The sequence below is a fragment of the Microbacterium caowuchunii genome (assembly GCF_008727755.1).
Lineage (GTDB): Bacteria > Actinomycetota > Actinomycetes > Actinomycetales > Microbacteriaceae > Microbacterium > Microbacterium caowuchunii.
Genome location: NZ_CP044231.1, coordinates 1583912 through 2040593, shown reverse-complemented (window position 1 = coordinate 2040593; position 456682 = coordinate 1583912). Strand labels below are relative to the sequence as shown.

The following is a 456682-nucleotide window of genomic DNA, read 5'->3' as shown; positions in this document are numbered from 1 at the left end:
GCTCCTTCGCGAATCTGACGGCGCAGCAGCCCTTCCGCCAGGCGGTCGGTGCGAACGTCGAGGGCAGCCTGCAGATCGTACGGCGCGTCGGCAACGACGCGGTCCACAAAGAAGAGGAGATGCCGCTGGGGCGCGCGCGGGGCTCGCTCGAGCAGCTTCACACGATCTGCCGCTGGCTCGACCACTGCTACGGCGACCCCGGCGCCGGCAACCCCGCTCCCTTCGATTTCGCTCTGGTTCCTCCCGCCCCGGCCACCGTGATCCGCCACACCCGCGCCGAACTCGAGCGCGCCCAGACCGAATTCGAGGACGCGCGCCGAGCCCTCGCTGAAGAGCGGGAACGTAATGACGCGCTGAAGCACGAGCTCGAAGAACTGAGGACCGCCGCCGAAGCAACGAAGACGGAGAAGGCGAAAGCGAACGCCGAGCTCGACATCCCCGACCCGACGCTGGCCACCGAGGCCGAGACCCGTCGCGACCTCATCGACCTGCACCTGAACGAAGCAGGATGGGCACTCACCGAACCGCGCGATCGCGAATGGCCGGTGCACGGCATCCCCAGCCCCTCCGGCGGCGGCAAGGTCGACTACGTGCTGTGGGGCGACGACGGCAAGCCGCTCGCCGTCGTCGAGGCCAAACGCACGACGAAGAGCGCGAAGCAGGGCCGCCTGCAGGCAGAGATCTACGCCGACGCGCTCGAACGCGACTTCGGCCAGCGCCCGCTGGTCTACTTCACGAACGGCTACGAGACCTGGCTGTGGGACGACCGTCGGTACCCGCCGCGTCGGGTTGCGGGCTACATGACCAAGGACCAGCTCGCGCTCGCGATTCAGCGGCGGCAGTCCCTCAAGCCGCTCGCCGCGGCGACGATCGACCGCACGATCGTGGAGCGTCCGTACCAGCTGCGTGCCATCCGCGCCGTCACCGAAGCCTTCGAGAACCAGCGACGCCGCGCGCTGCTCGTGATGGCGACCGGTACCGGCAAGACGCGCACCGTCATCGCCCTCGTCGACGTGCTTCAGAAGGCGAACTGGGTCAAGCGGGTGCTGTTCCTCGCCGACCGTACGGCGCTCGTCAACCAGGCGGTCGGCGCTTTCAAGGCCCACCTTCCCGACAGTGCTCCGGTGAACCTCGTCACCGACCGCGACAGCGAGGGACGCGTCTTCGTCTCGACCTACCAGACAGTGATGGGCCTCATCGACGCCGGCCAAGACGCGCTGCGCCGTTTCGGCCCCGGATACTTCGATCTGATCGTCGTCGACGAGGCGCACCGGTCGATCTACAACCGGTACGGCGAGATCTTCGACTACTTCGACGCCCTGGTTGTCGGGCTCACGGCGACGCCTCGCGCCGATGTCGACCACAACACCTACCGGCTCTTCGAGCTCGACGACGGCGTGCCGACCGACGCGTTCGAACTCGATGACGCGATCGCGGGCGGCTACCTCGTGCCACCCGTGGCGCGCCCGATCGATCTCGGGTTCATGAAACGCGGCATCCACTATGCCGATCTGTCCGACGCCGAACGCGAGCGGTGGGACGAGATGGAGTGGCAGGACGGCGAGGTTCCCGACGCCATCGATGCGGCGGCGATGAACCGGTGGCTGTTCAACGAAGACACCGTCGACAAGGTGCTCGAGGTGCTCGTCTCCGAAGGCCGCCGTGTGGGAGGCGGCGACGTGCTCGGCAAGACGATTGTCTTCGCCAAGAACCAGAGGCACGCCGAGTTCATCGAGGAACGGTTCGACGCGAACTTCCCCGAGCAGCGCGGCCGGCTCGCGCGCGTGATCACGTACGCGGCGGGGCCGTACGCGCAGACGCTCATCGACGATTTCTCCACGCCGGGGAAGAGCCCGCAGATCGCCATCTCCGTCGACATGCTCGACACCGGCATCGACATCCCCGACGTCGTGAACCTCGTGTTCTTCAAGCCGATGCACTCGCACACGAAGTTCTGGCAGATGGTCGGGCGCGGCACCCGCTTGCGCCCCGACCTGTACGGGCCCGGCGACGACAAGCGCGACTTCGTCATCTTCGACGTGTGCGGCAACATCGACTTCTTCAACGAGGAGCTCCCCGAGGCATCCATCCCGCGTTCCCTGTCGCTTTCGGAACGCACCTTCCTGTTGCGCGCTCGGCTGCTCGCCGCGCTGAACGCAGGCGCTGTGGACGCGCACGACGCCGACACCGAAGCCCTGCGCGCCGCGGTGGCCGGGCGACTGTACCGCGGCGTCGGCGGCATGAACCGCGACAACTTCCTCGTCCGCAAGCACCTGCGTGCCGTCGAACGCTTCGGCACGGCACCGGCCTGGGACACCCTCACCATGGACGACCTCGACGCGGCGGCTGCGCTCGCCGGTCTCCCCACCGCCGCCGAGCAGGACCCCGACGAAGCCGCGAAGCGCTTCGACGCACTCCTCCTTGACGCGCAGGTGGCTCTCGCGGAGGGTGGTGCCGTTCCGGCGGCTGTCGCCTCCCGGGTGATCGCTATCGCGCAGGCGCTCGGCGACCGGCGGAGCATCCCTGCCGTGGCCGCGCAGGCTGCTCTCCTCGACGCCATCGCCGACCCGGCATGGTGGGAGGGGACGAGCGTCGCACTGCTCGAACGCGTGCGTGTGCGACTGCGCGATCTCGTGCGGCTCATCGATCGTGACCGGCAGGCCATCGTCTACACCAACTTCGAGGACACTCTCGACGGTGTTCGCGACGTCACCCTCTCGCGTGTCGTTCCGGGACTGGACCGGCGGGCCTTCCGACAGAAAGTACTCGGGTTCCTCGACGCCCACGCCGACAACCTCGCGCTGCGCAAGCTCCGCACCGGACGTGAGCTCACCGCCGTCGACCTGGAACAGCTCGAACAAATCCTCGTTGAAGCCGGGGGAGTGGATGCCGCGCAGCTGCACAGCGCATCGACCGACGCCGGCGGCCTCGGCCGGCTCATCCGCTCCATCGTGGGCCTCGATCGGTCCGCCGCCGAGGCCGCCCTCGCCGACTTCGTCGCCGCGCCGGGCTTCACCCAGCGTCAGCACCACTTCGTCGACCTGATCGTCGAGCAGCTCACCATCGCCGGTGTGCTCGACCCGCGTCGGCTGTACGAGGATCCGTTCACGGGCCTCGCCGCAGAGGGCCCCGATGAGCTGTTCACCGACGCGCAGGTGACCGATCTGATCGAACGCATCCGGGCCATCTCGGACTCTGCTGTTCCCATTACAGCGGAAAGTGCATGAGCGCCGGGCGCGGTAATCCATCCTCGTCTGCGCGCCCGAAGACGAGCACGAGTGAGGCGTGGAACAGTGGTGTCACGCAGGTAGGGAGTTAAGCACGATGGCTGACACGGTCAAGGAAGATGAGCGGCTGGCGACGGCGGTCAAAGCCTGGCGAGAATCTCTCATCCTGCTCTCCGGACGCAATCGCCTGCTCAACTACCGCCCCACCCGCTCGTCCACTCTCGAGTTCACCCGGGCAACGGCCGATGAGGTGATCGCGGTCGTCGAGAAGGGCAAGGGCGTTCCCGTGGTCGGGCTCGTCCCGCCCGCCGATCCTGCCGCTGCGAAAGGGGCTGCCGGGGAGGAAGACCTGGAAGCTCAGGCGCTCGACGTCATCGAGGACTTTGCGTACGACGCCTTCCCGGATCACCTGTTCGTGAACAAGACGCAGCGCGATGTGGATCGCGCGTTGAAGACCCTCGCGGCGACGGCGAGCCGTGAGTTCCTCGACCGGGGCCTGTCCGTCTTGTATCTCGCGCTTGGATCGCTGCATTGGAACGAAGCCAACGGTGACGCGCGCGTCAGCCCACTGGTGTTCTTCCCTGTGGAGCTGCGCGCCGCCGGGCCGAAGCAACCGCAGCGGGTGTATCCATCGGAAGAGGACCTCGTCGTAAACCCGGCCCTTGAGATCCGTCTCCGTGAAGAGGGCGTCACCCTGCCAGACCAGACGGCGATTGAGCAGCTCATCGCCGAGGGCGGCATGGCCGCCGTGGAACGCGTCGTGAGTGCATTGCCGATGCCGAAGGGCTGGAAGGTTGAGCCGCTGTGCGTGCTCTCGGCGTTCATGTTCGCCAAGGAGGCCATGTTCCGCGACCTCGAAGCGAACGAGGAACGCGTGCTTGCCAGCCCGCTCGTGCAGGCGCTGGGTGGCAGCACTGACGCGGCGCGCGAACGACTCGTCTTCGCGCCTGCGGAACCGGACGACATCGACACCATCGCCCCGCCTGAGCAGGTGCCGCTCATCCTCGATGCTGACTCGACCCAACGAGTCGCGGTCGCCGCCGCCGCGGAAGGTAAGAGCTTCGTCCTGGACGGGCCTCCCGGCACCGGAAAGAGCCAGACGATTGCAAACATCATCGCCACGCTGGCCGGTGCGGGTAAGAAGGTGCTGTTCGTCTCGGAGAAGGCTGTCGCTCTTGATGTCGTTCGTGACCGCCTCTCCAGCCGCGGCCTCGGCCCAATCTTGTTCGAACTGCACAGCCACAAGGCCACGCGTGCGGAGGTCGCCAAGTCGCTCGGGCAGGCGCTCCGCGAGAAGCCGAGCATCGTCACCGCGAGCGCCTCGCAGGGCACCGCGCGGGCCAAGGAGCTGCGCGAGACGCTGACTGGGTACGCCGCCGCGATGAACGAACGTCGCGAACCCGCCGAATGGACGATCCACGAGGTCCTCGGCATGCTCGCCGGCCTCCCCGCCGTCGACGCACTTCCCCGCGCCGGCACGGACGGTGGCCCGCTGGATCCGCTCAAATGGGACGAGATCGTCGACCTCAGCGCGGCCGTCAGTGCCGCATGGCCGCACCTCGTACAGGGCGACAAACATCTGTGGCGCGGCATCAACGTCCTCGCCGACTTGGAATACGACGTCGCATCGGCTCGTACCGCCCTCCAAGAGCTCGTCACCGCGATGGACACGGTCGCCCCTGCACGCGCCGACCTCGGCCTGGACGGCACAGACACCTGGAGCAAGCTGGACGCGGTCGCCAAGCACTGGCACTCCGGGCAGCAGGAGTGGCGTGATGAAGCATGGGTCGCCACCGCCCCCGCCGACTCAATCGCGAAACTGACAGACCTCCTTCGCGACTCCGAGGCCGTCCTCGGCGCCCATGCGCGTCTCACTAGTCAGCTCGGTCCCCAGTGGCGCACCCAAGTCGGACTCGAGCGACCGAAACCGCTGAGCAGTCAGACGCGCGCCGTCTTCCCCGTCGACGAGAACGCGCCCCTATCTGTGACTAAGGAGCGATCCGCGGCCGTCGCCCGATGGTCCGCCGAGATCACCGCCCTCCAGCAGACCGCGAACGAAGTCGCCGGTGACCTCGGTCTCCACGAACCTCGCTTCCTCGGCGACATCGACACACTCCGCGACCTCGCCGACGTCATCGCCCGAGAACCAGCCCTGCAGTCGGCATGGCTCACCAAACACGGACTCGATGAGCTTGCCTCGGCACTCGACGCGCTCGCCGCCGCGCAGGACAAGGAGCGCGCCGCGGCGCAGACGGCGGCGGAGGTGTTCCATCCCTCCATCCGCAAGGTCGACATCGATCCCATCGAAGAGCGATGGGAAGGCCGTTCCGCGTTGCAGAAGGTCTTCGGGCTGGCTGGTCCCGATTCGAAGTTGATCGCGCCGCATGCACGAGTGAAGCCGCGCGTCGCGTTCCGCAGCATCGCGACCGCCTCCGACTGGCAGCACGCACGTGAGCAGATCGAGGCCGAGTCTGCGACTGTGGAGCGCCTGCTCGGCTACGTTCCGGTGGACGACGTGGCCTGGGCCAGCGCCCGCGACATCCTCGCGCGCTGCCGGACCGTGCTCGACCGCAGAGGTGATGTGGGGACCGCGAAACTGGCGGCCTTGCAGGCCAGCGAGTTCGGCTGGCAGGCAACGCGGCGGTCGATCCGTGACCTGACCGACAAGCTCGAACACTTCAAAGTGCTGTCGACCCGTCTGGCCACACCGTTCGACGACCCGAGTCGCTTGATCTCGGAACTGACCAGCGACGCCGAACGTGCCACGGCCGAGATCGATGCACTGCTCACCACCACAGACCACTTCGCCGCGGGTGGAACCCGGTCGCTCGCTGATGTCGCCCGCCTGCAGAACGATGCCGACGATAGCGACGCCATGTGGCGGCGGTTCGATGCACGGCTAGCTGACCTCGCTCTCACGTTTCCTGGACTAGGGGCGACCCTCTCTGAAGATTGGAAGGCGACCATACATGAACGGCTGGAATGGACAGCTGCGCTCCACAAATTGACCTCAGGTATCGACCGGCGTGGTTTCCTCGCGCTGGACGCTACGGTGTCGAGCGACGCGCTTGAGCGGGCCGGCCTCCGATGGGATGCCGCACGCGAAAAATTTGGACGTCACTTCACAGGTAATCCGTACGCTTCAGAGCTGAACGACCCGGACGATGCGGAATCGCTGCTGGCGGATCTCGCGGCGGATATCGACGGAGCGCACGCCCTGTCTGATGCGCGAAGTCACGAGGCGCGGCTGCGCGACCTCGGCCTGGCCGATGCTCTCGACGCGCTCCTCCGATCCGACATTGACGCTGCCGAGATCGCCGACCATATCCAGGCGATCACGCTGTCGACCTGGGTGGCGGAGACGGAGGCCCGAGACCCCCGGTTCCGGTCCCGGATCCCGCTCCCACGTGATTCGATGGCTGCCAATTTCCGGGAGCTTGATCGTGCTCTCGTGGACAACGCGGCCGCGAACGTGCTAGCCGCCGCGGTGCGCCGCCGTCCCACTACGCCTTCGAGGCAGACCACGCTGGTCCACCGTGAGGCGGAGAAGAAGAAGCGTCACCTGCCGGTGCGTGAACTCATCGCCGATGCGCGTGACGTCATCCAGGCGATCCACCCGGTCTTCATGATGAGTCCGCTCGCCGTGTCGCAGTACCTCCCGGCGGACATCCAGTTCGACGTCGTCATCTTCGACGAAGCCAGCCAGGTTCCGCCGGGCGACGCGATCAACTGCATTTATCGCGCCGGTGCTGTGATCGCCGCCGGCGACCAGAAGCAGCTTCCGCCGACATCTTTCTTCGCTGCCGCACAATCGTCGGACGACGACCTCGACGCGGACGAGGATCTCGCCAACGACTACGAGTCGCTTCTCGACTTGATGAAGTCGAGCGGGTCCTTCACGAGCATTGGGCTGCGGTGGCATTACCGCAGCAGGCACGAGCATCTCATCGCGTACAGCAACAACTCGTTCTATGAGGACCGCCTGGTGACCTTCCCCGGCGCTCTGGCCGATGTTCCGGACGCGGGCGTGAAGTTCCTCAAAGCCGACGGCGTCTACCGGCGCTCCCAAGGCCAGGACAACCCTAAGGAGGCGCAGTTCGTCGCCGACCGGGTCATCCACCATCTCGACACCCGACCTGGCAGGAGCGTCGGTGTTGTCGCGATGTCGACCGCTCAGCGTGATGCAATCCTCAACGCTCTCGTAATGAAGCGCGCCGAGCGTCCCGACCTCGATGAGAAGTTCGTGGAGAGCCGTCTGGACGGAATCTTCGTGAAGAGCCTCGAAGAGGTGCAAGGAGATGAGCGTGACGTCATCATCATGTCCGTCGGATACGGACCGGATGAGACCGGTACCGTGTTCCGCAACTTCGGTCCCATCAACAAGAAGGGCGGCGAACGCCGTCTGAACGTCGCCATCACGCGCGCTAAGGAACTGACCGAGGTCGTCTCCTCGATGACCGCGGGGCAGATCGGCGATGTCCCCAGCGCGGGTGGTCGCCATCTCCGCCGTTATCTCGACTATGCCGAGCGTGGCCCGCTTGCGCTCGCTATCGAACTGGGGTCGGCGGGACTTGGCACGGACTCGCCGTTCGAGGACGCAGTGATCAGCGCCATTCGCTCCTGGGGGTATGACGTGCAACCGCAGGTCGGGGTCTCCGGGTTCCGCATCGACATCGGGGTGAAGCACCCGCACGCGCCTGGTGTGTTCATGCTCGGCGTCGAGTGCGACGGTGCCATGTACCACTCGTCAAGATCCGCGCGCGACCGCGACCGCCTTCGCCACGAAATCCTGGAAGGGCTCGGCTGGAACCTGCACCATATCTGGGGCACCGACTGGTATCGCAACCGTGACCGCGAGGAAGAGCGGCTGCGCAAGCTCCTGGAAGAGCTGGAGGCCCAGGAATTCGCCGGGCGGCTCGGACGGAAGCCTGTCCGTGCGGCATCGCCCATGATCGAGGTGGAAGCTCAAGACTTTGACGTCAAGGCCCGTCAGGCCTGGATCAAGGACTACGTCCCGCTCACGGGGTACAAGTTGAGGGCACTCGACTGGACGGAGCGGTCGAACGCACGACACCTCGCGAGCTTCATCCAGGCCATGGCTGACGCCGAAGGCCCCGTCCACATCAACCAGATCAAGGCGCGCCTCCGCGACCACGCCGGAATGGACCGAATCAACAAGCACGCGATCCGCACGATCATGGACGCCATCGAGACGGCCGCGGTCACGCTGGACGGTGACTTCGTGCAGCGGCCGCGTACCAAGGTGACGGAAGTACGCCTTGCCGGGCCGCGGTCGCTCGCCGAAATTGCCGACGCAGAGTTCCGGCTCGCGGTGCTGCAGGTACTCGAGAGCCAGGTCGGCGCGAACCGCGAGGAGCTCGCACTGTCCGTGTCACGGGCCTTCGGTTGGCTGCGCACGTCCCCTGATCTCACCACGCGCGTTGCTCATGTCGTTGCGGAGAACCTCTCGAACGGGACGATTACTGAAACCGGCGGAGTGTTGCGGCTCACCGCGGGAGACTGACCCCGTCGTGGGTCGGTGCACGGCCGGAGTCCACCTGCGCCGTTTACCCGCCAAGGTGTGCTCCTTGGCCTGCCCGAGATAGATCAGGTGCATGCTGCGCTCATCGAGCAGCTCCTGGAACGGTTCCAGGAGCTCTCCGCCGGTTCGAAGACGGATGACATGGACAAGTGAAGGCGTCGGGGACGATTGCGTCGACCTCGCGCGCCGACTGGAACGCGCGCTCGTCAAGCAGCGTCACTCCTCCTCGGTGCCCGCCTGCTTTGACGTATCGCCTCGACGCAGCCTCGACACGATGTTCTTCGTGGCCTTGCCGGCTGCGTTTTTCGCGTTGCTGGCCGCCTCTGTACTGAGCGCCCCGACGGCAGCTGTCCCGCGCGCACCGAGCTTTGCTGCGTTTTGGATGCCAGCCGCCCCGGTGGCACGTACGGTGTCTCGCGCTTCGGCGGCAGCGACGGTCCACCGCTTCTTCTCGAGGTTCACGCGGCTGTCAGAGATGCCGAGAGTCTCCTGGAAGACCATCACATCGGCGCCCACCTCGTTACTGGAACGCACCACCTCGCCCGGCTTGAGCGGATGGAAGAGGACCTTGTTGTTCGCGATTGCGGCAGCAGCATCCATCCGTGCGAGCAGCCGCTCGGTGCTCTTCGAGATCAGGTCGCGGCGCTTCGCGCGCCCCGCCTGGATCGCCTCGCGGTGACGGTCAAGGTCATCAGGGGTGGAGTCCAGGACGCGGTCCAGCTCCAGAACGGCGAGACCGTCTTGAAGGTGGAAGCAGCGAGCCAGCACAGCGAGCCACTCTTCAACCTCATCTTCGGCGTTCTTCGCGATCTTGGCGAGGTCGCTTACATGTGACTTCTTCTCCATCTTTTCGGCAAGCGCATCAAGGCGGCGGAGTGCGTAAGACTGCGTCTCAGCGATGGTCTGGGCCGCACCGTGGAGGCTCGACCAGGTCACTTCGGACACGCGGCCGACGTGCTCGCGTTTGAGCATGGCGTCGTCGATGACGAGGCCGACCCCGATCATGCGGGCTAGCGCGCTGTCCTTCTGTGCTCGCAGGATGTCGTCGACCTTCTCGTCGATGACGGCTAGGTAGTCCGTGATTTCCTGCATCGTCTGCTGCATGGCGAGCTGGGCCATGATGCCTGCGGCGCCGGCGAGTATCGCCGGATTAGTCAGCACAGAGCCGACGGTGCCGGGCTTCACGAACTCCAGGATGTTCGTGATCTTGCCCTTGCTCGTCGTCACGATTGCGCGGCTGACGCTGTCCGACGAACCTTTCATGGCATTGCCGAGCTTCAGCGCCTTGGCTGACTCCTCGGTGAGTTTCACCCAGCGTCCGGCATTGGCGGCGACTTCGGATCCGCCTTTGGCGGCCGCCGAGCCGACGTTGAGCGCGCTGCCGAGCGCCTGCGAAAGGTTCAGTTCTCGGGACGCGACACCAGCGGTGGAGAGGAAGCGCTCTACTGCGAGCGGGTCGCCGATGACGGCGAGACCTTCCCCATCGCTGACGATTTCGATCTCATAGCGCGGTTCGTCCTTATCCGACATGTATGCCCCGTTCGCCGCGCTGATCTGCTGCGTTGAGGCTATCGGGTGCGAACGTTCCACAGCGGCACCAGGATCGCCTCGTTGACCTCTCCCTTCGTGAAGTCCTTGCGGTCACCCTTGCCGCTCTTCGCATGCCATCCGGCGAAGGCTTCTACTAGCCCAGGATTGCGCTCGCCGTACGCGCCTCCGGGAAGCCGGTGCTGATCGTGCACGGCACGGCCGACCGCACGCTTCCCATCGACGCCACCGCGCGCCCCTTCCACGGGCTGCTTCCCGACGCGGAGTACATCGAGATCGACGGCGCCCCGCACGGGATGCTGTGGACCCACGCCGAGGAGGTCAACGCCGCGCTCCTGCCCTTCATCCGGAACTGATGCGCTGCGAGCCCACGGGACGCTGCCGGACCGCGTCCCGTGGGCAGCGCGCTCCCGTCCCCGTCTCCCGGGGAGTTGCGCCGTGTGCCGAGCGGGAATCCTGCCCACTCGTTCGCCGTCAGGTTGTCTCACGGGGCGCGTGCGGCCAACGGTAAGCGCGCGCGAACGTGGTGGGCGCCTGGAGCACCGATGCGCAGACAGCTGATTTGAACCAGGCGGCGGCAAGCCCTGTCATGAACCTGCCGGTCGGCGTGTCCAGCGGGTCGACGCTGAGGATGATGCCCCGCCGCCGCCCGAGGCTGATGCATCGGAAGGCGTATCCGAAATCGAACGGGGTGGGTGGCTCCTTTCGGAGTGCGCGGGCGATGTTGTCGGCGGCGTGTGCACCCATCGGGATGGCGGTGGCGCAGCTCGCACGCAGATGGGGCATGCCCGTCACGCGCACCGCATCCCCGGCGCCCCAGATACCGGGCACGCTTTCCAGGGTTGGTGCGACGAGGAGCTGATCGTGTGCGCTGACTGCGAGCGAGGATTCCCGGCCGAGGCGGGAGACGTGCAGGCCGGTCGCATCCACCGCCAGAGCGTCTCCCGGCGCTTCGCTGTCGAGATGCACACCCAGGTGTTCCAGCGTGGTCCGGAGATGGTCGCGTGCTCGCTCGGGCAGCCCGTCACCCACGGGCGCGCGGCCGAGCAGATGCACCGTGAGGTCTGCTCGACGGTAGGCGAGCTCGGCGGCGAATTCGATGCCGGTCAGCCCGGCTCCGCGGACGACGACATCGGTGCCCGGTGCGGCCTCAGCGAGTCTCTCGCGTTGCATGGTTGCCGCGGCATACGAGGCGATGCTGCCCGGTGCTGCGTCGTGGCTGCCCGTGGTGACCAGAATGTGGCGTGCGCGGAGTTCGTGTCCGTCGGCGAGGCGCACCAGCCCGGGCTCGACGTGCTGGGCCAGGCTCCGGTGGTGCTCGGCGCCGTGCTTCAGCATCCGGCGCAGCGGAATCCGTATGCGTGGGGCGCCGCCTGCCGCGTACTCGTGCAGTCTGACCCGGTGGATGAAGTCTGCTTTCGGGTCGATGAGTGCGACTCGAGTGCCGCGTGGTAGCCGGTTGGCGGCGGTGATCCCGGAGTATCCGCCGCCGATGATGATCGCGTCATAGTGGTGTGACATGCATGCCCCTCCTGCTCGTGTACACCCGGTATGACCGAGCACCGCGCCGATGTGTGAGGTACTTCGCCCTATGTTGAGAGCAGATCCAGGCGGAGCGGGGCGAGGGCGGGAATGGTCGACGTCGAAAGCGAACGAGTGCGGTTGATGCGGCTCGCATACCGCATGCTCGGTAGCTGGAACGATGCCGAGGACATCGTTCAGCAGAGCTTCGAACGCTGGTATCGGCTCGACCCCGTAGAGCGTGAGCGGATCGAGAACCCTGCCGCGTGGTTCACCACGGCCGCGTCCCGCCTGTGTCTGAACCTGCTCGGCTCTGCGCCGATGCGGCGGGAACGATACGTCGGCCCGTGGCTTCCCGAACCGATCCCGGCTTATGCGACGTCGGGCGTCGAACCGTTGGATCGCGTCACGCGTGACGACTCGGTGAGTATGGCGCTCTTGGTCGCGCTGGAATCGCTCACCCCCGCGGAGCGCGTCACCTACGTGCTGCACGAAGCCTTCGGGGTGCCGTATGCCGAGATCGCAGAAATCGTCGGGCGCACGCCCGCTGCGGTGCGCCAAGCGGCGGTCTCAGCGCGGAGACACCTCGACGACGGGCGATACCGTCCTTCGGATCCCGGTGAGCACTCACGGCTCGTGGATGCGTTCCAGGAGGCATGCGAGCACGGCGACCTGGCCGGGTTGATCGCGGTGCTCGATCCGCAGGTGACCTCGATCAGCGACGGAAACGGCAGGATCGGCATCGCGCGCCAGCCGGTGGTCGGGGCTGTGAAGGTCGCGCCCTTCCTCCTCGGCATCCTGCGCCGCCCGATGCGTGGCGTGGTGATCGAGCGCACAGTGGTGAACGACGCCCCCGGATTCGCCCTCGTTCGAACCAAGCGGAAGGGACGCCGTGACGTGCTCGGCGTCATCTCGTTCCACATCGCTTCGGGGAAGATCCGCGGCATCTACTTCGCCATGAGCCCCGACAAACTCGCTGCATGGCAACCGAAACAGCTCAGCGAGCGTCGCACCTAGCGTCGCGATCCGCACGCCGCCCTGGGGCGTCATCCGCTCGGCGGCTCACCGTTCGGCTTCGGGCGTCCTCACCATCCGTCGGCGTCGGCTGAGGCGGAGCTTGTGTCATCCGACGCACTGCTGACACGCTGGCGACGTGATCGAATCCCGCGCGCAGAGTCCGAACCATCGCGCCGTCGTCGTGATCGCGTGCATCGGCACCCTCCTGGTGATCGCCTACGCGGGTCTGGCGCTCCTGCAGATCCTGGTTCTCAACCCGCTCGCCGCCGCTCCGGGAAGGTCCCTCGATCGGATCCATACCGAGATGGCTATGGCAGGGGAGTCGCTGAGCGCCCCGATGGCCATCGGCGTGCTGAGCGTCGGGGTCGCCATCGCGGTGCTCGCCTTGGTGCTTCTCGCTCGGAGCCGCGTTGCGACGCCGATCGCTGCGGTTTTCGCCTATCTGCTGATCCTTGTCTTCGGTGCGCCGGCGTACTTCGTCGCGTCCTTCGGTGCAGGCATGGGGCTGGCCGATACCTACCTGATCAGTGGCGCCGATCGCTCACCGTGGGCAGCACCGTTGTACGTCATCAGTGCGTTGGCGTTCTTCGGCGCAGCTGCGGCCGGTGGGATCGGACTTGCCCGCTCGCAACGCACGAGCAACCTGCGGCTGACGCGCTATCCCGCCGGTTGACGGGTCACCGGCGGGCGTTCACGCCGCTGGCAGGGTGTCCGGTGCGATCGGGCCGGGGACCGTGCCGGTGCGCGCCGGGCAGAATCCTGATTGAGCTCCGGCGGGGGTCGCTGGCAATCTGTCCGCTATGCAGACCCGTGTCAAGATCGCCATCGCCGGCGTGGTCGCGCTCGTCCTCGCCGGGCTCCTCGCGCTGGCCGCTCCCGTCATCCTCCCCTTCCTGCCGGAACGCGTGCAGGCCGCGGTCGGCGGGACGATCGAGACCGTGCCGGGCACGGTGAAGGAGCTGTTCGCGGCGACCGGTCTCGGTGAGCACGAGGCACGCGGCAGGGTCGTGACGCACGCCGAGGTCGATGATGAGTACGTGATCGCCGCGAAGATCTGGCCGTGGGAGCTTCCCGAAGGATGGGGCTTCCCGAAGAACCGCGGCGTCCAGGACGCGCCGGGCGCGCACTGGAACGGGATGGGCGTCGCCGGCGCGTTCTCCAAGTGGGCGAGGGCGTCCCTCGGCGCAGTGAAGGATGGCCGTCTCGCCCCGGATGCTGCGAACCGCCTGCTGGACGAGGTCGAGGACGCGACCCTCACGCTGCTCGACGCGGGCGTGCTCTCCGACCGGCGGTTCGTCTCGCAGTCCGTGACGCCGCTCCGTCCCTGACCCCCGGCGCCGCGGGTACGCGCCGCACGCAACCTTTCGTCCGGCGGAATCGGCCTTCCCGGCGGACTACAAGACCGCCACTCTCGGAGGAGTTACCGCACAAGGGGGAGCGATACCGATGACGAGCGACCGCAGAGTGATTGCACCGTGGGCCGGCGATGAGAAGATCGGCTACCTGCAGGGGGGCATCGAGACCACCGGAGGCAACATCCTCTGGTTGTCCGGGACGACGGCGACACGCGAGCGCCAGGCGCAACACGTGGGAGACATCGCTGCCCAGGCGGTGTTCGCCCTGGAGAAGACCGGGACCGCGCTTCGGGAAGCGGGATACGAATGGTCGGACGTCGTCCGGCTGAACTGGTACGTCAAGGCGAGCCACCTCGAGCAGTTCTGGGCCGTCGGCAACGACGCGGTCGGCCGTTTCCTGGGCGAGGTCGGCTGCAAGGCGGCGGGTGTCTTCCTCGCGGTGGAGAGTCTCGCCCACCCGGACATGCTCTGCGAGTTCGAGGCGACGGCCGTCAAGTGAGCCGCGTGACACGTCGCGGTGCCCGGCCGTCGGCTCCGGTGGCTGAGGGCCGATGAGTGAACGATCTTCTCGCCGATATCGAGGGTGACTTCCGCGTACGCGAAGGATGGGTCTATCTCCAATCCGCCGGTGCGGGACTCGCGTTCCCCGGAGCGGCCGACGCGGGCGGACGCTATTACCGCGATGTGGCGTTGCTCGGATGCGATGCGCAGCCGCAGTGGCGGGTCGAGGCCGACGGTGCCAAGCAGAGGTCGGCCGCGCTGCTGAACGTCCCCGCGGACGAGGTGGGCTTCTTCCGCAACACCAGTGAGGTGCTGAACCTCGCCGCGAACAGCATGACCTGGCAGTCGGGCGACGAGATCGTGGTCTTCGCTGACGACTATCCGTGCAGCCTCCTCGCGTGGACGCACGCCACGGAGCTGGGCGCGTCGCTCACCATGGTCCATCCCACCGGGCCGGATACCCGGGAGCAGGATCTCCTGGACGCGATCACCCCTCGCACGCGCGTGGTGTGCGTCTCCCATGTGCACCCGTGGACCGGGGTGACCCTCGATCTGACACGGATCGGCGCTGCCTGCCGCGACGTCGACGCTCTGTTCATGGTGGACGGCATCCAGGCTCTGGGCGCCATCCCGGTGGACCTCACGATGGTCGACGTGTACGCCGCGGGCGTCTTCAAATGGCTGATGTCGGGATTCGGGACTGCCCTGGGGGTGTTCCGGGAGCGCACCCGCGACGTGCTGACGCCGATCTTCCGGAGCTACGGGAATCCTCCGCCGAGCACCTCTCTGAGCTACGCCGCCCCCAACTTCCCCGGCCTGTACGTCCTGAACGCCACCCTCCAGTATCTCGAGGGGATCGGCTGGGAACGGATCCACGACAGGGTCCGCGCGCTCACCGGAGAACTCCTCGTCGGGCTGGAGCGGATCGGCGTCCCGGCGCTCACCCCGCCTGATCTCCGCGCGGGGATCATCGCCATCGAGACGGCCGACTCCGCCTACGTGGCGGCAGAGCTCCAGAAGCGGCGGGTGTCCGTCTCCGATCGAGCGGGCAGGACCCTGGTGTCTCCCCATTTCTACAACTCGCGCGAGGACATCGACCGCTTCCTCGAGGAGTTCCGTGACGTCGTCGCGAACCGGTGAGGCGGCGCGATGAGCCCCGCTGAGGACCCGCTCGAGCAGCGGCTGCGCCGGGACTTCCCCTACCGGGGGCAGCGGGTGTACCTGAACTCGGCCGGTGCCGGTCTGCCGTGGTCGGGCGCTCCCGCGGCCGCTGCTGCGCATTTCACCGAGATCGCGCAGTTCGGCGCGGACGCGCGGCCGGGATGGATCGAGCGGGCGGAGTCGGCCCGCACCCGCCTGGCCGGCATGCTGCATGTCCCGAGCGAGGACATCGCGTTCCTGCGCAGCACGACGGAGGTCATGAACCTCGCCGCGGCGAGCATGCCATGGGAGTCGGGCGATGAGGTGGTCTTCCCCTCCGACGACTTCCCCTCCGTCGTGCTGCCGTGGCAGCGCGCTCGTGAGTCCGGCGCCCGGATCATTCCCACGCAGATCGAGGCGGAGCAGGAGCGAACGGATGCGCTCCTGGCCGCTATGACACCGCGCACCAGGATGGTGGCCGTCACCCACGTCAACGCGACGACCGGCACGCGCGTCGATCTCACCCGGCTGGGCGAGAGATGCCGGGAGGTGGGCGCCCTCCTCGTCGTCGACGGGATCGAGGCGCTCGGCTCCATCCCCGTGGACCTGACTCCGGTGGACGTCTACGGCGCAGGGGTGTTCAAGTGGCTGATGTCGGGCTTCGGCACCGCCGTCGGCGTCTTCCGCGAGCGGGCCCGGACCATCCTGACCCCGGCGTACCGGGGATACCGCAACCCAGAGCCCGCTCCCCGGTTCGAGTACTCCGAGCCGAACTTCCCCGGGCTCGCCGTCCTCGACACGACGCTCGCGTATCTGGAGGACCTGGGATGGGACACCGTCTACGCGCGTGTCGAGACGCTCACCGCGATGGTGGCGGAAGCGGTCACCGGCCACGGCCTCCGCATCGTGACGCCCGCCGATCGCGGGGGGATCATCGCCTTCGAGCATTCCGACGCGAACGGGATCGTGGATCTGCTCCGGGAGGATGGTGTGGACGTCGTCACCAGGGGAGGGCTCGTGCGCGTCTCGCCGCACTTCTACAACACCGTCGGCGACATCCACCGCTTCGAGACAGCGCTCGCCGCCGCGCTCGCCCGGGTGGCCGCCTGACCGCCGCGCCGAGGCGCTGAGCGCGGGAGATCCCTCGCCACCGCGTGCGCATCCCGGCCGGGGAGCACGCGTGTCCTCCCCGGCCGGGCCCGCTGGTCAGTCCGACGTTGCGGATCCGGAGAACGCGGTACGCACGAGGTCCGCGATCTTCCGGAGAGTCGCGTCATCGATCTCCTCGAGGAACCACGCAGAGGGGCGCAACGTGCTGCCGGCTTCGCGTTCGACCGTGGCCTTCTCCGACAGGCCGAACGACATCACCCCGTCGTCCACGCGGAAGAACACCAGTACCGGCGTGCTGCGGCCCACGGCGTAGCCGGGCATGCCGTACCAGAGTCGTGGCTTGAGCTTCGGTCCGGCCGTCAGGATCGTTTCGTGCAGCCGGGCGCCGATCGTCGCGAACGGTTCCGGCCACTCGGCGATCTTCTCCGAGACCGCCTGCAGGTCCTTCGTCGCGTTGTCCGTCTTGGTCGTGGACATGATGTCCCACCCTTCTCTCGCGCCGCATTCGCGGCATGGTGAACACAACCGACCGGGTCGGGGTCGGTTGCGCAATCTCCACCGCGGACATGTCCTGGCCGGGGCCAGTCCTCTCCGCGAACGTGTCAGACGAGCACTTCGTCATCGACTGCGCGAGGGCACTTCGGAGTGCCGGCACTCACGATAGCAGCGCGGCACCCTGGTCCACCGTGCCCTTGACGGGGACGGCAGGGGCTGTCGCGGCGCCTGTCGCATCACGGGCGGGAAGCCGGATCCGCGACGCGGGGGATCCGAGGCTGTGCCGGTCCGCCCACATCAGGATCGCCTCGGTCACCTCGTCGAGGTGCGTCTCCAGGGCGAAGTGACCACCGTCGAGGAGGACGACGTCGGCTGCGGGGCTGTCCTTCGCGAAGGCCGACGCCCCTGCCGGGGCGAAGATCTCGTCGTTGCGCCCCCAGACGGCCAGCACGGGCACCTCCCTCTCACGGAGCCAGTCGTGGACCTTCGGATAGAGAGGAGGGTTCGTGCCGTAGTCCGCGAACAGGGCGAGTTGCGCGGCAGGGACACCGGGGCGCGCGAGGAGCGCGAGGTCGTGCTCCCACGCATCCGGATCGACGAGGGAGACATCCGGCTCACCGTGCGTGTACTGCCATTCGACGGCCTCCCTGCCGAGGGCCGGCAGCAGCGCGGCCTCGCTCGCAGCGTTGCGCTGCTCCGCATGGGTCCAGATCGGCGCCCAGAACGCGGGGACGAACCCCTCCTCGTAGGCGTTCCCGTTCTGCGAGATCACGCCGACGATCGCGCCCGGGTCGGCGAGAGCGAGACGCCAGCCGATGGGCGCGCCGTAATCCTGGACGTAGATGGCGTACCGCGTCACCCCGAGACGGGCGAGCAGGGTGCGCGTCACCTCCGCGAGCGCGTCGAAGGTGTAGTCGAACTCGTCGACCGGCGGAGCGGACGAGAACCCGAAGCCGATGTGGTCCGGGGCGATGACGTGGAATCTCTCGGCGAGCCTCGGCATGAGGTGACGGAACATGTGGGAACTCGTCGGGTACCCGTGCAGGAGGACCAGAGCCGGCGCCTCCCGTGCTCCCGCTTCGCGGTAGAAGACCGTGAGGCCGTCGATGTCGATCGACCGATGATGGACACGTGCCATGAGGATGCTCCTGGTGATCTGCCCGCCGGGGGCGGGGGAGAGGGACGGGCGCGGCGCCGGGGAGTGCCCCTGAGTGCCGATGTGCCCATCCAAAACCGTGTGGTCGGCACCGGGTCAAGCCGTGGACCCGGCATACGCGTCTACCGGACCGGGAAGTTGTCGCGGAAGAGGCCCTCGGGGTCGCGCCGCTCCTTGATCGTGCGAAGTCGTTCCAGGGTGGCGGGCGGGAAGGCCCGCGCCACGATGTCGGGTCCGGTGCGTGACTCGAAGCTGAGATAGAGGCCGGCGAACCTCTCCTCGAGGCGCGCCCACAGCTCATCGAAAGACGCGGATCGGCCCACCGCCGTGACGGAGTACCGGGCGTGGCGATGCGCGTAGGCGGTCGCCTCCGGGGCGATGTCCGCGATGGCACCGCCGACCGGACGGAGCTGGAACCAGGGCGTGCTCCCGGAGAGCAGCAGCTCTGCCGCGATTCCCGCCGTCTCCGGGCCGAGCTCGTCCAGAAGGCCGGAGCGGAAACCGGGTTCGCCCCGCCCATCGTGGGAGGTGTCGGGCGCGTTGGAGATGACGTCGGCATACGAGCCGAGCTGCACGGACTGGTCCAGCAGCGGGGCGATGGTGAGGAACGGCTGGAGCCGCTCGATGATGACCGACGTGTCCGCCGAATCGATCACGCCGTACAGTCGCGCGACCGGGGTGGTCGCGGCGCGGCTTGTACCGGCGATGAGGAACAGCGTCGTGTCGCGGGGGGAGTCCTCCGTCGCCGCGGCGTATCGCTGGAGGAGGGATGCCGCATCCGAGGCGTCGAAGACCAGCTGGACCCACGCGACCTTCCCGACCGGTGTCGCCTGGAACTCCAAGGAGACGACGATCCCGATGTTGGCGCCTGCGCCGCGCACGGCCCAGAACAGCTCCGGGTTCTCGTCCTCCGTGGCGCGCACGAGCGTGCCGTCGGCCAGGACGATCTCGGCGGCGACCATCTGGTCGATGGTCAGTCCGTGTTCGCGGCCGAGGAATCCGATGCCGCCCGCGGTGGCGAGCCCGCCCACGCCGACGCCCCCGTAGTCGCCGCTCGTGATGGCCCACCCGTGCGGTTCCAGTGCACGCGCGACGTCCTGCCAGCGGGCTCCCGGACCGACACGCACCAACCGTCGCCGTTCGTCGAGGATCTCGATGTCCCGGAGCGCGCCGAGGTCGATGACGAGCCCGCCGTCGTTCGTGCTGCGGCCGCTGACGCCGTGCCCGCCGCTGCGGACGCCCAGAGGTAGATGCCGGTGCGCGCGGGCGAAGGCGACCGCGTCCTGCACACCGGCGGTGTCTTCGGGACGGAGGACGATTCCGGGTGTGCCGCCGCGCAGGTACGTGGACCGCACCGCTCGGTAGGCGAAGTCGCCCGGCTCGATCGTCGTGTCCCTGAGGGATGCCGGCACCTCGTCGTAGGCGATGCCCTCACGCCGCGCGGCCAGTGCGCGCGATGATCGTCCCGGAGCGGCCGTGCCTCGCCGCGCCCGCTCCGCCTCGACCAGTCCGCGGACCATCGGGGCGGTCTCCTGGGCGAACCGGCTGAGCGCGTTCGGATCGTCGGAGACCACGATGAAGGTGGAGAAGCCATGGGTGAGCGCGAGTTCGGCGAGCCGCTCCGCCTCCGTGCCGTAGGGGACGTTCAGCAGGCGTCGCACCTCGGCCGGGTTCCGTCCGACGCCGCGTGCGGCATCGTCGATCCGCTCCTGCTGGGAACGGATCTCGGCGGGCTGGAGGTTGCCGAGGCTGGGGAGCCAGCCGTCGGCCTTCCTCCCGGTGAGGCGCAGCATCCTCGGCTTGAGCGCACCGATCCAGATCGGGATGTCGTGTGCCGGGGCGGGTCCTCTCTTGGCCCCCGTCACCGGGTAGTGGTCGCCGGTCGGCAGCGGTCCGCGCTCGTCGGGATCCCAGATACCGCGGATGAGATCGATCGCCTCCTCGAGCGCTTCCACGGACTGCCCGGGGGTCAAGCGCGGCACTCCCATCGCCTCGATGGCGTCCCAGAACGCTCCCGCGCCCAGGGCCAGGTCGAACCGCCCACCGGAGAGCAGGTCGAGTGACGCCGCCGCGCGGGCGAGCACGGCCGGCGGCCGCAAGGGCAGGTTGAGGACGTTCGGCGCCAGCCGGATCGTCGACGTCGCTGCCGCGGCGTAGGACAGCAGCGTCCACGTGTCCAGGAATCGCGGCTGATAGGGATGGTCCTGGAACGTCACGAGGTCGAAGCCGAGCTGCTCGCTCAGCTGGGCCAACGCCACCGGCGCCTGGGGTTGCGTGTTGGTCGGCGTGATGAAGACGCCGAACTCCAGGGCATGACCGTAATCCATGTGCCGGACTCCTTGGTTCCTGGCCTGCGGAGATGCGAGGCAATCCCAGCAGACACCCTGTTGTGGGCACATGGTCAAGGATCCGGAGCGTCGGCGCGGACGCTCGCGCAGAACCTCCTGACCACCCGGGTGAGGTCGAGTCGAGACACGTATGGCCTCACTCGCCCTCGCCACGACCGGCATGCTCGCCTTCGGAAGCCTCCTCGCCGGGTGCGCCGTCATCGACCAGGTCGCCTACAAGCGGCAGTCGGCGACGTTCGACACCAGGACGGCGCTCGCCGACAGCGGGGTGGACGCGCCGTGGGTGCCGGGCGACGCCGGCGACATCCGGGTCACGCGGACGACCGTGCCGGACGCCGTCGATGCGGCGGTGCTGCTGACCAGCACGCAGGCGCTGGATCCCGACATGTGCGTCGAAGTTCCCCGGCAGTCCGCGCTGAGCTATGCGGTCGACGACGCGCCGGACGCGTACAAAGCCGACACCGTCTTCGCCTGCGGGACGTGGAGCGTCATCCCCTCGGCGGACGGATGGTTCGGCTGGACGCCGAACAATCCTGGCGAGGCGGAGCAGTCGCCGGCCCGATGACGGCGAACCGGATGCCGGGTGGAACGTCCGTCGAGTGTCGCTCGGCCCCGGTCGGATCAGTCGCCGCCGTCGAACAGCCCGCCGTCGAGGATCCAGTTGTACCGGAGGCGGAGCGCGCGTTCGGTGCTGGCCGCGAGCGCAGCCAGCACGAGCGAGATGTTCGCCCAGGCCGGAAGCGAGAACGGCGTGGAGAAGGTGCCGATGTGCTCCGCGATGGGCGGGATCAGAGTGATCTGCTCGATGATCTGCGGCACGCCCAGAACCGCGGCGACGACGAGGATGCTCACGGACGCGATGCTGAGGGAACGGCTGAGTGCGGGCCTCGTCCGGTCCAGGCGGGCACGGCGCCCTTCGCCCGACGACGGGTCGGGCGTCAGCTGCCGCGCCGACCCGTCGTCGCGCACGTAATGACAGCGCTTCAGACCATAGGTGCTGCCCACGACCTCGATCCTCCCGCCCGGCACGGGGAACGTGGCGGGGAGCTTCATCGTCGCCTGGTGCGCCCCGTCCCGGTACAGCCGGGCGCGCACCTCCCCGTCCGGATCGCCGCCGTGCCGGACATCGACGGACCAGGTCTGTACGGCGCCGTCCCCGCCCGTGAGGCGCAGATGGAACAGGGAGCGCGAGATCAGCTGCCACGGGCGATAGGGCGGTAGCCGATGCCCGTCTCCTGGCTTCGCGGTCTCCGGTCGGGTCACTGGTTCGTCTCCCGGTTCCTCATACTCCGACGACGAAGGTGAGCGCGGCCCAGATGGACACGGTGGCGAGGGTCGTCCAGATCACGATCGCCACCGCCTGCCACAGCAGAACCCACCCGCGCGGGGTGCCGGCGCCGACGAGTATCGCCGAGGTGAACTGCGTCGGGATGGCCGCCGGGCCGAGGATGCTCGCTCCGGGCACCCCGAAGCGGACGAGCCACCGCTTGAAGCGCTGCCGGCCCTTCGACTCGGGCTTGGCCGAGACGATCTGCTCGAACGCGGCGTCGGTCTCGTCGTGATCGGATGCCGAGGACCCCCCGGCGCCTACGGTCGCGCCCACTCGGGTTCTGTCCCGGTTCACGACGGCCGTGCGGGCGCGCGAGGTGAGCATCACCACGAACAGCACGCTGAGGAAGTTGCCCGCGGCTGCAGCGACTCCGGCCACCACGGGATGGAGACCGGCGATCATGCCGATCGCGGACCCGGCTTCTCCCTCGAGGAAGGGGACCGCGCCGGCGAGCATGACGATCAGGGGTTGGACGAGCTCCGGCACCTGGGCGGCGAGCGCCTGGAGGTTCAGGACGAGGTCCTGGAACGGATTCATGATGAGGGTCTCCCTTTCGGACGGGTCGGGTTCGGTCGAATCCGGCGGTGAACCTCAGTAGAAACCGTGTTCTCGGAACAGAGTCAAGCGGTGCTGCTCAGGACCCCGGGCCGGGCTTCACGCCGGTCGATTCGTGCGCCCGCAGGCGCTCGTGAGCGAGGATCCCCGCGCGGGTGAGCACATCGATCTGGGCCGGGTTGTACAGCTCGAGCACCGCTTCGGTGAACGTCTGTCGTGCCACGTTCTCGCTCGTGGCGAGGTGCCCGGTCGGGTCGGAGAGCCACGGGTACTCGATCAGGTTCTGCGCGAGGGTGGGCGCCAGCCGCTCGGCGAGGCGCTGTCTGGTCGTCTCGTCCGCGTCAGGGGTGAGCGCGGTGATCTCGTCGCCGAGGGCGCCGGCCCCGGCATCCACCTCCACCATGCGCCGCAGATCCGCCATGACGTCCGCGTCGTACAGCTGCGAGTAGATGTGGATGATGGAACTGTCCGATTCGGACAGGCGTGACGCGACGGAGGCGAATCCCGCCGGCGCGTCGGCCGGCGCATGGTCGTGCAGGATCGCCGCGATGTCCGTACGGGCACGCTGCAGTCGTTCCATGCTCGCCGCCAGCTCCGCATCCAGCGCCCGCAGCTGGTCCGGCATGCTCCGGTCGTCCGCACGCAGCGGTCCCACCTGCGCGAGCGGAACGCCGAGATCGGCCAGTCGCCGGATCCGCAGCAGGCAGACGAGGTGAGAGACGCCGTACTTCTTGTAACCGTTGTACCTGCGCTCGGGCTCTTCGAGCAGGCCGAGCCGGTGATAGTGCCGGATCGTGTTCACGGTCGTGCCGGCCAGCTCGGCCAGCTCCCGGGTGCTCCATGCCATGGACGGGTCCTCCTCTCTCGACGTCGGCGCGCAACGCACCGACGCTGGACGTCAGTGATCCGCCGAGGCGTGCCCTCCGGCGCATGCCAACGTGGCGCTGAGCGCCGCGGCCAGGCTGATGCCCGCACCGGCGGGGTGGTCTCCTCCTCGGTCGTCGTGCGGTTCGGGGATGTTCCCGGCGGGTCTCGCGGTCGTCTGCGTGCTCATCGCTCGTTCCTTCCTTCTCGGACGTGTCCCGCTTCTGGGGCGTATCGCCACGATGGCACCGTCATCGGCGGCTTCGCGTCGGTGACGATTGCCTAACCGGCGGCGGGGGGCGTGCGGCGAGCGGGCTGCGTATCCACGACGTGTGTACGGTCGAAGCCCTCCGGGTTGCCAGGAGCGGGCTACCCGGAGGGTGCGCCGACCGGGACGCGGAGGATCCGATCGTCGCCGGGGCGGGGCGCGGTGCCGCCCCAGGTGGCGCGGTCGGTGTTGGAGGTGATGACCCACAATGATCCGTCGGGGGCGACCTCCACCGTCCGGATCCGGCCGTGGTCACCCACGAAGTGGGGGATCGGGTCGCCCGTCGCGGCATCGCCGGCCACAGGCAGTTGCCAGAGGCGCTGACCACCGAGGGCGCCGATCCACAACGACCCCGAGCTGTACGCGAGACCGGATGGGCTGGCCTCGTCCGGGTGCAGTACGGCGATCGGAGCCTCGCCGGTGCTCCCCGCGGTGCCTTCGCTCTCCGGCCAGCCGTAGTCGAGGCCGGGGAGGAGGACGTTGACCTCGTCCCAGGTGCGGTGGCCGAGTTCGGAGGCGTAGGCGGTGCCGTCCGGGCCGAAGGCGATGCCCTGCACGTTCCGGTGGCCGCGGGAGTAGACGGGGGTGCCGCCCGGGTTGTCCTCGGGCACGGATCCGTCGAGGCGGATGCGGAGGATCTTCCCGTTGAGGGAGTCGTCGGTCGCGGCGTTCTCCGGTTCGAAGGCGTCGCCCGTGCCGATCCACAGGTTTCCGTCGGGGCCTATGGCGAGCCGGCCGCCGTGGTGACGGTCGGCGGTCTGGATGCCGTCGAGGAGCACCCGGTCCACTTCGAGCGAGCCGAAGTCCTCGGCGAGGGTCAGCGCCACCACCCGGTTCTGCTCCCTGCCGGAGACGGAGGCGAAGACCGTGCGGTCCTCGGCGAACTCCGGCGAGGCCACGATGCCGAGCAGTCCGCCCTCCGAGGAGACCTCGACGTCGGGGACGACGCCGACCGTCCGTGCGTCGCCGCCCGCCGCGGGGATGCGCAGGATCTCGCCCGAGATGCGTTCCGAGACGAGTGCCGAACCGTCGGGGAGGAAGGTCAGGCCCCACGGCGCTTCCAGACCGGCGGTGATCTCCGTCGGCTCGCCGGGCACGGCGAGAGTCGCCGGACCGCTCGGCGAGGAGAGGGGCGGGGGGATCGAGGGCTCCGTCGTCCGCTGCTCCGGCGCTCCGGCGCAGCCGCTCAGCAGCGCGACAACGGCGGCGGCCGCGACGGCGGCGGGGCGGTGTGCGGGGGGTGCGTTCATCGTTTCTGCTCCAGGAGCGTGTCCCCGGGGCGGAGGTCGCGGGATGGCATGGCGGTGTTCGCCGATCTCAGGCGGCGCCGCCGTTGACGTGCAGGACCTGTCCGTTCACCCACCGCGCGGGTCCGGCCAGGAAGGACACGGCCTCGGCGGTGTCCTCCGGCGTACCCAGGCGCGCCATCGGATTCGCCGCCGCTACGCCGTCGATCTGCTCCCGGCTCTTGCCCTCGAAGAACAGCGGCGTCGCGGTCGGGCCGGGAGCGATGGTGTTCACGGTGATGTCGCGGCCGCGCAGTTCGCGGGCGAGGATCAGGGTGACGGCCTCCACCGCGCCCTTCGACGCGGTGTAGGCGGCGTAGCCGGGGATCTGCAACCGGGTCACCGACGTGGAGAAGTTGATGATCGCGCCTCCCTCGCGCAGGTGCCGGGCGGCCAGCTGGTCGACCACGAACGTGCCCCGCACGTTGGTGCGCAGGACCTCGTCGAGGACTTCCAGGTCCAGCTGCGCGATCGGCGACAGCGGCATGATCCCGGCCGTGTGGACGAGGACGTCGACGCCGCCGAACTCCGTCTGGCCGAGGGTGAACAGCGCGGCCATATCGTGTTCGTCCGCGACATCGCCGTGTCCGGCGACGGCACGACCGCCGTTCTCCTTGATCGCGCGGACCGTCTGCTCGGCCAGGTCCCGATGACCGGCGTAGTGGATGACGACCGCGAACCCGTCCGCGGCCAGGCGCTGCGCACACACCCGGCCGATTCCGCCGGATCCTCCGGTGATGATCGCGACGCGTTCTGGGGTCCCTGACATGGCCTTCACCTCTCCGATAAGATATGTACGGTGCGTACATATCGCAGGGTACGCTTAAATGAACACATTGTCCACAAGCGAGGGAGTGTCCATGTCCACGAGTGCAGCGGTACGCCGGGGGAGGGGCCGGCGGCCGGCGGCGGAGGTGCGTGCGGATGTCCTCGCGGCGGCAGGCCGCATCCTGCTCGAGGACGGGCTCACCGCGGTCACGTTCGAACGCGTCGCCAAAGAGGCCGGTGCGAGCAAGACGACGCTGTACAAGTGGTGGCCGTCGCCGGGGGCGCTGGCGGCGGAGGCGTACTTCGCGCAGAGCCGACCGCTGCTCGCCTTCCCGGACAGCGGTGACGTGCGCGCCGACCTCATCGCCCAGCTCACGTCGTTCGTCCGCCTCCTCACGACCGGTGGGGCGGCAGGACCGGTCTCGCAGCTCATCGGCGCGGCTCAGCTCGACCCCGACCTCGCCCGCGCGTGGTCGGAGACGTATGCGCTGCCCCGTCGCGAACTCGGCCGGGAACGGCTGCGCGTCGCCCAGGAGCAGGGGCAGCTGCGCGAGGACGTCGATCTCGACATCATGGTCGATCAGCTGTGGGGCGCCTGCTACCACCGTCTGCTCGTGCTGCGGGTCCCGCTCGACGAGTCGGTCGTCGAACGCCTGGTCGATCAAGCCCTGCGCGGTGCGGCCCGGCATCCCGCCTGACCTCGTCGCGAACGTCCGTCCCGGCGTCGCAGGCGGTGCGCCTCCGGCCGGGACGCCGTCCGGTCCGCGTGGTCAGTAGACGAAGACGAGCCGCGCCGGCACGGACCCGGAGAGCACCTCCGCGACCGCCTCATTGACCTGGGACAGCTCCCTCGGCACGGCGACCACACGAGTACGGCCGGCCGCGTGCAGGTCGAAGACCTCGATCAGGTCCTGCCTCGTGCCCACGATGGATCCGATCACGGAGATGCCCTTGAGGACGGTGTCGAAGATCGGCACGTTCAGTTCGCCCTGGGCGGGGAGCGACACCAGGACGAGGCGACCGCCGCGGTTCAGCGATGCGAACGCCTGCTCGGCCACGCGCGGCGCGACGGCCAGGACGATCGCGACGTCCGCTCCGCCGGCCTCCTGGATGGCGGCGACAGGATCCGTCTCCGCGGCGTTGACCACGTAGTCGGCGCCGAGTTCGCGCGCGAGATCCAGCTTCTCGGCCGTGACGTCGACCGCGATCACGATGGCGCCGACCAGGCGGGCGTACTGGACGGCGAGGTGCCCCAGCCCGCCGATGCCGAAGACGACCACGCGCTCGCCGGGCACGACGTGTGCGGCCTTGACCGCCGCGTAGGTCGTCACGCCGGCGCAGGTCAGGGGCGCGGCATCCAAGGAGGTCACCTCATCCGGGACGGGGGTCGCGAACCTCGCGGGGGCGAGCATGTACTCCGCGTACGCCCCGTCGACGGAGTAGCCGTTGTTCTCCTGGCGTTCGCAGAGGTTCTCGCGGCCGGTGATGCAGTAACGGCACTCGCCGCACGCCCAGCCGAGCCACGGCATCGCGACGCGCTCGCCGACCACGCGCTCGGTGACACCCTCGCCCACGGCCTCGATGATCCCCACCCCCTCATGGCCGGGTACGAGGGGGAGCGTCGGCTTCACCGGCCAGTCGCCCTGCATCGCGTGGATGTCGGTGTGGCACAGTCCGCAGGTCTCCAGCCGGACGAGCACCTGACCGCGGCCCGGCTCCGGGATCTGCCGGTCCTCGATGGACAGCGGCTCAGTGAATGTCGTGACGACGGCAGCACGCATGATGATGGCCTCCTGATGTCTCCGGGCCCGGTCGGACCCTGCGCCGAGTCTCGCCCCGACGGGCAGGTCGTGCACGAGCCATTGGTCCCGGCGCGCGATCACCGGCAGGGGCCTGATACGTTGACCGGGTGGGGATGTCGGTCGCGGCGGGGACGCCGATCAAAGTGGGCACTGCAGGTCAGATCGCCGAAGACGAGGCGTTCGTGGTTCCGCGGGAGGTCGCGGGCACCGTGGACGACATCGCGGTGATGTTCAGCGAGGGGCGCTACTTCGCGGTGGACGACACGTGCACCCACGAGCAGGCCTCGCTGGCCAAAGGGTGGATCGAGGGAGGATGCGTGGAGTGCCCGTTGCACTCCGCGAGCTTCCGCTTGTCGGACGGTGCGGCGCTCTCCGCCCCCGCACCGACAGGCGTCGCGACCCACACCATCGAGGTGGTCGGTGACGCCCTGATGCTCACCCCGAACCCCGAGCGCCTGGCGTGACGGAGCTCCGACGGGTCGTCATCGTCGGAGGCGGGATAGCGGGGTGGACCGTCGCGACATCGCTGCGCGCCGGCGGATACGACGGGGAGATCGTCCTCGTCGAACGCGAGCCCGCTTGCTACGACCGGCCGCCGCTGTCCAAGACTGCGCTCATCGACGACGCGCCGCTGGACGCGCTGGCGTTCGCCGACCCCGTCGCGACCGCGGGACTCCGGCTCGACGTGCGCTGCGGACGCTCCGCCGTCCGGCTGGACGCGCCGCAGCGCGCCGTCGTCCTGGACGACGGGACGCGCCTGGCCGCCGACGCCGTCGTGCTTTCGACGGGAGGGCGCGCGCGGGAGGGGGCGTTCCCCGGCGCGCAGCTGCCCGGGGTCCTCACCCTGCGGACGTATGCGGACGTCGTCGCCGCACGCGCCCTGCGCGGACGGACGATCGCCGTCGTCGGTGGCGGTCTGATCGGCGCGGAAGCGGCGGCCGCGTTCCGGCTGGCCGGCTCCCCGGTCGTGCTCATCGACCCGAACGCCGTGCCGGGCAGCAGGGTGTTCGGCCCCACCCTGGCGGCGCATCTGCATGGGATGCACGTCGCCAACGGCGTGGACGTGCGGACGGACACCGTCGCCGCAGTGACAGAGGACCGCGGCCGGCTCCGTGTCGCGCTGACCCACGGAGCACCGGTCACCGTCGACGGGGTGCTCGTGGGCACCGGCATCCGACTGGATACGGCGCTGGCGGCGGACGGGGGTGTCGAGGTCTCGGACGGCATCGTCGTGGATGCGGACGGCCGCACATCGGTCCCGGGGATCTTCGCCGCAGGGGATGTCACCCGTCGGCGCATGCCCGTCGGCCTCGCCGCGTCCCGCGGGCACTGGGACGCCGCGAGGCAGGACGGGCTGGCGGTGGCCGCGGCCATCCTCGGGTGCCCGGCCGAACCCGCGGGAGCCGACTGGTTCTGGTCGGACCGCTACGGACACCACGTCGAGGTGGTCGGTGACATGTCGGCGAGCGGCGCGGAGATCGTGCGCCCGGGACAGCATCCCACCGTCTTCCGGATCGACGGAGGGATGCTGCGGGCGGCGGCGAGCGTCGACGATCCGATGTCCGTCCGTGCCGCGCGTCGTCTGATCGAACGCGGCGTGGCGGTCGAGGCCGACCTGCTGGCCGACCCCGCCGTCCCGCTGCGGTCGCTACTGCAGAAGAAGACCGCGTCCGCGGTCAGCCCTTCTTGACCCGGACCTTCTGGTAGGGCTTCGCGATGGATTCGCCGATGGCGCCCGCGATGAGCTGCTCGGCCGTCTGGTTCTTTCGGGACAGGTTCGCGATCCACTTCGTGAAGCGGGCGCCACGGGCCAGTTCCTTCGCGCTGCGGTCCTCCAGCGCGTAGAAGTACAGCGCGGTCTCCGGCAGCAGCGAGAGCACGCCGTTGAGGATGCGACGAGTCACCCACTTCGCGACGGGGCCCTTCACGTCCGGGTGACGGAGCGAGTGTCCGGCGAGGGCGGCGAAGATCGTGAGCGCCTTGGTGTTCAGCTCCTCGCGGATGTAGGCATCGAGCTCGGCGAACGTGTCGAAGTACGGCCCAGGAACGTGAAGCATCTCGGCGCCCTGGCGCGACTCGACGACCACGCGGTCGGAGTCCGCCGTCGACAGGCCGGGCCCGAACTCCTGGTAGCCGCGCACCGCGGACCAGATGTATGTCCACCAGGTCCAGCGCTGCCAGGTCGGCTGCTTCGCACTGACGACCTCGCCCGTCTCCGGGTTGGTCCACGTGGAGCGTTCGTGGAGCATGTCCACGTGCGCGGCCGCCGCATCGGCGTGCGCCTTGTCGGCGAAGACCGCGTCGCGCAGGTATGCGGAGGTCCGGTCGAAGCGGGCCGCCATCGCGTCCGCGCCCTCGCTCGTCACCGAGACGCGCTCGAAGTGGGTCATCATCCCCGGTTCGAGCATCTGCAGGAAGAGCGCGTTCTTGGCACCCAGCATCGATCCGGGATCGGAGAAGACGCGCCAGGACACACTGTCGGGTCCGTAGTAGCCGTCGTCGGCGCGTGGAGCGTCGGCCAGTGAACGGCTCGGGTAGACGTCCGTCATGAATTCCCCCTCGGAAGTGCACCAGGCGCTCCTTGCGCCGTGTCGACCGGAGGGATGTCGCTCGGGTGCGTCATCCGGCCGTGGTGCGTGGATCCGAGCATATCTATGTGGGCATGCTCGCCCCGACCGCCGGGCCGGGTGGACGCCCGTGGGCGCCGCGGGCCCACCGGGGCATGTAGACTGGATCCCGATAGGCGGATTTCTCATCCGTCTCGCCCCGGTCGCGTGGTAACGGCCGGGGCTTTCTCTTTGCCCGCCCGGCCCGGCCGGTTTCAGACCAAGCCGGTCGTGTCGAGGAGCGACCCGACAGCCCACGTGGCTGCCAGCGCGAGCGCGCCGCCGACCACGGTGCGGACCATTCCCCGCAGCGGTGCCGCTCCTCCCATCCTGGCGGCCGCCGCGCCGGTCACCGCGAGCGCCAGCAGCACCGTCACGAACGTCACCGGGACTCGAAGGGCGGGCGGTGGAAGGAGGATCGCCGCCATCGGCAGCACGGCACCGACGACGAAGGCGATACCCGAGGCGAACGCGGCAGCCCAGGCACTCACCACGCCCCCTTCGCTCATCCGGTACTCCGCATCCAGGTGAGCGGCGAGATCGTCGTGCCGGGTGAGCTCCTCCGCGACCGTCCGTGCGGTCGCATCGGACAGGCCTTTGTCCCGGTACACCCGGGCGAGGTCATCCAGGGCCTGCGCGGGGGAGTCGGTGAGGCGGCGCCGCTCTCTGTCGATCACGCTCCGTTCGGTGTCGCGCTGACTGCTGACGGACACGTACTCGCCCACCGCCATCGAGATCGCTCCGCCGATCAGGGCCGCTGTGCCCGCGGTGATGACATGCGAGGAAGCCGCGCTCGCGCCGGAGACCCCGACGACGACGGCCGCGACCGAGACGATCCCGTCGTTGGCCCCGAGGACGGCGGCCCGTAGACGGTTCAGGCGTGCCGCGAGATCCGACGCTTCCTTCCCGCTTGCGGCTGCCCCGGTCATGAGCGCATCCGCGAAGGATCGGTCACGCGGGCGTCTCCCTGACGCCCTCAGATGCGTCCGTGAGCGGGACCCGCACGCGCAGCACACCGCACACGAAGCTGTCCGACATCCGTCCGACGTCGAAGCCCTCCGGCAGCGTGATCGCGTGCTCGAACCCTGCGGCGCTCTCGCGGAGCACGTACTCCCTCGTCGCGGCGTCGGCGTCGGGAAGCTCCGCCTCGATCACGAGTCCGCCGCCGCCGACCGTGACGGTGACGTCGGGTTCGGCGAACTGCGGCAGATGCGTCTCGATGATCAGCGCACCGTCGGGCTCGACGTAGATGTCCGTGGTGGGCGATCGTGTCGTCGAGTCGGGGTCGGCACCATCCGTCTCCAGCTCGCGGGGCACGGCGTGGAGCAGGAGCGGTGCGGCAGCCGGATACGGGTCACGCTGCATCCCGACCCTCCTCCCTCTGCGCCGGATGGGGTCCCTGACCACTGTCCGGCGAGGGCGGGTCACCCGATAGGGGCCTTGGTCCTGTGGGGCGCGGCCGCATCCCGTGCACGTCGACGGTGCGCGCCGCGCACCCAGGCTTTCCGCACCTCCTCGACCCAGAGGACGCACGACGCCATCCCGATGCACACCAGCCAGTGGTCGCCGCGGAGGGGCGAGGTGCCGAAGGCGGTCTGCAGTGGCGGCAGGTAGACCACCGCGATCTGCAGCGCGACCGCGAGGAGGACGGCACCCCACAGGAGAGGGTTCGAGAACAGTCCGCGCGCGGCGCTGGCCGTGGTCGACCGGGCGTTGAACGCCGTGATCAGGCCGGCGAGCACGAGGGTGGTGAATCCCGCGGTGCGGGCCGTGTCGAGATCGTCCGCGCCTCCCGGGATCAGGCCGGCCGGGAGGAAGATGTCCATGGTCGTGAGCGTCACGAGGGCGATCACGAGACCGGTCACGACGATGCCCGCCCACATCCCCCCATCCACGGCATGGTCGGTCAGCAGGCGGGGCCTGCGTGCCATGACGTCGTCGATCTCGGGGTCCACCCCCATCGCGAGCGCGGGTCCCGTGTCGGTGACGAGGTTGATCCACAGGATCTGCGTCGCCAGCAGGGGGAGGACGATCTCCCCGTCGGCCGCCCCGGTGAACCCCAGCACGCCGGCCAGGACGATGCCGAAGAAGACGGTGAGCACCTCGCCCATGTTCGAGTACAGCAGGTATCGGAGGAACTTCCGGATGTTGTCGAAGATCACCCTCCCCTCGCGGACCGCGTGGACGATCGTGGCGAAGTCGTCATCCGCGAGGATCATGTCCGCGGCTTCCTTGGTCACTTCCGTCCCGGTGATCCCCATCGCGATCCCGATGTCGGCGGAGGTCAGGGCGGGGGCGTCGTTCACCCCGTCGCCGGTCATCGCCACGATGAGCCCGTCCGCCTGCAGGGCGTCGACGATGCGGAGCTTGTGCTCGGGGGCGACGCGGGCGAACACCGACGTGCGCCGCACGGTGTCGCGCAACCGCTCCTCATCCATGGCGTCGAGGCTCGCGCCGCTGACGGCGTCGCCGCCCGCGGGGACGATGCCGAGGTCAGCGGCTATGCGTGCCGCCGTGGCAGGGTGGTCGCCGGTGATCATGATGACCCGGATGCCGGCGGCATGGGCCTCGGCGATCGCCGGACGCGCCTCCGGGCGAGGCGGGTCGATCATCCCGACCGTCCCGACGTAGACGAGATCGTGTTCGTCGGCGTCGTCGAGCGGGACCGCCCCCGTGCTGCCGGAGTCCTCCGCCCGGAGACTCCTGCGGTAGGCGACGCCGAGGGTGCGCAGGGCCGCGGCCGAGAGTACGTCGACCTCCGCGAGGATACGCGCCCGCCCCGCATCGTCGAGGGGGACGGTGCCCTCGCCCACCTGCACCCGCGTGCAGTGCCCGAGGAGCACATCCGGCGCGCCCTTCGTGCAGATCGTCAGAGCGCCGTCCTCCGCGCGCACGGCGACGGACATCATCTTCCGCTCGGACGTGAACGGGACCTCGCCCACCCGCACGTACCCCTCGCTGCGTTGGACCGCGGCGGGCAGCTTGCGCGCGGCGACGAGGAAGGCCGCCTCGGTCGGGTCGCCCACGATCTGCCAGGCGCCGTCGCGTTCGGCGAGCTGGGCGTCGTTGGCCAGGGATCCGACGAGGAGGACCTCGGACACCTCCTGGGCGAGCGCTCCCGGGCGGAGATCCGCACCTCCCTGCGTGACCCGACCGATCGGCTCGTATCCGATGCCGGTGACCTCCGCCGTGCCGGAAGCCGTCACGATCCGCTCGATCGTCATCTGATTCGTGGTCAGCGTGCCCGTCTTGTCGGTGCAGATCACGGATGCGGAACCCAGCGTCTCGACACTCGAGAGCTTCTTGACCACGGCGTTGCGCTTCGCCATCCGCTGCACGCCCAGAGCGAGGACGACGGACAGGACTGCGGGCAGGCCCTCCGGCACGGCGGCGACCGCGAGGGAGACGCCGAGCAGGAGGACCGCCACGAACTCCGAGGGTGTGCTGATGCCCTGGAGCAGGGAGATCGTGAGCACGACCACGACGGCGATCGCCACGACGATCCGGCCCAGGGTGCGTCCGAGCCGGTTCACCTCCCGCTGAAGGGGCGTGGTGTCGGTACCGGCGTGCTCCAGCATCGTCGCGATCGCACCCATCTCGGTGGACATGCCCGTCGCGGTGACGATGGCGCGCCCGGTGCCGCGGGTGACGGCCGTCCCCTTGAAGACCATGTTCGATCGCTCGCCGAGGGGGAGGGGCGCGTCACCCGGGAGGGTGCCGGTCTGCTTGTCCACGGCCACGCTCTCGCCGGTCAGCGACGCCTCCGCGACCTGGAGGCCGTTCGCCCGGAGGAGACGGCCGTCCGCGCCGACCTGGTCGCCCTCGGCGAGGAGGAGGATGTCGCCCGGCACGAGATCGGCGCTGGGGAGTCCGACCTGCGCCCCACCGCGCAGCACGGTCGAGCGCGAGCGGGTCATGGCGGAGAGTGCCTCCACCGCCTTCTCCGCCCGGGACTCCTGGACGAGGCTGAGCACGGCGTTCAGGACGATGATCGCGAAGATGACGATCGCGTCGATCGGCGCCCCGTGCGCCCCCTCCAGCACCCACGCGACGGCGGACACCACGACCGCGGCGAGGAGAAGCAGCGTCAACGGCTCGGTGAGGAGGAGGCCGACGCGACGCCAGATGGATTGCTTCCGGGCGCGTCTGAGCTCGTTCGTTCCGGCCGCCTCCCTGCGGAGGATCACCTGCTCCTCGGAGAGGCCGACATCCGGGTCCACGACGAACGCCCGGGCGACGGCGTCCGCATCCGTGTGCGACGGCTCGGGGAGTTCGAAACCGCCCTGCGTGGGGCCCGCGGCGCCGGTCATGCGTGCGGCCATCGGACTCGCGACGAGCGTCGTGCCGGTGGCCGTCGGTCCGGAGTGCGCATGCTCCAGGGTAGGCGCGCAGGCCAGCGGTGACGGCGGTCCGAAGGTCCCGTCCGCCTTCCCGGAAGGAGGGCCGGATCCGTCGCCGCCGCACAGGACCTATGGCACTTCCCGCACCCGGGCGGATCGATGAGGGTCGTCATGCGCGCAGTCAGCGCGTGAGGACGCGGGCGCTGCGGCGTTCCGCGATGAGAGAGGACCCGACGATGGCGCGCAACCTCGTGAGATTCGACCCCCTGGCGGGCCTCGACGCACTGCGTCGAGAGCTCTTCGACGACGCCCTGATTCCCGTCACCCGGGGGAGGATCCCCACCACCGACGTGTACATGGAGGGCGACAAGTCCCTGATCGTCGAGGCGCATCTGCCCAACTTCGACGAGAAGGACGTGACCGTCACCGTCGACCGCGGCGCCCTGGTGATCCAGGCGGAGCGCCGGGAGAAGGAGGAGGACAAGGAGAAGAAATACGTCATCCGGGAGAGCAGCAGCAGCTTCTACCGGAGCATCGTCCTCCCCGAGCAGGCCGACGAGAGCAAGATCGCCGCGGACTTCGACAAGGGCGTACTGAAGGTCACCGTGCCGCTGAAGGAGAGCGCCTCCCCGCGGAACATCTCCATCGGTACATCCTCGTCGTCGTCCTGAGCGAGGTCCCGCGTGGCGACGGGCACTCCCCGACGCCACGCACCGCCCCACACCAATCAATGCACTGCACCGGGCCTGCCCGAGGCTTCGCGGTCTTCTCCGAGGAGAACCATGAACGAACCGTCAGCCCACCACACAGCCGAACCGCCCCACCGGGTGCGGCCGGGAGACATCGAACTGCCCAGCACGGAGCCGATCGACATCTCGGCGCTGATCGCCGCGGAGCTCTCCGCGGGCGACCGGGCCGGGTGACCCGGCCCGGAAACGACGGAAGCCGCCGAGGATCTCGGCGGCTTCCGTCGTTTCTCAGCTGTGTCGGGGAGCCCGCTCCCGGTCGCGACGACCGCCGGGTGCACCGCGGTCCAGGCGCATCTCGATGAGTCGGCCGCTGATGCGGGTGCCGCTCAGCCGGTCCAGGACATCGCCGGGGAGGTCTGCGGGCAACTCGACGAGTGAGAAGTCAGGACGGATGTCGATCTGGCCGAAGTCCTCGCGTTTGAGGCCGCCTTCGTTGGCGAGGGCGCCCACGATCTGCCGGGGCTCGACCTTGTGCCGGCGTCCGACCGCGAGACGGTACTTCACGAGCGAGGAGTTGCCGGGACGGGGGCGCCGCTCCGGACGGTCCGCGCCGTCCGCACGAGCGGGCCGGTCATCCCGCTCGAAACGCTGCGCCCGCTCGTCCTCCGCGGACAGAAGCAGCGGCGACTCTCCCTGCGCGACGAGGGCCAGGGCGGCGGCCACATCCGCCTCGGGGACGTCATGGTGCTGCACGTAGTGGTTGATGATGTCGCGGAAGCGGTCGATCCGGTCGGACTGCTCCAGGGCGGCCGTGATCGCGTCGTCGAAGCGGGTGAGCCGGGTCGCGTTGACGTCGTCGACGCTCGGCAGCTGCATCTGGGTGAGCGGCTGGCGGGTCGCCTTCTCGATCGCGGTGAGCATCCGGCGCTCACGGGGGGTGACGAAGCTGATCGCGTCGCCCGTCCGGCCGGCGCGTCCGGTGCGGCCGATGCGGTGCACATACGACTCGGTGTCGATGGGGAGGTCGAAGTTCACCACGTGGCTGATGCGATCGACATCCAGGCCGCGCGCGGCGACGTCGGTCGCCACCAGGATGTCGAGCTTGCCCGACTTCAGCTGGTTGACGGTCTTCTCACGCTGGGCCTGCGCGACGTCACCGCTGATGGCGGCGGCGGTGTAGCCGCGGGCACGCAGTTTCTCGGCCAGCGTCTCGGTCTCGTTCTTCGTGCGGACGAACACGATCATGCCCTCGAAGTTCTCGACCTCGAGGATGCGGGTGAGTGCGTCGACCTTCTGCGGGTACGAGACGATCAGGTAGCGCTGGGTGATGTTCGCCGAGGTGGCGGTCTTGTTCTTGACCGTGATCTCTTCCGGGTCGCGCAGGTACTGCTGCGAGATCCGGCGGATCTGGGCCGGCATGGTGGCGGAGAACAGGGCGACCTGCTTCTCCGCGGGCGTGGACCCGAGAATCGTCTCGACGTCCTCGGCGAAGCCCATCTTGAGCATCTCGTCGGCCTCGTCGAGCACGAGGAACTTCAGCTCGGAGAGGTCGAGCGTGCCCTTCTCCAGGTGGTCCATGATGCGACCGGGGGTGCCCACGACGACGTGCACGCCGCGACGGAGGGCAGACAGCTGGGTGCCGTAGCCCTGGCCTCCGTAGATGGGGAGCACCCGGACGCCGCGGAGGTGGGCGGCGTAGCGTTCGAACGCCTCGCAGACCTGGAGCGCGAGCTCACGCGTGGGCGCCAGGACGAGGGCCTGCGGCTTCTGCTGCGACACGTCGAGCTGCGAGAGCACGGGCAGCGCGAAGGCCGCGGTCTTGCCCGTGCCGGTCTGGGCCATGCCGATCACATCGCGCCCCTGCAGGAGGGGCGGGATGGTGGCGGCCTGGATGGCGGAGGGGGTTTCGTATCCGACGTCTTTCAGCGCCTTGAGTACCGCGGCGTCGAGCCCCAGATCGGAAAAGGACTGCGGCTCGTCGGCGGGGGCGGCCTCTGCGGGCGCGCCGGACTCAGGTGTTGACATTCTTCAAAGGTATCGCGCCTGCGGCTGGGGAAACACAGGACGGCGCTCCTTCGGCCCCGCGCCGGCAATCAGGACCGGGTGGGCTGCGGCGTGTCCACGGGGACCGGAGCGTGGGTCGCACCGTAGACCGCCGCCTGGGTGCGACGCTCGAGCCCGAGCTTCGCCAGCAGCACGGAGACGTTGTTCTTGATGGTCTTCTCGGAAAGGGTGAGCTGTTCGCCGATCTGGCGGTTGGTCATTCCTTCCGCGAGCAGCCGGAGGATCTGTTCCTGACGGGTCGTCAGCACCGGTTCCTGGCGCGCATCGTGCGGGGTGTGCGTGATCCCGGGAGTGGGCAGTTCGGCCACGTTGGGCAGCAGGTTCTCCCCGGCTGCGATGCGACGGATCGCCGCCACGAACACGTCGCTGCGGACGCTCTTGAGGACGTACCCGGAGGCGCCCGCCATGATCGCGCCCAGATAGGCGCGATCATCCGCGGTGAAGACCAGGCAACGGGTACGCGGCCGCTCGGATCGGATGATGCGGCAGATGTCCATCCCGTTCCCGTCCGGCAGCCGCACGTCGAGGACGACGACGTCCGGGCTGGTGGCGGCGATGCGTGTGATCGCGTGCCGCGCGGTGCCGGCCTCTCCCACGATCTCGAGATCGCGGGCCGTGGTGGTGAGGTTCGTGATGCCCAGTCGCACGATCTCCTGCTCATCGACGACGAAGATGCGGATCATGGCTCCGGCTACCGGCCTGTGTATGGTCATGCGACGAGGGCACGGACCCGGATGGGCGCGTGCTGGGCGCGAGTGAGCGTCGCCCGATCCCGCAGGAAGGCCGCGTCGAGGGCGACGTTCCGGAGGCCGGAACGGATGAGACTCCAGATGTCGTGTCCGAACATGCTCAGGGCGCCTCCCAGTCGCCACCGCCCCCGGCCTGACAAGGATGCGCCGTGGTAGGGCCGAAGGCAAGGGACGAACGTCCCGGGAGGCGCCTCGTACGGCCCGCGCAACGCCGGTGGGGGACCAACGGCACTACTTCCCGGTCCCGAGCCGGGCGACGATGACGCTGCGCACACCCCCGGTTGCGCCGTACCGCGAGGAGAAATGACATGAGCACCCCCAGCGACACCGACGCGAGCGTGAAGACCTCCGTGGAGGACGAACTCCGGTGGAGTCCCGACGTGGACGAGAGCCGGATCGGAGTGGCGGTCCAGGACGGCGCCGTCTCGCTGTTCGGCGAAGTGGAGGACAACTCGGCCCGGCTCGCCGCCGAGCGTGCCGCACTCCGGGTGCACGGCGTCACCGCCGTCGCGCTCGACCTGGACGTCCGGCCCACCTCGGAGCGCCGTGTGAGCGAGGAGGAGCTCGCGAAGGAGGTCCAGCACGCGCTCACCTGGGCCGACAACGTTCCGGATACCGTCAAGGCGACGGTCGAGAAGCACAAGGTCACCCTCTCCGGAGAGGCGGACTGGGACTTCCAGCGCGAGGCCGCCGAACGCGCGGTCCGGCACATGCGTGGTGTGCATCGGGTGGACAATCGCATCACCCTCACCCCACGGGTGTCCGCGGACGACACCGAGGAGCGGATCCGGCAGACCCTGGCGCGCAACGCGCAGTTGAAGAGTTCGGACGTCGAGGCGGAGGTCTCGGGCGATCGGGTCATCCTGACCGGGACGGTCAAATCCTTCAGCGCGCGGCGACAGGCGGAGCAGGCCGCCTGGGGCTCTCCGAACGTGCAGGACGTGGAAAACCGCATCCACGTGCGTCCGTGGCGCAAGGGCGACGGGGCGTGACCATCAGCAGCTTCACCCACGTGAATCGCTCACCCTTCCGCGCCATGACGCGCTCCTCCCACCGAAATCCCCGCCGCGAATGGCTCCCCGTTCTCGGTTCGCTCGCCGCCGCCGCGCTCATCCTGCTTCCGTTCGGCCAGGCCGCGCAGGCGAACATCCCGGACGATCCTGCTCCCATCGCGGAGCCGAACGTGGGACCCAACACCGAGATCTACGCCAGCACCACCGGCGACGGTCAAGACGTGACCGGTGGCCGGCCGGCGACCGGCACCACGCAGGATCCCACCGCCCCCTATCCGGATGCGCCGCCGGCCGGATACACCGGGGTGTCCACCTTCGCCGGCACGATCATCACCCGGGCCGTATCGGACCCCTCCCTCACAGCGGAGATGTACTGCATCAACCTCGGGGTGCAGACGGCGAGCGGCGTCGGGTACGAATCGGGGACGTGGGACGAATCCGATGTCTCGAACATCGGGTATGTGACCTACATCGTGAACAACTACTACCCGACGTCCGGGGCTCCGGCGTCGCTGGGCAGCGACGACGAGCGGGCGGCCGCCGTCCAAGCGGCGATCTGGTACTTCACCGATGGATTCGTCCTGACGGCCGGTACGAACGCCGTACGCACTGCGGCGGCGGCCATCGTCGCCGACGCGCAGACGAACGGTCCGGTCGTCGAGCCTCCCGCGCCGGAGGTCTCCATCGCACCGCCCGCCGCATCGGCTCCGGTCGGTGCTGCCGCCGGACCGTTCACCGTGACCGCGGAGAACGCCGCGCAGGTGACGGTGTCGGTGCCCACCGGCTACGCCATGTTCGCCGACGCGGGGGCGACGCAACCGATCGCGAACGACTCGGCCGTCGACTCGGGCACCGAGATCTGGGTGACCAGCACGTCGACGGAGGCGAACGAGACCACCCTGCGTGCCAGAGCGGTCGTCACCGTCCAGCGGGGACAGGTGTACCTGTACGACGGCAACACGCCGGGCCGTACCGACGCGCAGCGGCTCATCCTCGCGGACACCACCGAACTCGACGCGCTCGCCGAGGCGACGCCGTCGTTCTTCGCGACCGGCGGCCTGACGGTGAACAAGGCGTTCGCGGGTGAAGGCGTCGGTTCGCAGGGAGCCATCCAGCTCTCGATCGAGTGCGGCGGAGGGTACGTCTTCACCGCGGACATCGCCGCCGGTGCGGAGGATGCCCAGGAGTTCACCTACTCCGGCATCCCGGTGGGCAACACCTGCACCGTGACGGAACCGACGACGGGCGCCAACACCGTCGTCGACGTGACCACGGATGCGCCGCAATCGGCGACGGTGACGGAGGAGGGAGCGGCGGTGACGGTGACGAACACCGTGACGTTCCTGCCCGGCTCCCTGCTCCTGACGAAGGCGCTCAGCGGTGCCGCGGCGGGTCAGCAGGGAGAGATCGTCATCGACGTCGTCTGCGGCGACGTGCTGGACGAGTCCTTCGTGGTCCCGGCGGGCAGTGCCGCGGGGGAGTACACCCAGACGTACGGGGATCTGCCTGCAGGGACGGAGTGCACGGTGAGCGAGTCCTCGACCGGAGCGAATCAGCAGGTCCGGGTCGTCGCCAGCGAGGCGGTGACCATCGCCATCGAGGCGGGCGCCGTGGCGGAGGCCACGCTGACGAACGACGTCACCGTCATCCCGCCGGTGACCCCGCCGCGGCCCGGCGGAACCGTCTTGGGTGCGCTTCCGGCGACCGGCGCAGGCTCGCCCACCTCGGTGTTCCTCGCCGGGGGAGCGGTCCTGGCTCTGGGGCTCGTGATGGTGGGTGCCGGCTACCGAGCGCGCCGAGGCGTCGCGGACACCGGCACGGAGTGACCGGCACCGCGTGAGCCGGATGGGTCAGGGCGGACGCACCCGCGTCCGCCCTGACCCATGTGCGGCGTAGCCTGGATCGGGGACAGGTACGGCGCGACGGGTAGGAGTCGCGCTCCTGGCGGTCGGGCCACGGCGCGGGGACCATCGCGTGGCCGTGCGGGCGGCGGTGAGCTTCGCCGTCCTGCTCGTGGGCGGAGGAAGCGTCCTGTTCGCCGTCGCCAGCACTCTCGGGATCGCCCTCTCCCGGGGCGGACTCCACCGCCGGCCCGTCCGCCGACGGGAGCGCGTCGGTGCAGCCGGCGCGGAGATGGCGCTGACGGTGGGGGCGGACACCCGGACCCCCGTCTAGGCTGAGTCGGTCACGACGACAGGAGCCCTCCCATGCAGACCCGCACCCTCGGAGCGACCGGACGCACCGTTTCGGCCATCGGTCTCGGTACCTGGCAGCTCGGTGCCGACTGGGGCACAGTCGACGATGCCGACGCGCGTCGTGTGCTGGAGACCTCGGCGGATGCCGGGGTCACCCTGTTCGACACCGCGGACGTCTACGGCGACGGGCGCAGTGAGCAGACCATCGGGAACTTCCTCGCGGGGCGGCCGGGGCACGGGATCACGGTGGCCACCAAGATGGGCCGTCGCCTCGCGCAGGAACCGGCGAACTACACGCCAGAGAACTTCCGGGCGTGGACGGACCGCTCCCGCCGGAACCTCGGTGTCGCGACGCTCGACCTCGTTCAGCTGCACTGCCCGCCGACGAGTGTGATCGAGGACCCGGCCACGTACGAGGCGCTCGATGCGCTCGTCGAGCAGGGGACGATCGCCGCCTACGGCGTGTCCGTGGAGACCTGTGCGCAGGCGCTCGCGGCCATCTCCCGCCCGCACGTGTCGAACGTGCAGATCATCGTGAACCCCTTCCGGCTCAAGCCCCTCGACGACGTGCTCCCGGCAGCAGCGGAGGCGGGTGTCGCCGTCTTCGCCCGGGTGCCGCTCGCGTCCGGACTCCTCTCCGGCCGGTACACCGCGGCGACCACCTTCGCCGCGGACGACCACCGTGCCTACAACCGGCACGGTGAGGCGTTCGACCGCGGTGAGACCTTCTCCGGCGTGGACTTCGAGACGGGTCTCACCGCGGCATCCGAGCTCGCCGCCGCGCTGCCGGCCGACGTCCCGCTCCCCGCCGCCACCCTCGCCTGGATCGCCGCGCTGCCCGGCGTGACGAGCGTCATCCCGGGGGCACGCACCCCCGATCAGGCACGCGCCAACGCCGACGCGGCGGCCCTGCTCGACGGCGGGTTCGACCTGAGCGGGTTCGACACCGCGGTCCGGCGCGTGTACGACGAGCGGCTGCGCGCGCAGATCCACCCGAACTGGTGACCCCCGCGACCCGCCGTCGTGCGGCCGCGCTCGTCGCGGCGGTCGTCTCGGTGGGGATGGGGCTCGGCATCCATCTGCTGGCGCCGGACACGGCCGCGAGCGATGTGGCCGGGGATCTGCTGTACCCGCTCCTCGTCTACGCGCTCGTCGTGCTCGTGGGGCCGCGCCTGCCGGCCGTGGCGGTCTCCGCCGTCACGCTCGGCTGGTGCGTCGCGGTGGAAGCCTTCCAGGTCACCGGGCTCCCGGCGGAGTGGGCCGCGGCCTTCCCTCCCGTCGTGCTGGTGTTCGGCACGGTCTTCGACCCGCGGGACATCGCCGTCTACGCCGTCGCCGCGATCGGCGCGGGTCTCGTCGACGCCTTCACCCGGCCCCGACGGGAAGACTGGGGATAGTCCGGGCACGCGCCCGGGGACAGCACCTACCCTGGGCGGATGCAGTTCGTGTTCGACGCCGTGCTGTTCCGGTGGGACTCCCGCACCGACAGCGCCTACTACCTCGTGGAGGTGCCCGCCCTGTTCAGTGCCGAGATCCGGGAGATCCCCCGGATGCGGCGCGGCTTCGGTTCGGTGCGGGTGGAAGCCGGTGCGGCCGGACTGCGCTGGCGCACCTCGATCTTCCCCGACGCCGCGAACGGCACATACCACCTGCCGATCAAGCGTGCCGTCCGTGATGCGGCACAGGCGGGGGAGGGCGACACCCTGACCATCGACCTGCGGGTGCTGGAGGGCTGATCCGCATGGCGGATGCAGGGGGCGGCGGATGGGTGCCGGTCCTGCTCGTCCTCGCCTACGCGGGGTTCGCCGTGCTGAGCCTCGTCCTCGCGGTGGTGGACCTGCGGTTCCACCGGCTGCCCAACAGGCTCGTCCTGCCCGCATACCCCGTCGCGCTGATCCTCCTCGGAGTCGCCGCGATCGCGGGTGGCGACCCCGGGGCGATCGGGCGCGCCGTGCTCGGCGGACTGCTCGTGTTCACGTTCTACCTGCTGCTGCGGATGCTGCAGCCGGGCGGGATCGGCGGCGGCGACGTGAAGCTCGCCGGGCTCGTCGGGGTCCTCCTCGGATTCGCGGGGTGGGAGGCCCTGGCGATCGGTGTGTTCAGCGGGTTCCTCTGCGGCGGGCTGTACAGCATGGTCGCGATCGCGGCGCGGCGGGCGGACCGGCGCACCCGGGTGGCCTTCGGCCCGTGGATGCTGCTCGGGGCGTGGATCGGCCTCGCGGTGCAGATGCTCGGTCGGTGACGCGCGTCCGCTGTCAAGGCGGACCGGGTCCGGCGCGTTGCCGCTAGCCTGACCGGATGCCGGAACCCGCCGCCACCACGGCCCCGCCCCCGCGGGGCATCGTCCCGCGCCTGATCGCGTGGGCGCTCGAGCGCACCCTGGTGCGCGCGTTCCTGCTCTACGCCGAACATCGGGGCCCCCAGCTGGCGGACAGCGTCACCTACCGCACCCTGTTCAGCGTCTTCGCCGGTGTCCTCCTGGGATTCTCGGTCGGGGCGTTGTGGCTGTCCGGGAACCCGCAGGCCTGGGACGCGATCATCGCCGCGGTGGACGCCGCGATCCCCGGGCTCGTCGGTGAGGACGGCCTCGTCGACCCGTCCGCCGTGGAAGCGCCCGCGAGCCTCACGGTCGCCGGGGTGATCTCCCTCGTCGGTCTGGTCGGGGCCGCGATCGGTGCCATCGGGTCGCTGCGGCTGGCGCTGCGGACGCTGGCGGACAGGCTCGCCGACGACGTGCTGTTCATCTGGGTGATCCTGCGGAACCTCGCCCTCGCCATCGCGATCGGGGCGTTGCTGGCCCTCTCCGCCGCCATGAGCTTCCTCGGCACCGCGTCGATCTCCACGGTGACGGATTGGCTGGGGCTCGAGGAGCGTTCCCCGATCGTCGGGGGGGCGACCTGGGCGGTGTCGGTGCTGGTGATCTTCGCTCTGGATACGGCCGTGATCATGCTGCTGTTCCGGTCGCTCGCCGGACTCCGCCCGCCGGCCAAGGCGCTGTGGACCGGCGCGCTCCTCGGGGGAGTGGGGCTGACGGTGCTCCAGCAGCTGTCCGGCCTCTTCGTCGGCGGGGCGAGCGCCAACCCCCTGCTGGCCTCCTTCGCGTCCCTGATCGCGCTGCTGCTCTGGTTCAATCTGTCCGCTCAGGTGATCCTCATCGCGAGCGCGGTCATCATCACGATCACCCGGGAGCAGGAGGACCGGGTGCGCGCCCGCTTCGGCGCCCGGACCTTCGCGCAGCGCCGGCTCCGGCGGGCCGAGGACACCGTGTCGTCCGCGGTGGCCGAACTGGAGCAGGCACGGGCCATGGAGGAGAAGGAGCGCCTCGGCGCGGCGGAGGGGAAATGACCTCGGGGCCCGCCGTCAGCGGGCGAAGCGCTCCACGAACGTCCGCAGCATCCGGGACGGCTCGGTGACGGATGTGGTGCGCACCGCGCTGAGGGTCGACGGGAGCTCCCCGTCGGCGAAGTAGCCGTGACCCGCGTACGCCCGGATGCGTGTCGAGATCCCCTCGACGTCGAGCTCCGGATGGAACTGCGTCGCATAGACGTTGCGTCCGGCGCGGAACGCCTGGACCGGGCACGCCGGCGACCCGGCGAGCAGGGTCAGATGCGGCGGCAGCGTGCGGATGGCCTCCTTGTGCCCCACGAAGGCGGAGAAGGTCCGCGGCATCTCGGCGAAGATCGGGTCCGCCGCTCCTTCGTCCGTGAGGGTCACCGGCACGATCGAGATGGGCTCCGCGTGGGTGCGGTCGATGGTCGCCCCCTGATGGGCGCCGAGCGTGCCCACGCCGTAGCAGGCCCCGAGGAACGGGACGTCGCGCGCCACGACCTCGTCCAGCAGCGCCGCGAACTCGCTCTCGACGCGGTGCTGGGTGGGGGACTTCTGCTCGGGAGGGTCGGAGGCGTTGAACGGGCCCCCGCCGACCAGGATGCCGGAGAGCCCGTCGAGGTCGAGCGGAGGGAGCGGAGCCGATTCCATCCGGATGCGGAGGAGGTCGCGTTCGTCGAGGCCCGTGTATCGCAGGAAGAGCGCATACTCCTCATCCGCGGGCAGGTCCTCGGCGCGGGTGGCCAAGAGCGCGAAGGGCTTCACGCCGTGCGCCGGCGGAGAGTGCGAGGGCTGTCCATCCGGGTGATTCTAGATCAGCCCGCGGGGGAGCGGCCCGCCATGGCCGGGTCCGGTGTGCGGGACTAGGGTGGTCCGCATGACACTCGCACGACTGACCGGTGGCCCCCTCGACGGGCAGGTCCTCCCGCTCGACGAGAGCATCGACGACACGCTGATCGTCCCCTTCGCCGAGGGACAGCTCGTCTACCGCCGGGTGGGTGAACTGGAGAACACCGGCGACGACGACGGGCCGACCGAGGCCCACTTCACCTACGCCGAGTCGACCGAGCCGCTGGCCCCGACGGCCGGCGAGCTGGACGACGTCGACAACGCGTGAGCGACGGATACGACGAACCCACGCGCACCGTCGAGGTCGAGGTGAAGTTCGACGTCGACGAGGCGGCGATCCTGCCGGACTGGTCCGGCCTGCCGGGCGTCACCGCCGTCGGCGCTCCCGAACTCCGCGAGCTCGACGCTCGCTACCTCGACACCGAGGATCTCGCCCTCGGCCGGGCCCGCGTGGCGCTGCGGCGCCGTACCGGGGGACCCGACGCCGGATGGCACGTGAAGAGCTCCGCTGTCGACGGCCGGCACGAGTGGCACTGGCCGCTGGGTGAGTCCGAAGAGCTCCCGGAGGTCGTCGCCGCTGCCGTCCGGACGTGGGGTGCACCGCCGTTCACGCCGCTCGCCCGCATCCGCAATCGGCGGACCGCTTACGCGCTCACGGACGCCGCCGGTGGTCTCGTCGCCGAGGTCGTGGACGATCACGTGACGGCGACGGCCGAGCGCACGGGGTCCGTCAGCAGCTGGCGCGAGTGGGAGATCGAGCTCGGTCCCGCCGCGCCCGCCGACGAACGATGGCGCAGCGGGTTCTTCTCCGCCGTGGCGGAGCTCGTGGCCGCGGCCGGGGGGCGCCCCGCTGCATCCGAATCCAAGCTCGGACGGGCACTCGGTCTCTGACCCGCACACCCGCACACGAAGGAGGGCGGGTCCCGGAATGCTCCGGGACCCGCCCTCCTTCGTGTGCGCGGCGGGATCAGAAGTTGATCATGTGCCCCGCCAGGCCGTGGAAGGCCTCCTGCAGGGCCTCGGACAGCGTCGGGTGCGTGTGCACGTTGCGGGCGAGCTCGAGAGCCGTGAGGTCCCACTTCTGGGCCAGGGTCAGCTCCGGCAGGAGCTCCGAGACGTCCGGTCCGATCATGTGGCCGCCGAGGAGCTCGAGGTGCTCCGCGTCCGCGATCAGCTTGACGAAGCCGACCGGCTCGCCGAGGCCGTGCGCCTTTCCGTTCGCCATGAACGGGAAGGTCGCCACCTTGATCTCGTGACCGGCGTCCTTGGCCTGCTGCTCGGTGAGGCCGAACGAGGCCACCTGCGGGGAGCAGAAGGTCGCGCGCGGCATCATCCGGTAGTCGCCGAGCGTCATGGTCTCGGCCTTGCCGATGGTCTCCGCTGCGACGACGCCCTGCGCCTCGGCCACGTGCGCCAGCTGCAGCTTCGCGGTGACGTCACCGATGGCGAAGATGTGCGGCACGTTGGTGCGCATGTAGTCGTCGATGGCGATCGCGCCGCGCTCGGTGAGCTGCACGCCGGTCTTCTCCAGGCCGAAGCCCTCGACCCGCGGGGCGAATCCGATCGACATGAGCACCTTGTCGGCCTCGATCGACCCCTGTGCGCCCGACTTGTTGTCGGTATAGGTCACCGTCACCGACGATCCGCCGTCGACGACCGATTCCACCTTGGTGGAGGTGAGGATGTCGATGCCGTAGTTGCGGTACTGCTTCTGGATCTCCTTCGACACATCGGCGTCCTCATTCGGGAGCGCACGGTCGAGGAACTCGATGATCGTGACCTTCACGCCGTAGTTCGACATGACGTAGGCGAACTCCATGCCGATGGCGCCCGCGCCGACGATGACGATCGAGCCCGGGAGGTCCCGGGAGAGGATCTGCTCCTCGTAGGTCACGACGTTGTCGCTGAGGGTAACGCCCGGCAGGAGACGCACGGTGGAACCGGTCGAGATGATCGCGTTGTCGAAGGTGACGCGTTCGACCGAGCCGTCGCCCTTGGTGACGTCGATGGAGTGGTCGTCGACGAAGGAACCGCGGCCCTGGTACTCGGTGACCTTGTTCTTCTTCATCAGGTAGTGGATGCCCTTGACGCGGCCGTCGGCCACCTCGCGGCTGCGATCCCACGCCACGCCGTAGTCGAACGTCACGTCCCCGGACATGCCGAAGAGTTTCGCCTTGTGGGTGAAGGTGTGGGCGAGCTCCGCGTTCTTCAGGAGCGCCTTGGAGGGGATGCAGCCGACGTTCAGGCAGACACCGCCCCAGTACTTCTCTTCGATGATCGCGGTGGACAGGCCCAACTGGGCGCTTCGGACGGCCGCGACGTAACCGCCGGGGCCGGCGCCGAGGATGACGACGTCGTAATGAGGCATGAGGAAAGCCTATCGCTCGTCGCGGCCCGTCCGTCCGGCCGTGCGGTCGCGGGCGAGCTGCTTCTGCTGGCGTGCGCGGGCGCCGAGGAGCCAGACCACCAGGACGATGACGGCGACCACGGCGATCGCTCCGATCACCCAGGGCAGGGGGCTCGCGGGCTCGTCCGTGTCCTCGTCGACGACCAGGGCCGTCATGGTGGGTTCCGGGGTGGACTCCGCGGTCTCGGACGGCGTCGCGGCGGTCTCGGCGGTGGGGGTCTCGGCCGGTGCCGCCGCCGCGACCTCGAAGGAGAACTCGCCGGCGATGGGGTGGCCGTCGCTGGAGACCACGCGCCACACCACGGTCACGGTTCCTTCGGCATCACCGGCCAGGGGCTGCACGACGACGGCGCCGTCGACCGTCGGCTCGCCGTCGGTGAGCGAGGCGCCGGCGGCATCCGTCACCTCGACCACCGTGCCCGAACCCTGGGAGAGGAGTTCGGCGCTGTAGCCGAGCGTGAGCTGTGCGGGCAGTGCGTCGACCGTGGATCCCGCGGCGGGGTCCGTGGAGACGAGCTCGTCGTGGGCTGCGGCGGGGGAGGCCGACACCATCAGGGCGAGGAGGGCGAGCACGAGGGCGGCGAGCGTGGACGCGAGGGTCCGACGGGCACGCGTGGGGATACCGGATGCGATCACGCCGCCGAGCCTAGGCCGTGACGCCGAGGGCCGCCTGGACGTCTCCCCACCCGGACGACAGGATGTCGGAGCGGGCTCGTGATCGGATAGGCTGAAGAACCCGAGGAGGACGACGTGGACGAGCAGTACACACATCGGCCGGACGCTGTCCGGCGCCAGGGTGATGGCGCGATGCCGAACCACGACACCACCCAGACGTTCGGGCACGACTCGGACCTGTCGTTCGTGCCGTTCGGCAGTGAGCTGAGCGATGCCGAGATGGAGGCGATCGAAGCGCTGCCCTCGCGGGCGGCGCTGTTCATCGTCCGTTCCGGCCCGACCGCCGGAGCGCGCTATCTCCTGGACACCGACGTGACCACGGTGGGTCGCCATCCGGACGCCGACATCTTCTTCGACGATGTCACCGTGTCGCGGCGTCACGCCGAGATCACGCGGGTCGGATCCGCCTTCGAGATCGTCGACCAGCGCTCCCTGAACGGGACGTACGTGAACGGGGAGCGCGTGGACCGCGCCATCCTCTCCAACGGTGCGGAAGTGCGCATCGGCAAGTTCCGGCTGAACTTCTTCGTCTCGCCCGCCGATCTCTCTGCGGCCGCGGACGCCTGATGGGGGCTGCTTCCGCCCGTGGCCGCAGCGAGGCCGCGGGCCTTCTGAGTATCGGCCAGGTGCTGGCGCGGCTCACCCCGGACTTCCCCGCCCTGACTTCCAGCAAGCTGCGCTTCCTGGAGGTGCAGGGCATCGTCACGCCCCGTCGCACCGAGTCCGGGTACCGCAAGTTCACGCCCGCGGATCTGGAGCGGCTGCGTCTGGCCCTCACGCTGCAGCGTGACCACTACCTTCCCCTCAGCGTGATCCGCGAGTACCTCGACGACATCGACGCCGGACGCGACCCCGCGCCGCCCGCGGACTCGGTGCCGCGGTCGATCATGCCCACCGCCCGGCGTTACCGCAGGGACGAGTTGCTGCGGACCGCCGGCGCGGGCGCCCAGCTGCTCAACGACGCCCTCAGCACCGGTCTGATCACCGGCGGGGAGACCTACGACGAACAGGCGCTCGGGATGCTGCGCGCCCTCGTCGCGCTCGACCGGCACGGCATCGAGCCGCGTCACCTGCGCAACCTGAAGCAGAGCGCCGAGCGCGACGTGGCGCTCGTGGAGTCCGCGCTGGCGCCGTTGCGGCGGCGTCCGGACGCGGCATCGCGGGGTCGCGCCGCCGACATCGCGCCCGAACTCGCCCGGCGCATCAGCGACGTGAGGGAAGCACTCATCCGCGCCTCCCTCGACCGACTCGACATCTGAGGCCCGACACGCCGACCCCCTGACGTCGGATGTCGTTGCCCGAGGCCCCGCGCTCCTCTAGCGTGGAACTTACACAACACCGGAAGGGAGGGCGCCAGCATGAACGCAGGCGAACTGCTCGGCGACATCCCTCTCGACGCCGACCTCCTGTTCACGGACGGCCTCCCGCAGATGGACGACGAGGTGGGCTACCGCGGTGCGGTCGCCGCCCGCGCCGCCGGCATCACGTACCGTCAGCTGGACTACTGGGCCCGCACCGAGCTCGTGGAACCCACGGTGCGCGGGGCGAGCGGCTCGGGATCGCAGCGGCTCTACGGTTTCCGCGACATCCTGGTCCTCAAGCTCGTGAAGCGTCTGCTGGACACCGGCATCTCGCTGCAGCAGATCCGCACCGCCGTCGAGCAGCTGCGCGTCGCCGGCATCCGGGACCTCACCGGCACGACCCTCATGAGCGACGGTGCGTCCGTCTATTTGTGCACCTCCAACGACGAGGTCATCGACCTCGTCAGCCGCGGTCAGGGCGTCTTCGGCATCGCCGTGGGCAAGGTCCTGCGCGAGGTCGAGTCGACGCTGGTTGACTTCGACGGGCAGGCCACGGACCCGAGCGACGAGCTCGCCGTCCGTCGCGTCCGCCGCACCGCCTGACCGCCCGCTCCGAGGCTGCGTCCGTCCTCTCCGCGCGCCGAGACCGCCCTCTCGCGAGGCTCCGACCCCTGCTCGCGGAGGCGTCGATCGCCCGCGCCATCCGTGGCGCCGCGGTGACACCTTCCCGCGAGACAGCATGGCAACCACGAGACAGCGCGTGAGGGCATCCGTCTCGTGCCGATTATGCAGTCTCGCGGGAAAAGAAGGCCGTGCCCGGCGGCCTCGCAGACGAACGGGCGTCAGACCGCGGGGGCGTTGTCCTCGGGGGAGGCGATGCGTCCGGTGCGGACGATGCGGTCCAGCAGCGCGTCGAAGTCGGCCGCCAGCTCCTGTGCGGAGTCGCCGGGCCAGATGTGCAGCGGCTTCGCCGCACCCTGCGCCTGCTGCAGCGACGTGCGCTCCGGGAGCTGCGGCGACAGGACGAGCGGGCCGAACATGTCGCGCAGCTCCTTGATACGGAACTGGTGCTCGATGGACTGCGGCCGGACGCGGTTCACGACGATGCCGAGCGGCTGGAGCCGGGGCGAGAGGCCGCGGCGGATCTCCTCGATCGCCCGCAGGGCGCGGTCGGCCGCGGCGACGGAGAACAAGCCGGGTTCGGTGATGACCACGACGCGGTCGCTGGCCGCCCACGCGGTGCGCGTGAGGGCGTTCAGCGACGGTGCGCAGTCGATGAGCACGAGATCGTAATCGGCCTCGACGGTCGCGAGGGCCTCCTCGAGCTTCCAGACGTCGCGCACACTGGGGTGCGGTCCGTCGAAGTTGATCGCCGAGGGGCTGCCGATCATCACGTCGATCGTGCCGGGATGGACCTTGGTCCATCCGCTGGACGTGATCGCCTGTCGGACGACCTTCTCCTTCGGATTGGCGAGGACGTCGGCGACGTTCAGGCGGCCGGCCACCTGAATGTCCAATCCCGTCGACACGTCGGACTGCGGGTCGAGGTCGACGACGAGCGTTCGAACACCTCGGGCGAACGCGGCGGACGCGAGACCGAGTGTCACGGTCGTCTTGCCGACTCCACCCTTGAGTGAGCTGACGGAAAGAACGTGCACAAGCGACCACGTTACCGTCCCCTAGGCTGTGAGCACACTCAGTCCCCGGCGATGTCGCCGCTGAGATCGTCACGCCGCCCGCCACATGACGGATTAGAGGTCCCATGTTCCGGAAGATCCTGGTCGCCAACCGAGGTGAGATCGCCATCCGCGCATTCCGCGCGGCATACGAGGTCGGGGCGCGCACCGTCGCCGTCTACCCCTACGAGGACAGGTTCTCGCTGCACCGGCTGAAGGCCGACGAGGCCTACCAGATCGGTGAGAAGGGGCATCCGGTGCGCGCCTACCTGGATGTCGACGAGATCATCCGGGTAGCCAAGGACAGCGGGGCCGACGCGATCTACCCGGGGTACGGCTTCCTCTCCGAGAACCCCGAGCTCGCCGCCAAGGCGGCCGAGAACGGGATCGCCTTCATCGGCCCGCCCGCGGCGGTCCTGGAGATGGCCGGGAACAAGGTCACCGCGAAGGAGCACGCCGTCGCGGCGGGTGTTCCGGTGCTGCGTTCCACACCCGCGTCCGACGACGTGGACGAGCTCCTCGCGCAGGCGGACGAGATCGGCTTCCCCGTGTTCGCGAAGGCGGTCGCCGGCGGCGGCGGGCGGGGGATGCGGCGCGTCGAGACCAAGGAGGAGCTGGCCCCGGCTCTGGCCGAGGCGATGCGCGAGGCGCAGAGCGCCTTCGGCGACGCCCGGATGTTCCTGGAACAGGCCGTACAGCGACCGCGGCACATCGAGGTCCAGATCCTCGCGGACACCTACGGCCACACGGTCCACCTGTTCGAGCGGGACTGCTCCGTGCAGCGACGCCATCAGAAGGTCGTGGAGATCGCGCCCGCACCCAACCTCGACGAGGATGTGCGCCAGGCCCTGCACCGCCACGCCGTCGCCTTCGCGGAGTCGATCGGCTACCAGAACGCGGGGACGGTCGAGTTCCTCCTGGAGACGGCGGGACCGCGGACCGGTGAGGCCGTCTTCATCGAGATGAACCCTCGCATCCAGGTCGAGCACACGGTCACCGAAGAGGTCACGGACGTCGACCTGGTCCAGTCGCAGATGCGGATCGCCGCGGGCGCGAGCCTCGAAGAGCTCGGACTGACCCAGCCCGAGATCCGTCTGCGCGGCGCCGCGCTGCAGTGCCGCATCACGACCGAGGACCCGGGGCAGGGCTTCCGCCCGGACACCGGAAAGATCACGACCTACCGCTCGCCCGGCGGCGCCGGCATTCGCCTCGACGGCGGGACCACGGCGGCCGGGTCGCAGATCAGCCCGCACTTCGACTCGATGCTGGCCAAGCTCACCTGCCGCGGCCGTGACTTCGGTGCCGCGGTCGCGCGAGCGCGCCGTGCCCTCGCCGAGTTCCGCATCCGCGGGGTGTCCACCAACATCCCCTTCCTGCAGGCCGTGCTCGACGACCCGCAGTTCATCGAGGGGGACATCAGCACCGCCTTCATCGACGAGCGCCCGCAGCTGTTGCGCGGACGCGAGTCGAAGGACCGCGGCTCGAAGATCCTCAGCTGGCTGGTCGACGTCACCGTGAACAAGCCCAACGGTGAGAACCCGCTCACGGTGGATCCCCGCCTGAAGCTCCCGACGGTCGACCTCGCGACCCCGACGGTGCCCGGATCCCGGCAGAGGCTCCTCGAACTCGGCCCGGCCGGGTTCGCCGCCGACCTGCGGGCGCAGACCGCGCTGGCGGTCACCGAGACGACCTTCCGCGACGCGCACCAGTCGCTGCTGGCCACCCGCGTGCGCACGAAGGACCTGCTCACGGTCGCCCCCTACGTGGCACGTCTCACGCCCCAGCTCCTCTCGGTGGAGGCCTGGGGCGGAGCCACCTACGACGTCGCGCTCCGGTTCCTCGGCGAGGACCCCTGGGAGCGTCTCGATGCGCTGCGCGCGGCGTTCCCGAACATCGCGATCCAGATGCTGCTGCGCGGACGGAACACGGTCGGCTACACTCCGTACCCGACCGCCGTGACGGACGCGTTCGTGCAGGAGGCGGCGGCCTCCGGTGTCGACATCTTCCGGATCTTCGACGCGCTCAATGACGTGTCCCAGATGCGGCCGGCCATCGACGCGGTGCTCTCCACCGGAACCGCGGTCGCCGAGGCGGCGCTCTGCTACACCGGCGACCTGCTCGACCCCGCCGAGGATCTCTACACCCTCGACTACTACCTGCGACTCGCCGAGCAGATGGTCGAGGCGGGCGCCCACGTGCTCGCCATCAAGGACATGGCGGGCCTGCTGCGGCCGGCCGCGGGGGCGAAGCTCGTCGCCGCCCTCCGCGAGCGGTTCGACCTGCCCGTGCACGTGCACACGCACGACACGGCGGGCGGCCAGCTGGCCACGCTCCTCGCCGTCAGCGCAGCCGGAGCGGATGCGGTGGACGTCGCCGCGGCGCCCATGGCCGGCACCACGAGCCAGCCCTCGCTGTCGGCACTGATCGCCGCACTCGCCCACACCGAGCGCGACACCGGCATCCCGCTGCAGGCCGCTGCGGACCTGGAGCCCTACTGGGAGGCCGTGCGCCACCAGTACCGTCCGTTCGAGTCCGGCCTGCCCGGCCCCACCGGCCGCGTCTACCACCACGAGATCCCGGGCGGTCAGCTCTCGAACCTCCGCCAGCAGGCGATCGCGCTGGGACTGGCCGAGGACTTCGAGCTGATCGAGGACATGTACGCCGCCGCGAACGAGATCCTCGGCCGGGTCCCGAAGGTGACGCCGTCCTCCAAGGTCGTCGGCGACCTCGCGCTGGCACTGGCAGCGGTGCGCGCGGATCCGGCGGACTTCGCCGAGAACCCGCAGAACTACGACATCCCGGACTCCGTCGTCGGGTTCATGGCGGGCGAGCTCGGCGACCTGCCCGGCGGGTGGCCGGAGCCGTTCCGGAGCAAGGTGCTGGCGGGCCGTGCGCGGAAGGAGCCGACCGCGGACCTCTCCGCCGAGGATGAGGCGGCTCTGGCAGCGGACCCGGCAACCCGGCGGGACGCCCTCAACCGCCTGCTGTTCCCCGCGCCCACGCGCACGTTCCAGGAGACGCGCGAGACCTACGGCGACCTGTCCGCGCTGGACACCGACGATTACCTCTACGGGCTCACCCCGGGGGTCGAGCACGTCGTCGAGATCGAGCGGGGCGTCCAGCTCTGGCTGGGGCTGGAGGCGATCGGTGAAGCCGACGACAAGGGCATGCGCACGGTCATGACCACGCTCAACGGACAACTGCGCCCCGTGTTCGTGCGCGACCGCAGCATCGCCGTGGAGAGCCGTCAGGCCGAGAAAGCCGACACGTCCAAACCGGGTCAGATCGCCGCGCCGTTCTCCGGTGTCGTCACCGTCAAGGTCGAGGTGGGCGAGTCCGTCCGTGCCGGGCAGCCGCTGGCATCCATCGAGGCGATGAAGATGGAGGCGGCCATCACGAGCACCGTCGACGGGGTCGTTGAACGTCTGGCGATCGGCGCCACGCAGCAGGTGGAAGCAGGGGACCTTTTGGTCGTGGTCCGGCCCGCGCAGTAACCTGGTGGATGGCGCCGGAGGTCCGGCGATCCGTTGGGAGTTGTCTGAGCATGCCTGATCGAGACGATCAGAACCAGGTGGACGGCGATGATGACATCATCGACGAGCCTGTGAGCGTCGACGCCGCAGGGTTCGACATCCTGGGCACACAGACCGCGCAGGTCGCGGTGACCCTGCCACCGAGCGACGAGGACGATTACGTCGATGACGACGTCCTCGCCGACGACGTGGCCCCGGAGCCGGTCGCCTTCGTGTCGATCACACGCCCCGCCGACACCGAGGAAGTGCATGTCGTGCATGAGGACGACGTCGAGGGGACCGAGCCGGATCCGTCGGCACCGCGCACGGACACGGTGGACGCCGTCGAGGTCCACGACACCGGCGAGACCCCGCGCGTGACGCCGGAGGCGGAACCCGCGCCCACCGGTCCGGTCTCGGCCGCTCCCCGGAGGGCCGAGCCCCGCACGGACGCGCCCCGTCCGGCGCGCGCCGAGGGGCGCGCACTGGAGCAGGCGGCGGATGCGGTCCCCGCACCGGTGACCCTCGCCGCGCGACGCGTCGACGAACAGGACGCCCACCGTGAGACGCCGGACCTGCTGACGGCGGACCGCCTCCTGCAGGGCGACCGTCTTCCGCGGCGTGAGCCGGAGGGTACCTGGCCCCATCTCGTGTACAGCCTGACCGGGGGTCGCGTCCGGCTCTCGGACAGCCGGCGTGCCCGCGGTCGCCGCGAACTCGACGCCAAGATCGCCGCGCCCCTCGCTGGCGGCGCGCGCTTCGTGGCCATCCTGTCCCGTAAGGGCGGGGTGGGCAAGACGACCGTCACGGCCCTTCTCGGGATGGCCCTCGCCGACGCTCGCGAGGACCGGATCATCGCTCTCGACGCGAACCCGGACCGAGGCACGCTCGCGGAGCGGATCGGCCGCCCGAGCGGGAAGACCGTACGCGATCTGACCGGCTCCCGCACGCGGGTGCACGGATTCAACGAGATCTCCTCCATCGTGGTGCGCGACGAGACCCGTCTCGACGTCCTCGCGTCGGATGCGGACCCGCACATCTCGGAGGCGTTCGACGACTCCGACTACCGTGACGTGGCGGCACTGGCCGCCCACTACTACTCGATCGTGCTGACCGACACCGGTACCGGCATCGTCCACTCCGTCATGGGGGCCACGCTCGAGGCATCCGACTCGCTCGTGATCGTCGCCGGACTGAGCATCGACGAGGCGAGACTCGCCTCGGAGACGCTGACCTGGCTGGAGACCAACGGCTACGCGGACCTCGCCCGCCAGGCCGTGGTCGTCCTCAACGCCTCCCGGCCCGGTGCGCCCCTGATCCGGCAGAACGAGCTGGAGGAGCACTTCCGCAGCCGCGTCCGCGCGGTCGTCCGCCTGCCGTACGACGCCCGCATCGCGACCGGCGGGGCGATCACGTTCCGCGACCTGCAGCCGGCCACGCGTACGGCGGCACGGGAGCTCGCCGCGGTCGTCGTCGAGGGCATCGGCACCGTCCGCGCGACGGGCGCGGCATGACCGTCCGCCCCATCCGGCTCTTCGGCGACCCCGTCCTGAAGAGCCAGAGCGCGCCCATCGACGACATCGACGACGGGATCAGGGCGCTCGTGCGGGATCTGCTGGACTCCGTGGAGCTCCCTGGCCGCGCGGGCGTCGCCGCCCCTCAGATCGGCGTGGGCCTGCGGGCCTTCAGCTACAACATCGACGGCGACATCGGGTACATCCTGAATCCCGTCCTGGTCGAGGTCTCCGGGGAACCGGAGCCGGTCGGCGAGGGCTGCCTGTCCGTGCCGGGCCTCTGGCACGACGTGATGCGCTATCCGCACGCGAAGGCGGTGGGCATCGACCTGGACGGCAACGAAGTGGTCCTCGAGGGCGACGGTCTGCTCGCCCAGGCCCTTCAGCACGAGACGGACCACCTGGACGGTCTGCTCTACCTCGATCGGCTCGATCGTGAGCAGCGCCGCGTGGCGCTGCGCGAAGTGCGCGAGAGCGACTGGTTCTGATCCGCGCAGGCACAACGTGATGAGGCCCCCGCATCCATCGGATACGGGGGCCTCACTGGTGCTGCGCTACGCGAGCGGGATGTTGCTGGTGTTCTCGGGCACCCGGTAGAGCTCTTCGACCTCGACCGTGAAGTCGTCCATGATCACGTTCCGCTTGATCGACATCTTCGGGGTCAGGTGGCCGGATGCCTCCGTCCACTCCGTCTCCAGGATCGTGAACTTGCGGATGGACTCGGCGCGGGAGACACTCGCGTTCGCCCGGTCCACCGCGCGCTGCACCTCGGCGCGGACGGCCGGGTCCTTGGCCGCCTCGGCGAGCGTCATGTCGGCGCGGTGCCCGTTGTTGGCGAGCCACGTGGGCAGCATCTCGGAGTCCAGCGTGATCAGCGCGGAGATGAACGGGCGGTGATCGCCCACGGCGACGACCTGTCCGACGATCGGGTTGGCCCGGATCGGGTCCTCCAGCGCCGCCGGCGCGACGTTCTTGCCGCCTGCCGTGACGATGATCTCTTTCTTGCGGCCGGTGATCGTCAGGAAGCCGTCCTCATCCAGCGAACCGATGTCGCCGGTCTTGAACCAGTCGCCGTCGAACGCCTCGGCGGTCGCCTCCGGATTGCGCCAGTACTCCTTGAAGACGTTGATGCCGCGCACCTCGACCTCGCCGTCCTCGGCGATGCGGATGCCGACACCGGGAAGGGCGGGACCCACGGTGCCGATCTTCGACTTCTCCGCGAGGTTGACCGTCGCGGGTGCCGTCGTCTCGGTGAGGCCGTACCCCTCGAGGATGTGGATGCCGAGGCTGTGGAAGAAGTGGCCGAGGCGGGGCCCGAGGGGGGCCGACCCGGAGACCGCGAACTTCACGGAGCCGCCCATGGCCGCGCGCAGCTTGCTGTAGACGAGCTTGTCGAACAGGGCGAACTTGATGCGCATGCCGAACGGGATCTTCTTGCCGTCCTGCAGATACTGCGAGTGGTCGACGGCGACCTGCGCGGCGGCGCGGAAGATCTTGCCCTTACCGCCCGCCTCGGCCTTCTGCTCCGCGGAGTTGTACACCTTCTCGAACACGCGCGGCACCGCGAGGAGGAACGTCGGGTGGAACGAACCCAGTGCGGCGAGCAGCTGCTTGGTGTCGGGCTGGTGACCGGTCTTCACCCCGGCGTGGATGTTCAGGATGGAGATGAATCGTGCGAACACGTGGGCCGTCGTGATGAACAGCACGGTGGATGCGCCGGGCACCTCCACGACCTCGTGCAGGGCGACGGCGGAGTTGCGCGACAGCTCCACGAAGTTGCCGTGGGTGAGGACGCAGCCCTTGGGGCGGCCGGTCGAGCCCGAGGTGTAGATGAGTGTGGCGATGTCCGAGGCGTTGGCGAGCTTCCGCCGGCGCGCGATCTCGTCGTCCGGGACGGACGCGCCCGCGGTGATCATGGTGTCCAGGTCCCCGGACTGCATCTGCCACGCCGACCGGATGAGGGGGAGGTTCGGCCGCACCTCGGCCAGGCTCGCCGCGTGCGCGGCGCTCTCCACGATGACGGCGACGGCGCCGGAGTCGGAGAGGATCCACTCGATCTGGCCGGGCGAGCTCGTCTCGTAGACGGGCACCATCACGGCGCCCGCGTAGAAGAGGGCGAAGTCGACCAGGGTCCAGTCGTACGTCGTGCGGGCGAGGAACCCCACCTTGTCGCCCGGCTCGATCCCGGCGGAGACGAAGCCCTTCGCGAGGGCGATCACCTGCCGCTCGAATTCAGCGGCCGAGACGTCTCGCCATCCGTCGCCGTCGGGGACGGCGAAGAGGGCGAGGTCCGGCGTCGCGGAGACCCGGTCGGCGAGGAGATCGGCGATGTTCGCCTCGGGATCGGCGGGGACGATCGCGGGGACTTCGAAAACTGTAGCGCTCATATCGGCAGCTCCTTCGATACCGTGCGGGGTCGGGCTTGTGAGACGCAAGTCTACGCATCCGTGATACTCAGTCCCACCGCTGCTCGTCAGTAGGAGTGCAGCGTGTCGCGGACTAGGCTTCTGGAGGCTCACGGACGCGAAGGGACGGCACTGTGCACGCAGTGGGAATCGACATCGGCGGGACGAAGATCGCCGGCGGCATCGTCGATGAGAACGGCGACATCATCCGCCGCAGTCGCGTCGCCACGCCGGTGGACGTCGCCGAGATCGAGGCCGCCGTGGCAGCCATGGTGACCGAGCTGGCGGCGGGCGAGCCCGTGGTCGCGGGAGTCGCCGCGGCCGGGTTCATCGACCGCGATCGGTCGCGCGTGTACTTCGCCCCGAACATCGCGTGGCGCGACGAACCGCTGCGCGAGCGTCTCGAGGCGCTCACCGGCGTTCCGGTGCTCATCGAGAACGATGCCAACGCCGCCGGATGGGCCGAGTACCGCTACGGCGCGGGGGAGGACCTCCGCGACGTCGTGATGCTGACCCTCGGCACCGGCGTCGGCGGCGCGGTGGTCGTCGACGGCGCGCTGCTGCGCGGTGGCCATGGTGTCGCCGCGGAGCTGGGTCACATGCGGCTCATCCCGAACGGGCGCACATGCGGATGTGGACAGCGCGGCTGCCTCGAGGTCTACGGTTCCGGGCGCGCACTGCAGCAGGAGGCGGCGGAGATCGCCCAGGACGCCGCATTCGGCATCGGTGCCGGCCTGGCGGCGGCTGCCGGAGCACCGGAAGGGCTCAGCGGTGAGGTGATCTCCCGTCTCGTGCAGCAGGGCGACCCGGGCGCCCTGGAAGCGCTGCGGCGCATCGCCGTCGCCGTCGGCACCGCGTGCGGCAGTTTCGCCGCCATCCTCGATCCGGAGCGTTTCGTCATCGGCGGGGGAGTGTCCCAGCTCGGCGAGGTGCTGCTCGCTCCCATGCGCGAGGCGTTCGCCGACGCCATGCCCGCGTACGGCTCGCGCCCGGTCGCCGACTTCGCGGTGGCGCGGCTCACGAACGACGCCGGCGTCATCGGCGTCGCGGATCTCGCGCGGCGGCGGTTCCTGACGGAGAACTGACGCATGTTCTACTGGCTGATGAAGTACGTCGTGATCGGCCCCATCGTGAAGGGCGTCTTCCGGCCCTGGATCGTCGGGCGGCGGAACATCCCCGCGGAGGGGGCGGCGATCCTCGCCAGCAACCACCTGTCGTTCGCCGACTCGATCTTCCTCCCCCTGATGATCGACCGGCCGATGTCGTTCCTGGCCAAGAGCGACTACTTCACCGGGCGCGGCCTGCGCGGGTGGGCGACGCGGGCGTTCTTCAAGGGCACAGGTCAGATCCCCATCGACCGCTCCGGCGGCAAGGCGTCCGAGGCCTCGCTGAACACCGGCCTGCAGGTGCTCGGGGGTGGAGACCTGCTCGGCATCTACCCGGAGGGCACCCGCAGCCCCGATGGGAAGCTCTACCGGGGGCGGACCGGCATCGCCCGGATGGCACTGGAGGCGCACGTTCCGGTCGTGCCGGTGGTCATGGTCGACACCGACACCATCATGCCCATCGGGAAGCGGATCCCGCGGATCGGACGTGTCGGCATCGTGATCGGTGAGCCCCTCGATTTCTCCCGTTTCGCCGGCATGGAGGGCGACCGTTACGTGCTGCGGTCCGTGACCGACGAGATCATGATCGCGCTGCAGCGACTGGGCGCCCAGGAGTACGAGGATGTCTACGCCTCGACCGTGAAGAACCGAGCCGTGGCACGCGCATCTGAGGGGACCCGCTCCTCGCTAGACTGACGGGATGCTCTCCTCGCTCGATCCTCTCGATCACTGGCGGACGCTGCCCATCAAGCAGCAGCCGATGTGGCCCGACGCCGACGCTGTCGCCGACGTCTCCGCCGAGATCTCGACCCTGCCCCCGCTGGTGTTCGCCGGAGAGGTGGACCGCCTGCGGGACCGCCTCGCCCGTGCCGCATCCGGTCGCGCGTTCCTCCTGCAGGGCGGTGACTGCGCCGAGACGTTCGCCGGCGCGACCGCCGAGCAGATCAGGAACCGCATCAAGACGCTGCTGCAGATGGCCGTCGTCCTCACCTACGGCGCATCGATGCCCGTTGTGAAGATGGGCCGGATGGCGGGCCAGTTCGCCAAGCCGCGCTCCAGCGACACCGAGACGCGCGGGGAGGTGACGCTGCCCGCGTACCGCGGCGACATCGTGAACGGCTTCGACTTCACCGAAGGCTCCCGCACGGCCGACCCGCAGCGCCTGCTCAAGGGCTACCACACCGCCGCGTCGACGCTGAACCTCATCCGTGCGTTCACGCAGGGCGGGTTCGCGGACCTCCGCGAGGTGCACAGCTGGAACAAGGGCTTCGCCGAGAACCCGGCCAACCAGCGCTACGAGCGCATCGCCGGCGAGATCGATCGTGCGATCAAGTTCATGGAGGCCGCCGGCGCGGACTTCGAAGAGCTGCGTCACGTCGAGTTCTACACGGGCCACGAGGGCCTGCTGATGGACTACGAGCGTCCGATGACGCGGATCGACTCGCGCACCCTCACCCCGTACAACACGTCCGCGCACTTCCTCTGGATCGGGGAGCGCACCCGCGACCTCGACGGTGCGCACGTCGACTACTTCTCGAAGATCCGGAACCCGATCGGCGTGAAGCTCGGGCCGACGACGTCGACCGACACCGCGCTGGCGCTGATCGACAAGCTCGATCCCGAGCGCGAGCCGGGCCGGCTCACCTTCATCACCCGGATGGGTGCCGGGAAGATCCGCGATGCGCTGCCGCCCCTGCTGGAAGCGGTGAAGGACTCGGGCGCGACCCCGCTGTGGGTGACCGACCCGATGCACGGCAACGGCATCACGACCCCGACCGGGTACAAGACCCGTCGTTTCGATGACGTCGTGGACGAGGTGCGTGGTTTCTTCGAGGCGCACCGTGCCGTGGGTACCTTCCCCGGCGGCATCCACGTGGAGCTGACCGGCGACGACGTGACCGAGTGCCTCGGCGGGTCCGAGATGATCGACGAGGCCACGCTGGCGACGCGTTACGAGTCGCTGTGCGACCCGCGCCTGAACCACATGCAGAGCCTGGAGCTCGCGTTCCTCGTGGCCGAGGAGCTCGAGAAGCGCTGACCCGCGCTTCTTCTCCGCCGACCCACCCCTTACGCACCGAACCACCCCGTTATGCCCCGCGCATACCGGGGTGGTTCGGCGTTTGCGGGGTGGCTCGGCGATGCGTGGGTGCGGGATCAGCCGGAGACGTTGAAGCGCAGGGAGACCTTCGTGCCGCGGACCACCATGGATCCGGCGGCGGGGTTCTGCGCCTCCACGCGGGTGGAGCCGTTCGGGAACAGATCCCAGGTGGGCAGGTAGTCCGCGGTGAAGCCCGCGTCGGCGAGGGCGCGCTTGGCCTGGTCGCGGTTCTGACCCGTGACATCCGGTACGCGGAACAGCGGCGGCCCGTCCGAGACGACGAGGGTGACCGTGTCGCCGGGACGCCAGTCGCCGCCGCCGTCGCGCTCCGCGATGCGGATGACGTTGCCCTTCGCGACGTCCTCCGACGTCTCCGTCGGGCGGTCGCCGGAGACGTCGAGCCCCACGCTCTCGAGCGCACGCACGGCGTCGTCGGGCTTGAGCCCGGACACGTCGGGGACGGGGCCACGGGACACCAGTAGGGATGCGGTGTCGCCCTCGTAGACGGTGCAGCCGCCGGAGCAGTCGACCGGCTCCCCGCCTGCGGGGCGCGCGACGGATGCGGAGACGACCGTTCCGTCGGCCGAATCCGTGAAGACGTACGCGGGATCGGCGATGCCGACCTTGACCTGTTGGAGTGCGGCGGTGACCTCATCCACGCCCATCCCGGCGAGGGCGCCCACCTCGTGTGGTTGCGGACCCAGGGACAGGATGACGCGGACCACGGAGTCCTGCTCCAGGCGTTCGCCACCGCCCGGTTCGGTGCGGATGACGCGCCCCGCCTCCACATCCAGGCTGTACTCCTCGGCGGGCTCGGCCACCAGCGTCTGCGCGATGAGGGCGGCCTCGGCCTCCTCGAAGGTGAGTCCCGTGACGGACGGCACCGCCACGAGGGAGCCGGGACCGGAACCGAACCACCAGCCGATGCCGCCGGCGAGGGCAGCCAGAAGGATCACGATCGTGAAGAGCCAGCCGCCCTTGGCCGCTCGCCGCCGCGCGCGACGGCGCAGCAACGAGGCGTTGTCCGCGTCCGCGGCGACGGGCGTCGGTCCGGTGAGGGCCGCGGGGATCGCCTTGGTGAGCTCGCCCGAGTCGAATGCCTCGTCGTCGATCGCGGTGCCCACGGCGAGGGTTCGTGCCACCTGCGGGGCGACGCCCAGCTCGCGTTCGATGTCGCGGAGCCGGCGCAGCATCTCGTCGGCGTCCACGGGCCGTGCATCGGGGGAGCGCTCGGTCGCCCAGAGCACCAGCTCGTCGAGCGGCTCGGGGACGCCGGGGTTCTTCACGCTCGGCCGCGGGACCGAGTCGGTGGCGTGCTGGTAGGCGATCTGCATGGGCTGCTCGCCCTTGTATGGCTGTTCGCCGGTGAGCATCTCGTACAGCATGATCCCGAGCGCGTAGATGTCGCTGCGTGCGTCCGCGCTGCCCCGGGTGACGAGCTCGGGGGCGAGGTAGGCGATGGTGCCGAGCAACTGCTGCCCGCTCGCCGTGTTCGCGGTCGTCGCGCGGGCGAGCCCGAAGTCGCCGATCTTGATGCGGCCGTCCTCGGCCAGCAGGACGTTCTCGGGCTTCACGTCACGGTGCACGATGCCGGCGCGGTGCGCGGCGGCGAGCCCGGAGAGGATGGCGTCCATGATCGTGATCGTCTGCGGGATGGAGAGGCGGCGCTGCTCCTTCAGCAGGTCGCGCAGGGTGATGCCCGGCAGGTACTCCATCACCAGGTAGGCCATGTCGCTGTCCTGGCCCTGGTCGAACACGTTGACCACGTGCGGGTCGGCCAGTCGCGCGGCCGCCCTGGCCTCCTGGATGAAGCGGCTCTGGAACACGGTGTCGTCGCTCAGGTGCCCGTGCATGACCTTCAGCGCAACGCGGCGTTCGAGGCGGAGGTCGGTCGCGACGTACACCGTCGCCATCCCGCCGCGGGCGATCCGGGCGCGCACGCGGTACCGTCCGTCGACCAGACGGCCGATCAGCGGATCCGCGCGCTGGCTCGTGCTCACGATCAGAGTCTACGGAGCCGTGGCTGTGAGCCGCGGCAGCGGCGCACCCCCGGACCGGGAATTCAGCCGAGTGCGGCCAGCCAGGTGGTGGCCGGCTGCTCCCACCGCGCGTAGCGGTCGGGGTAGGCGGAGATCTGCACCGCTTGCGCGGCGTCCGCGTAGGGCAGCGACTCCCACCCCGGGATGTCGAGCAACCCGCGGGTGCGGGAGCCGTTCGGGTCCTGTGCGCCTCCGTAGAAGGCACGCGCCGCGCGGGTCGCGTCCCGGATCTCCTCCTCGGTTCCCCACCCGGTGGACGGGCGCTGCTGGAACAGTCCCAGCGAATCCCGGTCGCCCCAGTCGAGGTTCCGGATCCAGGACTCCTGCATCGCCGTGCCGAGCGCGATCACGATCCCGCGGTCGGGGACGCCGAGTTCGCGGCCCACGCCGATGATGATCCTCGCGTTCGCGATCTGCTCGGCGTCGAGGTCGATGGGTGCCGGTGCCGGTGCCGGTGCGGGAGCGGAGTCGGCGGCGGGTGCCGCTGCCGGCGCCGGGGCCGGGGCGGATGCGGCCGGGACGGCGATCGTCTGACCGGGGTAGATGATCGAGTCCCAGGTGAGCCCGTTGGCGGCGAGGACCGCCTGCGTCGTGGTGCCGTTGCGGGCCGCGATCGCCGCGATGGTGTCGCCGGCCTGCACGAGGTGACCCAGCGGAGCGGGTGCGGCCGGTGCGGCGGGAGCGGGGGCTGCGGGAGCGGCAGCTGGGGGAGCGGCGGCGGGCGCGGCGAGCACCAGCACGTCGCCGGGGCGGATGACGGAATCGCCGAAGCTGAGGCCGTTCCAGGCGAGGACGTCCGTCGTCGCGAGGCCGTAGCGCGCTGCGATCGTGCTCACGCTCTCACCGGCGACGACGGTGTGGCCGGACGGGGGAGGTGACGGCTGCGCCGGTACGACATGGGTGGCGGGCGCGGCGGCCAGCGGGGCGCGTTCGGCTGCTTCCGCACCCGAGGGATGCAGGGCGAGGACCATCCCGCCGGCGACGGCGGAGAGGCCGAGGGCCGAGAGACGGGGGGTCATGAAGGCGTGCGAAGACATGGGCGTCCTCCTCATGGTGGATCGTCCTTCCGGGGGTCCGGACACCCTGACACGCCTGTAAAACGGTGTCAAGCAGTGTGACTCGTGAGGCGGATGTGACCAGCGTGTTCGGATGCACCGCCCGGGAGGTGGGATAGTTGCTGGGTGACCGGCGACATCCACCCCCGTACCCCCACCGACTGGCTGACCATGCCGGACCTCGTCGAGGCCACCGGCGAATCACTGAGCCGAGTGCGCCGCTACCTGGACGAGGCGTACCTGATCGGTTCCCGTCGCAACGGTCCGTTCGCGGTCCCGAGCATCTTCCTCGTCGAGGGGCAGCCGTTGAGCTCCCTCCGCGGCACCATCATCGCGCTGCGGGATGCCGGGCTGACCGACGACGAGGCCATCGACTGGCTGCTCGATCACGAGGAGGCCATCGGCCAGGCGCCCATCGCCTCCCTGCTGCAGGGACGCAAGAGCGAGGTCCGCCGCATCGCGCGGACCCTCGCCTGATCGCCCGCGGACCCGGTCAGGCCGCGCGGGCGGTGGCGGCGCGGGCGAGCTCCTCGAGCTCGGCCACGGCGGCCTCGCCGAGGTGCGCGGTTGCCAGTGCTCGATCCGCCTCGGCGGTGTAGCTGCTGATCAGCTCCTCGACGCGCTCGAGGGCGCCCGTCTCCACGATCGTCCGCTGCAGAGCCGCGATCTGGTCCGCGTGGAGCGTCGGGTCGCCGATGAGGGCGTCGAAGCGCGGCCGGTCTGCGGGAGCGAGACCCTCGCGGGTATAGGCGATGAGGACCGTGCGCTTGCCCTCACGCAGGTCGTCTCCGGAGGGCTTGCCGGTCACCTCGGCGTCGCCGAACACCCCGAGCACGTCGTCGCGCAGCTGGAAGGCCATACCGATGGGGTGGCCGAACGCGCCGAGCGCGTCGAGCTGCGCGTCCGAGGCGCCGGCGAGGGCGGCCCCGATCCGCAGGGGCTGCTCCACGCTGTAGCGCGCGGACTTCAGTGAGGCGACCCGCAGCGCCCGCTCGGCGTGGCGCTCATCGTCCTCCGTGACGAACGCCGACTCCTCGGCGATGTCGAGGAACTGACCGATCGTCACGCCGCGCCGCATCCTGCCGTACTCGGCGCGGGCGACCGCAGCGTCCTCCGGGCGGGCGCGCAGCAACCCCTCCTCCAGCAGGTCGTCGCTCCAGGCGACCAGGAGATCGCCGCCCAGGATCGCTGCGGAGCGACCGAAGGCGGCGGCGTCACCGGCCCATCCGCGTCCGCGGTGGTGCGCCTCCAGGGCCCGATGCGCCGCGGGGTGTCCGCGACGGGTGTCCGAGTTGTCGATGAGGTCGTCGTGCACGAGGGCTGCGGCGTGGAACACCTCGAGGGATGCGGCGGCGGCGACGGCCGCGTCATCGGGGGTGGAGCCCCGGCCGGCCACCTCGGCGACAGCGCGCCAGCCGGTCAGGCAGAACCGTGCGCGCAGTCGCTTTCCGCCGTGCACGGACGCCGCCGTCGCACGGACGAAATCGGCCCCTTCCGGGCCCGTTTCGCCGGCTTTCCGATACTGCGATGAGAAGAAGTTGTCCAGACGCTGGGAAACCGCCTCGATCGCATCTGACATGCTCGACACAGGCCTAGCCTAGTCAAACCGACGACGCGTAGAATCAGTGCAACACCGTCACCCAAGGGGGATGAATGCCTCTCTCCGAACAAGAGCAGCGCCTGCTCGACGAGATGGAACGCCATCTCATGAGTCACGACGCCGACGTCGTCAGTGCTCCTGAGGCGGGCCGTACCCTGAGTTATCGGAACATCGTCTACGGCACGATCCTCGTCCTCGCGGGTCTCGGCGGTCTGATCGTGGGCCTGTCGACGCAGCTGATCGTCGTCGGTGTGATCGGCTTCGTGCTCATGCTGGGTGGAGTGATCCTCGCGGTGACACCCTCACGCACGCTCCGGGCGCCGTCCGCGGCCCGACCGCGCAGCTCCGGCAGTGCGCCGTCCGGCTCGTTCATGGACCGGATGAACGACCGATGGGACCGCCGCCAAGAAGGCCGCTGACCTACTCGCTTCTCGAAAGCGCCGCCCCTCCGGGGGCGGCGCTTTTTCGTGCGCCCGGAGGGAGGCGGCTCCTCGCGCCGGGCGCCGAAGGGGAGGATCCGCCCACTCCGAGCGGCCTGAGGGTAGTGAAGTGGAGGGAAGTGGAGTAAAGTGGTGCGCACCTCACACGTGGGCCGGACGAAGGAGGGGGGAATGCGCGAATGCTGCTGGGAACGCACACCCCCAAGCTCGACGACAAAGGCCGTGTCATCCTGCCGGCCAAGTTCCGCGACGACCTCGGAGCCGGCGTCGTTATCACCCGCGGGCAGGACCGCTGCCTCTACGTGTTCAGCACCGCCGAGTTCGAGCGCGTGCACGAGCGCATCCGGGAAGCGCCGCTCAGCAACAAGCAGGCCCGCGACTTCCTGCGGATGTTCCTCTCCGGCGCCAGCGCCGAGAAGCCGGACGGCCAGAACCGCGTCACGATCCCTCCCGCACTCCGTGCCTACGCGGGACTGGAGCGCGACCTCGTCCTCACCGGCGTCGGCGCGCATGCCGAGATCTGGAACGCGGACGCCTGGAACTCCTACGCCGAAAGCAACGAATCCGTGTACTCCGAGCTGGAGCAGGAGGTGATCCCGGGCCTGTTCTGAGCCCTCGGCCCCGACTCCCAGCCGCCCCCACCCTGACGCACTTCCCCGGTGTCAGGTCGGAGAGCGGATGGGGATCGGGACCGAGGGACCGGCCCCACATCATGAGCCTCCGCGACATCCACACCCCCGTCATGCTCGACCGCTGCGTCGAGCTCCTCGCCCCGGCACTCACCGCACCGGGAGCGGTCTTCGTCGACGGCACGCTCGGCATGGGCGGTCACAGCGAGGCGTTCCTGGAGCGCTTCCCCGACCTGCACCTGATCGGGCTCGACCGCGACACCGACGCCCTGCGGATCGCGGGGGAGCGGCTCGCCCGCTTCGCCGACCGCACGACCCTGGTGCACACCGTCTACGACGGGATCGCCCGCGCCGTGTCCGAGGCGGGGTACGACCGGGTCGACGGCATCCTGTTCGACCTCGGTGTCTCCTCCCTCCAGCTGGACGAGGCGGACCGGGGCTTCGCCTATGCCAAGGACGCGCCCCTGGACATGCGGATGGACCAGAGCGACGGCCCGACTGCCGCGGATGTCCTCGCGACCTATTCGGAAGGCGAACTGCGCCGGATCTTCGAGCGCTACGGCGAGGAGAAGCTGTCCGGACGCTACGCCCGCGCCATCATCGCCGCCCGCGCGGAAGCGCCGATCGAGCGGTCCGCCCGGCTCGTGCAGATCCTGGATGCGGCGACCCCCGCGGCGCTGAAGAACGCCGGTCACCCGGCGAAGCGCGTGTTCCAGGCGCTGCGCATCGAGGTCAACGCGGAGCTCGCTGCTCTGGAGCGCGCCATCCCGGCCGCCCTGGATCTCCTCCGGGTGGGCGGGCGGATCGTGGTGCTGTCGTACCAGTCGCTCGAGGACCGCTTCGTCAAACGAGAACTGGCCCGTGCCTCCGCCTCGACGTCGCCGGCCGGGCTCCCGGTGGAGCTGCCCGAGCACGCCCCTCGCTTCCGCCTGCTCGTCAAGGGCGCCGAACTCGCCTCGGAAGAGGAGCGGGCGCGCAACCCGCGTGCCATCCCGGTGCGCCTGCGCGCCGCCGAACGAATCCGGGAGGCGGTATGAGCGCTGCAGCCACGGCGGCCGAGCCGCTGTTCACCCCCGTCCCGTTCGAAGAGGAGACCGGGCATCGCGTCCCGGGACGGACGCTGCGTCCCGTCGAGCACACCGCGCGACGCCGGCGTCCCAAGCTCGCTTACGGCATCCTCGCCGTCATGGGGGCCGTGACCATCGCCGGCGCGCAGATGCTCTTCTCCGTGCTCTCGACGCAGAGCTCCTACGAGCTGTCGGCGCTCGCCCAGCAACAGCGCGAGCTCACCTGGCAGAAGCAGATCCTCTACGACGAGGTCGCCGGGCTGAGCTCCCCGCAGTATCTCGCGGCGAACGCGGCGGCGCTCGGCATGGTGATCAACGAATCGCCGAGCTACCTGCGGCTGAGCGACGGAGCGGTGCTGGGCAGCCAGCAGGCATCGGTGTACACCTCGTCCATCGATGCGCTCGGCCGCGGCTCCGTTCCGAACGCCCTCATCACGCAGGTGCCGCTCGTGACGGCTCCGGACGCCACGATCGACGGGGTGCACGTGCCCCTGACCGATCCGGCGGTCGATACGGCGACACCCCCCTCCCTGACCGACGGACTACCGACCCCCACGACACACTGAGACCATGACGACGAGAAGCACCCGCAGCCCCCGTCGCCGAACCGTCGTCGCCCTCGCCGTCGTCCTCGCCGTCCTCCTCGTCTTCGTCGTCCGCCTCGTGGACATCCAGGTCGTCAGCGCTCGTGAGCACGTGGACGACTCGCTCGCAATGGGCATCGGCGCGTCCACGACGCTCTACGGCACGCGAGGCTCGATCGTCGACACCAACGGCCAGACCCTCGCCGGCAGCATCCTGCAGTACGACGCGGAGCTCGACCCGAGCAACGTCGGACCGATCACCCGCACCGGCGCCGACGGGGAGAAGGTCGAGGTGGACTGGCCGACGGTCGCCGCCCAGATCGGGGCCATCACCGGCCAGAGCGCCGAAGACGTGCAGAAGATCGTCGCGGACGCGCTCGAGGCGAACCCGGACAGCCAGTACGCGGAGCTGATCAAGGGACTGTCGACCGAGAAGTACCGTGCGCTGGCCGACCTCGGCATCCCGTTCCTGCACATGAAGCAGCATCCGGCACGCACCTATCCCGATGGTGCCGTGGCCGGGAACCTGGTGGGCTTCGTCGGAGCGGACGGGCAGCCGCTGGAAGGACTGGAGAGCGCGCAGGACTCGTGCCTGGCGGCGACCGACGGCACACGCTCGTACCATCGGGGCAAGGACGGGGTCGTCATCCCGGGCACGGAGCGGCTCACCCCCGCCGTCGACGGCGGCACGCTGGAGCTCACGATCGACCGGGACCTGCAGTGGTACCTGCAGCAGCTCATCGCCGAGCAGACCCAGAACCAGGGGGCCCAGCACGGGCAGATCATGGTCGTCGAGGCGAAGACCGGCAAGATCCGGGCGGCCGCCGAGTACCCCACGGTCGACCCCAACAACGTCTCCGCCTCCGCCGACGGCGATCGCAGCAGCAGGATCTTCCGCGGCACGTTCGAACCGGGCTCGACCTTCAAGGGCCTCACCGCCGCGATGGTCGTCGATTCCGGCGCGGCGGGCGCCACGAGCACGGTCGTCGCCTCGGGACGCGAGACCTTCCCCAACGGCGCACGCGTCGCCGATGCCATCGGGCACGGTGCGACCACCTACACCCTGGCCGGGGTGCTCATTGACTCCTCGAACGTCGGCATCTCGAAGTTCGCCGAGATGGTGCCGGCGGAGACGCGGTACGACTACCTGCAGCGGTTCGGGATCGGTGAGGTGAGCGGCGTCGGCTTCCCCGGCGAGGCGACCGGCATCCTGCGTCCCGTCTCCGAGTGGGACAACCAGACCTTCTACAACACCGCGTTCGGGCAGGGCGTAGCCACGACGCTGCCGCAGCTGGTCGGGGCCTACCAGGCCATCGCGAACGACGGCACGAAGATCCCGCTCTCGCTCATCGAATCCTGCACGCGCGCCGACGGGACGGTGGAGACCACCGACACCGGGGAGCCCACCCAGGTGGTCAGTGCGGAAAGCGCCGAGCAGGTCCAGCAGATGCTCGAGAACGTGTTCGTCCAGGGCGGTCTGTCCAAGGCCGTGGCGATCGACGGCTACCGCCTCGGCGGCAAGACGGGCACCGGCGAGGTCGCCGAGAACGGGCGGTACAAGAGCGGCGTGTACTTCACGACCCTCATCGGATTCGCGCCCGCGGACGACCCGGAGTACGTCGTGGCGGTCACCCTCGATCAGCCCACTGGGGTAAGGTCGTCTGCGGCCAACGCGGCGGGATTCCAGCAGGCGATGACCCAGGTTCTGAAGACGTTCCGGGTCATGCCCTCCGACTCGCAGCCCGTGCTGCTGCCGAAGACCGGCTGAGCCACCGCGCGCCCGCACCAGACATGATCGCACTCACTCTCTCCCACATCACCAGCGTGCTCGGCGGCACCCTACGTCTCGCCGGCACGGACACCCCCGAGACCGTCGTCGACGGCACCGTGGACACCGACTCCCGCGAGATCGGCCCCGGCGGCATCTTCGTCGCCAAGCCCGGTGAGACGACCGACGGGCACGTGTTCGTCGGCGCCGCCGTGGCGGCCGGCGCCGCCCTCGCCATCGTGGAACGACCGGTCGACGCGGACGTCTCGCAGATCGTCGTCCCGGATGCCGTCACCGCCCTCGCCGACCTCGCCCGAGAGGTCGTCGCGATCGTGCGTGCCGAGGAGGATCTCCGCATCGTCGGGATCACGGGCTCCAACGGCAAGACGACGACCAAGAACATGCTCGCCCGGATCCTCGAGTCGCAGGGCGAGACCGTCGCCCCGCGCGCCTCCTTCAACAACGAGGTGGGCGCGCCCCTGACGATGCTGCGGGTACGGCGCTCCACGCGCTTCCTGGTCAGCGAGTTCGGTGCGAGCGGCCCCGGCGAGATCGCGCGGCTGGCGGGACTCGTCGAACCCGACATCGCCGTCGTCCTGATGGTGGGGATGGCGCACGCCGGCGGCTTCGGCGGCATCGAGGCGACCTTCCACGCGAAGTCGGAACTCGTGCGCGCACTGCGGACGGGAGGGCTGGCCGTGCTGAACGCGGACGATCCCCGCGTCCGGGACATGGCCCCGATCGCGGCCGAGCGCTCCGGGACGGTGCGCTGGTTCGGACAGACGCCCGAGGCGGATGTGCGTGCCGAAGGCATCGAGGTCACCGCATCCGGCACCCGCTTCACCCTCACCGCCGATGGGCAGACCCTCCCGGTCACGCTCCATGTGCTGGGCGCGCACCACGTCATGAACGCCCTCGCGGCCGTCGCCGCGGCGACCGCCCTCGGCGTGACGGTGGCGGACTGCGTCGCCGGGCTGGAATCCCTCGAGCTGGCTGAGCGCTGGCGGATGCAGCCGCTCGGGTCCGAGCGGGTGCGCATCATCAACGACGCCTACAACGCGAGTCCGGACTCCATGACGGCGGCTCTGCGCACCCTCGCGCAGATGACCGCCCCGGGGGAGCGCATGGTGGCGGTGCTCGGCGCCATGAGCGAGCTGGGGGAGTACGCCGGCGAGGAGCACGACCGCATCGGCGAGCTCGCCGTGCGCCTGCGGATCCCGCGCATCGTCGTGATCGGTGCGGAGGCGCGCAGGATGTTCATCTCGGCCATCTCCGAAGGATCCTGGAGCGACGAAGCGGTGTTCTTCCCCGACGCGGACCAGGCGTACGACTACCTGATGACCGAACTCCGCGACGGTGACCGCGTGCTCGTGAAATCCTCCAATTCCGCGGGCCTCAGGTTCCTCGGCGACCGTCTGGGAGAATCGTTCTCGTGAGATCCCTCCTGACAGCCGCGGCGATCTCGCTGGCGTTCACCCTGTTCCTCACCCCGGTCATCCTGCGGCTGTTCCGCAAGTGGGGCTGGGGGCAGGTCATCCGCACCCCCGAGAACGAGCACAACCCGAGCCACAGCGCCAAGCGCGGCACCCCCACCATGGGCGGGACGATCTTCATCGTCGGAACCCTGGTCGGCTACTTCATCGGCACGTATGCCGGCGGCAATCCGCCCACGATCTCCGGCCTGCTGGTGATCTGGATGATGGTCGGCTTCGGCATCGTCGGGTTCATCGACGACTACATGAAGGTGCGCCGGCAGAACAGCCTCGGTCTGAGCGGGTGGCGGAAGGTCCTCGGTCAGGTCCTCGTCGTCGTCCCCTTCGGCATCCTGGCGCTGAACTTCCCGAATGCCGACGGGCAGACCCCCGCGAGCCCCTACATCTCGCTGTTCCGGGACATCCCCGTGCTGTCCTTCATGGCCCTGGGCGTCGTCATCGGCTGGATCCTCTACCTGGCCTGGATCGCCTTCATCGGGGTCGCCTCGTCGAACTCGGTCAACGTCGCGGACGGTCTCGACGGTCTCGCCGCCGGCTCGGCCATCTTCGTCACCAGCGCGCTGGCCCTCATCTCCTTCTGGCAGTTCAAGCAGCCCTGCGACATGGAGGCCATCGAGCGGGGGCTCCAGGACGCCTGTTACCAGACCCGCGATCCGTTCGACCTCGCCATCATCGCCGCCGCGTTCATCGGCGCGCTCGTGGGCTTCCTCTGGTGGAACGCGCCGAAGGCGCAGGTGTTCATGGGCGACGTCGGGTCGATGTCCATCGGCGGCGTCATCGCCGCGATGGCGATCCTGACGCGAACCGAGCTGCTGCTCGCCCTCATCGCCGGTGTCTACGTGCTCGCCTCGGGATCGGTCATCCTGCAGCGGGGGTACTTCAAGCTGACCCGCGGCAAACGGCTCTTCCTGATGAGTCCACTCCACCACCACCTGGAGATGCGCGGGTGGCCGGAGATCACGATCGTGGTGCGGATGTGGATCATCGCGGGTCTTCTCGCCCTGGCCGGTGTCGGCCTCTTCTACGTGGAATGGCTCGTACGCTCATGAACTCCGCACGACTGGATCCGCTGACCAGCTGGAACGCCGACTGGTCGGGACTCAGGGTCGCCGTGCTGGGGCTGTCGGTCACCGGGTTCTCGGTCGCGGACACGCTCGCCGAACTGGGCGCCGACGTACTCGTGCTCACCGAGCGAGCAGACGAGGAGTATGCGCGGCTCCTGCCCGTGATCGGCGCCCGGCTGTGGACCGGATCGCTCGACGAGGTCCCCGCCGAACTCGTCGACCATCGCCCCGAGGTCATCGTCGCGTCTCCCGGCTTCGCGCCGGCGCACCCCGTGATCGCGTGGGCGCAGCGCGAGGGGATCCCGCTCTGGGGCGACATCGAGCTCGCCTGGCGGGTGCGCGACAAGGTGCTGCGCCCGGACGGCACCCCCGCGGACTGGGTGATGATCACCGGCACGAACGGCAAGACCACCACCACGTCCCTCACGGCGACCATGCTCGCCGCCGGCGGGCTGCGCGCGGCCCCCTGCGGGAACATCGGGGTGCCGGTGCTGGATGCGGTGCGCGACCCGGCCGGGTTCGACGTCCTGGTCGTCGAGGTCTCGAGCCACCAGCTGTGGTACCTGTCGCTGCAGAACGGCCCGGAGCCCCTCTCGCCGTACGCCAGCGTCTGCCTGAACCTCGCCGACGACCACCTGGAATGGCACGGTTCGGCCGCCGGATACCGTGACGCGAAGGCGTTCGTCTACCAGAACACCCGCATCGCGTGCGTGTACAACAAGGCGGACGCGGCGACCCGCCTCATGGTCGAGGAGGCGGAGGTCGTCGAGGGCGCCCGTGCCATCGGATTCGATCTCGGCGTTCCCGGCCCGAGCGACCTCGGGGTCGTCGACGGCATCCTCGTGGACCGCGCCTTCCTCGAGGAGCGCCGCTCGAGCGCACTGGAGATCATCACCGTCGACGAACTGTCCGGATACGGGCTCGCCGCACCGCACGTCGTGGCGAACATCCTCGCCGCCTCGGCACTGGCGCGGTCCCTCGGCGTGTCACCGGCCGACATCCGCACGGCACTGGGCACCTTCCGGCTGGACCCGCACCGCATCGAAGTCGTGGCCACGGCGGCAGGGGTGACCTGGGTGGACGACTCCAAGGCGACGAACCCGCACGCGGCGGACTCCTCGCTGGCCGCCTACCCTGGCGCCGTCTGGATCGTCGGCGGGCTCCTCAAGGGCGTCGACATCAGCGCGCTGGTGGCGGGCCGCGGTCGCAGGTCGAAGGCGGCCATCGTGATCGGGGCCGACCGGTCCGCGATCCTCGCCGCGTTCTCGCGACACGCGCCGGAGGTGCCTCTGTTCGAGGTGGACCCCGCGCAGACTGAAGACGTCATGGCGCAGGTGGTCGAGGTGGCGTCGCAGGTGGCCAGTGACGGGGATGTCGTCCTCCTCGCTCCCGCCGCAGCATCCTTCGACCAGTTCGCGTCCTATTCCGACCGGGGCCGGCTCTTCGCCGAGGCCGTACGGAACAGAATCGAAAGGGATGCGGGTGGTCGAGACGACGCAACCGGTCCCGCCGGGGCCTGAGCCCGCCCCTCGCCGCGGCCTGGCCGCACGCATCTCCCTCGGCCGGGTGTTCGCCCCGGTGCCGAGCGAGTTCCTGCTGATCGCCTCGACCGCGCTGCTGCTGACCGGGTTCGGGCTGGTCATGATCCTCTCCGCGACTTCGGCGACGTCCGACAGTGCGGGCGGCGGGCCGTACGAGGCGGTGCTGAAGCAGGGGGTGTTCGCCGTCGTCGGCATCCCGCTGATGTTCGTCGCCTCCCGGATGCCGCTGTCGTTCTGGAAGCGGGCGGCGTGGCCCGCGCTCATCCTCGCGACGCTCTTCCAGTTGCTCGTGTTCACCCCGCTCGGTATCAGCGCGAACGGCAACCGGAACTGGATCTCGATCGCCGGAGTCCAAGCGCAGCCGGCGGAGTTCCTGAAGATCACCCTGGCGATCTGGCTCGGCTTCATCCTGTTCCGCAAGCGCACCCTGCTCGCGGACTGGCGGCACGTGTTCATCCCCGCCGTGCCGGTCGCGGTCGCCGTCATCGCGACGGTGCTGGCCGGCGAGGACCTCGGTACCGTGATGATCCTCGTGCTCATCCTGCTCTCGGCGCTGTTCTTCTCCGGTGTGAAGCTGCGGGTCTTCGTCCTCCCGGTGATCCTCGCCGTGGTGGCGGTCGCGTACTTCGCCATCAGCAGCCCCGACCGCATGCGGCGATTCCTGAGTTTCCTCAACGAGGACTGCCTGGCCGACTACTACGGGGACTGCTTCCAGCCTCTGCACGGCATCTGGGGGCTCGCCGGGGGTGGCGTGTTCGGGCTGGGTCTCGGCAACTCGAAGGAGAAGTACTGGCTGCCCGCCGCCGCCAACGACTACATCTTCGCCATCATCGGCGAGGACCTCGGCCTCATCGGCTGCATCGTGGTGCTCCTGCTGTTCGCGCTGTTCGCCGTCGGGGCGTTCCACATCGTGCGCAAGACCGACGATCCGTTCGTGCGGATCACGGCGGGCGCCATCACCGTCTGGATCGTCGGACAGGCGCTGATGAACATCGGCGTCGTGCTGCGCCTCCTCCCGGTCTTCGGCGTTCCGCTCCCGTTCATGTCGCAGGGCGGTACCTCGCTCGTGTCGGTGCTCCTCGCCTGCGGCGTGCTGCTCTCGTTCGCCCGCACCCTCCCCGTGCGCGCGCCGGCGTCGGCGGTCGTACAGCCGGTACGTGGCAGAATCTCCCGGTGACGACCTACCTTCTCGCCGGCGGGGGAACCGCCGGCCATGTGAACCCCCTGCTCGCCGTGGCGGATGCCCTCCGCGAACGCGAGCCCGACGCCCAGGTGCTCGTGCTCGGCACCCGTGAGGGCCTGGAGGCGCGGCTCGTCCCCGCGCGCGGGTACGAGCTGCTCTTCGTCGACAAGGTCCCCTTCCCGCGGCGTCCGAACCGGAGCGCACTGCTGTTCCCCGCGCGGTGGCGACGGGCGATCGCGCAGGTCCGCGGCCACATCCGCTCCCGTGGTGTCGACGTGGTCGTGGGATTCGGGGGGTACGCCTCGGCTCCCGCCTACGTCGCGGCCCGTCGTGCCGGCGTGCCGTACGTGGTGCACGAGGCCAACGCGAAGCCCGGTCTCGCGAACGTGCTGGGCGCGCGGGGCGCGGCCGCGGTGGGGGTGGCCTTCGCCGGCACGCCGCTGCGCGGCGGCGAGGTCGTGGGGATGCCGCTGCGGCGCGAGATCGTGGAACTGGACCGGGCGGGGAAGCGGGCCGAGGCGGCGGACGCGTTCGGCCTGGATGCCGAGCGGCCGACGCTGCTGGTGTTCGGCGGCTCCCTCGGCGCCCTGCGGCTGAACGAGGCGTTCGCCGGCGCGTGGCAGGACGTGCTGGATGCCGGTTGGCAGCTCCTGCACATCACGGGGGAGCGGTCCGAGCTCCCCGATCCGGGCGTACCCGGGTACGCGATGCGGCGCTACGTGGACCGGATGGACCTCGCCTTCGCCCTCGCGGACGTGATCGTGTCGCGCTCGGGCGCCGCCACGGTCAGCGAGATCAGCGCGCTCGGGATCCCCGCGGTCTACGTCCCGTACGCGGTGGGAAACGGCGAGCAGCGCCTGAACGCCGCATCCGCCGTCGAAGCGGGGGCCGCGATCATCGTGCCCGACGCCGAGTGCACGCCCGACCGCATCCGATCGGAGATCGTGCCGCTGCTCGCCGATCACGACCGGCTCGAGCGCATGCGCGGCGCCGCCGCATCCGTCGGCACGCGTCACGGGTCGGAGAACGTCGTGGCTCACATCGACCGGGCCCTCGCCCGCTCCCGCTGACCCGTGGCGCTCTTCCCGCCCCTTCTTCCCGCGAGACTGCATACTCAGCACGAGACGGAGCGTGCCACGCGCTGTCTCGTGGTTTGCGTGCAGTCTCGCGGGAAGGGGCGGTCCCTGGTGCGGCGCGACGGGCGCGCCCTGAGCGCGCAGTCAGGCACGCGAACCTAGACTTGCAGGGTCATGATCAGACCCGACCTGAGCCTTCCCCTGCCCACCTCGATCGAGGCCGCGCACTTCATCGGCATCGGCGGATCCGGCATGTCCGGGCTCGCCCGGATGTTCCTCGCCCGCGGCATCCGCGTCTCCGGCTCGGACCGCTCCGACAGCCAGGCCCTGCGCGACCTCGCCGCCGCGGGCGCCGACGTGCACGTCGGGCACGACGCGGCGCACCTCGGGGATGCGGACACGGTCATCCACACCGGCGCGATCTGGCCGGAGAACCCCGAGTTCGTCACGGCCAAAGAGCGCGGACTCTCCGTCATCCACCGGTCGCAGGCGCTGCACTGGCTCATCGGCTCCCGGCGCCTGGTCTCGGTCGCGGGTGCGCACGGCAAGACCACCTCGACGGGCATGCTCGTCACGGCCTTGCAGGAGCTCGGCGCGGACCCGAACTTCGTCAACGGGGGAGTGATCGCCCAGCTCGGCATCTCCAGCGGCACCGGCGCGGACGAGCTCTTCGTGATCGAGGCCGACGAGTCCGACGGTACGTTCCTGCTCTACGACACCTCGATCGCGCTCATCACGAACGTCGACCCCGACCACCTCGACCACTGGGGCTCGCGGGAGGCGTTCTTCGACGGCTTCGCGCGGTTCGCGGATGCGGCACGTGAAGCGGTCGTGATCTCGGCGGATGATGCCGGCGCGCGCGAGGTCTCGGCGCGTCTGACGCATCCGAACGTGCTCACCTTCGGTCTCGACCCGGCCGCGGACGTGCGGATCACCGACGTCACGACCGACGGACCCGCCGCGTTCACCGTCTCCCGGGACGGGCGGAGCGCTCGCGTGCAGCTCGCCGTCCCCGGTGCGCACAATGCCGTCAACGCCGCGGGCGCGGTCGCCGTGCTCACCACCCTCGGGTACGACCTGGCGGATGCGGCGCGTGCCGTCGAGGCCTTCTCCGGCACCGTGCGGCGGTTCGAACTGCACGGGACGCAGCGCGGCGTGCGCGTGTACGACGACTACGCGCACCACCCCACGGAGGTGGCCGCAGCCCTCTCCGCCGCCCGCACCGTGCTGGGGGACGGGCGTCTCATCGCCGTGCACCAGCCGCACACCTACTCGCGCACGCAGCTCATGTCCGCCGAGTTCGCCCGGGTGCTGGAGGAGCTGGCCGACGAGACGGTCGTCCTCGACGTCTACGGTGCCCGGGAGGATCCGGTTCCCGGGGTCACCGGAGCACTGGTCAGCGAGGCGTTCGGGGACCCCGAGCGCGTCCGATTCGTCGCGGACTGGCAGGATGCCGCGGACTACACCGCATCCATCGCGCGGGAGGGAGACTTCGTCGTCACCCTCGGATGCGGGGACGTCTACCGCATCATCCCTCAGATCCTCGCCTCGCTCGGCGCGTCCGCCCCGGCCGGGAGCCGCTGAGCCGATGCGTCGCCCCTCGCCGCTGCCGACTCCCGCGGGGGCGTCGTCCTCGCGCGGCCGCGACGAGCCCATCCGGCCGCGCCGGGACGACACGCACGACGCGCCGTCGGCGGCCCCGTCGCCCGAGGGTGCGGAGCCGGACCCGCAGGACCAGGACGCGCAGGAGACGGCGCCGATCGTGCCGCTCCTCCTCCCGCTCCCGGTCCGTCCGGTGACCCCCGACGAGGCGGCGCCGGTGGCGGACCCGAAGCGCCCGGACGACGCTGCCGCGACGGCCGACCCCGCGGCGGAGACGGGACCGGTCCGGATGCGGGACGTCTGGCGCGCCGGGCGGGCACGACGCCGCGCGCTGCGCGCCGAGGTCCGCCGGTTCACCGTGCGTCAGCGGCGCCGGCGGATGGTGTGGCTGGGTGTCGCGGTGTCCCTGGTGCTCCTGACGGTCGCGACGGTCGGCGCGGCCTACAGCCCGCTGTTCGCCGTGCAGCGGATCCAGGTGGTGGGCAATCAGCAGCTCGGCGCGGATGAGGTGGCGGCGGCCCTCGAGGGGCAGGTCGGCACGCCGCTCGCCGCGATCGACGAGTCCGCCGTCAAGGCGGCGCTCGTGCAGTTCCCGCTGGTCGAGTCCTACACGCTGGAAGCGCGGCCGCCGCACGACCTGATCGTCCGGATCGTGGAGCGCACGCCCATCGGCGTGCTGTCGTCCGCATCCGGGTACACGCTCGTGGATGCGGCCGGCGTCGCCCTCGCGACCACCCCCGATGCCCCCGAGGGTCACCCCCTCCTGGACGTCACGGGCGGCACGGGCTCGCGCGCCTTCGAAGCGGCGGGGACCGTGATGCGCGCGCTGCCGCCGGGGTTGCGCGGCCAGGTGACCGCCGTCACCGCATCGACGGCCGACGATGTGACGCTCACCATGGGCGCGACGAACACGCGGGTGGTGTGGGGGAGCGCGGAGGAGTCGTCGCTCAAGGCCCTGCTCCTGGAGAAGATCATGGTCACGCGGCCGCCGGACGGTGTCGCGGTGTACGACGTGTCCTCGTCCGAGGCGGTCGTCGTCCGCTGACCGGCACGCGTAGGCCGCTCTTCCGAGCGATCGCGATCGCCGTTCCGCGGGCGCCGGGGAGCCCGCGAATGCGGCGCGCCCGGGAAACCGAATCCGGGGGATTGTGCGACACGCCCACGATGCGCGGGGTGTGCCTGCTGCATCCGCATACCTTCATGACAGGAATGAGATACCGGGCAATTCTTTAAACTTCTAGCTGAGGTTTAAGGTTCAGGCCCGGCCGGGACATGGGTTCGGGACGAGACGGAGGCCGGCATGAGCCAGAACCAGAACTACCTTGCAGTGATCAAGGTCGTCGGAGTGGGCGGTGGCGGTGTCAACGCCGTCAACCGCATGATCGAGCTCGGGCTGCGCGGGGTGGAGTTCATCGCGGTGAACACCGACGCGCAGGCGCTGCTCATGAGCGACGCCGACGTCAAACTCGACGTGGGCCGCGAGCTCACCCGCGGGCTCGGCGCAGGTGCCGATCCCGAGGTCGGGCGACGCGCTGCCGAGGACCACGCGGAGGAGATCGAGGAGGCGCTCGCGGGCGCCGACATGGTCTTCGTGACCGCCGGAGAGGGTGGCGGGACGGGGACCGGTGGTGCGCCGGTCGTCGCGCGCATCGCCAAGTCCATCGGCGCCCTCACGATCGGTGTGGTCACCAAGCCCTTCTCCTTCGAGGGGCGCCGTCGGCAGAGCCAGGCCGAAGCCGGCGTGACGAAGCTGAAGGAAGAAGTCGACACGCTGATCGTCGTGCCGAACGACCGGCTGCTGGAGATCAGCGACCGCGGCATCTCGATGATCGAGGCGTTCGCGACGGCCGACCAGGTGCTGCTCGCCGGTGTGCAGGGCATCACCGACCTCATCACGACCCCCGGCCTGATCAACCTCGACTTCGCGGATGTGAAGTCCGTCATGCAGGGCGCCGGCTCGGCGCTCATGGGCATCGGCTCCGCGCGCGGAGCCGACCGGGCCATCAAGGCCGCGGAGCTCGCCGTCGAATCGCCCCTGCTGGAAGCGTCGATCGAAGGCGCGCACGGCGTGCTGCTGTCGATCCAGGGCGGATCGAACCTCGGCATCTTCGAGATCAACGACGCCGCACAGCTGGTGAAGGAGGCCGCGCACCCGGAGGCCAACATCATCTTCGGAACCGTGATCGACGACACGCTGGGCGACGAGGTGCGGGTGACCGTCATCGCCGCCGGCTTCGACAGCGGCGAGCCGAGCCCCCGTCTGGAGCCGGTGCTCGCTGCCCGTCCCGCGGTCAACCCGCTCACGAGCCCCGCGCCGGTCGTGCCCGTGGCGGAGCGGCCCGCGCCCCCCGTCCCGGTCGAGGAGCCGGTGGCCGTGCCGGTCTCGGTCGGCGCGACGGAGCCGTCGTCCTACGACTCGGCCTTCGGCGACGACGACCTCGACATCCCGGACTTCCTCAAGTAGGACGTCCGGCTCGACTGGGCGGGTCCGCGTGCTTCGCGCCGCGGACCCGCCCGCACCATATTCCCCACCCGCCCGACGGAGGACACGTGCAGGACCAGCTCGCCCGGCGACTCGCCGAGATCGACGACCGGATCGCCGCAGCCGCGCGCGATGCCGGACGGGACCCGGCGGAGCTGACGCGCATCGTCGTCACGAAGTTCCACCCGGCGTCCCTGGTGGAGGAGCTGTATGCGCTGGGCGTGCGCGACGTCGGCGAGAACCGGCAGCAGGAGATGACGGCGAAGACGGCGGAGACCGCCGCGCTCGTCGATCTGCGCTGGCACTTCATCGGCCAGGCACAGACGAACAAGGCCCGCGCCGTGCGCGCTGCGGCATCCGTCGTCCACACGGTCGACCGGGCACGCCTCGCGGACGCGCTCGACCGCGCCGCGGAGCCCGGGCAGGACGTGCTCGACGTGCTCGTCCAGGTCAACATGACCGACGACCCCGAGCGCGGCGGCGTCGCCCCCGATGGGCTCGTCGCCCTCGCCGAGCACGTCAGCGGATGCTCGACGCTGAAGCTGCGCGGATTGATGGCCGTCGCGCCGCTCGACGAGGAACCCGCGCGGGCCTTCGCGCGCCTCCACGGATACGCCGAACGAGTGCGCGCCGTAGCCCCCGAGGCGCGCTGGATCTCTGCCGGGATGACGGGGGATTTCACCGAGGCGATCCAGGCGGGTGCGACACACCTGCGGATCGGCTCGGCAATAACGGGCCCGCGCCCTCTGCGCGGATAGCCTCGAACTGACGAGCAAACGGAGGATGCGATGTCGAACCCGCTGAAGAAGACCATGGTGTACCTGGGCCTCGCCGACGAGGAAGAGGTGTACGAGGAGGAAGCGCCCACCCGCGCGACCCGCAAGAGCGAGCAGCAGCAGCAGGCCGTGGAGAAGGTCGCCGCGCCCGTGACGCCGCTGCACCGTCCCGCCGTGGTGCGCCAGCCTGCCGTCGGCGCCGTGACGGAGATCCTGACGGTCCACCCCAAGCAGTACCGCGACGCGCAGATCATCGCGGAGAACTTCCGCGAGGGCATCCCCGTCATCATCAACCTCTCGCAGATGAGCGACGCCGACGCGCGCCGGCTCATCGACTTCGCGAGCGGCCTGTCGCTGGGGCTGTACGGCCGCATCGAACGGGTCACCAGCAAGGTCTTCCTGCTTTCCCCCGAGAACGTCGCGGTGTCCGGCGACGGAGCGGTCGCCCAGGCCGATCCTGAGGCTGCACCGTTCACGCAGCCGTAGTCGACCGTGGAGATCGTCCGCCTCCTCGCCTCGATCGCGAACACCCTGCTGCTGATCTACGTCCTGGTGCTGCTGGCACGGTTGATCCTGGAGTACATTCCGATCTTCAACCGTGAGTGGCGCCCCAAGGGCGCGGGTCTCGTCGCTGCCGAGCTCGTCTACACGGTCACCGACCCGCCGATCAAGCTGCTGCGCCGTTTCATCCCTCCCCTCCGCATCGGACCGATCGCGATCGATTTCGCTTTCGCGCTCACGATGCTGCTCTGCTTCATCCTGCTGTCGGTGACTCGCTCCCTCGCGGGGTGATTCGCGCCCGACTATGCTGTCCTGAAGCGGCCCGTTCGCGGGCATCACCCCCCTGACATCGGCATGCCGCCACGCCCCGAAAGAGGAATCATCATGGCATTGACACCGGATGACGTCGTCACCAAGCAGTTTCAGCACGTACGTTTCAAGGAGGGGTTCGACCCCGACGAGGTCGATGACTTCCTCGATGAGATCGTCGTCGAGTGGCGCAAGACGATCGCCGAGAACGAAGAGCTGAAGGCGAAGCTCGCCGCCTACGAGTCGGGCGAAGCCGCCCCGGCTGCGGCGGCTCCCGCCGAAGAGAAGGCTCCCGAGCGCGAAGAAGCCGTCGTCGAGGAGGCTGTGGTCGTCGAGACGCCCGCGCCGGCCGCCGAGAACGGTGCGGCCGCGACCGCGGGCATCATCGAGCTGGCCCAGCGCCTGCACGACGAGCACGTCGCCGAGGGTAAGGCGCAGCGCGACGCGCTCATCGCCGACGCCCAGGCGCAGGCCACGGCCATCGTGTCCGAGGCCGAGGCCAAGGGCCGTGCCGAGATGGAGCGCCTCGAGAAGGAGCGCACCGTCCTCGAGAGCCGCATCACCGAGCTCCGCCAGTTCGAGCGCGACTACCGCTCGCAGCTGCGCAGCTTCATCGAGGGCAAGCTCCGCGACCTCGAGACGTCGTCCACCGGCACCGGCAACACCCCGGTCTCGGCCATCGGCCTCTAGGCCGGCCGTTGACGGCTCGACCACCATTGCGTGCGGCGGCGGCCGGCATCATCATCGCCTCTCTGGCGGTGCTGGTGCTGGCCGCCGACCAGTTCACCAAGTTCCTCGCCATCGCCCTGCTCCCCTCCGAGCAGCCGGTGCAGATCCTCGGTGACGCGCTCGTCTTCTATCTGATCCGCAACCCCGGGGCCGCGTTCTCGCTCGGCGAGGGAGTGACCTGGGTCTTCACGATCGCCCTGGCGGCGGTCGCCATCGCGATCATCGTGATCTCGCGCCGGGTGCACTCGCGGGCTTGGGCGATCCTGCTCGGCCTGCTGCTGGGCGGCGTCCTCGGGAACCTCACCGATCGGCTCTTCCGGGAACCCGGTTTCCCGGTCGGGCATGTGGTCGATTTCATCTCCACGCCGTGGATGATGCCGGCGATCTACAACGTCGCCGACATCTTCATCGTCACCATGATGATCGGCGTGGCACTCCTGGTGCTCATCGGTCTCCGGTTCGACGGCACCCGCGAACGTGCGGCGGAGACGCCCGTGACGGCGGATGGCGAGGCCACCCCGGTCGGGACCGGCACCGACCGCGACGCCGCGTTCCCGGTCGGGAACCCCGACGTCGGTGCTCCTCCGACGGCATCCGATGCCGACGAATCGCGTCGGGACTGACATGGAGACGCGTTCGCTGCCCGTCCCGGACGGGCTCGACGGTGTCCGTGTCGACGCCGCCCTGGCCAAGATGCTCGGCTTCTCGCGCACATTCGCGGCGGATATCGCCGATGCGGGCGGCGTGACGCTCGACGGCCGGGAGATCGGCAGATCCGACCGCCTGCGCGCCGGTGGCTGGCTCTCCGTGGAGTGGACGCCCAAGCGGGAGCCCGAGATCGTTCCGCTCGCGGTGCCCGATCTCGGCATCGCGTACGACGACGACGACATCGTCGTGGTGGACAAGCCTGCCGGCGTGGCGGCGCATCCGTCGCTCGGCTGGGAGGGGCCCACGGTGCTCGGCGCGCTGGCCGCCGCCGGGTTCCGGATCGCCACGACGGGCGCCGCGGAGCGGCAGGGCGTCGTCCACCGGCTCGACGTCGGAACCAGCGGGCTCATGGTCGTCGCGAAGAGCGAGACGGCGTACACGGCGCTCAAGCGCGCGTTCAAGGAACGTGAGGTGGAGAAGATCTACCACACGGTGGTGCAGGGGCATCCGGATCCGCTCGCCGGTACGATCGACGCCCCCATCGGCCGGCATCCCTCGCACTCGTGGAAGTTCGCCGTCCGCCCCGAGGGCAAGGACTCGGTCACCCATTACGAGACGCTCGAGGCGTTCCCCGGTGCGTCGTTGCTCGAGGTGCATCTGGAGACCGGGCGCACACACCAGATCCGCGTGCACATGGCCGCGCACCGGCATCCGTGCGTCGGCGACCCGCTGTACGGCAGCGACCCCACGCTTTCGGCACGGCTGGGTCTCACCCGGCAGTGGCTGCACGCCCACGAACTGTCCTTCACTCACCCGGGAACGGGGGAGTGGGTGACCTTCACGTCGCCGTATCCTGCCGACCTCGCCCACGCGCTGGCGGTTCTCCGCGGGGAGTGACCCCCGCGGTCCCGCGGTTCTTCTCCCGCGAGACTGCATGCACGGCACGAGACGGACGTGTTCACGCGCTGTCTCGTGCGCAGGATGCAGTCTCGCGCGTTCTGCGGGGCGGTGGCACAGTATCGGCATGACGATCACGGTGCGCCCTGCCACATCGTTCGAGGACATCCGCACGATGGTGGGACCACGGCGTCCCGACGCGAACGTGTGCTGGTGCCTGAGCTATCGGCTGCCGAGCGGTGAGAACCGCGCGCTGACCGGCACGGCCCGCGGCGAGCGGGTGCGGGATCTGCTGGCCGGGGGAGCGCCCGGCGTCCTGGCCTACGACGGCGCGGATGTGGTCGGCTGGGCGGCCGTGCACCGCCGGGCCGACACGTCGTTCGCACGCAACCGGAGGATCCCACGACTCGACGACCGGGATGTCTGGAGCGCGTGGTGCATCCGCGTGCGCCCCGGTCATCGCGGTCAGGGGATCTCCCATCGGCTGCTGGACGGGGCAGTCGAGTTCGCGCGCGCCGAGGGGGCGCCGGCGATCGAGGGCTATCCGGTCGACAACCGCGGCGCGAAGGTCGATCTGACCATGGCGTACGTGGGGACGAAGGCCCTGTTCGAGCAGGCCGGCTTCCGCCAGGCGGCCCGCACGGACTCGGTGCTGAACGGGTTCCCCCGGGTACTGATGCGCCTGGACCTGGGCTGACCTCCGCCCCCCGCCGCGCGCGCGCCCGCGGCCGCGCGGAGCCGCTGTCGTGCGAGGTGCGTTCAGCCCGCGAGACTGCAGGCACACCACGAGACGGACGTAACCAGCCGCAGTCTCGTCGCGTGCGTGCAGTCTCGCGGGAGCGAGGGCCGTCCGGTCAGCGTCCGCCCTCGAAACGCGAGGGCCCGTCCTGCAGGGCCATCGCGATCCGCTCGCGCATATCCGCATCCACCTCGCCGAGGTCGTCGAAGGGGAACCAGCCGACCTCCGTCATCTCCCCGTCCGCGGGGTAGGGGTCGCCGGAGAGCCAGGTGCAGCGGAACGTGAGGTCGAGGTAGTCGGTCCGGTCGCCGTTCTCGTAGGTCACCCGCGGGATCTGGTGCACCCACGCCAGGCGGTCCACCCGGATGGTGACCGCGGCCTCTTCGAGAGCCTCGCGGCGCGCCGCATCCGCCGGCTCCTCGTGCGGGTCCACGATCCCGGTGATGGGGGTGAGGGCGCCGTTGTCGACGCGGCGACCGAGCAGGACCCGATCGCCCCGCACGATCACGGCGGTCACGCCGGTGAGCGTGAGGGGATGGGTGCCGACCATGCGGCGCAGTTCGAGGATGAAGTCCGGGGTGGCCATCCGTCCACGGTAGCGCCGGCGCCCCCGGGGATCCCGCGAGACTGCAGGGCAACCACGAGACGGATGCAGCCACGCGCTGTCTCGTGCGCAGGATGCAGTGTCGCGGGAAAAAGGGGGAGGGGTAAGGGGAAGGGAGAACGGGCCGGGGCGACACACCGGGCCCGCCCGCGGGGGTGGCCGAACGTAGACTCGAGGGGTGGCAGCAGACTCCTTCGTACACCTTCACGTGCACAGCGAGTACTCGATGCTCGACGGAGCCGCCCGTATCGGTCCCATGGTGCAGGAGGCGTCCCGGCTCGGGATGCCCGCCATCGCGGTCACGGACCACGGCAACACGTTCGCCGCTTACGAGTTCTACAAGACCGCGAAGGCCGCGGGCATCAACCCCATCGTGGGGATCGAGGCCTACGTCACCCCCGGGACCCACCGCTCCGACAAGTCCCGCGTGCGCTGGGGGAGCCCCGAGCAGTCCGGCGACGACGTCTCCGGCTCCGGTGCGTACACGCACATGACCCTGCTCTCGCAGACCAGCGAGGGCATGCACAACCTCTTCCGGCTGTCCTCCAAGGCCAGCATCGAGGGGTACTACTTCAAGCCGCGCATGGACCGCGAACTCCTGCAGACCTATTCCACAGGGCTCATCGCGACCACCGGATGCCCCTCCGGCGAAGTGCAGACCCGGCTCCGCCTCGGTCAGTACGACGCTGCGCGTGCTGCAGCCGCCGAGTTCCAGGACATCTTCGGCAAGGAGAACTACTTCGCCGAGATCATGGACCACGGGCTGTCCATCGAGCGGCGCGTGATGACGGATCTCCTGCGGCTGTCGAAGGATCTCGACATCCCGCTCGTCGCGACGAACGACTCGCACTACACGCACCAGCACGACTCCACCAGCCACGCGGCGCTCCTGTGCGTGCAGTCCGGATCGACGCTCGACGATCCCAAGCGTTTCAAGTTCGACGGCGACGGCTACTACATCAAGTCCCCGGCCGAGATGCGGCAGATCTTCCGCGACCACCCGGAGGCATGCGACAACACGCTGCTGATCGCCGAGCGGTGCAACGTCGAGTTCAACACCAGCGCGAACTACATGCCGCGCTTCCCCGTGCCGGACGGCGAGACCGAGGAGTCCTGGTTCATCAAGGAGGTCGAGAACGGCCTCAACGAGCGCTACCCGAACGGCATCCCCGAGGACGTGCGCCGTCAGGCGGAGTACGAGACCGAGGTCATCGTGCAGATGGGCTTCCCGGGCTACTTCCTCGTCGTCGCCGACTTCATCAACTGGGCGAAGAAGAACGGGATCCGGGTGGGTCCCGGGCGTGGGTCCGGCGCCGGGTCCATGGCCGCCTACGCCATGAAGATCACCGACCTCGATCCGCTCCAGCACGGCCTCATCTTCGAGCGCTTCCTGAACCCGGACCGCGTCTCGATGCCCGACTTCGACGTCGACTTCGACGACCGCCGGCGCGCCGAGGTGATCCAGTACGTCACGGAGAAGTACGGCGACGAGCGTGTCGCGCAGATCGTCACCTACGGCACGATCAAGGCCAAGCAGGCGCTGAAGGATGCCGGGCGCGTGCTCGGGTTCCCGTTCAGCATGGGGGACCGGCTGACCAAGGCGATGCCGCCGGCCGTGATGGGCAAGGACATGCCGCTGGACGGCATGTTCGACCCCCAGCACCCCCGGTACAAGGAGGCGTCCGAGTTCCGGAGCGTCATCGAGACCGACCCCGAGGCCAAGACCGTGTTCGACACGGCGGTGGGCCTGGAGAACCTGAAGCGCCAGTGGGGCGTGCACGCCGCGGGTGTGATCATGTCCAGCGATCCGCTGATCGACATCATCCCGATCATGCGCCGCGAGCAGGACGGCCAGATCGTCACCCAGTTCGACTACCCGGCGTGCGAGTCGCTCGGGCTCATCAAGATGGACTTCCTGGGGCTGCGCAACCTCACGATCATCAACGATGCGCTCGACAACATCGCCGCCAACCGCGGCTTCCCGCTCGTGCTGGAGGATCTGACCCTCGACGACCAGGCGTCCTACGAGCTGCTCTCCCGCGGAGACACGCTGGGTGTCTTCCAGCTCGACGGCGGCCCGATGCGGTCGCTGCTGCGTCTCATGAAGCCGGACAACTTCGAGGACATCTCGGCCGTCATCGCGCTCTACCGCCCCGGCCCCATGGGCGCGAACTCGCACATCAACTACGCGCTGCGCAAGAACGGGCAGCAGGAGATCACGCCGATCCACGAGGAGTTCCGGGAGTCGCTCGCCGACATCCTGAACACCAGCTACGGCCTCATCATCTACCAGGAGCAGGTGATGGCGATCGCGCAGCGGGTCGCCGGATTCAGCCTCGGCCAGGCCGACATCCTGCGCCGCGCGATGGGTAAGAAGAAGAAGTCCGAGCTGGACAAGCAGTTCGCCGGGTTCCAGGCGGGCATGCACGCCAACGGCTACTCGGACGAGGCCGTGCAGAAGCTCTGGGAGATCCTCCTGCCCTTCTCGGACTACGCCTTCAACAAGGCGCACTCCGCGGCCTACGGCCTCGTGTCGTACTGGACGGCCTACCTCAAAGCGCACTATCCCGCCGAGTACATGGCGGCGCTGCTCACGAGCGTCGGCGACTCCAAGGACAAGATGGCGATCTACCTCAACGAGTGCCGACGGATGGGGATCAAGGTCCTCCCGCCGGACGTGGGGGAGTCCATCAAGTACTTCGCGGCCGTCGGCGAGGACATCCGCTTCGGGCTCGGCGCGGTGCGCAACGTCGGATCGAACGTCGTCGAGTCGATCATCGAGGCACGCGCCGAGAGCCGGTTCACGTCGTTCCACGACTTCCTGAACAAGGTGCCCGTGCACGTCGCGAACAAGCGCACGGTGGAATCCCTCATCAAGGCGGGGGCGTTCGACTCGCTCGGCAACACCCGCCGGGCGCTCCTGGAGATCCACGAGGACGCCACCGAGCAGGCCGTGCTGGACAAGCGCCGGGAGGCGCACGGCGAGGTCGGGTTCGACTTCGACAGCCTGTGGGACGAGCCGCAGCAGGTGACCAAGGTTCCCGAACGTCCGGAGTGGACCAAGAAGGACAAGCTCGCTTTCGAACGCGAGATGCTGGGCCTGTACGTGTCCGATCACCCCCTCGCGGGGCTCGAGATCCCGCTCGCGAAGCACGCGTCCATCGGTATCCACGACCTGTTGGCCTCCGAGGACCTCCCCGACGGAGAGCAGGTCACGATCGCCGGGCTCGTCACGAACGTGCAGCACCGCGTGGCCAAGGCGAGCGGCAATCCGTACGGCATGATCACCGTCGAGGACTTCAACGGCGAGATCACCGTGATGTTCATGGGCAAGACGTATCTCGAGTTCCAGTCGCAGCTCGTGGCCGACTCCATCCTCGTCGTCCGTGGCCGGGTGTCCCGCCGTGACGATGGGATGAACCTGCACGCGCAGAGCTGTTTCTCGCCGGATCTCGGGGCGGTGGATGCGGCCGGCGCCCTCGTGCTCGTGATGCCGGAGCAGCGCGCGACCCAGAGCGTCGTGGAGGATCTCGCGGCGGTGCTGCGCCGTCACCGCGGCGACACCGAGGTGACCCTGAAGCTCCACCGCGACGGCATGGCCAAGATCTTCGAGGTCCCGCACCCGGTGTCGGTGAGCGCGGATCTCTTCGGCGATCTCAAGGGCCTGCTCGGCCCGAACTGCCTGGGCTGAGTCGCTCATGGTCGCCGTCGGTGACCGTGGTTAGGATCGAACCTACTTCGCCCAACCCGTGGGCCTCGTGCCCGGAAGGAAGCGACATGTCCGACGAACAATCCCCCCGCCATCCCGATCCGCCCCTCGAGGACGGGATCGGCGAGCCCGACGTCGCCGAACGCTCCGAGTCCGAACCGCCCGTGCAGTACGGCGTCGGACCCTTCTCCATCCGCGAAGTGGCCCTCGTCGGGATCTGGGTCCTCGCGTTCCTCTTCTCGTTCTTCTCGCTGCGCGCCGTCGACTTCGCCTCCGTCTGGACCTCCGGGCTGCTCTGGGTGCTGACGATCGGCGTGCCGACCGTCGCGGTGTTCCTCATCGTCCTGCGCCGTCTCTCGCCGCAGGGCATCCGCCGGGTCGGATCGCTGGGCATCGACCAGTTCGCCTCTGTGGCCTTCTCGGTCGCGGCCATGGTGTGGCTCCAGATGGTCTGGGACATCATCGCCTTCGGCGCGGAGACCGGTCTGTGGGTGCACTCCTGGGTGCCGTGGGCGGAGCTGGTGCTGATGCTGGCGGGCGTGGCCCTCACCGTGTTCGGGCCCCTGCTGCCCGTCATGCGCGACGACTTCATCGGGCGCACCGAGATCCCCGCTCACCGCAACGCCCGTCCGTTGCGCGCGGTCGCGCCGCGCCCGCTGCGCGAGCGTCCTCGTCCGGCAGCGCACGATGCGCCCGCTCCGGACGCAGCGGCCGTGCCCGCCGCCGTCCCCGCCACGGGTGCGACACACCCCGAGGGTGCCCCGTACGCGGGTGCCCCGTATGCCGACGGCACCTCGTACGGAGAGGGCGCCCCGTATGCCCAGAGCGACCCGTTCGCCGAGGGTGCACCGCAGTCTTCGGAGGCCACCGAGGCATCCGACACCTCCGACACGTCCGCCTACGACACCGGCGGGTTCTCGGCCTTCGTCGACCAGCTCCAGGGCGACCAGTCGGAGCCGGCCACGGAGGTCCTGTCCACTCCGGCCCCCAACGACCCGATGCAGCCGTTCTGGGCCCTGTCCCCGGTCGACCGCGACGTGCTGGACGACTCGGGTGCCCCGCTGTTCACGGTCGGGCCGACCGCCTGGGCCCTCGTCATCGAGGACCGCGGTGAAGTGTTCGTCATCCGTCACGAGGACGGCCGCATCGGTTACCTCCACGACGTGACCGGGGTCACGCGCGGCTGACGCCGACCGCTTCGCCCGCATGCCTCCAGGATGCGGCTGCGGCGCGGGCCCGGAACCGGGCCCCGCCGTAGCCGGTAACCTGGAGGCATGCTTCGCACGATCGATCTCCGGGGCCGGACTCTGTCCCCGGCCGAGCTTCTGGCCGCCGTTCCGCGGGCCGAACTCGCCCGCGACTCCGCCCTCACCACCGCGGCCCGCATCGTGCACGACGTCGCCGCGGAGGGCGAGAACGCTCTGCGCTCCCAGGCGGAGCAGTTCGACGGAGTCTCCGGGCACGCCATCCGGGTTCCCGCCGCGCACCTGGACGACGCGCTCGCGGGACTGGACCCGGAGGTGCGCGCGGCACTCGAAGAGGCGATCGTCCGCGTGCGTGCCGCATCCGCAGCGCAGGTGCCGGCACCGGTCGTCACCGAACTCGGTCCCGGCGCCCGGGTCACCCAGCGCTGGCAGCCCGTGCGCCGCGTGGGCGTCTACGTCCCCGGCGGCAAGGCGGTCTACCCCTCCAGCGTCGTGATGAACGTCGTCCCCGCGCAGGTCGCGGGCGTCGAGGTGGTCGCGCTCGCCTCGCCTCCTCAGCGCGACCAGGACGGCCGCGTGCACCCGGTGATCCTCGCCGCCGCCCGCCTGCTGGGCATCTCCGAGGTCTACGCCATGGGCGGGGCCGGCGCGATCGGTGCCTTCGCGTACGGGGTCGACTCGCTCGGGCTCGACCCGGTGGATGTCGTCACCGGCCCGGGCAACAACTTCGTCGCCGCCGCCAAGCGCGCCGTCGCGGGCGTCGTCGGCACGGATGCGGAAGCGGGAGCGACCGAGATCCTCATCGTGGCCGACGACACGGCGGACCCGCGCCTGGTCGCCGCGGACCTCATCAGCCAGGCGGAACACGACGAGCAGGCCTCCGCCGTTCTGGTCACCCCGTCCGCGGAGCTGGCCGCGGCCGTGAACGCGGAGCTCGCCGCGCGTGCGCCGCGCACGCGTCACGCCGCGCGAATCGCCGCGGCGTTCGATGGTCCGCAGTCCGCGGTGGTGCTGGTGGACGATCTCGCCCAGGCCACCGCGTTCAGCAACGCGTATGCCCCCGAGCACCTCGAACTGCACCTGGCGGACCCGCGGGCGGACGAGTTCGTGAACGCCGGCGCGGTGTTCGTGGGTGACCACGCGCCGGTCAGCCTCGGCGACTACCTCGCCGGCAGCAACCATGTCCTTCCCACCGGAGGCCAGGCGCGCTATGCGCCGGGTCTGTCCGCCGCGACCTTCCTCCGGCCGCAGCAGGTCGTCGAGTACGACCGGGCCGCGCTGGCCGAGGTGCGCGACGCGATCGTCACACTGGCCCAGGCGGAAGCGCTTCCCGCGCATGGCGAGGCGGTCGAAGCCCGGTTCGAGGGATAACCTGGCGCTGTCATGCATTGCCCTTTCTGCCGCCATCCCGATTCCCGCGTCATCGATTCCCGCACGAGCGACGACGGGCTCAGCATCCGCCGCCGCCGCCAGTGCCCCGAGTGCGGAGGACGCTTCTCGACGATCGAGACCGCGAGCCTCAACGTCATCAAACGCTCCGGGGTCATCGAGCCCTTCAGCCGCGAGAAGGTGATGTCCGGCGTGCGCAAGGCCTGCCAGGGCCGCCCCGTGACGGATGCGGACCTCGCGGTACTGGCCCAGAAGGTCGAGGAGGCGGTGCGACAGACCGGATCCTCGCAGATCGACACCAACGAGATCGGCCTCGCGATCCTCGGACCGCTGCGCGAGCTGGACGAGGTGGCCTTCCTCCGTTTCGCCAGCGTCTACCAGGCGTTCGACTCCCTCGAGGACTTCGAGTCGTCCATCGAGCAGCTGCGCGCGGACCGGGAGCGGCGCCTGCACGCCGTCCCGGGGGAGTGAAGCGGTTCGGCCGGGCGCGCGCTGACCGATAACCTGGCAGACGATGTATCCCCTCCTGTTCCGCCACCTCCTGTCCCGCATGGATCCCGAATCGGCGCACCATGCGGCGATGCGGGTCATCCGGATGCTGGGCGTCCGTCCGCTCACGGCTCTCGCCCGGACCGTCACGGCGCCCGCTCCGGGGCTCCGCACACGCGCCCTCGGGCTGGAGTTCGAGTCTCCGTTCGGCATCGCCGCCGGATTCGACAAGGACGCGGTCGGCGCGATGGGACTTTACGCGCTCGGTTTCGGCCACGTCGAGGTGGGCACGCTCACCGCGATCCCGCAGGACGGCAACCCTCGCCCGCGCCTTTTCCGGTTGATCCCTGACCGCGCCGTCGTGAACCGGATGGGCTTCAACAACCGCGGCGCCGAGGCGGCCGCACGGCGTCTCGCCGCGTTGCGGCGCCGCCGGAAGCGCCCGGTCATCGGTGTGAACATCGGCAAGAGCCGCGTCGTGGACGTCGCGGACGCCACCGCGGACTACGTCCGCAGTGCCCGGATGCTGGCGCCGCTCGCGGACTACCTGGTCGTCAACGTGTCGTCGCCGAACACGCCGGGACTGCGCGGGCTGCAGGCGGTGGAGACCCTCCGCCCGCTGCTCGAGGCCGTGCATGCGGCTTCCGGCACCACACCGCTGCTCGTGAAGTTCGCGCCGGACCTGGACGACGACGAGATCGAGGCCGTCGCGCTGCTGGCCGTGGAGCTGGGACTCGACGGCGTCATCGCGACCAACACGACGATCTCCCGTGCGGGGCTGACCACTCCCGCGGACGTGGTCGCGGCGGCCGGCGCCGGGGGACTCTCCGGTGCACCGCTGAAGGCGCGTTCCCTGGAGGCGCTCCGCATCGTCCGCCGCGTGGTGCCCGCCGATTTCTGCGTGATCTCGGTCGGCGGCGTCGAGACCGCGGCGGATGTCCAGGAGCGCCTGGATGCGGGAGCGAACCTGGTGCAGGGGTACACCGCGTTCCTCTATCGCGGCCCGTTCTGGGGGCGGCAGATCAACCGGGGCCTCGCCCGCCGCTCGCGCTGATCCCTTTCCCGCCCCGCCCCCGCCCCCGGGCCGCCTCTCTCCCGCGAGACTGCAGGCACACCACGAGACGGACGTAACCAGCCGCTGTCTCGTGGTTGCTATGCAGTCTCGCGGAAAGAGGGGAGTGGCCGGCGGGGGCGCGACGCAGACGGAGAACGCCCCGACCGCGGCAGGCGCGATCGGGGCGTTGAACGTGACGTGAGGTCTACTCGGGGCGCTGGCCGCGCTTGACCTGGGCCTTCGGCAGGCGCATGAAGCGCATCTGGACCGTGCGCATCGCGCCGTACCAGCCGAGGCCCCGCTCCATGCGGTCGGCGCCGAACTTCGCGCGAGCCGCCTTCTTGACGCGCACGGAGGTGAGCACCATGTCGAGGACCGCGATGACGATGAAGCCCCAGAGGGCGATGTACGAGTAGAACTGCAGGAACGGGATGTTGACGAACATCAGGAGCAGGACGACGATCATCACCGGCATGATGAGCTCGGCCACGTGCCATCCGGAGTCGACGAAGTCGCGGACGAAGCGGCGCTGCGGGCCCTTGTCGCGCACCGGCAGGTAGCGCTCGTCACCGGCGGCCATGCCGATGCGGGCCTTCTCGCGCCGGGCGGCGAGCTCGGCGCGGGCACGCGCCTTCGCCTCCTTGGTGTCCGCGACGAGAGGCCGCTTGCGGGCCGCTTCGCGTTCGGCGCGGGTGGGCGTGGGACGCCCCTTTCCGCTGGCGGGGGTGCTCTCGGCATCGTGCGGAGCGGAGTCTGCGGAAGTCTTGGCCACGGGAGATCCTCGGTGAGGCGGGAAGGGGTGCGCCATAAGATTACCCGCATGACCTCCGAGACACCCCGGAACAGTGCCGTGGACCACGCGGTAGCTGCGGGAATCCCCTCCGCCCTCGCCGATCTGGGTGCACTGGTGCGCATCCCTTCGGTCGCGTGGCCGGCCTTCGACCAGACGCAGGTGCAGCGCAGCGCGGAGGCGATCGCGGCACTCGCGGAGGGCACCGGTGTCTTCGACCGGGTGGAGGTGACGCGCTCCGCGATCCCTGGCACCGATGAGCTCGGCCAGCCCGCGGTGCTCGCCACGCGCGCGGCGCGCGACGGGCGTCCCACCGTCCTGCTGTACGCGCACCACGATGTCCAGCCGGCCGGCGACGAGGCGTTGTGGGAGACGCCGCCGTTCGAGCCCACAGTGCGCGACGGACGCCTGTACGGCCGCGGGGCGGCGGACGACAAAGCAGGTGTCATGGTGCACATCGCCGCCCTCCGCGCGATCCGGGAGGCGGTCGGCGACGACCTCTCGCTGGGTGTGGCCCTCTTCGTGGAGGGGGAGGAGGAGTTCGGTTCCCGCTCCTTCGGCCAGTTCCTCGCCGACAACCTCGAATCGCTCCGCAGCGACGTCATCGTCGTCGCGGATTCCGGCAACTGGGACACGACGACGCCAGCTCTCACTGTGTCGCTGCGCGGCAACGCCCACTTCACGCTGACGGTGCGGACCCTGGAACACGCATCGCACTCCGGCATGTTCGGGGGAGCGGTGCCGGACGCCTTCATGGCCACGGTGAAGCTGCTCGCGACCCTGTGGGACGACGATGGCGCCGTCGCCGTGGCCGGGCTCGCCGAGCGTGACGCCGAGACCCCGGAGTACACCGAGCAGACGCTCCGCGACGAGGCCGGACTGCCCGACGGCGTTCGTCCGATCGGACGCGGCTCGATCCTCAGCCGGATCTGGAACAAGCCCTCCATCACGGTGACCGGGATCGACGCGACGAGCGTGGCGGCCGCATCCAACACGCTGGCGCCGGAGATCTCGGTCGTCATCTCCGCGCGCGTGGCCCCGGGGCAGTCCGCCCGGGAGGCGTACGCGGCGATCCAGGAGCACCTGCGGGCCCACGCGCCGTTCGGTGCCGAGCTGACGTTCTCGGACGTGGACTGCGGCGACGCCTTCCTGGCGGACACCGGGGGCTGGGCGGTCGATCTCGCCCGCACGTCGCTCGCCGAGGGATACGGCGTGGAGCCGCTGGAGATCGGTATCGGCGGATCGATCCCGTTCATCGCCGACCTCGCCGAGCGGTTCCCTGAGGCTCAGATCCTGGTGACGGGCGTCGAGGACCCGCACACGAGAGCGCACAGCCCGAACGAGTCCCTGCACCTGGAGACCTTCCGCAACGCCGTGCACGCGGAGGCGCTGCTGCTGGAGAAGCTCGACTCCCGGACGATCTGAGGATTCCCGTGCCCGGCGCCGTCAGGCATCGTAGAATCGACACGACCCGCCGATCGAGGCGGGGCTTCACCGAAGGAGAGCCATGACCGACACCTCACTGTCGCCCGACCAGGCCACGAACGTCCATGGTGTGTCGCTCACCGACGCGGCCGCCGCCAAGGTGAAGCACCTGCTCGGGCAGGAGGGGCGCGACGACCTCCGTCTGCGCGTCGCCGTCCAGCCGGGCGGATGCAGCGGCCTCATCTACCAGCTCTATTTCGACGAGCGCTACCTCGACGGCGACCAGACGGTCGACTTCGACGGGGTGGAGGTCATCGTCGACGACATGAGCGTCCCCTATCTCGACGGCGCGACCATCGACTTCAAGGACACCATCTCGGAGCAGGGTTTCACCATCGACAACCCCAACGCCTCCGGCTCCTGTGCCTGTGGTGACAGCTTCCACTGACGAATTCTCTTCTCGCGCGTCGGCGCGGTTCGGCCCGGAATTCCGGGGCTGGACCGCGCCGACGCGTTTTCGCCGGCTGGGTGCATGGCCTGAATCAGGTGTGAGGTTGCTCTAGACTGAGGGGGCTTCATCCGTGATCTGAAAGGTGCGCCGTGCCTTCGAAACGTCGAACCCGCTGGGCAGTTCTCCCCTTGGGGATCGCGTCGGCCGTCATCCTTGCCGGATGCACCCCGACCGAACTGAATGGCTACCTGCCTGGCTTCGTGGAGGACGGTACTCCGGCCACGAACCACACCGAAATGGTCTCCGGTCTCTGGGTCAATTCCTGGATCGTGCTGCTGGCCGTCGGTGTCGTCACCTGGGGGCTGATGCTGTGGGCGATGATCGCCTACCGTCGCCGCAAGGGACAGACCGGCCTGCCGGTGCAGCTGCGCTACAACATGCCGATCGAGATCTTCTACACCGTCGTGCCGCTGATCCTCGTGATCGGTTTCTTCGCCTTCACGGCGCGCGACCAGGCGATCCTCGAGACGCAGACCGATGACCCCGACGTGTCGGTCGTCGCGATCGGCAAGCAGTGGGCGTGGGACTTCCAGTACAACGGCGACGATGAAGACGCCGACGACGCCGTGTGGACGATGGGCATCCAGGCCCAGACCAACGCCGCCGGTGACGTCGACGAGGCGCTGCTGCCCACGCTGGTGCTGCCGGTCGACAAGACCGTCAAGATCAAGCTCGAGTCCCGCGATGTCATCCACTCGTTCTGGATCATCGACTTCCTTTACAAGAAGGACATGTACATCGGGCGCGACAACTACTGGTCCTTCACCCCGACCCGCGAGGGAACGTACGCCGGCAAGTGCGCCGAGCTGTGTGGTGAGTACCACTCGATGATGCTGTTCAACGTCGAGGTCGTCAGCGAAGCCGAGTACGAGGACTACCTGGACACGCTCCGCGACAAGGGCCAGACCGGGAACATTCAGGACGCTTACAACCGGCTGAACAATCTGCCCGGTACCGGCGCGACCGCCGAGGGAGACGAGTGATCATGGCGACGACGCTTCCGCTTGAGGAGAAGGGCTCGTCCCGTCCGACGACTCTGCCTCCTCGTCAGGCTGCCCTGCTCAGCGCTTCGCGCGTCGAGCAGAAGGGCAACATCATCGTCAAGTGGATCACCTCCACTGACCACAAGACGATCGGGTACATGTACCTGATCGCCTCCTTCCTGTTCTTCCTGCTCGGCGGCGTGATGGCCCTCATCATCCGCGCTGAACTGTTCGAGCCGGGGATGCAGATCGTCCCGACCAAGGAGCAGTACAACCAGCTGTTCACGATGCACGGCACGATCATGCTGCTGATGTTCGCGACGCCGTTGTTCGCGGGCTTCGCCAACGCGATCCTGCCGCTGCAGATCGGTGCGCCGGACGTGGCGTTCCCGCGTCTGAACGCGTTCGCCTTCTGGCTGTTCCTGTTCGGCTCGATCATCGCGATCTCCGGCTTCCTCACCCCGGCGGGCGCGGCCTCCTTCGGCTGGTTCGCGTATCAACCGTTGGCGAGTGCCTCGTTCACGCCAGGCGCGGGAGGAAACCTCTGGATGCTGGGTCTCGGCATCAGTGGTTTCGGGACGATCCTCGGTGCGGTGAACTTCATCACCACGATCATCACGATGCGCGCCCCGGGCATGACGATGTGGCGCATGCCGATCTTCTCCTGGAACACGCTCGTCACGAGCATCCTGATCCTGCTCGCGTTCCCCGTCCTCGCGGCGGCGATCTTCGCGGCGGCAGCGGACCGCGTGCTGGGTGCGCACATCTACGATCCGCAGAACGGTGGTGTGCTGCTCTGGCAGCACCTGTTCTGGTTCTTCGGTCACCCCGAGGTGTACATCATCGCGCTGCCGTTCTTCGGCATCGTCTCGGAGATCTTCCCGGTGTTCAGCCGGAAGCCGATCTTCGGTTACAAGACCCTCATCTACGCGACCATCGCGATCGCCGTCCTGTCCATCGCGGTCTGGGCGCACCACATGTACGTCACCGGGGCCGTGCTCCTGCCGTTCTTCGCGCTGATGACGATGCTGATCGCGGTGCCGACAGGGGTGAAGATCTTCAACTGGATCGGCACGCTCTGGCGAGGGTCCGTGACCTTCGAGACGCCCATGGTGTTCGCGCTCGGATTCCTGGTCTCGTTCGTCTTCGGTGGTCTGACCGGCGTCATCCTCGCGTCGCCCCCGCTGGACTTCCACCTCTCCGACTCGTACTTCGTGGTCGCGCACTTCCACTACGTCGTGTTCGGCACGGTCGTCTTCGCGATGTTCGCCGGGTTCTACTTCTGGTGGCCCAAGTGGACCGGCAAGATGCTCAACGAGCGCCTCGGCTACATCCACTTCTGGCTGCTGTTCGTCGGCTTCCACATGACGTTCCTGATCCAGCACTGGCTGGGTGTGGACGGCATGGTCCGCCGCTACGCCGACTACTCGGCGGCGGATGGCTGGACCTGGCAGAACCAGGTGTCCACGATCGGATCGATGGTCCTGGCCGCGTCGATGATCCCGTTCCTGCTGAACGTCTGGATCACCGCCCGGAAGGCCCCCAAGGTGACGGTGAACGACCCGTGGGGATACGGTGCCTCGCTCGAGTGGGCCACGTCCTGCCCGCCGCCGCGGCACAACTTCACCTCGATCCCGCGTATCCGCAGTGAGCGCCCCGCCTTCGACCTGAACCACCCCGAGGCCGCTGTGCCCGTCGGTGTGGGCCCCGCGAAGGACGCGCCCGATGCCCCCGTTGTCGATGTCTCCGAAGGAGAGGTGAAGTAGGTCATGCGGACCAACACGAATCTCTGGTGGATCCTCGTCGTCTTCTTCGCATTCATCTGCGTGGTCTACACGGGCTGGAACATCCTGGCCAACCCTGACCTGCCGTGGCCGAACGCCATCGAGTGGGTCGGATCGATCGCGCTGCTGTTCGGCGCGCTGATGTCCGCGATGATCGCCTTCTACACGTCCCGCGTGCACAAGGCGCAGGGCGGCGAGCTGCCCGAGGACACCCTGACGGCCGACATCGATGACGGCGACCCCGAGCTCGGCGAGTTCAGCCCGTGGTCCTGGTGGCCGATCGTGCTCGCGGCCTCTGCCGCGGTCGCCGTGATCGGGCTGGCCGTCGGCACCTGGATGGTGCCGATCGGGTTCGCGATCTTCGCGGTCGCGATCGTCGGCTGGGTGTTCGAGTACTACCGCGGATACTTCGCACGCTGAACGTGCCGGTCCGGCTCCAGACCGCCGTCGTCTCCGACATCGGCCACTACCGCACCTCGAACCAGGACGCCGCCTTCACGGCGTCCTGGGGGGCGGCAGTGGCCGATGGCGTCGGTGGCGGCCCATCCGGTGACCTCGCCTCGGCGGCCTTCGTGCATCGGCTCGTTCCGGAACACGTGCGGATCGAGGATGCCGACGAACTCGTGGTGCGCATCCGCGAGGCGAACTGGGACCTCCGCGCCCACGTCCGCCGGGATCCCGCGCTGCAGGGCATGGCGACCACGTTCACCGGGATCTTCGTGACGCCGGCCGGGCGGGTGCTGCTCGCGCACACGGGGGACTCGCGCGCGTACCTGCTCCGTCACGCTCAGCTCGAGCGGCAGACCCGTGACGATTCCTACGTGCAGGCGCTCGTCGATCGCGGTCTGCTCGCCCCGGAGGCCGCAGCGTCCCACCCCCGCCGGAACATCATCACGGCGTCCCTCGCGGGCGGCGAGGAGGATGTCATCACGGTCAGCGACCGCGAACCCGTCGTCGGGGACCGGTGGTTGCTGTGCAGCGACGGTGTCAGCGACTACCTGGACGACGAGGAGATCGGCCTGGCTTTGCTCCGCAACCGCCCGCTGGCGGCCGCGGCATCCGCCCTGGTCCGGCTGGCACTGGATGCCGGCTCACGGGACAACGCGACCGCGGTCGTGTGCGACGTGGTCGCGGGCGAGTTCGACCGTCGCGAGAACGCCGCATTCGCGGGTTCGGCGGCGGAGCTCTTCCAGGAGTACCTCGACGTCAGCGCGTGACGCCCGGAGAGGCGCGCACGGTCATCACCAGCGGGTCGAAGGTGCGCGGCAACGCGCCCTCATCCGACTCGGTGGGCTGTCCCTCCCGCGCCCAGTACTCGTAGCCGCCGATCATCTCCTTCACCGGGTATCCCAGCACCGCGAACTCCCGCGCCGCCTTCGCGCCACCGTTGCAACCGGGACTCCAGCAGTAGACGATCACCGGGGTCCCCGCGGGGATCTCGGCAGGCGCACGGCTCGCGATCTCCCGATAGGGCATGTGCACGGCCCCCGGGATGCGTCCTTGCGTCCAGGCGTCCACGTCCCGCACGTCGATGAGGGTGACCTGTTCGCCGGCTCGCTGAGCGGAGTAGACATCCGAGGGGTCGGTTTCATGGGTGAGCTTCGCGGTGAAATAGGCGATGGCGTCCGTCATGTGCTCGAGACTACGGCCGCCGCTCCCCATCGGGGGAGGCGGCGGCCGTCAGGTCTCGTGCGATTCCTGCCTTCTAGGAGAGCAGCCCGCCGATCGTGACGGGGCTGTCGGTGATGTTGCCGAGGATGCCGCGGATCACGTTCTCGCCCGATTCCTGTCGCAGGCCCGCGTACCACTGCTCGGTGATCTCCGGATCGAAGCCGTGCGTCTCGGTGGCCCGCTTGCGTGCGCGGAGAACGAGATCGGCTGCGCGCTGCGTGCGCGCGCTCTGATAACGCTGCAGCGCATCGAGCACCCCGAGGGAGGTCGTGGCGAACACGAGGCCGAGCACGAACGCGTCCTCGAGCGCGGAGCACGCGCCCTGACCGATGTCGGGCGCCGTGTTGTGCGCGGAGTCGCCGAGGAGCACGACCCGCCCGCGCGACCAGGTGTGGAACGGATCCACGTCCCAGATCTCGACGCGGTTGAAGGAGGCGTCGCTGTCGATGCCGTCCAGCAGCGCCTGCACTCCCGGTGCCCACCCGGCGAACGCCCGGCGGAGGGGAGCGATGCCGTCGGCGCGTTCGTAGGGGAGTCCCGCGGGCTGCGGGACGTCGCAGAAGAAGTAGAAGCGTTCACCGGCGACCGGCATCACGGAGACCCGCTTGCCCTCCGCGACGTACGTCGTCCACTGATCCGCCGGACCGATGCGCGGATCGATGGGGACGAGCCCGTTGTAGTTCGTGTAGCCGGAGTAGCGGCGTTCGATGCGCTCGCCCAGGACGTAGTCCCGCGTCGCGGAGCGTGCGCCGTCGGCGCCGATCACGAGGTCGGCGGTCGCCGTTTCCCCGTTCTCGAAGGTGACGGTCACCTCATCGTCGCTCTCCGCGATCCCGGTCATCCGCATCCCGAGGTGGATGTTGGCCGCGCCCACGGTATCCATGAGCAGCGCCTGCAGGTCGGCGCGGGCGACGGGGTAGCTGCGCTGGCCGGTCTGCTCGGTGACGGGGGAGAGGCTGAACCGGCACATCGTCTCGCCCGTGTGCCCATCGGTGTACGCCATGGTGTCCATACGGCCGCCCAGTGCCGCCACCTCGTCCCGCAGACCGAGCCAGTTGAGCACCTTCACCCCGTTGGGCCACAGGGAGAGCGCGGCTCCCACGGGACGGTTCTCACGGATCTGGTCGTAGATGCGCACGTCGTGGCCGAGCCGTTGCAGGGCGATGCCCGCGCTCGTTCCGCCGATACCTGCGCCGATGATGATCACTCGCACCCCGTAAACGTATCCGGGCACGATGACGGGAATGTTACAGACATGAACATTCCGGATACGAGAAATGCCCCGGTCCGAAGACCGGGGCATTTCTTCAGGAACAGGCTCAGCGGGGAGCGTCGCCGTCCTTCGGGTTGTTGAGCTCGTCCAGCCGCTTGGGCGAGGGGAACTCGGCTTCGGCCTTGTCGTGCAGCGAGACGGTCGGACGTCCCTCGGCCTCGGCCCGGGCGGTCGCGCCCTCGATCTCCGCGGTCTCCTCGGCATCCATGTGCTCGAGAGCGTGGTGCTGGTGCGCCACGGCCTCGTCCAGCTCGGTCTGCGTCAGCGGGCTGAGGCGGTCCTCGAAGAACCAGCGGGACAGCGAGGCCCGGAGGTTCTCGTGCCACGGGATACGGCCCTGGGCGTTGGGGCGGACGACCAGCGGTTCGTTCACCTCGTTGTCGATGAGCTTCCAGCGGTCGAACTCGTCGACCGGCTGGTGGACCTCGATGTACTCGCCACCGGGGAGGCGGACGATGCGGCCGGACTCGTAACCGTGCAGCGCGATCTCGCGGTCCTTCTTCTGCAGCGCGATGCAGATGCGCTTGGTGACGAAGTACGCGATGACGGGGCCGACGATCAGCAGTGCCTGCAGCGTGTGGATGACGCCCTCCATCGTGACCCAGAAGTGCGTCGCGATGATGTCGGAGGATGCGGCCGCCCACAGCACGGCGTAGAAGGTGACGCCGGCGGCACCGATGGCGGTGCGGGTGGCGGCGTTGCGCGGGCGCTGGGCGATGTGGTGCTCGCGCTTGTCGCCCGTGACCCACGCCTCGATGAAGGGGTAGATCAGTGCCAGGACGATGAACAGGCCGAGGACCACGAGCGGGACGAGGATGTTGAACGACCAGGTGCGGTCGAACAGCACGAACTCCCAGCCCGGGGGAACGAGACGGAGGGCACCGTCGGCGAAGCCGATGTACCAGTCCGGCTGCGTACCCGCGGACACCGGCGACGGGTCGTACGGGCCGTAGTTCCAGATCGGGTTGATCGTGAACAGCGAGGCGATCAGCACGATCACACCGAACGTGATGAAGAAGAACCCGCCCATCTTCGACATGTACACCGGCATCATCGGGTAACCGACGACGTTGCTGTTCGTGCGCGCGGGCCCGGCGAACTGGGTGTGCTTGTTGATGATCATCAGCACGAGGTGCAGGGCGAGGAGCGCCACGAGGATCGCCGGCAGCAGCAGGATGTGCAGCGTGTAGAGGCGTCCGACGATCGCGGTGCCGGGGAACTCGCCGCCGAAGAGGAGGAACGAGATCCAGGTACCGACCAGCGGGATGCCCTTGACCATGCCGTCGATGATGCGGAGGCCATTACCCGAGAGCAGGTCGTCGGGGAGCGAGTAGCCGGTGAAGCCCTCGGCCATCGCCAGGATGAAGAGGATGAAGCCGATGACCCAGTTGAGCTCGCGCGGCTTGCGGAATGCGCCGGTGAAGAAGACACGCAGCATGTGCACGCCGATGCCCGCGACGAACACGAGGGCCGCCCAGTGGTGCATCTGGCGGACGAGGAGACCACCGCGGATGTCGAACGAGATGTTCAGGCTGGACTCGAGCGCCGCCGACATCGCGATGCCGCGCATCGGCTCGTAGGCGCCGTAGTAGTGGGTCTCCACCATCGAGGCTTCGAAGAAGAACGTCAGGAACGTGCCCGACAGCAGCACGACGACGAAGCTCCACAGCGCGATCTCACCCAGCATGAACGACCAGTGGTCGGGGAAGATCTTGCGACCGAGCTCCTTGACGAGCCCGGAGAGGCTCGTGCGCTCGTCGAGGTAGTTGGCGGCAGCGCCGACGAAGCGTCCGCCGAGCGGCTTGCCGTCACGACCTGCTGGAGCCGTCGCGGCACCGGACGCAGGTTCCTGCGTCACATTGTCCGTGGGGTGAGTGGCGGTGCTCAATGACGCTCCCAGAAGCTCGGGCCGACGGGTTCGGTGAAGTCGCTCTGCGCGATGAGGTAACCCTCGTCGTCGACGGTGATGGGCAGCTGCGGAAGCGGCCGTGCCGCCGGGCCGAAGATGACCTTCGCGCCTTCGGACACGTCGAACTGCGACTGGTGGCAGGGGCAGAGCAGGTGGTGGGTCTGCTGCTCGTAGAGCGCGACGGGGCAGCCGACGTGCGTGCAGACCTTGGAGTACGCGACGATGCCGTCGTAGGACCAGTCCTTGCGGTCCTCGGTCTCGATGAGGTCCTCCTGGGGGAGGCGCATGAGCAGGACGATGGCCTTGGCCTTCTCCTCGAGGTAGCCGTCATGGTGGCTGACGCCGGCCAGTTCCTCGGGGATGACCTGGAACGCGGAACCGAGGGTGACCTCGGACGCCTTGATGGGGCGGCCGCTCGGGTCGAGCGCGAGGCGCGAACCCTTCTTCCACATGGTGTGGCTGAGCAGGTAGACCGGGTCGCCGGCGTGCGGGTTCTCCGGGCTCGACTCGGGGGCGAGTCCGCGGAACAGCACGATGCCGGGCACGACGGATGCCACGAGCGCAGCGAACAGGGAGTTGCGGATCATCACGCGGCGTCCGAAACCGGACTCCTCGTTGGCCGTCGCGAAGTCGGCGATGACCGCCTCACGCGTCGAGTCGCGGCCACGCGTCGCGTGACGCGGCTCGATGAACTCCTTGTCGGACATGATCGCCTTGGACCAGTGGATCGCACCCACACCGATGGCGAGGAGTGCAAAGGCGATGCCGAGCCCGATGAAGAGGTTGTTGTCCCGGATCGCGGTGAGCGATCCGCTCTCGATCGGGAAGATCATGTACGCGACGACCGCCCAGATGGACGCCGCGACAGAGAGGTAGAAGAGCGTGTACACCGTCCGGACGGCGCGCTTCATAGCCGCCGGATCCTTGTCCGTGATGCGCTCCCGGTGTGGTGGCAGACCGGGGTTCTGCACCGGGTCCGACACTGCCACAGCGAGACCACGTGACGGCTTCCAAGAAGCCCTCTCGTGCTCGAGCGGGTCGCCCTCGTGTGCCATGGTGCTCCTCGTACGTTCCGTGTGGTCGATTGGCGGGATGGTCAGTTCGACTTCGCGGTGATCCACACCGTGATCGCGATGAGCGAGCCGATACCGAAGATCCAGATGAACAGGCCCTCAGAGACAGGACCGAGCGAGCCGAGCGAGAAGCCGCCGACCGATTCGTTGTCCTGCATGTAGAGGAGGGCCGAGATGATGTCGCGCTTGTCCTCGGCGGTGAGGTTCATGTCGCTGAACACCGGCATGTTCTGCGGGCCGGTGACCATCGCGGCGTACATGTTGAGTGCGCTGGTGCTGTGCAGGGCCGGGGCGTACTTGCCCTCGGTGAGCGCACCACCGGCGCCGGCGACGTTGTGGCACATGGCGCAGTTGATGCGGAACAGCTCCGCACCCGCGGACACGTCTCCCTCACCGTCGAGCACGCGCTCGGTGGGATAGGTGGGACCGGGGGCCACGGACTGCACGTACTTGGCCAGGGCTTCGGTCTGCTCCTCCGTCAGCTGCACCGGCTTCTGCGGTGCCTGCGGGGCCTGGGCCTGGAGGGGCATGCGACCGGTCGAGACCTGGAAGTGCACGGCCAGCTCGCCGACGCCGTACAGCGACGGACCGGCCTCGGTGCCCTGCAGTTCCAGACCGTGACAGGTCGCACAGTTCGCCTGGAACAGCTTCTCGCCGTCGTCGACCGTGAGTGCGGTCGACGCGGAGGTCTCGGTGGTCGCCGCCATCGCGGCCGTCGCACCGGCGTACACGCCGCCGGTCAGCAGCAGACCGATGCCGATGAGGGCAGCGGCGGCCAGGGGACTGCGACGACCGGAGGGGCGACGCTTCTTCTCTCGTGCCATGAGGTGGTGGTGCTCCGCTCTAACGCAGGAAGTAGATGACGAGGAACAGGGCGATCCAGACGACGTCGACGAAGTGCCAGTAGTAGGACACGACGATCGAGGTGGTCATTTCCTTGCGCCCGAAGTTCTTCACGGCGTAGGCGCGCCCGATGACGAGGAGGAAGGCGACGAGGCCGCCGGTCACGTGCAGGGCGTGGAAGCCCGTCGTGATGTAGAAGGCGGACGCGTAGGCGTTGGCCGAGATCGGCAGCCCCTCGGCGACCAGCTGGGCATACTCCCACACCTGGCCGGACACGAAGATCGCTCCGAGGAAGAAGGAGAGGAAGAACCACTCCACCATCCCCCACTTGAGCGGGTTACCGCCGGTGCGGTAAGGCTGGAAACGCTCGGCGGCGAACACGCCCATCTGGCACGTCACGGACGAGAGCACGAGGATGATCGTGTTCACCGTCGCAAAGGGGACGTTCAACAGCGACGACTCCTGCGCCCACAGCTCCGGGGAGGTGCTGCGAAGCGTGAAGTAGATCGCGAAGAGGCCGGCGAAGAACATGACTTCGCTGCCGAGCCAGACGATCGTGCCGACGGCGACCGGGTCTGGCCTCTTGACCGTGCGCAGGGCCTGGGAATACGTCGCTGGGGTCGTCACGCATCCCATTATGACCGATATCGGGTGGCGATTCTTGCACCCGCCGTCCGAGCGGGAGCCGAGTCGGAGCTTAGGGGATCCTAAGAGAACGTGCAGAACATGCCGGGAGTCCGCTCGCCATCGGGGGTTTCACGCGTGCGCGGACGCGCGAGCCCCGATCGATAGGATCGATCTTCATGGTGGACATCCACAACTGGCCGACGATCCTCACCCGACTTCTCTCCGGAGAAGACCTCAGCGTGTCCGAGTCGACATGGGCGATGGGACAGGTGATGGACGGCGCGGCGACCCCCTCGCAGCTGGCCGGGTTCCTCATCGCCCTACGCGCGAAGGGGGAGACGGTCGACGAGATCGTCGGCTTCCGTGACGCGATCCTGGAAGCGGCGCTGCCGCTCCCGGTCTCGGCGCAGGTCCTCGACATCGTCGGTACCGGCGGCGACCGCTTCGGCACCGTCAACATCTCCTCGATGTCGGCGATCGTCGCGGCATCCGCAGGTGTCCCGGTCGTCAAGCACGGCAACAAGGCGGCGAGCTCCGCCTCCGGCTCGTCCGACGTGCTCCGCGCGCTGGGCGTCGACCTCGCCCTGGCACCCGACGCCGTCGCGGAGACGCTCGCGCGTTGCGGCATCACGTTCGCCTTCGCCGCCGCCTTCCATCCCGGCTTCCGGCACGCGGGTCCGACCCGTGCCGAGCTCGGCGTGCCCACGGTCTTCAACTTCCTCGGTCCGCTGTGCAATCCGGCACGGGCGGAAGCGAACGCCGTGGGCGTGGCGCAACTGGACCGGGTGCCGTTGATCACCGGCGTGTTCCGCACCCGCGGGGCGACCGCTCTCGTCTTCCGTGGCGACGACGGCTTGGACGAGCTGACCACCACCGGTCACAGCCGGATCTGGGAGATCTCGCTCGGAGACATCCACGAGCACGATCTCGACCCCCGGGATCTCGGCATCCCCCGCGCGAGCATGGACGACCTCATCGGGGGCAGCCCCGAGCACAACGCCGAGGTCGTCCGACGCGTCCTCGCCGGGGACAGCGGTCCCGTCCGCGACATCGTCCTGCTCAACACGGCCGCCGGAATCGTGGCGTACCGCCTGTCGAAGGATCCCGCGGAGGCCCAGCGGCCGATCCTCGCCCGTCTCGCCGAAGCCAAGGACGAAGCAGCCGCGGCGATCGACAGCGGTGCGGCGCAGGCCAAGCTGGCCGAGTGGGTCGAGACGACGACGGCGCTCGGCGCCTGACCCGAGCTTCGCTCAGGCGCCGCCGGTGACCGTCGCGATCGCGTCCACCGCGCGCTGGAACGGCGTGGCGACCCCCCACCGCGCGGTGAAGGCGGGGGCGGCGGCAGCGGCATCCGGACCGAGCGGCGCGAGTGCCGGATCGGGGACCGCCAACGCCAGGTCGCGGACGACGCGGACGACAGCGGGCGCCACCGCGAGGTAGTCCGCACCCGCGAGCACCTTGGCTGCCACCGCCGCACTCATTCCCTCTCCGCGCTCGGCGGCGGCGATGATCCCGGCCAGGTCGCCGTGCGCGGCGAGCAACGTCGCAGCCGTCTTGTCGCCGATCCCGGTGACCCCCGGCAGTCCGTCGGACGCGTCGCCGCGCAGGACCGCGAAGTCCGCGTACTGGCGCGCGTGCACGCCGTACTTGGCGAACACGGTCTCGTCGGTCACCACTTCCAGGTTGCTCATGCCGCGAGCCGTGTAGACGACCCGCACGTCGGCGTCGTCGTCCACCAGCTGGAACAGGTCGCGGTCGCCGGTCACGATGTCGACCGGCATCCCGGCATCCGTCGCGAGGGTGCCGATCACATCGTCCGCCTCGTGCTCGGCCGCGCCGACGACGGGGATGCCGAGCAGGCCGAGTGCTTCCCGGATGACCGGGACCTGGGCCTCCAGCGGGTCGGGGATCTCCTCCACGTCCGGACCGGTGACGACCACCTCGACGACGCGATGCGTCTTGTAGCTCGGGATCAGATCGACGCGCCACTGCGGACGCCAGTCGTCGTCCCAGCAGGCCACGACGTGCGTCGGGCGATAGGTCGAGACGAGCTTGGCCACGATGTCCAGCATCCCGCGTACCGCGTTGTTCGGTGACCCGTCGGGGCCGGTGACCTTCGCCGGGACACCGTAGAAGGCGCGGAAGTAGAGGGAGGCGGAGTCGAGGAGCATGAGGCGCGAGGTCACGCGCTCATCCTGGCACGCGCGCGCTGCCCGGGGCAGACTGGGCGCGTGGATCCGCTCGAGGCGCTCACCGAGATCGCGACGCTCCTGGAACGGGAACGGGCCTCGCGCTACCGCTCCCAGGCGTTCCGGTCGGCGGCGGCGGCGCTCAGCGCTCTGCCGCCGGATCAGCGGGCCGACCTCGGGCGTCTCCAGCGGACGAAGGGGATCGGGGAGAAGACCCTGCGCGTGATCACGGAGGCGCTCGAGGGCCGGGTGCCGGACTACCTGACTGAGCTCCGCGGCAGCGCAGGGGTGGCCGAGGTCCCCAGCACGCTGCGTGCGAGGTTGAAGGGCGACCTGCACGCGCATTCGAACTGGTCGGACGGACTGACGCCGATCGACGCGATGGTCTCCGCCGCGCGCACCCTCGGGCACGAGTACCTGGCCCTGACCGATCATTCCCCGCGGCTCCGCGTCGCCAACGGGCTGAGCGCCGACCGTCTCCGCGAGCAGATGACGGTCGTCGGCGGGCTCTCCGGGGAGGGGTTCACGCTGCTGACCGGGATCGAGGTGGACATCCTCGAGGACGGGATGCTGGATCAGGAACCGGGTCTGCTGGAGCGTCTCGACGTGGTCGTGGCCAGCGTGCACTCGAAGCTGCGCATGGACCGCGCGCCGATGACCCGGCGGATGCTCGCCGCCGTCCGCGACCCGAACACCGACGTGCTCGGCCATTGCACCGGACGGCTCGTGGAGGGCTCACGCGGCACGCGTCCGGCATCCGCCTTCGACGCGTCCGTGGTCTTCGCCGCCTGCGCCGAGCACGGCGTCGCCGTCGAGATCAACTCCCGGCCGGAGCGGCAGGACCCGCCGGACGACCTGATCGCCGTCGCGCTGGCGGCCGGATGCCTGTTCTCCATCGACAGCGACGCGCACGCGCCGGGGCAGCTGTCGCTGCTCGACCACGGCGCCCGCCGCGCGGAGCAGGCGGGTGTGCCGGCCGAGCGGATCGTCACCACCTGGGAGCTGCCCAAGCTGCGCGAATGGCTCGGGCGCGAGCGCTGATCAGCAGCCGGGGCCGGCGGGGTTCTCGAGGCAGGTCCGGTCCACCAGGGCCGTCCGTGCCTCGACGATACGCACCGCATGCCCGCCGGTCGTGACCTCCACGACGCCCTCGACGTCTCGCCAGCGGCCGCCGTCGAAGCTGACCGACGCGCTGTAGGCGACGGTCACCGACGCGAGGTAGTCACCGCGGCGGGTGTAGGGGTGGCTGGTCGCGGTCGGGGTGAACTGCGGCTGGCCGAGGGCAGCCCACGACGCCCCACCGGACGGCGCCGACCGTGAAGCGCCGTCGCCGTAGGAGAAGCGGAAGGCGGAAGGGGTGAAACGGACGACGACGTCGTAGCCGAAGAGCTCACCGGGGATGGACTGCGCGGATGCGGCGGAGACGAGGTTGGTGGGCATCCCCACGATGCCGATCCCCGCCGGTTCGCTCGCCAGCGTGGGCGCTGCCGGGCGGAAGGACGCGAGATCCGCGAGCGTCACTTCGGGGATCACGCCGACCGAGTACCCGTCCCGGCACAGCACGGTGCGGCAGCCCGGCGCGAGCAGGTTGCCGTCCTCGTCGTAGCGGGGACTGGTGTCCTCCTCTGCGCCGCCGCCTTGCCCGCCGTCGCCCTGCTCGCCACCGCCCCCGCCACCCGGACCGCCCGGCCGCGTGCCCGCCCCGCCGATGTCGATCTGCGAGCCCGTGTTCGTAATGGAGCAAGCGCCCACCGCGACGAGGTCAGGGCTGCAGCTTGCAGAGGAGGGCGACATCGCCACCAGTGCCAAAGACAGGACGAGAGTCAGCACTGCCCCTCCGAAATCAGTTGACTATCGGCTATCAACCACTGCCCGTTCTGTTGTTGGAAATGGACTTCCAGGTTGCTAACTAGGGCTCTGTCGGGCGGCGTGCGATCATTACCCGCTTCGTCGATGAGGCGAGTGCCCTCTGAGTTGACGCAGGCGATGATCCAGGTTTCTTCTGACGAATCGCGTTCGTGATCACCGGGTATGACCCTGTCCACTCGAGATTCCCCAGTGACTCGTAGGCCCGCTTCCGTGAGCTCCTCCTGATCTGCGATGTCTGATGTCAGAGCCGTGCCCATGAGGAAATCTCGAGGGGTCGGTGGAGTGTCATCGCTTGCCCTGCGCCGGTTGAGTGCGTCGACGTAGGCACGGTAGGTCTCCTCTGCAGCGGCGAACGCCTCGGCCTGGTCGGCGAACCCGGACGGGGTGGGCGAGGGGGCCGGTGCGGACGGGGTGCACCCCGCGGTGGCCGCGATCGTCGCCAGCGCGAACGCCGCGACGAGGACGCGGATGCGGCGTGCGCGGATCATGCGCACACGGTAGCCCGGGCGGGGGCGGCGGCGCGGGCGTTATCCACAGTGCGGGATGTCTCCGCGGTGTGCTGAGGGCAGGGGAGGAGACTCACCTGCCGCACGTAACAGCCTGGACACACGGGTCCGCAAGGATGTCCGCATGTCTCTCGCCACCTCGCTCTCCGCCTCCCTGCCCGCCTGGCTCATCGACGAGCTTCCCGACCTTCCGGAGACCCTTCCCGCCCTCGAGGACCGGATGGATCTCGTGAACGCCCTGGCCGATCGCAACTGGCGTGAGGGCAGCGGCGGACCGTTCGCCGCGATCGTCGTGGACGCGACCACCGGCCGGCTCGTCTCGGCGGGCGTGAACGTCGTGCTCGCCTCGGGGTTGAGCTCGATGCACGCCGAGGTCACCACCCTCAGCCTCGCGCAGACGGCACTGGGCCGCTGGGACCTCGGCGCCGACGGCGCCGAACTGGAGCTCGTCGTCAACTGGCGGCCGTGCGTCATGTGCTATGGGTCCACCATGTGGAGCGGGGTGCGCTCGCTGGTCGTGGCCGGCGAGGGGCCGGAGCTGGAGAGCCTCAGCGGGTTCGACGAGGGACCCGTCGTCGCCGATTGGGCCGAGCAGTTCGAGAAGCGCGGCATCCGGGTGTCCATCGGGACCCGTCGCGCAGAGGCGATCGAGGTGTTCCGCGCCTACGGGGAGAGCGACGCCCTCGTCTACAAGCCCCGCGGCGCGGCGAGCTGACCGCACCGGGGGCGTTGCGGATTCGTGATCGCGGGGGAATTACAGCGCTGGAATACTGAAGCCATGAAGCTCACCCGAATCGCCGCGTGCGCCGTCATGGCCGCCGCAGCTCTGTCCCTCGCCGCCTGCGCGACATCCGCCGCGCCCGCGCCCACGGTCACGGCGTCCTCCATCGGAGGGGATGTGATCGCCCCCGTCACGATGGCGGCCGGCGACCTGCAGGGGGCGACGGTCGACCTGCTGGTGGGCCAGGTCCTGAACATCACGACCGGCGATCTCGCCGTGGACAGCTACACCGGCCAGGTCGCGGACACGGAGGTCGCCACCTTCGTCGAAGGGCGCACGGACGGCAGCGCCGAATTCAACCCGGGCGTCGAGGCCGTCGGCGCCGGTACGACCGATGTCACGATGACGAACTCCGACGGCGGGATCCAGCCGCTCCGGTTCACCGTCGTGGTGACCGAGAAGTAGCCGGAGCTGCCGCGTCATGGACGCCGCGACGCGCGCGGAGTTCAGGGCTCTGCTCACCGAGCGGCGCCGTGAGGCCGAGCGCGATGCGGCGATCCGGCAGGATGCCCTCGGCGGGGTGATCGCGGCCCGCGACGACCCTGCCGGGGGAGACGACGAGCATGATCCCGAGGGCGCGACCCTCGCCGACGAGTGGTCGCGGCTGGAAGGTCTCCGCATCGGAGCGCTCCGAGAGTTGAGCGAGATCGACGCGGCGCTGGGCCGGCTCCGCGACGGCACGTTCGGGATCTGCGTGCGCTGCGGCGCCCCGATCCCCGTCGAGCGGCTCCGCGCGCGCCCTACCGCAACCATGTGCGTGCCCTGCGCCTCCCGGCGCTGAGCGCGGCGCGAGGGAATCAGTCCGTCTCGGCAGTGAGGCTGGTGTGGATCCGGTGCAGATCCTCCAGCAGCGATCCGATCAGGACCCAGTTGCTCGCCGGTGCCGTCGCGATCTGCAGCGGCGTCGTCAGCGCCGGCGGTTGCTCCCGGGCGGCCGCGCCCGGCTTCCCCACCCGCTCGACGTCGCGCGCCGCACGGCGGAGCTGATCGGCGATGGCGCGGACGTGCGGCTCGTCCACCAGATCAGGGGAGTAGTGGTCGTACACCGCGCGGGTCATGCCCACCAGTTGGGTGACGATCGGCGTGTAGAGGCCGAGCATCCGGGAGAGATCGGCGAGTTCGGAGCGGTGCCGACCGCTGCGCGGGTTCAGCGCGAGCGACTCTGTGCCCGTGGTGATGGCCTTCTCCGCGGCGTCGCGCATCGGCCGCAGGAGCCGAGCCTCCACCATGAGTGTTTCGAGCTGCCCCGGGGTGCGCACGGTCGACAGGGCATCCGCGAGGCGTTCCAGGGATGCCGCGATCTCGTCGCGGAGGCGAGCCGTCGACTCGCGTGCCGGGTCGACCATGACGGGTGGCACGAGCAGCGCGTTGACCACGACTCCGATGGCGGCCCCGAGCAGGGTCTCGGCCACCCGGCCGAACGCGTACCCGGGTGTCGCGGCTCCGAGGGAGAGCACGAGGATGGCGCTGATCGCGATCTGGCTGCTCGCCCCGGGCGACAGTCGCAGAGCCCAGGCGAGCAGGAGGCCGGAGGCCGCGGCGGTGAGGATCACCCAGGTGTGGTTCCCGAAGAACACCCCGAGGGTGGAGGCCAGCAGCACTCCGGTGATGACGCCGACGGAGCGTTCGATGGCCTTGCTGAAGGACTGATTGATGCTCGGCTGCACGACGAGCAGCGCGGCGATGGCAGCGAACACCGGGGGAGGACCCGGGAGGAGGGCTTCCGAGAGCAGCCAGGCGCCCCCGGTCGCGAGCGCCGACTTCACCACCAGCAGCAGGGGGGCGCGCTGTGCCGCGCGGATGCTGGTGTGGAGTCGGCGCATGATCAGGGTCGGCGCGCTCGGAGCGCCCTGGCGGCATCACCGGGGGGCGTGCCCAGCTCGCGTTCGGAGAACGTGAGGTCGTAGCCGCCGCTCACGCTGCGCGTCGCGCGCATGTCCGCGGGGTCGATACCCGAACGCGGATTGGTCACCAGGGCGTCGGGGCGACGGAACCGCAGACCGAGTTCGCCCTGGGGCGTCGTTCCGATGCGGTCGATGTCGGTCCAGGGGACGACTCCGAGTCCGGCCAGGCGGACGCCGTCCGCATCCGCCCGCAGCACCGTGGACCCGATGAGCTGGCGCACGATGGAGATCCCGCCGCCCAGACCGAAGATGCCGATCACCGCGACGCCGAGCAGCAGCGGGATGATCTGGTCGGGGTTGAGCACGACGATGAGCACGCCCAGCACGGTGACGAGCAGGCACACGACCGCGAGGGCGATGAGGCGACCACGCGGAGTCACGAACCGAAGGGGGGTGCTGTCATCACTCACCCGTCCAGCCTATTGCGCCGCCCGTCGGGTCCGGAGGGTCCTCGTAGGGCTTGACGGCCCGGGCGGTGACGGGTCAGGGGCGAGGACCGGATCCGTCCGGTTCGTCGTCCCCCTCGCCGAGGAGATCGGCGAGCGCCTGATCGAAGTCGTCGTCCGCCGCGGCAGCGGTCAAGGTGGGCTCAGCCTCGATGACGAGGTCCAGCGTGCGGCCGAGCAGCTCGCCGGTGGTGCGGGACTGCAGCAACGCCTGCTGGTCCAGCGGGCCGAGCGGCGCGATCCCCGCCAGTTGCCAGGCGGAGGTCACCGGGTCGTCCGCGATGTCGATCCCGGGGTCCCAGGTGCCGTCGGAGAATTCGGCGGCACGAGCCAGCACCCGACGGACGGAGTGCTCGACCTCGTCGCGCAGTGGCGCCAGCTCCTCCTTCCACTCCAGGGAGGGGAGCGCGGACACCACCGCACGGGGGTACGGCGCGTCGTCGAGCCACTCGGTGACCCGGATGCGGGTGCCGCCGTAGGCGACGACGATGATGTCCTCGGCGCCCGGGGTGATCCGGGTGATCCGGGCCATCGTGCCGACCGTGAAGCGTTCCTCGCCCCCGCCGGCCTCATGGCCGCGCTCGATGAGCGTCACCCCGAACTCCGGCTCCTCGAGGTCGAGCAGATGACCGAGCATCACCCGGTAGCGCTCCTCGAAGATGCGCAGCGTGAGCGGCATCGCCGGAAGCAGGACGGTGCCGAGCGGGAACATCGCGACCGGTTCCATCGCCCCAGTCAACCACTCCGGGGCGGCTCGAGGGCGGTCGCCGCCGGGTCAGCGCGCGAGGAGCTCGTCGACCCCGGTGCCGGGCAGCGTGACGGTGACGCGGGTGCCCCAGGGGTCTGTGGTCGTCACCGTGCGCCCGTCGTCGCCGAAGGCGAGGCCCGCGGTGCGCAGCCGGTCCGCCAGGGCATCGAGCTCCGCGCGCTCGGGGACCGTCAGGGCCACCTCGCCGAGTCCCAGGCTCGCGGCCCGGGGGCCCGCGCCTGCGCTGCGCCAGGTGTTCATCGCGACGTGGTGGTGGTAGCCGCCCGCGGAAGCGAACAGGGCGCCCGGGTAGGACGCGATGGTCGCCTCGAATCCGAGCGCGTCCACGTAGAAGGCGCGCGCCGCCGGGACGTCCCCGACCTGCAGGTGGACGTGCCCGACGCTGCCGGCATCCAGCGGTGCGGCGTCGAACACCTCCTGTGTCAGATGCGTCTGCAGGTAGAGGTTCGGATCGAGGTACTCCGTCGCCATCTGCACCTCGCCGTTGATGTGCTGCCAGAGGTCCCGGGCACGGTCGGTGTAGAGCTCGATCCCGTTGCCCTCCGGATCGGTGAAGTAGAAGGCCTCGCTGACGAGGTGGTCGCTGGAACCCGCGAACCGGCTCCGTGGATGCTGCGCGGTGCGGTAGACGGTGGCGGCGAGGGCGGCGGGTGAGTCGAAGAGGAAAGCCGTGTGATAGAGGCCGGCCTGGCGGGGATCCGCTTCGGGGAGCCCCGGGGTGTGTACGAGGCGGACCATCGGCGTGCCCGCGCGACCGAGCACCCGATGCACCTCGCGGCCCCGCGTGCTCTCCTCGATGGGGCTGAGTGCCAGCGCGTCCGCGTAGTAGCCGGACATCCCCTCCAGATCACCGACCCGGAGGGTGACGGCGTCCATGACGGTGTTCGGGTGGAGGGTGCGTGCGTCGGCCATGACGGATCGCAACAACGGTTAGGCTCCGGATATGCCCGGCTTCGCCAGATTGGATGACGCGGACCCGTGCGCCTGTGGCAGCGGCTCCTCTTTCGGGGACTGCTGCGCGCGCGCCCTGCGCGGCACGCCGCCGGCCACCGCGGAGGGACTGATGCGCTCCCGGTACACAGCCTTCGTCGTGGGGGACGCCCGTCATCTGCGGGAGACCTGGCACCCTGGCACCCGACCGGAGGACCTCGTCCTGGACCCGGCGACCGAATGGCGCGGCCTGGAGGTCGTGGACACCGTCGACGGCCTGCCCGGCGATCGTCGCGGGTGGGTGGAGTTCCATGCGCGTCACCGCGACGGCACGGTCGACGGCGTGCTGCACGAACGGAGCCGGTTCGTCTGGCAGAGCGGCCGGTGGTGGTACCTGGACGGCGCCGTGCGCTGACGTGACGGCAGCCGGGCACTCCCGGGGCCTGTCAACCCGTGGGGGTGCGGCGACCCCGCTCCCTAGGGTGGAGGGCACCACGACCCGAAGGAGTACTTCCATGGCCCGCATCCTCATCCTCGGTGGGCACGGCAAGGTCGCCCTCCTGCTCGAGCCGCTCCTCGTCGACCGCGGCGACGACGTGACCGCGGTCGTCCGCAACCCCGATCACGTCCCCGATGTCGAGGGCACCGGGGCGACCGCGCGCGTCGCGGACGTGGAGCAGCTCGACGTGGTCGCGCTCGCCGAGCTGGTGCGTGGCCACGACGCGGTGGTCTGGTCGGCGGGTGCCGGCGGCGGAAGCCCCGAGCGCACGTACGCCGTGGACCGCGATGCCGCGATCAGGTCGATGGACGCCGCCGTCCGTGCCGGCGTTCCCCGCTACGTGATGGTGTCCTGGATCGGATCGTCCTCGGATCACGGGATCGACCCGGACGACGCCTTCTTCCCGTATGCGGACGCGAAGCTCGCCGCGGACAACCACCTGCGCGACACCCCGCTGCGCTGGACGGTGCTCGCGCCCGGCGCACTGACCCTCGATCCGCCGACCGGACGCATCACCACGAGCCCGAAGGGCGACGCCGCGGTGCCGCGCGCCGATGTCGCGGCCGTGATCGCTCAGTCGCTGCTCGAGGAGACGACGATCGGACGCACCATCCGGTTCGGCGGCGGGGACACCCCGATCGCGCGGGCACTCGCCGACGAGCGCCCTCGTCATCCGCAGCCCCACGCCTGAGCCGCATCCCGGAGGAATGCCCGGCCCGGCGGCCGCGTTGTGCCGGGTATGCCCGAGGAGACCGCCGACGTCGATGTCGATGTCGTCGTCATCGGGGCGGGCCAGGCCGGGCTGTCCGCGGCGTACCACTTGCAACGCCGCGGCTATGTGCCGCTCGGGTCGTCGACGGGCGGCGAGCGGACGTACATCGTGCTGGATGCGGAGGAGCGTGCCGGCGGCGCGTGGCAGCACCGATGGGCGACCCTCCGGATGGGGACCGTGAACGGCATCCATGAGCTTCCCGGCCATCCCGTCCCCGCCGCGGACCCGCAGGCGCCCGGCCGTGAGGTCCTGCCGGAGTACTTCCGCGAGTACGAGGAGCGGTTCGGTCTCGCCGTGCGCCGACCCGCGCGGGTGCGCGCCGTCCGCCGGGCGAGCGATCCGGCCGCGGGGCTGCTCGTGCAGACGCGGGATGAGACCTATCTCGCGCAGTACGTCATCAACGCCACCGGCACGTGGAGCCGTCCGCACTGGCCGGCGTATCCCGGCCGGGAACGGTTCCGCGGTCGCCAGCTGCACGTGCACGACTACGTGTCCGCCGAGGAGTTCGCCGGAAAGACGGTCGTGATCGTGGGCGCGGGGATCTCCGCCGTGCAGTTGCTGGACGAGATCTCGCGGGTCGCCCGTACCTTCTGGGTGTCGCGGCGCCCGCCGGTGTGGCTCGATGAGGAGTTCGACACCCCCGCCCGGATCGCGGCGATCGCCGGCGTCGAGGAGCGCGTACGCCGTGGCGACCCGCCGGGCAGCGTCATCTCCATCACCGGCATGCACTGGACGCCGTGGGCACGTGCCGCGCAAGCGCGCGGTGTACTCGTGCCCCACGAGATGTTCCGCGCGATCGAGGAGGACGGCGTGCGGATGCCGGACGGCACTCTCGTGCCCGCGGACGTCATCCTCTGGGCCACGGGCTTCCGCGCCGCCCTCGACCATCTCGCCCCGTTGCGGCTGAGGACGCGCGCCGGGGGAGTGCGCGTGGCGGACTCGCGGGCGGTCGACGAACCCCGGCTGTTCCTGATCGGGTACGGCCCGTCCCAATCGACGGTCGGGGCGAATCGCGCCGGCCGATCCGCCGTGCGACAGATCCTCGCCGACGCCCCAGCGGTTACCGCCTCGTTTCCTCGTATTGCGTCATCGTGATCTCCTCGTAACAGGAAGGATTTACGTTCTACTTATGACCACCGTCCCTTCGCACTCCATTGACCAGCTGGCCGCGCACGAGCGCGCGATCAGCGCCTCCCTGTCCGCCGACGAGTTCAAAGCGCTCTTCCGCGGGCACCCGGGCGGAGTGGCCGTGATCACCGCGGAGGGTCCGGACGGTCCCGTCTCCCTGACCGCTACCTCCGTGTCGTCGGTCAGCGTCGACCCGCCGCTGCTCATCTTCTCCATCTCCGCGCTCTCGTCCGCCGCTCCCGCCCTCCTGGCCGCGGAGACGGTCGTGGTCCATCTGCTGGACAGCGACGACCTCGACGTGGCGAAGCTCGGCTCCACCAGCGGCATCGACCGCTTCGCCGACCGCGACTCCTGGTCCCGGCTGGTCACCGGCGAGCCGGTGTACAACGGGGTACGGGCGTGGGTGCGCTGCAGCATCATCGAGCGCATGAGCGCGGGCGGCTCCACGGTCGTCGCCGCGCACGCGCTGCAGTCCGGGCTGAACCGCGACGTGCAGCACGGAGAGCACGGCAACGCGCTGGTCTACCACAACCGCACCTGGCACCGGCTCAGCGAGGACTCGCGCATCGACTGACGGATGCGGAACGCGGGTGACGCGGCACTGAGGGCGATCGTTCAGGGGAGCGCCCTAGACTGACCCGTTGCGTGTGCAACTACCTGCTGGCGGAGCAAGGCGGCACGCCGCCACTCCTTCGGAGGTTGCCTTGGCATCCGATCCCGACGATCGCACCCTGATCCAGCACACCGGATGGGGATACTTCCCCATCGCGTTCATCGCACGCCTGCCGTTCGCCATGATGGTCGTGGGTGTCCTCACGCTCGTGACCAGCGCCACGGACTCGGTCGCCCTCGGCGGACTCGCATCCGCGGCCGTCGGCATCGGCGTCGTGGTTGCCGGCCCGCTCATCGGGGACGCCGTCGACCGGCACGGTCAGCGCACCGTGCTGGTGCCGATCGGCCTGCTGAACGGCGTGCTGCTGGGCGTCTTCCCGCTGGTGGTCTTCTCCGGGATGCCGCCCGCCATGATCCTCGCCGTCGCCGCCCTCATCGGGATAACGGCGCCGCAGGCCGCCGCCATGAGCCGCAGCCGTGTGATCGCGATCATCCGCGACCACCTCCATCCGGACCGGCGGCAGCGCACCTTCTCCCGCGCCATGTCCTACGAGTCGGCAGCCGACGAGACGGCCTTCGTCATCGGGCCGTTCCTCGTCGGGATCCTCGCGTCGTTCGTCGCCCCGTGGGCGCCGATCGCCATCGCCGCCGCGCTCAGCTTCACCTTCGTGACCGCCTTCGCCCTGCACCCCACCGGTGTCGTCGCGACGTCCGACGAGTCCGAAACGCCGGTACGTGCCCCGTTCTCGGCGGTGCTCGCGCCCCGCGTCCTCGTGCTCGTGGGCGCGACCTTCGCCGTGGGCCTGTTCTTCGGGACGACCCTCACCTCGCTGACGGCGTTCATGGGCGAACGGGGCGAGGGGTCCGAGGCTGGGCTCCTCTACGGCCTCATGGGCATCGGATCCGCCGTCCTGGCCCTGGCGGTCGCCTTCCTGCCGTCGCGGTTCGCCCTGCGCTGGCGCTGGATCGTGTTCGGCGGAGTGATGCTCGCCTCCGCGGTCGCGTATGCGATGACGGACACCGTCGGCGGGGTCGTCGTCGCGCTGCTGCTCATGGGCCTCGGCGTCGGGCCGGCGCTCGTGACGATCTTCAGCCTGGCCGGCGCGCGCAGCCCCGAGGGTCGCTCCGCCACGACCATGACGCTGCTGGCATCGGCGTTGACCCTCGCGCAGGCCCTCGCGTCGGCCGTCACGGGGGCGGTGGGGGAGAACGTGAGCGTCACCCTCGCGCTGTCGTTCCCCGCGTTCTCCGCCCTGCTGGTGCTCGTGTTCGGCGTGCTCAACCTCGCGGTGGCCCGCGGGGCTCACAGGCTGGGGTACACCTCGACCGTCGCGTCTGCGGGCAACGGCTCGTAGAAGACGACCTCGAACGGTGAGGAGGGATCCCCGCCGGGTTCGAGGGGGTGCCACTGTGCCGCGATGATCGTCCCGGTGGCGTCGCGGGCCACGACGGTCACGGCGGGATACGCCGGTGCCACGGCGGAGGTGACGGTCGCCGTGCCCGTGACGGTCGTGCCGATCTCATCGGTCGTGGTCTGCACGTCGGAGACGACGAGCGCGCCGAGCTCCTCCGCGTCGAGCAGCCTGCCGTCCTCGGCCGGAGGGAGGCCGACGGTGACGTCCGTCCCGGGCGCGTCCGAAGGGACGCCGATGAAGTATCCGCTGATCGCCGAGGTGCCGGGATAGAGCGATACGTAGTCGGAGGTGATGGCGACGACCCCACCGTCCGCGTCGGTCAGCTCGAGGTCCACGAGCGAGTCCTCGAAGACGGCGTCCGCGTTCGGGTTGTCGACGATCACGGTGTACCACCACACGTCGTCGTCGTTCGGAAACGGAGCGGCGGCCGCCTCGAGCACGAGGGGTGCCTCGGCGGCGCCGTAGACCCGCTCGTCCTGGACGGGCGGGCTCGGGATGCTCTCCGCGGGCCGGCTCTCGCCGCCCATGCCCCAGAGGCCGCCGAAGCCGACGAAGAACACGCTGATCAGGACGCCGGCGACGGCGACCACCCCGCCGAGCACGGAGGTGATCAGCGCCGCGATGCTGAGGCCCTTCCCTCCCTGCCGGGGGCTGACGAGGGCGACGAGTGCGCAGACCAGTCCGGCGAGCAGGAGCAGCCCGGTGAGGAAGCCGAGGACGGGAAGGAAGGCCAGCAGCACTCCCACGGCGGCGAGGACGAGCGCGGTGACGGCGAGCGCCCGGGGGCGCGGGTCCGGACCGGAGCCGGCCGGTCCGGGAGGGAGCCGCCGGGGGGACCCCCAGCCCCGGGGAGGGGGCGGTGGTGCGTAGCGCGGGGTGTCGTATCCGTCGGCGATCTGTACCGGCGGTGCCCCGGGAGAGGGCTGCACCAGTCTCGGCGGTCGGGACCCGGACGGCTGCGGCGCCCGGGCTCCGGGGTAGCGGTCAGGACCGGACGGGGGCTGCTCGTCGCTCATCGCACGTCTCCTCTGCGGCCGGATGCCGAGTGCTCCGAGCCTAGGGTGTGCGGCGTCCGGCACGAGGGAACTGTGGAGAAGCCGGCACCCGTGCCACCGGTCCGATCCGGGCGCGCCCCGGAACAGGGTGAGCGCGGTCACGACGATGAACGATACGGCGGTGCCCGCTCCGGTCACCGCCCCCATGGACACCCCGCCCACGGCGTGACCGCCTACGATTGGCCGGTGCCCGTCTCGAAGATCCTGCTGTTCTATCGCTTCACCCCTCTCGCCGACCCGGAGGCGGTTCGCCTGTGGCAGCGGGACCTCTGCGAGTCCCTGGGCCTGCGCGGTCGCATCCTCATCTCCCGGCACGGGATCAACGGCACGGTCGGCGGAGAGCTGAACGCCGTCAAGAAGTACCGGCGCAAGACGCTCGGCTATGCGCCCTTCGCGGACATGGATGTGAAATGGTCGGCGGGATCCGGCCTCGACGACGAGGGCCGCAGTGTCGATTTCCCGCGGCTGTCGGTGAAGGTGCGGGACGAGATCGTGAGCTTCGGCGCCCCGGACGAACTCGCGGTCACGGCCGCCGGCGTCGTCGGCGGCGGGACGCCGCTCGCCCCGGATGCCGTCCACGACCTCGTGTCCGAGCGCGGGGACGACGTCGTCTTCTTCGACGGGCGGAACGCGTTCGAGGCGGCGATCGGACGGTTCCGGAACGCGGTCGTGCCGTCCGTCGAGACGACGCGCGACTTCGTCGCCGAGCTGGACTCCGGCCGATACGATCACCTCAAGGGCAAGCCGGTGGTCACCTACTGCACCGGCGGGATCCGCTGTGAGGTGCTCTCGAGCCTCATGGTCGCCCGCGGCTTCCAGGAGGTGTACCAGCTGGACGGCGGGATCGTGCGGTACGGCGAGCGCTTCGGCAACGCCGGGCTGTGGGACGGCTCGCTTTACGTGTTCGACGGCCGCGAATCCGTGACCTTCGGGGCGGATGCCGAGGTCATCGGTTCCTGCGCCGGCTGCGGTGCGGCGACGTCGCGGATGGTGAACTGCGCCGATGACTGCACCCGGCGGCTCGTCCGATGCGACGCGTGCGCCGGGCGGCCGCTGCGCTGCGCGGAGCACGCGGCCGGCGCGCGGGGAGCGGTCACCGCCTGAGCGTGGGGGAGAACGCACGCGCGGGAGCTGGGAGAATGGGCGGATGCCTCCCGCGCCCGACTCCCCGCTCGACCGATACACCGTGGCGACCGACGGGGCCTGCAAGGGCAATCCCGGGCCGGCCGGCTGGGCGTGGGTCGGTGAGGACGGCCAATGGGCGGCCGGCTCCCTCCCCTCGGGCACCAACAACATCGGCGAGCTGCTGGGTCTCCTGCATGCCATCCGGGACCACCAGCACGTCACGCAGCTGACCGTCCAGGCCGACTCTAAGTACGCCATCGACACGTACTCGTCCTGGATGGACGGGCACGCGCGGCGGGGCTGGGTCACCAGCGCGAAGAAGCCGGTGGCGAACCGCGAGATCCTCGAGCAGTTGATGGCAGCGCGTGAGGCGCGCCGTGCCGCCGGACTGCCGCCGGTCGTGCTCGAGCACGTCCGCGGGCACAGCGGGCACCGGCTGAACAGCTGGGCGGACGAGCGGGCGGTGCGCGCGGCCCAGCACGCCGCCAAGGGCGAGGAACTCATCTGGACCTCGCACCGGGGTCTCGAGCCTCTCGACGTCACGGTGGATCCGCCCCGCAGCGCGGGGGACAGGGTCGGGCGGCGTTAGCCCCCTCGGCCCTAGGCTCGGAGCATGCTCGCCACCGTCATCCACGCCGCCCGTGACATCCGCCTCGAAGACGTCCCCCGGCCGCAGCTGTCCACCGGTCGCGATGCGATCGTCCGGGTCGTCGCGTCCTGCGTGTGCGGATCGGACCTCTGGCCGTACCGGGGCGTGACGCCCACCAAGGCGCCGCATCGCATCGGGCACGAGTTCGTCGGCGTCGTGGACAGTGTGGGCGAGCAGGTCTCGGCCGTGAAGCCGGGCGATTTCGTGATCGCGCCGTTCTACGTGTGCGACGGCACCTGCGTCAACTGCCGCAACGGCGTCAGCACGTCGTGTCTGAACGGCGGATGGTGGGGCGGCGAGGTGCGGGAGGAGGGCTTCGCGGACGGCGGACAGGGCGAGTACGTGCGCGTGCCGCTCGCGGACGGGACCCTCGCGGTCGTGCCCGGACCCGTCGCGGATGAGGAGATCCCGGGGCTTCTCACGCTCAGCGATGTGATGGGGACCGGCCACCACGCGGCTGTCTCGGCCGGCGTGGAGGCCGGGGACACGGTCGCCGTCGTGGGCGACGGTGCCGTGGGCCTGTGCGCGATCATCGCCGCGAAGCGGCTCGGGGCGGCGATGATCATCGCGATGTCGAGGCATCCGCAGCGGCAGGCGCTCGCGCGCGAGTTCGGGGCGACGCACATCGTGGAGGCGCGCGGGGACGAGGGGGTCGCCGCCGTGCAGGCCCTCACGGGCGGGATCGGTGCGGACCGGGTGCTCGAATGCGTCGGCACGCGGGAGTCCATGGACCAGGCGCTGCGCTCGACGCGTCCGGGCGGGATGGTCGGGTACGTCGGCGTCCCGAACGGCGGCCCGGAGCTGCCGGTGCGTTCCATGTTCAACCGCAACGTGGGAGTGAACGGCGGAGTCGCACCGGTGCGCGGGTACGTCGCGGAGCTGATTCCGGACGTGCGCTCCGGCGCCATCCGGCCGGGGCTGGTCTTCGACCTGGAGCTGCCCCTGACGGCGGTGGCCGAGGCCTACGCCGCGATGGACGAGCGCCGCGCGACGAAGGTGATGCTGCGCCCCTGACGACGGCGTCCCCCCTGGCCTACGCTGAGCGGCATGACAACGCTTGTGCTGACCGTGGTGGGCAACGATCGCGCGGGTCTGGTCGCCGCCGTGGCGGATGTGGTCGCCGATCACGGGGGGAACTGGGAACGCAGCCAGCTGGCGGAACTGTCCGGTGCCTTCGCCGGGATCGTGGAGGTCTCCGTCCCGGCAGCCCGGACGGAATCGCTGCGTGCCGCACTCGGGGCGATGGAGGGGCTCATCGCGATCGCCGTCCCTGCGGCGGGCCCGCATCCGGCGGCGGGTCCCGCTCGACTCATCTCCTTCCAGGTTCTCGGCAACGACCACCCCGGGATCGTCAAGGAGATCACCTCCGTGCTGCGTGGCCGGGGGGTCAGCATCGAGCGGATGACGACCACCACACGGGACGCCGCGATGGCCGGCGGGCAGCTCTTCGACGCGTCGATCGCCGCGTCGGTGCCCGCCGACGTCGACGTCGACCAGTTGACGGCGGAACTCGAACGCCTGGCCGCCGAGATCCAGGTCGACGTCACGGTCGGTGACTGAGCCGCAGCTCCGGGACGACTAATCCGCGGTGGGCGTGTCCGACGGCGGGAGCAGCTCGAACAGCGGCGACGGGGACGAGGTGTCCTCGGGGGCGCCGGGGACCATCAGCGGGGGAGCCGGGTCGGTGGTCCCCGAGTCGGGGTCGCCCTCATCCGGGATGTCCTCCGGCGGCGGGGTGTCGTCGGGCGTGGGGACGGGAGTCGGCGTCGGCGTCGGCGTCGGCGGGCCCGGCGTGTGTACAGGGGGAGTCGGCGATGGCGTCGGGGCCAGCTCCGGCTCGGGCTCGGGCTCGGGCAGGACCGGAGCGGACTGCGAGACGTCCGGCGCCCAGGGTGGCCGTTCCGGTGCGGGACGAGGGGCGATGAGTTTGGGAGCGCCGTCGGCGTCCACGATCTCGTGCGGGGGCTCCATGCCCAGGGAGGTGTCGATCCGCTCGGGTGCGTCCACGGCGTCGACGACGAGGACCTGCGCGGGAACGGACGACCGGGCGTACGACGAATCCGGGGGCGAATTGAGCGCGATCACCGTCACGGCGGTCACCGCGAGGGCGCATGCTGTCGCTGCGGTGGCGGTCACCACGATCCGGTGCGGGCGCACGGGTCTCCTCTCGCTGCACCGAGCGTCACGGCGCTCGAAACTCGGTGTCAGGTCGTACGGGGCGGTACCCATACTCACGCGATCGGCGGTGAGAGTCAACGTGAGCACTCCCGGGTGAGCCGATCGCGCAGACGTGCGCCGGCGGAGGTCCGCGCGCCCGCCGCGGTCCCTAGGCTGGGACGCATGACAGAGCACGCCCCCCAGAACGCCATCCCCCGGATCCCCCTGAACTCCGGATACGACATCCCCCAGCTGGGATACGGAGTCTTCAAGGTCGACCCCGCTCAGACCGAGAAGCTCGTGAGCGAGGCCCTGGAAGTGGGCTATCGGCACATCGACACCGCGGCCATCTACGGGAACGAAGAGGGGGTCGGCCGCGCGATCGCCGCCAGCGGGATCCCCCGCAAGGAACTCTTCATCACCACCAAGCTGTGGAACGACCGTCAGGCAGGCGACGACCCCCGCCGAGCACTCGAGGAGAGCCTGACGAAGCTCGGCCTGGAGCACGTCGACCTGTACCTCGTCCACTGGCCGGCACCGGCAAACGGCAACTACATCAATGCCTGGACGCAACTGATCACCCTGAACGAGGCCGGGTTGAGCCGGTCCATCGGGGTCTCGAACCACCTGGTCGAGCATCTCGAGAAGATCGTGGCCGAAACGGACACGCTGCCCGCGGTCAACCAGATCGAGCTCCACCCCGCCCATCAGCAGCGCGAGGTCGCCGAGTGGTGCCGTTCCCGTGGCGTGCACATCGAGGCATGGGGCCCGCTCGGTCAGGGCAAATACGATCTGTTCGGCACGCCCGCCATCCGGGACGCGGCTTCGGCGCACGGCCGCACCCCCGCGCAGGTGGTGCTGCGCTGGCACCTCCAGACCGGCAACATCGTCTTCCCCAAGACGACCAGCCGCGACCGGATGGTGGAGAACATCCGCCTCTTCGACTTCGAGCTCTCCGACGCCGAGATCGACGCGATCACGGCGCTGGATCCGGGCGACGGATCCGGGCGCGTGGGCGCACACCCCTCCGAGCTCAACTGACCCGGTCCGCTCCACGTCGGCCGCGGCCGCACTCCGGTGCGACCGCGGTCGACGTCTGTGCGAGGTCTCAGGTGTCCCGGGCGATGATCGGCGTGTCCTCGCGCTCGTCGTCCTCGCCGCCGGGAGGGAACGAGCTGCGCTCCGGCCGTGCACGCAGGTACAGGACGCTCGCGATCAGGCCGCCCCAGAGGATGACCACAGCCAGGACCAGGAAGACGACGGCGAGCGCGCTCATCGGGACCCCTCCTTCGCCGCTTCGGCGGTATCGCGTGCGGGCGGGAACGGTGGCCAGGCTGCGAAGTCGTCGGGGGACCGGCGCCAGGCCATGACGGAGAGCACGATCGCCGCGACGACCGCGAACGCGATCGTCCCCCATCCGAAGAGGAGCAGGTACCACTCCGGCATCCCGCCGTAGCCCTCCAGGATCAGCGTGATGATGCGCTGGATCAGCATGTAGGCCAGGACGATCGGGCCGAGCACGCCCACCAGGAAGATCCAGATCCGCCCGACCTGGAAGGTCGAGACGGCGTTCAGGTGATAGCGCAGCTCGGGGCCGCGCCGGAGCACCCAGATGATGAGGATCGTCATCAGCACGGCCGAGGCGACGATGCCGATGTTGTTGGCCCACTGATCGGTGACGTCGAGGGCGAGGAGCCCCGTCGTGGTGGAGAACAGCAGGATCGACAGGATCGCCGACACCCCGCCGACGCCGAGGGCGGCCGCGCGCCGGGACAGGCCGAACTTCTCCTGCACCGCCGCGGAGACCACCTGCAGGACCGACACGAGCGACGTGAACCCGGCCATCGTGAGCGAGCCGAAGAACAGGCACCCGAAGAGCGGGCCACCCGGCATCTGGGACACGATCGCCGGGAAGGTGATGAAGCTCAGGCCCACCCCGGTGAGACCCTCCAGGTCATCGATCCCGACGCCCTGCTGGACGGCGAAGAAGCCGAGCGTGGCGAAGACGCCGATGCCGGCGAGGATCTCGAAGGACGAGTTCGCGAAGGCCACGACGAGTCCCGGACCGGTGAGGTTCGCCCTGCGACGCCGGTAGGAGGCGTAGGTGATCATGATGCCGAAGGCGATGGACAGCGAGAAGAAGATCTGGCTGTACGCGGCGATCCACACGTTCGGATCGCCCAGAGCCGCCCAGTTCGGGGTGAACAGCGCGTCCAGACCCACCGGAGCGCCCTCGAGGAACAGCGCGCGCACGACGAGGACGAGGAAGGCCACGACCAGCAGGGGCAGGAAGACGACGTTGACGCGCTGCAGGCCCTTCGCGACACCCGCCCCCAGCACGACGATCGTCACGATCCACACGAGGGCGAGGGGGAAGAGGACGGCAGGCACGAATTCGAGGCTGAAGCCGGGGTCCCCGACATGGAGGTAGTCGCCGGTGAAGAAGGCGGCCGGGTCATCGCCCCAGCGCAGGTCGAAGGAGAAGACGAAGTAGCTCAGCGCCCAGGCGATCACGGCCGTGTAGTAGAGCCCGATGACGAAGGCGATCGTGACCTGGAACCAGCCCAGCGACTCCAGCCAGCGTGCCCGCGGGCCGCCGAGACGGCGCAGCGCGGTGGGAGCCGCGCCGCGGAACCGGTGGCCGATGGCGTAGTCCAGGAAGAGGATCGGGATGCCGGCGGTGAGGAGGGCGACCAGATAGGGGATCAGGAAGGCACCGCCGCCGTTCTCATAGGCCACACCGGGGAAGCGCCAGATGTTGCCGAGCCCCACCGCAGATCCGATGGCCGACAGGATGAACCCGACCTGACCGGTCCACTGCTCGCGTGGAGGGGGGTTCGGGGATGTGGCGGGGGTCGCCGCGGCGTGGCTCATTCGCGTTTCCTCCTGCGCTCGTGGGGCGGTGCGGGTGGCCCGACGGTACCAGCGACACCGGGCGGTGCGCGAGAGGTTGCCGGCCGATCGGGCCGGACTCGTCCGGACGTGACGGGCGATGACGGAACGGCGTACTCTGGCCTCGCCCGCGGCGCCGGCGCCGGGTGACCCAGGAGGCGCGATGAAGACCGACCTGAAGAAGGAGCTCGACTCCTACCGCGCCGCAGCGGGGGTCTTCCGCTTCCTCGACATCCCCCCGCTGCACTACCTCATGATCGACGGCTCCGGCGATCCCAACACGTCCCCGGCGTACCGGGATGCCGTGGCCACCCTGTTCGCGATGGCGTACCGGCTGAAGTTCCTCAGCAAGCGCGAGCTGGAGCGCGATTACGTGGTGATGCCGCTCGAGGCGCTCTGGTCGTCCGCCGACATGGCGTCGTTCACCAGCGCCCGGGACAAGACGCGATGGGACTGGACGGCGCTCATGCTCGTGCCGGAGTGGATCATGCCGGAGCACGTGACCCGCGTGCGCGACGACCTGGACGACGACGACGCGCCCGCCCGCGGCATCCTGCGACTGCAGACCCTGGACGAGGGGACCTGCGTCCAGACCCTGCACGTGGGCTCGTACGACGACGAGGGTCCCGTGCTGCGGCGGATGCACGAGGAGGTCATCCCCGGGCGGGGCATGACGATGACGGGTCGCCACCACGAGATCTACCTGAACGATCCGCGCCGCACCGAGCCCGCGAAGCTCAAGACCATCCTGCGTCAGCCCGTGACGGGTGCCTCTGCCGGCGGAGCGGACTGAGCCGATGCCGCACCGGCTCACCCAGGACCAGGCCCGTCGGATCGTCGTGCGGGCACAGCTGCTGGACGCCGAGCGACCCGGGGACGTGGTGGAGGTCGCGGAGCAGATCGGCTACATCAAGATCGACCCCACCGCGACGATCGCGTCCTGCGAGCACACCATGCTGTGGACCCGTATCGGATGGCCCTACGAGCGGGGGCAGCTCGCCAAGGCGGTCGAGGACGACCGCATGCTGTTCGAGCACGAAGGGGCGTTCCGCCCGATGAGTCTCCTCCCGCTCCTCCTCCCGGAGATGCGGCAGTATCCCCGGCACGAGAGGCCGAAGCAGTGGCTCGAGGCCAATGCCCGGTTCCGCCGGGACGTGCTGGACCGGCTGCGGGCCGAGGGCCCGTTGCTCGCGGCCGAGATCCCGGACACGGCGCAGGCGTCGCGGGCCTCCGACGGCTGGTACGGGCCGAACCAGGTCCCGCACATGCTGGAGTGCCTGGCGCGGCGGGGCGAGGTGGCGGTGGTCGGACGGGACGGCCGGCATCGGAGGTGGGACCTCGCGGAACGCGTCTATCCGCAGGACCTCCCGGAATACCCCGCGGAGGAAGCGGCTCGGCTCCTGGCGGAGCGACGCCTGCAGGCAGCCGGGATCGCGAAGCAGCGCTCGCCGTGGTCCCCGGTGGGAGACGCGGGGGAGGCCGCGACCGTGGAGGGCAGCCGCTGGAGATTCCGGGTCGACCCCGAGGCGCTCGCCGCCCTCGAGGAGGAGAGCGCGGGCCGGGTCGCCCTGCTCAACCCGTACGACAGCGCGCTCTACGACCGTCCGCGCCTGAGCGAGCTGTTCGGGTTCGACTACGTGCTTGAACAGTTCAAGCCCCAACCGCAGCGCCGGTACGGCTTCTTCGCGCACCCGATCCTGATGGGGGACCGGTTCGTCGGGATGCTCGACGCGGAACTCGACCGCAAGCAGGAGGTGCTGCAGGTCACCGCGGTGCACGAGTTCCTGCCGTTCGAACCCGAGGAGAGCGCCATGCTGCGCGCCGAGATCCTGGACCTCGGAGAGTGGCTCGGCGTGCCGGTGGCCGGGCTCGCCTAGCGTGCGGTCACCATCCGCCCCGGGTGGGGGTGTGTCCCTCGCGCGCATCCTCCGGCATCCGGAGCTCGGCGCGCACGCCGAGCAGGCGGACCGGACGACCGGGCTCGATCCGCTCCAGGAGCGTCATCAGCTCGGCGGCGACGATGGCGGGATCGGTGGTCGCCGGGACCCGGTGGGTGAACGTCCGTGTCATGAACGGGGCGTACCGCACCTTGAGTCCCACCCCGACGACCGGCCGCTGCTCCTCCGCCACATCGGCCAGCACGCGTTCGATCAGCTCCCCGGCAGCCTGCCGGAGCAGGGCGGGATCGGTCAGATCCTGCGGGAAGGTCGTCTCGCGTCCGTGCCCACGGGCGACCCACGGTGTGTCGTCGACGACCGCCGACCCCTCCCCGCGGCCCAGCTGCCGGTACCACGGCCCCATCTTCGGACCGAACGCCGCCGCGAGCTCCGGTGCATCCGCGTCCGCCAGGTCGGCGACGCTCCGGATGCCGAGGGCGGCGAGCCGTTGGGAGATCCTGCTGCCGATTCCCCAGAGGTCGCGGGTCGGGCGCTCGCCCATGACCTCGAGCCAGTTCTCCGCGGTGAGCCGGAAGACGCCGCGCGGCTTACCCAGATCGGTGGCGTTCTTCGCGCGGACGAGGGTGTCGCCGATGCCGATGCTGCAGTGCAGCGCGGTCCGTTCGAGGACGGCGCTGCGTACCCGCTGGGCGTAAGCCTCCGGGTCTTCGGTGCGCACGCCCAGGAAGGCCTCGTCCCAGCCGAGCACCTGCACCACGGCCCCGGGCTGTTCGCGGAGGGTCGCCATCACCTCTTCGGACGCGGCGGTGTAGACCGGGGCGTCGACGGGGAGGATGACGGCGTCCGGCGCCTTGCGCGTGGCGATCCGCAGCGGCATCCCGGACCCGACGCCGAAGGCACGCGCCTCGTACGACGCGGTGGCGACGACGGCGCGCTCACCGGGGTCGCCGTGCCCGCCGACGATGAGCGGCTTCCCCGCGAGCTCGGGGCGTCGCAGGACCTCGACGGCGGCGATGAACTGATCGAGGTCGACGTGCAGCACCCAGGACGCTGCGCTCTCGGTCATGCGCACCAGTGTGCCCCGTCGGATCGGTGCGCGCGAGGGGCCGGGCGCCGCCTCTCCCTCGCCATCGGGGTTCGCGCAACCCCCGGTTCCGGACCGCAGTGCGTCCTTATCGTGAGGGCATGGTGGTGACGACACTCTGGCTGGTCCGCCACGGCGAAAGCGTGGGGAACGTCGCGGCGACCCGCGCGGAGCGTGAGGGACTCGATCGCGTGCCCGTGGAGATACGCGATGCGGACGTGCCGCTGTCGGCGACGGGGGAGCAGCAGGCTCGGGCGCTCGGGCGCTGGCTGGAGGAGGAGCGGGAGGACATCGGGGCGTTCTGGGTCTCGCCCTATCTCCGTGCCCGGCAGACGCTGGAGATCGCGATGGGCGCGCGCCCCGGTCCCGTCGGGATCGACGAGCGGCTCCGTGACCGCGAACTCGGGATCCTCGACCTGCTGACCGCGCGGGGCGTCGCGCGGCTGCATCCGGAGGAGGCGGAACGCCGCCGGCACCTCGGCAAGTTCTACCACCGGCCCCCCGGAGGCGAGTCCTGGGCGGACGTGGCGCTGAGGCTGCGCTCGGTCCTTCCGGCGGTCCTCGGGCAGGAGGGCCCGTCGGCGCTCATCGTCGCGCACGACGCGGTCGTCACGCTCATCGCGACTCTGCTGCTGAACATGCCCGAAGAACAGCTCCTGGAGTTCGCGGCGGCCAATCCCGTGTTGAACGCCTCGGTGACCAAGCTCGACCGTGCCGGTGCCGGCTGGGAGGTGTCCGCCTTCGCCGATGTGGGCCACCTCCGCGAGCAGGGTGCCGACGTCACCGTGCACCAGGGCACGCCGGATGTGCAGGGAGAAGGAGACCACGATGCCGGAACCGACTGAACCCGACCCCGCTCGGACCGAGGAGGCCGGTCGCGCGACGGCCGTCACCCCCGACCTGCTCCGCGGCTGGGGCCTGCCCGACCCGGGAGAGGACAAGAAGTCGCGCGGCGACGTCGTCGTGATCGGCGGTTCCCGGCGCACCCCGGGTGGCGTGATCCTCGCCGGTGAGGCGGCCCTGAGGGTGGGAGCCGGGCGTCTCGGGGTCTTCGTCCCCCGGTCCATCGACGCCCATCTGGGCGCGGTGCTGCCGGAGGCGGCGATCAACGCGTTGCCGGAGCAGGCGAGCGACCCGTTCGAGGATCCGGCGCGGGAGACGATCGCGCGTGCCGACGCCGTCCTGGTCGGCCCCGGGTTCGACGACGCCGAGGAGACCCGCGACACCCTCGAGGCGGTGGCCGACGCGGGTCCCCGCGCTCTCGTCCTCGACGCGTATGCGCTCGGCGTGCTGCCCGGCCTCGACCGCACCCTGCTGCCGGACCGGCTGCTGCTCACCCCCAACCGGGAGGAGCTGGCGATCCTGCTCGACGAGGGGTCGGATCCCGATGCCCTGACGGACCTCGCGGCAGCCGTCGGCGAGGCCGCCCGCAGATACCGTGCGGTCGTGACCTGCTACGACGTCGTGTCGGGGCCGGACGGAGAGAGCTGGCTGGTCGGCGGTGGTGGTCCGGGGCTGGCCACATCCGGCAGCGGCGACGTCCTCGCCGGCGCGATCGCGGGCTTCGTCGCCCGCGGCACCGCCTTGTCGCGCGCGGCGGTCTGGGGATCGTGGGCCCATGCTCGGGCCGGGGAGCGACTCACCGAACGCCTCGGTCTCGGCTTCCTCGCCCGGGAACTCGCCGCCGAGCTGCCGTTCGCGCTCCGTGAGGTCGGATGACCGGGTTTCCCGACCCTGGGAGTTCCCTCCGGACCCGCGCCCGGCAGCACTGAGCGATATATCGTTATATATCGCCGAGCTTCCGATGCCCGGCGCAGAGGAGGTCATCATGAGCGGTTCATTCATGGGCGACGCATTCGGCGCACGCGGTCGGGGCGCCGGGGACAACTGGTCGATGTCGAGTATCTGGGACGCGATGGACCAGCTGCGTTCCACGTTCGAGCAGAAGGTCGGCGGGGCGACCCGCATGCAACGCGGCGACGTCCGTGCCGCGGTGCTGGCACTGCTTTCCGAGCGGCCGATGCACGGCTACCAGATCATCAACGAGATCGGCGAGCGCAGCGGTGGTTCGTGGAAGCCGAGCCCCGGGTCGGTGTACCCGACGCTCCAGCTCCTCTCCGACGAGGGTCTGATCCGCGCCGAGGAGTCCGGCGGACGCAAGACGTACTCCCTCACCGACGAGGGTCGTCTGGTCGCGGCGGAGGAGACGGGCCGCTCGGCTCCGTGGGAGACGTCCTCGAGCGGGCGGGACAGCGGCAAGCACGGTGCCCTGCCGAAGGCGGGCGTCGACCTGGCGCAAGCGGTCGCACAGGTGGCGCGCACCGGCAACCCAGATCAGGTGAGGGAAGCGGTCGCCGTCCTCGACGACGCGCGACGTAAGCTCTACTCCATCCTCGCTCAGGACTGACTGCGTACCGTCGGCACGCCGGCGTCAAGGAGGCTCGGTGGCCGACGGTTCCGGGATGCGTCCGCGCTACCGCCGCATCATGCGGTTCGCCGCGCGATATCTCATCCAGTCCTGGTGGTACGAGCTGTTCCTGCCGCGACTCGGCCTGGGGGTCATCGCCGAACGGACCCGCGCGCAGCGGATGCGCAGGATCGCCCGGCGCTTCCACGCGCTGGCGGTGGATCTCGGCGGGCTCATGATCAAGGTGGGGCAGTTCATGTCGTCGCGGCTGGACGTGCTGCCGCCCGAGATCACCTCCGAACTCGAGGGGCTGCAGGACGAGGTGCCACCGGTCGCGTTCCCGGCGATCCGGCAGCTCGCCGAGTCGGAGCTGGACATGTCGCTCGAGCGCGCGTTCGCCTCCGTCGACGAGGTCCCGCTGGCGGCCGCATCGTTCGGACAGGCCCATCGCGCCACCCTCGCCTCTGTTGATGCGGATGAGCTCGGGCTCGCGGATGCGGTCGTGAAGATCCAGCGTCCCGGCATCGAGCAGGTGATCGAGGTGGACCTGCGTGCGTTGCGCCGGGTGGCGCAGTGGCTGAGCCGGGTCCGGATCGTCGCGGACCGGGTGGACGTGCCGGCCCTCGTGGAGGAGTTCGCCACCACGAGTCTCGAGGAGATCGACTACATCCACGAGGCGGTGAACGCCGAGCGTTTCGCCGGGGACTTCGCCGACGACGCGCGGGTCGCAGTCCCCATCGTCGTCTGGGAGCGCACCACGACGCGCGTGCTGACCCTGCAGGACGTCACGGCGATCAAGATCAACGACGTGGATGCGCTCCGCGCCGCAGGCATCGACCCCTCCGCGGTCGCCGACCGGTTCGCGGCGGTGATGTTCGACCAGCTCTTCGTGAACGGGTACTTCCACGCCGATCCGCATCCGGGGAACATCTTCGTCACGCCACGGCCTGCGGATGCCGATCCGGCGGACGACGGACCGCCCTGGCGCCTGACCTTCATCGACTTCGGGATGATGGGCACGGTGCCGGACGGCCTGCGCCGTGGACTGCGGCGCCTGCTCATCGCCGCCGCCTCGCGCGACGGGAAGGGACTCGTCGAGGGCATCCGCGACGTGGGCGTCCTCCTCCCGTCCGCGGACACCACCGAGCTGGAGCGGGCGATGGTCCAGCTCTTCGCGCGATTCGGCGGGATGGGCTTCGCGGAGCTGCAGGAGGTGGACCCGAGGGAGTTCCAGTCCTTCGCGACGGAGTTCGGTGACACCATCCGCTCGCTCCCGTTCCAACTCCCGGAGAACTTCCTGCTGATCATCCGGGCCATGTCGCTCACCTCCGGAATGTGCAGTTCGCTCGACCCGGCGTTCAACATCTGGGATGCCGTCGAGCCCTACGCCGCGCGGCTGCTGCAGGAGGAGCGCGGCGACCTCGTGCAGACGGTCGCGCGGGAGGCTGCGTCGGTCGCCGGCATCGCGGCGCGCCTGCCCCGCCGCCTGGACGAGCTCACGACCCGGCTGGAGGGCGGACGGCTGACCGTGGAGACGCCGAAGCTGGACCAGAGGATCGGCAGGCTGGAGCGGCTGGGGCGCCGGATCGTGTCCGCCGTCCTCTTCGCCGGGCTGCTCGTCGCCGGGGTGGTCGCCCGCCCGGACGACCCGGTCCTCGGCACGGTGCTGATGGGGGTCTCCGCGCTGCCCCTGCTGCACGCCCTGTTCGCGGGCGTCGCCGCCAGGCGGAGGTAGACGGCATCCGGCGCCATCCGGCGCCATCCGGCGCCCCTGCCGGTACCGTTGCCCCATGACGACCGACACCCCCTCGACCATCGCGCCCGCTGATCGTGCCCGCAGGCTGTCCGCCCTCCACGCCGCCCCCGAGATCCTGCGCGTGGTGAACATCTGGGACGTCGTATCCGCCCGGGCGGTGCTCGCCCTCCCCGAGACGAAGGCCCTCGCGACGGCAGGCCACTCGATCGCGGCGTCCTTCGGCTACGCCGACGGCGCCATCCCGCTCGAAATCACGCTCGAGATGGTCGGTCGTATCGTGACGGCCGCCGGCGACGTGCCGGTCTCCGCCGACCTCGACGACGGGTACGCGGATGCGGGGGAGACGACGCGTCGCGCGATCGGCGTCGGGATCGTCGGGGCGAACATGGAGGATCGCCTGCGTCCGGTCGCGGAGGCCGCGGCGCGGGTCGAGGCGGTCGTCGCCGCAGGACAGGCGGAGGGCGTGCCCTTCGTCCTGAACGCCCGGACGGACGCGTTCGTGCGTGCGCCAGGACGGCCCGTCGAGGACTCCATCGCCGATGCGGTCACGCGCGGTCGCGCCTACCTCGCGGCGGGGGCCGACATCGTCTTCGTGCCCGGTGTGCTGGATGCGGAGGTGACGCGCCGGCTCGTCGAGGGCATCGGCGACCGGAAGGTCAGCGTCATCGGGCTCCCCGGGGCGCTCACCGCTGCGGAGTACGAGGCGCTCGGGGTCGCCCGCATCTCCTACGGGCCGACCACCCAGCGCGTGGCCCTGACGGCGCTGCAGGATGTCGCGGCGAGCCTCTACGCGGACGGCGTGATCCCGGAAGGAACGCGCGCGCTGAACTGACCCGGCTCCGGCCCGGTCCCCGTGCGATGGCAAGGCACCGGGGAGGACGGGGCGGGCGACCTCGATCCCGAGGAGCTCTGAGGCTGCCTCCGCCCGCCTGTTGGGGGAGGCGCGGGGAAGGGACCTTCGGGCACTCCCGCATCCTCAGGCGGCGATCTACCGTGGTCGAATGAAGGTCACGCCGTGGCTGCTCGATTCCGATCCCACCCTCCGCTGGCAGGTGGAGCGCGACATCGTCCGGGCCCCTGCGGAGATCTGGCAGGAGACCCGGTCGCGGATCGCGACGGAGGGCGACGGAGCGGCGCTGCTGGCCCATCAGGACCCGGACGGGCAGTGGGCGCAGGGGGCGTACTTCCCGTCGGATGCCGACGAGGAGGAAGACGGTCAGCCCTGGACCGCCACGACGTGGACCCTCACGACGCTCCGGGAGTGGGGGCTGGCGGCGGAAGCGCTCGCCGGGACGGCGGAGAAGCTCGAGGCGAACGCCCGGTGGGAGTACGAGGACCTGCCCTACTGGGGCGGTGAGGTCGACGTCTGCATCAACGCGATGACCCTCGCGAACGGAGCCTGGCTCGGCGCCGACGTGCGTGCGCTCGCCGACTGGTTCCCCGAGCATCAGCTCCCCGACGGCGGCTGGAACTGCGACTGGGTGGAGGGGTCCCGGCGATCCTCGTTCCACTCCACGATCAATGCGCTGATCGGCATCCTGGACTACGAGCAGCGCACCGGCGGCAGCCGCGACCTCCGGGTCGCACGGGCCCGAGGCGAGGAGTACCTGCTCCAGCGACACCTGCGCTACCGCTTGTCGGACGGCACCCAGGTGGGGCCCTGGGCCACGCAACTGCTCTATCCCATGCGGTGGCCGTTCAGCGCCCTGAAGGCGGTGGACTACTTCACCCGTGCCGCACACCACGACGGGGTCCCGCTGGATCCCCGGGTCGGAGACTCGCTCGGCCTCGTCCGCTCCCGCCGCCGCCGCGACGGGCGGTGGCGGCAGGAGGGGCAGCTCCCGGGCCGCGTGTGGTTCCCGGTGGATGTGCCCACCGGCGCGCCCTCCAAGTGGGTGACGTTCCTGGCGCTGCGCGCTCTCAACGAGCACCCCTGACGGGTCCGGTGCCAGGCGCAGACGCCCGGCGGAGTACTCGCACTCGGCGTGGGAAGGCTCTCACCGCCACACCTACCGATACCGGATCACCGCGTCGCGGATCGAATCCGCGTGCAAGTAAATTTCGTCAAGCGAACTGATCGGATGACGAGTCTCTACTTTTGCCTCGTCGAGGAGACCGAGGTACTTCTGCTTCGAGTTGAAATGCAGTCTCGCGATCGGCTTGCGGTTGTTGTCGTCGAGGAGGACTGCGAAGTAACTCTTGGCGTCGCGATGAGTGACGCGAACAGGCTTGATTTCGCCGCAAGCGATGGCCTTGACGATCTGATAGCCCTCGATCTCTTCGAGGGTGGTCGCGATTTCGGTGTCACGATCCAGGTCGTCCTGAGCCACCTGCTCGCTGGTCACAGAAGCGGTGCCCTCGTCGATGGGACGGATGCCGGCACCCGCGCCGAGTGCGGTCTTGAGACGGTCATTGACACTCTCCGTCAAGAACTGCCGTGACGCCTTGGTCACGAGAGAGGTGAACTGTTCTCGGACCCTCTGGGTGTAGGAGCCCTCGTATACCTTGGTAGCGAAGAACTTGATCCAGTCGTCACTGGGATCACGGAACTGGCCACCGATGGCGCGTTTGAGAGCGCCGACGTACTTGAGCTCCTCGGCGGCGCTAATGATTGATTCCAGGTCGAAAGTTTCTTTGCTGAGCTTCTTCACCTCGGGGATGAGAGTCTCGTCGATGTCGAGAAGGTCCAGGACCAGAAAGGGCTTGGCGTCCATTCGATTCGGCGCGTCGAGGTCCGTGTAGAACTGCCAGATCACGCCGTTGGTGAGCGCGGCGATTCGCGCATTGGTAGTGGAGAAGTACCGGAAGAGCTGTGACGCGTGCTCGATCTTCGGCGCGCCCGTGGATGCTTTGCACTCGATGAGGATCTGCACCTCACCATCACGCATGATCGCATAGTCGATCTTCTCGCCCTTTTTGATGCCGACGTCGGCCGTGAACTCCGGCACGACCTCCATAGGATCGAAGACGTCGTAACCGAGAATGGTCGAGATGAACGGCATGACGAACGCGTTCTTTGTCGCTTCTTCTGTACCGATCGCGGCAGCCTGATTGTGCACTTTGGTCGCGAGCGCGGATAGGCGGTCTTCGAACTCCATTGTTCCCCCCATTTTTGACAACTGTGGGGAGCCTAGCGGGCGGAGGAAACAGGAGTCGGACACTCGCCGGAAGTACCGAATCGTCGGTCAGATGCGCATCTGCCGACACGACGATGCCGCGACCCGTGGGCCGCGGCATCGTGATGGGGGGGTGTTCGTTACGCCGTCGCTGCGGTGTCCCGCTTCGGCAGCACCCAGCCGGGGCGCACGAAGTGGCACGTGTAGCCGTTCGGGATGCGCTGCAGGTAGTCCTGGTGCTCCGGCTCGGCCTCCCAGAAGGGTCCGGCGGGCTCGATCGTGGTGACGACCTTGGCCGGCCAGATGCCCGAGGCGTCGACGTCCGCGATCGTCTCGCGGGCGATCCGCTCCTGCTCGGGGGTGAGGGGGAAGATCGCCGAGCGGTAACTGGTCCCGATGTCGTTGCCCTGACGGTTCAGCGTCGACGGGTCGTGGATCTGGAAGAAGAACGCCAGGATGTCCCGATACGTCGTCCGTGCGGGATCGAAGACGATCTCGACCGCCTCGGCATGACCGGGGTGGTTCCGGTAGGTGGCGTGGTCGTTGGAGCCGCCGGTGTACCCGACGCGTGTGTCGAGGACACCGGGCTGGCGGCGGATCAGGTCCTCCACGCCCCAGAAACACCCGCCGGCGAGGACGGCGGTCTCGGTGCCGGGGGTTCGGGTGACGGTGCCGGTGTCGGTGGTCATGTGGCGTTCTCCTCTGTGGGGGTGGGGAAGAGCGAACGGTAGCTACCGTAGCCCTGCTCGTCGAGCTCGGCGACGGGGACGAAACGCAGCGCCGCGGAGTTCATGCAGTAGCGCAGCCCGCCCGCCTCCTGCGGTCCGTCCGGGAAGACGTGACCGAGGTGGCTGTCCGCCCCGGCCGAGCGCACTTCCGTGCGGGTCATCCAGAACGAGCCGTCGGTCACCTCGGTGACGACATCGGAGGCGATGGGCTTCGTGAAGCTCGGCCAACCCGTGCCGCTGTCGAACTTGTCGGTCGATGAGAACAGCGGCTGGCCGGACACGACGTCGACGTAGATGCCCTGCTCGTGGTGGTCCCAGTACCGGTTGCGGAAGGGAGGCTCGGTGCCCTCCTCCTGCGTGACGTGGTACTCGGTGGGGGTGAGGTGCTCGAGCGCCTCGGGAGTCCTGCGGTAATCGTGTGTCACGGTTTCCTCCTGGAGCGACGACGCTGGCTGCGGCGTCACCAGGTGGAACCGTGCCGGGTCCTGTTTTGGTCCCGCGAAGCTGGGAACGGGCTAGGAGTTCGGGGAACATCCGGGAAAGCCGCGGTGTGATGGGACACCCCCACCCGAAGGAGCATCCGTGCCTCGCACCATCGTCATCACCGGAGCCAGCGACGGAATCGGTGCCGCCGCGGCGGCGCAGGTGCACGCGGCGGGCGAGCAGGTCGTCGTCGTCGGGCGAGACCCCGGCAAGACGAAGGCGGTGGCCGCCCGGCTGGATGCCCCGTGGCACGTCGCGGATTACACCGAGCTGTCGCAGGTGCGGGACCTCGCCGCCGAACTCCGGGAGTCCTACCCTCGCATCGACGTGCTGGCGAACAACGCCGGGGGGATCTTCGCGGAACGCGCCGTCACCGCGGACGGATTCGAGCGCACGTTCCAGGTGAACCACCTGGGCGGGTTCCTGCTCACCAATCTGCTCCTGGACCGCTTGATCGCGGACCGGGCGTCCGTCGTCCAGACATCCAGCCTCGCGGCGCGTCGATTCGCGAGATTCGACATCGACGACCTGCAGAACGAGCGCTCCTATTCCTCCGGATCCGCCTATGGGAACGCGAAGCTGGCCGACATCCTCTTCACGAAGGAACTGCTGCGCCGCCACGGTGACGACGGCGTCCACCCGGTCGCCTTCCACCCCGGCGCGATCGCCAGTAGCTTCGCGGCCGCCGCATCCGGGCCGTGGCGCTTCATGTACACGAACCCCCTCACGACCCGGTTGCTGTCCTCCACGGAGGAGGGCGGATCCCGGCTCGCGTGGCTCGCCCTCGGCAAGCCCGGGGTCGACTGGACTCCGGGAGAGTACTACGCCCGGAACCGCGTCGCCCGGACGAACCCGCTCGCCGACGACCCCGGACTGGCGAAGCGGCTGTGGGACCGGAGCGCGGAGATGGTCGGGCTCTGAGACGCGCCCGCGAGGGCCGTTGATCTGGCCTTTTCCGGGAACGGCTCCCACCTGGCGCCCAGGGATCACGGATGGATCGCCCAGGGACGGGGGCGCAGACTCGTTGCTTCGCGTCTTACCCGGAGACGCGTGGCGCCGCAGAGGCGCACCGATCCTATGGAGGACCTCACGTTCGTCATGCGTTCCGAACAGAAGCTCGCCCGAGCCCGTCGCCGTACCCGCCGCCGCACGATCGCGACCGTCACGGTCGGCGCCGTCGCGGCCCTCGGCATCCTGACCACGAATGCCGCCGCTGCGGCCGATTCGACGCTCACGGATGAGGGCAGGCCGGCGGGGTACGCGTCGACGCCGGCAGCGAAGACCGACGCTCTGGCGACGGCACTGGCATCGCTCGACACGCAGGGCACGAGCGCGACCGCCAAGGCCACCCTCGCCGCCGGTGAGGCGGCGCTCGCCGACGCCGAGGCGATCGTCTCCGAGATGTCGTCCTCCGGACTCGACTTCGGGAGCGCGAAGACCACGATCGACACGGAGCCGCTCGCGGAGGCCGTCGAGGAGATGTCCGACACGGGGCTTCTGCCGGCGTTCCTCTTCGTCGAGCTCGCGCAGACGGTCAAGGCGCAGACGGAGATCGTCGCCGATCACGTCGTGGACCTGCGCGAAACGCTCACCGAGGCCGTCGCCGAGAAGGCGGCTGCGGATGCGGCTGCCGCTGCCGCCGCGGAGGCGCAGCGTCAGGCCGAGGCCGCCGCGGAGGCGCAGCGCCAGGCCGAGGCGGCCGCCGCGGCTCTCGCTGCGGTGAACACCCCCGCCGGCGCCAAGTCCTATGCGCAGCAGCTGGCTTCCCAGCAGTACGGCTGGGGCGGGGACCAGTTCTCCTGCCTCGTCTCGCTCTGGCAGAAGGAATCGGGCTGGAACTACCAGGCCTACAACCCGAGCGGCGCGACCGGCATCCCGCAGGCGCTCCCGGGCAGCAAGATGGCGTCCTCCGGAGCCGACTGGCAGACCAACGCCGCCACGCAGATCGCCTGGGGGCTCGGCTACATCTCCTCGGTCTACGGCACGCCGTGTTCCGCGTGGGGGCACTCGCAGGCCACGAACTGGTACTGATCCCGCACTCAGCCCGCGCCTCAGGGCGCGGGCTGAGTCTCCGCCACGGCCGGACGCGTAGGGTGTGCGCATGTCAGCGACAGAGCGAGAGCAATGCGCAGCAGGTGCCATGCACCGGTCGGCTCGGCGGGTGGGGCGATGAAGGCGCGCCTCCCGGTCCCGCTGCCCACCCGTCCTGGCCAGGAATCCGTCTGGGCCTATCCGCGGCCACCCCGCATCGAGCGAGTTCCGCGGCGGGCGCGGATCGTCCTCGGCGGGGAGGAGATCGTCGCGACGGATGATGTCGTCCGGGTGCTGGAGACGAGCCATCCGCCGGTCTACTACCTTCCGATCGCCGCCTTCGCCGACGGCAGCCTGGTGCCCACGCACGGTGGCTCGTTCTGCGAGTACAAGGGTTCCGCGACGTATTTCGACGTCCACGGCGGCGGGGCGATACGCCCGCGCGCGGCGTGGACCTACCCCAGCCCCTCGCCCGGGTACGAACTGCTCACCGGGCGGGTCGCGGTGTACGCGCAGGGCATGGACGCCTGCATGATCGATGACACCGAGGTCCAGCCCCAGCCGGGGGAGTACTACGGCGGATGGATCACGCCGGACGTCGTGGGGCCGTTCAAGGGCGTCCCGGGCTCGGCGGGTTGGTAACGCCGGCTTCGCATCCACCGGGCTCGGAGCGGAACGGCGTCGCCGGGCGTCCCGACGACGATCGGCGCTACCCTGAACGGATGCCGGCCGAACCCACTGCCCTGAGTGCCCGGGCGCAGCTGCGGGCGGTGGCGGAACGGTCGTCTCGCGGGCAGGGCGGTGACGAGTTCGCTCCGCTCTTCTCCGTGCCGGCCCCCACGGACTCCCGCCGGGCATCCGTGCTCCTGCTGTTCGGGGTGCTCGACGGACTGCCCGCCGGCCACGATGCGCACGACCTGCCCGTCTCCCGTGACCTGGACGTGCTGCTGCTCGCCCGTGCCTCCACGCTGCGCGCTCATCCGGGGCAGGTGGCCTTCCCCGGCGGACGAGTCGACCCGGACGACGAGGGACCGATCGCCGCAGCCCTTCGCGAGGCCCGCGAGGAGACCGGCCTCGACCCGACGGGGGTGGAGGTGCTCGGCACCCTGGAGACCCTGCCGCTCGTGTTCTCCCGCCACCTGGTGACGCCCGTGCTCGGGTGGTGGCGCAGTCCCTCACCCGTCCGCGTCGTCGACGAGGGGGAGTCCGCCGACGTGTTCCGCGCGCCGGTGGCCGACCTGCTGAACCCCGCCAACCGGGGCGTCACGGTGCTGTATCGCGACGGCGAGGAGTTCCGCGGCCCGGGTTTCCTCGTGCCGCACGCCGGCGGCGAGTACATCGTCTGGGGCTTCACCGCGATGGTGCTGGACGGTCTGTTCACCCGGCTCGGGTGGACCGAACCGTGGGACGATCAGCGGCGCCTGCCTCTCGTCGTGCCGGATCCGGACTCCGCGGCGACCCGCTGACCAGCGCCGCGCGCGACGACCGGTCGATGTCGGAGGTCCGCCGTAGTCTCTGGATATGACGGTGATCACCGATCGGTTCCGGCCAGAATCCGCCCCGCGTGCGGCGGAGGACGACCCCTGCTGGTGGACCGATGAGGACCTCTGCGGGTGGACCGATGAGGATCTCGACGCCGTCGGCCTGCCTACGCCCGACACGCTCGAGCACATCCTCGAGATCGATGCGGTGATGGCGGGCTTCGCCGCGCAGCGCGCCGTCTCGGTTCACCGGTTCTGGCGCGAAGCCATCGGACGCCCCCGCGGACCCCGCGCGACGCGCGAGATCGTCGACCGCTCCGTGCGGCTCGAGCTGGCGACCGCGCTGAGGATCACCGAGAACGCGGCGGGGATGCTGCTGGCGCGGTCTCGGGCACTGGTCGAGTCCTACCCCGGGCTTCTCGATGCCCTCGCCGCCGGCCGCGTCACCGAGCGCCATGCGGACGTCTTCGTCGATGCGATGGACGAGGTCGATGCGATGGACGAGGTCGATCCGGAGGTGCGTGCACGGATCGTGGAGCGCGCACTGGAGTTCGCAGAGGCCGAGCCGCTCGGGACGTTCCGGCGTTCTCTGCGCCGGCTGATCGACACCGCCCGGTCGGTCAGCCTCGCGGACCGGAACGAGGAGGCGCTGCGTCAGCGCCGCGTCGTACGGGAACCGGCACAGGACGGGATGGCGTGGCTGTCGCTGTACATCCCCGCGGTCGAGGCGCAGGCGGTCCTCGATCGCGCGACCGCCATGGCTGAAGTCCTCGCGGCGGCGGACGGTGAGACCCGCACGCTCGACCAGCTCCGCGCCGACGTGGTGAGCGACCTGCTCATCGATGGCGAGGTACCGGCCCACCCCGAGGCCGCGCGGGGCATCCGGCCGCGCGTCGCCGTCACCGTCCCGGCCCTGTCCTTGCTGGACGACCGTGCGGCGGCGGATGCTCCCGCGACGGTCGAAGGCCTCGGGCCGATCGCCATCGAGCGGGCGCGCGAGCTCTGCGGGGCGGCCGCGGGCTGGATGCGGGTGCTGACGCACCCCGAGACCGGCGTCGTCCTGTCGGTCGGGCGTGAGCAGTACCAGCCGCCGCCGGCGCTGCGGAGACTCGTCCGCTGGCGATCCGGCCGATGTATGGCCCCCGGGTGCGGCAGACCCTCGGACCGATGCGAGATCGATCACACGATCGCCTGGGAGGACGGGGGAGAGACGGCGGCATGGAACCTCGCCCCGCTCTGCACAGGGCATCACACGATCAAGCATCACGGGAACTGGGCCGTGCAGCAGCTGCCCGGCGGTGTGCTCGAATGGCGGTCGCCGACCGGCAGACGGTACCTGGTGGAACCCGAACGACGGATGCCTTCTTTCGTGCCTGACGCCGGCCGAGCATCGGCGTCGATGAGCGGTCCGTGCCTGGGCGAGACGCCGCCCTTCTGAACGGGTGGGCGCCGGCGGTGACAGAAACGCCCGTCGGGGTCGGGTCAAGACGGGGGCGATAGAGGGAACAGAAGGCTTCGACCTCACGTCGGTGCAGAATGCACCCACGACCCCCTCACGCCGACGGGCGCTTCTGGGTCACGCAGGCACGAGGGTACGCCTGTCCGCCCGATTACGCACGGGGTCGGGCGGAACTGATGGGAGGATGCCCCGGAGGGGGACACATGCCACGACGTCGCGAACCCACGCCGCTGCCCGATCTGAGCGGGCGCACCGCACTCGTCACGGGTGCGAGCGACGGGGTGGGGCTCGAGATCGCCCGGGCGCTGGCCGGAGCGGGTGCCGAGGTGCTCATGCCGGTGCGCAACCGGGTGAAGGGCGAGCGGGCGATGGAGCGCATCCGCCGCACCGTCCCGCGCGCCCGTCTCGTCCTGCGGGACCTCGACCTCGCCCGCCTGTCATCCGTCAGGAGCCTCGCGGCCGGTCTGGTCGCCGAGGCGCGACCGCTCGACCTCGTCGTCCTGAATGCGGGGATGGTGCTCCTGGGCGACCCGCGCCGACACGTGAGCGAGGACGGGTTCGAGCTGCATTTCCAGACGAACGTCCTCGGGCATGTGGCGCTCCTGCGCGCAGCCGCGCCCCTCCTGCGCGAGGGCAGTCGGGTCGCGGTGCAGTGCAGCATCGCCGCCGCGGTGGGACGGCTCCGCTGGGACGACCTGCAGAGCACCCGCGGGTACACCGCCTTCCGCGCCTACAGCGCATCGAAGCTGGCTCTGGGTCTCTGGGGCTTCGAACTCGCGCGGCGCACCGCATCGTCGGGGGTGCGTGTCGCCGTCTGCCACCCCGGTGTCTCGCCGGGGACCGAGATCGCCCCGCGCATCCGCGACCGGGTGCCGGCCGGTATCCGGGACCCCGCCATCGCACGGCTCGGCAACAGTCCCGCCGATGCGGCCGGCCCGGCGCTCCTGGCGCTGACCACGGATGCTCCGACGGGCGCGTTCTTCGGCCCGTCCGGCCTGCTCGGGATCAGCGGGCCGCCCACCGAACGGCGCCCCTTCCGGCGGCTGCGCAGTGCAGCGGATGCCGCCCGCATCCGGGACGTCATGGTGAGGATGCTCGACGGGTGACGAGCCCGGCGCTCAGGCGGAGATCTCGCCGACCGCCTCGCCGGTGTCCTCGGGGGCGAGGGAGCGGGCGAGATCGGCCTGCGTCACGATGCCCACGAGGTCGTGCCCCTCGATGACGGGTAGGCGCCGCACGTGATACGCCTTCATCGTCTTCAGTGCCTTCCGGACGTCGTCGTCCGCCTTGATCGTGATGAGCGTGCGCTGAGCGAGCTGGCCCGCGGTGGTGAGGGCGGGGTCGCCTCCCTCGGCGAGGCACTTCACGACGATGTCGCGGTCGGTCAGGATGCCTTTCAGGCGCTTGTCGTCACCGCAGATCGGCAGTGCACCGACATCCAGCGTGGCCAGGAGACGCGCAGCCTCGATCAGCGTCTGGTGCTCTCCCACGCAGCGCGGTGCAGGTGTCATGACGTCTCGCGCGACGGTCATTCCGGCTCATCTCCCTCCGCATCGGGTGATGCGGTCGACGGTAGGCCGCCCGCGGGGGTGCAGGAAGGGGGCTTGACAGTGCCGATGTCTCCGGCCGCGCTATCCGTGCCCGCGCAGGATCCGCGCCAGGACCGCCGCTTCGCTGATCGCGGGGTCCTTCGTGGCCGTCAACAGGGTGAGCGGACCTGCGGACGCCAGCTCGCGGAGGTGCTGGAGCGCCTCGGCCGACTGCGGGTCGTCGAGTTCCCGGCGATAGCGCGCGGTGAACTCCTCGAAGCGCTCGGGAACGTGGCCGTACCAGGTGCGCAGTTCGGGGGACGGGGCGACCTGCTTCAGCCATTCATCGAGGTGCGCTCGCTCGCGGCTCACGCCACGGGGCCAGAGCCGGTCCACGAGGACCCGGGAGCCGTCCGATCGCCGCGGCTCGTCGTAGACCCGGCGGACCTGGATCGGATGCGGCGTCCTGCGCACGGGGTCTCCTCTCCGGCGGATTGCTCCGCAGCGTAGGCGGGTCGGGCGGCGTCCGCCAGGGCCGGGCGGCACCGGCGTGGGTCGGCACGCCCCGTAGGATCGGTCGCGAGCGCGCATCGCGCAGGAAGGTCGTCGCATGCACGCCAACAGCCGGAACACCTGGGTCCTCGTCGACGGGGAGAACATCGACGCGACGCTGGGTGGCTCCATCCTCGGTCGCCGCCCCCAGCCCGACGAGCGGCCGCGGTGGGACCGGATCCTCAGCTTCGTGGAGCGCACCTGGGATCAGACCGCGAGGGGCCTGTTCTTCCTGAACGCGACCACCAACCTGCCCATGACGTTCGTCCAGGCGCTGAAAGCCCTGGGGTACGAACCCGTGCTGCTGTCCGGACCCGCCGACGCCAAGGTGGTCGACATCGCCATCCAGCGCACCCTCCAGGCGCTGCGCGAGCGCGAGGACGACGTGGTGCTCGTCAGCCACGACGGGGACTTCGTCGAGGACATCGAACCGCTCCTCGACGGCCGCCGCCAGGTGGGTGTGCTCGCGTTCGGAGAGTTCCGCAACACCACCTACGCCACCCTGCCGGGGATCACGTTCTTCGACCTCGAATACGACGCGCGGGCGTTCGACGCGCCGCTGCCCCGCATCCGGGTCATCCCGATCGAGGAGTTCGACCCGCTGGCGTTCCTGGGCTGAGCCATGGCGCCTGATCAGCAGCCCCTCGTCGAGTTCTGGCGCCTCCGTCGATCGGAGTCGCCCGACCTGCCGGATGCGATGCCGGCCTCGTGGGCCTTCGGGGCCACCCCGGCGCACGCGGACGAGCTGCTCGCATTGGTTCTCGCGGGCGTGAAGACCGGTACGGCCTCCTCCCTCTGGGACTACGAGCACAGCGGAGAACCGCTGCCCGAGGAGGGTGAGCTCAGCATCATCCTGGACGGCACGGGCGCTCCGCGCGCCGTGATCGAAACGACGCGCATCCGCATCGTGCCCTTAGGCGAGGTGGACGAGGAGCATGCGCACGCCGAGGGGGAGGGCGACCGCAGCCTCGCCTCCTGGCGCGAGGTGCACGAACGGTACTGGCGACTGCATTCCGAGAACCCCCGTGGTTTCGCGCCCGACATGCCGGTCGTGTGCGAGCGGTTCCGCCTGCTGTACCCCTAGGCGGGCGCTGCGGGAGGAGTCCGCGCAGGCACCGGCGTGCCCTGGTGGAAGAAGCAGCGCATCGTCCCGCGTTCCCGGCGCCAGAGCGAGGACCGGCGGCTCGTCCGCCCCCTGGACTCGAGGCGGTACGTGAGAAGGACGGTGTCTGGTCCGATGACGCGTCCGTCACAGTCGCTGAGGGTGGCCCCGAGAACCTCGTCGTCACTCTCCAGGAGCGCCGCGATGATGTCCGCCCTGGTCCAGGGGCGGCCGGATTGCCCGATCTCCCGGAAGTCGGCGGCGAGCAACCGGTCGAGGTGCACGGCATCGGTCCGTGTCTGCGCGGTGAGCAGCGATGTCTCACCCTCCCACGCCGATGCGATCAGATCAGTCACGATCCCCACCCTATGAGTGCACCCGAATCGTTCACCGGCGCCGCGGTGAGCGATCGGCGGACACGCGGGAACTCGTGACGCGAACGTCATATTGATTGACATTCTCACGCAGCAGTGGTGAACTCTCGGCAAGCGGCAGGGTGGTCTCGCCTCAATGGTGAGCAATAGGCCACACATTCCCGTTCGGTCGAACACGGAGTTGCCGCCTGATCGACGTCTCGCCCCAGCGGTCCAACCCAGAAAGTGCTCAACGATGCGCAAAACTCCGATCGTCGTGTCCCTCGCCGTCCTCGGCCTCGTCTTGGCCGGATGCGGAAGCAGTCCCAACGCGCGGCCGGAGGCGGCCCCGACGGCAGACGCTCCCGAAGAGCTCGTCTTCGCCGTCGTCCCGACCGATAACAGCAAGGCGCTCGAGGCGTCGTTCATGCCTCTCGTGGCGGCGATCGAAGAGGGGACCGGGATCCCCACCCGCATCGAAGCCGTCAGCAGCAACGCCGGTGTCATCGAAGCCCAAGCCGCCGAACGCGTCGACATCGCGGTGTACGGGGCCTTCTCCTACTACCTCGCCACCGACGTGGCCGACATCACCCCGGTCGCGATGGACCAGCTCACGCCCAAGCCGGGCTCCGGCGCCGTGCAGTCGTACGGTGTCGTCGCCGGGGGCTCCGACATCGCCTCGATCGACGACGTCGCCGGCCGGACGGTGTGCTTCACCGACCCGGCCTCCACGACCGGATACCTCGCCGCCGCGGCCGGCCTTCTCGAGGCGGGGATCGACCCCGAGAACGACATCACCCCGATATTCGCGGGTAAGCACGACGTCGCGGTCACTCAGATGCTCGCCGGCGACTGCGAGGTCGCCTTCGTCGCGGGCACCTTCATCACCGACCTCCTGCCCGCGCGGGGCGTGATCGCCGAAGGGGACACCGCTACCGTGTGGACCTCGCCCGACATCCCGGGCACGCCGCTGGTCATCGGCAACTGGCTGAGCGACGACCTCAAGGAGAAGATCATCGAAGCGGTGCTCGGCTACGACGCCGTGACCGCCGCCGAGGCCGGTCTGTGCGACGACGCGCAGCGCGAATCTCCCAGCACGTGGGGGGACGAGTACACCGGGACGATGGCGTGCGAGTGGGGTGGCACCGGAGCGTTCGCGTTCGAACCCGCGACCGACGGTGACTACGACTCCATCCGCACGATCTGCGACACCACGCAGGCCGAGGTCTGCCGCAACGACTGACCCGAGAGAAGCAGCATCGTGTCCACGACGCACTCCGGCGCTCCGGCGACGGCATCACAGCTTTCCGCTCCGAGCCTCAGCATCCGGGGCCTGAGCAAGAGCTTCGGTGCCAAGACGGTGCTGCACGACATCGACCTCGAGGTCTCACCGGGGCAGTTCGTCGCCCTGGTGGGACGCTCGGGGGCGGGTAAATCCACCCTCCTGCGCCTGATCAACGGCAGCCATCGGCCAACGAGCGGCTCGGTCACCGTCCTCGGGACGGACCCGGCCGCATGCCGGCGCCGTGAACTCCAGCGCCTCCGTTCGCGCGTGGGGTTCATCTTCCAGCAGTTCGGTCTCGTGGGCCGCCTGAGCGCGCTCGAGAACGTCCTGATGGGGGCGCTCGGAGCCCTCCGGATGCCGCGGTACGGCGTCGGGAGCTATCCCCGAGCCCTGCGCGAACGCGCCGCGGAGCAGCTGGAGCGCGTCGGCCTGGCGGACGAGCGGTTCCAGCGCTGCGACACGCTCTCCGGCGGTCAGCAGCAACGCGTGGCCATCGCCCGCACTCTCCTGCAGGAGGCCGAGATCGTCCTCGCCGACGAGCCGGTCGCCTCACTCGATCCCACGGCGAGCGTGTCGGTGCTGGCGATGTTGCGCGAGCTCAGCGCAGAAGACGGCTTCACCGTCATCTGCTCCCTCCACCAGGTCGACCTCGCACTGCAGGTGAGCGATCGCATCGTGGCCGTCCGCGACGGAGCCGTCATCCTCGACGCACCCACGAGCGAGACGACGGAGGACCAGTTGCGCGCCGTGTACCGCGCCGTAGAGGCCTCCGGCACATGACGCAGACGCTCGACCGTCCGCCTCGCGCCGGGCGTCCGGAGCGAGGGCTCACCAGACCCGCGCGACGCCTCACTACCTGGGCCATCCCGCTCGCATATCTCGCCGTCACCGCGTTCGGGATCTGGTGGATCGACATCCGTCCGGAGGCCGTCGCGGCCGGATTCGGCGACATCGCGCGTCTGCTCGAACGGATGCTGCCGCCCGAGAGCGGCAACGTGCCGGGCCTGCTCAGCGGAGCGCTGGAAACGCTGTGGATCGCGATCGCGGGCACCGGGCTCGCCACGATCGCCTCCGTGTTCCTCGCCGCGGCCGCGGCGCGCACGTTCACGGGCCCGAAGCCCGTGCAGTGGGCGGCGCAGTTCATCATCGTCGTGACCCGCGCGATTCCCTCCCTCGTGTTCGCGCTGATCTTCGTGCGCATCTTCGGGCTCGGGCCCCTTGCCGGCGGCCTCGCGATCGCGGTGCACTCGGTCGGCATGATCGGCAAGATGATGGCCGACGTCTTCGAGGAGCAGGAACCCGCGCCCCGTGAGGCGATCGCAGCGGTGGGGGCCGGGCGCCTTCAGAACTTCGTGGCGACCACCTTCAGCCGGGCCCTCCCGTCGGTCACCTCCCTCGTGCTCTACCGCCTCGACATCAACATCCGCGCTTCCGCGGTGCTCGGGCTCGTCGGCGCGGGCGGCATCGGCGTGGCGTTGCAGACGGCGATCGGCTCGCTCAACTACCGGCGTGCGGCGGGCATCATCCTCGTGATCGTGGGGATGCTGCTGGTTCTCGAGATCGTGTCCTATCTCGTCCAGCGGACGGTCGCCGAGCATGCCGACACGGGCACCACTGCGGAACTGTACGGCCGGGGCCGCGACGCGGCCACCGCGGGATGGAACCGCGCCCGCATCCTGCGGTCGACCGGCGCGCTCGTCGCGCTCGCGCTGTTCGTCTTCTCCCTCACCCAGCTCGCGTTCAACCCGGCCCGGCTCGGCCGTGCGTGGGAGAACACGCTGGCGCTCCTCAGTGGCTTCGTCCCGCCGATCATCACGACCGACGTGCTCGCCGGCATCTTCGAAAGCGTCATCATGGCGCTCACCGCCACGACGTTCGGGGGCGTGCTGGGGCTGGTCATCGCGGTGCTCTCGACCAACCTCCTCATCCGCTTCGAACCCCTCTCGCTGCTGCTCCGCGGGGTGGTGGTGCTGGTGCGGGGCGTGCCGGACATCATCTACGCCCTCGTGTTCGTCGCAGCCCTCGGTCTCGGTCCCTTCGCCGGATTCCTCGCGTTGGCGATCTCGTGCACGGCACTGGCGGCGAAGTTCTTCACCGACGCGCTTCAGAAGGTCGACCCCGCGCCCCTGCGCGCCCTGGAGGCCACCGGCGCCAGCCGTCTGCAGGTGTTCGTGAGCGGTGTCTGGCCGCAGTTCGTCCCGAGCTTCATCGGCAACAGCCTCTTCACCTCCGACCTCGCCCTGCGCGAGTCGGCGGTGCTCGGCATCGTCGGCGCGGGCGGGATCGGGTTCCTTCTGGACGAGTCCGTGGCGAGCCTGGACTACCAGACCACGGCCGGCATCCTGGTGTGCCTCATCGTCGTCGTCGTGGCCCTCGAATCAGTCGCCCGATGGGCGAGGAAGAAGGTGATCTGACATGACCGGATGTCCCTTCCCGCACGGGGTCGGTGCCGGTGCTGGTGCTGCCGGTGCTGCCGGAGTCGACAGCCGCACGCGGGCGGAGCGCGGTTCGGAATGGGCCCCCGCACGGGAGGAGGACTTCGGCAGCGCGCACGCCGACTACGCCGGCCTCCGGGCGGAGAATCCGTTCCCCTGGAGCGAGGAGTTCGGGGGATTCTGGGCCGCCACCACCTACGACGACGTCGTCCGCATCACGCAGGACCACGACACCTTCATCACGTCGGTCCAGAACGTCGTGCCGCACGTGCCGCGCAGCGCACGCCGCCCGCCCCTGCACTTCGACCCGCCCGAGCACACCGCCTATCGGGACGCGATCGATCCGGTACTCCGTCGCAGCGTCGTGCGTGAGCACGAGAGCGCCTTCCGTGCCAGCGCGGAGGAGCTCGTCGACGGGATGCTACGACACGGTGCGCCCGACGCGGTGCGCGATTTCGCGGCGCCGTACGTCATGGACTGCTTCGCCGCGTTCCTCAGCGTGCCCTCCAGCCTGACCCGCCGTATCCGCGAGGTCGGCGTGCGGTATGCGTTCGCGATCCAGGACATGGACGACGAGGTGATCGGGGAGTGCAGCGCCGAGCTGTACGAGATCGCCGAGGGCGTCTACGTCGATCGGATGGCACAGCATCCCGATCCCCGCCGCGATCTGGTGGCGAGCCTGGATGCGGCCGCGCAGGACCCCGCGAACCACATCACGCGCAAGACCGCCGTCGCCACGGTGCGGCAGATGATCGTCGCGGGTATGGGGGCACCGCAGGCGGCGCTCGGCAGCTGCCTCGTGCACCTCGCGCAGGATCTCGACCTGCAGGAGCAGATGCGCCGCCGTCCCGAGGACCTTCCCGCCGCGATCGAGGAGCTCCTGCGCCTGCACGCGCCGTACCGCGTGTTCGCCCGCACCGCCGCGCACGACGTTGCCGTGCACGGACGCGTGGTGCGCGAGGGCGAGCCGATCGCCCTGGTGTACCCCTCCGCCAACCGCGACGAGGCGGTGTTCGAGGACCCCGACGCGTTCATCCTGCGCCGCGCCGGCAACTCCCACCTCGCCTTCGGGCGCGGCGCACACAAATGCCCCGCCGCCACGATGGGGCGCCTCGAACTGCTCGTCGCCCTCCAGACGATCCTTCAGCGCACCGCGTCGTTCGCTCTCGCGGGCGACGTGACGATGATGAACTGGCTCGAGTACGGGCCGCGCTCCGCACCCCTCGTCCTCCACCCCGCGCGGTGAGCCCGAGGCGGGTGAGGACGCGGTGAAAGAATCTGCTCATGTCCGCACCCGAGACGCTGCTGCCGCGCTTCCAGCAGGGCGCCCGTTCGCAGCAGTTGCTCTCGGTGCTGCTCGGCGACTACTGGTTCGCCCGGACCGAGCCGATCCCCTCGGCGGCGCTCGTGGACCTGCTGGGGCTCTTCGATGTCAGCAACGACGGGGCGCGCGGGGCGATCCAGCGGCTCGCCCAGCGCGGCTTCCTGGTCGGGACGAAGGAGGGCCGTCACACCGCGTATGCCGTGACGCCGATGACGCACGAGATCATCGACTGGCATGTGCGGGTGCTCTTCCTCAACCACCGGGCCCCGACGTGGGACGGCACCTGGACGCTCGTGGCCTACTCCGTCCCCGAGGACGCCGCGGGAACGCGACGGATGCTGCGCGATCAGCTCCGGCACCTGCGATTCGGTGCGCTCTACGATGCGCTCTGGCTGCGTCCGGGAGACGCGGCCGATTCCGTCAGGGCGACCCTGACCGGACTGCCGGAGCCCCTGCATCCGGCTCAACTGACGGTCTTCACCGGCGCACGGCTTCCCGCGGGGACCGGTCGGGACGCCGTGGCCATCGCGTTCGGACTGCGCACGCACGCGGCGCGATATCGCCAGTTCCTCCAGCGGTGGGAGCCGGTGGTCCGCCGCCTCGAGGGCGAGCGGCCCGAGACGGTGCTCGCGGCGATGCCGGATTACGGAGGCGACCCCGGGATCGCGGCCCTCCGCGTACGCACGTCGATCATGACGGAATGGCGGATGCTCCGCCGACGCGATCCGCAGCTCCCGGACGAGCTGCTGGGCGCGGATTACCCGTTGCGCCGCGCTGTCGCGGCGTGCGCGACCGTCTACGACGCTCTCGGCCCTCCGGCCGAATCGGCCGTCCGACGCATCCTCCGCCATTACCGGGCGGAGCTCGCCGGACTGGTCACACACCACACCTTCGCAGCAGCGACGTCGCTGCTGACCGAGTCGTGACTGCGTCTTCCTCCCCGGAACTACGGGCGCTCGCCGCCCGGCAGCAGTAAAGGACACCTCGATGACTTCCTCGACCTTCCGCCGCTCCGCCCTGTGCCTCCTCGTGGCCGCGGGCCTTACCCTCAGCCCTCTGGCCGCGCACGCCGCTCCGTCCGCCGCGGCCTTTTCGGCAGCCCCCCTCGCGGCGGCGCCGGGTGAGGGGCGCGGCACGCTCCCCAGCGGGAGCCGTTACGTCCTCCTCACCCCGACCGAGTGGAACGGCACGCTCCTCGTCTGGAGTCCCGGATACTCGGGCAGTGCCGGCGGCGAAGCCTCCGCCGGACCGGATCCCGATGTCGTCGCCTGGGCCCTCGACGAGGGGTACGCCCTCGCCGGATCCAAGCCGGCCACCGCCGGGTGGAGTGTGCGGGACCTGCTCGACGACCAGCCGCAACTCGCGGCGGTGGCCGCGGCATCCCTCGGCACGCCCGAGCATGTCGTCGCGTGGGGATCGTCGATGGGTGGACTGACTTCGGTCGCGTTGCTGGAGAACAACCCCGACGTCTTCGACGGGGCGCTGCCGCTGTGCGGCTCGATCGCCGGCGCCATCCCGATGCTGAACCAGGCGCTGGACGGCGCGTTCGCGCTCCGGATGCTGCTGGCGCCGGGCGACGACCGGCTCGAACTCGTCGACGTACAGAACGAACCGGCGCGGCAGGCGGCGTTCCGTGAGGTGCTCGAAGCCGCCCAGGCGACCCCGGAGGGCCGCGCGCGGATCGCGCTGGCCGCGAGTCTCGCGCAGATCCCGACGTGGACGCAGGTGGGGACACCGGAGCCGAACCCGCGCGACTTCGCAGCGCAGCAGGACCAGCTGTACCGCGCGTTCCTTTTCGGTGTCATCTCTCCGCGCGAGCCGCTGGAGTCGCGCGCCGGCGGGAACTTCTCCTGGAACACCGGCGTCGACTACGCGAGGTCGCTGAACGGCTCCGGCAACGCGCTGCTCGTGCGGGCTCTGTACGCCGAGGCGGGTCTCTCTCTCCGCGACGACCTGGGCGTGCTCGCGGACGCCGATCGAATCGCCGCGGATCCCGCCGCCGTCGAGTACATGCAGGCCAATGCCACTCCGACCGGTCGCATCGCGGGGCCCGTCCTGTCGCTGCACGAAACCGGCGACACCGCGCCGACCGTGGCGCAGGCGGAGACGTACGCCGACCGGGTGCGCCGCGGCGGGGGCAATGCGATCCTGCGGCAGGCGTTCGTCGATCGCCCCGGGCATTGCGCGTTCGCGGACGCGGAGGTCGCCGCGGTCGTCGAGACCCTGCAGGAGCGCCTCGACACCGGACGTTGGGCGAACCTCGCGACACCCCGTGTCCTCGATCAGCGCGCCGACCGCATCGCGGACGAGAGCGGTCTCGACCGGGGCACGGGGACGTTCGCGCAGTACCGTCCGGATGCCATGCTGCGCCCCGAGCGTGCTCCCGCTGACCGGTGAGAGGCGCGTGAGCACTGGCGTGATCGCAGGTATCATCGTCGCGCTTCCGGGGGTTCCGGCGCCGCGGGCCCCTCAGGTGCGCTCGGTACGCTCGAATGCATGGTGCAGTCACTGAGCCGACGCGGCCTCGCCGCGGCGTCTTTACTGGCCGCGTTCGCGGGCTACGTCGACGGCTTCGGATTCGTCTACCTGGGCGGTTACTTCGTCTCGTTCATGAGCGGCAACACCACGCGCGGGAGCGTGGACCTGTCGACCTTCTCGTGGACCGGGGCCGCGATCGCCCTCTCGTTCATCGTGTCGTTCGTGGCGGGGGCGATGGCGGGGACCGCGATCCCCGGCGGCCGTGTCCGCGGGGAGACGCGAGTGCTCGTCATGATCCTCGCGTTCGTGTGCCTGGCGGCCGTCGCCGCGGGTCTCGACTGGCGCTGGGCGACGGGGGCGGTCCTCGCCTTCGCGATGGGTGCCATGAACACGGTCTTCGCGCGCGGCGGCCAGGTGTCCTTCGGCGTCACCTACATGACCGGTGCGCTCGTGAAGCTCGCGCAGGGTCTCGTGCGCTCCGCGCGCGGGGAACGTCATACCGGCTGGGGCCGGCATCTCCTCATGTGGGCGTCGATCGCCGGCGGAGCCGTGCTCGGCGCGGCGATGCTGAACGGTATCGGGAGCGCGGCCCTCTGGGTCGCCGCCGGCGTGCTGGCCGTCCTGCTCGCCGTGCCGGGCCTGCGGAGCTGGCTCCACGTCTGACCGATCGGGCAGGCCGGCTGGCTCGGGATGGTCGTGCCCGACGTCATCGACGCGTGATCACCGTTCTCGACCGTTCACGAGATGGTCTCGAAGGACACCGATCCAGCTGTCGAATCCATCGAGATGTGCGTCGTGGCTTGCGCCCGGTATGTCGGCTCGCAGCGTGCGCGGGCGGCGCCGGATCAACTCCGCCTTCTGTTCCGCACTGAACATGCCGTTCTCTGCGAAGACCGCGAGCGTGGGAACAGTCAGCCCCTCCCACTCGGTCCATCGAGGCTCGTGGACGGCCTCCATGGTCCGCTGCATCACGTCTGCATCGAATCGTCGTCGCAGACCTTCGGATGTCGGCTCGAGGTCGCTGATCCATGCTTCGGCCAAGACGGACTCGCCGAGGAAGGCACGAGCTGCTTCCGGATCCGCGAAGGTGACCGGCCACGAGTCGAAGAATGCTCCGAGTCGGGCCGCCTCGTCAGGCTGATCGCTGCCGGAGACATGCCCCTCGAGCATCACGAGTCGTTCCACGAGATCCGGCCTCGCCGCGGCAGTGAGGAAGGCGGTGTGCGCTCCCATCGACTGACCGACCAACGTCGCGGGCCGGTCTGGAAACAACTGCGTGATGACCTGCACGATGTCGTTGACGAAGGCCGCCCGCGAAAGCTGGTGCGGCCTTCTCGTGCTCTGTCCGTGCCCTCGTTGATCCACGACGACGACGCGGAAAGCATCTGTCAACGCGTCGGCCGTCGGAATCAGTTCGCGTGCGCTTCCCGCCAATCCATGAAGCAGAACGAGCAGAGGTCCGTCGCCACCCCGATCCACGACGGAGATGTCGACACCGCCGCTTCGAATCACCAACCGGTCGCCGTTCACGCAGCCATCTTGCCTCAGCGCACACCGCGTATCCGTCGTTCAGCGGTGTCAGCGCGCCGTGACTCGAGCAGGCGTGTCGTCGCGTTCCCCGTCCGGTTTCCACCCCAGCGCGGGTGCCACGTACTTCGCGAACGACTCCACGACGCGCAGGTTGAACTCCACGCCCAGTTGGCTGGGGATGGTGATGGCAAGCAAGACCGAGCCCACGGGGCGGTCGCTCAGGGGTACGACAGGTATCCGGTTGCCGGATCGATCCCCGCGAGGAAGTCTCGAATAGTAGCCACGTGCCTCTCCCGCGTTACGGACTTGCCGCCCGAGACGCTGAACCCGTAGCCCTCGTTGGCCCCCGATACCCAGTCGTAGTGAAAGGACCAATCACTATCTCGTCTGCGCACCGAGAACGTCTCGCCGTCCACCGTGAAGTTCCCGACGTCCGAATAGGTGTCGGCGTCGGGCATCGCTGATGTCGGGACGTAGATCCAGTCGTCGCCAGTCGGCCCGTGGTCGCTGTCCATGCACTCGACCATACGAATGCCGCAGCGGCGACTCAACTGTCGAGGCTGTGCCACTCGTCACCGAGCACCCATCTGATCGCTGAGACACGTCCAGACAAGTATCCCCATGCCCGGTCGGACTTCACGTTCTTAGTGACGTGCTTTCATCTTGTAGCCCCGCTCGGCTTCTCCTAAACCTGTGGACTAGGTGTAGCCAGGTGCTTGCCCATCGATGCTGCGTTGCGCACGTCGTCGGTGAAGAGCTCCAAGAGCTCCAAGATGTCTGTGCGCAGCGACCGGAAGTCGTTCAACGTTAGGTCGAGATACTGCCCGTGAGCGATCGTGTTCCGCTTGTGCACGAGATCGGTGTCGATGCGGTTGGCCCTCAAGGAATAAAGGGCTCGCTTCTCAAGTCCAAGCCGTTCGAGGATGTCGAAGAGGACGCTGGATGAGAGGTTGCTTTCAGTTCGAACCAGTCCCTCCGAAAGTGTTGCTCCCTTCGACAGACCCGTCCGCATGAAAGTGGCGAACTCGTTGTGGATGAGGGGCGCGGTCGCTTGCTCGATGGCCGTCATCCTCGTCTTGAGCGCATTACCAAGGAATGCCTCGCTCAGTAGTTCGTAGGAGATGGACCTTGTGTTGACATACCGGATGTAGAGCTGGGCTACTGTCTTTATCCAGCCTTCCCAGTGGGCATAGAGGATTACTACTCCAGACCGCAGGTTTGCTCGTTGGTCGGCCCCAGATGACTGCTGGGCCAACTGCAGCGTTGTCGTCAACTCCTGCTTCCGCCAGGAGATCTCAGCATCGATCTCCTCATCTAGAGCCTCAACGGTGCGGATCTTCACCATCAGGCGCGGATGATCTCGCGTCCGGCAGGAACCATCATGGCCAACCGCGCCTCGGTTGACTTGCCCGTCGCAAAGCGGGCTGTCATCTCAGGGAGGTTCCAGAACTCAATAGCGCAATCGCGCAAATCATCCCGTGTGTCTTCGCCCCTTCTAAGAAGGTAGCCGAGGCTGATCGCGAGCGCCTCGAACGAGGAGTTCAGGAAGCCGCCCTTGAAGTCTTGCTTCGCGCTGTCCCACCGCCCGAGGACCTTCTCGTCAGCGTCGAAGAGCAGGTCAAAAGTCGCTTTGAATATCTGTTCCGCCTGGTGCTTGTAGTCGTCGTCGAAGCTCAGTGCCAAAGAGATGGCGAACTCTTGGAGGCCGTCCTGGAAGTTGCGAAGGCCCCTGATCTCGTCATCAGACAGTGCATGAAGATAAAGGAATCGGAGTACGAGCTCCTCGTCGTACTTCTTCCTCATGCTGCTGTCGGGGAGGCTCAGCAGGGATACGAAAGACTCGTGGGTGGCGAGGCCACTCAGCCACTCAACGAAGTCGGAGTTCACGCCCACGAGTTGAGCGTTGCGGATCTCCTGATTTGAGAGCTTTGACCCGAAGGAGTTAAGGCGCTGAAAGAGGTCAAATTTCGTCTTAGTATCCGACTCTCGTTGCACGATCTTGAGGTCGATCTTCGACCGCTTGATGTCTCTCCGCTGGGCGGCGCTTAGAGCGCGTTCCGGGCGCTCCTCGTCTTCCCATACAAGGCCCTCGAGGGCAGGCAGGTACTTCGTTGCCCGGAGCTCCAACGGTGGGAAGTCGGCGTGGTCGAGAAGCCCTTGAAGTTGCAGCAGTGTGCTGATCCGCTGAAGGCCGTCGACAAGCTCCCAGTTCCCATTCTCGTCCTGGGCCACGAAGACTGAGGGCAGGGGTATTCCGATGAGGATGCTCTCAACAAGGCGGGACTTCTGATCCTCGTCCCAACGGAAAAGCCGCTGGAACGGAGGCCGTATGATCAGCTCCTTGTCGCGAAACATGTTCGTGAGCTCTCCGACGCTCATCGGGTACCCGTCCGTCGAGATCGTTCGACGAGCTTTATCGAGCTGCGTGTCGAGGTTTGTTATGGCGCGTCGCTATCCTGACCGAGTTGTTGTCTGGGTAGTGCCCATGCTATCGGGACGGTGCGCGCTCGACCCGGGAGCGTGGCTGGAGTGCTCGATCCGGTGGGGCTGATACGTGTTACGCGGTCACCTTCGCGTTGTTCGGAACCCAGCCCAAGGAAGGCGCGACGTACTTCGCGAACGACTCCACGACGCGCAGGTTGAACTCCACGCCCAGCTGGCTGGGGATGGTGAGCATCAGCGTGTCGGCCGATCGGATGGCCTCGTCGGCGAGCAACTGCTGCACCAGGGCGTCCGGCTCGGCCGCGTAGGTCTTGCCGAACGTCGAGCGGATCCCATCGATCACACCGATCTGGTCGCCCTCGCCGGTGCGACCGAAGTACATGGCGTCCTCTGCGGTCGTGATGGGGAAGATGCTGCGGCTCACCGACACCCGGGGCGTCCCGCCGTGGCCGCTGTCGCGCCATGCGGCCCGGAACGCCTCGATCTGCTGCGCCTGCAGCACATCGAACGGGGTCCCGTCGGCCTCGGTGAGCAGCGTGGACGACATGAGGTTGACTCCCATCCGACCCGCCCACTCCGCGGAGTCCCGGTTGCCGGCACCCCACCACACGCGCGAGCGCAGTCCGGGGGAGTGCGGCTCGATCCCCTGCATCCCGGTCCCGCCGCCGAAGGGGCTGGACGGGTCCCGTTCGGCGAGCCCCTCGCCCTCGATCGCCTGGAGGAACGTGTCGAAGTGAGCGCGTGCGATGTCGGCACCCCGGGGGTCCTGCGACCCGGTGTACCCGAAGGCCTCGTAGCCGCGGATGACGGACTCGGGTGAACCGCGGCTCACGCCGAGGGCGAGTCGCCCGTCGCTGATCAGGTCCACCGCCGCAGCTTCTTCGGCGAGGTAGAGCGGGTTCTCGTACCGCATGTCGATGACGCCGGTGCCCACCTCGATGCGGGAGGTGCGGGCGGCGATCGCCGCCAGCAGCGGCATGGGGGAGGCCTGCTGCCGGGCGAAGTGGTGGACGCGGAAGTAGATGCCGTCCACTCCCAGTTCGTCCATGCCGACACCGAGGTCGATGGCCTGATGCAGCATGTCGCGTGCGGTGAGCACGCGACCGCCGCCGAGCGGTCCGTAGTGGCCGAACGAGAGCGTTCCGAAGCGTTCCATGTCGGAGTGAACCGTCGGTCTCCCGGCTCTATTCCGGCGCATGGACAATTCCGGACACGGGTGCGCGCAGCGAGCACGGATACGTGTCAACCTCTGTCGACCCCGTCCGCGCGGATGCAGGATGGGACGACTGCCGGGCAGTCCTGGCGAGCGGCGGCTGCGTCGAACGGGCGGATGGAGGAGACGGATGGTGCAGGTCAGAGTGCTCGGCATCGCACTCGATGCGGCGCAGCAACACGTCATCCTGCTGAAGCCCGTGCTCGCCGGCGAGGGTGACGGCCGCATCCTGCCCATCTGGATCGGTGCCCAGGAGGCGACCTCGATCCTCGTCGCCGTGGAGGGGGCGGTGCCGCCGCGACCCCTCGCGCACGATCTCATGATCGCGATGCTGGAGACGCTCGAGGCCTCCGTGACCCGCGTCGACGTCACCCGCATCGACGACGGCACCTACTACGCCGAGATCACCATCGACACGCCGCGCGGCATCCGCGTGATCGACGCCCGCCCTTCCGACGCGATCGCGCTCGCCTCACGGGCCGAGGCCACGATGTGGGTCGCCGACGAGGTGCTCTCCGAAGCCGGGATCCTGGACACCGTCTCCGACCCCGAGGACGGGGCGGAGGAAGAAGTGGAGGAGTTCCGGCGCTTCCTCGACGACGTCGACCCGGAGGACTTCCAGGGATGACGACGCCGGGCTCATCGTCCCGCCCGATCAGGCCTCCGGTTCCCAGCGCAGGATGTCGCCCGGCTGGCACTCCAGGACGCGGCAGATCGCGTCCAGGGTGGAGAACCGGACCGCCCGTGCGCGACCGTTCTTGAGGACGGCCACGTTCGCGGGGGAGATGCCGATCGCTTCGGAGAACTCCGCGACCGACATCTTGCGCCGTGCCAGCATGACGTCGATGTCGACGACGATGGCCATCAGACGACCTCGGCGAGTTCGGCCTGCATCGCGGTCGCCGTGCGCAGCAGCCCCCGCATCACCACCATGAGCAGCACGAAGGTGGCCGAGAGCACCACGAGCCCGCCCGCCATCACGACGAGTCCGGGCGCATCGAGCGGCGGCTCCAGGACGAGCGCGACGAGGGCGGTGACAGCCAGGGTGAGGGCCGTGGCCACCACGCCGGCCGCGATCATCGTGTCCACCCAGCCGAACGCGCGGGGGGTGAAGATGGATCCCCGCCGCACCTGGGACAGCAGGATCCACAGGGCGACCAGTACCGTTTCGCCGCAGGCGATGGCGAGAATCCCCGCGACGGCCAGGGGGACCGCCCACTCGGGGCGGCCGGCGTCGTCGGCCAACCCCGCCGCGATGATCGGGACGAGGCGGACCTGTGCGAAGAGAGCGCCCGCGGCGAGCAGCACCGTCAGGGTGCGCAGGAGGATGATGGTGACCCGGGGCATGGGTCGAGTATCAGTCGAAATCTATCGATAATCAACAGGGAGGGTGATGTCCACCCGCAGCCCTCCCTCGGGCCGGGCGGTCAGGAGGAGCGTGCCGGCGTGGGCGCGCACGATCGAGGCGACGATCGCCAGGCCGAGTCCCGCTCCGTCCCGGTCCGGGAGGCGGCGGGTGCGTCCCGCCCCGCGCACGAACGGCTCGGGGAGCGTTGCGACCAGGGCGGGATCGAGGGGTGCGCCGGTGTTGCTGACCGTGAGCCGGACCGTCCCCTCGGCGCGGCGCACCTGCACGGCGACCGCGCCGTTCCCCGCGAGGTTGTGCACGATCGCGTTGCGGATCAGGTTGGTCGCCAGCTGGGCGAGCAGGGTCGCGTTGCCCGCGAGCGGAGCGGGCGTCAGGTCGGCGTGGATGCGTACGCCGGCCGCGGCCGCGTCGGCGCGGCTGCCGAGCAGGGCGTCCTCGACGATCCCGGCCAGGTCCACGGGGATGCGTTCGAGGGTCCCGTGTTCGGCGCGGGAAAGTGTGAGCAGGGCCTCGGTGAGGGCGATGGATCGCTCGTTCATGGTCGCGAGCCGGTCCAGGAGAAGATCGACGTCGCGCCCGTCCGGGTCCGCCCTGGCCACCTCCAGCATCGTCCGCACGGTCGCGAGGGGGGTCCGCAACTCGTGCGACGCGTTCGCCGCGAACCGGCGTTGCTCGCTGACGGTCCCCTCGACCCGCGCCATCATGTCGTCGAACGCGTCCGCGAGGTCCGTGAGTTCGTCCCGGCGGCCGGGCAGGTGCACGCGATGGCGGAGCGAACCGTCCCGTACCAGCCGTGCCGCATCCGTGATCCGGGAGAGCGGGCGCAGGACGCGACCGGCGAGGAACCAGCCCCCGGCCAGACCGAAGACGAGCAGGAGTCCCAGCGCCCACCAGGCGTACCGCAGGAAGACCGCGAGCAGGTCCCCGCGGTTCGGGGCGCTGCCCCCGTCGAGTTGCAGCAGGTTGCCCTCGGGGACGAACCGGAGGATGAGGAAGCCGACGACGAACAGGGCCACGCCCGCGACCAGGAGGAATCCGGCGTAACTGAGGGTGAGCTTGATCCGGATGGAGAGCCCCGCCGGGCGATGCCCCGCGCCGGTGCCCACGTCAGGAGCCATCGGGGGTATCCGGTCCGACGGCCATCCGGTACCCCGCACCCGGCAGCGTCTGGATCACCCACGGCTCACCCAAGCGCTTGCGCAGTGTGGAGATCGTGATGCGCACGGCGTTCGTGAACGGGTCGGCGTTCTCGTCCCAGGCCCGCGCGAGGAGGTCCTCGGCGCTGACCACACCGCCGCCGGCCGCGAGCAGCACCTCCAGGACGGCGAACTGCTTCCTCGTGAGTGCGACGTAGCGCCCGTCCCGGTACACCTCGCGGCGGAACGGATCCAGGCGGATGCCGGCGAGTTCGACGACCGGAGGGACGCCGCGTGCGGGCCGCCGCCCGAGCGCCCGGATGCGGAGGACCAGTTCCCGCAGGGCGAACGGCTTGGTGAGGTAGTCGTCCGCGCCGTTCTCGAAACCGGTGACCTTGTCGTCGAGACGGTCGGCCGCCGTCAGCATCAGGATCCGCGGACCATCGGACCCGGCGGAGACACGTCGCGCGATCTCGTCGCCGTCGGGACCGGGGATGTCCCGGTCCAGGATGGCGACGTCGTAGGCGTTGAGGCCGAGCAGCTCCAAGGCGGCGTCGCCGTCGAGCGCGATGTCTGCAGCGATCGCCTCGAGGCGCAGTCCGTCGCGGATGGCCTCGGCGAGGAACGGTTCGTCCTCCACGATCAGCACGCGCATCGCCTCATGCTAGGCCGGGGGATGTATCGCGGGCGTATGCGCGGCGCCTTACGTTCCGGCAACGCCACACGGCGTGGAGTGGATCGCATGTCCCACACCGTGCTCCCGCCCTTCCGCGACGAACGTCCCACCCGTGTCCGTCGCCGCATCACCTTCGTCGCGCTGGGGGTGTGTCTGGCTGCGCTGGTCGCGGCCCTCGCCACGGTGCTCGCCGGTCTGGCGGGCGCCGCGCTCGCGTCCTCCGTCGCGGGCGATCCGGACCGTTCCGGCGGGCTCGTGGCCTCCGGCTCTCCGCTGCAGGTGACCGAGGTCGACGAACCCGCCCTCGCCGGGCTCGACGCGCGGCTCCGGGATGCGCTCGCGGAGGCCGCAGCGGATGCCGCCGAGCAGGGCATCGAGATCCGGGTCACCAGCGGGTGGCGCAGCGAGGCGTATCAGCGGAGGCTGATGGAGGACGCCATCCGCACCCACGGCAGTGAAGCGGAGGCGCGCCGGTACGTCGCGCCTCCCGAGCGGTCGCGCCACGTGACGGGGGATGCGGTCGACCTCGCGCCGGTCGATGCGCAGTACTGGCTCATCCAGTACGGCGACGCGTATGGACTCTGCCAGATCTACGCGAACGAGAGCTGGCACTTCGAACTCGCCACCACCCCGGGAGGCGTCTGCCCGGAGCTGCGCGAGGACGCCTCGGACGGCGGTGCGGCGGCGACCGGATGATGCCCGTCCTGCGCATTCCGCAGAGGACCGCATTCTGATAGCCTTGAGTGTCACTCGTCTGAGCTGTACTTCGGCATGCGCGCGTGACATCGCAACATCAATCCGCTTCGCCTCGGCTCCACGCATCCGTTCGCTCCGGCGGACACCACTGCGGCTCGTGCGAAAGCACAGGCCGAGGCCTGAGACCCCAACCCAACAAGGACAACCCACTACATGACTAGCGCAACGACCGCCCCCGCTACCAAGCAGGTCGCGATCAACGACATCGGATCTGCTGAGGACTTCCTCGCAGCGGTCGAGAAGACACTGAAGTTCTTCAACGACGGAGACCTCATCGAAGGCACCGTCGTGAAGATCGACCGCGACGAGGTCCTCCTCGACGTCGGTTACAAGACCGAGGGTGTCATCCCCTCCCGCGAGCTCTCGATCAAGCACGACGTCGACCCCAACGAGGTCGTCAAGGTCGGCGATGCTGTCGAGGCCCTCGTTCTCCAGAAGGAGGACAAGGAAGGTCGCCTCATCCTGTCGAAGAAGCGTGCGCAGTACGAGCGCGCGTGGGGCGACGTGGAGAAGATCAAGGAGAACGACGGTGTCGTCACGGGTACCGTGATCGAGGTCGTCAAGGGTGGTCTCATCGTCGACATCGGCCTGCGTGGCTTCCTGCCCGCATCGCTCATCGAGCTGCGCCGCGTCCGCGACCTGACCCCGTACCTCGGCCAGGAGATCGAGGCGAAGATCCTCGAGCTCGACAAGAACCGCAACAACGTGGTCCTGTCGCGCCGTGCGCTCCTCGAGCAGACCCAGTCGGAGTCGCGCTCCAACTTCCTCAACAACCTGCACAAGGGCCAGGTCCGCAAGGGCACGGTCTCGTCGATCGTCAACTTCGGTGCCTTCGTGGACCTCGGTGGCGTCGACGGCCTCGTGCACGTGTCGGAGCTGTCCTGGAAGCACATCGAGCACGCCTCCGAGGTCGTCGAGGTGGGCCAGGAGGTCACCGTCGAGATCCTCGAGGTCGACCTCGACCGCGAGCGCGTGTCGCTCTCGCTCAAGGCGACGCAGGAGGACCCGTGGCAGGTCTTCGCCCGGACCCACGCCATCGGCCAGGTCACCCCGGGTAAGGTCACCAAGCTCGTTCCGTTCGGTGCGTTCGTCCGCGTCGCCGACGGCATCGAGGGCCTCGTGCACATCTCGGAGCTCTCCGGCAAGCACGTCGAGCTCGCCGAGCAGGTCGTGTCGGTCGGCGAAGAGGTCTTCGTCAAGGTCATCGACATCGACCTGGAGCGTCGCCGCATCTCGCTGTCGCTCAAGCAGGCCAACGAGTCGGTCGACCCGTTCGGTACCGAGTTCGACCCGGCCCTGTACGGCATGGTCACGGAGTACGACGAGAACGGCGAGTACAAGTACCCCGAGGGCTTCGACCCGGAGACCAACGCCTGGAAGGAAGGCTTCGACGCTCAGCGCGAGGCTTGGGAGCAGGAGTACGCCGCTGCTCAGGGTCGTTGGGAAGCTCACAAGGCTGCCGTCATCAAGGCCGCCGAGGCCGAGGCCGCCAACCCGAGCACGGTCGACGCCGGCACCGGTTCCTCGACCTACTCGAGCGACTCGGGTCCTGCGGGCACCCTTGCCGACGACGAGGCTCTCGCGGCGCTTCGCGAGAAGCTCGCCGGCCGCTGATCGCCACGCGATAGCACCCCTTCACGAGAGGGCCGGGACCTACGGGTCCCGGCCCTCTCGCCGTTCCAGGGCAGGGGATCAGGGCAGGGTCAGCTGGGTGAAGCCGTCGAGTCCCTGAACGGCGACGTCCACGAGCACCGGCCGCTCGGTGACCTCCGCCGGCATGACGAACTCGTGCGTGGTCGCCGCCATGTCGGCGGTGCACACGTCCTGGACCGGTTCGCCGAACGACACGGACACCGCATCCGGTCCCACCACGGTGAGTTCGGTCGCCACCGGCGGGCACGATGAGCTACCCCAGGTCACGATGGCGAACCGCTCCCGTCCGTCGGCCAGCCACACCGCGGTCGTCTGCTCCGTGCCCACCGGCCCGGTCGCATCCTCCGGCAGGCCGGGGTACACGTCCGTCGCGATGGAACCGTCCTGCCCGGGGGCCGCGTCCCCGGTGCAGCCGGTCAGGGCCAGCGCGGCGAGCGTGACGAGCGATGCGGCGATCAGTCGGGAGCGGTGCATGCTGCGACCCTAGAGCACCGCCGTCGCCGCGCGGAACGCGCCCGGGCCGCCACGCTTTCGTGCGTGTGCGGGGTGTGGGTCAAAGCTGGGTCGTCAGGGGCGATAGCGTCGAAGTATGAGTCATCCCGAGACCTCGGAGGTCCCCGTCGCGGACCACGTGCTCTCGGCGCGTATGCGCGTGCGGCTCGCCCACCTCAGCTCGCACTTCGCCCTCCCGCCCTTCCTCGACAGCGGACGGGCGCGCACCGCCGCGATCCTCCAGCTCTCGCTCTGCGCCGTCGTGCTGGTGTTCTTCGTCACATCGGCGATCGTGCCGTTCCCGGGGGAGCTCGGTCTCTTCTGGATCGGCTCGATCATCGTGCTCGGCGCAGGCGGGGCCGCCATCCTCGTGCCGTGGTCGATGCTCTCGGCCTGGTGGGTCATCGTGCTGCCCCTGGTCGACATCCTCGGGATCACGCTCCTTCGGCAATCCGCCCCGGCCGCGGGCTTCAGCGCCTTCTTCTTCCTGCCCGTCATCTGGCTCGCGATCTACTACGGGATGGGGGGCTACCTCCTCGGGACCGTGCTGGTGCCGACCATCATGATCGCGACCACTCTCCTCGACCCCCGGCAGACGTTCTCCTACTCCACGATCTCCCTGCCGCTGATGATCGTCGTCGTCGCGACCATCGGCGTGATCCTCGCGCGCCAGATGACGGCTCAGCGCGTGCTCTTCACCCGCCAGACGCGGACGATGGCCCGCACGCTGCGCCGTGCGCAGAAGCAGGAGGAGCTGCTCGCGGAGGTGCTGGACACGATCGACTTCGGCGTCATCCGCATCGCCGCAGACGGTTCCACCACGGTCGCCAACGAGGCGCACGCGCGTCTGCAGCGGGCCGCCCGCACCGCGGATGCCGGCGGAGGCGAACGCGGCTCGTCCTTCGCGTCCGACGGCGTGACCCCGCTGGCGCGTGAGGACATCCCCTTCGCGCGTGCCGCCCGGGGTGAGGTGTTCGACAACCAGATCGTCTGGTTCGGCGGACAGGGGAGCCGCCGGCGGGCGCTCAGCGTGACCGCCCGCCGCACCCGAGCGGTGGACGGTGCCGACAGTGGTGCCGTGATCGTCTCGCGCGACGTCACGAGCGAGCTCACCGCGCTGCGGGCGCGGGACTCGCTCGTCTCATCCGTCTCCCACGAGCTGCGCACGCCGCTGACCTCGATCATCGGCTACCTCGAGCTCGCCGTCGACGACCCGAGCGTGCCGGAGCGGGCGAGGAAGAACCTCCAGGTCGCGGAGCGGAACGCCGCACGGCTGCTCGGTATCGTCTCGGACATCCTCACCGCGTCGAGCCGCTCCGAGATGTCCGCCGACCTCACGATCTCCCAGCAGGACATCGACATCGCCGAGGTCGTCCGCGCCAGTGGCGAGGCGTGGGAGGCGACGGCGGCCGAGCGCGCCATCGAGATCGAGATGACCGGGATCCGGCCGGCCATTGCATACGCCGATCCGCTCAGGATGCGGCAGGTCGTCGACAACCTGGTCAGCAACGCCGTGAAGTACAACCGGGACGGTGGGCAGGTCACCTTGACGACGCACACGGACGGACTGACGACGACCATCACCGTCGGGGACAGTGGCATCGGACTCACCGAGGAGGAGCTGCAGCGCCTCTTCGAACGCTTCTTCCGCGCGGACGACCGGGGCATGGGGACGGGTCTCGGCCTGTCGATCAGCCGTGATCTCGTCCGTGCGCACGGCGGTGAGATCGCGGTGCGGAGCGCCGCGGGCGCGGGCTCCACGTTCACGGTGACGCTGCCGGCGACCGCCGACAGTCTCGACGACCCCGAGGCCGGCGCGCAGCGCACCACCGATGCGCGCCAGCGGGGTCGCGGGCAGGATGCTCCGGTATGACCTTCGATCTCCCGACTGCGGCGGTCATGTCCTCGATCGTCGTTCTCGTCAGCGTGGGGACGTTCATCGCCACCGCTCTGTCGTCCCGCTTCGCCTCCAGTGGGGCGAGGCTGTGGGGACTCGGCTACGTCTTCATGGGCGTGGCCCTGTTCAGCAACCTGGTCGCCGTCTTCGTCGCCGAGGACGGCTGGGGGGAGGCATGGGCCGACGCCCTCGGCAACGGGGCGGGCGTCGCCTTCATGGGCTGCCTCCTTCTCGGGCTCCGTGCCTACAACGGCAATGACGTCCCCGGCCCCGCTCTCATGGTCGCCGCGCTGTCGATACTCACGATCGCCGCGACGCTGTTCGACAGCCCGCAGCCGCACGCGGCGGCAGGCTCGACCGTGACCTACCTCTCGCTCGCGGCGCTGGCCGGCGGCGTGGCCGTCCACGCGCTGTTCGGCAGGACCCGGCGGCACGGTTTCGCCTGGCTGCTGGCCGGATGCTTCCTCATCCAGGCCGTCTTCTATCTGGCCCGTGTCGCGCTCGTGAACGTGCTCGGTTCCCAGGATCCCGTCTACCTCCAGTGGCTGGGTCCGATCCCGTGGTACATGCTCACCCTCAGCGCGGGGCTCGTCGGGACCATCGCGGCGTTCGTCCTGCGGAGCATCCTGGGCACGAGTTCGTCCGCCTCGCCGACGGCCGTCGTCGAGGATGCCGTCCTCGACGCACCGACCTTCGTGGCCTCGCTGCGCGGGGTACTGCGCCGTGCCAGTACGCGCACGGAGCTCGTCGTGGTGATCGCGGTCCTCGTCGACGACGTGGGCACCATCACCGCATCGTTCGGGCAAGAGGTCGCGGACGCCACGACCCGCGTGCTGCGATCCGCCGTCCGCGAGTTCGCCTCCCCTGTCGCCATGGTGGGCAAGAGCGCAGACCGCACGATCGTGCTGGTCACCACCACCGCGTCCAGCCCCGCCGACGCCCGTCGGCAGGCGGGTCTCCTCTACCGCGGCGTGGTCCAGCGCTTCGTCGGGGCGAAGGGCATCGTCGTGCCGGGCGTGGGCGTCGGGGTCGGGCTGAGCTCGACCCTCGGTTACTCGGCGGAGGTCCTCGTCGAGGGGGCGACCATCGCGGCGGTGGAGGCGGCCGAGAGCGACGAGACATCGGTGGTGTTCGCCACGGCACGGACTCTCCCGTCCCTGCGATTCGTGGCGGAGGCCGATCTCGCCTGAGCGCGGCTTCGTCGGTACCGGCCGGGAACCGATAGCGTGCTGATCATGCACATCCGGGGGGACGGGGTGGGGGATCCCCGCGCGCGCGTCCGGGGCGCCCTGCGGAGGACCTTCGCAACGGTCGGCGACGCCCGTACCGGCGCTGCGCGGGCACGGACCGCCGTGCTGAACCAGCTGCTGCTGTGCGTGATCGTGCTCTTCGTCGCGGCCCTGGCGCTGTGGGGAACGGGTGCGATCGAGCGATCCCTGTTCCTCAGCGGGGTCCTCCTCGTCTTCGCCGGCGGAGCCGTTGCGCTCCTCGTCCCTTGGGCGCGCATCGCGCAGGGCTGGGTCCTGCTTCTGCCGCTCCTGGACATCGTCGCGATCGCCCTCATGCGTCGGTCGGAGCCCAACGGCGGGCTCGGGCTGTTGTGGGCGTTCCCGGCGATCTGGCTCGCGCTGCTCGGCGTCTTCGGCTATGTGCTGCAACTCGTGGTCATCACAGGCATCTACTGGACCCTCGTGGCGCTCGAACCGGTGCAGGGCTGGGAGTACACGACTTTCCTGCTGCCCATCGTCACCGTCGCGATCGCCACGGCCACGTTCGTCGGCAGCCGCCGGCACGCTGCCCAGCAGGAACTGCTCGACCGGCAGGCGGGCATGCTCTCCGACGCGCTCCAGCGGGCGCAACGCCAGGAGGAGCTGATCATCGAGGTGCTGGACGCCGTCGACTTCGGCGTGCTGCGCGTCGCCCCGGACGGTTCCGTCACGATGGTCAACGAGGCGATCGGACGCTTCCAGCAGTCCATCCCCGGCTTCGGGGTGAGGGAACGCGCACTGGCGAACGCCTACCAGGCGGACGGGACGACCCCGCTCCCGGAGCAAGACCGGCCCCTGCTGCGCGCGATCCGAGGAGAGGTGTTCGACAACCAGATCGTCTGGTTCGGCCATCCCGATGAGCGTCGGGCCGCGCTCACCATGACGGTGCGGCGGATGCGGGATGCCTTCGGCGTGGACAACGGCGCCGTCCTCATCGCGAGGGATGTCACGGCGGAGCTCACCGCCCTGCGGGCGCGGGACCGGCTCGTCGCATCGGTCTCCCATGAGCTGCGCACACCGCTCACCTCCGTGCTCGGCTACATCGACCTGGCCATGGACAACCTCGACGACCCCGACGCGGCGCGACGCAATCTCGAGGTCGCCGGGCGCAACAGCGAGCGTCTGCTCGAGATCGTCGCCGACATCCTCGCCGCGTCGAGCTCCTCGCGGCTGTCCGCGGACATGACCATCTCGCCGGAACCGCTGGATGCGGCCGACATCGTCCGGGCGTCGGCGGAGGCATGGCGTCCCCGCGCCGCCGAGCGGGCCGTGTCGATCCTGACCGCCGACGTGACGCCCGCAGCCGTCTTCGCCGACCCGCTGCGACTGCGGCAGGTCGTGGACAACCTCGTCAGCAACGCGGTCAAGTACAACCGTGACGGGGGCGAGATCGCGCTCGCGTGCTCCACGGATGAGCAGACGACGCGGATCTCGGTGCGGGACACCGGCTCCGGTATGGCACTGGAGGATCAGCACCGTCTGTTCGAGAGGTACTACCGCGCCCGGACCGACATCGAGGGGACGGGTCTCGGGCTCTCGATCAGCCGGGACATCGCCCGCGCGCACGGCGGCGACATCACTGTGCACAGCGAGCGCGGGATCGGCTCCACCTTCGTGGTCGTGCTTCCCGCGACCGCCGGAGCCGTCGTGGAACGTCCGCCGGCCGTGCCCGACGCGGTGGGGGGACAGTGATGGATCTCGATCTGCGGACGGCATCCCTGATGACCGCCCTGGTCGCGAACGTGGCCGGCGCGGTGTTCATCATCGACACGTTGCTGCGACGCGAGGACGGACCGAGCCGGTATTGGTCGGTGTCGTTCCTGAGCGGGATGGCGACCACGGTCGCGTACACGATGTGGGCCACGGATGTGGGCGGAGCGTTCTCGATCGCGCTCGCGAACGCCCTCTTCGTCAACACGACCGGTTTCCTGTGGCTGGGTTCGCGCGTCTTCAACCAGCGACCCGTCGGTCTCGCGACCGGAGCTGTGGTCCTGACCGACCTCGTCGTCGCCGGTGCGGTACTCGTGGAGGGACCCGACGGAGGCGACTGGGCGGGATGGCTGGCGATGGGGATCTCCCTCGTCGTGCTCGCGGTGCTCGCCGCAGTCGAGACCGTCCGCCGGCCCATGGGGCGGATGACGACCTCCTGGCTGCTCGCCGGGGTCTTCGCGGTGCAGGCGGTGTTCTACCTGGCGCGCGTGATCGCGTTCCTGCTGTTCGGTCCCGGCTCCGACACGTTCCACACCTACTTCGGCTCGGGCACGGCCAACATCGTCACCGTCGTGCTCGTCATCGTGGGGGTCGTCGTCATCTCCATGCTGCGCGCCTCCCGCACCGATCTGCGCAGGTACACCTGGATGAGCCATGTGGGCGTCACCACGGACGGCATCATGCTGTCCTCCACGTTCGCGAGTGCACTGCAGGACGTGATCGAGCGCGCCAGCTGGCGGGAGGAGCTGGTCGCGGTCATCTCGGTGCGTGTCGAGGACATCGCCCGGATCCGGTCCGCATTCGGTGCCGACATGTCCGGTGACGTGACCCACGCGTGGCGTCAGGGGGTGCGCAGGTTCGCCCCGTCCACCGGCCTGGTCGGCGAGGACGGCGACCACGGGCTGCTGGTGGTGGCGAGGGCGGCCACGGCAGCGGAGGCGCGACGGCAGGCCGGGGTCATCTACCGAGGCCTGTTCGAGTCCTTCGGGGAGGTCACGAGCGCCGTGATCCCCGCGATCGGGGTGGGAGTGGCCCTCACCGAGACCGTCGGGTACGACCTCGACGCACTGCTGCGCGGTGCCCGCGGGGCGTCGCGCCGCGCGGTCGCGAGCGTCGAGGCATCCGTCCTGTTCGGCGGCGCCGACGACGTCCTGCCGGACCTCCGCTGACCGCTTGCCGTGGCATGCTCGGATCATGCCGCTCATCGCCCTCACCGGGGGAATAGCCTCCGGGAAGTCCACGATCGCCCGCCGTCTCGCCGACCACGGCGCGGTGGTGATCGACGCCGATCAGATCGTCCGGGAGGTGCAGGCGCGCGGGTCCGACGTCCTCTCCGCCATCGTCGCCGAATTCGGGGCGGACATGCTCACCGCGGACGGCTCCCTCGACCGGGCCCGGCTCGGCGCCGTGGTGTTCGCCGACGATGCGGCCAGGGCGACGCTCAACGCGATCGTCCACCCCGCCGTCCGGCGCGAGTCGGCGGCGCGCTTCGCGGCCGCCTTCGCCGCGGATCCGGACGCGGTGGTCGTGTACGACGTCCCACTGCTGGTCGAGGCGCGGAGCGAGGACCCCTGGGATCTCATCGTCGTCGCGCACGCCCCCGAGGACGTGCGCATCGAGCGGCTGATCTCGGTGCGGGGGCTCTCCAGGGCTGAGGCGGTCAGCCGGGTGGCCGCCCAGGTGGGCGATGAGGCGCGGCTGGCCGTGGCGGACGTGGTCATCGAGACGGCGGGGACGATGGCGGAGACGCTCGCCCAGACGGACGCGCTGTGGGAGCGATTGACCGCCTGAGCCGGAGGGGCGCCCGCCGGCTGGACGGACCGCGACCGCCCCGATGTCGGGGGAGCGGCTTACGCTGGATGAGTGCAGACCACACGATCCGTCCGACCGTTCGAGGTCATCAGCGAGTACGTCCCGAGCGGTGACCAGCCGCAGGCGATCGCGCAGCTGGCGGCACGCATCAACGCCGGCGAGACCGACGTCGTGCTCCTGGGTGCCACGGGTACCGGTAAATCGGCGACCACGGCGTGGCTCATCGAACAGGTGCAGCGACCCACTCTCGTCATGGCACACAACAAGACGCTCGCGGCACAGCTGGCGAACGAGTTCCGGGATCTTCTGCCCAACAACGCCGTCGAGTACTTCGTGTCGTACTACGACTACTACCAGCCGGAGGCGTACGTCCCGCAGACGGACACCTTCATCGAGAAGGACTCGTCGATCAATGCGGAGGTCGAGCGGCTGCGTCACTCGACCACCAACTCGCTGCTCAGCAGGCGCGACGTCGTCGTGGTGAGCACGGTCTCCTGCATCTACGGTCTCGGTGCCCCGGAGGAGTACCTGCGCGCGATGGTGGCCCTGCAGGTGGGGGAGCGCTACGACCGCGACGCACTGATCCGGCACTTCATCGCCATGCAGTACAACCGCAACGACGTCGACTTCTCGCGCGGCAACTTCCGCGTCCGGGGCGACACGATCGAGATCATCCCCGTCTACGAGGAGTACGCGATCCGCATCGAGCTCTTCGGCGACGAGATCGAGGCGCTCTACATGCTGCATCCGCTCACCGGCGACGTCGTGCAGAAGATGGACTCGGTCCCGATCTTCCCCGCGTCGCACTACGTCGCCGGCACCGATGTCGTGCAGCGGGCGATCGGGACGATCGAGCACGAGCTGGAGGAGCGGCTCAAGGAGTTCGAACGGCAGGGGAAGCTCCTGGAGGCCCAGCGGCTGCGCATGCGCACGACGTTCGACCTCGAGATGCTCCAGCAGCTCGGCTTCTGCTCGGGGATCGAGAACTACTCGCGCCACCTCGACGGCCGCATGCCCGGGGAGCCGCCGCACACGCTGCTCGACTTCTTCCCCGACGACTTCCTGCTGGTCATCGACGAGTCCCACGTGACGGTGCCCCAGATCGGCGCGATGTACGAGGGGGATGCCTCGCGAAAGCGCACGCTCGTGGAGCACGGCTTCCGGCTGCCCTCCGCGATGGACAACCGGCCGCTGCGCTGGGACGAGTTCAAGAACCGGGTCGGGCAGACGGTGTACCTGTCCGCGACGCCCGGTCGGTACGAGATGGGCATCGCCGACGGGGTGGTCGAGCAGATCATCCGCCCGACCGGTCTCGTGGACCCCCAGATCGTCGTCAAACCCTCGAAGGGGCAGATCGACGACCTGCTGGAGGAGATCCGGCTGCGGGTGGAGCGGGACGAGCGCATCCTCGTCACGACCCTCACGAAGAAGATGGCCGAGGAGCTCACCGACTTCCTGAGCGAGCACGGGGTGCGGGTGCGCTATCTGCATTCGGACGTCGACACCCTCCGCCGCGTCGAGCTGCTTTCGGAGCTGCGCGCCGGGGTCTACGACGTGCTGGTGGGCATCAACCTGCTGCGTGAGGGTCTCGACCTCCCCGAGGTGTCTCTCGTGTCGATCCTCGACGCGGACAAGGAGGGGTTCCTCCGCAGCGGCACCTCGCTGATCCAGACGATCGGCCGCGCCGCGCGCAACGTCTCCGGCGAAGTGCACATGTACGCCGACAAGATGACCGACTCCATGCGCACGGCGATCGAGGAGACCGACCGCAGACGTGAGAAGCAGATCGCGTACAACCTCGAGCACGGCATAGATCCGCAGCCGCTGCGCAAGAAGATCGCCGACATCACCGACGCGCTCATCCGCGAAGGCGCCGACACCAAGGCGATGCTGGCGCGCAAGGGGGACAAGGGTAAGGGCAAGGGCAAGGCGCCCACCCCGAGCCTGCGTCGCGAGGGCATCGCGGCGGAGGGGGCGATGCAGCTCGAGTCGACGATCGCGGATCTCTCCGACCAGATGCTGGCTGCCGCGTCCGAGTTGAAGTTCGAGCTGGCGGCGCGTCTGCGCGACGAGGTCCAGGACCTCAAGAAGGAGTTGCGCGCGATGGAGCGCGCAGGTCACGCCTGAACGGAGTCTTCCCATGGAGCAACGTCTGAGTCTCGTGACGCTCGGCACCGGAGACCTCGGGCGCGCCGAGGCGTTCTATCGGGCGCTCGGGTGGCTGCCGCATCCGTCGTCGGTCCCTGGAGAGATCCTCTTCTTCCAGACCGGCGCGATCGTCTTCGCGCTCTGGAGCCGCACGCAGCTCGCCGCGGATTCTGCCGTGACGGACGGCGGGGGATGGGGCGGTGTGACGCTCGCGCACAACGTGCGGACGCCGGACGAGGTCGACGAGGTGCTCGCCCAGGCCGCCCGCGCCGGGGCGAGGATAGGCCGCGCCGGGGCGGCCACCGAGTGGGGCGGGTACTCGGGGGTGTTCATCGATCCGGACGGGCATCCGTGGGAGGTGGCGCACAACCCGGGATGGACGCTCCGCGAGGACGGTTCGGTCAGCCTCGATTGAGGTCGGCCCGCGCCCGGAGCCGAGGGGCTCAGGGGCAGTGCATGAGGGGCTTCGGCCCGGAGCGGTCGAACGTGTGCGCCGACATCGGCTGGCCGCACAGCGGGCAGGGCCGCTCGGTGCGGACCGGCTCCGGGGTCGTCTCGTAGGGCCCGACGGATGCGGGGCCCGCCATCCTGATGAGGCTGGTGTTGATCCAGGCGTACCAGCCGCCGGCCTCGCGTACGCGCTCGCGCAGCGGGATCCGGGGGGCGTCGCCATCCGTTCGTGCCATGATCCTTAGTGTACTAATGAATTGCGGTAGTGTCGTCCCGTGTCCGACGATCTCCTCCGCCTCGAGAACCAGGTGTGCTTCGCCCTGGTGACCGCCGCGCGCAACGTGGTGTCGATCTACCGGCCGATCCTGGAGCCCCTCGGACTCACCCACCCGCAGTACCTCGTCATGCTCGCGCTCTGGGAGCGGGCGCCACGGGCGCTCGGCGAGCTCGCTGCGGAACTGGCCATGGAGCCGGCGACCCTCTCCCCGCTGGTCAAGCGCCTCGAGGCGCAGGGGCGGGTCACCCGGGGGCGCCGCGCGACCGATGAGCGGGTGCTCGAGATCGCGCTGACCGACGAAGGGCGGGCGCTCCGCGACCGTGCGGTCACCGTTCCGGAGCAGGTCATGGCGCGGGTGGGGATGGATGCCGAGGCGCTGCGGCAGCTGCGTGACGATCTCGGCCCCTTCGCCGGTCGCTTCGAGTCCTGAGCCGCCCCCGCACCCCGGGCGCGATCCGGCCCCCGTGATCCCGCGCGGCGCGGTAGGATCATGAGCACCAGCATCGATCCGGACATCACCGGGGAGCTCTCGGAAGAACAGCGTTCGCGCCCAGTAGAACCGAGCGGGGCAGGCCCGTCATCGCCGCAGTGAGAGTGGTCGGAGTGATCCGGCAATGCAGGGTGGTACCGCGGTCTCGGTGAGATCGTCCCGGCAGGCCGCATTCGACTTCCCCTGCGAGATGACGATGACCTATCCCCGACCTTCCGCCTTCGGCCCCGCCGCCGTCCCCACGGTCACTCCGAGCCCTCGGTTCCCCGACATCGAGCGCGACGTGCTGGATTTCTGGCGTACCGACCAGACCTTCCTGGCCTCTGTCCAGCAGCGTGAGGGCGCGCCGGAGTGGGTGTTCTACGACGGCCCTCCCTTCGCCAACGGCCTGCCCCACTACGGTCACCTGCTGACCGGGTACGCCAAGGACCTCTTCCCCCGTTTCCAGACCATGCGCGGGAAGAAGGTCGACCGCGTCTTCGGCTGGGACACGCACGGACTCCCGGCCGAGCTCGAGGCGATGAAGCAGCTCGGCATCACCGAGAAGGAGGAGATCGAGCGGATGGGGGTCGCGACCTTCAATGCGAAGGCGCGCTCCTCGGTGCTCGAGTACACCCAGGAATGGGAGGCGTACGTCACGCGCCAGGCGCGGTGGGTGGACTTCGAACGCGGGTACAAGACGCTCGACACGGGGTACATGGAATCCGTCCTCTGGGCGTTCAAGAGCCTGTGGGACAAGGGCCTCGCCTACGAGGGTTACCGGGTGCTGCCGTACTGCTGGCGTGATGAGACCCCGCTGTCCTCGCACGAGCTGCGGATGGACGACGACGTCTACAAGATGCGCCAGGACCCCTCGGTCACGGTCACGTTCCCCCTCGTCGGAGCGAAGGCGGAGTCGCTCGGCCTGACCGGCGTCCGCGCCCTCGCCTGGACGACCACGCCGTGGACGCTGCCGACCAACCTCGCCCTGGCCGTCGGCCCCGCCATCCGCTACGTCGTCCTGCCCGCGGGACCCGCGGGGGCTGCCGACGTGCACCACACGCCGGACGGCTCGGCGGACGACCTGCTCGAGGCGTCGGCGCACCGGTACCTGCTCGCCGAGGACCTGCTCGGCGGGTACGCGAAGGACCTCGGCTACGAGTCGGTGGATGCGGCGCGCGACGCCGTGCAGCAGACCCTGACCGGCGCCGAGCTCGGGGGCGTCGCCTACGACCGGCTCTTCGACTACTACGCGGACGCCGAGGCATGGGGCACCGCGAACGCCTGGCACATCCTCGTCGACGACTACGTCACCACCACCGACGGCACCGGCATCGTGCACCAGGCGCCCGCCTTCGGTGAGGACGACAAGCGCCTCGCGGATGCGGCGGGCCTGCCCACGATCGTCAGTCTCGACGACGGCGGGCGCTTCTTGCCGCAGGTCTCGGATGTCGCGGGCGAGCTGTGGATGGACGCCAACCGTCCGCTCATCCGGCTGCTCCGCCAGGCCGGTCGTCTCCTCCGCGAAGCCAGCTACGAGCACTCCTACCCGCACTGCTGGCGCTGCCGGAACCCCCTGATCTACAAGGCCGTGTCCAGCTGGTTCGTGCGCGTCACCGACATCAAAGACCGGCTCATCGAGCTCAACGAGCAGATCACCTGGGCGCCGGAGAACGTCAAGCACGGTCAGTTCGGCAAGTGGGTGGAGGGCGCGCGCGACTGGTCCATCAGCCGCAACCGCTACTGGGGTTCGCCGATCCCGGTGTGGAAGAGCGACGACCCGGAGTACCCGCGCGTGGACGTGTACGGGTCGCTGGAGGACATCGAGCGGGACTTCGGCCGCCTGCCCCGGGACCCCGAGGGCAACGTGGATCTGCACCGTCCGTACATCGACGACCTCACCCGGCCGAACCCGGACGACCCGACCGGGCGGAGCACGATGCGGCGCATCGAGGACGTCTTCGACGTGTGGTTCGATTCCGGCTCGATGCCGTACGCGCAGGTGCATTATCCGTTCGAGAACCGCGAGTGGTTCGACACGCACTCGCCCGCCGACTTCATCGTGGAGTACATCGGCCAGACCCGAGGCTGGTTCTACGTCATGCACGTGCTCTCCGGCGCGCTGTTCGACCGGCCGGCGTTCACCGGCGTCTCCTGCCACGGCATCGTGCTCGGCAGCGACGGGCAGAAGATGTCCAAGTCGCTGCGCAACTACCCGGACGTGAGCGAGGTGTTCGACCGTGACGGATCGGACGCCATGCGCTGGTTCCTCATGTCGAGCTCGGTGCTGCGCGGCGGCAACCTCGTGGTGACGGAGGAGGGCATCCGTGCCGGGGTGCGGGAGTTCCTCCTGCCGCTGTGGAGCACGTGGTACTTCTTCGCCACCTACGCGAACGCGGCCGGCGGCGAGGAAGGATCCGGCTATCAGGCGAGCTGGCGCACCGACTCGACCGATGTGCTCGATCGCTACATCCTGGCCCTCACCGGCGACCTCGTTCGCGGCGTGGCGGCGGACCTCGAGGCGCTCGACTCGACGACGGCCGCCGCCAAGCTGCGCGACTTCGCCGAGGTCCTGACGAACTGGTACATCCGCCGCTCACGCGATCGCTTCTGGCAGGGCGTGTCCGCGGAGGACCCGCTCAGCACGGAGGCGTTCGACACGCTGTACACCGTGCTGGAGACGCTCACCCGCGTCGCGGCTCCGCTCATCCCGCTCGTCTCCGAGCGCGTGTGGCAGGGGCTCACCGGCGGACGCAGCATCCACCTGCAGGACTGGCCGGACGCCGAGGCGTTCCCGGACGCATCCGACATCCGCACCGCGATGGACGCCGTCCGCGAGGTCTCCTCCGTCGCCAACGCGCTGCGCAAGCGTGAGGGCAAGCGGGTCCGTCTGCCGCTGCCGCGTCTGACCGTCGTCGTGCCCGACGCCGCAGCGCTCGGACAGTTCGACGACATCCTCCGCGACGAGCTCAACGTGAAGAGCGTCGAGCTCGTGGAACTGGAAGACGGCACCGCGCTGGAGTACGGGATCACGCACCGCCTGACGGTGAACGCCAGGGCGGCGGGTCCGCGTCTGGGCAAGCAGGTGCAGCAGGTCATCAAGGCGGCGAAGGCGGGTGACTGGTCGGAGACGGACGGTCGCGTGATCGCCGGCGGGATCGCCCTGGAACCGTCCGAGTACGCCCTCGTGCTGGAGACCAGCGGACGGCCGGAGGGCGAGGCGCTGGCCGTGCTGTCCGGAGACGGATTCGTCCTGCTGGACACGGCGACGACGCCCGAGCTGGAGGCGGAGGGACTCGCCCGCGACGTCATCCGTGCGGTGCAGGACACCCGCAAGGCCGCCGGATTCGAGGTCAGCGACCGGATCGCCCTCGCGCTCTCCTTCGAGGACACCGCGGACGGCGAGGCGGTCCGTGCCGCCTTCGACACGGCCGACATCGCGGGGGAGACGCTCGCCCGCAGCGCCACGGTGGACGGCGCCGTCGTGGTCGGCAGCACATTCGACGCCGCAGGCGACCCGGGCTATTCCGCCACGGTCGCGCCGGGCACGTACGCGAACAGGGGAGCGTTCACCGTGGGCGTCACCCGGATCGGAGCGACCGCATGACCGGGGCAGAGAACGACCGCCGTCGCGCGGATGCCGTCTACGAGGCGCTCCTCACCCGTCAGGGGGAGCAGTGGGTGCAGCCGCGCGTCGAGCGCACCCGGCGCGTGCTGGAGCTGCTGGCCGATCCGCAGCACACCTACCGCGTCGTCCACGTCACGGGTACGAACGGGAAGACCTCGACGAGTCGGATCGCGGAGAGCATCCTGCGCGCCTCGGGCCTGCGCACCGGCCTGTTCACGAGCCCGCACCTCGAGCGGTTCACCGAGCGGATCATGATCGACGGGGAGCCCATCGCGGACGCGGTCGTCGCGGACGCGTGGGACGAGATCGAGCCGTTCGTGGACATGGTCGATGCGGAGCTCGCCGGCGCCGGTGACGCCCCGCTCACGTTCTTCGAGCTGCTCACCGTGCTGGCGTTCGTCGCCTTCGCGGATGCGCCCGTGGACGTGGCCGTGGTCGAGGTCGGCATGGGCGGGTCCTGGGACTCCACGAACACGGCCGACGGCGACGTGGCGGTGATCGCACCCATCGGGCTGGACCACGCCGACCGGCTCGGCGACACCCTGGCCGAGATCGCGACGGTCAAGGCCGGGATCATCAAGCCGGATGCCGCGGCCGTGTCGGCCGCACAGGCGCCGGAGGTCGAGGCCGTGCTGCGCGCCCAGGCCGCACGGGTCGGCGCCACGATCGCCTTCGAAGGTCAGGACTTCGCCCTCACCGACGGGCGCCTGGCCGTCGGCGGGCAGCTGCTCGACATCCGCGGGCTCGCCGGCACGTATGCCGAGCTCTACCTGCCGATGTACGGAGCCCACCAGGGCCGCAACGCCGCCCTCGCCGTCGCCGCCGTCGAATCGCTGATCGGGCGGGCCTCGCAGCCGCTGTCCGACGACGTCATCACCGAGGGCTTCGCCCAGGCGACCTCGCCCGGCAGGCTGCAGCTCGTGGGCGCGAATCCCACGGTGGTCGTCGACGCGGCGCACAACCCGCACGGGATCACGGCGCTCGTCGAGGCGTTGCGCGCCTCCTTCGACTTCGACGAGTGGGGTGTCGTCCTCGGCATCCTCGGCGACAAGGACGCGCGCGGGATCGTCGCCGGGCTCCGTCCGATCGCGACGCACGTGTTCGCGACCGCTCCGGACTCCGAGCGCGCCACGGATGCGGACTCCATCGCCGATCTCGTGGAGGAGGTGGACCTCCGGGTGACCGTGCACGACGACCTCGCGACCGCCGCGGAGGCGGCGCGCGAGTGGGCCGCGGCATCCGACCGGCGCGCCGTGGTCGTCGCCGGCTCCGTCGTGCTCGCGGGCGAGGCCATCGCCCTCGCCGCCGCGGAGTCGTGGAAGGACGGGTGGTCCGCATGAGCGACCGCGCACAGCGGGTGCGTCGCCGGCGCGGCGCACAGGAATCCCTCGCCCAGATCGTGCTCGTCTTCGAGTCGGTCATCGTCTTCCTCGCGGGCCTCGTCGTCTACGGGCTGAAGGCGCTGCCGGCCGGGATCGAACCGTGGTGGGGCATCGTCGGCGGTGCCGTCTTCGCCCTGCTCATGCTCCTCACCGGCGGCGCCGTGCGCTGGCGCTGGGGGATCGCCGTCGGCTGGATCATGCAGGTGGTCCTCGCCCTCGCCGGATTCCTCGTGCCCGCCATCCTGCTGGTCGCCCTCATTTTCGGCGGGATGTGGGCGTATGCGACCATCAAGGGGGCGGCGCTCGACCGGCGCAACGCACGCCTCGCCGCCCAGGAACCCCTCGTGAACGGAGACTGAACCCTCATGGCCACCGAAGAAACCCTCGTCCTCGTCAAGCCGGACGGCGTCGCACGCGGCCTGACCGGCGCGATCCTCGCCCGCATCGAGGCGAAGGGATACGCCCTCGTCGACATCCGACTCGTCGACCCCGACCGCGGCCGCCTCGAGCAGCATTACGCCGAACACGAGGGGAAGCCGTTCTACGAGCCGCTCCTGGAGTTCATGATGTCGGGACCGTCGGTCGCCATCCGCCTCGCCGGCAACCGCGTCATCGAGGGGTTCCGTTCCCTCGCGGGCACCACGGACCCGACGACCGCAGCGCCCGGGACCATCCGTGGCGACTACGGGCGCGACTGGGGTCTGAAGGTCCAGCAGAACCTGGTCCACGGCAGCGACAGCCCCGAGTCCGCCGCGCGCGAGCTCGGCATCTGGTTCTCCTGACGTCCTGACGAAGGGCGCCGCATCCGATCCCGGACGCGGCGCCCTTCGTCATCGGCCCTCGGCGGCCGTGAAGACGCTGTGATCGACCACCTGACCGCCGAAGAGGTCCAGCCAGGGCGGGGGAGCGCCGTGGGTCGTCGCGTAGCGCTCCTCCCAGTCGCGTACAGAGCTGGTGTACAGCTCGTTGTTGTGCGCCGCGATGGGATCCGACGCGGGCGGCAGGACGATCTGGTGCACGTTCGCCGGCGTGCCCCCCACGACGCTGCCGTCGAGCATCGGCACCGGGTCGTTCGCGTGCTGGAACGCGTACACCGGGATGTGCGGCGGGATGTCGAAGGTGTCGATCGGCGATCCGTTGGTGATGACACCCACGGTGTTGTACGGGAACGATCCGTCGGCGGCGAGGTTCGCGGCCATGATGCCGCCCTGGCTGAACCCGGTGAGCACGACGTCCGCGCCGGCCGGGACGCCGGCATCCTGCATCGCCTCCAGGACGGCGCGCTCGTAGGCGCTGCGCAGCAGCGGGTTGTCCATGAGGAGGGCCAGGTTCGAATCCCGGTCGTTCATCGCCCCGGCGTCCGCCCCCAGCTGCCAGTCCTGCGTCGAGGGGAGCGACACGACGTAGTGCACGGAGCCGTCCGGACCGACCACCTTCTTCACATCGATGACGGTGGCGTCCTCGCCGCCCATCCCGTCCGTGGTGCCGTTGACCCCGACGAGATCGGCGAGCGACGTGATCTCGGTGACCTTCTGCGACCTCTCCCACGCCTCCCGGCGATCTCCGCTGAGGGCGTCCGGATCCAGCTCCTCCACGTCCGAGGAGCCCTGCAGGAGGTTCTGGACAGCGCCCCCGAGCAGCAGGCCGCCGACCCCGCCGGGCAGCCCGCCGAGGGCGAGTCCGCCCAGAAGCCCGACGATCGGTGCCATCTGGGCGAGGATTTCCCGCAGGTGGTCGAGCCCCTCCGCCACGATCGGGACGAGCTTCTGGACGAGCGAGGCGAGCGCGAACAGCGCTTCGAGCAGGTCCTGGACGAGCCGGCCGGCGGATTCCACCAGATCGAACGCCGCGTCGGCGAAATCACGCACCCGGTCGGCGGCTTCGAAGGGGTTGAGCGTGAACGAGAACAGCTCGTCCGCGAAGCGGGAGAGCTGTACGAGGAGATCGCAGACGAAGGACCTCGTCGCATCGACGATGCGGGACGCGGTCCGCAGTGCCGCAGCCGTCGCCCCGGTCCACTCCGCGGTATCCCGGCTGAGCGCGATCAGGTCCTCGTAGCGTTCCCGGAGCGCCCGGACCGTGCGGCCGTCGAGGTCCGCCAGCGCCGCTCGGCCGGCGACGAGTTCGGGATGCAGCTGAAGCAACGACCGCTCCGAGTCTTCCCAGGACGCGGCGAATCCCGCCACCCCGGCCGAATCCCCGAGGAGCTGATCGAACCAGTCCCGCAGCGGACGGACGTAGTCCAGAAGCAGTCCGGCGATGCCCGGGATGTCGGCGCAGGAATCCCCGCCCGGCCCGCTCGTCGGAAGACCGCTCGCCCAGCCGCCGCCCCGGATCTCCCCGCAGATCGCGCTGCCCGCGCTCACGAGGGATCTCCCGAGAACGTCTGCACCGCTTCGTCCTCCAGCGCGGCGAACGCCGTGGTGGCCGCCTCCGTGGCGGTCGACATCCGGTCGCTGAGGGTGCGGGCGGAATCCAGCAGCTCCCGTGACCGGCCGGCCAGCGTCGTGACGGCCGGCACGAGGATCCCCTGGCAGAGGACCCCGAACGCGTCAGCGGACAGCGGCGCGTCCACGCGGGCGGAGACCGTCCCGAACGTCCTCGACGCATCGCCGAGGATGGAGGCCTGACGTGAGAGGATCGCGCCGTCGAGCCGGATCCGCTGGTTCGCGGCGGTCCCGCTCATGAGGCCGCTCCCTCCGCGATGGCGGTCGCCTCGTCGAACGTGATGCTGACGAACGTGCCCACGAGCGGGTCGGCCCCCAGCTGCTCCAGGAGCGGGACGATATCGATGTCCTCGCCTGCCTCGTCCTCGACGGAGAGGCGGAGATTTCGGACGGAGACCGTGTTCTCGTCGACCACGATCGCGATGAGCTGCTGCAGCTCGCCGGCGGAGATCACGTCCCGGTCGAGGCTCACGCCGACCGACAGGTACGTGGTCAGCCCGTCGACGCCCTTGTCTGCCCATGACTCGGTGACCCCGAGGTCGGAGCGCTCGAGCGCCGCGGGGATGCGCTCCGTGAACGAGTCGTCCGTGCCGGGCGCCTGCGAGCAGCCCCCCAGCGCGAGCGCAGCCAGCATGCCACCGAGAGCGAGCCATCCTGTACGTCGTCGGATCATGCCGTCGCCCCCAATGCTCGTGCCGCTTCCAGGTCAAGGGTGGAGTAGCCCACGGCGAGATTCTCCAGGGCGGCGGAGATCGTGCCCACCAGCTCCGTCCGCGAGGCCATGAGCTCCGTGAAGCGGGCCTGCGCCGTGTCGAAGGCATCGTGTGCCTCGCCCGCCCACTGCGCACGAAGGCCCGCGGCGTCCTGCTCCAGCTGCGCGACCAGCTCATCGATCGCCTTCGCCGCGTGCCGGATCTCCGTAGCCGCCGTCTGCAGGCGCGCGGGCGTGACTTCCAGATGGTCCATCAGGGTGCTCAACGCAGCTCGGTGCGGGGGTCGGTGCCGTACTGCGCCGCGACCCGGCCACGGATGTCCGCCACCAGGGGAGACCCGTCGCCAAGGGACTCCGTCATCCGCTCCACGGCGGCGTACGAAGCCGACCGCTGCGCCTCGCGGATCGTGTCGGTGAGGAGCCGGGAGAGCGCAGCGACATCCCATTCCCGTGCCCGCGGCGAGAGCTCCACGCGCTCGACCACCCCGCTCGCCTGCGCGGTGATCGACACCTCACCTCCGGGGGAGTGGGCAGTACGGGTGAGCGTGCGCACATCCTCGGACATCCTCGCCGCATCCCTCGCGGCGGTCCGTGCGCGCTCGGTCTGTTCCCTCACCCGCGTGCGCGCGGCCTCCAGCGCGGCCAGCGTGTCCGTCTCCAGCGTCATCGGCATCCCCCTCGTGCTCGCGTCCACAGTAGCCACGCGGCGGATCCGCTGATCCGCGCTTGTGGACAACCGGCGGTCCGCGGTAGAGGAAGCGGAGGGATCAGAGCAGGGAGGAGAACACGTCCAGGCGCACTTCGGCCAGCACCGCGATCACGACGTAGCTGAGGAACGCCATCAGCGGCACCCACGGCAGGGCAGCCGAGGCCACGCGACGGGCGCGTTCGCCCACGGGCACGATCCCGTCGCGCAGGAGATGGATGGTGACGGCGTAGAACGTCGGGATCGTCACCGCCCAGGTGACCATGCACCACGGGCAGAGGGTGCCGAGGACGAAGATGCTCTGGGCGATCAGCCAGCACACGAAGACGAAGGCGAACAGGAGGCCGGCCCAGAACAGGCCCCAGAACCACCGCGCGAACCGCGCGCCGGCCAGGATCGCGACGCCGACGACGATGGGCGCGACCCATCCCGCCAGGCCCAGGATGGGGTTGGGGAAGCCGAAGACGCTGCCCTGCGCGGATTCGAGGTTGGCCGTGCACTGCACCAGCACGCTGAAATCGCACCCCGCCGTCGCGTTCGGGTCCATCAGCAGGTGGAAGCGCTCCATCGTGAGCGAGAACGCCGCCCACCACCCGATCATCCCGGCGACGATGAGCCAGGCTGCCAGGACGGTACGGCGCGCGGGAACGGGTGCGAGGGCCATTCTCGGATTATCGCATCGACACCTGTCCGGGAGTCGCCGGTCGGACCGGAACAAAGACGGTGTCCAGCCCGTCGGTGCGCCGAGGGTCAGCAGAGATGCCTAGCTATTCGCGAATGACGTGCGATAATGGATGTCGACGTATCGAGCGGCCGCGCTGCCCGATCGTCGACGCAGACTTCGGGCGATGAACGCCCCGCAGCTCGAGCCGAGGGCCAGCTGCAGACCGACTGAGTTCGCGGCACCGCAGGTGCGGCGCCGCACGAGAATTTCGCCGGGCGACGCGCGGTGTCGCCTGGTTGGGAGCACGCCGGTGATAGCCGATGACGCAGAACGCAACGACAACCGTGACGACCTGGATGAGGCGCTGACGCCCGACGCCGAGACGGCGACGGCACCCGCCGGGCAGACGGAGCCCCAGGCTCCCGCCGAGGAGGCGGAGCCTGCGCACGACGCGGAGCCCGAGGTTCCCGCCGAGCCCGCCGAGCAGGCCGATCAGGTCCAGCCCGCCGAGGAGGCGGAGCCTGTCCAGGAGGCGGAGCCCGAGGTTCCGGCCGAACCTGCGGAGCAGACAGATCAGGTCGAGCCTGCCGAGGACGCGGAGGCCGCCCAGGGGCCCGAGGTTCCGGTCGAGCCGGAGAAGGCCGAGAAGCCCGCCGAGCCGGAGAGGCCCGCCGAGCCGGAGAAGCCCGCCGAGCCCGAGGTTCAGACGGGGGACGAGAAGCCCACCGCCGTGTCGCTGGGCCTGCTTCCGGAGAACTTCGTGTCCGAGGTCTCCACGGCCCTGCACTTCTATGCGCCGGCGTTCGTTCCCGCCCCCGCCGCTCCTGAGCTGGAGGACGAGGACGACACGCCCACCTCCGGCAGCAACCGGCGTCGTGGCCGTCGCCGTGGCGGTTCGGACCGTGCGGAGTCCCACGAGGCGCCGGAACCGCGTGAGCGGGAGCGCGAACGTGAGCGTGCACCGCAGCGTCAGCGGGCGGTCGAACTCATCACCGAGCCGCAACGGATCAAGGGATCCACGCGCCTCGAGGCCAAGAAGCAGCGCCGCCGTGACGGGCGCGACGCGGGCCGCCGCCGCCCGGTCGTCACCGAGGCGGAGTTCCTGGCGCGCCGTGAGGCCGTCGACCGGGTGATGGTCGTCCGCTCCAAGAACGGCCGCATCCAGATCGCCGTCCTCGAGGACAACGTCCTCGTGGAGCACTACGTGGCCCGCAATCAGGACGCGTCGCTGATCGGCAACGTCTACCTCGGTCGCGTGCAGAACGTGCTGCCGAGCATGGAGGCGGCCTTCGTCGACATCGGGCGCGGGCGAAACGCTGTGCTCTACTCCGGCGAGGTGGACTGGGACGCGGTCGAGACCGGCAACCAGCCCCGCCGTATCGAGCTCGCGCTCAAGAGTGGCGACAAGGTGCTCGTCCAGGTCACGAAGGACCCCATCGGACACAAGGGTGCGCGTCTGACCAGCCAGATCTCCCTCCCCGGCCGGTACCTGGTGTACGTGCCCGGCGGCACGATGAACGGCATCTCGCGGAAGCTCCCCGACACCGAGCGCGCGCGTCTGAAGCGCATCCTCAAAGAGGTGCTCCCCGAGTCCTCGGGTGTGATCGTCCGTACGGCCGCGGAGGGCGCGACGGAGGAGCAGCTGACGCGCGACGTGCAGCGGCTCACCTCGCAGTGGGACCACATCAGCAAGCAGGTCTCCACCATGCAGGCTCCGGCGATGCTGCACTCCGAGCCGGATCTCCTCGTGAAGATCGTCCGCGACGTGTTCAACGAGGACTTCACCCGGATGCTGATCCAGGGCGAGGATGCGCAGCGCACGATCGAGGGCTACCTCGCGGGCGTCGCTCCGGACCTGCTCGAGCGCGTCGAGCGCTACGACAGCGACGGCGACCCCTTCGACGACTTCCGGATCACGGAGCAGATCGAGAAGGCGCTGGACCGCAAGGTCTGGCTGCCTTCCGGCGGCTCGCTCGTCATCGACCGCACCGAGGCCATGACGGTCGTCGACGTGAACACGGGCAAGTTCGTCGGCTCCGGGGGCAACCTCGAGGAGACTGTGACCAAGAACAACCTCGAGGCCGCGGAGGAGATCGTCCGTCAGCTGCGGCTGCGTGACATCGGCGGCATCATCGTCGTGGACTTCATCGACATGGTGCTCGAGTCCAACCGCGACCTCGTGCTCCGCAGGCTCATCGAATGCCTGAGTCGCGACCGCACGAAGCACCAGGTCGCCGAGGTCACCTCGCTCGGACTGGTCCAGATGACGCGCAAGAAGCTCGGCCTGGGGCTCCTCGAGACCTTCAGCGAGCCGTGCGAGGTCTGCGCGGGCCGCGGCGTGGTGGTGCACCACGACCCGGTCGTGAAGCACCGTTCCGGTGGCAACGGCGGTAACGGCGGCAACGGTGGCGGGAGCAACGCCGGCGGTCGTCGGGGTCGCCAGCCGCAGCAGCAGCCGCAGGCCCCCGCGGCGCCCGCTGCCGGCGCACATGTGATCACCGAGGGCGTCAAGTCCGCGCTCGCACAGATCGCCGCATCGACCATCCACAGCTCCGACGAGGCCGTGACCGACGAGGTCGCCGTCACGGCGACCGTCGAGATCGTGGAGCAGGTCGAGGAGCGGTCTCGTCCCAAGCGCAAGAAGGCCCGGCACGAGGCGAAGCCGAAGACCGAGAAGGACCTCCTGCTCGACTCCGTGCTCAGCGCTCTGCCCGAGCCGAAGGCGCCCGGTCAGGGCCGCGGCCGCCGTCGGGTCAGCACCGCGGCGCTCACCGGCACTCCGATCGTGCACACGCCTGACGAGGACTGAGCCTGCGTCACCGCCCGCGTCGTTCGCGGGCGGTGACGCGCAGCCCCGACGCGATCAGGGCACGCACCAGGGTGTGGCCGTCGACGGGGGTGGCCCCGGCAGCCACCATGCGGTCGTGCGCGTCATCCGGGACGTCGTAGTGGTCCAGGTCGAAGCCGCGCCGCGGGATGCCGTTGGCCACCGCGAACGCATGCAGCTCATCGAGATCGGAGTCGCTGACCAGATGCGACCAGAGGCGACCGTGCGCGGGCCAGCGGGGCTCGTCGATCAGGATGGTCACCAGAAGAGCCTAAACTGGTGGGGTCCGTCCGACGGGGTGCTCGACACGCTCGGGGTTCCTTTTCGTGGATCGGCCAACATCGGGTAAAGTATTCCTTTGGTGCTCAGCCTTCACCGGGCCGGTGCCATGCGGTACGCCAGCCGATACCGCACCAGGACTTCTCCACCTCCTCGAGGTGGAGGCTCTCCAGACAATTCGGAGCCGTACGCTCCCAGACGAAATAGGTGTGAAGTGGTTTACGCAGTTGTGCGCGCCGGTGGCCGGCAGGAGAAGGTTGAGGTCGGCACGATCGTCGTCCTGGACCGCCAGAAGGCAAAGGTCGGCGAGACGCTCGAGCTTCCCGCCGTTCTGTTCGTCGACGGTGACGCCGTGACGACCGACGCGGACAAGCTCGCGAAGGTGACCGTCACCGCCGAGGTCATCGGCGAGGAGCGCGGCCCGAAGATCGTGATCCAGAAGTTCAAGAACAAGACCGGATACAAGAAGCGCCAGGGGCACCGTCAGGACCTCACGCGCGTCAAGGTCACCGGCATCAAGTAAGCCCAGGAAGAGACGAAGAGATGGCACATAAAAAGGGCGCAAGCTCCACCCGCAACGGCCGTGACTCCAACGCCCAGCGCCTGGGCGTGAAGCGTTTCGGCGGCCAGGTCGTCAGCGCCGGCGAGATCATCGTCCGCCAGCGCGGCACCCACTTCCACCCCGGCGCCAACGTCGGCCGCGGCGGCGACGACACGCTGTTCGCGCTGTCCGCCGGTGCCGTCGAGTTCGGTACCAAGGGCGGCCGCAAGGTCGTCAACATCGTCGGCGCGGAGTAATCCCGCACCGACGTCTACGTCTGCGAGGGGCGGGCTTCGGCCCGCCCCTCGTGTCATCTTCAGGAAAGCAGGAGCAACACACATGGTCACCTTCGTCGATCGAGTGACGTTGCACCTGAGCGCGGGTAAGGGCGGCAACGGCTGCGTCTCCGTCAAGCGTGAGAAGTTCAAGCCGCTGGCCGGCCCCGATGGCGGTAACGGCGGCAACGGTGGCGACATCGTGCTGGTGGCCGACCCCCAGGTCACGACGCTGCTGTCGTACCACCACTCTCCGCACCGCTCCGCCGGCAACGGCGGCTTCGGCATGGGCGATCACCGCTCCGGTGCCATCGGCGAGACGCTCGAGCTGCCGGTGCCGGTCGGCACCGTCGTGAAGGACGCCGACGGCACGCCGTTGGTCGACATGATCGAACCGGGCATGCGATTCGTCGTCGCCCCGGGCGGCCGCGGTGGTCTCGGCAACGCGTCGCTCGCCTCGCCGAAGCGCAAAGCGCCCGGGTTCGCCCTGCTCGGCACGCCCGGCTGGGTCGGGGACGTCCTCCTCGAGCTGAAGACCGTCGCCGACATCGCCCTGGTGGGGTTCCCGTCGGCGGGCAAGTCGAGCCTGATCGCGGCGATGTCCGCGGCCCGGCCGAAGATCGCCGATTACCCCTTCACCACGCTGCACCCGAACCTCGGCGTCGTCCAGGCCGGCGACGTCCGCTACACGATCGCCGACGTCCCGGGTCTCATCGAGGGCGCCAGCGAGGGCAAGGGGCTGGGGCTCGAGTTCCTGCGCCACGTCGAGCGCTGCACGGCGCTCGTCCACGTGCTGGACTGCGCCACCCTGGAACCGGGCCGTGACCCGATCAGCGACCTGGATGTCATCCTGGGCGAGCTCGGGGCGTACCCGGTGCCCGAGGGACAGACCCCGCTGCTCGAGCGGCCGCAGGTCATCGCGCTCAACAAGATCGACGTGCCCGAGGCGAAGGATCTCGCCGACCTCGTCCGGCCCGACCTGGAGGCGCGTGGCTACCGGGTCTTCGAGATCTCCACGGTCGCGCGCACCGGACTGCGTGAGCTGTCCTTCGCGCTCGGCGAGATCGTCGAGAAGCACCGCCAGGAGACTGCCGACGCTCCCGTCCCGGAGCGCATCGTGATCCGGCCGCGCGGTTCGGAGAAGGAGTTCTCGGTACGCGTCGAGGGCGGCACCTACGGCAACATCTACCGCATCCTCGGCGAGAAGCCGGTCCGCTGGGTGCAGCAGACCGACTTCCAGAACGAGGAGGCCGTGGGCTTCCTCGCGGATCGTCTGGATCGCCTGGGCGTCGACAACGAACTCTTCCGTGCGGGCGCCGAGCCCGGGGCCACCGTCGTGATCGGAGAGGGCGACGGGGTCGTCTTCGACTGGCATCCCGCGCTGTCCTCCGCGGCGGAGCTGATGACCGCGCCGCGCGGCACCGACCCGCGTCTCGACCTGAACCCGCGCCGGACGACGTCGCAGCGCCGTGAGCGCTATCACGACCGGATGGACGCCAAAGCCGCCGCGCGCGCCGAGCTGGATGCGGAGCGCATCCGCGGGGAAGGCGAGTGACGCCGCTCCAGCGCGCGGATCTTCCGCGCGCGCGTCGCGTGGTCGTCAAGGTCGGGTCATCCTCCATCAGCGGCGAGAACGCCGCGAAGATCCAGCCGCTCGTCGAGGCACTGGCGGCGGCGCACGCCCGGGGCACGGAGGTCGTGCTGGTCTCCTCCGGGGCGATCGCGACGGGGATGCCGTTCCTGGCGCTGGACAGCAGACCGACGGACCTGGCGACCCAGCAGGCTGCGGCAGCCGTGGGCCAGAACGTGCTCATCTACCGGTACCAGGAAGCTCTGCGCGCCTTCGGGATCGTCGCCGGCCAGGTGCTGCTCACCGCCGGGGACCTCGAGGACGCCACCTCGCGCTCGAACGCCCGGCGGGCCATGGAACGCCTGCTCGGCCTGCGCATCCTCCCCATCGTGAACGAGAACGACACCGTCGCGACGCACGAGATCCGTTTCGGCGACAACGACCGGCTGGCGGCGCTGGTGGCGCGTCTGGTGGGGGCGGAGGCGCTCGTCCTGCTCAGCGACATCGATTGCCTCTACACGCGTCCGCCGGACGAGCCCGGCGCCCTCCCCATCGCGTCCGTGGACTACGGGGACGATCTGTCCGGTTTCGAGTTCGGCTCTGTGGTCGTCAACAGCGTCGGTACCGGCGGTGCGGCCACGAAGGTCTCGGCGGCACGTGTGGCGGCGGCATCCGGAGTGGGCGTTCTGGTCACCAGCGCGGACCTCGTCGCGGAAGCCCTCGCCGGAGAGCAGGTGGGTACCTGGTTCGCCCCCAATCCGGCTCCGGTGGACGAACCGCGGACAGGTCCGGTGCTCACCCGTCGATAGACTGGCGCCATGACTGTGGCGACGACGACGGCCCGTGAGCGGATGCTGCGCGCGAAGGATGCCTCGCGGCAGATCGCCCGGCTGGACGACACGCGTAAGAGCGAGATCCTGCACGCGATCGCAGACGCGATCGAGGCCGCGGCGGCCGACGTGGTCGCCGCCAACGCGGACGACCTCGAACGAGGACGGACCTCGGGGCTGTCCACGTCGCTGCTGGACCGGCTGACGCTCGATGGCGACCGCGTCGCCGCGCTGGCCGCCGCCGTGCGCGATGTCGCAGCCCTCCCGGATCCGGTCGGGCGGGTGCTCGAGGAGCGCACGCTCGACAACGGGCTGCAGCTGACCAAGGTCGCCGTCCCCTTCGGGGTGGTCGGCTCCATCTACGAGGCGCGGCCGAACGTCACGGTCGACATCGCGGCGCTGGCCCTCCGCTCCGGCAACGCCGTCGTCCTGCGCGGCGGGACGGCAGCCGAACGCACGAACGCCGCCCTCGTGCGCGCCATGCGCGATGCCCTGTCCACCCAGGGGATCGACCCCGAGGCGATCCAGACGCTCGACGAGTTCGGGCGCGACGGTGCCAGGGAACTCATGCAGGCACGGGGTCTCGTCGACGTGCTCGTACCGCGGGGGAGTGCGCAGCTGATCGAGACCGTCGTCACCGAGTCCATCGTGCCCGTCATCGAGACCGGTGCGGGCGTGGTGCACGTCTACCTCGACGCCTCGGCACCGGTCGACCGTGCGCGCGAGATCGTCGTGAACGCCAAGGCCCAGCGTCCCAGCGTCTGCAACGCGGCCGAGACGGTGCTGGTCCACTCCGCGGCGGCCGAACGCCTCGTCGCGCCGGTGGTCGCGGCGCTGCAGGATGCGGGGGTGACCGTCCACGGCGACGAGACCGTCGCAGCGCTCGCATCCGGCGTGGTCCCCGCGGACGAGGACGACTGGGCTGCGGAGTACCTGAGCCTCGACATCGCCATGCGGGTGGTCGACGACCTGGATGAGGCGATGGCGCACATCCGCCGGTATTCCACGCACCACACCGAATCGATCATCACCGACGATCCGGCGTCCCTGGAACGCTTCCTGGCCGAGGTGGACTCGGCCGTGGTGATGGCCAACGCCTCCACGCGCTTCACGGACGGCGGCGAGTTCGGTTTCGGTGCCGAGGTCGGCATCTCCACCCAGAAGCTCCACGCACGCGGCCCGATGGGGCTGCGCGAGCTGACGAGCACGAAGTGGGTCGTGCGCGGCGCCGGGCAGGTCCGGCGCTGAGTGACTAGACTGGGGGACGCATACGCGCCCTGCAGAACCGAACGGAGAACCGATGAGCCTTGCCATGATCCTCGCCTTGGCCGCTGAGGAGGCTGAGCACCACGGCAACGTCGCTCTCGAGACCTTCGGATACGGCCTCGTGGCCTTCGTCGTCTTCACGGCACTCGGTCTCGTGACGCTGTCGTACCGCAACGTGGCCAACCGCCACGCCTCGAAGGCTGAGGCCTACGCGAAGCAGCATGCCGCGGACCTCCAGCCGACCGGACACGGGCACGGCCACTGACGGTCTCCGCGGTGACCGAGGGTCGTCGCCCGCGCATCGGGGTGATGGGCGGGACGTTCGACCCCATCCACCACGGCCACCTCGTGGCCGCGAGTGAGGTCGCCGCATCGTTCGATCTCGATGAGGTCGTCTTCGTGCCGACCGGTCAGCCCTGGCAGAAGTCGAAGGTCTCCGACACCGAGCACCGGTATCTGATGACGGTGATCGCCACCGCATCCAACCCCAACTTCAGCGTGAGCCGGGTGGACATCGACCGTTCGGGCCCGACGTACACGATCGACACGCTGCGTGACCTGAAGTCGCAGCGTCCCGATTCGGACCTCTTCTTCATCACGGGTGCCGACGCCGTGGCGCAGATTCTCAGCTGGAGGGACCATGATGAACTATGGGACCTCGCGCACTTCGTCGCCGTATCCCGCCCCGGTCACCCGCTCAGCGCGGCGGGACTGCCGGATGACGACGTGAGTCTGCTCGAGATTCCGGCGCTGGCGATCTCCTCGACCGACTGCCGCAACCGCGTACGTGGCGGACAACCGGTGTGGTACCTCGTCCCCGATGGTGTCGTCCAGTACATTGCGAAGCACCACCTCTACCGGAGCAAGGCATGAGCAACCCCGACCAGCCCAGCACCCCGCCGCTGACCCGGCGTCAGCTCAGGGAGATCCGCAACACCGGATCCACCCCCGTCGTGACGCAGGAGGCGCAACGCAAGGACGCCGAGAAGAAGGCGGCCCAGAAGGCGAAGCCCGCGGCGCCGAAGCCGGCGCCCGTGCCACTGCCGCGAGCGGTGGTCCCCGCCATCGTGCCGCCCGCTCCGCACGCGGACGCGAGCGTCGATCTGGGCGTCTCTCCGCTCACCCGCCGGCAGGCGCGGGAGCAGGAGCGCATCCGTACCGCATCCATCCCGGTGATCGCCCCGGACCCCGTCCCCACACCCGTGTCCGCGCCCGACGCGGACGCCGAGGCCCCGGCCCCGGACGCGGAAGAGACCGCGCGCACGGAGCAGGAGCAACCCGGGGAGGAGATCGTTTCGGAGCTCTTCGCCGCTCCCGAGGACGAGCACCCGGCGGAGCACACGCCGCTGCGCACCGCCGAGGCCGCGCTGCAGGACGATGAGGACGAGTCTTCGGCCTCCGAGCCGGCCGCGACCGTCTCGCCCCAGCTGGGATCGGCGCTGATCGACGGGCCCGCCCCGCAGGTATCCCTGCCGCCGTCGTTCGACCAGTTGCTCTCCCGGGAGAGCTCGCCCACCGGGTCGATCATGACTCCGAACGCGCTCATCCTCTCGCAGACCCCGTCGACCGGATCGTTCACCTCGCCGATCGCTTCGACCGGCGAGATCCTCATCACGGGCACCTTCGACCTTCCCGAGGGGCTCGGCTCACGCGGCCATGCTCCCGGGACCACGGACGGCAGGGAAGCCGACGCCGTCCTCATGGACGGAGAGCTTCCGGCCTCGTCCTCCCCGACTCCGATCGCCGCGAGCGCCGCCGTCAGTACGGTGCGCACGGCTGACGAGATCATCCGTCCGCCGGCTCCGGAAAAGGGCAGCCGGCTCATGCTCACCCTCGCGATCACGGCGGGCGCACTCGCGCTCGCGCTGGTGGGCGTTCTCATCCTCGCCGTGGCGACAGGAGTATTTTCATGACGGCCTCAGCCGCGGGCATCACCGCCCTGCAGATCGCCGCTCGCGCGGCCGACGCGAAGGGCGGCGAAGACCTCGTCGCCCTCGACGTGTCCGAGCCGCTCCCGCTCGTCGACATCTTCCTCCTCGTGACCGGCCGCAATGAGCGGAACGTCGCCGCGATCGCGGACGAGATCGAGGACCAGCTGCTCGCCGCGGGCATCAAGCGCCTGCGCCGGGAGGGACGTCAGGAGTCGCGCTGGATCCTGCTCGACTTCGGCGACCTCGTGGTGCATGTCTTCCACGAGGAGGAGCGGACGTTCTACGGTCTCGAGCGGCTGTGGAAGGACTGCCCGACGGTGCCCATCGAGCTCCCGCAGACCGCCGCGGCCGACTGATCCCCCCGCGCACGACCAGACCCCGGAGCATGCGTTCCGGGGTTTTCCGTCGTGCACAGGGGAGTCCGGCGCCCGGGAAGCGGGCGACACGCGCGAACATCCGGCCCGGTTTCGGAGTGGTCGCGGGCGTGTAGTACGCTGGGGTGGTTGCCCGGGAGGGCAGCAGAGTCAGGGCCTGTGGCGCAGCTGGTAGCGCACCTGCATGGCATGCAGGGGGTCAGGGGTTCGAGTCCCCTCAGGTCCACCAAAACTCTCGGTAAAGCACCGAATCTTCACTCCCTGATCAGGGAGTCTGAATTCTTGGTAGTCGTTTACTGGACACTTCGCCGGTTCGTACCGGCACGATGTCGGGGCTTGTCGGAGTATCTGGACGCCTCGCGGTAGCTCACGCGCACCTTCGCGGTATGGATGGCGGTGGCGCTTCGGATACGGGACACGGAAAGTATGTCTCGCTGGCTGAGCTTGCCGAGCAGCTGCAGGTTTCGGCCCAGACCATCTACGACCTGCGGACCAAGGGCCGTGGACCGCGAGGCGTCCGGATCGGCACGCAGTTGCGATTCGCGGAAGCGAGATCGACGCGTGGGTGCAGCGCATGGAGCTGGCCGACGGGCAACGCCACTACAGGGGCGACTCGTGAACGGCGGGCTGCCGCGCACGCTGATCGGTTCGTACGGCACCATCAGCGTGAGCACGCGCGGCACGGTGTACGTCGCGCTGGCGCGCATTCGTGATGCGGACGGGCGCCTACGGGGCGAAGAAGAACTACCGCGACGATCTCCGCCTCCGCGTGCGGCCGCAGTTCGAACATTTCTCGCTCGGCGAGATCACCACTGGCGCGAGATGTGAGGGTGCGGAGCTGATTCGGCGGTCGATCAGTTGGCCACCGACACGGATGTTCGGATCGTGGCTGGATCGCCGATGGCATCCACGATGGCTCGGGCGAGGTCGGCTCGGGTGATGCGGATTCCGTGTGCGACGTTGCGGCCGAGGGCGCGCCGGTAGCCGCGGGCCGGACCGTCCGTCAGCTGCGGCGGGCGCATCGAGGTCCACTCCGCCCCGCTGGCCGCCAGCAGCCGATCGGACGCAAGCATGTCCCGCCACGTGGCGCCGAGGAAGCGCCAGAGCACAGGCTTGACGATCCTGGCCAGGAACAGGCCGTCGCCCTCCGTGTAGGGGCCGGACGCGCTGATGCTGACGATCCGGCGCGCCCCGGCGCCGAGCAGCGCCCGGGTGGAAGCTTGCAGGACGCCGTTGGCGCTGCGCGGGCCGGGTCCCACACACGAGACGACCACGTCCGCCTTTGCGACGAACGCTCGCAGCGCGGCGACATCGGTCGCGTCCGCCTCGTGTCGAGTGATCCGGATCACGGCGAACCCCGCGCGCTCGGCGGCAATCGCGAGCAGTCGCCCGGTGCGGCCATTGGCGCCCACCACCGCGACGTGCGTCATGACCACACCACCGCCACCACGACGTTGCCAATCGCGAGCACGCCGGCCGCGTGGAACAGGACGCGGGTGGGGGAACGCAGGTCGCGCCGTTGCGCGGCGCTCGCGCCGATCACCGCGAGAAGCACCAGCACCGCGAGCCCGAGCTTCACCGCGAGCTTCGCCTCGTTCACGTCCAGATCGAGCCGGATCCGCGAGAACACCAGGAGGACTCCGGTCACGAGCTGGACGATTGCTCCCGTCAGCATGGGCGCCAGCCGCAACGATCCCGGCGCGCGCAATTGCAGGATGTAGCCGCCGATGACGGCTGCGAGCCCGACGAAATGAGCGACGAGCATCGCATATCTCAGAATCTCCACGGGAGCCCCTTCCTGGGTGAGTGAACGATCACTCATGTCCCGACAATGATAGGGTTAGCGATCGTTCACCTGTCAAGTGCAAGGAGTGGAATGAGCGCCCAGCCGAGTCCCCCGACCCGCGAGCGGATTCTGGATGCGGCCGCCCGGGTGATGCGTGAGCGGGGCCTCGGGAATGCCTCCATCAAAGCCATCGCGGATGAGGCGGGCTGTAGCGTCGCGCTGCTCTACAAGTACTTCGATGACCAGCAGGCGATCTACATGGGCGTACTGACCGAGCGTCTGGGTGGGATGGACATTCTCACCGACCCCACCGTGAATCCCCGAGCGGACCTCGCCGTCATCGTCGAGCGGCTGATGGCGTTCTACGTCGGGTCGTTTCCCATGTCCGCATCGATCTTCTCCACGCCCGAACTGCTGCGCGCCTGGCGCGAGGAACTCATCGCCCGCGGTCGCGGGGGACCGCAGACGCCACTGGTCATCGTCGAACGATACGTCCGGCAGCACCTCCCCGCTCTGGACGCGGCGGCCGTTGCCGCCCTGCTGGTCGGTGCAGCGTTCCAAGCGGCATTCCTCGCGTGTTTCGACGGACTCACCGCCGTGCCTCACGCCGCCGACCGTGCGCGCGTACTTGTTGCGGCCGTCATCCCGCCGCAAGCAACGCCATAAACCTGCGCGACCGCGGCCGACCAGGACCGCAGACCCCATTCACTCGGATCGGGGGCGAATGGCCGTCGATCAGCAGGGGGTCAATTGTTCCCTTGCCAGAGCGACGTCGACCGATCCCCGGGCGGACGTGGTTCAGTCAGATTCGTCGTTCGCGGTCGTCTCGATCCAGTCGACCGCTTCGTCCGTGAGGAACACGCCGTCTGGTCCTGACTCCCCGACCTCCCACACGGAGCCGGCGACTGCCACGATCTTGCTCATCACGTCAGGGGTGACGGCCTCGCCGTTGTGCTCAATCGGCCAAGCTTGCGCGTCCGCATCCAGGTGGGGCCACCACTCTGCGATCCTCATGTCGGCCACCTTGCCACCGAGCGGAGCTGGCCGGAAGCCGGTCGCTGACCGAAGCGTTGGTTCCGGTGCCAACGGTCGCTGACGAGTCGCTGGTTCTGCGCACGCGAGCGTGTCCTGCGCGCGCTGCCGGTGATACGAGAACGGGGCCGTCTGCGGCGCGTCGGCCTGGAAACCGAGGTGGAGGAAGCCGTATAGCTCCGGTTCGATCAGGGGGAGCGGGGCGCGGTTGCTCATTGGTCCTCCTGATGAGTGAGTGCTCACGCTCCTGTCGTTACCGTCGATGAAAGGGGACGTGCATGCCGCGCCCCGACGTCGCTTTCCTCTGCCTCAACGCGTTCACCTTGCCGTCTCGACATCGGTGGAGCGATGAAAGAGTTCGAGCAGAATGCCTGTGGCGGTGCGAAGGTCGTACGTCGGATCGTTCATTGCCTCAGTGAATATCGCGTCGATGGCTCCGCCAAGTGCGATCGCCGTCGTACGGGCGTCTACCTCGATGAGCTCGTTCTCCCGTTGCCCTCGTTCGATTGCGGCAGCGAGCGGTGCCCAACGCGGCGGTTTACCGGGCACCTCAACGGCCCTTTTCGGATCGGCGATGGCGACCTCGATCACCAGCCGCAGCTGCTCTGGGTTCTCTGACATGTAGGAAATGAGCGAATGTACATAGGCCGCGACGGCGGACCTGCCGCTCGGGGCAGCGCTCATCGCCTCGCCCACCCTCATTCCGACTGCGTCGATCACCCGCGAGTATGCCGCGTCGATGACATCGCCCTTGCTGCGGAAGTAGTACAACACGGCTGCGTTACTGAGACCTGCGGCCTCGGCGATGCGGGCAAGCGTCGCCCGAGACGCCCCCGAGGCAGCGATCAGCGAAATCGCCGCTGAGGTGATCTCATCGCGGCGAACCGTGTCGCCGAAACTGCGTCGCCGGGTCATGCTCTGGCGCCGCCTTCAAAGGTGATGATGTGGGCGGGCGAGGGGGCGACCGCCGGAAGGGTGATCTCGAGATCGTCGGCTAGTTGTTGCCAATTGACCCTCTTCCCCGTGTCAAGCATCCGGGCCGTGGCCCCTTCTGGAAGCCGGATACCGGGCACACGAACAGTCCTGCCGGGCTTCTCGGCCAGGAGGATCACGTTGAGCGTGTCGGCGGAGCGCGTGAACCGGACCTCATCCCCGTCGGCTGTCTGTGCTGCCATGGTGGTCCAGGGGCCAGTAGCGAAAATGGCCGGGCTCGCATGCGAGAGCCATCCGGCGAGCTCGGAGAGGGGGCGCTGTTGCGCCTCCGGGATGCGCCCTTCGCCGTCCGGACCGATATTGAGCAGGAGCCGCCCCCCGTGCGAGACCACGTCGACAAAGAGATGGATGAGCTCCGTGCCGGTCAGCTGCACTGCCGAGGTCTCCATCGAGCTGTATCCGAATGAGTTGCCTATGCCCCGCGCGACTTCCCAGGCCCCGGGTGGCGGCTCTGCAGGCACTTCATACTCAAAGGTGCGAACGTCGAACGGAATCGTGGATGGCTGCAGCGGAACGGGTCGACCGCTTCGCGCGAACGCCCTCAGCGTGAAGCCGAGGAAGCCGAGGTAGATGCGGCGCAGGACCCTGCCACGCGGAAGCCTCACCTGGGTCCATCGATCGTTGATGACGCCGTCGGGTACCGCATCGTAGTAGCTTTCGAACAGTTCTCGGGGGTCACTGTCGGCGGGCCAGCCCATGTCGTTCCAGAGTATCGACGGTCGATATCTCGCGATGAGCTCTCGCCACTGCGCTGTAGCGTATGCGGTGTACTCGGGGCGACTGGACTGCTGCTCCAGGAGATCGGTCATCACGCGAACCGGGCGGTCGGTGACGGTCCAGTCGATGCCACCGGCGTAGTACAGTCCCATCCGCATCCCCTTCGCGCGGACGGCGTCCGTGAGGTCGCCGACGAGGTCTCGCCTCGAGTGGTAACCCTGCAGTCGCGGATGGGGCACTGCGGTCGGCCAGAGCGGATATCCATCGAGGTGACGTGTGACCATCACCACGTACTCGGCTCCAACGGAGGAGAAGATCGAGGCCCATTCCGAGAAGTCAACCTCATCGGCGTTGCGCTCGAACGCCTCCCGGAAGTGAGAGTAGGGCGCGGTTCCGTAGGTCCGGGCGTGATGCACGGCTGTGGGCGAGGCCTCGATTCTCAGCGAGTTGAGGTACCACTCGGCATACGGATTCTTACCCCTTGTATCGCGCATGGCCATGAGGGCGCCCATGTAGCCGTGATAGTCGCCGTCAGGATCATCGCTGAACGCCGGGATCGAGTACAAACCCCAGTGGACGAATATCCCGAGCTTCGAAGCGGCAAACCACGCAGGGGGCTCCCTGGAGACGACACCGGGTCCGGGGGACATTCAGAAATTTTACCGCCTGGTTAGCGGATCCGCTTCCCCGAGTTGCCGCGGATATCCTCCCCGAGTTGCCGCGGATATGCTGTCCTCGTGATCGGCGCCGAGAGGTTCGAGGAACTGCGGCCGCTGTTGTTTTCCATCGCCTATCGCATTCTGGGCAGTGTGGGCGCGGCCGAAGATGTGGTGCAGGAGGCGTGGCTGCGGGCTGATGCTTCCGACAGCCGACCCGAATCGCCGAAGGCGTTCCTGGCGACCGTCGTGACCCGGTTGTCGATCAATGAGTTGCGCTCGGCTCGGGCGCGCCGAGAGCAGTACGTGGGAGCATGGTTTCCGGAGCCGTTGCTGGAGGATCCGTACCAGGACCCGGACCGTGCCGTTGAACTCGCTGAATCCGTGTCGATCGCGGCCCTGCTCTTGCTGGAGCGTCTCAGCCCGCTGGAACGCGCCGTGTTCGTCCTGCAGGACGTGTTCGGCTTCACGTTCGCAGAGATCGCCGCCATGCTCGAGCGTTCTGAGGGCGCATGCCGTCAGTTGGCGGTACGGGCGCGGCACCATATGGCCGAAGGCCGCCCCCGATTCGATGCCGACCCTCGGGAACATGAGCGGCTGGCCACCCGCTTCTTCGCGGCGCTGAAGAACGGGGACGTGGCTGGACTGCGGGAGCTTCTGGCCGCCGACGTCGAGATCGCTTCGGACAGCGGTGGCAAAGCACCAAGTCTGCCCAGGACCATTGTCGGGGCGGACAAGGTCGCGAGGCTGCTGGTGTCGGTCCTGCCCCAGCTCACGCAGATCGGTCTCACACAGGAGGCGCGCTCATTCAACGGCCAGCCGGGCGGGCTGTTCCGCGACAGCGCGGGAATGGTCGTGAGCGTGACCATGCTCGACATCGTCGCCGGGCGGATCCAGGCGATCCGCACAGTGACCAACCCGCAGAAACTCGCCCACCTCGGGCCCGTGGTTGATGCTTGGTCGGTCCACGAGGCGTATCGCGCGGCAACACGCAAGCCTCAGTAAGCCGCGAACGCACCGCGCCGCGTAAGCGCGAGCGATGTCACAATCGTCCAGCGTGTCTTGTCTCCCGGATAGCAGCGTCGCTACCGACCTCATCTGGAGGAAGACATGACTGGTTCACCTGCCCGCATCGGTAAGCCGTCTGAGCGCGCGTGGCCCTCGCGGAGCTTTGCGCTGGCGAGCGCGATCTGTATCGGGGCAGCCACTGCGACGAACCTCGGCCTCTATGCCATCGGACGGGCGACCGCCGCCGCTCTCCGGATAGATCCTGGTCTAGGTGAACCCAACCATGTGATCGTTCCCTGGGATGTCGCATGGAAGACCGCCGTACCCCTCGCCGTCGGTGCACTTGTGCTGGCGCTGGTCGCGCGGCGCTTTCCTCGATGGACGATTCTCGCGATCAGTGCGGGCGCCGTCCCCGTAGTGATCAGCATTCCGTTCGTCCTCGCCGGAGCGCACGATCTCGCGACAGGTCTCCTCCTCGCCGGAATGCACACGATCGGAGGACTGGCTTACGTCGTGATAGGGATCCTCGCCCGGTGGAGCAGCAACCCATAAGCGTCGAGGACCGGGATCCCCGTCGGCTCCCGCCTGCTCGTGAAGGACCGCTGGCCCGGTGCCAGCCCGAGGCTGCACGTCCAGGCGCCGTAAGCGTCCCTGGGGAGCGCCGCGCAGGGATGACCTCAGAGCGGGAATTGCTCCGCACCACGGTCGATCCAATGGGGTGGAAGGTCGACCGTGGCTTGTGTGCGGCCGTCACGGCGCAGGACTGCTGCGCTGATCGAGTCGCTGCTTGCCGAAATGATCGAGGCGGGTGCGGAGCGGGGTGATCTTGCGTGTTGTGCTCTGCGAGAGGCGACACGACATGCTGAGCGCCCGGGCCATCCGCCTGTCGCCCACCACGCGAGGACTGGGGATGTAGTGATTTAGTCGACAGTTGAATCGCCTCGAGACTCCTCGAGGAGCCTCCAAATCGGTCGAGGAACGTTCGCGTATGCTGGCTACACCACCCGCCGGAGTGAAGCCGAAGAGCTGGATTCCGGGGGGTTATGGGTATCCGTGACATAAATCGGGCCTGTGGCGCAGCTGGTAGCGCACCTGCATGGCATGCAGGGGGTCAGGGGTTCGAGTCCCCTCAGGTCCACCAATGTGATGAGTTGCGAGTCGAGAGCGTCGCTCCCTGAATCAGGGGGCGACGTCGTCGTTTCGGTCGGTCATCCCAGCGGGCGGGTCTCCAGAGTGAACCCGTGTGCGCGCAGCCGTTCGGCGAGCAGCTCGCCCATCGCGACCATCGGCGTCAGGACGCCGGCACGGTCGGGGAGATCGTCGACGGCCAGACTCAGCGCCGACTCGCCCAGCATGACACCCGTTCCGGCGTAGCCGGGGTCGTACGGGGCCGCGATGCGGGTACGCACCGGGCGGCCTTCGACAGGGTAGACATCGGTGTCGAGGACGAAGCGACCGCGCGCGATCGCCTCCGCGCCCGGACCCGTCCCGGGCGCCGGGAGCACCCGGTCGAGGATCGCGGCGGCCGGCGGGAACGACATGGCGGAGACGAGACCCGCCGTCCCGAGGGTGACGCCCGCCGCCCGGGCGAAGCCGGGGAGTCCGCGCCCCGTGGCGACGACCTCCCGGTAGCGCATGAGCTGACCGTAGCCCCATCCGGTGAGGTGGTTGCTGCGCTGGACGATCTGCTGGTTGTACGCGCCCATGATGAACGGTGCCTGCCACACCCCGCGCTCCGTTCCCCATCCGCGTCCGGTGCCGCCGGGGAGGCGCACGGTCGGCCCCGGCGTGAGGGCATAAGGGTCGCCGACGATGCGGCGGGCGGCGGGATCCTTCCGCGCTTCCCTCATCTGCTGACGGAGCGAGTCGATGGTCCCGCCGCTGATGCCGCCGCGGAGGGACCGCACCCGCAGCGTCGCCGAGACGACCGGCACGCCGCCCGCGGCCGCATGGGCGAGCCCCAGTGCGAGGTCGGACGGGATGGAGTCGAAGCCGCAGGAATGGACGATCCGCGCGCCGCTCTTCTGCGCGGCGTCGTGGTTGTCCCGGATGCTCCGCGCGACGAAGATGCTCTCCCCGGACAGATCGGCGTAGGAGGTCCCCGCACGAGCGGCGGCGGAGGCGACGCCTCGGCCGTAGCGCAGATAGGGGCCGACGGTGGTCGCGATGACGGACGTCGATGCGGCGAGGCGGGCGAGTCCCGCGTCATCGCTCGTATCCACCTCGATCGTCGGCCATTCGACGCCGAGTTCGCGCGTGAGGTCCCGCAGACGTCGCTCCGACCGCCCGGCCACGGCGATCCGCACGCCCTCGGGAGCGGATCGGGCGAGGTGTTCGGCGGTGAACCGCCCGACGAAGCCCGTGGCGCCCAGCAGGACGATGTCGTGATCCCGGTCGTTCGTACGCATGGCACGCGAGCCTACGGGGGCGACCCGCTCCGGGCACCGGGCTTGCCTGTGCCCGTTCTGAGCCGTAGGTGCATGATCAGGTGGTCTGCGTGCCCGCTAGACTGACTCCCGTGTTCTGAACACACGTCAGGGCCTGTGGCGCAGCTGGTAGCGCACCTGCATGGCATGCAGGGGGTCAGGGGTTCGAGTCCCCTCAGGTCCACCGAAGACCCGTCAGATCCGGGCGGAGGCTCAACCGGGCGAACGTCGGACTGTGTGCCGCGCGACCTGTTTCTCCAGCGACTCGAGGGCACTCTCGCCGCGCGGGGTGAGACGCACGGCTCGGCTGGTCCTCCTCCTGACCACCCATTCGTCGGCTTCGAGGCTTTCCAGGACTTGTGCTCCCAGCTGTCCGCCGACATGCGGGCGTCGTCCGCTCCAGTCGAGGCAACCCCGTGCCCACGGGCGTCGCCCCTCTGGGGCGCGCAGTCCGAGCCGTTCTACGGTGGCGCCTCGGGGAAACGGGTGCGGAGCTTCCGCCACGGCGCCCACCGTGAGTGCGGGGACAACCGCGGCAACCACCAGAAGGTCTGTGATTCGCAGCCCGATTTCACCGGCCAGGTGGTCATAGCAGGTTCGACCGACTCGGAGATCCATCGAAATGGTCGATTGCCGTAGTGATCGAACCCGGCTCGTCGGCGCTATCGCTTGCAGAGCTTCGATAGCGCGCGCGACGTCCTGGTTGGCGAGACGGTAGAACCGGTTGCGGCCGCGATGCTCCACCTCGACGAGGCCCGCTTCCCGAAGCGCCCGGAGATGCTCACTCGCCGTCGAGGGCGAGACGCCGACGGTCCGCGCCAACTCGCCCGCGGGTATCTGTCGGTTGCCGAGCAGCGCAGTGGCGATGAGGCCCCGCGCAGTGTCACCCAGGGCGCGCGCCGGTATCGCGATGTCGGGCTCTCCATCCATGCTCTCATCCTCCGCCCAGCGCCCTGCGGGCGCGCTCCACGTCGTCGACCACGAGCACCTTCCGATTGTCATGATCGCTGTACTGCGCGTGAAGTGCGATGCCGGCATCGACCAGCACCCGCATCATCCGCCCCAAAGCGCCAGGAACATCGGCATGCAGCTCGGCGACGACGACCGGACGGACGATGGCGGCTCCCCATCCCGCCTCTGCGAGGGCGAGAGTCGCTGCGTCCGGTTCTGCGATCAGATAGTGCGCCACCCCGGACCACATGCCACCCCCTTCGAGCCCGACCTCGGCGGCGCCGAGTATGTCCGCGATCTGCACGAGCGATTCCGCACCCCGCGGGACGGATACCTCGATATCGAACATCACCTCACCTCGACGGACGGTTCGACGACGACCTCGGTGATGAGGCTGTTCGCGACGTAGCACTGCGCATGCGCTATGCCGACGAGCCGCTCGACACGTGCGACGCTCGCGCCGACGATGGCGATGTGCGGACGAAGGACGATGCGAGTCAGATGCATCGGGTCTCCGCTCGCCGGCATCTCACCGTAGGCACGGTCCCGGTACTCGACCACGTCGACCCCGCCGAGGGCCGCCACCGCCAGAAAGGAGAGAAGCTGGCACGAACTGGCCGCGGCGACGATGAGCTGCTCCGGGTTGGGAAGAACCGCGTCTCCTCGGAACGCGGCGTCCGCGCTCACCGCCAGCTCCGTCCCCGCGATCGTCACATCGTGGCGACGCTCGTATCCTTCGTAGTCTCGTGTCCGTCCGCGCCATTTCAGTGCGCTCTCATATGTGTGGGTCGTCATGGCATGACGATAGGACCGAAGTCTTTCGGTGAGTACCGAAGTGTCAGCGTCATGTCGACCTCCGCGCCCGGACGGGCAACAGTCACGCGCGAGCGGACTCACGAGTGTCGCCGGGACCCGACTCTCATGTCACCGACCAGCCGTCTCAGGTCCACCGGAATTCGCGCCGATGCAACCCCCGGGCGGCGGGGGCCCGTCCTGGTTAGCGTGTCGGCATGAGTGAGACGCCACGACTGAAAGCCGTCCTCTTCGACATCGACGGGACGCTCGTCGACTCTAACTACCTGCACGTCGATGCCTGGACGCGCGGTATCACGGAAGCGGGGGAGTCCGCCCAGGCGGCGCACGTGCACGAAGGCATCGGCCTCGACTCGGGCAAGCTTCTGGAACGCCTGTTCGGCGAGCGCGCGGACAGCGACGCGGTGCAGCGCGCGAAGGAGCTGCACAGCGAGCACTATGCGGCATCCGCCGAGCGACTGCGCCGCTTCGACGGCGTCCACGAACTCTTCCGGGCGGTGCGCGAGCGCGGGCTGAAGGTCGTGCTCGCCAGCTCCGCACCGCAGGAGGAGCTCGACATGCTGCTCGAGGTCCTGGACGCCGGTGAGCTGATCGACGCGACGACCAACAGCGACGACGTCGAGACCGCCAAGCCGGAACCGGACCTCATCTCGGTGGCGCTGCAGAAGGCCGGGGTAGCCGCCGGGGAAGCCCTGATGGTGGGCGACACCCGCTGGGACGTCGAGGCGGCGCGGAAGGCCGGTGTGGACACCATCGCGGTCCTCACCGGCGGACGCGGGGAGCGGGAACTCGCGGACTCCGGAGCGATCGCGGTCTACGCCGACGTGGCCGAGCTACTGCGACGCCTGGACGAGAGCCCGGTGGGCGCCCGGCTCAGGAGCCCTGCAGGTAACGACCGGTGATGCTCGCCGGGTTGGCGGCGAGCTGGTCCACCGTGCCCGTCCCGACGATCCGCCCGCCGGCGGTGCCGCCCCCGGGGCCGAGGTCGATCAGGTAGTCGGCATTGACGATCATGTCGATGTCGTGCTCGATGACGATGACGGTCGCGCCGTTGTCCAGAAGGCGTTGCAACACACGGAGCAGGACGCGGATGTCGAGCGGATGCAGACCGATCGACGGCTCGTCGAGCACGAACAGCGTGTCGTGCTGGTCGCGATCCAGGTCGGAGGAGAGTTTCAGCCGCTGCGCCTCACCGCCGGAGAGCGCCGGGGTGGCTTCGGCGAGCGTGAGATACGAGAGGCCGAGATCCGCGAGTAGCTGCAGCCTCGAGTGCACCTTCTTGAGATCGGTGACGTGCGTCAGCGCCTGTTCCACCGTCATCGCGAGAAGCGCGGGCAGCGACAGCCCGGGGTCGTCCTCCGGGGCGTGACGCGCACGGCGGCGGATCCCGTCCGCAGCAGGCGCGTAGCGCGAACCGCTGCACGCGGGGCAGACGATGTCGACGTCGGGCAGGAACTGCACGTCGAGCGAGATCTGCGCGGTGCCGTCGCATTCGGGGCACCGCAGGCTGCCGGTGTTGTAGGAGAAGTCGCCGGCGGTGAGACCGAGGCGCTTCGCTTCCGGGGTCGCGGCATACACCCGGCGCAGATCGTCCAGCACGCCGCTGTAGGTCGCGACCGTGGAGCGGACGTTGATGCCGATGGGGGAGGCGTCGACGACGCTGACACGCCGTATCCCGCCGGCATCCAGGTCCCTGACGTGCGTGGGCAGGCGCCGTCCGGCCGCTCGAGCCGCCAGCGCGGGGACGAGGCTCTCCAGCACCAGGGTCGTCTTCCCCGAGCCGGAGACCCCGGTGACGGCGATCAGTCGCCCCTGGGGGATATCGAGTTCGAGCGCCCGGACGGTGTGCAGAGGAGCGGTGGCCAGGTGGATCCGCCCGTGGGCGAACATCTCCTCGGCCGAGGACGCGTGGCGGACGACGTCCTCCTCGCTGCGATCGATGAACCCGGCGATCTTCGAGGCCGGGTTGCCGGCCAGCTCGGCCAGGGTGCAGGAGGCGAGGATGCGGCCGCCTTCCGTCCCCGATCCCGGGCCGATCTCGATGATCCAATCCGATTCCCGCAGCACCTGGACGTCGTGGTCGACGATCACCACCGAGTTCCCGTCGTCGAGCAGGGTGCGCACGACCCCGAGAAGACCGTCGATGTTCGAGGGATGGAGACCGATGGAGGGCTCGTCCAGGACGTAGAGCACACCCGTGGTGCGGTTGCGCACCGCACGGGAGAGCTGCACCCGCTGGCGTTCCCCGGTGGAGAGGCTCGCGGACGCCCGATCGAGGGAGAGGTAACCGAGGCCGAGCCGCAACAGCATCCGGGCGGTCTCCTGCAGCTGGGTGATGATGCTGTCGGCCATCGCGACCATGTTCGTGGGAAGGGTCGCCGGGATGTTCGGCACCCAGTGGGTCAGCTCCGCCAGCGTCAGCGCGCCGGCCTGCGCGAGGTCCATCCCGTCCACCGTCGTGGAGCGGGCGCGGCGGGAGAGCCGACTGCCGTGGCAGTCCGGGCAGGTCTGGACGCGGAGGAAGCGCTCGATCCGGGCGAGCCCCTTCTCGGTGGCGGCCTTCTTGAGCGCCTCTTCGACGGCGAGGGTGGCGTTGCGGTACGTCACCGTGAGGTCGAACAGCTTGCCGTTCTTGGCCGGATAGAGGATCTGGTGCTGCTCGGGCGGACCGTGGAACACGATGTCGCGTTCGCGATCGGTGAGCCGGGCGAAGGGGACGTCGATGCGTACGCCCATCGCCGCTGCCGCCTGCGCGTTGGCGGCGAGGCCGAACATCCCCCACGGAGCGACCGCGCCCTCGGCGATGCTGAGAGTCTCGTCCGGGACGAGCGCGGTGGGATCCACCTCCCGGACGATGCCCGTGCCCTGGCAGCGCGGGCACGCACCGCCGCCGTTGAACGCGAAGGACTCCGCGCTGGGCGGCGCGAACACCGCTCCGCAGACGGGGCACGTGAGCGGAAGATCCAGGGCGACGTCGATCGTCGGTTCCAGGTGATGCCCGTTCGGGCACTCGTGGCGGCCGAGTCGGGAGAAGATGAGGCGCAGGCTGTTCAGCAGCTCGGTCGAGGTTCCGAATGTGGACCGCACCCCCGGGATCCCCGGCCGTTGCCGCAGCGCCAGCGCGGCGGGCACGTGTTCCACGGAATCCACCTCGGCCCGGGCGGCCTGGGTGAGCCGGCGCCGGGTGTAGGTGGACAGTGCAGCCAGGTAGCGCCGGGACCCCTCGGCGTAAAGGACGCCGAGCGCCAAGGACGACTTGCCGGATCCGGACACGCCCGCGATGGACACGAGGGAGTTCAGCGGGACGTCCACGTCGATGTCCTTGAGGTTGTGCACCCGCGCTCCGCGTACGGCGATGGCCGTAGGGGCGCTGTGCTCGCGGGAGGGGGGAGCGGGCATCGTGACTCCTTCGTCAGCGTCTCCGGTACCGGTTCCGCAGACGGAGGTCCGCCGGCGGCGCGAGCACCCGACGGCTGCCCTGCTGGGTATTCTCGCCCCAGAGTCCGGAAAGGGCCACGTTCGCCCGCCCGGCCCGCCATCCCTCAACTGGGCGGACTGTCCGTCCGGCCAGTCGTGACTGTCCCCCCGGCCGGGGCGCCGGAAGACTGCGGCCGCGAGGCTGGGGTCATGAACAAGACATACTCACCCCCGATCGAGGTGCGTGCCCTGCGGAAGAGCTTCCGCGGCCAGGTACGCGTCGACGATGTCAGCTTCTCCGTCGGCCGAGGCCGCGTCGCGGGCCTGCTCGGTCCGAACGGTGCGGGCAAGACCACGACCATCAGGATGCTGCTGGGCCTCGCCCAGCCCGCATCCGGATCCGCCCTCGTCCTCGGGCGTCCCTACCGCGAACTCGAGTCGCCTGGTCGCACGGTCGGTGCCGTGCTCGACTCGGGCGGTCTCCACCCGGCCCGGTCGGGACGCATGCACCTGCGTATCGTCGCCGCCCGAGCCGGCATCCCCGCGTCCCGCATCGAGGAGGTGCTCGCCGAAGTCGGGATGACCGCGGACGCCGACCGCCGCGCGGGTGGTTACTCGTTGGGGATGCGCCAGCGCATCGCCTTGGCTGCGGCGCTCCTCGGCAGCCCGGAGATCCTCGTCCTTGACGAACCGGCGAACGGTCTGGATCCCAGCGGGATGCACTGGCTCCGACAGCGGCTGCGCTCGTTCGCGGATGCCGGCGGCACGGTGCTGCTCTCGTCCCACCTGCTGGCGGACGTGCAGGACATCGCCGACGACATCGTGATGATCGTCGACGGCGGTGTCGCGGCCGCGTCCTCGCTGGAGGAGGCGCTCGCCGCATCGAACGGTGACCTCGAGGGCTTCTACCTCGCTGTCGCCGGCGACCGGACGGGGGTGCGCTGATGGTCCGCGCAGAACTCCTGAACCTCGTCAGCACCACGTCGGCGAAGGTCACCGCGCTCCTGGCCCTGGCCGGCCTGGTCGTCACGCAGCTCGCCTTCGTGGCGCTCCTGCCCGCCATCGTGCGAGGCGACATCGGTGGTGTCGAGGGCGCGGCTGACGAGATGGGCGGCTTCGACCTCTCCGCCGCGGCCAGTCAGCTGGATGCGCTGAGCCCACTCGGTGCCTCCATGGGCGGCGGCTCGGTGGGGATCGCCATCCTCGCGATCGCCATCTTCGGCGTGCTCGCCGGCACGAGCGACTACCGCTTCGGCGGCATCGTCGGAGCGGCCCTCGCCGCGCCGCGTCGCTGGCCGATCCTGACCGCGAAGGCCGCCGCCTCCGGCATCTCGGGGCTCGTCCTGGGCACCGTGCTGGTCCTCACCAGTGCTGCGGTCCTGTTGGTCACCCTGGCCGTGTCCGGTACCCCGTTCACGCTCGACATCGGGCAGGCCGCCGCCGTGCTCGGCCGGGGCGCGATCGTCGTCACCTGCCTCGTGCTGCTGGGCCTGGCCATCGGGATCCTCACCCGCAGCCAGCTGGCCGGCGTCCTCATCGTGCTCACTGTGATGCTCTCCGAGCCGCTCGTGGCCGGGGTGACGCAGATGGCAGCCGGCACGGTGCCGGTCTGGACGCAGGTGCTTCCGGTCGCGCTGGCCAACGCGGCCATCGGGACGGCGCCCTCGCTCCTGCCGCCGCTCGTGGCCGGGGGGATCCTCGTCGGCATCACGGCGGTCGCCCTGATCGCGGCCGGTGCGGTCGTCCGTCGACGGGACATCTGAGCCACCGTGCCGAGAACCTCCACCCACCCCGCCATGCCGGATGCCGGACACCGCAACGCGGTGCCGCATCCGGCATGGTTTACTCTCTGCATGCGCAGACCCTCTCGCTCGGATCTCGCAGGCGCCTTCCGTGCGGCGCTCGTCCCCCTCCTCGTCCTGGCGGTGGGGATCGGCTACGTCGGGGTGCAACTGTCCGGGGGGATGGGCGACGACCCCACGCCCTCGTCGGTTCCCGCGGGGGTGCACGGCGCGATCGTCGCCCTCCAGGCGGGCGTTCTGCTGTTCCGCCGCCGCGCGCCGATCCTGGTGCTGACGGGCGTCGTGCTCCTGGATCTCGTCATCCTCGCCACGAGCGCCGGGCAGCTCGGCATCGGGGCACTGGCGGTCACCGTCGCCACCTACGGTGCGGTGCGGCACGGCGGACACCGCGGTACCGCCTATGCCGCGGTCGCCGGCACGGCGGTGGCCACGGCACTGGTCGGGACCTTCGCGATGGCGTCGGGCGGGGACCTCCTCTCGACGACCCTCCTGGTCGCGGCGGCGCGCCTCGTCCTGCTGTCGGCGCTGCCCGCGGCGACCGCCGAGTACGTCGTCGGGCGGGAACGTCTGGCGCGCGCGATGCGCGACCAGGAGGAGGCGGCCGAACGCGAGCGCAGCGCGGCGGCGGAGCGCACGATCCGCGCCGAGCGGACCGCCCTCGCCCGTGAACTGCACGACATCGCCGGTCACCACCTCAGCGGCATCATCGTCAGTGCCCAGGCCGCCTCAGCGCTCACACGCACCGACCCCGACCGGGCGCGCGAGACGCTGCGCGCGCTGCAGCAGAACGCCCGCACAGCGTTGGCGGACCTGCGGCGCACGGTCGGGCTGCTCCGCGACGACGATGAGGAGTCGTCGCCGGGGGCGGCACCGGGGACCGTCCCCGCTCTGGCGGAGATCCCCGCCCTCGCCGCCGCCGCCCGCGAGCGTGGCCAGGACGTGCGGCTGCAGGAGACCGGGCGGGCCGAGCCCCTCGGGCCACTGGCGGAGACCGCGGGGTATCGCATGGTGCAGGAGTCGCTCGCGAACGCGGCGCGTCACGCGCCCGGCACCGTCTGCCGGGTCAGCGTGAACTACCGGCCGGAGGGCGTGGAGCTGCTCGTCGTCAACGGTCCGGGCCGGACCCGGACCACATCGCCGGGTGCCGCGGCCGGGTACGGGATCGCCGGGATGCGGGAGCGCGCCGACCTCGTGGGTGGGCGCCTGGAGACCGGCCCCCGGCCGGACGGCGGCTGGCGCAACCGGCTCACCATCCCCATGGAGCGCGAGGGAGACGCGACGTGATCAGACTCCTCATCGCGGACGACCAGGCGGTCGTCCGGACCGGACTCGCGGTGATCCTCGGAGCGGAGGAGGACATCGAGATCGTGGGACAGGCCGCCGACGGCGCGGAAGCCGTGCGCCTGGCGCGCGCCTTCCGCCCGGACGTCGTCTGCATGGACATCCGGATGCCGGTGATGGACGGCATCGCCGCGACACGGGAGATCACCGCGGACCCCCACCTCGACGTGGATGTGCTCGTCCTGACGACGTTCGACGTCGACGACGACGTGTTCGCCGCGCTCGATGCCGGCGCCGCGGGATTCCTGCTCAAGGGCGCGGACGAGGAGACCCTGGCGTCGGCGGTGCGGTCGGTGGCGGCAGGGGAGGGCACCCTCGATCAGCGCCTCACCCGCCGCATCCTGCACGAGTTCGTCGCCCATCGCCGGGGCCGCGCGGCGCGCTCCGATCAGCACCGCGGGTCGAGCGACCTCACCGACCGTGAGGAGGAAGTGCTGCGGCTGCTCGCGGAGGGGCTCTCCAACGCCGAGATCGCCGGTCGCCTGTTCGTCGAACCGACGACCGTGAAGTACCACCTCGCCGGTCTCCTGCAGAAGACCGGCTCACGGGATCGCCTGCAGGCGGTGCTCTGGGGCATCCGGGAGGGCATCGTGCAGCCCTGACCCGGGCAGCGGGTCAACGCCGACGGCGCCGGGCGATCGCCATGCCGATGAGGACGATGCCGCAGAGCAGGACGATCGGACCGACAACGGCCCACAGTGAGGAGCCGCTCATGACCGAGCCGCGCAGCACGTCGAGACCCTGGAGCGTCCAGACCAGGCCCACCACGCCGAGCACCACGCCGGCAACGAGCAGGGGCCAGATTCGCTTCACATGGGCCACCCTAGTTCCGCGGGGATGATCGCGCACCGGCCATCGGACACCGGCACGAGAAACCACAGCACTGCGCGGAGGGCCGCACGGTCAGTCGGTGGGAGGGCGGCGGAGACGCTTCACGTCGGTACGCTGCTTCTTCGCGGTCAGCCGCCGCTGGGTGGCGCCACGCGTGGGCCTCGTCGCACGTCGGGAGGGCGAGGGCGCCCGCAGCGCGTCCGCGACCACGGCGGCGAGCCGAGCCCGTGCGGCATCACGGTTGCGCAATTGCGCGCGATGCTCGGATGCGGTGATGGTGAGGGCGTCATCGACGAGGCGGCCGGCGAGACGTGCCCGCAACCGGTCACGCTGCACGGGGGAGAGCGCACGGGAGCGTCCGAGGTCCCACACGAGTTCAGCCCGGGAGTCCGCCGTATTGACCCCCTGTCCACCCGGGCCGGAGGACCGGGAGAAGCGCCAGGTCAACTCCGACTCCGGGATGGTGAGGGCTGCGCTGACCCTCAGCCCGGGACGGTGGGTGGCAGGCATGGATCCATCATCCTCTTTCGTCGGAGCCGGCCGGTGACACCGCGGGAGCACGGCGAGGCGCAGCGCGACGGGTCACCGACCTTCTAGGATTCCTCACGTGAGTGCAGCCGCGGAAGATGGGGGAGCTCCGGCCGTCATGAGCCGGGCAGAGCGGCTCGATGCCGCCATGGAGGAGATCGACTGGAGCGTGCTCCCGCCCGGCGCGGAGCGCGACGACGTGGACGCTCCGAGCGGAAGACTCGCCCGCATCTCGATGGGGCCCGTCGACGGCGAGAGGGTGGTCCTGGTGCCCGGGGTGACCGGGTCCAAGGAGGACTTCGTGCGGATGCTGCCGCTGCTGTCCGCCGCGGGGTACCGTGCCGAGGCGTACGACATGGCCGGGCAGTACGAGTCCCATGCCGCGGGGCCGGAGAACCTGCATCCGCCGCAGAAGCACTACACGCTCGACCTCTTCGTGAACGATCTGTTCGCCGTGCTCGCCACCGGTTCGACGCCCGCCCACGTCCTCGGCTACTCCTTCGCGGGCACCGTCACCGCCGCTGCCGCCGTGGCCCGCCCCGAACTGTTCTCCAGCCTCACGCTCCTGTCCGCCCCGCCGATCGCCGGCCAGGCGCTCCGCGCCTTCAAGATCCTGGGCCCGTTCAGCGGCCCCATCCCGGCGCGCATCGAATCACGTCTGATGATGTGGGGGGTCCGGAACAACCTGCATCGCAGTCCCCGCGACCGTGCCGTCTTCGTGCGTGCGCGCTTCGCGCTCACCCGTCCTGCGAGCGTGGACGACATCTTCTGGTTGATGAAGCACACGCCCGACCTCGCGGACGCACTGCGGGCCACCGGGCTGCCGATCCTACTGGCCACGGGGAGCGGCGACATCTGGCCGGTGGCGCTGCACCGCGACTTCGCGGAGCGCATGGGGGCGACCCTGGTCGTGATCGAGACGGGGCACAGTCCGTGCGAGTCGGCCCCGCACCAGCTCACGGAAGCGATGCTGACGCACTACGGGCGATGACCCGGCGCCGTGCGCGTCGGCGGCGCTGTCCCTGAGCGCTGAGCCACAGCCGGCGCAGCCACCCGATGTCCGACCAGTTCACGGCGACCACGTGGAAGCCCCACGACGCGCGGCGGACGAAGCCGGAGAACGTGTCGAACGGTCGGGCCGAGACGAGGACGGTGAGGGCCGGGTCGTACGCGACCCCCATCTCCGGGCCGAGCGCGAAGCTGATGTCGAGATCGTCGTGCATCCGCGGATCGTCGAGATGGATGCGCGTGCGCACGTCGCGCCAGGCAGGGCGCCGCAGCGCGAAACTCGACCCGAAGACGGGGCGATGCCCCATCGCGGCGCCCATGAACAGGAAGTAGCCGCCCAGGTACAGGTACCTCCCGACGAAGTGCCAGACCGGTCCGCGACCGTAGAACGCGCCGGTGCCGGTGACGGCGTCGAGAGTCGGGTCGGCGGAGAAGAGCTCTTCGAGCCGTGCCGTCCACTCCGGGCCGGGACGGGAATCGGCGTCGAGCCGGCCGATGATGTCGCCCACCGCCGCATCGAAGCCGCACGCCGTGGCGCGCAGCACGCCGCGGCGCGGTTCGGACACCACTCGTGCGCCGGCTGCGCGGGCGACCTCGACGGTGTCGTCGGTCGAGCCGTTGTCCACGACGATGATCTCGTCCGGGGCTCGGGTCTGTGTCGCCAGCGCGGTCAGGCAGACCTCCAGCATCCGGGCATCGTTGTACGAGGGGACGACCACACTGATCCTGCTCATCGGGCGCCAGCCTAGGCGCTGCGGGGCGCGGGGGGCGGGCAGCGCCCGGGAGAGTCGCCGATGCGATGAGCGGGACGATCCTGCCGGGTCGGAGCGCGGACCGGCGACGACGGCGTGTGCCAGGAGATCGCCGAAGACGACGAGGCAGACGTTGGCGCCGATCCCGAAGGTCGCGGAGATGCCCGTCGCCGTCGGACGGCCGTCGGCCGAATGGTTGACCGCGATCACAGCGCCGGAGATCGCCGTGCCGAAGGAGCTGCCGACGGTGCGCAGGACCTGGTTGAAGCTGACCGAACTCCCGAGCTCCGCCACCGCCCGTGCGATGAGAGCCGGCATCGCCGCGTAGCTCGTGCCCATCCCGACGCCGAGACCCGCGGCCAGGAGGACGGCACCCGTGACATCGAACCGTGTGGTCGGCTCCTCGACGGCACGCGCAGCATCCCGAGCGAGCTGACGATCGCGGTGGACAGGGCCGCGTAGATCAGCGCCGGGACGAGCGGGCGTCCGCGATCAGTCATCGGCGTTCGCCCGGCCCAGCGCACGCAGGGCCGGCACTGCCGCCGCCAGCTCGCGGCGCTGTGCCGCGGTCAGGGAGTCCTCGATCGCTGCCGCGAGCCAGGAGCTGCCTGCGGCCAGTTCGTCCGCCAGCCGGCGATGGCCCGCCTCGGAGAGGGACAGCCACGTGCGGCGCCGGTCGTCCGGATCGGGGGACCGGGCGAGGTACCCGAGCTCTTCGAGTTCGCGCGCCGCGAGCGACACCGCCTGCTGGCTGACGCGCACCTCGCCGGCGAGGTCCGACGTCGTCGCCCTGCCGCGGATCGCCAGCTGACGGAGGATGCCGATCTTCCCGGCGGAGAGCGTGCGCACAGCCGCGAGACGGTCGCTCAGGGGGCGCAGTGCTTCCAGGAGCTCGGCGGCCAGAGCGGAGGAAGCCTCGCGGGGTGGCATCCGACAAGTCTACAAGCGGCTTGTGGATCTCGGCGCGACGCCCGAGCCGGTACCGCTAGGGTGACGGGGTGATACCCCAGCCGCGCTGCCCGCACTGCAGGCACTTCGTCTTCCTCGACCAGCTGGAGTGTCCCCGGTGCGGTGCCGAGATCGCCTACAACCTCCGCACTCGGCAGTTCTTCGGCGTGCGCGCCGGCAAGGCCGACATCCACGGCGAGACATGGTTCACCTGCTCGCAGCGCGGCTGGGGATGCAACTGGCTGGTGCACGAGCACGCCGGGTCGGGACGTTGCTTCTCGTGCCGGCTGACCCGCAAGACGCCCGACACCCAGGACACGATCGCTCTCGAGAAGCTCGCCAAGACCGAGGAGTCCAAGCGCCGCCTCGTCCTTCAGCTGGCGGATCTCGGGCTGCCGATGGAGCCCTGGTACGAGGGGAACAAGGGCCTCGGGTTCGACCTGCTCTCGAGCATCTCCCTCGGACGCCCCGTGACGATCGGCCACGCCTCCGGAATCATCACGCTGGATCTCGCGGAGAGCCTCGACGACCACCGTGAGGCGCTCCGCACCCGGCTCGGCGAGCCGTACCGCACGATGCTCGGGCACCTGCGCCACGAGGTCGGCCACTACTTCCAGAACGTCCTCATCACCGACGAGGCGACCTGGGAGACGTGCCGGGAGTTCTTCGGCGACGAGCGGGTCGACTACCGGGAGGCGCTCCAGCGCCACTACTCCACCGGCGCACCGGCCGGCTGGTCGGACTCGTACATCTCCGAATACTCCACGATGCATCCGTGGGAGGACTTCGCCGAGACGTTCGCGCACTATCTGCACATCACGGGGACCCTGCAGACCGCGGCGGCCGTGGGGATGTCGTTGGACAGCCGCGTCACGAACCTGCGGGACACCGATGTGGTGCCGCTGCTGTCGTACGCCCGGGAGCCGGTGCAGCGGTTGCTCGCCGACTGGGAATGGATGTCGCAGGCGTTCAACCGCATCAACCGGTCGATGGGCCACGGCGATCTCTATCCGTTCGAGATCGTCCCGCCCGTCGCCCGCAAGCTCGGCTTCGTGCACGATCTGGTGACGGCCGCAGGGGCGAGCGCCGACGAGGTGACGGCGTTGATCCAGGCCGAGGACGAACCAGTGGGCGTCTGAGGGTCAGATCAGGTCCGACAGTGCACGTCGGATCGGCTGCGCGCGTTCGGTGAACCGGCGCTGCGCCGCGACGTACTCCGCTTTCCCCGCAGCCGTCTCCACAGGCACGGCGCTGTAGCCCCAGTCGGTCAGGTCGTACGGCGATGCGCGCATGTCGAGCTCGCGGATGTCCCGCGCCAGTTCGAAGGCATCCAGGAGCAGGTCGCCGGGGACGAGCGGACCGAGCTTCACCGCCCACTTGTAGAGGTCCATCCCGGCGTGCAGGCAGCCGGGCTGTTCCCGCGCCGCCTGCGACGCGCGGTCGAGCGACTCGCGGTTTCGCGGGACCGCCTCGGGGGTGAAGAAGCGGAACGCATCGAAATGGGTGCAGCGCAGGTCGTGCGATTCCACGACCTCGTCGGTGCCGCGTGCCCCCAGACGCAGCGGGACGGCGTGACGGGTGCTGCCATCGCGGTACACCATCGCCCATTCGTGCATCCCGAAGCATCCGTACGACGCGGGACGATCGAGCGATCCGCGCAGGATGGCCCCGATGGCGCGCAGGAGCGGTGCCTTTTCGTCACGGAACGCCTCGACGTCCGCACGGATGGAGCCCGCGCCCGCGTCCGTGTACCAGCGCCACCCCGCGCGCGGGGTCGTGGACGCATCCGCGAGGGTCGTGCCCGCGCCGGGATGCCAGCGGCGGAGAAGCCCGGGCTTGTACGAGTAGTAGGTGAAGAGGAAATCGTCGACCGGATGCGTCCGGCCCGTGGCCGCACGCTCGCGTCGGCCGGCGGTCAGCGCGTCCGCCCGCGCCGCGTGCGCGCTCTCCCGGGCGCTCCAGACGTCGCGCGGGAGGACCGTTCCGGGGGCGAGACTCACCTCCCGAGGATACGGCGATGTTCAGCCCTCGTCGGCCACGGGCTCGATGAGATCGGGGGAGTCGTTGCGGACGTTCCCGACGGCGCTGGAGACGACATGGTCCTCGAGCGTGCGCGCCACATCGGGGGCGGCGTCCACCGCGGCGTCCAGGAGATCCCCGACGTTGTCGGTCTCCGTGTCGAGCCAGGCATCCGCGAAGTCCGCATCCAGGAAGAGAGGCATGCGGTCGTGGATGGAGCCGAGGGGACCGATCGCGTCACGCGTGAGGATCGTGAAGGACAGCAGCCATCGGTCGGCGGCGTCGTCGGCCTTCGCGGGGTCCTTCCACCACTCGTACAGGCCGGCGAAGAACATCGGCGAGCCGTCCGCCGGATGGATGAAGTGCGGCGTCTTGGTGTCGCCCGCGCGCTTCCACTCGTAGTACCCGGTCGCCGGGACCACGGCGCGCCGTTTGACGAGCGCCTGACGGAACATCGGCTTCTCCTCGAGCTCCTCCGACCGCGCGTTGAAGGCCTTCGCCCCGATCTTGGGATCCTTGGCCCATCCGGGGACGAGCCCCCACCGTGCGGGCTCGAGACGGCGGGTGGGCGGATCCGTCTTGGCCGAGTCGAGCACGATCGCTGCGGTGCTCATCGGCGAGATGTTGAAGGACGGGGGCGGCAGGTCCGGGTTCTCGACGTCGACGCGCAGCGCGCCGACCAGCTCGGAGCCGACGTTCGCCACGACGAATCGACCACACATGCGCTCAGCCTACGAGCTGTGCGGGCCCCGGAGGACCCCCACCTCGGCCAGCCGGTCGAGGAGCTCGGCGCCGTCGTCGCCGGTCACCCACGGCACCGTGGCGGCGGAGTGATCGTCCACGACGGTGCGCCCACCGGCAAGTACCGCCTCCGCCGGGGTGAGTCGGCGGATGGCGACGGCCGCGACCTGGTCCGGGTGCTCGACGGCGAACGACGTGTAGATCTCGTCGTCATGCTGGCCGTCGTCGCCGATGAGCAGCCAGGTGATCTGAGGGAACTCGCGCGCGAGCCGCTCGAGGTTGTCGTGCTTGTGATCCTGCCCGCTGCGGAACCAGCGGTCGTGCGTGGGACCCCAGTCCGTGAGCAGCATCGCTCCCGCCGGGAACAGGTGCCTGCGCAGGAACCGGGTGAGGGTCGGCGCGATGTTCCACGCCCCCGTCGAGAGGTAGACGACCGGGGCGGCCGGGTGCTCGCGCACGACGCGTTCGAGGAGCACTGCCATCCCCGGCACCGGCTGCCGGGCGTGCTCGTTGAGGACGAACGAGTTCCACGCCGCGAGGAAGGGGCGCGGGAGCGCCGTGACCATGACCGTGTCGTCGACATCCGAGACGACACCGAAGCGGGCGTCGTCGCCGATGATGAGGACGCGCATGATGGTCGGCTCGCCGCCCTCCACCGCGGCGCGCACCTCGCGCCACCCCGGTGCGAGACGGGCGGGGAGCACCGTGTCGACGATGCCACCGCGGTCGGCGACCACCTCGTGCGAGACCCCGTCGATCGTCACGGTGACCTGTGCGTAGCCCACCGGGACGGCCGCGAAACTGCGCCATCCGCGCACTCCCGCGTACTCGCCCGCCTTCTTCTCCGCCCCGGCCGGGGCGATGAGGACACGCCCGAGCACCCGCACCCAGCGTTCCGAGCCGTACCCCGGGAACGCGGCGACCGAGGGCTTCAGCCCCCGTGCACGTGCGCGCCGTTCGCGCCACGAATGGGCTCGGCGTTCGAGACGGGCGAGCCACAGGATCTTCACGGGCGGGGTCGAACGGGGGGAGACGGCCACCTCCTCAGTCTTCCACGTCCGCCGTGTCCGATGTCTGCTCGGACTCGGGCGGAGCCATGTGGCGGCGTTCCACCCGCTCGATGATCTTCTTCGCGACGAAGATCAGGACGAGGAACACCACGATGATGCCGACGAAGATGTAGCCGGCGAAATGGATGCGGTCGGCCAGTTCCCGGTACGTGCCGGCGGCAGCGGCGGCGATCGAGATGTACAGCGTCGCCCAGAGCACGCATGCGGGGGCGGTCCAGGCGAGGAAACGCCGGTACGAGTACCCGCTCATCCCCACGGTGAGCGGTACCAGCGAGTGGAGGACCGGCAGGAAGCGGGAGATGAAGATGGCGACGCCGCCGCGCCGCTCGAGGTAACGCTCCGATCGTGCCCAGTTCGCCTCGCCGATCCGTCGCCCGAGCTTCGAGCGCCGGATGCGCGGTCCGAGGAGGCGGCCCAGCAGATAGCCGATGCTCTCGCCGGCCAGGGAGCCGACGACGACGGCGAGCCCGAGGAACAGGCCCTCGAGCGGTCCGGCGATCGCCGTGCCCGCCACGATCACGATCGTGTCGCCGGGAACGACGAGACCCACCAGCACGCTCGTCTCCAGCATGATGGCGATCCCGGCCAGCACGATGCGCAGGACGGGATCGACGCTGCCGACCGCGTCGAGGATCCATGTGAGCACATCGTTCACGGCATGAGCATATGGCCGGCGCGGGGTGACTAGCCTGGGAGAGTGCCCGCCGATGCCACGACCGTGCCCGTCGACGCCTGGATAGACCCGGCCCGGGCGTACGCCCTGTTCGCGGAGGAACCGGATTCCTTCTGGCTCGATGCCGGACCCGACGCCCGGACCGGCTGGAGCTGGATGGGAACGGGCACCGTCGCGGATCCGGCGGCCGTCCGCGCCGTCCCGGTCTCGCGGGAGCCGGGCGCCGTCGCCCCGTCCGGGCCGTTCCAGGGCGGCTGGGTGGGCTGGATCGGCTACGAGCGGGGGGCCGCGGATGCGGGCGCACCCGTCGCCTCGGACGGGCCCCTTCCCGCGGAGCGATGGATGCGGGTCGATACCGTCGTCGCCTTCGATCACGCCGCGCGCCGCGTGTGGGTCACCGGGCATGAGCCGGACGCGGTGGCGGCCCGGTTGCGGGCGCTGCCCGAGCCCGCTCCGCGAACGCCGCCCGCCGCGGGCGCCGTGGCCGCGGCGCGCGTGGGGGCGGGGGAGTACGCCGACCTCATCCGCTCGTGCCGCGCGGCCATCCGCCGTGGGGACGCCTACCTCCTGTGTCTCACGACCAGGTTCAGCGTGTCCGGCGAGATCGACCCGGTGTCCGCGCACGCGGCGCTCCGGGCGGCATCCCCTTCTCACCACGGCGCGCTCATCCGGACCGGTGACGTGGCGCTGATCAGCGCCAGCCCGGAACGCTTCCTCGAGGCCTCGGACGGGCTGGTGCGCACCCACCCGATCAAGGGCACCCGTCCGCGCGGGGCGACCGCACAGGAGGACGCCGCGCGGATCTCGGATCTCAGGGCGGACCCCAAGGAACGCGCCGAGAACGTGATGATCGTGGACCTGATGCGCAACGACCTCGCGCGCGTCTGCGACCCCGCGACGGTCACGGTCGAGCGGCTCTGGGATGTGGAGACCTACGCCACGGTGCATCAGCTGGTCAGCACGATCGCCGGACGGGTGCGACCGGGGACGACCGTCGGCGACCTGTGGACGGCGGCCTTCCCGGCGGGCAGTATGACCGGCGCCCCCAAGCTCTCGGCGATGACGATCCTGCACAGCCTCGAACGTTCCGCGCGCGGCGCGTTCTCGGGATGCTTCGGGTGGGTCGGCGACGACGGACGACTCGACCTGGCGATGACGATCCGCACGATCGTGACGCACCCGGGCGGCGCGTACGTGAGCGCGGGCGGCGGGATCACCTGGGCGTCCGTGCCCGAGGCGGAGGTCGCCGAGGTGGCGTTGAAGGCGTCGACGCCGCTGCGCGCGATCGGCGCGGAGCTTCCGTCAGACTGGGCTTAGCCCGGTCAGGTAACCTGAACGATGCGCATCGCGCACCTTCCCGACTCCATCGATTGGTCTTCACGTGTCCGAGACAGTCCCCACCGCTCCCTCCGAGACCGGTTTCGACGTGCACGCCATCCAGGCGAAGTGGCAGCAGCGATGGGCCGCCGAGGACCCGTTCCGTGCGGGCGGCGATGACGACACGCGCCCGCGCAAGTACGTGCTCGCGATGTTCCCGTACCCGTCCGGCGACCTGCACATGGGGCACGCCGAGAACTACCTCTACTCCGACATCGTGGCGCGCTTCTGGCGCCACCGGGGCTACAACGTCCTGCACCCGATCGGCTGGGACTCCTTCGGGCTGCCTGCCGAGAACGCCGCCATCAAGCGCGGCGCCAACCCGGTGACGTGGACCTACGACAACATCGCCCAGCAGAAGGAGAGCCTGCGCGCCTACGGCGTCTCGTTCGACTGGAACCGGGTCCTGCACACCAGCGACCCGGAGTACTACCGCTGGAACCAGTGGCTGTTCCAGCAGCTGTTCGAACGCGGCCTGGCCTACCGCAAGGAGAGCCCGGTCAACTGGTGCCCGCACGACCAGACGGTGCTCGCGAACGAGCAGGTCGTCGACGGACACTGCGAGCGCTGCGGCACGCTGGTCGTCAAGAAGAAGCTGACCCAGTGGTACTTCCGGATCACCGACTACGCCGACCGTCTGCTGGACGACCTCAACCAGCTGGAGGGGCGCTGGCCGCAGAAGGTCATCCAGATGCAGCGCAACTGGATCGGCCGTTCCATCGGCGCCGACATCGACTTCGAGATCGAGGGTCGCGCGGAGAAGATCACCGTCTTCTCGACGCGTCCGGACACCCTGCACGGGGCCACCTTCATGGTCGTCGCGCCGGACTCCGACCTGGCCGCCGAGCTGGCCGCAGGCGCGGGCGACGAAGCGCTCGAGCGCTTCGAGGCGTATCTCGCCCAGGTCCGGCAGGCCACCGACATCGAGCGTCAGGCGACCGATCGCCCGAAGACCGGCGTGTTCCTGAACCGTTACGCCATCAACCCGGTCAACGGTGAGCGTCTGCCCATCTGGGCCGCCGACTACGTGCTGGCCGACTACGGGCACGGCGCCGTCATGGCCGTCCCCGCCCACGATCAGCGCGACCTCGACTTCGCCCGTGCCTTCGACCTCCCCATCCGGGTCGTCGTGGACACCACGGCGCCGATGACCGGGGCGATCCCGGTGATCGAACTGGACGACGAGGGCAACCCCATCGATCCGTTCGAGGGGCAGCCGGAACTGGACGAGCTCCACCCCGCCCGGACGGGTGTCGCCCTGACCGGCGAGGGGCGGATGGTCAACTCCGGCTCCCTCGACGGGCTGAGCAAGCGCAACGCGATCGCGCGGGTCATCGCCGAGCTGACGGAGGCCGGTACCGGCCGGGCGGCGAAGACCTATCGCCTGCGCGACTGGCTGATCTCCCGCCAGCGTTTCTGGGGCACGCCCATCCCGATGGTGCACACCCAGGACGGGCGCATCGTCCCGGTCCCCGACGAGGAGCTGCCGGTGCGCCTGCCGGACCCGAGCGGTCTGGACCTGACCCCCAAGGGCACCTCCCCGCTCGGCGGTGCGACCGAGTGGGTCACCACGACCGACCCGGAGACGGGCGAGCCGGCCCTGCGGGACCCGGACACGATGGACACGTTCGTGGACAGCTCCTGGTACTTCCTGCGGTTCCTGTCGCCGGGAGACACGACCGAGCCCTTCTCCGCCCGTGAGGCGCAGAAGTGGGCGCCGGTCGACTTCTACATCGGGGGTGTGGAGCATGCCATCCTGCACCTGCTGTACGCGCGCTTCATCACGAAGGCGCTGTACGACATGGGCCACGTCGACTTCACCGAGCCCTTCTCCAGCCTGATCAACCAGGGAATGGTGATCCTGGACGGCGCGAAGATGTCCAAGAGCAAGGGCAACCTCGTGCTGTTCCAGGAGGAGCTGGACGCCCACGGCGCGGACGCGCTGCGCGTCGCGCTGGCGTTCGCCGGACCGGTGGAGGACGACAAGGACTGGAAGGACGTGTCGACCACCGGCGCGACCAAGTTCCTCGCGCGTGCGCTGCGCGTCGCGCACGACGTGTCGAGCCCGGCCGACGTCATCTGGGCGGAGGGCGATGCCGCGCTCCGGCGCGTCACGCACCGGCTGTGGGCGGATGCCCCGACGCTGATCGAGCAGACCAAGTTCAACGTCGTGGTTGCCCGCCTGATGGAGCTGGTCAACGCCATCCGGAAGACCATCGACACCGGTGCCGGTGCGGCTGACCCCGCTGTCCGCGAGGCGACGGAGGCCGTCGCCATGGTGCTCGACCTGTTCGCCCCGCACACGGCGGAGGAGATGTGGTCGCTCCTCGGCTACGACACATCGGCGGGCATCGCCGTGTGGCGTCAGCCCGACGCGACGCTGCTCGTGGAGGAGACGATCACCGCGATCGTCCAGATCGACGGCAAGGTGCGCGCCACGCTGGAGGTCCCCGCCCGGATCGACGGCGAGGAACTCGAGCGCCTCGCGCGCGCGGACTCGCGGGTGCAGCGTGCGCTCGGTGACCGGCCGATCGTCCGCGCCGTCGTCCGTCCTCCGAAGGTCGTCAGCTTCAGCACCAAGTAATCTCCCCAGCGAACGGCGCGCCCCGCCTGTGCACAGCACACGGTGCGCGCCGTTTCGCGTGCGGGGGCCCGTCCTAGCGTGGCCGGGTGATGAGCGCGCAAGACCATCCGGAGCGGACGCGTTCCCGGCTGGGGGCCGGTGCGGTGGTCGTGATCGTCCTCGTCGCGCTGGCCGTCACGGTCGCGGTCGGGATGGTGCGCTCGGCGGGTGCGCCCGAGGTGCTCGCCGCGAACCCGACCCTGGAGACGGAAGAGGTCTCCGCCGCGGATCTCTTCGTGCACGTCTCCGGAGCGGTCGCTGACCCCGGTCTCTACCGGCTGGCTGCCGGGGCGCGGGTCTTCGACGCGGTCGCGGCGGCCGGAGGTCTGGTCGAGGGCGCGGATGCCGAGGCCGTCAACCTCGCCCGCCCGGTCACGGACGGCGAACAGGTGCGCGTCCCGCTCGTGGGGGAGACGCCCGCCGCCGCCGAGGGGACGCGCGCGGACGGCAGAGTCGACCTCAACACGGCGGATGCGGCGGCGCTGGACGAACTACCCAGGATCGGGCCTGCCATCGCGGAACGGATCATCGCGTGGCGTGAGGCGAACGGGGGGTTCACCAGCGTCGACGACCTGCTCGCCGTGCCCGGCATCGGCGAGAAGATGCTCGCGAGTCTCCGCGACCTGGTCATCGTGTGAGCGGGCCGGATCGCCGATGCTGGCGACTGGCTCCCGCCGTTGCGTCGGCGTGGGCGGCGGCTGCTCTGACCACGTTCTCCCCGGCCTGGGCGCAGCCGATCGCGGTCGGGACCTGGGCGGCGGTCGCGGTGGCCGTCGCCGTCTGCGGGGTGCCGATGGGGCGCCGGGCGGCGTCCGTGCGGACGGTCATCACGGTCGCTCTCGTCTTCGCCGCCGCCGCGGCGTCCACGGCATCCTTCGCCGCACCGGTCCGGGAGGCCGCGGCATCCGGTGCGCCCGGGCGGGCGCTGGAGGTGGTCGCGCTGGTGACCGGGAAGGTGGAGCGCACGGCCGTCGGCTACCGTGCCGATGCGGTTCTGCAGCGGCTGCACGCGGGGGAGCGGGTACTGCCCGCCGGCGTGCCGGTGACGATCCTCTTCGAGGACGCCACCGGGATCGACCTGGGTGCGCGGATACGTGCCGACGCGACGGCGTTCCGGGCCGACCCGGGGGAGCGGTCGGTGCTGGTGGTGCGCATCAGCGACACACCGGGGACGATCGAGCCGGCCACGGGCGTGCTGGGGACGGCGGCGTGGCTACGGGGCTCGCTGGCCGCCGCCGCTTCGACGCTGCCCGGGCCGGGAGCGGACCTCATCCCGGGGCTCGCCGTGGGGGACACCGCCCAGGTCGACGACCGGCTGGACGAGCGGATGAAGACCGCGTCGCTGTCCCACCTCACCGCCGTGTCCGGGGCGAACTGCGCCATCGTGGTGGGATTGGCCTTCCTGCTCGCGGCGGCGTGCGGAGCGTCCCGAGCGCTCCGCGTGGTCATCGGCGGTGCGGCACTCATCGGCTTCGTCATCCTGGTGACCCCGGAGCCGAGCGTGGTGCGCGCGGCCACCATGGCCGCGATCGCGATGCTGGCGCTGCTGCTCGGCCGACGGAGCGCCGGGCTGGCGGTGCTCAGCCTGGCCGTGGCCGTCCTCCTCGCCCTGGATCCGTGGCTGGCCTTGTCGCTCGGCTTCGCCCTGTCGGTCGCGGCCACGGGCGCTCTGCTGGTGCTCGCCGCGCCGCTCGCCGCCGGCATGTCGCGGTACCTGCCGCGCCCGCTCGCGGCGGTCATCGCGGTACCGCTGGCGGCGCAGATCGCCTGCGGTCCGCTGATCGTGCTCATCGATCCCGGCGTCGCCGCCTACGGGGTGGTGGCGAACGTCCTGGCCGCGCCGGCCGCGCCGATCGCCACCGTGGTGGGACTCGCGGCCTGCCTGGCCGCACCGCTGCCGGTGCTGCAGGCGGGACTCGCGGCACTCGCCTGGTTCCCCTCGGCCTGGGTGGCGGCCACCGCCGAGCTGGTCTCGACGCTCCCGGTCCGCACCGTGCCCTGGGCGGAGGGGCCGGTCGGAGTCGTCCTGCTGGCCGTGGTCGGAGGGGCGGTAGCCGTGCTCCTCGTCCCGGGGGCCCGGAGGGGTCCGGCCCGCCTCGTCCGGGTCCTGGGCGCGGGCGTCACCACGATCGCCGCTGGCGTCGCGCTGGGGGCGCTCGCGGTGACCGCCGTGGTGATCCCGCTGTCGACCCCGGACGACTGGCGCATCGCGATGTGCGACGTCGGTCAGGGAGATGCCGTTCTCGTGCGCTCCGGCGACGCGACGATGCTGGTGGACACGGGGCCCGAGCCGGAGCCGGTCGCCGGATGCCTCGACCGTCTCGGTGTCGAGCGGGTCGACGTGCTCGTGCTCACCCACTTCGATCTGGACCACGTCGGAGGCCTGGAGGCGGTGACCGGACGCGTCGGACTGCTCCTGCACGGTCCCGCGACCGATGAGGGCGATGAACGGGACATCCGGCGCATCTCGGCGGACCGGGTGGTGTCGGCGACGGCCGGGATGCGGGGTGGGCTCGGCGAGGCGACCTGGCGGGTGCTGTGGCCTGCCGACAGTGCGGCGTTCCCCGCGGGCAACGACGCCAGCGTCGTCGTCGAGCTCAGCGGACCGGGCCTTCCGCGGACGCTGCTGCTCGGCGACCTGGGCGCGGGCGCGCAGCGGGCGCTGCTCGCGTCCGGTGTGCTCCAGCCGCCCTACCAGGTCGTCAAACTCGCCCACCACGGTTCGGCCGACCAGGAAGCGGCGCTCTACGCGGCCCTCGGCGCATCCCTCGTCCTCATCCCGGTCGGCGCGGACAACGACTACGGACACCCGCGCGACGAGGCGTTGGGGATGGCGAGCCGGGGCGGGGCGGCGATCGCCCGCAGCGATCGGCATGGTCTGGTCCTGGCCGGGCTGACGGCGACGGGCCGGGGCGCGCGCGTCACGGTGTGGCGCGAGCATGCGCCCGCCGAGGTCGGCGGGGCTGAGTAGGCTGGAGGCATGGCAGCCCGTCGACCGTCCGCACCTCGGTCCGCCATCCCCCAGGTGTCCTGGCGCGAGCCGCGTCCCGCACCGATCGTGCTGGTCTCCGGTCCGGAGGACGTCTGCGCGGAGCGTGCCGGCGCGCGCCTGCGCGACTATCTGCGCGCCGAGGACCCGAGCCTCGAGATCTCCGACATCGACGCGGCGGACTACGCGCCGGGAACCCTCCTGGCCGTCAGCGCGCCGTCGCTGTTCGGCGAGCCGCGACTTGTGCGGGTGGGCAGCGTCGAGAAATGCTCGGACGCCTTCCTGGCCGAGGCGATCTCCTACGTCGCCGCGCCGCAGGAGGGCGCCACGATCGTCCTGCGTCACACCGGCGCCAGTGTGCGCGGCAAGAAGCTACTGGAGGCCATCCGCTCCGGCCAGGGCGGCGGCATCGAGATCGCCTGCCCCGCGATCAAGCGGGACTCCGACCGCTACGACTTCGCGGCGGGCGAGTTCCGGGAGGCGGGCCGCCGCATCGCGCCCGCTGCCCTGCGAGCGCTCACCGGCGCGTTCGCGGACGACCTGACGGAGCTGGCCGCTGCCTGCCAGCAGCTGATCAACGATGTCGAGGGCGACATCACCGAGCAGATCGTGGAGAGGTACTACGGCGGGCGGGTCGAGACGTCCGCGTTCACGGTCGCGGACACCGCGATCGCCGGCCGCTACGGCGACGCGCTGGTCAGCCTGCGCCAGGCGCTCGCCTCCGGCGCCGATCCCGTTCCCATGGTGGCGGCGATCGCGATGAAGCTGCGCACGATGGCGCGCGTGGCCGGCACCCGGGAGCCCTCCGGTGCCCTCGCCGCCCGGCTCGGCATGAAGGACTGGCAGGTCGACCGTGCCCGCCGGGACCTCGCCGGCTGGAACCAGGAGTCGCTGGGTCTGGCGATCCAGGCCGCCGCGCGCGCGGACGCCGACGTCAAGGGCGGTTCCCGGGACGCCGTCTTCGCCCTCGAGCGTCTGGTGACGGTGATCGCCACCCGAGCCCCCTACGCCGCCTGACCCCGCCCCCACCCCCACCCCCACCCCCCCGGTTCCTCGCCGACCCACCCCTCTATCGCCGAGCGACCCCGGTGACCGCGGTCGGCACAGGGGTGGGTCGCGGCGATAGGGGTGGGTCGGCGGCAGCCGGTTCAGCGGGCCGGTGCCACGGCTCCGCCTTCCGCGGCCACGATGCGGTGATCCTCGCTGTGCGTGAGCTCCGTGCGCAGGAAGTGCTCGTCCATCGGTAACCGGAGGTCGAAGCGGGAGTACGCGGCGAGTCGCAACTCGCCCGAACCGATGATCACGTCCAGGACGTGCCCGCCGATGCTGCGATCCTCCGCGATGAAGTGCAGGTGCAGCCCCGCGACGGTGATCCCCTGGTAGATCGCCGGCGCCCAGAACCCCACCAGCGTGCCGGGGACGTCCGCGAGGACCGTCTCGATCTGCTCGTTCGTCACCTCGGGGAGCGGGCGGAACGGATGCTCCTGCCGCTGCGTGACCCGCACGCGCAGGGCCGTGAAGACGCCGTCCACACGGACCGCGTGGAAGAGGTTGCGACTGACCAGGCTCGCCTCCACGCGCGAGGTGAAGGCCGGAAGGTCCGTCCGCTCGATCGACCGTCCCGGCGTCGCCGGGAACCGGCAGACATCCACGAACGGGAGGATCTGACCGTCCTTCATGCGATCGGGACGCTCACCGACGGTGCACTCGAACACCTCGCCGTCCAGGACGATCACCTCACCGCCGAGGCTTTCGCAGCATCCGATCCCGAAATCGCCGAGACTCCGCACGTCGGCCACCGGGATGCCCGACTCGTATGCGCCCGCGAGGAGGGCGTCCAGCACCGCGAACTGGGTCACCGCGGTCTCCGCGATCAGCTGTCCATCCGTCACGGTGCGAGAGTATCGCGGCGACGGCTCAGTGCCCCGGAAACGACGAAAGCCCGTCGCGGACGACGGGCTTTCGATCGAGAGACGGACTCAGAGAGCCGCGACCTTCTTGGCGATCGCAGACTTGCGGTTCGCCGCCTGGTTCTCGTGGATGACGCCCTTGCTGACGGCCTTGTCGAGCTTCTTGGTCGCCGTGATGAGCGCCTTCTCCGCAGCGGCCTTGTCGCCTGCGGCGATGGCGTCGCGCGTGCGGCGAACAGCGCTCTTGAGCTCGCTCTTCACAGCCTTGTTGCGCTCGTGCGCCTTCTCGTTGGTCTTGTTGCGCTTGATCTGCGACTTGATGTTTGCCACGTGTGTCGTCGGACTTTCGTTTGGGAGTGATCACGGTTTGTGCCGGTCGGCGAAGAGGGCGCTTTCCGGCGGTCATGAGGGATGGGGAATCCCTACATGCAAGCCAAACACCGAGTCTATCAGGTCGGCGCCTCGTCTCCCGCGTCGATACGGGCCACGGCGAGTCCGAGCAGGGCGTTGAACACGTCGGGGCGCATGGCGCTGACCAGGTGCGAGGTCTTCGGGACGACGAGCAGTTCACCGTGCGGGGCGAGCCGGGTGAACAGGCGTTCGTTCAGCCGCAGCTGATCGTACTGTCCGTTCACGAACCACAGCGGCACGCGGATGCGGGGGAGGGCGGCGGCGATGTCCAGCGTGGACAACAGGCCGAGGGCCAGGTCCTGGGTGTCGAAGGCGTAGCCGCCTGCGCCGAAGTCCGAGCGGGTGTGCTCCGGCAGGGTGGCGGTCAGCATCCGCTGCGTCAGCCACATCCCCCGATCCGGGAGGCGGTCGAAGCCGCGCGCGAGCACGCGGTAGAAGGTCAGTCCCGCGCCGCGGGGGATCGACGTGCAGGATGCCGCCACGAGTCCCGCGATCGGCGGAGGGGTCCTCGCCCCCGCGTACTCGAGACAGAGGAGGCCGCCCATCGAGTGCCCGACCAGCACCACGGGGCCACGGCGCGCGGCGTCGCGCACGGCGCCGTCGATCGTGTCGAACGCGCCCTCGAGGGTGAACCTCTCCGCCATCCGGGTGCCGTGTCCGGGGAGGTCGACGGCCACGGCGGGCACGCCCCGCTCGGACAGATACCGCAGCTGTGCGCGCCACATCGATGCGGACGTACGGATGCCGTGCACGAGAACGATCTGCGCCGTCATGTCCTCAGCGTAGAGAGCGGGGCTTCGATCGGTCGCCGTCACCCATAGAATCGACGGGACATGTCACCGCGCGCCCTCCACCCTCTGCAGCCGAGTGCGACCCCGCCCGAGCTGATCCGCAACTTCTGCATCATCGCCCACATCGACCACGGGAAGTCGACGCTGGCCGATCGGATGCTGCAGATCACCGGCGTGGTCTCCGACCGCGACATGCGTGCGCAGTACCTCGATCGGATGGACATCGAGCGCGAGCGCGGCATCACGATCAAGTCGCAGGCGGTCCGGATGCCGTGGTCCACCGCGGAGGGCACGTTCGCGCTCAACATGATCGACACGCCCGGTCACGTCGACTTCACCTACGAGGTCAGCCGCTCCCTGGCCGCCTGCGAGGGGGCGATCCTGCTCGTCGACGCCGCCCAGGGCATCGAGGCGCAGACGCTCGCGAACCTGTACCTGGCGCTCGAGAACGACCTGCAGATCATCCCGGTGCTGAACAAGATCGACCTGCCCGCGGCGGACCCGGAGAAGTACGCCAAGGAACTGGCCGGCCTCATCGGCGGCAAGCCGGAGGACGTGCTGCGCGTCAGCGGGAAGACCGGCATGGGCGTCGAGGAGCTGCTCGACCATGTCGTCGCGCAGATCCCGGCGCCGAAGGGCGACCCGGATGCGCCGTCGCGCGCCATGATCTTCGACTCCGTCTACGACGCCTACCGCGGCGTCATCACCTACGTGCGCATGGTGGACGGCTCGCTCAAGCCGCGCGAGCGCATCCAGATGATGTCCACCCGTGCCGTGCACGAACTCCTCGAGATCGGCGTCTCCTCGCCGGAGCCGACCCCCACCAAGGGGCTGGGCGTCGGTGAGGTCGGTTACCTGATCACCGGGGTGAAGGACGTCCGCCAGTCCAAGGTCGGCGACACGGTGACCAACGCACAGAAGCCCTCCTTGGAGCCGCTGCCCGGCTACACGGACCCGAAGCCCATGGTCTTCTCCGGGCTGTACCCGATCGACGGCAGCGACTACCCGGTGCTGCGCGAGGCACTCGACAAGCTGAAGCTGTCGGATGCCTCGCTCAACTACGAGCCGGAGACTTCCGTGGCGCTCGGTTTCGGGTTCCGCTGCGGCTTCCTGGGCCTGCTCCACCTGGAGATCGTGACGGAGCGGCTCGAGCGCGAGTTCGGCCTCGACCTCATCTCGACCGCGCCGTCGGTGACCTACGAGGTCGTCACGGACGACAAGAAGAGCTTCACCGTCACGAACCCCAGCGAGTTCCCCTCGGGCACCAAGATCGCGAGCGTGACCGAGCCCATGGTCAAGGCCGCCATCCTCGCGCCGAAGGACTACGTCGGCACGATCATGGAGCTCTGCCAGTCCCGCCGGGGGACGCTCCTCGGCATGGAGTACCTCGGCGAAGACCGCGTCGAGATCCGCTACTCGATGCCGCTCGGCGAGATCGTGTTCGATTTCTTCGACCACCTGAAGTCGAAGACCGCGGGGTACGCGTCGCTCGACTACGAGCCGAGCGGCGATCAGGAGGCCGACCTGGTGAAGGTCGACATCCTGCTGCAGGGCGAGCCGGTCGACGCGTTCAGCGCCATCGTCCACCGGGACAAGGCCTACGCGTACGGCGTGCTCATGACCGAGCGCCTGAAGAAGCTCATCCCGCGCCAGCAGTTCGAGGTGCCCATCCAGGCCGCGATCGGCGCGCGGATCATCGCCCGCGAATCCATCCGTGCCATGCGCAAGGACGTGCTGGCCAAGTGCTACGGCGGCGACATCAGCCGCAAGCGCAAGCTCCTCGAGAAGCAGAAGGAGGGCAAGAAGCGCATGAAGATGGTCGGTCGCGTGGAGGTCCCCCAGGAGGCGTTCATCGCCGCGCTCTCGGGCGACGTGGAGACCAAGGACAAGAAATGACGGACTCCCAGGCGACACCGCCGGGCACGATCTAGGCTGGGACCCATGCGCCGCGGGACTTTTCGGGACGACACCGTCGACTACGCCGCCGTCGGGGCGACGCAGGCCGCCGATCTGCTGCAGTACCCGCCCGAGCGGAGCATCCCCTCCCACCAGTCGTGGAAGATCGGCAGCGGTGAGGAGCGTTTCCGTGCCGCCGGGGAGATGCTCCTGTCCTGGCACGTGCAGCGGGAAGCCGGGCTCGCCCTGCAGGACGTGCGGCCGGCATCCGGTCCCGCCTACACGGGTGTGAGCTTCGACGAGGAGGGGCAGCCGATCGCCCCCACCCGCCTCGAAGCGGACCAGCGGTTCGACGCGGACGGCACCCCGTACGTCGGCGCCGGCATGACGCTCCGCCTGCACGGACGCGCGCGTGGACACAACGCGGATGCGGAGGTGCGGGTGATCTTCACCGTGGAGGAGAAGCGCCGCATCGGATTCGCCCTCGGTACGGTGGGCGGCTCCGTCGTCAGTGGCGAGGAGTCGTTCATGGTCGACTGGTACGCGAACGACGAGGTGTGGTTCACGGTGCGGGCGTTCGACGCCCCCGCGGCGTTCCTGTACCGGGTCTTCCCCGTTCTCACCCGCCGCCGCCGGCACGCCCTCTACAACCGTTACCTGCGTGCGATGTCGCCGATGTACACGTCGTCCTCCTGATGGCCCCTTCCGCTCTCCCCGACGGCGATCCCGCTCCCGCCGACGGTTCGCTTCCGCTCGGCGTCATGCCGGATGCGGACGCCGACTTCGGCGTCTACCTGCACATCCCGTTCTGCCGCGTGCGGTGCGGGTACTGCGACTTCAACACGTACACGGCCGAGGAGCTGCGCGGCGAACGCCGGGAGGACTACCCGGACGCCGTCGCACGGGAGATCGCGCTCGCGGCGCGGGTGCTCGGCGGGACCCCGCGTCCGGCACGCACGGTCTTCTTCGGGGGCGGCACCCCGACCCTCCTCCCCGCGGCGGCGCTCACGCGCATGCTCGAAGACGTGCGGGAGGCGTTCGGCATCGCCGACGGCGCCGAGGTCACGGTGGAGGCGAACCCCGACACGGTCACCGTCGAGTCCCTGCGACAGCTCGCCGCAGCGGGGGTGACGCGCGTATCGATCGGGATGCAGTCCGCGGTGCCCCACGTGCTCGCCGCGCTGGACCGGACGCACGATCCCGCCAACGTGCGCAGCGCGGTGGCGGCGGCGCGGGAAGCCGGCCTCGACGTCAGCCTGGACCTGATCTACGGCGCACCGGGGGAGAGCCTCGCGGACTGGCGCACCTCGGTGGAGACGGCGCTGGCGCTGGAGCCCGACCACCTGTCCGCCTACGCACTGATCATCGAGGACGGCACGAAGCTCGCCCGCCGCATCCGCAGCGGTGAGGTCCCCGCCCCCGACGACGACCTGCAGGCGGACATGTACGAGCTCGTGGACGATCTGGCGGGCGCGGCGGGGTTCGACTGGTACGAGGTCTCGAACTGGGCGCGGGGGGAGTCGCACCGCTCCCGCCACAACCTCGCCTACTGGCGGGGCACCGACTGGTGGGGCTTCGGTCCCGGCGCGCACAGCCACGTCTCCGGCGTGCGGTGGTGGAACGTGAAGCACCCCGCCGCGTACGCGCAGCGCCTCGCACAGGGGATCTCGCCCGCCGCGGCCCGCGAGATCCCGGATGCCGATGCCACGACCCTGGAGCGGGTGCTGCTGCAGTCCCGCATCCGGGAGGGCCTGCCGGTCGACCTGGTGCCGGCCTCACGGCGCCCGCAGGTGGCCGGCCTCATCGCCGACGGTCTCGTCGAGGGCGCCGACGCCGTGCGGGGCCGCGTCGTCCTCACCCGCCGCGGTCGTCTGCTGGCCGACGCCGTGGTCCGTGCCCTGACCGACTAGCCCCCTTCTCCGTCCCGCAGGCCCGTCGACTCGCCACGTTTTGCGGATCCGGCGGCGCCGTCACCCGCAGAACGTGGCGAGTCGACCGCGGGATGGTGCGGCGCTCACGGCTCGCATGAGGTTGGACGGGCTAGAATTGGCACTCTGGGAACTCGAGTGCCAGGAGGGATGAGCATGGTCAGCGAACGTGGACTCGATGTCCTGCGTGCGATCGTGCAGGACTACGTCGAGACGCGCGAACCCGTGGGCAGCAAGGCGATCGTCGAGCGGCATTCGTTCGGCGTCTCGGCCGCGACGATCCGCAACGACATGGCGCTCCTCGAGGACGAGGAACTCATCGCGGCGCCGCACACCTCCTCCGGCCGCGTTCCCACCGACAAGGGCTACCGCGTCTTCGTCAATCACCTCGCCGAGCTCCGTCCCCTCACCACCGCGCAGCGCAACGCGATCACCGCCTTCCTCGACGGCCCCGCCGACCTCGACGACCTCCTCGCCCGCACGGTGCGCGCGCTGACCCAGCTCACCGGCCAGGTCGCCCTCGTGCAGTACCCGTCCTTCGAACGCGCGAACGTCACGCACGTCGAGCTCGTCCACCTCGGTGGCACCCGCATCATCGTGATCGTCGTGACCGACACCGGTCGCGTCTCGCAGCGTCTGGCCACCGTGCCGGATGAGGTCGACGAGGCGGATGTCGCCCAGTTGCGGGCTCGGGTGTCCGTGCTGGTGACCGGGCAGTCCGTCCGGCAGGGAACCCTCCGCGTCGAGCAGGCACTGGCGAAGGCGGTCACCCCCGCGGGAGCCGACGGCGCGTACCGCGAACTCCTCCGGGTCGTCGGCGAGGAGCTCGACGAGTTCCGCCAGGACCGGCTCGTGATGGCGGGTGCGGCGAACCTCGCCCGCACCGTGTCGGACTTCCGCGGCAGCATCTACCCGCTTCTCGAGGCGATCGAGGAGCAGGTCACGCTGCTGCGACTCATGACGGAGATGGTGGCGGACGAGCACGGGCTCGCCGCATCCATCGGCCGGGAGAACGCACCTTTCGGGCTCGCGGAGGCGTCGGTGGTCGCGAGCGACTACGAGGCGACCGTCGGGCAGGCCCGGGTCGGCGTGCTCGGCCCCACACGGATGGACTACTCCAGCAACCTGGCCGCGGTACGCGCCGTGGCGCACTACCTGAGCCGGTTGCTCGACGAAGACGAACGGGCGCGCTGAGCGCTCGCACATGATCCCGCGCGCGGCGCGGACGGGAAGGCGAAAGTGGCGGACCACTACGAAGTACTCGGCGTGTCGCGGGAAGCGACGCCGGACGAGATCAAGCGTGCCTATCGCAAGCTGGCACGGCAGCTGCACCCGGATGTGAATCCGGGTGAGGACGCGGCCGAGAAGTTCAAGCTCGTGACCCATGCCTACGACGTGCTGAGCGACCCGGAGCAGCGCCGTCGTTACGACATGGGGGACACCGGCGGCTTCGGCGGCGGCGGCGCGGGCTTCGGCGGGTTCGGCGACATCTTCGAGACGTTCTTCGGCGGCGGCGGTGCCGGCGGAGGCGGGGGACGCTCGCGTCCCCGCTCTCGCGCCGAGCGTGGTCAGGATGCGCTGGTGCGCGTCGACCTCGAGCTCGGCGACGTCGTCTTCGGCGTCCACCGCGACCTCGAGGTGGACACGGCCGTGCTCTGCGCGACGTGCGAGGGCGGATGCTGCCAGCCCGGCACGTCCCCGGTGACCTGCGACATCTGCCACGGCACCGGCCACATCCAGCGCACCGTCCGCAGCCTCATCGGCAACGTCGTGACCAGCGCACCCTGCGGCACATGCCAGGGGTACGGCACGACGATCCCCTACCCCTGCGCGACCTGCCAGGGACAGGGACGGGTGCGCGCGCGTCGCACCGTCTCGGTCGACATCCCGGCCGGCGTCGAGAGCGGGCTGCGCCTGCAGCTGCCCGGTTCCGGCGAGGTGGGACCCGCCGGCGGTCCGCACGGCGACCTCTACCTCGAGATCACGGTCGCGCCGCACGACGTGTTCAGCCGCGACGGCGACGACCTGCTCGCGACCCTCGACGTGTCGATGCCCGACGCGATCCTCGGCACCACCACCCGCATCGAGTCCCTGGACGGCCCGGTCGACCTGGAACTGCGCCCGGGAGTGCAGGCCGGCGACGTGCTCACGATCAAGGGCCGCGGCATCACTCCGCTGCGCGGGACCCAGCGCGGCGACCTGCGGGTCGGCGTGCACGTCGTCACGCCGACGAAGCTCGACGGCAAGGAACGTGCCCTCATCGAGGAGTTCCAGCGGCGCACGAAGGCCCCGGCCCCGCGCCTGGCCGAGTTCCAGCAGGGACTGTTCGCGAAGCTCCGCGACCGCTTCCGGAACGGATGACCCGTGGCCCTGCACTTCCTCGTGGAGGACGCCGCTGAGGTCGCCGAGGGGGACGTCGTCGTGCTCACCGGCGCCGAGGCGCACCATGCCGCGACCGTTCGACGGGTGCGCGTCGGCGAGCAGGTGACGGTCGGCGACGGCCGTGGCCTGTGGGCGGAGGGCGTGGTCGAAGCGGCTGCGCCCCGCGAGGTATCGGTGCGGGTGACGACGCGCCGCGAGGTGCCGGCGCGCACCCCTCGCCTCGTGCTCGTCCAGGCGCTCGCGAAGGGCGACCGCGACGAGCTCGCCGTCCAGGCGGCGACGGAGCTGGGCGTGGATGCGATCGTGCCCTGGCAGGCGGCGCGGAGCGTCTCCCGCTGGGATGCCGCGAAGGCGGAGAAGGGGCGCACCCGCTGGGCCGGGATCGTCCGTGAGGCGGCGAAGCAGGCGCACCGGGCGTGGATCCCCGAGGTCGAGACGGTCGCGAGCACGGCGCAGATCGCCGCTCGCGCCGCCGCATCCGTCGTGCTCGTGCTCGAGCCCACCGCATCCGAACGGCTGAGCGACCGGGTCCGTGCCCTGCCCCCGACCGGGGATGCGGAGATCCTCCTCGTCGTCGGGCCGGAGGGCGGGATCGACCCTCGGGAGATCGCGGAGTTCACCGCTGCCGGGGCGTTCCCCGTGCGGCTGGGGGAGAGCGTCCTGCGCACCTCGACGGCAGGACCGGCCGCCCTCGCGGCCGTGGAGGTATGCCTCGGCCGGTGGTGAGGGCGTCCCCGGTAGACTGGACGGCATGAGTGAGCCGACCGTTTTCACGCGCATCCTCCAGGGAGAGATCCCGGGAGAGATCCTCGCTCAGACCGAGCGAGTGTTCGTCATCCGCGACATCCACCCCCGAGCACCCATCCACCTTCTGGTGATCCCGAAGACGGAGCAGTACCGGGACGTCGTCGCCCTGGCCGAAGGCGACCCGTCGTTGCTGGCCGAGATGGTGGCCGTCGCCCGTGACGTCGCGGCCGAGCACTCGGACGGGGACTTCCGGCTGGTGTTCAACACCGGTGCGCGGGCCGGGCAGTCCGTCTTCCACGTGCACGCGCACGTGCTCGCAGGCGGACTGGAAGAGGAGACCGTGGGTGACTGACCCCGACGAAGGACAGGCGGTCGAGCGGATCCTCGCCGACGGCATCGCGATGGTCCAGCTGCTCGGACCACAGGACCGCCTGCTTCGGGTCGTCGAGCAGGAGCACCCCGGCGTGGACGTCCACGTGCGCGGCAACGAGATCACCCTCTCCGGCCCCTCCGCCGACGTCGCCGCCGCGAAGACCCTGGTCGACGAGCTTCTCCTGATGACACGCGAGGGGCACGACCTGGGTCCCGCCGATGTCTCCTCCTCGAACCGCATCCTGCGGGGCGACACCGGGATGCGTCCGTCCGAGGTGATGGGGGAGGCGATCCTCACGTCCCGCGGCAAAGTCATCCGCCCCAAGACCCTGGGCCAGAAGGCCTACGTCGACGCCATCGACGAGAACACGATCGTGTTCGGCATCGGCCCGGCCGGTACCGGTAAGACCTACCTCGCCATGGCGAAGGCCGTGCAGGCGCTCCACCGCAAGGAGGTCAGCCGCATCATCCTGACCCGTCCGGCCGTGGAAGCGGGGGAGCGTCTGGGCTTCCTCCCCGGCACGCTCACCGACAAGATCGACCCGTACCTCCGCCCGCTGTACGACGCGCTGAACGAGATGCTCGACCCGGAGCTCGTGCCGAAGCTGATGGCGAGCGGCACGATCGAGGTCGCACCGCTCGCGTACATGCGCGGGCGCACCCTGAACGACTCCTTCGTCGTGCTCGACGAGGCGCAGAACACCACGCCCGAGCAGATGAAGATGTTCCTCACGCGGCTCGGCTTCGGCACCCGGATGGTGGTCACCGGCGACATCACCCAGGTCGACCTGCCGCAGGGCGCGTCGGGGCTCCGGCTCGTCACCCGGGTGCTCAAGGAGATCGACGACATCCATTTCGCGACTCTGACGAGCGACGACGTCGTGCGTCACACGCTCGTCGGCCGCATCGTCGACGCCTACAGCGAGTACGACGAGCGACGTCTGGCCGGCCGTCGCGAGCGCGACGAGGCCGCCGAGTTCGCGAATCGCACCGAGCGCCGCTCGCAGTCGCGCGATCATCTACCCAAGCGAGGACGACCATGACGATCGAGATCACCAACGAGTCCGGCGTCGAGGTCGACGAGACCGTCTTCCTGCGGCTGATGGAGAGCAACTTCGCCGAGTTGAACGTCAGCCCGGAGGCGGATGTCGCCATCCTCCTGGTCGACGAGGGTGCCATGGAGGCCCTGCACGTCCAGTGGATGGACGAGCCCGGACCCACGGACGTGCTGAGCTTCCCGATGGACGAGCTGCGTCCGGGCACGGAGGACGCCCCCACCCCGCCGGGTCTCCTCGGCGACATCGTGCTCTGCCCGCAGGTGGCCGAGACGCAGGCCCGGGAGGCCACGCCGTCGCACTCGCTCACCGATGAACTCGTGATGCTCACCACCCACGGTCTGCTGCACCTGCTCGGGTTCGACCACGCCGAGCCCGACGAGGCCGCCGAGATGTTCGGCCTGCAGCGCGATCTGATCCTGGCGTTCTCCGTCGCGGAGCGCCGCAGGTCTCGAGGATGACCGCAGTCCTCCTGCTCGTCGGGGCCGCTCTGCTGATCGCCTTCGGGGCGTTGATGGCGGCCGTCGACGCGGCGCTGGGGGTCACCAGCCGCAGCGACCTCGTCGAGCTCGGCAACTCCAGTCGCGACGGACGGATGCTCTCGCGCATCGCGGCGGACCCCGAGGCGCACGCGAACGCGGTCAACTTCATCCGCGTGCTCTCCGAGACCGCTGCGGCCGTGCTGGTGACCGCGGCGTTCATGCTGCTGTTCGACAGCATCGGCTGGGCCCTGCTGGCGGCCGTCGTGATCATGACCGCATCCTCCTTCGTCGTCGTCGGCGTGAGTCCCCGCTCGGTCGGGCGGCGGCACGCGGAGGGCCTCCTGCGCGGGGCGGCTCCCGTCATCCGGGGTGTACGCATCAGCCTCGGACCGCTCGCGCACGGACTCGTCGTCCTCAGCAGCCGGGTGACCCCCGGCGGCGGGCACGGCGCATCCTTCGACTCGGAGGAGCAGCTGCTCAGCATGGTCGACGAGGCGGCCTCGCACGACCTCATCGAGGAGGACGACCGCGAGCTGATCCACTCCGTGTTCGAATTCACCGGCACCTATGTGCGCGCCGTCATGGTGCCCCGCACGGACATGGTGACCATCACCGCCGCCGACACGCCCCGGGAGGCCCTCGGTCTCTTCCTGGACAAGGGCGTCTCCCGGATGCCGGTGCTCTCCGAGGACGGCGAGGACGTCACGGGGATCCTCTACCTGAAGGACCTGGTCCAGTTCTCCCTCCGGGACGAGAGCGCCTGGGACCAGCTGTCGGTGGCGCGGATCGCCCGCCCCCCGGTGTTCGTCCCCGAGTCGATGCGCGCCGAGGCGCTGCTGCAGCAGATGAAGCGGGATGCCGTGCACGTCTGCATGGTCGTGGACGAATACGGCGGCATCGCGGGTCTGGTGACGCTCGAGGACCTCATCGAGGAGCTCGTGGGCGAGATCGCCGACGAATACGACATGCCGGGGTCCGAGGTCGTGGAGATCGAGCCGGGCCGTTACCGCGTGAGCGCGCGCCTCGGTCTCGACGAGGTCGGCGACCTCTTCGGCATCGAACTGGACGACGACGACGTGGACTCCGTCGGCGGCCTCCTCGGCAAAGCACTCGGACGCGTTCCGCAGCCCGGGGCGACAGCCGTCCATCAGGGACTCATCCTCACCGGAGGGACCTCACGGGGACGGGGCCGCGGTCTCGCGACCGTGTTCGTGCAGCGCGCTCCGCACGACGACACCGACGAACGACGTACCGGCACGGGCGAGATCGCCCTGCCTGCAAAGGGAGAACGATGACCGAGCAGTTCCGCAGTGGATTCGTGACCTTCGTGGGTCGCCCGAACGTGGGCAAGTCCACGCTCACCAACGCGCTGGTGGGGGAGAAGATCGCGATCACGAGCGAGAAGCCGCAGACGACGCGGCGCGCCATCCGCGGGATCGTGAACCGTCCCGGCGGTCAGCTGGTCGTCGTGGACACGCCGGGGCTGCACCGCCCCCGCACGCTGCTCGGCCAGCGTCTGAACGACCTCGTCGAAGACGTGCTGGGCGATGTGGACGTGATCGCGTTCTGCGCGCCGGCCAACGAGAAGGTGGGCCCCGGGGACCGCCGCATCGCGGAATCCCTGGACGGATACGGACGCGCAAAGAAGATCGCGATCGTGACGAAGACGGATGCGTCCACCCGCGAGGAGATCACCGAGCGGCTCATGGAGGTGGACTCGCTCCGCGAGGACTGGACCGCCGTCATCCCGCTCTCCGCCCTCACCGGCGAGCAGCTCGACATCCTGGCGGACGAGGTACTGGCCCTCATGCCCGAGGGTCCCGCGCTGTACGACGAGGGTGTCGTGACCGACGAGGAAGAGGACTCGCGGATCGCGGAGATCATCCGCGAAGCCGCCCTCGGCGACGCGCGGGAGGAGCTCCCGCACTCGATCGCCGTCGTCGTGCGCGAGATCGCGCCCCGGGAGGGGACGGACCTGACCGACGTCTTCGCGGACATCATCGTGGAGCGGGACAGTCAGAAGGCCATCATCATCGGCCGGAAGGGGACGCGCCTGCGCGACGTGGGTGCGCAAGCACGCGTCGGCATCGAGCAGCTCCTCGGCACCCGGGTGTTCCTCTCCCTGCACGTACGGGTCGCGAAGGAATGGCAGCGGGACCCGAAGCAGCTCGGCCGCCTCGGGTTCTAGGGCTCCGAGCGTCCTGCGCGTGGCGCGACGCGGCGGGGACGGGAGCGCCGAGTGCACGGGTGTAAGCTGCCGGTATGCGCGCGGGTTCGTTCCTTCTTCTTAGCCGCCGCGACGAGACCTCGATCTAGGGCCTTCTCGTCGCGGAGCTCGTCATCGGCCCGCCACTTCAGACGAGAGAAGAACCCTCAGACATGGAAAACACGCAGAAGCCGTCCGGCATGCCGACGCACAAGTACCGTCCCTTCCACGAGCAGATCCGAGTGGACCTGCCCGACCGGACCTGGCCGTCCCAGCACATCACCGTCGCGCCCCGCTGGTGCGCCGTGGACCTGCGCGACGGGAACCAGGCGCTGATCGACCCGATGAGCCCCGAGCGCAAGCGCGTGATGTTCGAGTTGCTCGTGAAGATGGGCTACAAGGAGATCGAGGTCGGCTTCCCGAGCGCCAGCCAGACCGACTTCGACTTCGTCCGCCAGCTCATCGAAGACGACGTGATCCCCGACGACGTCACCATCCAGGTGCTGACGCAGGCGAGGGAGCACCTGATCGAGCGCACCTACGAGTCGATCCGCGGGGCCAAGCAGGCCATCGTGCACCTGTACAACTCGACCAGCATCCTGCAGCGCGAGGTCGTCTTCCGCACCGACAAGCAGGGCATCATCGACATCGCCCTCGAGGGTGCGCGGCTGTGCCGCCAGTACGAGAAGACGATCCCCGAGACGACCGTCTACTACGAGTACTCGCCCGAGAGCTACACCGGCACCGAGCTGGAGTTCGCGGTCGACGTCGTGAACCAGGTGCTGGAGGTGCTCGAGCCGACCCCCGAGCGCAAGGTGATCATCAACCTGCCCGCGACGGTGGAGATGGCAACGCCCAACGTCTACGCCGACTCGATCGAGTGGATGGGCCGCCACATCCGGAACCGCGAGAACGTCATCATCTCGCTGCATCCGCACAACGACCGCGGCACCGCCGTGGCCGCCGCGGAGCTCGGCTACATGGCCGGCGCCGACCGCATCGAGGGATGCCTGTTCGGCAACGGCGAGCGTACCGGGAACGTCGACCTGGTCGCCCTCGGCATCAACATGCTGACCCAGGGAATCGACCCGCAGATCGACTTCAGCGACATCGACCAGGTCAAGCGCACGGTCGAGTACTGCAACCAGCTCCCGGTCCCGGAGCGCAGCCCCTGGGCGGGCGACCTGGTCTTCACCGCGTTCAGCGGGTCGCACCAGGACGCCATCAAGAAGGGGTTCGAGGCCATGGAGGCCCGGGCCGCCGCCGAGGGCGTCACGGTCGACGACATCGAATGGGCGGTCCCGTACCTGCCCATCGACCCGAAGGATCTGGGACGCTCGTACGAGGCCGTCATCCGCGTGAACTCGCAGTCCGGTAAGGGCGGCGTCGCCTACCTGCTGAAGTCGGACCACGCGATCGACCTGCCGCGCAAGCTCCAGATCGAGTTCTCCGGCGTCGTGCAGGCCAAGACGGATGCCGAGGGCGGGGAGGTGACGAGCGACCAGATCTGGTCGATCTTCACCGACGAGTACCTCCCGTCCAGCGTCGCCGAGGACCGCTGGGGACGCTTCGAGCTGCTCAGCACGCGGACCCAGAGCGACCTGTCCGGCGACGTGCGCCTGGACATCACGGTGCGTGACGGGGACCGGACGTTCGAGGCATCCGGAAGCGGCAACGGACCCGTCGCGGCGTTCCTGGAGATCGCGCGGTCGCAGGGCTTCGACGTGACGCTGTACGACTACGTCGAGCACGCGCTCAGCGCAGGCGGCGACGCGCAGGCCGCGGCCTACGTGGAGCTGCAGGTCGACGGTCAGCGCCTCTGGGGCGTCGGGATCGACGGCGACATCTCGACCGCGAGCCTCAAGGCGATCGTCTCCGGGATCAACCGGGCGATCCGCATCCGCGAGCGCGATCTGACCTCCGCTTCGGCCTGACCCCCGAGCGGCTCTCCTCCCGCGAGACTGCAACCTCCGCACGAGACGGACGTCGACGACGTCCGTCTCGTGCTGGTTATGCAGTCTCGCGGGGTGGGGGAGCGGATCAGACGTCGGTGGAGCGGACGATCGGGATGGCGGCGGTCTCGATCGCGACCTTGCGCCGGTGCAGCACCCGCTGCTCCGGCAGGGACACGTCGAAGACGACGGCCAGGATCCGGATGACGGTGGTCACCGACACCGCGATGATGGCGGCGAGCACGAGGTCCACCCCGAAGGCGTTGAGACCGGCGAGCGTCACGCAGCCCGCCGCGGCAGCGACCGCGTAGAGCGAGCCGACGTGCATGATCGCGACCGGGAGCCCCATGATCATGTCGCGCAGGATGCCGCCGCCGACGGCCGCGCACACACCGACGAACACGGCGGGCACGAGGGGCAGCCCGACCGCGAGCGCCTTGCTGGTGCCGAACGCGCCGAACAGCCCGATGACCAGAGCGTCGAGCACGATGATCGCCCGGTTGAGCCGCTGGAAGAGTCCCGCCAGCAGCATCCCGACCAGCGAGGCCAACGTCGCGGCGATGAGGTACCAGTTGTTCTGCAGGGTCGCCGGCGTCACGTTCAGGAGCAGGTCGCGGATGAGACCGCCGCCCATGCCCATGACGATCCCGATGATGGCGACGCCGAGCAGATCCAGCCGGCGCTGGCCTCGGAAACCGGAGGCGAACAACGCCCCTTGGATCCCGCCCAGGGCGACGGCGGTCAGGTCGGCCCACAGCGGGATCACGAAGAGCGGCTCGGTCACCCCTCCATTGTCGCCGACGGCGGGATAATGGAGGGTGCCCACTTACCGCGACGAGGTCGTGGTCCTGCGCACCCACAAGCTGGGTGAGGCGGACCGCATCATCACGATGCTCGGTCGCCGTCACGGGAAGATCCGCGCCGTGGCCAAGGGCGTGCGCCGGACGTCCTCGCGTCTGGGAGCCCGACTCGAGCCGTTCATGGTCGCGGACGTGCAGTTCTACGCGGGCCGCTCGCTGGACATCGTCCAGCAGGCGTCGTCGCTGGGCACCTACGGCTCCGAGATCGCGGCCGACTACGACCGGTACACCGCCGCGAGCGCCATGGTGGAGACGGCGGACCGGCTCGGCGACGCGGATGCCTCGGTGTCGCACTACCTGCTCCTGGTCGGCGGTCTCCGGGCCCTGTCGCAGGGGGCCCATGCGTCCCGCAGCATCCTGGACTCCTATCTGTTGCGCGCCATGGCGCTCTCCGGCTGGGCGCCCGGTCTCGAGGAGTGCGCCCGCTGCGGCGCACCGGGACCGCACCGCTCCTTCGTCGCACAGTCCGGCGGGATGGTCTGCCCCGACTGCGCTCCGGCCGGCTCCGCCCGGGTGGACCCGGACACGACCGGTCATCTGCGGGCACTGCTCCAGGGGGACTGGGACAGCGTGGACGCGGCGGCCACCCGGACATCTGCCGCAGCATCCGGCCTCGTCGCCGCCTACGCCCAGTGGCACCTCGAACGAGGCATCCGATCCCTGGCCCATGTGGAGACCAACCGATGACACCGAAGCCCTATACGCACAAGGATGCGGTGCCGTACCGTCCGGTGGACTGGACGGGGGAGTACCCGCCCTCCTACCCGAAGGGTGCGGTCCCGGCACATGTCGCCATCGTGATGGACGGCAACGGGCGCTGGGCGAACGGCCGTGGCCTCACCCGCGTCGAAGGTCACAAGGCGGGCGAGGCGGCGTTGCTGGACGTGGTGGCCGGGGCCATCCAGGCGGGCGTCAAGCACCTGTCCGTCTACGCGTTCTCGACGGAGAACTGGAACCGGTCGCCGGACGAGGTCCGCTTCCTGATGGGGTTCAACCGGGACGTGCTGCACCGTCGTCGCGACCAGCTGAACGAGTGGGGCGTGCGGGTCCGCTGGGCCGGGCGCAAGCCGCGGCTGTGGGGGTCGGTGATCAAGGAGCTCCAGTACGCCGAGGAACTGACGCGCGACAACGACGTGCTGACCCTGACGATGTGCGTGAACTACGGGGGCCGGGTGGAGCTCGTGGACGCCATGCGCTCGATTGCCGACGATGTCGCGGCCGGCCGGCTCAAGCCCTCCGCGGTGTCGGAGAAGCTCGTCGCGCGGCGGATGTACATCCCGGACATGCCGGACGTGGACCTGTTCATCCGCTCCAGCGGTGAGCAGCGGACCTCGAACTTCCTGCTCTGGGAGTCGGCCTACGCCGAGTTCGTCTTCCTGGACACCCTCTGGCCGGACTTCGGCCGACGGCACCTGTGGGAGGCGATCGAGCTCTACCTGGGCCGGGAGCGCCGGTTCGGCGGAGCGGTGGACGCCCCCGCGGAGCCTTCCACCCGCTGAGTCAGCCGATCCCGAGTTCGGCGTCCGTCTTGGCGTAGGACCGCTGCAGCCACGCCCCGAACCCGCGACGGCTGAGGCACGCGGCGTTGTCGGCGCAGGCGATCACGACGTCCTCCTTCGCGTAGGTGCGGTAGACGTCGACCTTGTGGGTGAGGACGTCGCCGCTCACGTTGACCGGCATGTGCTCCGAGGGGTAGCCGATGAAGTAGCGCACCGCGTCCACCGGGTAGCCGACGGCCTGCCAGGCCTGGCGGGTGAGCGTGCCGGTGGCGGCATGGTCCGGATGGTCGCCGTGCGAGAGGGTGGACGCGCCGGGCGTGTGCGTGAAGAGCCGGCTGGGCCCCCAGGCGGAGATGAGCTCCGAGATCGTGTGTCCGAGACCCTCCGCGCTCACCGGGGGACCGCCGTCGATCGGGGCGATCGTCGCGATGGACCCGTTCAACAGCATGGGCATGCTGGTGTGGCCGGTGGCGGGGAAGCCTCCGGCGGAGAGGCCCCCGTCGGGAAGCCGGAGGAACGCCACCGCGGTGTCGGTGCTTCCCTGCGGGGTGAACATCGTCAGCTCGGCGCCGGAGAGGAGCGTCACGGTGTGCTCGTCCCAGAACGACTCTGCGCCGCGCATCACGTTGTAGGAGCGCAGGATGCCGAGTTCCCGGGAGGTGGAGTAGCCGGCGCCTTTACCGGCATCCCCTGCGGTGAGGTAGAGCGTGCGCACGCACTCACCGCCGGCGATCGCGGCGGAGATGTCCGGGTTGGCGAAGATGAGGTCGTCGTCCTGGTGCGCCCACACCGACATGAGCGACGTCGTTGTGCAGGCCAGCGCGGCCGGGGAGACCGGCGCCGGAGGGAGAGCGGGCTCTTCCGGGATCGCCGACTCCTCGACGGGGACGTCAGGCTCCTCGGCGGGCTCGGCGACCGGTGCGGGCGAAGGGGTGCTCGTGGCCGGGAGCAGCGACTTCGGGAGGCCGGGCATGAAGGCCACCGCGGCGGTTCCCGACGCCGCGACCACGAGCACGGCGATGACGGTGGTGATGACGGCCTGCCGGCGGCGACGATTGTGTCGCGCCGGGCGCGCGCGAAGATGCGACCCCACGATGTTGATTCCCCCGGATGCTGCAAGAGACGACCCCCACAGTCATCTCCCTGCATACTCCCACATCTCGCCCTCCCGATGCGGGACGCCCCGGCATCCCGCGTGCCATGCGGCGGGAATTCGCATGACGATCCGGGAATACGTCCGGCGCCCTCGGACGTTTCGTCCGTTATGACAGACCCGATTCGAATCGACGTATGGAGCGACATCGCCTGCCCCTGGTGCTACATCGGCAAGCGCAATCTCGAGAAGGGGCTCGCGGTGGTAGCCGCGGAGGACGACCCGCCCGCGGTCGAGGTGACGTACCACTCGTACGAGCTCTCGCCGGACACCCCGGTCGACTTCGACGGGGACGAGATCGACTTCCTCTCCGGTCACAAGGGGATGCCGCGCGAGCAGGTGGAGCAGATGCTCGACCGCGTGACGCAGGTGGCAGCCGAGGCGGGGCTGGAGTACCACTTCGAGCACGTCCGGCACACGAACACCGTCAAGGCCCACGAGCTGCTGCACGCCGCGAAGGCGGCGGGTCGCCAGCACGAGATGGCCGAGCGGCTCATGTCGGCGTACTTCGTGGAGGGCGCGCACGTCGGACGCATCGATGGGCTGGTCGACCTCGCCGCCGAGGTCGGCCTGGACCGGGATGAGATCCGGCGGGCGCTGGAGAGCGAGCAGTACCTGCCCGCCGTGCGGGAGGACCAGGCGCAGGCGCAGTCCTACGGCATCACGGGCGTGCCGTTCTTCGTGATCGACGGGAAGTACGGCGTGAGCGGTGCCCAGCCCGCGGACGCGTTCGCGCAGATCACCCGCCAGGTGTGGGCCGAGCGCACTCCGGCCGCCGTGGCGACCGCGGACTGACTCAGGCGGGGAGGTTCGCCTCGATGACGGCGACGATCGCCGGGTCGTCCGGCTTGACGGTCGGACGGAACCGGTGGACGTCGCCGTCCGGCGTGAGGAGGAACTTCTCGAAGTTCCACACGATCGGTCCGCGCTTGCCCTCCGCGTCCTTCGCCTTCTTCAGCGCCTTGTACAGCGGCGCCGCGTTCGCGCCGTTCACCTTGATCTTGTCCTCCACCGGGAACGACACACCCCATGTGGTGGAGCAGTACTCGAGGATCTCCTCCATCGAGCCCGGCTCCTGGCCCATGAACTGATTGCACGGGAATCCCAGCACCTGCAGGCCGCGGTCCCCGTACGTGCGCTGCAACTCCTCGAGCTGCTCGTACTGGGGTGCGAGCCCGCACCGCGAGGCGACGTTGACGATCAGGAAGAGCCGGTCGCCGAAGGAGGACAGGGTCTGCTCCGTCCCATCCGCGGTCTGGAAGGGGATGCTGCGCAGGTCCGTGGCGCTCGTGTCGGTCATGCCGCACAGACTACTGCCGCCGAGGGGTGCCGGGGTCTGGGAGAATGGGAGGATGACCACGACTCTCGCCCCCGCCTCCGCGTTGCGGATCGGGCCGATCGAGGTGGACGTCCCGGTGGTGCTCGCCCCCATGGCGGGCATCACGAACACCGCATTCCGTCGCCTGTGCCGCGAGTACGGAGCGGGCCTGTACGTGAGCGAGATGATCACCTCGCGCGCGCTCGTCGAGCGGAACGCCACCACGATGCGCCTCATCCGCCACCATGAATCCGAGGTCCCGCGTTCGGTGCAGCTGTACGGCGTGGACCCGGTCACCGTCGGCAAGGCCGCACGGCTCCTGGCCGAGGAGGACCGCGCCGACCACATCGACCTCAACTTCGGCTGCCCGGTCCCCAAGGTCACCCGCAAGGGCGGCGGTTCAGCCCTCCCGTGGAAGACCGACCTGTTCGGCGCGATCGTCCGCGCCGCGGTCGAGAACGCCGGCGACATCCCGGTCACGGTCAAGATGCGCAAGGGCATCGACGACGATCACCTCACCTACCTGGATGCGGGCCGGATCGCCGAGGACGCCGGGGTGGCCGCGGTCGCCCTGCACGGGCGGACGGCCGCGCAGTTCTACTCGGGCACGGCGGACTGGGCGGCCATCGCGGCGCTCAAGCAGGCCGTGACCAGCATCCCGGTGCTCGGGAACGGCGACATCTGGTCGGCGGAGGACGCCGTGCGGATGATGGCGGAGACCGGTGCGGACGGCGTCGTCGTCGGGCGCGGTTGCCTCGGCCGGCCGTGGCTCTTCGGTGACCTCGCCCGTGCCTTCGGGGGTGGCCAGGGATCCGCCCCGGTCGACGCCACCCTCGGCTTCGTGGCACAGGCCTTCCGCCGCCATGCCGAGCTGCTCGTGGAGTTCTTCGAGGACGAGGGACGCGGATGCCGCGACATCCGCAAACACGTAGCCTGGTACTTCAAGGGGTATCCGGTGGGCGGTGACGTGCGGGCGAGTCTCGCCACCGCCTCCTCGCTCGCCGAGATCGACGACCTGTTGACGTTGCTGGACGCGGACGCCCCGTACCCGGGTGCCGCGGCGGAGGGCCAGCGCGGGCGTGCCGGCACTCCGAAGCGACCCGCCCTGCCCGATCGGTGGCTGGAGAGTCGTGAGCTCGGCGCGGATGCGGCCGAGTACCTGGCGGAAGCGGAGCTCGACACCAGTGGCGGCTGATGAGATCAGGACGGTGGAGTCGACGACCGGTCGGCCCACGGGATACGACGCAGCGGATGCCGAACGCTTCCACGTCGAACGACACCGGTCCCAGCGTGACGACTTCGCCCGCGACCGTGCGCGGGTGCTCCACTCGGCGTCGCTGCGCCGCCTGGCGGCCAAGACGCAGGTGCTCAGCCCGGCGAGTCCGGCCGACTTCGCCCGCAACCGCCTGACGCACTCGCTCGAGGTCGCCCAGGTCGGCCGGGAACTCGCGACCGCGCTGCAGCTTGCGCCGGATGTCGTGGACACGGCGTGCCTGAGTCACGATCTGGGGCATCCGCCCTTCGGTCACAACGGCGAGCGGGCGCTCAACGAATGGGCTGAGGACATCGGCGGCTTCGAGGGGAACGCGCAGACGCTGCGCATCCTCACCCGGCTGGAGTCGAAGGTCGTCGGCGCGGACGGGGAGAGTTTCGGCCTGAACCTCACCCGGGCGAGCCTCGACGCCACCTGCAAGTACCCCTGGACCGTGGACAGCCCGGTGCCCGACCCGGGCGGCAGGCTCAAGTTCGGCGTGTATCCCGAGGATGAGGCGGTCTTCCGCTGGATGCGGGAGGGCGCGCCCGGCCGCATCCGGTGCATCGAGGCGGAGGTGATGGATCTGTCGGACGACATCGCCTACTCGGTGCACGACTTCGAGGACGCCATCGTCAACGGCTACCTGGATCCGCGACGGCTGTCCGACCCCCGCCAGCACAGTGCCATCCTCAGTGCGATCCAGACGTGGGTGGGATACGACTTCACCCGCGACGAGCTGGAGGACGCACTGTTCCGGCTCACCCGGATGCCGGAGTGGATCCCGGCCTTCGACGGATCCCGCGCCGCGCACGCCCGGCTGAAGAACCTGACCTCCGACCTCATCGGCCGTTTCGCGCGGGCCGCCACCGCGGCGACGCGGGAGGCCTACGACGCGCCTTCGCTCACGCGCTACCGTGGCCACGTGGTGGTCCCGCGGGTGATCGAGGCGGAGATGGCCGTGCTCAAGGGCACGATCGGGGCGTTCGTCGTGTCCATCGAGGGCCGCAAGGGCCTCTACAAGGAACAGCGCCGGGTGCTCAAGCGCCTGGCCTCCGCCCTGTGGGACGATCCCGGTCAGCTGGACTCGGTGCACGCGGAGGACTTCGCCGCGGCGGAGACGGATGCGGCACGGCAGCGCGTCGTGGTGGATCAGGTCGCCAGCCTCACCGACGGCGTGGCGCTCGGATGGCATCACCGGCTCGTCGGCCGGATCGACAGCGAGTCCCTCGGGATCTGGCTGCCCGGCGGCCAGGCGGTGTCGCGTCCCGAGTACGCCCTGCCCGAGCCGCTCGAGGGTCTCTGATGGCCGGCCGCATCGCGCAAGCCGATGTGGAAGAGGTCAAGGCCCGGACGAACATCGCGGACATCATCGGCGAACGGGTCGCGCTCAAGAACGCCGGCGTGGGGTCCATGAAGGGCCTGTGCCCCTTCCACGACGAACGCAGCCCGAGTTTCCACGTGCGCCCGCAGGTCGGCTTCTACCACTGCTTCGGATGCGGGGAATCCGGCGACGTCTACACGTTCCTGCGCCGGATGGACCACGTGTCCTTCACCGAGGCCGTCGAGCGGCTCGCCGGCCGGATCGGATTCACGCTCCACTACGAGGAGGGTGGCGGCCCGGCGCCGGAGACCTCGGGGCGTGCCCGGCTGTACGCCGCCAACGCCGCCGCGGCGGAGTTCTTCCGCGCCCAGTTGCTCACCCCGGAGGCCGAGGTCGGCCGGCGGTTCCTGGGGGAGCGGGGCTTCGACGCCGGCGCGGCCGCGCACTTCGGCGTCGGCTTCGCCCCGCCCGGGTGGTCGGCGCTCATGGACGCCCTCACCACGCAGGGCTTCAGCCGAGAGGAGCTGACCACCGCCGGTCTCGTCTCCCAGGGCCAGCGCGGGGTGTACGACCGGTTCCGCGGACGCCTGGTCTGGCCGATCCGCGACGTCACCGGTCAGGTGCTGGGCTTCGGCGCCCGCAAGCTGCTGGAATCCGATCAGGGACCCAAGTACCTGAACACCCCGGAGACCCCGATCTACCGCAAGTCCCAGGTCCTGTACGGGCTGGACCTCGCCAAGCGCGACATCTCCCGGGACCACCGCGTCGTGGTCGTGGAGGGGTACACCGATGTCATGGCGTGCCATCTCGCCGGGATCACGACGGCGGTCGCGACGTGCGGGACCGCCTTCGGCACCGACCACATCACCGTGCTGCGCCGCATCATGGGCGATGACTCCGCCACCGGGGAGGTCGTCTTCACCTTCGACCCGGATGCGGCCGGGCAGAAGGCCGCCCTGCGTGCGTTCGGGGAGGAGAAGCGCTTCTCCGCGCAGACGTACGTCGCGGTGGCGCCGGCGGGTCTCGACCCGTGCGACCTGCGGCTGCAGCGCGGCGACGGGGCCGTCCGGGCCCTGATGGAGACCAAGGTGCCGATGTACGAGTTCGTCATCGACCAGCGCGTCTCGACCTACGACCTCCGTTCGGTCGAGGGCCGGGCCGGCGCGCTGCGTGCCGCCGCGCCCATCGTCGCCGAGATCCGGGACCCCTCCCTGCGTCCCGGCTACACCCGGGTGCTCGCGCGGAGGCTCGGGCTGGAGCTCGCCGAGGTGTCCCAGGCCGTGCAGCGGGCGGGGCGCAGTGCGCGCGCCGAGGATGCGGCTCCCCGCCGTCCGCGCGAGAACGGCCCGGGGCAGCCGGAAGCTGCGCCGGAGACCCCGCGCGTGACCATCGCCTCGCTGCCCCGCAGCGCGGACGTCGCCCTCGAGCGGGACGCGCTGATGGGGTTCCTCCAGTACGGCCACCGCATCGACCCGGAGGAGCTGCGCGCCGCGCTGGTCGAGCCGTTCCGGCATCCCGCCCTCGAGGCGGTCCGCTCCAGCGTCGCGGCCGTGCCCGACCACACCCGTCCGAACTGGGCTGCGGCGGCCGTCGACGCCGTGCGGGAGCCGTACCGCTCGCTCGCCGCGGAACTGCTCACGGGGGACTTCCCGGCCAGTGACGACCAGCACGCGGTGACATCCGCGAAGGATCTCGGCCGCCGCATCCGGCTGCGTTCGGTGGAGCAGGAGAAACGCGAGCTGCTCAGCGCGATCCAGCGCGTCGCGCCGGACTCGGACGGTGGGCGTGCGATGCGCCTGCGGATGCGGGAGCTGGACGCGGTGCGCCAGCGGCTGACCGCGGAGCAGTAGCGCCCCGCGCGCACAGACGGCAGGATGGCTGACATGACCAAGGGCGACACAGCCGCGGACAGCATCGTCTGCAGCGACCTGAGCATCGCCCACACGGACGGACGCGGCGCCCGGGCGCGTGTGATCGACGGTGTGAGCTTCACCCTCGGACGCGGAGCCGCGCTCATCCTTGTCGGCTCCACCGGGTCGGGGAAGTCCACCCTCGCGGCGGCCCTGGCCGGGCGTGCGGGCAACGGCGTCTCGGTCGTGGGGGGCGACGCAGTCGTGGAGGGCATCTCGGTCCGCCGCCCCGGCCGGCGCCACCGGTTCCTGACCGTCGCGGTCGGGTACCTCGGCCAGACCGACGGACCGGGTCTGCCCGCCCGGCTGACGGTGAGTGAGATCGTCGGCGAGCCCGTGACCAGCCGGCATCGGAAGGTCGACATGCGGGCGCTGGCGCTCCGGATCGCCACGTTGCTCGACGAACTGGGACTCCCGCTCGGCGCGGCGGGGAAGTACCCCTACGAGCTCAGCGCGGGTATGCGGCAACGCGTCGCCATCGCGCGGACGCTCATGCTGGATCCCCGACTGGTGATCGCGGACGAGCCGCTCGCGAACCTCGACGTCGAGGCGCGCGAGGTCGTCCGCGCGGCGCTCGAGCGCCGCCAGCGCGAGAACGAGATGTCCCTGCTGCTCGTCGCGAACGAGGCCGAGAGCGTGGCCAGGTTCGACGCGGACGTGCTGGCACTGCGTGCGGGACACGCCGTCGGATTCGGTCACGGGATCGAGAAGATGACCTGGACACCGAGTTCTGAGGCGGATCGCCGTCTGGTGTCATCATGACCCTCTGAGTTTTGCTACGATAGTGGGGTTGCCTTCGCAAGAAGGACAGCATTCCTCGGTAGCTCAATTGGCAGAGCAATCGGCTGTTAACCGATAGGTTCTTGGTTCGAGTCCAAGCCGGGGAGCCAACACGAAGAACTCCCTTGATTCGTCAAGGGAGTTCTTTCGTTCGAGGGTGTTACTCGGGGAGTACCCGCCGTCCGAGCTCCGCCGCGATCTCCTGGGCGCACTCGTCGGCGGTACGAGAGGTCGTATCGACCTCGAGGTCGTAGACGACTCCCTCGTGCACCCTGCCGGCCTGCTGCCGCGCCATTCCCACGACACGGTCGGGCCGGAGGGCTTCTCGGGCAGCCGCGACATCGGGGCTGCAGCGCACCCCGACCCAGAACAGCACGGCGTTGCTCAACGTCGATCGCAAGCGGTCCTGGCCGGCACCGCCGGAGAGAAGCACCTCGTCGAGGATCAGTCGTGCGCCGGAGGCCGCCATGGCGCTCAGCCCCAGGTACCGACTCCTCTCCAGATCCTGGAACCGCGGAGTGAGCGTGACCGTGCCGTCCGGTTCGAAGCTGATTCCCGCCCGCGGACTGTCGCCGCGACCCGGCAGCGCGTCGATGAACGTGTCGACGCCGAACGTCAGCCAGATATCGGGGAGCCGCTCCTGAAGCGCTCTCGCGATCGATGACGTGCCCGAACTCGATCCGCCGTTCAGCACGATCACCTGGGGGCTGCAGCGGGCGGACACTCGCTGAGAGTAGCGGACGACGCTCGGCGGGCGCAGAACCCGCCGCGGAACCGCGGGGGCGAAAAGGTGAAGGCCAGGGGTGGAAGCCCTGGCCTTCGGTCGAGGGCCGCGCAGATGACGCGGCGACCTCGGGTATCAGTCTACCCGGCTCTGCGCGCCCCGACGTCCACCCGGCCCGCACGCCCTGCCGCCTGTACCGGCCGTCCACAACCCCTCCCCTTCGGCGGATGCGTCTGGATAGAGTGGCCCCAGGCCGGCCCCGCCACAGGTGCTGCCGTATGCCCTGGAGGGAGAACCCATGGAGTTCGCTGCACTCGGACTGGTCGGGCTGATCGCGGTGATCGCCGTCGTGGTGATCATCATCGTCTCAATCATCACAGCCATCCTCGTTCGCGCCTGGTATCGGGTCGCGAAGGCGGACGAAGCGCTCGTGATCGTCGGTAAGCGCCAGAAGATATCGAGTGGCAGTACGTCGCGCATCACGGTGATCACCGGCGGCGGCGCGATCGTGAACCCCCTCACGCAGCGCGGCGAGATGATCTCGCTCCGGGCCCGCCAGATCAAGATGGAGCCGACGGCGCAGTCCTCGAACGGCGTCACGGTCAACGTCAGCGGTGTGGCGCTCGTCAAGATCGGCTCCGACCCCGAGTCGGTACGGCGTGCGGCGGAGCGTTTCGCCTCGCAGGACAAGGCGATCGAGCAGTTCACGACCGAGCAGCTGGAGGGTGCGCTGCGTGGGGTCGTCGCGACGCTGACGGTCGAGGAACTCATGCGCGACCGGCAGCGGTTGTCCGACCAGATCGCCGAGGGCATCAAAGCCGACCTGTCGTCGCAGGGCCTCATCCTGGACTCGTTCCAGATCCAGGGCATCACCGACCAGAACGGCTACATCGCCGCCCTGGGTGCGACCGAGGTCGAGCGGGTCAAGCGCGAGGCGGAAGTGGCGAAGATCGACGCCATCCGCGAGATCCGGCGCCGCCAGATCTCCACTGACGAGGCGAACCTGATCGAGCAGACGGCGCTCGACAAGAACTCCGCGGCGGCGAAGGCCGAGGTCGGCCGGGCCAACGCCGAAGCGGAGCAGGCCGAGGCCCTCGCACGCTCCGAGCGCCAGCAGGCCGTGCTCCTGCAGGAAGCGGAGAACACCCAGGCGCGCCTGGACGCCGAGGTGCAGAAGGTCGCCGACGCGAACCTCTACGAGCGCCAGCGCGCCGCGGACGCCGACGCGTACGCCAAGGTGAAGGCCGCGCAGGCGCAGGCCGAGATCGCCGAGCAGGAGGCCATCGCGACCCGCAAGCGCGCCGAGGCGGACGCCGACGCCATCCGTGCCGCCGGTGACGCGCGTGCTGCGGCGATCAGCGCCGAGGCCGAAGCGCTCAGCCGCAACCAGGAGGCGCTGCTGGCGCAGCGTGCCCTGGAGGCGCTCGTGCCGATGATGGCCGAGTTCGCGAAGGGCTACGACAAGGTCGGGTCCATCACGGTCCTCGGTGGCGAGGGTGCGAGCGGTCATCTGGCCGCAGAGTCCGCGACGGGTCTGCGCGCCACGTTCGAGGCCGTCCGTGCCGCGACGGGGATCGACCTCGCCAACATCATCCAGGGCCGGGCCATCGGGCACGCCATGGCCGAGGGAAGCGAGGGCTTCGCCGCGGCCCAGGGGCGTCGCTCGCGGGAGCCGCAGCCCGCGTCGGGTGAGATGGGCGCGGCGAGCGCGCAGACCCCCTGATGCGCGGGGCCCGGCGCGTCAGCCCTCGAGGTCGTCGACGCCGGGCATCCAGGAGTTGCCGGGGCGGTTCCACCCGCGCTTGCGGGCGATCTTCTGTGCCGTCTTCCAATCCGAGTCGCTGAGACGATCCACGTACAGGATGCCGTCGAGGTGGTCGAATTCGTGCTGCATGATGCGGGCGCGCCATCCGTCCACCTCGATGAGGACCGGCTGGCCGTCCAGGTCGAGACCCGTCACGCGGACGCGGTCGGACCGCCGCAGCGGGAACCGTTCGCCGGGGAAGGACAGACATCCCTCGGACTCCTCGTCCGGGTCGGGATCGCCGGGCTCGGTGGGCGTCATCCACAGTTCCGGGTTGATGAAGACCCCACGCCACGGCGAGCCGTCGTCGTCGGCGTAGGAGTACGTGTAGATCCGGAGCCCGACGCCGACCTGCGGGGCGGCGAGCCCGACGCCGGGGGCGCGGTCCATGGTCTCGAACATGTCCGCGACCAGGGTGCGGATCTCGTCGTCGATGGTTCCGACGGGGGTTGCGGGGGAGTGCAGGACGGGATCGCCCATGATGCGAATCGGGAGTACGGCCACGCCTTGAGCCTACCGAGCCGGGTTGGCCGTTAATGTCATAGGGTGCTCGCGGCGGAAATGACGATGACCGGAATGGCGGACGACCTGATCGGGGTCTTCCGCAACCCGGCGATCCTCCTCGGCATCCCGCTGGCGCTGCTGGGCGCCGTGTTCATGTCGTTCGGTGCGCAGTACCAGCACCGCGGCGTCATGAAGGTCGAGCGGCTCTCCGGGACCTCCGGGTCGCGCGGTCTCAGCGGGAGTCAGATGTTCCAGCTGCTGTCCCGCCCGTCGTGGGTGCTCGGCACCGTCATGCTGGGTCTGGCGATCGCCTGCCAGCTCGGCGCGCTGGCGTTCGCGCCACTCATCCTGGTCCAGCCGCTCGGCGCGATCTCCCTCGTGATCACCACACTCCTGAACGCCCGGATCTCGGGGCACCGGCCGACCGGGGCGTCCATCCGCTCGATCATCGCGTGCGTCGGCGGCATCCTCATCTTCGTCACGATCGCGGCCTTCGTCGCGGCGGAGCAGCCGATCTCCGAGCACGAGCTCATCACCATCCTGATCCTGCTCGCCGTCGTGCTCGTGGTGCTCTGCGGGCTCTGGCTGGTGCTGCGCCGCCGCCACGGCCAGGCGGCCCTGTTCTACATCGCCGCGGCCGGGATCATCTACGGCTTCGTCGCGACGCTCGCCAAGGTCGTGATCAAGAACATCCAGTCGGGGGACTTCACCTGGCTGACCATCCTGTGCATCGTGGGCCTCCTGGTAGCCGTCTCGGTCGGGGCCTACTTCGTGCAGACCGCTTACTCGGTGGGCCCGCCCGACCTCGTCATCGCCGGGCTCACGGTGATCGATCCGATGGTGGCGGTGCTGATCGGGCTCGTGATCCTGCAGGAGGCGGCGACCGCCGGTGTCTGGGCGATCGTCGGATTCGTGGTGGCCGGTGTCGTCGCCGTCTACGGCGTCTTCTCCCTGACCAGGAACCATCCGCAGATCGTCAGCGACAGCCAGGAGCTCCCGTTCCTGCGCGGCCGCGACTCGGACGGCGGCCAGTCGCCGCGGTAGGCTCGGTGCAGCAGGGGGCGGTGGCCAAGCTGGTGAAGGCAGCGGGCTCATAACCCGACGATCGTGGGTTCAAGTCCCACCCGCCCTACAACACTCGACGAGGCCGCCTACCGCCGGCGATCTTCGCCTCGTGCGGAACGTCGTCGCCGACTCCGCGCCATCCTCGGGATCGTGGACGAGGAGGTGTTCGGGTTGCTTCCGACAAGGTCCGACCCGCTTCGACATCGGGTTCCACCTGGTGGTCGGCATCACCGCGATCGCCGTCATCTTCACCTCGTCCCACACCCGGAACCGCACCACGTCGGACGGCCCCCGGTCGGTGACGCCGACGCCCTGACCCGGCCATGCCCGACGCGTGCGCACGACGTCACCCGCGCCACGCCGCCGCGCCCCCGAGGCCGGCCGGCGTGTCGTCGGCGGATCGTGCGGACGCCGGACGCCGGACGCCGGACGCCGGACGCGGGATGGGCGGCGATAACCTGGGGCAGAGCCTCCGGAGGATCCATGCCGCATCCCGTCTACCGCGCCCCCATGCGGTCCCGGCGAGATGACGTGCCGCCCGGGGCAGCCGTGGAGCGGGCGCTGACGGCGGGTCTCTGCGGTTTCGGCGGTGCGCTCGGAACGGTGCCGGCGACCGCGGCGGAGGCGGCCCGCCTCGCCGCCGTCCGGTACGACGAGCGCCTGGCCCGGCGCATCGAGCGGTTCGCCGCTGTTCCGGACGCCGCGTACGTCTGGACGAGGGACGAGGACGGCCTCTTCTGGTTGGGTCGGCTCACCGGTGGATGGCGCTACGACGCCTCCCCGCCGGCGGAGGCGGTCGACCTCGTCCACGTGCGTCCGTGCCACTGGACGGCCGCGCCCGTCGATCCGGCGGCCCTGCCCGCAGCGGTGCGGGCGACGTTCGCGCGGGGCGGCCGGAACTGGCAGGAGATCCACGACCCGGAGGTGTCCGCGCTGAGCGCCGCGCTGTGGGACGGGCAGAAGGATGGCGCCGCCTGAACACTGCCATGGCGAGCACGCCGGGGCCCGAAATCACAGGGTTGTGGTTCGTCGGCACCTTGGGGATAATTGCGGCATAACAATCTCATAACCAGCCCTCTCCAGGGTTCAGGTCGTAGGGGAAGACGCACCTGAGGATCGGAGAGAGAATGGCTGCTCACATGGCGCGCGGAGTGGTGCTCATCCACTCGGCGCCACGCGCGTTGTGCCCGCACCTGGAGTGGGCTGTCGGGCGCGCCCTCGGGCGTGCCGTGAACTTCGACTGGATCGACCAGCCGGTGCTGCCCGGAAGCCGGCGCGCCGAGTTCTACTGGGAGGCCCCGGCGGGCACCGGTGCGGCGCTCGCGAGTGCCATGCACGGGTGGGAGCACCTGCGCTTCGAAGTCAGCGAGGATCCCACGCCCCGAAGCGACGGCGGACGCTGGCTGCACACCCCCGATCTCGGGATCCACTTCGCGCAGACCGACAGCGCCGGGAACATCGTCATCGGTGAGGACCGCATCCGGTATGCGATGGAGATCGCGGCGGGCGACATGCAGGAGCTGCAGCGCGAACTGGCGGTCGCTCTGGGAGTCGCCTGGGACGACGAACTCGAGGCGTTCCGGCACGCCGGAGACGAAGCTCCCGTGGTCTGGCTCCACAAGGTGGGCTGAGCACGAGACCTCGGGCGACGGGGGCGCGACTACCGGCGGCCGGTCGACTCGTTCCCGGCACTGAGAAAGCGCATCGTCGCCCGATACGAAGAGAAGACGCCCCCGGATCAACTCCGGGGGCGTCTTCGTGGCCGTGCGGGATCAGACGCTGGCGAAGGCCGCCACGGCGTTGTGTCCGCCGAAGCCGAACGAGTTGCTGATGGCGAGCTGGTCGCCCGCGCCAAGGGACTGCGCGGATCCGGAGATGCGGAAGGGCACAGCCGGGTCCTGCGTGGTCAGGTTGATCGTCGGGGGAGCCTGACGCTCCTTGATCGCGAGGACGGTGAAGATCGCCTCGAGCGCGCCGGTGCCGCCGAGCAGATGCCCGGTGGATGCCTTGGTCGCCGAGACGGGGATGTCGTGGATGCGATCGCGAACACCATCTTCAGCGCCTGGTACTCGTTGGGATCGCCCACCGGAGTGGAGGTCGCGTGCGCATTGATGTGCGTGACGTCGTCCGGCGAGGCGTCCGCCATCGACAGTGCGAGCTCGACGGCGCGCGCGGCTCCGTGGCCCTCGGGATCGTTGGCGGTGATGTGGTAGGAGTCGGCGGTGACGCCGCGCCGACGACGGCGGCATAGATCTTGGCGCCGCGGGCACGGGCGTGCTCCTCGGTCTCCAGGATGAGGGCAGCCGCCCCCTCGCCCATGACGAATCCGTCACGGTCGACGCTGGCGGGGGCGTGATGCGGTGGCCGGGTCGTCGTTGCGCTTGGACAGTGCCTGCATGGACGCGAACGACGCCATGGTGATCGGGTGGATGGCCGACTCCGTGCCGCCCGCGATGACGACGTCGGCGAGCCCCGCACGCAGGTGCTCGACGGCGTTCACGATCGACTCGGTGCTGGAGGCGCACGCGCTGGCGACGGTCCGTGCGAACGCCCGAGCGCCGAAGTGAGAGAGAGGTTGCCCGCCGCCGCATTCGGCATGAGCATCGGAACGGTCATCGGCATGACCCGGCGCGGACCCTTCTCCCGCAGGGTGTCCCACGCATCCAGCAGCGTCCAGACGCCACCGATGCCGGTGGCGAAGTCGACTCCGAGTCGCACCGGATCGACGTCGGGGCTGCCGGCATCCGCCCATGCCTCCATCGCCGCGATCAGCGCGAACTGCGACGCGGGGTCGAGCCGCTTCGCGACCGGACGCTCCAGGACGGTCTCGGGGCGCACGATCGCCTCGGCCGCGAAGGTGACCGGGAGGTTGTACTCCTGGACCCAGTCGTGTTCCAGGGTGCGCGCACCGGAGGCGCCGCTCAGCAGGGCGGACCAGCTCTCGGGTGCGGTACCGCCGATGGGCGATGACGCACCGATACCGGTGACGACGATGCGGGACGAAGTCATGTTCACTCTCTGGTGGATCGAGCGGTGGGGGCGGACGCCCCCACCGCGGGGCTCACGCCTGGTTGGAGGTGATGAAGGTGACGGCGTCGCCGACGGTCTTGAGGTTCTTGACCTCGTCGTCGGGGATCGTCACGCCGAACTTCTCCTCGGCGTTGACGACGATCGTCATCATCGAGATCGAGTCGATGTCGAGGTCGTCGGTGAACGACTTCTCCATCGCGACCTCGTCGGCCGAGATGCCGGTCTCGTCGGTGATGAGCTCAGCGAGTCCGGCGAGGACCTCTTCGGTCGAAAGGGCCATGATGTCTCCTTCTGGTTGGGGGCTAGGGGTCGGTGACCGCGAATCAGTCTAGATGCGGCGTCGGCCGCGTCAGGGAAGGACGACGACCTGCGCGCCGAAGACGAGTCCTGCGCCGAAGCCGATCTGCAGGGCGAGGCCGCCGCTGAGCTCCGGGTGCTCCTCGAGCAGCCGATGGGTCGCGAGCGGGATGGATGCGGCGGAGGTGTTACCGGTCGTCTCGATGTCGCGGCCGATGACGACCGTGTCGGGCAGACCCAACTGCTTCGCGAATTCGTCGATGATGCGCATGTTCGCCTGGTGCGGGGACGAAGGCGGCGAGATCCGCCGCTTCGACGCCGGCGGCCTCGAGCGCGCGACGGGCGACCTTCGCCATCTCCCAGACCGCCCAGCGGAAGACCGTCGGCCCCTCCTGGCGGAGCGTCGGCCAGGGGGCGAGGCCGTCACGGAACTCGGTGAGCGTGGCATTCATGCCGACCGCGTCGGCCTTCGAGCCGTCCGAGCCCCAGACCGTGGGGCCGATGCCCGGCGTGTCGCTCGGGCCGACGACGACGGCACCCGCACCGTCACCGAGCAGGAACGAGATGCTGCGGTCGGTCGGGTCGACCACGTCGGAGAGCTTCTCCGCCCGATCACGACGGCATGGGTGGCGGCACCGGCGCGGATGAGGGCGTCGGCCTGCGCCACGCCGTAGGCGAATCCCGCGCAAGCGGCGTTGGTGTCGAAAGCTGCAGCGGGGTTGGCGCCGATGCGGTCGGCCACGACCGCCGACATCGACGGCGTCTGACGGACGTTGCTCACCGTTGCCACGATGACGAGATCGATCTGGTCGGGGGAGATCCCGGACCGTTCCACCGCCTCCGCCGCAGCGGCCGAGGCCAGATCGGTCGCACTCGTGGTCGGCACGGCACGGGTGCGGGTGACGATGCCGGTGCGCTGACGGATCCACTCGTCGCTGGAGTCGATCGGGCCGACCAGCTCGTCGTTGGTCACGAAGTTCTCGCCCCGCGCTGCACCGTACGAGTAGATGCGCGTGTGTGCCGGTCCGGTGGACTGACGGATCGTCGGGTCATGCGTTCTCCTCGGTCAGCAGCGCCACGGCGGCATCCAGGTCGTCGGGCGTCTTCACGGCCACACTCGGCACACCGCGCAGGGCTCGCTTGGCGAGGCCCGTCAGCGTGCCGGCGGGGCGAATTCGATGAGCCCGGTGACGCCGTGCTCGGCGAACGACGCCATGCACAGATCCCAGCGCACGGGCGCGGCCACCTGGCCGACCAGAAGGTCCAGCGCGCGCGGTCCGGAGGTGACGACGGTGCCGTCCCGTTCGTCCACAGCGTCCGGACGGGCTCGGCCGGGGCGAGCGCTGCGGCCGCCCTCGGCGAGGGCGTCCACCGCGGGACGCATGAAGCGGGTGTGGAACGCTCCGGCCACCTGCAGCGGGATGACGCGGGTTCCGCGCGGAGCGTCGGCGGAGAGCGCTGCGAGTGCCTCCATGGAGCCGGGCGACGATCTGTCCACCGCCGTTGTGGTTTGCGGGCGCGAGGTCGAGCTCGGCGAGGCGGGCGAGGACCGTCTGCTCGTCCCCGCCGAGGACGGCGGACATGCCGGTCTGCTCGAGCGCCGCGGCATCGGCCATGGCTCGGCCGCGGATCCCGACCAGCCGCAGGGCCTCGTCGTCGGTGAGCACCTCGGCCGCGGTGAGTGCCGCGATCTCGCCGACCGAGTGACCGGCGACGCCGGAGGGGGCGGCGGCGGTCCGCTCACGCAGGGCGTGCCAGGACAGCAGGCTCGCCGCCACGATGAGCGGCTGCGCGACCTTCGTGTCGCGGATCGCGTCGGCATCCCACTCGGTGCCCGCCGCGATCAGGTCCACCTGCGCGGCGTCGGCGTAGGACTCGAGGCGCGCGCGGACGCCGTCAATTTCGAGCCACGGGGAGAGGAACCCGGGGGTCTGGGAGCCCTGACCGGGGAAAAGACCGATGATCACGTTTTCCATCCTGTCAATGTTGTGCGTCAACTCCTGGCGGTATCGGTACAAGAATGGCGCCTTCCTTTGGCGAAGGCCGATAATTCCTACCGTCCGCGGCGTGTCGGGGCGGGCCGCCGCCGTGTCGCATCCGTTCCGATCGCGCCCAGGATGAGGGCAGTCTGCAGGATCAGCGCCTCACGGGGCCCGGTCGCATCCCAGCCGATCACGTCGGAGACCCGCTTGAGCCGGTACCGCACCGTGTTGGGGTGCACGAACAGCTCCCGGGCGGTGGCCTCGAGGGAGGGCCGTTGTCCAGGTAGCTCCACAGGGTCGTCACGAGGTCGGCGCTGTGCGCGCGGAGCGGGCCGTAGATGCGCTCGACGAGGGTCTGCTTGGCCAGGGGGTCGCCTGCCAGCGCGCGCTCGGGGAGGAGGTCATCCGCTTCCACGGGCCGCGGGGCGTTGCGCCAGGCTCGGGCGACGGCGAAGCCGGCGAGGGCCGCCCGCGCGCTCTGACCGGCGTCGACGAGCCGGGACCGTGGGCCCCAGCACCAGGTGGCCGGGGCCGAACCCGGGCTCCAGCCGCTTCGCGATGTCGCTGAAGGCGAGACCGGATTCGTCCTCTGCGGCGCGATGATCCGCATCCGTCCGTCCGATCACGAGGACCAGACGCGACCCCTGGACGCCGACGAGGACGTCGACGCCGAGTTTCCGCGCCATCCGCCGCAGGGTGTCCACATCGAACTGCGGGGGAGTGGTGCCCACGAGCACCGAGACCTCGCCGTGCCCATGCCACCCGAGCGCCGCGATGCGGCTGGGTAGCTCGTCGTCGGCCTCGCCCGTCAGGATCGAGTCCACGACGAGCGCCTCGAGCCGGGCGTCCCACAGGCCGCGGGCTTCAGCGGCGCGGGCGTACACGTCCGCGGCGGTGAAGGCGACCTCCCGCGAGTACAGCAGGATCGCTTCGCGGAGGTCCTCGCCGCGTCCGGTGACGCGCTCCTCCGTCACCTCGACGGTGACCCGGATGAGCTGCAGCGTCTGCGTGAGGCTGACGCTGCGCAGCAGTTCCCGGGGGCGGCGGCGAAGATGTCCGCCGCGATCGACGGCGTGTACGTCGGATCCTCGTACCACTGGATGAACGAGGTGATCCCCGCCTGCGCGACCAGCCCCACCGACGACCCGGCCCGGAGGCATGTCGGCGTACCACGGCAGGGTGTCCTCCAGCCGCTTCAGCGTGACGGTGGCCAGATCCCCGGAGATGCGCCGTAACCAGGCGAGGGTCTCAGACTTCTCCGGCGATTCCGGGGATCGGCTCATCGTCAGCTCTCGCCGCCGGCGTTGCCGGAGGTACCGGCGTTGACGTCGTGCAGACGGTACTTCTCGATCGCCTCGGCGACGACGCGGCGTTCGATCACGCCCTCCTCGGCGAGACCCTGGAGGGTCCGCACGACGATCGACGGGCCGTCGATCTTGAAGAAGCGGCGTGCCGCGGCACGCGTGTCGGAGAAGCCGAAGCCGTCGGCGCCGAGCGGAAGGTACCGGTTCGGGATCCACGGACGGATCTGGTCCTGCACGGCGTGCATGAAGTCGCTGACCGCGACGACCGGGCCCTGCGCATCGCGCAGCTTCTCGGTCACGTACGCCGTGCGCGGCTCCTCCGTGGGGTTCAGGAAGTTGTACTCGTCTACGGCGACGCCGTCACGGGCGCAGCTCGTTCCATGAGGTGACCGACCACACGTCGGCGACCACGCCCCAGTCCTGACGCAGGAGCTCCTGCGCCTCGAGCGCCCACGGCACACCCACGCCGGAGGCGAGGATCTGTGCGCGGGGACCGTCTCCGGTGCCCTCGGACACGCGGTGGATGCCGCGGACGATGCCCTCGACGTCCACGCCCTCCGGCTCGGCCGGCTGGACGATCGGCTCGTTGTAGACCGTGATGTAGTACATGACGTTCGGTCCGGGTGGTTCCCGCCGTACATGCGCTCGATCCCGGAGCGCACGATGTGCGCGATCTCGTACCCGTAGGCCGGGTCGTAGGACACCGTCGCCGGGTTTGTCGATGACAGCAGGTGCGAATGCCCGTCCGCGTGCTGCAGACCCTCGCCGGTCAGCGTGGTGCGGCCGGCGGTGGCTCCGATGATGAAGCCGCGCGCCATCTGGTCGCCCGCCGCCCACTGCGCGTCGCCCGTGCGCTGGAAGCCGAACATCGAGTAGAAGACGTAGACCGGGATGAGCGGCTCGCCGTGTGTCGAGTAGGACGTTCCGGTCGCGGTGAACGCCGCGACGGCGCCGGCCTCGTTGATGCCCACGTGCATGATCTGACCCTGCGGGCTCTCCTTGTAGGCGAGCAGCAGTTCCCGGTCGACCGACGTGTAGTTCTGGCCGTTCGGGTTGTAGATCTTCGCGGTCGGGAAGTACGCGTCCATGCCGAACGTGCGGGCCTCATCCGGGATGATCGGCACGATGCGGTGGCCGAAGTCCTTCACCCGGAGCAGGTCCTTCAGGAGACGCACGAACGCCATGGTCGTGGCGACCTCCTGGGTGCCGGACCCCTTCTTCGGCAGGGCGTAAGCCTTGTCGTCGGGGAGCGTCAGCGCCACGTGGGTCGAACGCCGCTCGGGGAGGTGACCGCCGAGCGCGCGACGACGCTCCAGCAGGTACTGGATCGTCTCGTCCTGGGGCCGGGGTTGTAGTACGGCGGCTGGTAGGGGTTCTCCTCCAGCTGCGCGTCGGACACCGGGATGTGCATCGCGTCGCGGAAGTGCTTCAGGTCTTCGAGCGTCATCTTCTTCATCTGGTGGGTCGCGTTGCGTCCCTCGAAGTGCGGTCCGAGACCGTAGCCCTTGATCGTGTGGCGAGGATGACGGTCGGCTGCCCCTTGTGCTCGACGGCGGCCTTGAACGCGGCGTACACCTTGCGGTAGTCGTGTCCACCGCGCTTCAGGTTCCAGACCTGCTCGTCTGTGTAGTCCTTGATCAGCGTGGCGGCACGCTCGTCGCGGCCGAAGAAGTGCTCGCGCACGTACGCGCCGTTCTCGGTCTTGTACGTCTGGAAGTCACCATCGGGGGTCACGTTCATCAGGTTGCGCAGGGCGCCGTCGGCATCCCGGGCGAGCAGGTCGTCCCATTCGCGGCCCCAGATCACCTTGATGACGTTCCATCCGGCGCCGCGGAAGAAGCTCTCCAGCTCCTGGATGATCTTGCCGTTGCCGCGCACCGGACCGTCGAGGCGCTGCAGGTTGCAGTTGACGACGAAGGTGAGGTTGTCCAGGCCCTCGTTCGCGGCGACCTGGAGCTGTCCGCGGCTTTCGACCTCGTCCATCTCACCGTCACCGAGGAATGCCCACACGCGGGATTCGGAGAGGTCCTTGACGCCGCGGTTGGTGAGGTACTTGTTCGTCATCGCCTGGTAGATGGCGTTGATCGGGCCGAGACCCATCGAGACGGTCGGGAACTGCCAGTAGTCCGGCATGAGGCGCGGGTGCGGGTAGGACGGCAGCCCGTAGGGCGCGGCCGACTTCTCCTGGCGGAAGCCGTCGAGCTGCTGCTCGCTCAGGCGTCCCTCGAGGAAGGATCGCGCGTACATCCCGGGCGAGGCGTGGCCCTGGAAGAAGACCTGGTCGCCTCCCGACGGGTGGTCCGCGGCGCGGAAGAAGTGGTTGAACCCGACCTCGTAGAGGGCGGCTGAGGACGCGTAGGTGGAGATGTGCCCGCCGACACCGATGCCGGGCCGCTGCGCGCGGTGCACGGTGATGGCGGCATTCCAGCGGATCCAGGCGCGGTAGCGGCGCTCGATCTCCTCATCGCCCGGGAATTCGGGCTCGTTCTCGGGAGCGATCGTGTTGATGTAGTCGGTGGTCGGCACCATGGGGACGCCGAGGTGCAGGTCGCGCGAGCTCGTGAGGAGGCTGAGCATGATCTCGCGGCCGCGGCCGTGACCCTTCGCCTCGACGAGCTGCTGGAGCGATTCCTGCCATTCCGCGGTCTCTTCGGGATCGCTGTCTTGCGGGCCCTGCGAGTACGGATCCTGATCGTGGACAGTCACTGGACGCCTTTCATAACCCGGCAGGTCTTGCCGGAAGAAACCATCGAATCGGTGCAAGCCCTGTTCGGCAGCAACAACGCACCGCGCACAAGCTTAGCGAGTCAGGCCACTCCTGGGACGATCCGCGGGGCACTCCCCGACGGGGGTCGGGCGCCGCCCCGCGCTCCTCCTAGAATGAGGGGGAAGGGCCTTTAGCTCAGCTGGTAGAGCGCCACGTTTACACCGTGGATGTCGTCGGTTCGATCCCGGCAGGGCCCACCAAGAAACGACTGTGATGCGGGTTGCAATCCAGTTGTCGTTTGTGTGCTCGTGTCCCCCGGGCGTCCCCCGAGCTCGGTCGTGGGCCCGCCGGATGAGCCTCGTCGTCTCTGGCCCGCAAGATATCTCCGCGGAGCATCTGCAGCTGGCCGAGCGTGCCATGCTTCTGAGCCCGACGGACCTGCCAGCTAAACCGAGCGGCCCTCACTCAATCACGCTGCAGGACCTTCGTCCGCACGCCACAGGCTCAGCGTCGGGCTTGGGGAGACTGCTGCGCTGATGCTCACGACGGGCAGGCGCTGTCCACCGGCCATGCCAGGATCTGCGTGTGTATTGGTTTCTCGTCGATGAGACAAATAAGAACCCTGTGCCGGGCCACTTCTTCATCGTGGGCGGACTTGTCTTTGCGCCGGAGCAGGCGAACGCCATCGACATGGAGATGCGCCGCATTCGAACAGAAGCTGGCTATCGAGTCAACGACAGCCTCAAGTTCGACACGAACACTCGTCCGGCTCACGTGACGATCGAGCGGGCAACTTGGGCGAAGTCCGAGGTGATTTCGGCTCTCAGCGCCCACGGCGTGCGGATGATCGTCTACGTGATCCTGCACGACATTATTGCGAACCAGGACTACTCCACTTCGATGAACTTCGCCCTCAACGTGGTCACCGGTGCCTACTATGACCTGCTGGGGCGGGAAAGGGCGACCGGCGTGATGCTGATCGACCGCGATAACGAGCGGTATGACCACCTCGAAGGACTGTTCCAATCGGGTCTGCGTTATCCGAATGGGTTCACCCGACAGGTAGACGACCGCATCAAGCTCTTCGGACAGACCAATGACAACGCGTCGCACCTCAGTAGCGCCGCTGACATCGCACTCGGAGCTTTCCGTTATTGCATTAACGCAGCGGTCGGGAGCGGACGCGAGGGGGTGGCGCGAGCGATCATGCCGCAGCTCACCAAGCTCGTTTGGACCGTCGACGATGGAGCCGGGCCCGTGTTGCGCGGCTTCGGCTTTCACAAGTTTCCGCTGGAGGTGAAGAAGCAGGCGTTTCGGCAACGCTACGAGCAGGTCTCGACGATGCTCAATTCGTACGCTGGCCTGTTCCAACCGCTAAGCATCCCCGCGGAAACCCCTCCAGCCATGCCCGTTGGTGTTGCTCCGGGTTAAGGTTCGAGCGCGCTTGATCCCGCCCAGTCCACTTCGGACTCGATTGATGTAGGGGGTGTCGAGATGCTCGCGCGCCTACCAAGGGCGGTACGGAATGCCCGGTGCGGGGGAGCACCCCATGTAGGTTCTGTTTCGGCGTCGCGATGACCGCGACGCCGCCTGAGCAGGCGATGGCGTCACTTGAGGAAATGCGGTGTTCGCTTCCTAGCGGACCGCTCTGCCATAAGAGGGTCGACTCGTCCTCGAGAGCATGCAGCTACTGCGTAGCTCTGGGCTACTGACTCATCAGGCGCGCCTTGGCGACTGCGAACTCCTCATCCGTAAGGACCTCTGAAGTGCGCAGCGCGGCGAGTCGTTCGAGTTGGCTGACCAGGTCCGTGGCGGGCATTTGGACATTGGACGAGGGCGCCGCATGCTGAGGCGCTCGTTTCGACGCCGATATCCTTGCCCGCAGTTCCTGGATGTGCGGAGCCCACTCGTTGTAGATCGCCTTAGCCATCGGCAGCGTGTTGCTCAGCGTGTATGGATCGTTTCGGTCCGCATTCCGAGAGCTGGAGGTGCCGCGCCAGTAGTCCTTGTTGGCGGTGCCCTGATAGCTCGCGGTAAGCACTTCCAGCACCCCGGACGCGAATCCGGAGTTGTATTCGATGGCGTTAATGTCGGTGAAGTAGAAGGTCGTGCTGCGCTCGCCTAGGAAGGCACCCGCCATCCAGCTAGTCATCGCGCCGGTCTTGATGATCGCGAGGCGATCGTCAAAAGCAGCCAACAGGCCCTGGGCGAATCCAGGAGACATCACGAGCCACGGGGCTTCCTCTCCATGGCAGAGCCGTTGAATGGCCTCTTCACCCTTGCGCGTCTGCTTGCCGAGGATCGTCGTATCAGGCCAGCGTTCGTGCATCAGCATCGCCGACACGCGAGATGCTTCGGCTGCTGCGTCCTCAGTACGACGCACCGCTTCTAGCGCCGCGGTTGGGCGCTCGGCAGCTCGCGCAACTTCAACCGCAGCCCGAACGTATGGTGCTTCCTGGTCGGCTAGCCCGCTGATCTTAAGCACCCGACCCTCGTGGTCAGTGACGGCAAGTGTCCGTTTGGTCTCGACTACCGCTGCCTCAGATATGGCATCGAGATCGATGCTCGTGCTGACTCGGTCCGAGAGATAGGTAAAGACGCGCATGTCGGTGACGACGAGATCTAGTACCGGGGGTCGGCGGATCCCAGCAGGCCCTTGATAGATAACTGTTTCGCCGGGCAGTAGATATTGCGCGGCTTCGCTCGCTTTCTTGGCCCGCTCACTTTCGGACCATCCTGGAAACGGGCGCGGTGACATGTGTGTCTCTTGGGCGCGGTCTATGGGGTTACTCTCCTCGTCGCCGTCTTTCGACGTGCTCCCTAGTTCGCCGGTGCGTTCCACGGCACGGTGAGCATGGCGGGTTGGCCGCCATTTCTTGCGATGCGTTAGCCGCGGTTCCTCGTCCTGGGACGAAGGCGCGGCCGCGGGAATGTCTGCTGCGGGGGAGAGGCGAGGGTCGGGTCCCGTTTCGAAGTCCGTGACGTGCTGGACGCTACAGGCCGGCTCCAGCGGATCGACCGATTGTTGGCCGCCGCTCCACACATGTTCGGTCCAGGCTGTCCCATCCCAATATCGCTGCTCAAAACGACCAGTAGGGTCAGCGTGCCAATCAGCTGGTATCGACGTCACGCCCAGACTCTAAACGGATCACGTGGTCGACTAGGACATCCGCGCTGGTGAGCGAGCGATCTTCCGCCTTAGATGAGGCATGTGTCGTTCGGTGCGTCTGAGTTCATCGCGTACTTTCAGCGGCGTCCCGGAGGCTTCGATGGACATGTCCGTCCGTGCGGCTCACTGGGCCTAGCGCCGTCGGCTAATCTGACGTCACACTCCACGAAACGAGTGCCTAAGCCGAGTCAGCGCCGAGACGGACCGAATGCAGATCACCTCGGACGTAAATCTGCCCAACGCGGTTGTTCAGGCGGCAAGAAGCGGGCAACTTGACTCCTCCGCGAAGCTCACTGCAGACACATACGCGCATTGGATGGGATCGGACGCGGACACCGCCGCCGTTGACCGTCTGAATGCCGCACTCAGCCCGGTTCCCGCGTCCCCCCGGTGTCCCCCCAGGATGAAAACCGGGTCGAAATGAGCAACACCTGAAACGTGTGAAACACGTGAAATCAACGACATCCACGTAACGGCAACCTTTACACCGTGGATGTCGTCGGTTCGATCCCGGCAGGGCCCACCGCAGATCAACCCCGCGTGCGTCCGTGCAGCTCCCAGGCACGGTTCTGTGATCAGCCCGCGATCGTTTCCGTGCCGAATCGTCACCGTGCGGCGCGCGGACCCTCGCACTCCCTTCCGCCGCGCCCGGTGACCCGGGAGGATGTCGGCATGCCTGAGTTGAAGGATCTCCACGTCGAGGGCGACGACGAGCACGGCTACCGGGTCCGCCACCGTCTCCACCTCGGCACGCACGAGGGGCGCGAGGGAGGCCTTCTGGGGCACATCCACCGGCGTGACGACGGCACCTACGTGCCCAGCGGGGACGGCGCGACATCGGACTATCCGATGCCGGCGGCCAACCTCGCCGAGGCTCTGGAAGCGTTCGTCAGCCGGAACTGATCGCCGTCGCGCGGGGACCACACCCCGGGCAGCTCGGTGATCTTCGCGTAGAAGGCGGCGGGATCACCGGACAGCGACGCCTTGACCATGGCGCTCCAGTCGTCGACGACGACCTCGATCGACTCCGGCTCAGGCCCGCGTTGTTGACCAGCAGCGAGACGTCGGACGCGGCCTGCGCAGCCGTCAGGGAGGACTCGTGATCGAGCTTGTCCGCGCCTGACCGGAGCCCGTCACTCCTGCTTCTTCTGGCGCGAGTCGAAGATCGCGCCGAAGGCGATGCCGATCGCCAGACCGACCGCCAGCCACAGTGCGAGGTTGTCCGCCGCTATCCCGACGGCCACACCGACGCTGAGGCCCAGCGCGATCCCGACGCCGATTCCGGTGCCCTTTCCGTTCTTCCCGGATCCTGTCTCCTGTTCCTGGTTCATGTCCGTCACGCTACGCAGCAGTGCCGACGAGGGCCTCCCTCTCGCGTCGGAGATCTTCTCGACCTTGCGGAGGAGAGGAGGACGGCGCCCGGCGACCGCGGGGAGGACGTCCGCTCGTCGCGTCCATGCCTTGACGGCGGTGATGCCGTCGTGCTGGAAAGGGGGCATGACGATATCGACGCAGCGGGGGAAGGGCAGGAAGCCCGGATGGGCGGTCGCGCTGGCCGGTGCGCTCGCCCTCACCGGATGCACCACCGGGTCCGACGACGCCCTGCCATCCGTCCCGTCCCCCTCGCCGACGTCCGAGACCGTGTCCCCGGTGCCGTCGGAGGCATCCGGGTCGCTCGTCGTGCACGCGACGGGTCTCACGGCGCCGTGGTCGATCGCCTTCACGGAGCAGGACGTCGCCCTCGTCAGCGAGCGCGACTCCGGCCGCATCCTGGAACTCGCCGGCGACGGCACGCCGCGGGAGGCGGGTGTCGTCGAGGGGGTCGCTGCGCGAGGAGAGGGCGGCCTGCTCGGTATCACCGTGCACGACGGCCGGCTGTACGCCTACTCCACCGGTACCGACGGGAACCGCATCGAACGTTTCGACCTGACCGGGCGGCCGGGCTCGCTCGGTCTCGGCTCCGGGGAGACGATCCTCAGCGGCCTCCCGGCGGCTGCGACGCACAACGGCGGACGGATCGCCTTCGGCCCCGACGGCATGCTCTACGTCACGGTCGGAGACGCCGGCGACCGGGCGCGCGCGCAGGACATCGAGACGCTCGCGGGGAAGATCCTGCGACTGGAGCCGGACGGCCGGGTCCCCGCGGACAACCCCTTCCCCGGCTCCCCGGTGTACAGCTACGGACACCGCAACCCGCAGGGGTTGGCGTGGGACGACGCCGGTGTCCTCTATGCGACGGAGTTCGGGCAGAACACGTGGGATGAGCTGAACGTGATCGAGGCGGGTGGCAACTATGGCTGGCCGATGGTCGAAGGCATCGCCGGACGGGACGGATTCATCGATCCGCTGCAGCAGTGGTCCCCGGCGGAGGCGAGCCCCAGCGGGATGGCGATCGTCGACGGACGGATCCACATCGCGAATCTCCGCGGTGCGCGCCTCCGGTCCATCCCGCTCGAGGACCCGGCCACCGCGGAGGAACTGCTGGTGGGGGAGTACGGGCGGCTCCGTGATGCGGTGGCCGCCCCGGATGGTTCGCTCTGGGTGGTGACGAACAACACCGACGGCCGGGGCGATCCCGCACCCGACGACGACCGCATCCTGCGCCTCGTCCCGTGACCCGCGGGCGGAAGAGCGGACGCCGTGCGTCAGCCCCAGCGGCGGATGGCCCACTTCTGCACGAGGGCGAGTGCGGAATCGGTGAGTTTGCCGAGTACCGCGAGCAGGATGATCGCGAGCAGGATCTGGTCGATGCGTCCGGTCGTCTGTCCGCGGGAGAGCAGGAAGCCGAGTCCCATCGACGCGCCGAGCAACTCGGCTGCGACGAGGAACAGCCAGGCCTGCACGAGTGCCAGACGCAGCCCCGAGAACAGGGCGGGTAGCACGGCCGGCAGCTGCACGGTGAAGAAGAGGCGCAGACCGCCGAATCCGAAGGAGCGTCCGAGTTCGACCAGGTGCGGGTCGACGTGACGGAGGGCGAGCGACACCGTCGTGAAGACGGGGAAGAAGGCGCCGATCGCGATCAGGATGATCTTCGACTCCTCACCCATCCCGAACCAGACGAGCAGCAGGGGCACCCATGCCAGGCTCGGGACGGCGCGGACCACGCCCAGCGAGGGCGAGAGGGCGGTGTCCCAGAGGCGCGACAGTCCGATGAGCCCGCCGCAGGCGATGCCGAGCAGCGCTCCGGCGAGGAAACCGAGCACCACCCGCTGGATGGAGATCGCCACGAACTGGCCGAGCTCGCCGCGCTCCGCGAGCGTGACGGCGGACTGGAAGACCGACTCGATGCTCGGGAACTTGTACGGCGGGACGATCGGGTCACCGGGGATGGTGAGCAGGTACCAGACGACGATGAGCACGACCGGCACCACCGCGCCGATGGCCACGCGCACACCGCGGCGCGAGAGCACACTCCTGTCCGCGCCGGGTTCCAGGGCGGATGCGGGTTCGATGCCGGTCGTGCTCATGTCTCTGCCTCCGTTTCAGGGACGACGACGGGTCAGCCGGCGGCCTTCTCGGCGAACTGGGGGGCGAAGAGCGTCGCCAGCGCCTCATCGAGCGCGCTCTGGCTTGCTACGTCGCCCAGGGAGACCTGGATGGCGCCGATCGGGGCGAGCACCTTCTCCAGTGCGGCGCCGGGGACCGGATCGACGTCGAGACCCTCGCGCTCGTCGATCACCTTCTGCGCGACGGCGAGGTCGATCACGGCGGCGTCGGCCAGGATCCGCGCCGTCTCCGCCGGGTTCGCGAGCGCCCATTCCCGCGCCCGTTCGTAGGCGTCGACCACGGCCTGGACGGCTTCCGGGTTGTTCTCGATGATCTCCTCGGTGGCGTTGAGCACGCTGTACGAGTTGAGTTCCAGGTCGCGGTAGACGAGCGTCGCGCCGGCGGCCTCCGTGGAGGCCATGATCGGGTCGAGGCCCGACCAGGCGTCGACCGATCCGGACTGCAGGGCCGCGGCGCCATCCGCGTGGATGAGGTTCTCGATGGTCACGTCGTCCACGCTCAGCCCGTTCTGCTCGAGCGCCTGCACGAGGAAGAAGTACGGGTCGGTGCCGAGCGCTGCCGCGATCCGCTTGCCCTTCAGATCCGCGACCGAGGTGATGTCCGAATCCGCCGGGACGACCAGCGCCGCCCACTCCGGCTGCGCGACCACGTCGACGATCTGCTGGGGAGCGCCGTTGGCCCGTGCGAGCAGGGCGGCGGAACCCGCGGTCGAGCCGAAGTCCACGGCGCCGGCACGCAGCGCCTCGTTCGCCTTCGAGGAGCCCAGGGACTGCACCCATTCGACGGTGTATCCCTCCTCCTCCAGCCAGCCCTGGTCCTTCACGATCAGGCTGAGCGGGTTGTACGTGGCCCAGTCGAGGGCGATGGAGGTGGACGCGCCGGCTTCCTCCGCGCCGGCCGGTTCGGCGGCGGCATTCTCGCCGGCGACGCAGCCGGAGAGGGCGAGGACGGCTGCGGCGGCGCCGGCGGCGAGGCCGAGCGAGCGACGGAGGAGCGACATGAGGGTGCCTTTCGGGCTGCTGTGGCGAAGGTCAGGTGGTGCGGTGCGACGAGGTCAGTGGGCGTGGCGGTCGATGCCGAGGGCACCGAGCAGCTGTGCGCGCATCTCCGCGAGTCGTGCCGACCCGCGGTCGCGCGGGCGGTCGCCCGGGACCGTGAGTGACTGCTGGATGCGGGCGCCCGGGGCTTCCGGGTCCGAGCCCAGCACGATCACACGATCGGCGAGCTGCAGGGCCTCGTCCACGTCGTGCGTGACCAGGAGAGTGGTGGTCGGCGCCTCCGCGAGCACGGAGAGCAGGAGATCCTGCATCCGCAGCCGCGTCAGCGCGTCCAGCGCCCCGAACGGCTCGTCGAGCAGGAGGACGCCGGGGCGGCGGGCGAGGGCACGCGCGAGCGACGTGCGCTGCGCCATCCCGCCGGAGATCTGCCGTGGGCGGTGATCGGCGAAGTCGGTGAGCCCGATCAGATCGAGCAACCCGGCGATGCGGGCCGCCCGCTCCGGACGGGGGAGCGACCGCGGGAGACCGAGCGCGATGTTCTCGGCCACGGAACGCCAGGGCAGCAGGCGCGGTTCCTGGAAGCCGATGGCGACCCGGTCGTCTATGCCGACGACGGGGTCCTCGTCGATCAGCACGTCTCCGGAACTCGCCCGGTCGAGTCCCCCGGCGATGCGGAGCAGGGTGGACTTCCCCGAACCGGAGGCGCCCAGGATCGCGACGAGCTCCCCGGGCTCGACGACCAGGTCGATGTCGCGCAGCACGCGGTGGGCGCCGAAGGACCGGCCGAGCCCGCGGAAGCGCAGCCGAGCCGCGGACACGCTGTGCGCCGGCCGGACCGGGGTGTCGCCGAGGACGGCGGTCATCGTGTGCTCCTGTCGGGCGAGGGGTGCGGACGTGACGAAACTAACGATCCCGTCGGCCCGAAGCACGGCCTGCGACACGGGGGGTAACACGCGATCTCGCGGCGCCCGCTCGGCGTCCCGCGCGCTGGCGTAGGTTGGGAGGGTGAATGCCGCTCCCGCCGACCAGCTGCGACTGCTGGATCTTGCCGATATCGACACCCGACGGACGCACGCGGATGCGGCACGCCGCAACCCACCGCAGGCGGCGCGAGTGAAGGAGCTGGTCGCGCTGCGGCAGACCCTGTCGCACGAACTCTCCCAGCGCCAGGGGGAGGTCGACGATCTGGAGGCTGAGCTGCGACGCATCGAGTCGGACGTCGCCGTCGTCGAGGCGCGCCGCGCGCGGGACGCAGGCCTGCTCGCGTCCACCTCGAGCCCGAAGGACGCCGCCGGTCTGGAGCACGAGCTCGCCTCCCTCTCCCGCCGTCAGGGCGAGCTGGAGGAGACGCAGCTCGAGGTGATGGAGCGTCTCGAGACCGCGCAGGCCGCGGTGTCCGAGCAGCAGTCCCGGATCGCCGAGACGAATGCGGAGGGGACGGCCCTCTCGGATGCGGCGAAGGCGCACATCGCCGAGGCCACCGCCCGCTACGAGCAGCTCACCCGTGACCGCGCCGCGGTCGCGACCGCCATCCCTGCCCCGCTGCTCGCGATGTACGACAAGCTCGTGGAACGCGGCGGCCCGGGCGCGGCTCCCGTCCACGCCCGCACCTGCCTGGGCTGCCACATGATGCTCTCCGGGACGGACCTGAACGTGCTCCGCCAGGCGGCGGACGACACCGTCCTGAACTGCCCCGAGTGCGGCTGCATCCTCATCCGCACGCCGGACTCGGGCCTCTGACCGTCCCGCACTCCTGGTGACCTCCGCAGCCGACACCGCGGGGACAGCGCGGTGGAGCGTGCTCGGCCGAGGTGACGCCGGATCGCTCGAGCTCGTCGATCTCGCCGGAGACGGTGTCGAATCCGGGCGTCGGTCGTGGCGCGCGGCCGACGCCGCGGCGGTCGTGGCTGCGCGACCCGACACGCGGTGGGTGTGGGCGGACTCCGCGCGCGCCTACCGTTCGATCCTGCGCGCCGGCTCGCGGGTCGCGCGGGCCTGGGATCTGCGGCTGTGCCGTCGCATCCTGCGCACCGCCGTGGACCCGGCCGGCCGGGGCCCGCTCGGGCCTGCCGACGCGTGGGACCACACGGCCCCTTCCATCGAGGACGAGGGTCTCTTCGTCGTCGGCGCCCAGGACGAACCGTCGGTCGATGAAGCCGTGGCGGAACTGCGCCGCCAGTTGCGTGCCGTGGCGTCGGCACCCGATCCGGGGCGGCTGACACTCCTGCTGCACGGGGAATCGGCGGGCGCGCTCGTCGCCGAGGAGATGCACCTCGCCGGGCTGCCCTGGGACGCACAGGTGCACGAGCGGATCCTCACGGACACGCTGGGACAGCGCTCACCCGCATCCGGTGTCCCGGAACGGATGGCGGACCTCGCCGATCGCGTGCGGGCGGCACTCGGCGACGACACCGTCAACCTGGACTCCCCGCCCAAGCTCCTGCGGGCGCTGCGGCGCGCGGGGATCCAGGTCGCGTCGACGAGCCGGTGGGAACTCGCCGACCAGCCGCATCCCGCGATCGAACCGCTGCTCGAGTACAAACGCCTCGCGCGCCTCCTCGTCGCGAACGGCTGGGCGTGGTTGCAGGAGTGGGTGCGCGACGGCCGCTTCCGGCCGGTGTACGTCCCCGGGGGCGTCGTCACCGGGCGGTGGGCGTCCAGCGGCGGCGGTGCGCTGCAGATCCCTCGACTGCTCCGACCGGCGGTGCGTCCGGACCCGGGGTGGGTGATCGTGGATGCGGACGTCGCCCAGCTGGAGCCACGGGTGCTCGCCGGGATGTCCCGTGACCTGAGGATGGCGGAGGCCGCCCGTGGACGCGACCTCTACGCCGGGATCGTCGCCGCGGGCGCGGTGTCCACCCGCGAGGAGGCGAAGTACGCGGTGCTCGGGGCCATGTACGGCGCCACGACCGGGCAGAGCGGACGACTCGTGCCGCGGCTGCGTCGGGCCTACCCGGTGGCGATGCGACTCGTCGACGATGCGGCGTCCGCGGGTGAGGACGGCGGGACGGTGCAGACGTGGCTCGGCCGCGCGGCACCGCAGCCGGATGCGGAGTGGCTCGATCTGGCGTCGGCGGCGGGCGCGGAGGGCGCGGACCCGCTGGTCCGTGATCGGGCGCGACGCGCAGCCGGCGACCGCGGCCGGTTCACCCGCAACTTCGTCGTGCAGGGCACCGCCGCGGAGTGGGCGCTGTGCTGGCTCGCGGAGCTGCGCGCGCGGCTCGATGCGCTCGGCGAGGTCGGCGCACCGCGCGCCGACCGGTCCGGCGAGGTCTTCGCGACCCGACCGCACCTGGTGTTCTTCCTGCACGACGAGGTCATGGTGCATGCGCCGCGGGAGATGGCGGACGCCGTGTGCGCCGCCGTCGAGGAGGCCGCCGAGGCCGCGGGCCGCCGGATGTTCGGATCCTTCCCGATCGACTTCCCGCTCGACGTGCGGGTCATCGAGCCCGACGGTGTCACCCCGCACGATCCGCCCGGATAGACTCGGAACGCGAATGGGTCGGCTGGACGGTCGCGTCGCGTACGGTTCGCCGCACGCGCCGAGGAACGTCCGGGCTCCACAGGGCAGGGCGGTGGATAACACCCACCCGGAGTGATCCGCGAGACAGTGCCACAGAGAGCAGACCGCCGGGGCGTGCCCCGGTAAGGGTGAAAGGGTGGTGTAAGAGACCACCGGGGTCGTGGTGACACGGCCCGCACGGCAAACCTCGCCCGGAGCAAGGTCAGACAGGGGATGACGACGCGGCCCGCCGAGTCCCCGGGTAGACCGCTGGAGCGGCACGGCAACGTGTCGCCGAGATAGATGACCGTCCACGGGGCTCCGGCCCCCGGACAGAACCCGGCGTACAGGCCGGCCCATTCGCCCCGCACGCCCGGCCCCCGCCGCCTTCAGCGGCAGCGGGGAGCGGGCGTCAGTTCGCGGTGACGGTCTCGTCCAGGTGCGGGGCGGCGCCCAGCGAGAGCGCAGCCGCGCCGATGATGCCGGCGTTGTTGCGGTGCACAGCCGGCAGGATCGGCGTCTTCAGCTCCAGGAGATGCAGGAACTTGTCCGCGTGCTTGGAGACGCCTCCGCCGACGACGAACAGGTCGGGGCTGAAGAGGAACTCGACGTGCGAGTAGTACCACTGCAGGCGCGCCGCCCATTCCTCCCAGTTGAGCGCATCCCGTTCCATGGCCGAGTAGGCCGCGTACGCCTCGGCGTCCTTGCCGTGCTTCGCGCGCTGCAGGTGCCCGAGCTCGGAGTTCGGGATGAGCGTGCCGTCGTAGATCATGGCCGAGCCGATGCCGGTGCCGAGGGTCGTGAGGATCGTCAGACCCGCAGCACCCTTGGCCGCGCCGAAGCGGACCTCGGCGACGCCGGCGACATCCGCATCGTTGGCGAAGTGGATGTCGCGGCCGAGGCCCTCCTCGAAGAAGGTCTCGGCGGGGAAGTCGATCCACTTGTCGGAGACGTTCGCCGCCGAGAGCGTCCGTCCGTTCTTGACGATGGCGGGGAACGCGACGCCGAGCGCATAGTCGGAGTCCGCGACATCCAGGGTGTCGAGCACCGTGCGGACGGCCGTCAGGACGTCGTCCGGCTCCGCGCCGGGCGGCGTCGAGACCTTGATCCGGTCGCTCACCAGCTCGCCCTTCTCGAGGTCGACGATGCCTCCCTTGATCCCGGTGCCTCCGATGTCGATTCCGACCGCGCGCGTCTTCTCCGATGCCATACCCCCAGCCTATCCAGCGGAGGTGTCCCCATCAGTAGGATCGTCTCTGACAGCGAGGGAGCCAGCCATGAGCGATGACAGCGAGAAGTACTGGTACAACCTGACCACCGGCGCGGTCGAGCGGGGGTTCGCCTCGCCCGCCATCGACCGGGCGGGCCCGTTCGAGACGCCGGAGGAGGCGGCCAACGCGCCGGAGCTCCTGAAGCAGCGTTCCCGCCAGTGGGCAGAGGAAGACGCGCGCGACGACGCGTGAGTGTGGCGCGCACCCTCGTCGGCGTGCGCGAGTATTGATCTACGCCGGGACACCGGTCGCGAATCGGAGCCGGGTCACCCGGTCATGAAGGGGAGTCGATGGACAAGCAGCGGGACTTCGTGTTGCGCACGATCGAAGAGCGCGGCGTCAAGTTCGTCCGCCTGTGGTTCACGGACGTGATCGGCACGTTGAAATCCGTGGCGATCGCGCCGGCCGAGGTGGAGGGCGCCTTCGCCGAGGGCCTGGGCTTCGACGGTTCGGCGATCGAGGGGCTGACCCGCTCCTACGAATCCGACCTGCTCGCGCACCCGGATCCCACCACGTTCCAGATCCTGCCGTGGAGGGGGGAGGTCGACCCGACCGCCCGCATGTTCTGCGACATCACCACTCCCGACGGTGCACCGGCGGTGGCCGATCCCCGTCACGTCCTGAAGCGGGCGCTGGCCAAGGCGGCCGACGCGGGCTTCACGTTCTACACGCACCCCGAGATCGAGTTCTACCTGCTGAAGTCCTCGACCTACGGTCCCGCGGGTCCCGAGCCGGTGGACTCCGCCGGCTACTTCGACAACGTGCCCGGCGGTACGGCGCACGACTTCCGCCGCCGCTCGGTGCGGATGCTGGAAGACCTCGGCATCTCGGTGGAGTACAGCCACCACGAGGGCGGTCCCGGTCAGAACGAGATCGATCTCCGGTACGCGGACGCACTCACCACCGCGGACAACATCATGACCTTCCGTACGGTCGTGAAGGAGGTGGCCATCGAGCAGGGCGTCTACGCGACCTTCATGCCGAAGCCGCTGAGCGGTAAGCCCGGCAGCGGGATGCACACGCACATGTCCCTCTTCGAGGGCGACATGAACGCCTTCTACGAGGAGGGCGGCCAGTACCAGCTGTCGAAGACCGGCCGTCAGTTCATCGCGGGTCTCCTCCGCCACGCGAACGAGATCTCCGCGGTGACCAACCAGTTCGTCAACTCGTACAAGCGCCTGTGGGGCGGTGACGAGGCGCCCAGCTTCATCTGCTGGGGCCACAACAACCGTTCCGCTCTGGTGCGCGTGCCGATGTACAAGCCGAACAAGGGACAGTCCTCCCGGGTGGAGTACCGCGCGCTGGACTCCGCGGCGAACCCCTACCTGGCCTATGCGCTCATGCTCGCCGCCGGGCTCAAGGGCATCGAGGAGGGCTACGAGCTCCCCGCCGAGGCGGAGGACAACGTCTGGTCGCTGTCGGATTCGGAGCGGCGCGCGCTGGGCTACGCCCCGCTGCCCGCCAGCCTCGATCAGGCGCTGGAGTACATGGAGGAGTCCGAGCTCGTCGCGGACACGCTGGGGGAGCAGGTCTTCACCTACGTGCTGCTGAACAAGCGCAAGGAATGGGCCGGCTACCGATCGCAGGTGACGCCCTTCGAGCTGCAGAGCAACCTCGAGATGCTCTGAGCCCGGCATGGCCGGATCGGATCGTTCCACGGCCCGGACGGACCTGGTCCGTCTCGGTCTCAGCGACAGCTCGGCGGCCGTCGCCCTCCTCGATGAGATCGCCGAGCTCTCGTCGCTGGAGCGCACACAGCTGACCGCGGACCTCGGCCGGGCCGCGGATCCGGACGGCGCGCTCCGCTCGCTCGCCCGTATCGCTCGGAGATCACCCGAGGTGGTCCGCGACGTCCTCTCCGACGACGCGGCGCGTCCCGCGGTCTGGGCGCTGCTGGGTGCATCCGAGGGCTTCGCCGACTTCTTCTTCCGTCATCCCGACGAGCTGCTCATCCTGGTCGGGGCGCGGGGAGCGCTGCCGGCACCGGAGCTGATGCGCTCCGAGCTTCTGGCTGCCGTGGGGGACATCGACGGGTTCGCCGCCGCCGGGGACGAGTCCGCGTGGGTCGCGCTGCGGATCGCGTACCGCCGGATCGTCGCCAGGATCGCCGCGTTCGACCTGCTGGCCCCGGACTCCGAGGCGGTCCTCGCGCCCGTCGCGGCGGCGCTCGCGGACGCCGCGGGCGCGGCGCTCGAGGCCTCGCTCAGCGTCGCCCGCACGCGGGTGTCCCGGCCGGGCGTCGGCGGCCTCTTCCCCCGCGAGCAGGTCGCCGCCACGCGCCTCGCGATCATCGGCATGGGCAAGACCGGCGCGCGCGAACTGAACTACGTCAGCGACGTCGACGTCATCTTCGTCTGCGGCGCGGACGACGCCGTCTCGGCGGAGGTCGGGGAGAGTCGCATCATCGACATCGCCACCCGTCTCGCGGTGCAGACGATGCAGGGCATCTCCGGTGTGGAGATCGAGCCGCCGCTGTGGGAGGTCGATGCGAACCTCCGCCCCGAGGGCAAGCAGGGGGCGCTCGTCCGGACCCTGGAATCGCACCTGTCCTACTACTCGCGCTGGGCGAAGAGCTGGGAGTTCCAGGCACTGCTGAAGGCCCGCGCCCTCGCCGGCGACCTGGAGCTCGGCGAGGAGTACGTCGCCGCCGTGCAGCCCAAGATCTGGACGAGCGCGGCACGGGAGAACTTCGTGGACAGCGTGCAGCGGATGCGGGAGCGGGTGACCGACAACATCCCGCCGGCCGAGGTCGCGTCGCAGATCAAGCTCGGCCCGGGCGGCATCCGCGACATCGAGTTCACCGTCCAGCTGTTGCAGCTCGTGCACGGGCTGACGGACGACCGCATCCGGCAGCGCGGCACGTTGGACGCCCTCGACGCGCTCGTGATCGAGGGGTACATCGGGCGGGCGGAGGCCGCGGTGTTCGCCCGGGATTATCGCGTGCTGCGCGTACTCGAACACCGGATGCAGCTGCGGTACCTGCGGCGCACGCACCTGATGCCGGAGCGGGACGAGGACCGCCGGGTGCTCGCGCGCGCCAGCGGGCTCGCCGACAGCGGTGCGGGTATCTGGGAGCTGTGGGAGGGCGTGAAGCGCGAGGTCCGCGACATCCACGTCCGGCTCTTCTACCGGCCTCTGCTGTCCGCCGTCGCCTCTCTTCCGGAGGGGGAGCGGACGCTCTCGACGGCGCAGGCGCACGACCGCCTCGCCGCCATCGGATTCCAGGACCCCGCCGGCGCCCTCCGGCACATCGCCGCGCTCACCACCGGGCTCAGCCGCAAGGCCACGATCCAGCGGCATCTCATGCCGGTGATGATCCGGTGGTTCGCGGACGGAGTGGACCCGGACTACGGGCTGCTCGCGTTCCGGCGGATCAGCGAGCGGCTGGGCGACACGCCCTGGTTCCTGCGTCTGCTCCGCGACTCTTCCGCCGCGGCGGAGAGCCTCACCCGGGTGCTGTCCGGTTCGCGTTACATCGGCGAGCTGATGGAGTGGATCCCGGAGTCCGCCGCGTGGCTCGACGACGAGGATCTCCTGCGACCGCGGAGCGGGCGCGCCCTGGAGGAGGAGGCGCGGGCGATCCGGACCCGGCACGACACGATCGATGAGGCCATGCGGTCTGTCCGATCGCTGCGCCGGCGCGAACTGTTGCGCACCGCGATGGCGGGGGTCCTCGGCGTCCTGACGATCGAGGAACTCGCCCACGCGCTGACGACCATCACCGAGGTGACGATCCAGGCGACACTGCGTGCCGTCCGGCGGGAGGTCGTACCGCCCGAGGACGACGCTCTGGACTTCTCCGTCATCGCGATGGGACGTTTCGGCGGGCGGGAGCTGGGCTTCGGCTCGGACGCGGACGTGCTGTACGTCTACCGGGCCAACGGCGTCGATCCGGAGAGGGCGCATTCCCTGTCGCTCAAGCTCGTGGCGGGGCTCCGTCAGCACTCCGAGGACCAGCGCGTCCCCCTCGACCTCGATGCGGACCTCCGCCCCGAAGGGCGAAACGGCCCGCTCGTGCGGTCCATCGACTCCTACGCCGAGTACTACCAGCGCTGGTCGCTGTCGTGGGAGGCGCAGGCGCTGCTGCGCGCCCGGGGGGTCGCCGGCAGCGTGAAGCTGATCAGCCGCTTCATGGAACTCGCCGACCGGCTGCGCTACCCCGAGCACGCGGACCCGCAGGGCCTGCGCGAGATCAAGCGCATCAAGGCGCGCGTGGAGAACGAACGCCTCCCGCAGGGCGCGGATCCGCAGCGTCACCTCAAACTCGGGCCGGGCGGGCTCAGCGACGTCGAGTGGCTCGTCCAGTTGCTGCAGCTGCAGCACGCGCACGCCATCCCGGGTCTCCGGACCACCTCCACGATCGAGGCCCTCGAGGTGGCGGGCGAGGCCGGCCTGATCCCCGGACCCGCCGTGACACGCCTCCGGGAGGCCTGGCGTCTCGCGAGCAGGCTGCGCTCGGCGAACACCCTGCTCTCCGGACAGACGAGTGATGTGCTGCCCAGCGACCGCCGCAAGCTCGATGGCATCGGCCGGCTGCTGGAGTACGCGCCGCGCTCCGCCACCGAGGTGGAGGAGGACTGGATGGGTGCCTCCCGGCGGGCGCGGCGCGAGTTCGAGAAGCTGTTCTACGGCTGAGGTCGACGCCGGCGACGTGCGCGGTCAGCCGGTCGCCCGGATGAACTCCAGCAGGTCGGCGTTGATCACGTCCGAGTGGGTCGTCGCCATCCCGTGCGGGTAGCCGGGATAGATCTTCAGCGTCCCGTGCGGCAGGAGGGTGATGGTGATCTCCGCGGAGTCGGCGATCGGCACCACCTGGTCGTCATCGCCGTGCATGACGAGGGTCGGCACCGTGATCGCCCGCAGGTCCTCGGTGAAGTCCGTCTCCGAGAAGGCGGCGATACCGTCGTAATGCGCGGCCGCACCGCCCATCATGCCCTGTCGCCACCAGTTCAGGATGACGGCCTGCGAGGGCTCCGCCCCGGGACGGTTGTACCCGTAGAAGGGGCCGGACGCGACTTCCAGGAAGAACGGGGACCGCCGGTTCGCGGTCCCGTCCCGGAAGCCGTCGAACACCTCCATCGGCGTGCCGGCCGGATTCGCGTCGGTCTTGAGCATGAGGGGCGGGACGGCGCCGATGAGCACCGCCATGGCCACCCGGTCGCCCCCGTACCGGGCGACGTAACGGGCGACTTCGCCCCCGCCCGTGGAGTGGCCGACGTGGATGACGTCGCGCAGGTCGAGGTGCTCGACGACCGCGGCGGCGTCGGCGGCGTAGTGGTCCATGTCGTGGCCGTCGGAGGTCTGGGTGGAACGGCCGTGCCCGCGCCGGTCATGCGCGACCACCCGATATCCCTCCCGCAGGAAGAACATCAACTGCGCGTCCCAGTCGTCCGAGCTCAGTGGCCAGCCGTGGTGGAACATGATGGGCCGGCCAGAGCCCCAGTCCTTGTAGAAGATCTCGACGCCGTCGGCGGTGGTTACAGTGGGCATGCTGGTGCCTTCCTTTCGTGATGGATGGAGCGTCGGCGTCGACCCCTGCCATCGCTTCTCCCCAGGGCATGCACGCGTCACGCGACATGCTCCAGCATGGGAGGTGTCGGCCGCAATGCCCCCGTCGGCTACATGCCTGCGGGGACGAACAGCGGTGCGGTGCCCGCCTGCGGGACCCGGGCCACGACACCGGGACGGCCCGGCGGGTGGCGGCACGGCTGATCGCACGCTGACGCACTGGACAAAACCCGATCCGGGATCTAGGTTCGCCGCGTGAGCGCGCCCGTGCCGTATCTGCATTTCGACGGGAAGGCCTCCGACGCGCTCCGCTTCTATCAGTCCGTCTTCGGGGGCGAACTGGTGCTGCACACCCGGGCGGAGTTCGGCCAGGGGGATGCATCCGCCACGGCCATCGCGCACGGGATCCTCAGCGGCCCCGTCGACCTGTTCGGCGCGGACACGAGCGGTGACGAGCGCCCCGTGCGGGCGGAAGGGCTCACGCTGTCGCTCCTGGGCTTCCCGGCACCGTCCGTCCTGCGCGAGTGGTTCTCCGCGCTCAGCGTCGGCGGGGACGTGCTCGATCCACTTCAGGAACGGCCCTGGGGCGATTGGGACGGCACGGTGCGTGACCGCTTCGGGCTGACCTGGCTGATCGGATACGGCGGGGAGTCCGACGCGTAGCCGGAGCAGTCCTCCCGCCCTCGCACAAGGGGGTCAACGGTTTCCGCCCCGCGCCCTAACGTGACCGGCATGGACGAGAACACCGCACCCCGTTCCGTGTCCGCCGCGCGCGCCAAGGACATCGCGCTCGCGCTCGCGCTCGTGGCAGCAACGTTGTTCGTCGGTACGTTCGTCGGCGCCCTCTCCGGGAGCGTGACGATCGGCGTGCTGACCGGCGTCGTCATCGCGGGTCTCACCATCCTCTGGGCGTGGCGCCTGCGCCGTAGCGGGGAGCCCCGGACGGAAGAGCTGCCCGACCGGCAGCGACGGCTGCTCGCGGAGGAGCGCCGCACCGACAACCCCTACGGCCCGGCCGGACGCCCCGGTGCGTCCGGTTTCGGAACGCCGGGGATCTGAGGAGCCGACGCCGGGGGTCAGCCGAGCAGGTGCCGGAGGTAGCGTTCCGGGGAGTCCAGGTAGGACTTCCAGTGCTGCACGAGCGCCAGGTCCTCCCATGCGGTCGGGCGCATGCCCCAGGGCCCGACCTCCAGGATGGTGGCGCCCGGTACGGCCGCCAGGACGGGGGAGTGCGTGGCGCACAGGATCTGTCCCCCGTCGTCGGCGATGCGGCGCAGCGCCGCGATCAGGGTGAGGGTGGAGGTGAACGACAACGCAGCCTCGGGCTCGTCGAGGCAGTAGAAGGCCGGGGAGTCGAACCGGCTCTCCAGGATCGCGAGGAACGATTCGCCGTGGCTCATCTCGTGGAAGGGGGGCTCCGGCGCCGACGACGGATTCTCCTCGAGGAATGTGTAGAACGAGTGCATCGTCTCGGCGCGCAGGAAGAAGCCCCATCGGCTCGCTCCGATTCCCCGTTGCAGGCGGAGCCAATCCCCGAGCGGGGACTCGGTGGGCCGCGTCGCGTGGCGCGCGTACGTGGACCCGCCCTCCGGCGACATCCCGTACGCAAGGGCGATGCCTTCGAGGATGGTGGACTTCCCGGAGCCGTTCTCACCCACGAGGAAGGTGATGCCGGGATCCAGGGTCAGTCCGTCGGCGAGCAGCTGCTGGACTGCGGGGATCCCCGCGGGCCAGGTCGACGTCTGGGGGACGCTCTCCTCGCGGACGGACACCGCGACGACGGGGGGCTGTTTCCACATCCCGCCAGTGTGCCAGGGGCCGGCGATGTGCCTCGCCCGTCCCTGTCGTCGAGGGCGGTCAGTGCCCCGCATCCGGCGGGATCCTCCCGCTCCGAGCACCCCAACGGCGCTGGACGGCAGCAGCGTGCCTGCGGCACACTGGCGCCATGAGCCGAATCCGGGGGATGGCCGTCGCCGCACTGATGTGCTCGGGGGTGCTCGCACTGTCCGGGTGCACGTCCCCCGACTTCCCGTTCCAGGACCTGAAGCGCGATCGCCGACCGGGCGATGAGCTTCCCACGGTGCCCGCACCCGAGGAGATGGACCTGGATATGTCGACCAGCCGTTTCATCGGAGAGTACGAGAGTGCGTCCTTGTGGCTGGTCCAGGGGAACGACGCCATGTCGATCTGCCTGATCATCGACTCGGGCGCGGCGAGTTGGCACGCGGCATGCGGCGGGAGCCTCGGTCTGTCCACCAGCGGGCCGGGCGGTGCTTTCGCCGTCGTGCCGGACGGCTCCTCGCCTCCGGACGGCGCCATCGCGGTGTCGGAGAACGTCTACGCGGTGCCGGTGTCCGGCTGAGCGGCGCGCCCGGGAGACCTACGGCTCACTGCCGCGTCGGCCAGCTTGCATCGCACGCACGCGCCAGGCGAACCGGGTGGGCAGGACCGTGTATGCGACAAGGGCCCCCCGAGCCGAAGCTCGAGGGGCCCTTGTCGCGGATCGCTCCGATCAGACGCCGAAGTACAGTTCGTACTCGAACGGGTGCGGGCGGGCCGCGATCGGCTTGATCTCGTTCTCGATCTTGTATTCGATCCACGTCTCGATGAGCTCGGGGGTGAACACGTTGCCGCGAGTCAGGAACTCGTTGTCGGCGCGCAGCGCCTCGAGCGAGTCGAGCAGCGAGTTCGGGACCTGGGGGATGTTCTTGGCCTCCTCGGGGGGAAGCTCGTACAGGTCCTTATCGACCGGTTCGTGCGGCTCGATGCGGTTGAGGATGCCGTCGAGGCCGGCCATCATCTGCGCGGCGAAGGCGAGGTACGGGTTGCCCGAGGCATCGGGGGCGCGGAACTCGATGCGCTTGGCCTTGGGGTTCGAACCCGTGATCGGGATGCGGATCGCCGCCGAGCGGTTCCCCGCCGAGTACACCAGGTTGACCGGCGCCTCGTAGCCCTTCACGAGACGCTTGTACGAGTTGATCGTCGGGTTGGTGAACGCGAGCACCGCCGGAGCGTGCGCGAGCAGACCGCCGATGTACCAGCGCGCGGTGTCGGAGAGTCCGCCGTAGCCCTTCTCGTCGTAGAAGAGGGGCTTGCCGTCGAGCCACAGCGACTGGTGGGTGTGCATACCGGAGCCGTTGTCGCCGAAGAGCGGCTTCGGCATGAAGGTCGCGACCTTGCCCCACTGCTCGCAGGTGTTCTTGACGATGTACTTGAACTTCAGGATGTCATCCGCCGAGTGCACCATCGTGTCGAAGCGGTAGTTGATCTCCTGCTGACCGCCGGTGCCCACCTCGTGGTGCGAACGCTCCAGCGTGAAGCCCGCCTCGATGAGGTTGAGCGTGATGTCATCGCGCAGGTCCGCGGTCTTGTCGACCGGGCTGACCGGGAAGTAGCCGCCCTTGTACGGCGTCTTGTTGGCGAGGTTCCCGCCCTCTTCCTCACGACCGGTGTTCCAAGCACCCTCTTCGGAGTCGACGCTGTAGAAGCTGGAGTTCTGCGTGACCGAGTAGCGAACGTCGTCGAAGATGTAGAACTCGGCCTCGGGGGCGAAGAACGCAGTGTCGGCGATGCCGGTCGAGGCGAGGTACTTCTCGGCCTTCTTGGCGACCTGGCGCGGGTCCTTGTGGTAGATCTCGCCGGTGCGCGGGTTGTAGATGTCGAAGATCATGACGAGCGTCTTCGCCTCGCGGAACTGGTCGACGTACGCCGTCGCCACATCCGGAATCAGCTGCATGTCCGACTCGTGGATGTTCGCGAATCCCCGGATGGAGGAACCGTCGAACAGCTGACCGACGGTGAAGAACTCTTCGTCGACGGTCGATGCGGGAATGTTGAAGTGCTGCTGGACACCGGGGAGATCCGTGAACCGGATGTCGAGGAATTTGACGTCCTCGTCCTTGATGAACTTGAGCACCTCGGATGAATCACTGAACATGGAGACTCCAGAGGTAGGGCATTCGGGAAGTTCCGCCCACCGAAGCGGGCTGCCTTGACGCTATCCGCAGGGCGTTGCCCGCCAGTGTCCCATATGTTTCCGGGATGTTACGCGTCGCTGGTTAGGCTGGTGGCATGCCCGAAATCCCTGTCGAAGCACGTTATCCCGGTGAACGACTCGGATTCCCGGAGACCGGCCCCGGTTCGGTGGCCCGCCCGGGCCGTCGGCTTGCCGCACTGGCCATCGACTGGGCCTGCGCGACCGTGATCGCGGTGGCGTTCCTGCAGTACGACCCGTGGGCGCTGCCGGGTGAGGCGGGTCTGTCCACCTTCGCACCGCTGGTGGTGTTCGCCCTGGTGCAGATCCTCTTCATCCCGACCCTGGGCGCGAGCCCGGGGCAGCGTCTGCTGGGCATGCGCATCGTGATGCTGCGCGGCGGCTGGGTGGGACTGTGGCGCCCGATCGTGCGCACGCTGCTGCTCGTGCCGGTGATCCCCGCGGTGATCTGGGATGCGGATCAGCGCGGCCTGCACGACAAGGCGGCGGGGACGGTCCTCGTCCGCGCCTGACGGCTCAGCGCGGACGCGGGGCGCGCACCTTCGTCGGGTCGATCCCCTTCGGGATCGGCATCGAGGCGATGGACTTCGAGACGGAGTCGATGCGCTTGATGACGGCGGCCATGGTCGTCCGGTCGATCTTCTTCGGCAGCGACTTGATCTCCTTGGCGAGCTTGCCGATCGGCACCTCGTCGTCACCGTGACCGACGTAGAAGACGGTCACGGGAATCCCGGACGCGACCCGCTGCACCTTGGCGCGCTCGTCGTTGACCAGACGGGTGAGGCGGCCGCGCGAGCCCTCGCCGACGATCACGACCCCGCCCCGGCCGACCGCGCGGTACACGGCCTCCTGGGTGCGCGGGTTGACTCCGACGGGCATGTCGCTCGCCTGCCACTTGCGTCCCAGCGAGGTCGACAGCACGTGACCGGCGGCGCCGGGCATGCCGTCGATCTTCTTGTACATCGCGGTGGTCGACAGGCGCGTCATCGTCATCAGCGCGGCGAGGAGGCCGAACATGAGCCCCGACACGCCCCACAGGATGATGCTCCAGACCGCGACGGGCGGGATGAGGAACCCGATCCCGACACCGAGGGCGATACCCGCGAGCAGGATGCCGATCAGCGCATACGGGAGCCACGAGTAGGCCTCGACCGTGAACCGGTAGAGGGTCTTGAGCTGGGAGAAGAACCCGGGACGCTTTTCGGGCGTGGTCGTACGCGCTGCCATGTCCCCAGCCTACCGTCGTCGCCGCATCCTCTCCTCCCCATGACGGGCGGCTCCGACACCTGTGGGCGGGTCCTTCCTCGCGGCAGCGGTCGTCGTCGTCGCGTGGTCACAGTGGGGTATGACCCCGCTGACCTCCACGGCGCCGTTGCTGGCACTGCTCGACGAACCGGTCCTTCGTGTCCTCCCCGCCGATCGCGGCCCGTACGAGGGCGAGGTCATCGCCGTCGCGGACGGTCCTGCGGTGCGACTCCGCCAGGGCGATGCCATGACCGCGCACCTGTGGGACGCGGCGGGGGAGCACGTCGCGGAGCTGTGCGACGTGCATCTGTGCCCGGAGGGAGTGGCGGCGGTCGTTCCCCTGTGCACGGTGGGGCTCGTCGAGCTCGCCGCGCAACGGTACGCGGCGGACGACCCGTTGCGCGCCGGAGAGGTGGTGACGCTGGCCGTCAGCGTGCTGCGCGGGGGCGTTTCCGAGTTCCAGGAGCACGCAGGGCGCACCTGTCGTGGCGAGTGGTGGCTGGCCGACGACGGCATGCCGCTCTTCGTGCACGGGCCATCCGGGAGCGATCCGTTCACCGCGGGGATCGAGGCGCTGGAAGCCTGCGGGAACGGACATCCCGGGGACGGCCCGCTGGCGGGCGCGCTCAGCCACGCGGCGGCGGCGCTCGGGGATCCCGAACGGCTGGCGCACGCCGTCGCGTCGGCGGAGGAGCGGCTGTTCGCGCTGGGGCCGGCGGAACCCGTTCTGGCACTGCCGCGGGCGCGACGCGCCGGACGTGCGGGTATGTCCGTTCTGCAGACGATGCCCGAGGAACGGCAGCGGTCGTGGCTGCGCTGGGCGGATGCCGCAGACGCCGGTATCGCGGAGATGATCTCCGGTGCGCTGACCGCAGCCTGGGCGAGCATCCGGAGGGCCAGGGCGGTGCGCCCGACCGGACGTCGGCGGGGCGCCGTGCTGGTGGCGGGCGCGGCTGCGGCATTGGTGCTCGCCCTGGGGATGCTCTGGCCGACGGGGGAGCCGGACGGGGAACCCGCCTCCGCAGAGCGCACCGCGCCGCTGCCCGAGGTTCCCGCGGACCCGGAGGATGCGGCCGCCCCGAGCGGCGAGGATGCCGCAGGACCAGCGGGCGGTACCGCAGTGCCGGAGGAGGACGTCGTCGTCGCGACGACCGCACTCCTGGAGGGGTTTCGCGCCTGCGGGGCGGACGCAGCCTGCCGGGTCGCCCTGCAGGACCACGACGCAGTGATCTCCGTCGACGGCGCGGCCTTCGCCCCGCCGGATACCCGCGCCCTGACGCTGATGGACGACGTCGGCGGTCTCGCACTACTCAGAGCCGACGACACCGGCGGCGGGCGGGTGCCTCAGATCGTGACGGTTCTGCGCGTGGAAGAAAAATGGGTGCTGCGCGACATCCACGATGTCGCGCAGCACCCAGGGTGAGACGAGCGGGTCAGACGCCCAGCTGGCCAGCGAAGTCGGCCGCCTCGAGGCGGGCCTTCACGGCGGACAGGAAGCGCGCCGCATCGGCTCCGTCGATCACGCGGTGATCGTAGGAGAGGGCCAGGTACACATAGGAGCGGACCGAGAACGCGTCCTTGCCGTCGACCGTGACCACACCGGGCCGCTTCACGACGATTCCGGTGCCGAGGATGGCGGACTGCGGCAGGAAGACCACCGGCGTGTCGAACAGCGCCCCACGCGAACCGGTGTTGGTCAGCGTGAACGTGCCACCCGCGAGCTCGTCCGGCTTCAGCTTGTTGGAGCGCGTCCGGGCTGCCAGGTCGGCGATCTCGTGGGCGATCTGCGCGATGCTCTTGTCACCGGCATCCCGCACGACCGGCGTCAGCAGGCCGCGCTCGGTGTCCACCGCGATGGAGAGGTTCTCGCTGGCGGGGTAGACGATCTTGTCGCCATCGACCGTCGCGTTGATCACCGGGTACGCCTTCAGCGCCTCCGCGGCGGCGAGGGCGAAGAACGGCAGGAAGGAGAGCTTGTCGCCCGTCTTCTCCTGGAACGCCACCTTCACCTCGTCGCGGTAGGACGCGAGCTTCGTCACGTCCACCTCGACGACCGTGGTCAGCTGAGCCGTGGACTGCATCGAGGCGACGGCACGCTCGGCCAGCACCTTGCGCAGACGCGACATCGGCTGCGTGGTACCGCGCAGCGGCGACACCTCGAGGGCCTGAGCTGCGGGCGCCGCGGGAGCGGCGGCGGGGGCCGCGGGCGCCTCGGCGGCCTTGAGGACGTCCTCCTTGCGGATGCGTCCGCCCACACCGGAGCCCTTGATGGTGCTGAGGTCCACGCCCTGCTGCTGCGCCAGGCGACGCACGAGCGGGGTGACGTAGGAGACGCCGTCCTCGTCCGAGGACGCGGGAGCAGCCTGGGCGGCGGGAGCAGCCTGGGCTGCCGGCGCGGGAGCGGCGGGCTTCTCGGGCTCGGCCGGAGCCGGCTTCTCGGCGGCGGGCGCCGGAGCCTCCTGAGCGGGAGCGGGAGCCGGAGCCTCCGGAGCGGGAGCCGGAGCCTGCTCTGCCGGAGCCTGCTGAGCGGGCGCCTCCTGGGGTGCGGGCGCGCCATCGCCGATGCGGGCCAGCGCGCTGCCGACGGCGACCGTCTCGTCCTCCTGGACGAGGATCTCCTGCAGGACACCGGCGAACGGGGCGGGGATCTCGGTGTCGACCTTGTCGGTCGAGATCTCCAGAAGGGGCTCGTCGACGGCGACCTCGTCGCCGATCTCCTTCAGCCACCGGGTCACGGTGCCCTCGGTGACGCTCTCGCCGAGTTCGGGGAGCACCACGTCACGACCACCGGATGCGGCGGGCGCTGCGGCCGCCGGCTGCTCGGCCGGTGCGGACGGCTGCTCGGCCGCCGCGGGCTCCGCGGGGGCCTCCTGCGGCGCGGCCGGAGCCTCTGCGGGCGCCTCCGCTGCCGGCTCGGAAGGAGCGGACGCACCGGAGCCGTCGCCGATCTTCGCGAGGATGGCGCCGACCTCGACGGTCTCGTCCTCCTGGACGAGGATCTCTTCGATCACGCCGCTGATCGGGGAGGGGATCTCCGTGTCGACCTTGTCGGTCGAGATCTCCAGCAGACCCTCGTCTGCCTCCACCGTGTCCCCCACATTCTTCAGCCAGCGGGTGACCGTTCCCTCGGTGACGCTCTCACCGAGCGCGGGGAGGACCACGGAAGTGCTCATGGGATTTGCTCCTTCTGAATGCGATGTCGTGTCTAGCTTAGTGATGCCGATGTCTCACAGGACGTGCAAGGGCTTGCCTGCCAAGGCGAGGAACGCCTCGCCGAGTGCTTCGCTCTGCGTCGGGTGCGCGTGCACGAGGGGGGCGACGTCCTCGGGATGCGCGTCCCAGCCGATGATCAGCTGCGCTTCGCTGATGAGTTCGCCCACGCGCGGACCGGCGAGGTGGACGCCGACGACGGGTCCGTCGACCCGTCGGATCACGCGCACCGTCCCGGAACCGCCGAGGATCTCGGTCTTCGCGTTCCCGGCCAGGTTGTAGTCCAGGACGGTGATGCCCTCGGCGCCGTGGCGTTCTTCCGCCTGCGCCCGGGTGAGTCCCACGGAGGCGAGCTCGGGACTCGTGTACACGATGCGCGGGACGTTCTCGTCGGGCAGCGGGGGCACCGTCTCGCCGGCGATCCGCTCCGCCACCTGGATGCCCTGCTGGAACCCCCGGTGCGCGAGCTGCGGCCCCGGCACGATGTCTCCGACGGCCCAGATCCCGGGCGCGTCGGTGCGCAGCTCCCGGTCGGTGACGACGAAGCCTCGGTCCAGACGGACGCCGGCCTCCTCGAGACCCAGTCCCTCCGTCACCGGTGCGCGACCGACCGCGACCAGCAGGTAGTCCGCGGCGAGGGTGTCGCCGTCCTCGAGCGTGACGGTCACGCTCGCGTCGTCCTGGGCGGCCGAGGCGAACCGTGCCCCGAGCCGCGTCTGGATGCCGCGCTTGCGGAAAGCGCGGGACAGCTGTGTGCGCAGCGCCTCATCCTCCGTCGGGACGAGCTGGTCGAGCGCCTCCACGACCGTGACCTCGGCACCCAGGGAGCGCCAGAGACTGGCGAACTCGACCCCGATGACGCCGCCGCCCAGCACGATGACCCGTTCAGGCACCTCGCGCAGCTCCAGGGCCTGCTCGCTGGAGAGGATGCGGCCGCCGATCTCCAGACCGGGCAGTGTGCGCGTGCGCGCCCCGGTCGCCACGATGATGTCGGTGGCGGTGATCTCGGTGTCGCCGGCGGTGACGCGGCCCGGGCCGGAGATGCGTCCCTCGGCTTCGAGCACCTCCACGCCCCGGGCGCGCAGCAGACCCTGAAGGCCCTTGTACTTCTTCGCCACGATGGTCTCGCGGAAGGCGTTCATCCGGTCGACGTCGATCCCGGCCAGCTCGGCGAGCACGCCGACGCCCGCCGCCTCGCGGACGGCATCCGCCGTCTCGGCGACGTGCAGCAGCGCCTTGGTGGGGATGCAGCCGCGGTGCAGGCACGTGCCGCCGACCTTGTCCCGTTCGATGACGACCACACTCTTGCCGAGTTCGGCGGCACGGATGGCGGCCGCATAGCCGCCGCTCCCTCCGCCGATGACGGCGACGTCCACCTGCATCTCAGGCCTTCCCGGTGAGGAGCTCGATGAGGGTCAGCACGGTCGCGCCGGTCGGGCCCTTCTCGGTGTAACCGAACGGGCTGCCCTTGTACATGCCCGATCCGGCGATGTCGAGGTGCACCCAGGGGATGCGCGGGGCATCGGGCTCCTCGCCGAGGCGGCCCACGAACCGCTGCAGGAAGAGTCCCGCGAAGAGGGAGCCACCGGCCGGGTCGCCGATCTTGGCGTTGACGAGGTCGGCGATGGGGGAGTCCAGCTCCTCCTCCATATAGGCCGGAAGCGGCAGGGGCCAGGCCGGCTCACCGGCCCGCTCCGCCGCTGCGAGGTACTCCGCGACCGCCGCGTCATCGCCCATCACGCCGGTGTGCCGGTTGCCGAGCGCAACCGTGATGGCCCCCGTCAGGGTGGCGACGTCGACGATGAGGTCGGGCTGCTCCATGCTCGCTGCCACGAGTCCGTCGGCGAGCACGAGGCGCCCCTCGGCATCCGTGTTGAGCACCTCGACCGTGGACCCGTCCCGCATGCGGAGGACGTCGCCCGGCCGCGTGGCGCGTCCCGAGGGCATGTTCTCGGCCACGCACAGCCAGGCGGTCACCCGGACCGGCGCGTCGAGGCGTGCCGCGGCGACCAGCACGGCGAGAGCCGTGGCAGCCCCGCACATGTCGTACTTCATGCCGACCATCGATGCCGGCGGCTTGAGCGACAGCCCACCGGTGTCGAACGTGATGCCCTTGCCGACGAGCGCGACGTGCCGCGTCGCCGTCTCGGGTGCGTAATCCAGCCGGATGAGACGGGGCGGGCGGTCCGATCCCTGACCGACACCGAGGATGCCGCCGAAGCCCTCCTCGCGCAGTGCGTGCTCGTCCAGCACCTGGATCTCCACCGGGAGGTCTGCGACGGACTCACGGGCATGCTGGGCGAAGTCCTCCGGGCCGAGCCACTCGGCGGGGATCGATCCGAGGTCGCGCACGAGCGCCGCGGCATCGGCGGCGACGGTCGCGGCGCGCAGGTCCGCGTCCGAACCGTCGGCATGGACGACGACCGTCGTGGCGCGCTTCTTCGCGCCGGAAGCCTTGTACCCCTCGAAGCGGTAGCCCCCGAGTCCTGCGCCCTCAGCGATCGCGCGTGCCTGATGGTCCTGGCCCGGCGCGGCGACCGCGACGGTGTCGAATCCGACGAGCGAGCGCACACCGGATCCGACGGCGTAACGCACGGCCGCGGCGTCGGGGTCGGCACCCGTGCCGACGACGGCGACCGGGAGCGATCCGAATCCCGGCAGCAGCACGCGCTGGAAGGTCCCGGGAGAGCCGGTGAACCCGACGGCCTCGAGGGCGGGGCGGACGCCGGACCACTGATCCTCCTCGAAGAGCGGATCGGTGAGGGGCGGCAGCGCCAGCAGGATCGCTTCCGCGGTCGTGTCGGTGAGAGGAGCCGTGCTGAAGAGAAGTCCGGGATGCGGCATGTCCCCATCCTACGGACGCCGCCCGATGCGGAGACGGGGAGGCGTACGCCTCGTAGCATGGGGGTATGTCCTGGAACCCGTCCCTGTTCGCGCACGCGGGCGATGCCCCGCCCGTGCCGACCGGATTGCCGCTCGTGGTGATGCTCACCGGCTTCACCGATGCGGGATCGGCGGTCTCCCAGGCGATCACCTACCTGCGGGACGAACTCGCGCCGTCGGTGATCCGCAGGTACGAGAACGACGTCCTGCTCGACTACCGCGCGCGCCGTCCGCTGATCACGTTCGAGCACGACCATCTGACCGGCTACCACCCGCCGAGACTCGAACTGTCCCTGGCGCACGACGCGATCGGCCAGCCCTTCCTCCTCCTCACCGGCTACGAGCCGGACTTCGCCTGGGAGGCGTTCGCGACCTCTGTCGTGGAAGCGGCCGCGGAGTTCGCGGTCGCCACCGTCACCTGGGTACACGCGATCGGCATGCCGGTCCCGCACACGCGCCCGCTGGGCGCCACGGTCTCCGGCACGAGGGCGGAGCTCGCCGAAGCGCACTCCATCTGGAAGCCGCAGACACAGGTCCCCGCGACGGCCGGGCACCTGATCGAGTACCGGTTCGCCGAATCGGGGGTGGCGGTCGCGGGGTTCGTGCTCCTGGTGCCGCATTACCTGGGGGACACCGAATACCCGGCATCCGCCATCGCGGCGCTCGACAGCGTGACCGCGGCGACCGGCCTCGTCTTCGCCGTGGAGGACCTGAGGGCCGACAACGAGGAGTTTCTCGGCAAGGTCGACCAGCAGATCGAGGCGAGCGAGGAGCTCACCGCGATGCTGCGCAATCTCGAGGAGCGGTACGACGCCTACATGGCCGGTGCCACGCAGGCCTCCCCGTTGCTGCACGAGGCCGACTTGCCGAGCGCCGACGAGATCGCCGCGGAGCTGGAGCGCTTCCTGGCGAGCGGGCCCCACGACGAGGATCCGCGCGGGCCTTCTCTCGGCTGAGCCGCGGAATACCCGACCCGTGCCGATGGTTGTGCTGCGATACGGGCGTGGCGTCGATGCGCCGCCCGCGGTATGAGACAATAGAGGACCGACCCGTTGTCATTCGGGGACGTCTCGGCGTCCTCCAGACTTGACAAGGGTCTTACTAGTGTCCGAGAACGACCGTGGAGACGATCTGCGGCGAAAGGCGAACCGTGACTCCAGGCACGAAGACCGACACCCGCTCGCGGACCGCAGGCTCCTCGACGGACGCCGCCGACGAGGTGGTCTCCGAAGAGACCGCCGCGGTCGCGAAGGCGCCCGCCAAGGCGAAGAAGGCCCCGGCCAAGAAGGCTCCGGCGAAGAAGGCCCCCGCGAAGAAGTCCGCCAAAAAGGCCGATGACGAAGAGGAGTTCGACGACGAGGTCGAGCTCGACGACGTCGTCGCGGACGACGCCGATGACGCCCCCGCAGTCGCCACCAAGGCCGCGGACGCCGACGACGACACCGAGGAAGAGGCCAAGAAGCCCGTGGTGGAGTCACTCCCCACCGGCGCGATCGTCATCTCCTCGAACGACGAGGACGAGGTCCCCGTCTACTCCAGCCAGATCACCGGCGCGACGGCAGACCCGGTCAAGGACTACCTCAAGCAGATCGGCAAGGTGCCGCTGCTGAACGCGGCCGAAGAGGTCGAGCTCGCGATGCGCATCGAGGCGGGTCTGTTCGCCGAAGAGAAGCTCTCGAAGATGTCCGCCGCGGAGAAGTCCACGCAGCTCGGTCTCGACCTGCAGTGGGTGGCGCGCGACGGGCAGCGGGCCAAGAGCCACCTGCTGGGTGCGAACCTCCGCCTCGTGGTCTCCCTCGCCAAGCGCTACACCGGCCGCGGGATGCAGTTCCTGGACCTGATCCAGGAGGGCAACCTCGGTCTGATCCGCGCGGTCGAGAAGTTCGACTACACCAAGGGCTTCAAGTTCTCGACGTACGCCACCTGGTGGATCCGTCAGGCGATCACGCGTGCGATGGCCGACCAGGCGCGCACCATCCGCATCCCCGTGCACATGGTCGAGGTCATCAACAAGCTCGCCCGGGTGCAGCGCCAGATGCTTCAGGATCTGGGCCGCGAGCCCACGCCGGAAGAGCTGAGCCGCGAACTCGACATGACGCCCGAAAAGGTCATCGAGGTGCAGAAGTACGGCCGCGAGCCGATCTCGCTGCACACCCCGCTCGGGGAGGACGGCGACAGCGAGTTCGGTGACCTGATCGAGGACACCGAGGCCGTGGTGCCGGCCGACGCAGTGGGATTCACGATGCTGCAGCGTCAGCTGGAGTCGCTCCTCGACTCGCTCAGCGAGCGCGAGGCCGGCGTCATCCGCATGCGCTTCGGTCTCGGCGACGGCCAGCCCAAGACGCTCGACCAGATCGGCGACACGTTCGGGGTGACGCGCGAGCGCATCCGTCAGATCGAGTCGAAGACGATGGCGAAGCTCCGTCACCCGAGCCGCTCGCAGTCGCTGCGCGACTACCTGGAGTGATCGAGGGGTGACGGGAAGCAGCATCCGTTACGTGCCGGCGATCCTCGCCGGCAAGCTCGCCCGGTTCGCCACGCGCCTGCGCGGTGGTGGATCGGCGTTCCCCGGTCACCTCGCGAACCGGATGGCGCCCAGTCTGCTGAGCACGCTGGGCGGTCAGTTCCCGTACGGTGTCGTGTTCGTGCTCGGGTCGAACGGCAAGACCACCACGACGCACATGACCAGCGAGATCCTGCGCGCCCACGGGCTGCGGGTCTTCACGAACCCCACCGGGGCCAACCTGCCCCAGGGGGTCACCAGTGCGCTCCTGGCCGATGCCACCCTGACCGGCAAGGTACGGGCCGATGTGGCGGTCCTGGAGGTCGACGAGGGGTTCGCCGCCGAGCTGGCGGACATCCTGTCGCCGCGCGTGATCGTGGCGCTGAACGTCCAGGTCGACCAGCTCTACCGGTTCTACGAGACCGAACGCGTGGCCGACATGATGCTCGACGCCGCCCGGCGCGCCGACGTGCGCGTCGTGATCAACCGTGACGACCCGTACCTGAGCAAGATCGACGAGTCCGGCCTGCGCGCCCCGGTGTCCTTCTTCGGGGCGTCCCCGGACGTCGTCGCCGCCTCCGCGCACGGTCTCGTGAACGCCACGGACACCCGCAGCGGCGAGGCCGGGGCGATGTCCCGTCCCGCCGAGAGCGAGGTCGTGGCTGTGGACGGCCGTCACGTCTCCCTCTCGCTCGAGGGCGAGGTCTTCCCCATCGTGCTGCCTGCCCGCGGCCTGCACTACGCGGTCGACGCCGCCGCGGCCGTCAGCGTCGCGCGCCACATCCTCGGAGACCGGTTCCGTTCCGCGGCCGCCGCCGACGGGTTCTCCCGGATGGCGCCCGCCTACGGACGTGGTGAGCTCGTGCCGCTGCGCCGCGAGGGCTCCGAGCAGGTCGAGTTCGTCATGTTCAAGAACGGGCCGAGCCTGCAACTGAACGTCGACGCGCTCGACGGCCCTCCCGAGCGCCTGCTGATGGCCATCGACGAGGGCACGCCGGACGTCTCCTGGCTGTACGACGTGGACCTCAGCGGTCTCGACCACGTCGATGTCGTCGCGGGGGAGAAGGCGCACCAGATCGCCACCCGCCTCGCGTACGCCGGAATCCCGATCGGCACCGTCGAACCGGACATGGAGAAGGCCGTCGCGCTGATGCGGAAGTTCCCGCCGACCACGAGCGGCCACCAGATCTGGTTCGTCAACTACGAGCTCATGATGATCGGACGTCGCCTGCTCGGCCACGGCGATCAGGAGGTGGCACGCCGATGACCACGATCACGATCGTGCAGCTGTACCCCGACCTCCTCGGCATCACGGGGGACCGCGGCAACGTCGAGGTCCTCTCCGCACGTGCCGGGTACGCCGGGCACCACGCCGATGTCGTGATGGTCGGGATCGGCCAGGACGCTCCCGCATCCGCGGACGTGATCGTGATCGGCAACGGTCCGCTGTCCGCCCTCCGCACCGTGCGGGAAGACCTGTCCGCCCGCCGCGAGTGGCTCGCCGCCCAGATCGCCGCGGGCGCCGCGGTGCTGGCCGTCGGCGGGGGAGCGGAACTGCTGAGCGAGGGCATCGACCTGCTCGACGGCACCTCCGTGGCCGGTCTCGGGCTCGTTCCCGCCAGGGTCGCGCGCACCCGTCAGCGCCGCGTGGGCTATGTCGTCGCGGAGACGCCGGACGGGCGCCTCGTCGGCTTCGAGGACCACGCATCGGAGTGGTCCCTGTCCGCCGGTGCGGACCCGGGCGTGCGCTACGGGCGGGTCGTCGCCGGCAACGGCGGGTTCGCGGACGGCTACGAGACTCTCCACCAGGACGGTGTGTACGCCACCAACGTGCAGGGGCCCGTGCTGCCGCTCAATCCGCAGCTGGCCGACGCCCTCCTCGAGCGCGCGCTGAAGCGCCACGGCGCGGACTACCGCCCGGGCGCCGAAGCCGCAGCCGTGGATGTGCACGCCGCCGCCGCGCGCGCGGAGATCCAGCGGCTCGCCACCGGCAAGCGGTTCACCGCCATCCAGCTCTGATCACGACCGTGCACCCCGCCGCCGCACCTCGCGTCCGCATCTCGCTCGCGGCGATCGTGGCGAACATCCGCGCGGTGACCGGCGGCGAGGACGGCGTCGCGGACCTGCGCCGGGACGCACGCGGCCATGGCTTCGGCCCCGTCGCGGAGGCGGTCCTGGCCGCCACCGGGCTCGATGTCCTCGCCGACCCCGCCGATGTCGCGCGGTCCGGGACGGCGTCCCCGCGCGTGCGGACGGAAGGCAGCGCGACGGCGGCGGCATCGGCGGTGTTCGGGCTCGAGGAGGACACCGCTCCGGCGATGACCCTCATGGGCACCGTGCTGGCCGTGAAGGACCTGCGGGCTGGGGAAGGGGTCTCGTACGGCTACCTCCATCGCGCCGCCGCTGACACGCGTGTGGCCCTCGTGACGGGCGGTTACGCACAGGGGATCCCGCGCGTACTCGGGAGCCGCACCCATGTCGCGATCTCCGGCCGCCGCCATCCCGTCATCGGCCGCGTGGCCATGGACGTCTGCGTCGTGGACATCGCCGACGCCCCCGTCGACCGGGGCGCGGAGGTCGTCTACTTCGGGGACCCGGCCGGCCGCGCGCCGAGCGTTCGGGACTGGGGCCGGGAGAGCGGGCTGCGACCGCTCGAGATCGTCACCGGGGTGGGACTGCACACGAGACGGGAGTACTCCTCATGACCGCAGTGCTCACCGTGGACCTCGCGGCGTTCCAGCGGAACCTGGATGTCGTACGCGAGCGCGTCGCCCCGGCCGAGCTCATGCTCGTCGTGAAGGACGACGCCTACGCGCATGGACTGGAGCCCATCGTGACCCATGCGGCCCGGCACGGCGTGCGCTGGTTCGGCGCGTTCGACGTCGCGACCGGTCTCCGCGTGCGGGCCACCGCCGGACCCGACGCCGGGATCTTCGTCTGGATGGTCTTCGGCGTGGAGGAGGCCCGCCGTGCGATCGACGCAGCGCTCGACCTCGGCGTCGGCGACGCGGACACCCTCGAGGAGATCGCCCTCGCCGCGGAAGCCGCGGGGCGGACGGCTCGGCTGCACCTGAAGATCGACACCGGGCTGCACCGCAACGGCGTCCGGCCGGAGCAGTGGCCGGCGTTCGTCGAACGTGCGGCCGAGCTCGCCGCGGCCGGTGTGGTCGAGATCATCGGCGTGTGGAGCCACATCGCCGAGGCCTCGGATGCCGAGGACGATGCGGCCCGTGCCCGCTACGAGGCGGCACTGCGGGTGGTGGAGGCCCGGGGGCGGCAGCGCACGCTGCGGCATCTGGCGGCGAGCGCCGCGTCGTTCGACCGCGCCGGATTCCGGTACGACATGGTGCGGGTGGGGGCGTTCTGCTACGGGATCCGGTCGGCGGGGGGACCGGGCGAGGACGTCCTCGGCGTGCAGCCGATCGCGACCCTGGACGCTCCCGTGCTGGCCCTCGGTGATGAGGGCGTCCGCATCGGGATCGGCTCTGCCGATGGACTGCCGTCCGTGCTGGGCGGACGGATGAGCGTGGGGACACCGGACGGACCGCGTCGGATGCTGCGGATCGACGAGATGGACTGCCTGGTCGAGCCCTGGCCGGGCGCGGCGGTGGGACAGCGGGTACGGATCATGGGGCAAGGAACATCCTCGCCGACCGACCTCGCCGAGGCGATGGGGTCGATCGGCGAGGAGATCGCCGTGCGCGTATCGCCGCTCGTGGAGCGACGCTACCGCTGAGACTCGTTCAGACCGTCTCCATGAGGCGGGCCGTCTCGTCGTGCCACGAGGTCGCGATGGAGCGCAGCTTCTCCTCGTACTTGCGTCCGTGGTGGGCGCAGAAGAGAAGCTCGCTGCCGTTGACCTCGGCGGCGATGTAGGCCTGGGCACCGCAGGAATCGCAGCGGTCGGCTGCGGTGAGACGGTGCTCGATGACGGCGGCCTGATCGGTGGGCGTCGACATGGTGTTCATCGCGGACCTCCTCGGTGCGTCGTACGGATGAGTCATGACATACAACCACGCGTACCCGAGGACAATGCCCGCCGGACGGGATGTTTCGCTCAGCGCGTACGCGGACCCCCGGGGCCCGTGTCTGTGCAGGGTACTGTCGGGACCCGCGGATACCCTTGGAGCTTGTGACCGCTGAGTATTCCGCCCATCATCTTCAGGTTCTCGAGGGGCTCGAGGCGGTCCGGAAGCGCCCGGGCATGTACATCGGCTCGACGGACTCCCGCGGGCTCATGCACTGCCTGTGGGAGATCATCGACAACTCGGTCGACGAGGCGCTCGGCGGCCACGGATCGCGTATCGACATCATCCTGTACCCGGACGGCAGCGTCGAGGTCCGCGACCGCGCCCGCGGCATCCCCGTGGACGTGGAGCCGCGCACCGGTCTCTCCGGCGTCGAGGTCGTCTTCACGAAGCTCCACGCCGGCGGGAAGTTCGGCGGCGGGTCCTACGCCGCCTCGGGCGGACTCCACGGTGTCGGCGCGTCGGTCGTCAACGCCCTCTCCGAGCGACTCGACGTCGAGGTCGACCGCGGGGGCAAGACCTGGGCGATGTCGTTCCGGCACGGCGAGCCGGGCGTCTTCGCCGACAAGGGCCAGCCCCGCAGCGACGCACCGTTCAGCGCCTTCGAGAAGAAGAGCGAGCTGCGGGTCGTCGGGAAGGCGGCCAAGGGCGTCACGGGCACCCGCATCCGGTACTGGGCGGACCGGCAGATCTTCACCAAGGACGCCGCGTTCAACCTGGAGGAGCTCGAGCAGCGCGCCCGCCAGACGGCCTTCCTCGTTCCGGGTCTGGAGATCGTCATCCGCGACGAGCGGACGGACGAGCCGCGCGAGTCGGTCTACGCCTTCGCCGGCGGCATCTCCGAGTTCGCCGAGTTCCTGGCCCCGGACACCGCCATCACGGACACCTGGCGACTGACCGGGACCGGCACCTTCACCGAGACCGTCCCCGTCCTGCAGCCGAACGGGGCGATGATCCCGACCGACGTGTCGCGCGAGTGCGTCGTCGACGTCGCGCTGCGGTGGGGGATCGGCTACGAGACCACGATCCGCTCCTTCGTGAACATCATCGCCACCCCTAAGGGCGGCACCCATCAGACCGGTTTCGAGCAGGGCTTGATGAAGGTGCTGCGCGCTCAGGTGGATCAGAACTCCCGGCGGCTGAAGGTCGGCAACGACAAGATCGAGAAGGACGACATCCTCGCCGGTCTCACCGCCGTGCTGACCGTGCGCCTGCCCGAGCCGCAGTTCGAGGGACAGACGAAGGAGATCCTCGGCACTCCCGCCGTCCGCCAGATCGTGACCTCCGTGATCACCAAGGAGCTGGGGGCGAAGTTCTCTTCGGCCAAGCGCGACGACAAGGCGCAGACCGCCCTTCTGCTGGACAAGGTCGTCTCGGAGATGAAGGCGCGCATATCGGCGCGCACGCACAAGGAGACCCAGCGCCGCAAGAACGCGCTGGAGTCCTCCTCGCTGCCCGCCAAGCTCGCCGACTGCCGCACGAACGACGTCGCGCAGTCCGAGCTGTTCATCGTCGAAGGGGACTCCGCCCTCGGCACGGCCAAGCACGCCCGCAACAGCGAGTACCAGGCGCTGCTCCCGATCCGCGGCAAGATCCTCAACGTGCAGAAGGCGTCGGTGAGCGACATGCTCTCCAACGCCGAGTGCGCGGCGATCATCCAGGTCATCGGCGCGGGCTCCGGGCGCTCCTTCGACCTGGAAGCGGCCCGCTACGGCAAGATCATCCTGATGAGCGACGCGGATGTCGACGGCGCCCACATCCGGACGCTGCTGCTGACGCTCTTCTTCCGCTACATGCGCCCGCTCATCGAAGCCGGCAAGGTCTACGCCGCCGTGCCGCCGCTGCACCGCGTCGTGGTGATCAATCCCGGGTCGAAGCCCAATGAGACGATCTACACGTACTCGGAGGCGGAGCTGCACACCCTGCTGGCGAAGCTGACCAAGGCGGGGAAGCGCTGGCAGGAGCCGGTGCAGCGGTACAAGGGCCTGGGCGAGATGGACGCGGATCAGCTCGCGACGACGACCATGGACCGTGCCGGGCGCACCCTCCGCCGGGTGCGTGTCGAGGACGCGGATACGGCGAGCTCGGTCTTCGAGCTGCTCATGGGCAGTGACGTCGCTCCCCGTCGCGAGTTCATCGTGGACTCCAGCGACCGCCTGGGACGCGAGCGCATCGACGCCTGAACCCCGACGACCGGGCCCGGCCGCCGTGAGGCGGTCACCGGGCCTGCGGTCGGGTCAGCGGACGGCGGTGCCGAGCGCCGTCACGACGCCCTCGAGCGGCTGACCGGACGCGTCCCGCTTGGCGCCCGGCTCCGGGAGACGGCGCACGGCGCCGTCCGCGCCCACGGCGCGGGGCTCCGTGCCGATCCAGGCCAGGGTGAGCGTGTCCTCGCCCTTCAGGAAGCGCTGCGCACGCACCCCGCCCGTCGCGCGGCCCTTGGCCGGGAACTCGCTGAACGGTGACACCTTCGCACTGCCCGGGTCGGTTCCCGCGATCGCCCCGCGCGAGCCGGCCACCGTCACCACGACGGCGTCGAACACGCTGGGCCCGACGACGGTGAAGGTGATGACCTCGGCGCCCTCGCTGAGGCGCATGCCCGCCATCCCGCCGGCGGCACGTCCCTGCGGCCGGACCGAAGCGGCATCGAAGCGCAGCAGCTGCGCGTCGCTCGTGACGAAGACGAGTTCGGCGCCGTCCGTCGCCGGCGCAGCCCCGACGACCCGGTCGCCGTCGCGCAGGCCGATGATCTCGACGTCGTGCTTCGTGCCGAGCTCGCCCGCGGAGACCCGCTTGACCACTCCGTGCGCCGTCCCCAGGGCGATGGGCGGGTTGTCGGTGAGGGGTACGAGCGCGACGACGTGCTCGTTCTTGTCCAGTCCCAGGTACTGGTCGGCCCGGGTACCCGCCGCCGCCTGCACCGAGTTGCCGGGCACCGAGGGCAGGTCGACGGGGGAGAAGCGGACGAGTCTGCCGAGGCTCGTGACCGCGCCGAGATCCCCGCGGGTGGTCGTGTCGACGGCGGAACGGATGGCATCGTGCTTGCTGCGGCGGGCCGGCGGGACGATCCCGCCGTTCGGGGCGTCCGGGGTGAGCTCGGCGCGCACCATCCGGCCGGTGGCGGAGAGGAACACCCGGCACGGGGCGTCCGCGATCTGCAGATCCGCCGCGGCGGCCGCGGAGCGGGATCGGGGAGCGACCGGTCCTCCGTTGAGCAGCAGCGTGCGGCGCGGCGTGCCGTAGGTCTCCGCCGCGGCGTCGAGCTCGCGCGCCACCTGAGCACGCAGCCGGACCTCGCTGCTGAGCAGCTCCTCCAGCTCGGCGATCTGCGCCTTCAGCTGGTCGCGCTCGGTCTCCAGGTCCAGGCGGGAGAACTTCGTCAGGCGGCGCAGACGCAGCTCGAGGATGTACTCCGCCTGCAACTGGGAGAGGTCGAAGACGTCCATGAGGCGCGCCCGCGCCTGCTCGCCGTCGTCCGAGGCGCGGATGACCTGGATGACCTCGTCGATGTCGACGATCGCGATGAGCAGGCCCTCGACCAGGTGCAGCCGCTCCTGCTTGCGGGCGAGCCGGAATCGGCTGCGCCGGGTGACGACCTGGATGCGGTGGTCCAGGTAGACGCGCAGCAGTTCCTTCAGGCCGAGGGTCTGCGGCTGCCCGTTGACGAGGGCGACGTTGTTGATGCCGAAGGAGTCCTCGAGGGGAGTCAACCGGTAGAGCTGCTCCAGGACGGCGCTCGGGTCGAAGCCGGTCTTGATCCCGATGACCAGGCGCAGACCGTGGAGGCGGTCGGTGTAGTCCGACACGTCGGAGATTCCGGTCAGCTTCTTCGCGCCGACGGCGTCCTTGATCTTCTCGATGACCCGTTCCGGACCCACCATGTACGGCAGTTCCGTGACGACCAGACCCATCCGCCGCGGTCCGAGCGACTCGATGGAGACTTTGGCGCGTGTGCGGAAGCTTCCCCGTCCGGTGGCGTAGGCGTCCTTGACGCCGTCGAGACCGACGATGATCCCGCCGCCGGGAAGATCGGGCCCCGGGACGAACTCCATCAGCTCCTCGAGCGTGGCTTCCGGGTTGTCGAGGAGATGGATGGCGGCGGCGACGACCTCGATGAGGTTGTGCGGGGCCATGTTGGTGGCCATCCCCACCGCGATCCCGGTCGTGCCGTTGACGAGCAGGCTCGGGAAGGCGGCCGGCAGCACCTCGGGCTGCTGGAACTGGCCGTCGTAGTTGGGGATGAAATCGACGACGTCCTCGTCGAGGTTCTCGGTGAGGGCGAGGGCTGCGGGGGCGAGCCGGGCCTCGGTGTACCGGGCCGCCGCGGGACCGTCGTCGAGCGAGCCGAAGTTGCCGTGCCCGTCGACGAGCGGAACCCGCAGCGCGAAGTCCTGAGCCAGACGCACCAGGGCGTCGTAGATGGCGGAGTCGCCGTGCGGGTGGAGCTTTCCCATCACCTCGCCCACCACGCGGGCGCTCTTGACGTGGCCGCGATCGGGCCGTAGCCCCATCTCCGCCATCTGGAAGAGGATGCGCCGCTGGACGGGCTTCAGACCGTCCCGCGCGTCCGGGAGGGCGCGCGAGTAGATCACCGAGTAGGCGTACTCGAGGAAGGATCCCTGCATCTCGGTGGACACATCGATGTCCTCGATGCGGCCCTCGTCGGCGGGCAGGGACTGGGCGCGGGTGGGCGGCATGACGTTCAGACCTCGGATAGCGAAAGGGCCGTGCGCGGGTGTGCGAGACTGGCCCCGATGACCCTCAGCCTACCGGCGGACCCTTCGCACGCCCTGCGCCTCACCGGCGTGGTCCCGGAGTTGCTCTCTGCGATCGAGGGCGGAGCATCCCGGTTCCGGCCCGTCCAGAGCGCGATCCTGTTCGTCGTGGACGGCCTCGGCGCCCATGCCCTCGGTGCGAACGCGGGGTACGCCCGCTTCCTCGCGAGCCGCCTGACGAAGAAGAGCGTGGCGACCACGGTCTTCCCCAGCACGACGGCCGCGGCGTTGACGAGCCTGCTCACCGGCACCGACGTCGGGGAGCACGGCATCGTCGGCTACCGGGCGCGCGAGCCCGAGACGGACCGGGCCCTCAACCAGCTGACCGACTGGGGTCCGGGCCTGCTCGACCCGCTCACCTGGCAGCGGTCGGCGTCGCTGCTCACCGCAGACCGCGGATACGTCGTGTCCCGGCCCGAGTACGCCGGGACGGGATTCACCGCCGCGACCATGCGGGACGCCGGTTTCCACGGTGAACGCGACCTGGACGCACGGGTGGATGCGGCGGCCCACTGGGCCCGCTCCCACCCGGGATCCCTGGTCTACCTCTACGCGCCGGAACTCGACGGTGCCGGGCACAAGCACGGGATGGCCTCCGACACGTGGCTCGCCACCCTGGAATCCATCGACGCCGCCGCCCGACGGTTGCACGCCGCGGCGGGGCCGGACGTCGGCATCGCCCTCACCGCGGATCACGGCATGATCGACGTCCCTCGCGAGCGGCACGTCCTGCTCGCCGAAGGCGACCCCCGCCTCGACGGCGTGCGCACGATCGCGGGAGAGCCCCGGATGCTGCACCTCTACGCGGAGCCGGGCATGACGGACCGGGTCCGGTCGGCGTGGGCCGCCGAGGAGCCCCGATCCTGGGTCATGACGCGGGACGAGGCGATCGCAGCGGGACTGTTCGGTGCGCGGGTGTCACCGGAGGTGCGTGATCGGATCGGCGACGTGCTCGTCGCCGCTCGCGCGCGGATCGCCTACTACGACGATCGACTCGCCGACTCCGCCGGCCAGAAGATGGTGGGCCAGCACGGTTCCCTCACCGCCGACGAGCGGACGGTGCCGCTGCTGCGACTCGGGGCCTTCGCGGACTGATCAGTTCTCGTCGCTGCGCGCGCCGAACACGATCTCGTCCCAGGACGGCATCGAGGTCCGTCCCTTGCGACGGGACGAGTCCGCCGAGGGCTCCGCGCGTTCCGCGGGTGCCGGAGGCTGCGGGTCCTCTGCGGCGGTGTCCGCGTGCCCGGGATCGAGCGCGTCGAACAGAACGACCGGGGCCGGTCCGCGCTGGTCGCGCTCGGGTGCCTGCGGCGCGGGCGCCGCGGTGCGCTGACCGCGTCGGCGGCGCAGGGCCTCCAGGAGATCCGCCGTCTCGGCGGAGGGCTGCGGCGCGTCGGGCGCACGTTTGATCGCCGCATCCTGCACCGCGGGGCTCGAAGCGAGGGCGGGTACGACCGGAACGTCGACGGAATCGTGACGCGGGCCGAACGCTCCGCTGTCGAATCGCGTGTCGTCCTTGATGCCGCCGGGCGAGTCGAGTGCGCGAAGACGGGGGATGAGGCCCTCGGGAAGAGATCCCTGGCGGGAGAGCTGGGTGGCGTCGGCGTTCAACGGCGAGAGCGAACTGCGGCGCGGGTCGAAGCTCCATCGGGCGTCGCGTTCGACGTCGCCGGCTGCGAAGGACAGCTTCACGACCCAGCCGGTCGCTTCCTTCCAGCTGGTCCAGCGCTCGGCGGTCGCTCCGGCCTCGGAGAGCTTCGCCCGGACGGCCTCCCCGAAGGTGGTGGACGCGTCGTCGCCGAAATCGGCGGCGAGCAGGACCGGGACGGACAGGGCCTGCCCGACGATGAACTCGCGTTCGGCGAGCACGGGCGGTTCGAACCGCACGACGTCCTCGAGGGTCGTGCCGAGCACCTCGGCCACCTCGCGCGCCGAGAGTCCTGCCCTGATCTGGGCCTGGATCTCACGCGGACTGGGCTTGGGGCCGCGGCCCGGTTCCTCGCGTTCCTTGCGTGCGCGGCGCAATTCAGCCCGCAGCACGTCGTCGACGACGAGGGAGTATCGCTGTCCGGATTCGGATGCGACGACGAGCACGCCGTCTTCGGTGCCGATCACTCTGAGCTGTTCCATGGGTCACACGCCTCCCATCTGCCGTGTGGGCCCATGGTGTCACAGGGGAGCGTCGCGGCCGGGAATATCCGGCGCGTGGCGCGAGTTTCCCCGGCAGCAGGTTGCACGACCCGTCCTCGCATGCATTTGCCAAATGGACGGCGGTCATGCAAACTATGGCCGCCCGCCGCCATGGCTGGCGCTCCAAAACCCGATCAAGAGACACGGAAGCATGGCTACGGATTACGACGCCCCCCGCAAGACCGAGGACGACAGCGAGTCCATCGAGGCGCTCAAGGAGCGTGTTCCGGACAAGATGTCCGGCTCGGTCGACGTCGAGGACGCCGACAACCCGTCGGGCTTCGAACTCCCCGGCGCGGACCTGTCGGACATCGACCTCGATGTCGTCGTCCTGCCGCCGCAGGAAGACGAGTTCACCTGTGTCAGCTGCTTCCTCGTGAAGCACCGGTCCCAGGTGGACCACGAAGAGTCGGCAGGATTCATCTGCCAGGAGTGCGCGGCGTAGTCCGCGCACGCCGCAGCGCAGCTGCGAGACGATCCGGCGTACGACTGGAGACAACCCAGGTCGGCGTCGGATCGTTCGCGTCTGCGACGGGTATCACGACCACGCCGTCGATGCCGCCCCGAAGCAGCGTCCACGAGCGACGATCCAGCCCCGGGCCGCGGGCCGCGCGGGCTTCCTCCCCGGTCAGGGCCACGGCATCCCCGAGCAGATCCACGTCGATGTGGGCGCGGCCGGCGCGCAGGACCCCGTCCTGGATGGTCACGGATGGCGAGAACGCCACCAGCAGGAGGATGAGCACGGCGGAGAACGCGACTCCCGCGACCAGCGCGAGGGTCCGGTCCACCGGAGTGAGGACGAGCGCGATCATGGGAGCGCCGACGGCCGCGGCCACGAGCAGCCACAGTGAAGGGCTGAGTCGCTCGCGATAGCGGGGCGATGAGGAACGGATGTCTGTGTGCATGTTCTGCATTACCCTCGTTGGGTGACCGAAAGCGTGGATGTCCCCATTATCGCGTCGGTCGTCCCGACCTACGCCCACCCCGGCGATGCCGGTGCCGATCTCGTCGCGACGGAAGCCGTCCGACTGGCGCCGGGCGAGCGCGCCCTGATCGGCACCGGGGTGCGCATCGCGCTGCCCGAGGGGTACGTGGCCTTCGTCGTCCCGCGCAGCGGTCTGGCGGCCAAGCACGGCATCACGGTCCTGAACGCGCCCGGCACGGTGGATGCCGGATACCGCGGCGAGATCAAGGTCACGCTGCTGAACACCGACCGGACCGAGCCGTACGAGGTGGCGGTCGGCGACCGCATCGCCCAGCTGATCATCATGAACGTCCCGCCGGTGCGCTTCGTCCCCGTCGACGAGCTCGCGGACAGCGTCCGCGGAGCGGGCGGATTCGGATCGACCGGATACGACACCCAGAGGAGTGCCCGATGACAGACGCATCGATGGAACCGCTCGCAAAGAGCGCACCGGCCGATCGCGCGGAGGCGGGACCCTTCGACGAATCGGAGGTCAACCCGGTCCGTCCCTACATCGATCTGGGGGCGATCAAGGTACTGCCCCGCGAGGGGCTGAATCTGCGCCTCGAGGTGGAGGAGCAGACGAAGCGGATCGTCGCGGTGGGCCTCGACTACGCCGACTCGACGCTGCAGGTGCAGCCGTTCGCCGCTCCCCGCTCCAGCGGACTCTGGGAAGAGACCCGCGAGCAGATCCGCCAGCAGGTGAAGCAGCAGGGTGGCCGTGTCGAAGAGCGTGAAGGCCCGCTCGGACCGGAGCTGCTCGCCGAGGTCCCCGTCGCAGCGGGCGGCGAGGGCGGTTCCGCAGGCAAGCGGCTCGCTCGTTTCGTCGGCGTCGACGGGCCGCGATGGTTCCTGCGCGGCGTGATCGGCGGCGCCGCGACCGGCGACGTCGAGGCCGCCGCCCAGGTCGAGGACCTCTTCCGCTCGCTCGTGGTCGTGCGGGGCTCGTCGCCGATGCCGCCGCGCGACCTCATCCCGCTGAAGATGCCGGCCACGCCGGGCAGCGCGTGAGCGATCCGCTGACGCCGCCGGAACCGCGCGCCTCCGAACTGATCGGGCAGGCGCTGGGATCCGCGGCGCGCCGTGCCGGACTCGACCCGGCCACGGACGCCTCCACCGGAGACGTCGTCTGGCGGGCGATGGGCGGCTGGCGGGGCATCGTCGAATCGGTGCTGCCCGGTCTCGTCTTCGTGCTCGTCTACACGCTCACCTACGACGCCCGCTCGGGTGTGGGGGACCTGGGGTGGTCGCTCGGCCTGTCCGTCGGCATCGCCGCGGTCTTCACGATCGTGCGCCTGCTCGGCCGCAGTGCGCCGACGGCGGCGCTCGGCGGCCTGATCGCCGCCGCGGCCGCGGCGGGTCTCGCGCTGCTGACCGGACGCGGCGAGGACAACTTCGTCCTGGGCTTCATCACCAACGGCGCATACGGCACGGCGTTCCTCGTCTCGGCTCTCATCGGGTGGCCGCTGATCGGGCTGGCCGCGGGCTGGCTCACCGGCGATGCCACGGGGTGGCGGCGTGACCGCCGCAAGCGCCGCGTGTTCTTCTGGCTGTCGATCGCGTGGGCGGGACTGTTCGCCGCGCGTCTGGTCGTGCAGCTCCCGTTCTACTTCGCCGGCGACGTGACGGCGCTGGGTACCCTCAAGATCGCGATGGGGCTGCCGCTGTTCGCGCCGCTCGTGGCGGTGACGTGGCTGGCCTGCAGGGCGCTGTACGCGCGCCGCGCCGAGGTCGGCACGGACAGCGACCAGACCGCCGCCGAGTGATACATTTATCTCGACATCAAGATAAATATCGGGCTCTCCCAGTAAGGCATGCCTTGCTAGCTCCCCGCCGCGGACGCGGGGAGGATGGGTTCCTGGGACTCGTCATCACGCCCGTTAACGCCGACGAAGGAGACACACGTGTCTACGGTTGACAGCTTCGGTGCCAAGAGCACCCTGACGGTCGGCAGCACCGACTACGAGATCTTCCGCATCGACACGGTCGACGGGTACGAGAAGCTCCCGTTCAGCCTGAAGGTGCTCCTCGAGAACCTGCTTCGCACCGAGGATGGTGCGAACGTCACCAAGGAGCAGATCCAGGCGCTCGGTTCGTGGAACCCGGATGCGGAGCCCGACACCGAGATCCAGTTCACGCCCGCACGCGTGGTGATGCAGGACTTCACGGGTGTGCCGTGCATCGTCGACCTCGCCACCATGCGCGAGGCGGTGACCGCCCTCGGCGGCGACCCGAACCGGATCAACCCGCTCTCGCCGGCCGAGATGGTCATCGACCACTCCGTCATCGCCGACCTGTTCGGCACCGCGAACGCGCTCGAGCGCAACGTCGAGATCGAGTACGAGCGCAACGGGGAGCGCTACCAGTTCCTCCGCTGGGGTCAGACCGCATTCGACGACTTCAAGGTCGTCCCGCCCGGGACCGGCATCGTGCACCAGGTCAACATCGAGCACCTGGCCAAGGTCGTCTACGACCGCCAGGTCGACGGCGTGCTGCGTGCGTACCCCGACACCTGCGTCGGCACCGACTCGCACACCACGATGGTCAACGGGCTCGGCGTGCTGGGCTGGGGCGTCGGCGGCATCGAGGCCGAGGCCGCCATGCTCGGCCAGCCGGTCTCCATGCTCATCCCGCGCGTCGTGGGCTTCAAGCTCACCGGCGAGATCCCGGCCGGCGTCACCGCGACCGACGTCGTGCTGACGATCACCGACATGCTGCGCAAGCACGGCGTCGTCGGCAAGTTCGTGGAGTTCTACGGCGCCGGCGTCGCGTCGGTGCCGCTGGCCAACCGCGCCACCATCGGCAACATGAGCCCGGAGTTCGGGTCCACCGCGGCGATCTTCCCGATCGACGACGTGACGCTGGACTACCTGCGCCTCACCGGTCGTGACGAGCAGACCGTCGCCCTCGTCGAGGCGTACGCCAAGGAGCAGACGCTTTGGCACAACGCCGAGGTCGAGCCCGTCTTCAGCGAGTACATCGAACTCGACCTGTCGACGGTCGTGCCCTCCATCGCAGGCCCCAAGCGTCCCCAGGACCGCATCCTGCTCTCGGAGGCGAAGGAGCAGTTCCAGAAGGACATCCTGAACTACGCCAACGTCACCGTCGAGGACGCGGTGGAGGTCGAGGGGACGTTCCCGGCGTCCGACCCGGGCAACGCGCCCGGCGTCGAGCACGAGACCGTGTCCGAGGACGGCGTCTCGCACCAGCACGAGGACCAGCACGCCGAGTCGGCGCTGCTGTTCAGCGGGTCCACGCATCCGGCGTCCAGCCCGGTCGAGGTCACCCCGCCCGAGGGGTCTCCGTACCTGCTCGACAACGGCGCCGTCACCCTCGCCGCCATCACGTCCTGCACGAACACGTCCAACCCGTCCGTCATGATCGCGGCCGGCCTGCTCGCCCGCAAGGCGCGGGAGAAGGGCCTCAAGCAGAAGCCGTGGGTGAAGACCACGCTCGGCCCCGGCTCGAAGGTCGTCACCGATTACTACGAGAAGTCGGGTCTCGACAAGGACCTCGAAGGCCTCGGCTTCTACACCGTGGGCTACGGATGCACGATCTGCATCGGCAACTCCGGTCCGCTGATCGACGAGGTGTCGCAGGCCGTCAACGACAACGACCTCGCCGTCACCGCGGTGCTCTCCGGTAACCGCAACTTCGAGGGCCGCATCAGCCCCGACGTCAAGATGAACTACCTCGCGTCCCCGCCGCTGGTGGTGGCCTACGCCCTCGCCGGGTCGATGAACTTCGACTTCGAGACCGACCCGCTCGGGAAGGATGCGGACGGCAACGACGTCTTCCTGAAGGACATCTGGCCGGCCACCGACGAGGTGCAGGAGATCATCGACTCCTCGATCTCGCGCGAGCAGTTCATCAAGCAGTACGCCACGGTGTTCGACGGCGACGAGCGCTGGCAGACCCTGCCGACGCCCACCGGCCCGATCTTCGAATGGGACGAGGACTCCACCTACGTCCGCAAGGCGCCCTACTTCGACGGCATGAAGACCGAGCTCACCCCGGTCACCGACATCCGCGGCGCCCGCGTGATGGCGGCCCTCGGTGACTCGGTCACCACCGACCACATCAGCCCGGCCGGCAACATCAAGGCAGGCACGCCCGCTGCTCAGTACCTGACCGAGCACGGGGTCGCGCAGAAGGACTTCAACTCCTACGGTTCCCGCCGTGGCAACCACGAGGTCATGATCCGCGGCACCTTCGCCAACATCCGCCTGAAGAACGAGCTGGTGGCGGCGGTCAACGACGGCAAGGTCGTCGAGGGCGGCTACACCCGGGACTTCACCCAGCCCGGGGGTCCGCAGTCGTTCATCTTCGACGCCTGCATGAACTACCAGGCTCAGGAGACCCCGCTCGTCGTCTTCGGCGGCAAGGAGTACGGCTCGGGTTCGTCGCGTGACTGGGCCGCCAAGGGCACCAGCCTCCTCGGTGTGAAGGCCGTCATCACCGAGAGCTTCGAGCGCATCCACCGCTCGAACCTCATCGGCATGGGCGTCGTTCCGCTGCAGTTCCCGGCCGGCGAGAGCTGGAAGTCGCTGGGTCTCGACGGCACCGAGATCATCTCCATCACGGGACTGGAGAAGCTCAACGAGGGCGTCACCCCGAAGGCCGTGCGCGTGACCGCCGAACCGAGCGAGTTCTCTGCGCCCGGCAAGGAGACCGTGGAGTTCGACGCGGTCGTCCGCATCGACACCCCCGGTGAGGCCGACTACTACCGCAACGGCGGCATCCTGCAGTACGTGCTGCGTTCGCTGGTCTGATCCCACCCGAACGCCGACGGCCCCGACGAAACCCGTCGGGGCCGTCGGCGTTCGGGTCTCGTACATGCGGCCGCGAACTAGACTGGACCGACGTTCAGCCGAACGGCTCACGACGCCGAAAGGAGCGGGATGTCCTTGCTCACCTCCATCTCGGGTCCCCGGGATCTGGACGGACTCTCCGTCGACCAGCTCACGGACCTCGCCGAGGAGATCCGCGGCTTCCTCATCGAGAACGTCGCACGCACCGGCGGGCATCTCGGCCCGAACCTGGGCGTGGTGGAACTGACCATCGCCCTGCACCGCGTGTTCGACTCCCCGCGCGACCCGATCGTCTTCGACACCGGACACCAGTCCTACGTGCACAAACTGCTCACGGGTCGTCAGGACTTCTCCCAGCTGCGCTCCCGCGGGGGCCTGGCGGGGTACCCGCAGCGATCGGAGAGCGAGCACGACATCGTCGAGTCCTCGCACGCCTCCAGCTCGCTGAGCTGGGCGGACGGTATCTCCCGGGCCTTCGCGCGCACCGGCCGCAGGGACCGGCACGTCGTGGCCCTCGTCGGCGACGGCGCGCTCACCGGCGGGATGACGTGGGAGGCGCTGAACAACATCTCCGACGACAACGACCGGAACCTCGTGATCGTCGTCAACGACAACGGCCGGTCGTACGCGCCGACCATCGGCGGGATGGCGCGCTACCTCAACCGCGTCCGCACCGCCGAGGCCTATCAGACCCTGCACCGCGGATCGAAGAGCGCCTTCGCGAAGCTCGGCCCCGCGGCCCGCGCCGTCTACCGGGGCGTCCGCGGCGGGACGCACGGCTTCCTCTCCCGCTTCACCAACAACGTCGCGCTGTACTCCAACCTGGACATCAAGTACCTCGGGCCGGTGGACGGGCACGATTTCCCCACCCTCCTCGAGACGCTGGAGCTGGCGAAGAACTACGGCGCACCGGTGATCGTGCACGTGATCACCGAGAAGGGTCGCGGGTACCAGCCCGCGATGGACGACGTCGCCGACCAGTTCCACGCCGTGGGCCGCATCGATCCGGTGACGGGGGAGACGCTCGGCGGGCCCTCAGGAACGGCGTGGACCGACGTGTTCGCCCAGGAGCTCGTGCGGATCGGCGACGATCACCCCGAGGTCATCGCGATGACCGCGGCGATGCTGCGGCCGACCGGCCTCCTGCCCTTCGCGGAGAAGCACCCCGATCGCGTGTACGACGTGGGGATCGCCGAGCAGCACGCCGTGGCGTCCGCCGCCGGCCTCGCGTACGGCGGGCTGCATCCGGTCGTGGCGCTCTACGCGACCTTCGTGAACCGTGCCTTCGACCAGGTGCTGATGGATGTGGCGCTCCACCGCGCCGGTGTCACCTTCGTGCTGGATCGTGCCGGGGTGACCGGCCCGGACGGGCCGAGCCACCACGGCATCTGGGATCTCGCGATCCTGCAGATCGTGCCTGGGATCCGTATCGCCGTGCCGCGCGATGAGGCGCGGCTGCGCGAGGAGCTCGGCGAGGCCGTCCGGATCACGGATGCGCCGACCGTGCTGCGCTACCCGAAGGGCTCGGTGAGCCCCGACCTCCCCGCCGTGGAGAGGCTGGCGGACGGTGTCGACGTGCTCGCGCGTCCGTCGTCCGCCGACGTCCTCATCGTCGGCATCGGCCCGATGGCGCACGTGGCGATGGACGTCGCGTCCCGGCTGAGCGCACAGGGCATCGGGGCGACGGTCGTCGACCCCCGCTGGGTCATCCCCGTGCCGGAGTCCCTGGTGGACCTCGCCGCCGAGCATCGGCTCGTGATCACGATCGAGGACGGCATCCGCGTCGGCGGTGTCGGTACCCGCATCCGGCAGGTGCTGCGCGAGGCCGGCGTCGACACGGCGGTGGACGAGCTCGGCGTTCCTGACGAGTTCATCGACCACGCATCCCGGGACCAGATCCTGGCGGATGCGGGGCTGACCGCGTCGAAGATCGCGCAGGACGTGGTGGCCCAGGTGCTGGGCACGCGGATCCCGGTGGCGCGTCCCACTGCCGACAGCCGTGAGCTCTGGATCCCGGAGGCGGCACGCACGCCCGACCTCGACGACTGAGGGACGGAACGAAGAAGGGCGGCCCCGGTTCTCCGGGGCCGCCCTTCTTCTGTCCGCGTCAGCGTGCCGCGATGCCGCGGATCGGCGGGTGGTGGAACGTGTCGCCGAACACACGCTCGGACGCGCCCTCACGATCCAGGTACGGCGAGGCGCCGCCGTCGATGAACGGCCATGCCGCCCCGAGGATCAGGCAGAGGTCGATGTCCTCGACCTCCGGGACGACGCTCTCGTCGAGCATGATCCGGATCTCCTGCGCGAGCCCGTCCTGCACGCGCTGCAGGATGACCGCCTCCGAGGCGGGGGACGAGCCCACGGCCCCCTTGAGGACCTTCTCCGCGGCCTTGGTCCAGCCGGTGACCTTCCCGTGCTTGTCCTTCTCGACGACCTCCGGCAGCTCGGCGAGCGCGTGGAAGTTCTCGGAGGAGAAGAAACGGTCCGGGAACGCGGCAGACATGGTGTCCTGCACGTGCGCGGCGACCTTCCAGCCGACCAGATCGATGAGCTGGAACGGCGTCATCGGCAGACCGAGCGGTGCGAAGGCCTTCTCGACGGTCAGCAGGGGAGTGCCCTCGTAGACCGCCCGGGCGGCCTCGCCCATGACCTTCGCGAGGAGCCGGTTCACGACGAACCCGGGGGCGTCCGCGGTCAGCACCGCGTTCTTGCCCAGCCCCTTGGCGACCACGAAGGCGGTCGAGAGGGTCTGCTCGTCGGTGGCCGGCGTCTTCACGATCTCGATCAGCGGCATCACCGCGACCGGGTTGAAGAAGTGGAAGCCGACGAGGCGCTCGGGGTGGCTGAGCTTCGCGCCGATCTCCTCGACGGAGAGCGAGGAGGTGTTGGTCGCGAGGATCGCGTCCGGCGCGATGACCGACTCGATCTCGGCGAACACCTGCTGCTTCACCCCGACCTCCTCGAACACCGCCTCGATCACGAAGTCGCAGTCCGCGTACTCGGACTTGTCGGTGGTGCCGCGCACGAGTCCGCGGAGCTGGTTGGCGGTGTCGCCGTCCAGACGCCCCTTGGCCTCGAGCTTCCCGATCTCCTCGTGGATGTGTGCGACGCCCTTGTCCACGCGCGCCTGGTCGAGGTCCGTGATGAGCACGGGGACCTTGAGTCGGCGCACGAACAGCAGGGCGAACTGGCTCGCCATGAGCCCCGCACCGATGATGCCGACCTTCGTGACCTTCTTGGCGAGGGACTTGTCGGGGGCTCCCACCGGCCGCTTCGCGCGCTTCTGGACGAGATCGAACGCGTACATGGAGGCAGCGAACTGGTCGCCCACCACGAGGTCGGCGAGCGCCTCGTCCTCGCGCGCGAAGCCCTCTTCCTTCGTGCCGCTGCGCGCCTTCTCCAGGAGGTCGAGCGCGACATAGGGGGAGCGCGGCACGGTGCCGATCTTCGATTCCAGCATCCCGCGTGCCATCTTGATCGCGATCGGCCACTTGGTGAGCCGCTCGATCTTGCCGGGCTCGTTCTTCCGCTCGACTTTCACCCGTCCGGACAGCACGCCGTCGGCCCACGCGAGCGAGTCCTCCAGGTAGTTGGCGGGGGAGAAGATCGCGTCGAACATGCCGAGCTCGTACGCCTGGCGCGGCTTCAGCGTACGGTTCTGCTTCAACGGGTTCGAGATCACGACCTCGAGGGCGTTCTCGATGCCGATGAGGTTGGGCAGCAGGTATGCGCCACCCCAGCCGGGGATCAGGCCCAGGAACACCTCGGGGAGCGCGATGGCCGCGGCGGACGCATCCACCGTCCGGTAGGTCGCGTTCAGCGCGATCTCCACGCCGCCGCCGAGGGCGAGCCCGTTCACGAACGCGAAGGACGGCACGCCGAGGTCGGAGAGAGCGCCGAGCACCTTGTGGCCGAGCTGGGCGATCAGCACCGCGCTCTCGCGCGACGGGACACGTGAGACGTCGGACAGATCCGCTCCCGCGGCCAGGATGTACTGCTTCCCGGTGATCCCGACGGCATGGATCTCGCCCGCGGACGCGCGCGCCCGGAGGCCGGCGAGCGTCTCGCCGAGCTCCATGAGGGTCGCCGGTCCCAGGGTGTTCGGGCGGGTGTGGTCCCGGCCGTTGTCCAGCGTGATGAGGGCGAGCACCTTGCCCGAGGGGAGACGGACGTCCCGGACGGGAGAGTGCGTCACGACCTCGTCGGCGGTGAAGGCGTTCAGCGGGGAGAAGTCGACAGCGTCGTAGTTCGTCATCGTGCGGTTGCTCACTTCTTCTTCTTGCCGTCGAAGTACGGGTTCTCCCAGATGACGGAACCGCCCTGGCCGAGACCCACGCACATCGCGGTCAGGCCGTAGCGGACGTCCGGGCGCTCGCGGAACTGCGCAGCGAGCTGGATCATGAGGCGCACGCCCGAGGCGGCCAGCGGGTGACCGATGGCAATCGCGCCGCCCCACTGGTTGACCCGGGGGTCGTCGTCGGCGATGCCGAAGTGATCGAGGAGGGAGATGACCTGGACGGCGAACGCCTCGTTCAACTCGAACAGGCCGATGTCGTCGATCGTCAGCCCGGCCTTCCGGAGAGCCTTCTCCGTGGACGGGATCGGGCCGATGCCCATGATCTCCGGCTGCACACCGGCGAAGGCGAACGACACCAGGCGCATCTTCGGCGTCAGTCCCAGCTCCTTCACGGCGCGGCCGCCCGCGAGCAGGCTCATGGTCGCGCCGTCGGTGAGCGGAGACGAGGTGCCTGCGGTCACGCGGCCGTGGGGACGGAACGGCGTCTTCAAGCCGGCCAGGTCGGCCATGGTGGTCTGCGGACGACGTCCTTCGTCCTCGGTCGCCAGGCCCCACGCACCGGTGGCGTCCTTGACGCCCACGGACACGAGGTCGGGCTGGATCTTGCCCGCGTCGTAGGCAGCCTGGGCTCGGTGCTGGCTGCGCATGCCGAAGGCATCGCTGCGTTCCTTCGTCAGGTGTGGGAAGCGGTCGAAGATGCGCTCCGCGGTGACGCCCATGTTCAGCGCTCCGGGATCGACCATCTTCTCGGCGACGAACCGCGGGTTCGGGTCGGCGTTGCTCCCGATGGGGTGGTGGCCCATGTGCTCCACGCCGCCGGCCAGGGCGATGTCGTACATCCCCATGCCGATCGAGCCGGCCATCGTGGTGACGCTCGTCATGGCGCCCGCGCACATCCGGTCGATCGCGAACCCGGGAACGGTCATCGGAAGCCCCGCCAGGATCGCGGCCGAGCGCCCCAGGGTCAGGCCCTGGTCGCCGGTCTGGCTGGTCGCCGCGATGGCGACGTCGTCGATCCTCTCCCCGGGGACGCCGGGGTTGCGCTCCATGACACCGATGATCGTCTTGACGACGAGATCATCCGCACGGGTGTTCCAGTACATGCCCTTCTCGCCGGCGCGCCCGAAGGGGGTCCGCATGCCGTCGACGAAGTAGACGTCCGAAATCTCGGCCACCTTGCCTCCAAAGTCTGGGTTTCCTTCAGCCTAGGAGGCGGCCCGTACCCGGAGGAATCGGTTGGGTCGAACCTACGAAGCTACTTCGGACGAGTCGTCCGACTCTTGCACGGAATCCACAAAGGCAGTAGCGATCAACTGTGCGGTTTCGTGAATCTGCCAGGGTCGGGCCCCGGCATCGAGGAGCGCCTGACCGATCGTCTCGGCATCCATCTGCGCGGGCGGCTCCCACGCCACGCGGCGCAGCAACTCGGGCGTCAGGAGGTTCTCCGTCGGCATGTTCAGTTCGGCGGCACGGGCCTCGACGGCGGGACGTGCGGCCTTCAGTCGCAGATCCGCCTCGGGATTGCGGTCCGCCCAGACGCGGGGCGGAGGGAGCGTGTCGCCGGGCACCCGCTCGCGGGGGAGCTCCGCCGTCGTACGCCCGCGTTCGAAGGCCGCCCACCAGCGGTCGATCTCCGTGCGGCTGGCTCGGCCGGTGAAGTCCTTGACGGCACCCAGGGCCCGCTTCGAGTCGGGATCGGCGGCGATCGCGGCGATGAGCGAGCGATCGGGGACGAGACGCCCCGGGGCGACGTCCTGGGCGATGGCCAACTCCTCGCGAGTGAGCCAGAGTTCGCGGGCGATCGCGAGCGCGCGCCGACCGCGGAGGGTGTGCAGGCCGCTCATCCGTCGCCACGGATCGGTGCGCGGCGGCTTCGTCGGGCGGTCGAGCACCGCCTGGAACTCCTGGGCGGCGATCTCCGTCTTCCCCTGCTCGGCCAGCTCGCGCGTGAGGATCTCATAGACGTCGATCAGATGAAGGACGTCGAGGGCGGCATACTCCAGCCAGCTCTGCGGCAGGGGACGCGTCGACCAGTCCGCGGCGGAGTGCGCCTTGGCGAGGCTGATCCCCAAGGTGTCCTCGACGACGGCGCCGAGGCCGACCCGCTCGTGCCCGAGGAGGCGCGAGGCGAGCTCGGTGTCGAAGATCCGCGGTGGCTCGAGGCCCAGCTCACGCAGCGAGGGCAGGTCCTGGCTGGCGGCGTGCAGCACCCACTCCTCGGTCGAGAGCACCTCCTGCAGACGGTCGAAGCGCGAGAGCGCAGGCGGGTCGAGCAGGAACACGCCCGCTCCGCGCCGGAATATCTGTATCAGGTACGCCCGCTGCGAGTACCGGAATCCTGATGCCCGCTCCACGTCCACCGCGAACGGCCCCTCGCCTGCTGCGAGCGCGGACACCGCAGCATCCAGCGCCTCGTCGTCGGCGATCACGGGGTACTCAGCCACGTGCCTGTCCTCTCATTCGCATCACGTCGATGTCCTCCGACCCCGGGGGCAGACCCGCCAGCATGCAGAGGAGTTCGGCCCAGGCCTCCACGTGAGCGTCGAAACCCGGTCGCGGCGACCAGGACGCGCGCAGCTCGATCTGCGCTCCGTCGCCCTCGTCCGCGAGACCGCCGAATCCCTTGGACAGGGTCTTCGTGGCGGTTCCGGACGCATCGTGGTAGCCCGCGCCGTGGGACGCGAGCGCATCGATGAGCCAAGACCAGGCTACGTCCGCCACGAGCGGGTCGACGCCGATATCGCTGTCCAGCGGCGCCTGCGCGAAGCAGACGACCCGCCAGGGACCGCCCCACGCGTCGGGTTCCGCAGGGTCGTGGAGGAGGAGGAACCGGCCGGTCCCGTAGAGCGACTCACCGCTCGGTTCGGGACGGATGTCTCCGGCCAGAGCGAGCGCATGGGGCGCGAGGCCCGCGGGCGCGGGGATCTCGTGCACGGTGAGGTCGCGACGCAGCGTGACGGCCCGGACTGCCTCCACGGCGTCCTCGAACGGGGAGGGCGACGGGGCAGAGGGGTGGGCCACGGCGACAGACTAGGCTGAACGCACGATGAAGAACTCCAGGCGCGCCGCCCGAATCGGCGCCTCTCCCGTTCTCCGCGGCGCGCTGGGCGGGGCTCTCGTCGGTCTCGCTGCGGCGACGGCGCTGACCACCGCGGTTCTCGGTGCGGTCGGCATCCGGGTGGCGCGACGAGTGGTGACGCCGGCCGCGCGCCGGGCCGACACCCGCATCCTGGCCCTCGATCCGGCCTCCCAGACCGTGACCCTCGAGCGCAACGACGACACGGCGCTTCCCGGCCGCTACGGGCTGTTCACGCGGGGGACCGAGGACTACGTCAAGCTCGGCAGCGTCCTCGCCGAGAGCGACGGCGGCGTCAAACGCAAGCTCCTCACCCACATCGGCCCGGACGCCCGCCTCTCGGCCGAAGCCGCGTTCTCCGGCTGGTACTACGACCGCCCGGAACAGCTGCACCTGCCCTTCTCCTCGCAGCTGATCGGCTCCGCCGTCGGCCCCTGCCCGGCATGGCTGTTCCCCGCCGAGGAGGAGACCGACGTCTGGTGCATCCAGGTGCACGGGCGAGGCACCACCCGCGCGGAGTGCCTGCGTGCCGTGCCGTTGATGCACTCGCTCGGTCTCACGACGCTGATCGTGTCGTACCGGAACGACGGCGAGGCGCCGCGCAGCCGCACCGGGCGCTACGGTCTGGGCTCGACCGAATGGCGGGACGTCGACGCGGCCATCGGCTTCGCGCGGCGGTCCGGCGCCCGCAGGATCGTGCTGATGGGGTGGTCGATGGGCGGCGCCATCGTGCTGCAGCTGGCGCTCGGCTCCGCGCACCGTGACATCATCGCGGGGATCATCCTGGATTCGCCCGTCGTCGACTGGCGGGTGGTGCTGGACTACCAGGCGCGGCTGATGAACCTGCCCAAGCCGATCGCCGGCGTCGCCATCGCCGCGCTGGAATCGGACTGGGGCACCGCCTTCACCCGCACCGGTCGCCCCATCCCCTTCGACCGGCTCGACGTCGTCGCGCGCGCCGGCGAGCTGGTGCACCCGGTGCTGATCCTGCACAGCGACGACGACGGGTTCGTCCCGTCGGACGCCTCGCACGATCTCGCCGTCGCGCGACCCGATCTCGTCGAACTCGAGGTCTTCGAGGGGGCGCGGCACACGAAGCTCTGGAACTACGACGAACGACGCTGGACGGACCGCATCCGCACCTGGCTGGAGCAGCGCGGCGTGACCCGCGAGGCCGAGGAGGCCTGAGAGCGCAGACGGCGGCGACACCGGGCGCGCCACGCGGTACTACCCCTCGCGCCCGCCGTCCATCCCTTTCCCCGGGGTGCGTCGCCGGGTCATGGTGGAGGCGTGCGATTCACTGACGATCTCAACGCCTGGGTGGCGCGGCAGCGGTGGTATGCGGGCAAGAGCCACGCCCCGCGGTTCCGGATCCTCGACGTCCAGCCCGCCCCCGAGGGCACCCGGTACCTGCTCATGGACGACGCGGGGGCGCTCCCTGCGCTGTACCAGGTACCCCTGGCGCTCATCGCCTCTCCCGGCGATGCGGAGGAGGTCATCACCGAGGAGCCCGACGGCGGCTACGTCATCGACGCGACCGGGCACCCTCCCTTCGCCATCGGGATGCTCTCGCAGATGGGGGTCGATGTCAGCCGGGTGACCGGAACCCGGGTACTCACGGCCGAGCAGTCCAACACCTCCATCGTCTTCGACCAGGACGGCGAGCCGGCGATCATCCTGAAGCTCTTCCGCACCCTTCATCACGGCGAGAATCCCGACGTCACCGTTCAGCGCGTGCTGAGCGCGGCGGGATCCCCGCACGTGCCCCGTTTCCTCGGGAGTCTCGACGCCGAGTGGCCGGACGTCGGCCGGGAGCCGGGTATCGCCCGCGGGACCCTGTGCTTCGCGCAGGACTTCCTCCGCGGCGTGCGGGACGGATGGGAGGTCGCACTGGAGGCGGCACGCGAGCGGCGGGACTTCGGAGAGGCCGCCCGCGCCCTCGGGATCGCAGTGGCCGGAGTGCACGGCGCGCTGGGGGCGGCGCTGGAGACCGTGGACGCGGGCTCGGAGGACGTGACGGCGACGGTGGCCGGCTGGCGGCGACGACTCGCGACCGCCGCAGCGGAGGTGCCCGCCGTCGCGGACCGGTTCGACGCCATCGACGACGTCTACCGTCTGGCACTGGAGCGTCCGTGGCCGCGGCTCCAGCGCATCCACGGCGACCTGCATCTCGGCCAGGTGCTGGCGGTCCCCGACGGGGGATGGCGCATCGTCGACTTCGAGGGCGAACCCCTCCGTCCCATGGAGGAGCGGGCGATTCCCGATCTCCCGCCGCGCGACGTCGCCGGGATGCTGCGCTCCTTCGACTACGCGAGCGCCGTGGGCGGCGCACCGGACGGCGCCGAGTGGGCGGCGTCGTCGCAGAAGGCGTTCCTCGACGCCTACACGGGTGCTCCCGGGTCCATCGAACTCGATCCCGTGCTGCTGCGCGCCCTCGTTCTCGACAAGGCGGTCTACGAGTCGACCTACGAGGCGCGCAACCGGCCGGACTGGCTGCCCGTCCCGCTGGCGGGGATCGACGCAGCCCTCGCGCCCCAGTCGCTCGGCTGAGTCATCCGGCGGCCGGCTCGTCGGGCTCGAGCATCAGGAAGAGGGCGCCGTAGGCCGGGAGCGAGACGGAGAAGCTCCGCAGGTCGTCGACGCGTCCCACCGTGTCGCCGGATGCCGCATCCACCACGGTGCTGTGCGGCACCAGCTGATCGGAGCGTACGGTCCCGTCCGTCGGCTCCGCGGAGAAGTTCAGCACCGTCACCTGCATCGGGGCGGGCGCCTCCGCATCGCCGTCGTCCAGGCGGTGCACGAGCACGAGCATCCCGGGATGCGCGACCTCGGGGATGTCGACCTGTGACGCGGTCGCGATGCCGTACCGGCGCCGGAGGTCCAGGATGCCCGCGAGCCGCGTGGCGAATGATCCGGGATCCTCGAGCTGGGCCGGCAGCGGGCCGTACAGCGCGCGCCCGCGCGGCATGCCCGCGGCGGAACGTGTCGCGCCCGGATCGACGTCGAGCAGGTCGTGGGCGCCGCGCTCGATCCAGCGCGTGTCGCCGGCCGCGACGAGATCGGTGACCTGCTCCGACGGGAGGGTGAGCATGCCCACGAGGTCCCAGCCGGAGAGCGCGAAGACACCGGGCTGCCATGCGTTGTACGCGCAGAGCAGGAGATGCGCATCGCGGATGACGGGAACGTCCGCGTCGGTGATGTCGTCGAGCCGCGCGACCCCCCGCGTCGCCGCGATGAGGGAGGTCGTCGTGCAGGCGATCCCGTTCTGCGTGAAGACGCGGTTGTATTCCACCGCGCCGGTGAGGACCTCCGTGAGTTCGGCGCGCACCAGCTCCGCGAGCTCCGGCCCGGTGATCTCCTCGCCCCGGAACCGGTACAGGTCGTCGCCGTGGCGCGTCGCCCAGTGCACGAGCTCGTAGGTGAGTTCGTCGTGGTTCTGCAGCCCGTGCACGAGCTGCACGGGCTGGACGCCGAGCTCGAGAGACGTGGTGAGGGCCAGACGGAGGAACTCGGTCCGCCCCGTGGCGAGGGCGTGATGGTAACCCGGACGGGCGATGAAGTCGTAGGACAGGTCGGCACCGACGGCTGCCGTGTCCCGGATGTCCTCGATCGTGAGGTTGAGCTCCTGGAAGGTGAAGCCGCCGACCTTGCGCACCATCCCGGCGATGATGTGGTTCGCCGCGTGCGAGAGGGGATGCCCTTCCGACCAGGCCGGGAGCCCCTCGGCGCTCTTCTCGACGCCGAGGAACCCGTTCGCGTCGAGGCGAAGCGCACTCGTGCCCAGCTCGCCCAGCGAGTGCAGCGCGTCGCCGATCACGAGGCGCATGCCCGCGAAGGTCGGGTCGAGCCAGTTGATCGAGGGCTGACCCTGCTTGAAGTAGTGCAGGTACACCCAGCGGCGGGTGGCCCCGTCGGGACCGATCACGGGGGCGGTCGCGCTCCAGTTGGTCTCCTTGACGCCGGGGGTGTAGAAGATGACGCGCTGGAGGGCGCCGATGATGTATCCCCGCTCCGCCAGTTCCCGCTCCGTCGCCGGGTCGAGGTTGACGCTGTCCACCCCCTCCGGCACGTCCGGGAGCAGCCCCCAGTCCTCCGGCAGGACCTCGACCATGTGGTAGATCCCGGGATAGTCCTTGAACCCCATCTCCGCGAGCCGGAAGTCGGCGCCCTTGCCGGTGTGCCCCGGAACGATGTCGTCGATCACGCTGCCGCCGTGGGTGTCCGCGACATCGCACAGGGCACGGAATTCCTCCTCGGTGCCGAAGGCGGGGTCGATCTCGGTGCTGATGCGGTCGAAGTGGCCGTCCACACTCGGGGTCTCCCGCCACCCGGCGATACCGCCCGCCCGTTTCACCGGACCGGTATGGATCGCGGTGATCCCCACGCGCTCGAACGCCGTCCAGAGCTCCTCGTCGCCCAGGGCCGCCAGGAAGGATTCCCCGGGCCGCGTGATGAGCGATAACGGGTAGGCCGTGAACCACACATCGCTCGTCGCGATGGCGCGGCGGGCATCCGGACGCGCGTAGGCGTTGCGCCACATCGCCGGCTGCCCCGCGAGCTGGCGGGCGAGGACATCCGCATCCTTGAGCATCGACTGCCGCACGAGCCACTCGACGTAGGACGGATTGGTGCCGTTGGCCGTCCGCGGGTCGGTCTTGATGCGCCGCACGCTCCCGCCGCGGAACTGGTCGCGCGGCCGCAGCCGCTTCGGCCGCGCGGGATAACGCTGCTCGTCGTAGCTGATCCCGATCTTCTCGGAATCGGCCGTCTCGTCCTCCGTCGTGTCGGGGACGGGAAGGTCGATGGGGCCGGTGTAGAGATCCTCCGGCCGATGCTCGTCACGCGCCATGCCCCCACGCTACGGAGTGCGCTCCCGCCCTCAGGGGGGACTGGCGTCGAGCATCGCTCGGGACTATGGGCCCGGGCGACCGGGGATCCCGATCAGGCGGAGCGCTTCTCGCGCACCTGCCGCTTCGCCCGCAGCAGCATCCCCGTCATGCCCGCGATCCGCAACGGCGACACGGCACGCGTCAGTCCGATGCTGCGCGGGAAGTCGTCCGGGATCCCCAGCACCTCATCGGCGGTGAGCCCGCTGATGCCCTGCGCGAGGATGCTGGCGAAACCGCGCGTGGTCGGCGCCTCGGCGGGAGCCGTCGCGTGCATCGTCACGATCCCCTCCTCACCGACCTCGATGAGGATGTAGACGGGCGACTGGCACTCGGCGACCCGCTCGGTCATCTCCGGGTGATCGGAGAACTCCGCCGGCACCGCCGGGAGCTCCTGCGAGAACTCGAGCAGCAGCTGGAGCCGTTCCGGCTCGGGGAGGGCCAGGAAATCGTCCCGGATCTCGGCCAGGCTCTCGGGCAGTTCGGTCTCGCTCATCGCCCCCATCCTCCCACGCGACGGCCCGGGGTCACCGGCCCGGGACGTCCCCCGGTTCCGACCCGGTCACGATCGGCACCCGCACGGCACTGCCCCACTCGGTCCACGACCCGTCGTAGTTGCGGACGTCCTCGAACCCGAGGAGGTGCTTCAGCACGAACCATGTGTGGCTGGAGCGTTCGCCGATGCGGCAGTACGCGATGACCGAGTCGCCGTCGCCGAGCCCCGCCTCCGCACGATAGATGGCATCCAGTTCGTCGCGCGGGCGGAACGAGCCGTCCTCCGCCACGGCGCGCGCCCAGGGCACGCTCTGCGCCGACGGGATGTGCCCGGCCCGCAGCGCGCCCTCCTCGGGGTAGGCGGGGGCCGTGGTGCGCTCTCCGCTGTACTCCTCGGCGGAGCGCACGTCGATCAGCGGATGGCCCAGGTGTGCGAGCACGTCCTCCTTGAACGCTCGCAGCTCGCTGTCGTCGCGTTCCACGATGGGGTACTCGGTGGGCTCCCGGTGGGACGGTTCCGTCGTCAGCGGGCGCTCGTCCGCGATCCACCGGTCGCGACCGCCGTCCAGCAGCCGGACGTCCTCGTGGCCGAACAACGAGAACACCCAGAGCGCGTAGGCGGCCCACCAGTTGTTCTTGTCGCCGTAGATGACCACCGTGTCGTCGCGGGCGATGCCCTTGCGGCTCATCAGCTCGGCGAACCCCTCGCCGTCGAGGTAATCGCGCACGACGGGGTCGTTGAGTTCCGTGTGCCAGTCGATCTTCACCGCGCCGGGGATGTGGCCGGTCTCGTACAGCAGGACGTCCTCGTCCGATTCCACGACCACGAGGCCCGGGGTGCCCAGGCGTTCCTGCAGCCAATCGGCGGAGACGAGGCGCTCGGGATGCGCATAGGCGGCGAACTTCTCGGATGTGGTGTCGGGCTCGACGGTCACGGGGGGTGCTCCTCGTCTTCGGACGTAAGGGGACGGCGTAGGCTGATAACCGTCTGCTTCGACCCTAGATTCCCTCGGGCACGCGACGCATCCTTCAGGTAAACAGGGGACACAGGACGCACATGACCTCCACCGCGCCGTCGACCGGCATCGTCCGTCTGTCCGAACGGGCCCCGCACGTCTCGGGCGCCGACATGGTCGCCTCCCTCGTGCCGCCTCCGCAGTTCTCCGACGCGTCCTTCGCGTCCTACCGCGCAGACGACGCGTATCCCTCCCAGCAGGACGCCAAGGACACGCTCACGGAGTTCGCGGGCGGGACCGCGCCCCAGGCGAAGAAGGGTCTGTTCCGCCGCGCGCCCAAGACGCCCGAGCGTAAGCCCGGGGTGTACCTCGACGGCGGATTCGGCGTCGGCAAGACGCATCTGCTCGCCTCGATCTACCACGCGATGCCGGCCAGGAGGAAGTACTTCGGATCGTTCATCGAGTACACCGCGCTGGTGGGGGCGATCGGCTATCAGCAGACCGTTGAGCTGTTCCGCGGGGCCGATCTGCTCTGCATCGACGAGTTCGAACTCGACGATCCGGGCGACACGATGGTGATGACCCGGCTGCTGGGCGAACTCGTCGCGACCGGGACCAAGCTCGCTGCCACTTCGAACACGCCGCCGAACGCGCTGGGGGAGGGGCGCTTCGCCGCGCAGGACTTCCTGCGCGAGATCAGCGCGATGTCCGCCAGTTTCGAGACCCTCCGCATCGACGGCGTCGACTTCCGCCAGCGTGCCGTGGACGGCCACGCTGTCGTGCTCGACGACGACGGGTACGAGCAGGCGATCTCCGCCGCGGCCGCATCCGGTGTCGTCTCCGACGACGCCTTCGACGCGCTCATCCGCCACCTCGCCACCGTGCACCCCTCCCGGTACATCCGGCTCATCGAGGGGCTGAGCACCATCGGGCTGCGCGACGTGACCGTCCTGACCGATCAGTCCGCGGCCCTGCGCTTCGTGGCGTTCATCGACCGCGCCTACGACGCGCAGATCCCCCTCCGCGCCACGGGCGCCCCGCTCGACACGGTCTTCGGAGACGAGATGCTCGCCGGGGGCTACCGGAAGAAGTACCTGCGGGCGATTTCGCGGCTCATCGCGCTCACCCACTCCTGAGGCGTCTCCCGGGTATTCCGGGGCAGCCTCCCCGGTGCTCGAAACATGATGTTCACCTCATCCGCCATCCTGTAACGCCGCCGTAACGGAGCGCGCATCTCGCTGGAACGGCCCGTCGCGAGACTTAGCGAGCCCGAAGCCTCCGCAACCCGTCTGAATGCGGTCGCCTCGGTACTCCGAGTAACACGACATGGATGAGGAATCTCATGGACAGCGGAAATCTCGCCTGGTCCGTCGCAGCGACGGCACTTGTGCTATTTATGACGCCCGGTGTGGCGTTCTTCTACGGCGGGCTGGTGAAGGCCAAGAGTGTCGTCAGCATGATGATGATGAGCTTCGGCGCACTCGGACTCGTCAGCGTGCTGTGGATCCTCTACGGCTTCAACATGAGCGCGGTCGACAGCACGTGGGCCTTCGCCGGTAACCCGTTCAGCGACTTCGGCCTCGGCGGCCTCGACAGCGACGGCCTCGTCGGTGCGACCTTCGGTGCCACGTTCGCGATCATCACGGTCGCCCTGATCTCCGGTGCGATCGCCGACCGTGCGAAGTTCGGCTCCTGGCTGATCTTCGCCGGCATCTGGGCGACGGTCGTCTACTTCCCGGTGGCCGCGTGGGTCTGGGGCGGCGGCTGGATCATGGGTCTGGGCGAGACCTTCGGGTTCTCCGCCGAGGTCATCGACTACGCCGGTGGCACCGCGGTGCACATCAACGCCGGTGCGGCAGCGCTCGCGCTCGCTCTGGTCCTCGGCAAGCGCATCGGCTTCCAAAAGGGCATCACGAAGCCCCACAACGTACCGCTCGTCATGCTGGGCGCTTCGATCCTCTGGTTCGGCTGGTTCGGCTTCAACGCCGGCGCGGAAGGCACGGCCGGGCTGCTGGGCACGGGTGACTCGTCGGTCGGACTCATCATCATCAACACGGTCGGTGCCACGGCCGCGGCGATCCTCGGCTGGCTGCTGATCGAGAAACTGAAGGACGGCAAGGCCACGTCGGTCGGCGCGGCATCCGGTGCCGTCGCGGGTCTGGTCGCCATCACCCCGGCCTGCGCCAACCTCACGCCCGGCTGGGCCCTGCTGCTCGGTGTCGTCACCGGTGCGGTCTGCGCCCTCGCGGTCGAACTGAAGTGGAAGCTCGGCTTCGACGACTCCCTCGACGTGGTCGGCGTCCACCTCGTCGGCGGCATGATCGGAACGCTCTACCTCGGCTTCTTCGCCACCGGCACCGGACTGTTCGTCGGCGGCAACGCCGAGCAGCTGGTCATCCAGTTCGTCGCGGCCTTCGGTGTCCTGATCTACTCCTTCGTCGTCGCCTGGGTCATCGGCTTCGCGATCGAGAAGACCATCGGCTTCCGCATCAAGAACGACGACGAGCTCGCCGGCGTCGACACGGTCGTGCACGGCGAGGAGGGCTACTCGCTCGTCGAGCAGGCCTGATCCCTCATCCACACAGCAGATGCCGGGGGCATCGCGGGCGACCGCGGTGCCCCCGGCATCGTCCGTAGGGTGTGAGGATGGCTTCGCTCCGGTCCCTGTTCGCCCGCCTCGCCCGCGTCCTCACCCCGGCCCGAACGACGGTCCCGTCCGCTCCCGCCCCGACGACCGTCGAGGTCTCGCCCACGGACGTGCGCGGGCTCGTGCTCGGCTACGACCCGCGACGCGACGGGCGCGCGGATGCGGGCGAGATCGGCTGGACCTGGGTGCCCTTCGCGGAACGGGACGGCCGCGGCAAGGACCGCCCGGTGCTCATCATCGCGCGGCAGAGCGCGGACCGCGTCTACGCAGTCAAGCTGACGTCGCGCTCGCACGCGGGGGAGCGGGAGTACGTCCCGATCGGCAGCGGCCCCTGGGACGCACAGGGCAGGCCCTCCTGGGTGGATCTGGACCAGCTGTACAGCGTGCACGTCGAGGGCCTCCGCCGCGAGGGCGTCGCGCTCGATGCGGCGCGCTTCGACGTGGTCGCCCGCGCTCTGCAGGCGCGGTACGGGTGGCGGCGCGCGTGATCCATCCCGCCCGCGTCCTCGTGGTCAGATGGGCGTCTCCGGCGCTGCCAGGATGGCTAGCGTGATGAAGAAGTCTGTCCTGGCCACCGCGGTCCTGGGCGCGGTACTGCTGTTCACCGCCTGCTCCTCGAACACGGGGAAGGATGCGGCTCCGGCGGGCGCGACCGTTCCCCCCGCCCCAGACCTCCCCGACTACGCGGCGACGCTCGAGGAGAAGATCCCCGCGGTCATGGCCGAGAACGCCATCCCGGGTGTGGTCGTCCTGGTGGAGTCCCCGTCGCGCGGCGACTGGTCGGCGACCTTCGGCACCGCCGAGATCGGCGCCGAGATGCCGATGGCGCTGAGTGATTCCTTCCGCATCGGCAGCAACACGAAGACGATGACCTCCACCGTCATCCTCCAGCTCGTGCAGGAAGGCGTCCTCGCCCTCGACGAGCCGATCTCCACCTTCCGCCCGGATGTCCCCGGCGGCGACGACATCACCATCGCGAATCTCGCGGAGATGCGCAGCGGCCTGTACAGCTACACCTTCGATCCCGCTTTCAACGCCACGCTCGATGAGGATCCGCAGAAGGCCTGGACGGCCGACGAGCTGCTGGCGATCGCGTTCTCCCATCCGGTGAATGCCGCGCCGGGGGTCGAATTCGAGTACAGCAACACGAACATCGTCCTGCTCGGTGTCGTGATCGAGCAGCTGACCGGCATGTCCGCGTCGGAGGCGTTCGCCGAGCGGATCTTCGAACCCCTGGGTATGACGCACTCGCTGCTGCCGCTCGCCGACGACTGGTCGATCCCGGGAGCTCATGCCCGCGGTTACCAGTTCGGCACCAATGTCGAGACGATCGACAGTTACGCCGTGCCCGCGGACGAGCTCGCCGACGCACTGGACGGCACTCTGCTGCCGATCGATCAGACCGATGCCAACCCCTCCTGGGCGTGGACGGCGGGCGGGGCGATCTCCACGCCGGACGACCTCGCCGTGTACGTCAAGGCGCTCGTGGGCGGCGGTCTCCTGGACGAGTCGACCCAGAAGCTGCGCATGGACAGCATCCGGCCCATGACGCCGGGCGCGCCCGTCGCCTACGGGCTGGGGATCGCGCAGTTCGCCCCCGGGATCCTCGGACACGACGGGCAGCTGCCGGGATACTCGTCGTTCATGGTGCACAACGCGCAGACCGGCGACACGATCATCATCGCGTGCAACCTCTCGGCATCGCCCGTCGACGGCGAGAACGCGGCCGTGGTGCTCGGGAAGCTCCTGATCGGGGCGCTCTACGGCGCGGCGGACCTGCCCGATCCGGCCGCGCCCGCCGCGACCACGCCTGCCGCGGGCTGACGGACGGGATCGCGTACGTCTTCTCACCGCCCCGCGACGCACGGGTGGCCGAGGTGGCCCGGCTCTTGCCGGCGCGCTTCGTGGTGCCCCCGTTTTGGGACGTCTTCTCTCGCGCACCTGGTGTCCTGCGCGATCGTGGGCGAGCCTGTACGGACACACCCGACCCCCCGGGGGTGGACCTGACGAGGAGATATCGTGAGAAAAAGAGCAATGGCGCTCTCCGCGCTGATCGTGGCGGCTGTCGTGATGGTGCCGACTGCACCAGCCCTGGCCGGTGAAGGCCCGGGCAAGGGCGGCGGCGGCGCGAGCAGCGGCTCCCACCACGGCGGCAAAGGCGGCGGTGGCAACGGCAACGGCAACCACCACGGCCATGGGCCAGGCCGTGGCGGTGGCGGCGGTGCGAATGACGACACGAGCAGGTTGCTCAAGGCCGTGACGGTCAACGGCATCCTGCAGCACGAACGTGCCTTGCAACGCATCGCCAACAACAACGGCGGTACGCGCGCGTCCGGCACCCCCGGCTACGACGCCTCGGCCGCCTACGTGAGCGAACAGCTCAGGAAGGCGGGCTACTCCGTCTCGACGCAGGAGTTCGAGTTCTCCTACTTCGAGGAGACCGGTCCGGCAGCGCTCAGTCAGGTGTCGCCGACTCCCACGGACTACGAGACGGCGACGCTCGAGTACTCCGGGAGCGGCGAGGTGACCGGCGCCGTCGTTCCCACGACGAACGTCGTCATCCCCGCCACCGAGGAGCCGAGCTCGACCTCCGGATGTCTGGCCGAGGACTTCGTGCCCGCGTCCGAGACCGAGCCCCAGGTCGCCCTGATCCAGCGGGGTACCTGCACGTTCGGCGAGAAGGTCGCCAATGCGGTGGCCGCGGGATATGACGCGGTGGTCCTCTTCAACGAGGGCAACCCCGGTCGTACCGAGCTGCTCACCGGCGTCACGATCGGCGGGCCCGTCGAGGTGCCGGTTGTCGGGGTCAGCTACGCGGACGGCGTCGCGCTCTACGACGCATCCGTGGCCGGACCCACCACGGTGACGGTCACCACATCCACCGTCTCCGAGGTCCGTACGACGGTGAACGTCCTGGCGGATTCGCCGCGGGGTGACGCGAACAAGACGATCGTCGTCGGTGCGCACCTCGACTCGGTGACCGCGGGACCGGGCATCAACGACAACGGCAGCGGCACGGCGGTCACCCTGGAGACCGCCATCCAGATGTCCAAGCTGGGCGTGAAGCCGGTTCAGAAGCTCCGGTTCGCCTTCTGGGGCGCGGAGGAGAGCGGGCTGCTGGGATCGACGCACTACGTCGCGAACCTCACCGATGCGGAGCTGGCGACGATCTACGCGAACCTCAACTTCGACATGCTCGGTTCGACGAACTACGCGCGATTCGTGTACGACGGCGACGGATCGGCCGACCCCGACGGGCTCGCGGGCCCTCCCGGATCGGCGCAGATCGAGACGATCTTCACCGACTACTTCGCCGGTAAGGGACTCGCCAGCGCACCGACGGCCTTCGACGGACGTTCGGACTACGGGCCGTTCATCGCCGTCGGCATACCGGCGGGTGGCCTGTTCAGTGGCGCCGAGGGGATCAAGACGGCCGAGGAGGTGGCTCTGTTCGGCGGCACGGAAGGTGCACCGTACGACCCCTGCTACCACCTGGCCTGCGACACGGTGAACAACCTGAGCACCGCGGCGCTGAACGAACTCGGCGACGCGGCCGCGCACGCCATCATGACGCTCGGCGTGAGCAAGACCGGCTTCTTCGAAGACGGCAGCCGAGTCGCCCCGCTTCCGCAGATCGACGTGAACAACCTCGACTACTGGGGCAGCAAGCCGATCCGCTGATCGGATCGGAACCCGGGTCCGGCCGCACTTCGGTGGGGTCGGACCCGTGGTGTGCGCACCGGGCTCACCATCCGTCCGCCCGGTCTCGCTGAGGGGCATCCGGCCGTCCCCGTCTGCCCGCGGTAACTCATCCCACTCAGCGGCCGGTTCAGGGAGGGCAGTCCATGCGTGCGTCGGTCGTCGATCGGAGTTCGGATCGCGTGACGCGTTCGCCTTGCTACCCGCTCGGGCGTGCGGCGCCTCGCACGCGAACGTCTACGGGCGGAGGAGATTCGGCGGGCGGAGGAGCCGAAGCGGATGGTTCGTCCTCCGCCCGCCGAATCTCCTCCGGTCGTCAGGGAGCGACCTCCGCTGGGCGACAAAAAACCCCCGGGGAACCGGGGGTGTTCTGTGGGCGATGCCGGACTCGAACCGACGACCTCTTCCGTGTGAAGGAAGCGCGCTACCAACTGCGCCAATCGCCCATCGGCCACGTGGGCCGGTAACCGAGCATACCGGATCCGCAGGCACGCTTTTGCACGCTTCGGGAGACACGCGCGGGGCGACATCGGTTTTGCGTCGGTGTGAATCTGGGCTAAAGTCATTGAAGTGCCCGAGAGATCGGGAAGAACACATGCGGATGTAGCGCAGTTGGTAGCGCATAACCTTGCCAAGGTTAGGGTCGCGAGTTCGAGTCTCGTCATCCGCTCGAGTGTGAGGGTTCCCCTTCGGGGGAGTCCCGCAACGTGGGTCGAACCACATGGTGGCGTGGCCGAGCGGCTAGGCACCGGCCTGCAAAGCCGTTTACACGGGTTCGAATCCCGTCGCCACCTCCACTCCTGGGTGAAAACCCGGTAGCACTATGGGCGATTGGCGCAGCGGTAGCGCGCTTCCCTGACACGGAAGAGGTCACTGGTTCGATCCCAGTATCGCCCACAGAGAGAAACCCCCGGGAAACCGGGGGTTTTCTTCGTTTCCCGGCCCGGGGCGCGGCGGTGCGGGAACGTACCCTGGAATCATGCTGATCGGCCTCATCCGTCCCATCGAAACCCGCACCGTCGAGGTGAAAGGCGAGGGCCTGCGTGCCATCGCCGAGCAGCTGACCGCACCCGAGGGCTGGGAACTCGTCTCCGCCCCGGCGTTGCCGGCCAAGGGCACGACGGAGCTCCACGCCACCGCCACGTTCGCCCGGCGTGACGGACTTCAGCAGATCGAGGCCGAGGACCGCGACGCCCTTATGGCGAAGGTCCCGGAGGGGTGGCAGTTGCTGAGCATCCGGCGCGCGTGACGGGTCCGTGCCCGTCCGTTCACCGGACGAGGCACGGCTGTCAACCCGATGCGACCGGCATGGTGTCCGATGCACGCTGGGTGTCCGACACCCGCACCGACGTCGCCGGTCCGGTACGGTCGTGCCGCGTGCGGCGCAGCCGTGCACCGGCGGAAAGGTACCCATGACCTCCGCGCTGGTCCTGAACTGCACCCTGAAGCCCTCGCCCGCCGATTCGAGCACGCACAAGCTCGCCGGCGAGGTCGCCGCCGCACTGAGCGAACAGGGCGTGACCCTGGATGGCGAGATCCGCGTCGTGGACTTCGACGTCCGCCCCGGCGTGGAGAAGGACATGGGCGGTGGCGACCAGTGGCCGCAGATCCGGTCCCGCATCCTGACCGCGGACATCCTGGTGCTCGCGACGCCCACGTGGATGGGGCACCACTCCAGCGTCGCCGCCCGCGTCCTGGAACGGCTCGATGCCGAGCTCTCGGAGACGGATGCCGAAGGCCGCCCGATCCCGTTCGGGAAGGTCGCGCTGGTCGTCGTGGTAGGCAACGAGGACGGTGCCCACAAGATCACGGCCGATCTGTTCCAGGCCCTGAACGACGTCGGCTACACGATCCCCGCGCAGGCGGCGGTCTACTGGAACGGCGAGGCGATGCACACGACGGATTACCTCGAGCTCCCTGAGGTGCCCGAGCAGGTCGCCTCGGCGACGGCGACCGCCGCGCGCAACGCGGCACATCTCGCGCAGCTCCTGCGGACGAATTACCCGGCCGGCTGACGCGACGCGCTCCCGACCCGCCCCGGCGGCTCGGGCAGAATACCGGCATGGCCGCTGACCCGGAAGCGAGGATCGACGAGATCGCGCGGGAACTCCTCGCGGTGCCGCCGTCGGAGTTCGTCTCCGCCCGCAAGACCCGCGCAGCGGAGGAATCGGATCCCGATCTCGCCGCTGCCGTGCGGGGCCTGCGCAAGCCCCTGCTCTCCGCGTGGATCGTGAACCTGTTCGGCAAGGAGCGCCCGGACGACCTCGGGCAGGCCCTGGAGCTCGCCGCCCGGCTCCGTGCCGCGCAGGCGCAGCTCGATGCGCAGGAGCTCGCCCGCCTCGGCCGGGAGCGCCGCCGGCTCGTGGACGCACTGGCCCGGAACGCGGCCGCGCTGGCCGAGACGCGCGGTGAACGGGTGAGCGCCGCCACGCTGGACTCCGTGCGCGAGACCCTGAACGCCGCGATGTTCGATCCGGGCGCCGCGAATGCCGTCGCGTCCGGTCGGCTCCTGCGTCCGCTCGAGGCATCGGCGGCCGCGCCCGCGGACCTGGCGGACGCCGTCGCCGGGTACCTCGATCCGCCGGAGCCGGAATCCGCGGATCGACCCGCGTCACGGACTCGGGGGCGGACGGAGGCCGGCGACGGGAAGCGGGGCGAGGCCGCAGAGGCGGAGCGGGCAGCACGGGCCGAGGAGGCCCGGATCGCCGGGGAGGAGGCGACGCGCGCGGAGGACGTCGCTCACGACGTCGAGGAGCGGGCGGTCGCGGCGCGAGAGCACGCCGACGGGATCGCCGAACGCGTGACCGAGCTCGAAGCGGAACTGTCCGCGGCGCGGCAGGAGGCGGAACGCTCCCGCGCCCATGCGGAGGAACTGGATGCGGAACGGGCCGAGGCGAAGGAACGGGCGGAAACCGCCCGAGCCCGAGCCGCCGCGGCCGAGCGTCGGGCGAAGGGCTGACACCTCCCGCGCGCCGCGCACGACGGGCGCTACCCGGTTGCGCGGAGACTGCGGGGGTCCGGCTCGTTCCACCGCTGGATCGTCTGCACGACCCAGAACGCCGCGAATACCAGGAGGGCGCCGGATTCGCCCCAGAAGACCGCGCCCGGCCACACCGGGGTGAGGACCAGCATGAGCACGAGGTCGACGGCGAGGGCGATCGGCGCAGCCGTGTAGACGGCACGATGCCACGGTCTGACCGGCGCCTCGCCGGCCTCCCGCTCCCGCGGCCACGCGTTGATCGCCGGCACCACGCCGAAGGCGGCGAAGAAAGCGATCGTCACCGCGTAGTGCAAGTCCAACGGCAGCGCGTCGTTGAATGGGAAGCCCTCGTTCAGCGGGGCCACGAAGGCGAAGAGTCCGATCGAGACCGCGACCACGAGCGCGAGCACCACCGGGATGAGCGTGCCGGCCGCGCGCTGACGCTGGATGCGGCGGAGCACGAGCGCGAGGGCCGCGACGATGACGACCATCACGATGTACACGACGACGCCCGTCCGCACCGTCGGCAGGAACTCCTCGGGCACGCAGGGTGTGTCCGCCGGGCACACGCGTTCGGGGGTCGCGGCATCCGTTTCGTAGCCGGTGGGGATGATCGCGATCAGCGGGGCGAAGACCGCCGCCACGTTGAGGAACATGCTCTCCGCGTCGCGTCCGGAGAGGGCGAGCAGCGCCAGCGCGACGGCGACGAGGCATGCGGTGAACACGCCGCCGGCCGGGGTGTAGAAGTAGTGGCTGATCGACAGGAGCGGGGGGCGGCCCGTGACGATCACCTGCGAGGCGACGGCCGTGAGCAGGGCCACGACGATGAGGGCGAGTGACAGCCGCAGGTAGCGGTGGGTGCGCTGCGCCGCGGTGGAGCCGTCGCCCGCGCTCATCAGTTGCGTCCCGTCTCCAGCGGCTGCGAGCCCCGTGACGCCGAACGGTCCCGACTTCGCGGGGAACCCAGCAGGGCCAGCATCCGTACCACCGTCGTCTCCCCGGTCAGGATGACCGCGCAGAGCACCGCGATCGAACCCGGGATGAACACCAGCAGATCGTCGATCCGCTCCCAGGCGATCGGGCTCCACACCGCGACCCAGGTGAGCACGAGCGACAGTGCGGTGGTGGCCTGCCCCAGCACGCTGATCAGCACGAAGACCACCGCGCGTTCCCGGTGACGGGCGGCGGAGCGCTTGGAGAGATGGAAGTCGAGGCCGAAGGCCAGCAGCAGCACGGCGAACAACGACAGCAGGACGCCGAGATCGTCCGGGGTGAGATCGCGCATGCGTTCACTATGGCGCACCGGGTCGGGCCCCGGGCCGTAGTGCGGGTGCGTGGCGCCGCCGGCGACCCGGGGCCCGTCAGCGGGCGAGCGGCAGGACGGCGAGTGCCACCACGAGGGGTGCGGCCAGGAGGCCCCACAGCACGAAGTGCCGCCACGGGACCTCCACGCCCTCGGCGCGCAGACGCGCGTGCCAGAGCAGGGTCGCGAGCGACGCCCAGGGCGTGACGAGCGGCCCGGCGTTGACCCCGACCAGAAGAGCCGCCAGTCGCGCCGGCGAGTCGGCCGCTGCCGGTTCGAGAGCGAGATAGGCCGGCAGGTTGTTGTTGACGTTGGCCGCCAACGCGCCGGCGCCCGCCACTCCCCACAGGGAGGCGAGGTCGTCGCCCGATCCCAGCCAGGCGGTGACGAGCTGGAGGAGGCCCGCGGCATCGGCGACCCCCGCGGCCAGGAAGAGCCCGGAGGCGAACAGCAGCATCGACCAGGGCACGAGCGAAGGATGCAGCGCCCCGCGAGCTCGCCATCCGTAGACCGCCAGCAGCACGAGGGCAGCGACGGTCGCCGGGATCCAGGGCTCGAGGCCGGACACGAGCAGAGGCATCATCGCCGTGACCGTGCCTGCGCTGATCCAGAACAGCACGGGGTCGACGAGGTGGGGGAGCGGCGCAGGGGCGAACCGTCCACGCAGACGCGTCGCGTATCGCACCCAGAGCAGCAGCACCGTGATGCCGATGGCGATGGCCGCCGGACCGGCCATCAGGAGCACGAACGCAGCCGGGTCCGCGGACGGCATTCGGTGCACCGCGAGCAGGTTGGTGAGGTTCGACACCGGGAGCACGAGGGAGGCGGTGTTGGCCAGCCACACCGTCGTGAACGCGAACGGCAGGGCGGGCAGGCCGTTCGCGCGTGCCACCGCGATCACCACGGGGGTGAGCAGAACGGCGGTGGTGTCCAGGGAGAGGAAGGCCGTGCACAGGACGGCGAGGAGCACGACGAGAAGCCAGAGGACGATCGTGCGACCCCGAGAGAGCCGCGCGAGGAGACTCGCCGTCACGTCGAAGACGCCGGCTCGTGCGGCGAGTTCGGCGACGACCGTCACCGAGGCCACGAACACCAGCACCGGCCAGACCCGCTCCGCGATCGTCCGCGCCTCGTCGACGGGCAGGACACCGGACGCCATGGCGATCACGCTCGCGCCGAGCAGACCGCATCCGACCAGGGCGAGCTTCACTCATCCATCATCGGGCCCGGCGGGGGCGCACGCGCGCCGGACACCCGCCGTCTCGAGGGATGCCGACATCTCATCTTCTCTGAAACTCGCCCGGGCACCGGGGGTTTTCCCGCCCGGGACGGCCGCGCCGTTAGCCTGACCCGTCGGGGGATCCGCCGATCGGCGTGCCCTGAGGGGCGGATGCAGGTGACGGCGCGGGGCGCCGCCGCCTTCGCACGAGCCCGACGATGAGAGGGGTCTCGCGTGGTTGTCGCGCTGTGGGTTTTCGGCGGGCTGGTCTCGCTGCTGTTCGTTCTGGCCGGAGGGGTGAAGCTGTTCGCGCCGAAGCGGCGTCTGATCTCCTGGGGCATGGCCTGGACCCAGCGGGTCCCCGGTCCCGTGGTGAGGCTCATCGGGCTGGTCGAGGTCGTTGCCGCCGCGGGCATCGTTGCAGCGCTCGTGCTGCAGGACCAGTGGGCGCCCCTGGCGTGGTGGGTCGTCGCGGCGTGCGCTCTCGTGCTCACCGCGCTGATGATCGGTGCGGTCATCGTGCACCTGCGTCGCAAGGAGAATCCGGTCGTCCCCGCTGTTCCGGGAGCCCTCGCGCTCGCGACCCTCGTGATCGCCGCGCTGCTCGCCTCCGCCTGGCCGGGCGGAGTCCTCGCCCCGACGGGTGCGACCCCGGACAATCCGATCTGGACCGGAGACACGAAGCCCGATCCGGTGCCCGCCGACAAGGTCGTGCTCAGTCAGCCGAAGGACATGTACCGGCACAAGGACGCGCCCACCGAGTGGTGGTGGCACGTGGGCACGCTGCGTGCCGGCGACCGGGAGTTCGGCTTCGAGGTCAACGCCAGCTCCTTCGTCGGCCAGGGCTTCGCGATGACGCAGGTCTCCCTGAGCGACATCGACGCCGAACAGCACTACGAGCACACCCAGATCTACGTACCCGAGCCCCTGGGCAACTTCGACGTGTCCACGTGGGCCGAGGGCGATCCGAGCAAGGACTGGTACGCACGCATCGGTGACCGCGAGTGGGCGGTCGGCGGGTTCAACGTGCTGGCGGGCGGCTCCGGATACACGGACGCACCGACCGTCACGATCGAGGGCGACGGCTCCGGGGCCTCCGCGATGGCCGTCCTGGACGGCGACGCTGTGGGGCAGATCGTGCTGCTCCAGCCCGGATCCGGGTACACCGGCACGCCGACCGTGACCCTCAGCGGGGGTGGCGGTTCCGGCGCCGAGGCGCGGGTGGTCCGCAACGCGGTGTCGATGACGGCGCCGCAGGAGGATCCGAGTCAGGACATCGCCGTGCAGGCCCTCGTCACGGATGCGGAGTCCGGCAGCGAGATCGAGTTCGACCTCACCTTCTCGCAGCAGGGCCGGCCGTTCTACGTCTTCGGGACGGGCATCGAGCCGAGCGCCGAGACGCACTCGATCACCGAGGACAACTACTACTTCTCCTACACCCGCCTCGACGCCGCCGGCACCGTGTCGATCGACGACGAGGTGTTCGAGGTGACCGGGACGACGTGGATGGACCACGAGTACGGCTACTTCGGGGGGAACTCCTCCGACTCCCGCATCCGCTGGCTCCTGCAGGATATGCAGCTCGACAACGGCTACACGATCTTCAACGCCGGGGTCATCGGCGAAGGCTACAAGCCCGAGATCGACGTGACCGTCGACGCCTACTCCACGCTGCAGGACGAGGCGGGCGAGCTCTACTACGTCGCCAGCCGGATCACGCCGATCGGCGAGCTGTGGACCAGCCCGCGCACCGGGCGCGCGTACGCCCAGCAGTACCGTGTGGAGATCCCGTCCTTCGACGCCGAGTTCACCGTCACGACGCGTCTGCAGGACCAGGAGTTCGCGGCATCCGGGGCCCCCATCTACGAGGGGACGGCGGATGTCGTGGGCACGATCCTCGGCGAGGACGTGACCGGCGACTCCTGGATCGAGCAGGCCTTCTGACGCGGCGCCCTCGGTGCCCGTCCGCATCCGGCCGCACGAGCCGGGTCGCGGGTGGGCGCCGAGGCGCGCGCGATAGACTGGCGAGATGGATCTCCTCGCACGCTCCGTCGGCGTGATCCGCGCTGCGTGCGTCGGCGACATCGGCACTCGAACGCTGCAGGCCTGAGCGGGCAGGACGCGGGCTGCGTCCGAAGCTGAGTAGCCTCTGACCAGACCCCATCCTTGGAGAGTTTCCGTGACTGACGTCATCCTTCCGTCGGACGTGTCCTATCCCGCCGACGGCTTCGCCCTCTTCCCCGACCGCTCGGTCGTCGCCCTCCGGGTCAACGGCGAGCTGAAGGACCTCGCGACGTCGGTCACCGCCGACGACGCCGTGGAGCCGGTGACGATCGATTCGCCCGACGGTCTCGACATCCTGCGCCACTCCGCCGCCCATGTGATGGCCCAGGCCGTGCAGCGGATCAAGCCGCAGACGAACCTCGGCATCGGCCCGCCGATCACCGACGGCTTCTACTACGACTTCGGGACGGACGAGCCGTTCACGCCCGAGGACGTCAAAGCCATCAAGAAGGAGATGGAGCGCATCGTCCGCGAGAACCAGCGCTTCGTCCGCCGCGTGGTGACCGAGGAGGAAGCGCGCGCCGAGCTGGCCGGCGAGCCGTTCAAGCTGGAGCTGATCGACCTCAAGGGTGGCAACAAGGAAGCCGCCGAGGGCGCATCCGTCGAGGTCGGCGCCGGTGAGCTCACCATCTACGACAACGTGACCAAGGATGGCGAGGTGGCCTGGCGCGACCTCTGCCGCGGTCCGCACGTGCCCACTACGCGCACCATCGGCAACGGCTGGGACATCCAGCGCATCGCCGGGGCGTACTGGCGCGGCAGCGAGAAGAACCCGCAGCTGCAGCGCATCTACGGCACGGCCTGGCCCACCAAGGACGCCCTCCGCGCCTACCAGCAGCGCCTGGAGGAGGCCGCCAAGCGCGACCACCGCAAGCTCGGCAAGGAGCTGGACCTCTTCTCGTTCCCGGACGAGATCGGCTCGGGCCTGAGCGTCTGGCACCCCAAGGGCGGCATCATCCGGATGGAGATGGAGCAGCACGCCCGTCACCGGCACGTCGAGGGCGGCTACACCTACGTCTACACGCCCCACATCGCCAAGGAGGACCTGTTCCTCCAGTCGAACCACCTGGTGACGTACCGCGAGGGCATGTTCCCGCCCATCCACATGGATGAGGAGCGGGATGCCGAGGGCACCATCACCAAGGCGGGCAACGACTACTACCTCAAGCCCATGAACTGCCCCATGCACATCCTGATCTACAAGGAGCGTGCGCGCAGCTACCGCGACCTGCCCATGCGGCTCGCGGAGAACGGCACCGTCTACCGGAACGAGCTCTCCGGCGCGCTGCACGGGCTCACCCGCGTGCGCGGCTTCACCCAGGACGACTCGCACCTGTTCGTCACCCCCGAGCAGCTCGAGACGGAGGCCACGCGGGTCCTGGAGTTCGTGATCTCCATGCTCCGCGACTTCGGTCTGAACGACTTCGAGCTCGAACTCTCCATGCGCGACGACGAGAAGTCGAAATGGATCGGGACGGACGAGTTCTGGGAGTACTCGACCAACGCCCTCCGCAACGTCGCCATCGCCAGCGGACTGAAGCTCACCGAGGTCCCCGGCGAGGCCGCGTTCTACGGTCCGAAGATCGACCTGAAGACGCGCGACGCGATCGGCCGCGTGTGGCAGCTGTCCACGGTGCAGGTGGACCCGAACCTGCCCGAGCGGTTCGAGCTCGAGTACACCGGTCCGGACGGCGAGAAGCACCGGCCGATCATGATCCACCGTGCGCTGTTCGGATCGATCGAGCGGTTCTTCGCCATCCTCCTCGAGCACTACGCCGGTGCCTTCCCGGTGTGGCTGTCGCCGGTCCAGGTCGTCGCCATCCCGGTCGCCGCGGAGTACGGTGACTATCTCGACGCGATCGTGGAGCGCCTGCGCGCCCACGGCGTCCGTGCCGAGGTCGACCACTCCGACGACCGGATGCAGAAGAAGATCCGCACCCACACGACGCAGAAGGTGCCGCTGCAGCTGATCGCGGGGGAGCAGGACCGCTCCGCAGGGACCGTCTCGTTCCGTTTCCGCGACGGAACCCAGACCAACGGCATCCCGGTCGACGAGGCCGTGCAGCGGATCCTGCTGGCGATCGCGCAGAAGACGCTGGTCGACACCGCGGAGGACCTCGCGTGACCGAACGCCCCGAGGACTCGGATGCGGCGCTGATCGCCGCATCCGAGCTCCCGGGCGTGCCGGACCAGTTCCAGCGGCTGTGGACGCCGCACCGGATGGCGTACATCCAGGCGGGGCCCGAGCCCCTGGTCGAGGAGTGCCCGTTCTGCGCAGCGCCCGCCAAGTCCGATGAGGACGCGCTGATCGTGCACCGCGGCACCCACGCGTACGTGCTGCTGAACCTGTTCCCGTACAACTCGGGGCACCTGCTCGTGTGCCCGTACCGCCACATCCCGACCTACGACGAAGCGACCCCCGAGGAGGTCGCCGAGATCGGCGCGCTGACGCAGACCGCGATGCGGGTGCTGCGTACCGTCGCGCGCTGTGACGGCTTCAACATCGGGATGAACCAGGGCGCCGTGGCCGGGGCGGGCGTCGCCGGGCACCTCCACCAGCACATCGTGCCGCGGTGGGCCACGGACGCGAACTTCTTCCCGATCATCGCCCGGACGAAGGCCATCCCGCAGCTGCTGGGAGACGTGCGCACCGCGGTGGCGGACGCCTGGCCGCGCTGACCCCACCCCTTGGCGCGCGGGGCGCGTGCCGCTGGGGCGGGCGGCGGCGGTGAGGTCAGCGGACCTGGCGCACCGGGAACTGCATCCTCGGGTGGGCGTAGGACTCCTGCGACTCGACGAGCTGCAGCTCGCGCTGTCCGGACGAGTGCGTCCGCTCGAGCAGGTCGTACACGCTCGACGTGGTGCGGGCGAGGGCATCCGCCGCATCGCCGGTCCGGCGGTAGTGCGCGGTGAACAGCGCGGCGGTGACGTCGCCGGAGCCGTTCGCCTTCATCGGGAGCAGCGGGGTCTGCACGACCCAGGCGCCGTGGTCGTCCACGACCATCATCTCGATCGTGCCCTCTTCGCGGTCCGGGCGCTCCACGCTCGTGACGAGCACGGTGCGCGGTCCCATCGCGCGGGCGGCGTCGGCCGAGGCCAGCGTCGAGGCGATCGTCGTCGGCTCGGTACCGGTGAGGAACCCCAGCTCGAACTGGTTGGGCGTGATGATGTCCGCCACCGGCACCACGCGCTCCCGCAGGAGGACCGGGATGCTGGGCGCCACGAAGCAGCCGGACTTCGCGTTGCCCATGACCGGGTCGCATGCGTAGATCGCGTCCGGGTTTGCCGCCTTGACGCGGGCGACGGCGTCGATGATGACGTCGCCGATGCCCTCGCCGCCCTGATAGCCGGAGAGCACGACGTCGATCTCGCCGAACACGCCGCGTTCCTCGATGCCGGTCAGCACGGCTGCGACGTCCTCGGGGGCGATCAGCGGACCGCGCCACGACCCGTAGCCGGTGTGGTTGGAGAAGTTCACGGTGTACACCGGCAGGACCTCGACACCGATGCGCTGGAGCGGGAACACGGCCGCGGAGTTGCCGACGTGGCCGTAGGCGACGGCCGACTGGATCGAGAGGATCTTCACCGGTCGATCATCCCACTTCCGGAACGGGACACCGCGCGCACGGCCTCGGCGATGTCGGCGGCGAGCCGTTCCGCGTCGGTGTCGTCGAGTTCGTGGACCGTGAGTCGGAGGTGCGCGGACCCGGGGCCCCCGTCCACCGCGAACTCCTCGCCGGTGCGGGGAAGCCACCCCCGGCGCATGAGCTGCTCGGCAACCGCGCGTGCCGGGGCGGGGAGGGCGAGCCAGACGTTCAGCCCGTCACCGGGCGTGCACGGCAGGCCATGTGCGCGCAGGCGCGCCGCGAACGAGTCGTTGCGCTCCGCGTAGTGCGCGCCGGCCAGGGTGATCCCCTCGCGCACCTCGGGATCCGTGATCAACGAGAACGCGAGCCGCTGCAGCAGATGACTGACCCAGGTGGTGCCGGGGCTGAGCCGCATGGCGAGGCGATCCGCGGTGTACGGATCGGTCGCGGTCACGGCGAGGCACATGTCGGGACCGAGGAATTTCGAGACCGATCGCACCAGCGCCCAGCGCCGGTGGTGCGCTCCGATCAGGGACTGGGCGGGTGCGTGGGACAGCATCGAGAAGTGGTCGTCCTCGATCACGAGCACGTAGGGGTGGTCGGCGAGCACCGCCCGGAGCTCCGCCGCCCGTTCCGCGGTGAGGCTGGCTCCCGTCGGGTTCTGCGCCCGCGGTGTGCAGACGACGGCGCGGACACCGTCGTGCAGGGCCGCCCGCAGCCCGGCGGGCGTCATGCCCTGTTCGTCCACGGGCACGGGGACCGCGCGGTAGCCGCCCAGCCGCACCGTGTGGATCGCGGAGAGGAAGCACGGGTTCTCCAGCGCCACGGCGTCGTCCCGGGTCAGTGCCTGTGCGAGCAGACGCTCCACGGCGTCGACCGCGCCGCTGGTCACGGTGACGCGGATGTCGCGTGGAGCGAGGTCCGCCCCCAACCACTCGAGGGCCCACTGCTCCAGCTCGCGGTCGATCACAGGCTCTCCGTAGAGCACCGGTCTGCCGACGACGTCCGCGAGCGCGCGGGACGGGTCCGGGATGAGGGCTGCGTCGGGGTTGCCGGTGCCGATGTCGCGGAGCACGCTGCCCGCGGCGAAGCCCTCCTGGGGCACGGGGGCGCGGTCGACGATGCGGGTACCGGCGCGACCGCGGCTGACGGCGATCCCGGCCTGGGTGAGCTGGCGGTACGCGGCGACCGCCGTGTTCCGGTTCACGCCGAGCCGATCGGCGAGGGTGCGCACCGGGGGCAGGGCGTCGCCGGGTTCGAGCACCCCGCGCTCGAGCAGGGAGCGCACGCTGTCGGCGATGTCCGCCGCCGTGCGGCCCGTGATGTGGGTGTCCATTGGGGGGTCCTCCGGCAGCCGAGTCTACGGCGCAGTACGTGCTACGTTTTGTCCTAGGCCAATGCCTCGCATTGTCTGACGATCGTGCGCGTTGGCGCCCAACGAGAGGAACCACCATGTCTTCCACCGGAACCGGGCGCGTCAAGCGCGGCCTCGCCGAGATGCTCAAGGGCGGCGTGATCATGGACGTCGTCACCGTCGAGCAGGCTCGAATCGCGGAGGATGCGGGAGCGGTCGCCGTGATGGCCCTCGAGCGGGTGCCCGCAGACATCCGGGCGCAGGGCGGGGTCTCCCGGATGAGCGACCCGGACATGATCGACGGCATCATCGAGGCCGTCTCCATCCCGGTCATGGCGAAGGCGCGCATCGGGCACTTCGTCGAGGCGCAGGTGCTGCAGGAGCTCGGCGTCGACTACATCGACGAGTCCGAGGTGCTCTCGCCCGCCGACTACGTCAACCACATCGACAAGTGGAACTTCACCGTGCCCTTCGTCTGCGGCGCGACGAACCTCGGCGAGGCGTTGCGCCGCATCAACGAGGGCGCGGCGATGATCCGCTCCAAGGGCGAGGCCGGCACGGGCGACGTCTCCGAGGCCACCAAGCACATCCGCAGGATCACCGGCGAGATCAACCAGCTCCGCTCGATGACCAAGGACGAGCTGTACGTCGCGGCGAAGGAGCTGCAGGCGCCCTACGACCTCGTCGCCGAGATCGCGGAGACCGGCACTCTGCCGGTCGTGCTGTTCGTCGCCGGCGGCGTCGCGACCCCCGCGGATGCCGCGATGATGATGCAGATGGGTGCGGACGGCGTGTTCGTCGGCTCCGGCATCTTCAAGTCGGGCAACCCGGCGGAACGTGCCGCGGCGATCGTCAAGGCCACCACGTTCTTCGACGATGCGAAGGTCATCGCGGACGTCTCCCGTGGCCTGGGCGAAGCGATGGTCGGTATCAACGTGTCCGATCTGCCCGCTCCGCACCGGCTCGCCGAGCGCGGCTGGTAGGCGATGGCCGCCCGCGCGCGCGTCGGCGTCCTGGCCCTCCAGGGCGACGTCCGCGAGCACGTCCGGGTGCTCGGCCGCCTCGGCGCGGACGTCGTACCTGTCCGCAGGCCCGAGGAGCTGCGCGACGTGCACGGGCTCGTCCTGCCCGGTGGCGAGTCGAGCGTCATCGACAAGCTCGCCCGCGCGTTCGGGATGAGGCAGCCGCTGCGGGAGGCGATCGCCGCGGGCATGCCGGTCTACGGCACCTGCGCGGGCCTCATCCTGCTCGCGGACCGGATCACCGACGGCATCGAGGGACAGCAGACCCTCGGAGGGCTGGACGTGACGGTGCGCCGGAACGCCTTCGGCACGCAGGTCGACTCATTCGAGGCGGAGCTCGATGTGCCGCTCTTCGGCGACCCGCCCGTGCACGCTGCCTTCATCCGTGCCCCGCTGGTGATCGACGCGGGTGAGACGGTCGAGCCCCTCGCCGTGCTGCCGGACGGCGGCATCGTCGCCGTCCGGCAGGGCGCGCTGCTCGGCACCGCCTTCCACCCGGAGATCACCGGGGAGCACCGCTTCCACGAGCTGTTCCTGGAGAGCGTGCGGGCCGCGTGACCCGGTGCGGTGCTCAGCCGAGGATCGCGCGCACGAGACGCGTGATCGCGGCGAGCGTGCGCTCGATGTCGTCCTGGTCGGTGGCCCACGACGACATCGAGCAGCGCAGCACCGCGCGCCCCCGCCATTCGGCGCCGGTCAGTGCGGCCGTGCCGTCGGCGAGCACGGCCCGGCCGAGTTCCCGCGTCGCTTCATCGTCCTCGAGGCGGAACATCAGCTGCGTGTACGGCACCTCCCCGATGACGCTCACCCCGGGGATCCGGCGGAGGCCCGCCGCCATCGCCTGCGCGTGGGTGTGCAGTCGCTCCACCAGTTCGGCGGTCCCGCTGCGTCCCAGGCTCCGCAGCGCCGCCCACACCGGGACACCGCGCGCCCGGCGGGAGAGCTCGGGCCCGCGGTCCCACGGGTCGTCCGTGGAGTACATCAGGTAGTCCCCGCCGGTGCGGAACATGGCCACCGAGTCCTCCGGCCGCCGCACGATGGCCATGCCGCAGTCGTAGGGCACGTTGAGCGTCTTGTGCGCGTCCGTCGTCCAGGAGTCGGCTCCCTCCGCCCCTGCCACCAGATGGCGTAGGCGGTCGGATGCGGCCGCCCACAGGCCGAAGGCGCCGTCGACGTGGACCCAGGCACCGTGTTCGCGGGCGAGCGGGATCAGCTCGGCGAACGGATCGAACGCCCCGGAATGCACCTCGCCGGCCTGCAGGCACACCACGGCGAGCCCGCGCTCGACGCCCGCCAGCACCCCCGCCAGCGACTCCGGCCGCATCCGTCCCTCCTCGTCCGAGGCGACCGCGACGATCTCGTCGCTGCCGATCCCGAGGAAGCGGGCGGCGCGATCCACCGAGCCGTGGCGGTCGGCGCCCACCACGACGGTGATCGGCGGCGCACCGGACGTGCCCTGCCGGTTGAGGTCCCAGCCGCGTCGCTCCAGCAGCGCACGCCGGGCGACGGCCAGGCAGACGAAGTTGGACATCTGCGCGCCCGTCACGAAGCCCACCGATGCGGTCTCCGGCAGATGCAGGAGATCGAGGATCCATCGACCCGCCACGCGCTCGAGGGCGACGGCTGCCGTCGTCATGCTGCTGGAGCCGGCGTTCTGATCCCAGGCGGAGACGAGCCAGTCCGCGGCGAGGGCTGCGGGCAGCGTCCCCCCGATGACGTAACCGAAGAACCTGCCGCCGGGGATCGCCACGAGTCCGGGCTCGGCATCCGCGGCCATGCGCAGCACCAGTTCCGCGGCATCCTCGCCGGAAGCCGGCAGCGGACCCCCGAACACCTCCGTCATCTCGTCCAGCGAGGCGCTGGGCCAGACCGGCCGGTCGGCGAGCGAATCGAGGAACCTGGACGCGGCTCGGTGCGCGGCATCGAGCGCACGGGAGCGCTCATCCATGGCATGAGTGTCCCACCGGGAAGGGGGCACGACAACCGCATCACGCGCGGTGCGTGCTCTCACATAAACTGAACCGCGATCAATCGAGGAGGCAGTGCCGATGTCCGGTCATTCCAAGTGGGCCACCACCAAGCACAAGAAGGCCGTGATCGATGCGCGCCGCGCGAAGTCCTTCGCGAAGCTGATCAAGAACATCGAGGTCGCCGCGAAGATGGGCGGCGCCGACATGGCCGGCAACCCGACCCTGTTCGACGCGGTGCAGAAGGCCAAGAAGACCTCGGTGCCCAACGACAACATCGACCGCGCCATCAAGCGCGGCGCGGGCATCGGCGGGGAAGCCGTCGAGTACACGTCGATCATGTACGAGGCCTACGGGCCCAACGGCGTGGCACTCATGGTCGAGTGTCTGACCGACAACAAGAACCGTGCCGCCGCGGAGGTGCGCACCGCGCTGAGCCGCAACGGTGCGACGCTGGCCGATCCGGGGAGCGTCGCCTACAACTTCACCCGCAAGGGCGTCATCGTGGTGTCGGGCGAGAGCGCGAGCGAGGACGACGTCATGATGGCCGCCCTCGAGGCCGGCGCGGAAGAGATCGAGCCGCACGCGCAGGGATACGAGGTCATCACCGAGGCCTCCGACCTCGTCGCGGTGCGCAGCGCCCTGCAGGATGCCGGTCTCGACTACGAGTCGGCCGATGTGGAGTTCGTGCCCAACCTGAAGGTGGAGATCGACGCGGACACCGCTCGGAAGGTGTTCCGGATCATCGACGCGCTCGAGGACAGCGACGACGTGCAGAACGTCTTCAGCAACTTCGATCTGACGCCCGAGGTGCAGGCGGAACTCGAAGCCGACGAGTGAGCCACTCCGCGCGTCTGCGCGGTCGGGATGGACGGCGCACGTAGCCTGGACGGGATGTCTCCCGTGCTGCGCGTGATGGGCGTCGACCCCGGGCTGACCCGCTGCGGAGTCGGCGTCGTCGACGTCGCGCGCGACCGGAGCGCGCGGATCGTCCACGTCGGTGTCGTACGCTCGGCCGCCGATCTCCCGGCCTCGGAGCGGCTGCTCATCATCGCCGAGGGACTGCGCGAGGTCGTCCGCGAATTCGGCCCCGCCGCCATCGCGGTCGAGCGCGTCTTCGCCCAGCAGAACCTGAGCACCGTGATGGGCACCGCACAGGCCAGCGGCGTCGCTCTCCTGATCGCGGCCGAGAACGGCATCCCGGCTGCCACCCACACGCCCAGCGAGGTCAAGGCCGCCATCACCGGCTACGGCTCGGCCGAGAAGCTGCAGGTGCAGACCATGGTGGCCCGCGTCCTCCGGCTCGATGCGCTGCCGCAGCCGGCGGATGCGGCGGACGCCCTCGCTCTGGCCCTGTGCCATGCCTGGCGCGGGGGGCCGCAGCCCGCGCTCGGGGGAGAGGCCGACGAGATGACGCCGGCGCAGCGGGCGTGGCGCAACGCCGAGCGGAGCACGCGACGTTGAGCGTGTCGATCGAACATACCTCCGAACCCGATTAGGGTTGAGGGCATGATCGCATCGCTTCGCGGCACCGTCGTCCACCTCGGCCCTGACTCCGTCGTGATCGAGGTCGGGGGAGTCGGCTACGCCGTCTCGGTGACGCCGGACGTGAGCCGGGGCGCCCACCTCGGTGACGAACTGATGCTGCACACGCACCTGCTGGTGCGCGAGGACGCCATGTCCCTCGTCGGGTTCCCGACCCGGGAGGAGCTCGCCGTCTTCGGGAGTCTGATCGCGGTCTCCGGTGTCGGCCCGAAGTCCGCACTCGGCGTTCTCGCCGAGATGAGCATCGACCAGATCGCCCAGGCCGTCGCCGACGAGGCCGACGCGCCGTTCCGGAAGGTCTCCGGCATCGGGCCGAAGACCGCCAAGCTCATCGTCGTGCAGCTCGCCGGGAAGCTCGCGCCGCCGACCGCTGCGTCTCGTCCGGGGGGCACTGCGACCCCCGATCTGTCCGCGCAGGTGGCGCAGGCCCTCGTGGGTCTCGGCTGGTCCGAGCGCGTCGCGCTCGAGACCGCGGCCGAGGTCGTGAGCGGGGCCGGCCAGGACGAACGCACCGTCGCCGTCCTGCTCCGCCGTGCCCTCGCCGAACTCGGCCCGGCTCGGGCGGAGGCGCTCCATGGATGACCTGCGCGACGCGGGGACGCCCGCGGACGATTCCGAGCTCGCGATCGAAGGCGCGCTCCGGCCCACCTCGCTGGCCGAGTTCGTCGGTCAGCAGAAGGTGCGCGCCCAGCTCCAGCTGCTCCTCGACGCCGCACGGATCCAGCAGCGTCCGCCGGACCACATCCTCCTCTCCGGTCCTCCCGGTCTCGGCAAGACGACACTGGCGATGATCGTGGCGCACGAGAGCGGCCGCGCCCTGCGCATCTCGAGCGGACCCGCGATCCAGCACGCCGGTGACCTCGCCGCACTCCTGTCCTCGCTCACCCCCGGCGAGGTGCTCTTCATCGACGAGATCCACCGGATGGCGCGCTCTGCCGAGGAGATGCTGTACCTCGCCATGGAGGACTTCCGGATCGACATCATGGTGGGCAAGGGCGCGGGGGCGACCAGCATCCCGCTGGATCTCGCGCCGTTCACGCTGGTGGGCGCGACGACGCGCTCGGGTCTGCTGCCGAACCCGCTGCGGGACAGGTTCGGCTTCACCGCCCACCTCGAGTACTACGAACCGGAGGAGCTGGAGCGCGTGATCGCGCGGTCCGCCCTGATGATTGGCGTCGGGCTGCCGGGACCCGCCCGCGACGAGATCTCGCGGCGCTCCCGGGGAACGCCCCGCATCGCCAACCGTCTCCTGCGCCGGGTGCGCGACTATCTCCTGGTGCACGCCGATCAGACGGCGGGGGACCTGGCCGCGGTGGATGCCGCGCTCGAGCTGTACGACGTGGACCGGATCGGACTCGACCGGCTCGACCGCGCGGTGCTGGACGTGCTGATCCGCCGCTTCCGCGGAGGTCCGGTGGGACTCGGCACGCTCTCCGTGGCAGTGGGGGAGGAGGCGGACACGATCGAGTCCGTCGTGGAGCCCTACCTTGTCCGGATCGGCTTCATGGGACGCACCCCGCGCGGGCGCATCGCGACGCCCGAGGCCTACGCCCACCTGGGAGTGCCGCATCCGACCGGGGCGCTCCCCCTGAATGACCTATAATCGGCGGAGGCTTTCGCCGCATCTCATCTCATCAGTGCCGCACCAGCGTGCGCTGCGCCTGAAAGGCTCTGACCGCCCCATGGATTTCGCGAACTTCTTCGCCAACTACGGCCTCATCTTCCTCCTGCTCATCCTCCTCGTCTTCATGTTCTGGAGCTCCCGTCGCCGGATGCAGAAGGCGAAGGCCGAGCAGGAGCAGAAGTCCCGCCAGACCGTCCCGGGTGCCGAGGTGCTCCTGCAGGGCGGCCTGTACGGCACGATCGTCGCCTACGACGGCGAGAACCTCGACCAGCCGGCACTCGTGGAGATCGCCCCCGGCGTGCAGATCAAGGTGCACAGCCAGGCCATCCTCCGTGTCGTCGACCCGGTGGAGGGCGCCGTCTCCGAGGACGAGTTCCTCGAGGCCGAGGCCAGCGAGGCCGAGTACGCCTCGGGTGTACTGGACGGCGACATCACCTCGATCAGCGACGACCACAAGTTCTCCGCGCACCCCGACGAGAACGACGCCGACAAGAAGAACAAGCCCGAGGCCTGAGAACCCCTCCCTCGAGAAAGCTGACCGTTCGTGGCGACACCCACCCCTGTTAGGCATGCCTGGAAGGCCCTGATCGGGCTCCTGGCCATCACCGCCGTGCTCTTCGGCGTGAATGCGCTCGGCGTCTACGTCTTCGAGCGCAGCTCGTGGTCTCCCGAGCTCGCGCTCGATCTGCAGGGCGGGACGCAGATCATCCTCGAGGCGCAGACCGCCGACGGCAGCGCACCCAGCGCGGAGCAGATGGATCAGGCCGTCACGATCATGCGTCAGCGCATCGACGCGACGGGTGTGGGCGAGGCCGACGTCACGACCGAGGGCGGCAAGAACATCGTCGTCCAGATCCCGGGCGAGGCGGACGAGGAGACGCGGCAGCGGATCCAGGCCTCCGCGCAGCTGCAGTTGCGCGCCGTGCTGTTCGTCTCGGGCGAGGTCAGCGGCGCGTTCATCGGCGAGGACGGGACGGCGACGCCCTACCCGACCGCCGATCCGGGACTCGAGTCGACGCCCACCGCCTCACCGACGAGCGGCAGCGACGTCAGCTGGATCACCCCGAAGCTGCAGGCCGAGTTCCAGGCCTACAACTGCGCGGACCCGACGAACGACCCGGCCAACGCCCCGGCCGACCAGCCGGTGATCGCCTGCGACGCGACGGGCACCGCGAAGTACATCCTCGGCCCGGTCGAGCTCGACGGCGACTCCATCTCCGACGCGAGCGCCGGTATGGTGCAGACCTCCGGCGCCTGGGCGGTCAACATCGTCTTCAACAACAAGGGCACGGACGCGTTCACCCAGGTGAGCCAGCGCCTGTACCCGCTGTCCACGCCCCTGAACCAGTTCGCGTTCGTCCTGGACGGCGACGTGCTCTCGGCACCGTCGATGAACGCGATCATCACCGACGGCAAGCCCCAGATCACCGGCTCCTTCACGCAGGAGAGCGCTCAGGTCCTCGCCGATCAGCTGAAGTACGGCGCACTGCCGCTCAGCTTCACGGTGCAGAGCTCCGACACGATCTCGGCCACGCTCGGCTCGCAGCAGCTGATGATCGGCCTCGTCGCCGGTCTCATCGGTCTCGTGCTCGTCGCCGTGTACTCGCTCATCGTCTACCGGGCCCTCGGTGGCGTGATCATCGCGTCCCTGGTCGTGATGGGCGTACTGACCTACATCGCGCTGTGCATCCTCGCCTGGCGCATGGGCTTCCGCCTGTCGCTGGCCGGTGTCGCCGGCGTGATCGTCTCCATCGGTTTCACCGCGGACTCGTTCATCGTCTACTTCGAACGCATCCGCGACGAGCTGCGCGACGGCAAGTCGATCACCTCCGCCGTCGAGGACGGCTGGAGCCGCGCCAAGCGCACGATCTACATCTCCAAGTCGATCAACATCCTCGCCGCGGTGGTGCTCTACATCCTCGCGGACGCGACGGTGAAGGGCTTCGCGTTCACGCTGGGGCTCACCACCGTGATCGACATCGTCATCTTCATCCTCTTCACGCACCCGGTCATGCAGCTGCTGGCACGCACGAAGTTCTTCGGTTCCGGTCATCCCCTCTCCGGCATGGACCCGAAGGCACTCGGCGCCGTCTACCGCGGGCGCGCGCAGTTCCGCGCCCCGGTGGCCACCACCGGTCGAGCGGCCCGCTCACGGGCTGAGGCGGAGCGTCGACAGACGATCGCCGAACGCAAGCGCGCCGCGCTGGATGCGGGTACGGATTCCACCTCCGAGCGCGACAGCGCCTCGGTCGACGCGAAGGCAGGACGCGACTGATGCGCTCCATGGGCCAGCTCGGCAACGACCTGTACACCGGGAAGACCTCCTTCCCGTTCATCCCGCGCCGGCGGTTGTGGTTCATCATCGCGGCGCTGCTCGTGATCGGTTCCGCGCTGGTGCCGCTCGTGCGTCCGGTGCAGTTCTCGATCGAGTTCACCGGGGGATCCCAGTTCACCGTGACCGGCGTCTCCTCGCCGGACCAGTCGCTGGCCACCGTTGCGGTGGAATCGGTCGTCCCCGATGCCACCACCAAGGTCGCCACCGTGGGGGAGAGCGCCGTCCGGGTGCAGACGGATCAGATGACCCCCGAGGAGACCCAGGCGGTGTCCGCGGCCCTCGCGGAGACCTACGGTGTGGACTCGACGGAGGTCACCTCCTCGTTCATCGGACCGGCGTGGGGTGCGGACGTCACCCGGCAATCCCTGTGGGGGCTGGCGATCTTCCTCGCGCTCACCTTCCTGATCCTGGCGCTGTACTTCCGCACCTGGAAGATGTCCGCCGCCGCGATCGTCGGCGTTGTGGATGTGCTCATCATCACCGTCGGCGTCTACGCGCTCTGCGGGTTCCCCATCTCGCCGGCAGCCGTGATCGGCTTCCTCACGATCCTGTCCTACTCGCTCTACGACACGACCGTCGTGTTCGACAAGATCAGGGAGAACACCCGGGACGACGGGGAGATCTCCGCGCGGACGTTCGGTGAGTCGGTGAACCTCGCCGTGAACCAGACGCTGATCCGCTCGATCAACACGACCGTCGTGGCGATCCTGCCCACCGGGGCGATCCTCTTCATCGGCGCCTTCTGGCTCGGTGCGCAGACGCTGACCGACATCTCGCTGTCGATCTTCGTCGGCACGATCGTCGCCGCGTACTCGACCGTCTTCGTGGCCGCACCCCTTTATGCGTTCTTCCGGGAGCGGGAGCCGAAGATCCTCGCCAGCGACCAGCGGGTGCTCGAGGCGCGCGAGCGCGCGGGGGCGCCGGTCTGAGCGGCAACCGGGCGGCGGGGACACGCGTAGACTGAAGAGATTCTGCGAAGGGCGGTGATCGAGGCATGGCGGAGACCGTTTCCACGGGCGCGCAGAGCTCGTCACTGCGCCGGTTGATCCCGCGCATCTTCTCCCGGGCGGCGCGCCGCGACGACGTCGACAAGCTCGTACGGACGGTGCGGACCCACCACCCCAAGGGCGACCTCGCGATCATCGAGCGCGCCTATGCCGTCGCCGACAAGGCCCACTCCGGGCAGAAGCGGCAGAGCGGCGAGCCCTACATCACGCATCCGCTCGCGGTCGCGCAGATCCTCGCAGACCTGGGGCTCGGCCCCAAAGCGGTCGCCGCTGCGCTGCTGCACGACACGGTGGAGGACACCGGCTACGAGCTCGACGCGTTGCGCGCGGAGTTCGGCGACGAGGTCGCCATGCTCGTCGACGGGGTCACGAAGCTCGACAAGGTCAAGTACGGCGAGAGCGCTCAGGCGGAGACGGTCCGGAAGATGATCGTGGCGATGTCCCGCGACATCCGCGTGCTCGTCATCAAGCTGGCCGATCGGCTGCACAACGCGCGCACGTGGGGCTTCGTGCCCCCCGAGAAGGCGGCGAAGAAGGCGACGGAGACCCTCGAGATCTATGCGCCGCTGGCGCATCGCCTCGGTATCCAGGCGATCAAGTCCGAGCTGGAGGACCTCTCCTTCGCCGTCCTGCACCCCAAGCTGTACGTCGAGATCGACAGTCTGGTGAAGCAGCGAACGCCTCAGCGCGAGCAGTACCTCCAGAACGTCATCGACGCGGTCGAGGAGGACCTGCGAGAACTCCGCATCCGTGGGCGCATCGCGGGACGACCGAAGCAGCTCTACTCCGTGTACCAGAAGATGGTCGTGCGCGGACGCGAGTTCGACGACATCTACGACCTCATCGGCATCCGCGTGATCGTCTCGACGGTCCGCGACTGCTACGCCGTGCTCGGCGCACTCCACGCCCGCTGGACACCGTTGCCCGGTCGGTTCAAGGACTACATCGCGACCCCGAAGTTCAACCTGTACCAGTCGCTGCACACGACGGTGATCGGCCCCGGCGGTCGAACCGTCGAGATCCAGATCCGCACCAACGAGATGCACCAGCAGGCCGAGTTCGGCGTCGCGGCGCACTGGAAGTACAAGGAGCGGATGTCGGGCGGGAAGTCCGACCCGCGCGCGGTCGACGCCGACATGGCATGGCTGGCGCACATCTCGGACTGGCAGGCCGAGACGGCCGACCCCGGCGAGTTCCTGGACTCGCTGCGCTTCGAGATCGGCGCGAAAGAGGTCTACGTCTTCACGCCCAAGGGGCGGGTCATCGGTCTCCCGGCCGGGGCGACCCCGGTCGATTTCGCCTACGCCGTGCACACCGAGATCGGCCACCGCACGATGGGTGCCAAGGTCAACGGGCGCCTCATCCCGCTGGAGTCGGAGCTGCACTCCGGCGACGTCGTCGAGGTCTTCACCTCCAAGAACCCGGATGCCGGCCCGAGCCAGGACTGGCTCGGCTTCGTCAAGAGCACGCGGGCCCGCAACAAGATCCGCGGCTGGTTCACGAAGGAACGCCGCGAGGAGGCCATCGAGCAGGGCCGCGAGTCGATCGCCCGCGCGATGCGACGGCAGAACCTGCCGCTGCAGCGCCTGATGAGCCAGGACACGTTCACCCAGGTCGCCCAGAACCTGCGGTACGAGGACGTGTCCGCGCTCTACGCGGCGGTGGGCGAGGGGCACGTGTCCACCCAGTCGGTGCTGGAGAAGGTCACCGCGCTCGTCGCCGACCAGGACACCACGACCGGCCCCATCGACATCCCGCACATCGGCCGCAGCCGGGTGCCCAGGGACGGCGACTCCGGTGTGCTGGTGCGCGGCGCCCCCGACATCCTCGTCAAGCTGGCGAAGTGCTGCACGCCCGTTCCCGGTGACGAGATCATCGGCTTCGTCACCCGCGGCAGCGGTGTGTCCGTGCACCGCAAGGACTGCACCAACGTGAATTCGCTGATGGACGATCCGGACCGGATGATCGAGGTCGAGTGGGCCCCGACGTCCAAGAGCGTCTTCCTCGTGCAGATCCAGGTCGAGGCGCTGGACCGCTCCGGCCTGCTCAGCGACGTGACGCGGGTGCTCAGCGAGCACCACGTGAACATCCTCTCCGCCACCGTGTCGACCTCCAACGACCGGCTCGCCCTCAGCAAGTTCGTGTTCGAGATGGGCGACACGGTGCACCTGGACCGTGTCCTGAACGCGGTGCGCCGGATCGACGCGGTGTACGACGTGTACCGGGTCACGTCCTCCTGAGCAGTTCACCGAGCAGCCGGCGGGCCGCGCGTTTGTGCGGGACGCGGCCCGATCCGTCGATCCAGCGGACACCGGCGGGGAGCGCGGCGGGTGCACGTGCCGCCCACTCCCGCAGCACCTCGACGGCGTCGGGCGTGCCCTTGCGGGCCAGATCCGCGACGGTCCGCTCCGGCGTCGTCACCGCGACGCCGCCGATGCGCACGAGGTCCGCGGCGGGAACGCGCGGGTCCCGGTAGACGAACCGGCGGCCGATGGGCTCGTGCAGGCGCCGTTCCGTCGCACGCTGCAGGGTGTGACGCGCGGGCGGCTCGTCGCGGGCGCCGTGGATCCAGGCCGCGCTCTCCAGGACCGCGGCGAGGTCCAGGCCCGCCAGGGATCCGAGGGAGGCCGCACGCAGCGCCGTCGTCTCCACCGTGTCCGCAGGAACGTACCCCTCACCGAGCCCGACGAGATGGCCGTCCAGGCAAGCCGCGGTGAGTTCGGCTGGACTGAGACGTTCGCCGGGGAAGTAGAGGAACACCGAGGACATGGCCTCAGTGTGCCGCCCGCTTCCCCTGCACGGAGACGGCGGGCGGCTCCTGTGGAAAGGAGCCGCCCGCCGTCTCGCGGGGAGGGTCGGTCGTCAGCTTCCGATCGCGCGGAGCCAGGCCTTCCGAGCCTCCAGGGCGTCCCGGGCCTCCTGCGTCGCCTTGGCGTCGCCGGTCTTCTCGGCCGCGGCCAGCTCGGCCTCGAGCTTCTCGATCGCGTCGGTGAGCTGTCGCGTCATGTCGTTGGCACGCGCGGTCGTCTCCGGGTCGTTGCGCTTCCACTCCGCATCCTCACGGGTGCGGACGGACTGCTCGACCTTGCGCAGTTCGTCGTCGAGGGTCCGCTCCTTGTCGCGGGGGAAGATCCGGCCGATCTCGTCCCATTCGCGCTGGATGGCGGTGAGCTGCTGGCGGGCCGAGGCGAGGTCCTTGACGTCGACGATGGGGCGAGCGCGTTCCAGCAGGGCGCGCTTGGCCTCGATGCGGTCCTTGGACTCCTCCGCCTCGACGGACTCCCGCTCGATGCGCGCGCCGTAGAGCGCGTCGCCGGCCGCCTTGAACCGCGCCCACAGGGCGTCGTCCACCTTCTTGCCGGCCCGGCCACTGGCCTTCCACTCGTCGAGGAGGCCCCGGTACGCGGGGATGCCCTCCTCGCCACGGGGTGCGAGGGCCTCGGCGCGCTCCACGAGCCGGGTCTTCGCCTCCTTGGCGTGCTTGTGCGTCTCGTCGAGCTCCGCGTAGAACGCGCGGCGGTGCCGCTCCACCGTGCTGCGCGCGTCGCGGAAGCGCGACCACAACTGCTGCGAGACGGTCTTCGGCAGACGGGGCCCGTTCTGCTGGTGGGCCTGCCACTGGTCGAACAGCTCGGTGAGCTCCGCGGAGACCTGCTTCCATTGCACCGTCTTGGGATCACGCGCGGCAATGGCTTCGGCGCGCTCGACGAGGCCGGTGCGCTCCACGATCGCGGCGTCCACGGCTTCCTTGGCGGCCTGCGCTTCGGCTGCGGAGGCACCCTCGAGCGCGGACAGCAGGGTCGCCAGGCGGCGCTCGAGTGCGGCCAGATCGCCGACGGCGGCGGCGTCCTTCACCTTCCCCTGCAGGGTCTGCGCGGTCTGCCGGAGGTCGGATGCCGAGGCACCGCCACGGCGGTGCCGCACCTCGAGCAGGGTGATCTCGTTGGCGAGATCGGAGTACTTCCGGGTGAAGTAGGCGAGCGCCTCGTCGGCGGAGCCGTCGGGGAACTGCCCGACCTCTCGCCATTCGGAGCCCTCACGGACCGAGACGGTGCCGTCGGCGTCGACGCGACCCCAGGGCTCGTCGGACGTCGGGACGGCGGTCTCGTCGGGAGTGGATTCTGTCGGGGCAGTCACGGGGCACCTCAAGCGGCTCGCATCGGCAGGCGGGTAGTCGCCCTCAGCCTAGTACGGGCATCCCCGGCGCCACACGGCGACGTGCCGGACCGGTCCGGAGTCGGGGCGCGTCGTTTTCGGCCGGGGGCGTCTACTCGACCGGCGAGGTGGGCTCCACCGGTGCCAGCGGGCCGGCCGGGGGAGTCGTGGACGTCGACGGGGCCGGGGACGGAGCGGGTGTGCCGGGGCCCATCGTGAAGTAGGCGACCTGGCCGCCGATCACCGCGAGGATCAGGAAACCGCCGACGACGCCGGCGAGGACGTTGTCGCGGGTGCGGCGCCGCGCCACGGAACGGTGGAAGTCCCTCCGGGCCTGGTAGAGGCGCGCACGTTCCCGTTCCTGCGCCGACCCACGCCCTCTGCCGTTCCTGCCCGAAGCCACGTCGTCTCCCGTCCCGACCCGGGGACCCGGGTCGGGAAAACCATACGCAGGACGCCAGGGCGCGGACAAACCCGGGGTGCGACCCGGGCCGGGGCGTCGGTGACGGCGACTACCCTGGACGGATGGCAGGACAGGCGTTGTTCCAGGGTGCGACGCCCCTCGCCGTACGTATGCGCCCGGTCTCGCTCGACGAGGTGGCCGGTCAGCGCCACCTGCTGCGCCCGGGGTCGCCGCTCGTGGCCCTCGCGGACCCCCAGCGCCAGACCACCGGCTCGGTGTCGGTCATCCTGTGGGGACCACCCGGCACGGGGAAGACGACCCTCGCCCAGGCGATAGCGAGGTCCTCGGGGCGACGCTTCGTGGAACTCTCCGCGATCACCGCCGGGGTCAAGGACGTACGCGAGGTGATGCAGGAGGCCCTCACCCAGCGGGACCTGTACGGCCAGTCCACCATCCTGTTCATGGACGAGATCCATCGGTTCACGAAGGCGCAGCAGGACGCCCTGCTCCCGGGGGTCGAGAACGGATGGGTCGTCCTGATCGCCGCGACCACGGAGAACCCGTCGTTCTCGGTCATCTCGCCGCTCCTGTCGCGCTCTCTGCTGCTCACGCTGGAACCGCTCGACGACGAGGACCTGGGGCTGCTCGTCGACCGCGCCGTCGCCGACCCGCGGGGGTTCGACGGCGGGGTGGTCCTCGCGGCGGACGCCAGGGCTGCGCTGATCCAGATGGCCTCCGGCGACGCGCGCCGCGCGCTGACCGCTCTGGAAGCGGCCGCGGCCATGGTCGCGGAACCCGCGCTGGGCGAGTCGGGGGAGATCACCGCGGAGATCGTGGGTCAGGCCGTCGACCGGGCGCTGCTGCGCTACGACCGGCAGGGCGACGAGCACTACGACGTCATCAGCGCCTTCATCAAGTCGATCCGCGGCAGCGATGTCGACGCGGCGATCCACTACCTCGCGCGGATGATCGAGGCAGGGGAGGATCCCCGGTTCATCGCGCGGCGCCTCGTGATCTCGGCTGCGGAGGACATCGGCCTGGCCGACCCGCAGGCGCTCCAGATCGCCGTCGCCGCGGCCGACGCGGTGCAGTTCATCGGGATGCCGGAAGGTCGCATCCCGCTCGCCGAAGCGACCGCCTACCTCGCGTCGACGGCCAAGTCGAACGCGGCCTATCTCGCGATCGACCGGGCCATCGCCGATGTCCGCAAGGGCGGCTTCGGGCGGGTGCCGAGCCACCTCCGGGACGCCCACTACGCCGGCGCGAAGAAGCTCGGGCACGGCAAGGGGTACCGCTACCCGCACGACAGCGATGTCGGCGTGGTTCGGCAGCAGTATCTGCCGGACCCGCTCGTCGGACGCCGCTATTACGAACCCACGACGCACGGCAACGAACGCGACGTGTCCGCGCGGCTCGAGCGCATCCGGAAGATCATCGACGGCCAGAACTGACCTTCAGCTGCCGATACGGCAGGTCTGTTAGGCTTAATCGGCTCGAAACCGTGTTTTCGGGCATCTCCTCCTTCCATCAACTGCTCCGATGCGCCCCGGCGTGCGCCCGGAGCGGGGAATCGGGAGATACGTCCGTGAGTCGTGAAAGGCACGGCCACGTCATCGAAAGGATCACTTCGTGACCACGAAGTCCCAGGACCGCCGTAAGGTCCGCCTCTCGCGGGCCCTCGGCATCCCGCTGACCCCCAAGGCCGCCCGCTACCTGGAGAAGCGTCCCTACGCGCCCGGTGAGCACGGTCGTACCAAGCGCAAGGCCGACAGCGACTACGCCGTTCGCCTCCGTGAGAAGCAGCGTCTGCGCGAGCAGTACGGCATCCGCGAGAAGCAGCTGCGTATCGCGTTCAACGAGGCGCGTCGTACCGACGGCCTGACCGGTGAGAACCTGGTCGAGCTGCTCGAGATGCGTCTGGACGCGCTCGTCGTGCGCGCCGGCTTCGCCCGCACCACCGCGCAGGCCCGCCAGTTCGTGGTGCACCGCCACATCCTGGTGGACGGCCAGATCGTGGACCGCCCGTCGTTCCGCGTGAAGCCCGGCCAGCTCATCCACGTCAAGGCCCGCAGTGAGGGCACCGAGCCCTTCCAGGTCGCAGCCGCCGGCGGTCACGCCGACGTCCTGCCCCCGGTTCCGGGCTACCTCGAGGTGGACCTCGACAAGCTGCAGGCGCGCCTCCTGCGTCGCCCGAAGCGTGCCGAGGTCCCCGTGACCTGCGACGTCCAGCTCGTCGTCGAGTACTACGCGGCTCGCTGATCTGCGTCACGAAGGGCGTCGGGGTTTCCCGGCGCCCTTCGTCGTCCGCGCCGTCCCAGACGGCGTTTCCGCCTACGATGGAGAAGGCCGCGCGGCATGCGGCCCCGGTGAGGAAGAGGTCTCGGTGAAGAGTTTCGTATGGTTCGTGCTCGGCACGGCGGCCGGTTTCGTGCTCGCCCACCTCGTGAACAAGGACCCCCGAGGGCACGAGGTCCTCGCCGAGATCGACGCCCGCATCACCGAGTTCACCGACCGCATGGGCGACGCCTACCGCACCGAGCAGGCTCGACTGGCCGATCCCGACGGCCTCGCCGCTCCCACCGCGTCGAACGACTGACCACACCCTGTACCACCCGTGCGACCCGGGGCGCTCCGCTCCCGCGCGCTCATCCCGAGGGACCCACTCCATGAAGACCGCTGAGATCGCCGCACGATACCTCGCATATTTCGAGAAGAACGATCACGTCATCGTCCCTTCCGCGTCCCTCGTCAGCGACGACCCGACGCTGCTGTTCACCGTGGCCGGCATGGTGCCGTTCGTCCCCTACCTCAACGGCACGGTTCCGCCGCCCTTCCCTCGTGCCGCCGACGTGCAGAAGTGCATCCGGACGAACGACATCGAGGAGGTCGGTCACACCGCCCGCCACGGCACGTTCTTCCAGATGCTCGGGAACTGGTCCTTCGGCGACTACTTCAAGGAAGGCGCGATCGCCTACGCCTGGGAGCTGCTGACGGCCTCCGAGGCGGACGGCGGCCTCGGGTTCGACGAGAAGGACCTCTGGGTCACCGTCTACGAGACCGATGACGAGGCGGCCGCCCTGTGGCAGCGCATCGCCGGTCTGCCGGCCGAGCGCATCCAGCGCCTCGGCAAGGAGGACAACTACTGGTCCACCGGGCAGCCCGGTCCCGCCGGTCCCTGTTCGGAGATCTACTTCGACCGCGGTCCGAAGTACGGCCGGGACGGCGGTCCCGCGGTGGACGACTCGCGGTTCACCGAGATCTGGAACCTCGTGTTCATGCAGGACGCCATCGCGAACGTCCGCTCCAAGACGGACTTCGACATCGTCGGAGAGCTGCCCAACAAGAACATCGACACCGGCATGGGGCTCGAGCGCGTCGCCTTCATCAAGCAGGGCGTCGACAACATGTACGAGACCGACCAGGTCCGTCCCGTCCTGGACCGCGCCGTGGCGCTGTCCGGTCGTCCTTACGGCGCCGAGCACGAGGACGACATCCGCTATCGGGTGATCGCCGATCACGTCCGCTCCTCGCTGATGCTGCTCTCGGACGGCGTGACGCCCTCCAACGAGGGTCGCGGCTACATCCTGCGTCGCCTGATGCGGCGCGCGGTGCGCGCCATGCGCCTGCTCGGCGTGGACGGCCCCACCTTCCCGGAGCTGTTCGCGGCGTCCCGGGACGCGATGGCCGCGGCCTACCCGGTGGTCTCCGATGACTGGACGCGGATCTCGCAGTACGCCTTCGCCGAGGAGGAGACGTTCCTGCGCACCCTCGCATCCGGCTCCACCATCCTCGACCTCTCGATCGCGCAGACCAAGGAGTCCGGGGGCACCTCGCTCGCGGGCACCGAGGCCTTCCTGCTGCACGACACGTACGGGTTCCCGATCGATCTCACGCTCGAAGTGGCCGAGGAGGCCGGGCTGACCGTCGACCGCGCAGCGTTCGACACCCTGATGCAGGAGCAGCGTTCACGCGCCAAGGCGGATGCGAAGAACCGTCGCCGCGCCATCGCCGACCACAGCGTCTACCGGGACTACCGCGCCAAGGGCGAGACGATCTTCACCGGCTACACCGACCTGGAGACCGAGTCGACCGTCCTCGGCATCCTGATCGACGGGCTCCCGTCGGATCGGGTGCGCACCGGTCAGGTCGCCGAGATCATCCTCGCCGAGACCGCGCTGTACGCCGAGTCCGGCGGTCAGGTCGCGGACAAGGGCGCCATCATCGGCGCGGGCTTCGAGGCGGACGTCCTCGACGTCCAGAAGCCGGTTCCCGGACTGGTCAGCCACACGGTCGAGGTGACCGTCGGCGAGATCGGCGTGGGGGACCCGGCGACCTCGGTCGTCGACGCCGCCAACCGTCGCGCCGCACGTCAGGCCCACTCCGCGACCCACCTCGTCCACGCGGCGCTGCGCGACACGCTCGGCAAGAGCGCGACGCAGGCGGGTTCACTCAACCGGGCCGGGTACATGCGCTTCGACTTCACGTGGGGGCAGGCGCTCTCACCCGAGACGCGCACCGAGATCGAGGAGATCGCCAACAACGCGGTGCGGGACAACCTCGAGGTCACCACCCGGGTGCTGGCCCTCGACGAGGCCAAGGAACTCGGCGCCATGGCGCTGTTCGGTGAGAAGTACGGGGACACCGTGCGCATGGTCGACATCGGCGGCCCGTGGTCGCGCGAGCTCTGTGCCGGCACGCACGTGTCCGCGAGCGCCGAGATCGGGCTGATCAACCTGGTCGGCGAGTCCTCCGTGGGTGCCGGCGGACGCCGTGTCGAAGCCCTCGTGGGTCTGGACGCGTTCCGGGACCTCGCGGCCGAACGCGCGATCGTGTCCCAGCTGTCCTCCGCCCTCAAGGTGCCCCGCGATCAGCTGCCCGCGCGCATCGCGGACCTGGCGGCGAGCCTGAAGGCCGCGGAGAAGAAGATCGCCGCCTTCGAGACGCAGGCCCTCGCCGGACGCGCGCCGCAGCTCGTGGCCGACGCCCGCCGCAGCGGCGACGTGACCGTGGTGGCCGAGTCTCTCGGCAACGCCTCGAGCGCGGACGACGTGCGCTCCCTGGCGCTGCAGGTACGGGACCGTCTCGGTGCCGGGGCCGCGGTCGTCGCGCTCGGGGCCGTCGTGAAGGAGCGTCCGCTGGTGATCGTGGCGACCAACCCCGCCGCGCGGGAGTCGGGGGTCAAGGCCGGTGTCCTGGCCAAGGCCGCGGCATCCGCGCTCGGCGGCGGCGGTGGCGGGCGCGACGACGTCGCGCAGGGCGGTGGCACGGATGCCGCGGCGCTGCCCGCGGCGCTCCAGGCGGTCGTGTCGGCCCTGGAGTCGGCTCGCGCGTGACCGGTTTCCGGCGCGGAGCGCGCCTCGGTGTCGATGTCGGCCGGGCTCGGGTGGGTGTCGCCCGTTCGGACCCGGACGGCCTGCTCGCCACGCCGGTGGAGACCGTGCCCCGGGACGACGCGTCCGTCGCCCGGGTCGTGGAGCTCGCCGCGGAGTACTCCGCGGTGGAGATCCTCGTCGGTCTGCCCCTGAACCTCCGCGGCGAGGACACCGCGTCCACCGTCGACGCGCGGGAGTTCGCGTCCGCGGTGGCGGGGCGGACCGGGACGCCCGTGCGCCTGGTCGATGAGCGGTTGAGCACAGTGTCCGCACATGCGGCACTCAGGCAATCCGGACGGTCCCAGAAGTCCTCGCGTGGCATAGTGGATCAGGTCGCTGCCGTCATCCTGTTGCAGAACGCCCTCGACGTCGAGAAGCGGACAGGGAGCGCGCCCGGAACACCCGTACACCCGGACGAGGAGCCCGACTGATGTCCGAGAACACCCCGCCGTCCCGGCGCGCCGCTCGCGAAGCGGCACAGGGGGCCGATGCGGGGCGCCCCGCCGAGGCCGCACCCGCGAAGCGTCCGGAGCCGATCGGCACGCAAAAGCCCGCAACGCCCGGCTCGCTGGACGACCTGTTCACCGGCGCAGCGACGACCGACGTGCTCGGATCGCCGCCCCCCAAGCCGGACAAGCGCCGTCGGCGCCGGGGCGGCTGGATCGCGCTGGGAGTGGTGCTCGTGCTGCTCGGCGGTCTCGCCGCGGGCGGCGCCTGGGCGTGGGACACCTACGAGCCCAAGATCCGTGACCTGATGGGCTGGTCCGAGCCGAAGGAGTACGAGGAAGGTCTCGCGACGGGGGAGGCCCTGGTCACCATCAGCTCCGGCGACACCGGCGGGCGGATCTCCCAGTCGCTGTTCGATGCCGGGGTCACCAAGTCCCCGGACGCGTTCTACGACATGCTCGTCGCGACGAAGCAGAATCCGACCTTCTACCCGGGGGTGTACCGCCTCCAGCACAAGATGACCTCCGCAGCGGCGCTGGTCGCCCTGCAGGACCCGGCCAACAAGCTCGACGATTCCGCACTCGTGCGGGAGGGGCTCACCGTCGAGCAGACGCTGCCGCTGCTCTCCGAGGGCCTCGGTATCCCGCTCGAGGACTTCCAGGCGGCCGTGACCGATCCCTCCGTCTACGGGGTGTCGGCCGACTCGCTGGAAGGATGGCTCTTCCCGGCCATGTACTCCTTCGACCCGGGAGCGACCGCGACCCAGGTCGTGCAGACGATGGTCGACCGCGCCGTCCAGTCGTTGGATGCCGCCGGGGTCCCGGTCGAGGAGCGTCAGCGGATCCTCACGATCGCCTCCATCATCCAGCGCGAAGCGCGCACGACGGAGGACTTCTACAAGGTCTCGCGCGTCATCGCCAACCGGCTCGATCCCGGCAACCAGGAGACCTTCGGCCTGCTGCAGATGGACTCGACCGCCCAGTACGGGTACGGCGAGATGCACGACGGCACCGTCAGCTCGTCCGGCGCTGCGCTCCAGGACGACAACCCCTGGAACACCTACGTCCACGCGGGACTGCCGAAGGGGCCGATCGCGAACCCCGGCGACACCGCCATCGCCGCCGCCATGGCGCCGGCCGAGGGCCCTTGGCTCTACTTCGTCACGGTCAACCTGGACACGGGGGAGACGGTGTTCACCTCCACCGGGCGCGAGCACGAGGAAGCCGTCGAGCAGTGGCGCTCCTGGTGCCGGGAGAACCCGGACTCCGGATGCTGACGACCCGTCGTCTCGCCGTCTGGGGCGACCCGATCGAGCACAGCCGATCCCCGCGACTGCACACCGCCGCGTACAGGGTGCTGGGGTTCGACTGGACCTACGATCGCCGCCGGGTCGACGAGGCGGGTTTCCCCGCCGCGCTGGATTCGCTCGGTCCGAGCTGGCTCGGGCTCTCCCTCACCATGCCGCTGAAGGGCGTCGCCTATCGACACGCCGTGCGCCGTGACCGGCACGCCCAGCTGACCGGCGCGGTGAACACCTACCTGCTCGGACCGCACGGACCGCACGGGTTCAACACGGACGTCGGCGGTATCGTCGGTGCGTTGACGGAGACCGGCCACCTGGGCGTGACGAGTGCCCGCATCGTCGGCACGGGGGCCACCGCGACCTCCGCCCTCGTGGCCCTGCACGAGCTCGGCGTCCGCGACGTGGACGTGGCGGCCCGTCGCCCGGACGCCGCGCACCGGCTCGCCGTCCTCGGTGAACAACTCGGAGTGCGGGTCACCGCCTCGGCGCTGGCCACAGGAGGGCATCGCGCCGTTCCGCTCACGATCGCCACACTGCCCGGCGACGCGGATCTCCCCGAGGCGGTCACCGATGGCCTCGCGACCGCGGGCGGCACCCTGTTCGACGTCGTGTACGGCACGTGGCCGACGGTGCTCGGCGCGGCGTGGGAGCGCGCGGGGCTCCCCGCGGCATCCGGCCTCGGAATGCTGCTCCATCAGGCCATCCGTCAGATCCGGGTCTTCGCCAACGGGGACCCGGATGCGCCTCTCCCGGACGAGGCGGGCGTCCTGGCCGTCATGCGCCGCGAGGTCATGGGAGACTAGAGCAATGCTCCGCGTGCTCACGGCCGGCGAATCCCACGGTCCCGAACTCGTCGCCCTCATGGAGGGCCTTCCCGCCGGCGTCCCGATTTCCCGGGCCGCGATACAGGCCGACCTCGCTCGGCGCAAGCTCGGCTACGGCCGCGGCTCGCGCATGAAGTTCGAAGAGGACGAACTGACGCTGTCCACGGGGGTGCGCCACGGCGAATCCCTCGGCAGCCCGATCGCCGTACGGATCGGCAACACCGAGTGGCCCAAGTGGGTCGAGGTGATGAGCGCGGAGCCGGTCGAGCTGACGGAACGTTCACGCGGTCGCGGCGCGCCGCTGACCCGCCCGCGTCCCGGGCACGCCGACCTCGTCGGTATGCAGAAGTACGGCTTCGACGAGGCGCGCCCCATCCTCGAGCGCGCGAGCGCACGCGAGACCGCCGCGCGCGTGGCGCTCGGCGCGATCGCCAGGTCGTTCCTGAGCGAGCTCGGGATCCGGCTGGTGAGCCACACGCTCTCCATCGGGCCGGTCCGCGTCCCCGAGGACGCCGCTGTTCCCGTCCCGGACGACGTCGAGGTCCTCGACGCCGATCCGTTGCGGTGCTTCGACCCGGCCACGTCCGCGCTGATGGTCGCGGAGGTCGACGCGGCGAAGAAGGACGGCGACACGCTGGGCGGCATCGTGGAGGTGCTCGCCTACGGGGTGCCGCCGGGGCTCGGGTCGCACGTGCAGTGGGACCGCAAGCTCGACGCCAAGATCGCCCAGGCGCTCATGAGCATCCAGGCCATCAAGGGGGTCGAGATCGGCGACGGGTTCGAGACCACGCGTCGACGCGGCTCGCAGGCGCACGACGAGCTGTTCGCCTCCGCGGACGGCATCACCCGCTCCAGCGACCGCGCCGGGGGAACCGAGGGCGGCATGTCCACCGGCACGGTCCTGCGGGTGCGCGCCGGGATGAAGCCGATCGCGACCGTGCCGCATGCCCTGCGGACCGTCGACACGACCACGGGCGAAACGGCGGCGGCACACCACCAGCGCTCCGACGTCTGCGCCGTGCCCGCCGCGGGCGTCGTCGCCGAGGCGATGGTGGCGGTCGTCCTGGCCGACGCCGTGCTGGAGAAGTTCGGCGGCGACCACGTCGCGGAGACCCGCCGCAACCTCGAGGCGTACCTCGCCGCCATCCCGGAGACCCTCCGCACGCGTGCGGAGAGCGACCCGGCGCTGCGCACCGATGAACACGCCCGCTGACCCGGCGATCGTGCTCGTCGGCCCGATGGGGGCCGGCAAGACCAGCGTCGGCAAGCGCGTCGCCCGCGCCCTCGGTGTGCCGTTCACCGACACCGACGCCCTCATCGTGCGGGAGCACGGACCGATCCCCGCGCTGTTCCGCAGCGGCGGTGAGGAGCACTTCCGGCGGATCGAGCGCCAGGCCGTGGAACGTGCCCTCTCGGCCGGGGGCGTCGTGTCCCTCGGCGGCGGTTCGGTCCTCGACCCGGACACCCGCGCGGACCTGCGGGCCCACCGCGTCGCCTTCCTGACCGTCAGCCCGGGGATCGTCGCCCATCGGATCGCCGGCGGGTCACGACCGCTCCTGGCCGGCGACGACCCGGTGGCCGAGTGGACCCGCATCTTCACCATCCGCCGCCCCCTCTACGAAGAGGTCGCCGACGCCGTCTTCGACACGTCCCAGGGTCCGCTCTCGGGCGTGGTCGACGGCATCACGTCGTGGGCGCGGACCGCCATCCCGAGAGGAACCCCCGCATGAGCGAGACGACCGTCATCAGCGTCGCCGGCGAGCCCGGATACGACATCTCGATCGGCCGCGACATCCTCGGTCTCGTGGGCGAGGCACTCGCACCGACCGTGAAGAAGGTGCTCGTCGTGCACCCGCCGACCCTGGGCGACCGGGCGAACCGGCTGCGCGAGCAGCTGATCGCGGACGGATCGCGGGAGGTGCTGCTGGCGGAGATCCCGGATGCGGAGCAGGGCAAGCGCATCGAGGTCGCGGCGTTCTGCTGGCAGGTCATGGGCCAGGCCGACTTCACCCGCACCGACGCCGTCGTCGGCTTCGGTGGGGGAGCGGTGACCGACCTCGCCGGTTTCGTGGCGGCCACCTGGCTCCGTGGCGTCCAGGTCGTGCAGGTGCCGACGACCGTCCTGGGTATGGTCGACGCCGCCGTCGGCGGCAAGACGGGTGTCAACACCGCGGAGGGCAAGAACCTGGTCGGCGCGTTCTGGTCGCCCAGCGCCGTCATCTGCGATCTGTCGCTGCTCGACTCACTGTCCAAGAACGAGGCGACGGCCGGGTTCGCCGAGGTCGTCAAGGCGGGGTTCATCTGGTACCCCGAGATCCTCGACCGGATCGAGGCCGAGCCGGAGACGATCGTGGACCCGGCCTCCGCCTCATTCCGGCGGTGTCTGGAACTGGCGATCGAGATGAAGGCGCGCGTGGTGGGGGAGGACTTCCGCGAGGCGGGCCTGCGCGAGGTGCTCAACTACGGGCACACGCTCGGCCACGCCATCGAGCACGCCGAGCGCTACCGCTGGCGCCACGGCGCCGCGATCTCCATCGGCATGGTGTTCGCCGCCGAGCTGTCGCGGTTGGCCGGCCGCCTGTCCGACGAGGCCGCCCAGCGCCACCGCGACATCCTGAACTCGCTGGGTCTTCCCACGACCTACCGTGCGGGCGCGTGGCCGACGCTGCTGGCGACCATGCAGCGGGACAAGAAGTCCCGCGGCGGTCTGCTGCGCTTCATCGTCCTCGACGAGATCGGCCGCCCCACTGTGCTGCAGGCTCCGGACGAGTCCCTGCTGTTCGCCGCGTACCAGGAGGTCGCCGACCAGTAGCTCGGTCCTCCGTCGCGAGGAGGCGGGGTGGTGGCATGGCCCACCCCGCCTCCTCGTGCGTCGTCAGACGGCGGTGGTGGTGCGCTCGGACCGCATCCCCAGCTCGTTCGTGGGCACCTGCCGCGTCTCGCGGGCGGTGAGCGCGCTGGCCGCCGCGATCAGCGAGATCACCGCGGTGAAGATGCTGATCACGACCCAGCCGCCCTGGCTGACGCCACCGAGGGCCGCGACGATGCTCGGGGCGAAGCCCGCCATCAGGAAGCCCAGCTGGGTGCCGATGGCCATGCCGGAGAAGCGGACCCGCGTGCTGAACATCTCGCCGTAGAACGCGGGCCAGACCGAGTTCGCCGCGGCGTAGCCGAACGAGAACGTGGCGATCGCGAGGATGAAGATCAGCGGCGTGTTCCCGCTCGACATCGACAGCATGTAGAACGGCATCAGGGCGGCCGAGGAGAGGGCGCCGTAGATGAAGACGGGCTTGCGTCCGATCCGGTCGGCGAGGCGGCCGAACAACGGCTGCGTGCCCAGGGCGAAGATGTTCGCGACGACCACGAGCCACAAGGTCAAGCTCTCAGCCAGTCCCACCTCTTTGCCGTACGCGAGTGCCAGGTTTCCGAACACGGTGGACACCGCGGCGATGAACGCACAGCAGATCACCCGGATCACGTCGCGCCAGTGGTCCCGCAGGAGCGGGATCAGCGGCATCCGGGCGATGGTGCCCGATGCCTTCGCGGCCTCGAACTCCGGCGTCTCGTGCAGGCTGCGACGGATGAAGTACGCCACGATCACGACGACCGCGCTCAACCAGAACGGCACGCGCCATCCCCAGGAGAACTTGATCTCGTCGGGGAGGGCGACGACGGGGATGAAGATCAGTGCAGCGAGGATCTGACCACCCTGCGTGCCGGTGAGGGTCCAGGACGTGAAGAACGCACGACGGTCGTCCGGCGCATGCTCGAGGGTGAGCGAGGACGCGCCCGCCTGCTCACCGGCGGCCGACAGCCCCTGCAGGAGACGGCACAGCACCAGCAGGATCGGGGCGAACCAGCCGATCTGCTCGAACGTGGGCAGACAGCCGATGATGAAGGTCGAGATGCCCATCAGAAGGAGCGTGAACATGAGCACCTTCTGGCGCCCGATCCGGTCGCCGAAGTGGCCGAGGATCACTGCGCCGAAGGGGCGTGCGATGTAGGCGAACCCGAAGGTGGCGAAGGACATCACGAGGGCCGCCTCGTCGCCGGAGGGGAAGAAGATGACGGGGAAGATGAGGGCGGCTGCGGAACCGAACAGGAAGAAGTCGTAGTACTCGACCGCGCTCCCCATGAAACTGGCGATCGCTGCCCGTACCGGGGTCTTCCGCGGCGCTGCGGTGGTGGACATCGTGGTCTGCTCCTATCAGGCGAGGATCTCGGGTCCGGAGACGAGATCGTGGAATTGGCGGATCATCCGCTGGGGATCCGGGCGTCGCCCGGTGATCAGCTCGAAAGCGTCGACGGCCTGGTGGACCGCCATTCTGCCGCCGTCGAGGGTGACGCAGCCCGCGTCGCGCGCTGCGGAGAGGAACTCGGTCACGAGTGGCCGATAGACGATGTCCGCGACCCACAGGTCGGGTCGCAGCAGCTCCGCCGCGAACGGCATGCCCGGGTGCTCGGCCATCCCCGTCGGAGTGCAGTGCACGACCCCGTCGGAGACCGCCAGAGCGGCGGGGAGGTCCTCCGTCCCGGCGACCTCCACCCGCGCCGCATGGCGTTCGGCGAGATGCGCGGCGAGCTCGCCCGCGCGCATCGGGTCCAGGTCGATGATCGTGAGGTGACGCACGCCCAGGCGCAGCAGCGCGTCGGCGACGGCGGAGCCGGCTCCGCCCGCACCGAGCTGGGTGACGCGGCCCAGCGCAACGCCCGGCATCCCGGTGGCGAACGCCTGCTCGAAACCCGTCGTGTCGGTGTTGTAGCCCACCCGGCCCTCCGGCGTGAACAGGACGGTGTTGACGGCGCCGAGAGCGGCGGCGGTGGGATCCACCCGATCGAGGTGCTCGATCACCCGCTGCTTGCACGGATGCGTGACGTTCACGGCGTCGAAGCCGAGACGCTCGCACCAGGTGAGGATGTCGCCGAGATCGTCGGGGGAGAGCTCCAGCTCGCTCATGTCGATGGGGCGGTAGACGTAGGGGATGCCGAGCGCGGCCGCCTCGGCCATGTGGAGGGGCGGGGTCAGCGACGGCGTCACGCCGGTGCCGATCAGGCCCACCAGGTAGGCGTGCGCGGGACGGTCCGGGCTCACGGGCGACTCCTTCGTGGGCGCACTCGACGACGAGCGCGGATTCCGTGTATGTACTAACTGGTACGTCCAGGATGCGCGCCGAGCGCCCGGCTGTCAACCGGGTCGGACGAGGGGTGTCGCATCTATGTACCGCGTGGTACATTCGCCGCGATGAAGACGTCGATAGCCACGGTCTGCCTGAGCGGAACGCTCTCCGAGAAGCTGCACGCCTGCGCGGCGGCCGGATTCGACGGGGTGGAGATCTTCGAACCGGATCTCGTCGCCGCACCCGAGAGCCCGGCGGAGGTGCGGGCACTCACCGCACGGCTGGGCCTCATGATCGACCTCTACCAGCCCATGCGGGACGTCGAGGGGGTCGATGAGGCGGCGTTCCGCGACGTGCTCCGCCGCGCCGAGGCGAAGTTCGCGCTCATGCGGGAACTGGGCGCGCGCACCGTGCTCTGCTGCAGCAACGTGGCGACCGCCACGATCGACGACGACGCGACCAGCGCGAGCCAGCTGCGGCGGCTGGGGGACGTCGCCGCGCGGTACGGGGTGCGGATCGCGTACGAAGCGCTGGCGTGGGGGAAGTACGTGGACGACTACCGCCGCGCGTGGCGGATCGTGGAGCTGGCCGACCATCCCGCCGTCGGCGTCTGCCTCGACTCCTTCCACATCCTCTCGCGTGGCCACGACCCCGCCGCGATCGAGCGCATCCCGGCGGAGAAGATCTTCTTCCTCCAGCTCGCGGACGCCCCCTCGCTCTCCATGGACGTGCTGTCCTGGAGTCGTCACCACCGGCTCTTCCCGGGGGAGGGGAGCTTCGACCTCGTCGACCTCATGGTGCACGTCGTGCGCGCGGGGTACCGCGGGCCGTGGTCTCTCGAGGTGTTCAACGACACCTTCCGGCAGACGGATCCGGCGCGCACGGCCGTCCATGCCCGCCGGTCCCTCCGCTATCTCGAAGACGCCGTCGCGCGACGGCTCGGTGACACCGCTCCGGACACGCTGGGCGCCCTCCCCGATGCGGGGCAACCGCAGGGCGTCGACTTCGTCGAGATCAAGGCGGAGGACACGTCCGCGATCGAGGCGCTGCTCGGCCAGGCGGGTTTCGTGCCCCGCGGGCGGCACCGCACCAAGCCGGTCACCCTCTGGACGTCCGGACGCGCCCGGGTGGTGCTGAACGAGCAGCATGCCCGCGGCCTCCAGCCGCATCTGTCGGCGATCGGCGTCGCGATGGCCCAGCCGGACGCACTGACCGCCCGGGCGGACGAGCTGGGGACGCCGCGGGCGTACCGGCGCACCTATGCCAGTGAGGAGTCGCTGGGAGCGGCGGTGGCACCCGACGGCACGGAGCTGTACTGGGCGGCCGCGGCATCCGGGGAGCCCGCCTGGGTCGGCGAATTCGAACACGGCACGCCCGGGGTGCCGGGCACGGTCGTCGCGATCGACCACATCAGCCTCACCCTCCCCTGGCAGGTGATCGAGGATGCCGTGCTGTTCTACCGTTCGGTCCTCGGGCTGACCGTCACCGGCTCGACCGATGTGCCCGGTCCGCAGGGTCTGATGCGCAGCCGGGTCATGAGCAGCGAGGACCGGGCCATCCGCCTGCCGCTGAACGTCGCGCCGCCGGTCACGGTCGAGCGGGGGCACACGGCGGGGCTCGCCCAGCACGTCGCCTTCGCCTGCAGCGACGTCGTCGCGCTCGCCCGGGACGCCCGCCGTCGGGGTCTGGAGATCCTGCCCATGCCGGCGAACTACTACGACGACCTCGCCGCGCGCTTCGATCTGCCCGCCCAGGAGCTGTCGCTGCTGCGGGAGCTCGATCTCGCCTACGACCGCGACGCGGACGGCGAGTACCGGCACTTCTACACGCGGACCGTCGGCGAGGTCTTCTTCGAGTTCGTCGAACGCCGGGCGGGGTACGAGGGGTTCGGCGCGGGGACGGCGCCGGTGCGCCTGACCGCCCAGGGGGCGGACGCACGGACTGGTAGCGTGCGCTGGTGACTACTGAGCGCCGCATCCTCCTCGTCAACGGTCCGAACCTGAACCTGCTCGGGACGCGCGAGCCGGAGGTCTACGGCCACGGCACGCTCGCGGACGTGGAGCAGCTCGTCCGCGAGACCGCCGCCGCATCCGGGTTCGAGGTGCGGAGCGTGCAGAGCAACCACGAAGGGGTGCTGATCGACGCGATCCACGCGGCCCGCGAGGACTGCGCGGGGATCGTCATCAACCCGGCGGGGCTCACGCACACCTCTGTCGTGCTCCGGGATGCGCTCAGCGGGGTGGCGCTGCCGGTGGCCGAGGTGCACATCTCCGACGTGTACGCCCGCGAGGAGTTCCGGCATCACTCCTACGTCCGCGACGTCGCGGTCGTGCACGTGATCGGCGAGGGGATCCCCGGGTACGCGGCCGCAGTGAACCGTCTCATCGCGGTGATCACCGGTCAGACCACCTCCTGACCCCCGTTTTTCTCCCGCGAGACTGCATCCTGAGCACGAAACAGCGCGTGACATGGTCCGTTTCGTGCTGCGGATGCAGTCTCGCGGTCTAGAATCGGTGGTCGGGCCGTCCGGACCCGACCGCAGACGAAACGGAAAACTCGACACATGGCATCCACCGCAGACATCAGGAACGGCGTCGTCATCAAGATCGACGGGCAGCTCTGGAGCGTGGTCGAGTTCCAGCACGTCAAGCCCGGCAAGGGCGGCGCGTTCGTGCGCACCAAGCTCAAGAACGTCATGACCGGCAAGGTCGTCGACAAGACCTACAACGCCGGCACGAAGATCGAGATCGAGAACGTGGATCGCCGCGACTTCACCTACCTGTACAACGACGGCGACAGCTTCGTGTTCATGGATGTGGCCGACTACGACCAGATCAACGTCCCGGCCGCCATCGTCGGCGACGCGGCGAACTTCCTCCTGGAGAACCAGCAGGTCCAGATCGCCCTCAACAACGGCAACCCGCTCTACGTCGAGCTCCCGGCCTCGGTCGTGCTGGAGATCACCTACACCGAGCCGGGCCTGCAGGGCGACCGCTCCTCCGCCGGCACCAAGCCCGCCACGGTGGAGACCGGATACGAGATCCAGGTGCCGCTGTTCGTGGAGGCCGGCACCAAGGTCAAGGTGGACACCCGCACGGGCGACTACCTCGGCCGCATCAACTGACGCGTGGGCGCTCGGAGCAAGGCGCGCAAGCGCGCCCTCGACATCCTCTTCCAGGCCGACGTGCGCGGTGACGACCTCGGCGTGATCCTGGCCGCGGAGGCGCAGCGCGCCGCCAGCGAACCCGCACGTCAGGCGTCCTGGCTGTACGCCCGCGACATCGTCGACGGCGTCATCGACCATCAGGACGAGATCGACGAGCAGATCGTCACGCACGCCCGCGACTGGAAGCTCGAGCGGATGCCGGCGGTCGACCGTGCGGTGCTGCGCATCGGCGTCTGGGAGGCGCTGTACAACGACGAGATCCCGGTCGCCGTGGCGATCGACGAGGCGGTGGAGCTGGCCAAGGAGTTCTCCACCGACGAGGCGGGGTCCTTCGTGCACGGCGTCCTGGCACGGATCGCGCGCGCGGGCTGACGGCCACCCACGACCCGGGCAGGCCCATGAGCACCCGACGCGGGAACGACGAGCGGGAGGCGCCGACCTGGCGCACCCTGCTCGGTCCCGCTGCCGTGCCCGCCACGTCGCCGCTCGCACTGGGCGTCGAACTGCGTCAGCGCGAATCCGCGGACGCCGCCCACTGGGGTCCGCGCCGCGTCGAAGCCGTGACCCCGCGCGGGCTCGCCCGCGACCAGCGCGACCTGCTCGTCGGGCTCCGGCCCCTCGTACGCAGCACCGGCACCGGGGCGTGGGTCAAGTCCGACGTCTCCTGGGAGGCGCTGCGCCGCGGTTCCGACCGCTGGGATGCGGCGCAGGTGCGCTGGTTCACGGATCTCCACGCGCTCGCCCGGGACGTGCGCGTGCTGGGCGGGTTCACCGACGTGTCCGAATGGCTCACGCTCGACACGATCGAGTCCTCGCTGCTCTGGGTGCATCTCGCGAGCGCCGCGACGGTGGGCATCCCGCTCGTGTCCACCCGCAAGGATCTGGCGGTGACGCTCGCCGATGAGGCGTCGGTGCAGGTCGAGCTCGGACGGACGGAGGGGGGAGGCCTGCGTCTGGCGGCCCGCATCCACATCGCGGGTGAGGAGACGGACCCCGCCCACGTCCGCCTGGTCGGACGCTCGGGGATCTACGCCTTCGCGCCGGAGGGGCCGGCGACCCGGCTGACCCTCGCCCCCGCAGCCCTCGGGGACGCCGCGCGAGCCGCGATCGAGGCCGGCGCCCCCATCGAGGTGCCGCAGGCGGAGACCACCGAGTTCCTGCGGGAGGCCTACCCGCGTCTGGCACGGCGCGGCGAGCTCGTCCCGGCCCCCGGAGCAGCGCTACCGCCGCTGCCCGGGTCGAGCCTCGTGCTGAGCGTGGATTTCCGTCCCGATGACGAGGTCCGCTACCTCCTGCGCTGGCTGCGCCCGGGCCACCCCCGGGCGGCCTACGTCTCCGCTCCGGACGAGGACGGGCTCCGGTCCGGTGTGCCCGGCGACGCAACCGACGCGGAGGCCGCGCTGCGCGCCACCGTGGAACAGACCTGGGCCGTGGACGTCGATCTGCCCTGGGCGCCCGAGGCGACACTGCAGGGCGTCGACGCGGCCGAGTTCGTCACGCACGCGATGCCCGCCCTGGAGGCGCTGGACGGCGTGCGCGTGGAGGTGACCGGGACGCCCCGGCGATACCGGGAGCTGACCGGCGACCCCCGGATCACCGTCAAGACCGTCGAGACCCCGGATGCGGACTGGTTCGACCTCGGCATCATGGTCGAGCTCGACGGCCGCCGCATCCCCTTCACCCCCTTGTTCCGCGGTCTGGCGCTGCGCCGCAAGAAGCTGCTCCTCGCGGACGGGGGCTACTTCTCCCTCGCCCATCCCGCCCTCGACCGGCTCCGGGAGCTGATCGACGAGGCCGCGGAGCTGAAGGAGTGGGATGCCGGGCCCCGGATCAGCCGGTACCAGACCGCGCTCTGGGAGGACTTCGAGGACCTCGCCGACGAGGCGGAGCCCGCCGTCTCCTGGCGGGAGACCGTGCAGGGGCTGCGGAATGCGGAGGGCGTCCAGCCCACGTCCTTGCCTCACGCGCTGTCCGCGACCCTGCGTCCGTACCAGCGCGCCGGGTTCGACTGGCTGGCTTTCCTGTGGCGGCACCGCCTCGGCGGGATCCTGGCCGACGACATGGGCCTCGGGAAGACGCTGCAGATCCTGGCGCTGATCGCGCACACCCGGGAGGCGGGGGAGCGGCGGCCCTTCCTCGTCCTCGCGCCCACCTCGGTGCTCGGGACCTGGCGCAGCGAGGCCGCCCGGTTCACCCCCGATCTGGTCGTCGAGGTGGTCGACGCGACGGCCGCGAGCCGTGGGCGCGGTGCGGCGGATGCGGCGAGGACGGCGGACATCGTCGTCACGTCCTACACGCTGCTCCGGCTGGACGAGCGCGAGTATGCCGGCGTGGACTGGGCGGGCCTCGTCCTGGACGAAGCGCAGTTCGTGAAGAACGCGAAGACCAAGCTGCACCGGGCGGTGCACGCCCTCCGCGCGGACGTCACGATCGCGGTCACCGGGACGCCCCTGGAGAACGGCCTCACCGAACTGTGGGCGCTGCTCTCCCTCACCGCGCCCGGGCTCTTCCCGTCCGCGCGACGCTTCCGCGAGGAGTACGTGGGGCCGATCGAGAAGGGCAAGGTCCCGGAGAACGTCGAGGGGGGAGCGTACCGGGCCCGCCGGCTGGAACGGCTGCGCCGCCGCATCCGCCCCCTGGTCCTGCGCCGGACCAAGGAGAACGTCGCCGCAGAGCTCCCCCCGAAGCAGGAGCAGTCCGTCGAGCTGGAGCTCTCGCCCGCGCACCGCGCGCTGTACGACACGGTGCTCCAGCGGGAGCGGCGGAAGGTCCTCGGCCTGCTGGACGACCTCGACCGCAACCGGTTCATCGTCTTCCGGTCGCTCACGCTGCTCCGGATGCTGAGCATCGCCCCGGTCCTGGTCGACCCGGCGCACGCCGGGATCGGATCGAGCAAGCTGGACGCGCTCCTCGAGCAACTGCAGGAGGTGGTGGCCGAGGGGCATCGCACGCTCGTCTTCAGCCAGTTCACGAGCTTCCTCGCCCTCGCCGCGGAACGGCTGGCCGCGGCGGGGATCCCCTACGCCTACCTGGACGGCTCGACCCGCCGCCGTGAGGACGTCATCGCGGGCTTCCGCGCCGGGGACGCGCCGGTGTTCCTCATCAGTCTCAAAGCCGGCGGATTCGGGCTGACGCTGACCGAAGCGGACTACGTCTTCCTCCTCGACCCGTGGTGGAACCCCGCGGCGGAGGCGCAGGCGATCGACCGGACCCACCGCATCGGTCAGGAGCGCACGGTCATGGTCTACCGCCTCATCGCCGCCGGGACGATCGAGGAGAAGGTCATGGAGCTGCAGCGGCGCAAGGCGCGGCTGTTCCGTGCGGTGATGGACGACGACGAGCTGTTCGGACAGGCGCTGACGGCAGAGGACATCCGCGCGCTGCTGGCGTGACCCGACCCGCCGGGAGCGCGCATTTTCCACGGCGGTCCTGACCGCGCACTCAGGAGACGGTCCCTAGACTCGTCTGCGGAAAGGACTCTCTATGCGCATCACGGGTCTCGGCCACGCGGGTATGTTCATCGAAACGGCGGGCGGCAGCATCCTCTGCGACCCCGTGGTGAAGTCATCCTTCTTCGGCTCCTGGTTCGTCTTCCCCGACAACCGTGCCCTGGACTGGGAGCGGTTCGGCAAGGCGGACATGCTGTACATCTCGCACCGCCACCGCGACCACTTCGACCCGTGGCTGCTGCAGCAGTACGTGAGTCCCGACATCGAGGTCCTCCTTCCGGACTACCCGACGGACGAGCTCGAACAGGACCTGCGGGCCCTGGGCTTCCACAACATCACCTACACGCACGCGGGCGAGATCATCGAGCGCGGGGATCTGCGTCTCATGGTCACCCCGCTGCGCGCACCGAGCGACGGCCCGATCGGCGATTCCAGCCTCTCCGTGGACGACGGCACCGCGTCGATCCTGAACCAGAACGACTCGCACCCGCTCGACCTCGAGAAGCTGCTGTCCTTCTCCAAGCCCGAGGCGTACTTCACGCAGTTCTCCGGCGCCATCTGGTGGCCGATGGTCTACGACCTGCCCCAGGATGCCAAGCAGAACTTCGCACACCTGAAGCGTGAAGCCCAGCACAAGCGGGCGATGTACTACATCGAGAAGGTCGACGCCCCGCACGTGTTCCCCATGGCGGGACCGCCCATGTTCCTGCGTGACGAGCTGTTCCGCTACAACGGCCTGGGCCGCGAGAACGACTCGATCTTCACGGATCAGGCCGAGTTCCTCGCCCGCCTCGCCGAGGAGGCGCCCCGGTACGAGGGGCACATGTTCATCCCCGGGACCGTCATCGAGATGGACCACGGCGACATGACCGTCACGCAGACGCTGTACTCGGAGTCCGAGATCGAGCGGATTTTCGCCGACAAGTGGGGCTATCTCGAGCAGCAGCGCGCGTCCCGCCAGGAGGAGATCGCCGCCGAGGTGGCATCCCGTTCCGCGATCATGCCGCCGCAGGAGATGCTCGCCGCGCTCAAGGAATGGTGGGAGCCGCTCCTGCGTCGCGCCCGCATCATCCGCAACGGCGTCGGCGGGAACGTCCGCTTCCGGATCGGCGAGCTCGACATGGTCGTCGACTTCCCGAAGGCGAAGGTGCGCGAATACGCGGGGGAGGAGTGCGTGTACTGGTACACCATCCCCGCCGACCTCGTCTCCACCAACATCGCCGACCACGAGATCGACTGGTCGAACTCGATCTTCCTCTCGATGCAGTTCGAGGTCGGTCGCAGCGGAAAGTTCAACGAGTTCCTCACCACCTTCCTCAAGTGCCTGTCCCGCGACCGGATCGAGTACGTGGAGAACTGGTATGCGGAGCAGTCGGACCAGTCCGAGGATGCCGAGATCGGCGACTGGACCGTGCAACGGCGGTGCCCGCACCTGCGTGCCGACCTGACCAAGACGGGAAAGATCGAGGACGGGGTCCTCACCTGCTCCCTGCACGACTGGAAGTGGGACCTCACGAGCGGCCGCTGCCTCACGACGCAGGGTCACCCCATCCGCGCGCATCTGGGCACGGGAGCGGAGAACATCGGCGCCACCGCCTCCGCGAGCGTCCCGAGCTGAGGACGCCTCCGGGCCCCCGTGGTTCGCCCGCGGCGGCGAGCACAACGACGGGGATCCGTCTCGACACGCCGTGCCCGAGCGGCACCGGCGGGCGTGTCACCGACGATCTGTGCCGTTCTGCCCGGAGGGATGCGGAGGATGCGGCGACACCCGACTCGGCCGGGCGCCGGGCTTGATAGGCTGGGAGGATAACCACAGCAACCTTTAATCCCGTCCGGAGAGGCGGAGAAGGGAGCGGCGGATGAGCACGCGTACCGTGCTGCATGAGGCCGACATCGCACGAGCCCTGACTCGGATCGCCCACGAGATCCTCGAGTCCAACAAGGGCTCCGCCGACCTGGTGATCCTCGGGATCCCGACGCGAGGAGTCGCGCTCGCGCGGCGCATCGCCGCACTGGTCGCCGAGTTCGGCGGCGGCATCGTCCCGGTCGGGTCCCTGGACGTCACGATGTACCGGGACGACCTCGCACAGAACCCCACCCGCGCCCCGCAGCGGACCGAGATCCCGGACGGTGGCATCGAGGGGAAGACCGTGGTGCTGGTCGACGACGTCCTCTTCTCCGGACGCAGCATCCGTGCCGCCCTCGATGCGCTCCAGGACATCGGCCGTCCCGCCGCGGTGCGCCTGGCGACGCTCATCGACCGGGGCCACCGCGAGCTGCCCATCCGCCCCGACTTCGTCGGCAAGAACCTGCCGAGCGCGCGCGAAGAGCGCGTCAACGTACGCCTGGCCGAGGTCGACGGGCTCGAAGAAGTGACGATCGAGTCGTGAGGCACCTCCTCGACACCCGCTCGCTGTCCCGCGTGGACGCCCTCCGCATCCTCGACGTCGCGGAGGACATGGCCGACACGCAACGTCGTGAGGTCAAGAAGCTCCCGACCCTCCGCGGCAAGACCGTCGTGAACCTCTTCTTCGAGGACTCCACGCGGACGCGGATCTCCTTCGAGGCGGCGGCCAAGCGCCTCTCCGCGGACGTCATCAACTTCTCCGCGAAGGGGTCCAGCGTCTCGAAGGGGGAATCGCTGCAGGATACGGCGCAGACCCTCCAGGCGATGGGCGCCGATGCCGTCGTCATCCGCCACGGTGCCTCCGGCGCGCCGCGCACCCTGGCCACGAGCGGGTGGATCACCGCCGGAGTGGTCAACGCCGGCGACGGGACGCACGAGCACCCCACTCAGGCCCTGCTCGACGCGTTCACCATCCGCAAGCGCACCTATGGCGAGGACAGCCGTGGCCGGGACCTGGCGGGGCTGCACGTCACGATCGTCGGTGACATCCTGCATTCCCGGGTCGCCCGCTCGAACGTCTGGCTGCTGCACACGCTCGGTGCGCGCGTCACCCTGGTCGGTCCGCCCACCCTGATCCCGCAGGACGTGAGTGCCTGGCCTGCGCGGGTCGACTACGACCTGGACGCCGCCATCGCGGAGCGTCCGGATGCGCTCATGATGCTGCGCATCCAGCTCGAACGCATGAACGCCGCCTATTTCCCGACCGAACGCGAGTACGCCCGGGCGTGGGGACTGGACGCGGCGCGTCTGGCCGCGCTCCCGCCCGATAGCATTGTGATGCACCCCGGACCCATGAACAGGGGACTCGAGATCTCCGCCGCTGCGGCGGACTCGCCCCGGTCCACCGTGCTCGAGCAGGTGACCAACGGTGTGTCCGTGCGGATGGCTGCGCTGTACCTGCTCTTGTCGGGCGAACGCACAGACGAAGAGAAGGAGGACGCACGATGAGCGAAGTCTTCCTCATCCGTGGAGCACGCATCGAAGGGGCCTCCGGCGCGGACATCCTCCTCGCCGACGGACGGATCGCCGAGGTGGGCACGGGGCTGAGTCGAGCGGGTGCGACCGTGGTCGACGCCGACGGGCTCGTCGCCCTGCCCGGCCTCGTCGACCTGCACACGCACCTGCGTGAACCCGGCTACGAGGCGTCCGAGACGATCCTGAGCGGTTCGCAGGCCGGCGCCGCGGGCGGCTACACCGCACTGTTCGCGATGCCGAACACGAGCCCCGTCGCCGACACCGCCGGCGTCGTCGAGCAGGAACTCGCCCTCGGCGAGGCGGCCGGGTACGTCACCGTGCAGCCCATCGGCGCCGTCACCGTCGGTCAGAAGGGCGAGCGTCTGGCCGAGCTCGGCGCGATGGCGCACTCGCGTGCGCGGGTGCGCGTCTTCAGCGACGACGGCTTCTGCGTGTGGGACCCGCTGATCATGCGGCGCGCGCTGGAGTACGTGAAGGCGTTCGGCGGCGTCATCGCGCAGCACGCGCAGGACCCGCGTCTGACCGAGGGTGCGCAGATGAACGAGGGGAGCGTGTCCGCCGAGCTGGGACTGGCCGGATGGCCGGCCGTCGCCGAAGAGGCGATCATCGCCCGCGACGTCCTGCTCGCCGAGCACGTGGGATCCCGTCTGCACGTGTGCCATCTGTCCACCGCCGGTTCCGTCGACATCATCCGCTGGGCCAAGAAGCGCGGCATCGCCGTGACGGCGGAGGTGACCCCGCACCACCTGCTGCTCACGGAGGAGCTCGTGCGCGGCTACGACGCCCGCTTCAAGGTCAACCCGCCGCTCCGCCGCGACGAGGACGTGCAGGCTGTGCGGGCCGGTCTCGCCGACGGCACGATCGACATCGTCGCCACCGACCATGCGCCGCATCCGGCGGAGGCGAAGGCGTGCGAGTGGCACGCGGCCGCCAACGGGATGGTGGGACTCGAGAGCGCCCTGCGGGTCGTGCAGCACTCGGTGGTCGACACCGGGCTGCTCGACTGGGCGGACGTCGCCCGGGTCATGAGCCGCACCCCGGCCCGCATCGGCAGCCTCGACGGACACGGACGGACGATCGCCGCGGGGGAGCCTGCCCACCTCGTCCTGCACGACCCGGCGGCCGGCGGCACCTTCACGACGGACGATCTGCACGGTCGGAGCGTGAACTCGCCGTACCTCGGCCGCGACCTGCCCGGGTCCACCCGCTGGACCTTCCACGCCGGTCGCGCCACCTGGCGCGACGGATCCCTGACCCCGCCCGAGGAGCGTGCATCGTGAGTCAGGAAGGCGCGCTGCTGGTCATCGTCGCCGTCGCGATCCTGCTCATCGGACTCATGGGCCTCGGCTGGTGGCGACGATCCCGGCGCGACAGTGCGCTGGCCGCCCCGTTCGGCTCCGTCCCGGCGGAAGCCGCGGTGCGGGGGACCTATCCGGGCCTGTACGTCGCCACGACCGTGCACGGGGAGCCCCTGGAACGCCTGGCCGTCCGCGGGCTCGGGTTCCGCGCCAAGGCGCAGCTCACCGTGACGGATGCGGGTACCGAACTCGCGCTCACCGGTCAGGAACCGATCTTCCTCCGACGAGAGCGGATCATCGCGGCCGAGCAGGCCACCGTGACGATCGACCGAGTGGTCGAGCGGGACGGACTGCTCCGGCTGACCTGGCTGCTGGAGGACGGCACCCGAGCGGACTCCTACTTCCGGCCCCAGACCACCACGGCGCGCACCGTCGCAGCCGCCATCGACTCGACACTCACCCCCCACACTCCGACGGGAACCGACGCATGACCCTCTTCCGTACCGGCCCGGCCGCCCTCGTCCTCGAGGACGGCACGCGCTTCACCGGCCGCGCATACGGCGCGACCGGCACGACACTCGGCGAGGTCGTCTTCGCCACCGGCATGACCGGTTACCAGGAGACGCTCACCGACCCCTCCTACGCAGGCCAGATCGTCCTCCAGACCGCGCCCCACATCGGGAACACCGGCATGAACGCCGAGGACCCCGAGTCGCGGCGGATCTGGGTCGCCGGCTACATCGTCCGCGACCCCTCCCGCGTGGTCTCGAACTGGCGGGCGGACGAGTCCCTCGACGAGGCCCTCGAAGCCGACGGCATCGTCGGCATCAGCGGCATCGACACCCGCGCGGTCACCCGCCACATCCGCTCCGCCGGCAGCATGCGCGGCGGGATCTTCTCCGGCGACGCGGCCTCGCTCGACCCGGATGAGCAGCTCCGGATCGTGCGCGAGGCGCCAGAGATGACCGGCCGGAACCTCTCCGGCGAGGTCTCCGTCACCGAGGTGCAGGTCACGCCGGCGACCGGTGAGCGCATCGGCAACCTCGCCGTGCTCGACCTCGGCGTGAAGCAGGCCACGATCCTCAACCTCGCCGAGCGCGGCTTCGACGTGCACGTGCTCCCGCAGTCCGCCACGATCGAGGACATCAGGGCGATCGAGCCGGTCGCCGTGTTCTACTCGAACGGGCCGGGGGACCCCGCCGCGTCGGAAGGGCACGTGGATCTGCTCCGCTCGGTGCTCGACGATCGGCTGCCGTTCTTCGGCATCTGCTTCGGCAACCAGCTGCTCGGCCGTGCACTCGGCTACGGCACCTACAAGCTGCCCTTCGGCCACCGCGGGATCAACCAGCCGGTCCTGGACCGCCAGACGGGCCGGGTCGAGATCACGGCGCACAACCACGGGTTCGCCGTGGACGCGCCCATCGACGAGACCTCCGACAGCCCGCACGGCTACGGCCGCGTCGAGGTCAGCCACGTCGGTCTCAACGACAACGTCGTGGAGGGCCTGCGGGCCCTCGACATCCCCGCGTTCTCCGTCCAGTACCACCCGGAGGCCGCCGCGGGACCCCACGACGCCAACTACCTCTTCGACCGCTTCGCCCAGCTGGTGCGCGACGACCTGAGCAAGAAAGCCCCGAATGCCTAAGCGCGACGACATCCGTTCCGTCCTCGTCATCGGCTCCGGCCCGATCGTGATCGGCCAGGCCTGCGAGTTCGACTACTCCGGCACCCAGGCGTGCCGCGTGCTGCGCGCCGAGGGGGTGCGCGTCATCCTCGTCAACTCCAACCCGGCGACGATCATGACGGACCCCGATTTCGCCGACGCCACCTACATCGAGCCGATCACCTGGCAGGTCATCGAGACCATCATCGCCAAGGAGAAGCCCGACGCGATCCTGCCCACCCTGGGTGGTCAGACCGCGCTCAACGCGGCCATCGACCTGCACAACCACGGGATCCTGGAGAAGTACGACGTCGAGCTCATCGGCGCGAACTTCGAGGCGATCAACAAAGGCGAGGACCGCCAGATCTTCAAGCAGCTCGTGCTGGACGCGGGCGCGGATGTGGCAGCCTCGCGCATCGCGCACACGATGGACGAGGTCCTCGCCGCCGCCGACGAGCTCGGCTACCCGCTGGTCGTGCGCCCGTCGTTCACGATGGGCGGCCTCGGCTCCGGATTCGCGTACGACGAAAAGGACCTGCGCCGCATCGCCGGAGCGGGCCTGCGCGACTCGCCGACCACGGAGGTGCTGCTCGAGGAGTCGATCCTCGGGTGGAAGGAGTACGAGCTCGAGCTCATGCGCGACACCGCCGACAACACGGTCGTCGTCTGCTCCATCGAGAACGTCGACCCGGTCGGCGTACACACCGGCGACTCGATCACGGTGGCGCCCGCGCTCACCCTGACCGACCGCGAGTACCAGAAGCTCCGCGACATCGGCATCGACATCATCCGCGCCGTGGGCGTCGACACCGGCGGCTGCAACATCCAGTTCGCGATCAACCCCGCCGACGGCCGCATCATCGTCATCGAGATGAACCCCCGGGTGTCGCGGTCCTCCGCGCTGGCGTCGAAGGCGACGGGCTTCCCGATCGCCAAGATCGCGGCCAAGCTCGCCATCGGGTACCGCCTGGACGAGATCCCCAACGACATCACCAAGGTGACGCCCGCGAGCTTCGAGCCGACCCTGGACTACGTCGTCGTCAAGGTGCCGCGGTTCAACTTCGAGAAGTTCCCCGCGGCGGACACCACCCTCACCACCACCATGAAGTCGGTCGGCGAGGCCATGGCGATCGGGCGCAACTACGCGACAGCGCTGCAGAAGGCGCTGCGTTCGCTCGAGAAGCGCGGCTCCAGCTTCCACTGGGGCGAGGAGACCCGCTCCGTCGAGGAATTGCTCGAGATCGCGAAGACCCCGACGGACGGCCGGATCGTCGTGCTCCAGCAGGCGATGCGCAAGGGCGCCACGATCGAGCAGGCATTCGAGGCGACCGCCATCGACCCCTGGTTCCTCGACCAGATCGCGCTCATCAACGAGGTCGCGGAGTTCGTCCGCACCGCCGCCGAGCTCGACGTCGAGGTGCTCCGCGTGGCGAAGGAGCATGGCTTCAGCGACGCGCAGATCGCCGAGCTCCGCGGACTCACCGAGGTCGAGGTGCGCGGCGTCCGGCACGGCCTGGACCTGCGCCCCGTCTACAAGACGGTCGACACCTGCGCGGGTGAGTTCCCGGCTCTCACCCCGTACCACTACTCGAGCTACGACCAGGAGACCGAGGTCGCCCCCTCCGACCGCACCAAGGTCGTCATCATCGGGTCCGGCCCCAACCGCATCGGTCAGGGTGTCGAGTTCGACTACTCCTGCGTGCACGCGTCCTTCGCGCTGTCGGACGCGGGTTACGAGACCGTCATGGTCAACTGCAACCCGGAGACGGTCTCCACCGACTACGACACCAGCGACCGGCTCTACTTCGAGCCGCTGACGCTCGAGGACGTCCTGGAGGTGCTGCACGCGGAGAGCCGTTCCGGCGAGATCCTCGGCGTGATCTGCCAGCTCGGCGGGCAGACGCCCCTCGGCCTCGCGAAGGGCATCGAGCAGGCTGGATACCGCATCCTCGGCACGAGCCCCGCGGCGATCGACCTCGCCGAGGAACGCGAGCTGTTCTCGCGTCTGCTCGACGAGGCCGGCCTGGTCGCGCCGCGCAGCGGCACCGCGATCGACGTCGACGGAGCCGTGACGATCGCGGAGGAGATCGGCTACCCGGTGCTCGTCCGGCCGAGCTTCGTGCTCGGTGGTCGCGGCATGGAGATCGTGTACGACACCCCGAGCCTGCGCGACTACTTCGTGCGCGTCGCCGACCAGGCCATCATCGGCCCCGGTCTCCCGCTCCTGGTCGACCGCTTCCTCGACGACGCGATCGAGCTGGACGTCGACGCGCTGTACGACGGCGAGGAGCTCTACGTCGGCGGCGTGATGGAGCACCTTGAGGAGGCCGGCATCCACTCCGGCGACTCGAGCTGCACCCTGCCCCCGATGAGCCTCGGGCGCGCGGACGTGGACCGTGTCCGCGACGCGACGCTGGCGATCGCCGAAGGCGTCGGCGTGCGGGGTCTGCTGAACGTGCAGTTCGCCATCAGCGCCGGCGTGCTGTACGTGATCGAGGCGAACCCGCGCGCCAGCCGCACCGTCCCGTTCGTGTCGAAGGCCCTCGGCATCCCGCTCGCCAAGGCCGCCGCCCGCATCATGGCGGGATCGAGCATCGACCAGCTGCGCGAGGAGGGGCTGCTCCCGCTCCAGGACGGTTCGCGGGTGCCGCTGGATGCTCCGGTCGCCGTCAAGGAGGCCGTCCTGCCCTTCAAGCGCTTCCGCACGAAGGACGGGCAGACGGTCGACTCGGTCCTCGGACCGGAGATGCGCTCGACCGGTGAGGTCATGGGCATCGACCGCGACTTCCCGACCGCCTTCGCCAAGAGCCAGGACGCCGCGTACGGCGGGATGCCGCTGACCGGAACCGTGTTCATCTCGGTCGCCGACTCGGACAAGCGGGCGGTCATCCTCCCCGCCCACCGTCTGCAGGAGCTCGGCTACACGCTCGTCGCCACGGAGGGAACCGCCGAGGTCCTCGCCCGCAACGGCATCCGCGTCGAGGTCGTGAACAAGTACTCCGCCACGCAGGCCAGCGGCGAGGAGAACATCGTCGACCTGATCAACGACGGCCGCATCGACATGGTCGTGAACACCCCGAGCGGCGGCTCGGCACGCGCCGACGGGTACGAGATCCGCGCGGCCGCGGTCGCCGGTGACAAGGCGCTGTTCACCACGATGGCGGTCCTCGGTGCCGCGGTGAGCGCCCTGCCCGTGCTGCGTCACGGCTTCGAGGTCCGGAGCCTGCAGGAGTACGCGGCGGACCGGGCGGCGCGGACGTGATCGGTTTCGGCGAGCGGGTCCGGGCGGCGATCGCCGCCCGGGGCCGCCTGTGCGTGGGCATCGACCCGCATCCCGGGCTGCTCGAGGTGTGGGGGCTTCCGCAGGACGCCGCGGGCGTGCGCGAGTTCGGTCTTCGCGTCGTTGATGCGGCGGCCGGACGCGTGGGCGTGGTCAAGCCGCAGGTCGCCTTCTTCGAACGCCACGGCTCGGCCGGGTTCGCCGCCCTGGAGGACGTGCTGGCCTCCGCCCGCGCGGCGGGGCTGCTCGTCATCGCCGATGCCAAGCGGGGTGACATCGGTTCCACGATGGACGCCTACGCACGGGCATGGCTGACCCCCGGGTCGCCGCTGGAGGCCGACGCGCTCACGGTCAACCCGTACCTGGGTGTCGGTGCACTCACCGACACCATGGAGCTCGCACGCTCATCGGGGAAGGGCCTGTTCGTGCTCGCCGCGACGAGCAACCCCGAGGCCGGCACCCTTCAGCGCGCCGAGGCCGTGGACGGCGAGACGGTCGCCGGTACGGTCCTGGCCGAGGTGGCTGCCGACAACGAGCTCCACACCCCGGCAGGGGAGTGGGGGGCCATCGGGCTCGTCGTCGGTGCGACCGTCGACCGCATCCGGGCGGGACTGGGCAGCGGCATGACGCCGCCCGCACCGATCCTCGCGCCCGGGTTCGGGCACCAGGGGGCGCGACTGGCGGACCTCGGGGATCTGTTCGGCGACTTCGCCGAGACCGTCCTCGCGAACGAGAGCCGCGGCGTGCTCGGCGGTGGACCGGACGAGCTCGTCGAGCGGATCGCGGCGCGTCGCGCGGAGCTGGGGGAGAGCGCATGAGCGAGCGCCCCACCCCGCCCGAGGTCGATCGTGCCGCAGCGTCCAGGAAGGCCGTCGCGGCCCGCCGCGCCCGCGCATCGCTGAAGCGCGACATCGCCACCCGAGTGGTCTCCCCGCAGGAGGTGCTGCGGCAGGCCGAGGCCGACGCCGCCTCCCCGGCCGGGACGCTGCGCATCACGGACTTCCTGACGGCGCTGCCCGCCATCGGCGAGAGCAAACGCGACCGCATCCTGGATGGTCTGGGCATCTCGCCGGTCAAGCGCCTCGGCGGGCTCGGTGCGCGCCAGCGCCGCGCCCTGGCCGCGTGGCTCGAGGAGCGCTTCCCGGAGCCCCGCGCCCGTGACGCGCGGAGCCGCCTGATCGTGCTCGCCGGCCCCACCGCGGTCGGCAAGGGCACGGTCGCCGCGCACATCAAGGAGCACCATCCGGAGATCCTCCTGTCCGTCTCCGCGACGACCCGCAAGCCCCGTCCGGGCGAGGTCGACGGAGAGCACTACTACTTCGTCGACGACGCCGGTTTCGACGACCTGATCGCCCGCGGTGAGCTCCTCGAGTACGCCACGGTGCACAACGCGCACCGGTACGGGACCCCGAGGGCTCCCATCGAGAAGGCCCTCGCCGAGGGCCGGAGCGTCCTGCTGGAGATCGACCTGCAGGGGGCACGTCAGGTGCGCGACGCCGCACCGGATGCCACCCTCGTGTTCCTGCTGCCGCCGAGCTGGGACGAACTCGTCCAGCGACTCGTCGGTCGCGGCACCGAGGACGACGAGGAACGCGCACGCCGGCTGCGTACCGCGAAGGTGGAATTGGCCTCGCAGAACGAGTTCGATTACCGCGTCGTCAACGCCGAAGTCGCCGATGCGGCACGGGAGGTCGTAGAATTGACGAAGGCCTCCCCGCGTCCGTCCTGACGGCGACGCTTCCAGCCCACACTCACCGCCACCCCGAACCAGGAGGTTTCGCCATGGCAGGGACCAATCAGGGCATCATCGAGCCCCCCATCGACAGCTTGCTCGAGAAGGTCGACTCCAAGTACCAGCTCGTGATCTACGCATCCAAGCGTGCGCGCCAGATCAACGACTACTACTCCGACCTGCACGAGGGGAACCTCTTCGACAATGTCGGCCCGCTCGTCGACTCGACGATCGAGGACAAGCCGCTCACGATCGCGCTCCACGAGATCCACGAGGACAAGCTGCGCCTGCGGCACGTCGAGTAATTTTCGTTCTGCAGCGTGGCCCCGTGACATCCGTGTCCGGGGCCGCGCGCATGATGGGCGGCATGGTCCGCCGCCAGTGGGAGTACCGATGACCGAGTTGCGCCTGTTCACGTCCGAGTCCGTCACCGAGGGGCACCCCGACAAGATCTGCGACCAGATCTCGGACAGCATCCTCGATGCGATCATCGCGGACGATCCGAACGGTCGCGTCGCCGTCGAGACCCTGGTCACGACCGGCCTCGTGCACGTGGCGGGCGAGGTGTCGACCCGCGCGTACGTCGAGATCCCCGCTCTCGTCCGCGACGTGGTCAACCGCATCGGCTACACCTCGAGCGAGACCGGTTTCGACGGGGACTCCTGCGGTGTGAGCGTTTCGATCGGGGCGCAGTCCTCCGACATCGCCGCGGGCGTGAACCGCGCGTTCGAACAGCGCGAAGGACGCTCGGTCGACCCGCGCGACGAGCAGGGCGCGGGGGACCAGGGCATCATGTTCGGGTTCGCCACCAACGAGACTCCGCAGTTCATGCCCATGGCGGCGTGGACGGCGCACCGGATGGCGGAGCGGCTGGCCGACGCGCGCCGGTCCGGCGAGCTGCCCTTCCTGCGTCCCGACGGCAAGACCCAGGTCACCCTCGGATACGAGGGGCACGTGCCCAGGACGGTCGACTCGGTCGTGCTGTCGACGCAGCACCACCCCGACATCAGCCAGGAGGAGCTGCGCGCCCAGGTGCGGGCGGTCGTCATCGACCCTGTCCTCGCCACGACCGGTCTCGACCTGCCCGACGTGCAGTACTACATCAACCCGGCAGGCCCGTTCGTCATCGGTGGTCCGAAGGGCGACGCCGGGCTGACCGGCCGGAAGATCATCATCGACACCTACGGCGGGGCGGCGCGCCACGGGGGTGGCGCCTTCAGCGGGAAGGACCCCTCGAAGGTGGACCGTTCCGCGGCGTACGCGATGCGCTGGGTGGCCAAGAACGCGGTCGCCGCCGGACTCGCCGACCGCCTCGAGGTCCAGGTCGCGTACGCCATCGGAAAGGCGAAGCCGGTGGGACTGTACGTGGAGAGCTTCGGCACCGCACACGTGAGCGACGAGGCGATCACGCGGGCGATCCTGGACGTGTTCGACCTGCGTCCCAAGGCCATCATCGACCAGCTCGACCTGCTGCGGCCGATCTACGCCGCGACGGCCGCCTACGGGCACTTCGGCCGTGAGCTGCCCGAATTCACGTGGGAGCGCCTCGACCGCGTCGAGGAGCTGCGCGCCGCCGCCGGGCTCTGACGTGCTCGACGAGGCCGGGTCGGCCGTCGCCGCCCGTCCGATAGCCCGGGTGCTGCTGGAGAGTCCGCTCCCTCAGCTGGACCGCCTGTTCGACTACGCCGTCCCCCCGCACCTGGACGCCGACGCACAGCCCGGTGTCCGCATCCGGGTGCCGTTGCGCAGCGCGGGTCGCATCGTGGACGGCTTCGTCATCGCGCGCGGTATCGCGGAGCCCGCCGACCGTCCCCTGTCGGAGCTCGAGGCGGTCGTCTCTCCCGTCCCCGTGCTGCCCCCGGGCCTCTACGACCTCGCGCGTCGGCTCGCCGACCGCGCAGCCGGGTCCGCCGCCGACATCCTGCGACTGGCGGTGCCGCGCCGGATGGTGCGCGCCGAGAAGGCCTGGATGCAGCGCGAGCAGCCCGAGACGCCGGCCGTGGACCCGGTGGCGGTCCGTGCCGCGGAGGACGTCCTCGATGCCTTCCCGACCCTGCGCGCCGGAATCCTGGCAGGCGAACGCCTGGCGGTCGGCGCCCCCGCGAAGCCGGTCGTCATCTCCGAGGATCGCACCGTCGGGGCATGGGCGGTGCTCCTCGCAGCGGCGGCGACGGTGACGCTCGCCGCCGGACGCAGCGCCGTCATCGTCGTCCCCGACCACCGGGACCAGGAACAGGTGCTCACGGCATTGCGCGAGCGGGTGCCGGAGGATGCCCTGGTGCCCGTCGATGCCCGCCAGTCGGGACCCGCCCGCTACGCCGCGTACCTCCGCACCCTCGCCGAGGCGCCCTGCATCGTCGTCGGTAATCGCTCCGCCGTGTACGCCCCGGCGGCGCGGACCGGCCTGGTCGTGGTCTGGGACGACGGGGATCCGCTCCTGTCCGAACCGCTCAGTCCCGGTGTGCATGCGCGGGATGCGGCCCTCGTCCGGCAGGAGGCCGAGGGCTCGGCGCTCCTCATCGCCGGGCACACCCGCACGACCGACGTGGAGCGTCTCGTGGCGATCGGATGGGTGCGCGACGTCGAACCGGCACGTCGGTTCACCCCCCGTGTCGTGCTGACGGCGACCTCGGACTCGCCGGCGCAGGCGCGCATACCCTCGAGCGCCTTCACCGCCGTCCGGGAGGCCCTCGCCGCCGGACCGGTGCTCGTGCAGGTGTCCCGCCCCGGGTACGCCCCCGTCGTCGTCTGCTCCTCCTGCCGCACCCCGGCGCGGTGCGTCCACTGCACCGGTCCGTTGCGGGTGCGCGCCCAGGGTCGTGCACCGGAGTGCGCGTGGTGCGGCCGGGGGATCGCCGGCTGGCGCTGCGGTCACTGCGAGGGCACCGAGATGCGCCTGGCCTCCTCGGGCAGCGAGCGGACGGCCGACGAACTGGGCCGCGCCTTCCCGAACACGCGCGTCATCCTGTCCGACGGCGAGCACCCCCTGACCCGGGTCGACGGCCGCCCCGCGCTCGTCGTGGCGACCCGGGGCGCCGAGCCGATCGCGGAAGGCGGGTACCGCGCCGTCCTGCTCCTGGACGGGGACCGGATGCTGCTCGCCGAGGACCTGCGCATCACCGAGTCGTGCCTGCGCTGGTGGTCGAACGCGGCCGCCCTCGCGGCGCCGGGCTCTCCGGTGCTGCTCACCGGCGTGACCGGAGCCGTCGCGCGCGCACTGGCCACGTGGTCGCAGCCCGCCTACGCGCGCGCACAGCTGGCGGAACGGGCCCCGCTGAAGATGCCGCCCACCGTCCGTGTCGCCGTGGTCGAGGGGACCCGTCCGTCCCTCGACGCGGCTCTCGGCGCGCTGGCGCGTGACGTCCACGCGCTGACCGCCGACGCCGTGGTCGGTCCCGTCGTCATCCCGGGGGAGGACCCCCCGCGCTACCGTGCGCTGGTGCGGTTCGACTACGCGCTGGGCAAGCCTGTCACGCAGACGCTGCGCGCCGCGGTCATCGCCGATGCCGTCCAGGCGCGCAAGGGCCGGCGCCGGGGGCCCGGCGCGCCGCGGAATACACTCAGAGTGCGGGTCGACGTGCCCGATCCCGATCTATGAGGAGCTCCATGCGTCTCGTCTTCGCGGGAACGCCCGACGCGGCTGTCCCGTCCCTGCAGGTGCTCGCTGCATCCGCCCACGACGTCGTGGACGTCATCACCCGGACCGACGCGCCGGTCGGCCGCAAGCGCGTGCTCACCCCGTCGCCGGTCGCGATCGCGGCCGAGCAGCTCGGCCTCACCGTGCACCGGACCGATCGGCTCGACGACGCGGCGACCGCCCGCATCGAGGGCCTGCGCCCCGATCTCGGGGTCATCGTGGCGTACGGGGCCCTGGTGCGCGAGCCCCTGCTGTCCACCCCGCGGCACGGCTGGATCAACCTGCACTTCTCGCTCCTGCCGGCCTGGCGGGGCGCCGCCCCCGTGCAGCGTGCGCTCATGGCGGGGGAGCGGGAGACCGGCGCCGACGTGTTCCAGCTCGTCGCCGGCCTCGACGCGGGCGACGTCCTGGGCCAGGTGCGTTACCGCGTCCCCCCGCTCGCGACCGCCGACCGTGTCCTGACGGATCTGGCGCAGGAGGGCGCCGGGCTGCTGCTGCGGGTGGTCGACGAGATCGCGGCGGGCACGGCCGTCGCCGTCGCACAGACCGGCGAACCGTCCTACGCGCACAAGCTGACCGCGGAGGACGGACGTCTGGACTGGACCGCCTCCGCCGAGGAGATCGTGGCGCGGTGGCAGGGCACGACGCCCGAACCCGGAGCGTTCACGACGCTGGATTCCCAGCGGGTCAAGGTGCTCGAGCTGCGTCCCGGCGACACCGCCGTGACGCTGCGACCGGGCGCGCTGGTCAGCGAGGGCCGGAGGGTGCTGGTGGGGACTGCCACCGAGCCGTTGGAGATCGTGCGGGTGCAGCCCGCGGGAAGAGGCGCGATGTCCGCTGCGGACTGGTTCCGGGGTCTTCGCACGACGGATCCGGCGGTGGGCTCGTGAACGCCGCCCGCGGACCGCGTCGGGTCGCCTACGAGACGCTGCGCGCCGTCCACCGGGACGAGGCCTACGCGAACCTGCTGCTCCCCGTCGAGATCGAGCGCGCGGGGCTCACGACCCAGGATGCGGCGCTGGCCACCGAGCTCGCCTACGGGACCCTGCGCCGCGAGGGCACCTACGATGCGATCATCGCGCTGGCGGCGGGGCGGCCCACCCAGGAGATCGACGCGGACGTCCTGGACGCCCTCCGGCTGGGGACGCATCAGCTCCTGTCGACCCGGATCGCCTCCCATGCCGCGGTGCACGAGACGGTCGCCCTCGTCCGGGCGACGGCGGGGCCGGGGCCGACCGGGTTCGCCAACGCCGTGCTACGGCGCATCTCCCGCGACACGCCCGGCGAGTGGATCACCCGCATCCAGGAAACGGCGCGTTCGGACGACGAGCGTCTGGGCCTCGCGACCTCGCATCCGGTGTGGATCCTGCGCGCGTTCCGGCGCGCCCTCGCCGCCGAGGGACGCGCAGACGAACTCGACGAGCTTCTGCGGGCGGACAACGCATCCCCGCGCGTCACCCTCGCGGTGCTGCCGGGTCTCGCGGAACGCCCGGACGGGCTGTCGCCGACGCCGTACTCCCCGGTGGGCGCGGTGTCCGCCGGCGGGGACCCGGAGCACGTCGTGCGCGCGGCGGACGGTCGCATCCGTGTGCAGGACGAGGGCTCGCAGCTGGTGGCGCTCGCGCTCGCCCGCGCCGTGCCGGCGCGGACGGGGGAGCGGTGGCTCGATCTCTGCGCCGGCCCCGGGGGAAAGACCGCCCTCCTGGCCGCCGAGGCGATCGTGCAGGGCGCCACGCTCGAGGCGAACGAGATCTCGCACGCTCGGGCGGGCCTCGTCCGCTCCGCGCTCCGCGGCGTCCCCGCCGATGTGCCGGTCAGCGAGATGGACGGACGCGAGCGTGCCGCTGCGGCCGCCGGCACCTACGACCGGATCCTCGTCGACGCCCCCTGCACCGGTCTGGGAGCGCTGCGTCGGCGGCCCGAGGCGCGCTGGCGCAAGTCGGCGGCGGACGTGGCCGATCTGAGCGCGCTGCAGGGGGAGCTCCTCTCCGCGGCGATCACCGCGCTGCGTCCCGGCGGCGTGGTCGCCTACGTCACCTGCTCTCCGCACCTCGCCGAGACCACGGGTGTCGTGGCGGAGGCGCTGCGGCAATGGGGCGACGAGGTCGAGGAGCTCGACGCCCGCGCCGCCGTGCAGTCGGTCTCCCGGACGCCGTTGGATCTGCCGGAGCCGGCGAGCGGCTCGGGTCGCGCGCAGCTGTGGCCGCACCGCCACGGCACGGACGCGATGTTCCTGTCGCTCCTGCGCCGACGCTGAGGGCGCAGTGGCCGACCACGCGGGCGGTCGACGGCGCGGGCGGTCGACCGCGCGTGGGGTCGACATAATGGGTGCGTGACCGATATGCGCATCAACCCGTCGATCCTGGCCGCCGACTTCGTCAACATGCAGGCCGAGCTCGCCCGGATCGCCTCGGCCGACTTCGTGCACGTCGACGTGATGGACAACCATTTCGTCCCGAACCTCACCTTCGGGCCGCAGATGGTCGGCCGCATCCAGGAGACCAGCCCCGTGCCGCTCGACGTGCACCTCATGATCGACGCGCCCGACCGGTGGGCGCCCGGCTACGCGGAACTCGGCGCGGCGTCCGTGACCTTCCATCTCGAGGCGGCCGACGACCCCGTGGCCCTGGCGCGTCGCCTGCGCGCGATCGGTGCGAGGGCCGGGGTGGCCGTCAAACCCGGCACGGGGGTGGAGGGGCTCCTCGACGTGCTCGACGAGTTCGATCAGATCCTCGTGATGACCGTCGAGCCCGGCTTCGGCGGTCAATCCTTCATGCCGGAGACCATGCCCAAACTCCGCACGCTCGCCGCCGAGGCGCGGCGACGGGGCTCGGCGGTGTGGCTCCAGGTCGACGGCGGGATCAGCGAATCGACCATCGCTCAGGCGGCCGAGGCCGGCGCCGACACCTTCGTCGCCGGGTCGGCCGTGTTCGGCGCCGGGGATCCGGAGCAGGCCATCGCGGGACTGCGCGCCACCGCCGCACACGCCCACGCGCACTGAACGGGTCCGAAGGGGTCGTGGGGTTCGATACCCTGGGACGGTGAAGACGTTCGACGATCTGTTCGCGGAGCTCAGCGAGAAGGCGGCCACCCGGCCGGCCGGATCCGGCACGGTTGCCGAGCTCGATGCCGGTGTGCACACGATCGGCAAGAAGATCGTCGAGGAGGCCGCCGAGGTGTGGATGGCCGCCGAGTACGAGACGTCCGATGAAGCGGCGGAGGAGATCTCCCAGCTGCTCTACCACCTGCAGGTCCTCATGCTCGCCAAGGGCCTGACCCTGCAGGACGTCTACCGACATCTGTGACCGGTCGCCCCATCCCGTCCGTCACCGAAGAGAGTCTTCCCCCATGCTGAGAATCGCCGTGCCCAACAAGGGCTCGCTGGCCGACACCGCCCACGCCATGCTGGCCGAGGCGGGCTACACGGGTCGTCGCGACCCCAAGGACCTGCACGTGATCGACCCGGTCAACGGCGTCGAGTTCTTCTACCTGCGTCCCAAGGACATCGCCACGTATGTCGGTTCGGGAGCCCTGGATGTCGGGATCACCGGCCGCGACCTGCTGCTGGACGCCCGGATGCCGGGCGCCCGCGAGATCGAGGCTCTCGGGTTCGGCGGGTCCACCTTCCGCTTCGCCGGCCCGCCCGGACGCTTCTCCGACCTGAAGGACCTGGACGGGTGCCGGGTGGCCACCGCCTACCCGGGACTCGTGGACGCGTACCTCGACGAGCACGGTGTCGCCGTGGACCTCGTACCGCTGGACGGGGCCGTCGAGTCTGCCGTGGAGCTGGGTGTCGCGGACGCGGTCGCGGACGTCGTGTCCACCGGAACCACCCTCCGCCAGGCGGGACTGGAGATCTTCGGACCGGTCCTGCTCGAGTCCGACGCCGTCCTCATCACCGGACCGCAGGAACCCGAGGGTCTCGACACGCTCCTGAGGCGCCTGCGCGGTGTCCTCGTGGCGCGCCAGTACGTGCTGATCGACTACGACCTGCCCGTCGAGCTCGTCGACGAGGCGATCGCCGTGGCGCCGGGCATCGAGTCGCCCACGATCTCGCCGCTGCGCGATCCCGCGTGGGTCGCCGTCCGCGTGATGAGCCCGCGCAAGAACGTCAACCAGGTCATGGACGGGCTGTATGCGATCGGCGCGCGGGCCATCCTCGTGACCGAGATCCACAACGCGAGGCTCTGATGAGCCTCGCGTGCCGGGTCATCCCGTGCCTCGACGTCGCCGCCGGCCGGGTGGTCAAGGGCGTCAACTTCGAGAACCTGCGTGACATGGGCGATCCCGTGGAACTGGCCCGGCTCTACTTCGAGCAGGGCGCGGACGAGCTCACCTTCCTCGACGTCACCGCGACGGTGGACGAACGGTCCACCACGTACGACGTCGTCCGGCGCACCGCGGAAGAGGTGTTCATCCCGCTCACCGTCGGGGGAGGGGTCCGTTCCGCCGAGGACGTGGCGCGGCTGCTGGCCGTCGGCGCGGACAAGGTCGGCGTGAACTCCGCGGCCATCGCCCGGCCCGCCCTGATCGACGAGATCGCCGACCGCTTCGGGGCGCAGGTGCTGGTGCTCTCCCTCGACGTCAAACGCGCCGACACGACGCCCTCCGGCTTCGTGGTCACCACGCACGGCGGACGGGCGCAGACCGAGCTCGACGCCCTCGTCTGGGCGCGCGAGGCCGTCGAGCGGGGCGCCGGCGAACTGCTCGTCAACTCCATCGACGCGGACGGCACCAAGGACGGGTTCGACCTCGAACTCGTCGCCCTGATGCGCGAACTCTCCACGGTCCCGGTGATCGCCTCGGGCGGTGCCGGCCGGGCGGCGGACTTCGCCCCGGCCATCCACGCGGGCGCGGACGCCGTGCTCGCCGCTTCCGTCTTCCACTCCGGCCAGCTCACCATCGGCGACGTCAAGGACGCGCTGGCCGCAGACGGCATCGAGGTGCGCGCATGACCGAGACGCTCGAGGAGCGCATCGCCCGCGTGACCTTCACGCCCGACGGTCTGGTCGCCGCCATCGTCCAGCAGTACGACACCCGCGAGGTGCTGATGCTCGGCTGGATGGATGCGGAGGCGCTGCGGCGCACGCTCACGAGCGGCCGGGTGACGTTCTGGTCGCGATCCCGCCAGGAGTACTGGCGCAAGGGCGACACGTCCGGGCACGCTCAGTACGTGAAGGACGTGCGGCTCGACTGCGACGGGGACGCGCTCCTCGTGAGTGTCGACCAGGTGGGCGCGGCCTGCCACACCGGCGATCGGACGTGTTTCGACGCGGACGGCCTCGACCCGGTGCGAGGCGACGCGTGATCCGGCGCGCCCGCTCCATCGGCGTGCTCGCCACGCTGGCGGGTGGTGCGGTCGGCGTGATGTCGTCGACGCAGACGTGGATCCACGTCGTCCTGGCGGACGCCGCGGCCTCCGATGTGGCGGTGCCCGGTGCGACGGCGATCCCGGTGCTCGTCCCGCTGAGCCTGGCCGTCCTCGCCCTGGGCGCGGCGCTGTCGATCGTCGGTCGCGTGCTCCGTGTCGTGTTCGGTGTGCTCACCGTCGCCATCGGCGTCCTGCTGGCCGTTCTCAGCATCCCGGTCGTCACCGGCCCGCCGGTGTCGGCCATCGCCCCCGCCGTCACGGAGATCACGGGCATCGCCGGTGACACCGCCGTCGCCGCCCTGGTGGGCTCCACGGCCGTCACGCCGTGGCCGGTCGTGACCGTCGTCATCGCGGTCCTGCTCGTCTGCGCCGGCGTCTTCGTGGCCGTCACCGGCGCCCGCTGGCCCACCGGCGGCCGCAAGTACCAGGCCGCCGCCCGCCGCGCCGCGAGCCGCGACGAGGGCCCGCTCGACGCGATCGATTCCTGGGACGACCTCAGCCGGGGCGACGATCCGACATCAGGTCGGGGCCCCCGCTAGACTTGCCTGCGGGCACCCGACGCCCGATCCACTGCGAAGGAGACTCATGAGCAACCCCATCGGTGACCCCGGCCACGGACACTCCCCGGCGGCATGGACGGCCGTCATCATCATGCTCGTCGCGGTCGCCCTCGGCACCCTCTTCTTCTTCCTCGACCTGCCCGTGCTCGTCTGGGCGTCCGTCGGTCTGCTCATCGTCGGCCTGATCGTCGGCTGGATCATGTCCCGCGCCGGCTGGGGCGCCAACGGCCCGAAGTACGCCTCGAAAGCGCATTGAGCATGCTCGCCGACCTGACGGCCGGCGCGGTTGAGGATGCAGAGGCGCGCGCCCAGCAGCGGTCTCGTGCCGAGGTGGAGCGCGCTGCGCTCGCCCAGGCACCCGCTCGGGACGCCCTCGCGGCCCTCGCGCCCGCCGATCGGGTCAAGATCATCGCCGAGGTGAAGCGCGCGAGTCCGTCGCGCGGCGACCTCGCCGACATCCCCGATCCCGCTCTGCAGGCCTCGCTCTACGAGCAGGGCGGCGCGAGCGCGATCTCGGTGCTCACCGAGGGACGCCGGTTCAAGGGGAGCCTCGCGGATCTCGAGGCCGTGCGCTCCCGCGTGTCGCTTCCGGTCCTGCGCAAGGACTTCATCGCCACGCCGTATCAGGTGCTGGAGGCGCGCGCATCGGGCGCCGACCTCGTCCTGCTGATCGTGGCGGCGCTCGAGCAGCCGGTGCTGGCGCAGTTGCACGACCTGGTCCTGGAGCTCGGGATGACCCCGCTCGTGGAGACGCACTCCGCGGAGGAACTCGACCGTGCCGCCGACATCGGGGCGCGTCTGATCGGCGTCAACGCGCGGGACCTGTCGACCTTCGAGCTCGACCGCGACCTGTTCGGTCGTCTGGCCGACCGCTTCCCGGCCGACGCGGTGAAGATCGCCGAATCCGCTGTCCTTCGACCCGCCGACGTGCGTCACTATCGTGACGCCGGCGCGGATGTCGTGCTGGTGGGCGAGGCGCTCGTCACCGGTGACCCCATCGCAACGCTGCGATCCTTCCTGGAGGTTTCCCCATGAGTCTGCGCGAGGCCAAGGGCCCGTTCTTCGGCGAGTTCGGCGGCCGGTACATGCCCGAATCGCTCATCGCCGCCATCGACGAGCTCACCGAGGTCTACGAGACCGCGATCGCCGACCCGGAGTTCCAGGCCGAACTCGCGGCGCTCCTGCACTCCTACGCCGGACGCCCCTCCGTCCTCACCGAGGTGCCCCGGTTCGCCGAGCACGCCGGCGGTGCGCGGGTGTTCCTGAAGCGCGAGGATCTCAACCACACCGGATCCCACAAGATCAACAACGTGCTGGGGCAGGCCCTGCTGACCAAGCGGCTGGGCAAGACCCGGGTGATCGCCGAGACCGGAGCGGGCCAGCACGGCGTCGCGACGGCCACGGCGGCGGCGCTGTTCGGGATGGACTGCACCATCTACATGGGTGAGGTGGACACCGAGCGCCAGGCGCTCAACGTCGCCCGGATGCGGCTGCTCGGCGCCGAGGTCGTCCCGGTCACGACCGGCTCCCGGACGCTCAAGGACGCGATCAACGACGCCTACCGCGACTGGGTCGCGAGCGTCGAGACGACCAATTACATCTTCGGCACCGCAGCCGGACCGCATCCGTTCCCCGCCATGGTGCGCGACTTCCAGAAGATCATCGGCGAGGAGGCCCGCGCGCAGCTGCTGGAGGAGGTCGGCCGACTCCCCGACGCGGTCTTCGCCTGCGTCGGCGGCGGATCCAACGCCATCGGCATGTTCGACGCCTTCCTCGACGACGAGGGCGTGGCGCTCTACGGGGTCGAGGCAGCCGGCGACGGCGTGGACACGCCCCGGCACGCCGCATCCATCGAACGCGGGCGTCCCGGCATCCTGCACGGTGCGAAGACGTTCGTCCTGCAGGACGAGGACGGCCAGACCGTCGAGTCCCACTCCATCTCGGCCGGTCTCGACTACCCGGGCGTCGGGCCGGAGCACTCCTGGCTCGCCTCCATCGGGCGTGCCAGCTACATCCCGGCCACCGACGACGAGGCCATGCAGGCGCTGCGACTGCTCTCGCGGACCGAGGGGATCATCCCCGCGATCGAGTCCGCGCACGCCCTCGCCGGCGCCCTGCGCGTCGGACGCGAGATGGGCCCAGACGCCGTGATCGTCGTCTGCCTCTCCGGTCGCGGCGACAAGGACATGGACACCGCGGCCCGCTACTTCGACCTGTACGACGCCGAGGCGGCGGGGGAGGGCTCCCCGGTGGACGTGCCTCCGCCGGCGGAGGCCGCCAGCGGAGAGGGCGTGGAACTGTGAGCCGGGTCGCCGCGGCGATCGACGCCGCACACGCCGAGGGGCGGGGCGCCTTCATCGGCTACCTGCCGATGGGCTACCCCGATCTGCGCACGAGCATCGAGGCGGCCGTCACGCTCGCCGAGAACGGCGCTGACGTCATCGAGCTGGGTCCGCCCTACTCCGACCCGGTGATGGACGGCGCGATCATCCAGGAGGCGACGCAGGCCGCTCTGGCGGGCGGTTTCCGGTTGCGGGACATCTTCCCCGCCATCGCCGAGATCACCAGCCGCGTGGACGTTCCGGTGCTCGTCATGACCTACTGGAACCCGGTGTACCAGTACGGCGTCGACCGCTATGCGGACGAACTCGCCGCAGCCGGCGGTGCCGGGCTGATCACGCCCGACATCACCCCCGAAGCGGCCGCGGACTGGATCGCCGCGAGCGAGCGGACGGGCCTGGACCGCGTGTTCCTCGCCGCTCCGACGTCCAGTGACGAGCGCCTCGAGCTCGTCGCGCGCAGCTCGACCGGGTTCGTCTACACCGTCTCGACCATGGGGATCACGGGGGAGCGTGCGCAGCTGGACGCCGCCGCCCGCACCCTGGTGTCGCGCCTGCGCGAGCACGGCGTCGACCGCGCCTGCGTCGGCATCGGCATCTCCACCGCGGATCAGGTCACCGGAGTCCTCGAGTACGCCGACGGCGCGATCGTCGGCACGGCGCTGGTCCGTGCCCTCCGCGACGGAGGCCTGGACGGCCTTGCTGAGACGACCCGCGCCCTGACAGCCGGCACCCGCCGCGCCTGATCGGCCACGGATCGCCCCGTTCCCCTCGGAGCGGGGCGATCCGCCCGCCCTGCCCCCCTCCGGCACAACGGCACGGATCTCGCCCGACACGCCGCGGCCGGGCGCCCCCGCACGGGGTGTCACCCCCGATCTCCGCCGTCGTGCGCGCTGCGCGCACCGCGGCATCCGCCCTGCCCCCTCCGGCACAACGGCACGGATCTCGCCCGACACGCCGCGGCCGGGCGCCCCCGCACGGGGTGTCACCCCCGATCTCAGCCGTTGTGCGCGCTGCGCGCGGGCGGGGCTCCACTGAAACGACGGAGGCACGGACGCGAGCGCCACGCCCAGTAGACTCGCCGACGTGACTTTCTCGGCTCTCTCCGTGTTCACCAGCATCCCGAGCCCGTCGATCAGCTACATCGACCTCTGGGACGGTGGACCGCGCATCCACTTCTATGCGCTCTGCATCATCGCGGGCATCGTCGTGGCGGCGCTGCTCACGAACCAGCGGCTCACCCGCCGCGGTGCCGAGCCGTGGGTCGTGATCGACATCTGCCTGTTCGCCGTACCCCTGGCGATCATCGGCGCCCGCGTCTACCACGTGCTCACCCACCCCGGGTTCTACTTCGGGGAGGGCAAGGACTTCGCCACGGTGTTCTACATCTGGGAGGGCGGGATCGCGATCTACGGCGCCCTGATCGGCGGCGCCGTGGGTGCGCTGATCGGTTGCCGCTGGACCGGCATCCGGTTCTGGACGTTCGCCGACGCCCTCGCCCCGGGCCTGCTCATCGCGCAGGCGTTGGGCCGGTTCGGCAACTACTTCAACCAGGAGCTCTTCGGCCAGCCGACGGATGCCTGGTGGGGCCTGGAGATCTCGCCGGACAACCCGGCGTTCCCGATCGGGATGCCCGCGGACACGCTGTTCCAGCCCACGTTCCTCTACGAGGTGGTCTGGAACCTGCTCGGCGCCGCGGTGCTGATCTGGGCCGGCAACCGGTTCCGGATGCAGTGGGGCCGCCTGTTCGGCCTGTACCTCGTCTGGTACAGCGCGGGCCGGATCGTGTGGGAGTCCATCCGGATCGATCCCAGCGAGATCTACCTGGGTCTGCGCACGAATGTCTGGGCTGCGATCATCGGCGTGGTGCTGGGACTGGCCATCATGATCGTGCAGAAGCGCCGTCATCCCGGACTCGAGCCGTCCCCGTATCGACCCGGTCGTGAGTGGACGGCCAAGTCGGCTGTACAATCGCAGAACACCGAAGACTTCGTTGACGTGAGCGAACCGCCCGCAACTGAGGTAAGCACCGAGCGCACGGCCACAAGCTCTGCCGCCCACAACTAACATTCAGGGCCGACGTCGTCCCAGCACGAGCATCAACAGAGGACGGTTGGTATGGCTTCGAGCCCCCGTCACGGCGCTGTAGGGCCGCAGACCTTCGGAACGTTCCCGGCCAAGCAGGGGATGTACAACCCTGCCTTCGAGAAGGACGCGTGCGGCCTCGCCATGGTCGCGACCCTTCGCGGCGAGGCCGGGCACGACATCATCGATCTCGCGCTCACCGCGCTGCGCAACCTCGAGCACCGCGGTGCGATCGGGTCGGATGCGGGCACCGGTGACGGCGCGGGCATCCTCACGCAGATGCCGGATGCCTTCCTGCGCGCGGTGGTCGACTTCGACCTGCCGCCGGTGGGGGAGTACGCGGCCGGGATGGCGTTCCTGCCGCGCGACGACGACGCCCGCGCCGCGCAGAAGGCCGGGATCGAGCGGATCGCCGCGGCCGAGAACCTCGTGGTGCTCGGCTGGCGCGAGGTGCCCACGGTCGAGGAGCACCTCGGCAAGCTGGCGCTCGAGGCACGGCCCGTGTTCGAGCAGCTGTTCCTCTCGCGCCCAGCGGTGGGGGATGCGCCCGCCCTCTCCGGCATCGCGCTGGATCGCCGGGTCTTCCGCCTGCGCAAGCGCGCCCGGAACGAGCTCGACGCGTACTTCGTGTCGCTCTCGAGCCGCACGCTCGGCTACAAGGGCATGGTCACGACCCTTCAGCTGGAGCCCTTCTACCCGGATCTGCAGGACGAGCGCTTCGCGTCGGAGCTCGCCGTCGTGCACTCCCGCTACTCCACGAACACGTTCCCGTCCTGGCCGCTCGCCCAGCCGCTGCGCATGCTCGCGCACAACGGTGAGATCAACACGGTCAAGGGGAACCGCAACTGGATGCGGGCGCGTCAGTCGCAGCTCGAGTCCGAGCTGCTCGGGGAGATCCGTCCGCTCCTGCCCATCTGCACCGACGGCGCCAGCGACTCGGCCTCGTTCGACGAGGTCCTGGAGCTGCTGACCCTCACCGGTCGGAGCCTGCCGCACGCGATCATGATGATGGTCCCGGAGGCGTACGAGAAGCAGCCGGACATGGATGCGGATCTGCGGGCCTTCTACGAGTACCACTCCATGCAGATGGAGCCGTGGGACGGTCCCGCCGCGCTGATCTTCACCGACGGCACCGTGGTCGGCGCGACCCTGGACCGCAACGGACTGCGCCCCGGCCGCTGGACGGAGACCACCGACGGCCTCGTCGTCATCGGCAGCGAGACGGGTGTGCTGGACTTCGCTCCGGAGCGCATCAAGCGCCGCGGACGACTCCAGCCCGGCCGGATGTTCCTCGTCGACACCGCGCAGCGGCGCATCGTCGAGGACGAGGAGATCAAGTCGGAGCTGGCTTCCCTGCGTCCGTGGCGGGAGTGGCTGACCAACCGGGTGCGCCTGGCCGACCTTCCCGAGCGCGAGCACATCGTGCACCCCATCGCCTCCATCACCCGTCGTCAGCGCACGTTCGGGTACACCGAGGAGGAGGTGCGGCTGCTGCTGACCCCGATGGGGCAGAACGGCGCCGAGCCGCTCGGGGCCATGGGCAGCGACACGCCGATCGCGGTGCTCAGCGAACGCCCGCGCCTGCTGTTCGACTACTTCACCCAGCAGTTCGCGCAGGTGACGAACCCGCCGCTCGACTCGATCCGCGAAGAGGTCGTGACCTCGCTCTCGCTCGGTCTCGGCCCGGAGGGGAACCTCCTCTCCGAGGGTCCGGACCACGCCCGTGCGGTCACGCTCGACTTCCCGGTCATCGACAACGACGAGCTGGCGAAGCTGCAGAACATCCACCAGGCGATGCCCGGCCGCCGCAGCGCCATCATCCGGGGTCTCTACCACTTCGATGCCGGCCCCGGCACGATGAAGGCGCGCCTGGCCGAGATGTGCGAGGAGGCCGACCGCGCCATCGCGGACGGCGCCGAGTTCCTCATCCTCAGCGACCGTGACTCCAACAAGGACCTCGTCCCGATCCCGTCGTTGCTCATGGTCTCGGCGATCCATCACCACCTGATCCGTCGCGAGAACCGGATGAAGGTCGGACTGGTGGTGGAAGCCGGCGACGTCCGCGAGGTCCACCACGTCGCGACGCTGATCGGCTACGGCGCCTCCGCGGTGAACCCGTACCTGGCCATGGAGACCGTGGAGTACCTGGTGCGTGCCGGTTTCATCACCGACCGCAGCCCGGAGAAGGCCGTCAAGAACCTGATCTACGCGCTCGGCAAGGGCGTGCTGAAGATCATGTCCAAGATGGGCATCTCCACGGTGTCCTCGTACGCCGGCGCCCAGGTCTTCGAGGCGATCGGGCTGTCCCAGGAGTTCGTGGACGAGTACTTCACGGGCACCGAGACGAAGCTCGGCGGCATCGGCATCGAGGAGATCGCAACCGAGAACCAGGCCCGTCACGATTTCGCTTACCCGGAGGACCACGCTCCCCGCGCCCACGAGCGGTTGTGGACCGGCGGGGAGTACCAGTGGCGTCGGGACGGCGCTCCGCACCTGTTCAACCCGGACACCGTCTTCCGGCTGCAGCACGCGACCCGCGAGCGGCGTTACGACATCTTCCGCGAGTACACGAAGCTCGTGGACGACCAGGCGCAGGAGCTGAAGACCCTGCGCGGCCTGTTCTCCCTGCGCACCGGCCAGCGCCCGCGTGTTCCCCTCGACGAGGTCGAGCCCGTCTCATCGATCGTGAAGCGTTTCTCCACCGGGGCGATGAGCTACGGCTCCATCTCCAAGGAGGCGCACGAGACCCTCGCGATCGCGATGAACAGCATCGGTGCGAAGTCGAACACCGGTGAGGGCGGGGAGGACGTCGACCGTCTGCTCGACCCCACCCGCCGCAGTGCGATCAAGCAGGTGGCCTCCGGCCGGTTCGGCGTCACGAGCCTGTACCTCACCGAAGCGGACGACATCCAGATCAAGCTCGCGCAGGGCGCCAAGCCCGGCGAGGGCGGTCAGCTGCCGCCGCAGAAGGTCTACCCGTGGGTGGCCCGCACGCGCGGCGGGACGCCGGGCGTGGGACTGATCTCGCCGCCGCCGCACCACGACATCTACTCGATCGAAGACCTCAAGCAGCTCATCTTCGATCTGAAGCGCGCGAACCCCGAGGCGCGGGTGCACGTCAAACTCGTCAGCCAGTCCGGCATCGGTGCGGTCGCCGCCGGGACGGCGAAGGCCCTGGCCGACGTCATCCTCGTCTCCGGACACGACGGCGGCACGGGCGCGAGCCCGATGAACTCCCTCAAGCACGCCGGGACGCCCTGGGAGCTCGGCCTGGCCGAGACCCAGCAGACCCTGATGCTGAACGGGATGCGGGACCGGGTCGTCGTGCAGGTGGACGGCCAGCTCAAGACGGGTCGCGACGTCGTCATCGGTGCCCTGCTGGGCGCCGAGGAGTTCGGCTTCGCCACCGCGCCGCTGGTCGTCTCCGGCTGCATCATGATGCGCGTGTGCCACCTCGACACCTGCCCGGTGGGTGTCGCCACGCAGAACCCCGTGCTGCGGTCGCGGTTCACCGGTAAGCCGGAGTTCGTCGTCAACTTCATGGAGTTCATCGCGGAAGAGGTGCGCGAGTACCTCGCCGAGCTCGGGTTCCGGTCCCTCGACGAGGCGATCGGCCACACCGAGCTGCTGGACGTGAACGGTGCCGTGGAGCACTGGAAGGCCAGCGGACTGGATCTCACCCCCGTGCTGGAGGGCCCGGCGTTCGCGGACGACGAGCCGCGGCGCAACAAGCGGGAGCAGCTGCACGAGCTCGAAGAGCACTTCGACGTCGGACTGATCCAGCGCGCACAGGACGTCATCGCGCACGGTGGACATGTGGAGATCTCCCTCCCCATCCGCAACACGGAGCGGGCGGTCGGCACGATGCTCGGCCACCACGTCACGAAGGCGCACGGTGAGAACGGCCTGCCCTCCGGATCGATCGAGGTCTCCTTGACCGGCTCGGCCGGGCAGTCCTTCGGAGCCTTCATGCCGGCAGGCATCACGCTCCGGCTCGAAGGCGACTCGAACGACTACGTCGGCAAGGGCCTCTCGGGTGGTCAGATCGTCGTGCGACCGCCGCGTGACGCCGCCTTCGACGCCTCGGAGAACGTCATCGCCGGGAACGTCATCGGCTACGGCGCAACGCAGGGCACGATGTTCCTGCGCGGCACCGTGGGCGAGCGATTCCTCGTCCGCAACTCCGGTGCCACGGCCGTCGTCGAGGGGGTGGGCGACCACGCGCTGGAGTACATGACCGGCGGACTCGCCGTGATCCTCGGGGCGACCGGACGCAACCTCGGAGCGGGGATGTCGGGCGGCACCGCCTACATCTACCGTCTCGACGAGAAGCTGGTGAACCGCGAATCGCTCTTGGGCGGCGAACTCGAGCTCGGCCCCCTGGGGTCGGGCGACGCGGAGATCCTCCGCGACCTGCTGCAGCGGCACCTCGCCGAGACCGAGTCGACGCTCGCAGCACGCCTTCTCGAGGACTTCGAGGAGGAAGTGAAGAACTTCGTGCGGGCTGTCCCGCGCGACTACGCGGCGGTGCTGCAGACCCGTGAGGTCGCACTGGCCGAGGGGCTCGACCCCGACGGCGACGTCGTGTGGAACCGCATCATGGAGGTGACGGGTGGCTGACCCGAAAGGTTTTCTGAAAGTCACCGAGCGAGAGCTCCCCGCCCGTCGTCCGGTCCCGGTCCGCATCATGGACTGGAAAGAGGTCTACGAACCGGGCGACTCCGCGGTGCTCCGCCGCCAGGCCGGCCGCTGCATGGACTGCGGAATCCCGTTCTGCCACAAGGGTTGCCCGCTCGGGAACCTCATCCCGGAGTGGAACGACCTCATCTGGCGGGGCGAGGGCCGCGCGGCGATCGAGCGTCTGCACGCGACGAACAACTTCCCCGAGTTCACCGGCCGCCTGTGCCCGGCCCCCTGCGAGAGCGCCTGCGTGCTGGGAATCAACCAGCCCGCCGTGACGATCAAGCAGGTCGAGGTCTCGATCATCGACGAGGCCTTCGCCCACGGCTGGGTCGAGCCCGAGCCGCCGGAGCGGCTGACCGGTAAGACGGTCGCGGTCGTCGGTTCCGGCCCTGCCGGGCTCGCCGCCGCGCAGCAACTGACCCGCGCCGGTCACACGGTGGCGGTCTTCGAGCGGGACGACCGCATCGGGGGACTCCTGCGCTACGGCATCCCGGACTTCAAGATGGAGAAGAAGCACCTCGAGACCCGTCTGCGTCAGATGCAGAACGAGGGGACGCGCTTCCGGGCCGGCGTCGAGATCGGCCGCGACATCTCCTGGTCGGACCTGCGCACGCGCTACGACGCGGTCGTGGTCGCGACCGGCTCGACCGTCGCCCGTGATCTCGCCATCCCCGGCCGCGACCTCGCCGGAGTGCACTTCGCCATGGAGTACTTGGTGGAGTCGAACCACGCGGTGGCCGGCGATCAGGTCCCGAACCAGATCAGCGCCGAGGGCAAGCACGTCATCGTCATCGGCGGCGGCGACACGGGGGCCGACTGCATCGGTACCGCGCACCGCCAGGGCGCACTCAGCGTCACGAACCTCGCCATCGGCAAGCAGCCGCCCGCATCCCGTACCGGCGACCAGCCGTGGCCGACGACCCCCACGCTGTTCGAGGTCTCCTCGGCGCACGAGGAGGGCGGCGAACGCGTCTTCCTCGCCTCCACGGTCGAGTTCCTCGGCAACGACGTGGGCGAGGTCCGGGCTCTGCGCGTCGCCGAGACCGAATACCTGGACGGCCGGCGCGTGCCCAAGAGCGGGACCGAACGGGAGATCCCGGCCGACCTCGTGCTCATCGCCATGGGATTCACCGGACCGGAGCGCACCGAGCTGGAGACCCAGCTGGGCGCGCAGTTCACCGGACGCGGCAACGTCGAGCGGGACAACGACTACCAGACCACCGCCCCCGGCGTGTTCGTCGCCGGCGACGCCGGTCGCGGTCAGTCGCTCATCGTCTGGGCGATCGCGGAAGGACGCGCCGCAGCTGCGGCCGTCGACACCTATCTGATGGGCGACACGGCGCTGCCGTCGCCCGTCCGACCCACGGATGTCGCTATCGGACTCCAGCCCGCGTAGGCTGGCCGAGGCATCCCCACTACTACAAAAGCGGAGCACGATAAACGGATGAGACGCGCGAAGATCGTCGCAACCCTCGGCCCGGCAACTTCCTCCTACGAGATGGTCCGCTCGATCATCGACGCAGGGGTGGACGTGGCCCGGCTCAACCTTTCCCACGGGGACTACTCCGTGCACGACGCGAACTTCGCGAACGTGCGCCGGGCTGCTGAAGACGCCGGACGTGCGGTGGCCATCCTGGTCGACCTGCAGGGCCCGAAGATCCGTCTGGGCAAGTTCGCGGACGGCCCCCACGAGCTGGCGGTCGGTGACATCTTCAAGATCACCATCGACGACGTCCCCGGCACCAAGGAGATCGTCTCGACGACCTTCAAGGGTCTGCCGAACGACGTGAAGCCCGGCGACTACCTCCTCATCGACGACGGCAAGGTCCGCGTCAAGGTCATCGAGACCGACAGCCGCGTCGTCACCACCGAGGTGATCGTCGCCGGTGCCGTCTCGAACAACAAGGGCATCAACCTGCCCGGCGTCGCCGTCAACGTCCCGGCCCTGTCCGAGAAGGACGAGGCGGATCTCCGCTGGGGCCTGCGAGCGGGCGCCGATGTGATCGCGCTCTCGTTCGTGCGCGATGCGAAGGACGTCCAGCGCGTGCACGTGATCATGGCCGAGGAGGGACGCCGCGTCCCCGTCATCGCCAAGATCGAGAAGCCGCAGGCCGTGGACAACCTCGAGGAGATCATCGACGCCTTCGACGGCATCATGGTCGCCCGCGGCGATCTCGGTGTCGAGCTTCCGCTCGAGGCCGTCCCGATCGTGCAGAAGCGCGCGGTCGAGCTGTGCCGGCGCATGGCGAAGCCCGTCATCGTGGCGACGCAGATGCTCGAGTCGATGATCGAGAACCCGGTGCCCACGCGCGCCGAGACCAGCGACGTCGCCAACGCCGTCCTGGACGGCGCCGACGCGGTCATGCTCTCCGGCGAGACGAGCGTGGGCAAGTACCCGGTCACGGTCGTCGAGACCATGGCCCGGATCGTGAACTCCACCGAGGAGCACGGCCTGGAGCGCATCGCGCCGCTGAACACCAAGCCGCGCACCCAGGGCGGGGCCATCACGCTGGCCGCGATGGAGGTCGCCGAGTTCGTCGAGGCGAAGTGGGTCTGCATCTTCACCGAGTCCGGCGACACCGCTCGGCGCATGTCGCGGCTGCGTCCGCGTTTCCCGCTCATGGCGTTCACGCCGGAGCCGGCGATCCGACGTCGGATGGCCCTCACCTGGGGCATCCAGTCCACCCTCGTCGAGCACGTGGCGCACACCGACCGCATGTTCATCCAGGTGGATGACTTCTTCCTGTCGAACGACCTCGCCAAGGAAGGGGACAAGGTCGTCGTGATCTCCGGTTCCCCTCCCGGAATCATCGGTTCGACCAACGACATCCGCATCCACAAGATCGGGGACGCCGTCAACGGCCGTGCACCGATCTACAAATCGGGGGAGTAGCCCCGGCGGATCGGGAAGGGGATGCCTCGATGAGGCATCCCCTTCGTCGTTCCCGTCATCCGTCGTGGAGGCGCGCCAGCGCGCTGACGACGTCCCGCTCCCACCGACGTGCCGACGACAGGACGCCCGTGAAGGTCGGCGTGTCGTGGATGACGCCGAGATACTGCACGGCGCTGGCCTCCACACCCTCCTCGCGCAGCCGGGCGGCATACGCGGCACCGTCACCCCGGAGCGGGTCGTACTCCGCCGTCAGGATCACCGCCTCCGGGAGCCCCGCCAGCGACGGCGCCAGCAGCGGCGAGGCGAGCGGGTCGCGCGCATCCGACGGGCGGGCGAGGTAGGTGCGGGCGACCGACCGCAGCTCCCGCATCGCGATGAAGCGGGGGATGCCCAGTGCCCGGCTGGCGCGCAGGTCGATGTGGCGCCCGGTGAGGTCGGTGACGGGGACCTCGAGCACCTGCGTGCGGATCGGCAGACCGGTCCGGTCCCGGTTCGCGAGGGTCAAGGCTGCGGCGATGGAGGCGCCGGCAGAGGTGCCGGCGACCCCGATGCGGTCAGGATCCACGCCCAGCTCCACCGCGTTCCGGTACAGCCAGACCAGCACGGCATGGGCCTGTTCGACCTGTGTCGGGAAGCGGTGCTCGGGGGCGAGCGCGTAGTCCACCGCCACCATCGCGACGCGTGCCGCGGCCGCGCGGCGGCGGTTGGCGGCATCCGTCGTGGGATAGTCGATGCCGCCGATGCGGAAGGCGCCGCCGAAGAGCGTGAGGCATCCCGGGACGAGTGTGCCTTCCCCGCCATCCGGGTAGTAGATCCGAACCCGGACGGACGGATACCCAGGCACCTGCACCTCGTGTTCCACGGTGCGCAGCACCGGGCCGGGGGTGCCGACCGTCGCGAGCTCCTTGCGATCCCAGGCGATGGCCTCACGGCGGTGACGTTCCCGCGGGGTGCGCCGCTGCCCAGCAGCTCCCGTCCCCGTTCCCGGTGGCGTCCGCGCAGGGGCGGAGGCATCGCCGCGGATGCGTGACCAAAGGCGGGTGAGCCGCGTGCGGGCGGAGGCCAGGGCCTTGCCGATGAGGTAGCGACGGTGGACGCGCAGACGCTCGGCGAAGAACGGGTCCAACGGCATGGCGACCTCCCGGGGGATGGGACGGCGATCGAAACGATCAGGACCGTGATCCTCTCATGCGCAGCCCCCGTGCTGTTCGCCCCACCCCGCGACGGGTGGACAGGTCATCGGGACGAGCGCAACCCCGGGCGGCAGGCGGGGCCGGGATTGTTGACTGGTGGGGTGACAGTAGAGGCATCCGCGTCCCCCCGGGTGAGCGTCGTGGTCCCGGTCTACAATCCCGGACCCGGATTCGACGATCTCATCTCCTCTCTCGACCGGCAGACGCTCGCGCCACAGGATTTCGAGGTGCTCCTGTGCGACGACGGCTCGGATGACGCGACGCGCGCGCACCTGGATCGGGTCGCCAGGAACCGGCCGAACGTGCGGGTGCTGCATCTCGAGCACACCGGCTGGCCGGGGACCCCGCGAAACCACGGCATCCAGGAGGCACGCGGCACCTACGTCTTCTTCGCCGACCAGGACGACCGCCTGTTCGAAGACGGGCTCGAGCAGCTCTGCGACTACGCCGACCGGAACTCCTCGGATGTCGTCGTGGGCAAGGTGGTGGGCGTGGGCCGCCGCATTCCGGGGCGGATCTTCCGCCGGGACATCCCCAGTGCGGTGCTGGGGAAGGATCCGCTGCTGGAACTGCTCACCCCGCACAAGCTCTTCCGCACCGCCTTCCTGCGCGAGAACGGCATCCGGTTCCCGGAGGGCCGGGTGCGGCTCGAGGACCACCTGTTCGTGATGCAGGCCTACTTCCGCGCGGAGCGGATCTCCATCCTGGCGAGCCGGCCCTGTTACGCCTGGATCAACAACGCGGGCAGCGCCAGTTCCTCGCGCATCGACCCGGAGTCTTACTTCCCCCATCTGGAGTCCGTGCTGGATCTGGTGGAGGCGAATGTCGAGCCCGGGGCCCGCCGCGATACGCTGCTGCGCCACTGGTACCGGGGGAAGATCCTGAAGCGCATGGACGGCAGCCGGATGGTGCGCTACCCGGACGCGTACCGCGAGCGTTTCCTGGATACGGTGAGCCCGATCGCGCAGCAGCGATTCGGTCCCGGGGTGGAACGGGGCCTCGCCTTCCCGCTGCGGATCCGCTCCGCCCTGCTCCGGCAGGACCGGCGGGAGGACCTGCTCCGCCTCGCCGAGTTCGAGGCCGGACTGGAATGCCGGACCGAGGTCGCCTCGGCGCAGTGGCTGCGCCGAGGGAAGCTCCAGCTGACGGTCCGCGTGGACGTCCTGCGTGACGGACAGGACGCCCTGGTGTTCGCCGAGGAGCCCGCCTCCGACGCGGGCGCGGCGGACCCCGCTGTGATCCGTCCGCTCCGCTGGCAGCCGCCGGCGGAGCTGGGGGAGATCCTCCCGGCGTCCGAACTGGACGCACGGCGGGATCTGCGCCGGGACCGGCTCGAGGTGTACATCCGGGATCGGGAGAGCCGCAGCGAGCGCCGCATCGCCGGCCGCGTCGCCCCGGATCTGCACAGGGTGCCGCTCACGATCGATCCCCTGCGCACCTTCGCCCGGAACGATGCCACGGCCAGTGGAGAGCTCGTGGCGCACGTGCGCCGCGCGGGCTGGACGTTCGAGACCCCGCTGCGTGCGGATCCCGCGCTGGTGGAGGCGATGAAGCCGTCTCCCCTCCTCGCCGGGCGTCGGTCCCGACTCGTCGTCGCACCCGACGGCACGCTGGGACTGCGCCGCGAATGGCCCGCCGGGCGCGGACGGGACCTCGCAGCCCGTGCCGTCCGCCGAGCCGGCGCACTGGCACGAAAGGTCGTCCCGCACCGCGTGCGCGGCGTCGTCGCGAAGGCACTGAACTACAGCTGACCGAGGTCCTTCCCGGGCCCTGTCGCGCTACATGAGCTTGGTCGACTGCAGCATGCCTTCCATCTTCTCGTTGAAGCCGATGAGGGGCTTGCGCAGCGCGAGACCGAGCAGCGCCATCGGCACGAGGAAGGCGAGCAACCAGCCGAGCGAGATCCAGTAGTCGCCCTGGTAGATCCCCGCCAGCGCGGCGCGGAACGCATCGATGGCGTGGGTTGCGGGGAGGAACGGGCTGACGTTCTGGAACCACTCCGGGAGTAGCGACAGCGGGTAGGCCCCACCGGCGCCGGCGACCTGGATGACGAGGACGAACACCGCCAGTGCCTTGCCCGCGTCGCTGAACGAGACGACCAGCGTGTAGATGATGAACGTGAAGACCAGGGAGGTCGTCCAGCCCACCACCATGAACAGGAACGGGTGCACCGGGTCGAGGCCGACGAGCAGGATGTTGCCGAGGAACACCAGGGTGCTCTGGGCCAGTCCCATCAACGCGAAGATCGCGTAACGCCCGAGGAACTGCTCGTGCAGCTTCAGCGGCGGACCGCCGTCGGAGCGCAGCTGGAGGTCCGAGTCGCCCTCGAATGCCCGTCGCGGCGGGTCGACCCGCAGCGTGACCGCGAGCAGCAGTGCACCCACCCAGAGGGAGAGGATGGTGTAGAGCGGGGCCATCCCGGCACCGAAGCTCACGACCGGGTAGACCGGGATGCGGTCGATGCCGATCGGCTGCGCGAGAGCCGTCGCCAGGACGTCGGGGTTCGCCCCGATGATCTTGGCGATCTGGCTGAAGTCGCCCGAGTCGATCGCATTCGAGAGCGCCTGCTGGACACGGTCCACCCCGTCGGCGGCGGCGGTCAGAGCATCTGCGAGCGCACGGTTGTCCCGGGCGGCCGTCTGCAGCAGCGCGGCGGCGCCCTCTCCCGCGTTCGTCACGGCCGAGACGTCGCCGGCGATCGCGCCGAGTCCCGCTCCGACGGCGCCGAGCTGGGCAGCTAACTGGTCGAGGGTCGGCTTCAGGTCGTTCGCGTACACAGTGTTCGCGTTCCCGATCGCCGACTGCGCAGCGGAGATGCGGCTGTCGAGCTGGCCGCGGAATCGCTGTGCATCGGCGTTGCCCGCAGCCACGGTCGTGGCCATATCGCCCAGCCGGGACTGGAGTTCCTTCTCCTGCGCGATCGCGGTCTCGAGCCCCGCCAGCAGAATCGCGAACGCCTCCTGATCCTCCTCCGGAAGATTCGGTTCGACGTCCTCGATGAGCCGGTCGCGCAGTGCCTCGTGGCGGGTGATGAGCTCGCCCAGCTGACCGGACATGTCCTCGATGCGCACGACGCTCTCACCCGCATCCGTGTCGAGCGTCGAGAACACCCGGTCGATCTGGCCCGAGAAACGCCCGAGCTGCTCCTCGCTCGCGGCGAAGGCGTTCGTGAGGGCCTGGGTGGCCTGGGCGATCGCGCCGTTGGCGCCCTGGGACGCATCCAGCCCCTCCTGCACCCGGCCGGTCGCATCCGAGAACTCGGACTCGACGGCACGCAGGAGGTTGGTCGCGCCGTCCACCAGGGGCACGCTCGACTCGAGCAGGGCCGTGAACATGTTCGCCGTCCCGGCGGCGGCGCGCAACTGCACGCCGGCCTGTCCGACATGCGCCTCGATCCGCGCGAACGCCGCCTGGGACTCGGAGTCGCTCAGCGAGGTCGAGAGTGAGGACACCAGGCTGAGGGCGACGTTGCTGAGCTCCTTCGTGAACTCGGCGTTGATCTTGGCCGAGAGGTCGTCGGCACCTTCACTGGTGATCAGGGGAGCGAGCGGGTTCGACTTGTCATTCATGTAGAAGTCGATCTCGGTGCGCTGCGACCCGGCCGTGTAGAAGGTCAGCATCCGCTCGCTGAAGTCCTTCGGCAGCACCATCGCGGCGTAGTACTCGCCGGATTCGGTGCCGGCGATGGCGTCCTTCTTCGAGGTGATGACCCAGTCGAGCTGGTCGTTCGCGCGAAGCGCGGATTCGACGATGCTGCCGACGTTGATATGGAGGGGGATGAGCGCGCTCGTGTACCCCTCGTCGGTGCTCGCCACTGCGACCTTCAGGTTCTTCGTGTTGTCGAACGGCTCCCAGCTGCCGATGACGTTGAACCACGTGAACGCCGAGGGGATCACGATCAGTCCGCAGAGGACGATCACGGACATCACATTGCTCGTGGCGCGCCGGAGATCCGCGCGGAAGAGCCCCCAGATGCCTTTCACAGCTGCGCCTCCAGTTCAGTGATTTCTCGTCGTATCTCCGCTTCGGGCATCTCGCCGACCTCCGTCGAGAGACGGAGGCTGTAGCGGATGTACTCCAGGGTGATCAGCGCGGCGAAGACGACGACGAGCCACAGGATCCACAGCCCGACGAACTCGGTCTTGCTGTCCGGGAAGATCATGGCGAGCGCGGCGAGGACCAGGATGCCGGCGACACCGACGGTGATGATGGCGGCACGGACCTTCCGGTAGGAGCGGGCGAACGGCAGCGCCCGCTTGGCCAGCCGCGCCTGGTAGCTCGCACGGTTGGCGAGGGCGCGCAGGAGATGGTTCAGGCGGTAGCCGGGTCCGGACGGCGCACCCTCCTCGGAGGTGAACAGCTCGGTCGCGCCGACCTGCTGGGTGAACAGCCGGGTCAGGTTGGAGACGCTGCGACGCAGCACGAGGCCGAGGAAGAACGCGCCGGCGACGAACAGCGCCAACGTGCCCATGTACCGCCAGTAGGCGAGGCCAGCGAACCCGCTGATCACCTCGCGCATCGCGTCGATGCCGTACGTGAAGGGGAAGAACGGGTACAGCTTCTGGAAGAACTCCGGCATGAGCTCGATCGGGTAGATGCCCGAGGCCCCGGGGATCTGCATGATCACGAGGATCACGACCAGACCCTTGCCGATGTAACCGAAGGTGACGGACAGGGCATAGATGATGCTGAGGTAACTCAGCCCGATCAGGATCGGCGTGATGACGAACACGAACGGATTCACATGCTGGACGCCGATGATCAGGTTGCCCGTGCTGAGTGTGATCGCCTGCATGATGGCGATCCCGGCGAACAACGTCCATCGTCCGAGGTAGCTCTGCCGCTCGGTGAGGTCGGGGATCTCCTCGCGATCGACCTCGAGCTTGAGGATCACGACCAGCACGAACGCGCCGATCCACAGTGACAGGTTGATGAACAGCGCCGCCATCTGGGAGCCGTAGGTGTTCGTCGGGAAGATCGTGTGCTGGTTCACGACCACGGGGGTCGACATGAACTGAGCGATCTGCTCGGGGTTCAACGAGGTGAGGGTCTGCAACTCCTGCCACGCGGCAGCGCCGCCGACGGCGCGCAGGTCGGTCACGGCGACACCCATGTCGCCCTCGACCGCAGCCAGATCCGCGTCGAGCGAGGCGAGCGCGGCAGAGGTCTGCGCGAGCTGGGCGTCGAGACCGGTGAGCAGGCCGGAAGCCTGTCCGAGCAGGGTGCGCTGCGCATCGACGGCGGCGGACAGGGAGTCGGTCGCGGCGGTCACTCTGCCGATCGCGGCGATGGCGGACGCCGCGCCCTGTGCGACTTCGGCCGATCCGATGACGTGGCCCGTCGTCGCCTGGCCGGCGAGGCGAAGGAGGTCGGATTGGGCCTTGTCCGCGAGTGTACGGGCCTCGTCGAGGGTGCCGTGGATGCCGCCCAGCGCTCCGTCGATGTTGGCGAGGGTGAGGACGTTCGCCTGCAGCCCCTCACGGGTGGACTGGATGCCTGTCTGCAGTTCGCCGAGATGCCCGCGGGTCTGGGCGATGATCTGCGCGGCGTCCTGCAGATCCGCGATGATCTTCGCCTCGGCGTCCAGCACGTCCTGCTCGGCGACGGCGCTGCCACTCTTGATCGCCGTCGCGACGGCGCTCGCGACCTGTTCGGTGAACGCATCGGTCATCTGCGTCTGGATGGTGGTCGCACCGGTGTCGGTGATCTCGGGGGCGACGCCGTTCAGCTTCTCGTTGACGTAGTACTGCAGCTTGGGCTGGGTGAAGTCGCCGGAGGTGAGGCTCAGCAGATCGGCGGTGAAGGTCTCCGGCACCACGAAGGCGGCATAGCTCGACCCGCTCTCGACGGCGCGCATCGCCTCATCCTTCGACACGAAGTGCCACCCGAGGTCATCGTTGTCCTTCAGCTGGGCGACCAGCTGATCGCCGACGTTCACCTCACCCGTCAGCGACGTCGAAGCGCCCTGATCGAGGTTCACGACCGCGATGCTGAGGTTCTTCGTGTTGTCGAAGGGGTCCCAGAAGGCCGAGATGTTGAACCACGCGTACAGCGACGGCGTGATGAGTGCGCCGCCGATGATGACCCATGCCAGCGGGACGCGTCCCAGACGCTTGAGATCGCGAGTGAACACACGCCAGACGTTCCGCATACCAGTTGCCTCTCGCGAATATCTGTTCTTTTCCGCACCCGGGACGGTGCCCGGGGAATCGGCGATCGGACAGTGCCGGATACGCCTCTTCCCACACTATCCATGAGCCTCCGCGGTCCGGACCGGGTCGTCGCCCGCGTCGCAGAGCACTGCTCCGATTCCGCGCCAGCACTGGGATCGGAGGCGGGTGATGCCCGGGTGACGGCGTGGATGAAATTCGGATGAGCGGCGAGAAACGCCCCGCATCCGGAACCGGTGCAGAGCCCCGGGAATCGATCTCGGCGCCCGCATCGCCGGAGAACGCGGGGAGGCATGCAGCTCATTCAATCGAACATCGGTTCACCTAGGTAGCGCGGAGATGAGATGCCGCGGCCGCCGCTACTGTGCAATGTTGCATAGAAATACTGCAGAGCAGCGGTAGCCTGCTGACATGAGGGAACGCGTCAATCTCCGATCCTGGCTCGCCGACTCCGCAGCGCAGGCCGAGTTGGACGGCGAGCTTCGCGAGCTCGTCGATCGGCTCGGAGTCTGGGTGCAGCGGCGGGCAGAGGCGGACGCCGCGACGCCGGATTCCCCTCCGGCGGCCCTGGTCCGGGTCGCGGTCGCGGCGGCTCTGCGTGACGCGGCGTCCGACCTGCTGACCCTGGAAGCTGCGCGTGCGCGCCGAGATTGGCCGCTCACGGCGATCGCGGAGGCCTCCGGTATGGAACCGACCAGTAGTCCGGCCCGGAATTTCCGGGGCTTCGCCGATCTGATCGCCGCGGATGCCTGGGCACAGCTCCATCCCGGGGAGGACCCCGAACCTGTGCGCGGACGGCGGATCGATCTCACGCTCGGTCCACGCGCCTGAGCCCGGGGACGCTCGAGACTGCCCAGGCCGTGATGTCCGTCCGGTTGCGGTGTCACCTCGGCGCGCTGTCGGCCGGGGGCTCGGGCATGAGCGCTCTCGCCGCGCCCCACAACGACCCGATGTTGAGCCGGCCGGGTTGCACGGCGAGCATCCGCCGGTAGAAATCGAGGGCGTCCGAAGCCGTGCGCTCGACTTCCGCGACATCCCGGAGGTACCGATGGTCGCGTCGATGTCGGTGGGCGAGTCTCCACGGCGAGCGTCCTTGTGCGCGCAGACGACGCCGGGCGGAGCGAGTTCGTCGAGTCGCTCGAGCGCCGCTATCCAGGAGAGTCGGGTCTCCGACGTCGTCTCGGACAGATACGGGGGAAGAGCCTGTTCCAGAAGCCCTCGTACATGTCCGGCGCGGCTTGTCTCTCGAACTCCGCGAGGTGCCGGGAGTGGCCAGGAAGCGGGCGCGGGGGAACGCCTCGCGGAGCTGGCCGATGCCGAACGTGTGGTCGCCGTGACCGTGGGTGACGTAGACCGCCGCGAGGTTCTTCCCCCGGGAACGGATCCACTCGATCAGCCGGTCGTTCTGATCTGTGAGTGGGAACGTATCGACGAGCACGGCGTCGTCCCCGTCCCAGATGAGGGTTGCCGAATTCGACACCCCGCGCTGATCACGGACCAGTCCTTCGCGCGGTTCGGTCAGCACCGCGTATCCCGTTGACGCCGTCATGGCTCCGTTCCTTCCTGGTCACCTCTGGATGGAATCGAGGATGCCCCGGTCGAGGGCGTTCTGGTCCGCCCTGTCGACGCCCGGTTGCCCGGTGCGTTCATGTGCGGATCGCGACGACCACGAACACTGTCTCGCGGAGGATCCCCCGGGCGCGTGAGGCATTCGACTCGACCCAGCGGGACGAGTCATCCTCGGAGCCGACTGCTCGGAGACGGGGCGAACAGCGATCCGGTGGTCTTCGGAGCAGGAGCTCCGGGAACGCTTCGCCGAGGCCGGAGCGGGAGTGGGGGAGTGGGAGCTGTGTGCCGGTGGTGGGAGTCGAACCCACACGCCCTTTCAGGCAACCGAGTTTGAGTCGGTCGCGTCTGCCATTCCGCCACACCGGCCGGGCCACGTCCGCGAACGACGATACCGTAGGATTCAATGGTGACCGAGCAAGATACATCCTCCAACACGCCATCCGCCCCCCGCCGCGTCGTGGTGGCTGAGGACGAGTCGCTCATCCGCCTGGACATCGTGGAGATCCTCCGCGACAACGGGTTCGACGTCGTCGGCGAAGCGGGTGACGGTGAGACCGCCGTCCAGCTCGCCACGGATCTGCGCCCCGACCTCGTCATCATGGACGTCAAGATGCCGCAGCTCGACGGGATCAGTGCCGCCGAGAAGCTCAGCAAGAACCACATCGCCCCCGTCGTCCTCCTCACGGCGTTCAGCCAGAAGGAGCTCGTCGAGCGCGCCAGCGAGGCCGGTGCTCTCGCCTACGTGGTGAAGCCGTTCACCCCGAACGACCTGCTGCCGGCGATCGAGATCGCGCTGGCCCGCTACGAGCAGATCATCACGCTCGAAGCCGAGGTCGCCGACATGGTCGAGCGCTTCGAGACCCGCAAGCTCGTCGACCGGGCCAAGGGCCTCCTCAACGAGAAGATGGGCCTCAGCGAGCCCGAGGCGTTCCGCTGGATCCAGAAGGCATCGATGGACCGGCGCCTCACGATGCAGGACGTCGCGAAGGCGATCATCGAGCAGCTCGCTGCAAAGAAGTAACACCACTCCACGAAGAGAAGGGCGGGATGCGGCTGGTGCCGCATCCCGCCCTCTCTTTCGCTGGTGCGGGGGAGTCAGCGCCCTTGCGGGGCGTCCTTGATCATGTTGGTGATCCGCACCGTCGAGCAGCGCCGCCCCTGGTCGTCGCTGATGACGATCTCGTGCACTGTCATCGAGCGGCCCAGATGCAGGGGAGTGCACACCCCGGTCACGAGGCCCGAGGTCGCGGAGCGGGTGTGCGTCGCGTTGACGTCGACGCCGACGGCGAGCCGACCGGGACCCGCGTAGAAGTTCGCCGCCATCGACCCGAGCGACTCGCCCAGCACCACGTATCCGCCGCCGTGGAAGAGCCCCACCGGCTGCGTGTTCCCCTCGACGGGCATGGTCGCGACGGCCCGTTCCAGCGTGAGTTCGACCCACTGGAAGCCCATCTTGTCCGCCAGCGCACCGTTGCCTCGGCGGGCGGCCCATTCGATGCCGTCGAGGACAGGGGCGGTCTCGGTCATCGGCGGGTTCCTCGCATCTTCGCTCGTCTCTTCATGTCCGCCGCGCTCATTAGGCTGGAACGGTGACGGACTCCGAAAAGCCTACCCTTCTGGTCGTCGACGGCCATTCGCTCGCCTTCCGCGCTTTCTACGCGCTCCCGGTCGACAACTTCACCACCAAGGACGGCCAGCACACCAACGGGGTCTACGGGTTCCTGTCGATGTTCGTCAACCTACTGAAGGCCGAGAACCCGTCCCACGTCGCCGTCGCCTTCGACACCTCGCGGGTCTCCTTCCGCACCCGGGAGTACCCGGAGTACAAGGCGACCCGCAGTGAGACGCCGCCGGAATTCTCGGGTCAGATCCCGCTCCTGCAGGACTGCCTGCGCGCCATGCAGATCACCGTCCTCACCAAGGAGGACATCGAGGCCGACGACATCCTCGCCACACTGGCGACCCAGGGCGAGGAGGCCGGTTTCGAGGTGCTGGTGTGCTCCGGAGACCGGGACACCATCCAGCTCGTCACCGACGACGTGACGCTGCTCTATCCCAACGTGCAGGGTGTGTCCCAGCTCAAGCGCTACACGCCCGAGACCGTGATGGAGCGATACGGGGTGCCACCCGCACAGTACCCGGAGATCGCCGCGCTCGTCGGCGAGACGAGCGACAACCTGCCCGGCGTTCCGAAGGTCGGCGAGAAGACCGCGGTGAAGTGGCTCACCCAGTTCGGCTCGCTCGACGTGCTCCTGGAACGGGCCGATGAGATCAAGGGGGTCGTCGGCGGGAACCTCCGTGAGCACATCGAGGACGTCCGGCGCAACCGGGCCCTGAACCGTCTCCTGCGCGACGTCGAACTGCCGGTGACGCCCCAGGACCTCGTGCGCCGGCCGATCGACGCACAGGCGGTGCGCGACATCTTCGCGCGGCTCGAGTTCCGAGCCCTGCTCCCACGGGTGTTCGAGGCGTCCGGCACGGATGCCGCGGACAGCGCGTCCCACGACGCCCCGGCGGTCAGTGCGCCGCCGTCGGTCGAGGCGGATGCCGTCGCTCTCGCGGCATGGATCGCCGACGCTCCCGAGGAGATCGCCGTCACCGTCACCATCGAGAACGGACGCCCGGGCCGCATCGGTCTCGCCTCGCTCACCGCCACCGTCGAGGCATCCTGGTCCGACGACGTGCAGGCCGCGCTGGCGGAATGGCTGACCGCCGACGCCCCGAAGGTCATGCACGACGCGAAGGGCCAGGTCAAGGCCCTCCAGCGCGCGGGGGTCCGTCTGGGCGGACTCGCCTTCGACACGCTCTTGGCCGGATGGCTCATCCGCCCGAGCTTCCCCGACAAGACCCTCGCCCACCTCGTGGACCGCTACCTCGGCGAGAAGCTTCCCGAGGCGGACCCGACGCAGCTCGTGCCGGAGACGGAGGGGGCGACGCCCGGGCAGGTCGCGTGGTTCACCCTGCGCGTCGCCACGGCACTGCGGGAGTCCTTCGAAGGACGCGTCGGCGAGATCCTCACCGACATCGAGCTGCCGACGCTGCGCGCACTGGCGGACATGGAGCTGGCCGGCGTCGCGGTCTCCCACGAGAAGCTCTCCGGGTTCTCCGCGGAGCTGGGTGCCCGTGCGGAGCGGCTCGCGGCGGACGCCTACCTGGCGATCGAACGGGAGGTGAACCTCGGTTCGCCCAAGCAGCTGCAGGAGGTCCTCTTCGAGCAGCTCCAGCTGCCGAAGACCCGCAAGACGAAGACCGGGTACTCCACGGATGCCGCCGTGCTGGCCGATCTGCAGGACTCGCACCCGCATCCGTTCCTCGATCTCCTGCTGCAGCACCGTGAGGCGACGAAGATGCGTCAGATCATCGAGTCCCTCGACGCCGCCATCGGCAGCGACGGACGCATCCACACGACGTATCTGCAGACGGGGTCGCAGACCGGCCGGCTCTCGAGCACCGACCCCAATCTGCAGAACATCCCGGTGCGCACCGAGGAGAGCAGGCGCATCCGGTCCGCCTTCGAGGTCGGATCCGGGTACGAGACCCTGCTCACCGCCGACTACTCGCAGATCGAGATGCGCATCATGGCGCACCTCTCCGAGGATCCCGGGCTGATCGAGGCGTTCAACACGGGGGAGGACCTGCACCGCTTCGTCGGCGCACGCGTCTTCGGCGTGACCCCCGAGGATGTCACGCCCGCCATGCGCAGCAAGGTCAAGGCGATGTCCTACGGGCTCGTGTACGGGCTGTCCGCCTTCGGCCTGTCGAAGCAGCTGCGCATCGACCAGTCCGAGGCCAAGCAGCTCATGAGCGAGTACTTCGCCCGCTTCGGCGCCGTCCGCGACTACCTGCGCTCCTCGGTGGAGCAGGCGCGGATCGACGGCTACACGGAGACGATCTTCGGCCGCCGCCGTCCGTTCCCCGACCTCGCCAGCCCCAACCGGGTGCTGCGGGAGAACGCGGAGCGTGCGGCGCTGAACGCGCCCATCCAGGGCAGCGCCGCCGACATCATGAAGATCGCCCTGTTCCGCATCCACGAGGAGTTCCGAGCACAGGGCCTCGCTTCCCGGGTGCTGCTCCAGATCCACGACGAACTCGTGGTGGAGGTCGCCGCGGGGGAGTGGGATGCGGCGGAGCGGATCGTACGCGAGCGCATGGGCGATGCGGCGACCCTCACGGTGCCGCTCGATGTCCAGATCGGCCGCGGTCCGAACTGGGAGGCAGCGGGTCACTGACCGCGAGGTTGGCGCCCCCTGTGCACGTGCGTAGGCTCGATCACATGACCGAACCTGCGCGTGTGCCCACCCCGATCGACGCGATCGCCGAGGAGTGGGTCGACACCGTCTCGGAACTCGCTCCGACCCTGGCCACCTACATCGGCCGGTTCGAGCACAACGGCCGTTTCGGGGACTACTCGCCGGAGGGTGCCGACCGGTACGCGGATGCGGCCCGCACCGCACTCGCGAAGCTCGACGCCGTGAGCCCGGTCGATCCCATCGACCAGGTCACCAAAGAGGATCTGGGCCGGGAGTTGCGCCTCGACCTCGAGCTGCACGAGGCGGGGGCGCATCTGCGCGACCTGAACGTCATCGCCTCGCCCGCCCAGGACATCCGCTCCGTCTTCGACCTCATGCCGACGGAGACCGTCGACGACTGGTCCGTGATCGCCGCCCGACTCGGGGCGCTGCCGAAGGCGATGGAGGGGTACATCGAGACCCTCCGGGCAGGTATCGAAGCCGGGACCACCCCGGCGCGTCGCCAGGTCACCGAGGTGATCGCGCAGATCGAGCGCTATACGGCGGACAACGGGTTCTTCGCGGAATTCGCCGGTGATGCCGCACCCGCGGAGGGGCAGCTGCCGGCGTCGCTGGCCCGTGAGCTCTCCGACTGCGCCGGGGCGGCCCGGGTCGCATACGACGCCCTCGCGAGCTTCCTCTCCGCCGAACTCGCCCCCGCGGCGAGCGAAGAGGACGCCGTGGGACGGGAGCTCTACGCCCTGCACTCGCGACGCTTCCTCGGCGCCACCATCGACCTGGACGAGACCTACGACTGGGGTGTCGAGGAACTCGCCCGGATGGTGGCCGAGCAGGAATCGATCGCGAAGGAGATCCTGCCCGGCGCGAGCGTGGAAGAGGCGGTCGCGTTCCTGGAACAGGACGAGGAGCGCAAGCTCCACGGAACGAAGGCGCTGCAGGAGTGGATGCAGGCGACGAGCGACCGTGCCATCGAGGAACTCGGACGGACCCACTTCGACATCCCCGATCCGATCCGGCGCTTGGAGTGCATGATCGCCCCCACCCAGGAGGGCGGCATCTACTACACAGGTCCGACGGATGACTTCTCGCGTCCCGGGCGGATGTGGTGGTCGGTGCCCGAGGGCGTCGACTCGTTCGACACCTGGCGTGAGCTCACCACGGTGTACCACGAGGGCGTCCCGGGCCATCACCTGCAGATCGCGCAGGCGGTGCACAACCGCGCCCAGCTCAATTCCTGGCGGCGGCTGCTCGCCGGCACGTCGGGCCACGCGGAGGGGTGGGCACTGTACGCCGAACGGCTCATGGCCGAACTCGGCTACCTCGATGACCCGGCGGATCGGCTGGGGATGCTGGACGGCCAGCGGATGCGCGCGGCACGGGTCGTCCTCGACATCGGCGTGCACCTGCGCAAGCCCCGGCTGGACGGGTCCGGAACCTGGGATCACGACTATGCGCTGGAGTTCATGCGCCGCAACGTCAACATGCCCGACGCCTTCATCCAGTTCGAGGTGAACCGGTATCTCGGGTGGCCGGGCCAAGCGCCCGCCTACAAGGTGGGCGAGCGCCTGTGGCAGCAGATCCGCGACGATGCGCGGCAGGCGCAGGGGAGCGACTTCTCGATCAAGGACTTCCACAAGCGCGCGCTGGACATCGGCGGCGTCGGCCTGGATACCCTCCGCTCGGCGCTGGCGTCCTGATGGTGGCCGCCTCGGACGTGGAGTTCGGGCTGGACACGTTCGGTGACGTGACGGCGGGCGCCGACGGGACGACGCTGAGCGATGCGCAGACCATCCGGAACGTGGTGGAACAGGCCGTCCTCGCGGATGAGGTGGGGTTGGCCTTCTTCGGCGTCGGCGAGCATCACCGGCACGAGTTCGCCGTCTCCAGCCCGGAGATCGTCCTCGCCGCGATCGCCGCACGGACCCGCCGGATCCGGCTCGGAACAGCCGTGACGGTGCTGTCCTCGGACGACCCGGTACGCGTGTACGAGAGGTTCGCGACTCTGGATGCGGTCTCCAGCGGTCGCGCCGAAGTCATCCTCGGGCGCGGATCGTTCATCGAGTCCTTCCCGCTGTTCGGATTCGAGCTCGCGGACTACGAGGTGCTCTTCGAGGAGCGTCTCGAACTGTTCAGTCGGCTGCTGACCGAGAAGCCCGTGACGTGGTCCGGATCGACGCGTTCGGCTCTCGACAACGCGGACGTGTTCCCCAAGACCGAGCACGGTCTGCGAGCGTGGGTGGGCGTCGGTGGGTCGCCGGAGTCGGTGGTGCGCACCGCCCGGTACGGATACGGCCTGATGCTCGCGATCATCGGCGGGTCCGCCGCGAACTTCCGCCCCTACGTGGAGCTCTTCCATCGTTCCCTCACCGCGGCCGGACACAGCGCGCGGCCGGTGGGCGTGCACTCGCCCGGGCACGTCGCCGACACGGACGAGCAGGCCTGGAACGAGGCGTACCCGGCGATCGAGAAGAACCGGAACGCCATCGGCCGGGAGCGGGGGTGGCCGCTGTACAGCCGCATGCAGTTCCAGCGGGACGTCGGTCCGGACGGGGCCATGTACGTCGGTTCGCCCGTGACGGTCGCGCGCAAGATCGCCGCAACCGTTCGCCTCCTCGGTCTCGACCGGTTCGACCTCAAGTACTCCAACGGGCCCCTCGCGCACGAGCGGATGCTGCGTTCGATCCAGCTGTACGGCACGCAGGTCGTCCCGCTGGTCCGGGAGATGCTGGCCGAGGGATGAGGCAGCTCCCGGCCCGACGGCGATCGCTCGCCGGGCACCGGCATGCCACGTAGGCTGTGTGAGTGAGCAGCCCGGCCGTCAGATACGTCGCCATCGGCGACTCGTTCACCGAAGGCGTCGGCGACGAGCTGCCTGACGGTACCGTCCGCGGATGGGCGGATCTGGTCGCACAGGGCTGGGCGACCTCCTCGGGCGCTCCGATCTCCTACGCGAACCTCGCCATCCGGGGCAAGCTCATCTGGCCCATCGTGCGGGAGCAGTTGGAGCCCGCACTCGCGCTGCGTCCCACCCACCTGTCCTTCAACGGCGGCGGGAACGACATCCTCCGACCCCGCACCACGGTGAGCCACGTGACCGACGCGTTCGCGCACGTGCTCCGCCGCTGCGACGAGGCGGGCGTCACCCTCATCCTGCTCTCCGGGGCGAACCCGTCCGCCCAACTGCCGCTGCGACGGCTGATCCAGCGCAGGGGCGACGAGTTGTCCGACGCGGTCGTCGCCCGGGTCGCCGGCCGCGACGACGTCGTGCGTGCCCTCAACTGGCCGGACCGGGAGCTGGCACGGCCCCCGTACTGGTCGCAGGACAGGCTGCACATGAACACGCGCGGCCACCACCGGGTCGCCGCGCGCGTGCTCGCCGCGCTGGGGCAGGACGCGCCGGAGGAATGGTGGTCGCTGCCGGAGACCCATGCGGCGGATCACCTGCGGGGAGCGGCGTACTACCGGGCGCATGTCGGCCCGTGGGTGCAGCGGCGCTTGACCGGCCGGTCCTCGGGCGACGGCCGCCGGCCGAAGTTCGCCACCTGGACGACGGTGACACCCGCCTGATCCGAGGGCGGCTGTCAACCCCCGGCCGCTCGGAAGGGCCATCCGCAAGGCTGGGGCGATTGTTCGTCCACCTACCAGGAGGCCATCGTGAGTATCGGTGCAGGCATCGCCCTCTTCGTCATCGGCGCCATCCTCGCCTTTGCCGTCAACGTCGAGGTGGAATGGGTCAACCTCGACCTCATCGGCTACATCCTGATGGGAGCCGGATTCGTCGTCTTCGTCATCGGCATCATCATGATGGCCCGCCGCCGCCAGACCGACACGGTGACCCGCACGGCCGTGGACCCCGCCGCCGGGGAGCGCGTGACCCGCAGCTCGACCCGCTCGCCCGAGGAGACGGTCTGAGCGGTCTACCGTCCGAGCCAGCCGACCGCGGCGGCCCGGAACGCGCTCGGCTGCTCGACCCACGGGTAGTGCCCGCATCCGGCCAGCATCCGCAGGTCCGCCTCGAGCAACCGGGCGTAATCACGCACGGGCTGCACGCCGGTGAGGATGTCACGATCACCCGCGATCACGCACGTGTCCGGGAGCGCAGCCCCGAGGACGCGGTCGACCGCGTCGTCCGGGATGGCGTCGAACCACGCGAGCGCCGCTGCGAGGGTCATCCCGCCGTCCGAGGAATGCGCACGCTCGAGGTCGGACCAGCGGGCGTACCCGGCGGGAGCCTCGACACGGATCGCCCGCTGGAAACCCGCCTCCGTGGTCGGTGTCGGGGCCGCCATGGACGCTGCGGCCGCGGTGACGGCGGGCTCGTTCCGCTGCGCCGCGAGGATCGCGCCGTCGTGCGCGGTGCCGGTCAGCCAGGTCGCCGGAGGAGTGATCAGCAGGAGGGACCGCACCCGGTCCGGAAAGCGCGCCGCCGCCGCGAGCGCGAGTCGCGTGCCCGCTGAATGCGCGACGATGTCGACGGTGTCGAGCGACAGCGCATCGGCGATGGCGACCAGGCCTTCGGCGTCGTTCCACCATCCCCGGGAACGCCCGCCTGTTCGCGGGGTGCCCCGTGGGTGCATGACGACCAGCGGGCGGACTTCCGCGACCCCGGCGAGATCGCCGAGATACTCCGGGTCGCGGCACGGGCCCCCGGGCACGACGAGCGCCGGGGCCGCGTCGCCGGAACCCCACGCCTCGGTCTCGACCGGGCGGTCACCTTTCATCCGCCTGTGCATGCGTCGAGTCTATGAACACGCAGGACGCCGACGGGCTCGCTGGGGTCGACAGGGACCGGTGTCTGCGCCACGCTCGGGGGAGAGACCGCCGCAGTCGGCGGCCGGTCCTGCGCGAACGAACCCACCGACGCGCAGCGAGATACCCGAGGAGACAAGATGTCCTTTCAGGCCTACCTGGACGCGGTGGAGGAGAAGACCGGTCTGACCCCGCGGCAGCTGATGGCGCTCGCATCCGACAAGGGCTTCGACGCGACCACCAAAGCCGCCCCGATCGTGCAGTGGCTCGCCGAGGACTACGGGCTGGGGCGCGGACATGCGATGGCGATGGTCCATGTGATCACGAAGGGCCCGCGCATCAGCGCGAAGCACGTGGGCGGCGGGGGAGCGCACGCTGATGCGAGTGAAGAGCTGTGGCTGGATGGGGCGTCGACCAACCCGGATCGGTGACGCCCGGTCTTGCCCGGGGCCGGGGCTCACCGCAGACTTGGCAGCACCGAGGAGAGAGGCCCGCCATGACCGGCTCGGACGCGCGACGATCATGACCACCGCGCACGTGGTCAGACCCCTGACCGTCGAGACCTTCCCGGCCTGGCTTGCTCTCGCGCAGAAGCACAACGGGGTGTGGGGCGGGTGCTACTGCACCTATTTCCACGACGACACCGATCTGACGACCAAGAGCGAGTACGACCGCCCCACGTTCAAGGAGCGGCTCGTCGCAGAGGGAGTCGCGCACGCGGCGCTCGTGTTCGACGGGGACGACGCGATCGCCTGGTGCCAGTTCGGAAGCCCGGGAGAGCTCCCGAACATCTACCACCGCAAGCAGTACGACGCGGGGGAGCCGGTGCTCCCGCCGTGGCGCATCACGTGCTTCTTCGTGGACCGTGACCACCGACGGTCGGGGGTGGCCCGCGAGGCGCTGGACGGCGCGCTCCAGCTGATCGCAGAAGCCGGCGGGGGAGAGGTGGTCTCGTTCCCCAACGAGCTGGTCCCGGGAAAGAAGACCTCGTCCTCCTTCCTGCACAACGGCACGCGGGCCATGTTCGAGAAGGCGGGGTTCACCTTCGAGCGTCACATCGGCAAGAGCAAGACGGTCATGCGCAGGACGGTGTCGCCGGCCGGTGACTGATCCCGGAACGGCATGGCGCTCCACCCATCCGGCGGGTTTCCCTAGGGGATGGGGCGGACCAGGCGCACGGACGGCATCCGTCGCAGTCGGATAGCATTCGGGGATGACCAATCCGGCTCCGATCGACGACGTCCCGATCGGCGGCGATGTCATTCGCCTCGGCCAGTTCCTGAAGTTCGCCGGTCTCCTCGACTCCGGGGGAAACGTCAAAGAGGCGATCATCGACGGCTATGTGACCGTCAACGGTGAGGTCGACCGCCGTCGCGGCCGACAGCTTCACCCCGGCGACGTCGTCGAGTTCGAGGGGCACCGGGTCCGGGTCTGCCCGTAGGGGACTCTCCGCACAGCGACACCCGTGGGTCCAAGCCATCGGCTACCGCCGCGGTGCGAACCGGAGACGTTCGCGGACATGCCAACGGCCGTCCTGCGACTCCTGGAGAACCGTGAGAGCCTCCGCCGTGGCTGCCAGCGGAAGCACGGACTCGATGGTGCGCTCCGCCCGCCTGCGTTCGCTGGTGGATCCGGAGTCAGCGACGGTGACGTGAGGCGCGGATGCGTCGTGTCGACCGGCATAGGGCGGGTACTCGGGGAAGGCGTGAACGATCGCAGCGGTCAGTTCCCACCGACGTGCGAATCCGACAGAGCCTGCGCGGCGGTCTGCTGAGCTTGCGGCGGAGCGTCCTCGGCGACAGGGCTCAGCCACCGCAAAACTTCACACTCGCCACCGGGGACAGCAACCGTCTCTGACCGCCGTGGGGACCGGCGTCGATCACTGTATTGACATAATGTGCATTATCGGCAATCGCCGATCAGGGGTGGGGGTGGCGCCTGCAGCACCCGTCAGATGGGTCGACGGTCGTTCGGCCTCACGCGCATCGGCGCCTCTACATGATGAACCGCTGCACTCGTGGTTCCGAGACGCGTTCGGCGCCGATCCGTGCGCCGGATAAGAAGTACCCGCCGGATGCCGTCTGGGTCGGCCGGCTGACATCCCCGGCGGCCCCCACGTCTGCAGGAACGCTCGGGGATGGTGTGCAGGCGTGGCGCCGACTCCGCGTCAATGTCAATAAGTGACATAACTCTGGCGCGCGTGCGACGATCGCGGCATGACTGCCGTGCACGTCCGTCCCATGACCCGCGCCGAGTACGACCTCTGGCAATCCCGGTTGGCGGAGGACTACGCCGCCGAGCAGGTCTCCGCCGGGCGCTGGGATGCGGCGACCGCCCTCCAGCGCGCCCAGGACGAGAACTCGCGGGCACTTCCCCACGGCGCGGACACTCCCCGCACGCTACTCCTGCGCGGGGTCCTCACCGATGGGACGCCGATCGGCCATGCCTGGGTCGGCCTCGACCACCCCCGCGGCGCGCCGGATACGGCCTTCCTCTACGACTTCGAGATCGAGCCGGAACACCGGGGAACGGGGCTGGGGCGTGCCTTCCTCACTGCGGTCGAGGGTGCAGTCCGGGATGCCGGAGCGGGGTCGCTGGAGCTCAACGTGTTCGGCACCAACGCCCCGGCCATCGCCCTCTACGGCTCGAACGGCTACGAGGTGGTCACGCAGCAGATGCGCAAACGCCTGGTGGAGTGAACCGGATGCCGGTCACGCCGGGCGCAGCGCACCCGCCGCAGCGTCGAGCGCATCGCGGTCGACGGCGTAGTAGGCCCATCTCCCCCGCTGTTCTCGAGTGACCAGCCCGGCCTCGGCCAACAGCTTCATGTGGTGGGAGACGGTTCCCTGCGACAGCCCCACCGGCTCCGTGAGGTCGCAGATGCATGCCTCTCCCCCGTCGCCGCCGGCGATCAGCGACAGCAGCCGAACGCGCGTCGGATCACCCAGCGCCTTGAACACCCGCGCGATGCGCTCCGCCTCCTCGGCGGACACCGCTTCCGTCACCCGCGGTGCACAGCAGGCCGCGGTCGCCTCGGTCGTCAGGGGCACGCTCATGACAGCAGTCTGCCACGTATTGACAAACTTCGATACCTCCGTCATCGTGGGTCGCATCGACGTCTCTCGATGTGAGACGTTCCCCCGAGCCGAGGAGTACCTGTGTCCCTGCCCCCTGTCGTCGTGATCGGAGCGGGCCCCCAGGGGCTGGCGGCCGCGGCCCATCTGCGCGAACGCGGGCTCGAGGCGATCGTGCTGGAGCGCGGTTCCGGCCCCGGGGCCGCCGTGTCCGAGTGGGGGCACGTCCGGCTTTTCTCCCCCTGGGACGAACTGATCGACTCAGCAGCGGGCCGCCTCTTGGAGGGCGCCGGCTGGACTCGCCCCGGCGCGGGGTACCCGACTGGGGCGAACTGGGTCCAGCGCTATCTCGCGCCGCTCGCATCAGCGCTGGGCGACAGCGTCCGCTTCCGCACGACCGTCACCGGGGTGAGCCGGAGTGGGCGGGACAAGGTCGTCACCGCTGATCGCAGCACCCAGCCGTTCATCGTGCACACCCTCGACGCGCAGGGGAACGAGGACCGCATCCTCGCGCGCGCCGTGCTCGATGCGAGCGGAACATGGTCCCAGCCGAACCCCATGGGCGCGGACGGACTGCCGGCGCTCGGCGAGCGGACCGCCGGCGAGCGGGTCTCCTATCGGATACCCACGGATGTCGAGCGCTTCGCCGGCCGGCATGTGCTGGTGGTCGGCGCGGGTCACTCCGCGATCCATGCCGTCATCCGCCTGTCGGGCCTCGTCCGCCGCCATCCCGGCACCACCGTCACCTGGGCGCTGCGCCGCGTTGCCACCGACGCCGTCTTCGGCGGCGGGGAGGCCGACGATCTGGCGGAGCGGGCGGCCCTCGGCACCCGTGCGAAGCAACTGGTCGAGGACGGTCTCGTGACGCTCGTCACCGGCTTCCGCGTCGCGGCGATCCACGACACCGGGTCGGGCGCCACCGTCACGGCGGAGGACGGGCGCGCGGTCACGGATGTGGCCCACGTCATCGCCCTCACGGGCTTCCGGCCGGACACCTCGATCCTGTCCGAACTGCGCATCGACCTCGACCCTGCGCTCGAGGCCGTCGCCGGTATCGCGGACGAGATCGATCCTCACCTGCACTCCTGCGGCACGGTCGCGGCGACCGGCGCACGGCAACTAACCCAGCCCGAGGAGGGCTTCTTCATCGTCGGCGCCAAGAGCTACGGACGCGCGCCCACCTTCCTCGCCCTGACCGGGTACGAACAGGTGCGCAGCGTCGTGGCGCACCTCGCCGGGGACCACGAGGGCGCCGCACGCAACGAGCTCGTCCTCCCCGAGACGGGGGTCTGCGGGGGCTCCGCTTCCTTCGACGGCGGCGGATGCTGTGCCGCGCCCGTGCTGCAGATCGGCACCCGGGGGGCCGCCCCCATGGGCGCCTAGGGCACCACCGGACGGAGCCCTCCCCCACCGGACGGCCCCGTGGCGCTCAGCCGCGTACGTACTCGGCGAGATGCCTGCCGGTGAGGGTGCGCGCATCCTGTACGAGATCTGCCGGGGTGCCCTCGTACACGACCCGCCCGCCATCATGCCCGGCACCGGGGCCGATGTCGACGATCCAGTCGGCGTGAGCCATGACCGCCTGGTGGTGTTCGATCACGATCACCGAGGAGCCGGAATCCACCAATCGGTCGAGCAGCTCCAGCAGCTGTGCCACATCGGCGAGGTGCAGCCCCGTCGTCGGCTCGTCGAGCACATACACTCCCCCGCGCTGCGCCATGTGGGATGCCAGTTTCAGACGCTGCCGCTCCCCGCCCGACAGGGTGGTGAGGGGTTGCCCGATCGTCAGGTAGCCGAGACCGACATCCCCGAGCCTGCACAGGATGGCGTGCGCGGCGGGGAGCTTCGCCTCCCCGGAGCCGAAGAACTCCGTGGCGGCGGCCACCGACATCCCGAGGACCTCGCTGATGTCGCGACCACCGAGTCGGTACTCCAGAACGGACGCGTCGAAACGGCGTCCCTCGCAGACCTCGCACACCGTGGCCACCCCGGCCATCATGCCGAGATCCGAGTAGATGACCCCGGCGCCGTTGCACACGGGGCAAGCACCCTCGGAATTCGCGCTGAACAGTGCCGGTTTCACCCCGTTCGCCTTCGCGAACGCCTTGCGGATCGGTTCCAGCAAGCCCGTGTACGTGGCGGGGTTGCTCCGCCGGGATCCACGGATGGGGCTCTGGTCCACGCTGACGACCTCCGCGTCCGCGGGCAGGGATCCATGAATCAGCGAACTCTTCCCGGACCCGGCGACGCCGGTGATGACGGCGAGCACCCCGAGCGGGATGTCGACATCCACATCCTGCAGGTTGTTCCGCGACGCGCCCCGGATCGGAATGGAACCATGCGGCGAGCGGACCGCCGCCTTGAGCGGCGTACGGTCGCCGAGGTGCCGCCCGGTGAGGGTGTCGCCGGCGGTCAGGTCCTCGACCGTCCCCTGGAAGCAGATCTCCCCTCCCCCGGACCCCGCCCCGGGCCCGAGATCGACGACATGGTCGGCGATCGCGATGGTCTCCGGCTTGTGCTCGACCACCAGCACGGTGTTGCCCTTGTCCCGAAGCTGCAGCAGGAGTGCGTTCATCCGTTGCACGTCGTGCGGATGCAGACCTGCGGTCGGTTCGTCGAACACATAGGTGATGTCGGTGAGCGACGAACCGAGATGACGGATCATCTTCGTCCGTTGCGCCTCTCCACCGGAGAGGGTGCCGGCCGGCCGGTCGAGGGAGAGGTAGCCGAGGCCGATCTGCACGAAGGAGTCGAGCGTCTGGCCGAGCTTCTCCAGCAGCGGGCCGGCCGAGGGCTCGTCCAGCGACCGCACCCATTCCGCGAGATCGCTGATCTGCATCGCACACGCCTCGGCGATGTTCACCCCCGCGATCCGGGACGAGCGGGCGCCCTCGTTGAGACGGGTGCCGCCGCAGTCGGGGCAGGTGGTGTAGGTCACCGCGCGGTCGACGAACGCGCGGATGTGCGGCTGCATGGCCTCCCGATCCTTGGCGAGGAAGGACTTCTGGACCCGGGGCACCAGGCCCTCGTACGTCATGTTCGTACCGACGATCTTCACCTTCGCCGGTTCGCGGTACAGGAAGTCGTGGCGTTCGGCCTCCGTGTAGTCGCGAATGGGCTTGTCCGCGTCCAGGAACCCGGACTCGGCGTAGATGCGCACCATCCACCCGTCCGCGGTGTAGCCGGGCACGGTGATCGCTCCCTGGGACAGCGACAGGGTCTCGTCGTAGAGCTGGGAGAGGTCGATGTCGGTGACGCTGCCCATCCCCTCGCACCTCGGGCACATTCCACCGATGATCCGGAACGACGCCGGCACGGGCGTGCCGGCTCCCGCGCGTTCGACCTGCAGAGCCCCGGAACCCCGAGCGGAGGCCACATTGAAGGAGAACGCCTGCGGCGAACCGATGTGGGGTCGCCCGAGTCTGCTGAACAGGATCCGCAGCATCGCGTTGGCGTCGGTCGCCGTGCCGACGGTGGAACGCGCGTTCGCCCCCATCCGTTCCTGGTCGACGATGATGGCGGTCGTTAGACCTTCCAGCACATCCACGTCCGGGCGACCGAGCGACGGCATGAAGCCCTGCACGAACGCACTGTAGGTCTCGTTGATCATCCGCTGCGACTCCGCGGCGATCGTGCCGAACACCAGCGAGCTCTTCCCCGAGCCGGAGACACCCGTGAACACCGTCAGGCGGCGCTTCGGGATCTCCACGGTGATGTCGCGCAGGTTGTTCTCGCGCGCTCCGCGGACTCGGATGGTGTCGTGGGCATCGGCGATGTGCCGGGCGCCGCCGTCGGCGTTGTCGGTCATGATGGTCCCTCCGGTCCGCGCCCCGATCGTACGGCAGACCGGGGACAACGACGACGGCGCCCCGATGGAGACCCCCGGCTCAGGGGGTCGGCATCCCTCCGTTGACGTTCAGGGTCTCGCCGAGCACATAGCTGGATTCCGGTGATGCGAGGAAGACGTAGGCCGGTGCCAGCTCCGCGGGCTGTCCCATCCGGCCGAGCGGTGTCTCTTCACCGAAGACCTCGATCTTCTCCGGCGGCTGGCCGTCCGTCACCTGCAGCGGTGTCCAGATCGGGCCGGGTGCGACCGCGTTGACCCGGATGCCCCGGGGCGCCAGCTGCTGGGCGAGCGCTTTCGTGAAGGCGTTGATCGCGGCCTTCGTGGTCGCGTAGTCCACGAGCATCGGGGACGGACTGTACGCCTGGACGGAAGTGGTGTTGATGATGGTCGAGCCGGGCGGCATGTGCGGGACCGCCTCCTGCGTGATCCAGAACATCGCCGAGACGTTCGTGGTCAGCGTGTCGGCCAGCTGCTCGTCGGGGAGCGTCGTGATGTCCTCGTTGAAGATCTGCTTGCCGGCGTTGTTGACGAGGATGTCGAGACCGCCCAGCTCGGCCACCGCACGCTCGACGAGGGCGCGGCAGTGCTCCCGATCGCGGAGGTCGCCGGGCGCCGCGACGGCCCGCACTCCTGCCGCCTCGACGATCTGGACGATGCGTCGCGCATCCTCTTCCTCCTCGGGGAGGTAGGACAGCACGATGTCCGCGCCCTCCCGGGCGAAGGCGATCACCGTCGCCGCGCCGATCCCGGAATCCGCTCCGGTGACGAGCGCCCTGCGCCCCTGCAGGCGCCCGGTGCCCCGATAGGTGTCCTCCCCGAGGTCGGCGTGCGGAGTCAGCTCGGCGTCCAGCCCGGGTTCGGGTTGATGCTGCGTGCGGGGCTCGATGTCCGCGTAGAGCTGGGTCGGGTCGGTGAAGGTGTACTGGTCGCGCGTCATGGCAGTCGTCCTTTCGGTGTGTCTGGTCGGATGCGGGCGAGCTCGGACGGGTCCGGACTCGAGAACGTGTACGGGGCGAAGCCCCGGCCGACGCCCGCGATGCGGAAGATGGCGCCGCTCATCGGCCGGCGCTCGACGTCGGCGTCGCTCATGTTCTCCCGGGAGCTGCCGACGAGCAGGTGCTCGAGGCCCGGCCCGGCGAAGGCCACCGAGGTGACCTGCGGTGCGGGGAGCCGGATGCTGGAGCGCAGTTCCCCTGCACCGCTCCACTGCAGGACGACGCCGTCGCCGTGGACGGCGTTCCAGAGCGTGCCGTCCTCCGCCCGGGTGAGTCCGTCGAAGGAATGTCCCTCCAGGAGCGGCGTGAGTTCCCCGAGCGTGCCGGAACCGTCGTAGGAGGCGCGGTAGACGATGCCGACGGAGGTGTCCGTGAGGAGGAAGGTCCGCCCCTCCTGCACCCACTCCATCCCGTTGGCGATACCGAGTCCGCCGCGGAGCAGGGACAGTCCGTCCTCGCTCAACCGGTAGACCGCTCCCGCCGGCGGATGGCCGTCGGCGTCCATCGTGCCCACCACGAACGCCCCGAACGGATCGACCTTCCCCTCGTTGAACCGGATTCCGGCTCGGGGGTGGCGCACCTCCGCCAGCACCTCGCGCGGCCGACCGGCCGCATCCAGGGACAGGATGCGTTCTCCGGAGGTCGCGACGTATCCGCCGTCCGGGCCCGGCTGCACCGCCGAGACCGGTGCGTCGAGCGTCACCACGCGATCGTCCGAGCCATCGGTGGCGCCATCCCACCGCCCGCGGTGCACGGTCCCGGCGACGATGTCCACCCAAACCACCTCGTCGGTCCTCGGGTCCCACCAGATGCTCTCCACGAGAGTCGCCCCCGCGTCCCGGAACACCTCGACCGTCATGACCTCGCCTCGTCCTCGACGTCGCGAATGGTCAGTGCCGCGCTGATGAGCGCCAGGTGACTGAGCGCCTGCGGCAGGTTCCCCCAGAACGCGCCGTCGTCGGCGTCGATCATCTCGGGGAGGATCCCCACATCGTTGCCGCGCTCGACCAGTCGGTCCATCAGACGGGTGGCCTCCTCCACCCGTCCGACGCAGGCGAGTGCGGAGGCCCGCCAGAACGCGCATGCCACGAACGTGTGCTCCTCCTGGGCGACGCCGCTGTACCGGTAGACGAGGTCCCCATCGGCGAGTCCTCGCGTGATGGCGTCGATCGTGCGGGCCATCCTCTCGCCGCGGTCGAAGCCGCTCGGCGCGTGCAGCAGGACGGAGGCGTCCAGATCCGCGCTCCCCGGTGCCATCACATAGCTGCCGAGATCCTCGTCCCAGCAGTGCGCGCCGATCCACTCCCGGATACGTTCGCGTTCCGCCGCCCAGCGCTCGCCCGTACCGGGGACCTGCCCTCGCTCGCAGAGGTGCACGGCATCGTTCAGCGCCTGCCAGCAGCCCATCTTGGACGAGGTGTAGTGGCGCTCTTCCGGAAGCTCCCACATGCCCGAGTCCGGACTGCGCCACAGATCGCACACCTTGTCGGCCAGGACGGCGAGCAACCGCCCGGTGGCACGGTCCAGGATGTTCCCGGCGTCCACGTAGGAGCGGCAGACCTGGAACACGTCTCCGTACACGCCGAGTTGCAGTTGACCCTGCGCGGGGTTGCCCACCACCACCGGCCCGATGCCGCGCCAGCCGGGAGCCTCGCGCCGGTGCACCACGCTGGTGGGCGCGCCGTCCAGACCGTAGAACACGAAGGGGTCGGGACCGTGCCGGCGGATGGCGCGACTCAGCCACGACAGCGCCGCGTGCGTCTCCTCCCGCAGACCGAAGCGAACGAGACTGTGCACCGTGTAGGCGAGGTCTCGCACCCACGCCAGCCGGTAGTCCCAGTTCTTGCCACCCCGCCCCGTCTCCGGCAGAGAGGTGGTCGCCGCCGCCACGATGGCGCCGGACGGCGCGTAGATGAGGAGCTTGAGCGCCAGAGCGCTGCGATGGACGGCCGGCGCCCACGGTCCGTCGTAGGAGAACTCCTTCGACCACATCCGCCAGCTCGCGACCGTCCGGTCGATCCCCTCGTCCACCTTGGCCGGGTCCGGGACGCGCAACGGCTCGTCGTGCGTAGCAGCCACCACGAGCATGTGACGGGATCCTGTGGAGGTGCGGAAAGCCCCCCGGACGGCGACCCTCGTCCCTGCGGGCTCCGGGTCCTCCGCCCCGTGGTCTGCGCCCACGACGCCCACCGTGACGTCCCCGCAGCGGATCACCGCGCCGCGCTCGGTCATCTCCACCCAGGGCGAGACGGTTCCCAGCATCGTCCCCGGCTGCACCCGCCACGAGAACTCGACGTGCCCGCGCACCCCCTCCACCCGCCGCGCGAGCTCGCACCAGGGCAGCCGCCCCGCGACGCCGACCACGAGCGCGTCGGTGACCCGGGCCACCCCGTTCGCCGTGGTGAAGGTCGTCTCCAGCACATTCGTGCCCGGCAGATAGCGGCGGCGGATCCGGTACTCGCCTTCGGGTTCGAGCTCGATGCAGCCGCCGGCGTCGTCGTCCAGGAGGCGTGCGAACACCGGCTCAGCGGCGATGTCGGGCACGGGGAGCCAATCGATCTGACCGCGTCGTCCGATGAGCGCGATCGTCCGGCCGTCACCGATGGCCGCATACGAATCGAGCGGCTCCCCTGCCGCGTCGGGGGCGGAGTTCGGGTCGGAGATCACCGTTCCACGCTAAGGATCCTGGCGACCGGTGCCGCGACCCTTGTGCAGAACGACCGCCGCGTGTAACGGACTGCGGCGACTATCACCTCCCCCGCCGCCTAGCAAGGGCGAGGTCGCCGTCGGGGCCGTCGTCCTAGCGTGGATCCCGTCCCGAACGAAGGAGTACCCCGATGGCCACGAAGACCGCATCCACCGCCGGTAAGGCATCCGGCGACGCCCCGACGAACCGCCGACGCCCGGCACGCGGGGGCTCCGGCGCCGAGCTCACGAAGGAGCAGAACGCGGAGCGCGGGTTCCGCGCCACGGAGGAACTCAGCGACAATCTGCAGCGGGTCCTGGTGGACCTCATCGAACTGTCACTGCAGGGCAAGCAGGCGCACTGGAACGTTGTGGGGACGAACTTCCGCGACACGCACCTGCAGCTCGACGAGATCATCGAGGCGGCCCGCACGTTCGCGGACACGGTCGCCGAGCGCATGCGTTCGCTGCATGCCCTTCCGGACGGACGCAGCGACGTCGTCGCGCAGACCACGACGCTGCCGGAGTTCCCCCAGGGTGAGATCGCGACGACCGAGGTCATCGACCTGATGACCGAGCGGCTGGATGCGGTGACCGGCACCTGCCGCGAGGTGCACGACGAGGTCGACGAGGCGGACCCTACGAGCGCCGACATCCTGCACGCGGTCCTGGAGCGTCTGGAACAGCTCTCCTGGATGGTGAGCGCGGAGAACCGCGTCCCGCGCAAGAACAAGAAGTAGACGAACCGTTCCCGGCGAAGCGCCGTCCCGATGGGGGCGGCGCTTCGCCGTGTGGCGCACGCGCGGATGTACCACCTCCCGCGCCGACGCCGCGCTAGGGTGAGCACACTCTCAGCCTCATCACAGAAAAGAGCGCTCGCCATGTCAGACGTCTCCTTCGAGAAAACAGCCGTCAACGGCATCCGCACGGCTCTGGGGGTCGGCGGCGTCATCGCCCTCGTCGTCGGTGTCCTCATCCTCGTGTGGCCGTTGAAGACCGCTGCGGTGGGCACGGCCATCATCGCCGTCTACGCGATCGCGACCGGCCTCGTGTACGCCGGACTGGCCATCTTCTCCAAGACCCGCGGCGGGTGGGCACGGGTGGGCTTCATCGTCCTGGGCCTGCTGTTCATCGCCGCCGGCATCATCGCCCTCGTCAATCTGACGGACACCACGGTCTTCCTCGCCCTCTTCGTGGGCATCTTCCTCGGCATCACCTGGATCGTCGAGGGGGTCGTCTCGCTGACGACGCTGAGCGACGCCGGGTCGAAGGGCTGGACCGTGTTCTTCGCGATCATCAGCATCCTCGCCGGAATCGTCCTGCTGTTCTCGCCGCTCTACGTGGCGTTGCTGTGGGTGTTCGTCGGTGCGTCGCTGGTCGTCATCGGGATCATCCAGGTCGTCCGGGCCTTCACGTTCGGCAGCGGCGACTGACCGAGCCCCTGCCATGACGAAGCGCCCGGGCCGCGAAGGCCCGGGCGCTTCGTCATGGAGCGGGCTACTCCGCGACGAACGAGCCGGTGTCCCCGACCAGGCGGGTGTTGTCGGCCGGCACCGGGTCCAGGGCGGCACGTGCGACCTCCGCAGCGAACTCCGCCACGTTGTAGAGCTTGCCGGCGTCCTCCCGCCGGGAGGCGATCGCACCGGGGTTGGCACGCTCGAGCAGCGTGGCCGTGATGGTCCCCTCGATCATGTCGCCGGACACCACGGTGAGGCCTATCCCGCGCTCGGTGAGCTCCGGGATGAGCTCGCGTAGGGCATCCTCGCCGGCTCGCTTCGAACGCGCGACCGGCTCGTACTCCGGCATCGTCGGAGTGGTGCGGATGAAGTGGGCCTGGTGGCTCGTGACGAACACCACGCGGGCGCCCTCCGTCATGAGCGGGAGAGCGTTCTCGAGGACGCGCACCTGCGCGTCGCGGTTGAGGATGAGCGCGTAGTCCTCCGCCATCCCGCTCTCCATTCCGCCGGAGGCGTTCAGGACGAGGATGTCGAGCGAACCGAATGCCCGCTGCACCTCGGCGAACAGGGCGGCGACGGAGTCCGGGTCGGTGAGGTCCGCCCCCACGACGAGCGCCTGCACACCCAGTCCGCGCAGCTCCGCGGCGAGCTTCTCGGCGCGGGGGGCCTTGTTGCGGAAGTTGATGACGACGTTCGCGCCGGCCTGCGCGAAGTAGCGGACGGTGTCCGCGCCGATGCCGCGGGACGAACCGGTGACGAGGGCGGTCTTCCCGGCCAGCGAGCCGGGTTCGAGCGGGGTGAGGTGTTCGGGCACGGAGACTCCAGATGTCGAGGGGCGCCGGACGACGCGCGCCGGGCGTGGGAGGGACGACGACGCCCTCCGACCCTACCAATCACGTGCCACCCGGCCGCGTGGGCGGGTAGCGTCGGATGGCGTGACCCACCCCTTCTTCCTCGACGCGCCCCTCCCCCGCGTGCTCGCACACCGCGGGCTGGTGACCCCCGATGCGGACGGCATCGCCGAGAACTCCTTCGCCGCCGTGGCCGCAGCCCACGCCGCGGGGGCGACCTACGTCGAGTCGGACTGCCACGTGACCCGTGACGGGGTCGTGGTGCTGTTCCACGACTCGGATCTCTCCCGTGTCACCGGGGATCCACGCCCCATCGCGGAGGTGACGTCGGGAGACCTCGAGCGCATCATGGGACCGTTCGGCGGGCTGATCACCCTGGAGCAGGCACTGGAGGCCTTCCCGCAGCTCCATTTCAACATCGACGTCAAGGCGCCGGGCGCCGCCGTCCCCGCCGGGACGATCGTCGCCGCCCACGCGGAGCGGGTGCTCCTCACGAGCTTCTCCGACGACCGGCGACGACGCGCGCTCGCCGCGGCCGCCGCCCGACGTCCGGGCCTGCTGCCGGCCACCTCGCCGGGCTCCGGCTCGGTCGCCCGTATCCTCGGTGCCGTCGCCACCCGCTCAGCCCGCCTCACCGTGCGCGCCCTGGCCGGGCTCGACGCGCTGCAGATCCCCGAGCGCCGGGGGGCGCTGCGGGTCCTCACGCCGAGGCTCGTCGCCGCGGCGCATCGGGCCGGGGTCGAGATCCACGTGTGGACGGTGAACGATCCCGAGGAGATGAGCCGGCTCGTCGCGGCCGGTGTCGACGGGATCGTCACCGATCGGGCGGACCTCGCTATCGAACGATTGCACCCTCGGGCCTGAGCATCATCTGTGAGTTCCGACCGGGTGGGCTCCCTTCGGATGATCCTCTCAACTCGACGCGTTATACCGAGAGATACACGCGACGAGAGGACCACAAAATGGCAGACCGCAGTCTCCGCGGCATCCGACTCGGCGCCCAGAGCCTACAGAGCGAAGAGGGCGTCGTTTTCCATGAGCGCACACAGCACACCTACGTGTGCAGCGTCTGCGGTAAAGAGTCCACACTGACGTTCGCCGCCGACGCAGAGGCCCCCCAGACCTGGGAATGCCGCACCTGTGGCGGCGAGGCCGTCCTGCGCGTCGGTGGCTCGACCGTGACGGTGGACCACAGCGACCAGAAGGCCGCCCGCACCCACTGGGACATGCTGCTCGAGCGTCGCACCATCCCGGAGCTCGAAGAGCTCCTCGAGGAGCGGCTCGCCTTCATCCGCGAGCGTCGTGGTGCCGGTCAGGACGTCACGAAGAAGAAGACCGCCTGACGATCAACGCGCGGCGCCGTTCCTCTGACGGGACGGCGCCGTTTTGCGTTCCGGCGACACCCCCAGGCGGGCCAGTAGCCCCACGGCCCCGAGCGCGAGAAGGCTTCCCCAGCCCAGCACGACGTGCACGCCCGGCCCGATCACCATGGCGGGCGTCAGCCCGGTACGCAGCGGGACGTCGGTGAGCATCGCCCCGGCCTCGTCGGCGGCCAGCCCGTCGATCACGGAGCCGTCGGGTGCGATGACCTGACTCGTGCCGACCGTGGAGATGTTCACCACCGCACGTCCCGTCTCCACCGCCCGCATCCGTGCGAACGCGAGCTGCTGCAGGTTCTCGTCGGTGCCACGGAAGTCGGCGTTGTTCGTCTGGAACATGAACACCTCGGCGCCGGCGTCCGCAGCGGCCCAGATGACGTCGTCGTAGATGACGTCGAAGCAGATCGCCAGGCCCACCGCCACGCCGTCCACGTCGAACACGGGAACCGTCCTCCCGGGCGTGTACTCGCGTCCGATCAGACCGATCAGGTCGGGCGCCAGTGCCTCGAAGACCGGTCGATCGGGGACGTACTCGCCGAACGGCACGGGGTGGATCTTGTCGTAGGTCTGGACGGCGCCCTCGCCGGCGCGCCAGAGGATCGATGTGTTGAAGAACTCGTCCCCCCGCGTCGTCGCGGCGTTCACGATCAGGGGCGCGTCGAGTCGTTCGGACAGCGCGTCCAGGGTGGCGGCGGTCGCAGCCCTGGCGGTCGGGTCGGAATCTATCCCACCCTCCGGCCACAGCAGCACGTCCATGTCCTCACCGATGAGCGGGACGGTCGCCGACAACTGAGCGTCCAGCAGGTCCCCCGCTGCGCGCTGATCGAAATAGCCGGCCGGTCCGTTCCCCTGGACGGAGCCGACGCGCATGCTGCCCGCCGCCGTCGTCGGGAACGCGGGCACCACGATGAGAACGAGCAGAAGCCCGACGGCGGGCAGCGCCGTGCGCAGGTCCCGGGCCCGTCCGAGCCGGACGTACTCGATAGCCGCGGCGCAGAAGAGGACGACCAGGAACGTGAGCCCGGACATCCCCACCCAGGAGGCGACCGGGGCGAGGGGGCCGGAAACCTGCGTGACCCCGATACGGCCCCACGGGAACCCGCCGTACGGCCACGAGCCCAGCCACTGTTCCCGCAACGTCCACAGCCCCGCGACCAGCATCGGGAGGACGATGAGCCGGCCCCAGCGCCCCGGGAGCACCCGCGGCGTCCAGCGATAGGCCCACATCAGCAGGAGTCCGGCGACCGCGGTCAACGCCGCCTCGAGCAGGGAGAGGGCGAGCCACGGAACCGGCCCGAGATACCGGGCGGTGAAGGACACGTTCACGAGGAAGAACGCCGCACCGTAGAGGAAACCCACCAGCAGCGCACCGCCCCAGCGCCGGCCGATGATCGAGATGAGGCTGAGCGGGACGGCCAGGAACACCATCGGCCACCAGCCCACCGCGGGGAAGGCCAGTGTCATCAGCAGGCCGGCGGCGACCGCGGCGAGGGAGGCGGCCCACAGCGGCAGCAGCGGGCGGTCTGAGGTCACCTGCCCAGCCTAAAGGCGCGGGGCTGCCAGAGCGCTCAGACGGCCGTGTAAGCGACGATCCCGCGACGCACGGCGTCCAGCGCAGTACGCGCCGTCGATGCGAGCGGCGCGTCGGCCACCAGCGACAGCTGGTCGAGCAGATCGATCGTCTGCTTCGCCCATCGCACGAAGTCCCCCGCCGCCATGTCCGCCTCGAGGAGTACGCGGTCGAGCAGGGAACCCCGCGCCCACGAGTACATCGCCTGCGACAGCCCGATCGCGGGGGGCTCCGACCCGGGCAACCGGTGGTCCTGTTCCAGGTCGTCGAGCCGCTGCCAGAGCGCCTCGGTCTCGCTCAGCGCGACGCGGAACGCTCCCCGCGGAAGGCCGCGCTCTCCGGCGCCGGCCTCGTCCCGCCGCGGTTCATAGACGAGGGCGCAGACGAGCGCCGCGAGGGACGGCGCATCCAGTCGATCCCAGATGCCGGTGCGGATGGATTCCGCCACGAGAAGATCGCGTTCCCCGTAGATACGGCGCATCGTCCGGCCGGCGGCGGTGAGCACGGTGGTGCCGTCCTCCTCCACCCGGACGTAGTCGAGCTCCGTGAGCACCTCGACGACGCGGTCGAACACTCGCGCGACGGTGCCGGTGCGCGCCTCGATCTGGGAGCGCATCTTGTCGACCTGACGCTTGAGCTTGCGGTGCCGTTCGGCCCACCGCGCGTGCTGCTCGCGGTCGGGGCAGGAGTGCGCGGGGTGGCGCTGCATCCGACGTCGCAGCGACTGCAACTCGCGCTGCCGGGCATCCCGCACCGCCCGCGGGGCGGTGGCGTCCTTGCGGTTCAGCTTCTCCAGGTCGCTCAGGGAGCCGCGGATCTCCGCATACTCGGCGAAGTCGCCGCGGTCGCAGGTCATCGCCGCCGCGTACCCGGCCAGGGACTCCTCGGCCGCCTTCACCTGGCGGGCGAGACCGACGACCGCTCGGTCGGCCTGGAACTGGGCGAACGAGGACTCCAGGATCTCGCGGGCACGGCTCCGGCCGAACTGGTCGATGAGGTTCACGGCCATGTTGTAGGTCGGGCGGAAGCTGGAGTTGAGCGGATAGGTCCGCCGCGACGCGAGTGCGGCGACCGCCTGGGGGTCCATCCCCTCCGTCCACTGCACGACCGCGTGCCCCTCGACGTCGATCCCCCGCCGTCCTGCGCGTCCGGTGATCTGGGTGTACTCGCCGGAGGTGATGGCGACACGCGCCTCCCCATTGAACTTCTCGAGCTTCTCCAGGACGACGGTCCGCGCGGGCATGTTGATGCCCAGCGCGAGCGTCTCGGTGGCGAACACCACCTTCACGAGCTTCCGGCGGAAGAGCTCCTCCACGATCTCCTTGAACGCGGGCAGCAGCCCCGCGTGATGCGCCGCCACCCCGCGTTCCAGGTTTTCGCGCCACTCCCAGAACCCGAGAGCGGCGAGGTCCTCCTCCGGCAGGGCCCGGGTGTGCTCCTCGACGAGTTCCCGGATCTCCCGGCGTTCCGGCGCCGTGGTCAGGCGCAGACCGGAGCGACGCACCTGCTGGACGGCGCCGTCGCAACCTGCACGGCTGAAGATGAAGAAGATGGCCGGGAGGAGATTGGCCCGTGCCAGCAGGTCGATGACCTCAGGACGGTCGATACGTTCCGCCCGGCGTGCCGCGGCGGGCCGCAGGGGGCGCTGTCCGCCCTTGTGCGGCCGGCGATGCTGCCCGTCCGAACGGCGGTTCTGCATCGCCTGCCGGTTCTGCTCGAACGTGCGGCCGTTCGCGGACCGGATCCGCATGAGCTCCTGGTTCACCTGGGCGGTCGCGACCCCCGCCCGGTCGTCGAAGAGCGGGAGCAGATCCCCGCGCACGAGCACATGCTGCTCGAGCGGCACCGGCCGGGTCTCGGAGACGATGATGTCGGTGTCGCCGCGCACGGTGTCCAGCCAGTCGCCGAACTCCTCGGCGTTGGACACGGTCGCCGACAGCGACACGAGGCGGACGTCGGCAGGGAGGTGGATGATCACCTCTTCCCACACGGCACCGCGGAAACGGTCGGCGAGGTAGTGCACTTCGTCCATGACGACGAACCGCAGATCCCGCAGCGCCGACGAGGACGCGTAGAGCATGTTGCGGAGCACCTCGGTGGTCATCACGACGATCCGGGCGTTGCCGTTGATGTTCGTGTCGCCCGTGAGCAGGCCCACGTTCTCGGCGCCGTACACCTCGACGAGTTCGCGGAACTTCTGGTTCGACAGCGCTTTCATGGGCGTCGTGTAGAACGCCTTGTCCCGCGGGGTCGTCATGGCCAGGTGGATGGCGAACTCGCCGACGATCGTCTTGCCGGCTCCGGTGGGCGCCGCGACGAGGACGCTGCGGCCCTCCTCCAACGACTCGCATCCCTCGATCTGGAAGGGGTCCAGGGTGAATCGCTGCATGGCCGCGAACGCCGCGGTCTCCGGATGGCGCTGTGCACTCGTGGCGCGCGCATACCGCTCCGCGGGGCTGGGCGTGCTCATCAGGGTGTTCCGTCCAGCAGAGCCGCGTCGCGCTTGCGGCGTCGGCGATCGAACAGGAGGGAGAGCGCGGCGGCGGCGAAGTAGAGGACGGTCATGATCCCGGCCAGCAGCAGCATCGACGCGACGTCGGCGGCCGGCGTGGCGAGGGCGGAGAAGATGACGGAGATGAGGATGGCCACGCGCCACCCCTTCAGGATCGCCAGCCCGCTCATCACTCCGGCGAGGTTCAGCGCGACCAGGAAGACCGGCAGGACGAAGGCGATCCCCACCACGATGAGCAGCTTGAAGACGAAGTCGTAGTAGTACGCGGCGTCGTAGAACGACGCACCGCCGTCCGGGACGAACGAGGCCATCAGCTCGACGATGTGGGGCATGATCACCAGCCCGACGTAGCAGCCGGCGAAGAACAGCGGCACCGCCGCGGCGATGAAGCCCCAGGTGTACCGGACCTCCTTCTTCGTGAGCCCGGGCATGACGAAGGCCCAGATCTGCCACATCCAGATCGGCGCGGAGAACATCAGGCCGATCGCGAAGGACATGCGAAGACGAAGGTCGAACGCCGAACTGACCGTGCTGAACATCAGCTCGACCTTGGCGGCGTCGCCGTCGCGTTCGGCGATCGTCCGGATCGGTTCGGTGATCAGGTGGATGATCGGGTCGGTCACGAAGAAAGCGACGACCATGCCCACGACGAGCGCGAGCGCAGCGATCATCAGCCGCTTGCGCAGCTCGATCAGGTGTTCGCCCAGCGTCATCCGTCCGTCGCGGCGCGACGGGTCGCGTCGACCCACGCGGGAGCGTCCGACGGTCGTCACAGACGGCTAGCGCTGCGGAGAGTCGGTCCCGTTCGGCCGGGACGAGGAATCGCCGAGGACCGTCGTGCCGAGCTGCGGGTCAGCGGAGGTGGAGGGGGCGGTGGCGTCATCGGCCGCGTCGTCCTTCTTCATCTCCTTGATCTCGCCCTTGAAAACACGGGCGGACTGGCCCAGGCTCTTGGCGAGGGCAGGGAGCTTGGCCGCGCCGAACAGCAGCAGGATGACCAGGAGGATGACGAGGAAGTGCCATCCGGTGAGTCCTTGGAGCATGTTCGCATTCCTTCCGCGGGCGTGACGTCCAGTCTAACCCCTGCGGCCGGAGCCCGCCCGAGCGCCGCTCAGCGGGTCGCGTACTGCGCCAGACCGGCCTCCGCCCACTCCACGGCGGCGCGCCGAGCGGCGAGGGGTTCGAGGATCTCGACGTCCCCACCCCGCCGTGCGGCCAGTCGGCGCAGACTGTGCTCGTCCGCGACGCGCATCGTCGCGACGCACATGCCCTGACTCGTCTCGAGGGTGGCGTGGTCGAGGTAGTCCCCCAGCAGAGGGGCGACCGATTCCGGGAAGCGGATGCGGGCGATGACGTCGAAGGCGTCCGGGTCGAACAGAGCGGGCAGCGGTTCCCCGGCGTGCTCGATCGGGGTGTCCGTGAGGGCGAGGTCGCTCACGCGGTCGAGGTGGAAGGTGCGCATACCCTGGCGCAGGTGGCACCACCCCTGCAGATACCACTGGGCATCGGCGATGTGCACCTTCACCGGATCCACGGTGCGCGTGGTGGGCTCGGCATCAGGCGCCTTGTAGGTGAAAGACACGGCCACGCCGGTGCGCAGCGCCGCATCCACGGTCTCCCGGGCCGAGTCGACGGGGGCGGGCGCCACGATGACGTCGGCCGGAGCGGCTCCGGCGCCGCGGGCGAGTTTCGCGAGGAGACCGGTGACGATCTCGCTGTCCACGAAGCCCGGCAGGGATCCGGTCAGCTGAAGCCCGGCGAGCAGGGCGGCCGCCTCACGGGCGGTGAGCCGCGGGGCTTGCTCGAGTCCCACGGTGTGGGTGAGGGCGATCCTGTCCTGCTCGTCCAGCAGATCCCAGTCGATGTCGAAGAGGTCGTTCGGAAGCTGCCAGTATCCGCCGTCGCCGGGACGGCCGATGACCGTCAGCTTCTCGACCATCTCGCGCATCTGCGCGGGCGACACCTCGAAGGCGGCCGCCGCCTCCGATACGGACACGTCTCCGCGCTCGAGGAGGTAGGGCACGAGCTGCATGATGAGCGCCGCCCGCTCGGTAGCGGGGAGATGGCGCGCCGCGTTCATCGCTCGCCCCCGTTGCGGTCCCGGACCGCGCGCAGGCGGTCGATGACCAGTTCGCGCAGGCGCTCGGGCTCCACCACCCGGACCTCGGGTCCGTAGGAGGCCAGCTCGTCCGCGAGGACGTGCACGTCGACGTACGGCACGCGCAGTCCTTGCGCGGCCGGGGTCGCGCGGCGGCCCAGGCGCAGCGCGGCCTCCGTTCCCGGGTGCACCTCGACCAGCGCCGTCTGCGAGAGCGCGAGTGCACGCAACCCCTGCAGGGCGCGCTCCCCCGCGCCCGCACGCAGGGCCGGATCGAAGGACTCCCGCGTCGGCGTCACGGCATCGGTGATGCGGGACAACAGGAAGGTGCGCTCGGCATCGGCGTCCACGTCGAAGCCGAGCACGTGCCACCGCGCCTCGTACTCCACCAGGGCGAGCGGGCGCACGCGGCGCATCCGTGGCGTGCGCTCACCCGGCTTCAGATAGGGGAAGGTGACCGCCCTGGCCTGCTCGATGGCGCGCTGCAGGGGCGCGAAAGCGTGGTCGC

General features: G+C 69.8%; 430 protein-coding genes, 11 tRNA genes, 1 other RNA gene and 7 pseudogenes (2 of these 449 cut by a window edge). 289 read left to right on the top strand and 160 right to left on the bottom strand.

From position 1 onward, the window contains the following. Positions 1-3227: the 3' portion of a DEAD/DEAH box helicase family protein gene (locus F6J84_RS09780; RefSeq protein ID WP_150973361.1), read on the top strand. The gene continues 175 nt to the left of window position 1, outside the view; 3227 of the gene's 3402 nt are visible here — the last part of the coding sequence; the start codon falls outside the window, past its left edge; the stop codon is at positions 3225-3227. Between the two features lie 97 nt (positions 3228-3324). Further along, positions 3325-8751 carry a DUF4011 domain-containing protein gene (locus tag F6J84_RS09775; RefSeq protein ID WP_150973359.1) on the top strand — a complete coding sequence of 1809 codons (5427 nt, stop codon included), beginning with the start codon at positions 3325-3327 and terminating at the stop codon, positions 8749-8751. 234 nt (positions 8752-8985) lie between these two features. Here the strand turns inward: F6J84_RS09775 and F6J84_RS09770 are convergent, their stop codons facing one another. Further along, the gene (locus F6J84_RS09770; protein WP_150973357.1) at positions 8986-10299 is read right to left on the bottom strand and encodes a hypothetical protein; all 1314 of its coding nucleotides are present in this window, start codon (positions 10297-10299) and stop codon (positions 8986-8988) included. A 194-nt stretch (positions 10300-10493) separates the two neighbouring features. On the opposite strand from F6J84_RS09770, the pseudogene F6J84_RS09765 reads away from it, so the two are divergent. Beyond that, positions 10494-10673 (top strand): annotated as a pseudogene (locus tag F6J84_RS09765) (alpha/beta fold hydrolase); the annotation flags it as partial. Positions 10674-10791: 118 nt separating this feature from the next. Here the strand turns inward: F6J84_RS09765 and F6J84_RS09760 are convergent. Next, positions 10792-11838 (bottom strand): FAD-dependent oxidoreductase, encoded by a 1047-nt coding sequence (locus F6J84_RS09760; RefSeq protein WP_150973355.1) that lies wholly within the window; start codon positions 11836-11838, stop codon positions 10792-10794. A 111-nt stretch (positions 11839-11949) separates the two neighbouring features. On the opposite strand from F6J84_RS09760, the gene sigJ reads away from it, so the two are divergent. The 6 genes from sigJ (at position 11950) to F6J84_RS09730 (ending at position 16961) form a co-directional block, all read left to right on the top strand. Next, positions 11950-12855: an RNA polymerase sigma factor SigJ gene (gene sigJ / locus F6J84_RS09755; RefSeq protein ID WP_150973353.1), complete on the top strand. Its 906-nt coding sequence runs from the start codon at positions 11950-11952 to the stop codon at positions 12853-12855. Between the two features lie 136 nt (positions 12856-12991). Beyond that, positions 12992-13528, top strand: a complete 537-nt coding sequence (locus F6J84_RS09750; protein ID WP_150973351.1) for a hypothetical protein — start codon at positions 12992-12994, stop codon at positions 13526-13528. A 127-nt stretch (positions 13529-13655) separates the two neighbouring features. Further along, on the top strand, positions 13656-14183 hold the full coding sequence (locus F6J84_RS09745) for a hypothetical protein (protein WP_150973349.1): 528 nt from the start codon (positions 13656-13658) through the stop codon (positions 14181-14183). A gap of 118 nt (positions 14184-14301) precedes the next feature. Next, complete coding sequence (locus tag F6J84_RS09740) at positions 14302-14709, top strand: Rid family hydrolase (protein ID WP_150973347.1); 408 nt, start codon at positions 14302-14304, stop codon at positions 14707-14709. A gap of 56 nt (positions 14710-14765) precedes the next feature. Next, entirely contained in the window at positions 14766-15851 is a 1086-nt protein-coding gene (locus tag F6J84_RS09735) for an aminotransferase class V-fold PLP-dependent enzyme (protein ID WP_150973346.1), read from the top strand. A 9-nt stretch (positions 15852-15860) separates the two neighbouring features. Next, positions 15861-16961, top strand: a complete 1101-nt coding sequence (locus tag F6J84_RS09730; RefSeq protein WP_150973344.1) for an aminotransferase class V-fold PLP-dependent enzyme — start codon at positions 15861-15863, stop codon at positions 16959-16961. Positions 16962-17057: 96 nt separating this feature from the next. On the opposite strand, the gene F6J84_RS09725 is transcribed toward F6J84_RS09730, so the two are convergent. The 3 genes from F6J84_RS09725 to F6J84_RS09715 form a co-directional block, all read right to left on the bottom strand. Next, entirely contained in the window at positions 17058-17438 is a 381-nt protein-coding gene (locus F6J84_RS09725) for a type II toxin-antitoxin system RelE/ParE family toxin (RefSeq protein WP_150973342.1), read from the bottom strand. A gap of 178 nt (positions 17439-17616) precedes the next feature. Then, positions 17617-18594, bottom strand: a complete 978-nt coding sequence (locus tag F6J84_RS09720) for an alpha/beta fold hydrolase (protein WP_150973340.1) — start codon at positions 18592-18594, stop codon at positions 17617-17619. A 140-nt stretch (positions 18595-18734) separates the two neighbouring features. Next, positions 18735-20939, bottom strand: a complete 2205-nt coding sequence (locus F6J84_RS09715; protein WP_150973338.1) for an LLM class flavin-dependent oxidoreductase — start codon at positions 20937-20939, stop codon at positions 18735-18737. Between the two features lie 151 nt (positions 20940-21090). On the opposite strand from F6J84_RS09715, the gene F6J84_RS09710 reads away from it, so the two are divergent. Then, positions 21091-21525 carry a hypothetical protein gene (locus tag F6J84_RS09710; RefSeq protein ID WP_150973336.1) on the top strand — a complete coding sequence of 145 codons (435 nt, stop codon included), beginning with the start codon at positions 21091-21093 and terminating at the stop codon, positions 21523-21525. A 56-nt stretch (positions 21526-21581) separates the two neighbouring features. On the opposite strand, the gene F6J84_RS09705 is transcribed toward F6J84_RS09710, so the two are convergent. The 6 genes from F6J84_RS09705 to F6J84_RS09685 all read right to left on the bottom strand — a co-directional run bounded on the left by F6J84_RS09705 (position 21582) and on the right by F6J84_RS09685 (position 26032). Further along, entirely contained in the window at positions 21582-22223 is a 642-nt protein-coding gene (locus tag F6J84_RS09705) for a hypothetical protein (protein WP_150973334.1), read from the bottom strand. A 19-nt stretch (positions 22224-22242) separates the two neighbouring features. Continuing rightward, positions 22243-22827 (bottom strand): small multidrug efflux protein, encoded by a 585-nt coding sequence (locus F6J84_RS09700; protein ID WP_191905630.1) that lies wholly within the window; start codon positions 22825-22827, stop codon positions 22243-22245. 97 nt (positions 22828-22924) lie between these two features. Next, positions 22925-23692, bottom strand: a complete 768-nt coding sequence (locus F6J84_RS09695) for a helix-turn-helix domain-containing protein (protein ID WP_150973330.1) — start codon at positions 23690-23692, stop codon at positions 22925-22927. 51 nt (positions 23693-23743) lie between these two features. After that, the gene (locus tag F6J84_RS15505; RefSeq protein WP_191621729.1) at positions 23744-23899 is read right to left on the bottom strand and encodes a hypothetical protein; all 156 of its coding nucleotides are present in this window, start codon (positions 23897-23899) and stop codon (positions 23744-23746) included. A 179-nt stretch (positions 23900-24078) separates the two neighbouring features. After that, positions 24079-25227 (bottom strand): PQQ-dependent sugar dehydrogenase, encoded by a 1149-nt coding sequence (locus F6J84_RS09690; RefSeq protein WP_150973328.1) that lies wholly within the window; start codon positions 25225-25227, stop codon positions 24079-24081. Positions 25228-25294: 67 nt separating this feature from the next. Further along, complete coding sequence (locus tag F6J84_RS09685; RefSeq protein WP_150973326.1) at positions 25295-26032, bottom strand: SDR family oxidoreductase; 738 nt, start codon at positions 26030-26032, stop codon at positions 25295-25297. A gap of 91 nt (positions 26033-26123) precedes the next feature. Between F6J84_RS09685 and F6J84_RS09680 the strand changes: the two genes are divergently transcribed. Further along, on the top strand, positions 26124-26729 hold the full coding sequence (locus tag F6J84_RS09680; protein WP_150973324.1) for a TetR/AcrR family transcriptional regulator: 606 nt from the start codon (positions 26124-26126) through the stop codon (positions 26727-26729). Between the two features lie 72 nt (positions 26730-26801). On the opposite strand, the gene F6J84_RS09675 is transcribed toward F6J84_RS09680, so the two are convergent. Further along, positions 26802-27812 carry a zinc-dependent alcohol dehydrogenase gene (locus tag F6J84_RS09675; RefSeq protein WP_150973322.1) on the bottom strand — a complete coding sequence of 337 codons (1011 nt, stop codon included), beginning with the start codon at positions 27810-27812 and terminating at the stop codon, positions 26802-26804. 134 nt (positions 27813-27946) lie between these two features. On the opposite strand from F6J84_RS09675, the gene F6J84_RS09670 reads away from it, so the two are divergent. Together F6J84_RS09670 and F6J84_RS09665 are read left to right on the top strand one after the other, a co-directional pair. After that, positions 27947-28297: a Rieske 2Fe-2S domain-containing protein gene (locus F6J84_RS09670; protein ID WP_150973321.1), complete on the top strand. Its 351-nt coding sequence runs from the start codon at positions 27947-27949 to the stop codon at positions 28295-28297. Continuing rightward, positions 28294-29523, top strand: a complete 1230-nt coding sequence (locus tag F6J84_RS09665; protein WP_150973319.1) for an NAD(P)/FAD-dependent oxidoreductase — start codon at positions 28294-28296, stop codon at positions 29521-29523. The genes F6J84_RS09670 and F6J84_RS09665 overlap by 4 nt, the downstream gene beginning before the upstream one ends. Here F6J84_RS09665 and F6J84_RS09660 read toward each other — a convergent pair. The 4 genes from F6J84_RS09660 to F6J84_RS09645 all read right to left on the bottom strand — a co-directional run bounded on the left by F6J84_RS09660 (position 29510) and on the right by F6J84_RS09645 (position 34749). Further along, positions 29510-30382 (bottom strand): oxygenase MpaB family protein, encoded by an 873-nt coding sequence (locus F6J84_RS09660; RefSeq protein ID WP_191905629.1) that lies wholly within the window; start codon positions 30380-30382, stop codon positions 29510-29512. The two genes, F6J84_RS09665 and F6J84_RS09660, sit on opposite strands and share 14 nt — an antisense overlap. Positions 30383-30654: 272 nt before the next feature. Continuing rightward, complete coding sequence (locus tag F6J84_RS09655) at positions 30655-31368, bottom strand: VIT1/CCC1 transporter family protein (protein WP_150973315.1); 714 nt, start codon at positions 31366-31368, stop codon at positions 30655-30657. Positions 31369-31390: 22 nt separating this feature from the next. Continuing rightward, a complete protein-coding gene (locus tag F6J84_RS09650) occupies positions 31391-31804 on the bottom strand; it encodes an Hsp20/alpha crystallin family protein (RefSeq protein WP_150973313.1) in 414 nt (137 codons plus the stop codon). Between the two features lie 59 nt (positions 31805-31863). Next, positions 31864-34749 carry a cation-translocating P-type ATPase gene (locus F6J84_RS09645; protein ID WP_150973311.1) on the bottom strand — a complete coding sequence of 962 codons (2886 nt, stop codon included), beginning with the start codon at positions 34747-34749 and terminating at the stop codon, positions 31864-31866. Positions 34750-35015: 266 nt separating this feature from the next. Between F6J84_RS09645 and F6J84_RS09640 the strand changes: the two genes are divergently transcribed. Together F6J84_RS09640 and F6J84_RS15500 are read left to right on the top strand one after the other, a co-directional pair. Then, entirely contained in the window at positions 35016-35450 is a 435-nt protein-coding gene (locus F6J84_RS09640) for an Hsp20/alpha crystallin family protein (protein WP_191905628.1), read from the top strand. A gap of 111 nt (positions 35451-35561) precedes the next feature. Further along, positions 35562-35702, top strand: coding sequence for a hypothetical protein (locus F6J84_RS15500; protein ID WP_191905627.1), 141 nt, complete (start codon positions 35562-35564; stop codon positions 35700-35702). A gap of 54 nt (positions 35703-35756) precedes the next feature. Here the strand turns inward: F6J84_RS15500 and F6J84_RS09635 are convergent, their stop codons facing one another. From F6J84_RS09635 to F6J84_RS15495, 3 genes are all read right to left on the bottom strand, one after another. After that, positions 35757-37493, bottom strand: coding sequence for a DEAD/DEAH box helicase (locus F6J84_RS09635; protein WP_150973308.1), 1737 nt, complete (start codon positions 37491-37493; stop codon positions 35757-35759). Between the two features lie 68 nt (positions 37494-37561). Next, the gene (locus F6J84_RS09630; protein WP_238702447.1) at positions 37562-38245 is read right to left on the bottom strand and encodes a response regulator; all 684 of its coding nucleotides are present in this window, start codon (positions 38243-38245) and stop codon (positions 37562-37564) included. Beyond that, complete coding sequence (locus F6J84_RS15495; protein WP_191905626.1) at positions 38242-38379, bottom strand: hypothetical protein; 138 nt, start codon at positions 38377-38379, stop codon at positions 38242-38244. Before F6J84_RS15495 ends, F6J84_RS09630 begins: the two co-directional genes overlap by 4 nt. A 210-nt stretch (positions 38380-38589) precedes the next feature. Between F6J84_RS15495 and F6J84_RS09625 the strand changes: the two genes are divergently transcribed. The 8 genes from F6J84_RS09625 (at position 38590) to F6J84_RS09590 (ending at position 44834) form a co-directional block, all read left to right on the top strand. After that, entirely contained in the window at positions 38590-39273 is a 684-nt protein-coding gene (locus F6J84_RS09625) for a BON domain-containing protein (protein WP_150973307.1), read from the top strand. Continuing rightward, positions 39270-41120, top strand: a complete 1851-nt coding sequence (locus F6J84_RS09620) for a thioester domain-containing protein (protein WP_150973305.1) — start codon at positions 39270-39272, stop codon at positions 41118-41120. Before F6J84_RS09625 ends, F6J84_RS09620 begins: the two co-directional genes overlap by 4 nt. A gap of 148 nt (positions 41121-41268) precedes the next feature. Further along, the gene (locus F6J84_RS09615) at positions 41269-41469 is read left to right on the top strand and encodes a hypothetical protein (RefSeq protein WP_150973303.1); all 201 of its coding nucleotides are present in this window, start codon (positions 41269-41271) and stop codon (positions 41467-41469) included. A gap of 32 nt (positions 41470-41501) precedes the next feature. Next, positions 41502-42494: an aldo/keto reductase gene (locus F6J84_RS09610; protein ID WP_150973301.1), complete on the top strand. Its 993-nt coding sequence runs from the start codon at positions 41502-41504 to the stop codon at positions 42492-42494. Then, positions 42491-42886, top strand: coding sequence for a DUF2809 domain-containing protein (locus F6J84_RS09605; RefSeq protein WP_238702445.1), 396 nt, complete (start codon positions 42491-42493; stop codon positions 42884-42886). The genes F6J84_RS09610 and F6J84_RS09605 overlap by 4 nt, the downstream gene beginning before the upstream one ends. A gap of 39 nt (positions 42887-42925) precedes the next feature. Further along, a complete protein-coding gene (locus F6J84_RS09600) occupies positions 42926-43225 on the top strand; it encodes a DUF1905 domain-containing protein (protein WP_150973299.1) in 300 nt (99 codons plus the stop codon). Between the two features lie 5 nt (positions 43226-43230). After that, a complete protein-coding gene (locus F6J84_RS09595) occupies positions 43231-43731 on the top strand; it encodes a prepilin peptidase (protein ID WP_150973297.1) in 501 nt (166 codons plus the stop codon). 56 nt (positions 43732-43787) lie between these two features. Next, on the top strand, positions 43788-44834 hold the full coding sequence (locus tag F6J84_RS09590; protein WP_150973295.1) for a YihY/virulence factor BrkB family protein: 1047 nt from the start codon (positions 43788-43790) through the stop codon (positions 44832-44834). A 15-nt stretch (positions 44835-44849) separates the two neighbouring features. Here the strand turns inward: F6J84_RS09590 and F6J84_RS09585 are convergent, their stop codons facing one another. Continuing rightward, positions 44850-45581 (bottom strand): glutamine amidotransferase, encoded by a 732-nt coding sequence (locus F6J84_RS09585; protein ID WP_150973294.1) that lies wholly within the window; start codon positions 45579-45581, stop codon positions 44850-44852. 112 nt (positions 45582-45693) lie between these two features. Between F6J84_RS09585 and F6J84_RS09580 the strand changes: the two genes are divergently transcribed. Beyond that, a complete protein-coding gene (locus F6J84_RS09580) occupies positions 45694-45933 on the top strand; it encodes a response regulator (protein WP_150891786.1) in 240 nt (79 codons plus the stop codon). Beyond that, positions 45930-46556: a CYTH domain-containing protein gene (locus F6J84_RS09575; protein ID WP_150973292.1), complete on the top strand. Its 627-nt coding sequence runs from the start codon at positions 45930-45932 to the stop codon at positions 46554-46556. The genes F6J84_RS09580 and F6J84_RS09575 overlap by 4 nt, the downstream gene beginning before the upstream one ends. A gap of 76 nt (positions 46557-46632) precedes the next feature. Here the strand turns inward: F6J84_RS09575 and lpdA (F6J84_RS09570) are convergent, their stop codons facing one another. Then, positions 46633-48033 (bottom strand): dihydrolipoyl dehydrogenase, encoded by a 1401-nt coding sequence (lpdA, locus tag F6J84_RS09570; RefSeq protein WP_150891784.1) that lies wholly within the window; start codon positions 48031-48033, stop codon positions 46633-46635. Positions 48034-48042: 9 nt separating this feature from the next. Continuing rightward, a complete protein-coding gene (locus tag F6J84_RS09565) occupies positions 48043-48708 on the bottom strand; it encodes a copper resistance CopC family protein (protein WP_191905625.1) in 666 nt (221 codons plus the stop codon). Positions 48709-48879: 171 nt separating this feature from the next. Here F6J84_RS09565 and F6J84_RS09560 point away from each other — a divergent pair, with 171 nt between their 5' ends. The 3 genes from F6J84_RS09560 (at position 48880) to F6J84_RS09550 (ending at position 50651) form a co-directional block, all read left to right on the top strand. Then, the gene (locus F6J84_RS09560; RefSeq protein WP_150891783.1) at positions 48880-49314 is read left to right on the top strand and encodes an FHA domain-containing protein; all 435 of its coding nucleotides are present in this window, start codon (positions 48880-48882) and stop codon (positions 49312-49314) included. Continuing rightward, positions 49314-50006 carry a transcriptional regulator FtsR gene (gene ftsR, locus F6J84_RS09555; protein WP_150891782.1) on the top strand — a complete coding sequence of 231 codons (693 nt, stop codon included), beginning with the start codon at positions 49314-49316 and terminating at the stop codon, positions 50004-50006. Before F6J84_RS09560 ends, ftsR begins: the two co-directional genes overlap by 1 nt. A 99-nt stretch (positions 50007-50105) precedes the next feature. Beyond that, positions 50106-50651: a MerR family transcriptional regulator gene (locus F6J84_RS09550; protein ID WP_150973288.1), complete on the top strand. Its 546-nt coding sequence runs from the start codon at positions 50106-50108 to the stop codon at positions 50649-50651. A 239-nt stretch (positions 50652-50890) separates the two neighbouring features. Here the strand turns inward: F6J84_RS09550 and F6J84_RS09545 are convergent, their stop codons facing one another. Next, positions 50891-51706, bottom strand: coding sequence for a ParA family protein (locus tag F6J84_RS09545; RefSeq protein WP_150973286.1), 816 nt, complete (start codon positions 51704-51706; stop codon positions 50891-50893). A gap of 104 nt (positions 51707-51810) precedes the next feature. On the opposite strand from F6J84_RS09545, the gene F6J84_RS09540 reads away from it, so the two are divergent. Genes F6J84_RS09540 through F6J84_RS09530 form a run of 3 tightly spaced genes read left to right on the top strand, consistent with a single transcriptional unit; the run spans position 51811 to position 57238 of the window. Beyond that, positions 51811-55218 (top strand): pyruvate carboxylase, encoded by a 3408-nt coding sequence (locus F6J84_RS09540; RefSeq protein ID WP_150973284.1) that lies wholly within the window; start codon positions 51811-51813, stop codon positions 55216-55218. A 50-nt stretch (positions 55219-55268) separates the two neighbouring features. Continuing rightward, on the top strand, positions 55269-56750 hold the full coding sequence (locus F6J84_RS09535; RefSeq protein WP_150973282.1) for a MinD/ParA family ATP-binding protein: 1482 nt from the start codon (positions 55269-55271) through the stop codon (positions 56748-56750). After that, positions 56747-57238: a peptide deformylase gene (locus tag F6J84_RS09530; RefSeq protein WP_150973280.1), complete on the top strand. Its 492-nt coding sequence runs from the start codon at positions 56747-56749 to the stop codon at positions 57236-57238. Before F6J84_RS09535 ends, F6J84_RS09530 begins: the two co-directional genes overlap by 4 nt. A 66-nt stretch (positions 57239-57304) precedes the next feature. Here the strand turns inward: F6J84_RS09530 and F6J84_RS09525 are convergent, their stop codons facing one another. Then, positions 57305-59137, bottom strand: coding sequence for an AMP-dependent synthetase/ligase (locus tag F6J84_RS09525; RefSeq protein ID WP_150973278.1), 1833 nt, complete (start codon positions 59135-59137; stop codon positions 57305-57307). A gap of 152 nt (positions 59138-59289) precedes the next feature. On the opposite strand from F6J84_RS09525, the gene F6J84_RS09520 reads away from it, so the two are divergent. From F6J84_RS09520 to F6J84_RS09510, 3 genes are read left to right on the top strand one after another with little or no spacing between them, the layout of a single operon-like run. After that, positions 59290-60240 carry an ROK family glucokinase gene (locus tag F6J84_RS09520; RefSeq protein ID WP_150973276.1) on the top strand — a complete coding sequence of 317 codons (951 nt, stop codon included), beginning with the start codon at positions 59290-59292 and terminating at the stop codon, positions 60238-60240. Between the two features lie 3 nt (positions 60241-60243). Further along, positions 60244-60957: a lysophospholipid acyltransferase family protein gene (locus F6J84_RS09515; protein WP_150973275.1), complete on the top strand. Its 714-nt coding sequence runs from the start codon at positions 60244-60246 to the stop codon at positions 60955-60957. A gap of 4 nt (positions 60958-60961) precedes the next feature. Further along, the gene (locus F6J84_RS09510) at positions 60962-62299 is read left to right on the top strand and encodes a class II 3-deoxy-7-phosphoheptulonate synthase (protein ID WP_150891773.1); all 1338 of its coding nucleotides are present in this window, start codon (positions 60962-60964) and stop codon (positions 62297-62299) included. Positions 62300-62415: 116 nt separating this feature from the next. On the opposite strand, the gene pknB is transcribed toward F6J84_RS09510, so the two are convergent. After that, positions 62416-64359 carry a Stk1 family PASTA domain-containing Ser/Thr kinase gene (gene pknB / locus F6J84_RS09505; RefSeq protein ID WP_150973273.1) on the bottom strand — a complete coding sequence of 648 codons (1944 nt, stop codon included), beginning with the start codon at positions 64357-64359 and terminating at the stop codon, positions 62416-62418. Between the two features lie 62 nt (positions 64360-64421). Continuing rightward, positions 64422-65450: a LysM peptidoglycan-binding domain-containing protein gene (locus tag F6J84_RS09500; protein ID WP_420846153.1), complete on the bottom strand. Its 1029-nt coding sequence runs from the start codon at positions 65448-65450 to the stop codon at positions 64422-64424. Positions 65451-65579: 129 nt separating this feature from the next. On the opposite strand from F6J84_RS09500, the gene F6J84_RS09495 reads away from it, so the two are divergent. Continuing rightward, a complete protein-coding gene (locus F6J84_RS09495; protein WP_396652318.1) occupies positions 65580-65930 on the top strand; it encodes an Rv2175c family DNA-binding protein in 351 nt (116 codons plus the stop codon). A gap of 16 nt (positions 65931-65946) precedes the next feature. Here the strand turns inward: F6J84_RS09495 and F6J84_RS09490 are convergent, their stop codons facing one another. Continuing rightward, the gene (locus F6J84_RS09490) at positions 65947-67041 is read right to left on the bottom strand and encodes a polyprenyl synthetase family protein (RefSeq protein ID WP_238702444.1); all 1095 of its coding nucleotides are present in this window, start codon (positions 67039-67041) and stop codon (positions 65947-65949) included. Positions 67042-67106: 65 nt separating this feature from the next. Here F6J84_RS09490 and F6J84_RS09485 point away from each other — a divergent pair, with 65 nt between their 5' ends. The 20 genes from F6J84_RS09485 (at position 67107) to F6J84_RS09390 (ending at position 86539) form a co-directional block, all read left to right on the top strand. Continuing rightward, entirely contained in the window at positions 67107-67472 is a 366-nt protein-coding gene (locus tag F6J84_RS09485; protein ID WP_150973269.1) for a DUF3040 domain-containing protein, read from the top strand. A gap of 200 nt (positions 67473-67672) precedes the next feature. Next, entirely contained in the window at positions 67673-68104 is a 432-nt protein-coding gene (gene mraZ, locus F6J84_RS09480) for a division/cell wall cluster transcriptional repressor MraZ (RefSeq protein WP_150891769.1), read from the top strand. Positions 68105-68205: 101 nt separating this feature from the next. After that, the gene (gene rsmH / locus F6J84_RS09475; RefSeq protein ID WP_150973267.1) at positions 68206-69159 is read left to right on the top strand and encodes a 16S rRNA (cytosine(1402)-N(4))-methyltransferase RsmH; all 954 of its coding nucleotides are present in this window, start codon (positions 68206-68208) and stop codon (positions 69157-69159) included. Next, positions 69156-69755, top strand: coding sequence for a cell division protein FtsL (ftsL, locus tag F6J84_RS09470; RefSeq protein WP_224785716.1), 600 nt, complete (start codon positions 69156-69158; stop codon positions 69753-69755). The genes rsmH and ftsL overlap by 4 nt, the downstream gene beginning before the upstream one ends. Positions 69756-69759: 4 nt before the next feature. Then, complete coding sequence (locus F6J84_RS09465; RefSeq protein WP_150973266.1) at positions 69760-71541, top strand: peptidoglycan D,D-transpeptidase FtsI family protein; 1782 nt, start codon at positions 69760-69762, stop codon at positions 71539-71541. 23 nt (positions 71542-71564) lie between these two features. Beyond that, a complete protein-coding gene (locus F6J84_RS09460) occupies positions 71565-72977 on the top strand; it encodes a UDP-N-acetylmuramoyl-tripeptide--D-alanyl-D-alanine ligase (RefSeq protein WP_150973264.1) in 1413 nt (470 codons plus the stop codon). Then, positions 72974-74083, top strand: coding sequence for a phospho-N-acetylmuramoyl-pentapeptide-transferase (gene mraY, locus F6J84_RS09455; RefSeq protein ID WP_150891765.1), 1110 nt, complete (start codon positions 72974-72976; stop codon positions 74081-74083). Before F6J84_RS09460 ends, mraY begins: the two co-directional genes overlap by 4 nt. Continuing rightward, a complete protein-coding gene (gene murD / locus F6J84_RS09450; protein WP_150973262.1) occupies positions 74080-75618 on the top strand; it encodes a UDP-N-acetylmuramoyl-L-alanine--D-glutamate ligase in 1539 nt (512 codons plus the stop codon). Before mraY ends, murD begins: the two co-directional genes overlap by 4 nt. After that, positions 75575-76816, top strand: a complete 1242-nt coding sequence (gene ftsW / locus F6J84_RS09445) for a putative lipid II flippase FtsW (protein ID WP_150973260.1) — start codon at positions 75575-75577, stop codon at positions 76814-76816. Before murD ends, ftsW begins: the two co-directional genes overlap by 44 nt. Beyond that, the gene (locus tag F6J84_RS09440; protein ID WP_150973258.1) at positions 76813-77892 is read left to right on the top strand and encodes a UDP-N-acetylglucosamine--N-acetylmuramyl-(pentapeptide) pyrophosphoryl-undecaprenol N-acetylglucosamine transferase; all 1080 of its coding nucleotides are present in this window, start codon (positions 76813-76815) and stop codon (positions 77890-77892) included. Before ftsW ends, F6J84_RS09440 begins: the two co-directional genes overlap by 4 nt. A 180-nt stretch (positions 77893-78072) precedes the next feature. Then, positions 78073-79482: a UDP-N-acetylmuramate--L-alanine ligase gene (murC, locus tag F6J84_RS09435; RefSeq protein ID WP_150973256.1), complete on the top strand. Its 1410-nt coding sequence runs from the start codon at positions 78073-78075 to the stop codon at positions 79480-79482. 4 nt (positions 79483-79486) lie between these two features. After that, on the top strand, positions 79487-80545 hold the full coding sequence (locus F6J84_RS09430; protein ID WP_150973254.1) for an FtsQ-type POTRA domain-containing protein: 1059 nt from the start codon (positions 79487-79489) through the stop codon (positions 80543-80545). Between the two features lie 255 nt (positions 80546-80800). Then, a complete protein-coding gene (gene ftsZ / locus F6J84_RS09425) occupies positions 80801-81964 on the top strand; it encodes a cell division protein FtsZ (RefSeq protein ID WP_150973252.1) in 1164 nt (387 codons plus the stop codon). 86 nt (positions 81965-82050) lie between these two features. Beyond that, a complete protein-coding gene (locus F6J84_RS09420; protein WP_150973251.1) occupies positions 82051-82740 on the top strand; it encodes a YggS family pyridoxal phosphate-dependent enzyme in 690 nt (229 codons plus the stop codon). 30 nt (positions 82741-82770) lie between these two features. After that, the gene (locus F6J84_RS09415) at positions 82771-83244 is read left to right on the top strand and encodes a cell division protein SepF (RefSeq protein ID WP_150973249.1); all 474 of its coding nucleotides are present in this window, start codon (positions 82771-82773) and stop codon (positions 83242-83244) included. A gap of 6 nt (positions 83245-83250) precedes the next feature. Continuing rightward, on the top strand, positions 83251-83550 hold the full coding sequence (locus tag F6J84_RS09410) for a YggT family protein (protein WP_150891759.1): 300 nt from the start codon (positions 83251-83253) through the stop codon (positions 83548-83550). 93 nt (positions 83551-83643) lie between these two features. Further along, positions 83644-84258 carry a DivIVA domain-containing protein gene (locus tag F6J84_RS09405; protein ID WP_150973247.1) on the top strand — a complete coding sequence of 205 codons (615 nt, stop codon included), beginning with the start codon at positions 83644-83646 and terminating at the stop codon, positions 84256-84258. Positions 84259-84266: 8 nt separating this feature from the next. Beyond that, positions 84267-84920, top strand: a complete 654-nt coding sequence (locus F6J84_RS09400; protein WP_150973244.1) for a signal peptidase II — start codon at positions 84267-84269, stop codon at positions 84918-84920. Between the two features lies 1 nt (position 84921). Beyond that, positions 84922-85842, top strand: coding sequence for an RluA family pseudouridine synthase (locus F6J84_RS09395; RefSeq protein ID WP_150891756.1), 921 nt, complete (start codon positions 84922-84924; stop codon positions 85840-85842). A 127-nt stretch (positions 85843-85969) separates the two neighbouring features. Next, positions 85970-86539, top strand: a complete 570-nt coding sequence (locus F6J84_RS09390; RefSeq protein ID WP_150973242.1) for a GNAT family N-acetyltransferase — start codon at positions 85970-85972, stop codon at positions 86537-86539. A 157-nt stretch (positions 86540-86696) separates the two neighbouring features. Here the strand turns inward: F6J84_RS09390 and F6J84_RS09385 are convergent, their stop codons facing one another. Continuing rightward, positions 86697-87167, bottom strand: coding sequence for an NUDIX hydrolase (locus F6J84_RS09385; protein WP_150973240.1), 471 nt, complete (start codon positions 87165-87167; stop codon positions 86697-86699). A gap of 196 nt (positions 87168-87363) precedes the next feature. On the opposite strand from F6J84_RS09385, the gene dnaE reads away from it, so the two are divergent. The 5 genes from dnaE to F6J84_RS09360 all read left to right on the top strand — a co-directional run bounded on the left by dnaE (position 87364) and on the right by F6J84_RS09360 (position 95031). Continuing rightward, entirely contained in the window at positions 87364-90876 is a 3513-nt protein-coding gene (gene dnaE, locus F6J84_RS09380) for a DNA polymerase III subunit alpha (protein ID WP_150973238.1), read from the top strand. A gap of 86 nt (positions 90877-90962) precedes the next feature. Then, positions 90963-92081: a hypothetical protein gene (locus F6J84_RS15700; protein ID WP_238702442.1), complete on the top strand. Its 1119-nt coding sequence runs from the start codon at positions 90963-90965 to the stop codon at positions 92079-92081. Positions 92082-92168: 87 nt separating this feature from the next. After that, on the top strand, positions 92169-93470 hold the full coding sequence (gene hisD, locus F6J84_RS09370; RefSeq protein ID WP_150973236.1) for a histidinol dehydrogenase: 1302 nt from the start codon (positions 92169-92171) through the stop codon (positions 93468-93470). 12 nt (positions 93471-93482) lie between these two features. Beyond that, positions 93483-93959, top strand: a complete 477-nt coding sequence (nrdR, locus tag F6J84_RS09365; RefSeq protein ID WP_150891751.1) for a transcriptional regulator NrdR — start codon at positions 93483-93485, stop codon at positions 93957-93959. 43 nt (positions 93960-94002) lie between these two features. After that, positions 94003-95031 carry a quinone-dependent dihydroorotate dehydrogenase gene (locus F6J84_RS09360; RefSeq protein WP_150973234.1) on the top strand — a complete coding sequence of 343 codons (1029 nt, stop codon included), beginning with the start codon at positions 94003-94005 and terminating at the stop codon, positions 95029-95031. A 205-nt stretch (positions 95032-95236) separates the two neighbouring features. Here the strand turns inward: F6J84_RS09360 and F6J84_RS09355 are convergent, their stop codons facing one another. After that, entirely contained in the window at positions 95237-95803 is a 567-nt protein-coding gene (locus F6J84_RS09355) for a DUF3043 domain-containing protein (protein ID WP_238702441.1), read from the bottom strand. Between the two features lie 48 nt (positions 95804-95851). Here F6J84_RS09355 and F6J84_RS09350 point away from each other — a divergent pair, with 48 nt between their 5' ends. The 6 genes from F6J84_RS09350 to F6J84_RS09325 all read left to right on the top strand — a co-directional run bounded on the left by F6J84_RS09350 (position 95852) and on the right by F6J84_RS09325 (position 101741). Next, a complete protein-coding gene (locus tag F6J84_RS09350; RefSeq protein ID WP_150973230.1) occupies positions 95852-97246 on the top strand; it encodes a dipeptidase in 1395 nt (464 codons plus the stop codon). 82 nt (positions 97247-97328) lie between these two features. Beyond that, positions 97329-97694 (top strand): iron-sulfur cluster insertion protein ErpA, encoded by a 366-nt coding sequence (erpA, locus tag F6J84_RS09345; RefSeq protein ID WP_150891747.1) that lies wholly within the window; start codon positions 97329-97331, stop codon positions 97692-97694. A gap of 152 nt (positions 97695-97846) precedes the next feature. Continuing rightward, positions 97847-98740 carry an aa3-type cytochrome oxidase subunit II gene (gene ctaC, locus F6J84_RS09340; protein WP_150973228.1) on the top strand — a complete coding sequence of 298 codons (894 nt, stop codon included), beginning with the start codon at positions 97847-97849 and terminating at the stop codon, positions 98738-98740. 2 nt (positions 98741-98742) lie between these two features. Beyond that, positions 98743-100506, top strand: coding sequence for an aa3-type cytochrome oxidase subunit I (gene ctaD / locus F6J84_RS09335; protein ID WP_150973226.1), 1764 nt, complete (start codon positions 98743-98745; stop codon positions 100504-100506). A 3-nt stretch (positions 100507-100509) separates the two neighbouring features. Beyond that, a complete protein-coding gene (ctaF, locus tag F6J84_RS09330) occupies positions 100510-100944 on the top strand; it encodes an aa3-type cytochrome oxidase subunit IV (RefSeq protein ID WP_150973224.1) in 435 nt (144 codons plus the stop codon). Positions 100945-100946: 2 nt separating this feature from the next. After that, entirely contained in the window at positions 100947-101741 is a 795-nt protein-coding gene (locus F6J84_RS09325; RefSeq protein ID WP_150891743.1) for a PP2C family protein-serine/threonine phosphatase, read from the top strand. Here the strand turns inward: F6J84_RS09325 and F6J84_RS09320 are convergent. From F6J84_RS09320 to ctaE, 6 genes are all read right to left on the bottom strand, one after another. After that, the gene (locus F6J84_RS09320; protein WP_150973222.1) at positions 101731-102156 is read right to left on the bottom strand and encodes a rhodanese-like domain-containing protein; all 426 of its coding nucleotides are present in this window, start codon (positions 102154-102156) and stop codon (positions 101731-101733) included. The genes F6J84_RS09325 and F6J84_RS09320 overlap by 11 nt on opposite strands. Positions 102157-102229: 73 nt before the next feature. Then, complete coding sequence (gene hpxO, locus F6J84_RS09315; RefSeq protein WP_238702439.1) at positions 102230-103429, bottom strand: FAD-dependent urate hydroxylase HpxO; 1200 nt, start codon at positions 103427-103429, stop codon at positions 102230-102232. 85 nt (positions 103430-103514) lie between these two features. Further along, the gene (qcrB, locus tag F6J84_RS09310; RefSeq protein ID WP_150891870.1) at positions 103515-105326 is read right to left on the bottom strand and encodes a cytochrome bc1 complex cytochrome b subunit; all 1812 of its coding nucleotides are present in this window, start codon (positions 105324-105326) and stop codon (positions 103515-103517) included. A 26-nt stretch (positions 105327-105352) separates the two neighbouring features. After that, positions 105353-106432, bottom strand: a complete 1080-nt coding sequence (qcrA, locus tag F6J84_RS09305) for a cytochrome bc1 complex Rieske iron-sulfur subunit (protein WP_150973220.1) — start codon at positions 106430-106432, stop codon at positions 105353-105355. A gap of 41 nt (positions 106433-106473) precedes the next feature. Next, positions 106474-107274 (bottom strand): cytochrome bc1 complex diheme cytochrome c subunit, encoded by an 801-nt coding sequence (gene qcrC, locus F6J84_RS09300; protein WP_150973218.1) that lies wholly within the window; start codon positions 107272-107274, stop codon positions 106474-106476. Positions 107275-107293: 19 nt separating this feature from the next. Beyond that, positions 107294-107929 carry an aa3-type cytochrome oxidase subunit III gene (gene ctaE, locus F6J84_RS09295; RefSeq protein WP_150891739.1) on the bottom strand — a complete coding sequence of 212 codons (636 nt, stop codon included), beginning with the start codon at positions 107927-107929 and terminating at the stop codon, positions 107294-107296. 167 nt (positions 107930-108096) lie between these two features. Here ctaE and trpD point away from each other — a divergent pair, with 167 nt between their 5' ends. After that, positions 108097-109158, top strand: a complete 1062-nt coding sequence (trpD, locus tag F6J84_RS09290; RefSeq protein WP_150973216.1) for an anthranilate phosphoribosyltransferase — start codon at positions 108097-108099, stop codon at positions 109156-109158. Between the two features lie 12 nt (positions 109159-109170). Here the strand turns inward: trpD and F6J84_RS09285 are convergent, their stop codons facing one another. After that, positions 109171-110106, bottom strand: a complete 936-nt coding sequence (locus tag F6J84_RS09285; protein WP_238702437.1) for a 5'-3' exonuclease — start codon at positions 110104-110106, stop codon at positions 109171-109173. Between the two features lie 45 nt (positions 110107-110151). Here F6J84_RS09285 and F6J84_RS09280 point away from each other — a divergent pair, with 45 nt between their 5' ends. Next, complete coding sequence (locus tag F6J84_RS09280) at positions 110152-111150, top strand: PHP domain-containing protein (protein ID WP_150973214.1); 999 nt, start codon at positions 110152-110154, stop codon at positions 111148-111150. On the opposite strand, the gene F6J84_RS09275 is transcribed toward F6J84_RS09280, so the two are convergent. Both F6J84_RS09275 and F6J84_RS09270 read right to left on the bottom strand, forming a co-directional pair. After that, positions 111151-111939 carry a hypothetical protein gene (locus F6J84_RS09275; protein ID WP_150973212.1) on the bottom strand — a complete coding sequence of 263 codons (789 nt, stop codon included), beginning with the start codon at positions 111937-111939 and terminating at the stop codon, positions 111151-111153. Then, positions 111933-112466 (bottom strand): hypothetical protein, encoded by a 534-nt coding sequence (locus F6J84_RS09270; protein WP_150973211.1) that lies wholly within the window; start codon positions 112464-112466, stop codon positions 111933-111935. Before F6J84_RS09270 ends, F6J84_RS09275 begins: the two co-directional genes overlap by 7 nt. 142 nt (positions 112467-112608) lie before the next feature. On the opposite strand from F6J84_RS09270, the gene F6J84_RS09265 reads away from it, so the two are divergent. The 3 genes from F6J84_RS09265 (at position 112609) to F6J84_RS09255 (ending at position 114046) form a co-directional block, all read left to right on the top strand. Further along, a complete protein-coding gene (locus F6J84_RS09265) occupies positions 112609-113199 on the top strand; it encodes a nucleoside deaminase (RefSeq protein WP_150973210.1) in 591 nt (196 codons plus the stop codon). 63 nt (positions 113200-113262) lie between these two features. Continuing rightward, entirely contained in the window at positions 113263-113670 is a 408-nt protein-coding gene (locus F6J84_RS09260) for a hypothetical protein (RefSeq protein ID WP_202980441.1), read from the top strand. A 16-nt stretch (positions 113671-113686) separates the two neighbouring features. Continuing rightward, a complete protein-coding gene (locus F6J84_RS09255; RefSeq protein WP_150973208.1) occupies positions 113687-114046 on the top strand; it encodes a TraR/DksA family transcriptional regulator in 360 nt (119 codons plus the stop codon). Between the two features lie 16 nt (positions 114047-114062). Here F6J84_RS09255 and F6J84_RS09250 read toward each other — a convergent pair whose 3' ends face one another. From F6J84_RS09250 to F6J84_RS09235, 4 genes are all read right to left on the bottom strand, one after another. Beyond that, on the bottom strand, positions 114063-115088 hold the full coding sequence (locus F6J84_RS09250; protein WP_150973206.1) for an FUSC family protein: 1026 nt from the start codon (positions 115086-115088) through the stop codon (positions 114063-114065). 2 nt (positions 115089-115090) lie between these two features. Then, complete coding sequence (locus tag F6J84_RS09245; protein WP_150973205.1) at positions 115091-115579, bottom strand: hypothetical protein; 489 nt, start codon at positions 115577-115579, stop codon at positions 115091-115093. A 73-nt stretch (positions 115580-115652) separates the two neighbouring features. Next, on the bottom strand, positions 115653-116342 hold the full coding sequence (locus F6J84_RS09240; RefSeq protein ID WP_150973204.1) for an LON peptidase substrate-binding domain-containing protein: 690 nt from the start codon (positions 116340-116342) through the stop codon (positions 115653-115655). Positions 116343-116390: 48 nt separating this feature from the next. After that, on the bottom strand, positions 116391-117296 hold the full coding sequence (locus tag F6J84_RS09235; protein ID WP_150973203.1) for a VOC family protein: 906 nt from the start codon (positions 117294-117296) through the stop codon (positions 116391-116393). Positions 117297-117327: 31 nt separating this feature from the next. Here F6J84_RS09235 and F6J84_RS09230 point away from each other — a divergent pair, with 31 nt between their 5' ends. From F6J84_RS09230 to F6J84_RS09210, 5 genes are all read left to right on the top strand, one after another. Beyond that, positions 117328-117729 (top strand): YchJ family protein, encoded by a 402-nt coding sequence (locus tag F6J84_RS09230; protein WP_150973202.1) that lies wholly within the window; start codon positions 117328-117330, stop codon positions 117727-117729. Positions 117730-117829: 100 nt separating this feature from the next. Beyond that, the gene (locus tag F6J84_RS09225; RefSeq protein ID WP_150973201.1) at positions 117830-118504 is read left to right on the top strand and encodes an SDR family oxidoreductase; all 675 of its coding nucleotides are present in this window, start codon (positions 117830-117832) and stop codon (positions 118502-118504) included. Between the two features lie 48 nt (positions 118505-118552). Beyond that, entirely contained in the window at positions 118553-119680 is a 1128-nt protein-coding gene (locus F6J84_RS09220) for an NAD(P)-binding domain-containing protein (RefSeq protein WP_150973200.1), read from the top strand. 34 nt (positions 119681-119714) lie between these two features. After that, positions 119715-120287: a flavin reductase family protein gene (locus F6J84_RS09215; protein ID WP_150891723.1), complete on the top strand. Its 573-nt coding sequence runs from the start codon at positions 119715-119717 to the stop codon at positions 120285-120287. A gap of 130 nt (positions 120288-120417) precedes the next feature. Beyond that, entirely contained in the window at positions 120418-121680 is a 1263-nt protein-coding gene (locus F6J84_RS09210; RefSeq protein WP_238702436.1) for an MFS transporter, read from the top strand. On the opposite strand, the gene F6J84_RS09205 is transcribed toward F6J84_RS09210, so the two are convergent. After that, complete coding sequence (locus F6J84_RS09205; protein WP_150973199.1) at positions 121629-122756, bottom strand: hypothetical protein; 1128 nt, start codon at positions 122754-122756, stop codon at positions 121629-121631. The two genes, F6J84_RS09210 and F6J84_RS09205, sit on opposite strands and share 52 nt — an antisense overlap. A 225-nt stretch (positions 122757-122981) precedes the next feature. Here F6J84_RS09205 and trhO point away from each other — a divergent pair, with 225 nt between their 5' ends. The 4 genes from trhO to F6J84_RS09185 are packed head-to-tail and all read left to right on the top strand — an operon-like array spanning position 122982 to position 126129. Next, positions 122982-123899: an oxygen-dependent tRNA uridine(34) hydroxylase TrhO gene (gene trhO, locus F6J84_RS09200; protein WP_150973198.1), complete on the top strand. Its 918-nt coding sequence runs from the start codon at positions 122982-122984 to the stop codon at positions 123897-123899. A gap of 43 nt (positions 123900-123942) precedes the next feature. Next, complete coding sequence (locus tag F6J84_RS09195) at positions 123943-124509, top strand: ribonuclease H family protein (protein WP_150891720.1); 567 nt, start codon at positions 123943-123945, stop codon at positions 124507-124509. A 24-nt stretch (positions 124510-124533) separates the two neighbouring features. Further along, positions 124534-125583, top strand: coding sequence for a zinc-dependent alcohol dehydrogenase family protein (locus tag F6J84_RS09190; protein ID WP_150973197.1), 1050 nt, complete (start codon positions 124534-124536; stop codon positions 125581-125583). A 33-nt stretch (positions 125584-125616) separates the two neighbouring features. Further along, positions 125617-126129 (top strand): glycine cleavage system transcriptional repressor, encoded by a 513-nt coding sequence (locus tag F6J84_RS09185; protein ID WP_150973196.1) that lies wholly within the window; start codon positions 125617-125619, stop codon positions 126127-126129. Positions 126130-126147: 18 nt separating this feature from the next. Here the strand turns inward: F6J84_RS09185 and F6J84_RS09180 are convergent, their stop codons facing one another. Further along, entirely contained in the window at positions 126148-126726 is a 579-nt protein-coding gene (locus tag F6J84_RS09180; RefSeq protein WP_150973195.1) for a hypothetical protein, read from the bottom strand. A gap of 183 nt (positions 126727-126909) precedes the next feature. Between F6J84_RS09180 and F6J84_RS09175 the strand changes: the two genes are divergently transcribed. Further along, a complete protein-coding gene (locus tag F6J84_RS09175) occupies positions 126910-127767 on the top strand; it encodes an aldo/keto reductase (RefSeq protein ID WP_150973193.1) in 858 nt (285 codons plus the stop codon). 67 nt (positions 127768-127834) lie between these two features. Here F6J84_RS09175 and F6J84_RS09170 read toward each other — a convergent pair whose 3' ends face one another. Both F6J84_RS09170 and F6J84_RS09165 read right to left on the bottom strand, forming a co-directional pair. Then, on the bottom strand, positions 127835-128002 hold the full coding sequence (locus F6J84_RS09170; RefSeq protein ID WP_150973192.1) for a methionine/alanine import family NSS transporter small subunit: 168 nt from the start codon (positions 128000-128002) through the stop codon (positions 127835-127837). Continuing rightward, positions 127999-129600 carry a sodium-dependent transporter gene (locus F6J84_RS09165; RefSeq protein ID WP_150973190.1) on the bottom strand — a complete coding sequence of 534 codons (1602 nt, stop codon included), beginning with the start codon at positions 129598-129600 and terminating at the stop codon, positions 127999-128001. Before F6J84_RS09165 ends, F6J84_RS09170 begins: the two co-directional genes overlap by 4 nt. 181 nt (positions 129601-129781) lie before the next feature. Here F6J84_RS09165 and F6J84_RS09160 point away from each other — a divergent pair, with 181 nt between their 5' ends. Both F6J84_RS09160 and F6J84_RS09155 read left to right on the top strand, forming a co-directional pair. Beyond that, positions 129782-130411: a GyrI-like domain-containing protein gene (locus tag F6J84_RS09160; RefSeq protein ID WP_150973188.1), complete on the top strand. Its 630-nt coding sequence runs from the start codon at positions 129782-129784 to the stop codon at positions 130409-130411. A 4-nt stretch (positions 130412-130415) separates the two neighbouring features. Continuing rightward, entirely contained in the window at positions 130416-131495 is a 1080-nt protein-coding gene (locus F6J84_RS09155; RefSeq protein ID WP_150973186.1) for a DNA glycosylase AlkZ-like family protein, read from the top strand. Between the two features lie 7 nt (positions 131496-131502). Here F6J84_RS09155 and F6J84_RS09150 read toward each other — a convergent pair whose 3' ends face one another. Next, positions 131503-132582 carry a DNA polymerase IV gene (locus F6J84_RS09150; protein WP_191905624.1) on the bottom strand — a complete coding sequence of 360 codons (1080 nt, stop codon included), beginning with the start codon at positions 132580-132582 and terminating at the stop codon, positions 131503-131505. Positions 132583-132701: 119 nt separating this feature from the next. On the opposite strand from F6J84_RS09150, the gene F6J84_RS09145 reads away from it, so the two are divergent. From F6J84_RS09145 to F6J84_RS09120, 6 genes are all read left to right on the top strand, one after another. Then, a complete protein-coding gene (locus F6J84_RS09145) occupies positions 132702-133445 on the top strand; it encodes a histidine phosphatase family protein (protein ID WP_150973182.1) in 744 nt (247 codons plus the stop codon). Then, positions 133429-134319 carry an NAD(P)H-hydrate dehydratase gene (locus tag F6J84_RS09140; protein WP_150973181.1) on the top strand — a complete coding sequence of 297 codons (891 nt, stop codon included), beginning with the start codon at positions 133429-133431 and terminating at the stop codon, positions 134317-134319. Before F6J84_RS09145 ends, F6J84_RS09140 begins: the two co-directional genes overlap by 17 nt. A 109-nt stretch (positions 134320-134428) precedes the next feature. Further along, positions 134429-135007 (top strand): PadR family transcriptional regulator, encoded by a 579-nt coding sequence (locus tag F6J84_RS09135; RefSeq protein ID WP_150973179.1) that lies wholly within the window; start codon positions 134429-134431, stop codon positions 135005-135007. A 55-nt stretch (positions 135008-135062) separates the two neighbouring features. Further along, positions 135063-136742, top strand: a complete 1680-nt coding sequence (locus F6J84_RS09130; protein ID WP_150974762.1) for an ABC1 kinase family protein — start codon at positions 135063-135065, stop codon at positions 136740-136742. Positions 136743-136797: 55 nt separating this feature from the next. Beyond that, on the top strand, positions 136798-137595 hold the full coding sequence (locus tag F6J84_RS09125) for an isocitrate lyase/PEP mutase family protein (protein WP_150973177.1): 798 nt from the start codon (positions 136798-136800) through the stop codon (positions 137593-137595). Between the two features lie 169 nt (positions 137596-137764). Further along, on the top strand, positions 137765-138700 hold the full coding sequence (locus F6J84_RS09120) for a squalene cyclase (protein ID WP_150973175.1): 936 nt from the start codon (positions 137765-137767) through the stop codon (positions 138698-138700). A gap of 72 nt (positions 138701-138772) precedes the next feature. On the opposite strand, the gene F6J84_RS09115 is transcribed toward F6J84_RS09120, so the two are convergent. The 3 genes from F6J84_RS09115 to msrB form a co-directional block, all read right to left on the bottom strand. After that, the gene (locus F6J84_RS09115; protein ID WP_150973173.1) at positions 138773-139861 is read right to left on the bottom strand and encodes a type I restriction endonuclease; all 1089 of its coding nucleotides are present in this window, start codon (positions 139859-139861) and stop codon (positions 138773-138775) included. A 158-nt stretch (positions 139862-140019) separates the two neighbouring features. Next, entirely contained in the window at positions 140020-140568 is a 549-nt protein-coding gene (gene msrA, locus F6J84_RS09110; protein WP_150891708.1) for a peptide-methionine (S)-S-oxide reductase MsrA, read from the bottom strand. After that, a complete protein-coding gene (gene msrB / locus F6J84_RS09105; protein ID WP_150973171.1) occupies positions 140565-141032 on the bottom strand; it encodes a peptide-methionine (R)-S-oxide reductase MsrB in 468 nt (155 codons plus the stop codon). The genes msrA and msrB overlap by 4 nt, the downstream gene beginning before the upstream one ends. A 157-nt stretch (positions 141033-141189) precedes the next feature. On the opposite strand from msrB, the gene F6J84_RS09100 reads away from it, so the two are divergent. From F6J84_RS09100 to F6J84_RS09075, 6 genes are all read left to right on the top strand, one after another. Continuing rightward, positions 141190-142011, top strand: coding sequence for an SDR family NAD(P)-dependent oxidoreductase (locus F6J84_RS09100; protein WP_150973169.1), 822 nt, complete (start codon positions 141190-141192; stop codon positions 142009-142011). Positions 142012-142140: 129 nt separating this feature from the next. Beyond that, positions 142141-143121: an aggregation-promoting factor C-terminal-like domain-containing protein gene (locus F6J84_RS09095; protein WP_238702434.1), complete on the top strand. Its 981-nt coding sequence runs from the start codon at positions 142141-142143 to the stop codon at positions 143119-143121. Between the two features lie 138 nt (positions 143122-143259). Beyond that, the gene (locus tag F6J84_RS09090; RefSeq protein WP_150973167.1) at positions 143260-143763 is read left to right on the top strand and encodes a DUF427 domain-containing protein; all 504 of its coding nucleotides are present in this window, start codon (positions 143260-143262) and stop codon (positions 143761-143763) included. 80 nt (positions 143764-143843) lie between these two features. Then, positions 143844-144587, top strand: a complete 744-nt coding sequence (locus tag F6J84_RS09085) for an NUDIX hydrolase (protein WP_150973164.1) — start codon at positions 143844-143846, stop codon at positions 144585-144587. A 55-nt stretch (positions 144588-144642) separates the two neighbouring features. Next, positions 144643-146040, top strand: a complete 1398-nt coding sequence (locus F6J84_RS09080) for an HNH endonuclease signature motif containing protein (protein WP_238702432.1) — start codon at positions 144643-144645, stop codon at positions 146038-146040. A 224-nt stretch (positions 146041-146264) separates the two neighbouring features. Beyond that, positions 146265-147167, top strand: coding sequence for an SDR family NAD(P)-dependent oxidoreductase (locus F6J84_RS09075; protein WP_150973161.1), 903 nt, complete (start codon positions 146265-146267; stop codon positions 147165-147167). Between the two features lie 12 nt (positions 147168-147179). On the opposite strand, the gene F6J84_RS09070 is transcribed toward F6J84_RS09075, so the two are convergent. Further along, the gene (locus F6J84_RS09070; protein WP_150973158.1) at positions 147180-147593 is read right to left on the bottom strand and encodes a CBS domain-containing protein; all 414 of its coding nucleotides are present in this window, start codon (positions 147591-147593) and stop codon (positions 147180-147182) included. A gap of 99 nt (positions 147594-147692) precedes the next feature. Continuing rightward, entirely contained in the window at positions 147693-148064 is a 372-nt protein-coding gene (locus F6J84_RS09065) for a DUF488 domain-containing protein (RefSeq protein WP_238702431.1), read from the bottom strand. 136 nt (positions 148065-148200) lie between these two features. Here F6J84_RS09065 and F6J84_RS09060 point away from each other — a divergent pair, with 136 nt between their 5' ends. After that, positions 148201-148761: an NYN domain-containing protein gene (locus F6J84_RS09060; protein ID WP_150973155.1), complete on the top strand. Its 561-nt coding sequence runs from the start codon at positions 148201-148203 to the stop codon at positions 148759-148761. Positions 148762-148764: 3 nt separating this feature from the next. Then, positions 148765-149226 carry an ASCH domain-containing protein gene (locus F6J84_RS09055; protein ID WP_150973153.1) on the top strand — a complete coding sequence of 154 codons (462 nt, stop codon included), beginning with the start codon at positions 148765-148767 and terminating at the stop codon, positions 149224-149226. Here F6J84_RS09055 and F6J84_RS09050 read toward each other — a convergent pair. Next, a complete protein-coding gene (locus F6J84_RS09050) occupies positions 149223-149600 on the bottom strand; it encodes a nuclear transport factor 2 family protein (protein WP_191905623.1) in 378 nt (125 codons plus the stop codon). The two genes, F6J84_RS09055 and F6J84_RS09050, sit on opposite strands and share 4 nt — an antisense overlap. A gap of 253 nt (positions 149601-149853) precedes the next feature. Here F6J84_RS09050 and phnD point away from each other — a divergent pair, with 253 nt between their 5' ends. The 7 genes from phnD to F6J84_RS09015 all read left to right on the top strand — a co-directional run bounded on the left by phnD (position 149854) and on the right by F6J84_RS09015 (position 157782). Continuing rightward, positions 149854-150840 carry a phosphate/phosphite/phosphonate ABC transporter substrate-binding protein gene (gene phnD / locus F6J84_RS09045; RefSeq protein ID WP_191905622.1) on the top strand — a complete coding sequence of 329 codons (987 nt, stop codon included), beginning with the start codon at positions 149854-149856 and terminating at the stop codon, positions 150838-150840. 18 nt (positions 150841-150858) lie between these two features. After that, entirely contained in the window at positions 150859-151662 is an 804-nt protein-coding gene (phnC, locus tag F6J84_RS09040; RefSeq protein WP_238702430.1) for a phosphonate ABC transporter ATP-binding protein, read from the top strand. Next, the gene (gene phnE / locus F6J84_RS09035) at positions 151659-153296 is read left to right on the top strand and encodes a phosphonate ABC transporter, permease protein PhnE (RefSeq protein ID WP_150973145.1); all 1638 of its coding nucleotides are present in this window, start codon (positions 151659-151661) and stop codon (positions 153294-153296) included. The genes phnC and phnE overlap by 4 nt, the downstream gene beginning before the upstream one ends. Before the next feature lies 1 nt (position 153297). Next, entirely contained in the window at positions 153298-154563 is a 1266-nt protein-coding gene (locus tag F6J84_RS09030; protein ID WP_150973143.1) for a cytochrome P450, read from the top strand. A 38-nt stretch (positions 154564-154601) separates the two neighbouring features. Beyond that, a complete protein-coding gene (locus F6J84_RS09025) occupies positions 154602-155567 on the top strand; it encodes a PaaX family transcriptional regulator (protein ID WP_150973142.1) in 966 nt (321 codons plus the stop codon). Positions 155568-155628: 61 nt separating this feature from the next. Continuing rightward, entirely contained in the window at positions 155629-157038 is a 1410-nt protein-coding gene (locus F6J84_RS09020) for a prolyl oligopeptidase family serine peptidase (protein WP_150973140.1), read from the top strand. A gap of 99 nt (positions 157039-157137) precedes the next feature. Next, entirely contained in the window at positions 157138-157782 is a 645-nt protein-coding gene (locus F6J84_RS09015) for a YoaK family protein (protein WP_150973138.1), read from the top strand. A 57-nt stretch (positions 157783-157839) separates the two neighbouring features. Here F6J84_RS09015 and F6J84_RS09010 read toward each other — a convergent pair whose 3' ends face one another. The 6 genes from F6J84_RS09010 to F6J84_RS08990 form a co-directional block, all read right to left on the bottom strand. Further along, complete coding sequence (locus F6J84_RS09010) at positions 157840-158649, bottom strand: alpha/beta fold hydrolase (RefSeq protein WP_150973136.1); 810 nt, start codon at positions 158647-158649, stop codon at positions 157840-157842. 48 nt (positions 158650-158697) lie between these two features. Continuing rightward, positions 158698-158856 (bottom strand): hypothetical protein, encoded by a 159-nt coding sequence (locus F6J84_RS15490; protein WP_191905824.1) that lies wholly within the window; start codon positions 158854-158856, stop codon positions 158698-158700. Between the two features lie 11 nt (positions 158857-158867). Further along, positions 158868-159164, bottom strand: coding sequence for a hypothetical protein (locus F6J84_RS09005; RefSeq protein WP_150973134.1), 297 nt, complete (start codon positions 159162-159164; stop codon positions 158868-158870). 170 nt (positions 159165-159334) lie between these two features. Beyond that, positions 159335-159994: an MAE_28990/MAE_18760 family HEPN-like nuclease gene (locus F6J84_RS09000; protein ID WP_150973132.1), complete on the bottom strand. Its 660-nt coding sequence runs from the start codon at positions 159992-159994 to the stop codon at positions 159335-159337. Further along, entirely contained in the window at positions 159994-161028 is a 1035-nt protein-coding gene (locus F6J84_RS08995; protein ID WP_150973130.1) for a GmrSD restriction endonuclease domain-containing protein, read from the bottom strand. Before F6J84_RS08995 ends, F6J84_RS09000 begins: the two co-directional genes overlap by 1 nt. A gap of 178 nt (positions 161029-161206) precedes the next feature. Further along, positions 161207-162247 carry an LLM class flavin-dependent oxidoreductase gene (locus tag F6J84_RS08990; protein WP_150973128.1) on the bottom strand — a complete coding sequence of 347 codons (1041 nt, stop codon included), beginning with the start codon at positions 162245-162247 and terminating at the stop codon, positions 161207-161209. A gap of 187 nt (positions 162248-162434) precedes the next feature. On the opposite strand from F6J84_RS08990, the gene F6J84_RS08985 reads away from it, so the two are divergent. Next, positions 162435-162932 carry a bifunctional nuclease family protein gene (locus F6J84_RS08985; protein WP_150973126.1) on the top strand — a complete coding sequence of 166 codons (498 nt, stop codon included), beginning with the start codon at positions 162435-162437 and terminating at the stop codon, positions 162930-162932. Between the two features lie 27 nt (positions 162933-162959). Here F6J84_RS08985 and F6J84_RS08980 read toward each other — a convergent pair whose 3' ends face one another. The 4 genes from F6J84_RS08980 to F6J84_RS08965 are packed head-to-tail and all read right to left on the bottom strand — an operon-like array spanning position 162960 to position 165464. Continuing rightward, positions 162960-163169, bottom strand: a complete 210-nt coding sequence (locus F6J84_RS08980; RefSeq protein ID WP_150973124.1) for a helix-turn-helix domain-containing protein — start codon at positions 163167-163169, stop codon at positions 162960-162962. Then, complete coding sequence (locus tag F6J84_RS08975) at positions 163169-163651, bottom strand: DUF2975 domain-containing protein (protein ID WP_150973122.1); 483 nt, start codon at positions 163649-163651, stop codon at positions 163169-163171. Before F6J84_RS08975 ends, F6J84_RS08980 begins: the two co-directional genes overlap by 1 nt. 21 nt (positions 163652-163672) lie before the next feature. Continuing rightward, positions 163673-164791, bottom strand: coding sequence for a sensor histidine kinase (locus F6J84_RS08970; protein WP_150973120.1), 1119 nt, complete (start codon positions 164789-164791; stop codon positions 163673-163675). Next, positions 164781-165464, bottom strand: coding sequence for a response regulator transcription factor (locus F6J84_RS08965; RefSeq protein ID WP_150973118.1), 684 nt, complete (start codon positions 165462-165464; stop codon positions 164781-164783). Before F6J84_RS08965 ends, F6J84_RS08970 begins: the two co-directional genes overlap by 11 nt. 87 nt (positions 165465-165551) lie before the next feature. On the opposite strand from F6J84_RS08965, the gene F6J84_RS08960 reads away from it, so the two are divergent. Both F6J84_RS08960 and rpsA read left to right on the top strand, forming a co-directional pair. Next, entirely contained in the window at positions 165552-166181 is a 630-nt protein-coding gene (locus tag F6J84_RS08960; protein ID WP_150973116.1) for a M15 family metallopeptidase, read from the top strand. 213 nt (positions 166182-166394) lie between these two features. Next, positions 166395-167855, top strand: coding sequence for a 30S ribosomal protein S1 (gene rpsA, locus F6J84_RS08955; protein ID WP_150973114.1), 1461 nt, complete (start codon positions 166395-166397; stop codon positions 167853-167855). 78 nt (positions 167856-167933) lie between these two features. Here rpsA and F6J84_RS08950 read toward each other — a convergent pair whose 3' ends face one another. Continuing rightward, positions 167934-168368, bottom strand: coding sequence for a hypothetical protein (locus F6J84_RS08950; protein ID WP_150973112.1), 435 nt, complete (start codon positions 168366-168368; stop codon positions 167934-167936). A gap of 115 nt (positions 168369-168483) precedes the next feature. Here F6J84_RS08950 and F6J84_RS08945 point away from each other — a divergent pair, with 115 nt between their 5' ends. From F6J84_RS08945 to F6J84_RS08915, 7 genes are all read left to right on the top strand, one after another. Next, entirely contained in the window at positions 168484-170259 is a 1776-nt protein-coding gene (locus F6J84_RS08945) for a sensor histidine kinase (protein WP_238702429.1), read from the top strand. Next, positions 170256-171473, top strand: coding sequence for a hypothetical protein (locus tag F6J84_RS08940; protein WP_150973110.1), 1218 nt, complete (start codon positions 170256-170258; stop codon positions 171471-171473). The genes F6J84_RS08945 and F6J84_RS08940 overlap by 4 nt, the downstream gene beginning before the upstream one ends. Before the next feature lie 45 nt (positions 171474-171518). Continuing rightward, positions 171519-173243 (top strand): sensor histidine kinase, encoded by a 1725-nt coding sequence (locus F6J84_RS08935; RefSeq protein WP_150973108.1) that lies wholly within the window; start codon positions 171519-171521, stop codon positions 173241-173243. Then, positions 173243-174430, top strand: coding sequence for a diguanylate cyclase (locus tag F6J84_RS08930; RefSeq protein WP_150973106.1), 1188 nt, complete (start codon positions 173243-173245; stop codon positions 174428-174430). Before F6J84_RS08935 ends, F6J84_RS08930 begins: the two co-directional genes overlap by 1 nt. A gap of 25 nt (positions 174431-174455) precedes the next feature. After that, entirely contained in the window at positions 174456-175052 is a 597-nt protein-coding gene (gene coaE / locus F6J84_RS08925; RefSeq protein ID WP_150973104.1) for a dephospho-CoA kinase, read from the top strand. 72 nt (positions 175053-175124) lie between these two features. Continuing rightward, positions 175125-177200 carry an excinuclease ABC subunit UvrB gene (gene uvrB / locus F6J84_RS08920; RefSeq protein ID WP_150973102.1) on the top strand — a complete coding sequence of 692 codons (2076 nt, stop codon included), beginning with the start codon at positions 175125-175127 and terminating at the stop codon, positions 177198-177200. A gap of 13 nt (positions 177201-177213) precedes the next feature. Beyond that, a complete protein-coding gene (locus tag F6J84_RS08915) occupies positions 177214-177636 on the top strand; it encodes a VOC family protein (RefSeq protein WP_150973100.1) in 423 nt (140 codons plus the stop codon). Between the two features lie 28 nt (positions 177637-177664). Here the strand turns inward: F6J84_RS08915 and F6J84_RS08910 are convergent, their stop codons facing one another. Beyond that, positions 177665-177907, bottom strand: coding sequence for a hypothetical protein (locus F6J84_RS08910; RefSeq protein ID WP_150973098.1), 243 nt, complete (start codon positions 177905-177907; stop codon positions 177665-177667). A 39-nt stretch (positions 177908-177946) separates the two neighbouring features. Here F6J84_RS08910 and F6J84_RS08905 point away from each other — a divergent pair, with 39 nt between their 5' ends. The 5 genes from F6J84_RS08905 (at position 177947) to ndk (ending at position 184209) form a co-directional block, all read left to right on the top strand. Beyond that, positions 177947-178378: a MarR family winged helix-turn-helix transcriptional regulator gene (locus tag F6J84_RS08905; protein WP_150973095.1), complete on the top strand. Its 432-nt coding sequence runs from the start codon at positions 177947-177949 to the stop codon at positions 178376-178378. A gap of 256 nt (positions 178379-178634) precedes the next feature. After that, the gene (gene ileS / locus F6J84_RS08900; RefSeq protein ID WP_150973093.1) at positions 178635-182024 is read left to right on the top strand and encodes an isoleucine--tRNA ligase; all 3390 of its coding nucleotides are present in this window, start codon (positions 178635-178637) and stop codon (positions 182022-182024) included. Beyond that, positions 182021-183385, top strand: coding sequence for a bifunctional folylpolyglutamate synthase/dihydrofolate synthase (locus tag F6J84_RS08895; RefSeq protein ID WP_150973091.1), 1365 nt, complete (start codon positions 182021-182023; stop codon positions 183383-183385). Before ileS ends, F6J84_RS08895 begins: the two co-directional genes overlap by 4 nt. Beyond that, positions 183382-183786, top strand: coding sequence for a DUF4233 domain-containing protein (locus F6J84_RS08890; protein WP_150973089.1), 405 nt, complete (start codon positions 183382-183384; stop codon positions 183784-183786). Before F6J84_RS08895 ends, F6J84_RS08890 begins: the two co-directional genes overlap by 4 nt. Positions 183787-183792: 6 nt before the next feature. Next, positions 183793-184209: a nucleoside-diphosphate kinase gene (gene ndk, locus F6J84_RS08885; RefSeq protein ID WP_150891676.1), complete on the top strand. Its 417-nt coding sequence runs from the start codon at positions 183793-183795 to the stop codon at positions 184207-184209. 48 nt (positions 184210-184257) lie between these two features. Here the strand turns inward: ndk and F6J84_RS08880 are convergent, their stop codons facing one another. Genes F6J84_RS08880 through F6J84_RS08860 form a run of 5 tightly spaced genes read right to left on the bottom strand, consistent with a single transcriptional unit; the run spans position 184258 to position 187151 of the window. Then, entirely contained in the window at positions 184258-185793 is a 1536-nt protein-coding gene (locus F6J84_RS08880) for an alpha/beta hydrolase (RefSeq protein ID WP_150973087.1), read from the bottom strand. Beyond that, a complete protein-coding gene (locus tag F6J84_RS08875) occupies positions 185790-186113 on the bottom strand; it encodes a hypothetical protein (protein ID WP_150973085.1) in 324 nt (107 codons plus the stop codon). The genes F6J84_RS08880 and F6J84_RS08875 overlap by 4 nt, the downstream gene beginning before the upstream one ends. Beyond that, positions 186110-186547: a hypothetical protein gene (locus F6J84_RS08870; protein ID WP_150973083.1), complete on the bottom strand. Its 438-nt coding sequence runs from the start codon at positions 186545-186547 to the stop codon at positions 186110-186112. The genes F6J84_RS08875 and F6J84_RS08870 overlap by 4 nt, the downstream gene beginning before the upstream one ends. Beyond that, on the bottom strand, positions 186544-186840 hold the full coding sequence (locus F6J84_RS15485) for a WXG100 family type VII secretion target (protein WP_191905621.1): 297 nt from the start codon (positions 186838-186840) through the stop codon (positions 186544-186546). The genes F6J84_RS08870 and F6J84_RS15485 overlap by 4 nt, the downstream gene beginning before the upstream one ends. Before the next feature lie 8 nt (positions 186841-186848). After that, entirely contained in the window at positions 186849-187151 is a 303-nt protein-coding gene (locus F6J84_RS08860) for a YbaB/EbfC family nucleoid-associated protein (protein WP_238702667.1), read from the bottom strand. Here F6J84_RS08860 and F6J84_RS15695 point away from each other — a divergent pair. Beyond that, positions 187126-187305, top strand: a complete 180-nt coding sequence (locus F6J84_RS15695) for a hypothetical protein (protein ID WP_238702685.1) — start codon at positions 187126-187128, stop codon at positions 187303-187305. The genes F6J84_RS08860 and F6J84_RS15695 overlap by 26 nt on opposite strands. Before the next feature lie 48 nt (positions 187306-187353). Here F6J84_RS15695 and F6J84_RS08855 read toward each other — a convergent pair whose 3' ends face one another. Next, on the bottom strand, positions 187354-187956 hold the full coding sequence (locus tag F6J84_RS08855; protein WP_150973077.1) for a vitamin K epoxide reductase family protein: 603 nt from the start codon (positions 187954-187956) through the stop codon (positions 187354-187356). A 313-nt stretch (positions 187957-188269) separates the two neighbouring features. Between F6J84_RS08855 and F6J84_RS08850 the strand changes: the two genes are divergently transcribed. Next, positions 188270-190765, top strand: a complete 2496-nt coding sequence (locus F6J84_RS08850) for an Rne/Rng family ribonuclease (protein ID WP_420846196.1) — start codon at positions 188270-188272, stop codon at positions 190763-190765. A gap of 7 nt (positions 190766-190772) precedes the next feature. Here the strand turns inward: F6J84_RS08850 and F6J84_RS08845 are convergent, their stop codons facing one another. Then, on the bottom strand, positions 190773-191045 hold the full coding sequence (locus F6J84_RS08845) for a DUF4031 domain-containing protein (RefSeq protein ID WP_150973074.1): 273 nt from the start codon (positions 191043-191045) through the stop codon (positions 190773-190775). A gap of 231 nt (positions 191046-191276) precedes the next feature. Between F6J84_RS08845 and rplU the strand changes: the two genes are divergently transcribed. The 11 genes from rplU to F6J84_RS15815 all read left to right on the top strand — a co-directional run bounded on the left by rplU (position 191277) and on the right by F6J84_RS15815 (position 198562). Next, on the top strand, positions 191277-191585 hold the full coding sequence (gene rplU, locus F6J84_RS08840) for a 50S ribosomal protein L21 (protein ID WP_150973072.1): 309 nt from the start codon (positions 191277-191279) through the stop codon (positions 191583-191585). 20 nt (positions 191586-191605) lie between these two features. After that, positions 191606-191860 (top strand): 50S ribosomal protein L27, encoded by a 255-nt coding sequence (gene rpmA / locus F6J84_RS08835; RefSeq protein WP_150891667.1) that lies wholly within the window; start codon positions 191606-191608, stop codon positions 191858-191860. An 82-nt stretch (positions 191861-191942) separates the two neighbouring features. Continuing rightward, positions 191943-193433, top strand: a complete 1491-nt coding sequence (gene obgE, locus F6J84_RS08830) for a GTPase ObgE (protein WP_150973070.1) — start codon at positions 191943-191945, stop codon at positions 193431-193433. Continuing rightward, entirely contained in the window at positions 193430-194257 is an 828-nt protein-coding gene (gene proB / locus F6J84_RS08825) for a glutamate 5-kinase (protein ID WP_150973068.1), read from the top strand. Before obgE ends, proB begins: the two co-directional genes overlap by 4 nt. Before the next feature lie 9 nt (positions 194258-194266). Beyond that, positions 194267-195526: a glutamate-5-semialdehyde dehydrogenase gene (locus tag F6J84_RS08820; protein WP_150973066.1), complete on the top strand. Its 1260-nt coding sequence runs from the start codon at positions 194267-194269 to the stop codon at positions 195524-195526. A 52-nt stretch (positions 195527-195578) separates the two neighbouring features. After that, positions 195579-195809 carry a hypothetical protein gene (locus F6J84_RS08815; RefSeq protein WP_150973064.1) on the top strand — a complete coding sequence of 77 codons (231 nt, stop codon included), beginning with the start codon at positions 195579-195581 and terminating at the stop codon, positions 195807-195809. A gap of 11 nt (positions 195810-195820) precedes the next feature. Next, positions 195821-196417: a nicotinate-nucleotide adenylyltransferase gene (nadD, locus tag F6J84_RS08810; RefSeq protein WP_150973062.1), complete on the top strand. Its 597-nt coding sequence runs from the start codon at positions 195821-195823 to the stop codon at positions 196415-196417. After that, positions 196414-197457 carry a hypothetical protein gene (locus F6J84_RS08805; RefSeq protein ID WP_150973060.1) on the top strand — a complete coding sequence of 348 codons (1044 nt, stop codon included), beginning with the start codon at positions 196414-196416 and terminating at the stop codon, positions 197455-197457. The genes nadD and F6J84_RS08805 overlap by 4 nt, the downstream gene beginning before the upstream one ends. Next, the gene (rsfS, locus tag F6J84_RS08800; protein ID WP_150891660.1) at positions 197454-197831 is read left to right on the top strand and encodes a ribosome silencing factor; all 378 of its coding nucleotides are present in this window, start codon (positions 197454-197456) and stop codon (positions 197829-197831) included. The genes F6J84_RS08805 and rsfS overlap by 4 nt, the downstream gene beginning before the upstream one ends. 171 nt (positions 197832-198002) lie before the next feature. Beyond that, positions 198003-198078 (top strand) — tRNA-Ala (locus F6J84_RS08795). A 97-nt stretch (positions 198079-198175) separates the two neighbouring features. Continuing rightward, positions 198176-198562: a helix-turn-helix transcriptional regulator gene (locus F6J84_RS15815; protein WP_420846152.1), complete on the top strand. Its 387-nt coding sequence runs from the start codon at positions 198176-198178 to the stop codon at positions 198560-198562. Positions 198563-198703: 141 nt separating this feature from the next. Here F6J84_RS15815 and F6J84_RS08785 read toward each other — a convergent pair whose 3' ends face one another. Together F6J84_RS08785 and F6J84_RS08780 are read right to left on the bottom strand one after the other, a co-directional pair. Next, on the bottom strand, positions 198704-199279 hold the full coding sequence (locus tag F6J84_RS08785; protein ID WP_150973058.1) for an NAD(P)-dependent oxidoreductase: 576 nt from the start codon (positions 199277-199279) through the stop codon (positions 198704-198706). Further along, positions 199276-199635, bottom strand: coding sequence for a hypothetical protein (locus F6J84_RS08780; RefSeq protein WP_150973056.1), 360 nt, complete (start codon positions 199633-199635; stop codon positions 199276-199278). Before F6J84_RS08780 ends, F6J84_RS08785 begins: the two co-directional genes overlap by 4 nt. A gap of 90 nt (positions 199636-199725) precedes the next feature. On the opposite strand from F6J84_RS08780, the gene F6J84_RS08775 reads away from it, so the two are divergent. Further along, complete coding sequence (locus F6J84_RS08775) at positions 199726-200301, top strand: TetR/AcrR family transcriptional regulator (RefSeq protein WP_150973054.1); 576 nt, start codon at positions 199726-199728, stop codon at positions 200299-200301. Between the two features lie 132 nt (positions 200302-200433). Here F6J84_RS08775 and F6J84_RS08770 read toward each other — a convergent pair whose 3' ends face one another. The 3 genes from F6J84_RS08770 to F6J84_RS08760 form a co-directional block, all read right to left on the bottom strand. Then, positions 200434-200649, bottom strand: a complete 216-nt coding sequence (locus tag F6J84_RS08770) for a hypothetical protein (protein WP_150973052.1) — start codon at positions 200647-200649, stop codon at positions 200434-200436. Positions 200650-200985: 336 nt separating this feature from the next. Next, positions 200986-201582: a TetR/AcrR family transcriptional regulator gene (locus tag F6J84_RS08765; RefSeq protein WP_150973050.1), complete on the bottom strand. Its 597-nt coding sequence runs from the start codon at positions 201580-201582 to the stop codon at positions 200986-200988. After that, the gene (locus F6J84_RS08760) at positions 201579-203027 is read right to left on the bottom strand and encodes an alpha-L-fucosidase (RefSeq protein ID WP_150973048.1); all 1449 of its coding nucleotides are present in this window, start codon (positions 203025-203027) and stop codon (positions 201579-201581) included. Before F6J84_RS08760 ends, F6J84_RS08765 begins: the two co-directional genes overlap by 4 nt. 87 nt (positions 203028-203114) lie before the next feature. Between F6J84_RS08760 and F6J84_RS08755 the strand changes: the two genes are divergently transcribed. From F6J84_RS08755 to F6J84_RS08745, 3 genes are all read left to right on the top strand, one after another. Beyond that, the gene (locus F6J84_RS08755; RefSeq protein WP_150973046.1) at positions 203115-204038 is read left to right on the top strand and encodes an RNA polymerase sigma-70 factor; all 924 of its coding nucleotides are present in this window, start codon (positions 203115-203117) and stop codon (positions 204036-204038) included. 105 nt (positions 204039-204143) lie between these two features. After that, the gene (locus F6J84_RS08750; RefSeq protein WP_150973044.1) at positions 204144-204593 is read left to right on the top strand and encodes a DUF6069 family protein; all 450 of its coding nucleotides are present in this window, start codon (positions 204144-204146) and stop codon (positions 204591-204593) included. A 513-nt stretch (positions 204594-205106) separates the two neighbouring features. After that, positions 205107-205182: transfer RNA gene (locus tag F6J84_RS08745), tRNA-Ala, on the top strand. A gap of 67 nt (positions 205183-205249) precedes the next feature. Here the strand turns inward: F6J84_RS08745 and F6J84_RS08740 are convergent. Next, the gene (locus F6J84_RS08740) at positions 205250-206449 is read right to left on the bottom strand and encodes a saccharopine dehydrogenase family protein (protein ID WP_150973042.1); all 1200 of its coding nucleotides are present in this window, start codon (positions 206447-206449) and stop codon (positions 205250-205252) included. A 129-nt stretch (positions 206450-206578) separates the two neighbouring features. On the opposite strand from F6J84_RS08740, the gene F6J84_RS08735 reads away from it, so the two are divergent. After that, positions 206579-206651, top strand: a tRNA-Ala gene (locus tag F6J84_RS08735). Positions 206652-206680: 29 nt separating this feature from the next. On the opposite strand, the gene F6J84_RS08730 is transcribed toward F6J84_RS08735, so the two are convergent. The 3 genes from F6J84_RS08730 to F6J84_RS08720 are packed head-to-tail and all read right to left on the bottom strand — an operon-like array spanning position 206681 to position 208213. After that, positions 206681-207397, bottom strand: a complete 717-nt coding sequence (locus F6J84_RS08730) for an ArsR/SmtB family transcription factor (RefSeq protein ID WP_191905619.1) — start codon at positions 207395-207397, stop codon at positions 206681-206683. 4 nt (positions 207398-207401) lie between these two features. Next, a complete protein-coding gene (locus tag F6J84_RS08725) occupies positions 207402-207767 on the bottom strand; it encodes an amino acid-binding ACT domain-containing protein (RefSeq protein WP_150973038.1) in 366 nt (121 codons plus the stop codon). After that, positions 207767-208213 carry an OsmC family protein gene (locus F6J84_RS08720; protein ID WP_150973036.1) on the bottom strand — a complete coding sequence of 149 codons (447 nt, stop codon included), beginning with the start codon at positions 208211-208213 and terminating at the stop codon, positions 207767-207769. The genes F6J84_RS08725 and F6J84_RS08720 overlap by 1 nt, the downstream gene beginning before the upstream one ends. Before the next feature lie 215 nt (positions 208214-208428). On the opposite strand from F6J84_RS08720, the gene F6J84_RS08715 reads away from it, so the two are divergent. Then, entirely contained in the window at positions 208429-209133 is a 705-nt protein-coding gene (locus F6J84_RS08715) for an HAD family hydrolase (protein ID WP_150973034.1), read from the top strand. Here F6J84_RS08715 and F6J84_RS08710 read toward each other — a convergent pair. Further along, a complete protein-coding gene (locus F6J84_RS08710; RefSeq protein ID WP_150973032.1) occupies positions 209105-211630 on the bottom strand; it encodes an excinuclease ABC subunit UvrA in 2526 nt (841 codons plus the stop codon). The two genes, F6J84_RS08715 and F6J84_RS08710, sit on opposite strands and share 29 nt — an antisense overlap. A gap of 228 nt (positions 211631-211858) precedes the next feature. Between F6J84_RS08710 and F6J84_RS08705 the strand changes: the two genes are divergently transcribed. From F6J84_RS08705 to F6J84_RS08690, 4 genes are all read left to right on the top strand, one after another. Next, positions 211859-212593, top strand: coding sequence for an ABC transporter ATP-binding protein (locus F6J84_RS08705; RefSeq protein WP_150973030.1), 735 nt, complete (start codon positions 211859-211861; stop codon positions 212591-212593). Beyond that, positions 212593-213411, top strand: coding sequence for a hypothetical protein (locus F6J84_RS08700; RefSeq protein ID WP_150973029.1), 819 nt, complete (start codon positions 212593-212595; stop codon positions 213409-213411). The genes F6J84_RS08705 and F6J84_RS08700 overlap by 1 nt, the downstream gene beginning before the upstream one ends. A gap of 90 nt (positions 213412-213501) precedes the next feature. Next, entirely contained in the window at positions 213502-214734 is a 1233-nt protein-coding gene (locus F6J84_RS08695; protein ID WP_191905618.1) for a sensor histidine kinase, read from the top strand. Beyond that, the gene (locus F6J84_RS08690; RefSeq protein WP_150973025.1) at positions 214731-215393 is read left to right on the top strand and encodes a response regulator transcription factor; all 663 of its coding nucleotides are present in this window, start codon (positions 214731-214733) and stop codon (positions 215391-215393) included. The genes F6J84_RS08695 and F6J84_RS08690 overlap by 4 nt, the downstream gene beginning before the upstream one ends. A gap of 13 nt (positions 215394-215406) precedes the next feature. Here F6J84_RS08690 and F6J84_RS08685 read toward each other — a convergent pair whose 3' ends face one another. Both F6J84_RS08685 and arfB read right to left on the bottom strand, forming a co-directional pair. Then, positions 215407-215604, bottom strand: coding sequence for a hypothetical protein (locus F6J84_RS08685; RefSeq protein WP_338037199.1), 198 nt, complete (start codon positions 215602-215604; stop codon positions 215407-215409). 90 nt (positions 215605-215694) lie between these two features. Then, a complete protein-coding gene (arfB, locus tag F6J84_RS08680) occupies positions 215695-216132 on the bottom strand; it encodes an alternative ribosome rescue aminoacyl-tRNA hydrolase ArfB (RefSeq protein ID WP_150973023.1) in 438 nt (145 codons plus the stop codon). Between the two features lie 136 nt (positions 216133-216268). On the opposite strand from arfB, the gene F6J84_RS08675 reads away from it, so the two are divergent. Then, the gene (locus F6J84_RS08675) at positions 216269-217141 is read left to right on the top strand and encodes an alpha/beta fold hydrolase (RefSeq protein ID WP_150973021.1); all 873 of its coding nucleotides are present in this window, start codon (positions 216269-216271) and stop codon (positions 217139-217141) included. Here F6J84_RS08675 and F6J84_RS08670 read toward each other — a convergent pair. Further along, on the bottom strand, positions 217107-218228 hold the full coding sequence (locus F6J84_RS08670) for a glycosyltransferase family 2 protein (RefSeq protein WP_238702426.1): 1122 nt from the start codon (positions 218226-218228) through the stop codon (positions 217107-217109). The genes F6J84_RS08675 and F6J84_RS08670 overlap by 35 nt on opposite strands. Before the next feature lie 174 nt (positions 218229-218402). After that, on the bottom strand, positions 218403-218840 hold the full coding sequence (locus F6J84_RS08660) for a MarR family winged helix-turn-helix transcriptional regulator (protein ID WP_150973017.1): 438 nt from the start codon (positions 218838-218840) through the stop codon (positions 218403-218405). A 68-nt stretch (positions 218841-218908) separates the two neighbouring features. Here F6J84_RS08660 and F6J84_RS08655 point away from each other — a divergent pair, with 68 nt between their 5' ends. Continuing rightward, positions 218909-219997 carry a zinc-binding metallopeptidase family protein gene (locus F6J84_RS08655; protein WP_238702425.1) on the top strand — a complete coding sequence of 363 codons (1089 nt, stop codon included), beginning with the start codon at positions 218909-218911 and terminating at the stop codon, positions 219995-219997. Between the two features lie 3 nt (positions 219998-220000). On the opposite strand, the gene F6J84_RS08650 is transcribed toward F6J84_RS08655, so the two are convergent. Genes F6J84_RS08650 through F6J84_RS08635 form a run of 4 tightly spaced genes read right to left on the bottom strand, consistent with a single transcriptional unit; the run spans position 220001 to position 223343 of the window. Continuing rightward, positions 220001-220858, bottom strand: coding sequence for a 3-methyladenine DNA glycosylase (locus F6J84_RS08650; protein ID WP_150973015.1), 858 nt, complete (start codon positions 220856-220858; stop codon positions 220001-220003). A gap of 21 nt (positions 220859-220879) precedes the next feature. After that, complete coding sequence (locus F6J84_RS08645; RefSeq protein ID WP_150973014.1) at positions 220880-221599, bottom strand: SOS response-associated peptidase; 720 nt, start codon at positions 221597-221599, stop codon at positions 220880-220882. Between the two features lie 9 nt (positions 221600-221608). Continuing rightward, positions 221609-222658 carry an App1 family protein gene (locus tag F6J84_RS08640; protein WP_238702424.1) on the bottom strand — a complete coding sequence of 350 codons (1050 nt, stop codon included), beginning with the start codon at positions 222656-222658 and terminating at the stop codon, positions 221609-221611. A 4-nt stretch (positions 222659-222662) separates the two neighbouring features. After that, entirely contained in the window at positions 222663-223343 is a 681-nt protein-coding gene (locus F6J84_RS08635; RefSeq protein WP_150973012.1) for a DedA family protein, read from the bottom strand. A 42-nt stretch (positions 223344-223385) separates the two neighbouring features. Between F6J84_RS08635 and F6J84_RS08630 the strand changes: the two genes are divergently transcribed. The 5 genes from F6J84_RS08630 (at position 223386) to holA (ending at position 231367) form a co-directional block, all read left to right on the top strand. Then, positions 223386-224678, top strand: coding sequence for an anthranilate synthase component I family protein (locus F6J84_RS08630; protein ID WP_150973010.1), 1293 nt, complete (start codon positions 223386-223388; stop codon positions 224676-224678). A gap of 64 nt (positions 224679-224742) precedes the next feature. After that, the gene (gene leuS / locus F6J84_RS08625) at positions 224743-227322 is read left to right on the top strand and encodes a leucine--tRNA ligase (RefSeq protein ID WP_150973009.1); all 2580 of its coding nucleotides are present in this window, start codon (positions 224743-224745) and stop codon (positions 227320-227322) included. Between the two features lie 89 nt (positions 227323-227411). Continuing rightward, positions 227412-227999: a ComEA family DNA-binding protein gene (locus tag F6J84_RS08620; RefSeq protein WP_150973007.1), complete on the top strand. Its 588-nt coding sequence runs from the start codon at positions 227412-227414 to the stop codon at positions 227997-227999. After that, positions 227996-230332, top strand: a complete 2337-nt coding sequence (locus F6J84_RS08615) for a ComEC/Rec2 family competence protein (RefSeq protein WP_238702423.1) — start codon at positions 227996-227998, stop codon at positions 230330-230332. Before F6J84_RS08620 ends, F6J84_RS08615 begins: the two co-directional genes overlap by 4 nt. A 9-nt stretch (positions 230333-230341) precedes the next feature. Next, positions 230342-231367 carry a DNA polymerase III subunit delta gene (holA, locus tag F6J84_RS08610; protein ID WP_150973005.1) on the top strand — a complete coding sequence of 342 codons (1026 nt, stop codon included), beginning with the start codon at positions 230342-230344 and terminating at the stop codon, positions 231365-231367. A 131-nt stretch (positions 231368-231498) separates the two neighbouring features. On the opposite strand, the gene budA is transcribed toward holA, so the two are convergent. From budA to F6J84_RS08595, 3 genes are all read right to left on the bottom strand, one after another. Continuing rightward, positions 231499-232242, bottom strand: a complete 744-nt coding sequence (budA, locus tag F6J84_RS08605; protein WP_150973002.1) for an acetolactate decarboxylase — start codon at positions 232240-232242, stop codon at positions 231499-231501. Between the two features lie 87 nt (positions 232243-232329). Beyond that, on the bottom strand, positions 232330-232590 hold the full coding sequence (rpsT, locus tag F6J84_RS08600; protein WP_150973000.1) for a 30S ribosomal protein S20: 261 nt from the start codon (positions 232588-232590) through the stop codon (positions 232330-232332). A 119-nt stretch (positions 232591-232709) separates the two neighbouring features. Further along, on the bottom strand, positions 232710-233444 hold the full coding sequence (locus F6J84_RS08595) for an alpha/beta fold hydrolase (protein WP_150972998.1): 735 nt from the start codon (positions 233442-233444) through the stop codon (positions 232710-232712). 60 nt (positions 233445-233504) lie between these two features. On the opposite strand from F6J84_RS08595, the gene lepA reads away from it, so the two are divergent. The 12 genes from lepA (at position 233505) to leuA (ending at position 246464) form a co-directional block, all read left to right on the top strand. After that, complete coding sequence (lepA, locus tag F6J84_RS08590) at positions 233505-235358, top strand: translation elongation factor 4 (protein WP_150972996.1); 1854 nt, start codon at positions 233505-233507, stop codon at positions 235356-235358. A 45-nt stretch (positions 235359-235403) separates the two neighbouring features. Further along, complete coding sequence (locus F6J84_RS08585) at positions 235404-236054, top strand: DUF1990 family protein (RefSeq protein WP_150972993.1); 651 nt, start codon at positions 235404-235406, stop codon at positions 236052-236054. Beyond that, on the top strand, positions 236054-237268 hold the full coding sequence (gene hemW / locus F6J84_RS08580) for a radical SAM family heme chaperone HemW (RefSeq protein WP_150972991.1): 1215 nt from the start codon (positions 236054-236056) through the stop codon (positions 237266-237268). Before F6J84_RS08585 ends, hemW begins: the two co-directional genes overlap by 1 nt. A 174-nt stretch (positions 237269-237442) precedes the next feature. After that, positions 237443-238480, top strand: a complete 1038-nt coding sequence (gene hrcA, locus F6J84_RS08575; protein WP_150972989.1) for a heat-inducible transcriptional repressor HrcA — start codon at positions 237443-237445, stop codon at positions 238478-238480. Positions 238481-238525: 45 nt separating this feature from the next. Next, on the top strand, positions 238526-239647 hold the full coding sequence (dnaJ, locus tag F6J84_RS08570; protein WP_150972987.1) for a molecular chaperone DnaJ: 1122 nt from the start codon (positions 238526-238528) through the stop codon (positions 239645-239647). Between the two features lie 3 nt (positions 239648-239650). After that, entirely contained in the window at positions 239651-240394 is a 744-nt protein-coding gene (locus F6J84_RS08565; RefSeq protein WP_150972985.1) for a 16S rRNA (uracil(1498)-N(3))-methyltransferase, read from the top strand. A gap of 25 nt (positions 240395-240419) precedes the next feature. After that, positions 240420-240767: an HIT domain-containing protein gene (locus F6J84_RS08560; protein ID WP_150891629.1), complete on the top strand. Its 348-nt coding sequence runs from the start codon at positions 240420-240422 to the stop codon at positions 240765-240767. Between the two features lie 49 nt (positions 240768-240816). Continuing rightward, complete coding sequence (locus F6J84_RS08555; RefSeq protein ID WP_150974753.1) at positions 240817-241830, top strand: PhoH family protein; 1014 nt, start codon at positions 240817-240819, stop codon at positions 241828-241830. Continuing rightward, positions 241827-242303 (top strand): rRNA maturation RNase YbeY, encoded by a 477-nt coding sequence (gene ybeY, locus F6J84_RS08550; protein ID WP_150972983.1) that lies wholly within the window; start codon positions 241827-241829, stop codon positions 242301-242303. The genes F6J84_RS08555 and ybeY overlap by 4 nt, the downstream gene beginning before the upstream one ends. Beyond that, entirely contained in the window at positions 242300-243619 is a 1320-nt protein-coding gene (locus tag F6J84_RS08545; RefSeq protein WP_150972981.1) for a hemolysin family protein, read from the top strand. The genes ybeY and F6J84_RS08545 overlap by 4 nt, the downstream gene beginning before the upstream one ends. Beyond that, positions 243616-244512 (top strand): GTPase Era, encoded by an 897-nt coding sequence (era, locus tag F6J84_RS08540; RefSeq protein WP_150972979.1) that lies wholly within the window; start codon positions 243616-243618, stop codon positions 244510-244512. Before F6J84_RS08545 ends, era begins: the two co-directional genes overlap by 4 nt. Positions 244513-244703: 191 nt before the next feature. Next, positions 244704-246464 carry a 2-isopropylmalate synthase gene (gene leuA / locus F6J84_RS08535; protein WP_150891625.1) on the top strand — a complete coding sequence of 587 codons (1761 nt, stop codon included), beginning with the start codon at positions 244704-244706 and terminating at the stop codon, positions 246462-246464. A 106-nt stretch (positions 246465-246570) separates the two neighbouring features. On the opposite strand, the gene F6J84_RS08530 is transcribed toward leuA, so the two are convergent. Continuing rightward, the gene (locus F6J84_RS08530; RefSeq protein ID WP_150972977.1) at positions 246571-247266 is read right to left on the bottom strand and encodes a trimeric intracellular cation channel family protein; all 696 of its coding nucleotides are present in this window, start codon (positions 247264-247266) and stop codon (positions 246571-246573) included. A gap of 34 nt (positions 247267-247300) precedes the next feature. Between F6J84_RS08530 and recO the strand changes: the two genes are divergently transcribed. Next, the gene (gene recO, locus F6J84_RS08525) at positions 247301-248029 is read left to right on the top strand and encodes a DNA repair protein RecO (protein WP_150972975.1); all 729 of its coding nucleotides are present in this window, start codon (positions 247301-247303) and stop codon (positions 248027-248029) included. After that, a complete protein-coding gene (locus tag F6J84_RS08520; RefSeq protein WP_150972973.1) occupies positions 248026-248841 on the top strand; it encodes an isoprenyl transferase in 816 nt (271 codons plus the stop codon). The genes recO and F6J84_RS08520 overlap by 4 nt, the downstream gene beginning before the upstream one ends. A 1-nt stretch (position 248842) precedes the next feature. On the opposite strand, the gene F6J84_RS08515 is transcribed toward F6J84_RS08520, so the two are convergent. Next, positions 248843-249934, bottom strand: coding sequence for a PIG-L family deacetylase (locus F6J84_RS08515; protein WP_150972971.1), 1092 nt, complete (start codon positions 249932-249934; stop codon positions 248843-248845). Positions 249935-250105: 171 nt separating this feature from the next. Between F6J84_RS08515 and F6J84_RS08510 the strand changes: the two genes are divergently transcribed. Next, a complete protein-coding gene (locus F6J84_RS08510; RefSeq protein WP_150972969.1) occupies positions 250106-250789 on the top strand; it encodes a DsbA family oxidoreductase in 684 nt (227 codons plus the stop codon). Position 250790: 1 nt separating this feature from the next. Here F6J84_RS08510 and F6J84_RS08505 read toward each other — a convergent pair whose 3' ends face one another. Continuing rightward, positions 250791-251294 (bottom strand): glutathione peroxidase, encoded by a 504-nt coding sequence (locus tag F6J84_RS08505; protein WP_150972967.1) that lies wholly within the window; start codon positions 251292-251294, stop codon positions 250791-250793. Positions 251295-251346: 52 nt separating this feature from the next. Here F6J84_RS08505 and dusB point away from each other — a divergent pair, with 52 nt between their 5' ends. The 5 genes from dusB to F6J84_RS08480 all read left to right on the top strand — a co-directional run bounded on the left by dusB (position 251347) and on the right by F6J84_RS08480 (position 256688). Continuing rightward, entirely contained in the window at positions 251347-252507 is a 1161-nt protein-coding gene (gene dusB, locus F6J84_RS08500) for a tRNA dihydrouridine synthase DusB (protein ID WP_150972965.1), read from the top strand. Between the two features lie 13 nt (positions 252508-252520). Then, positions 252521-253870 (top strand): deoxyguanosinetriphosphate triphosphohydrolase, encoded by a 1350-nt coding sequence (locus F6J84_RS08495; protein WP_224785683.1) that lies wholly within the window; start codon positions 252521-252523, stop codon positions 253868-253870. Continuing rightward, complete coding sequence (dnaG, locus tag F6J84_RS08490; RefSeq protein WP_150972963.1) at positions 253870-255738, top strand: DNA primase; 1869 nt, start codon at positions 253870-253872, stop codon at positions 255736-255738. Before F6J84_RS08495 ends, dnaG begins: the two co-directional genes overlap by 1 nt. Positions 255739-255771: 33 nt before the next feature. Beyond that, the gene (locus F6J84_RS08485; RefSeq protein WP_150972961.1) at positions 255772-256560 is read left to right on the top strand and encodes an ATP-binding cassette domain-containing protein; all 789 of its coding nucleotides are present in this window, start codon (positions 255772-255774) and stop codon (positions 256558-256560) included. A gap of 52 nt (positions 256561-256612) precedes the next feature. Further along, positions 256613-256688 (top strand) — tRNA-Asn (locus F6J84_RS08480). Between the two features lie 50 nt (positions 256689-256738). Here F6J84_RS08480 and F6J84_RS08475 read toward each other — a convergent pair. Next, entirely contained in the window at positions 256739-257302 is a 564-nt protein-coding gene (locus F6J84_RS08475) for a chloramphenicol phosphotransferase CPT family protein (protein WP_202980440.1), read from the bottom strand. Positions 257303-257600: 298 nt separating this feature from the next. Between F6J84_RS08475 and F6J84_RS08470 the strand changes: the two genes are divergently transcribed. Next, positions 257601-259025, top strand: coding sequence for an SPFH domain-containing protein (locus F6J84_RS08470; protein ID WP_191905617.1), 1425 nt, complete (start codon positions 257601-257603; stop codon positions 259023-259025). Between the two features lie 18 nt (positions 259026-259043). On the opposite strand, the gene def is transcribed toward F6J84_RS08470, so the two are convergent. Further along, the gene (def, locus tag F6J84_RS08465) at positions 259044-259610 is read right to left on the bottom strand and encodes a peptide deformylase (protein WP_150972959.1); all 567 of its coding nucleotides are present in this window, start codon (positions 259608-259610) and stop codon (positions 259044-259046) included. A gap of 63 nt (positions 259611-259673) precedes the next feature. On the opposite strand from def, the gene F6J84_RS08460 reads away from it, so the two are divergent. From F6J84_RS08460 to F6J84_RS08445, 4 genes are all read left to right on the top strand, one after another. Continuing rightward, entirely contained in the window at positions 259674-260654 is a 981-nt protein-coding gene (locus tag F6J84_RS08460) for a DMT family transporter (RefSeq protein ID WP_150974750.1), read from the top strand. 14 nt (positions 260655-260668) lie between these two features. Continuing rightward, positions 260669-260742 (top strand) — tRNA-Ile (locus F6J84_RS08455). 416 nt (positions 260743-261158) lie between these two features. Continuing rightward, the gene (locus F6J84_RS08450) at positions 261159-261653 is read left to right on the top strand and encodes a GAF domain-containing protein (RefSeq protein WP_150972958.1); all 495 of its coding nucleotides are present in this window, start codon (positions 261159-261161) and stop codon (positions 261651-261653) included. 149 nt (positions 261654-261802) lie between these two features. Continuing rightward, positions 261803-262306, top strand: a complete 504-nt coding sequence (locus F6J84_RS08445; protein WP_150891611.1) for a DUF3145 domain-containing protein — start codon at positions 261803-261805, stop codon at positions 262304-262306. Between the two features lie 141 nt (positions 262307-262447). Here the strand turns inward: F6J84_RS08445 and F6J84_RS08440 are convergent. The 6 genes and pseudogenes from F6J84_RS08440 to aceE all read right to left on the bottom strand — a co-directional run bounded on the left by F6J84_RS08440 (position 262448) and on the right by aceE (position 269994). Next, positions 262448-263684: pseudogene (locus F6J84_RS08440) on the bottom strand (beta-ketoacyl-[acyl-carrier-protein] synthase family protein). Between the two features lie 52 nt (positions 263685-263736). Further along, entirely contained in the window at positions 263737-263985 is a 249-nt protein-coding gene (locus F6J84_RS08435; protein ID WP_150891609.1) for an acyl carrier protein, read from the bottom strand. Between the two features lie 69 nt (positions 263986-264054). Then, positions 264055-265044 (bottom strand): annotated as a pseudogene (locus tag F6J84_RS08430) (beta-ketoacyl-ACP synthase III). A gap of 7 nt (positions 265045-265051) precedes the next feature. After that, the gene (locus F6J84_RS08425) at positions 265052-265969 is read right to left on the bottom strand and encodes an ACP S-malonyltransferase (RefSeq protein ID WP_275094014.1); all 918 of its coding nucleotides are present in this window, start codon (positions 265967-265969) and stop codon (positions 265052-265054) included. A gap of 86 nt (positions 265970-266055) precedes the next feature. After that, positions 266056-267267: pseudogene (locus F6J84_RS08420) on the bottom strand (PucR family transcriptional regulator). A gap of 2 nt (positions 267268-267269) precedes the next feature. Then, positions 267270-269994, bottom strand: a pseudogene (gene aceE / locus F6J84_RS08415) (pyruvate dehydrogenase (acetyl-transferring), homodimeric type). A 185-nt stretch (positions 269995-270179) separates the two neighbouring features. Between aceE and F6J84_RS08410 the strand changes: the two are divergent. Both F6J84_RS08410 and F6J84_RS08405 read left to right on the top strand, forming a co-directional pair. Then, positions 270180-270255, top strand: a tRNA-Val gene (locus tag F6J84_RS08410). 325 nt (positions 270256-270580) lie between these two features. After that, positions 270581-271426, top strand: a complete 846-nt coding sequence (locus F6J84_RS08405) for a hypothetical protein (RefSeq protein ID WP_150972956.1) — start codon at positions 270581-270583, stop codon at positions 271424-271426. Positions 271427-271700: 274 nt separating this feature from the next. On the opposite strand, the gene F6J84_RS08400 is transcribed toward F6J84_RS08405, so the two are convergent. Further along, complete coding sequence (locus F6J84_RS08400) at positions 271701-272837, bottom strand: SHOCT domain-containing protein (protein WP_238702421.1); 1137 nt, start codon at positions 272835-272837, stop codon at positions 271701-271703. Positions 272838-273038: 201 nt separating this feature from the next. Further along, positions 273039-273125, bottom strand: a pseudogene (locus F6J84_RS15810) (DUF2510 domain-containing protein); the annotation flags it as partial. A gap of 711 nt (positions 273126-273836) precedes the next feature. Here F6J84_RS15810 and F6J84_RS08395 point away from each other — a divergent pair. Then, positions 273837-274067: a hypothetical protein gene (locus tag F6J84_RS08395; protein WP_150972954.1), complete on the top strand. Its 231-nt coding sequence runs from the start codon at positions 273837-273839 to the stop codon at positions 274065-274067. Positions 274068-274297: 230 nt separating this feature from the next. Here the strand turns inward: F6J84_RS08395 and F6J84_RS15605 are convergent, their stop codons facing one another. Further along, positions 274298-274663: a glycine zipper domain-containing protein gene (locus F6J84_RS15605; protein ID WP_202980503.1), complete on the bottom strand. Its 366-nt coding sequence runs from the start codon at positions 274661-274663 to the stop codon at positions 274298-274300. Between F6J84_RS15605 and F6J84_RS08380 the strand changes: the two genes are divergently transcribed. Then, entirely contained in the window at positions 274662-275780 is a 1119-nt protein-coding gene (locus tag F6J84_RS08380; protein ID WP_150972952.1) for a PQQ-dependent sugar dehydrogenase, read from the top strand. The genes F6J84_RS15605 and F6J84_RS08380 overlap by 2 nt on opposite strands. 29 nt (positions 275781-275809) lie before the next feature. Here the strand turns inward: F6J84_RS08380 and F6J84_RS08375 are convergent, their stop codons facing one another. Genes F6J84_RS08375 through F6J84_RS08365 form a run of 3 tightly spaced genes read right to left on the bottom strand, consistent with a single transcriptional unit; the run spans position 275810 to position 278532 of the window. After that, a complete protein-coding gene (locus F6J84_RS08375) occupies positions 275810-276631 on the bottom strand; it encodes an ABC transporter permease (RefSeq protein ID WP_150972950.1) in 822 nt (273 codons plus the stop codon). 32 nt (positions 276632-276663) lie between these two features. After that, positions 276664-277671 carry an aliphatic sulfonate ABC transporter substrate-binding protein gene (locus tag F6J84_RS08370; protein ID WP_150972948.1) on the bottom strand — a complete coding sequence of 336 codons (1008 nt, stop codon included), beginning with the start codon at positions 277669-277671 and terminating at the stop codon, positions 276664-276666. 54 nt (positions 277672-277725) lie between these two features. Continuing rightward, entirely contained in the window at positions 277726-278532 is an 807-nt protein-coding gene (locus F6J84_RS08365; protein WP_150972946.1) for an ABC transporter ATP-binding protein, read from the bottom strand. Between the two features lie 142 nt (positions 278533-278674). Between F6J84_RS08365 and F6J84_RS08360 the strand changes: the two genes are divergently transcribed. The 3 genes from F6J84_RS08360 to rnpB all read left to right on the top strand — a co-directional run bounded on the left by F6J84_RS08360 (position 278675) and on the right by rnpB (position 281534). Beyond that, positions 278675-279409, top strand: a complete 735-nt coding sequence (locus F6J84_RS08360; protein ID WP_150972944.1) for a zinc ribbon domain-containing protein — start codon at positions 278675-278677, stop codon at positions 279407-279409. A 16-nt stretch (positions 279410-279425) separates the two neighbouring features. Continuing rightward, positions 279426-281153, top strand: a complete 1728-nt coding sequence (locus F6J84_RS08355; protein ID WP_238702419.1) for a bifunctional 3'-5' exonuclease/DNA polymerase — start codon at positions 279426-279428, stop codon at positions 281151-281153. A 14-nt stretch (positions 281154-281167) separates the two neighbouring features. Further along, positions 281168-281534, top strand: an RNA gene (rnpB, locus tag F6J84_RS08350) — RNase P RNA component class A. A 49-nt stretch (positions 281535-281583) separates the two neighbouring features. Here the strand turns inward: rnpB and ppgK are convergent. Continuing rightward, positions 281584-282381, bottom strand: coding sequence for a polyphosphate--glucose phosphotransferase (gene ppgK, locus F6J84_RS08345; protein WP_150972941.1), 798 nt, complete (start codon positions 282379-282381; stop codon positions 281584-281586). 67 nt (positions 282382-282448) lie between these two features. On the opposite strand from ppgK, the gene F6J84_RS08340 reads away from it, so the two are divergent. The 3 genes from F6J84_RS08340 (at position 282449) to F6J84_RS08330 (ending at position 287077) form a co-directional block, all read left to right on the top strand. After that, positions 282449-282634 carry an SPOR domain-containing protein gene (locus tag F6J84_RS08340; RefSeq protein WP_150891590.1) on the top strand — a complete coding sequence of 62 codons (186 nt, stop codon included), beginning with the start codon at positions 282449-282451 and terminating at the stop codon, positions 282632-282634. Between the two features lie 98 nt (positions 282635-282732). Next, positions 282733-284070 carry a type I glutamate--ammonia ligase gene (gene glnA, locus F6J84_RS08335; protein ID WP_150972938.1) on the top strand — a complete coding sequence of 446 codons (1338 nt, stop codon included), beginning with the start codon at positions 282733-282735 and terminating at the stop codon, positions 284068-284070. A gap of 7 nt (positions 284071-284077) precedes the next feature. Next, the gene (locus F6J84_RS08330) at positions 284078-287077 is read left to right on the top strand and encodes a bifunctional [glutamine synthetase] adenylyltransferase/[glutamine synthetase]-adenylyl-L-tyrosine phosphorylase (protein WP_150972936.1); all 3000 of its coding nucleotides are present in this window, start codon (positions 284078-284080) and stop codon (positions 287075-287077) included. A gap of 24 nt (positions 287078-287101) precedes the next feature. Here the strand turns inward: F6J84_RS08330 and F6J84_RS08325 are convergent, their stop codons facing one another. Then, the gene (locus tag F6J84_RS08325; protein WP_150972934.1) at positions 287102-287932 is read right to left on the bottom strand and encodes an alpha/beta fold hydrolase; all 831 of its coding nucleotides are present in this window, start codon (positions 287930-287932) and stop codon (positions 287102-287104) included. A 273-nt stretch (positions 287933-288205) separates the two neighbouring features. Here F6J84_RS08325 and F6J84_RS08320 point away from each other — a divergent pair, with 273 nt between their 5' ends. Then, positions 288206-288613, top strand: coding sequence for a VOC family protein (locus F6J84_RS08320; RefSeq protein ID WP_150972932.1), 408 nt, complete (start codon positions 288206-288208; stop codon positions 288611-288613). Between the two features lie 69 nt (positions 288614-288682). Next, positions 288683-289009: a hypothetical protein gene (locus tag F6J84_RS08315; RefSeq protein WP_150972930.1), complete on the top strand. Its 327-nt coding sequence runs from the start codon at positions 288683-288685 to the stop codon at positions 289007-289009. Between the two features lie 17 nt (positions 289010-289026). Here the strand turns inward: F6J84_RS08315 and F6J84_RS08310 are convergent, their stop codons facing one another. Further along, positions 289027-289749, bottom strand: coding sequence for an AAA family ATPase (locus F6J84_RS08310; RefSeq protein WP_150972928.1), 723 nt, complete (start codon positions 289747-289749; stop codon positions 289027-289029). Between the two features lie 146 nt (positions 289750-289895). Here F6J84_RS08310 and F6J84_RS08305 point away from each other — a divergent pair, with 146 nt between their 5' ends. Next, on the top strand, positions 289896-290312 hold the full coding sequence (locus tag F6J84_RS08305; RefSeq protein ID WP_150972926.1) for a hypothetical protein: 417 nt from the start codon (positions 289896-289898) through the stop codon (positions 290310-290312). A gap of 150 nt (positions 290313-290462) precedes the next feature. Here the strand turns inward: F6J84_RS08305 and glnA (F6J84_RS08300) are convergent, their stop codons facing one another. Then, positions 290463-291887, bottom strand: a complete 1425-nt coding sequence (gene glnA, locus F6J84_RS08300) for a type I glutamate--ammonia ligase (protein WP_150972924.1) — start codon at positions 291885-291887, stop codon at positions 290463-290465. Between the two features lie 134 nt (positions 291888-292021). Here glnA (F6J84_RS08300) and F6J84_RS08295 point away from each other — a divergent pair, with 134 nt between their 5' ends. Next, on the top strand, positions 292022-292456 hold the full coding sequence (locus F6J84_RS08295) for an RDD family protein (protein WP_150972922.1): 435 nt from the start codon (positions 292022-292024) through the stop codon (positions 292454-292456). 4 nt (positions 292457-292460) lie between these two features. On the opposite strand, the gene F6J84_RS08290 is transcribed toward F6J84_RS08295, so the two are convergent. After that, positions 292461-293171, bottom strand: a complete 711-nt coding sequence (locus F6J84_RS08290) for a DUF4191 family protein (protein ID WP_150972920.1) — start codon at positions 293169-293171, stop codon at positions 292461-292463. A gap of 118 nt (positions 293172-293289) precedes the next feature. Between F6J84_RS08290 and F6J84_RS08285 the strand changes: the two genes are divergently transcribed. Beyond that, entirely contained in the window at positions 293290-294612 is a 1323-nt protein-coding gene (locus F6J84_RS08285) for a hypothetical protein (protein ID WP_150972918.1), read from the top strand. 10 nt (positions 294613-294622) lie between these two features. Here the strand turns inward: F6J84_RS08285 and sucB are convergent, their stop codons facing one another. From sucB to F6J84_RS08270, 3 genes are read right to left on the bottom strand one after another with little or no spacing between them, the layout of a single operon-like run. Continuing rightward, complete coding sequence (sucB, locus tag F6J84_RS08280) at positions 294623-296362, bottom strand: 2-oxoglutarate dehydrogenase, E2 component, dihydrolipoamide succinyltransferase (RefSeq protein WP_150972916.1); 1740 nt, start codon at positions 296360-296362, stop codon at positions 294623-294625. Positions 296363-296416: 54 nt separating this feature from the next. Next, entirely contained in the window at positions 296417-297781 is a 1365-nt protein-coding gene (lpdA, locus tag F6J84_RS08275) for a dihydrolipoyl dehydrogenase (RefSeq protein WP_150972914.1), read from the bottom strand. A gap of 1 nt (position 297782) precedes the next feature. Beyond that, a complete protein-coding gene (locus tag F6J84_RS08270) occupies positions 297783-299243 on the bottom strand; it encodes a leucyl aminopeptidase (RefSeq protein WP_150972912.1) in 1461 nt (486 codons plus the stop codon). A 65-nt stretch (positions 299244-299308) separates the two neighbouring features. Between F6J84_RS08270 and F6J84_RS08265 the strand changes: the two genes are divergently transcribed. The 6 genes from F6J84_RS08265 (at position 299309) to F6J84_RS08240 (ending at position 305521) form a co-directional block, all read left to right on the top strand. Then, complete coding sequence (locus tag F6J84_RS08265) at positions 299309-300238, top strand: proteasome assembly chaperone family protein (protein WP_150972910.1); 930 nt, start codon at positions 299309-299311, stop codon at positions 300236-300238. 194 nt (positions 300239-300432) lie between these two features. Continuing rightward, positions 300433-301749: an RNA polymerase sigma factor gene (locus tag F6J84_RS08260; protein ID WP_150972908.1), complete on the top strand. Its 1317-nt coding sequence runs from the start codon at positions 300433-300435 to the stop codon at positions 301747-301749. Between the two features lie 7 nt (positions 301750-301756). Continuing rightward, positions 301757-303052 carry a MurT ligase domain-containing protein gene (locus F6J84_RS08255; protein WP_150972906.1) on the top strand — a complete coding sequence of 432 codons (1296 nt, stop codon included), beginning with the start codon at positions 301757-301759 and terminating at the stop codon, positions 303050-303052. Next, positions 303049-303804 (top strand): glutamine amidotransferase, encoded by a 756-nt coding sequence (locus tag F6J84_RS08250; RefSeq protein ID WP_150972904.1) that lies wholly within the window; start codon positions 303049-303051, stop codon positions 303802-303804. Before F6J84_RS08255 ends, F6J84_RS08250 begins: the two co-directional genes overlap by 4 nt. A gap of 8 nt (positions 303805-303812) precedes the next feature. After that, a complete protein-coding gene (locus F6J84_RS08245; protein WP_238702418.1) occupies positions 303813-304490 on the top strand; it encodes an alanine racemase C-terminal domain-containing protein in 678 nt (225 codons plus the stop codon). Next, positions 304487-305521 carry an alanine racemase gene (locus F6J84_RS08240; protein WP_150972902.1) on the top strand — a complete coding sequence of 345 codons (1035 nt, stop codon included), beginning with the start codon at positions 304487-304489 and terminating at the stop codon, positions 305519-305521. The genes F6J84_RS08245 and F6J84_RS08240 overlap by 4 nt, the downstream gene beginning before the upstream one ends. 7 nt (positions 305522-305528) lie before the next feature. Here F6J84_RS08240 and F6J84_RS08235 read toward each other — a convergent pair whose 3' ends face one another. Further along, positions 305529-305753, bottom strand: a complete 225-nt coding sequence (locus tag F6J84_RS08235; protein WP_191621711.1) for a DUF7455 domain-containing protein — start codon at positions 305751-305753, stop codon at positions 305529-305531. A 164-nt stretch (positions 305754-305917) separates the two neighbouring features. On the opposite strand from F6J84_RS08235, the gene F6J84_RS08230 reads away from it, so the two are divergent. Further along, the gene (locus F6J84_RS08230; RefSeq protein WP_150972900.1) at positions 305918-307996 is read left to right on the top strand and encodes a DNA gyrase/topoisomerase IV subunit B; all 2079 of its coding nucleotides are present in this window, start codon (positions 305918-305920) and stop codon (positions 307994-307996) included. Positions 307997-308050: 54 nt separating this feature from the next. On the opposite strand, the gene F6J84_RS08225 is transcribed toward F6J84_RS08230, so the two are convergent. Next, positions 308051-310510: a DNA gyrase/topoisomerase IV subunit A gene (locus tag F6J84_RS08225; RefSeq protein WP_150972898.1), complete on the bottom strand. Its 2460-nt coding sequence runs from the start codon at positions 310508-310510 to the stop codon at positions 308051-308053. Positions 310511-310567: 57 nt separating this feature from the next. Between F6J84_RS08225 and F6J84_RS08220 the strand changes: the two genes are divergently transcribed. After that, the gene (locus F6J84_RS08220; protein ID WP_150972896.1) at positions 310568-311683 is read left to right on the top strand and encodes an alkaline phosphatase family protein; all 1116 of its coding nucleotides are present in this window, start codon (positions 310568-310570) and stop codon (positions 311681-311683) included. On the opposite strand, the gene sepH is transcribed toward F6J84_RS08220, so the two are convergent. Beyond that, positions 311684-312718 carry a septation protein SepH gene (gene sepH, locus F6J84_RS08215; RefSeq protein WP_150972893.1) on the bottom strand — a complete coding sequence of 345 codons (1035 nt, stop codon included), beginning with the start codon at positions 312716-312718 and terminating at the stop codon, positions 311684-311686. A gap of 211 nt (positions 312719-312929) precedes the next feature. On the opposite strand from sepH, the gene F6J84_RS08210 reads away from it, so the two are divergent. Continuing rightward, positions 312930-313223 (top strand): DUF4193 domain-containing protein, encoded by a 294-nt coding sequence (locus F6J84_RS08210; protein WP_150891549.1) that lies wholly within the window; start codon positions 312930-312932, stop codon positions 313221-313223. Here the strand turns inward: F6J84_RS08210 and F6J84_RS08205 are convergent. Beyond that, complete coding sequence (locus F6J84_RS08205) at positions 313198-313683, bottom strand: DUF3093 domain-containing protein (protein ID WP_338037198.1); 486 nt, start codon at positions 313681-313683, stop codon at positions 313198-313200. The two genes, F6J84_RS08210 and F6J84_RS08205, sit on opposite strands and share 26 nt — an antisense overlap. Before the next feature lie 21 nt (positions 313684-313704). On the opposite strand from F6J84_RS08205, the gene dut reads away from it, so the two are divergent. The 5 genes from dut (at position 313705) to dxs (ending at position 320602) form a co-directional block, all read left to right on the top strand. Next, positions 313705-314157 (top strand): dUTP diphosphatase, encoded by a 453-nt coding sequence (gene dut, locus F6J84_RS08200; RefSeq protein ID WP_191621708.1) that lies wholly within the window; start codon positions 313705-313707, stop codon positions 314155-314157. Then, positions 314154-314753, top strand: coding sequence for a DUF3710 domain-containing protein (locus tag F6J84_RS08195; RefSeq protein WP_191905614.1), 600 nt, complete (start codon positions 314154-314156; stop codon positions 314751-314753). Before dut ends, F6J84_RS08195 begins: the two co-directional genes overlap by 4 nt. After that, on the top strand, positions 314750-315508 hold the full coding sequence (locus F6J84_RS08190) for a DUF3159 domain-containing protein (protein WP_150972889.1): 759 nt from the start codon (positions 314750-314752) through the stop codon (positions 315506-315508). Before F6J84_RS08195 ends, F6J84_RS08190 begins: the two co-directional genes overlap by 4 nt. Positions 315509-315646: 138 nt before the next feature. Continuing rightward, entirely contained in the window at positions 315647-318514 is a 2868-nt protein-coding gene (locus F6J84_RS08185; protein WP_150972888.1) for an aconitate hydratase, read from the top strand. A gap of 129 nt (positions 318515-318643) precedes the next feature. Continuing rightward, positions 318644-320602, top strand: a complete 1959-nt coding sequence (dxs, locus tag F6J84_RS08180) for a 1-deoxy-D-xylulose-5-phosphate synthase (RefSeq protein WP_150972886.1) — start codon at positions 318644-318646, stop codon at positions 320600-320602. A gap of 58 nt (positions 320603-320660) precedes the next feature. On the opposite strand, the gene F6J84_RS08175 is transcribed toward dxs, so the two are convergent. The 4 genes from F6J84_RS08175 to F6J84_RS08160 form a co-directional block, all read right to left on the bottom strand. After that, positions 320661-322808 (bottom strand): 3-hydroxyacyl-CoA dehydrogenase NAD-binding domain-containing protein, encoded by a 2148-nt coding sequence (locus F6J84_RS08175; RefSeq protein WP_150974744.1) that lies wholly within the window; start codon positions 322806-322808, stop codon positions 320661-320663. Positions 322809-322819: 11 nt separating this feature from the next. After that, entirely contained in the window at positions 322820-324025 is a 1206-nt protein-coding gene (locus F6J84_RS08170) for a thiolase family protein (RefSeq protein ID WP_150972884.1), read from the bottom strand. Between the two features lie 72 nt (positions 324026-324097). Further along, the gene (locus tag F6J84_RS08165) at positions 324098-325294 is read right to left on the bottom strand and encodes a ribonuclease D (protein ID WP_150972882.1); all 1197 of its coding nucleotides are present in this window, start codon (positions 325292-325294) and stop codon (positions 324098-324100) included. After that, entirely contained in the window at positions 325287-325871 is a 585-nt protein-coding gene (locus tag F6J84_RS08160) for a DUF3000 domain-containing protein (RefSeq protein ID WP_150972880.1), read from the bottom strand. Before F6J84_RS08160 ends, F6J84_RS08165 begins: the two co-directional genes overlap by 8 nt. 25 nt (positions 325872-325896) lie before the next feature. Between F6J84_RS08160 and F6J84_RS08155 the strand changes: the two genes are divergently transcribed. After that, complete coding sequence (locus F6J84_RS08155; RefSeq protein ID WP_150972878.1) at positions 325897-327114, top strand: alpha/beta hydrolase; 1218 nt, start codon at positions 325897-325899, stop codon at positions 327112-327114. Between the two features lie 102 nt (positions 327115-327216). Then, a complete protein-coding gene (locus F6J84_RS08150; RefSeq protein WP_150972876.1) occupies positions 327217-328476 on the top strand; it encodes a maltokinase N-terminal cap-like domain-containing protein in 1260 nt (419 codons plus the stop codon). A gap of 1 nt (position 328477) precedes the next feature. Here the strand turns inward: F6J84_RS08150 and treS are convergent, their stop codons facing one another. The 3 genes from treS to F6J84_RS08135 all read right to left on the bottom strand — a co-directional run bounded on the left by treS (position 328478) and on the right by F6J84_RS08135 (position 332242). Then, complete coding sequence (treS, locus tag F6J84_RS08145) at positions 328478-330775, bottom strand: maltose alpha-D-glucosyltransferase (RefSeq protein WP_150972874.1); 2298 nt, start codon at positions 330773-330775, stop codon at positions 328478-328480. 92 nt (positions 330776-330867) lie between these two features. Further along, positions 330868-331308, bottom strand: a complete 441-nt coding sequence (locus F6J84_RS08140) for a SufE family protein (protein WP_150972872.1) — start codon at positions 331306-331308, stop codon at positions 330868-330870. Positions 331309-331339: 31 nt separating this feature from the next. Beyond that, complete coding sequence (locus F6J84_RS08135; RefSeq protein WP_150972870.1) at positions 331340-332242, bottom strand: sulfurtransferase; 903 nt, start codon at positions 332240-332242, stop codon at positions 331340-331342. 122 nt (positions 332243-332364) lie between these two features. Here F6J84_RS08135 and zapE point away from each other — a divergent pair, with 122 nt between their 5' ends. From zapE to F6J84_RS08110, 5 genes are all read left to right on the top strand, one after another. Then, positions 332365-333399, top strand: coding sequence for a cell division protein ZapE (gene zapE, locus F6J84_RS08130; protein WP_150972868.1), 1035 nt, complete (start codon positions 332365-332367; stop codon positions 333397-333399). Between the two features lie 206 nt (positions 333400-333605). Further along, positions 333606-334832: an ammonium transporter gene (locus F6J84_RS08125; RefSeq protein ID WP_150892578.1), complete on the top strand. Its 1227-nt coding sequence runs from the start codon at positions 333606-333608 to the stop codon at positions 334830-334832. Between the two features lie 77 nt (positions 334833-334909). After that, the gene (locus tag F6J84_RS08120; RefSeq protein WP_150972866.1) at positions 334910-335398 is read left to right on the top strand and encodes a type II toxin-antitoxin system PemK/MazF family toxin; all 489 of its coding nucleotides are present in this window, start codon (positions 334910-334912) and stop codon (positions 335396-335398) included. Positions 335399-335462: 64 nt separating this feature from the next. After that, positions 335463-336734, top strand: coding sequence for a serine hydrolase domain-containing protein (locus tag F6J84_RS08115; protein ID WP_150974743.1), 1272 nt, complete (start codon positions 335463-335465; stop codon positions 336732-336734). 195 nt (positions 336735-336929) lie between these two features. Next, positions 336930-338591, top strand: coding sequence for a M28 family metallopeptidase (locus F6J84_RS08110; protein WP_202980438.1), 1662 nt, complete (start codon positions 336930-336932; stop codon positions 338589-338591). A 391-nt stretch (positions 338592-338982) separates the two neighbouring features. Here the strand turns inward: F6J84_RS08110 and F6J84_RS08105 are convergent. After that, positions 338983-339055 (bottom strand) — tRNA-Val (locus tag F6J84_RS08105). A gap of 151 nt (positions 339056-339206) precedes the next feature. On the opposite strand from F6J84_RS08105, the gene F6J84_RS08100 reads away from it, so the two are divergent. The 6 genes from F6J84_RS08100 to F6J84_RS08075 all read left to right on the top strand — a co-directional run bounded on the left by F6J84_RS08100 (position 339207) and on the right by F6J84_RS08075 (position 341568). Continuing rightward, positions 339207-339279 (top strand) — tRNA-Gly (locus tag F6J84_RS08100). A gap of 53 nt (positions 339280-339332) precedes the next feature. Further along, a tRNA-Cys gene (locus F6J84_RS08095) sits at positions 339333-339406 on the top strand. Positions 339407-339434: 28 nt separating this feature from the next. Continuing rightward, positions 339435-339506 (top strand) — tRNA-Val (locus tag F6J84_RS08090). Positions 339507-339588: 82 nt separating this feature from the next. Continuing rightward, positions 339589-339858, top strand: coding sequence for a hypothetical protein (locus F6J84_RS08085; protein ID WP_150972863.1), 270 nt, complete (start codon positions 339589-339591; stop codon positions 339856-339858). A gap of 163 nt (positions 339859-340021) precedes the next feature. After that, complete coding sequence (locus tag F6J84_RS08080) at positions 340022-340624, top strand: flavodoxin family protein (protein WP_150972861.1); 603 nt, start codon at positions 340022-340024, stop codon at positions 340622-340624. A gap of 47 nt (positions 340625-340671) precedes the next feature. Then, positions 340672-341568, top strand: coding sequence for a transposase (locus F6J84_RS08075; protein ID WP_150972859.1), 897 nt, complete (start codon positions 340672-340674; stop codon positions 341566-341568). 29 nt (positions 341569-341597) lie between these two features. Here the strand turns inward: F6J84_RS08075 and F6J84_RS08070 are convergent, their stop codons facing one another. The 3 genes from F6J84_RS08070 to F6J84_RS08060 form a co-directional block, all read right to left on the bottom strand. Continuing rightward, positions 341598-342485 carry a hypothetical protein gene (locus F6J84_RS08070; protein ID WP_150972857.1) on the bottom strand — a complete coding sequence of 296 codons (888 nt, stop codon included), beginning with the start codon at positions 342483-342485 and terminating at the stop codon, positions 341598-341600. Further along, positions 342485-342874, bottom strand: coding sequence for a hypothetical protein (locus tag F6J84_RS08065; RefSeq protein WP_150972855.1), 390 nt, complete (start codon positions 342872-342874; stop codon positions 342485-342487). The genes F6J84_RS08070 and F6J84_RS08065 overlap by 1 nt, the downstream gene beginning before the upstream one ends. Before the next feature lie 76 nt (positions 342875-342950). Further along, positions 342951-344102, bottom strand: coding sequence for an SLC13 family permease (locus F6J84_RS08060; RefSeq protein WP_150972853.1), 1152 nt, complete (start codon positions 344100-344102; stop codon positions 342951-342953). Positions 344103-344345: 243 nt separating this feature from the next. Here F6J84_RS08060 and F6J84_RS08055 point away from each other — a divergent pair, with 243 nt between their 5' ends. The 3 genes from F6J84_RS08055 to F6J84_RS08045 all read left to right on the top strand — a co-directional run bounded on the left by F6J84_RS08055 (position 344346) and on the right by F6J84_RS08045 (position 348854). Continuing rightward, a complete protein-coding gene (locus F6J84_RS08055) occupies positions 344346-346055 on the top strand; it encodes a lipocalin-like domain-containing protein (RefSeq protein ID WP_150972851.1) in 1710 nt (569 codons plus the stop codon). A 235-nt stretch (positions 346056-346290) separates the two neighbouring features. Next, complete coding sequence (gene thrS / locus F6J84_RS08050; RefSeq protein ID WP_150972849.1) at positions 346291-348300, top strand: threonine--tRNA ligase; 2010 nt, start codon at positions 346291-346293, stop codon at positions 348298-348300. Then, positions 348297-348854, top strand: coding sequence for an HIT family protein (locus F6J84_RS08045; RefSeq protein ID WP_224785849.1), 558 nt, complete (start codon positions 348297-348299; stop codon positions 348852-348854). The genes thrS and F6J84_RS08045 overlap by 4 nt, the downstream gene beginning before the upstream one ends. A 55-nt stretch (positions 348855-348909) precedes the next feature. On the opposite strand, the gene pdxY is transcribed toward F6J84_RS08045, so the two are convergent. Together pdxY and F6J84_RS08035 are read right to left on the bottom strand one after the other, a co-directional pair. After that, the gene (pdxY, locus tag F6J84_RS08040) at positions 348910-349761 is read right to left on the bottom strand and encodes a pyridoxal kinase PdxY (RefSeq protein WP_150972847.1); all 852 of its coding nucleotides are present in this window, start codon (positions 349759-349761) and stop codon (positions 348910-348912) included. Beyond that, positions 349758-351098 carry an aminotransferase class I/II-fold pyridoxal phosphate-dependent enzyme gene (locus F6J84_RS08035; RefSeq protein ID WP_150972845.1) on the bottom strand — a complete coding sequence of 447 codons (1341 nt, stop codon included), beginning with the start codon at positions 351096-351098 and terminating at the stop codon, positions 349758-349760. Before F6J84_RS08035 ends, pdxY begins: the two co-directional genes overlap by 4 nt. A 116-nt stretch (positions 351099-351214) precedes the next feature. On the opposite strand from F6J84_RS08035, the gene pdxS reads away from it, so the two are divergent. After that, positions 351215-352099, top strand: a complete 885-nt coding sequence (pdxS, locus tag F6J84_RS08030; protein WP_150892565.1) for a pyridoxal 5'-phosphate synthase lyase subunit PdxS — start codon at positions 351215-351217, stop codon at positions 352097-352099. 3 nt (positions 352100-352102) lie between these two features. Continuing rightward, positions 352103-352696: a pyridoxal 5'-phosphate synthase glutaminase subunit PdxT gene (gene pdxT, locus F6J84_RS08025; protein WP_150972843.1), complete on the top strand. Its 594-nt coding sequence runs from the start codon at positions 352103-352105 to the stop codon at positions 352694-352696. A gap of 13 nt (positions 352697-352709) precedes the next feature. Here the strand turns inward: pdxT and F6J84_RS08020 are convergent, their stop codons facing one another. Next, positions 352710-354086, bottom strand: coding sequence for a pyridoxal phosphate-dependent decarboxylase family protein (locus F6J84_RS08020; protein WP_150972841.1), 1377 nt, complete (start codon positions 354084-354086; stop codon positions 352710-352712). Positions 354087-354186: 100 nt separating this feature from the next. On the opposite strand from F6J84_RS08020, the gene F6J84_RS08015 reads away from it, so the two are divergent. From F6J84_RS08015 to F6J84_RS07980, 8 genes are all read left to right on the top strand, one after another. Continuing rightward, on the top strand, positions 354187-354945 hold the full coding sequence (locus F6J84_RS08015) for a YebC/PmpR family DNA-binding transcriptional regulator (protein ID WP_150972839.1): 759 nt from the start codon (positions 354187-354189) through the stop codon (positions 354943-354945). 54 nt (positions 354946-354999) lie between these two features. Continuing rightward, positions 355000-355569 (top strand): crossover junction endodeoxyribonuclease RuvC, encoded by a 570-nt coding sequence (gene ruvC, locus F6J84_RS08010; RefSeq protein WP_150972837.1) that lies wholly within the window; start codon positions 355000-355002, stop codon positions 355567-355569. A 45-nt stretch (positions 355570-355614) separates the two neighbouring features. Next, positions 355615-356232, top strand: a complete 618-nt coding sequence (ruvA, locus tag F6J84_RS08005) for a Holliday junction branch migration protein RuvA (protein ID WP_150972835.1) — start codon at positions 355615-355617, stop codon at positions 356230-356232. After that, positions 356225-357253 (top strand): Holliday junction branch migration DNA helicase RuvB, encoded by a 1029-nt coding sequence (ruvB, locus tag F6J84_RS08000; RefSeq protein WP_150972833.1) that lies wholly within the window; start codon positions 356225-356227, stop codon positions 357251-357253. Before ruvA ends, ruvB begins: the two co-directional genes overlap by 8 nt. A 79-nt stretch (positions 357254-357332) precedes the next feature. After that, entirely contained in the window at positions 357333-357788 is a 456-nt protein-coding gene (locus tag F6J84_RS07995) for a preprotein translocase subunit YajC (RefSeq protein WP_150972831.1), read from the top strand. Between the two features lie 30 nt (positions 357789-357818). After that, positions 357819-359549: a protein translocase subunit SecD gene (secD, locus tag F6J84_RS07990; RefSeq protein ID WP_150972830.1), complete on the top strand. Its 1731-nt coding sequence runs from the start codon at positions 357819-357821 to the stop codon at positions 359547-359549. Continuing rightward, the gene (gene secF / locus F6J84_RS07985; RefSeq protein ID WP_150972827.1) at positions 359549-360538 is read left to right on the top strand and encodes a protein translocase subunit SecF; all 990 of its coding nucleotides are present in this window, start codon (positions 359549-359551) and stop codon (positions 360536-360538) included. The genes secD and secF overlap by 1 nt, the downstream gene beginning before the upstream one ends. A 65-nt stretch (positions 360539-360603) precedes the next feature. Further along, on the top strand, positions 360604-362856 hold the full coding sequence (locus F6J84_RS07980) for a RelA/SpoT family protein (protein ID WP_150972825.1): 2253 nt from the start codon (positions 360604-360606) through the stop codon (positions 362854-362856). Here the strand turns inward: F6J84_RS07980 and F6J84_RS07975 are convergent. The 3 genes from F6J84_RS07975 to F6J84_RS07965 all read right to left on the bottom strand — a co-directional run bounded on the left by F6J84_RS07975 (position 362843) and on the right by F6J84_RS07965 (position 365174). Then, a complete protein-coding gene (locus tag F6J84_RS07975; protein WP_150972823.1) occupies positions 362843-363385 on the bottom strand; it encodes a type IV toxin-antitoxin system AbiEi family antitoxin in 543 nt (180 codons plus the stop codon). The genes F6J84_RS07980 and F6J84_RS07975 overlap by 14 nt on opposite strands. A 93-nt stretch (positions 363386-363478) precedes the next feature. Further along, the gene (locus F6J84_RS07970) at positions 363479-364753 is read right to left on the bottom strand and encodes a DUF349 domain-containing protein (protein WP_150972821.1); all 1275 of its coding nucleotides are present in this window, start codon (positions 364751-364753) and stop codon (positions 363479-363481) included. A 130-nt stretch (positions 364754-364883) separates the two neighbouring features. After that, entirely contained in the window at positions 364884-365174 is a 291-nt protein-coding gene (locus F6J84_RS07965) for a flagellar basal body-associated FliL family protein (RefSeq protein ID WP_150972819.1), read from the bottom strand. Between the two features lie 122 nt (positions 365175-365296). Between F6J84_RS07965 and F6J84_RS07960 the strand changes: the two genes are divergently transcribed. From F6J84_RS07960 to aroB, 10 genes are all read left to right on the top strand, one after another. Further along, complete coding sequence (locus F6J84_RS07960) at positions 365297-366625, top strand: replication-associated recombination protein A (RefSeq protein WP_150972817.1); 1329 nt, start codon at positions 365297-365299, stop codon at positions 366623-366625. 178 nt (positions 366626-366803) lie between these two features. Then, entirely contained in the window at positions 366804-367433 is a 630-nt protein-coding gene (gene rpsD, locus F6J84_RS07955; RefSeq protein WP_150972815.1) for a 30S ribosomal protein S4, read from the top strand. Positions 367434-367557: 124 nt separating this feature from the next. Continuing rightward, the gene (locus F6J84_RS07950; protein ID WP_150972813.1) at positions 367558-367770 is read left to right on the top strand and encodes a hypothetical protein; all 213 of its coding nucleotides are present in this window, start codon (positions 367558-367560) and stop codon (positions 367768-367770) included. Positions 367771-367840: 70 nt separating this feature from the next. Next, positions 367841-370507, top strand: coding sequence for an alanine--tRNA ligase (gene alaS, locus F6J84_RS07945; protein WP_150972811.1), 2667 nt, complete (start codon positions 367841-367843; stop codon positions 370505-370507). Further along, positions 370504-370977, top strand: coding sequence for a Holliday junction resolvase RuvX (ruvX, locus tag F6J84_RS07940; protein ID WP_150972809.1), 474 nt, complete (start codon positions 370504-370506; stop codon positions 370975-370977). Before alaS ends, ruvX begins: the two co-directional genes overlap by 4 nt. Continuing rightward, positions 370977-372269 carry an endolytic transglycosylase MltG gene (gene mltG / locus F6J84_RS07935; RefSeq protein WP_150972808.1) on the top strand — a complete coding sequence of 431 codons (1293 nt, stop codon included), beginning with the start codon at positions 370977-370979 and terminating at the stop codon, positions 372267-372269. Before ruvX ends, mltG begins: the two co-directional genes overlap by 1 nt. Further along, the gene (locus F6J84_RS07930) at positions 372263-373099 is read left to right on the top strand and encodes a shikimate dehydrogenase family protein (RefSeq protein WP_150972806.1); all 837 of its coding nucleotides are present in this window, start codon (positions 372263-372265) and stop codon (positions 373097-373099) included. The genes mltG and F6J84_RS07930 overlap by 7 nt, the downstream gene beginning before the upstream one ends. Before the next feature lie 4 nt (positions 373100-373103). Then, positions 373104-374333 (top strand): chorismate synthase, encoded by a 1230-nt coding sequence (aroC, locus tag F6J84_RS07925; protein ID WP_150972804.1) that lies wholly within the window; start codon positions 373104-373106, stop codon positions 374331-374333. Then, positions 374317-374850, top strand: a complete 534-nt coding sequence (locus F6J84_RS07920; RefSeq protein WP_150972802.1) for a shikimate kinase — start codon at positions 374317-374319, stop codon at positions 374848-374850. Before aroC ends, F6J84_RS07920 begins: the two co-directional genes overlap by 17 nt. Continuing rightward, on the top strand, positions 374847-375932 hold the full coding sequence (aroB, locus tag F6J84_RS07915; protein ID WP_150972800.1) for a 3-dehydroquinate synthase: 1086 nt from the start codon (positions 374847-374849) through the stop codon (positions 375930-375932). The genes F6J84_RS07920 and aroB overlap by 4 nt, the downstream gene beginning before the upstream one ends. Before the next feature lie 63 nt (positions 375933-375995). Here the strand turns inward: aroB and F6J84_RS07910 are convergent, their stop codons facing one another. Together F6J84_RS07910 and F6J84_RS07905 are read right to left on the bottom strand one after the other, a co-directional pair. Continuing rightward, positions 375996-377312, bottom strand: coding sequence for an MFS transporter (locus tag F6J84_RS07910; protein WP_150972798.1), 1317 nt, complete (start codon positions 377310-377312; stop codon positions 375996-375998). A gap of 15 nt (positions 377313-377327) precedes the next feature. Then, positions 377328-378212 carry a shikimate dehydrogenase gene (locus tag F6J84_RS07905; RefSeq protein ID WP_150972796.1) on the bottom strand — a complete coding sequence of 295 codons (885 nt, stop codon included), beginning with the start codon at positions 378210-378212 and terminating at the stop codon, positions 377328-377330. Positions 378213-378362: 150 nt separating this feature from the next. On the opposite strand from F6J84_RS07905, the gene F6J84_RS07900 reads away from it, so the two are divergent. The 33 genes and pseudogenes from F6J84_RS07900 to pyk all read left to right on the top strand — a co-directional run bounded on the left by F6J84_RS07900 (position 378363) and on the right by pyk (position 417775). Beyond that, a complete protein-coding gene (locus F6J84_RS07900) occupies positions 378363-380198 on the top strand; it encodes a bifunctional sugar phosphate isomerase/epimerase/4-hydroxyphenylpyruvate dioxygenase family protein (RefSeq protein WP_150972794.1) in 1836 nt (611 codons plus the stop codon). Next, positions 380195-380653: a type II 3-dehydroquinate dehydratase gene (gene aroQ / locus F6J84_RS07895; RefSeq protein WP_150972792.1), complete on the top strand. Its 459-nt coding sequence runs from the start codon at positions 380195-380197 to the stop codon at positions 380651-380653. The genes F6J84_RS07900 and aroQ overlap by 4 nt, the downstream gene beginning before the upstream one ends. Before the next feature lie 147 nt (positions 380654-380800). Beyond that, positions 380801-381361: an elongation factor P gene (gene efp, locus F6J84_RS07890; protein ID WP_150972790.1), complete on the top strand. Its 561-nt coding sequence runs from the start codon at positions 380801-380803 to the stop codon at positions 381359-381361. A 3-nt stretch (positions 381362-381364) separates the two neighbouring features. Beyond that, on the top strand, positions 381365-381775 hold the full coding sequence (gene nusB / locus F6J84_RS07885) for a transcription antitermination factor NusB (protein WP_150892539.1): 411 nt from the start codon (positions 381365-381367) through the stop codon (positions 381773-381775). Positions 381776-381801: 26 nt separating this feature from the next. Continuing rightward, positions 381802-384795: a DEAD/DEAH box helicase gene (locus F6J84_RS07880; RefSeq protein ID WP_150972788.1), complete on the top strand. Its 2994-nt coding sequence runs from the start codon at positions 381802-381804 to the stop codon at positions 384793-384795. Between the two features lie 91 nt (positions 384796-384886). After that, on the top strand, positions 384887-386470 hold the full coding sequence (locus F6J84_RS07875; protein WP_150972786.1) for a Rieske 2Fe-2S domain-containing protein: 1584 nt from the start codon (positions 384887-384889) through the stop codon (positions 386468-386470). Positions 386471-386708: 238 nt separating this feature from the next. Beyond that, positions 386709-387242, top strand: a pseudogene (pyrR, locus tag F6J84_RS07870) (bifunctional pyr operon transcriptional regulator/uracil phosphoribosyltransferase PyrR); the annotation flags it as partial. Further along, positions 387239-388207, top strand: coding sequence for an aspartate carbamoyltransferase catalytic subunit (locus F6J84_RS07865; RefSeq protein WP_150892535.1), 969 nt, complete (start codon positions 387239-387241; stop codon positions 388205-388207). The pseudogene pyrR and the gene F6J84_RS07865, both read left to right, overlap by 4 nt. Next, positions 388204-389514 (top strand): dihydroorotase, encoded by a 1311-nt coding sequence (locus F6J84_RS07860; RefSeq protein WP_150972782.1) that lies wholly within the window; start codon positions 388204-388206, stop codon positions 389512-389514. The genes F6J84_RS07865 and F6J84_RS07860 overlap by 4 nt, the downstream gene beginning before the upstream one ends. Then, positions 389511-390023, top strand: coding sequence for a PH-like domain-containing protein (locus F6J84_RS07855; protein ID WP_150972780.1), 513 nt, complete (start codon positions 389511-389513; stop codon positions 390021-390023). The genes F6J84_RS07860 and F6J84_RS07855 overlap by 4 nt, the downstream gene beginning before the upstream one ends. Continuing rightward, on the top strand, positions 390020-391177 hold the full coding sequence (gene carA / locus F6J84_RS07850) for a glutamine-hydrolyzing carbamoyl-phosphate synthase small subunit (RefSeq protein WP_150972778.1): 1158 nt from the start codon (positions 390020-390022) through the stop codon (positions 391175-391177). The genes F6J84_RS07855 and carA overlap by 4 nt, the downstream gene beginning before the upstream one ends. After that, positions 391170-394457 (top strand): carbamoyl-phosphate synthase large subunit, encoded by a 3288-nt coding sequence (gene carB / locus F6J84_RS07845; protein WP_150972775.1) that lies wholly within the window; start codon positions 391170-391172, stop codon positions 394455-394457. Before carA ends, carB begins: the two co-directional genes overlap by 8 nt. Then, on the top strand, positions 394454-395293 hold the full coding sequence (pyrF, locus tag F6J84_RS07840; RefSeq protein ID WP_150972773.1) for an orotidine-5'-phosphate decarboxylase: 840 nt from the start codon (positions 394454-394456) through the stop codon (positions 395291-395293). The genes carB and pyrF overlap by 4 nt, the downstream gene beginning before the upstream one ends. Further along, positions 395290-396204, top strand: a complete 915-nt coding sequence (gene gmk / locus F6J84_RS07835; protein ID WP_150972772.1) for a guanylate kinase — start codon at positions 395290-395292, stop codon at positions 396202-396204. The genes pyrF and gmk overlap by 4 nt, the downstream gene beginning before the upstream one ends. 53 nt (positions 396205-396257) lie before the next feature. Beyond that, positions 396258-396512, top strand: coding sequence for a DNA-directed RNA polymerase subunit omega (gene rpoZ / locus F6J84_RS07830; RefSeq protein ID WP_150972770.1), 255 nt, complete (start codon positions 396258-396260; stop codon positions 396510-396512). A gap of 88 nt (positions 396513-396600) precedes the next feature. After that, positions 396601-397794 (top strand): methionine adenosyltransferase, encoded by a 1194-nt coding sequence (gene metK / locus F6J84_RS07825; protein WP_150972768.1) that lies wholly within the window; start codon positions 396601-396603, stop codon positions 397792-397794. 1 nt (position 397795) lies between these two features. Then, on the top strand, positions 397796-399805 hold the full coding sequence (locus F6J84_RS07820) for a primosomal protein N' family DNA-binding protein (protein WP_191905611.1): 2010 nt from the start codon (positions 397796-397798) through the stop codon (positions 399803-399805). Positions 399806-399813: 8 nt separating this feature from the next. Then, positions 399814-400734: a methionyl-tRNA formyltransferase gene (gene fmt, locus F6J84_RS07815; RefSeq protein ID WP_150972766.1), complete on the top strand. Its 921-nt coding sequence runs from the start codon at positions 399814-399816 to the stop codon at positions 400732-400734. Further along, on the top strand, positions 400731-402101 hold the full coding sequence (locus F6J84_RS07810; protein WP_150972764.1) for an RsmB/NOP family class I SAM-dependent RNA methyltransferase: 1371 nt from the start codon (positions 400731-400733) through the stop codon (positions 402099-402101). Before fmt ends, F6J84_RS07810 begins: the two co-directional genes overlap by 4 nt. An 84-nt stretch (positions 402102-402185) precedes the next feature. After that, positions 402186-402845, top strand: coding sequence for a ribulose-phosphate 3-epimerase (gene rpe / locus F6J84_RS07805; RefSeq protein ID WP_150974740.1), 660 nt, complete (start codon positions 402186-402188; stop codon positions 402843-402845). Positions 402846-402885: 40 nt separating this feature from the next. Further along, positions 402886-403149 (top strand): phosphoribosyl-ATP diphosphatase, encoded by a 264-nt coding sequence (locus F6J84_RS07800; protein ID WP_150892524.1) that lies wholly within the window; start codon positions 402886-402888, stop codon positions 403147-403149. Between the two features lie 43 nt (positions 403150-403192). Beyond that, complete coding sequence (hisG, locus tag F6J84_RS07795) at positions 403193-404035, top strand: ATP phosphoribosyltransferase (RefSeq protein WP_150972762.1); 843 nt, start codon at positions 403193-403195, stop codon at positions 404033-404035. After that, positions 404035-404799: an imidazole glycerol phosphate synthase subunit HisF gene (hisF, locus tag F6J84_RS07790; protein WP_150972759.1), complete on the top strand. Its 765-nt coding sequence runs from the start codon at positions 404035-404037 to the stop codon at positions 404797-404799. Before hisG ends, hisF begins: the two co-directional genes overlap by 1 nt. Continuing rightward, positions 404796-405152, top strand: coding sequence for a phosphoribosyl-AMP cyclohydrolase (hisI, locus tag F6J84_RS07785; protein ID WP_150972757.1), 357 nt, complete (start codon positions 404796-404798; stop codon positions 405150-405152). Before hisF ends, hisI begins: the two co-directional genes overlap by 4 nt. Next, positions 405149-405754, top strand: a complete 606-nt coding sequence (locus tag F6J84_RS07780; RefSeq protein ID WP_150892520.1) for a Trp biosynthesis-associated membrane protein — start codon at positions 405149-405151, stop codon at positions 405752-405754. Before hisI ends, F6J84_RS07780 begins: the two co-directional genes overlap by 4 nt. Positions 405755-405800: 46 nt before the next feature. Further along, positions 405801-406031, top strand: coding sequence for a DUF6704 family protein (locus tag F6J84_RS07775; RefSeq protein WP_150892519.1), 231 nt, complete (start codon positions 405801-405803; stop codon positions 406029-406031). A 2-nt stretch (positions 406032-406033) separates the two neighbouring features. After that, entirely contained in the window at positions 406034-406810 is a 777-nt protein-coding gene (trpC, locus tag F6J84_RS07770; RefSeq protein ID WP_150972755.1) for an indole-3-glycerol phosphate synthase TrpC, read from the top strand. After that, positions 406807-408078 (top strand): tryptophan synthase subunit beta, encoded by a 1272-nt coding sequence (trpB, locus tag F6J84_RS07765; protein WP_150972753.1) that lies wholly within the window; start codon positions 406807-406809, stop codon positions 408076-408078. The genes trpC and trpB overlap by 4 nt, the downstream gene beginning before the upstream one ends. Then, positions 408075-408860 carry a tryptophan synthase subunit alpha gene (trpA, locus tag F6J84_RS07760; protein WP_150972751.1) on the top strand — a complete coding sequence of 262 codons (786 nt, stop codon included), beginning with the start codon at positions 408075-408077 and terminating at the stop codon, positions 408858-408860. The genes trpB and trpA overlap by 4 nt, the downstream gene beginning before the upstream one ends. 340 nt (positions 408861-409200) lie before the next feature. Beyond that, positions 409201-410181 carry a prolipoprotein diacylglyceryl transferase gene (gene lgt / locus F6J84_RS07755; RefSeq protein ID WP_150972749.1) on the top strand — a complete coding sequence of 327 codons (981 nt, stop codon included), beginning with the start codon at positions 409201-409203 and terminating at the stop codon, positions 410179-410181. 51 nt (positions 410182-410232) lie between these two features. After that, entirely contained in the window at positions 410233-414819 is a 4587-nt protein-coding gene (gene gltB / locus F6J84_RS07750; RefSeq protein ID WP_150972747.1) for a glutamate synthase large subunit, read from the top strand. Next, positions 414812-416278 (top strand): glutamate synthase subunit beta, encoded by a 1467-nt coding sequence (locus F6J84_RS07745; RefSeq protein WP_150972745.1) that lies wholly within the window; start codon positions 414812-414814, stop codon positions 416276-416278. The genes gltB and F6J84_RS07745 overlap by 8 nt, the downstream gene beginning before the upstream one ends. Before the next feature lie 48 nt (positions 416279-416326). Next, positions 416327-417775: a pyruvate kinase gene (pyk, locus tag F6J84_RS07740; protein ID WP_150972743.1), complete on the top strand. Its 1449-nt coding sequence runs from the start codon at positions 416327-416329 to the stop codon at positions 417773-417775. Positions 417776-417830: 55 nt separating this feature from the next. Here pyk and F6J84_RS07735 read toward each other — a convergent pair whose 3' ends face one another. Continuing rightward, a complete protein-coding gene (locus F6J84_RS07735; RefSeq protein ID WP_150972741.1) occupies positions 417831-418907 on the bottom strand; it encodes an alpha/beta hydrolase in 1077 nt (358 codons plus the stop codon). Positions 418908-419069: 162 nt separating this feature from the next. Here F6J84_RS07735 and F6J84_RS07730 point away from each other — a divergent pair, with 162 nt between their 5' ends. Beyond that, positions 419070-420719 (top strand): glycosyltransferase family 2 protein, encoded by a 1650-nt coding sequence (locus tag F6J84_RS07730; protein ID WP_191905780.1) that lies wholly within the window; start codon positions 419070-419072, stop codon positions 420717-420719. A 27-nt stretch (positions 420720-420746) separates the two neighbouring features. Here F6J84_RS07730 and F6J84_RS07725 read toward each other — a convergent pair whose 3' ends face one another. Both F6J84_RS07725 and F6J84_RS07720 read right to left on the bottom strand, forming a co-directional pair. Beyond that, positions 420747-422951: a YhgE/Pip domain-containing protein gene (locus F6J84_RS07725; RefSeq protein ID WP_150972737.1), complete on the bottom strand. Its 2205-nt coding sequence runs from the start codon at positions 422949-422951 to the stop codon at positions 420747-420749. Further along, entirely contained in the window at positions 422948-425119 is a 2172-nt protein-coding gene (locus F6J84_RS07720; RefSeq protein ID WP_150972735.1) for a YhgE/Pip domain-containing protein, read from the bottom strand. Before F6J84_RS07720 ends, F6J84_RS07725 begins: the two co-directional genes overlap by 4 nt. A gap of 430 nt (positions 425120-425549) precedes the next feature. Between F6J84_RS07720 and F6J84_RS07715 the strand changes: the two genes are divergently transcribed. After that, complete coding sequence (locus tag F6J84_RS07715; protein ID WP_150972733.1) at positions 425550-425969, top strand: hypothetical protein; 420 nt, start codon at positions 425550-425552, stop codon at positions 425967-425969. A 52-nt stretch (positions 425970-426021) separates the two neighbouring features. On the opposite strand, the gene F6J84_RS07710 is transcribed toward F6J84_RS07715, so the two are convergent. Continuing rightward, positions 426022-426687, bottom strand: coding sequence for an MBL fold metallo-hydrolase (locus F6J84_RS07710; RefSeq protein ID WP_238702642.1), 666 nt, complete (start codon positions 426685-426687; stop codon positions 426022-426024). Between the two features lie 303 nt (positions 426688-426990). Further along, positions 426991-427073: transfer RNA gene (locus F6J84_RS07705), tRNA-Leu, on the bottom strand. A 37-nt stretch (positions 427074-427110) separates the two neighbouring features. Here F6J84_RS07705 and F6J84_RS07700 point away from each other — a divergent pair. After that, the gene (locus F6J84_RS07700) at positions 427111-427728 is read left to right on the top strand and encodes an ANTAR domain-containing response regulator (RefSeq protein ID WP_150892503.1); all 618 of its coding nucleotides are present in this window, start codon (positions 427111-427113) and stop codon (positions 427726-427728) included. Positions 427729-427802: 74 nt separating this feature from the next. On the opposite strand, the gene F6J84_RS07695 is transcribed toward F6J84_RS07700, so the two are convergent. Further along, complete coding sequence (locus tag F6J84_RS07695; RefSeq protein WP_150972731.1) at positions 427803-428234, bottom strand: hotdog fold thioesterase; 432 nt, start codon at positions 428232-428234, stop codon at positions 427803-427805. Positions 428235-428296: 62 nt separating this feature from the next. On the opposite strand from F6J84_RS07695, the gene polA reads away from it, so the two are divergent. From polA to F6J84_RS07670, 5 genes are all read left to right on the top strand, one after another. Further along, on the top strand, positions 428297-430936 hold the full coding sequence (polA, locus tag F6J84_RS07690) for a DNA polymerase I (RefSeq protein ID WP_150972730.1): 2640 nt from the start codon (positions 428297-428299) through the stop codon (positions 430934-430936). A gap of 44 nt (positions 430937-430980) precedes the next feature. Next, positions 430981-432654, top strand: a complete 1674-nt coding sequence (locus tag F6J84_RS07685) for a DUF885 domain-containing protein (RefSeq protein WP_150972728.1) — start codon at positions 430981-430983, stop codon at positions 432652-432654. Beyond that, positions 432654-433697 (top strand): LLM class flavin-dependent oxidoreductase, encoded by a 1044-nt coding sequence (locus F6J84_RS07680; RefSeq protein WP_150972726.1) that lies wholly within the window; start codon positions 432654-432656, stop codon positions 433695-433697. Before F6J84_RS07685 ends, F6J84_RS07680 begins: the two co-directional genes overlap by 1 nt. Before the next feature lie 62 nt (positions 433698-433759). Next, positions 433760-434524, top strand: a complete 765-nt coding sequence (locus F6J84_RS07675) for an SGNH/GDSL hydrolase family protein (RefSeq protein WP_150972724.1) — start codon at positions 433760-433762, stop codon at positions 434522-434524. Between the two features lie 87 nt (positions 434525-434611). After that, entirely contained in the window at positions 434612-434869 is a 258-nt protein-coding gene (locus tag F6J84_RS07670; RefSeq protein ID WP_150972722.1) for a DUF6458 family protein, read from the top strand. A gap of 5 nt (positions 434870-434874) precedes the next feature. Here F6J84_RS07670 and F6J84_RS07665 read toward each other — a convergent pair whose 3' ends face one another. Further along, the gene (locus tag F6J84_RS07665) at positions 434875-435690 is read right to left on the bottom strand and encodes an alpha/beta fold hydrolase (RefSeq protein WP_238702641.1); all 816 of its coding nucleotides are present in this window, start codon (positions 435688-435690) and stop codon (positions 434875-434877) included. Between the two features lie 156 nt (positions 435691-435846). Here F6J84_RS07665 and F6J84_RS07660 point away from each other — a divergent pair, with 156 nt between their 5' ends. From F6J84_RS07660 to F6J84_RS07645, 4 genes are all read left to right on the top strand, one after another. After that, positions 435847-436137 (top strand): DUF4287 domain-containing protein, encoded by a 291-nt coding sequence (locus F6J84_RS07660; RefSeq protein WP_150892496.1) that lies wholly within the window; start codon positions 435847-435849, stop codon positions 436135-436137. A gap of 91 nt (positions 436138-436228) precedes the next feature. Then, positions 436229-436816, top strand: a complete 588-nt coding sequence (locus tag F6J84_RS07655) for a GNAT family N-acetyltransferase (RefSeq protein ID WP_150972720.1) — start codon at positions 436229-436231, stop codon at positions 436814-436816. 103 nt (positions 436817-436919) lie between these two features. After that, positions 436920-437147: an RNA-binding S4 domain-containing protein gene (locus F6J84_RS07650; protein WP_150972718.1), complete on the top strand. Its 228-nt coding sequence runs from the start codon at positions 436920-436922 to the stop codon at positions 437145-437147. 775 nt (positions 437148-437922) lie between these two features. After that, positions 437923-438405, top strand: coding sequence for a GNAT family N-acetyltransferase (locus tag F6J84_RS07645; RefSeq protein ID WP_150972716.1), 483 nt, complete (start codon positions 437923-437925; stop codon positions 438403-438405). Positions 438406-438417: 12 nt separating this feature from the next. Here the strand turns inward: F6J84_RS07645 and F6J84_RS07640 are convergent, their stop codons facing one another. Continuing rightward, positions 438418-438762: an ArsR/SmtB family transcription factor gene (locus tag F6J84_RS07640; RefSeq protein WP_150972714.1), complete on the bottom strand. Its 345-nt coding sequence runs from the start codon at positions 438760-438762 to the stop codon at positions 438418-438420. A 102-nt stretch (positions 438763-438864) separates the two neighbouring features. Between F6J84_RS07640 and F6J84_RS07635 the strand changes: the two genes are divergently transcribed. Continuing rightward, complete coding sequence (locus F6J84_RS07635; protein ID WP_150972712.1) at positions 438865-440163, top strand: NAD(P)-binding domain-containing protein; 1299 nt, start codon at positions 438865-438867, stop codon at positions 440161-440163. A gap of 46 nt (positions 440164-440209) precedes the next feature. On the opposite strand, the gene F6J84_RS07630 is transcribed toward F6J84_RS07635, so the two are convergent. The 4 genes from F6J84_RS07630 to F6J84_RS07615 form a co-directional block, all read right to left on the bottom strand. Then, positions 440210-442588 (bottom strand): ATP-binding cassette domain-containing protein, encoded by a 2379-nt coding sequence (locus F6J84_RS07630; RefSeq protein WP_150972710.1) that lies wholly within the window; start codon positions 442586-442588, stop codon positions 440210-440212. A gap of 79 nt (positions 442589-442667) precedes the next feature. Then, the gene (locus tag F6J84_RS07625; RefSeq protein WP_150972707.1) at positions 442668-443564 is read right to left on the bottom strand and encodes a glucose 1-dehydrogenase; all 897 of its coding nucleotides are present in this window, start codon (positions 443562-443564) and stop codon (positions 442668-442670) included. After that, positions 443561-444481 carry an SMP-30/gluconolactonase/LRE family protein gene (locus F6J84_RS07620; protein ID WP_150972705.1) on the bottom strand — a complete coding sequence of 307 codons (921 nt, stop codon included), beginning with the start codon at positions 444479-444481 and terminating at the stop codon, positions 443561-443563. Before F6J84_RS07620 ends, F6J84_RS07625 begins: the two co-directional genes overlap by 4 nt. Continuing rightward, positions 444478-446289: a glycoside hydrolase family 15 protein gene (locus F6J84_RS07615; protein ID WP_420846188.1), complete on the bottom strand. Its 1812-nt coding sequence runs from the start codon at positions 446287-446289 to the stop codon at positions 444478-444480. Before F6J84_RS07615 ends, F6J84_RS07620 begins: the two co-directional genes overlap by 4 nt. Before the next feature lie 170 nt (positions 446290-446459). On the opposite strand from F6J84_RS07615, the gene F6J84_RS07610 reads away from it, so the two are divergent. Continuing rightward, the gene (locus tag F6J84_RS07610) at positions 446460-447047 is read left to right on the top strand and encodes a Dps family protein (RefSeq protein WP_150972703.1); all 588 of its coding nucleotides are present in this window, start codon (positions 446460-446462) and stop codon (positions 447045-447047) included. 141 nt (positions 447048-447188) lie between these two features. Further along, entirely contained in the window at positions 447189-447740 is a 552-nt protein-coding gene (locus tag F6J84_RS07605; protein ID WP_150972701.1) for an HdeD family acid-resistance protein, read from the top strand. A 64-nt stretch (positions 447741-447804) separates the two neighbouring features. On the opposite strand, the gene F6J84_RS07600 is transcribed toward F6J84_RS07605, so the two are convergent. Next, positions 447805-448578 (bottom strand): SDR family oxidoreductase, encoded by a 774-nt coding sequence (locus tag F6J84_RS07600; protein ID WP_150972698.1) that lies wholly within the window; start codon positions 448576-448578, stop codon positions 447805-447807. 121 nt (positions 448579-448699) lie between these two features. Between F6J84_RS07600 and F6J84_RS07595 the strand changes: the two genes are divergently transcribed. Both F6J84_RS07595 and F6J84_RS07590 read left to right on the top strand, forming a co-directional pair. Beyond that, positions 448700-449479, top strand: a complete 780-nt coding sequence (locus F6J84_RS07595; protein WP_150972696.1) for a glycerophosphodiester phosphodiesterase family protein — start codon at positions 448700-448702, stop codon at positions 449477-449479. Positions 449480-449577: 98 nt separating this feature from the next. After that, positions 449578-449958, top strand: coding sequence for an RNA polymerase-binding protein RbpA (locus tag F6J84_RS07590; protein ID WP_150972694.1), 381 nt, complete (start codon positions 449578-449580; stop codon positions 449956-449958). Positions 449959-449961: 3 nt separating this feature from the next. On the opposite strand, the gene lnt is transcribed toward F6J84_RS07590, so the two are convergent. The 6 genes from lnt to F6J84_RS07560 all read right to left on the bottom strand — a co-directional run. Further along, positions 449962-451458: an apolipoprotein N-acyltransferase gene (gene lnt, locus F6J84_RS07585; protein WP_150974737.1), complete on the bottom strand. Its 1497-nt coding sequence runs from the start codon at positions 451456-451458 to the stop codon at positions 449962-449964. A 104-nt stretch (positions 451459-451562) separates the two neighbouring features. Beyond that, complete coding sequence (locus F6J84_RS07580) at positions 451563-454034, bottom strand: DEAD/DEAH box helicase (RefSeq protein WP_150972692.1); 2472 nt, start codon at positions 454032-454034, stop codon at positions 451563-451565. Beyond that, on the bottom strand, positions 454034-454789 hold the full coding sequence (gene tatC, locus F6J84_RS07575; RefSeq protein ID WP_150972690.1) for a twin-arginine translocase subunit TatC: 756 nt from the start codon (positions 454787-454789) through the stop codon (positions 454034-454036). The genes F6J84_RS07580 and tatC overlap by 1 nt, the downstream gene beginning before the upstream one ends. 66 nt (positions 454790-454855) lie before the next feature. Beyond that, entirely contained in the window at positions 454856-455119 is a 264-nt protein-coding gene (gene tatA / locus F6J84_RS07570; RefSeq protein ID WP_150972688.1) for a Sec-independent protein translocase subunit TatA, read from the bottom strand. 68 nt (positions 455120-455187) lie between these two features. Then, on the bottom strand, positions 455188-456156 hold the full coding sequence (locus F6J84_RS07565) for a helix-turn-helix transcriptional regulator (RefSeq protein WP_150972687.1): 969 nt from the start codon (positions 456154-456156) through the stop codon (positions 455188-455190). Continuing rightward, positions 456153-456682, bottom strand: the 3' portion of a protein-coding gene (locus F6J84_RS07560) for a helix-turn-helix transcriptional regulator (protein WP_420846187.1). The gene runs 466 nt beyond the window's last position; the window shows 530 of its 996 coding nt (coding positions 467-996); the start codon falls outside the window, past its right edge; it ends in the stop codon at positions 456153-456155. Before F6J84_RS07560 ends, F6J84_RS07565 begins: the two co-directional genes overlap by 4 nt.

Excerpts from the sequence above, each read along its gene's own strand:
- F6J84_RS09775 (WP_150973359.1), top strand. The coding sequence starts at position 3,325 with ATGGCTGACACGGTCAAGGAAGATGAGCGGCTGGCGACGGCGGTCAAA.
- F6J84_RS09770 (WP_150973357.1), bottom strand. The coding sequence starts at position 10,299 with ATGTCGGATAAGGACGAACCGCGCTATGAGATCGAAATCGTCAGCGAT.
- F6J84_RS09760 (WP_150973355.1), bottom strand. The coding sequence starts at position 11,838 with ATGTCACACCACTATGACGCGATCATCATCGGCGGCGGATACTCCGGG.
- sigJ (WP_150973353.1), top strand. The coding sequence starts at position 11,950 with ATGGTCGACGTCGAAAGCGAACGAGTGCGGTTGATGCGGCTCGCATAC.
- F6J84_RS09745 (WP_150973349.1), top strand. The coding sequence starts at position 13,656 with ATGCAGACCCGTGTCAAGATCGCCATCGCCGGCGTGGTCGCGCTCGTC.
- F6J84_RS09740 (WP_150973347.1), top strand. The coding sequence starts at position 14,302 with ATGACGAGCGACCGCAGAGTGATTGCACCGTGGGCCGGCGATGAGAAG.
- F6J84_RS09730 (WP_150973344.1), top strand. The coding sequence starts at position 15,861 with ATGAGCCCCGCTGAGGACCCGCTCGAGCAGCGGCTGCGCCGGGACTTC.
- F6J84_RS09725 (WP_150973342.1), bottom strand. The coding sequence starts at position 17,438 with ATGTCCACGACCAAGACGGACAACGCGACGAAGGACCTGCAGGCGGTC.
- F6J84_RS09720 (WP_150973340.1), bottom strand. The coding sequence starts at position 18,594 with ATGGCACGTGTCCATCATCGGTCGATCGACATCGACGGCCTCACGGTC.
- F6J84_RS09715 (WP_150973338.1), bottom strand. The coding sequence starts at position 20,939 with ATGGATTACGGTCATGCCCTGGAGTTCGGCGTCTTCATCACGCCGACC.
- F6J84_RS09710 (WP_150973336.1), top strand. The coding sequence starts at position 21,091 with ATGGCCTCACTCGCCCTCGCCACGACCGGCATGCTCGCCTTCGGAAGC.
- F6J84_RS09700 (WP_191905630.1), bottom strand. The coding sequence starts at position 22,827 with ATGAATCCGTTCCAGGACCTCGTCCTGAACCTCCAGGCGCTCGCCGCC.
- F6J84_RS09695 (WP_150973330.1), bottom strand. The coding sequence starts at position 23,692 with ATGGCATGGAGCACCCGGGAGCTGGCCGAGCTGGCCGGCACGACCGTG.
- F6J84_RS15505 (WP_191621729.1), bottom strand. The coding sequence starts at position 23,899 with ATGAGCACGCAGACGACCGCGAGACCCGCCGGGAACATCCCCGAACCG.
- F6J84_RS09690 (WP_150973328.1), bottom strand. The coding sequence starts at position 25,227 with ATGAACGCACCCCCCGCACACCGCCCCGCCGCCGTCGCGGCCGCCGCC.
- F6J84_RS09685 (WP_150973326.1), bottom strand. The coding sequence starts at position 26,032 with ATGTCAGGGACCCCAGAACGCGTCGCGATCATCACCGGAGGATCCGGC.
- F6J84_RS09680 (WP_150973324.1), top strand. The coding sequence starts at position 26,124 with ATGTCCACGAGTGCAGCGGTACGCCGGGGGAGGGGCCGGCGGCCGGCG.
- F6J84_RS09675 (WP_150973322.1), bottom strand. The coding sequence starts at position 27,812 with ATGCGTGCTGCCGTCGTCACGACATTCACTGAGCCGCTGTCCATCGAG.
- F6J84_RS09670 (WP_150973321.1), top strand. The coding sequence starts at position 27,947 with ATGTCGGTCGCGGCGGGGACGCCGATCAAAGTGGGCACTGCAGGTCAG.
- F6J84_RS09660 (WP_191905629.1), bottom strand. The coding sequence starts at position 30,382 with ATGACGGACGTCTACCCGAGCCGTTCACTGGCCGACGCTCCACGCGCC.
- F6J84_RS09655 (WP_150973315.1), bottom strand. The coding sequence starts at position 31,368 with ATGACCGGGGCAGCCGCAAGCGGGAAGGAAGCGTCGGATCTCGCGGCA.
- F6J84_RS09650 (WP_150973313.1), bottom strand. The coding sequence starts at position 31,804 with ATGCAGCGTGACCCGTATCCGGCTGCCGCACCGCTCCTGCTCCACGCC.
- F6J84_RS09645 (WP_150973311.1), bottom strand. The coding sequence starts at position 34,749 with ATGACCGGCGCCGCGGGCCCCACGCAGGGCGGTTTCGAACTCCCCGAG.
- F6J84_RS09640 (WP_191905628.1), top strand. The coding sequence starts at position 35,016 with ATGGCGCGCAACCTCGTGAGATTCGACCCCCTGGCGGGCCTCGACGCA.
- F6J84_RS15500 (WP_191905627.1), top strand. The coding sequence starts at position 35,562 with ATGAACGAACCGTCAGCCCACCACACAGCCGAACCGCCCCACCGGGTG.
- F6J84_RS09635 (WP_150973308.1), bottom strand. The coding sequence starts at position 37,493 with ATGTCAACACCTGAGTCCGGCGCGCCCGCAGAGGCCGCCCCCGCCGAC.
- F6J84_RS09630 (WP_238702447.1), bottom strand. The coding sequence starts at position 38,245 with ATGACCATACACAGGCCGGTAGCCGGAGCCATGATCCGCATCTTCGTC.
- F6J84_RS15495 (WP_191905626.1), bottom strand. The coding sequence starts at position 38,379 with ATGTTCGGACACGACATCTGGAGTCTCATCCGTTCCGGCCTCCGGAAC.
- F6J84_RS09625 (WP_150973307.1), top strand. The coding sequence starts at position 38,590 with ATGAGCACCCCCAGCGACACCGACGCGAGCGTGAAGACCTCCGTGGAG.
- F6J84_RS09610 (WP_150973301.1), top strand. The coding sequence starts at position 41,502 with ATGCAGACCCGCACCCTCGGAGCGACCGGACGCACCGTTTCGGCCATC.
- F6J84_RS09600 (WP_150973299.1), top strand. The coding sequence starts at position 42,926 with ATGCAGTTCGTGTTCGACGCCGTGCTGTTCCGGTGGGACTCCCGCACC.
- F6J84_RS09595 (WP_150973297.1), top strand. The coding sequence starts at position 43,231 with ATGGCGGATGCAGGGGGCGGCGGATGGGTGCCGGTCCTGCTCGTCCTC.
- F6J84_RS09590 (WP_150973295.1), top strand. The coding sequence starts at position 43,788 with ATGCCGGAACCCGCCGCCACCACGGCCCCGCCCCCGCGGGGCATCGTC.
- F6J84_RS09580 (WP_150891786.1), top strand. The coding sequence starts at position 45,694 with ATGACACTCGCACGACTGACCGGTGGCCCCCTCGACGGGCAGGTCCTC.
- lpdA (WP_150891784.1), bottom strand. The coding sequence starts at position 48,033 with ATGCCTCATTACGACGTCGTCATCCTCGGCGCCGGCCCCGGCGGTTAC.
- F6J84_RS09560 (WP_150891783.1), top strand. The coding sequence starts at position 48,880 with ATGCCGAACCACGACACCACCCAGACGTTCGGGCACGACTCGGACCTG.
- ftsR (WP_150891782.1), top strand. The coding sequence starts at position 49,314 with ATGGGGGCTGCTTCCGCCCGTGGCCGCAGCGAGGCCGCGGGCCTTCTG.
- F6J84_RS09550 (WP_150973288.1), top strand. The coding sequence starts at position 50,106 with ATGAACGCAGGCGAACTGCTCGGCGACATCCCTCTCGACGCCGACCTC.
- F6J84_RS09540 (WP_150973284.1), top strand. The coding sequence starts at position 51,811 with ATGTTCCGGAAGATCCTGGTCGCCAACCGAGGTGAGATCGCCATCCGC.
- F6J84_RS09535 (WP_150973282.1), top strand. The coding sequence starts at position 55,269 with ATGCCTGATCGAGACGATCAGAACCAGGTGGACGGCGATGATGACATC.
- F6J84_RS09530 (WP_150973280.1), top strand. The coding sequence starts at position 56,747 with ATGACCGTCCGCCCCATCCGGCTCTTCGGCGACCCCGTCCTGAAGAGC.
- F6J84_RS09525 (WP_150973278.1), bottom strand. The coding sequence starts at position 59,137 with ATGAGCGCTACAGTTTTCGAAGTCCCCGCGATCGTCCCCGCCGATCCC.
- F6J84_RS09515 (WP_150973275.1), top strand. The coding sequence starts at position 60,244 with ATGTTCTACTGGCTGATGAAGTACGTCGTGATCGGCCCCATCGTGAAG.
- F6J84_RS09510 (WP_150891773.1), top strand. The coding sequence starts at position 60,962 with ATGCTCTCCTCGCTCGATCCTCTCGATCACTGGCGGACGCTGCCCATC.
- F6J84_RS09500 (WP_420846153.1), bottom strand. The coding sequence starts at position 65,450 with ATGAGGAGGACGCCCATGTCTTCGCACGCCTTCATGACCCCCCGTCTC.
- F6J84_RS09485 (WP_150973269.1), top strand. The coding sequence starts at position 67,107 with ATGCCTCTCTCCGAACAAGAGCAGCGCCTGCTCGACGAGATGGAACGC.
- mraZ (WP_150891769.1), top strand. The coding sequence starts at position 67,673 with ATGCTGCTGGGAACGCACACCCCCAAGCTCGACGACAAAGGCCGTGTC.
- rsmH (WP_150973267.1), top strand. The coding sequence starts at position 68,206 with ATGAGCCTCCGCGACATCCACACCCCCGTCATGCTCGACCGCTGCGTC.
- ftsL (WP_224785716.1), top strand. The coding sequence starts at position 69,156 with ATGAGCGCTGCAGCCACGGCGGCCGAGCCGCTGTTCACCCCCGTCCCG.
- F6J84_RS09465 (WP_150973266.1), top strand. The coding sequence starts at position 69,760 with ATGACGACGAGAAGCACCCGCAGCCCCCGTCGCCGAACCGTCGTCGCC.
- F6J84_RS09460 (WP_150973264.1), top strand. The coding sequence starts at position 71,565 with ATGATCGCACTCACTCTCTCCCACATCACCAGCGTGCTCGGCGGCACC.
- murD (WP_150973262.1), top strand. The coding sequence starts at position 74,080 with ATGAACTCCGCACGACTGGATCCGCTGACCAGCTGGAACGCCGACTGG.
- ftsW (WP_150973260.1), top strand. The coding sequence starts at position 75,575 with ATGCGGGTGGTCGAGACGACGCAACCGGTCCCGCCGGGGCCTGAGCCC.
- murC (WP_150973256.1), top strand. The coding sequence starts at position 78,073 with ATGATCAGACCCGACCTGAGCCTTCCCCTGCCCACCTCGATCGAGGCC.
- F6J84_RS09430 (WP_150973254.1), top strand. The coding sequence starts at position 79,487 with ATGCGTCGCCCCTCGCCGCTGCCGACTCCCGCGGGGGCGTCGTCCTCG.
- ftsZ (WP_150973252.1), top strand. The coding sequence starts at position 80,801 with ATGAGCCAGAACCAGAACTACCTTGCAGTGATCAAGGTCGTCGGAGTG.
- F6J84_RS09415 (WP_150973249.1), top strand. The coding sequence starts at position 82,771 with ATGTCGAACCCGCTGAAGAAGACCATGGTGTACCTGGGCCTCGCCGAC.
- F6J84_RS09405 (WP_150973247.1), top strand. The coding sequence starts at position 83,644 with ATGGCATTGACACCGGATGACGTCGTCACCAAGCAGTTTCAGCACGTA.
- F6J84_RS09395 (WP_150891756.1), top strand. The coding sequence starts at position 84,922 with ATGGAGACGCGTTCGCTGCCCGTCCCGGACGGGCTCGACGGTGTCCGT.
- F6J84_RS09390 (WP_150973242.1), top strand. The coding sequence starts at position 85,970 with ATGACGATCACGGTGCGCCCTGCCACATCGTTCGAGGACATCCGCACG.
- F6J84_RS09385 (WP_150973240.1), bottom strand. The coding sequence starts at position 87,167 with ATGGCCACCCCGGACTTCATCCTCGAACTGCGCCGCATGGTCGGCACC.
- F6J84_RS15700 (WP_238702442.1), top strand. The coding sequence starts at position 90,963 with ATGTCCGACGAACAATCCCCCCGCCATCCCGATCCGCCCCTCGAGGAC.
- hisD (WP_150973236.1), top strand. The coding sequence starts at position 92,169 with ATGCTTCGCACGATCGATCTCCGGGGCCGGACTCTGTCCCCGGCCGAG.
- nrdR (WP_150891751.1), top strand. The coding sequence starts at position 93,483 with ATGCATTGCCCTTTCTGCCGCCATCCCGATTCCCGCGTCATCGATTCC.
- F6J84_RS09360 (WP_150973234.1), top strand. The coding sequence starts at position 94,003 with ATGTATCCCCTCCTGTTCCGCCACCTCCTGTCCCGCATGGATCCCGAA.
- F6J84_RS09350 (WP_150973230.1), top strand. The coding sequence starts at position 95,852 with ATGACCTCCGAGACACCCCGGAACAGTGCCGTGGACCACGCGGTAGCT.
- erpA (WP_150891747.1), top strand. The coding sequence starts at position 97,329 with ATGACCGACACCTCACTGTCGCCCGACCAGGCCACGAACGTCCATGGT.
- ctaD (WP_150973226.1), top strand. The coding sequence starts at position 98,743 with ATGGCGACGACGCTTCCGCTTGAGGAGAAGGGCTCGTCCCGTCCGACG.
- ctaF (WP_150973224.1), top strand. The coding sequence starts at position 100,510 with ATGCGGACCAACACGAATCTCTGGTGGATCCTCGTCGTCTTCTTCGCA.
- F6J84_RS09320 (WP_150973222.1), bottom strand. The coding sequence starts at position 102,156 with ATGACGGACGCCATCGCCTATTTCACCGCGAAGCTCACCCATGAAACC.
- qcrA (WP_150973220.1), bottom strand. The coding sequence starts at position 106,432 with ATGGCACACGAGGGCGACCCGCTCGAGCACGAGAGGGCTTCTTGGAAG.
- qcrC (WP_150973218.1), bottom strand. The coding sequence starts at position 107,274 with ATGGCACGAGAGAAGAAGCGTCGCCCCTCCGGTCGTCGCAGTCCCCTG.
- ctaE (WP_150891739.1), bottom strand. The coding sequence starts at position 107,929 with ATGGGATGCGTGACGACCCCAGCGACGTATTCCCAGGCCCTGCGCACG.
- trpD (WP_150973216.1), top strand. The coding sequence starts at position 108,097 with ATGGTGGACATCCACAACTGGCCGACGATCCTCACCCGACTTCTCTCC.
- F6J84_RS09270 (WP_150973211.1), bottom strand. The coding sequence starts at position 112,466 with ATGATCCGCGCACGCCGCATCCGCGTCCTCGTCGCGGCGTTCGCGCTG.
- F6J84_RS09265 (WP_150973210.1), top strand. The coding sequence starts at position 112,609 with ATGTCTCTCGCCACCTCGCTCTCCGCCTCCCTGCCCGCCTGGCTCATC.
- F6J84_RS09260 (WP_202980441.1), top strand. The coding sequence starts at position 113,263 with ATGAAGCTCACCCGAATCGCCGCGTGCGCCGTCATGGCCGCCGCAGCT.
- F6J84_RS09255 (WP_150973208.1), top strand. The coding sequence starts at position 113,687 with ATGGACGCCGCGACGCGCGCGGAGTTCAGGGCTCTGCTCACCGAGCGG.
- F6J84_RS09250 (WP_150973206.1), bottom strand. The coding sequence starts at position 115,088 with ATGCGCCGACTCCACACCAGCATCCGCGCGGCACAGCGCGCCCCCCTG.
- F6J84_RS09240 (WP_150973204.1), bottom strand. The coding sequence starts at position 116,342 with ATGGAACCGGTCGCGATGTTCCCGCTCGGCACCGTCCTGCTTCCGGCG.
- F6J84_RS09235 (WP_150973203.1), bottom strand. The coding sequence starts at position 117,296 with ATGGCCGACGCACGCACCCTCCACCCGAACACCGTCATGGACGCCGTC.
- F6J84_RS09230 (WP_150973202.1), top strand. The coding sequence starts at position 117,328 with ATGCCCGGCTTCGCCAGATTGGATGACGCGGACCCGTGCGCCTGTGGC.
- F6J84_RS09225 (WP_150973201.1), top strand. The coding sequence starts at position 117,830 with ATGGCCCGCATCCTCATCCTCGGTGGGCACGGCAAGGTCGCCCTCCTG.
- F6J84_RS09220 (WP_150973200.1), top strand. The coding sequence starts at position 118,553 with ATGCCCGAGGAGACCGCCGACGTCGATGTCGATGTCGTCGTCATCGGG.
- F6J84_RS09215 (WP_150891723.1), top strand. The coding sequence starts at position 119,715 with ATGACCACCGTCCCTTCGCACTCCATTGACCAGCTGGCCGCGCACGAG.
- F6J84_RS09205 (WP_150973199.1), bottom strand. The coding sequence starts at position 122,756 with ATGAGCGACGAGCAGCCCCCGTCCGGTCCTGACCGCTACCCCGGAGCC.
- F6J84_RS09195 (WP_150891720.1), top strand. The coding sequence starts at position 123,943 with ATGCCTCCCGCGCCCGACTCCCCGCTCGACCGATACACCGTGGCGACC.
- F6J84_RS09190 (WP_150973197.1), top strand. The coding sequence starts at position 124,534 with ATGCTCGCCACCGTCATCCACGCCGCCCGTGACATCCGCCTCGAAGAC.
- F6J84_RS09185 (WP_150973196.1), top strand. The coding sequence starts at position 125,617 with ATGACAACGCTTGTGCTGACCGTGGTGGGCAACGATCGCGCGGGTCTG.
- F6J84_RS09175 (WP_150973193.1), top strand. The coding sequence starts at position 126,910 with ATGACAGAGCACGCCCCCCAGAACGCCATCCCCCGGATCCCCCTGAAC.
- F6J84_RS09170 (WP_150973192.1), bottom strand. The coding sequence starts at position 128,002 with ATGAGCGCGCTCGCCGTCGTCTTCCTGGTCCTGGCTGTGGTCATCCTC.
- F6J84_RS09165 (WP_150973190.1), bottom strand. The coding sequence starts at position 129,600 with ATGAGCCACGCCGCGGCGACCCCCGCCACATCCCCGAACCCCCCTCCA.
- F6J84_RS09160 (WP_150973188.1), top strand. The coding sequence starts at position 129,782 with ATGAAGACCGACCTGAAGAAGGAGCTCGACTCCTACCGCGCCGCAGCG.
- F6J84_RS09155 (WP_150973186.1), top strand. The coding sequence starts at position 130,416 with ATGCCGCACCGGCTCACCCAGGACCAGGCCCGTCGGATCGTCGTGCGG.
- F6J84_RS09150 (WP_191905624.1), bottom strand. The coding sequence starts at position 132,582 with ATGACCGAGAGCGCAGCGTCCTGGGTGCTGCACGTCGACCTCGATCAG.
- F6J84_RS09145 (WP_150973182.1), top strand. The coding sequence starts at position 132,702 with ATGGTGGTGACGACACTCTGGCTGGTCCGCCACGGCGAAAGCGTGGGG.
- F6J84_RS09140 (WP_150973181.1), top strand. The coding sequence starts at position 133,429 with ATGCCGGAACCGACTGAACCCGACCCCGCTCGGACCGAGGAGGCCGGT.
- F6J84_RS09135 (WP_150973179.1), top strand. The coding sequence starts at position 134,429 with ATGAGCGGTTCATTCATGGGCGACGCATTCGGCGCACGCGGTCGGGGC.
- F6J84_RS09130 (WP_150974762.1), top strand. The coding sequence starts at position 135,063 with ATGCGTCCGCGCTACCGCCGCATCATGCGGTTCGCCGCGCGATATCTC.
- F6J84_RS09125 (WP_150973177.1), top strand. The coding sequence starts at position 136,798 with ATGACGACCGACACCCCCTCGACCATCGCGCCCGCTGATCGTGCCCGC.
- F6J84_RS09120 (WP_150973175.1), top strand. The coding sequence starts at position 137,765 with ATGAAGGTCACGCCGTGGCTGCTCGATTCCGATCCCACCCTCCGCTGG.
- F6J84_RS09115 (WP_150973173.1), bottom strand. The coding sequence starts at position 139,861 with ATGGAGTTCGAAGACCGCCTATCCGCGCTCGCGACCAAAGTGCACAAT.
- msrA (WP_150891708.1), bottom strand. The coding sequence starts at position 140,568 with ATGACCACCGACACCGGCACCGTCACCCGAACCCCCGGCACCGAGACC.
- F6J84_RS09090 (WP_150973167.1), top strand. The coding sequence starts at position 143,260 with ATGAAGGCGCGCCTCCCGGTCCCGCTGCCCACCCGTCCTGGCCAGGAA.
- F6J84_RS09085 (WP_150973164.1), top strand. The coding sequence starts at position 143,844 with ATGCCGGCCGAACCCACTGCCCTGAGTGCCCGGGCGCAGCTGCGGGCG.
- F6J84_RS09080 (WP_238702432.1), top strand. The coding sequence starts at position 144,643 with ATGACGGTGATCACCGATCGGTTCCGGCCAGAATCCGCCCCGCGTGCG.
- F6J84_RS09075 (WP_150973161.1), top strand. The coding sequence starts at position 146,265 with ATGCCACGACGTCGCGAACCCACGCCGCTGCCCGATCTGAGCGGGCGC.
- F6J84_RS09070 (WP_150973158.1), bottom strand. The coding sequence starts at position 147,593 with ATGACCGTCGCGCGAGACGTCATGACACCTGCACCGCGCTGCGTGGGA.
- F6J84_RS09060 (WP_150973155.1), top strand. The coding sequence starts at position 148,201 with ATGCACGCCAACAGCCGGAACACCTGGGTCCTCGTCGACGGGGAGAAC.
- F6J84_RS09055 (WP_150973153.1), top strand. The coding sequence starts at position 148,765 with ATGGCGCCTGATCAGCAGCCCCTCGTCGAGTTCTGGCGCCTCCGTCGA.
- phnD (WP_191905622.1), top strand. The coding sequence starts at position 149,854 with ATGCGCAAAACTCCGATCGTCGTGTCCCTCGCCGTCCTCGGCCTCGTC.
- phnE (WP_150973145.1), top strand. The coding sequence starts at position 151,659 with ATGACGCAGACGCTCGACCGTCCGCCTCGCGCCGGGCGTCCGGAGCGA.
- F6J84_RS09030 (WP_150973143.1), top strand. The coding sequence starts at position 153,298 with ATGACCGGATGTCCCTTCCCGCACGGGGTCGGTGCCGGTGCTGGTGCT.
- F6J84_RS09025 (WP_150973142.1), top strand. The coding sequence starts at position 154,602 with ATGTCCGCACCCGAGACGCTGCTGCCGCGCTTCCAGCAGGGCGCCCGT.
- F6J84_RS09020 (WP_150973140.1), top strand. The coding sequence starts at position 155,629 with ATGACTTCCTCGACCTTCCGCCGCTCCGCCCTGTGCCTCCTCGTGGCC.
- F6J84_RS09015 (WP_150973138.1), top strand. The coding sequence starts at position 157,138 with ATGGTGCAGTCACTGAGCCGACGCGGCCTCGCCGCGGCGTCTTTACTG.
- F6J84_RS09005 (WP_150973134.1), bottom strand. The coding sequence starts at position 159,164 with ATGGACAGCGACCACGGGCCGACTGGCGACGACTGGATCTACGTCCCG.
- F6J84_RS09000 (WP_150973132.1), bottom strand. The coding sequence starts at position 159,994 with ATGGTGAAGATCCGCACCGTTGAGGCTCTAGATGAGGAGATCGATGCT.
- F6J84_RS08995 (WP_150973130.1), bottom strand. The coding sequence starts at position 161,028 with ATGAGCGTCGGAGAGCTCACGAACATGTTTCGCGACAAGGAGCTGATC.
- F6J84_RS08990 (WP_150973128.1), bottom strand. The coding sequence starts at position 162,247 with ATGGAACGCTTCGGAACGCTCTCGTTCGGCCACTACGGACCGCTCGGC.
- F6J84_RS08985 (WP_150973126.1), top strand. The coding sequence starts at position 162,435 with ATGGTGCAGGTCAGAGTGCTCGGCATCGCACTCGATGCGGCGCAGCAA.
- F6J84_RS08980 (WP_150973124.1), bottom strand. The coding sequence starts at position 163,169 with ATGGCCATCGTCGTCGACATCGACGTCATGCTGGCACGGCGCAAGATG.
- F6J84_RS08975 (WP_150973122.1), bottom strand. The coding sequence starts at position 163,651 with ATGCCCCGGGTCACCATCATCCTCCTGCGCACCCTGACGGTGCTGCTC.
- F6J84_RS08970 (WP_150973120.1), bottom strand. The coding sequence starts at position 164,791 with ATGGCTCCTGACGTGGGCACCGGCGCGGGGCATCGCCCGGCGGGGCTC.
- F6J84_RS08965 (WP_150973118.1), bottom strand. The coding sequence starts at position 165,464 with ATGCGCGTGCTGATCGTGGAGGACGAACCGTTCCTCGCCGAGGCCATC.
- F6J84_RS08960 (WP_150973116.1), top strand. The coding sequence starts at position 165,552 with ATGTCCCACACCGTGCTCCCGCCCTTCCGCGACGAACGTCCCACCCGT.
- rpsA (WP_150973114.1), top strand. The coding sequence starts at position 166,395 with ATGACTAGCGCAACGACCGCCCCCGCTACCAAGCAGGTCGCGATCAAC.
- F6J84_RS08950 (WP_150973112.1), bottom strand. The coding sequence starts at position 168,368 with ATGCACCGCTCCCGACTGATCGCCGCATCGCTCGTCACGCTCGCCGCG.
- F6J84_RS08945 (WP_238702429.1), top strand. The coding sequence starts at position 168,484 with ATGAGTCATCCCGAGACCTCGGAGGTCCCCGTCGCGGACCACGTGCTC.
- F6J84_RS08940 (WP_150973110.1), top strand. The coding sequence starts at position 170,256 with ATGACCTTCGATCTCCCGACTGCGGCGGTCATGTCCTCGATCGTCGTT.
- F6J84_RS08935 (WP_150973108.1), top strand. The coding sequence starts at position 171,519 with ATGCACATCCGGGGGGACGGGGTGGGGGATCCCCGCGCGCGCGTCCGG.
- F6J84_RS08930 (WP_150973106.1), top strand. The coding sequence starts at position 173,243 with ATGGATCTCGATCTGCGGACGGCATCCCTGATGACCGCCCTGGTCGCG.
- coaE (WP_150973104.1), top strand. The coding sequence starts at position 174,456 with ATGCCGCTCATCGCCCTCACCGGGGGAATAGCCTCCGGGAAGTCCACG.
- F6J84_RS08915 (WP_150973100.1), top strand. The coding sequence starts at position 177,214 with ATGGAGCAACGTCTGAGTCTCGTGACGCTCGGCACCGGAGACCTCGGG.
- F6J84_RS08910 (WP_150973098.1), bottom strand. The coding sequence starts at position 177,907 with ATGGCACGAACGGATGGCGACGCCCCCCGGATCCCGCTGCGCGAGCGC.
- ileS (WP_150973093.1), top strand. The coding sequence starts at position 178,635 with ATGACCTATCCCCGACCTTCCGCCTTCGGCCCCGCCGCCGTCCCCACG.
- F6J84_RS08895 (WP_150973091.1), top strand. The coding sequence starts at position 182,021 with ATGACCGGGGCAGAGAACGACCGCCGTCGCGCGGATGCCGTCTACGAG.
- F6J84_RS08890 (WP_150973089.1), top strand. The coding sequence starts at position 183,382 with ATGAGCGACCGCGCACAGCGGGTGCGTCGCCGGCGCGGCGCACAGGAA.
- ndk (WP_150891676.1), top strand. The coding sequence starts at position 183,793 with ATGGCCACCGAAGAAACCCTCGTCCTCGTCAAGCCGGACGGCGTCGCA.
- F6J84_RS08875 (WP_150973085.1), bottom strand. The coding sequence starts at position 186,113 with ATGAGCGGGACCGCCGCGAACCAGCGGATCCGGCTCGACGGCGCGATC.
- F6J84_RS08870 (WP_150973083.1), bottom strand. The coding sequence starts at position 186,547 with ATGATCCGACGACGTACAGGATGGCTCGCTCTCGGTGGCATGCTGGCT.
- F6J84_RS15485 (WP_191905621.1), bottom strand. The coding sequence starts at position 186,840 with ATGGACCATCTGGAAGTCACGCCCGCGCGCCTGCAGACGGCGGCTACG.
- F6J84_RS08860 (WP_238702667.1), bottom strand. The coding sequence starts at position 187,151 with ATGTCCGAGGATGTGCGCACGCTCACCCGTACTGCCCACTCCCCCGGA.
- F6J84_RS08855 (WP_150973077.1), bottom strand. The coding sequence starts at position 187,956 with ATGGCCCTCGCACCCGTTCCCGCGCGCCGTACCGTCCTGGCAGCCTGG.
- rpmA (WP_150891667.1), top strand. The coding sequence starts at position 191,606 with ATGGCACATAAAAAGGGCGCAAGCTCCACCCGCAACGGCCGTGACTCC.
- obgE (WP_150973070.1), top strand. The coding sequence starts at position 191,943 with ATGGTCACCTTCGTCGATCGAGTGACGTTGCACCTGAGCGCGGGTAAG.
- F6J84_RS08820 (WP_150973066.1), top strand. The coding sequence starts at position 194,267 with ATGACTGTGGCGACGACGACGGCCCGTGAGCGGATGCTGCGCGCGAAG.
- F6J84_RS08815 (WP_150973064.1), top strand. The coding sequence starts at position 195,579 with ATGAGCCTTGCCATGATCCTCGCCTTGGCCGCTGAGGAGGCTGAGCAC.
- F6J84_RS08805 (WP_150973060.1), top strand. The coding sequence starts at position 196,414 with ATGAGCAACCCCGACCAGCCCAGCACCCCGCCGCTGACCCGGCGTCAG.
- rsfS (WP_150891660.1), top strand. The coding sequence starts at position 197,454 with ATGACGGCCTCAGCCGCGGGCATCACCGCCCTGCAGATCGCCGCTCGC.
- F6J84_RS15815 (WP_420846152.1), top strand. The coding sequence starts at position 198,176 with ATGTCGGGGCTTGTCGGAGTATCTGGACGCCTCGCGGTAGCTCACGCG.
- F6J84_RS08785 (WP_150973058.1), bottom strand. The coding sequence starts at position 199,279 with ATGACGCACGTCGCGGTGGTGGGCGCCAATGGCCGCACCGGGCGACTG.
- F6J84_RS08775 (WP_150973054.1), top strand. The coding sequence starts at position 199,726 with ATGAGCGCCCAGCCGAGTCCCCCGACCCGCGAGCGGATTCTGGATGCG.
- F6J84_RS08770 (WP_150973052.1), bottom strand. The coding sequence starts at position 200,649 with ATGAGGATCGCAGAGTGGTGGCCCCACCTGGATGCGGACGCGCAAGCT.
- F6J84_RS08765 (WP_150973050.1), bottom strand. The coding sequence starts at position 201,582 with ATGACCCGGCGACGCAGTTTCGGCGACACGGTTCGCCGCGATGAGATC.
- F6J84_RS08760 (WP_150973048.1), bottom strand. The coding sequence starts at position 203,027 with ATGTCCCCCGGACCCGGTGTCGTCTCCAGGGAGCCCCCTGCGTGGTTT.
- F6J84_RS08750 (WP_150973044.1), top strand. The coding sequence starts at position 204,144 with ATGACTGGTTCACCTGCCCGCATCGGTAAGCCGTCTGAGCGCGCGTGG.
- F6J84_RS08740 (WP_150973042.1), bottom strand. The coding sequence starts at position 206,449 with ATGCGTACGAACGACCGGGATCACGACATCGTCCTGCTGGGCGCCACG.
- F6J84_RS08730 (WP_191905619.1), bottom strand. The coding sequence starts at position 207,397 with ATGGATGGAGAGCCCGACATCGCGATACCGGCGCGCGCCCTGGGTGAC.
- F6J84_RS08725 (WP_150973038.1), bottom strand. The coding sequence starts at position 207,767 with ATGTTCGATATCGAGGTATCCGTCCCGCGGGGTGCGGAATCGCTCGTG.
- F6J84_RS08720 (WP_150973036.1), bottom strand. The coding sequence starts at position 208,213 with ATGACGACCCACACATATGAGAGCGCACTGAAATGGCGCGGACGGACA.
- F6J84_RS08715 (WP_150973034.1), top strand. The coding sequence starts at position 208,429 with ATGAGTGAGACGCCACGACTGAAAGCCGTCCTCTTCGACATCGACGGG.
- F6J84_RS08710 (WP_150973032.1), bottom strand. The coding sequence starts at position 211,630 with ATGCCCGCTCCCCCCTCCCGCGAGCACAGCGCCCCTACGGCCATCGCC.
- F6J84_RS08705 (WP_150973030.1), top strand. The coding sequence starts at position 211,859 with ATGAACAAGACATACTCACCCCCGATCGAGGTGCGTGCCCTGCGGAAG.
- F6J84_RS08700 (WP_150973029.1), top strand. The coding sequence starts at position 212,593 with ATGGTCCGCGCAGAACTCCTGAACCTCGTCAGCACCACGTCGGCGAAG.
- F6J84_RS08695 (WP_191905618.1), top strand. The coding sequence starts at position 213,502 with ATGCGCAGACCCTCTCGCTCGGATCTCGCAGGCGCCTTCCGTGCGGCG.
- arfB (WP_150973023.1), bottom strand. The coding sequence starts at position 216,132 with ATGCCTGCCACCCACCGTCCCGGGCTGAGGGTCAGCGCAGCCCTCACC.
- F6J84_RS08675 (WP_150973021.1), top strand. The coding sequence starts at position 216,269 with ATGAGCCGGGCAGAGCGGCTCGATGCCGCCATGGAGGAGATCGACTGG.
- F6J84_RS08670 (WP_238702426.1), bottom strand. The coding sequence starts at position 218,228 with ATGCCGGCTCTCATCGCACGGGCGGTGGCGGAGCTCGGGAGTTCGGTC.
- F6J84_RS08660 (WP_150973017.1), bottom strand. The coding sequence starts at position 218,840 with ATGCCACCCCGCGAGGCTTCCTCCGCTCTGGCCGCCGAGCTCCTGGAA.
- F6J84_RS08645 (WP_150973014.1), bottom strand. The coding sequence starts at position 221,599 with ATGTGTGGTCGATTCGTCGTGGCGAACGTCGGCTCCGAGCTGGTCGGC.
- F6J84_RS08620 (WP_150973007.1), top strand. The coding sequence starts at position 227,412 with ATGAGCGCGCAAGACCATCCGGAGCGGACGCGTTCCCGGCTGGGGGCC.
- holA (WP_150973005.1), top strand. The coding sequence starts at position 230,342 with ATGGCAGCCCGTCGACCGTCCGCACCTCGGTCCGCCATCCCCCAGGTG.
- F6J84_RS08595 (WP_150972998.1), bottom strand. The coding sequence starts at position 233,444 with ATGACGGCGCAGATCGTTCTCGTGCACGGCATCCGTACGTCCGCATCG.
- lepA (WP_150972996.1), top strand. The coding sequence starts at position 233,505 with ATGTCACCGCGCGCCCTCCACCCTCTGCAGCCGAGTGCGACCCCGCCC.
- F6J84_RS08585 (WP_150972993.1), top strand. The coding sequence starts at position 235,404 with ATGCGCCGCGGGACTTTTCGGGACGACACCGTCGACTACGCCGCCGTC.
- hemW (WP_150972991.1), top strand. The coding sequence starts at position 236,054 with ATGGCCCCTTCCGCTCTCCCCGACGGCGATCCCGCTCCCGCCGACGGT.
- hrcA (WP_150972989.1), top strand. The coding sequence starts at position 237,443 with ATGGTCAGCGAACGTGGACTCGATGTCCTGCGTGCGATCGTGCAGGAC.
- F6J84_RS08560 (WP_150891629.1), top strand. The coding sequence starts at position 240,420 with ATGAGTGAGCCGACCGTTTTCACGCGCATCCTCCAGGGAGAGATCCCG.
- F6J84_RS08555 (WP_150974753.1), top strand. The coding sequence starts at position 240,817 with ATGGTCCAGCTGCTCGGACCACAGGACCGCCTGCTTCGGGTCGTCGAG.
- ybeY (WP_150972983.1), top strand. The coding sequence starts at position 241,827 with ATGACGATCGAGATCACCAACGAGTCCGGCGTCGAGGTCGACGAGACC.
- F6J84_RS08545 (WP_150972981.1), top strand. The coding sequence starts at position 242,300 with ATGACCGCAGTCCTCCTGCTCGTCGGGGCCGCTCTGCTGATCGCCTTC.
- era (WP_150972979.1), top strand. The coding sequence starts at position 243,616 with ATGACCGAGCAGTTCCGCAGTGGATTCGTGACCTTCGTGGGTCGCCCG.
- leuA (WP_150891625.1), top strand. The coding sequence starts at position 244,704 with ATGGAAAACACGCAGAAGCCGTCCGGCATGCCGACGCACAAGTACCGT.
- F6J84_RS08520 (WP_150972973.1), top strand. The coding sequence starts at position 248,026 with ATGACACCGAAGCCCTATACGCACAAGGATGCGGTGCCGTACCGTCCG.
- F6J84_RS08510 (WP_150972969.1), top strand. The coding sequence starts at position 250,106 with ATGACAGACCCGATTCGAATCGACGTATGGAGCGACATCGCCTGCCCC.
- F6J84_RS08505 (WP_150972967.1), bottom strand. The coding sequence starts at position 251,294 with ATGACCGACACGAGCGCCACGGACCTGCGCAGCATCCCCTTCCAGACC.
- dusB (WP_150972965.1), top strand. The coding sequence starts at position 251,347 with ATGACCACGACTCTCGCCCCCGCCTCCGCGTTGCGGATCGGGCCGATC.
- dnaG (WP_150972963.1), top strand. The coding sequence starts at position 253,870 with ATGGCCGGCCGCATCGCGCAAGCCGATGTGGAAGAGGTCAAGGCCCGG.
- F6J84_RS08485 (WP_150972961.1), top strand. The coding sequence starts at position 255,772 with ATGACCAAGGGCGACACAGCCGCGGACAGCATCGTCTGCAGCGACCTG.
- F6J84_RS08470 (WP_191905617.1), top strand. The coding sequence starts at position 257,601 with ATGGAGTTCGCTGCACTCGGACTGGTCGGGCTGATCGCGGTGATCGCC.
- F6J84_RS08460 (WP_150974750.1), top strand. The coding sequence starts at position 259,674 with ATGACCGGAATGGCGGACGACCTGATCGGGGTCTTCCGCAACCCGGCG.
- F6J84_RS08450 (WP_150972958.1), top strand. The coding sequence starts at position 261,159 with ATGCCGCATCCCGTCTACCGCGCCCCCATGCGGTCCCGGCGAGATGAC.
- F6J84_RS08445 (WP_150891611.1), top strand. The coding sequence starts at position 261,803 with ATGGCTGCTCACATGGCGCGCGGAGTGGTGCTCATCCACTCGGCGCCA.
- F6J84_RS08435 (WP_150891609.1), bottom strand. The coding sequence starts at position 263,985 with ATGGCCCTTTCGACCGAAGAGGTCCTCGCCGGACTCGCTGAGCTCATC.
- F6J84_RS08395 (WP_150972954.1), top strand. The coding sequence starts at position 273,837 with ATGCCTGAGTTGAAGGATCTCCACGTCGAGGGCGACGACGAGCACGGC.
- F6J84_RS08380 (WP_150972952.1), top strand. The coding sequence starts at position 274,662 with ATGACGATATCGACGCAGCGGGGGAAGGGCAGGAAGCCCGGATGGGCG.
- F6J84_RS15605 (WP_202980503.1), bottom strand. The coding sequence starts at position 274,663 with ATGCCCCCTTTCCAGCACGACGGCATCACCGCCGTCAAGGCATGGACG.
- F6J84_RS08375 (WP_150972950.1), bottom strand. The coding sequence starts at position 276,631 with ATGAGCACGACCGGCATCGAACCCGCATCCGCCCTGGAACCCGGCGCG.
- F6J84_RS08370 (WP_150972948.1), bottom strand. The coding sequence starts at position 277,671 with ATGTCGCTCCTCCGTCGCTCGCTCGGCCTCGCCGCCGGCGCCGCCGCA.
- F6J84_RS08365 (WP_150972946.1), bottom strand. The coding sequence starts at position 278,532 with ATGACCGCCGTCCTCGGCGACACCCCGGTCCGGCCGGCGCACAGCGTG.
- ppgK (WP_150972941.1), bottom strand. The coding sequence starts at position 282,381 with ATGGCATCGGAGAAGACGCGCGCGGTCGGAATCGACATCGGAGGCACC.
- F6J84_RS08340 (WP_150891590.1), top strand. The coding sequence starts at position 282,449 with ATGAGCGATGACAGCGAGAAGTACTGGTACAACCTGACCACCGGCGCG.
- glnA (WP_150972938.1), top strand. The coding sequence starts at position 282,733 with ATGGACAAGCAGCGGGACTTCGTGTTGCGCACGATCGAAGAGCGCGGC.
- F6J84_RS08330 (WP_150972936.1), top strand. The coding sequence starts at position 284,078 with ATGGCCGGATCGGATCGTTCCACGGCCCGGACGGACCTGGTCCGTCTC.
- F6J84_RS08325 (WP_150972934.1), bottom strand. The coding sequence starts at position 287,932 with ATGCCCACTGTAACCACCGCCGACGGCGTCGAGATCTTCTACAAGGAC.
- F6J84_RS08315 (WP_150972930.1), top strand. The coding sequence starts at position 288,683 with ATGGACGAGAACACCGCACCCCGTTCCGTGTCCGCCGCGCGCGCCAAG.
- F6J84_RS08310 (WP_150972928.1), bottom strand. The coding sequence starts at position 289,749 with ATGTGGAAACAGCCCCCCGTCGTCGCGGTGTCCGTCCGCGAGGAGAGC.
- F6J84_RS08305 (WP_150972926.1), top strand. The coding sequence starts at position 289,896 with ATGAGCCGAATCCGGGGGATGGCCGTCGCCGCACTGATGTGCTCGGGG.
- glnA (WP_150972924.1), bottom strand. The coding sequence starts at position 291,887 with ATGTTCAGTGATTCATCCGAGGTGCTCAAGTTCATCAAGGACGAGGAC.
- F6J84_RS08295 (WP_150972922.1), top strand. The coding sequence starts at position 292,022 with ATGCCCGAAATCCCTGTCGAAGCACGTTATCCCGGTGAACGACTCGGA.
- F6J84_RS08290 (WP_150972920.1), bottom strand. The coding sequence starts at position 293,171 with ATGGCAGCGCGTACGACCACGCCCGAAAAGCGTCCCGGGTTCTTCTCC.
- F6J84_RS08285 (WP_150972918.1), top strand. The coding sequence starts at position 293,290 with ATGACCCCGCTGACCTCCACGGCGCCGTTGCTGGCACTGCTCGACGAA.
- sucB (WP_150972916.1), bottom strand. The coding sequence starts at position 296,362 with ATGAGCACTTCCGTGGTCCTCCCCGCGCTCGGTGAGAGCGTCACCGAG.
- lpdA (WP_150972914.1), bottom strand. The coding sequence starts at position 297,781 with ATGCAGGTGGACGTCGCCGTCATCGGCGGAGGGAGCGGCGGCTATGCG.
- F6J84_RS08270 (WP_150972912.1), bottom strand. The coding sequence starts at position 299,243 with ATGCCGCATCCCGGACTTCTCTTCAGCACGGCTCCTCTCACCGACACG.
- F6J84_RS08265 (WP_150972910.1), top strand. The coding sequence starts at position 299,309 with ATGTCCTGGAACCCGTCCCTGTTCGCGCACGCGGGCGATGCCCCGCCC.
- F6J84_RS08250 (WP_150972904.1), top strand. The coding sequence starts at position 303,049 with ATGACCACGATCACGATCGTGCAGCTGTACCCCGACCTCCTCGGCATC.
- F6J84_RS08240 (WP_150972902.1), top strand. The coding sequence starts at position 304,487 with ATGACCGCAGTGCTCACCGTGGACCTCGCGGCGTTCCAGCGGAACCTG.
- F6J84_RS08235 (WP_191621711.1), bottom strand. The coding sequence starts at position 305,753 with ATGAACACCATGTCGACGCCCACCGATCAGGCCGCCGTCATCGAGCAC.
- F6J84_RS08225 (WP_150972898.1), bottom strand. The coding sequence starts at position 310,510 with ATGCCGCCCACCCGCGCCCAGTCCCTGCCCGCCGACGAGGGCCGCATC.
- F6J84_RS08220 (WP_150972896.1), top strand. The coding sequence starts at position 310,568 with ATGACCCTCAGCCTACCGGCGGACCCTTCGCACGCCCTGCGCCTCACC.
- sepH (WP_150972893.1), bottom strand. The coding sequence starts at position 312,718 with ATGGAACAGCTCAGAGTGATCGGCACCGAAGACGGCGTGCTCGTCGTC.
- F6J84_RS08210 (WP_150891549.1), top strand. The coding sequence starts at position 312,930 with ATGGCTACGGATTACGACGCCCCCCGCAAGACCGAGGACGACAGCGAG.
- F6J84_RS08205 (WP_338037198.1), bottom strand. The coding sequence starts at position 313,683 with ATGCACACAGACATCCGTTCCTCATCGCCCCGCTATCGCGAGCGACTC.
- F6J84_RS08195 (WP_191905614.1), top strand. The coding sequence starts at position 314,154 with ATGACAGACGCATCGATGGAACCGCTCGCAAAGAGCGCACCGGCCGAT.
- dxs (WP_150972886.1), top strand. The coding sequence starts at position 318,644 with ATGTCCTTGCTCACCTCCATCTCGGGTCCCCGGGATCTGGACGGACTC.
- F6J84_RS08175 (WP_150974744.1), bottom strand. The coding sequence starts at position 322,808 with ATGACGAACTACGACGCTGTCGACTTCTCCCCGCTGAACGCCTTCACC.
- F6J84_RS08155 (WP_150972878.1), top strand. The coding sequence starts at position 325,897 with ATGAAGAACTCCAGGCGCGCCGCCCGAATCGGCGCCTCTCCCGTTCTC.
- treS (WP_150972874.1), bottom strand. The coding sequence starts at position 330,775 with ATGGCGCGTGACGAGCATCGGCCGGAGGATCTCTACACCGGCCCCATC.
- F6J84_RS08140 (WP_150972872.1), bottom strand. The coding sequence starts at position 331,308 with ATGAGCGAGACCGAACTGCCCGAGAGCCTGGCCGAGATCCGGGACGAT.
- zapE (WP_150972868.1), top strand. The coding sequence starts at position 332,365 with ATGACCTCCACCGCGCCGTCGACCGGCATCGTCCGTCTGTCCGAACGG.
- F6J84_RS08125 (WP_150892578.1), top strand. The coding sequence starts at position 333,606 with ATGGACAGCGGAAATCTCGCCTGGTCCGTCGCAGCGACGGCACTTGTG.
- F6J84_RS08120 (WP_150972866.1), top strand. The coding sequence starts at position 334,910 with ATGGCTTCGCTCCGGTCCCTGTTCGCCCGCCTCGCCCGCGTCCTCACC.
- F6J84_RS08115 (WP_150974743.1), top strand. The coding sequence starts at position 335,463 with ATGAAGAAGTCTGTCCTGGCCACCGCGGTCCTGGGCGCGGTACTGCTG.
- F6J84_RS08085 (WP_150972863.1), top strand. The coding sequence starts at position 339,589 with ATGCTGATCGGCCTCATCCGTCCCATCGAAACCCGCACCGTCGAGGTG.
- F6J84_RS08080 (WP_150972861.1), top strand. The coding sequence starts at position 340,022 with ATGACCTCCGCGCTGGTCCTGAACTGCACCCTGAAGCCCTCGCCCGCC.
- F6J84_RS08075 (WP_150972859.1), top strand. The coding sequence starts at position 340,672 with ATGGCCGCTGACCCGGAAGCGAGGATCGACGAGATCGCGCGGGAACTC.
- F6J84_RS08070 (WP_150972857.1), bottom strand. The coding sequence starts at position 342,485 with ATGAGCGCGGGCGACGGCTCCACCGCGGCGCAGCGCACCCACCGCTAC.
- F6J84_RS08065 (WP_150972855.1), bottom strand. The coding sequence starts at position 342,874 with ATGCGCGATCTCACCCCGGACGATCTCGGCGTCCTGCTGTCGTTGTTC.
- F6J84_RS08035 (WP_150972845.1), bottom strand. The coding sequence starts at position 351,098 with ATGGACACCCACATCACGGGCCGCACGGCGGCGGACATCGCCGACAGC.
- pdxS (WP_150892565.1), top strand. The coding sequence starts at position 351,215 with ATGTCTTCCACCGGAACCGGGCGCGTCAAGCGCGGCCTCGCCGAGATG.
- pdxT (WP_150972843.1), top strand. The coding sequence starts at position 352,103 with ATGGCCGCCCGCGCGCGCGTCGGCGTCCTGGCCCTCCAGGGCGACGTC.
- F6J84_RS08020 (WP_150972841.1), bottom strand. The coding sequence starts at position 354,086 with ATGGATGAGCGCTCCCGTGCGCTCGATGCCGCGCACCGAGCCGCGTCC.
- F6J84_RS08015 (WP_150972839.1), top strand. The coding sequence starts at position 354,187 with ATGTCCGGTCATTCCAAGTGGGCCACCACCAAGCACAAGAAGGCCGTG.
- ruvC (WP_150972837.1), top strand. The coding sequence starts at position 355,000 with ATGTCTCCCGTGCTGCGCGTGATGGGCGTCGACCCCGGGCTGACCCGC.
- ruvA (WP_150972835.1), top strand. The coding sequence starts at position 355,615 with ATGATCGCATCGCTTCGCGGCACCGTCGTCCACCTCGGCCCTGACTCC.
- ruvB (WP_150972833.1), top strand. The coding sequence starts at position 356,225 with ATGGATGACCTGCGCGACGCGGGGACGCCCGCGGACGATTCCGAGCTC.
- F6J84_RS07995 (WP_150972831.1), top strand. The coding sequence starts at position 357,333 with ATGGATTTCGCGAACTTCTTCGCCAACTACGGCCTCATCTTCCTCCTG.
- secF (WP_150972827.1), top strand. The coding sequence starts at position 359,549 with ATGCGCTCCATGGGCCAGCTCGGCAACGACCTGTACACCGGGAAGACC.
- F6J84_RS07980 (WP_150972825.1), top strand. The coding sequence starts at position 360,604 with ATGGCGGAGACCGTTTCCACGGGCGCGCAGAGCTCGTCACTGCGCCGG.
- F6J84_RS07975 (WP_150972823.1), bottom strand. The coding sequence starts at position 363,385 with ATGTCCTCGGTGTTCCTCTACTTCCCCGGCGAACGTCTCAGTCCAGCC.
- F6J84_RS07960 (WP_150972817.1), top strand. The coding sequence starts at position 365,297 with ATGGCAGGACAGGCGTTGTTCCAGGGTGCGACGCCCCTCGCCGTACGT.
- alaS (WP_150972811.1), top strand. The coding sequence starts at position 367,841 with ATGAAGACCGCTGAGATCGCCGCACGATACCTCGCATATTTCGAGAAG.
- mltG (WP_150972808.1), top strand. The coding sequence starts at position 370,977 with ATGTCCGAGAACACCCCGCCGTCCCGGCGCGCCGCTCGCGAAGCGGCA.
- F6J84_RS07930 (WP_150972806.1), top strand. The coding sequence starts at position 372,263 with ATGCTGACGACCCGTCGTCTCGCCGTCTGGGGCGACCCGATCGAGCAC.
- aroC (WP_150972804.1), top strand. The coding sequence starts at position 373,104 with ATGCTCCGCGTGCTCACGGCCGGCGAATCCCACGGTCCCGAACTCGTC.
- F6J84_RS07920 (WP_150972802.1), top strand. The coding sequence starts at position 374,317 with ATGAACACGCCCGCTGACCCGGCGATCGTGCTCGTCGGCCCGATGGGG.
- aroB (WP_150972800.1), top strand. The coding sequence starts at position 374,847 with ATGAGCGAGACGACCGTCATCAGCGTCGCCGGCGAGCCCGGATACGAC.
- F6J84_RS07910 (WP_150972798.1), bottom strand. The coding sequence starts at position 377,312 with ATGTCCACCACCGCAGCGCCGCGGAAGACCCCGGTACGGGCAGCGATC.
- F6J84_RS07900 (WP_150972794.1), top strand. The coding sequence starts at position 378,363 with ATGAAGACGTCGATAGCCACGGTCTGCCTGAGCGGAACGCTCTCCGAG.
- efp (WP_150972790.1), top strand. The coding sequence starts at position 380,801 with ATGGCATCCACCGCAGACATCAGGAACGGCGTCGTCATCAAGATCGAC.
- F6J84_RS07880 (WP_150972788.1), top strand. The coding sequence starts at position 381,802 with ATGAGCACCCGACGCGGGAACGACGAGCGGGAGGCGCCGACCTGGCGC.
- F6J84_RS07875 (WP_150972786.1), top strand. The coding sequence starts at position 384,887 with ATGCGCATCACGGGTCTCGGCCACGCGGGTATGTTCATCGAAACGGCG.
- F6J84_RS07860 (WP_150972782.1), top strand. The coding sequence starts at position 388,204 with ATGAGCGAAGTCTTCCTCATCCGTGGAGCACGCATCGAAGGGGCCTCC.
- carA (WP_150972778.1), top strand. The coding sequence starts at position 390,020 with ATGACCCTCTTCCGTACCGGCCCGGCCGCCCTCGTCCTCGAGGACGGC.
- carB (WP_150972775.1), top strand. The coding sequence starts at position 391,170 with ATGCCTAAGCGCGACGACATCCGTTCCGTCCTCGTCATCGGCTCCGGC.
- gmk (WP_150972772.1), top strand. The coding sequence starts at position 395,290 with ATGAGCGAGCGCCCCACCCCGCCCGAGGTCGATCGTGCCGCAGCGTCC.
- rpoZ (WP_150972770.1), top strand. The coding sequence starts at position 396,258 with ATGGCAGGGACCAATCAGGGCATCATCGAGCCCCCCATCGACAGCTTG.
- metK (WP_150972768.1), top strand. The coding sequence starts at position 396,601 with ATGACCGAGTTGCGCCTGTTCACGTCCGAGTCCGTCACCGAGGGGCAC.
- fmt (WP_150972766.1), top strand. The coding sequence starts at position 399,814 with ATGCGTCTCGTCTTCGCGGGAACGCCCGACGCGGCTGTCCCGTCCCTG.
- rpe (WP_150974740.1), top strand. The coding sequence starts at position 402,186 with ATGCGCATCAACCCGTCGATCCTGGCCGCCGACTTCGTCAACATGCAG.
- hisG (WP_150972762.1), top strand. The coding sequence starts at position 403,193 with ATGCTGAGAATCGCCGTGCCCAACAAGGGCTCGCTGGCCGACACCGCC.
- hisF (WP_150972759.1), top strand. The coding sequence starts at position 404,035 with ATGAGCCTCGCGTGCCGGGTCATCCCGTGCCTCGACGTCGCCGCCGGC.
- hisI (WP_150972757.1), top strand. The coding sequence starts at position 404,796 with ATGACCGAGACGCTCGAGGAGCGCATCGCCCGCGTGACCTTCACGCCC.
- F6J84_RS07775 (WP_150892519.1), top strand. The coding sequence starts at position 405,801 with ATGAGCAACCCCATCGGTGACCCCGGCCACGGACACTCCCCGGCGGCA.
- trpC (WP_150972755.1), top strand. The coding sequence starts at position 406,034 with ATGCTCGCCGACCTGACGGCCGGCGCGGTTGAGGATGCAGAGGCGCGC.
- trpB (WP_150972753.1), top strand. The coding sequence starts at position 406,807 with ATGAGTCTGCGCGAGGCCAAGGGCCCGTTCTTCGGCGAGTTCGGCGGC.
- gltB (WP_150972747.1), top strand. The coding sequence starts at position 410,233 with ATGGCTTCGAGCCCCCGTCACGGCGCTGTAGGGCCGCAGACCTTCGGA.
- pyk (WP_150972743.1), top strand. The coding sequence starts at position 416,327 with ATGAGACGCGCGAAGATCGTCGCAACCCTCGGCCCGGCAACTTCCTCC.
- F6J84_RS07735 (WP_150972741.1), bottom strand. The coding sequence starts at position 418,907 with ATGCCGTTGGACCCGTTCTTCGCCGAGCGTCTGCGCGTCCACCGTCGC.
- F6J84_RS07720 (WP_150972735.1), bottom strand. The coding sequence starts at position 425,119 with ATGCGGAACGTCTGGCGTGTGTTCACTCGCGATCTCAAGCGTCTGGGA.
- F6J84_RS07715 (WP_150972733.1), top strand. The coding sequence starts at position 425,550 with ATGAGGGAACGCGTCAATCTCCGATCCTGGCTCGCCGACTCCGCAGCG.
- F6J84_RS07710 (WP_238702642.1), bottom strand. The coding sequence starts at position 426,687 with ATGACGGCGTCAACGGGATACGCGGTGCTGACCGAACCGCGCGAAGGA.
- F6J84_RS07700 (WP_150892503.1), top strand. The coding sequence starts at position 427,111 with ATGGTGACCGAGCAAGATACATCCTCCAACACGCCATCCGCCCCCCGC.
- F6J84_RS07695 (WP_150972731.1), bottom strand. The coding sequence starts at position 428,234 with ATGACCGAGACCGCCCCTGTCCTCGACGGCATCGAATGGGCCGCCCGC.
- F6J84_RS07685 (WP_150972728.1), top strand. The coding sequence starts at position 430,981 with ATGACCGAACCTGCGCGTGTGCCCACCCCGATCGACGCGATCGCCGAG.
- F6J84_RS07680 (WP_150972726.1), top strand. The coding sequence starts at position 432,654 with ATGGTGGCCGCCTCGGACGTGGAGTTCGGGCTGGACACGTTCGGTGAC.
- F6J84_RS07665 (WP_238702641.1), bottom strand. The coding sequence starts at position 435,690 with ATGCACAGGCGGATGAAAGGTGACCGCCCGGTCGAGACCGAGGCGTGG.
- F6J84_RS07660 (WP_150892496.1), top strand. The coding sequence starts at position 435,847 with ATGTCCTTTCAGGCCTACCTGGACGCGGTGGAGGAGAAGACCGGTCTG.
- F6J84_RS07655 (WP_150972720.1), top strand. The coding sequence starts at position 436,229 with ATGACCACCGCGCACGTGGTCAGACCCCTGACCGTCGAGACCTTCCCG.
- F6J84_RS07650 (WP_150972718.1), top strand. The coding sequence starts at position 436,920 with ATGACCAATCCGGCTCCGATCGACGACGTCCCGATCGGCGGCGATGTC.
- F6J84_RS07645 (WP_150972716.1), top strand. The coding sequence starts at position 437,923 with ATGACTGCCGTGCACGTCCGTCCCATGACCCGCGCCGAGTACGACCTC.
- F6J84_RS07640 (WP_150972714.1), bottom strand. The coding sequence starts at position 438,762 with ATGAGCGTGCCCCTGACGACCGAGGCGACCGCGGCCTGCTGTGCACCG.
- F6J84_RS07630 (WP_150972710.1), bottom strand. The coding sequence starts at position 442,588 with ATGACCGACAACGCCGACGGCGGCGCCCGGCACATCGCCGATGCCCAC.
- F6J84_RS07625 (WP_150972707.1), bottom strand. The coding sequence starts at position 443,564 with ATGACGCGCGACCAGTACACCTTCACCGACCCGACCCAGCTCTACGCG.
- F6J84_RS07620 (WP_150972705.1), bottom strand. The coding sequence starts at position 444,481 with ATGACGGTCGAGGTGTTCCGGGACGCGGGGGCGACTCTCGTGGAGAGC.
- F6J84_RS07610 (WP_150972703.1), top strand. The coding sequence starts at position 446,460 with ATGGCCACGAAGACCGCATCCACCGCCGGTAAGGCATCCGGCGACGCC.
- F6J84_RS07605 (WP_150972701.1), top strand. The coding sequence starts at position 447,189 with ATGTCAGACGTCTCCTTCGAGAAAACAGCCGTCAACGGCATCCGCACG.
- F6J84_RS07590 (WP_150972694.1), top strand. The coding sequence starts at position 449,578 with ATGGCAGACCGCAGTCTCCGCGGCATCCGACTCGGCGCCCAGAGCCTA.
- lnt (WP_150974737.1), bottom strand. The coding sequence starts at position 451,458 with ATGACACTGGCCTTCCCCGCGGTGGGCTGGTGGCCGATGGTGTTCCTG.
- F6J84_RS07580 (WP_150972692.1), bottom strand. The coding sequence starts at position 454,034 with ATGAGCACGCCCAGCCCCGCGGAGCGGTATGCGCGCGCCACGAGTGCA.
- tatC (WP_150972690.1), bottom strand. The coding sequence starts at position 454,789 with ATGACGCTGGGCGAACACCTGATCGAGCTGCGCAAGCGGCTGATGATC.
- tatA (WP_150972688.1), bottom strand. The coding sequence starts at position 455,119 with ATGCTCCAAGGACTCACCGGATGGCACTTCCTCGTCATCCTCCTGGTC.
- F6J84_RS07565 (WP_150972687.1), bottom strand. The coding sequence starts at position 456,156 with ATGAACGCGGCGCGCCATCTCCCCGCTACCGAGCGGGCGGCGCTCATC.